437 protein-coding genes, 3 tRNA genes and 1 pseudogene (2 of these 441 cut by a window edge) are annotated in these 456,160 nt (G+C 74.7%); 163 read left to right on the top strand and 278 right to left on the bottom strand.

Annotation, left to right across the window (positions count from 1 at the left end):
- The 34 genes from WCD41_RS12990 to pyrR form a co-directional block, all read right to left on the bottom strand.
- Window positions 1-176, bottom strand: partial view of a gluconeogenesis factor YvcK family protein gene (locus tag WCD41_RS12990; protein WP_337714217.1) — the start only. It extends 895 nt beyond the left edge of the window; 176 of the gene's 1,071 nt are visible here — the first part of the coding sequence; it begins with the start codon at window positions 174-176; the stop codon falls past the left edge of the window.
- Between the two features lie 23 nt (window positions 177-199).
- Window positions 200-1,099 (bottom strand): RNase adapter RapZ, encoded by a 900-nt coding sequence (gene rapZ, locus WCD41_RS12985; RefSeq protein ID WP_337713842.1) that lies wholly within the window; start codon window positions 1,097-1,099, stop codon window positions 200-202.
- A complete protein-coding gene (gene uvrC / locus WCD41_RS12980) occupies window positions 1,096-3,162 on the bottom strand; it encodes an excinuclease ABC subunit UvrC (protein ID WP_337713841.1) in 2,067 nt (688 codons plus the stop codon). The genes rapZ and uvrC overlap by 4 nt, the downstream gene beginning before the upstream one ends.
- 119 nt (window positions 3,163-3,281) lie before the next feature.
- Window positions 3,282-4,415, bottom strand: coding sequence for a cobalamin-independent methionine synthase II family protein (locus WCD41_RS12975; protein ID WP_337713840.1), 1,134 nt, complete (start codon window positions 4,413-4,415; stop codon window positions 3,282-3,284).
- Window positions 4,416-4,433: 18 nt separating this feature from the next.
- Window positions 4,434-5,405: an MBL fold metallo-hydrolase gene (locus WCD41_RS12970; RefSeq protein ID WP_337713839.1), complete on the bottom strand. Its 972-nt coding sequence runs from the start codon at window positions 5,403-5,405 to the stop codon at window positions 4,434-4,436.
- Between the two features lie 59 nt (window positions 5,406-5,464).
- Window positions 5,465-6,034: a MarR family winged helix-turn-helix transcriptional regulator gene (locus WCD41_RS12965; RefSeq protein ID WP_337713838.1), complete on the bottom strand. Its 570-nt coding sequence runs from the start codon at window positions 6,032-6,034 to the stop codon at window positions 5,465-5,467.
- A 398-nt stretch (window positions 6,035-6,432) separates the two neighbouring features.
- Window positions 6,433-6,729, bottom strand: a complete 297-nt coding sequence (locus tag WCD41_RS12960; protein ID WP_337713837.1) for a hypothetical protein — start codon at window positions 6,727-6,729, stop codon at window positions 6,433-6,435.
- Window positions 6,730-6,892: 163 nt separating this feature from the next.
- Window positions 6,893-7,633 (bottom strand): PIG-L deacetylase family protein, encoded by a 741-nt coding sequence (locus WCD41_RS12955; protein WP_337713836.1) that lies wholly within the window; start codon window positions 7,631-7,633, stop codon window positions 6,893-6,895.
- A gap of 10 nt (window positions 7,634-7,643) precedes the next feature.
- Window positions 7,644-8,495, bottom strand: coding sequence for an SWIM zinc finger family protein (locus WCD41_RS12950; protein WP_337713835.1), 852 nt, complete (start codon window positions 8,493-8,495; stop codon window positions 7,644-7,646).
- Window positions 8,485-11,538 (bottom strand): DEAD/DEAH box helicase, encoded by a 3,054-nt coding sequence (locus WCD41_RS12945; protein ID WP_337713834.1) that lies wholly within the window; start codon window positions 11,536-11,538, stop codon window positions 8,485-8,487. Before WCD41_RS12945 ends, WCD41_RS12950 begins: the two co-directional genes overlap by 11 nt.
- 5 nt (window positions 11,539-11,543) lie before the next feature.
- On the bottom strand, window positions 11,544-11,972 hold the full coding sequence (locus tag WCD41_RS12940; protein ID WP_337713833.1) for a Rieske (2Fe-2S) protein: 429 nt from the start codon (window positions 11,970-11,972) through the stop codon (window positions 11,544-11,546).
- A gap of 58 nt (window positions 11,973-12,030) precedes the next feature.
- Window positions 12,031-12,735 (bottom strand): HAD family hydrolase, encoded by a 705-nt coding sequence (locus WCD41_RS12935; protein WP_337713832.1) that lies wholly within the window; start codon window positions 12,733-12,735, stop codon window positions 12,031-12,033.
- Entirely contained in the window at window positions 12,732-13,751 is a 1,020-nt protein-coding gene (locus WCD41_RS12930; protein WP_337713831.1) for a quinone-dependent dihydroorotate dehydrogenase, read from the bottom strand. The genes WCD41_RS12935 and WCD41_RS12930 overlap by 4 nt, the downstream gene beginning before the upstream one ends.
- The gene (locus tag WCD41_RS12925; protein WP_337713830.1) at window positions 13,751-14,227 is read right to left on the bottom strand and encodes a PH domain-containing protein; all 477 of its coding nucleotides are present in this window, start codon (window positions 14,225-14,227) and stop codon (window positions 13,751-13,753) included. Before WCD41_RS12925 ends, WCD41_RS12930 begins: the two co-directional genes overlap by 1 nt.
- The gene (ribH, locus tag WCD41_RS12920; RefSeq protein WP_337713829.1) at window positions 14,224-14,697 is read right to left on the bottom strand and encodes a 6,7-dimethyl-8-ribityllumazine synthase; all 474 of its coding nucleotides are present in this window, start codon (window positions 14,695-14,697) and stop codon (window positions 14,224-14,226) included. The genes WCD41_RS12925 and ribH overlap by 4 nt, the downstream gene beginning before the upstream one ends.
- Complete coding sequence (locus tag WCD41_RS12915; protein ID WP_337713828.1) at window positions 14,694-15,977, bottom strand: bifunctional 3,4-dihydroxy-2-butanone-4-phosphate synthase/GTP cyclohydrolase II; 1,284 nt, start codon at window positions 15,975-15,977, stop codon at window positions 14,694-14,696. Before WCD41_RS12915 ends, ribH begins: the two co-directional genes overlap by 4 nt.
- A 6-nt stretch (window positions 15,978-15,983) precedes the next feature.
- Entirely contained in the window at window positions 15,984-16,598 is a 615-nt protein-coding gene (locus WCD41_RS12910; RefSeq protein WP_337713827.1) for a riboflavin synthase, read from the bottom strand.
- Between the two features lie 82 nt (window positions 16,599-16,680).
- A complete protein-coding gene (gene rpe / locus WCD41_RS12905) occupies window positions 16,681-17,349 on the bottom strand; it encodes a ribulose-phosphate 3-epimerase (protein ID WP_337714216.1) in 669 nt (222 codons plus the stop codon).
- A gap of 65 nt (window positions 17,350-17,414) precedes the next feature.
- On the bottom strand, window positions 17,415-18,869 hold the full coding sequence (locus tag WCD41_RS12900; RefSeq protein ID WP_337713826.1) for an RsmB/NOP family class I SAM-dependent RNA methyltransferase: 1,455 nt from the start codon (window positions 18,867-18,869) through the stop codon (window positions 17,415-17,417).
- Window positions 18,866-19,792: a methionyl-tRNA formyltransferase gene (gene fmt / locus WCD41_RS12895; RefSeq protein WP_337713825.1), complete on the bottom strand. Its 927-nt coding sequence runs from the start codon at window positions 19,790-19,792 to the stop codon at window positions 18,866-18,868. The genes WCD41_RS12900 and fmt overlap by 4 nt, the downstream gene beginning before the upstream one ends.
- A 3-nt stretch (window positions 19,793-19,795) precedes the next feature.
- Complete coding sequence (gene def, locus WCD41_RS12890; RefSeq protein WP_337713824.1) at window positions 19,796-20,347, bottom strand: peptide deformylase; 552 nt, start codon at window positions 20,345-20,347, stop codon at window positions 19,796-19,798.
- Between the two features lie 89 nt (window positions 20,348-20,436).
- Window positions 20,437-21,000: a TIGR03086 family metal-binding protein gene (locus WCD41_RS12885; protein ID WP_337713823.1), complete on the bottom strand. Its 564-nt coding sequence runs from the start codon at window positions 20,998-21,000 to the stop codon at window positions 20,437-20,439.
- Between the two features lie 48 nt (window positions 21,001-21,048).
- A complete protein-coding gene (locus tag WCD41_RS12880; protein ID WP_337713822.1) occupies window positions 21,049-23,139 on the bottom strand; it encodes a primosomal protein N' in 2,091 nt (696 codons plus the stop codon).
- Window positions 23,140-23,375: 236 nt separating this feature from the next.
- Window positions 23,376-24,572, bottom strand: a complete 1,197-nt coding sequence (metK, locus tag WCD41_RS12875) for a methionine adenosyltransferase (protein ID WP_337714215.1) — start codon at window positions 24,570-24,572, stop codon at window positions 23,376-23,378.
- Window positions 24,573-24,718: 146 nt separating this feature from the next.
- Window positions 24,719-25,975, bottom strand: a complete 1,257-nt coding sequence (gene coaBC, locus WCD41_RS12870; protein ID WP_337713821.1) for a bifunctional phosphopantothenoylcysteine decarboxylase/phosphopantothenate--cysteine ligase CoaBC — start codon at window positions 25,973-25,975, stop codon at window positions 24,719-24,721.
- Window positions 25,972-26,253: a DNA-directed RNA polymerase subunit omega gene (rpoZ, locus tag WCD41_RS12865; protein WP_208114446.1), complete on the bottom strand. Its 282-nt coding sequence runs from the start codon at window positions 26,251-26,253 to the stop codon at window positions 25,972-25,974. The genes coaBC and rpoZ overlap by 4 nt, the downstream gene beginning before the upstream one ends.
- Window positions 26,250-26,924: a guanylate kinase gene (gene gmk, locus WCD41_RS12860; RefSeq protein WP_337713820.1), complete on the bottom strand. Its 675-nt coding sequence runs from the start codon at window positions 26,922-26,924 to the stop codon at window positions 26,250-26,252. The genes rpoZ and gmk overlap by 4 nt, the downstream gene beginning before the upstream one ends.
- Before the next feature lie 13 nt (window positions 26,925-26,937).
- Complete coding sequence (gene mihF / locus WCD41_RS12855; RefSeq protein ID WP_133830239.1) at window positions 26,938-27,255, bottom strand: integration host factor, actinobacterial type; 318 nt, start codon at window positions 27,253-27,255, stop codon at window positions 26,938-26,940.
- A 235-nt stretch (window positions 27,256-27,490) separates the two neighbouring features.
- The gene (gene pyrF / locus WCD41_RS12850) at window positions 27,491-28,417 is read right to left on the bottom strand and encodes an orotidine-5'-phosphate decarboxylase (RefSeq protein ID WP_337713819.1); all 927 of its coding nucleotides are present in this window, start codon (window positions 28,415-28,417) and stop codon (window positions 27,491-27,493) included.
- Complete coding sequence (gene carB / locus WCD41_RS12845) at window positions 28,414-31,749, bottom strand: carbamoyl-phosphate synthase large subunit (RefSeq protein WP_337713818.1); 3,336 nt, start codon at window positions 31,747-31,749, stop codon at window positions 28,414-28,416. The genes pyrF and carB overlap by 4 nt, the downstream gene beginning before the upstream one ends.
- Window positions 31,749-32,858, bottom strand: coding sequence for a glutamine-hydrolyzing carbamoyl-phosphate synthase small subunit (gene carA, locus WCD41_RS12840; protein WP_337713817.1), 1,110 nt, complete (start codon window positions 32,856-32,858; stop codon window positions 31,749-31,751). Before carA ends, carB begins: the two co-directional genes overlap by 1 nt.
- Window positions 32,851-34,137 carry a dihydroorotase gene (locus WCD41_RS12835; protein ID WP_337713816.1) on the bottom strand — a complete coding sequence of 429 codons (1,287 nt, stop codon included), beginning with the start codon at window positions 34,135-34,137 and terminating at the stop codon, window positions 32,851-32,853. The genes carA and WCD41_RS12835 overlap by 8 nt, the downstream gene beginning before the upstream one ends.
- Window positions 34,134-35,093: an aspartate carbamoyltransferase catalytic subunit gene (locus WCD41_RS12830; RefSeq protein ID WP_337714214.1), complete on the bottom strand. Its 960-nt coding sequence runs from the start codon at window positions 35,091-35,093 to the stop codon at window positions 34,134-34,136. Before WCD41_RS12830 ends, WCD41_RS12835 begins: the two co-directional genes overlap by 4 nt.
- Before the next feature lie 23 nt (window positions 35,094-35,116).
- On the bottom strand, window positions 35,117-35,701 hold the full coding sequence (gene pyrR, locus WCD41_RS12825; RefSeq protein WP_337713815.1) for a bifunctional pyr operon transcriptional regulator/uracil phosphoribosyltransferase PyrR: 585 nt from the start codon (window positions 35,699-35,701) through the stop codon (window positions 35,117-35,119).
- Window positions 35,702-36,015: 314 nt separating this feature from the next.
- On the opposite strand from pyrR, the gene bldD reads away from it, so the two are divergent.
- Window positions 36,016-36,510, top strand: a complete 495-nt coding sequence (gene bldD / locus WCD41_RS12820) for a transcriptional regulator BldD (protein ID WP_337713814.1) — start codon at window positions 36,016-36,018, stop codon at window positions 36,508-36,510.
- A gap of 87 nt (window positions 36,511-36,597) precedes the next feature.
- Here bldD and nusB read toward each other — a convergent pair whose 3' ends face one another.
- The 3 genes from nusB to WCD41_RS12805 are packed head-to-tail and all read right to left on the bottom strand — an operon-like array spanning window position 36,598 to window position 38,865.
- On the bottom strand, window positions 36,598-37,122 hold the full coding sequence (nusB, locus tag WCD41_RS12815) for a transcription antitermination factor NusB (protein ID WP_337713813.1): 525 nt from the start codon (window positions 37,120-37,122) through the stop codon (window positions 36,598-36,600).
- 34 nt (window positions 37,123-37,156) lie between these two features.
- Window positions 37,157-37,720 (bottom strand): elongation factor P, encoded by a 564-nt coding sequence (gene efp / locus WCD41_RS12810; RefSeq protein ID WP_337713812.1) that lies wholly within the window; start codon window positions 37,718-37,720, stop codon window positions 37,157-37,159.
- Window positions 37,721-37,734: 14 nt separating this feature from the next.
- Window positions 37,735-38,865 (bottom strand): M24 family metallopeptidase, encoded by a 1,131-nt coding sequence (locus tag WCD41_RS12805; protein ID WP_337713811.1) that lies wholly within the window; start codon window positions 38,863-38,865, stop codon window positions 37,735-37,737.
- Between the two features lie 40 nt (window positions 38,866-38,905).
- Here WCD41_RS12805 and WCD41_RS12800 point away from each other — a divergent pair, with 40 nt between their 5' ends.
- Window positions 38,906-39,862, top strand: a complete 957-nt coding sequence (locus WCD41_RS12800) for a hypothetical protein (protein WP_337713810.1) — start codon at window positions 38,906-38,908, stop codon at window positions 39,860-39,862.
- Between the two features lie 61 nt (window positions 39,863-39,923).
- On the opposite strand, the gene aroB is transcribed toward WCD41_RS12800, so the two are convergent.
- From aroB to WCD41_RS12715, 17 genes are all read right to left on the bottom strand, one after another.
- Window positions 39,924-41,015 carry a 3-dehydroquinate synthase gene (gene aroB, locus WCD41_RS12795; protein ID WP_337713809.1) on the bottom strand — a complete coding sequence of 364 codons (1,092 nt, stop codon included), beginning with the start codon at window positions 41,013-41,015 and terminating at the stop codon, window positions 39,924-39,926.
- Entirely contained in the window at window positions 41,002-41,529 is a 528-nt protein-coding gene (locus WCD41_RS12790; RefSeq protein WP_337713808.1) for a shikimate kinase, read from the bottom strand. The genes aroB and WCD41_RS12790 overlap by 14 nt, the downstream gene beginning before the upstream one ends.
- A complete protein-coding gene (aroC, locus tag WCD41_RS12785; RefSeq protein ID WP_337713807.1) occupies window positions 41,526-42,722 on the bottom strand; it encodes a chorismate synthase in 1,197 nt (398 codons plus the stop codon). Before aroC ends, WCD41_RS12790 begins: the two co-directional genes overlap by 4 nt.
- Before the next feature lie 27 nt (window positions 42,723-42,749).
- Window positions 42,750-43,367, bottom strand: coding sequence for a prepilin peptidase (locus WCD41_RS12780; protein WP_337713806.1), 618 nt, complete (start codon window positions 43,365-43,367; stop codon window positions 42,750-42,752).
- Window positions 43,368-43,634: 267 nt separating this feature from the next.
- Window positions 43,635-44,504: a shikimate dehydrogenase gene (locus WCD41_RS12775; RefSeq protein WP_337713805.1), complete on the bottom strand. Its 870-nt coding sequence runs from the start codon at window positions 44,502-44,504 to the stop codon at window positions 43,635-43,637.
- Between the two features lie 2 nt (window positions 44,505-44,506).
- Window positions 44,507-45,898: an endolytic transglycosylase MltG gene (locus WCD41_RS12770; RefSeq protein ID WP_337713804.1), complete on the bottom strand. Its 1,392-nt coding sequence runs from the start codon at window positions 45,896-45,898 to the stop codon at window positions 44,507-44,509.
- 65 nt (window positions 45,899-45,963) lie between these two features.
- Window positions 45,964-46,425, bottom strand: coding sequence for a Holliday junction resolvase RuvX (ruvX, locus tag WCD41_RS12765; RefSeq protein ID WP_337713803.1), 462 nt, complete (start codon window positions 46,423-46,425; stop codon window positions 45,964-45,966).
- A 10-nt stretch (window positions 46,426-46,435) separates the two neighbouring features.
- A complete protein-coding gene (gene alaS, locus WCD41_RS12760) occupies window positions 46,436-49,108 on the bottom strand; it encodes an alanine--tRNA ligase (protein ID WP_337713802.1) in 2,673 nt (890 codons plus the stop codon).
- A gap of 66 nt (window positions 49,109-49,174) precedes the next feature.
- Window positions 49,175-49,477, bottom strand: coding sequence for a hypothetical protein (locus WCD41_RS12755; protein WP_337713801.1), 303 nt, complete (start codon window positions 49,475-49,477; stop codon window positions 49,175-49,177).
- Window positions 49,474-49,875, bottom strand: coding sequence for a DUF948 domain-containing protein (locus tag WCD41_RS12750; RefSeq protein WP_337713800.1), 402 nt, complete (start codon window positions 49,873-49,875; stop codon window positions 49,474-49,476). The genes WCD41_RS12755 and WCD41_RS12750 overlap by 4 nt, the downstream gene beginning before the upstream one ends.
- Window positions 49,876-50,057: 182 nt before the next feature.
- Complete coding sequence (locus WCD41_RS12745) at window positions 50,058-50,870, bottom strand: hypothetical protein (protein WP_337713799.1); 813 nt, start codon at window positions 50,868-50,870, stop codon at window positions 50,058-50,060.
- A 435-nt stretch (window positions 50,871-51,305) separates the two neighbouring features.
- A complete protein-coding gene (locus tag WCD41_RS12740; protein ID WP_337713798.1) occupies window positions 51,306-54,299 on the bottom strand; it encodes a S1 RNA-binding domain-containing protein in 2,994 nt (997 codons plus the stop codon).
- Window positions 54,296-55,321, bottom strand: coding sequence for an AAA family ATPase (locus tag WCD41_RS12735; RefSeq protein WP_337713797.1), 1,026 nt, complete (start codon window positions 55,319-55,321; stop codon window positions 54,296-54,298). Before WCD41_RS12735 ends, WCD41_RS12740 begins: the two co-directional genes overlap by 4 nt.
- A gap of 19 nt (window positions 55,322-55,340) precedes the next feature.
- Window positions 55,341-56,681, bottom strand: coding sequence for a toll/interleukin-1 receptor domain-containing protein (locus WCD41_RS12730; protein ID WP_337713796.1), 1,341 nt, complete (start codon window positions 56,679-56,681; stop codon window positions 55,341-55,343).
- An 84-nt stretch (window positions 56,682-56,765) separates the two neighbouring features.
- A complete protein-coding gene (locus WCD41_RS12725; RefSeq protein ID WP_337713795.1) occupies window positions 56,766-58,169 on the bottom strand; it encodes a replication-associated recombination protein A in 1,404 nt (467 codons plus the stop codon).
- Window positions 58,166-58,609, bottom strand: coding sequence for a hypothetical protein (locus WCD41_RS12720; RefSeq protein WP_337713794.1), 444 nt, complete (start codon window positions 58,607-58,609; stop codon window positions 58,166-58,168). The genes WCD41_RS12725 and WCD41_RS12720 overlap by 4 nt, the downstream gene beginning before the upstream one ends.
- 13 nt (window positions 58,610-58,622) lie before the next feature.
- A complete protein-coding gene (locus WCD41_RS12715; RefSeq protein WP_337713793.1) occupies window positions 58,623-59,504 on the bottom strand; it encodes a polysaccharide deacetylase family protein in 882 nt (293 codons plus the stop codon).
- A gap of 46 nt (window positions 59,505-59,550) precedes the next feature.
- On the opposite strand from WCD41_RS12715, the gene WCD41_RS12710 reads away from it, so the two are divergent.
- Window positions 59,551-60,030: an Lrp/AsnC family transcriptional regulator gene (locus WCD41_RS12710; protein WP_337713792.1), complete on the top strand. Its 480-nt coding sequence runs from the start codon at window positions 59,551-59,553 to the stop codon at window positions 60,028-60,030.
- Complete coding sequence (locus WCD41_RS12705) at window positions 60,030-61,199, top strand: aminotransferase class I/II-fold pyridoxal phosphate-dependent enzyme (protein ID WP_337713791.1); 1,170 nt, start codon at window positions 60,030-60,032, stop codon at window positions 61,197-61,199. Before WCD41_RS12710 ends, WCD41_RS12705 begins: the two co-directional genes overlap by 1 nt.
- A 41-nt stretch (window positions 61,200-61,240) precedes the next feature.
- Here the strand turns inward: WCD41_RS12705 and WCD41_RS12700 are convergent, their stop codons facing one another.
- A complete protein-coding gene (locus tag WCD41_RS12700) occupies window positions 61,241-62,014 on the bottom strand; it encodes an isocitrate lyase/PEP mutase family protein (RefSeq protein WP_337713790.1) in 774 nt (257 codons plus the stop codon).
- A 64-nt stretch (window positions 62,015-62,078) separates the two neighbouring features.
- On the opposite strand from WCD41_RS12700, the gene WCD41_RS12695 reads away from it, so the two are divergent.
- A complete protein-coding gene (locus WCD41_RS12695; protein WP_337713789.1) occupies window positions 62,079-62,480 on the top strand; it encodes a GlcG/HbpS family heme-binding protein in 402 nt (133 codons plus the stop codon).
- Window positions 62,481-62,674: 194 nt separating this feature from the next.
- Here WCD41_RS12695 and WCD41_RS12690 read toward each other — a convergent pair whose 3' ends face one another.
- Window positions 62,675-64,513 (bottom strand): hypothetical protein, encoded by a 1,839-nt coding sequence (locus WCD41_RS12690; RefSeq protein ID WP_337713788.1) that lies wholly within the window; start codon window positions 64,511-64,513, stop codon window positions 62,675-62,677.
- A 136-nt stretch (window positions 64,514-64,649) separates the two neighbouring features.
- Here WCD41_RS12690 and WCD41_RS12685 point away from each other — a divergent pair, with 136 nt between their 5' ends.
- Window positions 64,650-65,321 carry a hypothetical protein gene (locus WCD41_RS12685; protein WP_337713787.1) on the top strand — a complete coding sequence of 224 codons (672 nt, stop codon included), beginning with the start codon at window positions 64,650-64,652 and terminating at the stop codon, window positions 65,319-65,321.
- A gap of 3 nt (window positions 65,322-65,324) precedes the next feature.
- Here the strand turns inward: WCD41_RS12685 and WCD41_RS12680 are convergent, their stop codons facing one another.
- The 4 genes from WCD41_RS12680 to WCD41_RS12665 form a co-directional block, all read right to left on the bottom strand.
- Window positions 65,325-66,554: a hypothetical protein gene (locus WCD41_RS12680; protein WP_337713786.1), complete on the bottom strand. Its 1,230-nt coding sequence runs from the start codon at window positions 66,552-66,554 to the stop codon at window positions 65,325-65,327.
- Window positions 66,555-66,567: 13 nt separating this feature from the next.
- Window positions 66,568-67,560 (bottom strand): DUF389 domain-containing protein, encoded by a 993-nt coding sequence (locus WCD41_RS12675; protein ID WP_337713785.1) that lies wholly within the window; start codon window positions 67,558-67,560, stop codon window positions 66,568-66,570.
- A gap of 16 nt (window positions 67,561-67,576) precedes the next feature.
- On the bottom strand, window positions 67,577-69,403 hold the full coding sequence (gene aspS / locus WCD41_RS12670; protein ID WP_337713784.1) for an aspartate--tRNA ligase: 1,827 nt from the start codon (window positions 69,401-69,403) through the stop codon (window positions 67,577-67,579).
- 117 nt (window positions 69,404-69,520) lie between these two features.
- Window positions 69,521-69,763: a hypothetical protein gene (locus WCD41_RS12665; protein WP_337713783.1), complete on the bottom strand. Its 243-nt coding sequence runs from the start codon at window positions 69,761-69,763 to the stop codon at window positions 69,521-69,523.
- Window positions 69,764-69,787: 24 nt separating this feature from the next.
- On the opposite strand from WCD41_RS12665, the gene WCD41_RS12660 reads away from it, so the two are divergent.
- The gene (locus tag WCD41_RS12660) at window positions 69,788-69,964 is read left to right on the top strand and encodes a hypothetical protein (RefSeq protein WP_337713782.1); all 177 of its coding nucleotides are present in this window, start codon (window positions 69,788-69,790) and stop codon (window positions 69,962-69,964) included.
- Between the two features lie 38 nt (window positions 69,965-70,002).
- On the opposite strand, the gene WCD41_RS12655 is transcribed toward WCD41_RS12660, so the two are convergent.
- Both WCD41_RS12655 and WCD41_RS12650 read right to left on the bottom strand, forming a co-directional pair.
- Window positions 70,003-70,413, bottom strand: coding sequence for a PPOX class F420-dependent oxidoreductase (locus WCD41_RS12655; RefSeq protein WP_337713781.1), 411 nt, complete (start codon window positions 70,411-70,413; stop codon window positions 70,003-70,005).
- A 22-nt stretch (window positions 70,414-70,435) separates the two neighbouring features.
- Window positions 70,436-72,082, bottom strand: coding sequence for an Rv2578c family radical SAM protein (locus WCD41_RS12650; protein ID WP_337713780.1), 1,647 nt, complete (start codon window positions 72,080-72,082; stop codon window positions 70,436-70,438).
- A gap of 7 nt (window positions 72,083-72,089) precedes the next feature.
- On the opposite strand from WCD41_RS12650, the gene WCD41_RS12645 reads away from it, so the two are divergent.
- Entirely contained in the window at window positions 72,090-72,926 is an 837-nt protein-coding gene (locus WCD41_RS12645; protein WP_337713779.1) for an SCO6745 family protein, read from the top strand.
- A gap of 55 nt (window positions 72,927-72,981) precedes the next feature.
- Window positions 72,982-74,352, top strand: a complete 1,371-nt coding sequence (locus WCD41_RS12640) for an acyl-CoA dehydrogenase family protein (protein ID WP_337713778.1) — start codon at window positions 72,982-72,984, stop codon at window positions 74,350-74,352.
- 1 nt (window position 74,353) lies between these two features.
- Here WCD41_RS12640 and WCD41_RS12635 read toward each other — a convergent pair whose 3' ends face one another.
- Window positions 74,354-75,370 carry a zinc-binding dehydrogenase gene (locus tag WCD41_RS12635; protein ID WP_337713777.1) on the bottom strand — a complete coding sequence of 339 codons (1,017 nt, stop codon included), beginning with the start codon at window positions 75,368-75,370 and terminating at the stop codon, window positions 74,354-74,356.
- A 345-nt stretch (window positions 75,371-75,715) separates the two neighbouring features.
- Between WCD41_RS12635 and WCD41_RS12630 the strand changes: the two genes are divergently transcribed.
- Window positions 75,716-76,918: a YibE/F family protein gene (locus WCD41_RS12630; protein WP_337713776.1), complete on the top strand. Its 1,203-nt coding sequence runs from the start codon at window positions 75,716-75,718 to the stop codon at window positions 76,916-76,918.
- Window positions 76,915-78,435 carry a hypothetical protein gene (locus WCD41_RS12625; protein WP_337713775.1) on the top strand — a complete coding sequence of 507 codons (1,521 nt, stop codon included), beginning with the start codon at window positions 76,915-76,917 and terminating at the stop codon, window positions 78,433-78,435. The genes WCD41_RS12630 and WCD41_RS12625 overlap by 4 nt, the downstream gene beginning before the upstream one ends.
- 60 nt (window positions 78,436-78,495) lie before the next feature.
- On the opposite strand, the gene eutC is transcribed toward WCD41_RS12625, so the two are convergent.
- The 4 genes from eutC to WCD41_RS12605 form a co-directional block, all read right to left on the bottom strand.
- Window positions 78,496-79,227, bottom strand: a complete 732-nt coding sequence (gene eutC, locus WCD41_RS12620) for an ethanolamine ammonia-lyase subunit EutC (protein ID WP_337713774.1) — start codon at window positions 79,225-79,227, stop codon at window positions 78,496-78,498.
- A complete protein-coding gene (locus WCD41_RS12615) occupies window positions 79,224-80,597 on the bottom strand; it encodes an ethanolamine ammonia-lyase subunit EutB (RefSeq protein ID WP_337713773.1) in 1,374 nt (457 codons plus the stop codon). Before WCD41_RS12615 ends, eutC begins: the two co-directional genes overlap by 4 nt.
- A complete protein-coding gene (gene eat, locus WCD41_RS12610; RefSeq protein ID WP_337713772.1) occupies window positions 80,594-82,024 on the bottom strand; it encodes an ethanolamine permease in 1,431 nt (476 codons plus the stop codon). The genes WCD41_RS12615 and eat overlap by 4 nt, the downstream gene beginning before the upstream one ends.
- 141 nt (window positions 82,025-82,165) lie before the next feature.
- Window positions 82,166-82,615, bottom strand: coding sequence for a MarR family winged helix-turn-helix transcriptional regulator (locus WCD41_RS12605; RefSeq protein WP_337713771.1), 450 nt, complete (start codon window positions 82,613-82,615; stop codon window positions 82,166-82,168).
- Window positions 82,616-82,748: 133 nt separating this feature from the next.
- On the opposite strand from WCD41_RS12605, the gene WCD41_RS12600 reads away from it, so the two are divergent.
- The 8 genes from WCD41_RS12600 to WCD41_RS12565 all read left to right on the top strand — a co-directional run bounded on the left by WCD41_RS12600 (window position 82,749) and on the right by WCD41_RS12565 (window position 92,091).
- Entirely contained in the window at window positions 82,749-83,522 is a 774-nt protein-coding gene (locus tag WCD41_RS12600; RefSeq protein WP_337713770.1) for a crotonase/enoyl-CoA hydratase family protein, read from the top strand.
- Complete coding sequence (locus WCD41_RS12595) at window positions 83,522-85,453, top strand: acetoacetate--CoA ligase (protein ID WP_337713769.1); 1,932 nt, start codon at window positions 83,522-83,524, stop codon at window positions 85,451-85,453. Before WCD41_RS12600 ends, WCD41_RS12595 begins: the two co-directional genes overlap by 1 nt.
- The gene (locus WCD41_RS12590; protein ID WP_337713768.1) at window positions 85,450-86,298 is read left to right on the top strand and encodes a 3-hydroxyacyl-CoA dehydrogenase NAD-binding domain-containing protein; all 849 of its coding nucleotides are present in this window, start codon (window positions 85,450-85,452) and stop codon (window positions 86,296-86,298) included. The genes WCD41_RS12595 and WCD41_RS12590 overlap by 4 nt, the downstream gene beginning before the upstream one ends.
- Window positions 86,295-87,158: an amidohydrolase family protein gene (locus WCD41_RS12585; protein WP_337713767.1), complete on the top strand. Its 864-nt coding sequence runs from the start codon at window positions 86,295-86,297 to the stop codon at window positions 87,156-87,158. The genes WCD41_RS12590 and WCD41_RS12585 overlap by 4 nt, the downstream gene beginning before the upstream one ends.
- A 31-nt stretch (window positions 87,159-87,189) precedes the next feature.
- Window positions 87,190-90,057: an AAA family ATPase gene (locus WCD41_RS12580; protein ID WP_337713766.1), complete on the top strand. Its 2,868-nt coding sequence runs from the start codon at window positions 87,190-87,192 to the stop codon at window positions 90,055-90,057.
- A 66-nt stretch (window positions 90,058-90,123) separates the two neighbouring features.
- On the top strand, window positions 90,124-90,852 hold the full coding sequence (locus WCD41_RS12575; protein WP_337713765.1) for an oxygen-binding di-iron domain-containing protein: 729 nt from the start codon (window positions 90,124-90,126) through the stop codon (window positions 90,850-90,852).
- Entirely contained in the window at window positions 90,852-91,616 is a 765-nt protein-coding gene (locus WCD41_RS12570) for a maleylpyruvate isomerase family mycothiol-dependent enzyme (protein ID WP_337713764.1), read from the top strand. The genes WCD41_RS12575 and WCD41_RS12570 overlap by 1 nt, the downstream gene beginning before the upstream one ends.
- 70 nt (window positions 91,617-91,686) lie before the next feature.
- The gene (locus WCD41_RS12565) at window positions 91,687-92,091 is read left to right on the top strand and encodes a DoxX family protein (RefSeq protein WP_337713763.1); all 405 of its coding nucleotides are present in this window, start codon (window positions 91,687-91,689) and stop codon (window positions 92,089-92,091) included.
- Between the two features lie 14 nt (window positions 92,092-92,105).
- Here the strand turns inward: WCD41_RS12565 and hisS are convergent, their stop codons facing one another.
- Window positions 92,106-93,380, bottom strand: coding sequence for a histidine--tRNA ligase (gene hisS, locus WCD41_RS12560; RefSeq protein ID WP_337713762.1), 1,275 nt, complete (start codon window positions 93,378-93,380; stop codon window positions 92,106-92,108).
- Window positions 93,377-94,069, bottom strand: coding sequence for an MBL fold metallo-hydrolase (locus WCD41_RS12555; RefSeq protein ID WP_337713761.1), 693 nt, complete (start codon window positions 94,067-94,069; stop codon window positions 93,377-93,379). Before WCD41_RS12555 ends, hisS begins: the two co-directional genes overlap by 4 nt.
- A gap of 92 nt (window positions 94,070-94,161) precedes the next feature.
- Here WCD41_RS12555 and WCD41_RS12550 point away from each other — a divergent pair, with 92 nt between their 5' ends.
- The gene (locus WCD41_RS12550; protein ID WP_337713760.1) at window positions 94,162-94,977 is read left to right on the top strand and encodes a peptidylprolyl isomerase; all 816 of its coding nucleotides are present in this window, start codon (window positions 94,162-94,164) and stop codon (window positions 94,975-94,977) included.
- A gap of 58 nt (window positions 94,978-95,035) precedes the next feature.
- A complete protein-coding gene (locus tag WCD41_RS12545) occupies window positions 95,036-95,422 on the top strand; it encodes a nuclear transport factor 2 family protein (RefSeq protein ID WP_337713759.1) in 387 nt (128 codons plus the stop codon).
- 58 nt (window positions 95,423-95,480) lie between these two features.
- Here WCD41_RS12545 and WCD41_RS12540 read toward each other — a convergent pair whose 3' ends face one another.
- The 9 genes from WCD41_RS12540 to WCD41_RS12500 all read right to left on the bottom strand — a co-directional run bounded on the left by WCD41_RS12540 (window position 95,481) and on the right by WCD41_RS12500 (window position 109,519).
- Entirely contained in the window at window positions 95,481-96,995 is a 1,515-nt protein-coding gene (locus WCD41_RS12540) for a glutamate synthase subunit beta (RefSeq protein WP_337713758.1), read from the bottom strand.
- A complete protein-coding gene (gene gltB / locus WCD41_RS12535) occupies window positions 96,988-101,574 on the bottom strand; it encodes a glutamate synthase large subunit (protein ID WP_337713757.1) in 4,587 nt (1,528 codons plus the stop codon). Before gltB ends, WCD41_RS12540 begins: the two co-directional genes overlap by 8 nt.
- A gap of 232 nt (window positions 101,575-101,806) precedes the next feature.
- Entirely contained in the window at window positions 101,807-102,940 is a 1,134-nt protein-coding gene (gene lgt, locus WCD41_RS12530; protein WP_373695123.1) for a prolipoprotein diacylglyceryl transferase, read from the bottom strand.
- Between the two features lie 24 nt (window positions 102,941-102,964).
- Window positions 102,965-103,756 carry a tryptophan synthase subunit alpha gene (trpA, locus tag WCD41_RS12525; protein WP_337714213.1) on the bottom strand — a complete coding sequence of 264 codons (792 nt, stop codon included), beginning with the start codon at window positions 103,754-103,756 and terminating at the stop codon, window positions 102,965-102,967.
- 17 nt (window positions 103,757-103,773) lie between these two features.
- Entirely contained in the window at window positions 103,774-105,072 is a 1,299-nt protein-coding gene (trpB, locus tag WCD41_RS12520; RefSeq protein ID WP_337713755.1) for a tryptophan synthase subunit beta, read from the bottom strand.
- A gap of 63 nt (window positions 105,073-105,135) precedes the next feature.
- On the bottom strand, window positions 105,136-105,945 hold the full coding sequence (trpC, locus tag WCD41_RS12515) for an indole-3-glycerol phosphate synthase TrpC (RefSeq protein ID WP_337713754.1): 810 nt from the start codon (window positions 105,943-105,945) through the stop codon (window positions 105,136-105,138).
- A 40-nt stretch (window positions 105,946-105,985) separates the two neighbouring features.
- Window positions 105,986-106,675 (bottom strand): Trp biosynthesis-associated membrane protein, encoded by a 690-nt coding sequence (locus WCD41_RS12510; RefSeq protein WP_337713753.1) that lies wholly within the window; start codon window positions 106,673-106,675, stop codon window positions 105,986-105,988.
- The gene (locus WCD41_RS12505) at window positions 106,672-108,300 is read right to left on the bottom strand and encodes an anthranilate synthase component I (protein ID WP_337713752.1); all 1,629 of its coding nucleotides are present in this window, start codon (window positions 108,298-108,300) and stop codon (window positions 106,672-106,674) included. The genes WCD41_RS12510 and WCD41_RS12505 overlap by 4 nt, the downstream gene beginning before the upstream one ends.
- A 217-nt stretch (window positions 108,301-108,517) precedes the next feature.
- Window positions 108,518-109,519 carry a DMT family transporter gene (locus WCD41_RS12500; protein WP_337713751.1) on the bottom strand — a complete coding sequence of 334 codons (1,002 nt, stop codon included), beginning with the start codon at window positions 109,517-109,519 and terminating at the stop codon, window positions 108,518-108,520.
- A gap of 74 nt (window positions 109,520-109,593) precedes the next feature.
- On the opposite strand from WCD41_RS12500, the gene WCD41_RS12495 reads away from it, so the two are divergent.
- On the top strand, window positions 109,594-110,586 hold the full coding sequence (locus WCD41_RS12495) for a LysR family transcriptional regulator (protein ID WP_337713750.1): 993 nt from the start codon (window positions 109,594-109,596) through the stop codon (window positions 110,584-110,586).
- Here the strand turns inward: WCD41_RS12495 and hisI are convergent.
- The 11 genes from hisI to WCD41_RS12440 all read right to left on the bottom strand — a co-directional run bounded on the left by hisI (window position 110,541) and on the right by WCD41_RS12440 (window position 117,577).
- On the bottom strand, window positions 110,541-110,894 hold the full coding sequence (gene hisI, locus WCD41_RS12490; RefSeq protein WP_337713749.1) for a phosphoribosyl-AMP cyclohydrolase: 354 nt from the start codon (window positions 110,892-110,894) through the stop codon (window positions 110,541-110,543). The genes WCD41_RS12495 and hisI overlap by 46 nt on opposite strands.
- Entirely contained in the window at window positions 110,891-111,664 is a 774-nt protein-coding gene (gene hisF, locus WCD41_RS12485) for an imidazole glycerol phosphate synthase subunit HisF (protein ID WP_337713748.1), read from the bottom strand. Before hisF ends, hisI begins: the two co-directional genes overlap by 4 nt.
- A gap of 61 nt (window positions 111,665-111,725) precedes the next feature.
- Window positions 111,726-112,460 (bottom strand): bifunctional 1-(5-phosphoribosyl)-5-((5-phosphoribosylamino)methylideneamino)imidazole-4-carboxamide isomerase/phosphoribosylanthranilate isomerase PriA, encoded by a 735-nt coding sequence (priA, locus tag WCD41_RS12480; RefSeq protein WP_337713747.1) that lies wholly within the window; start codon window positions 112,458-112,460, stop codon window positions 111,726-111,728.
- A 16-nt stretch (window positions 112,461-112,476) separates the two neighbouring features.
- Window positions 112,477-113,697 carry an RNA polymerase sigma factor gene (locus WCD41_RS12475; RefSeq protein ID WP_337714212.1) on the bottom strand — a complete coding sequence of 407 codons (1,221 nt, stop codon included), beginning with the start codon at window positions 113,695-113,697 and terminating at the stop codon, window positions 112,477-112,479.
- A 65-nt stretch (window positions 113,698-113,762) separates the two neighbouring features.
- Window positions 113,763-114,176 carry a YciI family protein gene (locus WCD41_RS12470; RefSeq protein ID WP_337713746.1) on the bottom strand — a complete coding sequence of 138 codons (414 nt, stop codon included), beginning with the start codon at window positions 114,174-114,176 and terminating at the stop codon, window positions 113,763-113,765.
- A gap of 44 nt (window positions 114,177-114,220) precedes the next feature.
- On the bottom strand, window positions 114,221-114,655 hold the full coding sequence (locus tag WCD41_RS12465; protein ID WP_337713745.1) for a YciI family protein: 435 nt from the start codon (window positions 114,653-114,655) through the stop codon (window positions 114,221-114,223).
- Between the two features lie 100 nt (window positions 114,656-114,755).
- Window positions 114,756-115,430 carry an imidazole glycerol phosphate synthase subunit HisH gene (gene hisH / locus WCD41_RS12460; RefSeq protein ID WP_337713744.1) on the bottom strand — a complete coding sequence of 225 codons (675 nt, stop codon included), beginning with the start codon at window positions 115,428-115,430 and terminating at the stop codon, window positions 114,756-114,758.
- On the bottom strand, window positions 115,427-116,089 hold the full coding sequence (locus WCD41_RS12455) for a class I SAM-dependent DNA methyltransferase (protein ID WP_337713743.1): 663 nt from the start codon (window positions 116,087-116,089) through the stop codon (window positions 115,427-115,429). The genes hisH and WCD41_RS12455 overlap by 4 nt, the downstream gene beginning before the upstream one ends.
- An 82-nt stretch (window positions 116,090-116,171) precedes the next feature.
- Window positions 116,172-116,330 (bottom strand): CG2302 family histidine operon protein, encoded by a 159-nt coding sequence (locus WCD41_RS12450; RefSeq protein WP_337713742.1) that lies wholly within the window; start codon window positions 116,328-116,330, stop codon window positions 116,172-116,174.
- On the bottom strand, window positions 116,327-116,932 hold the full coding sequence (hisB, locus tag WCD41_RS12445; protein ID WP_337698854.1) for an imidazoleglycerol-phosphate dehydratase HisB: 606 nt from the start codon (window positions 116,930-116,932) through the stop codon (window positions 116,327-116,329). The genes WCD41_RS12450 and hisB overlap by 4 nt, the downstream gene beginning before the upstream one ends.
- 21 nt (window positions 116,933-116,953) lie before the next feature.
- Window positions 116,954-117,577 (bottom strand): dihydrofolate reductase family protein, encoded by a 624-nt coding sequence (locus tag WCD41_RS12440; protein WP_337713741.1) that lies wholly within the window; start codon window positions 117,575-117,577, stop codon window positions 116,954-116,956.
- A 100-nt stretch (window positions 117,578-117,677) separates the two neighbouring features.
- On the opposite strand from WCD41_RS12440, the gene WCD41_RS12435 reads away from it, so the two are divergent.
- Complete coding sequence (locus tag WCD41_RS12435) at window positions 117,678-118,172, top strand: winged helix-turn-helix transcriptional regulator (protein ID WP_337713740.1); 495 nt, start codon at window positions 117,678-117,680, stop codon at window positions 118,170-118,172.
- Here the strand turns inward: WCD41_RS12435 and WCD41_RS12430 are convergent.
- The 4 genes from WCD41_RS12430 to WCD41_RS12415 form a co-directional block, all read right to left on the bottom strand.
- Complete coding sequence (locus WCD41_RS12430; protein WP_337713739.1) at window positions 118,169-119,290, bottom strand: histidinol-phosphate transaminase; 1,122 nt, start codon at window positions 119,288-119,290, stop codon at window positions 118,169-118,171. The two genes, WCD41_RS12435 and WCD41_RS12430, sit on opposite strands and share 4 nt — an antisense overlap.
- Window positions 119,287-120,618, bottom strand: a complete 1,332-nt coding sequence (gene hisD / locus WCD41_RS12425) for a histidinol dehydrogenase (RefSeq protein WP_337713738.1) — start codon at window positions 120,616-120,618, stop codon at window positions 119,287-119,289. Before hisD ends, WCD41_RS12430 begins: the two co-directional genes overlap by 4 nt.
- Window positions 120,619-120,631: 13 nt before the next feature.
- Window positions 120,632-121,102 carry a GtrA family protein gene (locus tag WCD41_RS12420; RefSeq protein ID WP_337713737.1) on the bottom strand — a complete coding sequence of 157 codons (471 nt, stop codon included), beginning with the start codon at window positions 121,100-121,102 and terminating at the stop codon, window positions 120,632-120,634.
- Between the two features lie 74 nt (window positions 121,103-121,176).
- Window positions 121,177-121,956: a GH12 family glycosyl hydrolase domain-containing protein gene (locus WCD41_RS12415; RefSeq protein WP_337713736.1), complete on the bottom strand. Its 780-nt coding sequence runs from the start codon at window positions 121,954-121,956 to the stop codon at window positions 121,177-121,179.
- 161 nt (window positions 121,957-122,117) lie between these two features.
- Between WCD41_RS12415 and gnd the strand changes: the two genes are divergently transcribed.
- Together gnd and WCD41_RS12405 are read left to right on the top strand one after the other, a co-directional pair.
- Window positions 122,118-123,557, top strand: coding sequence for an NADP-dependent phosphogluconate dehydrogenase (gene gnd, locus WCD41_RS12410; protein ID WP_337713735.1), 1,440 nt, complete (start codon window positions 122,118-122,120; stop codon window positions 123,555-123,557).
- 111 nt (window positions 123,558-123,668) lie between these two features.
- Window positions 123,669-124,361, top strand: a complete 693-nt coding sequence (locus WCD41_RS12405) for a DedA family protein (protein ID WP_337713734.1) — start codon at window positions 123,669-123,671, stop codon at window positions 124,359-124,361.
- A 1-nt stretch (window position 124,362) separates the two neighbouring features.
- On the opposite strand, the gene typA is transcribed toward WCD41_RS12405, so the two are convergent.
- Both typA and WCD41_RS12395 read right to left on the bottom strand, forming a co-directional pair.
- Window positions 124,363-126,276 carry a translational GTPase TypA gene (gene typA / locus WCD41_RS12400; RefSeq protein ID WP_337713733.1) on the bottom strand — a complete coding sequence of 638 codons (1,914 nt, stop codon included), beginning with the start codon at window positions 126,274-126,276 and terminating at the stop codon, window positions 124,363-124,365.
- A 58-nt stretch (window positions 126,277-126,334) separates the two neighbouring features.
- Window positions 126,335-127,306 (bottom strand): FAD-dependent oxidoreductase, encoded by a 972-nt coding sequence (locus tag WCD41_RS12395; protein WP_337713732.1) that lies wholly within the window; start codon window positions 127,304-127,306, stop codon window positions 126,335-126,337.
- A 56-nt stretch (window positions 127,307-127,362) separates the two neighbouring features.
- Between WCD41_RS12395 and WCD41_RS12390 the strand changes: the two genes are divergently transcribed.
- Window positions 127,363-127,572 carry a hypothetical protein gene (locus tag WCD41_RS12390; RefSeq protein WP_337713731.1) on the top strand — a complete coding sequence of 70 codons (210 nt, stop codon included), beginning with the start codon at window positions 127,363-127,365 and terminating at the stop codon, window positions 127,570-127,572.
- Window positions 127,573-127,574: 2 nt separating this feature from the next.
- Here the strand turns inward: WCD41_RS12390 and WCD41_RS12385 are convergent, their stop codons facing one another.
- The gene (locus tag WCD41_RS12385) at window positions 127,575-128,426 is read right to left on the bottom strand and encodes an SCO6745 family protein (RefSeq protein ID WP_444876302.1); all 852 of its coding nucleotides are present in this window, start codon (window positions 128,424-128,426) and stop codon (window positions 127,575-127,577) included.
- A 77-nt stretch (window positions 128,427-128,503) separates the two neighbouring features.
- Between WCD41_RS12385 and WCD41_RS12380 the strand changes: the two genes are divergently transcribed.
- Window positions 128,504-129,346: an esterase/lipase family protein gene (locus WCD41_RS12380; protein WP_337713730.1), complete on the top strand. Its 843-nt coding sequence runs from the start codon at window positions 128,504-128,506 to the stop codon at window positions 129,344-129,346.
- Window positions 129,347-129,356: 10 nt separating this feature from the next.
- Window positions 129,357-129,650, top strand: a complete 294-nt coding sequence (locus tag WCD41_RS12375; RefSeq protein ID WP_337713729.1) for a DUF1330 domain-containing protein — start codon at window positions 129,357-129,359, stop codon at window positions 129,648-129,650.
- A 201-nt stretch (window positions 129,651-129,851) separates the two neighbouring features.
- Here the strand turns inward: WCD41_RS12375 and WCD41_RS12370 are convergent, their stop codons facing one another.
- From WCD41_RS12370 to WCD41_RS12355, 4 genes are all read right to left on the bottom strand, one after another.
- Window positions 129,852-130,868, bottom strand: coding sequence for an ABC transporter permease (locus WCD41_RS12370; RefSeq protein WP_337713728.1), 1,017 nt, complete (start codon window positions 130,866-130,868; stop codon window positions 129,852-129,854).
- The gene (locus WCD41_RS12365; RefSeq protein ID WP_373695135.1) at window positions 130,865-131,803 is read right to left on the bottom strand and encodes an ABC transporter ATP-binding protein; all 939 of its coding nucleotides are present in this window, start codon (window positions 131,801-131,803) and stop codon (window positions 130,865-130,867) included. The genes WCD41_RS12370 and WCD41_RS12365 overlap by 4 nt, the downstream gene beginning before the upstream one ends.
- Before the next feature lie 11 nt (window positions 131,804-131,814).
- The gene (locus WCD41_RS12360; RefSeq protein ID WP_337713726.1) at window positions 131,815-132,930 is read right to left on the bottom strand and encodes a hypothetical protein; all 1,116 of its coding nucleotides are present in this window, start codon (window positions 132,928-132,930) and stop codon (window positions 131,815-131,817) included.
- A gap of 127 nt (window positions 132,931-133,057) precedes the next feature.
- A complete protein-coding gene (locus tag WCD41_RS12355; protein WP_337714210.1) occupies window positions 133,058-134,176 on the bottom strand; it encodes a TerC family protein in 1,119 nt (372 codons plus the stop codon).
- Between the two features lie 293 nt (window positions 134,177-134,469).
- Here WCD41_RS12355 and WCD41_RS12350 point away from each other — a divergent pair, with 293 nt between their 5' ends.
- Window positions 134,470-137,379, top strand: coding sequence for an alpha/beta fold hydrolase (locus tag WCD41_RS12350; RefSeq protein WP_337713725.1), 2,910 nt, complete (start codon window positions 134,470-134,472; stop codon window positions 137,377-137,379).
- Complete coding sequence (locus WCD41_RS12345) at window positions 137,376-138,209, top strand: ABC transporter permease (RefSeq protein ID WP_337713724.1); 834 nt, start codon at window positions 137,376-137,378, stop codon at window positions 138,207-138,209. The genes WCD41_RS12350 and WCD41_RS12345 overlap by 4 nt, the downstream gene beginning before the upstream one ends.
- Window positions 138,210-138,389: 180 nt before the next feature.
- Here the strand turns inward: WCD41_RS12345 and WCD41_RS12340 are convergent, their stop codons facing one another.
- Entirely contained in the window at window positions 138,390-138,875 is a 486-nt protein-coding gene (locus WCD41_RS12340) for a hypothetical protein (RefSeq protein ID WP_337713723.1), read from the bottom strand.
- Window positions 138,876-139,109: 234 nt separating this feature from the next.
- Here WCD41_RS12340 and WCD41_RS12335 point away from each other — a divergent pair, with 234 nt between their 5' ends.
- Together WCD41_RS12335 and glmS are read left to right on the top strand one after the other, a co-directional pair.
- Complete coding sequence (locus WCD41_RS12335; protein WP_337713722.1) at window positions 139,110-139,367, top strand: hypothetical protein; 258 nt, start codon at window positions 139,110-139,112, stop codon at window positions 139,365-139,367.
- 13 nt (window positions 139,368-139,380) lie between these two features.
- Window positions 139,381-141,192 (top strand): glutamine--fructose-6-phosphate transaminase (isomerizing), encoded by a 1,812-nt coding sequence (glmS, locus tag WCD41_RS12330; RefSeq protein ID WP_337713721.1) that lies wholly within the window; start codon window positions 139,381-139,383, stop codon window positions 141,190-141,192.
- Between the two features lie 41 nt (window positions 141,193-141,233).
- Here the strand turns inward: glmS and WCD41_RS12325 are convergent, their stop codons facing one another.
- The 6 genes from WCD41_RS12325 to WCD41_RS12300 form a co-directional block, all read right to left on the bottom strand.
- Window positions 141,234-143,159, bottom strand: a complete 1,926-nt coding sequence (locus WCD41_RS12325; protein WP_337713720.1) for an ATP-dependent Clp protease ATP-binding subunit — start codon at window positions 143,157-143,159, stop codon at window positions 141,234-141,236.
- Between the two features lie 54 nt (window positions 143,160-143,213).
- Window positions 143,214-143,489, bottom strand: a complete 276-nt coding sequence (locus WCD41_RS12320) for a hypothetical protein (RefSeq protein ID WP_337713719.1) — start codon at window positions 143,487-143,489, stop codon at window positions 143,214-143,216.
- A gap of 263 nt (window positions 143,490-143,752) precedes the next feature.
- The gene (locus WCD41_RS12315; RefSeq protein ID WP_337713718.1) at window positions 143,753-144,550 is read right to left on the bottom strand and encodes an acetoin reductase; all 798 of its coding nucleotides are present in this window, start codon (window positions 144,548-144,550) and stop codon (window positions 143,753-143,755) included.
- Window positions 144,547-145,602 (bottom strand): 2,3-butanediol dehydrogenase, encoded by a 1,056-nt coding sequence (locus WCD41_RS12310; RefSeq protein ID WP_337713717.1) that lies wholly within the window; start codon window positions 145,600-145,602, stop codon window positions 144,547-144,549. Before WCD41_RS12310 ends, WCD41_RS12315 begins: the two co-directional genes overlap by 4 nt.
- A 47-nt stretch (window positions 145,603-145,649) precedes the next feature.
- The gene (locus tag WCD41_RS12305) at window positions 145,650-146,912 is read right to left on the bottom strand and encodes a GAF domain-containing protein (RefSeq protein WP_337713716.1); all 1,263 of its coding nucleotides are present in this window, start codon (window positions 146,910-146,912) and stop codon (window positions 145,650-145,652) included.
- Window positions 146,913-146,948: 36 nt separating this feature from the next.
- Entirely contained in the window at window positions 146,949-147,908 is a 960-nt protein-coding gene (locus WCD41_RS12300; RefSeq protein WP_337713715.1) for an AraC family transcriptional regulator, read from the bottom strand.
- Window positions 147,909-147,990: 82 nt separating this feature from the next.
- On the opposite strand from WCD41_RS12300, the gene WCD41_RS12295 reads away from it, so the two are divergent.
- Entirely contained in the window at window positions 147,991-148,827 is an 837-nt protein-coding gene (locus WCD41_RS12295) for an NAD(P)H-binding protein (RefSeq protein WP_337713714.1), read from the top strand.
- A 3-nt stretch (window positions 148,828-148,830) separates the two neighbouring features.
- Here the strand turns inward: WCD41_RS12295 and WCD41_RS12290 are convergent, their stop codons facing one another.
- Window positions 148,831-149,253 (bottom strand): VOC family protein, encoded by a 423-nt coding sequence (locus tag WCD41_RS12290; protein ID WP_337713713.1) that lies wholly within the window; start codon window positions 149,251-149,253, stop codon window positions 148,831-148,833.
- 87 nt (window positions 149,254-149,340) lie between these two features.
- On the opposite strand from WCD41_RS12290, the gene WCD41_RS12285 reads away from it, so the two are divergent.
- Window positions 149,341-149,988, top strand: coding sequence for a UdgX family uracil-DNA binding protein (locus WCD41_RS12285; protein WP_337713712.1), 648 nt, complete (start codon window positions 149,341-149,343; stop codon window positions 149,986-149,988).
- Here the strand turns inward: WCD41_RS12285 and WCD41_RS12280 are convergent.
- The 6 genes from WCD41_RS12280 to WCD41_RS12255 form a co-directional block, all read right to left on the bottom strand.
- The gene (locus tag WCD41_RS12280) at window positions 149,977-151,221 is read right to left on the bottom strand and encodes an acyl-CoA dehydrogenase family protein (RefSeq protein WP_337713711.1); all 1,245 of its coding nucleotides are present in this window, start codon (window positions 151,219-151,221) and stop codon (window positions 149,977-149,979) included. The two genes, WCD41_RS12285 and WCD41_RS12280, sit on opposite strands and share 12 nt — an antisense overlap.
- Window positions 151,218-152,756 (bottom strand): class I adenylate-forming enzyme family protein, encoded by a 1,539-nt coding sequence (locus WCD41_RS12275; protein ID WP_337713710.1) that lies wholly within the window; start codon window positions 152,754-152,756, stop codon window positions 151,218-151,220. Before WCD41_RS12275 ends, WCD41_RS12280 begins: the two co-directional genes overlap by 4 nt.
- Window positions 152,757-152,826: 70 nt before the next feature.
- A complete protein-coding gene (locus WCD41_RS12270) occupies window positions 152,827-153,609 on the bottom strand; it encodes a LuxR C-terminal-related transcriptional regulator (protein ID WP_337713709.1) in 783 nt (260 codons plus the stop codon).
- A gap of 83 nt (window positions 153,610-153,692) precedes the next feature.
- On the bottom strand, window positions 153,693-155,915 hold the full coding sequence (gene uvrB, locus WCD41_RS12265) for an excinuclease ABC subunit UvrB (RefSeq protein ID WP_337713708.1): 2,223 nt from the start codon (window positions 155,913-155,915) through the stop codon (window positions 153,693-153,695).
- A gap of 10 nt (window positions 155,916-155,925) precedes the next feature.
- Window positions 155,926-156,366 carry a nuclear transport factor 2 family protein gene (locus WCD41_RS12260; RefSeq protein ID WP_337713707.1) on the bottom strand — a complete coding sequence of 147 codons (441 nt, stop codon included), beginning with the start codon at window positions 156,364-156,366 and terminating at the stop codon, window positions 155,926-155,928.
- Window positions 156,363-157,094 (bottom strand): TetR/AcrR family transcriptional regulator, encoded by a 732-nt coding sequence (locus WCD41_RS12255; protein WP_337713706.1) that lies wholly within the window; start codon window positions 157,092-157,094, stop codon window positions 156,363-156,365. The genes WCD41_RS12260 and WCD41_RS12255 overlap by 4 nt, the downstream gene beginning before the upstream one ends.
- An 87-nt stretch (window positions 157,095-157,181) precedes the next feature.
- Here WCD41_RS12255 and WCD41_RS12250 point away from each other — a divergent pair, with 87 nt between their 5' ends.
- From WCD41_RS12250 to WCD41_RS12230, 5 genes are all read left to right on the top strand, one after another.
- Entirely contained in the window at window positions 157,182-157,619 is a 438-nt protein-coding gene (locus tag WCD41_RS12250) for a DUF6069 family protein (protein WP_337713705.1), read from the top strand.
- Window positions 157,620-157,652: 33 nt separating this feature from the next.
- Window positions 157,653-158,054, top strand: coding sequence for a VOC family protein (locus tag WCD41_RS12245; protein ID WP_337713704.1), 402 nt, complete (start codon window positions 157,653-157,655; stop codon window positions 158,052-158,054).
- 78 nt (window positions 158,055-158,132) lie between these two features.
- Window positions 158,133-158,639 (top strand): ribonuclease FAU-1 family protein, encoded by a 507-nt coding sequence (locus tag WCD41_RS12240; RefSeq protein ID WP_337713703.1) that lies wholly within the window; start codon window positions 158,133-158,135, stop codon window positions 158,637-158,639.
- Window positions 158,640-158,726: 87 nt separating this feature from the next.
- Window positions 158,727-159,254, top strand: coding sequence for a DUF402 domain-containing protein (locus WCD41_RS12235; protein ID WP_337713702.1), 528 nt, complete (start codon window positions 158,727-158,729; stop codon window positions 159,252-159,254).
- Between the two features lie 40 nt (window positions 159,255-159,294).
- On the top strand, window positions 159,295-160,983 hold the full coding sequence (locus tag WCD41_RS12230) for a cation:proton antiporter (protein ID WP_337713701.1): 1,689 nt from the start codon (window positions 159,295-159,297) through the stop codon (window positions 160,981-160,983).
- 6 nt (window positions 160,984-160,989) lie between these two features.
- Here the strand turns inward: WCD41_RS12230 and coaE are convergent, their stop codons facing one another.
- Window positions 160,990-162,027 carry a dephospho-CoA kinase gene (gene coaE, locus WCD41_RS12225; RefSeq protein ID WP_337713700.1) on the bottom strand — a complete coding sequence of 346 codons (1,038 nt, stop codon included), beginning with the start codon at window positions 162,025-162,027 and terminating at the stop codon, window positions 160,990-160,992.
- Window positions 162,028-162,171: 144 nt separating this feature from the next.
- Here coaE and WCD41_RS12220 point away from each other — a divergent pair, with 144 nt between their 5' ends.
- Entirely contained in the window at window positions 162,172-162,369 is a 198-nt protein-coding gene (locus tag WCD41_RS12220) for a hypothetical protein (RefSeq protein ID WP_337713699.1), read from the top strand.
- A 297-nt stretch (window positions 162,370-162,666) separates the two neighbouring features.
- Here WCD41_RS12220 and rpsA read toward each other — a convergent pair whose 3' ends face one another.
- Window positions 162,667-164,187, bottom strand: coding sequence for a 30S ribosomal protein S1 (rpsA, locus tag WCD41_RS12215; RefSeq protein WP_337713698.1), 1,521 nt, complete (start codon window positions 164,185-164,187; stop codon window positions 162,667-162,669).
- Window positions 164,188-164,514: 327 nt separating this feature from the next.
- Here rpsA and WCD41_RS12210 point away from each other — a divergent pair, with 327 nt between their 5' ends.
- Window positions 164,515-165,408, top strand: a complete 894-nt coding sequence (locus WCD41_RS12210; RefSeq protein ID WP_373695121.1) for a class I SAM-dependent methyltransferase — start codon at window positions 164,515-164,517, stop codon at window positions 165,406-165,408.
- The gene (locus WCD41_RS12205) at window positions 165,402-166,388 is read left to right on the top strand and encodes a GNAT family N-acetyltransferase (protein WP_337713697.1); all 987 of its coding nucleotides are present in this window, start codon (window positions 165,402-165,404) and stop codon (window positions 166,386-166,388) included. The genes WCD41_RS12210 and WCD41_RS12205 overlap by 7 nt, the downstream gene beginning before the upstream one ends.
- A 9-nt stretch (window positions 166,389-166,397) precedes the next feature.
- On the opposite strand, the gene WCD41_RS12200 is transcribed toward WCD41_RS12205, so the two are convergent.
- The 6 genes from WCD41_RS12200 to WCD41_RS12175 all read right to left on the bottom strand — a co-directional run bounded on the left by WCD41_RS12200 (window position 166,398) and on the right by WCD41_RS12175 (window position 172,655).
- A complete protein-coding gene (locus tag WCD41_RS12200) occupies window positions 166,398-167,024 on the bottom strand; it encodes a GTP-binding protein (protein ID WP_337713696.1) in 627 nt (208 codons plus the stop codon).
- Window positions 167,005-167,385, bottom strand: coding sequence for a DUF742 domain-containing protein (locus tag WCD41_RS12195; protein WP_337713695.1), 381 nt, complete (start codon window positions 167,383-167,385; stop codon window positions 167,005-167,007). The genes WCD41_RS12200 and WCD41_RS12195 overlap by 20 nt, the downstream gene beginning before the upstream one ends.
- Window positions 167,382-167,810, bottom strand: coding sequence for a roadblock/LC7 domain-containing protein (locus tag WCD41_RS12190; protein ID WP_337713694.1), 429 nt, complete (start codon window positions 167,808-167,810; stop codon window positions 167,382-167,384). The genes WCD41_RS12195 and WCD41_RS12190 overlap by 4 nt, the downstream gene beginning before the upstream one ends.
- Window positions 167,807-169,879 (bottom strand): ATP-binding protein, encoded by a 2,073-nt coding sequence (locus WCD41_RS12185; RefSeq protein WP_337713693.1) that lies wholly within the window; start codon window positions 169,877-169,879, stop codon window positions 167,807-167,809. Before WCD41_RS12185 ends, WCD41_RS12190 begins: the two co-directional genes overlap by 4 nt.
- A 417-nt stretch (window positions 169,880-170,296) precedes the next feature.
- A complete protein-coding gene (locus WCD41_RS12180) occupies window positions 170,297-171,157 on the bottom strand; it encodes an NAD(P)-dependent oxidoreductase (RefSeq protein WP_337713692.1) in 861 nt (286 codons plus the stop codon).
- Between the two features lie 7 nt (window positions 171,158-171,164).
- On the bottom strand, window positions 171,165-172,655 hold the full coding sequence (locus tag WCD41_RS12175; RefSeq protein WP_337713691.1) for a flavin-containing monooxygenase: 1,491 nt from the start codon (window positions 172,653-172,655) through the stop codon (window positions 171,165-171,167).
- 174 nt (window positions 172,656-172,829) lie between these two features.
- On the opposite strand from WCD41_RS12175, the gene WCD41_RS12170 reads away from it, so the two are divergent.
- Window positions 172,830-174,119: a hypothetical protein gene (locus WCD41_RS12170; protein WP_337713690.1), complete on the top strand. Its 1,290-nt coding sequence runs from the start codon at window positions 172,830-172,832 to the stop codon at window positions 174,117-174,119.
- Here WCD41_RS12170 and WCD41_RS12165 read toward each other — a convergent pair whose 3' ends face one another.
- Window positions 174,120-176,774 (bottom strand): helix-turn-helix transcriptional regulator, encoded by a 2,655-nt coding sequence (locus WCD41_RS12165; protein WP_337713689.1) that lies wholly within the window; start codon window positions 176,772-176,774, stop codon window positions 174,120-174,122.
- Between the two features lie 142 nt (window positions 176,775-176,916).
- Between WCD41_RS12165 and WCD41_RS12160 the strand changes: the two genes are divergently transcribed.
- Window positions 176,917-177,327: an ester cyclase gene (locus tag WCD41_RS12160; protein WP_337713688.1), complete on the top strand. Its 411-nt coding sequence runs from the start codon at window positions 176,917-176,919 to the stop codon at window positions 177,325-177,327.
- A 1-nt stretch (window position 177,328) separates the two neighbouring features.
- Window positions 177,329-178,009 carry a hypothetical protein gene (locus WCD41_RS12155; RefSeq protein ID WP_337713687.1) on the top strand — a complete coding sequence of 227 codons (681 nt, stop codon included), beginning with the start codon at window positions 177,329-177,331 and terminating at the stop codon, window positions 178,007-178,009.
- Window positions 178,010-178,036: 27 nt separating this feature from the next.
- Here the strand turns inward: WCD41_RS12155 and polA are convergent, their stop codons facing one another.
- On the bottom strand, window positions 178,037-180,793 hold the full coding sequence (gene polA, locus WCD41_RS12150; RefSeq protein WP_373695120.1) for a DNA polymerase I: 2,757 nt from the start codon (window positions 180,791-180,793) through the stop codon (window positions 178,037-178,039).
- An 81-nt stretch (window positions 180,794-180,874) separates the two neighbouring features.
- Here polA and WCD41_RS12145 point away from each other — a divergent pair, with 81 nt between their 5' ends.
- Complete coding sequence (locus WCD41_RS12145) at window positions 180,875-181,318, top strand: PaaI family thioesterase (RefSeq protein WP_337713686.1); 444 nt, start codon at window positions 180,875-180,877, stop codon at window positions 181,316-181,318.
- A 309-nt stretch (window positions 181,319-181,627) separates the two neighbouring features.
- On the opposite strand, the gene WCD41_RS12140 is transcribed toward WCD41_RS12145, so the two are convergent.
- From WCD41_RS12140 to WCD41_RS12105, 8 genes are all read right to left on the bottom strand, one after another.
- Window positions 181,628-182,347, bottom strand: a complete 720-nt coding sequence (locus WCD41_RS12140) for an ABC transporter ATP-binding protein (RefSeq protein ID WP_373695119.1) — start codon at window positions 182,345-182,347, stop codon at window positions 181,628-181,630.
- Window positions 182,344-183,315, bottom strand: coding sequence for an ABC transporter ATP-binding protein (locus tag WCD41_RS12135; protein WP_373695118.1), 972 nt, complete (start codon window positions 183,313-183,315; stop codon window positions 182,344-182,346). The genes WCD41_RS12140 and WCD41_RS12135 overlap by 4 nt, the downstream gene beginning before the upstream one ends.
- Window positions 183,312-184,481: a branched-chain amino acid ABC transporter permease gene (locus WCD41_RS12130; RefSeq protein WP_337713685.1), complete on the bottom strand. Its 1,170-nt coding sequence runs from the start codon at window positions 184,479-184,481 to the stop codon at window positions 183,312-183,314. Before WCD41_RS12130 ends, WCD41_RS12135 begins: the two co-directional genes overlap by 4 nt.
- Window positions 184,478-185,464: a branched-chain amino acid ABC transporter permease gene (locus tag WCD41_RS12125; RefSeq protein WP_337713684.1), complete on the bottom strand. Its 987-nt coding sequence runs from the start codon at window positions 185,462-185,464 to the stop codon at window positions 184,478-184,480. The genes WCD41_RS12130 and WCD41_RS12125 overlap by 4 nt, the downstream gene beginning before the upstream one ends.
- Window positions 185,465-185,666: 202 nt before the next feature.
- Window positions 185,667-186,866: a branched-chain amino acid ABC transporter substrate-binding protein gene (locus tag WCD41_RS12120; protein WP_337713683.1), complete on the bottom strand. Its 1,200-nt coding sequence runs from the start codon at window positions 186,864-186,866 to the stop codon at window positions 185,667-185,669.
- 173 nt (window positions 186,867-187,039) lie between these two features.
- Window positions 187,040-188,230: a branched-chain amino acid ABC transporter substrate-binding protein gene (locus tag WCD41_RS12115; protein WP_337713682.1), complete on the bottom strand. Its 1,191-nt coding sequence runs from the start codon at window positions 188,228-188,230 to the stop codon at window positions 187,040-187,042.
- Window positions 188,231-188,454: 224 nt separating this feature from the next.
- Entirely contained in the window at window positions 188,455-189,084 is a 630-nt protein-coding gene (locus WCD41_RS12110) for an ANTAR domain-containing response regulator (protein ID WP_337713681.1), read from the bottom strand.
- Window positions 189,085-189,287: 203 nt separating this feature from the next.
- Window positions 189,288-189,365: transfer RNA gene (locus WCD41_RS12105), tRNA-Leu, on the bottom strand.
- A 312-nt stretch (window positions 189,366-189,677) separates the two neighbouring features.
- Between WCD41_RS12105 and WCD41_RS12100 the strand changes: the two genes are divergently transcribed.
- On the top strand, window positions 189,678-190,259 hold the full coding sequence (locus tag WCD41_RS12100; protein WP_337713680.1) for a hypothetical protein: 582 nt from the start codon (window positions 189,678-189,680) through the stop codon (window positions 190,257-190,259).
- Between the two features lie 21 nt (window positions 190,260-190,280).
- On the opposite strand, the gene WCD41_RS12095 is transcribed toward WCD41_RS12100, so the two are convergent.
- From WCD41_RS12095 to WCD41_RS12075, 5 genes are all read right to left on the bottom strand, one after another.
- A complete protein-coding gene (locus WCD41_RS12095) occupies window positions 190,281-190,931 on the bottom strand; it encodes a rhomboid-like protein (protein ID WP_337713679.1) in 651 nt (216 codons plus the stop codon).
- Window positions 190,928-192,673 (bottom strand): diguanylate cyclase domain-containing protein, encoded by a 1,746-nt coding sequence (locus WCD41_RS12090; protein WP_337713678.1) that lies wholly within the window; start codon window positions 192,671-192,673, stop codon window positions 190,928-190,930. Before WCD41_RS12090 ends, WCD41_RS12095 begins: the two co-directional genes overlap by 4 nt.
- A 156-nt stretch (window positions 192,674-192,829) precedes the next feature.
- The gene (locus WCD41_RS12085; RefSeq protein WP_337713677.1) at window positions 192,830-193,147 is read right to left on the bottom strand and encodes a winged helix-turn-helix transcriptional regulator; all 318 of its coding nucleotides are present in this window, start codon (window positions 193,145-193,147) and stop codon (window positions 192,830-192,832) included.
- Window position 193,148: 1 nt separating this feature from the next.
- Window positions 193,149-195,479: an endopeptidase La gene (gene lon / locus WCD41_RS12080; protein ID WP_337713676.1), complete on the bottom strand. Its 2,331-nt coding sequence runs from the start codon at window positions 195,477-195,479 to the stop codon at window positions 193,149-193,151.
- A 93-nt stretch (window positions 195,480-195,572) separates the two neighbouring features.
- On the bottom strand, window positions 195,573-195,743 hold the full coding sequence (locus WCD41_RS12075) for a hypothetical protein (RefSeq protein WP_337713675.1): 171 nt from the start codon (window positions 195,741-195,743) through the stop codon (window positions 195,573-195,575).
- A gap of 114 nt (window positions 195,744-195,857) precedes the next feature.
- Here WCD41_RS12075 and WCD41_RS12070 point away from each other — a divergent pair, with 114 nt between their 5' ends.
- On the top strand, window positions 195,858-196,211 hold the full coding sequence (locus tag WCD41_RS12070) for a nuclear transport factor 2 family protein (RefSeq protein WP_337713674.1): 354 nt from the start codon (window positions 195,858-195,860) through the stop codon (window positions 196,209-196,211).
- Window positions 196,212-196,261: 50 nt separating this feature from the next.
- On the opposite strand, the gene WCD41_RS12065 is transcribed toward WCD41_RS12070, so the two are convergent.
- The 3 genes from WCD41_RS12065 to WCD41_RS12055 form a co-directional block, all read right to left on the bottom strand.
- Entirely contained in the window at window positions 196,262-196,681 is a 420-nt protein-coding gene (locus WCD41_RS12065) for an OsmC family protein (RefSeq protein ID WP_337713673.1), read from the bottom strand.
- Between the two features lie 30 nt (window positions 196,682-196,711).
- On the bottom strand, window positions 196,712-196,996 hold the full coding sequence (locus WCD41_RS12060) for a WhiB family transcriptional regulator (RefSeq protein ID WP_337713672.1): 285 nt from the start codon (window positions 196,994-196,996) through the stop codon (window positions 196,712-196,714).
- A gap of 113 nt (window positions 196,997-197,109) precedes the next feature.
- Window positions 197,110-197,991 carry an esterase/lipase family protein gene (locus WCD41_RS12055; protein ID WP_337713671.1) on the bottom strand — a complete coding sequence of 294 codons (882 nt, stop codon included), beginning with the start codon at window positions 197,989-197,991 and terminating at the stop codon, window positions 197,110-197,112.
- A 248-nt stretch (window positions 197,992-198,239) separates the two neighbouring features.
- On the opposite strand from WCD41_RS12055, the gene WCD41_RS12050 reads away from it, so the two are divergent.
- The gene (locus WCD41_RS12050) at window positions 198,240-198,554 is read left to right on the top strand and encodes a GNAT family N-acetyltransferase (RefSeq protein WP_337713670.1); all 315 of its coding nucleotides are present in this window, start codon (window positions 198,240-198,242) and stop codon (window positions 198,552-198,554) included.
- Window positions 198,555-198,569: 15 nt separating this feature from the next.
- Here WCD41_RS12050 and WCD41_RS12045 read toward each other — a convergent pair whose 3' ends face one another.
- Complete coding sequence (locus WCD41_RS12045; RefSeq protein ID WP_337713669.1) at window positions 198,570-199,025, bottom strand: MaoC family dehydratase; 456 nt, start codon at window positions 199,023-199,025, stop codon at window positions 198,570-198,572.
- Window positions 199,026-199,048: 23 nt separating this feature from the next.
- Window positions 199,049-199,957 (bottom strand): SDR family oxidoreductase, encoded by a 909-nt coding sequence (locus WCD41_RS12040; protein ID WP_337713668.1) that lies wholly within the window; start codon window positions 199,955-199,957, stop codon window positions 199,049-199,051.
- A 65-nt stretch (window positions 199,958-200,022) separates the two neighbouring features.
- On the opposite strand from WCD41_RS12040, the gene WCD41_RS12035 reads away from it, so the two are divergent.
- The 4 genes from WCD41_RS12035 (at window position 200,023) to WCD41_RS12020 (ending at window position 203,872) form a co-directional block, all read left to right on the top strand.
- Window positions 200,023-201,213: an MFS transporter gene (locus tag WCD41_RS12035; protein ID WP_337713667.1), complete on the top strand. Its 1,191-nt coding sequence runs from the start codon at window positions 200,023-200,025 to the stop codon at window positions 201,211-201,213.
- Between the two features lie 65 nt (window positions 201,214-201,278).
- Window positions 201,279-202,037, top strand: coding sequence for an SDR family NAD(P)-dependent oxidoreductase (locus WCD41_RS12030; protein WP_337713666.1), 759 nt, complete (start codon window positions 201,279-201,281; stop codon window positions 202,035-202,037).
- The gene (locus WCD41_RS12025) at window positions 202,034-202,816 is read left to right on the top strand and encodes a crotonase/enoyl-CoA hydratase family protein (protein ID WP_337713665.1); all 783 of its coding nucleotides are present in this window, start codon (window positions 202,034-202,036) and stop codon (window positions 202,814-202,816) included. The genes WCD41_RS12030 and WCD41_RS12025 overlap by 4 nt, the downstream gene beginning before the upstream one ends.
- 99 nt (window positions 202,817-202,915) lie before the next feature.
- A complete protein-coding gene (locus tag WCD41_RS12020; RefSeq protein WP_337713664.1) occupies window positions 202,916-203,872 on the top strand; it encodes a hypothetical protein in 957 nt (318 codons plus the stop codon).
- A 43-nt stretch (window positions 203,873-203,915) separates the two neighbouring features.
- On the opposite strand, the gene WCD41_RS12015 is transcribed toward WCD41_RS12020, so the two are convergent.
- The 3 genes from WCD41_RS12015 to WCD41_RS12005 are packed head-to-tail and all read right to left on the bottom strand — an operon-like array spanning window position 203,916 to window position 205,949.
- Window positions 203,916-204,437: a VOC family protein gene (locus WCD41_RS12015; protein WP_337713663.1), complete on the bottom strand. Its 522-nt coding sequence runs from the start codon at window positions 204,435-204,437 to the stop codon at window positions 203,916-203,918.
- 19 nt (window positions 204,438-204,456) lie between these two features.
- Window positions 204,457-205,566, bottom strand: a complete 1,110-nt coding sequence (locus WCD41_RS12010) for an adenylate/guanylate cyclase domain-containing protein (RefSeq protein WP_337713662.1) — start codon at window positions 205,564-205,566, stop codon at window positions 204,457-204,459.
- Between the two features lie 11 nt (window positions 205,567-205,577).
- Entirely contained in the window at window positions 205,578-205,949 is a 372-nt protein-coding gene (locus tag WCD41_RS12005) for an ArsR/SmtB family transcription factor (protein ID WP_337713661.1), read from the bottom strand.
- A gap of 116 nt (window positions 205,950-206,065) precedes the next feature.
- Here WCD41_RS12005 and WCD41_RS12000 point away from each other — a divergent pair, with 116 nt between their 5' ends.
- From WCD41_RS12000 to WCD41_RS11980, 5 genes are all read left to right on the top strand, one after another.
- Window positions 206,066-207,004, top strand: a complete 939-nt coding sequence (locus tag WCD41_RS12000) for a nicotianamine synthase family protein (protein WP_337713660.1) — start codon at window positions 206,066-206,068, stop codon at window positions 207,002-207,004.
- 32 nt (window positions 207,005-207,036) lie between these two features.
- On the top strand, window positions 207,037-207,633 hold the full coding sequence (locus tag WCD41_RS11995) for a peptidase associated/transthyretin-like domain-containing protein (RefSeq protein ID WP_337713659.1): 597 nt from the start codon (window positions 207,037-207,039) through the stop codon (window positions 207,631-207,633).
- Window positions 207,630-208,238, top strand: a complete 609-nt coding sequence (locus WCD41_RS11990) for a ferric reductase-like transmembrane domain-containing protein (RefSeq protein ID WP_337713658.1) — start codon at window positions 207,630-207,632, stop codon at window positions 208,236-208,238. Before WCD41_RS11995 ends, WCD41_RS11990 begins: the two co-directional genes overlap by 4 nt.
- Before the next feature lie 10 nt (window positions 208,239-208,248).
- Window positions 208,249-208,437, top strand: a complete 189-nt coding sequence (locus tag WCD41_RS11985; RefSeq protein ID WP_337713657.1) for a hypothetical protein — start codon at window positions 208,249-208,251, stop codon at window positions 208,435-208,437.
- A 68-nt stretch (window positions 208,438-208,505) separates the two neighbouring features.
- The gene (locus WCD41_RS11980) at window positions 208,506-214,160 is read left to right on the top strand and encodes an ATP-binding protein (RefSeq protein ID WP_337713656.1); all 5,655 of its coding nucleotides are present in this window, start codon (window positions 208,506-208,508) and stop codon (window positions 214,158-214,160) included.
- 166 nt (window positions 214,161-214,326) lie between these two features.
- Here the strand turns inward: WCD41_RS11980 and WCD41_RS11975 are convergent, their stop codons facing one another.
- Complete coding sequence (locus WCD41_RS11975) at window positions 214,327-214,572, bottom strand: hypothetical protein (RefSeq protein WP_337713655.1); 246 nt, start codon at window positions 214,570-214,572, stop codon at window positions 214,327-214,329.
- A gap of 230 nt (window positions 214,573-214,802) precedes the next feature.
- Here WCD41_RS11975 and WCD41_RS11970 point away from each other — a divergent pair, with 230 nt between their 5' ends.
- The gene (locus WCD41_RS11970) at window positions 214,803-215,684 is read left to right on the top strand and encodes an enoyl-CoA hydratase-related protein (RefSeq protein WP_373695134.1); all 882 of its coding nucleotides are present in this window, start codon (window positions 214,803-214,805) and stop codon (window positions 215,682-215,684) included.
- 3 nt (window positions 215,685-215,687) lie between these two features.
- Here the strand turns inward: WCD41_RS11970 and WCD41_RS11965 are convergent, their stop codons facing one another.
- Genes WCD41_RS11965 through WCD41_RS11955 form a run of 3 tightly spaced genes read right to left on the bottom strand, consistent with a single transcriptional unit; the run spans window position 215,688 to window position 218,224 of the window.
- Window positions 215,688-216,344: a winged helix-turn-helix transcriptional regulator gene (locus WCD41_RS11965; protein ID WP_337713653.1), complete on the bottom strand. Its 657-nt coding sequence runs from the start codon at window positions 216,342-216,344 to the stop codon at window positions 215,688-215,690.
- A 57-nt stretch (window positions 216,345-216,401) separates the two neighbouring features.
- The gene (locus tag WCD41_RS11960; RefSeq protein WP_337713652.1) at window positions 216,402-217,073 is read right to left on the bottom strand and encodes a response regulator; all 672 of its coding nucleotides are present in this window, start codon (window positions 217,071-217,073) and stop codon (window positions 216,402-216,404) included.
- Window positions 217,070-218,224 carry a sensor histidine kinase gene (locus WCD41_RS11955; protein WP_337713651.1) on the bottom strand — a complete coding sequence of 385 codons (1,155 nt, stop codon included), beginning with the start codon at window positions 218,222-218,224 and terminating at the stop codon, window positions 217,070-217,072. Before WCD41_RS11955 ends, WCD41_RS11960 begins: the two co-directional genes overlap by 4 nt.
- Window positions 218,225-218,391: 167 nt before the next feature.
- Between WCD41_RS11955 and WCD41_RS11950 the strand changes: the two genes are divergently transcribed.
- Window positions 218,392-219,126, top strand: coding sequence for a hypothetical protein (locus WCD41_RS11950; protein ID WP_337713650.1), 735 nt, complete (start codon window positions 218,392-218,394; stop codon window positions 219,124-219,126).
- A 119-nt stretch (window positions 219,127-219,245) separates the two neighbouring features.
- Here the strand turns inward: WCD41_RS11950 and WCD41_RS11945 are convergent, their stop codons facing one another.
- From WCD41_RS11945 to WCD41_RS11920, 6 genes are all read right to left on the bottom strand, one after another.
- Complete coding sequence (locus tag WCD41_RS11945; protein ID WP_337713649.1) at window positions 219,246-219,647, bottom strand: VOC family protein; 402 nt, start codon at window positions 219,645-219,647, stop codon at window positions 219,246-219,248.
- 34 nt (window positions 219,648-219,681) lie between these two features.
- Entirely contained in the window at window positions 219,682-220,485 is an 804-nt protein-coding gene (locus tag WCD41_RS11940) for an enoyl-CoA hydratase (RefSeq protein WP_337713648.1), read from the bottom strand.
- 83 nt (window positions 220,486-220,568) lie between these two features.
- Complete coding sequence (locus WCD41_RS11935) at window positions 220,569-221,231, bottom strand: DUF4383 domain-containing protein (protein WP_337713647.1); 663 nt, start codon at window positions 221,229-221,231, stop codon at window positions 220,569-220,571.
- Window positions 221,228-221,524 carry a hypothetical protein gene (locus tag WCD41_RS11930; RefSeq protein ID WP_337713646.1) on the bottom strand — a complete coding sequence of 99 codons (297 nt, stop codon included), beginning with the start codon at window positions 221,522-221,524 and terminating at the stop codon, window positions 221,228-221,230. The genes WCD41_RS11935 and WCD41_RS11930 overlap by 4 nt, the downstream gene beginning before the upstream one ends.
- A 79-nt stretch (window positions 221,525-221,603) precedes the next feature.
- Complete coding sequence (locus WCD41_RS11925) at window positions 221,604-222,365, bottom strand: histidine phosphatase family protein (protein ID WP_337713645.1); 762 nt, start codon at window positions 222,363-222,365, stop codon at window positions 221,604-221,606.
- Between the two features lie 19 nt (window positions 222,366-222,384).
- The gene (locus WCD41_RS11920; RefSeq protein WP_337713644.1) at window positions 222,385-223,671 is read right to left on the bottom strand and encodes an alpha-hydroxy-acid oxidizing protein; all 1,287 of its coding nucleotides are present in this window, start codon (window positions 223,669-223,671) and stop codon (window positions 222,385-222,387) included.
- A 120-nt stretch (window positions 223,672-223,791) separates the two neighbouring features.
- Here WCD41_RS11920 and WCD41_RS11915 point away from each other — a divergent pair, with 120 nt between their 5' ends.
- On the top strand, window positions 223,792-224,235 hold the full coding sequence (locus WCD41_RS11915) for a nuclear transport factor 2 family protein (RefSeq protein ID WP_337713643.1): 444 nt from the start codon (window positions 223,792-223,794) through the stop codon (window positions 224,233-224,235).
- Here WCD41_RS11915 and WCD41_RS11910 read toward each other — a convergent pair whose 3' ends face one another.
- Genes WCD41_RS11910 through WCD41_RS11860 form a run of 11 tightly spaced genes read right to left on the bottom strand, consistent with a single transcriptional unit; the run spans window position 224,236 to window position 234,239 of the window.
- Complete coding sequence (locus WCD41_RS11910) at window positions 224,236-226,842, bottom strand: ATP-binding protein (protein WP_337713642.1); 2,607 nt, start codon at window positions 226,840-226,842, stop codon at window positions 224,236-224,238.
- Window positions 226,843-226,876: 34 nt separating this feature from the next.
- Window positions 226,877-227,542 carry an alpha/beta hydrolase gene (locus tag WCD41_RS11905; RefSeq protein ID WP_337713641.1) on the bottom strand — a complete coding sequence of 222 codons (666 nt, stop codon included), beginning with the start codon at window positions 227,540-227,542 and terminating at the stop codon, window positions 226,877-226,879.
- A gap of 4 nt (window positions 227,543-227,546) precedes the next feature.
- Complete coding sequence (locus WCD41_RS11900) at window positions 227,547-227,990, bottom strand: RidA family protein (RefSeq protein WP_337713640.1); 444 nt, start codon at window positions 227,988-227,990, stop codon at window positions 227,547-227,549.
- The gene (locus tag WCD41_RS11895; protein WP_337713639.1) at window positions 227,987-228,694 is read right to left on the bottom strand and encodes an HAD-IA family hydrolase; all 708 of its coding nucleotides are present in this window, start codon (window positions 228,692-228,694) and stop codon (window positions 227,987-227,989) included. Before WCD41_RS11895 ends, WCD41_RS11900 begins: the two co-directional genes overlap by 4 nt.
- The gene (locus WCD41_RS11890) at window positions 228,691-230,514 is read right to left on the bottom strand and encodes a PEP-utilizing enzyme (protein WP_337713638.1); all 1,824 of its coding nucleotides are present in this window, start codon (window positions 230,512-230,514) and stop codon (window positions 228,691-228,693) included. Before WCD41_RS11890 ends, WCD41_RS11895 begins: the two co-directional genes overlap by 4 nt.
- A complete protein-coding gene (locus tag WCD41_RS11885) occupies window positions 230,504-231,592 on the bottom strand; it encodes a PEP/pyruvate-binding domain-containing protein (protein WP_337713637.1) in 1,089 nt (362 codons plus the stop codon). The genes WCD41_RS11890 and WCD41_RS11885 overlap by 11 nt, the downstream gene beginning before the upstream one ends.
- On the bottom strand, window positions 231,589-231,837 hold the full coding sequence (locus tag WCD41_RS11880; protein ID WP_337713636.1) for a EutN/CcmL family microcompartment protein: 249 nt from the start codon (window positions 231,835-231,837) through the stop codon (window positions 231,589-231,591). The genes WCD41_RS11885 and WCD41_RS11880 overlap by 4 nt, the downstream gene beginning before the upstream one ends.
- A complete protein-coding gene (locus tag WCD41_RS11875; protein ID WP_337713635.1) occupies window positions 231,834-232,151 on the bottom strand; it encodes a BMC domain-containing protein in 318 nt (105 codons plus the stop codon). Before WCD41_RS11875 ends, WCD41_RS11880 begins: the two co-directional genes overlap by 4 nt.
- Window positions 232,152-232,156: 5 nt before the next feature.
- A complete protein-coding gene (locus tag WCD41_RS11870; protein WP_337698955.1) occupies window positions 232,157-232,447 on the bottom strand; it encodes a BMC domain-containing protein in 291 nt (96 codons plus the stop codon).
- A complete protein-coding gene (locus tag WCD41_RS11865) occupies window positions 232,447-233,274 on the bottom strand; it encodes a DODA-type extradiol aromatic ring-opening family dioxygenase (RefSeq protein WP_373695117.1) in 828 nt (275 codons plus the stop codon). Before WCD41_RS11865 ends, WCD41_RS11870 begins: the two co-directional genes overlap by 1 nt.
- Entirely contained in the window at window positions 233,271-234,239 is a 969-nt protein-coding gene (locus WCD41_RS11860; RefSeq protein ID WP_337713634.1) for a DODA-type extradiol aromatic ring-opening family dioxygenase, read from the bottom strand. Before WCD41_RS11860 ends, WCD41_RS11865 begins: the two co-directional genes overlap by 4 nt.
- A 108-nt stretch (window positions 234,240-234,347) precedes the next feature.
- Here WCD41_RS11860 and WCD41_RS11855 point away from each other — a divergent pair, with 108 nt between their 5' ends.
- The 11 genes from WCD41_RS11855 (at window position 234,348) to WCD41_RS11805 (ending at window position 242,336) form a co-directional block, all read left to right on the top strand.
- Window positions 234,348-235,070 (top strand): IclR family transcriptional regulator, encoded by a 723-nt coding sequence (locus WCD41_RS11855; RefSeq protein ID WP_337713633.1) that lies wholly within the window; start codon window positions 234,348-234,350, stop codon window positions 235,068-235,070.
- Window positions 235,071-235,146: 76 nt separating this feature from the next.
- Entirely contained in the window at window positions 235,147-236,055 is a 909-nt protein-coding gene (locus tag WCD41_RS11850) for an acetaldehyde dehydrogenase (acetylating) (RefSeq protein WP_337713632.1), read from the top strand.
- Entirely contained in the window at window positions 236,052-237,086 is a 1,035-nt protein-coding gene (gene dmpG / locus WCD41_RS11845) for a 4-hydroxy-2-oxovalerate aldolase (RefSeq protein ID WP_337713631.1), read from the top strand. Before WCD41_RS11850 ends, dmpG begins: the two co-directional genes overlap by 4 nt.
- Complete coding sequence (locus WCD41_RS11840) at window positions 237,086-237,493, top strand: tautomerase family protein (RefSeq protein WP_337713630.1); 408 nt, start codon at window positions 237,086-237,088, stop codon at window positions 237,491-237,493. The genes dmpG and WCD41_RS11840 overlap by 1 nt, the downstream gene beginning before the upstream one ends.
- Window positions 237,494-237,499: 6 nt before the next feature.
- On the top strand, window positions 237,500-238,489 hold the full coding sequence (locus WCD41_RS11835) for an AraC family transcriptional regulator (RefSeq protein WP_337713629.1): 990 nt from the start codon (window positions 237,500-237,502) through the stop codon (window positions 238,487-238,489).
- Between the two features lie 40 nt (window positions 238,490-238,529).
- Complete coding sequence (locus tag WCD41_RS11830; RefSeq protein ID WP_337713628.1) at window positions 238,530-239,765, top strand: cytochrome P450; 1,236 nt, start codon at window positions 238,530-238,532, stop codon at window positions 239,763-239,765.
- A gap of 153 nt (window positions 239,766-239,918) precedes the next feature.
- Window positions 239,919-240,254 (top strand): ArsR/SmtB family transcription factor, encoded by a 336-nt coding sequence (locus WCD41_RS11825; RefSeq protein ID WP_337713627.1) that lies wholly within the window; start codon window positions 239,919-239,921, stop codon window positions 240,252-240,254.
- Window positions 240,251-240,763 (top strand): SRPBCC family protein, encoded by a 513-nt coding sequence (locus WCD41_RS11820; protein ID WP_337713626.1) that lies wholly within the window; start codon window positions 240,251-240,253, stop codon window positions 240,761-240,763. The genes WCD41_RS11825 and WCD41_RS11820 overlap by 4 nt, the downstream gene beginning before the upstream one ends.
- Window positions 240,764-240,780: 17 nt before the next feature.
- Window positions 240,781-240,984 (top strand): hypothetical protein, encoded by a 204-nt coding sequence (locus WCD41_RS11815; RefSeq protein WP_337713625.1) that lies wholly within the window; start codon window positions 240,781-240,783, stop codon window positions 240,982-240,984.
- Complete coding sequence (locus WCD41_RS11810) at window positions 240,915-241,511, top strand: pentapeptide repeat-containing protein (protein ID WP_337713624.1); 597 nt, start codon at window positions 240,915-240,917, stop codon at window positions 241,509-241,511. The genes WCD41_RS11815 and WCD41_RS11810 overlap by 70 nt, the downstream gene beginning before the upstream one ends.
- A 3-nt stretch (window positions 241,512-241,514) precedes the next feature.
- Entirely contained in the window at window positions 241,515-242,336 is an 822-nt protein-coding gene (locus tag WCD41_RS11805; protein WP_337713623.1) for an alpha/beta hydrolase, read from the top strand.
- On the opposite strand, the gene WCD41_RS11800 is transcribed toward WCD41_RS11805, so the two are convergent.
- Window positions 242,333-243,088 carry an SDR family oxidoreductase gene (locus WCD41_RS11800; RefSeq protein ID WP_337713622.1) on the bottom strand — a complete coding sequence of 252 codons (756 nt, stop codon included), beginning with the start codon at window positions 243,086-243,088 and terminating at the stop codon, window positions 242,333-242,335. The genes WCD41_RS11805 and WCD41_RS11800 overlap by 4 nt on opposite strands.
- Before the next feature lie 104 nt (window positions 243,089-243,192).
- Between WCD41_RS11800 and WCD41_RS11795 the strand changes: the two genes are divergently transcribed.
- The 3 genes from WCD41_RS11795 (at window position 243,193) to WCD41_RS11785 (ending at window position 247,446) form a co-directional block, all read left to right on the top strand.
- Window positions 243,193-245,010, top strand: coding sequence for a PEP-utilizing enzyme (locus tag WCD41_RS11795; RefSeq protein ID WP_337713621.1), 1,818 nt, complete (start codon window positions 243,193-243,195; stop codon window positions 245,008-245,010).
- Between the two features lie 20 nt (window positions 245,011-245,030).
- Complete coding sequence (locus tag WCD41_RS11790) at window positions 245,031-246,146, top strand: PEP/pyruvate-binding domain-containing protein (protein WP_337713620.1); 1,116 nt, start codon at window positions 245,031-245,033, stop codon at window positions 246,144-246,146.
- Window positions 246,147-246,270: 124 nt separating this feature from the next.
- Complete coding sequence (locus WCD41_RS11785; RefSeq protein ID WP_337714204.1) at window positions 246,271-247,446, top strand: MFS transporter; 1,176 nt, start codon at window positions 246,271-246,273, stop codon at window positions 247,444-247,446.
- A 36-nt stretch (window positions 247,447-247,482) separates the two neighbouring features.
- Here the strand turns inward: WCD41_RS11785 and WCD41_RS11780 are convergent, their stop codons facing one another.
- Genes WCD41_RS11780 through WCD41_RS11770 form a run of 3 tightly spaced genes read right to left on the bottom strand, consistent with a single transcriptional unit; the run spans window position 247,483 to window position 250,221 of the window.
- On the bottom strand, window positions 247,483-248,250 hold the full coding sequence (locus WCD41_RS11780) for an IclR family transcriptional regulator (protein WP_337713619.1): 768 nt from the start codon (window positions 248,248-248,250) through the stop codon (window positions 247,483-247,485).
- Window positions 248,251-248,261: 11 nt separating this feature from the next.
- Window positions 248,262-248,906, bottom strand: a complete 645-nt coding sequence (locus WCD41_RS11775; RefSeq protein ID WP_337713618.1) for a carboxymuconolactone decarboxylase family protein — start codon at window positions 248,904-248,906, stop codon at window positions 248,262-248,264.
- 10 nt (window positions 248,907-248,916) lie between these two features.
- Window positions 248,917-250,221 carry an MFS transporter gene (locus tag WCD41_RS11770; protein WP_337713617.1) on the bottom strand — a complete coding sequence of 435 codons (1,305 nt, stop codon included), beginning with the start codon at window positions 250,219-250,221 and terminating at the stop codon, window positions 248,917-248,919.
- Window positions 250,222-250,293: 72 nt separating this feature from the next.
- On the opposite strand from WCD41_RS11770, the gene WCD41_RS11765 reads away from it, so the two are divergent.
- The 3 genes from WCD41_RS11765 (at window position 250,294) to WCD41_RS11755 (ending at window position 252,954) form a co-directional block, all read left to right on the top strand.
- Window positions 250,294-251,259, top strand: a complete 966-nt coding sequence (locus tag WCD41_RS11765; protein WP_337713616.1) for a GlxA family transcriptional regulator — start codon at window positions 250,294-250,296, stop codon at window positions 251,257-251,259.
- A 94-nt stretch (window positions 251,260-251,353) separates the two neighbouring features.
- A complete protein-coding gene (locus WCD41_RS11760; RefSeq protein ID WP_337713615.1) occupies window positions 251,354-252,703 on the top strand; it encodes a Rieske 2Fe-2S domain-containing protein in 1,350 nt (449 codons plus the stop codon).
- 11 nt (window positions 252,704-252,714) lie between these two features.
- Window positions 252,715-252,954 carry a hypothetical protein gene (locus WCD41_RS11755; protein WP_337713614.1) on the top strand — a complete coding sequence of 80 codons (240 nt, stop codon included), beginning with the start codon at window positions 252,715-252,717 and terminating at the stop codon, window positions 252,952-252,954.
- A 267-nt stretch (window positions 252,955-253,221) separates the two neighbouring features.
- On the opposite strand, the gene WCD41_RS11750 is transcribed toward WCD41_RS11755, so the two are convergent.
- The 7 genes from WCD41_RS11750 to WCD41_RS11720 form a co-directional block, all read right to left on the bottom strand.
- A complete protein-coding gene (locus tag WCD41_RS11750; RefSeq protein WP_337713613.1) occupies window positions 253,222-254,085 on the bottom strand; it encodes a proprotein convertase P-domain-containing protein in 864 nt (287 codons plus the stop codon).
- A gap of 103 nt (window positions 254,086-254,188) precedes the next feature.
- Window positions 254,189-254,521, bottom strand: coding sequence for a Rieske (2Fe-2S) protein (locus tag WCD41_RS11745; protein ID WP_337713612.1), 333 nt, complete (start codon window positions 254,519-254,521; stop codon window positions 254,189-254,191).
- Window positions 254,522-254,526: 5 nt separating this feature from the next.
- Window positions 254,527-254,757, bottom strand: a complete 231-nt coding sequence (gene thmT, locus WCD41_RS11740; protein WP_337713611.1) for a 2-hydroxymuconate tautomerase — start codon at window positions 254,755-254,757, stop codon at window positions 254,527-254,529.
- 28 nt (window positions 254,758-254,785) lie between these two features.
- Window positions 254,786-255,547, bottom strand: coding sequence for a 2-keto-4-pentenoate hydratase (locus tag WCD41_RS11735; RefSeq protein WP_337713610.1), 762 nt, complete (start codon window positions 255,545-255,547; stop codon window positions 254,786-254,788).
- Window positions 255,548-255,549: 2 nt separating this feature from the next.
- The gene (locus WCD41_RS11730) at window positions 255,550-256,338 is read right to left on the bottom strand and encodes a 2-keto-4-pentenoate hydratase (RefSeq protein ID WP_337713609.1); all 789 of its coding nucleotides are present in this window, start codon (window positions 256,336-256,338) and stop codon (window positions 255,550-255,552) included.
- Window positions 256,339-257,130 (bottom strand): IclR family transcriptional regulator, encoded by a 792-nt coding sequence (locus WCD41_RS11725; protein WP_337713608.1) that lies wholly within the window; start codon window positions 257,128-257,130, stop codon window positions 256,339-256,341.
- Window positions 257,127-257,816, bottom strand: coding sequence for a hypothetical protein (locus tag WCD41_RS11720; protein ID WP_337713607.1), 690 nt, complete (start codon window positions 257,814-257,816; stop codon window positions 257,127-257,129). Before WCD41_RS11720 ends, WCD41_RS11725 begins: the two co-directional genes overlap by 4 nt.
- 126 nt (window positions 257,817-257,942) lie before the next feature.
- Here WCD41_RS11720 and WCD41_RS11715 point away from each other — a divergent pair, with 126 nt between their 5' ends.
- The 4 genes from WCD41_RS11715 to WCD41_RS11700 are packed head-to-tail and all read left to right on the top strand — an operon-like array spanning window position 257,943 to window position 261,705.
- Window positions 257,943-258,857, top strand: coding sequence for a catechol 2,3-dioxygenase (locus WCD41_RS11715; RefSeq protein WP_337713606.1), 915 nt, complete (start codon window positions 257,943-257,945; stop codon window positions 258,855-258,857).
- Between the two features lie 12 nt (window positions 258,858-258,869).
- Window positions 258,870-259,808, top strand: a complete 939-nt coding sequence (locus tag WCD41_RS11710) for a catechol 2,3-dioxygenase (RefSeq protein WP_337713605.1) — start codon at window positions 258,870-258,872, stop codon at window positions 259,806-259,808.
- A complete protein-coding gene (locus WCD41_RS11705) occupies window positions 259,805-260,890 on the top strand; it encodes a histidine phosphatase family protein (RefSeq protein WP_337713604.1) in 1,086 nt (361 codons plus the stop codon). The genes WCD41_RS11710 and WCD41_RS11705 overlap by 4 nt, the downstream gene beginning before the upstream one ends.
- Window positions 260,887-261,705, top strand: a complete 819-nt coding sequence (locus WCD41_RS11700; RefSeq protein ID WP_337713603.1) for an IclR family transcriptional regulator — start codon at window positions 260,887-260,889, stop codon at window positions 261,703-261,705. The genes WCD41_RS11705 and WCD41_RS11700 overlap by 4 nt, the downstream gene beginning before the upstream one ends.
- Window positions 261,706-261,732: 27 nt before the next feature.
- Here the strand turns inward: WCD41_RS11700 and WCD41_RS11695 are convergent, their stop codons facing one another.
- Window positions 261,733-263,355 carry a class I adenylate-forming enzyme family protein gene (locus tag WCD41_RS11695; RefSeq protein WP_337713602.1) on the bottom strand — a complete coding sequence of 541 codons (1,623 nt, stop codon included), beginning with the start codon at window positions 263,353-263,355 and terminating at the stop codon, window positions 261,733-261,735.
- 72 nt (window positions 263,356-263,427) lie between these two features.
- Here WCD41_RS11695 and WCD41_RS11690 point away from each other — a divergent pair, with 72 nt between their 5' ends.
- Together WCD41_RS11690 and WCD41_RS11685 are read left to right on the top strand one after the other, a co-directional pair.
- Entirely contained in the window at window positions 263,428-264,981 is a 1,554-nt protein-coding gene (locus tag WCD41_RS11690; protein ID WP_337713601.1) for an MFS transporter, read from the top strand.
- A complete protein-coding gene (locus WCD41_RS11685) occupies window positions 264,978-266,582 on the top strand; it encodes an amidase family protein (protein WP_337713600.1) in 1,605 nt (534 codons plus the stop codon). The genes WCD41_RS11690 and WCD41_RS11685 overlap by 4 nt, the downstream gene beginning before the upstream one ends.
- A gap of 2 nt (window positions 266,583-266,584) precedes the next feature.
- On the opposite strand, the gene WCD41_RS11680 is transcribed toward WCD41_RS11685, so the two are convergent.
- Window positions 266,585-267,691 carry an FAD-dependent oxidoreductase gene (locus WCD41_RS11680; RefSeq protein ID WP_337713599.1) on the bottom strand — a complete coding sequence of 369 codons (1,107 nt, stop codon included), beginning with the start codon at window positions 267,689-267,691 and terminating at the stop codon, window positions 266,585-266,587.
- Between the two features lie 83 nt (window positions 267,692-267,774).
- Here WCD41_RS11680 and WCD41_RS11675 point away from each other — a divergent pair, with 83 nt between their 5' ends.
- The 6 genes from WCD41_RS11675 (at window position 267,775) to WCD41_RS11650 (ending at window position 275,365) form a co-directional block, all read left to right on the top strand.
- Window positions 267,775-268,452 carry a TetR/AcrR family transcriptional regulator gene (locus WCD41_RS11675; RefSeq protein ID WP_337713598.1) on the top strand — a complete coding sequence of 226 codons (678 nt, stop codon included), beginning with the start codon at window positions 267,775-267,777 and terminating at the stop codon, window positions 268,450-268,452.
- A 36-nt stretch (window positions 268,453-268,488) separates the two neighbouring features.
- Entirely contained in the window at window positions 268,489-269,646 is a 1,158-nt protein-coding gene (locus tag WCD41_RS11670) for a cobalamin-independent methionine synthase II family protein (RefSeq protein ID WP_337713597.1), read from the top strand.
- A 272-nt stretch (window positions 269,647-269,918) separates the two neighbouring features.
- Window positions 269,919-273,152, top strand: a complete 3,234-nt coding sequence (locus WCD41_RS11665; RefSeq protein ID WP_337713596.1) for a helix-turn-helix transcriptional regulator — start codon at window positions 269,919-269,921, stop codon at window positions 273,150-273,152.
- Window positions 273,145-273,900 carry a DUF5995 family protein gene (locus WCD41_RS11660; protein WP_337713595.1) on the top strand — a complete coding sequence of 252 codons (756 nt, stop codon included), beginning with the start codon at window positions 273,145-273,147 and terminating at the stop codon, window positions 273,898-273,900. Before WCD41_RS11665 ends, WCD41_RS11660 begins: the two co-directional genes overlap by 8 nt.
- A gap of 74 nt (window positions 273,901-273,974) precedes the next feature.
- A complete protein-coding gene (locus WCD41_RS11655; protein WP_337714202.1) occupies window positions 273,975-274,859 on the top strand; it encodes an RluA family pseudouridine synthase in 885 nt (294 codons plus the stop codon).
- The gene (locus tag WCD41_RS11650; RefSeq protein ID WP_337713594.1) at window positions 274,856-275,365 is read left to right on the top strand and encodes a 2'-5' RNA ligase family protein; all 510 of its coding nucleotides are present in this window, start codon (window positions 274,856-274,858) and stop codon (window positions 275,363-275,365) included. The genes WCD41_RS11655 and WCD41_RS11650 overlap by 4 nt, the downstream gene beginning before the upstream one ends.
- A 61-nt stretch (window positions 275,366-275,426) precedes the next feature.
- Here the strand turns inward: WCD41_RS11650 and WCD41_RS11645 are convergent, their stop codons facing one another.
- Window positions 275,427-275,582, bottom strand: a complete 156-nt coding sequence (locus WCD41_RS11645; protein WP_274199477.1) for a hypothetical protein — start codon at window positions 275,580-275,582, stop codon at window positions 275,427-275,429.
- A gap of 144 nt (window positions 275,583-275,726) precedes the next feature.
- Between WCD41_RS11645 and WCD41_RS11640 the strand changes: the two genes are divergently transcribed.
- The gene (locus tag WCD41_RS11640; protein WP_337713593.1) at window positions 275,727-276,200 is read left to right on the top strand and encodes an NUDIX domain-containing protein; all 474 of its coding nucleotides are present in this window, start codon (window positions 275,727-275,729) and stop codon (window positions 276,198-276,200) included.
- Between the two features lie 132 nt (window positions 276,201-276,332).
- Here WCD41_RS11640 and WCD41_RS11635 read toward each other — a convergent pair whose 3' ends face one another.
- Window positions 276,333-277,142: a proprotein convertase P-domain-containing protein gene (locus WCD41_RS11635; protein ID WP_337713592.1), complete on the bottom strand. Its 810-nt coding sequence runs from the start codon at window positions 277,140-277,142 to the stop codon at window positions 276,333-276,335.
- A gap of 186 nt (window positions 277,143-277,328) precedes the next feature.
- Between WCD41_RS11635 and icmF the strand changes: the two genes are divergently transcribed.
- Entirely contained in the window at window positions 277,329-280,562 is a 3,234-nt protein-coding gene (icmF, locus tag WCD41_RS11630) for a fused isobutyryl-CoA mutase/GTPase IcmF (protein WP_337713591.1), read from the top strand.
- A 3-nt stretch (window positions 280,563-280,565) separates the two neighbouring features.
- On the opposite strand, the gene WCD41_RS11625 is transcribed toward icmF, so the two are convergent.
- A complete protein-coding gene (locus WCD41_RS11625) occupies window positions 280,566-281,051 on the bottom strand; it encodes a hypothetical protein (protein WP_337713590.1) in 486 nt (161 codons plus the stop codon).
- A gap of 113 nt (window positions 281,052-281,164) precedes the next feature.
- Complete coding sequence (locus WCD41_RS11620) at window positions 281,165-282,517, bottom strand: wax ester/triacylglycerol synthase domain-containing protein (protein ID WP_337713589.1); 1,353 nt, start codon at window positions 282,515-282,517, stop codon at window positions 281,165-281,167.
- 85 nt (window positions 282,518-282,602) lie between these two features.
- Between WCD41_RS11620 and WCD41_RS11615 the strand changes: the two genes are divergently transcribed.
- A complete protein-coding gene (locus WCD41_RS11615) occupies window positions 282,603-283,385 on the top strand; it encodes a helical backbone metal receptor (RefSeq protein ID WP_337713588.1) in 783 nt (260 codons plus the stop codon).
- A gap of 1 nt (window position 283,386) precedes the next feature.
- On the opposite strand, the gene WCD41_RS11610 is transcribed toward WCD41_RS11615, so the two are convergent.
- On the bottom strand, window positions 283,387-284,070 hold the full coding sequence (locus tag WCD41_RS11610) for a hypothetical protein (protein ID WP_337713587.1): 684 nt from the start codon (window positions 284,068-284,070) through the stop codon (window positions 283,387-283,389).
- Between the two features lie 20 nt (window positions 284,071-284,090).
- Entirely contained in the window at window positions 284,091-284,852 is a 762-nt protein-coding gene (locus WCD41_RS11605; RefSeq protein WP_337713586.1) for an SDR family NAD(P)-dependent oxidoreductase, read from the bottom strand.
- Between the two features lie 54 nt (window positions 284,853-284,906).
- Between WCD41_RS11605 and WCD41_RS11600 the strand changes: the two genes are divergently transcribed.
- On the top strand, window positions 284,907-285,824 hold the full coding sequence (locus WCD41_RS11600) for an AEC family transporter (RefSeq protein ID WP_337713585.1): 918 nt from the start codon (window positions 284,907-284,909) through the stop codon (window positions 285,822-285,824).
- A gap of 60 nt (window positions 285,825-285,884) precedes the next feature.
- Window positions 285,885-286,817 (top strand): AEC family transporter, encoded by a 933-nt coding sequence (locus WCD41_RS11595; protein ID WP_337713584.1) that lies wholly within the window; start codon window positions 285,885-285,887, stop codon window positions 286,815-286,817.
- Between the two features lie 44 nt (window positions 286,818-286,861).
- Here WCD41_RS11595 and WCD41_RS11590 read toward each other — a convergent pair whose 3' ends face one another.
- Complete coding sequence (locus WCD41_RS11590; protein WP_337713583.1) at window positions 286,862-288,064, bottom strand: MFS transporter; 1,203 nt, start codon at window positions 288,062-288,064, stop codon at window positions 286,862-286,864.
- Window positions 288,065-288,183: 119 nt separating this feature from the next.
- On the opposite strand from WCD41_RS11590, the gene WCD41_RS11585 reads away from it, so the two are divergent.
- Genes WCD41_RS11585 through WCD41_RS11575 form a run of 3 tightly spaced genes read left to right on the top strand, consistent with a single transcriptional unit; the run spans window position 288,184 to window position 290,821 of the window.
- Window positions 288,184-289,116: a LysR family transcriptional regulator gene (locus WCD41_RS11585; RefSeq protein WP_337713582.1), complete on the top strand. Its 933-nt coding sequence runs from the start codon at window positions 288,184-288,186 to the stop codon at window positions 289,114-289,116.
- 46 nt (window positions 289,117-289,162) lie between these two features.
- Complete coding sequence (locus WCD41_RS11580; protein WP_337713581.1) at window positions 289,163-290,014, top strand: 3-hydroxyacyl-CoA dehydrogenase family protein; 852 nt, start codon at window positions 289,163-289,165, stop codon at window positions 290,012-290,014.
- A 3-nt stretch (window positions 290,015-290,017) separates the two neighbouring features.
- Entirely contained in the window at window positions 290,018-290,821 is an 804-nt protein-coding gene (locus WCD41_RS11575) for an SDR family NAD(P)-dependent oxidoreductase (RefSeq protein WP_337713580.1), read from the top strand.
- A 422-nt stretch (window positions 290,822-291,243) separates the two neighbouring features.
- Here the strand turns inward: WCD41_RS11575 and WCD41_RS11570 are convergent, their stop codons facing one another.
- The gene (locus WCD41_RS11570; protein ID WP_337713579.1) at window positions 291,244-291,735 is read right to left on the bottom strand and encodes a methylated-DNA--[protein]-cysteine S-methyltransferase; all 492 of its coding nucleotides are present in this window, start codon (window positions 291,733-291,735) and stop codon (window positions 291,244-291,246) included.
- A gap of 35 nt (window positions 291,736-291,770) precedes the next feature.
- Between WCD41_RS11570 and WCD41_RS11565 the strand changes: the two genes are divergently transcribed.
- Window positions 291,771-292,709, top strand: a complete 939-nt coding sequence (locus WCD41_RS11565; protein WP_337713578.1) for an NADP-dependent oxidoreductase — start codon at window positions 291,771-291,773, stop codon at window positions 292,707-292,709.
- A gap of 52 nt (window positions 292,710-292,761) precedes the next feature.
- On the opposite strand, the gene WCD41_RS11560 is transcribed toward WCD41_RS11565, so the two are convergent.
- The 3 genes from WCD41_RS11560 to WCD41_RS11550 all read right to left on the bottom strand — a co-directional run bounded on the left by WCD41_RS11560 (window position 292,762) and on the right by WCD41_RS11550 (window position 296,453).
- Window positions 292,762-294,054, bottom strand: coding sequence for an Nramp family divalent metal transporter (locus tag WCD41_RS11560; protein ID WP_337713577.1), 1,293 nt, complete (start codon window positions 294,052-294,054; stop codon window positions 292,762-292,764).
- Window positions 294,055-294,087: 33 nt separating this feature from the next.
- Window positions 294,088-295,188 carry an alpha/beta hydrolase gene (locus WCD41_RS11555; RefSeq protein ID WP_337713576.1) on the bottom strand — a complete coding sequence of 367 codons (1,101 nt, stop codon included), beginning with the start codon at window positions 295,186-295,188 and terminating at the stop codon, window positions 294,088-294,090.
- A gap of 467 nt (window positions 295,189-295,655) precedes the next feature.
- Window positions 295,656-296,453 (bottom strand): TspO-related membrane protein, encoded by a 798-nt coding sequence (locus WCD41_RS11550; RefSeq protein ID WP_337713575.1) that lies wholly within the window; start codon window positions 296,451-296,453, stop codon window positions 295,656-295,658.
- Between the two features lie 69 nt (window positions 296,454-296,522).
- On the opposite strand from WCD41_RS11550, the gene WCD41_RS11545 reads away from it, so the two are divergent.
- The gene (locus WCD41_RS11545) at window positions 296,523-297,017 is read left to right on the top strand and encodes a MarR family transcriptional regulator (RefSeq protein WP_337713574.1); all 495 of its coding nucleotides are present in this window, start codon (window positions 296,523-296,525) and stop codon (window positions 297,015-297,017) included.
- Window positions 297,014-297,856, top strand: coding sequence for a hypothetical protein (locus WCD41_RS11540; RefSeq protein WP_337713573.1), 843 nt, complete (start codon window positions 297,014-297,016; stop codon window positions 297,854-297,856). The genes WCD41_RS11545 and WCD41_RS11540 overlap by 4 nt, the downstream gene beginning before the upstream one ends.
- A gap of 63 nt (window positions 297,857-297,919) precedes the next feature.
- Here WCD41_RS11540 and WCD41_RS11535 read toward each other — a convergent pair whose 3' ends face one another.
- The 3 genes from WCD41_RS11535 to WCD41_RS11525 all read right to left on the bottom strand — a co-directional run bounded on the left by WCD41_RS11535 (window position 297,920) and on the right by WCD41_RS11525 (window position 301,395).
- Window positions 297,920-298,978, bottom strand: coding sequence for a protein kinase domain-containing protein (locus WCD41_RS11535; protein ID WP_337713572.1), 1,059 nt, complete (start codon window positions 298,976-298,978; stop codon window positions 297,920-297,922).
- A complete protein-coding gene (locus WCD41_RS11530; protein WP_337713571.1) occupies window positions 298,975-299,538 on the bottom strand; it encodes a hypothetical protein in 564 nt (187 codons plus the stop codon). The genes WCD41_RS11535 and WCD41_RS11530 overlap by 4 nt, the downstream gene beginning before the upstream one ends.
- Window positions 299,539-299,688: 150 nt before the next feature.
- Window positions 299,689-301,395 carry an L-lactate permease gene (locus WCD41_RS11525; RefSeq protein ID WP_337713570.1) on the bottom strand — a complete coding sequence of 569 codons (1,707 nt, stop codon included), beginning with the start codon at window positions 301,393-301,395 and terminating at the stop codon, window positions 299,689-299,691.
- A gap of 160 nt (window positions 301,396-301,555) precedes the next feature.
- Between WCD41_RS11525 and WCD41_RS11520 the strand changes: the two genes are divergently transcribed.
- The 3 genes from WCD41_RS11520 to sigJ are packed head-to-tail and all read left to right on the top strand — an operon-like array spanning window position 301,556 to window position 304,137.
- Entirely contained in the window at window positions 301,556-303,022 is a 1,467-nt protein-coding gene (locus tag WCD41_RS11520; protein WP_337713569.1) for a peptide MFS transporter, read from the top strand.
- Between the two features lie 22 nt (window positions 303,023-303,044).
- Window positions 303,045-303,233 (top strand): hypothetical protein, encoded by a 189-nt coding sequence (locus WCD41_RS11515; protein WP_337713568.1) that lies wholly within the window; start codon window positions 303,045-303,047, stop codon window positions 303,231-303,233.
- A gap of 13 nt (window positions 303,234-303,246) precedes the next feature.
- On the top strand, window positions 303,247-304,137 hold the full coding sequence (gene sigJ / locus WCD41_RS11510) for an RNA polymerase sigma factor SigJ (protein WP_337713567.1): 891 nt from the start codon (window positions 303,247-303,249) through the stop codon (window positions 304,135-304,137).
- Here sigJ and WCD41_RS11505 read toward each other — a convergent pair.
- Window positions 304,127-304,705 carry a carboxymuconolactone decarboxylase family protein gene (locus WCD41_RS11505; RefSeq protein ID WP_337713566.1) on the bottom strand — a complete coding sequence of 193 codons (579 nt, stop codon included), beginning with the start codon at window positions 304,703-304,705 and terminating at the stop codon, window positions 304,127-304,129. The genes sigJ and WCD41_RS11505 overlap by 11 nt on opposite strands.
- A gap of 70 nt (window positions 304,706-304,775) precedes the next feature.
- Here WCD41_RS11505 and WCD41_RS11500 point away from each other — a divergent pair, with 70 nt between their 5' ends.
- The 3 genes from WCD41_RS11500 to WCD41_RS11490 all read left to right on the top strand — a co-directional run bounded on the left by WCD41_RS11500 (window position 304,776) and on the right by WCD41_RS11490 (window position 307,621).
- The gene (locus WCD41_RS11500; RefSeq protein WP_337713564.1) at window positions 304,776-305,933 is read left to right on the top strand and encodes an acyl-CoA dehydrogenase family protein; all 1,158 of its coding nucleotides are present in this window, start codon (window positions 304,776-304,778) and stop codon (window positions 305,931-305,933) included.
- A gap of 25 nt (window positions 305,934-305,958) precedes the next feature.
- Entirely contained in the window at window positions 305,959-307,140 is a 1,182-nt protein-coding gene (locus WCD41_RS11495; RefSeq protein ID WP_337713563.1) for an acetyl-CoA hydrolase/transferase C-terminal domain-containing protein, read from the top strand.
- A gap of 103 nt (window positions 307,141-307,243) precedes the next feature.
- Window positions 307,244-307,621 carry a hypothetical protein gene (locus tag WCD41_RS11490; protein WP_337713562.1) on the top strand — a complete coding sequence of 126 codons (378 nt, stop codon included), beginning with the start codon at window positions 307,244-307,246 and terminating at the stop codon, window positions 307,619-307,621.
- A 1-nt stretch (window position 307,622) separates the two neighbouring features.
- Here the strand turns inward: WCD41_RS11490 and WCD41_RS11485 are convergent, their stop codons facing one another.
- Together WCD41_RS11485 and WCD41_RS11480 are read right to left on the bottom strand one after the other, a co-directional pair.
- Window positions 307,623-307,904, bottom strand: coding sequence for a metal-sensitive transcriptional regulator (locus WCD41_RS11485; RefSeq protein ID WP_133829807.1), 282 nt, complete (start codon window positions 307,902-307,904; stop codon window positions 307,623-307,625).
- Window positions 307,905-307,936: 32 nt separating this feature from the next.
- Window positions 307,937-309,079, bottom strand: a complete 1,143-nt coding sequence (locus WCD41_RS11480; RefSeq protein WP_337713561.1) for a serine hydrolase — start codon at window positions 309,077-309,079, stop codon at window positions 307,937-307,939.
- Between the two features lie 581 nt (window positions 309,080-309,660).
- On the opposite strand from WCD41_RS11480, the gene WCD41_RS11475 reads away from it, so the two are divergent.
- Both WCD41_RS11475 and WCD41_RS11470 read left to right on the top strand, forming a co-directional pair.
- Window positions 309,661-311,967, top strand: coding sequence for a heavy metal translocating P-type ATPase (locus WCD41_RS11475; protein WP_337713560.1), 2,307 nt, complete (start codon window positions 309,661-309,663; stop codon window positions 311,965-311,967).
- A gap of 14 nt (window positions 311,968-311,981) precedes the next feature.
- Entirely contained in the window at window positions 311,982-312,992 is a 1,011-nt protein-coding gene (locus tag WCD41_RS11470) for an aminotransferase class V-fold PLP-dependent enzyme (RefSeq protein ID WP_337713559.1), read from the top strand.
- Window positions 312,993-313,021: 29 nt separating this feature from the next.
- Here the strand turns inward: WCD41_RS11470 and WCD41_RS11465 are convergent, their stop codons facing one another.
- Together WCD41_RS11465 and WCD41_RS11460 are read right to left on the bottom strand one after the other, a co-directional pair.
- Entirely contained in the window at window positions 313,022-314,482 is a 1,461-nt protein-coding gene (locus WCD41_RS11465; protein WP_373695133.1) for an MFS transporter, read from the bottom strand.
- Between the two features lie 48 nt (window positions 314,483-314,530).
- On the bottom strand, window positions 314,531-315,466 hold the full coding sequence (locus tag WCD41_RS11460; RefSeq protein ID WP_337713557.1) for a hypothetical protein: 936 nt from the start codon (window positions 315,464-315,466) through the stop codon (window positions 314,531-314,533).
- Between the two features lie 133 nt (window positions 315,467-315,599).
- Here WCD41_RS11460 and WCD41_RS11455 point away from each other — a divergent pair, with 133 nt between their 5' ends.
- Window positions 315,600-316,334, top strand: coding sequence for a M50 family metallopeptidase (locus WCD41_RS11455; RefSeq protein WP_337713556.1), 735 nt, complete (start codon window positions 315,600-315,602; stop codon window positions 316,332-316,334).
- Window positions 316,335-316,476: 142 nt separating this feature from the next.
- On the opposite strand, the gene WCD41_RS11450 is transcribed toward WCD41_RS11455, so the two are convergent.
- From WCD41_RS11450 to WCD41_RS11435, 3 genes are all read right to left on the bottom strand, one after another.
- A complete protein-coding gene (locus WCD41_RS11450) occupies window positions 316,477-317,271 on the bottom strand; it encodes a (2Fe-2S)-binding protein (protein ID WP_337713555.1) in 795 nt (264 codons plus the stop codon).
- A 1,247-nt stretch (window positions 317,272-318,518) separates the two neighbouring features.
- Entirely contained in the window at window positions 318,519-319,187 is a 669-nt protein-coding gene (locus WCD41_RS11440) for a methylated-DNA--[protein]-cysteine S-methyltransferase (RefSeq protein ID WP_444876299.1), read from the bottom strand.
- Window positions 319,188-319,195: 8 nt separating this feature from the next.
- The gene (locus WCD41_RS11435; protein ID WP_337713553.1) at window positions 319,196-319,786 is read right to left on the bottom strand and encodes a hypothetical protein; all 591 of its coding nucleotides are present in this window, start codon (window positions 319,784-319,786) and stop codon (window positions 319,196-319,198) included.
- 101 nt (window positions 319,787-319,887) lie between these two features.
- Here WCD41_RS11435 and WCD41_RS11430 point away from each other — a divergent pair, with 101 nt between their 5' ends.
- Window positions 319,888-320,859 (top strand): GlxA family transcriptional regulator, encoded by a 972-nt coding sequence (locus WCD41_RS11430; protein WP_337714201.1) that lies wholly within the window; start codon window positions 319,888-319,890, stop codon window positions 320,857-320,859.
- Here the strand turns inward: WCD41_RS11430 and WCD41_RS11425 are convergent.
- The gene (locus tag WCD41_RS11425) at window positions 320,846-321,799 is read right to left on the bottom strand and encodes a cation diffusion facilitator family transporter (RefSeq protein WP_337713552.1); all 954 of its coding nucleotides are present in this window, start codon (window positions 321,797-321,799) and stop codon (window positions 320,846-320,848) included. The two genes, WCD41_RS11430 and WCD41_RS11425, sit on opposite strands and share 14 nt — an antisense overlap.
- 111 nt (window positions 321,800-321,910) lie before the next feature.
- On the opposite strand from WCD41_RS11425, the gene WCD41_RS11420 reads away from it, so the two are divergent.
- Window positions 321,911-323,506, top strand: a complete 1,596-nt coding sequence (locus WCD41_RS11420) for a Na+/H+ antiporter (RefSeq protein WP_337713551.1) — start codon at window positions 321,911-321,913, stop codon at window positions 323,504-323,506.
- A 7-nt stretch (window positions 323,507-323,513) separates the two neighbouring features.
- On the opposite strand, the gene WCD41_RS11415 is transcribed toward WCD41_RS11420, so the two are convergent.
- The 4 genes from WCD41_RS11415 to WCD41_RS11400 form a co-directional block, all read right to left on the bottom strand.
- Entirely contained in the window at window positions 323,514-323,825 is a 312-nt protein-coding gene (locus tag WCD41_RS11415; protein WP_337713550.1) for a hypothetical protein, read from the bottom strand.
- 74 nt (window positions 323,826-323,899) lie between these two features.
- On the bottom strand, window positions 323,900-324,706 hold the full coding sequence (locus WCD41_RS11410) for a helix-turn-helix transcriptional regulator (RefSeq protein WP_337713549.1): 807 nt from the start codon (window positions 324,704-324,706) through the stop codon (window positions 323,900-323,902).
- Between the two features lie 81 nt (window positions 324,707-324,787).
- Complete coding sequence (locus WCD41_RS11405; RefSeq protein WP_337713548.1) at window positions 324,788-325,390, bottom strand: hypothetical protein; 603 nt, start codon at window positions 325,388-325,390, stop codon at window positions 324,788-324,790.
- A complete protein-coding gene (locus tag WCD41_RS11400; RefSeq protein ID WP_337713547.1) occupies window positions 325,387-326,310 on the bottom strand; it encodes a cation diffusion facilitator family transporter in 924 nt (307 codons plus the stop codon). Before WCD41_RS11400 ends, WCD41_RS11405 begins: the two co-directional genes overlap by 4 nt.
- Window positions 326,311-326,469: 159 nt before the next feature.
- On the opposite strand from WCD41_RS11400, the gene WCD41_RS11395 reads away from it, so the two are divergent.
- Window positions 326,470-328,656, top strand: coding sequence for a bifunctional lysylphosphatidylglycerol flippase/synthetase MprF (locus tag WCD41_RS11395; RefSeq protein ID WP_337713546.1), 2,187 nt, complete (start codon window positions 326,470-326,472; stop codon window positions 328,654-328,656).
- A 10-nt stretch (window positions 328,657-328,666) separates the two neighbouring features.
- Complete coding sequence (locus WCD41_RS11390; RefSeq protein ID WP_337713545.1) at window positions 328,667-328,897, top strand: DUF2630 family protein; 231 nt, start codon at window positions 328,667-328,669, stop codon at window positions 328,895-328,897.
- Window positions 328,898-329,109: 212 nt separating this feature from the next.
- On the opposite strand, the gene WCD41_RS11385 is transcribed toward WCD41_RS11390, so the two are convergent.
- From WCD41_RS11385 to WCD41_RS11365, 5 genes are all read right to left on the bottom strand, one after another.
- Window positions 329,110-330,660, bottom strand: a complete 1,551-nt coding sequence (locus WCD41_RS11385; protein ID WP_337713544.1) for an amidase — start codon at window positions 330,658-330,660, stop codon at window positions 329,110-329,112.
- Between the two features lie 91 nt (window positions 330,661-330,751).
- Window positions 330,752-332,440: an MFS transporter gene (locus WCD41_RS11380; protein WP_337713543.1), complete on the bottom strand. Its 1,689-nt coding sequence runs from the start codon at window positions 332,438-332,440 to the stop codon at window positions 330,752-330,754.
- 38 nt (window positions 332,441-332,478) lie between these two features.
- Complete coding sequence (locus WCD41_RS11375) at window positions 332,479-333,111, bottom strand: TMEM175 family protein (RefSeq protein ID WP_337713542.1); 633 nt, start codon at window positions 333,109-333,111, stop codon at window positions 332,479-332,481.
- Window positions 333,108-333,722, bottom strand: coding sequence for a histidine phosphatase family protein (locus WCD41_RS11370; protein WP_337713541.1), 615 nt, complete (start codon window positions 333,720-333,722; stop codon window positions 333,108-333,110). The genes WCD41_RS11375 and WCD41_RS11370 overlap by 4 nt, the downstream gene beginning before the upstream one ends.
- A 7-nt stretch (window positions 333,723-333,729) precedes the next feature.
- Window positions 333,730-334,158: an HIT family protein gene (locus WCD41_RS11365; protein WP_337713540.1), complete on the bottom strand. Its 429-nt coding sequence runs from the start codon at window positions 334,156-334,158 to the stop codon at window positions 333,730-333,732.
- A 135-nt stretch (window positions 334,159-334,293) separates the two neighbouring features.
- On the opposite strand from WCD41_RS11365, the gene glgX reads away from it, so the two are divergent.
- The 3 genes from glgX to nhaA are packed head-to-tail and all read left to right on the top strand — an operon-like array spanning window position 334,294 to window position 340,766.
- Window positions 334,294-336,513 carry a glycogen debranching protein GlgX gene (glgX, locus tag WCD41_RS11360; protein WP_337713539.1) on the top strand — a complete coding sequence of 740 codons (2,220 nt, stop codon included), beginning with the start codon at window positions 334,294-334,296 and terminating at the stop codon, window positions 336,511-336,513.
- Window positions 336,510-338,867, top strand: a complete 2,358-nt coding sequence (gene treY / locus WCD41_RS11355) for a malto-oligosyltrehalose synthase (protein WP_337713538.1) — start codon at window positions 336,510-336,512, stop codon at window positions 338,865-338,867. The genes glgX and treY overlap by 4 nt, the downstream gene beginning before the upstream one ends.
- 18 nt (window positions 338,868-338,885) lie before the next feature.
- Complete coding sequence (gene nhaA / locus WCD41_RS11350) at window positions 338,886-340,766, top strand: Na+/H+ antiporter NhaA (RefSeq protein ID WP_337713537.1); 1,881 nt, start codon at window positions 338,886-338,888, stop codon at window positions 340,764-340,766.
- 181 nt (window positions 340,767-340,947) lie between these two features.
- Here the strand turns inward: nhaA and WCD41_RS11345 are convergent, their stop codons facing one another.
- From WCD41_RS11345 to WCD41_RS11330, 4 genes are all read right to left on the bottom strand, one after another.
- Entirely contained in the window at window positions 340,948-341,967 is a 1,020-nt protein-coding gene (locus tag WCD41_RS11345; protein WP_337713536.1) for a ferric reductase-like transmembrane domain-containing protein, read from the bottom strand.
- Between the two features lie 10 nt (window positions 341,968-341,977).
- The gene (locus WCD41_RS11340; RefSeq protein ID WP_274279185.1) at window positions 341,978-342,157 is read right to left on the bottom strand and encodes a hypothetical protein; all 180 of its coding nucleotides are present in this window, start codon (window positions 342,155-342,157) and stop codon (window positions 341,978-341,980) included.
- 153 nt (window positions 342,158-342,310) lie between these two features.
- Entirely contained in the window at window positions 342,311-343,393 is a 1,083-nt protein-coding gene (locus WCD41_RS11335) for an aldo/keto reductase (RefSeq protein WP_337713535.1), read from the bottom strand.
- Window positions 343,394-343,468: 75 nt separating this feature from the next.
- Window positions 343,469-344,113: a hypothetical protein gene (locus WCD41_RS11330; RefSeq protein ID WP_337713534.1), complete on the bottom strand. Its 645-nt coding sequence runs from the start codon at window positions 344,111-344,113 to the stop codon at window positions 343,469-343,471.
- A 225-nt stretch (window positions 344,114-344,338) separates the two neighbouring features.
- Here WCD41_RS11330 and WCD41_RS11325 point away from each other — a divergent pair, with 225 nt between their 5' ends.
- Entirely contained in the window at window positions 344,339-346,474 is a 2,136-nt protein-coding gene (locus WCD41_RS11325; protein ID WP_337713533.1) for a sensor histidine kinase, read from the top strand.
- An 80-nt stretch (window positions 346,475-346,554) separates the two neighbouring features.
- Here WCD41_RS11325 and WCD41_RS11320 read toward each other — a convergent pair whose 3' ends face one another.
- Together WCD41_RS11320 and WCD41_RS11315 are read right to left on the bottom strand one after the other, a co-directional pair.
- Window positions 346,555-347,187, bottom strand: a complete 633-nt coding sequence (locus tag WCD41_RS11320; protein WP_337713532.1) for a hypothetical protein — start codon at window positions 347,185-347,187, stop codon at window positions 346,555-346,557.
- Window positions 347,188-347,252: 65 nt separating this feature from the next.
- A complete protein-coding gene (locus tag WCD41_RS11315; RefSeq protein ID WP_337713531.1) occupies window positions 347,253-347,996 on the bottom strand; it encodes a hypothetical protein in 744 nt (247 codons plus the stop codon).
- A gap of 142 nt (window positions 347,997-348,138) precedes the next feature.
- On the opposite strand from WCD41_RS11315, the gene WCD41_RS11310 reads away from it, so the two are divergent.
- Both WCD41_RS11310 and WCD41_RS11305 read left to right on the top strand, forming a co-directional pair.
- On the top strand, window positions 348,139-350,256 hold the full coding sequence (locus WCD41_RS11310; protein ID WP_337713530.1) for a sensor histidine kinase: 2,118 nt from the start codon (window positions 348,139-348,141) through the stop codon (window positions 350,254-350,256).
- Window positions 350,253-350,900 (top strand): response regulator transcription factor, encoded by a 648-nt coding sequence (locus WCD41_RS11305; RefSeq protein ID WP_337713529.1) that lies wholly within the window; start codon window positions 350,253-350,255, stop codon window positions 350,898-350,900. The genes WCD41_RS11310 and WCD41_RS11305 overlap by 4 nt, the downstream gene beginning before the upstream one ends.
- Here the strand turns inward: WCD41_RS11305 and WCD41_RS11300 are convergent.
- Window positions 350,897-356,011 carry a SpoIIE family protein phosphatase gene (locus WCD41_RS11300; RefSeq protein WP_337713528.1) on the bottom strand — a complete coding sequence of 1,705 codons (5,115 nt, stop codon included), beginning with the start codon at window positions 356,009-356,011 and terminating at the stop codon, window positions 350,897-350,899. The two genes, WCD41_RS11305 and WCD41_RS11300, sit on opposite strands and share 4 nt — an antisense overlap.
- 105 nt (window positions 356,012-356,116) lie before the next feature.
- Here WCD41_RS11300 and treZ point away from each other — a divergent pair, with 105 nt between their 5' ends.
- Window positions 356,117-357,838 (top strand): malto-oligosyltrehalose trehalohydrolase, encoded by a 1,722-nt coding sequence (gene treZ / locus WCD41_RS11295; protein WP_337713527.1) that lies wholly within the window; start codon window positions 356,117-356,119, stop codon window positions 357,836-357,838.
- 51 nt (window positions 357,839-357,889) lie between these two features.
- On the opposite strand, the gene acs is transcribed toward treZ, so the two are convergent.
- Genes acs through WCD41_RS11275 form a run of 4 tightly spaced genes read right to left on the bottom strand, consistent with a single transcriptional unit; the run spans window position 357,890 to window position 361,443 of the window.
- Window positions 357,890-359,821, bottom strand: coding sequence for an acetate--CoA ligase (gene acs / locus WCD41_RS11290; RefSeq protein ID WP_337713526.1), 1,932 nt, complete (start codon window positions 359,819-359,821; stop codon window positions 357,890-357,892).
- Between the two features lie 31 nt (window positions 359,822-359,852).
- Window positions 359,853-360,479, bottom strand: a complete 627-nt coding sequence (locus WCD41_RS11285; RefSeq protein WP_337713525.1) for a protein-L-isoaspartate(D-aspartate) O-methyltransferase — start codon at window positions 360,477-360,479, stop codon at window positions 359,853-359,855.
- Window positions 360,479-360,994, bottom strand: coding sequence for an STM3941 family protein (locus tag WCD41_RS11280; RefSeq protein WP_337713524.1), 516 nt, complete (start codon window positions 360,992-360,994; stop codon window positions 360,479-360,481). Before WCD41_RS11280 ends, WCD41_RS11285 begins: the two co-directional genes overlap by 1 nt.
- Complete coding sequence (locus tag WCD41_RS11275; RefSeq protein WP_337713523.1) at window positions 360,991-361,443, bottom strand: CoA-binding protein; 453 nt, start codon at window positions 361,441-361,443, stop codon at window positions 360,991-360,993. The genes WCD41_RS11280 and WCD41_RS11275 overlap by 4 nt, the downstream gene beginning before the upstream one ends.
- An 88-nt stretch (window positions 361,444-361,531) precedes the next feature.
- On the opposite strand from WCD41_RS11275, the gene WCD41_RS11270 reads away from it, so the two are divergent.
- Window positions 361,532-364,465: an FAD-binding and (Fe-S)-binding domain-containing protein gene (locus WCD41_RS11270; RefSeq protein ID WP_337713522.1), complete on the top strand. Its 2,934-nt coding sequence runs from the start codon at window positions 361,532-361,534 to the stop codon at window positions 364,463-364,465.
- A 42-nt stretch (window positions 364,466-364,507) separates the two neighbouring features.
- On the opposite strand, the gene WCD41_RS11265 is transcribed toward WCD41_RS11270, so the two are convergent.
- Complete coding sequence (locus WCD41_RS11265) at window positions 364,508-365,674, bottom strand: MalY/PatB family protein (RefSeq protein WP_337713521.1); 1,167 nt, start codon at window positions 365,672-365,674, stop codon at window positions 364,508-364,510.
- A complete protein-coding gene (gene pyk, locus WCD41_RS11260) occupies window positions 365,675-367,093 on the bottom strand; it encodes a pyruvate kinase (RefSeq protein ID WP_337713519.1) in 1,419 nt (472 codons plus the stop codon).
- Between the two features lie 87 nt (window positions 367,094-367,180).
- Here pyk and WCD41_RS11255 point away from each other — a divergent pair, with 87 nt between their 5' ends.
- The 5 genes from WCD41_RS11255 to WCD41_RS11235 all read left to right on the top strand — a co-directional run bounded on the left by WCD41_RS11255 (window position 367,181) and on the right by WCD41_RS11235 (window position 371,458).
- On the top strand, window positions 367,181-368,536 hold the full coding sequence (locus WCD41_RS11255; RefSeq protein ID WP_337713518.1) for an AI-2E family transporter: 1,356 nt from the start codon (window positions 367,181-367,183) through the stop codon (window positions 368,534-368,536).
- A 78-nt stretch (window positions 368,537-368,614) separates the two neighbouring features.
- A complete protein-coding gene (locus WCD41_RS11250; protein WP_337713517.1) occupies window positions 368,615-369,100 on the top strand; it encodes a hypothetical protein in 486 nt (161 codons plus the stop codon).
- A 63-nt stretch (window positions 369,101-369,163) separates the two neighbouring features.
- On the top strand, window positions 369,164-370,003 hold the full coding sequence (locus tag WCD41_RS11245) for a DUF4097 family beta strand repeat-containing protein (RefSeq protein WP_337713516.1): 840 nt from the start codon (window positions 369,164-369,166) through the stop codon (window positions 370,001-370,003).
- A 96-nt stretch (window positions 370,004-370,099) separates the two neighbouring features.
- Complete coding sequence (locus WCD41_RS11240) at window positions 370,100-370,237, top strand: hypothetical protein (RefSeq protein WP_337713515.1); 138 nt, start codon at window positions 370,100-370,102, stop codon at window positions 370,235-370,237.
- Between the two features lie 9 nt (window positions 370,238-370,246).
- Complete coding sequence (locus tag WCD41_RS11235; RefSeq protein ID WP_373695116.1) at window positions 370,247-371,458, top strand: cytochrome P450; 1,212 nt, start codon at window positions 370,247-370,249, stop codon at window positions 371,456-371,458.
- Here WCD41_RS11235 and WCD41_RS11230 read toward each other — a convergent pair whose 3' ends face one another.
- The 9 genes from WCD41_RS11230 to ruvC all read right to left on the bottom strand — a co-directional run bounded on the left by WCD41_RS11230 (window position 371,459) and on the right by ruvC (window position 381,786).
- Entirely contained in the window at window positions 371,459-373,903 is a 2,445-nt protein-coding gene (locus WCD41_RS11230; RefSeq protein ID WP_337713513.1) for a RelA/SpoT family protein, read from the bottom strand.
- A gap of 283 nt (window positions 373,904-374,186) precedes the next feature.
- On the bottom strand, window positions 374,187-374,738 hold the full coding sequence (locus WCD41_RS11225; protein ID WP_337713512.1) for an adenine phosphoribosyltransferase: 552 nt from the start codon (window positions 374,736-374,738) through the stop codon (window positions 374,187-374,189).
- On the bottom strand, window positions 374,735-376,141 hold the full coding sequence (gene secF, locus WCD41_RS11220) for a protein translocase subunit SecF (protein ID WP_373695115.1): 1,407 nt from the start codon (window positions 376,139-376,141) through the stop codon (window positions 374,735-374,737). Before secF ends, WCD41_RS11225 begins: the two co-directional genes overlap by 4 nt.
- Window positions 376,138-377,946, bottom strand: a complete 1,809-nt coding sequence (secD, locus tag WCD41_RS11215; RefSeq protein ID WP_337713511.1) for a protein translocase subunit SecD — start codon at window positions 377,944-377,946, stop codon at window positions 376,138-376,140. Before secD ends, secF begins: the two co-directional genes overlap by 4 nt.
- A 103-nt stretch (window positions 377,947-378,049) precedes the next feature.
- The gene (gene yajC / locus WCD41_RS11210; RefSeq protein WP_337713510.1) at window positions 378,050-378,511 is read right to left on the bottom strand and encodes a preprotein translocase subunit YajC; all 462 of its coding nucleotides are present in this window, start codon (window positions 378,509-378,511) and stop codon (window positions 378,050-378,052) included.
- 69 nt (window positions 378,512-378,580) lie between these two features.
- Window positions 378,581-379,630 (bottom strand): Holliday junction branch migration DNA helicase RuvB, encoded by a 1,050-nt coding sequence (ruvB, locus tag WCD41_RS11205; protein WP_337714198.1) that lies wholly within the window; start codon window positions 379,628-379,630, stop codon window positions 378,581-378,583.
- An 11-nt stretch (window positions 379,631-379,641) separates the two neighbouring features.
- Window positions 379,642-380,259, bottom strand: a complete 618-nt coding sequence (gene ruvA / locus WCD41_RS11200) for a Holliday junction branch migration protein RuvA (RefSeq protein ID WP_337713509.1) — start codon at window positions 380,257-380,259, stop codon at window positions 379,642-379,644.
- Between the two features lie 43 nt (window positions 380,260-380,302).
- Window positions 380,303-381,088, bottom strand: coding sequence for an alpha/beta fold hydrolase (locus tag WCD41_RS11195; RefSeq protein ID WP_337713508.1), 786 nt, complete (start codon window positions 381,086-381,088; stop codon window positions 380,303-380,305).
- Window positions 381,089-381,159: 71 nt separating this feature from the next.
- Window positions 381,160-381,786, bottom strand: coding sequence for a crossover junction endodeoxyribonuclease RuvC (gene ruvC / locus WCD41_RS11190; protein ID WP_337713507.1), 627 nt, complete (start codon window positions 381,784-381,786; stop codon window positions 381,160-381,162).
- A 155-nt stretch (window positions 381,787-381,941) separates the two neighbouring features.
- Between ruvC and WCD41_RS11185 the strand changes: the two genes are divergently transcribed.
- The 3 genes and pseudogenes from WCD41_RS11185 (at window position 381,942) to WCD41_RS11175 (ending at window position 383,537) form a co-directional block, all read left to right on the top strand.
- Window positions 381,942-382,406: a nuclear transport factor 2 family protein gene (locus WCD41_RS11185; protein ID WP_337713506.1), complete on the top strand. Its 465-nt coding sequence runs from the start codon at window positions 381,942-381,944 to the stop codon at window positions 382,404-382,406.
- A 10-nt stretch (window positions 382,407-382,416) separates the two neighbouring features.
- Window positions 382,417-383,202 (top strand): annotated as a pseudogene (locus WCD41_RS11180) (mandelate racemase/muconate lactonizing enzyme family protein); the annotation flags it as partial.
- A complete protein-coding gene (locus WCD41_RS11175; protein ID WP_337714197.1) occupies window positions 383,094-383,537 on the top strand; it encodes an enolase C-terminal domain-like protein in 444 nt (147 codons plus the stop codon). The pseudogene WCD41_RS11180 and the gene WCD41_RS11175, both read left to right, overlap by 109 nt.
- A 1-nt stretch (window position 383,538) precedes the next feature.
- On the opposite strand, the gene WCD41_RS11170 is transcribed toward WCD41_RS11175, so the two are convergent.
- Window positions 383,539-384,159 (bottom strand): alpha-ketoglutarate-dependent dioxygenase AlkB, encoded by a 621-nt coding sequence (locus WCD41_RS11170; RefSeq protein ID WP_337713505.1) that lies wholly within the window; start codon window positions 384,157-384,159, stop codon window positions 383,539-383,541.
- Window positions 384,160-384,197: 38 nt separating this feature from the next.
- Between WCD41_RS11170 and WCD41_RS11165 the strand changes: the two genes are divergently transcribed.
- Together WCD41_RS11165 and WCD41_RS11160 are read left to right on the top strand one after the other, a co-directional pair.
- The gene (locus WCD41_RS11165) at window positions 384,198-384,464 is read left to right on the top strand and encodes an acylphosphatase (protein ID WP_337713504.1); all 267 of its coding nucleotides are present in this window, start codon (window positions 384,198-384,200) and stop codon (window positions 384,462-384,464) included.
- On the top strand, window positions 384,461-385,549 hold the full coding sequence (locus tag WCD41_RS11160; protein ID WP_337713503.1) for a winged helix DNA-binding domain-containing protein: 1,089 nt from the start codon (window positions 384,461-384,463) through the stop codon (window positions 385,547-385,549). The genes WCD41_RS11165 and WCD41_RS11160 overlap by 4 nt, the downstream gene beginning before the upstream one ends.
- On the opposite strand, the gene WCD41_RS11155 is transcribed toward WCD41_RS11160, so the two are convergent.
- Genes WCD41_RS11155 through WCD41_RS11145 form a run of 3 tightly spaced genes read right to left on the bottom strand, consistent with a single transcriptional unit; the run spans window position 385,533 to window position 387,813 of the window.
- The gene (locus WCD41_RS11155; protein WP_337713502.1) at window positions 385,533-386,561 is read right to left on the bottom strand and encodes an endonuclease/exonuclease/phosphatase family protein; all 1,029 of its coding nucleotides are present in this window, start codon (window positions 386,559-386,561) and stop codon (window positions 385,533-385,535) included. The genes WCD41_RS11160 and WCD41_RS11155 overlap by 17 nt on opposite strands.
- Window positions 386,558-387,049 carry a GNAT family N-acetyltransferase gene (locus tag WCD41_RS11150; protein ID WP_337713501.1) on the bottom strand — a complete coding sequence of 164 codons (492 nt, stop codon included), beginning with the start codon at window positions 387,047-387,049 and terminating at the stop codon, window positions 386,558-386,560. The genes WCD41_RS11155 and WCD41_RS11150 overlap by 4 nt, the downstream gene beginning before the upstream one ends.
- A 2-nt stretch (window positions 387,050-387,051) precedes the next feature.
- Entirely contained in the window at window positions 387,052-387,813 is a 762-nt protein-coding gene (locus tag WCD41_RS11145) for a YebC/PmpR family DNA-binding transcriptional regulator (RefSeq protein ID WP_337713500.1), read from the bottom strand.
- A 200-nt stretch (window positions 387,814-388,013) separates the two neighbouring features.
- Between WCD41_RS11145 and WCD41_RS11140 the strand changes: the two genes are divergently transcribed.
- From WCD41_RS11140 to WCD41_RS11130, 3 genes are all read left to right on the top strand, one after another.
- Window positions 388,014-388,508: a PaaI family thioesterase gene (locus tag WCD41_RS11140; protein WP_337713499.1), complete on the top strand. Its 495-nt coding sequence runs from the start codon at window positions 388,014-388,016 to the stop codon at window positions 388,506-388,508.
- A gap of 73 nt (window positions 388,509-388,581) precedes the next feature.
- Window positions 388,582-389,979 carry a PQQ-dependent sugar dehydrogenase gene (locus WCD41_RS11135; protein ID WP_337713498.1) on the top strand — a complete coding sequence of 466 codons (1,398 nt, stop codon included), beginning with the start codon at window positions 388,582-388,584 and terminating at the stop codon, window positions 389,977-389,979.
- A 59-nt stretch (window positions 389,980-390,038) separates the two neighbouring features.
- Window positions 390,039-390,512, top strand: coding sequence for an SRPBCC family protein (locus tag WCD41_RS11130; RefSeq protein WP_337713497.1), 474 nt, complete (start codon window positions 390,039-390,041; stop codon window positions 390,510-390,512).
- Between the two features lie 3 nt (window positions 390,513-390,515).
- Here WCD41_RS11130 and WCD41_RS11125 read toward each other — a convergent pair whose 3' ends face one another.
- The 3 genes from WCD41_RS11125 to WCD41_RS11115 are packed head-to-tail and all read right to left on the bottom strand — an operon-like array spanning window position 390,516 to window position 392,549.
- Entirely contained in the window at window positions 390,516-390,998 is a 483-nt protein-coding gene (locus WCD41_RS11125; protein WP_337713496.1) for a winged helix-turn-helix transcriptional regulator, read from the bottom strand.
- Window positions 390,995-392,038: an LLM class flavin-dependent oxidoreductase gene (locus WCD41_RS11120; RefSeq protein WP_337713495.1), complete on the bottom strand. Its 1,044-nt coding sequence runs from the start codon at window positions 392,036-392,038 to the stop codon at window positions 390,995-390,997. The genes WCD41_RS11125 and WCD41_RS11120 overlap by 4 nt, the downstream gene beginning before the upstream one ends.
- 1 nt (window position 392,039) lies before the next feature.
- Entirely contained in the window at window positions 392,040-392,549 is a 510-nt protein-coding gene (locus WCD41_RS11115) for an SRPBCC family protein (protein ID WP_337713494.1), read from the bottom strand.
- Window positions 392,550-392,665: 116 nt separating this feature from the next.
- Here WCD41_RS11115 and WCD41_RS11110 point away from each other — a divergent pair, with 116 nt between their 5' ends.
- Together WCD41_RS11110 and WCD41_RS11105 are read left to right on the top strand one after the other, a co-directional pair.
- Window positions 392,666-393,016 carry a DUF1490 family protein gene (locus WCD41_RS11110; protein WP_337713493.1) on the top strand — a complete coding sequence of 117 codons (351 nt, stop codon included), beginning with the start codon at window positions 392,666-392,668 and terminating at the stop codon, window positions 393,014-393,016.
- Between the two features lie 4 nt (window positions 393,017-393,020).
- Window positions 393,021-395,171, top strand: coding sequence for a heavy metal translocating P-type ATPase (locus WCD41_RS11105; protein ID WP_337713492.1), 2,151 nt, complete (start codon window positions 393,021-393,023; stop codon window positions 395,169-395,171).
- Window positions 395,172-395,202: 31 nt separating this feature from the next.
- On the opposite strand, the gene pdxT is transcribed toward WCD41_RS11105, so the two are convergent.
- From pdxT to WCD41_RS11075, 6 genes are all read right to left on the bottom strand, one after another.
- Entirely contained in the window at window positions 395,203-395,820 is a 618-nt protein-coding gene (gene pdxT / locus WCD41_RS11100; RefSeq protein WP_337713491.1) for a pyridoxal 5'-phosphate synthase glutaminase subunit PdxT, read from the bottom strand.
- 120 nt (window positions 395,821-395,940) lie between these two features.
- Complete coding sequence (locus tag WCD41_RS11095) at window positions 395,941-396,735, bottom strand: SDR family oxidoreductase (protein WP_373695132.1); 795 nt, start codon at window positions 396,733-396,735, stop codon at window positions 395,941-395,943.
- Between the two features lie 127 nt (window positions 396,736-396,862).
- Window positions 396,863-397,270 carry a hypothetical protein gene (locus WCD41_RS11090; protein ID WP_337713489.1) on the bottom strand — a complete coding sequence of 136 codons (408 nt, stop codon included), beginning with the start codon at window positions 397,268-397,270 and terminating at the stop codon, window positions 396,863-396,865.
- Window positions 397,271-397,292: 22 nt separating this feature from the next.
- Window positions 397,293-397,799, bottom strand: a complete 507-nt coding sequence (locus WCD41_RS11085) for a hypothetical protein (protein ID WP_337713488.1) — start codon at window positions 397,797-397,799, stop codon at window positions 397,293-397,295.
- A 58-nt stretch (window positions 397,800-397,857) separates the two neighbouring features.
- A complete protein-coding gene (gene pdxS, locus WCD41_RS11080) occupies window positions 397,858-398,760 on the bottom strand; it encodes a pyridoxal 5'-phosphate synthase lyase subunit PdxS (protein ID WP_337713487.1) in 903 nt (300 codons plus the stop codon).
- A gap of 91 nt (window positions 398,761-398,851) precedes the next feature.
- Window positions 398,852-399,436 carry a TetR/AcrR family transcriptional regulator gene (locus WCD41_RS11075; RefSeq protein ID WP_337713486.1) on the bottom strand — a complete coding sequence of 195 codons (585 nt, stop codon included), beginning with the start codon at window positions 399,434-399,436 and terminating at the stop codon, window positions 398,852-398,854.
- A gap of 73 nt (window positions 399,437-399,509) precedes the next feature.
- Between WCD41_RS11075 and WCD41_RS11070 the strand changes: the two genes are divergently transcribed.
- Window positions 399,510-399,917: a VOC family protein gene (locus WCD41_RS11070; RefSeq protein WP_337713485.1), complete on the top strand. Its 408-nt coding sequence runs from the start codon at window positions 399,510-399,512 to the stop codon at window positions 399,915-399,917.
- 8 nt (window positions 399,918-399,925) lie between these two features.
- Here WCD41_RS11070 and WCD41_RS11065 read toward each other — a convergent pair whose 3' ends face one another.
- Both WCD41_RS11065 and WCD41_RS11060 read right to left on the bottom strand, forming a co-directional pair.
- Complete coding sequence (locus tag WCD41_RS11065) at window positions 399,926-400,978, bottom strand: NUDIX hydrolase (protein ID WP_337713484.1); 1,053 nt, start codon at window positions 400,976-400,978, stop codon at window positions 399,926-399,928.
- Complete coding sequence (locus tag WCD41_RS11060) at window positions 400,975-402,183, bottom strand: glycosyltransferase family 4 protein (protein WP_337713483.1); 1,209 nt, start codon at window positions 402,181-402,183, stop codon at window positions 400,975-400,977. Before WCD41_RS11060 ends, WCD41_RS11065 begins: the two co-directional genes overlap by 4 nt.
- A gap of 95 nt (window positions 402,184-402,278) precedes the next feature.
- Here WCD41_RS11060 and WCD41_RS11055 point away from each other — a divergent pair, with 95 nt between their 5' ends.
- The 4 genes from WCD41_RS11055 to WCD41_RS11040 are packed head-to-tail and all read left to right on the top strand — an operon-like array spanning window position 402,279 to window position 404,721.
- Window positions 402,279-402,593, top strand: a complete 315-nt coding sequence (locus WCD41_RS11055) for a WXG100 family type VII secretion target (protein WP_337713482.1) — start codon at window positions 402,279-402,281, stop codon at window positions 402,591-402,593.
- The gene (locus WCD41_RS11050; RefSeq protein WP_337713481.1) at window positions 402,590-403,780 is read left to right on the top strand and encodes a WXG100-like domain-containing protein; all 1,191 of its coding nucleotides are present in this window, start codon (window positions 402,590-402,592) and stop codon (window positions 403,778-403,780) included. Before WCD41_RS11055 ends, WCD41_RS11050 begins: the two co-directional genes overlap by 4 nt.
- A gap of 1 nt (window position 403,781) precedes the next feature.
- Complete coding sequence (locus WCD41_RS11045; RefSeq protein WP_337713480.1) at window positions 403,782-404,249, top strand: hypothetical protein; 468 nt, start codon at window positions 403,782-403,784, stop codon at window positions 404,247-404,249.
- 1 nt (window position 404,250) lies between these two features.
- Window positions 404,251-404,721, top strand: coding sequence for a hypothetical protein (locus tag WCD41_RS11040; protein ID WP_337713479.1), 471 nt, complete (start codon window positions 404,251-404,253; stop codon window positions 404,719-404,721).
- A gap of 703 nt (window positions 404,722-405,424) precedes the next feature.
- Here WCD41_RS11040 and WCD41_RS11035 read toward each other — a convergent pair.
- The 6 genes from WCD41_RS11035 to WCD41_RS11010 all read right to left on the bottom strand — a co-directional run bounded on the left by WCD41_RS11035 (window position 405,425) and on the right by WCD41_RS11010 (window position 413,420).
- Window positions 405,425-406,867, bottom strand: coding sequence for a sugar porter family MFS transporter (locus WCD41_RS11035; protein WP_337713478.1), 1,443 nt, complete (start codon window positions 406,865-406,867; stop codon window positions 405,425-405,427).
- On the bottom strand, window positions 406,864-407,841 hold the full coding sequence (locus WCD41_RS11030) for an ROK family glucokinase (RefSeq protein WP_337713477.1): 978 nt from the start codon (window positions 407,839-407,841) through the stop codon (window positions 406,864-406,866). Before WCD41_RS11030 ends, WCD41_RS11035 begins: the two co-directional genes overlap by 4 nt.
- Window positions 407,838-408,587 carry an HAD family hydrolase gene (locus WCD41_RS11025; protein WP_337713476.1) on the bottom strand — a complete coding sequence of 250 codons (750 nt, stop codon included), beginning with the start codon at window positions 408,585-408,587 and terminating at the stop codon, window positions 407,838-407,840. The genes WCD41_RS11030 and WCD41_RS11025 overlap by 4 nt, the downstream gene beginning before the upstream one ends.
- Window positions 408,584-411,208: a glycoside hydrolase family 65 protein gene (locus tag WCD41_RS11020; RefSeq protein WP_337713475.1), complete on the bottom strand. Its 2,625-nt coding sequence runs from the start codon at window positions 411,206-411,208 to the stop codon at window positions 408,584-408,586. The genes WCD41_RS11025 and WCD41_RS11020 overlap by 4 nt, the downstream gene beginning before the upstream one ends.
- A 35-nt stretch (window positions 411,209-411,243) precedes the next feature.
- On the bottom strand, window positions 411,244-412,071 hold the full coding sequence (gene otsB, locus WCD41_RS11015) for a trehalose-phosphatase (protein WP_337713474.1): 828 nt from the start codon (window positions 412,069-412,071) through the stop codon (window positions 411,244-411,246).
- Window positions 412,072-412,220: 149 nt separating this feature from the next.
- The gene (locus WCD41_RS11010; protein ID WP_337713473.1) at window positions 412,221-413,420 is read right to left on the bottom strand and encodes an ROK family transcriptional regulator; all 1,200 of its coding nucleotides are present in this window, start codon (window positions 413,418-413,420) and stop codon (window positions 412,221-412,223) included.
- 159 nt (window positions 413,421-413,579) lie between these two features.
- Between WCD41_RS11010 and WCD41_RS11005 the strand changes: the two genes are divergently transcribed.
- The 3 genes from WCD41_RS11005 to WCD41_RS10995 are packed head-to-tail and all read left to right on the top strand — an operon-like array spanning window position 413,580 to window position 415,124.
- Window positions 413,580-414,026: an SRPBCC domain-containing protein gene (locus WCD41_RS11005; RefSeq protein ID WP_337713472.1), complete on the top strand. Its 447-nt coding sequence runs from the start codon at window positions 413,580-413,582 to the stop codon at window positions 414,024-414,026.
- Window positions 414,016-414,390: a metalloregulator ArsR/SmtB family transcription factor gene (locus WCD41_RS11000; RefSeq protein ID WP_337713471.1), complete on the top strand. Its 375-nt coding sequence runs from the start codon at window positions 414,016-414,018 to the stop codon at window positions 414,388-414,390. Before WCD41_RS11005 ends, WCD41_RS11000 begins: the two co-directional genes overlap by 11 nt.
- Window positions 414,387-415,124, top strand: a complete 738-nt coding sequence (locus WCD41_RS10995; RefSeq protein WP_337713470.1) for a DUF899 family protein — start codon at window positions 414,387-414,389, stop codon at window positions 415,122-415,124. The genes WCD41_RS11000 and WCD41_RS10995 overlap by 4 nt, the downstream gene beginning before the upstream one ends.
- Window positions 415,125-415,127: 3 nt before the next feature.
- On the opposite strand, the gene WCD41_RS10990 is transcribed toward WCD41_RS10995, so the two are convergent.
- From WCD41_RS10990 to WCD41_RS10955, 8 genes are all read right to left on the bottom strand, one after another.
- On the bottom strand, window positions 415,128-415,769 hold the full coding sequence (locus WCD41_RS10990; RefSeq protein WP_337713469.1) for a response regulator transcription factor: 642 nt from the start codon (window positions 415,767-415,769) through the stop codon (window positions 415,128-415,130).
- Window positions 415,760-416,926 carry a sensor histidine kinase gene (locus WCD41_RS10985; RefSeq protein WP_337713468.1) on the bottom strand — a complete coding sequence of 389 codons (1,167 nt, stop codon included), beginning with the start codon at window positions 416,924-416,926 and terminating at the stop codon, window positions 415,760-415,762. The genes WCD41_RS10990 and WCD41_RS10985 overlap by 10 nt, the downstream gene beginning before the upstream one ends.
- The gene (locus WCD41_RS10980; protein WP_337713467.1) at window positions 416,913-417,551 is read right to left on the bottom strand and encodes a DedA family protein; all 639 of its coding nucleotides are present in this window, start codon (window positions 417,549-417,551) and stop codon (window positions 416,913-416,915) included. The genes WCD41_RS10985 and WCD41_RS10980 overlap by 14 nt, the downstream gene beginning before the upstream one ends.
- Before the next feature lie 78 nt (window positions 417,552-417,629).
- Entirely contained in the window at window positions 417,630-418,547 is a 918-nt protein-coding gene (locus tag WCD41_RS10975; protein WP_337713466.1) for a phosphatidylinositol mannoside acyltransferase, read from the bottom strand.
- On the bottom strand, window positions 418,544-419,206 hold the full coding sequence (pgsA, locus tag WCD41_RS10970) for a phosphatidylinositol phosphate synthase (RefSeq protein WP_337713465.1): 663 nt from the start codon (window positions 419,204-419,206) through the stop codon (window positions 418,544-418,546). Before pgsA ends, WCD41_RS10975 begins: the two co-directional genes overlap by 4 nt.
- Complete coding sequence (locus WCD41_RS10965; RefSeq protein WP_337713464.1) at window positions 419,203-419,760, bottom strand: HIT family protein; 558 nt, start codon at window positions 419,758-419,760, stop codon at window positions 419,203-419,205. Before WCD41_RS10965 ends, pgsA begins: the two co-directional genes overlap by 4 nt.
- On the bottom strand, window positions 419,760-421,811 hold the full coding sequence (gene thrS / locus WCD41_RS10960; protein ID WP_337713463.1) for a threonine--tRNA ligase: 2,052 nt from the start codon (window positions 421,809-421,811) through the stop codon (window positions 419,760-419,762). Before thrS ends, WCD41_RS10965 begins: the two co-directional genes overlap by 1 nt.
- A 40-nt stretch (window positions 421,812-421,851) precedes the next feature.
- The gene (locus tag WCD41_RS10955; protein WP_337713462.1) at window positions 421,852-423,126 is read right to left on the bottom strand and encodes an alpha/beta hydrolase fold domain-containing protein; all 1,275 of its coding nucleotides are present in this window, start codon (window positions 423,124-423,126) and stop codon (window positions 421,852-421,854) included.
- A 131-nt stretch (window positions 423,127-423,257) separates the two neighbouring features.
- Here WCD41_RS10955 and WCD41_RS10950 point away from each other — a divergent pair, with 131 nt between their 5' ends.
- Window positions 423,258-424,526, top strand: coding sequence for a PucR family transcriptional regulator (locus WCD41_RS10950; protein WP_337713461.1), 1,269 nt, complete (start codon window positions 423,258-423,260; stop codon window positions 424,524-424,526).
- Between the two features lie 31 nt (window positions 424,527-424,557).
- Here WCD41_RS10950 and WCD41_RS10945 read toward each other — a convergent pair whose 3' ends face one another.
- From WCD41_RS10945 to WCD41_RS10935, 3 genes are all read right to left on the bottom strand, one after another.
- Window positions 424,558-425,706, bottom strand: a complete 1,149-nt coding sequence (locus tag WCD41_RS10945; RefSeq protein WP_373695131.1) for a fatty acid desaturase family protein — start codon at window positions 425,704-425,706, stop codon at window positions 424,558-424,560.
- Window positions 425,707-425,989: 283 nt separating this feature from the next.
- Window positions 425,990-427,156: an iron-containing alcohol dehydrogenase family protein gene (locus WCD41_RS10940; protein WP_337713459.1), complete on the bottom strand. Its 1,167-nt coding sequence runs from the start codon at window positions 427,154-427,156 to the stop codon at window positions 425,990-425,992.
- 25 nt (window positions 427,157-427,181) lie between these two features.
- Window positions 427,182-428,267 (bottom strand): mandelate racemase/muconate lactonizing enzyme family protein, encoded by a 1,086-nt coding sequence (locus WCD41_RS10935; protein WP_337713458.1) that lies wholly within the window; start codon window positions 428,265-428,267, stop codon window positions 427,182-427,184.
- Between the two features lie 71 nt (window positions 428,268-428,338).
- Between WCD41_RS10935 and WCD41_RS10930 the strand changes: the two genes are divergently transcribed.
- Together WCD41_RS10930 and WCD41_RS10925 are read left to right on the top strand one after the other, a co-directional pair.
- Window positions 428,339-428,788: a hypothetical protein gene (locus WCD41_RS10930; protein WP_337713457.1), complete on the top strand. Its 450-nt coding sequence runs from the start codon at window positions 428,339-428,341 to the stop codon at window positions 428,786-428,788.
- Window positions 428,785-429,510, top strand: a complete 726-nt coding sequence (locus WCD41_RS10925) for an IclR family transcriptional regulator (protein ID WP_337713456.1) — start codon at window positions 428,785-428,787, stop codon at window positions 429,508-429,510. The genes WCD41_RS10930 and WCD41_RS10925 overlap by 4 nt, the downstream gene beginning before the upstream one ends.
- Window positions 429,511-429,542: 32 nt before the next feature.
- Here the strand turns inward: WCD41_RS10925 and WCD41_RS10920 are convergent, their stop codons facing one another.
- Together WCD41_RS10920 and WCD41_RS10915 are read right to left on the bottom strand one after the other, a co-directional pair.
- Window positions 429,543-430,730, bottom strand: a complete 1,188-nt coding sequence (locus WCD41_RS10920; protein ID WP_337713455.1) for an MFS transporter — start codon at window positions 430,728-430,730, stop codon at window positions 429,543-429,545.
- Window positions 430,731-430,811: 81 nt separating this feature from the next.
- Complete coding sequence (locus WCD41_RS10915) at window positions 430,812-431,372, bottom strand: MOSC domain-containing protein (RefSeq protein ID WP_337713454.1); 561 nt, start codon at window positions 431,370-431,372, stop codon at window positions 430,812-430,814.
- Between the two features lie 76 nt (window positions 431,373-431,448).
- On the opposite strand from WCD41_RS10915, the gene nagA reads away from it, so the two are divergent.
- The 8 genes from nagA to WCD41_RS10875 all read left to right on the top strand — a co-directional run bounded on the left by nagA (window position 431,449) and on the right by WCD41_RS10875 (window position 439,062).
- Window positions 431,449-432,564 carry an N-acetylglucosamine-6-phosphate deacetylase gene (nagA, locus tag WCD41_RS10910; protein ID WP_337713453.1) on the top strand — a complete coding sequence of 372 codons (1,116 nt, stop codon included), beginning with the start codon at window positions 431,449-431,451 and terminating at the stop codon, window positions 432,562-432,564.
- 137 nt (window positions 432,565-432,701) lie between these two features.
- A complete protein-coding gene (locus WCD41_RS10905) occupies window positions 432,702-433,946 on the top strand; it encodes a glycosyltransferase family 2 protein (protein WP_337713452.1) in 1,245 nt (414 codons plus the stop codon).
- Between the two features lie 32 nt (window positions 433,947-433,978).
- Window positions 433,979-434,158 carry a hypothetical protein gene (locus WCD41_RS10900; protein ID WP_337713451.1) on the top strand — a complete coding sequence of 60 codons (180 nt, stop codon included), beginning with the start codon at window positions 433,979-433,981 and terminating at the stop codon, window positions 434,156-434,158.
- A 4-nt stretch (window positions 434,159-434,162) separates the two neighbouring features.
- Window positions 434,163-434,987 carry a polysaccharide deacetylase family protein gene (locus WCD41_RS10895; protein WP_337713450.1) on the top strand — a complete coding sequence of 275 codons (825 nt, stop codon included), beginning with the start codon at window positions 434,163-434,165 and terminating at the stop codon, window positions 434,985-434,987.
- The gene (locus tag WCD41_RS10890; RefSeq protein ID WP_337713449.1) at window positions 434,984-436,495 is read left to right on the top strand and encodes a lanthionine synthetase LanC family protein; all 1,512 of its coding nucleotides are present in this window, start codon (window positions 434,984-434,986) and stop codon (window positions 436,493-436,495) included. The genes WCD41_RS10895 and WCD41_RS10890 overlap by 4 nt, the downstream gene beginning before the upstream one ends.
- Window positions 436,496-436,600: 105 nt before the next feature.
- Complete coding sequence (locus WCD41_RS10885; RefSeq protein WP_337713448.1) at window positions 436,601-437,113, top strand: CvpA family protein; 513 nt, start codon at window positions 436,601-436,603, stop codon at window positions 437,111-437,113.
- Complete coding sequence (locus tag WCD41_RS10880; protein ID WP_337713447.1) at window positions 437,110-438,192, top strand: hypothetical protein; 1,083 nt, start codon at window positions 437,110-437,112, stop codon at window positions 438,190-438,192. Before WCD41_RS10885 ends, WCD41_RS10880 begins: the two co-directional genes overlap by 4 nt.
- A gap of 48 nt (window positions 438,193-438,240) precedes the next feature.
- Window positions 438,241-439,062 carry a hypothetical protein gene (locus WCD41_RS10875; protein ID WP_337713446.1) on the top strand — a complete coding sequence of 274 codons (822 nt, stop codon included), beginning with the start codon at window positions 438,241-438,243 and terminating at the stop codon, window positions 439,060-439,062.
- A 3-nt stretch (window positions 439,063-439,065) separates the two neighbouring features.
- On the opposite strand, the gene WCD41_RS10870 is transcribed toward WCD41_RS10875, so the two are convergent.
- Complete coding sequence (locus tag WCD41_RS10870) at window positions 439,066-439,737, bottom strand: maleylpyruvate isomerase family mycothiol-dependent enzyme (RefSeq protein ID WP_337713445.1); 672 nt, start codon at window positions 439,735-439,737, stop codon at window positions 439,066-439,068.
- 147 nt (window positions 439,738-439,884) lie between these two features.
- Between WCD41_RS10870 and WCD41_RS10865 the strand changes: the two genes are divergently transcribed.
- The gene (locus tag WCD41_RS10865; RefSeq protein ID WP_337713444.1) at window positions 439,885-440,373 is read left to right on the top strand and encodes a MarR family winged helix-turn-helix transcriptional regulator; all 489 of its coding nucleotides are present in this window, start codon (window positions 439,885-439,887) and stop codon (window positions 440,371-440,373) included.
- A gap of 9 nt (window positions 440,374-440,382) precedes the next feature.
- On the opposite strand, the gene WCD41_RS10860 is transcribed toward WCD41_RS10865, so the two are convergent.
- Together WCD41_RS10860 and WCD41_RS10855 are read right to left on the bottom strand one after the other, a co-directional pair.
- Window positions 440,383-440,595 carry a hypothetical protein gene (locus WCD41_RS10860; RefSeq protein WP_337713443.1) on the bottom strand — a complete coding sequence of 71 codons (213 nt, stop codon included), beginning with the start codon at window positions 440,593-440,595 and terminating at the stop codon, window positions 440,383-440,385.
- Window positions 440,596-440,653: 58 nt separating this feature from the next.
- Window positions 440,654-442,267: an MFS transporter gene (locus WCD41_RS10855; protein ID WP_337713442.1), complete on the bottom strand. Its 1,614-nt coding sequence runs from the start codon at window positions 442,265-442,267 to the stop codon at window positions 440,654-440,656.
- A gap of 87 nt (window positions 442,268-442,354) precedes the next feature.
- Between WCD41_RS10855 and WCD41_RS10850 the strand changes: the two genes are divergently transcribed.
- Window positions 442,355-442,987 (top strand): VOC family protein, encoded by a 633-nt coding sequence (locus tag WCD41_RS10850; RefSeq protein ID WP_337713441.1) that lies wholly within the window; start codon window positions 442,355-442,357, stop codon window positions 442,985-442,987.
- A 4-nt stretch (window positions 442,988-442,991) separates the two neighbouring features.
- On the opposite strand, the gene WCD41_RS10845 is transcribed toward WCD41_RS10850, so the two are convergent.
- Window positions 442,992-443,774: a GAF and ANTAR domain-containing protein gene (locus WCD41_RS10845; protein ID WP_337713440.1), complete on the bottom strand. Its 783-nt coding sequence runs from the start codon at window positions 443,772-443,774 to the stop codon at window positions 442,992-442,994.
- Between the two features lie 360 nt (window positions 443,775-444,134).
- Window positions 444,135-445,817, bottom strand: a complete 1,683-nt coding sequence (locus WCD41_RS10840; protein ID WP_337713439.1) for an HNH endonuclease signature motif containing protein — start codon at window positions 445,815-445,817, stop codon at window positions 444,135-444,137.
- 513 nt (window positions 445,818-446,330) lie between these two features.
- Here WCD41_RS10840 and WCD41_RS10835 point away from each other — a divergent pair.
- Window positions 446,331-446,699, top strand: a complete 369-nt coding sequence (locus WCD41_RS10835) for a phosphohydrolase (RefSeq protein ID WP_337713438.1) — start codon at window positions 446,331-446,333, stop codon at window positions 446,697-446,699.
- On the opposite strand, the gene WCD41_RS10830 is transcribed toward WCD41_RS10835, so the two are convergent.
- Window positions 446,700-447,629, bottom strand: a complete 930-nt coding sequence (locus WCD41_RS10830; protein WP_337713437.1) for an AraC-like ligand-binding domain-containing protein — start codon at window positions 447,627-447,629, stop codon at window positions 446,700-446,702.
- Window positions 447,630-447,762: 133 nt separating this feature from the next.
- Between WCD41_RS10830 and WCD41_RS10825 the strand changes: the two genes are divergently transcribed.
- Together WCD41_RS10825 and WCD41_RS10820 are read left to right on the top strand one after the other, a co-directional pair.
- Window positions 447,763-448,455: a DUF899 domain-containing protein gene (locus WCD41_RS10825; RefSeq protein WP_337713436.1), complete on the top strand. Its 693-nt coding sequence runs from the start codon at window positions 447,763-447,765 to the stop codon at window positions 448,453-448,455.
- Window positions 448,456-448,502: 47 nt separating this feature from the next.
- Complete coding sequence (locus tag WCD41_RS10820) at window positions 448,503-452,615, top strand: DUF4062 domain-containing protein (RefSeq protein ID WP_337713435.1); 4,113 nt, start codon at window positions 448,503-448,505, stop codon at window positions 452,613-452,615.
- Between the two features lie 111 nt (window positions 452,616-452,726).
- Here the strand turns inward: WCD41_RS10820 and WCD41_RS10815 are convergent, their stop codons facing one another.
- The 5 genes from WCD41_RS10815 to WCD41_RS10795 form a co-directional block, all read right to left on the bottom strand.
- Window positions 452,727-453,161, bottom strand: coding sequence for a hypothetical protein (locus WCD41_RS10815; RefSeq protein WP_337713434.1), 435 nt, complete (start codon window positions 453,159-453,161; stop codon window positions 452,727-452,729).
- Between the two features lie 134 nt (window positions 453,162-453,295).
- Window positions 453,296-453,370 (bottom strand) — tRNA-Val (locus tag WCD41_RS10810).
- A 23-nt stretch (window positions 453,371-453,393) separates the two neighbouring features.
- Complete coding sequence (locus WCD41_RS10805; RefSeq protein ID WP_337713433.1) at window positions 453,394-453,876, bottom strand: TIGR02611 family protein; 483 nt, start codon at window positions 453,874-453,876, stop codon at window positions 453,394-453,396.
- Window positions 453,873-454,712 carry an anti-sigma factor gene (locus WCD41_RS10800; protein WP_337713432.1) on the bottom strand — a complete coding sequence of 280 codons (840 nt, stop codon included), beginning with the start codon at window positions 454,710-454,712 and terminating at the stop codon, window positions 453,873-453,875. Before WCD41_RS10800 ends, WCD41_RS10805 begins: the two co-directional genes overlap by 4 nt.
- On the bottom strand, window positions 454,709-455,281 hold the full coding sequence (locus WCD41_RS10795) for an RNA polymerase sigma factor (protein ID WP_337713431.1): 573 nt from the start codon (window positions 455,279-455,281) through the stop codon (window positions 454,709-454,711). Before WCD41_RS10795 ends, WCD41_RS10800 begins: the two co-directional genes overlap by 4 nt.
- Before the next feature lie 301 nt (window positions 455,282-455,582).
- On the opposite strand from WCD41_RS10795, the gene WCD41_RS10790 reads away from it, so the two are divergent.
- Together WCD41_RS10790 and WCD41_RS10785 are read left to right on the top strand one after the other, a co-directional pair.
- Window positions 455,583-456,008 carry an SsgA family sporulation/cell division regulator gene (locus WCD41_RS10790; protein WP_337713430.1) on the top strand — a complete coding sequence of 142 codons (426 nt, stop codon included), beginning with the start codon at window positions 455,583-455,585 and terminating at the stop codon, window positions 456,006-456,008.
- A 109-nt stretch (window positions 456,009-456,117) separates the two neighbouring features.
- Window positions 456,118-456,160 (top strand) — tRNA-Gly (locus WCD41_RS10785); it runs 30 nt beyond the window's last position.

Here is a 456,160-nt window from a genome sequence, read left to right as displayed (position 1 = left end):
CCCAGGGCCATCCGCAGGTCGCCGAGCGGGAGGATGTCCAGCTCGCGGCGGATCCGCCCCGACGAGCCGCCGTCGTCGGCGACCACGACCACGGCGGTGATGTCGTCGGTGAGCCGGCGCAGGGCGGAGAGGGTGGCGTGCAGTCCGTGGCCCCCGCCGAGGGCCACGGCCCGCAGCGGCCTCGACGATCCCGCCGGGTTCACTCGCGCCCCACGTCGCGGTGCGACACCGTCACCCGCACGCCGTCCTCGCCGGTCATGCGCCGGGCGAGCTCCTCGGCGACCGCGACGCTGCGGTGCTTGCCGCCGGTGCAGCCCACCGCGACGGTGAGGTAGCGCTTGCCCTCGCGCCGGTAGCCCGCGCCGACCAGGCGCAGCAGCTCGAGGTAGCGGTCGAGGAACTCCTCGGCGCCCTCCTGGGAGAGCACGTAGTCGCGGACCTCGGCCTCCCGGCCGTCGTGCTCGCGCAGCTCGGGGATCCAGTGCGGGTTGGGCAGGAAGCGCATGTCCACCACCAGGTCGGCGTCCGGCGGCAGCCCGTGCTTGTAGCCGAACGAGACGACGGTGACGCTGTGCCCGACGTCCGCGGCCTCGTCGCCGAAGGCCGCCTCGATGGCCGCGCGCAGCTGGTGCACCGAACGGTTCGAGGTGTCGACGACGAGGTCGGCCTGGTCGTGCAGCGGGGCCAGCAGCTCGCGCTCGGCGCGGATCCCGTCGGAGAGGCGCCCGTCGCCCTGCAGCGGGTGGGACCGGCGGTTGGACTCGAAGCGCCGGATGAGCACGGCGTCCGAGGCGTCCAGGAACAGCACCCGCGGGCGGTGGCCCCGCGCGTCCAGCTCCTTGATCACCGCACCCAGGTCGGCGGTGAACGCGCGGCTGCGCACGTCCATCACCACCGCGATGCGGGTGACCTGCCCGGACGAGCGCGCGCCCAGGTCGACCATCGTCTCGATGAGCTCCGGCGGCAGGTTGTCCACGACGAACCAGCCGAGGTCCTCGAGCACCTTGGCGGCCGTGCTGCGCCCGGCCCCCGAGAGCCCCGAGACGATCGCGACCTCGATCCCGCCCGGGTGCGCGGGGTGGTCTGCGCGTCCGGTCATGAGCTCCCCCCGTCCTTGATGGTCGAGCTCCGCTGCCCTATCGGCGTGCTCCCCTTGATGTCTCCGTCGTTGAGTGCCGCCAGGACCGCCTCGGCGGTGCGCCGGCCGACGCCGGGCACCTCGGTGATGGCCTCCACCGAGGCGGCGCGCAGCTTCTTGACCGAGCCGAAGTGCTTGAGCAGGGCGGTGCGCCGGGCCTCGCCCAGCCCGGGCACCCCGTCGAGCGCCGACGCGGTCATCCGCGTCGAACGCTTCTGGCGGTGGTAGGTGATCGCGAAGCGGTGGGCCTCGTCGCGGATGCGCTGGAGCAGGTAGAGCGCCTCGCTCTGGCGCGGCAGGATCGCCGGGTCCTCCTCGCCGGGCAGCCAGACCTCCTCGAGGCGCTTGGCCAGCCCGACCACCGCGACGTCGGTGACGCCCAGCTCGCCGAGCACCTCGGCCGCGGCCGCCACCTGCGGCGCGCCGCCGTCGACCACCAGCAGGTTCGGCGGGTAGGCGAACTTGCGCGGACGCCCGGTGGTGGGGTCGATGCCGGGCAGCGGCCCGTCGTCGGCCGGGTCGATCTCGCCCGACGCCGGGGCGCCGTCGCTGGTCTCCCCCGCGCACGCCGTGTCCGTGTGGTCGGGGGCCTCCTCGGCGGTCTCCTTGAGGTAGCGGGCGAAGCGCCGGCGCACGACCTCGGCGATGGCCGCGACGTCGCCGCCCTCCGCGCCGCCACGGATCGAGTAGCGCCGGTAGTCGGCCTTCTTCGCCAGCCCGTCCTCGAACACCACGAGGCTCGCCACCACGTCGGAGCCCTGGACGTGCGAGACGTCGGTGCACTCGATGCGCAGGGGCGCGGTGTCGAGGCCCAGCTGCTCCTGGAGCTCCTCGAGCGCCGCGCTGCGCGCCGTGAGGTCGCCGGCACGACGCAGCTTGTGCCGCGTCAGCTCCTCGGTGGCGTTGCGCTCGACGGTCTCGGCGAGCGTGCGCTTGTCGCCGCGCTGGGCCACGCGCAGCGACACCCGCGAGCCACGCAGCTCGGAGAGCCACTGCGAGATCGCCGCCGAGTCCGGGGGCAGCGCGGGCACGAGCACCTCGCGCGGCACGGGCTGGGCGGCGTCGTCGGCCGAGCCCGCGAGCGCGGCCTGCTCGCCGTAGAACTGCGAGAGGAACTGGCCGACGAGGTCGGCGACGTCGCTGTCGGCCTCGGTCTCGACCACCCACCCGCGCTGGCCGCGCACGCGGCCGCCCCGGACGTGGAACACCTGGACCGCGGCCTCGAGCTCGTCGGTGGCGAAGGCGACGACGTCGGCGTCGGTGCCGTCGCCGAGCACGACCGCCTGCTTCTCGACGACCCGCTTCAGCGCGCCGGCGTCGTCACGCAGCCGGGCGGCCTTCTCGAAGTCCATCTCGGCGGCCGCGACCTGCATGTCCTTCTCGATACGGCCGATGAGCTGGTCGGTGTGGCCGCCGAGGAAGTCGCAGAAGTCGAGCACGATGTCGCGGTGCTCCTCGGCGCTGACCCGCCCGACGCACGGCGCCGCGCACTTGTCGATGTAGCCGAGCATGCACGGGCGCCCGATCTGGCCGTGGCGCTTGAACACCCCGCTCGAGCACTGGCGGGCCGGGAAGACCCGGGTGAGGAGCTTGACCGTCTCGCGGATGGCCCAGGCGTGGGCGTACGGACCGAAGTAGCGCACGCCCTTGCGCCGCGGGCCCCGGTAGACCCGCAGCTGGGGGTACTCCTCGTTGAGCGTCACCGCGAGGACCGGGTAGGTCTTGTCGTCGCGGTAGCGCACGTTGAAGCGCGGGTCGTACTCCTTGATCCAGTTGTACTCGAGCTGGAGGGCCTCGACCTCGGTGTGGACCACCGTCCACTGCACCGCCGCCGCCGAGGTGACCATCCGCCGCGTGCGGGGGTGCAGGCCGGCGATGTCGGCGAAGTAGGAGTTCAGCCTGCTGCGCAGGCTCTTGGCCTTGCCCACGTAGATGACGCGCCCGTTCTCGTCGGAGAACCGGTACACGCCGGGCGCCTCCGGGATGGTCCCCGGCGCGGGTCGGTACGTCTGCGGGTCGGCCATGGTGACCCCCAGCGTAGGCGCGTCCGTCCGGCTGGTCGGCGTGCACCCGGATGGGTGGAATCGGCGTGTCGCCCGGCGTGTCCCCGGCGTGTCTCCGTGCCCCGCGGCGTGTCGTCGGGTCAGCCGCGGACCAGCGCCGCACCCTCCGTGATCGCCCGCAGCTTCATCTCCGCGACCGTCGGCCCGACCCGCCCGAAGCCCACGAACGTCCCGAAGCCGCAGTCGGTGCCGGCCATGACGCGGTCGGTGCCGACGAGGCGGGTGTAGCGCTCCAGGCGCTGCGCGATGAGGCGCGGGTGCTCGACGATGTTGTTCAGGGTGTCCACGACGCCGGGCAGCAGGACCTTGTCCTCGGGGATCGTCATCTCCGCGACGTCGGCCCACTCGTGCTCGTGGCGGGGGTTGGCGGCCTCGAAGGAGATCGTCTGCGGACGGCCGGCGAGCACGGGAGGGAGCAGCTCGGCGAGCGGGGCGTCGCGGTGGTGCGGGCCCTCGTAGTTGCCCCAGCACAGGTGCAGCCGCACGCGCGAGGGGTCGATGCCCTCGAGGGCCCGGTCGATGGCCGCCATGTGGCGCTCGGCGAAGCCGACGAGGCCCCGCTTCTCGACCTCGTCCCGGCACCAGAACTGCGTGTGACCGGCCATGGGGATGTCCGGGCAGTCGAGCTGCAGCACCAGCCCGGCGTCGACGATCGCCCGGTACTCCTCGGCCATCGCGTCGGCGAGGGCGTCGAGGTAGCTGTCGTAGTCCGGGTAGTGCAGGTTCGGGCTGCAGGTCGCGATGCAGCCCGGCGACGCGGCCGGCATGAACGCGCCGCCCGGGCCCACGTGCCCGACCTTGTCCAGCGCGAGCTTCAGGGTGTCGATGTCACGACGCGCGGCCGCGGCACCGACGTAGCGCACCGGGCCCTCGCAGTTCGCCGGCATGATGTGCGCGCCGGCCTCCCCGCCGTACTGCGCGATCGCCAGCTCGGGCGCGGCCTCCAGGTCGTCGATGCTCCAGGCGCCGGCCTGGCCGCCGAAGCCCTCGAGCCGCTCGCTGACGTAGTTGACGAACCCCGGCTTGCCCATCTCCCCGTCGGAGACGACGTCGATGCCCGCGCCGTGCTGCATCGCGACGACGTCGTGGACGGCGTCGGTGATCGCGGCCTCGAGCTCGCCCGCGTCGCCGCCGCCCTCCTGGTGGAGGTACATGAGCCGGGTCAGGGTGTCGGGGCGGGGCAGGCTGCCGACGTGGGTGGTGCGCACGGTCATGATCGGTTCCTCGGGGTGTCAGGAAGTGGCTGAGGTGAAGGTGTCGGGCGCGAAGCCCTCGAGCGCGGCGATCTTGGTGAGGACGGTCAGCCGGTCCGGGCGCGGCACCGTCGGGTCGAGCTGCTGGTAGACGTTCAGCACGTTCTGCGCGAGACGGCCGTGCTCGGGCAGGTCGGCGAACTTCCCGAGCTCGATCGACCCGATGGCCGCGTCGACGTCGAGGCCGTCCTCGTAGCGCTGGCGGGCCTGCTCCTCGACGGTCACGAGGTACTCGCGCATCAGCGACACCTCGGCCTTGCCGCTGACCGGGCCGTGGCCAGGAACGATCGTCGTGACCTCGAGGTCGAGGATGCGGTCGAGCGCGGCGATCCACCGGTCGATCGGACCGGCCCACGCGATCGGGGTGCCGCCGACGAACAGGATGTCGCCGGCGTAGAGCAGCCGGGCGTCCGGCACGTGGACGATGACGTCGCCGGGCGTGTGGGCGGGGCCGACCTGGATCAGCCGGACCTCGCGGCCCCCGACGTCGACGCTCTCCTCCCCCGTGAACGTCCGGTCCGGCCCCGTGGCCGTGATCCCGTCCAGCGCGAACGGCCCGAAGATGTGCCGCGCGAAGTCGCCGAGCGTGCCGTCGAGGCGCTTCACCAGCGCCACGGCGTCGACCGTCTCCTGCGTCATCAGCTCGGCGGCCGCGGCCGACGCGATGATCTCGACGTCACGGGAGGCGACGAGCTCGTTGCCGTTGATGTGGTCGGGGTCGGAGTGGGTGTTGACCAGCGTCCCGAGCGGGTGCGCGTCGGTGACCGGCCGCAGCCCCTCGAGCATCTCCCGGGTCAGCGGGAGGTCGAACAGCGTGTCGACCAGCAGCGACGTGCCCGACCCCGTCACCACCCCGGCGTTGCTCCAGCCCCAGCTGCCGTCGGGCTGCAGCCAGGCGTGGCATCCGTCGCCGAGGTCGTGGAGTCCTTTGCGGTAGTCCAGGGCGCTCACGGCCGGTCCTCTCCCCAGGTCCATGAATCCGTACTCGGGTGCGGATTCCGATGCGGAACCTAGGGCAGGGTGTGACGCGAATCAACACTGGAGTACAGGTTCGTACGCGGCGTGGTGGGACGTGTACGGCGCGCGAGACGGTCGCGGGCGTCGGTGAGCCGGGCACCGCGCTCGTGCAGCACGTCCCCCATCGCCACGATCCACCGCGTCACGACCCGCAGCTCCTCGTCGGTGAACCCGTCCTGTCGGGCGGCGAGCTGCTCGGTGAGCCGCCGCCACGGCGCCGTCTCCCCCGGCGGGGCCACGGCCGCGACGACGGTCCGGCGCCGGTCCTCGTCGTCCTGCCAGCGCACCGCGCGCCCGAGGGCCACGAGGCGATCGACCACCGTCGTCGTCCCGGACCGGGTGAGCCCGAGCCGCTCGGCCAGCGCCGTCATCGAGATCGCCCGCGGCCGGTCGACCAGCTGGAGACAGGCGAGCTCGACCTCCCGCAGCCCGAGGAGCCGCGCCTGCTCGTGGTGGTGGCGCCGGAGGGCGACGGCCAGCCGGCCGACGAGGGCCTCGGCGGGCCAGCGACGGTCGGCCAGGCGATCGCGCTCGAGCCGTGCCTGCGCCTCCGCCTCGTCCACCGGCCCCTCCCTCGCACGTCGCTCGACACGCTACGGACGCGAGGCCGCGGCCGGGGGTCGCTTCGCGGAACCCGCGAGGACGTCATTGCTCTAACGAAAACGCTTCGAGGATCGAAGCGTTCTCACCACAGAACCACCAGCGGGCCGGGACGACGCCGGAGCTCACACTCGCCAGGAGTCGCCGCTCTAACGGAAACGCTTCGAAATTCGAAGCGTTCTCAGCAAAGAGCGGACGGGAAAGCCGGACTACGCCGGGCCCACGGTCACCAGGCCGTCTTCACTCTGACAAGAACGCTTCGAGTATCGAAGCGTTTCCGCCACAGAGCTACCGGGACTACCCAGGACGACGACGGCCCGCGAGCCGAGGGGCTCGCGGGCCGTGTCGTGGGATGGTCCGGTCAGGCGGAGGGCGTCGCGTCCGCCGGCGCGGGCTCGCCGGGGCGACGGCCGAGGACGTCGGTGAAGAACGCCTCGAGGTCGGTCGGCCGGCCGGCGGCGTCGAGGGTGGGGTGCTCGCGTCGCCCGGCGGTCGCGTCGTCGACCGCCGTCTCGACGAGGGCCCGCTCCTCGGAGCTCACGACGAGGTAGCCGCGCAGCGAGCCGTGCCACGGCCGGCGCCACTGGAGGTAGGTCAGGTCCGTGTCGTCGATGTCCTGCACTTCGACGCGGTTGCCGAGCCACTGGAGGTCGCTCATGGGGTTCTCCTCTACGGCCGGGGAGCGGTGCCGACGGTCTCGGGTGGGAACGACGTCGGCCCCTCGCGGCTCCTCTCAGGCTGACCGCTCGCGTACTCCCCGTAAACCGTCGGCGACGTCGCGTAGCTCACCCCGTCGCGTGGATCACCCGGACGGTGGAGTCCTACCGGGTGTCGAGAACGATATAGCCCTCGGCGAGCCGCTCCGGGCCGAACTCCGCCGCCTTGGCCTGCGACCGGCCCCAGGCCCACATCCGCCCGGCCAGGTCGTCCATGTGCGCCGTCTGGCTCTTGTGCGCGCGCAGCGCCTCCACCTTGCGCTCGTAGGCCTCGGTGGTGTCCACGTAGTGATCGGCGCCGTCGCCCATGTGGCTGATCCACACCTCCGCGACGGTGTGCGCCGTCAGCCCCTCGTCGGCGAGGAGCTCGGGGTGGGCGAACGGGTTGCGGGCGTCGGGATAGACCGCGCACATCACGGCCTCGCCCGCGGCGGTGTGGTCCGGGTGGCTGCCGTACATCGAGCGCAGGTTCCGCGTCGGCGACTGCGTGACCACGCGGTCGGGACGGACCTGCCGGATGACGCGCGCGAGATCGCGGCGCAGCTCGTGGGTGACGTAGAGCCGCCCGTCCGGCCAGCCGAGGAAGTGGAACTCGTCCACGCCGAGGATCGCGCCCGCCGCGCGCTGCTCGTCGCGGCGCAGCGTCGCCATGTCGGTGCGGGTGACCTCCTCGTCGAACCCGCCGGCGTCGCCGTCGGTGATGAGGCAGTAGGCGACGCGGTGGCCCTCGCCGGTCCAGGTGGCGACCGACCCGCCGTTGCCGAAGTCGATGTCGTCGGGGTGCGCGACCATCATCAGGATGGTCAGCGGCTCGGTGACCTCGGAGTGGGTCTGATCGGGCTGCACGCTCCCAGTCCTACCCCACCCCACCGACGGGCGGCTCCCCGAGTCGCCGGTAGAGCGGGCGCAGCACCTCGCGCGCGTCGCTCCGGTCGTCGAGGGCCAGGGGCGGGAGGTCGTCGAGCAGGGCGTCGGAGGCCGGGGCGCGGGCGGGCGCCGGCGGCTCGGGGATCGGCACGCCGGGGCGGTGGAAGCGGTCGAGGAGGTCCTCGAGCGCCGTGGGCACCCCCGCCCCCGCGTCGCGGCGGTCCCGCAGCTCGGCCAGCAGCGTCACCCGGTCGCGGCCGCGCCAGCGCAGCAGGGCGAACGGGTCGACGTCGAACTCCTCGGCCGCGAGGTAGGCGACGGCGGCGAGGTGCTTGCACGGCACCGACCAGTCCGGGCACGAGCAGTCCATCGGCAGCTCGCCCGAGCCCTGCGGGAACAGCGAGAGCCCCACGCGCGCCAGGACGTCCTCGAGGTCGTCGGGCACCTCGCCCGCGAGCAGCGCGGCGGCGTACCAGGAGTCGGCGGCCAGCGCGTCCAGCACGGCGTCCCAGGCCTCGTCGGCCCACGGACGCAGCCCGAGCCGGGCCCGGTACGGCTCGTCGCGGCTGCCCTGGACGGTGGCGGTGATCGCGCCGGGCTCGATCGCGAGGTCGACCACCTGCCCCGCGCGGGCGTACGTCTTGCCGCGCGAGAGGCGCCCGCCGACGCCGAGCGCGGTGAGCACCGCGAGGAAGCGCCCCGACCACCACGACTCGCCGATCTCGCCGCGCCGGCTGCGGGCGACGATGCCGTCCTCGACGGGCTTGCGCTGGCCGAACTCGCTGAACTTCTCGGGGAAGCGCTCCGAGAACCGCGGACCCGAGCGCGTCTCACGCACCATCGTCGTCGTCGCCCTCCTCCGGGTCCTCCGGCTCGGCGTCGAGCGTCAGCACCTTCGCGAGCTCGTCGGTGGACAGGTCGGTCAGCCAGTCCTCGCCGTCGCGCACCGCGAGGTCGGCGAGGGCCCGCTTGTTCGCGACGAGCTCGTCGATCCGCTCCTCCAGCGTGCCCGCACACACGAGCTTGCGGACACCGACCGTGCGGCGCTGGCCGATCCGGAAGGCGCGGTCGGTGGCCTGGTCCTCGACGGCGGGGTTCCACCAGCGGTCGAGGTGCACGACGTGCTGGGCGGCCGTGAGCGTGATCCCCGTGCCCCCGGCGCGCAGCGAGAGCAGGAAGAGCGAGGGCCCGTCCCCGCTCTGGAACCGCTCCACCATCGTGTCACGTGCCTTCCGCGAGACCCCGCCGTGCAGCCAGGCCACCTCGGTGTCGAACCGGGCGGCGAGGTGCGGGGCGAGCAGGTCGCCGAACGCCGCGAACTGCGTGAACAGCAGCGCCTTGTCGCCCGCGGCGAGCACCTCGGCGAGGATCTCCTCGAGCCGCGCGATCTTCCCGGAGCGCCGCCCGACCGGGGAGCCGTCGTGCAGGAGCAGCGCGGGGTGGTCGCACACCTGCTTGAGCTTGGTCATCGCCGCGAGCACCCGGCCCCGGCGCTCGATGCCCGGCTCCACGTCGTCGAGCTTGTCCAGCATCTCGTCGACGACGACGCGGTAGAGCGAGGCCTGCTCGCCGGTCAGCCCGCAGCGCTCGACCGTCTCGATCTTCTCGGGGAGGTCGTCGACGACGGTCGGGTCGGTCTTGAGCCGCCGCAGCAGGAAGGGGCGCGTGCGCCGGCGCAGGTCCTCGGCGACGTCCACCCGGCCGTGCCGTTCGACGGGCACGGCGTAGCGCTCGCGGAAGGCGGTGGCGCTCCCGAGCATGCCCGGGTTCACCGCGTCCATGATCGACCAGAGCTCGGCGAGGCGGTTCTCCACCGGCGTGCCCGTCAGCGCGAGGCGGTGCCCGGCGTCGAGACGCCGGACGGCCTTCGCGGCGCGCGAGCGGTTGTTCTTCACCATCTGCGCCTCGTCGAGCACGACGCGGTGCCAGGCGATCTCGGCGAGGTCGTCGGTGTCACGGACGAGGGTGCCGTAGGAGGTGACGACGAGGTCGGCGTCGCCGGCCTTGCCGGCGGGATCGGCGCGCCCGGCGCCGTGGTGCACCGCGACCCGCAGCTCCGGGACGAACCGCGCGGCCTCGCGGGCCCACGTGGAGACCACGGAGGTGGGGCAGACGAGCAGCGTCGGACCCGGGTCCCCTTCCGCGCGCTCGTGGGCCTCCAGCGCGAGGACCTGCAGCGTCTTGCCCAGCCCCATGTCGTCGGCGAGCACGCCACCGAGCCGCAGCCCGGCGAGGAACGCGAGCCAGGACAGCCCGCGGCGCTGGTAGGGCCGCAGGGTGGCGCGCACGCCGGACGGGGTGTCGAGGGGCTCGAGGGTGGTGCCGCCGGCGAGGAGGTCGCCGAGCTCGCCCTCGAGGCGCAGCGACTCCACCGGCAGCGGCGCGGGGACGTCGTCGGGGTGCGTGGTCGCGAGGTGCAGGACGTCGCCGACGGTCGGGCGGTCGCGGCGTTCGGCGAGGAACGCCAGCCCGTCGCGCAGGCGGTCGGCGTCGAGGGAGACCCAGCGCCCGCGCAGGCGCACGAGCGGCGCCTTCGCGCGGATCAGGGCGTCCATCTCGTCGTCGGTGAGCTCCTCACCGTCGACCGCCAGGCGCCACGAGAAGTCGACGAGGTCGTCCTTGCCGATCTTCGCTCCGGTCTCGACGACGCCGTCGGGGCGCTCGGCGTGCCCGCCGGCGGCCGCGAGACCCAGCCGCGCCGGACCGGCCCGCCAGCCCGCGGGCAGCAGGACACCGAAGCCGGCCCGGTCGAGGTCGGCGGCGACGTGCGCGAGGAAGTGGTGGGCGCCCGCGAGGTCGAGGTCCATCCCGCCGGGGCGCGGGACCCGCAGGGCCTCGCCGAGCTCGGGGTAGACGCGGGCGGCGCGCCCGAGCTCGCCCAGCAGCACCTCGGCGGGGTCGTCGAGCCAGCGCCGCAGCGCCGTGGGGTCGCGCCACACGGTGTCGGCGTCGACGGTGAGGCTGAGGTCCTGGGCCGACTGCAGGGCGAAGGTCAGGCGGAAGACGGGCTCCGGGTCGTCGAGCGCGTGGTGGAACTCGTCCGCGACCACCTCGTCGAGGCGGAACGACGCCCGGGCCGGCCCGGCGTGCGGGGCGCCGACGACGGCCCAGCGACGCAGGCCGGCGACGAGCGCGCCGGGCGGGGCGGGGTCGCCCAGCACCGGCGCGTCGCCGAGCGCGTGCGCCCAGTCCGGGGCGGCGGCGAGCTCCTCGGTGCCGGTGATCCGCGCGCGGGCGTGGGCGTCGACGGCGGCGGCGAGCGCGGCCTCGACGACCCCGGTGGCGCTCGCCGTCCCCTCCCCCGGCACGCGCTCGCAGCGGCAGACCGGCGGCAGCGCGGCGGCCAGGGTGTCGGCGGCGACGAGGTCGGGGCCCTGCAGCACGGGGCGCCAGACGAGCCGGTCGATCCGGGTCGAGCTCCGCTTCGCTGCGTCTCCCCCGTCGTCCTCGTCCGGCGCGGGCAGCAGGCGCCCCCGGGTGACCAGGTCGGCGGCGAGGGCGTCGACCGCCCGGAGGGCCGCCACCGACGGGCTCGCCCGCGTCCCCTCCGGCGGCGTCGGCGGTCCGACGCCCGGCGGGAGCTCGAGCACCGGGACGGTCCAGTCGGCGAGGACCGGGGCGCCGGCGTGGGGCCCGGTCTCGCCGCGGTCGAGGTCGTCGGAGTCCCGCGGCGCGTCCGGGTCCGAGGGCAGGGCGAGGACCGCGACGCCCGCCGTCGCCGTCGGGATGTCCCAGACGGCGGCGAGCCGCTCGGCGGGCACCGCGAACGGGTGCGGACGGGCGCCCCGGCGGGCCCGGCTCGTGCTGCGGGCCGGGAGGTCGGGGTCCTCGGCCCAGAGACAGACGCCGCGCCCCGGGGACCACAGGGCGTGCAGGGCGAGCACGCCGCTCAGGACACCTGCACCGTCCCGTTCGCGACGCTCACCGGCACCTCGGTGAGCCCGGTCTCGGCCGGGCCCTTGCGCACCGCGCCCGTCGCCGCGTCGAACTGGCTGAAGTGGTTCGGGCAGGTGATGACGCCGTTCTCGGGCGGGTCGACCGTGGTGCCCTGGTGCGGGCAGGACGCGTCGAAGCCCTTGAACTGCCCGGCGGTGGGCTGCACGAGGAGGATCGTGCGGTCCCCGACCGTGGTGACGGTGCCGCCGCCGACCGGGATGCGGGCGACGGGCGTCCCGCCGGCGGCCGTCGGCTCCGGGCTCGCGGGGGCCGCGGCCGGCGCGCCGCCCGAGGAGCAGGCGGCCAGCGCTGCGGGGGCGCCGAGGGCCACCGCGAGCCCGCAGAGGACCGTGCGGCGGCTGGGACCGGTGGTGGTGGGCACCGAGAACCTCCGTGATCGTCGGGGAGACCCCACCCAGTCTGCCCTCGCCCCTGTGTGGCTACGGCGACGGCTCGGCGGGGAGGGCGAGGAGGCCCTCGACGACGTCGTCGAGCGCCGGGCCGGTGACGTGCGGGACGGCGACGGCGTCGGGGATCCGTCCCTCGAGGCGCTCGCAGAACGCGCCCAGCAGGCCCGCGGACACCGCGCCGTGGACGTCCCAGGAGTGCACCGCCACCAGGGCCGTGCGGGCCGGCGGGGTGGCGATGCGGTCGCACGCCCAGTGGTAGACCGCCGGCGGCGGCTTGAACTGCTTCAGCTCGGCGCACGACATGACGTCGGTGAAGAGGTCGCGGACGCCGCCCGCCGTCAGCGCCGCCCCCGCGACCTCGGCCGAGCCGTGGGTGAACCCGTAGGCGGGCACGCCGGCCTCGGCGAGGCGGCGCAGCGCCGGCGCGACGTCGGGGTGCACGGGCAGCGCGCGGAACCCGTCGATCACCGAGGCGACCTGGTCGTCGGTGAGGTCCCGCCCGCTGGTGCGCCGCAGCATGTCCGCGGCCACGGTCGCGAACGGCGGCGCCTCCCCGGCCAGCGTCATCGCCATGCCCTGGTGGAGCAGGCGGGCGAAGAACAGCTCCAGCTCGTGACCGGGCCGCCCGAGGGCCTCGAAGCGCGGCCGCAGACCCTCGAGCTGCAGGCAGGTCTCGAAGAGGTCGAACAGGACGACCTGCGGGCGGCGGGCAGGGGCACGCAGCGGAGCGGTCACGTCCCCTGTGTACCCGAGGTCCCGGCCAGCTCGCCAAGCACCCGCCGCGGCCAGGTCGGCCCCCCGTAGACGAAGCCCGTGTAGGCCTGCACCAGCGTGGCGCCGGCCGCGAGGCGCGCCCGGGCCTCGTCGCCGGAGTCGATCCCGCCGACGGAGACGAGCGTCAGCCGCTCGCCCACGCGCTCGCGCAGCCGGGCGAGCACCGCGCGGGCCGGGCCGGCCAGGGGCGCGCCCGAGAGCCCGCCCGAGCCGGCCGCCGCGACGACGTCGGCCGGCGAGGCGAGGCCGGTGCGCGCGACCGTGGTGTTGGTGGCGACGATGCCGTCGAGCCCCTGGGCCAGCGCGAGGTCGGCGACGGCATCGACACCCTCGTCGTCGAGGTCGGCGGTGATCTTCACGAGCAGCGGCGTCGTGCCGACCTCCGCGCGCACCGCGGCGAGCAGCGGTTCGAGCGCGTCGACCCCCTGCAGGTCGCGCAGGCCCGGGGTGTTGGGCGAGCTGACGTTCACGACGACGTAGTCGGCCTGCGGGCCCAGCACACGCGCCGAGTAGCGGTAGTCCGCGACGGCGTCGGTGGCGGTCTTGGAGCGCCCGATGTTGACCCCGACGACGGTGCCCGCCCCGCGCGCCCGCAGTGTCGCGAGTCGCGCGGCGACGACGTCGGCGCCGGCGTTGTTGAAGCCCATCCGGTTGACCAGCGCACGGTCGGCGGGCAGCCGGAAGAGCCGGGGCCGCGGGTTGCCGGGCTGCGGGCGGGCGGTCACCGTGCCGACCTCGACGGCGCCGAAGCCCAGCCGCGCGAGCCCCCGCACGCCCTCGGCGTCCTTGTCGTAGCCGGCGGCGACGCCCAGGGCGTTGGCGAACCGCAGGCCCATGGCCTCGACCGGCCGCCCCGGAGCGGGGCCGGCGGGCAGCACCGGGGTGGCCGCGCGCAGGGCCGTCACGCCGACGCGGTGGGTCAGCTCGGCCGGCACCCGCGTCGCGACGTGGCGGAAGAGCGCGTCGTACGCGCCCATCAGGGCCGGTGGTACTGCGCGTGCAACCGGCGCAGCGCGCTCACCCCGCGGGCCGCGTGGCCCCGGTCGACGGCCTGCAGCGCCGAGATCGTCAGGTACTCGTCGTCGGGCAGGTCGAGGCGGGCGAACTGGGCGCCGTCGGGGAAGCTCACCGCGAGGACCTCGGACCACGGGACCCGCCGGGTGAGGATCGTGGCGCGCACCTCGACCCCGCCGGACCCGGCCCGCAGGCGCGGGCGGGTGAACAGCAGCGCGCACCCGGCGAGGATCGTGCCGAGCACGACCATCGCGATCTGGTCGGCGGGCCGGAAGTTGAACCCCGAGGACTCGACGAAGACCAGCAGCGCGCCCGCCCCGAAGAACGCGAACAGGAAGACGGCGAGCACCCACGACACCCAGCGGATGCGCACCGGGCGGATCTCGAGCTCGACCTCGCCGAGGTCGAGGGCCTCCGGCGGGACGACCGGGCCGGTCACGGCGCGAGCCCCCGCAGCGTGAGGGCGGCGTCCAGCGCCGCCACGGTGGCCTCGAAGCCCTTGTCCTCGTCCGACGTCGGCGTCCCGGCCCGGGCCCAGGCCTGCGTCTCGTCGTTCACCGTCAGGACCCCGTTGCCCACCGGCGTGCGGGCGTCCAGCCCGACGCGCAGCAGGCCGGCCGTGACGGCGTCGCAGACGTAGTCGAAGTGCGGGGTCTCGCCGCGGATGACGACGCCGAGCCCGACCACCGCGTCGTGGTGGTCGGCGAGGCCCTGGCAGATCACCGGCAGCTCCATCGCGCCGGCCACCCGCACCACGGTCGGCGGGCCCACGCCGGCCTTCGCCGCCGCGTCCAGCGCCCGCTCGAGCAGCACGTCGGTGAGGGTCGCGTTCCAGCGCGTCACCGCGATGCCCAGCCGCAGCCCCGTCGCGTCGGGGACCTCGGGCTCCGGTCGCCCCTCGCCGCTCATCCGCGCGTCCCGCCCACGGCCTGCTCGTCGTCGGCGGGCTGGGCGACGACGCCGTCGTCCTCGGTGTCGAGGCCCTCGAGGTCGTGCCCCATGCGGTCGCGCTTGGTGCGCAGGTAGCGCAGGTTCTCCGGGGTCGCCCGCGCCGGGAGCGCCACGCGCCCGAGGATCTCCAGGCCGTAGCCCTCGAGGCCGGCCCGCTTCTCGGGGTTGTTGGTCAGCAGCCGCATCGACTTGATGCCGAGGTCGGCGAGGATCTGGGCACCGGTGCCGTAGTCGCGGGCGTCGGCGGGCATGCCGAGCGCGAGGTTGGCGTCGACGGTGTCCGCCCCGGCGTCCTGCAGCTGGTAGGCCTGCAGCTTGTGGATCAGCCCGATCCCGCGGCCCTCGTGGCCGCGGACGTAGAGCACCACGCCCCGGCCCTCGGCGACGACCGCCGCCATCGCGGCGTCCAGCTGCGGGCCGCAGTCGCACCGCCGCGACCGCAGCACGTCGCCGGTGAGGCACTCGGAGTGCACGCGGACCAGCACGTCCTCACCGTCGCCGATCTCGCCGTGCACGAGGGCGACGTGCTCGATGCCGTCGAGCAGCGAGTCGTAGCCGTAGGCGACGAACGTGCCGTGGTCGGTGGGGATGTTCGCGTGCGCGACCTGGACGACCTGCTTCTCCGAGCGCCGGCGGTAGGCGATCAGGTCCTTGATCGTGATCAGGGAGAGCTCGTGCTCGTCGGCGAAGACCTGCAGCTCCTCGAAGCGGGCCATGTCGCCGTCGTCCTTCTGCGAGACGATCTCGCAGATCGCGCCGGCCGGGGACAGCCCGGCGAGGCGGGCCAGGTCGACCGCGGCCTCGGTGTGCCCGGGGCGGCGCAGCACGCCGCCCTCGCGGGCCCGCAGCGGCACCACGTGGCCGGGTCGCGAGAGGTCGGTCGCCGTCGACGCCGGGTCCGCGAGCACGCGGATGGTGTGCGCCCGGTCGGTGCCCGAGATGCCGGTGCCGATGCCCTCGCGGGCGTCGACGGACACCGTGTACGCGGTGCCGTGCCGGTCCTGGTTGATCGAGTGCGCGGGCGGGAGGTCGAGGCGGTCGCACGCGTCGCCCGTCAGCGGGACGCAGACGTAGCCCGACGTGTAGCGGACCATGAACGACACGAGCTCGGGCGTCGCGCACTCCGCGGCGAACACGAGGTCACCCTCGTTCTCGCGGTCCTCGTCGTCGACCACGACCACGGCCTTGCCGGCCGCGATGTCGGCGATCGCCCGCTCGATGTGCTCGAAGCCGTCCACGTGCTCCTACTTCCCCTGCGACTGGCCCGCGGTGTGGGGTCCCACGAGGCGCTCGACGTACTTGGCCACCACGTCGACCTCGAGGTTGACCGTGGATCCCACGGTGCGCTCCCCCAGGGTCGTCTCGCGCAGTGTGGTCGGGATGAGCCCGACGGCGAACGACTCGTCGTCGACCTCGGTGACCGTGAGGCTCACCCCGTCGACGGCGATCGAGCCCTTCTCGACCACGTAGCGGGTCAGCCCGTGGAGCACGTGGAAGCGGACCGTCGTCCACTGCTCGTGCTCGACGCGCTCCGCGACGGTGGCGGTGCCGTCGACGTGGCCCTGGACGATGTGACCGCCGAGCCGGTCGCCGGCGGCCACGGCGCGCTCGAGGTTGACGCGCGTCCCGGCGGTGGCGCCGGCCAGCGAGGAGCGCTGCAGCGTCTCCCCCATGACGTCGACGGCGAACTCGCCCGTCGTCGGGTCGACGACCGTGAGGCACACGCCGTTGACCGCGATGGAGTCGCCGGGGCGGGCGTCGGAGGTGACGACGGGGCCGCGGACGCGCAGCCGCGCGGCGTCCTCCTGCGCGACGACGTCGACGATCTCGCCGACCTCCTCGACGATCCCCGTGAACACTGCGCTCTCCCTCGCCCTCGACCCGACCGCCATCATCCTCACGACGCGCTCACCCGGCAGCACCACCGTGGTGATGCCGCTCTCACCCCTGCCGGAGGTGCGCGGACGCCTGGGCCGCCTGGGTACGCAGCGCCTCGAGTGCCTGCTCCGGATCGTCGGCCCCGTACACCGCGGAGCCCGCGACGAAGCAGTCGACGCCCGCCTCCGCGGCCTGCTCGACCGTGTCCCGGCTGATCCCCCCGTCGATTTCGACGAGGACGTTGAGGTGCCCGGTGTCGACGAGCCGCCGCGCCGTGCGCACCTTGTCGAGCACCTCCGGCATGAACTTCTGCCCGCCGAAGCCCGGCTCGACGCTCATGACCAGCAGCGTGTCGTAGTCGCGCAGCACCTCGACCCAGTCCTCGAGCGGGGTGCGCGGCTTGATCGAGAGCCCGGCCAGCGCCCCGGCGGCCCGGATGTCGCGGGAGAGCTTGCGGGGGTCGTTCGCGGCCTCGGCGTGCACGGTGACGTTCCGCGAGCCCGCCTCGGCGTAGCCGGGGGCCCAGCGGTCCGGGTCGTTGATCATGAGATGGCAGTCGAGGGGGATCGCGGTCGCGCGCTCGAGGGCCTCGACCACCGGCAGGCCGAGGGTGAGGTTGGGGACGAAGTGCCCGTCCATCACGTCGACGTGCAGCCAGTCGGCCCCCGGCACCGCGTCCGCCTCCTCCTTCAGGCGCGCGAAGTCGGCGGACAGGATGCTCGGAGCGATCATCGGGACGCGCGCCACGTGACGCATGGTAGTGGCCCGGCTCCGCCCGCTGGGCCGGGCGGTGGTGCTCAGGGCCTGCGCAGCACCGCGGCGTACATCGCGTCGGTGCCGTGGCGGTGGGGCCACAGCTGGACACCCGGCCCGTCCGGCACCGCCGTGTCCGGCACCTCCGGCAGCAGCGCCGGGGTGTCGAGCAGCTCCGCGCCGGTCTCGGCGGCGACGGCGGTGACGACGGCCGTGGTCTCGTCGGGGTGGGGCGAGCAGGTCGCGTAGGTGACGACGCCGCCGGGCCGGGTGCGCTCGAGGGCGGCGCGCAGCAGCGAGCGCTGGAGCTCGGTGAGCTCGGCGACGTCCTCGGGCTGCCGGCGCCAGCGGGCCTCCGGGCGGCGGCGCAGCGCCCCGAGCCCGGTGCAGGGGGCGTCGACGAGCACCCGGTCGTACGCGTCCTCCGGCAGGGCGATCTCGCGGGCGTCGCCGGTGTGGACCCGCACGGGCAGCCCCTCGACGGCGCCCTCGACGAGCCGGGCGCGGTGCGGCGCGCGGTCCACCGCGTCGAGGGTGGCGCCCTCGATCGCGGCCAGGGCGCCGAGCATCACGGCCTTGCCGCCCGGGCCGGCGCAGAGGTCGAGCCAGCGGGTGTCGGTGCCGTCCACGGGAGCCCGGGCGGCGACGAGCGCGACCAGCTGGCTGCCCTCGTCCTGGACCACGGCCAGGCCCTCGCGGACGGGGGCGAGCTCGCCGGGGTCGCCGCCCTCGGTGAGCAGGACGCCGTAGGGCGAGTACGGGGACTCATCGCCGCCGGTGATGGCGGCGAGCTCCTCGGCGGAGATCTCGCCGGGCCGGGCGGCGAGGTGCACGGCCGGGCGGGCGTCGTCGGCGGCGAGGGCGGCCGACAGCTCCTCCGGGCCGCCCAGCGCCTGCGCGAACACCTCGGCGATCCACCGCGGGTGGGCGTGGGTCAGCGCGAGGCGCCCGAGCTCGTCCGGCGGGGCGAGCCGGTCGACCCAGGCGGCCTCGTCGCGTTCCGCGACCCGGCGCAGGACCGCGTTGACGAACCCGGTGGGGCGCGACCCGGCCCGGGACCGGACCAGCTCGACCACCGCGCTCACCGCGGCGTGCGGCGGGATCCGGGTGCGCAGCAGCTGCTGGGCCCCCAGGCGCAGGGCGTCGAGGACGACGCCGTCGAGCTCGTCGAGCGGACGGTCGCAGCACGCGCCCAGCACCGCGTCGAGCAGCCCCTGGGCGCGGCAGGTGCCGTAGGTGAGGTCGGTGGCCAGCGCCGCGTCGCGCCCGGAGATCCGGCGCTCGCGCAGCAGCTTCGGCAGGGTGAGGTTGGCGTAGGCGGCGTCCTCGCGGACGGCGCGCAGCGTGTCGAGCGCGGCCTCCCGCGCGGGGTCGCCGGACGGCGGGCGCCCGGGGCCCTGCCGGCCGCGGGGCGGGCCGCTGCGGCGCTTCCTGTCGTCCTTGCGGCGCGGACCGCGGCCGGAGCGGTGCCCGCCGGGCGGCACGGAGCTGTCGGTCATCTGAACCGCTCCCCCGACTCGGGACGCACGCCGCGCGCCCAGTCGACCGCGGGCATGGGCTTCTTGCCGCCGGGCTGGAGGTCGCCGAGCGCGACGGCCGCACCGGCCGTCCCGACGAGGACGCGCGTGCGCTCGACCCGGATCGAGCCCGGCTCCAGACCGCCCTCACCCGTGGTGAGCACCGGGCCCAGCTTGAGCCGGGCGTCGCGGAACGTCGTCCAGGCCCCCGGCGCGGGGGTCACGGCACGGACGAGCCGGTCGACGGCGGGCGCGGGGTGCGTCCACGGCACGCGGGCGTCGTCGACGGTGATCTTCGGGGCGTAGGAGACGCCGTCGGCGGGCTGGGGCACCGGGGCGAGCTCGCCGTCCTCGATGCCGTCGAGCGTGTGCTCGAGCAGGGCCGCGCCCGAGGTCGCCAGCCGCTCGAGCAGGACGCCGGAGGTGTCGTGCCGGCCGATCTCCTCGGTCACGGTGCCGTAGACCGGGCCGGTGTCCATCCCTTCCTCCAGCGCGAACGTGCTCGCCCCGGTGATCTCGTCGCCGGCCCGGATCGCCGCCTGCACCGGCGCGGCGCCGCGCCACGCCGGCAGCAGGGAGAAGTGCAGGTTGACCCAGCCGTGCCGGGGGACGTCGAGGGCCTCGCGGCGCAGCAGGTTGCCGTAGGCGACGACGGGGCAGCAGTCGGGGGCGAGGCCCGCCAACCGCTCGAGGAAGGTGGGCTCGGAGGCCTTGTGCGGGGTGAGGACCTCGATCCCGGCCTCGTCGGCCAGCGCCCCGACGGGGCTGCGCTGCGGCGTGCGGGAGCGCCCGACCGGCGCGTCGGGCCGGGTGACGACGGCGACGACCTCGTGGCGCCCGCTGTCGAGCAGGCGCCGGAGGGACGGGAGGGCGGGTTCCGGGGTGCCCGCGAAGACGACGCGCACGGTCTACAGTGCTCGCCCGAACAGCGGGTGCGGGCTCGGCTTCACCGTCGGCGGGGCCGCCGGGTCGAACCACGGCGCCTCACGGATCGCCTTCATCGCCTCGCGACGGGTTGCGGGGTCGAGCTTGTCGAGGAAGAGCACCCCGTCGAGGTGGTCGGTCTCGTGCTGGATCGCGCGGGCGACCAGCGCCGTGCCCTCGACGGTCTGCGGCTCGCCGTGCATGTCCCAGCCGGTGGCGACGACGTGCTCGAATCGGCGGCAGTCGAACCGCAGGCCCGGGATGGACAGGCAGCCCTCCGGGCCGAACTGCTCGGTGTCGTCCGCGGCGTTCCACGTCGGGTTGACCATGTGGCCCTCGACGCCGTCCCCGCGGAACACGAACACCCGCAGCCCGACCCCGATCTGCGGCGCCGCCAGCCCCGCGCCGCCCTCGTCGCGCATCGTCTCGTGCAGATCGGCGACGAGTGTGCGCAGCTCCCGGTCGAAGTCGACGACGGGGTCGGCCTTCGTCCGCAGGACGGGGTCGCCGAACAGGCGGAGGGGCTGGACGGTCATGGGTCTCTCTCTGCCGGGAGACGAAGCGGAGCGAGAGCTCGACCCGGAGGGACGAAGGCTCGACCATCCAGTCTAGGAGCCTCCCGGGATCACGGCTTCCAGTCGGGGTCCCGGCCGATGAAGCCCAGCAGCCGGGTCTGCGCGTCGGCGTCGTCGGGCACCGGCACGCGCGGCCCGTACTGACCGGATCCCCGGATCAGCTCCTCCATCGGCTCCATCCCGTCGACGAGCACGGCGCACTCGCCCGGGTCGAGCCGGTCGTCCTGGCCGGTGGCCCGGGCGAGGTCCCAGGTGTGCATGAAGACGTCGGTCGTGTAGATCATGTTCGTCGCCCCGGCGAGGGTCATGGCGCCGAGGTGGGGGTTCTCGATCGTGCGCTCGGCCTGCGCCGGGTCGTCGAGCAGCGCCTGCACCGCGTCGCTCTGGCGCGTCCAGGCCCCGACCGGGTCGTCGGCCGCGTCCGGTCCCGGCGGCAGCGTGACTCCGGCGCCGTGCAGGAAGCCGGGGAACCACGTCGTGAGGTGTCCGACCACGTCGCGCGCGGTCCAGCCCTCGACGGGCGCCGGGGCGTCCCAGTCGGTGGCGCCCCGCACCCGTTCGGTGAACGCGGCCGCGACCCGTCGGTGGCGGTCGGCGGCGGTCTCGTCGGCCATGACACCCTCCCTCGTATTCAACCTGAGAGTTGAATAGTGGCACAGCGCTCAGAGCGGGTCCAGGGGGTCGAGCAGGACGCGCACGGTCTCGCGCTCCTTGCGCGCCGAGCGGACGGCCTGGGCGGCGTGCAGCTCCCTCGCCAGGGTCCGGCCCTCCGGCCGGGGCACGCGGACGAGGCAGCGCTCGGCGCCCTCGGTGCGCTCCTCGGCCCCGGGGAGCCTGGTGCCGGGCGGCAGCTCGACCGGGCCGAGCACCTCGACCGAGTCGGGCAGGGCGGCGAGGAGGTCGGCGACGGCGGGCGGCGGGCCGTCGACCGCGGCCATGCGCATCGACGGCGGCAGGGCGAGCTCGTCGCGGGCCGCGAGCTCGGTGGCGGCGGACCCGACCGGGTCCCAGCGCACGAGCGCCTGCACCGCGGGGGTCGACGAGTCGGCGACGACGACCACCCGCCCGCCCTCGCCCGCCGGCCGGACCAGGGCGGCGGCACCGAACCAGCGACGCAGAGTCTCCTCCCCCGCCCGCAGCTCGGGACGGGCGAGCAGGACGGCGCCGTCGAGCAGCAGCGCCGCGCCGTACCCGCCGTCGGCCACCGGTTCCGCGCCCGGGGTCGCGACGATCAGGGCGGGGCCGGCGGGGACGTGGTCGAGCACCGTCGCGCCGCCGCCCGAGCTGCGCACCACCGTCTGCGGGAACGCCCGGCCCAGCTCCTCGGCCGTCCGCGCGGAGCCGACGGCGAGCGCGCGCAGGCGCGGCGAACCGCAGGACTGGCAGCGGTAGGCGGCGTCGGGGTGCCCGCACCAGCGGCAGGTCGGGGCGGCGTCCCCGCCCGCGGGCAGGGCGAGCGGGCCGGCGCAGCGGCGGCAGCGCGCTGGCTCGCGGCACTGCGCGCACGCGACGGCGGGGAGGTAGCCCCGGCGCGGGACCTGGACGAGCACCGGGGCGCCCGCGCCGAGCGCGGCCCGGGCGGCCTCGAACGCGACCGCCGGCATGCGGGCGGCGCGCGCGGCCGGGTCGCGCAGCAGCTGGCGGTCGTCCTCGCCGATGGCGGTGACGCGCGGGCCCCGGGCGCGCACGGTGGCCCGGTCGGCGACGACGTCGTGGGCCCAGCCACTGGCCACGAGCAGCGCCGCCTCGGCCGTGCGGGCGAACCCGCCGACGAGCAGGGCGGCGCCGTCGCGGTGGGCGCGGGTCATGGCGACGTCGCGGGCGTGGGGGTACGGGGCGCGGGGCTCGGCGTGGGAGTCGTCGCCGTCGTCCCACACGACGATCAGACCGGGGTCCGTCACCGGCGCGAACGCGGTGGCCCGCGTCCCGACCACGATCCGCACCTGCCCGCGGGCGACCGCCAGCCAGCGGCGGTAGCGCTCGGCCGGGCCGAGGTCGGCGGCGAGCGCGGCGACGGCGTCCTCCCCCGCGACGGCCTCGCAGGCGGCCTGGACGCGGTCCAGATCGCGGCGGTCGGGCACGACGATCACCGCGCTGCGCCCGCCCGCGGCCGTCGTCGCCGCGGCCTCGGCGAGACGGGCGGGCCAGTCCTCCCCGGGCAGGGCCTGCCAGACGGCGTGGGCGCCCCGGCCCTGCGCGAGCGCCTCCAGCAGGGCGGCGCCGCGCGGGTACGCGCCCCAGCCGTGCGTCTCCGGAGCGCGGGGCTCGGGGCGCTCGGGCGGCGTCTCGGCCTCGACGCGGGCGTGGCGCGGCGGCACCGCGAGGCGCAGGACGTCGGCGAGCGTGCCGGCGTAACGGTCGGCCACGGCGCGGCAGAGCCCGGCGAGCTCGTCGCCCAGCACCGGCTCCGGCGAGACCACCTTCTCCAGCCAGCCGAGGCGTCCGGTGTGCTCGGTGGTGTCCTCGCGAGCGAGCACGAAGCCGTCGAGCAGCCGCCCGGCGAAGCGGACCCGCACCCGCACCCCGGGCACGGCGTCGGCGGCGAGCTGCTCGGGGACCTGGTAGTCGAAGGTCCGGTCGAGGTGGGCGAGGTTGACGTCGACCGCGACCCGCGCGACCGGGCGCTCCTCGGCGGGGAGGCGCTCGTTGCGGTGGGCCTTGCGGGGGGCCTTCTTGTCGGGGGGCTTCTCGACGGGCTTCTCGACGGGCGGCGGCGCCTCGAACAGCGCCTCGCCCGTCTCGCCCGCCGTCACGCCCTCACGTGTACCAGAGCAGCCCGACGCGCCCGGCGAGCGGCACCTTTCGCAGCTCGCGAGCCCTGTGGATCATGCCGAACGTGCCGCTCGCGGGTGGAGGGGCCGCCGAACACACGGACGGCCCGGCGATCCCTGGCGAGGAGGGACGGCCGGGCCGGCGTGTCGTTCAGCGAGGATGTGGCGATCCTGGCGTCACACGCCAGGAAAGCCGCATTCCTCGTACTGCCGTGACCTCAGCTGGCGATCGACTTCAGCGCGTCGGCGCGGTCGGTGCGCTCCCACGGGAGGTCGAGGTCGTCGCGGCCGAAGTGGCCGTACGCCGCGGTCGGCTGGTAGATCGGGCGCAGCAGCTGCAGGTCGCGCACGATCGCGCCGGGGCGCAGGTCGAAGACCTCGTGGATGGCCTTCTCGATCTTGGCCGGGTCGACGTTGGCGGTGCCGAAGGTCTCCAGGAAGACACCGACGGGCTCGGCCTTGCCGATCGCGTAGGCGACCTGGACCTCGGCGCGCTTGGCCAGGCCGGCGGCGACGACGTTCTTCGCCACCCAGCGCATGGCGTAGCAGGCGGAGCGGTCGACCTTCGACGGGTCCTTGCCGGAGAAGGCGCCGCCGCCGTGGCGGGCGTAGCCGCCGTAGGTGTCGACGATGATCTTGCGGCCGGTCAGGCCTGCGTCACCCATGGGACCACCGGTGACGAAGCGGCCGGTCGGGTTGACCAGCACGCGGGTGTTCGACGAGTCGAGGTCGATCCCGTCGAGCACCGGCTGGATGACCTTGGACTTGATGTCCGGCGTGAGCAGGTTGTCCAGGTCGATGTCGGCGGCGTGCTGCGTCGACAGCACCACGGTCTCGACGCCGACGGGCTTGTCGTCGTCGTACGCGATGGTGACCTGGGTCTTCCCGTCGGGCCGCAGGTACGGCAGCGTGCCGTCGCGGCGGACCGCGGTGAGCTTGCGGGCCATGCGGTGCGCCAGCCCGATGGGCAGCGGCATGAGCTCCGGGGTGTCGGCGTCGGCGTAGCCGAACATCAGGCCCTGGTCGCCGGCGCCCTGGCGGGCGATCTCGTCCTCGGAGCCCTCGACGCGGGACTCGTAGCCCTCGTCGACGCCCTGCGCGATGTCCTTCGACTGCGCACCGATGGAGATCGAGACACCGCAGCTCTCGCCGTCGAAGCCCTTGGCCGACGAGTCGTAGCCGATGTCCAGGATCGTCTTGCGGACGATGTCCACGTAGTTCACCTGGGCGTTGGTGGTCACCTCGCCGGCGACGTGCACCTGCCCCGTCGTGACCATGGTCTCGACCGCGACGCGCGACTTCGGGTCCTGCGCCAGCAGGGCGTCCAGGATGCCGTCGCTGACTGCGTCGCAGATCTTGTCTGGGTGGCCCTCGGTGACGGATTCGCTGGTGAAAAGACGCCTAGCGGGCACAATCTCTCCCTGCCTCGACAATGGGACCCGTCCACACTAACGGCTCCCCGCTTCCCTGCCAGGGGCCTGACCTGCCTGAATGCCAAGCCTGTCACAGACAGGTTGTGTTCATCGCCGAATCGTGGGAATGCGCCGATCAGCCCAACAGCTCAGCGCAGACGTTCGGCGACCGCGTCCCACACCCGCGCGGCGAGCGCCGCCTTCGATCCCATCGGCAGGCTCGTCGAGGAACCGTCGGCCCCGAGCAGCCACCCCTCGTTGTCCTCCACCTCGAACGCCTTGCCGGCGCCGACGGCGTTGACGACGAGGAGGTCGCATCCCTTGCGCTCGAGCTTGGCGCGCCCGTAGTCGAGGACGCTCCCGTGCTCGTCACCGGTCTCCGCGGCGAACCCCACGACCAGGCGACGCGGCACGTCCTGGGTGACGAGCTCGCGCAGGATGTCCGGGTTGAACTCGAGCGGGATCGAGGGCGGCTCCTCGCCCTTCTTGATCTTGCCGGCGGACAGCGACGCCGGCCGGAAGTCCGACACCGCGGCGGCCATGACGACCACGTCGGCCGCCTTCGCCGCGTCGAGCACGGCGTCGCGCATCTCGAGCGTGGTCTGGACGCGCCGGACGTCCACCGCGGCGGGCGGATCGAGGTCCGCGATCGTGCCCGCGACGAGCGTCACATCCGCGCCGCGCTGGGCCGCGACGCGAGCGAGGGCGTACCCCTGACGGCCCGACGAGCGGTTGCCCAGCGTGCGCACCGGGTCGAGCGGCTCGGCCGTCCCGCCCGCGGACACGACGACCTTGCGGCCCTCGAGGTCGCGGGGCAGCGGGAAGGGCTCGCGGCGCTCGCCCCCGCCGTTGGAGGCGTCCCACTCGAGCAGCAGGCGGGCGAACTCCGCGATCTCCGGCGGCTCGGGCAGGCGGCCGGGGCCGGTGTCGACGCCGGTGAGCCGCCCGGAGGCCGGCTCGAGGACGACGGTGCCGCGCCGGCGCAGCGTCGCGACGTTGTCGACCGTCGCGGGGTGCTCCCACATCTCGGTGTGCATCGCGGGCACGGCGAGGACGGGGCAGCGCGCGGTGAGCAGCGTGGACGTCAGCAGGTCGTCGGCGCGGCCCTGGGCCATGCGGGCCAGCAGGTCGGCCGTCGCGGGGACGAGCAGGACCAGGTCGGCGCGGCGCCCGAGGGCGACGTGCTCGACGTCGGGGACGTTCTCGAACACCCCGGTGAGCACCGGGCGCCCGGACAGCGCCTCGAAGGTCGCCGCGCCGATGAACTCGAGCGCGGCGCGCGTGGCCACCACCTGGACGTGGTGGCCGGCCTCGCGCAGGCGCCGCAGCACCTCGCAGGCCTTGTAGGCGGCGATGCCGCCCGAGACCCCGAGAACGATCTCCCGGGGAGGGCCTGCCTGTGTCACTCGCCCTCGGTGTGCTCGAGCAGGCCGGAGTGGATCTCGCGCATGGCCACCGAGAGCGGCTTCTCGCGCGGGCCCGGCTCGACGAGCGGGCCGACGTACTCGAGCAGCCCCTCGCCCAGCTGGGCGTAGTAGTCGTTGATCTGGCGGGCGCGCTTGGCCGCGTAGATGACCAGCGCGTACTTCGAGCTCACCGTCTCCAGCAGCTCGTCGATCGGGGGGTTGGTGATGCCCTCGGGCCCCTCGAGGATGCTGCCGGTCCGCCCGGTGGGAATGCTCACTCGCTCGCTCCTGCTGAGGTCGCGCCGGACGCCGAACGGTCCGACGATCTGGGAACGGCCTCCCGACCTGCGTCGTCGTGGGAAGAGCCGGGGGGAGGACCGACGCTCAACTCTACCAACCGGCGTGCGGTCTCCCCGACGTCGTGGTTGACCACGGTGACGTCGAACTCGCTGCTCGCGGCCAGTTCCTCGCGGGCGGTGGCCAACCGGCGGTCGACGATCTCGGTCGCCTCGGTGCCACGACCGATCAGCCGGTCGACCAGGACCTCCCACGACGGGGGCTCCAGGAAGACGAACAGGGCGTCGGGCCGCTGGTGGCGCACGGCGCGCGCGCCCGCGAGGTCGAGCTCGAGCAGGACCGCCTCACCGGCGGCGAGGTGCTCGTCCACGGGCGCGCGCGGCGTGCCCGACCGGTGCATGCCGCGGTGGATCTCCGCCCACTCGAGCAGCTCGCCCTCGGCGATCATGCGGTTGAACTCGGCGGCCGTGACGAAGTGGTAGTCACGCCCGTCGACCTCCCCGGGCCGCTCGGCCCGGGTGGTCGCCGAGACGCTGAACCACAGGGGTGCGCGGATGCGCCGCAGCTCCGCGACCACCGTGCTCTTGCCGACCCCCGAAGGCCCGGCCAGCACCAGCAGCCGGCCGGGCCCGCGCGCGGGGGTCTGTGTCATCGAGCGGTCCGGCTCACTCGCCGGAGAACTCGTCGAGCAGGGCCTTGCGCTGGCGCTCGCCCAGGCCGCGCAGGCGGCGGCTCGGCGCGATCTCCAGGCGCTCCATGATCTGCTGGGCCCGCACCTTGCCCACGCCCGGCATGGCCTCGAGCAGCGCCGAGACCTTCATCTTGCCGAGCACCTCGTCCGAGTCGGCCTGCTCGAGCACCTCGGAGAGGCTGGTGCCTCCCCGCTTCAGGCGCTCCTTGAGCTCGGCCCGGGCACGGCGAGCGGCGGCGGCCTTCTCGAGCGCCGCGGCCCGCTGCTCCTCGGTCAGCTCGGGTAATGCCACGTTCTCCTCCGGGGGTCGTGACGACGGGCGGGCTCCTCGGGAGTCCGGCCCGTGGGGCGAATGGGTCGTTGACCAGTGGTGCGAACGTACCGCGCGAGCCCGACACCGACAGTCCGTGGGGCGGGGATGTCCGCAGGTCGGGGCCCCGACACGCAGCGGGCCGCGAGCCCTCCACCGAACGGCGGTCGCGCCCACCGGAGCGTGATCGCCGATCATCGGCAGTGCCCGCGGGGCGTCACCCGGTCAGGGCCCCGTTCAGCGCATCGACCGCTGCTCTCAGCGCTCGGTGGGAGGGGCCGGACGTCAGGACCTCCCGCGCGCTCACGGGTACGACCGGTCCCCCGTCAGCGCCCAGTGCACCCGGGTGTCCGCCGGGCGCGCCGAAGACCGCGGCCACGTCCGCGGGCGTGCCGCCCTGGGCACCGAGCCCCGGGACGAGGACCGGCCCGCCGAGCGCGGAGAGATCCAGGCCGTGGTCCCGGCCCGTCGTGCCCCGGGTCAGCCCGACGACGGCGCCCGCCGTCCCCTCGCCCGGGCCACCCGCGTGCGCCGCGTTGTGGTCGGCGAGGGCGTCCACGACCGACTGGGCGACCTCGCGCATCCCCCGTGCGGAACCCCCCGACCCCGCCACCCACGCCTGCGCCGACTGCACCCCCGCGGCCTCCGGGTTGGACGTGCGGGTCAGCACGAACACCCCGCGCCCGGTGGCCACGGCGAGGTCGAGGGCCGGCGCCAGCGCGCCCACCCCGAGGTACGGCGACAGGGTCACCGCGTCGGCGGCCAGCGGCGCGTCGTCCGCGAGCCAGGCGTGCGCGTAGGCCGCCATCGTCGAGCCGATGTCGCCGCGCTTGGCGTCGGCGAGGGTCAGCACCCCCGCCTCCCGGGCGTGGGCGAGCCCGCGCTCGAGGACGGCCAGCCCCGCCGAGCCGAACACCTCGTACAGCGCCACCTGCGGCTTGAGCAGCGCCACGCCGCCGGCCAGGGCGTCGATCACCTGCCGGGTGAACCACTCGAGCCCGGCGACGTCGACGTCGAGGCCCCAGTCCTTGAGCAGGCCGGGGTGCGGGTCGATCCCGACGCACAGCGGGCCGTGCTCGGCGACCGCGGCCTGCAGGCGCGCCCGGAAGGGTCGGACGGGTCCCCGGTTCGTGAACCGGCTCATGACCCCGCCACGAGCTGGGCGCGCGCCTTCGCGAGCCGCTCGTGGAACACCTGCAGCGGCGTCACCGCGACCTCGCCGCGCATCGCGGCCTCGACGGCCTGCACCGCCGCGGCCGCGCCCTGCACCGTCGTCACGCACGGCACGCCGACGTCCAGGCAGGCCGCCCGGATCTCGTAGCCGTCGACGCGCGGTCCCGCGTGCCCGACGGGGGTGTTGACGACCAGGGCGACCTCGCCCGCGGCGATCCGGTCGACGATGTTGTCCGGGCCCTCGAAGTGCTTGCGCACGACCTCGCACGCGATGCCGTTGCGCTCGAGCACGCTCGCCGTGCCCGCCGTCGCGAGGATGCTGAAGCCGAGGTCGGCGAGCCGCTTCACCGGGAAGATCAGCGAGCGCTTGTCGCGGTTGGCCACCGAGACGAACACCTTGCCGTCGGTCGGCAGGGGCCCCGACGCGGCGGCCTGCGACTTCGCGAACGCGGTGGAGAAGGCGTGGTCGATGCCCATGACCTCGCCGGTGGACTTCATCTCCGGGCCGAGCAGCGAGTCGACCCCACGGCCGTCGGGCCGGCGGAACCGGTGGAACGGCAGCACGGCCTCCTTGACCGCGACGGGGTGCTCGCGCGGCAGCTCGGCTCCGTCGCCCGCGGCGGGCAGGACGCCCTCGGCGCGCAGCTCGGCGATCGTCGCGCCGAGCATGACCCGCGACGCGGCCCCGGCCAGCGGGACGCCGGTCGCCTTCGAGACGAACGGGACGGTGCGCGACGCCCGCGGGTTGGCCTCGAGCACGAACAGCACGTCGTCCTTGAGCGCGTACTGGACGTTCATGAGGCCCCGCACGCCGAGCCGGCGGGCCAGCGCGACCGTCGACTCGCGCACGGTCTCGAGCTCGGCGACCCCGAGCGTGATCGGCGGCAGCGCGCACGACGAGTCGCCGGAGTGCACCCCGGCCTCCTCGATGTGCTCCATCACGCCGCCGAGGTACACGTCGCCCTCGGCGTCGCAGAGCGCGTCGACGTCGATCTCGATGGCGTCGTCGAGGAAGCGGTCGACGAGCACCGGGTGGTCGGGGGTGACCTCGGTGGCGCGGGCGATGTAGTCCGCGAGCGTGGCGTCGTCGTAGACGATCTCCATGCCCCGCCCGCCGAGCACGTACGAGGGGCGCACGAGCACCGGGTAGCCGACCTCGGCGGCGATCTCGCGCGCGCCGTCGAAGCTGGTCGCCGTGCCGTAGGGCGGCGCGGGGAGCTCGGCGTCGGCGAGCACGCGCCCGAACGCGCCGCGCTCCTCGGCGAGGTCGATCGCCGCCGGCGGGGTGCCGACGACGGGCACGCCGGCGGCCTCGAGCCCGGCCGCGAGCTTCAGCGGGGTCTGCCCGCCGAGCTGCACGACGACGCCGACGAGCCCCGGCCCGCCGCGCCCCGAGACCTGCTCGGCGTGCACGACCTCGAGCACGTCCTCCTCGGTCAGCGGCTCGAAGTAGAGGCGGTCGGAGGTGTCGTAGTCGGTGGAGACCGTCTCGGGGTTGCAGTTGAGCATCACGGTCTCGAACCCCGCGGCGCGCAGGCTGGTGGCCGCGTGCACGCAGGAGTAGTCGAACTCGATGCCCTGCCCGATCCGGTTCGGCCCGGAGCCGAGGATGATCACCTTGGGCCGCTCGGTCTGGGGCTCCACCTCGGTCTCGGCCGCGGGGTCGGACTCGTAGGCCGAGTAGTGGTACGGCGTGCGCGCCGCGAACTCGGCCGCACAGGTGTCCACCGTCTTGTAGACCGGCCGGACGTCCAGGCGGTGGCGCAGGGCCCGCACGCCCGCCTCGCCGGCGAGCTCGGGGCGCACGGCGGCGACCTGGGCGTCCGAGAGGCCCGCGCGCTTCGCCCGGCGCAGCAGCACCTGGTCGAGCACCGGCGCGTCGGAGAGCTCGGTGCGCAGCGCGACCAGGCCCTCGATCTGCTCGACGAACCACCCGTCGATCCCCGAGGCCTCGGTGACCTGCTCGACGCTCGCCCCGAGCCGCAGCGCGCGCTCCACGGCGTAGAGCCGCCCGTCGCGCGGCAGCGACGCCTGGTGCAGGGCCTCCTCGGGAGTCTCGTCCGGATCTGGCTGCGTCCAGAACCCGAGCGCCTTGGTCTCCGCCGAGCGCAGCGCCTTGTTCAGCGCCTCCGGGAAGCTGCGGCCCAGCGCCATGGCCTCGCCGACCGACTTCATCGTCGTGGTCAGCGTGGGGTCGGCGCCCGGGAACTTCTCGAACGCGAACCGCGGCACCTTGACCACGACGTAGTCCAGCGTCGGCTCGAAGCTCGCCGGGGTCTCGCCGGTGATGTCGTTGGTGATCTCGTCGAGGGTGTAGCCGACGGCGAGCCGCGCCGCGATCTTCGCGATGGGGAAGCCGGTGGCCTTCGACGCCAGTGCCGACGAGCGCGAGACGCGCGGGTTCATCTCGATCACGACGAGACGACCGGTGGTCGGGTGGATCGCGAACTGGATGTTGCAGCCGCCGGTCTCGACGCCGACCTCGCGCAGCACGTCGATGCCGGTGTCGCGCATGACCTGGTACTCGCGGTCGGTGAGCGTCATCGCCGGCGCGACCGTCACCGAGTCGCCGGTGTGCACCCCCATCGGGTCGACGTTCTCGATCGAGCACACGACGACCACGTTGTCCTTGCCGTCGCGCATGAGCTCGAGCTCGAACTCCTTCCACCCGAGCACCGACTCCTCGATGAGCACCTCGTGCACGGGGCTCGCCGACAGGCCCGTGCCCGCCAGGCGCTCGAGCTCGTCATGGGTGTAGGCGAGGCCGGAGCCCAGCCCGCCCATGGTGAAGCTCGGCCGGATGACGACGGGCAGCCCGGCCTCGGCGACGGTCGCGCGGACCTCGTCCATCGAGTGGCAGACCTCGCTGCGCGGGACGTCGCCGCCGATCGAGCGGACGATCTCCTTGAACTTCAGCCGGTCCTCGCCGCGCTGGATGGCGTCGATGTCGGCGCCGATCAGCTCGACGCCGTAGCGCTCGAGCACGCCGGCGTCGTGCAGGGCGATCGCGGTGTTCAGCGCCGTCTGGCCGCCGAGGGTGGCGAGCAGCGCGTCCGGCCGCTCGGCCTCGATGACCTTGGTGACGTGCTCGACGGTGATCGGCTCGACGTAGGTCGCGTCGGCGATCTCCGGGTCGGTCATGATCGTCGCCGGGTTCGAGTTGACCAGCGAGACGCGCAGGCCCTCCTCGCGCAGCACGCGGCACGCCTGGGTGCCCGAGTAGTCGAACTCCGCGGCCTGCCCGATGACGATCGGGCCGGAGCCGATGACCAGGACGTGGCGGATGTCCTCGCGGCGCGGCATCAGTTCTTCCCCATCAGGTCCGCGAAACGGTCGAAGAGGTTCGCGGCGTCGTGCGGACCGGCCGCCGCCTCCGGGTGGTACTGCACGCTGAACGCGGGCACGTCCTCGCAGGTCACGCCCTCGACGGTGCCGTCGTTGGGGCAGGAGTGGCTCAGGTGGACCGTGCCGGCGGGTGAGCTGACGCGTGCCCCCGGCTCGCCCGCGACCGCGAACCCGTGGTTCTGGCTCGTGATCGCCACCGTGCCGGTGGCGTGGTCGATGACCGGGATGTTGATCCCCCGGTGGCCGTAGCGCATCTTGTAGGTCTCCAGCCCGAGGGCGCGGGAGAGGATCTGGTTGCCGAAGCAGATGCCGAACAGCGGCACCTCGCGGCGCAGCACCTCGCCCGTCAGGGCCACCGCGTGCGACGCCGTCGCCGGGTCGCCCGGGCCGTTGGAGAGGAATACGCCGTCCGGCCCGCCCTCGAGCAGCTCGTCGATCGACGCCGTGGACGGCAGGACGCGCGTCTCGATGCCGCGCTCGGCGAGCATCCGGGGCGTGTTGGCCTTGATGCCGAGGTCCAGCGCGGCCACGCGGAAGCGCGTCGTGCCGACGGCGGGCACCGTGTAGGGCTCGCCGGTGGTCACCGCGCCGGCGAGGTCCGCGCCCGCCATCTCGGGGCTGTCGAGCACCGCGGCGCGCATCGAGGTCGCGTCGCTCAGCGCGTCGCCCGAGAAGATCCCGGCGCGCATCGAGCCGGCCTCGCGCAGGCGGCGGGTGATCGCGCGGGTGTCGACCCCGGCGAGGCCGACGACGCCCTGACGGGCGAGCTCGTCGGTGAGGTCCCGCCGGGAGCGCCAGTTCGACGGACGGCGAGCGGGGTCGCGCACGACGTAGCCCGCGACCTGGATGCGCGCCGACTCGTCGTCCTCGTCGTTCCAGCCGGTGTTGCCGATGTGCGGGGCCGTGGCCACGACGATCTGGCGGTGGTAGCTCGGGTCGGTCAGGGTCTCCTGGTAGCCGGTCATGCCGGTGGCGAAGACCGCCTCCCCCAGCGTGCGGCCGCGGGCGCCGAAGGCCTCGCCGCGGTGCACGCTGCCGTCCTCGAGCACGAGGACCGCGTCATCCATGTTCCTGCACCTTCCCGTCCCGCACCGTCCACCGGCCCCGCAGCATGGTGTGCACCACGGAGACCGGCATCTCCATCCCCTCGTACGGGGTGTTGTCCGCGCGGCTCGCCAGCTCCGGGCCCCGCACCGTCCAGGCCGCGTCGGGGTCGACGAGCGTCAGCGTCGCCGGCTCCCCCGGCGTCAGCGGCCGGCCCTGGTCGGTCAGGCCGGCGATCCGGGCGGGGGCCTCGCTGCACACCCGCGCCACGCCGCGCCAGTCGAGCAGGCCCGTGGCGACCATCGTCGTCACCACGACCGGCAGCGCCGTCTGCAGTCCCAGCATGCCGGGTCGCGCCGCGGACCACTCGCAGTCCTTCGCCTCGACGGCGTGCGGCGCGTGGTCGGTGGCGACGCAGTCGAGGGTCCCGTCGGCGAGCGCGCGGCGCAGCGCCTCGGTGTCGGCGACGGGCCGCAGCGGCGGATTGACCTTGTGCACGGGGTCGTAGTCCTCGGCCGCCGCGTCCGTGAGCAGGAGATGGTGCGGGGTGACCTCGGCGGAGACGCGGACGTCGAGGGTCTCCCGGGCCCAGCGCAGGATCTCCGTCGAGCGGGCCGTCGACAGGTGGCAGACGTGCAGGCGGGCGCCCGCGGCTGCGGCGAGCATCACGTCCCGCGCGATGATCGACTCCTCGGCCGTCGGGTCCCAGCCCGCCAGCCCGAGCCGTGCCGCGACCGGTCCCTCGTGGGCCTGGGCGCCGACGGTGAGGCGGTGGTCCTCGGCGTGCTGGGCGACCACGGCGTCCAGCGCGCGGGCGTACTCGAGCGCCCGGCGCATGATCAGCGGGTCGTTCACGCACCGGCCGTCGTCGGAGAACATCCGCACCCCGGCGGGCGAGGCGGCCATCATGCCCATCTCGGCGAGCCGGGCGCCCTCGAGGCCGACGGTGACCGCCCCGACCGGGTGGACGTCCACCAGCCCGACCTCGCGCCCGCGCCGCCACACGTGCTCGACGACCACCGGGGAGTCGGCCACCGGGTCGGTGTTGGGCATCGCGAACACCGCGGTGTAGCCGCCGAGCGCGGCCGCGGCCGAGCCCGTGTCGACGGTCTCGGCCTCCTCGCCGCCCGGCTCGCGCAGGTGGGTGTGCAGGTCGACGAGGCCCGGCAGCGCGACGAGGCCGTCGGCGTCGATCGTCACGTCCGGGTCGTCCACCGCGTCGACGAGGACGCCGTCGCGGACGTAGAGGTCCTGGGGGTCCTCGCCGTAGGGGCGGACGCCCGTCAGCCTGGTGGTCGTCACGCCACGTCCTCTCCGGCGAGCAGGTGGTAGAGCACGGCCATCCGCACGTGGACCCCGGCGGTGACCTGCTCCGCGATGGCGGCGCGGCTCGAGTCGGCGACCGAGCTCGCGATCTCCATGCCGCGCACGGCGGGGCCCGGGTGCAGGACGACCGCGTGGTCGGGCAGGCGGTCGGCGCGCTGCTGCGAGAGCCCGAAGCGCACCGCGTACTCGCGCGCCGAGGGGAAGAAGCCGCCGTGCATGCGCTCGGCCTGCACGCGCAGCATCATCACGGCGTCCGGGCCCTGGCCGAGCACCCCGTCCAGGTCGTGGGACACCGTGACCGGCCACTCGCCGACCCCGATCGGCAGCAGCGTCGGCGGCGCCACGAGCGTCACCCGGGCGCCCAGGGTCGCCAGCAGGTGCGCGTTGGAGCGTGCGACGCGGCTGTGCAGGACGTCGCCGACGATCGCGACGTGCGCGCCCTCGACCCGTCCGAGCCGCGCCCGCAGGGTGGCGGCGTCGAGCAGCGCCTGGGTGGGGTGCTCGTGGGTGCCGTCGCCGGCGTTGACCACCGCGACGTGCCCTTCCCGGCCCAGGTGGGAGTGCCCGACCTTGTCGAGCCAGGCCGCGATCCGGTGCGGCGCCCCGGAGGCCGGGTGGCGCACGATCAGGCAGTCGGCGCCGGCGGCGCCGAGGGTCGCCGCCGTGTCGCGGAGGGACTCGCCCTTGCTCACGGAGCTGGCCGAGGCGCTGACGTTGATCGTGTCCGCGCTCATCCACTTGCCCGCGACCTCGAACGACACCCGGGTCCGCGTGGAGTTCTCGTAGAAGAGGGTGACGACGGTGCGCCCGCGCAGGGTGGGCAGCTTGCGTACGGCGCGGCCGGTCAGCGCCTGCTCCATGCCCGATGCGGTGTCCAGCAGTGCCTCGGCCTGCTCGCGGCGCAGGTGCTCGGTGGACAACAGGTGGCGCAGGCCGATGCCGGTGTCCGCGCTGGTCATCGCAGGCTCACCCCGTCCTCGCCGTCGACCTCGGTCATGCGCACCGCGACGTCCTCGGAGCGGTTGGTCGGCACGTTCTTGCCGACGTAGTCCGCGCGGATCGGCAGCTCGCGGTGCCCGCGGTCGATGAGGACCGCCAGCTGCACGGCCCGCGGCCGGCCGTGGTCGCGCAGGGCGTCGAGCGCGGCGCGGACGGTGCGCCCGGAGAACAGGACGTCGTCGACGAGCACCACCACCGCGTCGTCGATGCCGCCCGGCGGCAGCTCCGTCTCTGCGAGCGCGCGCGTGGGGCGCAGGCGGAGGTCGTCGCGGTAGAGCGTGGGGTCGAGCGTCCCCGTGGGCACGGTGGCCCCGGTGATCTCGGAGATGCGCTCGGCGAGCCGCCGCGCGAGGTAGGTCCCCCGCGTCGGGAGGCCGAGGAGGACCACGGGGGCGGACCCGCCGTCCGGGGTGGTGCGTTCGATGATCTCGTGGGCGACGCGGGCCACGGTGCGCGCGAGATCGGCCGCCGAGAGGAGCTCGCGCTCACCCTCGGCACTCGCGCCACCCGACCCGGGCTCGCCCCGGCGCCTCGACGGCACGGGGGGACCCTCCTTCTCCGCCTCGCCGGACGGCTCTTAAAGGATGTCGGTCAGGACTCGCTCCGACACTATCAGCGACGACACGCCGACCCGACGGGGCCCATGCGACGGTCGTCGTCGCGCTGCTCCGGGCGCAGCACTACGCGCCGTGGTCCGTGTCCGGACGGAGTGCCACGAGCCACACCGGCGACGATCGGTGCGATCCCCGGCTTGACCATGTGCCGACACAGGGCGCATCATCACTCTCCGTATCGACTTCGCTGAGTGCACGGGCGGGGCGAGCCGGGCGACGCGAGAGGACGGGTGTCCGCCAGATGGGTGACTACGCGAAGGCGCTGGGGTCGAAGCTCCGGGGCATCCGCCAGCAGCAGGGTCTGTCACTGCACGGGGTCGAGCAGAAGTCGGGCGGGCGGTGGAAGGCCGTCGTCGTCGGGTCGTACGAGCGCGGCGACCGCGCCGTCACCGTGCAGAAGCTCGCCGAGCTCGCCGACTTCTACGGCGTCCCCGTCGCGGAGCTCCTGCCCGAGGGCCGGATCCCGTCCGGTTCGGAGCCCGCCGCCAAGATCGTCATCAACCTCGAGCGGCTCCAGCAGCTGCCCGCCGAGAAAGCCGGCCCGCTGGCCCGCTACGCCGCGGCCATCCAGAGCCAGCGCGGCGACTACAACGGCAAGGTCCTCTCAATCCGCAACGAGGACCTGCGCTCGCTCGCGATCATCTACGACATGAGCCCCGGGGAGCTGTCCGACCAGCTCGTCGACTGGGGCGTCCTCCCGCCCGAGGCCCGCGTCGCGCGGGCGATGGACGAGTAGGGCCGACGCCGCCGTCCGGAAGCAGCGAACGCGCTGTTCGCTGCTTCTCTGCGTCCGAAGTCCGCGTTCGCGGACCCCGGACGTGCCTCAGCCGTCGGTCGGCTCGTCGTTCGTCGGGGTGTCGCCCGACGCCAGCTCTACCCCGGCCGGCAGGTCGACGCGGTCCGGGCTCGGCGGCGCCACCGTGCCCGGGCGCCCCGAGGACACCCCGGCCAGCACGCCGTTGACGAACCGCGGCGAGTCGTCGGTCGACAGCTCGCGCGCCAGGTCGATCGCCTCGTCGATGGCCACCGGGTCCGGCACGTCGTCGGAGAACCGGATCTCGAAGACCCCGATCCGCAGGATCATGCGGTCGACGGCCGGCATCCGCGCCATCGTCCACCCGCGCGCGTAGGACGAGATCACGTCGTCGATCTCGTCGCGGTGGGACACGACGCCCTCGACGATCGAGGCCGCGAAGTCCGACACCGGCGGCGCGTCCGCGCCGGCGATGCGCCGCGCGAGCACCTCCTGCGCGTCCTCGCCGCGGGCCTCGGACTCGAAGAGGATGTCGAGGGCCCGCTTGCGGGCCTTGGAGCGGGAACCCTTGCGGGGAGTGGCGGGTGACGACACGGGTCTGGTCAGCTCCGCTTCGCTTCGTGGCTCGTCAGCCGCTCACGCGGCCCAGGTAGCGACCGTCCCGGGTGTCGACCTTGACCTTGGTGCCGGTCTCGAGGAACAGCGGGACCTGGATCTCCGCGCCCGTCGAGACCGTGGCCGGCTTGGTGCCGCCGGTGGAGCGGTCGCCCTGCAGGCCCGGGTCGGTCTGGGTGATCTCCAGCTCGACCGACGCCGGCAGCTCGATGTAGAGCGGCGCGCCGTCGTTGAAGGAGACCTGGACCTCCTGGTTCTCCAGGAGGAAGCGGGCCTGGTCGCCGACGGTGGCCGAGGGCAGCGGGACCTGCTCGTAGTCGGCGGCGTCCATGAAGATGAAGTCGTCGCCGTCACGGTAGAGGTAGGTCATGTCGCGCCGGTCGACGTTGGCCGTCTCGACCTTCGTGCCCGCGTTGAAGGTCTTGTCGACGACCTTGCCCGTCATGACGTTCTTCAGCGTCGTGCGGACGAAGGCGCCGCCCTTGCCGGGCTTGACGTGCTGGAACTCGGTGACGGTCCAGAGGTTGCCGTCGATGCGCAGCACGAGGCCGTTCTTGAGGTCGTTCGTCGTCGCCACGGGAGCGCTCTCTCCTACGTCTCGTCTCGGGACTCGGGCACGAGGTCCCGGGGGCTCTGCGTGAGGGGCACGGCTCCGGAGTCGGTGAGGACGAGCGTGTCCTCGATCCGGACCCCGCCCCGTCCGGCCAGGTAGACCCCCGGCTCGACGGTGACCGTCATCCCTACGTCCAGGGTAGCGGTCGCCGTCGCGGACAGCGCCGGAGCCTCGTGGATGACCAGCCCGACCCCGTGGCCCAGCCCGTGCACGAACTGCTCGCCGAACCCGGCGGCGACGATGACGTCGCGGGCGGCGGCGTCGACGTCCCGGGTCGCCGTGCCCGGCGCCAGCGCCGCCCGGCCGGCCGCGGCGGCCTCGGCGACGAGCGCGTGCAGGTCGCGCTGCCAGTCCTCGGGGGCGCCGACGACGAGCGTGCGGGTCATGTCGGAGTGGTAGCCGTCGACGAGCGCACCGAAGTCCATGGTCAGCAGGTCGCCGTCGGCCAGGGGCGCGTCGGTGGGGCGGTGGTGCGGGATCGCCGCGTGCGCGCCGGCGGCCACGATCGTCTCGAACGACGGGCCCTCGGCGCCGGCCTCCCGCATGCGCTCCTCGAGGTCGCGGGCGACCTCGCGCTCCGTGCGGCCGGGGCGCAGGCCGTCGTGCGCGATCATCCCGGCCAGCGCGACGTCCGCGGCCGCGCACGCCTGGCGCAGCGCGTCGATCTCGCCGTCGTCCTTCACCGCCCGCAGGGTCTCGACGAGGCCGGGGGCGCGGCGCAGCTCGCCCTGCGCCAGCGCGCCGAGGAGGTCGGCGTGGCCGTCGACCGTGACGTGGGCGCTGTCGAAGCCGACGGTCCCCCGGCGGTCGGCCAGCAGCGCCGGGGCGCAGGCCCGCTCGACGAGCACGCGGAGATCGGGCGTCTGGGCCGCCGCCTGGGTGGTGTAGCGCCCGTCGGTCGCGAGCACCGTGCGGTCCTCGCCGCCGGCCCCGTCGCCGGCGTCCACCAGCAGCGCCGCGTTGGAGCCCGTGAAGCCGGTGAGGTACCTGACGTTGATCAGGTCGGTGACGAGGAGCGCGTCCAGCCCGGCCTCGCGCAGCAGGTCACGCAGGGCGTCACGGCGTCGCGCGTGGCCGCCGGGCGCGCGTTCCGGACGGGTGGGCTCCACACCCGTCAGCCTAGGAGAGGGCGGGTCGTACGGTGTCGGGGTGCGTCCCGCCTCGGTCCGGCTGTGTCCCTGGGCCCTCCGTGCGCTCGTCCTGACCGTGGTCTACGGCGTCGCGGAGGCGCTGTTCGTGGCCCTGCGGTCCTGGTCACCCGACCTGATGCGGCTCTGGAGCGTCGTCCTGCTCCTGGTCGTCGTCGCGGTCGTGATCGGCTGGGTGGGCGCCGAGATCGTGCTCGACCGCCGACCCCCCGAATGGACCTGGTTCATCGCGGCCCTGGTCACGGCGCCCGCGGCCGGCCTGCTGAGCTGGATCCTGCTCGCGCTGTTCGTCGACGACACCGGGGTGGCCGACCTCCAGTCCGCGCTCGTCGGGCGCGCCTCGTTCGTCGCGCTGCTGATCCTCGCCGCGGTGTTCGTCGGGTCGCGGCTGGGCTGGCTGTCGATGCGCCGCCACGGCGAGGGCGCCGACGACCCCATGCTCGACGCCGACGACGAGGAGCTCGAGCGCCGCGTCGCCGACGAGCGCGCCCCCTCCGCCGCCCGCGCCGCCGCCCGCGCCGCCGCCCGCGTGGGCGTGGTGCCGGCGCGGGTCGTCCCCGCCGCCGACCCGGCGGTGGCCGGGGTGCGCACGCCGCGACGCCGCGCGGCGGACCGCGTGCCCGAGGTCGCCGAGCGTGAGCGCATGCCCGAGGCGCCCCGGCTCGCCGGGCAGCGCCGGGTCTCGACGGTCCGGCCCGCGGGGGCTCCTCCCGAGCCGGTCTCCTCGCCGTTCGGGACCGACACCGCGGCTCCCGCGGCGACCGGGGACGTGCCCGAGTCGCTCGAGGCACCGGTGGTCGCCGTGCTGCCGGCCTTCCCCCGCCCGGGCGGCCCGCTCGACCCCACGGGCAGTCAGCCCGCGGTCACCGCCGACGACGTCGCCGGGCCGGCCGAGCCCCCCGCCGAGCCGGAGAAGGGCTCGCGCCGCAAGTTCGGGCTGCGCCGCCCGAAGGGCTGAGCGCGCCTCCCCTCGTCGGTCGGCGCTGGGCCGTCTGCGCGCCGCCCCGCCGACCGCTTGATCAGCTCGCGAGGGCCGCGTAGGCCGCCGCGAGGTCGGACGGGTCCGGCCCCTCGAGACGCCCGGGGTTCGCCAGGCCGTCGAGCACCACGAAGCGCAGCAGCGCGCCGCGGGACTTCTTGTCCAGCCGCATGGTGGCGACGAGGTCGTCGAACGCGTCGGCGGGGTAGGTCGTCGGGAGACCCACCGCCGCGAGGGTGCCGGCGTGCCGGTCGGCCGTGGCGTCGTCGAGGCGCCCGGCCCGGCGGGCGAGTTCGGCGGCGAACACCAGACCCACCGACACCGCCTCGCCGTGGCGCCAGCGGTACTGCTCGCGACGCTCGACGGCGTGGCCGAGCGTGTGGCCGTAGTTGAGGATCTCGCGCAGGTGCGACTCGCGCAGGTCCGCGGCGACGACGTCCGCCTTCACCCGCACCGAGCGGACGACGAGCTCGCCGAGCACGTCGCCGGCCGGGTCGAGGGCCTGCTCGGGGTCGGCCTCGACGAGCTCGAGGATCGCGGGGTCGGCGATGAACCCGGTCTTGATCACCTCGGCCATGCCGGCCGCGAGCTCGGGACGGCCGACCGTGGCGAGGGTGTCGAGGTCCGCGACGACCGCGGCGGGCTCGTGGAACGCGCCGACGAGGTTCTTGCCGGCAGCGGTGTTGATGCCGGTCTTGCCGCCGACCGCGGCGTCCACCATGGCGAGCAGGGTGGTGGGCACCTGGACCACGCGGACGCCGCGCATCCACCCGGCGGCCACGAAGCCGACGAGGTCGGTGGCCGCTCCCCCGCCGACCGCCACGAGGGCGTCGGAGCGGGTGACGCCGAGCCGTCCCAGCTCCTCCCAGCAGGCGCCGGCCGTCGCGAGGTCCTTGCCGTCCTCGCTCTCGGGCAGCACGAGCAGGTGGGTGCGCGTGCCCTGGGCCTCGAGGGCGTCGCGGATCGCGGTGGCGACCCCGGCGACCGCGGGCTGGTGGCAGACGACGACGGTCGCCGTGCCCGCGAGGATCTCCGCCACGGCACCGGTGACCCCGCGACCGACGACGACGTCGTAGGGCTCGCCGCTCGCGACGCGCAGGCGCTGCTCGGCGACGGGGCTACCGGCCGGCACGGTCGGCCTCCGGGCGGAGGGCGGCGAGCACGGCGTCGACGACGGCCTCGGGGTCGAGGCTGTCCGTCGCGATCTCGTGGCGGGCGACCGCGCGGTACACGGGCAGGCGCTCCTGGAGCAGCGCGGAGAAGGTCGCGCGGGGGTTGACCCCGGCGAGCAGCGGCCGTGCCGTCGACAGCCCGACCCGCCGGACGCCGGCGGCCAGGCCGACCGCGAGGAAGACCACGGGGTGTCCCTCGAGGTCCGCGCGCACCCCCTCGGTCATCGGCGCGCCGCCGCCGAGGGCGAGCACGCCGTCGTGCTCGGCCAGGGCACTCGCGACCGCCTCGCGCTCCATCACCCGGAACGCGGCCTCGCCGTCGGACAGGAAGATGTCGCTGATCACCCGGCCGGTCCGCGCCTCGACGATCGCGTCGCTGTCGGTGAACCCGACGCCGAGGCGGTCGGCGAGCAGCTCGCCGACCGTCGACTTGCCGGCCCCCGGCGGGCCGACGAGGACCGCGACGGGACTCACGGCTCGCTCCGCAGCAGGTGCGGGTCGATGGCGGCGCGGTAGGCCGCGAGGTTGCGGGCGGTCTCGCCCAGCGAGTCGCCGCCGAACTTCTCCAGCGCCGCGTCGGCCAGCACGAGCGCGACCAGCGCCTCGGCGACCACGCCGGCCGCCGGCACGGCGCAGACGTCCGAGCGCTGGTGGTGGGCGACGGCCGCCTCGCCGGTCGCTGTGTCGACCGTCGCGAGCGCCCGCGGCACCGTCGAGATCGGCTTCATCGCCACGCGCGCCCGCAGCGGCTCGCCGTTGGTCATGCCGCCCTCGATGCCGCCCGCGCGGTTCGACGCGCGACTGACGCCGGGCGCGGCGACGTGCATCTCGTCGTGGGCCGCCGAGCCCCGCCGGCGGGCGGTGGTGAACCCGTCGCCGATCTCGACGCCCTTCATCGCCTGGATGCCCATCAGCGCGCCGGCCAGCCGGGCGTCGAGCCGCCGGTCGGCCTGCACGTAGGAGCCGAGGCCCACCGGCAGACCGTGGGCGACGACCTCGACGACCCCGCCCAGGGTGTCGCCGTCCTCCTTGGCGGCGTCGACCTCGGCCACCATCGCCTGCGTCGAGGCCTCGTCGACGGCGCGGACCGGGCTCGCGTCGATGCGCTCGCCGTCACCGGGCATCGGGATCGCGCCGGGGGTGGCGTCGGCGGTGCCGAGGCTGACCACGTGGGAGAGCACCTCGACACCCAGCGCCTGCGCCAGGAACGCCTTCGCGACGGCGCCGAGGGCCACCTTGGCGGCCGTCTCGCGCGCGCTCGCCCGCTCGAGCACGGGGCGCGCCTCGTCGAAGGCGTACTTCGTCATGCCCGCGAGGTCCGCGTGGCCGGGACGCGGCCGGGTGAGCGGCGCGTTGCGCGCCCGCCCCTCGATCAGCGCGGGGTCGACGGGGTCCGCCGACATCACCGTCTCCCACTTCGGCCACTCGGAGTTGCCGATGCGGATCGCGACCGGGCTGCCGAGCGTCACCCCGTGGCGCAGGCCGCCGGAGAGCTCGATCTCGTCGGCCTCGAACGCCATCCGCGCCCCGCGCCCGTAGCCCAGGCGGCGTCGCGCCAGCTCGGCCGACACCTCCTTGGAGCTGACCGAGACGCCCGCGACCATGCCCTCGAGCACCGCCGTGAGCGCCGCACCGTGCGACTCGCCCGCCGTCAACCACCGCAACACGGCCCCATCGTTCCACGTCACCCGTCATCACCGGCCCCTCAGGGACGCGGTGAGCACCACCCACGTCGCGACCAGCAGCGGAGGGCCGAACGGGACCCGCCGCGTCCCCTGCAGCGAGGCCAGCACGAGCACGCCGCACGCGGCCAGGGCCACCGCGGTGACGGGTGCCGTCCACGACGCGGCCGCCAGCGGGGCGCCGAGCGACGGGGCGAGCTTGACGTCGCCGGCGCCGAGGGCGGAGGGCGCGAGGAGGTGTACGGCGGCGAGGACACCGCCCACCGCGACCCCGCCGAGCAGGCCCGCACCGAGGGTGGACGGCGGGAGCGGGATCAGCGCGGCGAGCATCGCGACCGCCGCGGTCCCCGTGAGCGTGTCCGGCAGGCGACCCGCGGCGAGGTCGACGGCGCTCCCGGCGACCACGAGCGCGGCGAGCACCAGCTGGGCCGGCAGCCACACCACGGGGACCGCACCGGCGGCGACGAGGGTGCCCGCGAGCGCCCAGAGCACCGCGAGCACCCCGGCGCACGCCGCCACCGGCACGAGCGCCCCGCGCCGCATCCGCGCGAGCCACGCACGGATCGCCACCCCGCCGAGCGCGCCCGCTCCCCCGCCGGCCAGCCCGGCGAGCACCACGTCCCTGACCACGCCGTCGAGCGTGACCGGACCGGGCCCGATCCGTCACGCACCGCCTCGCGACCCCGGGGACGCATCCGGCGGATGGGGACGGCGGACGGGCGAGAGGCGGGTCGCCCGAGGATCCGAGCGGGTGGATTTCCTGACGTCCGACGCCAGCGTGGCCGCCAGGCTGAGACACCCCGTGCCACAGGCGGGCGGCGGCGTGTCGCGCAGCGAGGATGTGGCGAGCCTGGCGTGGGACGCCAGGAAAGCCGCATTCCTGGCAACACACCGCGGTCAGGTCAGCGGGGGCAGGGGCAGGAGCGGGGTGTCGGAGGTCGCCGCGAGGGCCCGGTGCATCGCCTCCCGCGGCGCCGGCAGACCCGTGAACTGCTCGACCTGGCCGAAGGCCTGGTGCAGGAGCATGTCGAGCCCGGTGGCGACGGGGAGCCCCCGGGCCGCCGCGGCGGCGGCCAGCGGGGTCGGCCACGGGTGGTACACCGCGTCGAGCACCACCGCCCAGTCGGGCAGCCACGCGACGAGACGCGCGGCGAGGGAGGCGTCCACCGACCCCGCCGGCGTGGTGTTGACCAGCGCCTTGGCGTCCGCCAGGTCCGGCGGCGACAGCTCCGCCCACGTCACCGCCCGCCGCGCGAACCCGAAGCCCCGCGCGACGTCCAGCGTCCCGGCGGCCCGCTGGAGATCCCGCACGACGAGGGTCACCCCCTCGCAGCCGATGTCGTAGATCCCGCCCAGCGCCGCGCAGGCGGTCGCCCCGCTGCCCAGCACCACGGCGTCGGCGGCGAACACGGTCGGCGGGAAGTCCCTCACCCCCGCCGCCCGCAGGGCCCCGGCGACGCCGTCGACGTCGGTGCAGTCCGCGGCCCACCCGCCGTCGTGGGGCACCAGGGTGTTCGCGGCCCCGACCCGGCGCGCGCGCAGCGAGACCGACGACGCCACCTCCAGCGCCGCCCGCTTGCCCGGCATCGTCACCGACAACCCCGTCCAGGACCTGTCGAGCCCGCGCACGAAAGCAGGCAGCTCCTCGGCGGTGCACTCGACGGTCCCGTAGGTCCAGTCGTCGAGGCCGAGCGCGGCGTAGGCGGCCCGGTGCAGCACCGGCGAGCGCGAGTGCGCGACGGGCGAGCCCAGGACGGCGGCGCGCACCCTCAGTAGACCCCGCGCTCCTGCGCCAGCCGGCGGTTGGCGTCGTGCTCGGCCGGTGTGACGGCGAAGCACGAGATGCCGTCGGTCTGGCACTTCACGAAGTACACCCACGGGCCCGGCTCGGGCTCGAGCGCGGCCTGCAGCGCCTGCGGGCTGACCGCGCCGATGGGGGTCGGGGTCAACCCGAGGTTGAGGTAGGTGTTGTACGGGCCCGGGCGGGCGCGATCGTACGGGCTGGTCAGCAGCGTCTGGCGGTCCAGGGGGTAGTTCACCGTCGAGTCGAACTGCAGGCGCATCGGCACCGCGAGCCGGTTGACGATGACCCGCGTGACCTTCGCGAAGTCGGCCGGGACGCCCTCGCGCTCGGCGAGCGACCCGAGGATCAGCGCGTCGTAGGGCGCCATCCCGGCGGCCTCGGCCTCGCGCACGAGCCCCCCGGCCTCCAGCCGCGGCACCGACGCCCGTACCACCGCGGCGAGCGCCTCGCGCGCCCCGGTGCCCGGGGCCAGGTCGTAGGGACCGGGGGCGAGCAGGCCCTCGAGCCGGCGGGCCGGCTCGGCGCGCCGGACGCCGTCGAGCGCCCACGAGGGCACCCCGAGCTCGGCCGGATCGGTGTCGGCCATCGCCGCGCGCAGCTCCTCGACCGAGGCGCAGCGCTCCGCGCCGGACCCGTCGACGGTGCAGGTGGCGCGCGAGATCAGCGACAGGACCCCCGGCACGACCTCGGTGCCGTTGCCGGCGGTGTCGTCGAGCTGCGTGCCGCTGCGGATGTCGAGCCGCCCGACGCGCGTGGCGGGGTCGAGCAGTGCCGTCACGGCGCCCGCGGCCGACATCTGCCGGCGCAGCTCGTAGAAGCCGGGCTGGATGCCGCGCCCGTTCGGGTCCTCCTCCGCGGCGTCGCCGAACGCCCGCGCCGAGGCCACCACGTCCGCGGCGACGAGCTCCTCGCCGATCGCGCGGGTGGACGAGCCGTCGGAGACCTCCACGACGACGCGGCCGGTGCCGGGACCGTCGTAGTCCGGCGGGAACAGGATCGGCCACAGGTCGCGGGTGAAGAACACCCCGCCGACGAGCGCGAGCACCAGGACCGCGGCGACCGCGGGCCACAGCCATCGGCGGCGGCGCGGCGGCCGGCCCTGCGGCAGCGCCTCGGTGAGGGCGTCCCCGCCGGAGCGCGGCTCGTCGTCACCGAGCAGCCATCCGGCGTCGGCGTCCGGCTCGGCCTCGGCCGGTGCAGGCGGGTCCGCCGGCGCCGGCTCCGGCGCGGGCACCCGCCACGCCGCCGCGTAGTGCCGGTCGGTCTCGGCGTCGGGATGGGCGACGTAACGGTCACGCGAGGGCCCCGCCGACCCCGGGCCCGACCCTCCGAACGCCCGCCCGGTCGTCGCCGACATCCGGATCACCCGGCGCTCGGTGTGCGATCGACCGTCGGGCCGGCCGGGCCCGGGGTGACGTCCGGTCACGAGTCCTCCGAGCTGTCGGGGTCGGGGGTCCGGACCCGTCGGGTGTCGAGGTACCCCTGCAGGATCTCCACGGCGGCGGCCTGGTCGATCACGCGGCGCTGCTTGCGCCCCTTGACCCCGCGGTCGGAGAGGGTGCGCATCGCGGTCACGGTGGTCAGGCGCTCGTCGGAGAGCACGACCGGGGTCCCGCGGGAGGCCAGCCGCCCGGTGAGCGCGTCGGCGTAGCCGCGGGCGGTCTGCGCCGCCGGGCCGTCCCGGCCGGCCAGCGTCCGGGGGAGCCCCACGACCACCTCGACCACCTCGTGCTCGTCGACGAGCGCCACGAGCCGGTCCAGGTCGGTACCGGCATCATCGTGAGCGAGCGTAACGAGCGGGGTGGCGAGCACCCCGGCCGGATCCGAGAGCGCCACGCCCACGCGCACGCTGCCGACGTCGACGCCGAGGCGCCGGCCCCGCACGACGGGAGAGTCACCGGCCAGCGCGGGCCACCTCCGCGCGGAGGGCGGCGATGGCGTCGTCGATGCCCGCGACACCGCTGCCCCCGCCCTGGGCGAGGTCCGGCTTGCCGCCGCCCCGCCCGTTCACGGCGGGCGCGAAGGCCTTGACGAGGTCGCCGGCGCCGAGGCCCTGCTCGCGGGCGGCCTCGGTGGTGGCGACGACGAACGACACCTTCTCGCCGTCGGGGGCGAAGAGCGCCACGACGCCCGGGCGGGCCTGCAGCCGGCCCCGGACGTCGCCGGCCAGCGAGCGCAGGTCGCCGCCACCGACGCCCTCGGGCGTGCGGGCGGCGACGAGCGCGATGCCGCCGACGTCCTCGGCGCCGTCGGCCAGCGCGCCGGCCGAGGAGAGCACCTCGCGCGCCCGGATGGTCTCGAGCTCCTTCTCCGCGGCGCGCAGGCGCTCGACGATGCCCGAGATGCGCTCCGGCAGTTCGTCGCTGGGCGTCTTGAGCTGCTCGGCGAGCTGGTTGACCAGGACGTGCTCACGGTTGAGGTACCGGAAGGCGTCCAGGCCGACGAGGGCCTCGACCCGCCGCACCCCGGAGCCGATGGACCCCTCGGTGATGACCTTGACCATGCCGAGCTCGCCGGTGCGGGCCACGTGGGTGCCACCGCACAGCTCGCGGGAGTACTCCCCCATGTCGACGACGCGCACGTGGTCGCCGTACTTCTCGCCGAACAGCATCATGGCGCCGAGCTCGCGGGCCCGGTCCATCGACGTCACGTACCAGTCGACGTCGCGGTCCTCCTGCAGGATCGTGTTGACCTCGTCCTCGACCTCGAGCAGCAGCGCGGGCGGGATCCCGCCCGAGGGCGAGGTGAAGTCGAAGCGCAGGCGCCCGGGGGCGTTGAGCGAGCCGGCCTGGGCGGCGGCGGGGCCGAGGGCGTTGCGCACCCCGGCGTGCACGAGGTGGGTCCCGGTGTGGGCGCGGGCGATGGCGGTGCGCCGGGAGACGTCGACCTCGGCGTCGGCGGCCGTGTCGACGGCGACGGTCCCCCCGGTGACGACGCCGCGGTGGATCCGCAGGCCGGGCACGGGGATCTGGACGTCGTCGACGTGGACGGTCCCGTCCCCGGTCCGGATGGTGCCCGTGTCGGCCTGCTGACCGCCCGACTCGCCGTAGAACGGGGTGTTGTCCAGGACGATCTCGACGACGTCGCCCGCCGAGGCCGCCGGCACCGGCTGGCCGTCGACGAGCAGGCCCACGATGCGCGCGGCGGCCTGCAGGTCGGTGTAGCCGAGGAACTCCCCGGGCGGGTGCTCCTCGAGCAGGCGGCGGTAGACCGAGTGGTCGGCGCTGCCCTGCTTGCGGCTGGCCGCGTCGGCCTTGGCCCGGGCGCGCTGCTGGTTCATCAGCGACCGGAAGGCACCCTCGTCGACGTCGAGCCCCGCCTCGCCCGCCATCTCGAGGGTGAGGTCGATGGGGAAGCCGTAGGTGTCGTGGAGGGTGAAGGCGTCCTCGCCGGAGAGCACGGAGCGTCCCGACGCGCGGGTGCTGGCGACGGCGTCGTCGAAGAGCCGCGAGCCCGTCGTCAGCGTGGCGCGGAAGGCGTCCTCCTCGGCGCGCATCACGGAGACGATGCGGTCGAAGTCGGACACGATCTCGGGGTACGACGGTCCCATCGCGTCGCGGACCACCGCGGTGAGGTCGGCGAGCACCGGCTCGGTGATCCCGAGCAGCCGCGCGTTGCGCACGACGCGCCGCAGCAGGCGCCGCAGGACGTAACCGCGGCCCTCGTTGCCGGGGGTCACGCCGTCGCCGATGATCATCGTCCCGGTACGGATGTGGTCGGCGATGACGCGGAACCGCACGCCGTCCTCGGCCGTGCCGCCGTCGTAGGAGCGTCCCGACAGCTCCTGGACGCGGTCGATGGTCGGCCGCAGCAGGTCGGTCTCGTAGACGTTCTCGACGCCCTGGAGCAGGAACGCGACCCGCTCGATGCCCAGGCCGGTGTCGATGTTCTTCTGCGGGAGCTCACCGATCGGGGCGGCGCCGTACTTGGGGCTCTCGCCACCGCGCACGTCCTGCATGAACACGAGGTTCCAGATCTCGAGGTACCGGTCCTCGTCGGCGACCGGGCCGCCCTCGACCCCGAACTCCGGCCCGCGGTCGTAGTAGATCTCCGAGCAGGGGCCGCCGGGTCCGGGGACGCCCATGTCCCAGTAGTTGTCGCGTCCGTCGCGGCGCTGGATGCGCTCGGGCGGCAGCCCGATCTCGTCGCGCCAGATGCGCTCGGCCTCGTCGTCGTTCTCGTAGACGGTGACCCAGATGCGCTCGGGGTCGAAACCGAACCCGCCGTCGTCGACGGCGCCGGTCACCAGCGCCCAGGCGTGCCGGATCGCGCCTTCCTTGAAGTAGTCGCCGAACGAGAAGTTGCCCGCCATCTGGAAGAACGTGTTGTGGCGGGTGGTGTGGCCGACGTTCTCGATGTCGCCGGTGCGCACACACTTCTGGATCGACGTCGCGGTGTGCCAGGGGGCCGGCGCGTCACCGAGGAAGTAGGGCTTGAACTGCACCATCCCCGCGTTGACGAACAGCAGGGTCGGGTCGTCGAGGATCAGCGAGGCACTGGGGACGGGCGTGTGGCCGGCGTTCTCGAAGTGGGCGAGGAAGCGTCGGCGGATCTCGTGGGTCTGCACGGTGTCCTGCTCGGAAGAGTGCGGAAGGGGACGCGGATCGCGCGGGGACGTGCTCGGGGGCGCCCGTCAGCGGGCGCGCGAGTCTCCCCGCCGGGGCGCTCGCGCGTGACGGGCCGACGTCGGCGGGTCGGGCCGCACGGGGATCTCGGTCGTGTCCTCCACCATCGCGTACAGCTCCTCGGAGCGTTCGTTCATTCCGGCGCGCACCTCCGCGCCGAACGCCCCGAGTCCGGCCCCGAGCTCCCGCAGCCCCTCGCCGAGGCTCGTGCCGACGCCCGCCGGCGTGGCCTTCTGGGTCATTTCGTTGACTTTGCGGGTGGCGGTGACGCCGACCGCGACACCGACGCCGACCCAGAACAGTCGCCTCATGCGCGCACGCTCCGCTTCGACTTCCGGTCCTTGCCCTTCGGCGCGTTCTTGAGCCTGCGGGCCTGCTGGGCCTTGCGCAGCCCGTAGGACAGGGCCGCGACCTTGACGAGCGGGCCGCCCAGCGTCGCGGTGAACAGCGTGCTCAGTGCCTTGGTGTTGGCCGCGACGGCCTGGGCACTGGCCGTGACCCCGTCCACCCGCTCGAGCTGGGTGTTGACGGTGGTCAGCGTGACCCCGGCGTCGGAGAGCAGGGGCTCGGTGCCCTCGTGGGCCTTGCGGATCGCGATCGTCGCCTCGTCGAGGGTGCGCCCGAGCTTGATCAACGGGATGGCGAGCAGCACCACCAGGATCACGAACGCCACCGCGGCGACGATCGCCGCGATCTGGCCGACCGACACGGGTCCTCCTCGGTGCTGGGTGCGGTACAGGTCCCCGGACCGACGCCCCGCGACACCACCCGGGAGCGGGTCGCGGACGCCACCTGGCGCAGGTGGCGGCAGGTTACCGTGCGCCGTTCGTGAACTTCCCGGCCCCGCCGTCCGGCTTGATCAGCAGGCGATGCGATCAGCAGGCGGTGTGCTCAGCAGGCGGGCAGCCCCAGCCCGCCCCGGTACGCCGGTGCGAGGTAGACCTCGGAGATGTAGCCGACCCGCCCGTCGGGGGCCCGGGCGCCGAGCCAGAGCTCCGACACCGCGGCGTTCGGGTTCTGGCCGATGTTCGTCGAGGTGACGTCGGCGTTGGTGATGACCTCGCCGGTCAGCTGGCAGACCGCCTCGAAGGTGAACCCGCTGCCCACGTCGGTGCCGGGGATCTTGCAGCCGGGCATGTTGGCGCAGCGGGCGACCGGCCGGGACGACAGGTACGACGGGGTGCGGTCCTCGACGAGCGCGCCGTCACCGATCGCGACGCGGTTCTGCACGACGACGGTGCGGTCGGTCGGTGGGTCCGGCGCGGCCGCCAGGACGAGTACGAGCGCCGTCGCGAGACCCGCCACGAGCGCGACGAGCACGGTGAACACCACGATCTCGAGCCGCCGGCGGGTGGAGCGACGCGCCGGCCCGGGACGGGCCGGCGGCGGCGGGGCGGCCGGTGGCGGGCCGGCGGGCGGCGGCGGGTCGTCACGCGGCGCGTCGGGCTCGCGCAGCCGGGCGTGCCGGGCCTGCCAGGCCGCCACCTCGTCCGGCTCGAGACCGACGGCGCCGAGCACGTCGCTCACGAGGTCGGCGTTGGGCAGCCCGGGCCCGCGCGTGGCGGTGGCGATCGTCGACTTCCCCCAGCCCGAGAGCTCCTCCGCCCGGCGGAACGACACGTCCCGCGCCCGCAGGGCGTCCCGGAAGTCCGCGCAGAACCGCGCCGGGGAGTCACCGCTCCCGTCCGGACCCCCGCGTCCCACACCCTCGCCGTCGATGGCTCCCCCTCGGTCCCCCCGTGGTCCCCCCGGACCCGCACGCAAGATCGTCCGGCACGGCGGGCCCGATGCCCAGCCGCCGTCCGGCCGCTGTCCGGGACGTTCGGCGGACACCGCCCGGACACGCCGGGACGCGTCCCCGGAAACCCGCCGGAGATCACCGACGAAGATTCCGTCGGAGGCCACCGGTTCCGTTCGGGGGGTGGTGGCCCCGCGGGCCGGGGTGCCGCGGGCGGCCGGGGGGCGCGCCCGCGGTGCCCCGGCTCGTGTCGGCCTGACCCACCACTGTCGGCACGGCTCAGCCCTGATCCGAGCGCTCGTCGATCCGTCGCAGCGACCCCTCTCCGTGGACACCGACGACGCACGTGCCGAGCTTGTTGAGACGCAAGGGATTCGACATCGATGGGGTCGGTGCGGGACTCATCGGTCTGGCCGGTACACGGCGATGCGGTCGTCCTCGACGACCGCACCCGGCACGATGTCTTCGATCATCAGTCCGAAGCGCTCAAAGCCGAGCCAATCACCGAGCAGGAGCGGACCGAATCGGAGCCGTAGATCATGAGCGAGGCGCACAGCCGAGGCGGCCTCGCCCGCGTCGGTGCGCACCCGATCAGCAACATAGTCACGGATCGCAGCCACCGCTTCAGGCGAGTCCTCGTCGAACCACCGTGACCGTCCCGGGGGTGGTGGCTTACTGGCGGTCGGCGCGACAACGGTCTCCCGCGTCAGGTCCCCGGAGCGAATCGGAGGGACGGCATGGAGTGAGACGCGGCCGGCCAGCTCATCGATCTGTTTGATGCCGACGCGAACCCGATCGCCCGTCCTGCGCTGCATCCCACGCGGGATCTCGTCGTTGTGCAGCAACGCCACGTGCCCGGACGGCAGCTCGATCAGGAATCCGTACGGGCGCACATCGTGCACGGTTGCTGTGACCGTGGAGCCGGTCGGGTGCGCGAGAATGTCCGGTGGTCTGATCGTGCTCAAGCCGATCTGGCGGGTCTCGCGGTCGATCGAGTTGATTCGGACAGTCAGAAGATCCCCGGGGAGAGGCCACAGCGCGCCGTCCGCGTCGACCATCTGAGACCGGTGCAGCAATCCCCCTACCGCGTGATCTCCCTGCCCCGTGGGGAGGAGGAAAAACACCCCGTACTCCACGACATTGGACACGGTCGCCTCGACCCAGGCACCGACCTCCAGGAATCCGATGTTCCACGGCCCAATGTCGACGAGAACGCATTCGATCCGCTGATCAGGTCGGTCCACGGAGGTGAGACGCACGGTGATGTCGTTCTCGAGCAGAGACGACACGACGCCCTCGCCGCGCCTGAGGCGAAGCCGGCCGGTGAGGGCGGGAGCTCGGGAGATGGTGACCACTGCCGTTGTCGGCGAGATGGCACGCACCACCCGAGCCGCCACTAGTTGTTGAGCCTTCCAGGCGCTCTCGAGGACATCAAGCGACGACTCGATGTTGACGATCTCTGCTGGTACCCCCGCTTCCGCGGGGAAACCCTCGAGCTCGACGAGCGAACCTGCGAGGTTCGACACCCTGACCGTCGCCGAGCCGGTCTGCAGAAGCTGCGTACCGACAGCAGGGTCGATCTCCTCGCGGCGGGCACGAGTGCCGTCGTGCCACTGCACGACCAGCGGCATGACCGGAAGGAGTGGGACCAGGATCGCACAGCGCCGGTGACGATTGATGGATCCGAACTCCAGCGCTTCCCCGTCGCGGACGAACCCGACGAGGGTCTGCGGAAGGAGCGGCGCGACCTCCCTCAGGAGCAGTCCATCCCAGCCCGACTCGGGAGTTGCGACGACGGGCGGGTGGCGGCCCAGGGCCCGACAGAGCTGGGCGGTCAACCAGGCGGTTGGCGTCGACCGAAGGGCTTCGGGGAGACGCCACAACGCAGCCGACGCCCAGTCGGAGATTCCGTTTCGCCTCTCCCGCACGATGGTCCTGACGCAGTCCGCCAACACGCGGTCGACGGTCGGGCGGCCGTCATCCGTCGTGACGTGAGCCCAGACCATCTCCTCCTCGAGCGCGAGAAGGGGGCTTGTCCCATCGTCGCGGACGAGGAGGGCGCTGAGGGCTTCGACCCGGTCCGTGTGCTGCCAGAGCGCTACACGGAGCGCCTCCCATGCCCGAGCGCGGAAATCATCTGTCAGCTCCAGGCCTCCCGAAAAGATCCCATCGACCACGTCCGACAGGCCTAGCTCGAGTTCCAGCCACAGCGAGTTGGGGCCGAAGAACGCCTGCCGCACCCGGCGCACAGCAGCGGCGGACACGAACGGAGGAGTGCTCAGAAGCGTGGCGAGGGCGAGCAGAGGCGACCCGCGGACCACGGGGTCCGCTAGGACGGCATCGAGCAGTTCACGTCGAACCGGGTCCGGGTCCGGTATTGCCTCGTCCTCCACCATCAGGAGATCGGGACTCCGTCGTCCCGAGTCCCGGCCGCCCACCACGATCTCCACGACACGCGAGCCCTGGGAGCGGGCACGGGCGACGTCCGCCGCCATCGAGGCGATCTCGTCCATGGCAACCAGTCCAGGACGAACCAGGATGGTTGATGGCGCGAAGGGCTGCTGATCCCATGGAACCCATGTCGGCCGAGCGCCGACGCCGCATCCGGCTTGAGGAGTTCCGTGGTACGACATCGTCTCGAGCCGGTCGACGCCAAAGGCCCGCCGGGCCTCCTCCTCGAGATCGGCGATGTCCATCGCGAGGAGGCCGGCACGGAGGTTGGCATCGACGAGGAAGCGCACGCACGACGGGGGCCCAGCCACGGTCAGGAGCGGCACGTCCCGCATCGGCCGACCCCGCGCCACAGCGTCGACGACGGCCGGGACGTCCGGCAAGCGGCCAGCACGAGCAACCCTCGTCATTGAACGCAGAGCGGACTGCACGGTCGGCCCGGAGAACATGGAGGCTGTCCTGAGCGGGACGTCGCCGCTACCCCGATGGGGAACGGGGCGGTAATCGGATCCCTCCGCCTCCACGGCGACCTCGATCGGAACGGCACCGGCGGCGGTGTCCACCACCCCGGGCACCACGGACGCTATGACCCGCGATCTACGTGAGGACGGCCTGGAGCGACGTCTCCGCGACCCTTCGTCGCCTGCCCCGCGGGAGTTCGCGGGGTCGTTGCGATCATGCGCGCTCGTCTGCGCCTGCTCGTCGTCGTGTTCGTCGTCCGAACCCGACTCGTCGCCCGCGCCCCACCCATCCGCTCCGCGTTGCGGCAACGATGCCGGTAAAGGCTCGAGGACGGAGGCAGGCATCGCGGACGGGTCATCGGACAGCACGGCTTGGTCTGGTCGGAGCGCCAGCCCGACGTGGCTCAGCGCAGCCCCGACATCCCGGAAGTGTTGCCGGAACGCGAGGATCCGTGCGCCGTCCGCGAGGTTCCCCGCGCTCATCGAGCCCAGCGGCGCTCCAGCCGCCTGCCGCGTCCGACTCTTGCGACCGTCATCTGTTCGACCAGGGCCCACGTCGCCGGATCCTGGTGCAGCTCCGGCGTCGTCAGAGCCACGTTCACGAGGTCGAGGAACTCCGAGGTGCTGGGCAAGGCTCCGGACTCACCCACCGAGTTGGCGAGGCGCTCCACTACCGCCAGTTGCTCGGCGTCGAGTCGCTCCGTCGTGAAATGCCGCTCAACGATCTCCACGAGCTCTTCGGAGGTCGGAGCCTTGAGATTCAAGACCACGCAGCGCCGCACGAAGGCGTCCGGAAGATCTCTTTCGTGGTTGGTCGTGATGATCGTCAAAGGACTCCATGTCGGTACAAGGGCGTCGGTTCGCACGACCAGTCCGAGCTCCGGAACTGCGAACTGCTTGCTACCGAACGGCACCAGTAGCCCGTTGCAGAACGAGAGGTCGGCCTTGTCGATCTCGTCGATGAGCACCACCGCCCCGGAGCGGGTCACCCTCGAACCGCTGACGGGCGCAGGTCCGATCGCAGGTTCCAGGCCCGATCTCTCGAATTCTGCGTGTTCCAAGCCACGGCGTCGCGCGGAGCCGGGGTCGAACGCCCACCAAAGCGGCCCGGGCTCCACGTAGGCGGCCGTACCGGCTCGCCCGCCGCGGAGCCGATCGGCTTGGGCGTCCCCGAGCCGGCGAACAGCATCGAAGGTCCACAGCAGGTCCGCAGGCGTCGACTCCTCCGTCGCCACGAACTCGTCGTAGACAACGCCGAGATTGCGCGCGAGGTAGCTCGCGAGGCTCGACTTCCCACATCCGGGCGGTCCGCCGAGCAACAGAGGTCGTCCGGTGATCACGGCGACCTTGATAGCGGTGCGAATGGCGTCGGTGATCACATAGACTTCACCGTCACGCGCGTCTCCTCGCGGGAGCCCGGTCGCCGAAGGTCGATCCTGAAGCCGGTCGAGGTCTTCCAAGACCGCTGAGATGGCAAAGTCGCCTCCCTTGTCGGGCCTGCTCACGCGTTCGTCGTGGGCCGCGTCAGAACTCTCCGAAATCCGGCACCTCCTCGTTCACCCTGTAGACTTGTCGAATTCGCCGACGCGATATTAGCTCCCAGTCCTCGTCGGCAGGAAGAGCCAGCGGTTGAAGGCGGGCCACGCTCCAGTCGACCTTGCCTCTGGGCGAGACGAGGACGAAGACCACCCCCGGGAAGCGATGGACCAACGTTCGAGCGGCCTCGTAAGAGCGTCGGGGTTCGAGACTGGGGATGAGAGCCACATAGGTCTGTTGCTCATCTTCCAACAGAGCGCGCACCTCCTTCGGCCGCGTCTCAGGATCGAGGCACAAGAAATCGCGCAGATGAACATCACAGCGTTCGACGAGTTCGGCAGCCAAGTCCTCACCGGTACGACCTGGAAGACGACAGGTCACCGTCAGGGGATCCGAGGCGTTGGCGCGAGCGAGTGCGTGTTCTGCGCGGAGTGAGGCATCGGCGACCACCGCCGCGAGGCGCCGGTGTGCCGGCCGCGAGCAGACCTCGTGGAGCAGCTGTGCCGTTTCGACATCAGCCCACAGAGGCACCAGGCGCTTGACGAGTGCAGCCCGTGCCGGTGCGCTCAAGTACTCCTCGACCCGGCGCAGAACTGCCAGGGCCCTGTCGTAGCCGATCCGCCCGTCCTCGGTTCGCAAGAGAGCAGCTGCGACACGCTCACGACGTGTACCGAATCGAGCAGCAGAGGCCGTGATGTCGAGCTCGACCTCGACGTCGTCGAGAACGTGAGGAGGGACGTCGGCGAGGAAATGGGCGACGTCACTGACCCAGTGGGCCGCCACGCGGCCGGAACTCATGGCACCCAACCGGGCCGGCAACGATTCGATGATCTGTCGCGCCACCCGCGGTGCTGCGGCGGGCTTGTGGGAGCCGCGTTCTTCGGGAGTGCTGCACGAGAGAGCGCCACATGGCGTTCGACCGAGCGAGCTGTCCGCGAACTCCTTCTCGTTGACGTCGCCGAGTAGAACGATTCGAACGATGAAGTCGTGCTCGGCTTTGAGCCGCCATCCGAGCATCTGAGCTTCGTCGCGCATGAACCCGGAACTGAGCGCATCGCGGTCCACGAGAATTAGTGCGGCCTCGCACGTGAGCAAGGCGTGCGCGATAGCAGGTTCGAACTCATCCCCCGGACGAATCCGGTCGAGGTCGTACCAGGCCTCCCGTCCGTACTCGCGGAGCATCGAGCCCAAGGCGGGAAGGAGATGGTTGCGGAGGTAGCGCTTCCTGTTCGCATGCTTGTTGGGGGTGTCGAGGCCCTCCGGCGAGGCGGAGCGGATCTCGTCCGCCGAACGAATCCGCGACGTATGGCTGACGAATACCGCGCCCAAGTGCTGCGAGCCCCCTCCCTACCCGGATAGGACTCTAGCTCGTCGAGCGCCGAGTCACCTCGGCACACCACTCGTCGCGCGACGTCAGGACCGGCTGCGGCCCCGCACGACCTCCCGCAGGCGCGCCACGCGCTCCGAGCGCTCTCGCTCGTCGCCCCGGCCGCCGGGCCGGTAGTAGTCGCGGCCCACCAGCTCGTCCGGCGGGTACTGCTGGGTGACCACCCCGGCGCGGTCGTCGTGCGGGTAGACGTAGCCCACCGCGTTGCCCATCGCCTGGGCGCCCGCGTAGTGGCCGTCGCGCAGGTGCGGCGGGACGGGCCCGGCGGCGCCGGTGCGCACGTCGCTCATCGCCTCGTCGATCGCGGTGATCACGGCGTTGGACTTCGGCGCGGTCGCGAGGTGGATCGTCACCTGGGCCAGGTTGATCCGCGCCTCGGGCAGGCCGATGAGCTGCACCGCCTGCGCGGCGGCGACCGCGGCCGGGAGGGCCGTCGGGTCGGCCAGGCCGACGTCCTCGCTGGCGTGCACCACGAGGCGGCGCGCGATGAAGCGTGGGTCCTCCCCCGCCACGATCATGCGGGCCAGGTAGTGCAGGGCGGCGTCGGGGTCCGAGCCGCGGATCGACTTGATGAACGCCGAGATGACGTCGTAGTGCTGGTCGCCCGCGCGGTCGTAGCGCACGGCGACCTCGTCGACCACGCGCTCGACGTCGGCGAGCGTGATCTCCCCGGCTCCCCCCACCGCGTCGGCGGCCGCCTCGAGGGCGGTGAGCGAGCGCCGGCCGTCACCCGCGGCGAGGCGCACGAGGTGGGCGCGGGCGTCCGGGTGCAGCGTCACCGCGCCGCCGAGGCCCCGCTGGTCGGCGACGGCACGGTCGAGCAGCGTGCCGACCGCCTCGTCGTCGAGGGCGTGCAGGCCGAGCACCAGCGACCGCGACAGCAGGGGCGCCACGACGGAGAACGACGGGTTCTCGGTGGTGGCGCCGACGAGCAGCACGACCCGGTCCTCGACGGCGGCGAGCAGCGCGTCCTGCTGGGTGCGCGAGAAGCGGTGGATCTCGTCGATGAACAGGACCGTGCGGCGGGGCTCGGACGCGGCGAGGCGGCGGCGGGCGACCTCGATGACCCCGCGGACCTCCTTGACCCCGGCGTTGAGTGCGCTGAGGGCCTCGAAGGCGCGGCCGGTGGCCTGCGAGATCAGCCGGGCGAGGGTGGTCTTGCCCGTCCCCGGCGGGCCGTGCAGCAGCACCGACGCCGGCGCCGCGCCCTCGACGAGCCGGCGCAGCGGGGCGCCCGGGGCGAGCAGGTGGGCCTGCCCGACGACCTCGTCGATGCTCGCCGGGCGCATGCGGACCGCCAGCGGCGCCCCCACGCCGCTGGTCGGCGCGGGTCGGTCCTCCACGACCCCCCGCGTCACGGGACGGTCGGGGTCCGGGCCGTCGGCGACGGGCTCGGGCGCCGCGACCTCGAACAGGCCCTCCTCGCTCATGCCCCGAACGGTACTGAGCACCCCTGACGGGTCACGCTCCAGCGGCACCCCGCGGTCGGGACGACGTCGACAGGCACGTGGCCGTGGGCCAGCAGCCGGCGCGCGGGCCCCGGCTCGGGCCCGGCGAGGACGATCGGCGCCCCGTCGTGGAGCGCCGCGACGGAGGCGCGGACGACGGCGTCGGCGAGGGTCTCCCCGTCGGGCACGTCCGGGGGCCACGTCACCCGCGCGACGATCTCGTCGACGCTCCCGGCGGGCGGGAGCGGGCCGGTCGGCCCGGCGACCGTGTAGCCGCCCGCCCACGCCGCCACCCGCCAGCGCCGGGGCGCGAGCCACCGGGTCAGCGCGGCCGCCCGGCGCCGCGCGGCGCCGGGGTCGGGCGGGCCGAGGGTGTCCTCCCACGGCGCGCGGACGCGACCGGAGCCGCAGGCTGCACACATCAGGGGCACACGCTCAGGCACCGCGCGGGTTCCGGGCGACGAAGTCCTGCGCGATCTCGTCGAACGTCGCCCAGCGCACCCCGTCGTGGCCGTTGATGTGCTCGATGAGCCGCTCGAGGGCGAGCAGCACCTGCGGTCGTCCCGAGACGTCGGGGTGGATCGTCATCGTGAAGGCCGCGTAGTCGCACTCGCGGTACGTCCAGTCGAACTGGTCGCGCCACATCTGCTCGATGTCGCGCGGGTTGACGAAGCCGTGGCTGTTCGGGCTGCCCTTGATGAACATCATCGGCGGCAGGTCGTCGAGGAACCAGTTGGCCGGGATCTCGACGAGGTCGGTCTCGGTGCCTCGCTCGAGCGGCTTCATCCACGTCTGCGCCGGCTGGTCGTAGTCGATCGGGGTCCAGGAGTCGCCGACGCGCACGTAGTACGGGGTCACGTCGCGGTGCATCAGCGAGTGGTCGTAGCGGATGCCGCGGTCGAGCAGGATCTCGTTGGTGACCCGGCTGAACTCCCACCACGGCGCGACATAGCCGGTGGGGCGGCGCCCGCTGCGGCGCTCGATGAGGTCGACGCAGTAGTCGAGGATCGTCTCCTCCTGCTCGCGGGTCATCGCGAGCGGGTTCTCGTGGCTGTAGCCGTGCACGCCGGTCTCGTGGCCGGCCGCGACGCAGGCGTCGAACTCGGCGGGGAACGTCTCCACCGAGTGCCCGGGCCAGAAGAACGTCTGGGTGAGCTCGTAGCGGCGGAACAGCTCGAGCAGCCGGGGCACGCCGACCTCGCCGGCGAACAGGCCCCGCGAGATGTCGTCGGGCGAGTCCTGGCCGCCGTACGAACCCAGCCAGCCGGCGACGGCGTCCACGTCGACCCCGAACGCCACGAAGATCTCTTTCGCCATGATGCTCCTCCCGACGACCCGGCTCCTCGACGACTAGGGTTCCCCCATGCGCGAGATCCTGAGCGTGCTCGAGTCCGACGCCCGTGCGACTCCCGACCGCATCGCGGCGCTCACCGGGATCGCGGAGGACGAGGTGCGCACGGCGATCGCGGCGTGGGAGGCCGACGGCGTGATCCGGCGCTACAAGGCCGTCGTCGACTGGGACCGAGCGGGCGACAGCCGCGTCACCGCGTTCGTCGACGTCACGGTGGCCCCGGAACGGGGGCGGGGGTTCGACGACGTCGCCGAGCGGATCGCGAAGTTCCGCGAGATCCGCGCGGTGCACCTGGTCAGCGGGGCGCAGGACCTGCGGGTCGAGGTGGAGGGCGCGTCGATGAAGGAGGTCGCGGACTTCGTCGCCCAGAAGCTGTCCGGCGTCGAGCGCGTCACCGCGACCAGCACCCACTTCCTGCTGCGGCGCTACAAGGACGACGGGCAGCTGCTCACCGACCCCGAGCCCGACCAGCGTCTCTCGGTGATGCCCTGATGACCCCTCCGCAGAAGCCCCTGTCCCGGGTCGTCGAGGCCTGCCCGCCGTCGGGCATCCGGAAGTTCTTCGACCTCGCCCAGACCATGAAGGGCGTCATCACCCTCGGCGTCGGCGAGCCCGACTTCCCGACGCCGTGGGGCGTGCGCGAGGCGGCCATCCACGCGCTCTCGCGCGGCGCGACGACCTACACCGGCAACTCCGGCCTGCCCGAGCTGCGCGAGCTGATCTGCGCCGACCTCGCGGCCCGTCACGGCGTCACCTACCGGCCCGCCGACGAGTGCCTGGTGACCTCCGGGGTGTCCGAGGGGCTCGACCTGGCGCTGCGGGCACTGATCAACCCCGGCGACGAGGTGATCGTCCCCGAGCCCTCCTACGTCGCCTACCAGCCGTGCGTGGCCTTCGCGGGTGGCGTCGCGGTGCCCGTCGCGATGGACCCGGCGCAGGGCTACCGGCTCGACGCCGAGCGGATCGCGGCCGCGGTGACCCCGCGGACGAAGGCGGTGCTCTTCGGCTCGCCGTCCAACCCGACGGGCGCGGCGCAGTCGGCCGAGGACCTCGCGGCCGTGGTGGCGCTGGCCGAGCGCGAGGACTTCTGGCTGGTCAGCGACGAGATCTACGACCGGCTCACCTACACCGGCACCCACACCAGCACCGCGGCGATCGCCGGGGCGTGGGACCGCACGGTGCTGCTCAACGGGTTCTCGAAGTCGTACGCCATGACCGGCTGGCGCGTCGGCTACGTGTGCGCGCCGGAGCCGCTGGCGGCGCTGATGCACCGCATCCACCAGTACACGATGCTGTGCGCGCCGCACGTCAGCCAGGTCGCCGCGATCGAGGCGCTGCGCAGCGCCGAGCCGGACGTCGCCGAGATGGTCGCCGACTACGACCGGCGCCGGCGGCTGTTCGTCAAGGGGCTCGACGAGCTGGGGCTGACCTGCCCGGAGCCGGGCGGGGCGTTCTACGCGTTCCCGTCGATCCGGGCGAGCGGGCTGTCGTCGCAGGACTTCGCCGAGCAGCTGCTGAACGAGCAGAAGGTGGCCGTGGTGCCCGGCGACGTGTTCGGCCCGTCGGGCGAGGGCCACGTGCGCTGCTCCTACGCCACCGCGCTCCCCCTTCTCGAGGAGGCCCTCGAGCGCATCGGCCACTTCCTGTCCTCCCGTACGTGAGCACTTTCCGGGCCGATGGGCCCGGAAAGTGCTCACATGGGTCAGTTGAGCTTGCGGGTGCCCTCGGGGAGACCGCCGCCGGCGTAGGCGTCCTCGGCGAGCTTCGCCAGGGCCGTCAGCGCCACGTTCTGGCTCCACGGCCCGAACGAGCAGCGGGCGACGCCCAGCTCGGCGAGGCGCGCGGTGCCCGGCATCCCGGGCACGCCGATGACGTTGACCTTGCGCTCGCCCAGTTCCGACACCAGGGCCTGGATCGTCTCCTCGGAGAGCTTCCCGGGCACGAAGAACGACGTCGCCCCGGCCTCGAGGTAGGCCCGGCCGCGCTCGATCGCGTCGTCGAGGATCACCTTCGGGTCGCGGTCGCCGCCGCGCACCCAGGCGTCGGTGCGGGCGTTGAGCGCGAAGGGCACGCCGGCCTTCTCGGCCGCGGCGACGGCCGCCTCGACCGCCGACACCGACTCGCGTAGCGGCTTGAGCTGGTCCTCGAGGTTGGCGCCGACGATCCCGACGTCGATCGCGCGGGCGACGGTGCCGCCCGGGTCGCCGTAGCCGGCCTCGAGGTCGGCCGTGACGGGCAGGTCGGTCTGCCGCGCGATCAGCCCGACCTCGCTGATCATCTCGTCGCGCGGGATGACCTCACCGTCGGGGTAGCCGCGCGACGCGGCGATGCCGTGGCTGGCGGTGGCGAGGGCCTTCGTGCCCGGGGTGTTCGCGACCGTGGTCGCGGTGATCGCGTCCCACACGTTGACGACCACGAGCAGCTCGGGTGCTTCGTGCAGTCGGCGGAGTTCAGCAGCCTTGTCAGCGGTGCTCATGGCGATCCCGTACCCCGGAACGGACGCGTTGACAGCCTCCCGGCGAGAAGGCCCACTCCGGGGAATGAACCCGCTGACCGCCGCCGACGCCCGTCGGGTCCTCGACGCCGCCGTCGCGCACGCCGAGCAGATGCCGCAGCCGATGGTGATCGCGGTCGTCGACGCCGCCGCGCACCTCGTGGCCTTCCTGCGGATGGACGGCGCGATCCTCGGCAGCATCGACGTCGCCCAGCGCAAGGCCCGCACCTCCGCGCTCTTCCGCACCGCGACCGGCGAGCTGCACGCGGCCGTCGCCGGCCCGGAGGCGCCGTTGCACGGCCTGGACACGACCAACCGCGGGTTGATCGTCTTCGGCGGTGGCGAGCCGCTGCTGCGCGACGGCGAGGTGATCGGCGCGATCGGGGTCAGCGCCGGCACGGCCGAGCAGGACACCGAAGTCGCGCGAGCGGGGACGACCGCGCTCTGAGCCACCGGCACAGGGCAGCCGCACCCGCAACCTCCGGCTCGGTGCCCTGCCGGCCCCCGGTGCACCAGAGCTCCGCGGTCCGCCTGCGGCTACCCGTCTCGCGCCACCCGTCGCCGGCACGCCGTGGCCGCCCTTCGGGCAGCCCTCTCCCGCGCACGGCGCCGGCGAAGCGGGGAGGCGGGCGTGCGTGGGCGTCAGAAGGGAGGTTCGTCCTCTTCCGGGTCGGCCCCGTGGTCGGGCGGTGGCCGCCCGTGCGGGACGTCGGTGTTCCGGGGTTTCTTCGTCGGCGGGCTGTCGGGGTAGGGGTCGTTGGTCCACATCGGTGCGTCGCCGGCGAACTCCGCCGGCGATGTGCTGGATCGGTGGTGTCCGGGGGCGGGTTCGGGCAGGTCGGGCCGGACCGGTCGTGGTGGGCGGTGGTAGCGGTGGCCGGTGGGGCTGGTCCAGACGAAGCTGCCCGGTGACGGCTGGTGGAGGCGCCAGCCGCCGTCGTGCTTGAGGCGGTGGTCGTGGGGGCAGAGCGCGTCGAGGTTGCCCTCGATGGTGGGGCAGTGGTGGGTGACGGCGACGGTGTGGTCGATGTCGGCGACCAGCGACGACGCCCGGCACGGCGGAAAGACGCAGGAGCGGTCGCGCGAGCGGATCCAGCGGGCGAGGACGGCGGAGGGGAAGCGGCGGCGTGCCTGGTCGGCGCCGTCCGGCGGCGCGGTCCAGGTCCGGAGCTGGGCGCGTAGGTCGTCGAGCACACCGGTCCACTCCCCGGGCACCATGCCCGGGCGCATCAGGTCGGTCTCGCTGATGTGGAGCTCGAGCACCGGGCGCGCGGCGGGTGAGGTGGCTCCGGGTGGGGCCGTGGCGAAGCTGCGGGGGCGGCGTCGGGTGACCAGGGCGGCGACGAGGTGTCCGTCGTCGTCGGTGACGGCGACCCGCCATTCGGCGTGGTGGAGCCGGCGGGCGAACTGGCGCGCGAACGGTGCGAGGACGATGCCGTAGCCGGGCATCGTGCCGGGCTTCTCGTCGTGACCGAGCAGCGTGAGCAGCCCGATGCGCATCTCGATCCGCGCCCGCCGCGAGCCCCGTGACGCGGTCCCTGCCGCGGGCTCGGGTGCGGGCTCGGACTCGCCGGGAGCGGCGGGCTCGGGTTCGTCAGGGTCGGGGTCGCCGGGGGCGGGGCCGTCGGCGCCGACGTGGCGGGGTGTGCTGCGGCCGGGTGGGTCGGCGGGGTCGGCGTGCGCGACGACGTGGGCGACCAGGGCGTCGTCGTCCCACCCCCGCGGACGGGGGCTGAGCAGGGCGAGGTAGATGTCGGCGCGGATGGTGTCGAGCAGACCGGGGTGCCCGGCGGCCTTGGCGCGCAGGACGAGGGTCTCGACGTGGGCGACCGAGAGGGCGCCGGCGTCGAGAGGGAGGTCGAGCCCGGAGAGGTTGAGGGTGCCGGAGTCGGTGCGCCGCGCGCGGACGCGCCGCTGCTTGCGGGCGTTGTCGTAGAGCCGGGCGGCCCAGTCGGGGTCGCTCGCCGTGGCGAGCTGCTGCAACCGTGCGATGAGCGCGGACAAGGTCAGACGGGGCGCCTCGGGCAGCACCCGCACCACCACCTGGCGGGCGTGCTCGGCGGACAGCGACGAGGTCCACGTGGCGCAGAGGCGGACCCGGTCGGTGTCGAGCAGCCCGGCGTCCCAGGCGTCCCAGAGCTCGGGGATCGCGGCGATCGCCGTCTCGGCCTGGCCCAGGAGCTTGGCGATCCGGGTGCGGGACTCGCTGAGCACCGCGCGCAGCTCGTCGGTGCAGAACTCGCCGTAGCGCTGGCAGCGCCCACCCGGCCGGGCGGGGTCGGCGCGGGCGACCTCCCGGGCCGCGAGCGCGAAGCGGGCCTCGTGGTGGGAGAGCTGGCGGCGCCACGCGGCGGCGAGGACCACGGTGTCGTGTGGCGAGGCCTCGCGGGGGTCGACCTGCTCGAGCAGGGCGCCCAGCGCCGCGCCGGGCGGGGCCGTGGCCAGCCCCTCCGGCAATGAGGCGAACACCTGTTCGAACACGGGACGAGCGTAGCGCCCACCCCCGACAACGACGCCCCGGTCCGGGGAAGTCGACGCGGCGGTGCCGGTCGTTGCCGGGTGTGGTGTCAGTCACATAGGGTCGTCGGCACCAGGCGACCGACGGGCGGCGAGATCGATGGACGACGCGACGCAGGCGGTGCTCGAGCTCTGGGACGTGGCCGAGGACGCCGTCGCCGGCCTGGACGCGGACGACTGGATGCGCCCGGCCCCCGGCCCCGAGCCGACGGTCGGCGACCTCGTCGCCCACCTCGCGGGCGACCACGGCGGCACCCACTTCGCCGGGCCGGACCAGCTGCAGTCCTCGCTCGCCGGGGCCCGGCGCCGCAGCGCACTGCGCCTCGCCGGACGCCCGCCCGGCGACCGCGAGCGCAGCGCCGACTGCCTCGACCTGTGCCTGCACGCCCACGACCTGACGACCGCGCTCGCCGCGCCCGTCGACCTCGCCGACCACGCGGCGGCGACCGTCGAGGCGTGCCGGCTGGTCATCGACATGGCGCCCCGGCTGCTCGTGTCCGCCCTCGGGGCCCGGGACGCGACCGTGCGCCTCGTCGTCCGCCGCACCGACCCCGGCCGGACGGCCGCCCTCGAGCGCACCGTGCACGTCGTCGGCGGCCGGTGCAGCGGTCCGACCGACACCCCGCCCGACGTCGTCGAGATCGACGCGGACGCCCTGCTGCTCCTGCTCGCGGGCCGCCGGCGCGCCGAGGCGCTGGCCGCCGAGGGCGCGGCCGCGTGGTCGGGCGAGGCGGCGGACGCGTTCGTCCACCGCGCCCGGCTGGTCGGCTGACCGTCAGGCGAACGCCGGGTACGGCGGCAGCGGCACGTCGCCCCCGTGCCGGCCGAGAGCCCCGACGACCGACGCCGCCAGCTCGGCCGTCGCGACTCGCCCGGCGCGCTCCGCGTCGACCCCGAGACGCCGCCACAGGGCGCTGAGCACCGCCGGCGCGTCCTCGCCCGGGTCGGCCACCACGACGTGCGGCGGGCGTGACGCCGGCCCGCCGACGACGGCGGGCAGCAGCGCGCGGGTGGCGAGCCACACCCACAGCACCTCGGCGTGCAGGAGGCGCTCGCGCAGCAGGTCGGCGTCGCCGAGGTCGGGCCACACCGGCGTCAGCTCGGCCTGCCAGGCCGCGACCATCGCCTCGGCCATGCCGGACGGCTGGGCGCGCGCCGGCCCGCCGCTCGGCAGCGGGAGCCGCAGCGACGCGCCCGTCAGCGCGATGTCCCGGAAGCAGGCCCACTCGAAGTCGAGGAACCGCGACCCGCTGCCGGTCACCAGGCAGTTGTCCGGCCGGATCTCGGCCGGGCTGAACGCGCGGTGACCCGAGCCGCCGAGCAGGCGCGCGGCCCCGCGGGCCTCGACGACCGCACTCGGCGCGGCCTCGACGCGCAGCAGCTGGGCCAGCTGGTCGGGCACCTCGGCCAGGGCCGCGCGGGCGTCGTCGGCCAGCGGGTCACGCCAGGTGCGCTCCCCGAAGCGCCGCAGCAGGGCACCGAAGTCGTCCTCGCGGCCGGCGGTGGACGCCTGCATCCGCCCGAGGGCGCGCGCCCACCCGAGCAGGGCGCGTTCGGCCGCCTTCGGGTCGCGCTCGTCGAGGCGGTCGGCCAGCGTCGCGCAGCGCCCGAGGTCCTCGAGGACCAGCATCCGGTGGGTCGGGTCGTGCGCGACGAGCATCGGGCTCGCGCGCTCCTCCGACGGCATCGCCGTGAGCAGCTGACAGGACGCCGCCTCGTAGCGGAACCGGTCGGCGCTGCCCGCGGCGGGCTCGTCGAGGTAGTGCTTCACCACGAGCGTGTGCGGCAGCGAGAACGGGTTCTCGGCCACGCGCACCCGCACGACCAGGGAGCGGGTGCTGCCGCCGAGGTCGACCGGGTCGGCGAGCCGCACGGTGGCGCCGTGGCGGCGGGTGAGCAGCTCCTCCGCCAGGGCGACCAGCTCCGCCGTGCGGTCGGCCGAGCCCGGAGAGCCGGCTGCCCGGCCGTCGGAGGTGCTCGCGTCGTCCGTCGTCAGGGGGGCCATCAGCCGGTGAACTCTACCCGCCCGGGACCTCCGGCGGGGGTGCATCGGGCACGACCGAACGCCCGTCCGGGCGTGCGCGGGGCGTCCCGCCGTGACTACGCCGGCGTCGCGAGCCCTGCACGATCAGCAGGACGATCACGCCGGCGAGCACGATCCCCACCACGTTCACCAGCAGCTGGACCAGCGATCCGGCGGCGCGCGGCCAGTCGGCGAGGACGGCGGCCACCGCCGCGAACCCGGCCGCCGGGACGGTCGTCACGGAGATGAACACGCCGACCAGCACCCCGGACCCCTCGCCCGCGACCAGCGCGACCATGCCCGCGACGCCGGCGAGGAGCGCGATGACCAGCGAGAACGGGCCGACCTGGTAGACGAACTCCACGCCGGTCAGGTTCGTCAGGGCGTCGTCGGGGATCAGCGCGCTCCCGTCGGCGACGGCGGCTGCGAGCGCGGTGACGACGAGGGCGATGGCGAACCCCGCGGCGAGCGCGAGCGCCGCCGAGCGCGCGAGCGGGCCGTCGCGCCGCACCACCGCGACCGCGAGCGCGGCCAGCGGCCCGAACTCGGGCCCGAGGACCATGGCGCCGACGACCGTGACCGGCGAGTTGGTGACGACCCCGATCGCGCCGAGCAGGCACGCGATCGTCAACATCACCACGAAGGTCACCGACAGGCGCGCCTGCGCCCCGGTCCGGCCGAGCAGCTCGTCCCAGACGACCGCGTCGACGCCCTCCCCCGGCGCCGCCGCCTCGGCCCGGTCCGCGGCCGCCGAGACCACGGTGTCGAGTGTCTCGAGCACCATCCCGCCCCGGTCGGCGCAGCCGAGCGCCCGGAGGGACCCGAGCAGCTCGTCCACCGACTCCCGGGCCACGTCGGCCTCGACGACGTCGCCCGGGGGGTCCACCGCCGCGCCCCGCAGCCGCACGACGTGCACGGCACCGGGCTCGGCGTCCAGCACGGCGAGGACGCGGTCGGTCAGGCCCTCCGCCGAGGCGGGACACAGCACGCGCAGACGGTCCACGTCACTGCACCGGTCGCTCCTGCGGCTTGACCGGCGCGGCCGGCTGCGTGTCCGGCTTCTGCTGCGCCTTCGGGGGCGCGGCGTCGACGCCCGCCTCCTTGCGCTGCAGCGCCGTGATCGGCGCCGGCGCGGCGGTCAGCGGGTCGTAGCCGCCCCCGGTCTTCGGGAAGGCGATGACCTCGCGGATCGAGTCGACGCCCGCGAGCAGGGCGCAGATCCGGTCCCAGCCGAACGCGATGCCACCGTGCGGCGGCGGGCCGTAGGCGAAGGCGTCGAGCAGGAAGCCGAACTTCTCCTCCTGCTGCTCGGGGGTCAGGCCCATCAGCGAGAACACCCGCTGCTGCACGTCCTTGCGGTGGATACGGATGGACCCCCCGCCGATCTCGTTGCCGTTGCAGACGAGGTCGTAGGCGTAGGCCAGGGCGTGCTCCGGGTCGTCCTCGAAGGAGTCGATCCAGTCGGGGTTGGGCGAGGTGAACGCGTGGTGCACCGCCGTCCACTGGCCGGACCCCACCGCGACGTCGTCGGTGCTGCCGGCCGCCTCGAACAGCGGCGCGTCGACGACCCACACGAACGACCACGAGCCCGGCGGGATGAGGTCGAGGCGACGCGCGATCTCCCCGCGCGTGGCGCCGAGCAGGGCGCGGCCCTCCGCCGGCGTGCCCGCGCCGAAGAAGATGCAGTCGCCGGGGCTCGCGCCCGCGGCCTTGGCGAGGCCCTCGCGCTCGGCCTCGCTGATGTTCTTGGCGACGGGCCCGGTGAGCGTGCCGTCCTCGCCGACGAGCACGTAGGCAAGGCCTTTCGCCCCACGCTGCTTGGCCCAGTCCTGCCAGCCGTCGAGGGTGCGCCGGGGCTGCGACGCGCCGCCGGGCATGACGACCGCGCCGACGTAGGGCGCCTGGAACACCCGGAACGGGGTGTCCGCGAAGTACTCGGTGAGCTCGACCAGCTCGAGCTCGAAGCGCAGGTCCGGCTTGTCGGAGCCGTACCGCGCCATCGCCTCGAGGTAGGGGATCCGCGGGATCGGCGTGGGGATCTCGTACCCGCCGAGCTCCGACCACAGCGCAGCCACGACCGCCTCGCCGAGCGCGATGACGTCGTCCTGGTCGACGAAGCTCGCCTCGATGTCGAGCTGGGTGAACTCGGGCTGGCGGTCGGCGCGGAAGTCCTCGTCGCGGTAGCAGCGCGCGATCTGGAAGTAGCGCTCGAGCCCGGACACCATGAGCAGCTGCTTGAACAGCTGCGGCGACTGCGGCAGCGCGTACCAGCTGCCCGGCTTGAGCCGGGCGGGCACGAGGAAGTCGCGCGCGCCCTCGGGCGTGGACCGGGTCAGGGTCGGCGTCTCGATCTCGACGAAGTCGCGGTCGGTGAGCACGTCGCGGGCGATCTTGTTGGCCCGGCTGCGGAGCCGGATCGCCGACGCCGGGCCTTCCCGGCGCAGGTCGAGGTAGCGGTAGCGGAACCGGGCGTCCTCGCCGACGTCACCGTGCTCGTCGAGCTGGAAGGGCAGGGGCGCCGACTCGGACAGCACCGTGAGCGCGGTGGCGCTGACCTCGACGGCGCCGGTCGCGAGCTCGGAGTTCTCGCTGCCGGCCGGGCGCTGCTCGACGACGCCGGTGATCTGCACGCAGAACTCCGACCGCAGCCGGTGGGACTCCTCGGCCACGTCGCCGAGACGGAACACCACCTGCACCACGCCGGACGCGTCGCGCAGGTCGATGAACACGACGCCGCCGTGATCGCGGCGGCGCGCCACCCATCCGGCGAGGGTGACCGTGGCGCCGACGTTCTCGGCGCGCAGCGTGCCGGCGGGGTGCGAGCGCATCATCTGGGGTGGTGCTCCTGGATCGCGGTGCGGACGTGGCGGGCGGTGGTGACGCCTCCCCACGAGGCTATCGACGCCCGCACCCCCGTTGCGCCCGCACCCGTCGCCCGGACGCGCACGTCACGGGCTCTCCACCGTGATGCTCGGGTGCTGCACCCGGTCCATCATCCCGTCGACGTCGGGCATGGACAGGTAGACGATCGCGGCGATCACCAGCGGCACCACGCACGTGGCGAAGACGATCGCGCCGATGACGACGTTCGAGGCCTTCCGGCTCAGCCGGCGGGCGCCGCCGCCGGCCACGCTCATGACCATCGCGCCGTCGCCCCCGTACGGGTCGTGGGGCAGGTACGGGGTCGCCACGACGAACGCGGGACGAGGTGCCCCGTGCGGCGGAGGCGGTGCCGTCGGGCCCGGCGAGCCGAGGCCGCCCCGGACGCGCGGGCCGGGCTCCCCGGCGACGCGACGGCGGTGGTCGTGCTGGCGGTGGTCGTGCTGGCGGTGGTCGTGCTGGCGGTGGTCGTGCGCGCGGCAGTCGAGTACTCACCGAGCGCGGACGAGTAGCCCCTCCGGGCGCTACTCCCCCGTCAGCGCTTCCCCCGTCAGCCGCTGCGGTCGGGGCCGGCGCGGTCGAGGTGCACCCGCAGGAGCACCCGCTGCTCGCGGCGCATGGCCTCGTCGTAGTCGTCCCAGTCGGGGTGCTCGCCGGCGACCTGGCGGTAGTACGCGCGCAGACCCTCGAGGGCCTCGGGGAGCTCGACGATCTCGACGTCGCCCTCGACCTGGATCCACCGCCCGAAGAACCCGTCGGGCAGCACGCACAGCCACGCGCGGGGCTCGCGGCGCAGGTTCTTCGTCTTCAGCGCGGTCTCGCGGGTGCTCACCACCGCCACGCCGTCGTCGTCCACCGCCACGGCGACCGGCGACATCTGCGGGCCGCCGTCACGACGCCGGGTGGTCAGCACCGCATGGTGCTGCTCGCGGATCACGGCCCGCGCCTCGTCCAGGTCCATACCGGCAGGCTAGGGGCTCACCTCACAGGAGGGAGAGCTGCTCGGCCGGGGCGGTGACCACCTCCTCGGGGACGACCGGCGGGGCGGGCACCGCGCCGTCGGGCCAGCCGGCCTTGCCCTCGAGGCCGTCCTGGCGCTCGCCGTGGCCCTGCCGCCCGCCCATGGCGTGCCCGCCGCCGGTGAGGCCGTGGCGTTCGAGCATCGGCCCGACCCGGGCGGCGAGATCGCGCCGGTAGGCGGCGTCGACGTAGGCGCCGCGGCGGTAGAGCGCGGCGTAGCGCTCGACCAGACCGGGGTGCTCGCGGCTCAGCCAGGCGTGGAACCACTCCCGCGTGCCGGGCCGCAGGTGCAGCGCGAGCACGCTCGCCCCGGTGGCGCCGGCGTCGGCGATCTCGGCGAGCAGGGCGTCGAGGGCCTCGTCGGAGTCGGTGAGCCCGGGCAGCACCGGGGCCACGAACACCCCGCAGGGCAGCCCGGCGTCCCGGATGCGACGGACCAGGTCGAGGCGCGCACGGGGCGTCGGGGTGCCCGGCTCGACCCGGCGGTGCAGCGCGGGATCGAGCAGGGCGAGGGAGACCCCGACGCCGACGGGCACGTCGCGCGCGGCCGCCGTGAGCTCGGGCAGGTCGCGCGCCAGGAGGGTGCCCTTGGTGAGGATGGAGAACGGGCTCCCCGAGGCGCCGAGGGCCCGGATGATGCCCGGCATGAGCGCGTAGCGGCCCTCGGCGCGCTGGTAAGGGTCGGTGTTGGTGCCCATCGCGACGTGCTCGCGGGTCCAGCGCGGCGAACGCAGTTCGCGGGCGAGCACCTCGGGCGCGTTGAGCTTGACCACCACCTGGCGGTCGAAATCGTCCCCGGCGTCGAGGTCGAGATAGGTGTGGGTGTTGCGGGCGAAGCAGTTGTGGCTGATGACCCCGTCGGCCACGAAGTCGCCCGTGCCGGTGGTGAGGTCGGCGAGCGTGTGGACGCCCGGCAGCTCCTCGACCGCGAGGACCACGCGCCCGCCCGGGGTGTCGCTCGGCGGCGCCGGCGCGACCGGCGGCGAGCCCGGGCGGCGGAACGCCTCGTCGGCGAGCGCCTCGGCACCGACCAGGGCGTCACCCACCCACAGGTGGGGCCGTTCCGCGCCCTCGCAGCCCTCCGGACGGACGTGCACCCAGCCGCGCGGGGTCAGGAACCGGTGATCCGCACTGGCCACCAGCGCTGTGCCGTCGACGAGCCGCACCCGCCACGCGGGCTTCGTGGTGGTCCACGCGTCGTGCACCGGCGTCGGCACCAGGCTGCGGGCGCCGCCGCGCATCTCGGTGCCCACCACGAGATCGCCGACCCGGACGTCGGCCAGCCGCACGCTCGTGCCGTCGACCATCAGCACCGGGGTGTCGGGCGCGAGGCAGTAGGTGCACGCGTGGCTGCACCCCCGGTAGGGGTTGACCGTCCACGAGAACGGCATCGGCGACGCCCCCGGCACCCGGTTGAGCACCGAGCGCGCCCGGACCTCGTGGAACGTGATGCCGGCGAACTCGGGCGTCCGGACGCTGCGGACCAGCCCCTTGAGCGCGGGCATGCCCGGCAGTTCTTCGGGCCCCCCGGCAACGTTCTGAGCTTCCCACCGCACCCCGATATTCGAACACGTGTTCGATGTCGGGGCAACCGCTGTCCGGGCCACCATCCTCGCCGTGGACGACGCCCGCCGCCTGTGGACCTTGCTCGAGCCCCTGCACGCCGTCACGTACTTCACGCCCGAGGCCCGGGAGGCCGCCGACGCGGTGGGCCTGCGCGGGTTCTGGATGGGCTACGTGGCCCAGCGCGCCGCCCCGCTCGGCGCCGTCGGCCCGGACGCCGCCTGGGCCTGCTTCCACGGCTTCCACCGCGACCGCATCACGCGCGCCCTGCCCGACGCCTGGGGTTTCGCCGATCCCGCGACGTGCCTCGAGGCCCGCCTCGACGGCGCCGACCGGGCGCTGCGGCGGCTGCTCGGTGACGTCGAGGATCCCGCCGTCGCCGAGGCCGCCGACCTCGCGTGGACGGCCGCCGCGGCCGCGGACGCGCAGGGGCGGGTCCTCGCGGCCGCCAACCAGGGCCTGCCACGACCCGGCGCGCCGCACCTCGCGCTCTGGCAGGCGGCGACGACGCTGCGCGAGCACCGGGGCGACGGCCACGTCGCCGTGCTCGTCACCCGGAGCGTCGACCCCGTGTCGGCACACCGGCTCAAGACCGCCGCCGGGGAGTCGGGCGCGCTGCAGGAATCGCGCCGGCTCGACGACGAGGTGTGGGCGTCGGCGGGCGAGGGCCTGCTCGCCCGGGGCTGGCTCGACGGCGACGGCGCCCTGACCCTGGCCGGCCGGGAGGCACGGGAGGCCATCGAGCGCGACACCGACCGTGCCGCCGCCGGACCGTGGCGCGCACTCGGGGGCACGGCCACCGACCGCCTGGCCGAACTGCTCCACCCGCTCGCCGTCGCCGCCGGGGACGCGATCCCCTTCCCCAACCCGATCGGCCTACCGCGGCCCTGACGTTTCGGTACCACCGGTACGCGGTACCAGGGGTCAACAGTAGATCGGAGTGTCGATGAGTGCCTTCACCCTCGAACTGACCCCGGCCCACCACGAGCTGGTCCGGCGGACCCACGCGTTCGCCGAGGACGTCGTGCGGCCCGCCGCCGCGCACTACGACGCCACCGAGGAGTGCCCCTGGGAGATCGTGGACCGGGCGGCGCAGGAGGGCTTCTACAACGCCCTCTTCTACGCCGACCTGATCGCCGACCCGACCGGTCTGTCGCTCCCCCTGTTCCTCGAGGAGATGTTCTGGGGGTGCGCCGGGATCGGGCTCACCGTCGTGCTGCCCGCGCTCGCCCTCTCCGCGCTGAACCAGGCCGGCACCCCCGAGCAGGTCGCGCGCTGGGCGCCCGAGATGTTCGGCGAGCCGGGCGACATCAAGCTCGCCGCGCTCGCGGTCTCCGAGCCGCAGGGCGGCAGCGACGTCGCCAACCTGCAGACCCGCGCCCGACGCGAGGGCGACGGGTGGGTCCTCGACGGGGACAAGATCTGGATCGGCAACGGGGGCATCGCCGACGTGACGATCGTCAACGCCGTCGTCGACCCCGAGCTCGGGACGAAGGGCCAGGCCATGTTCGTGGTGCCCAAGGACACCCCGGGCATGGAGCAGGTGCGGCGGCTGCGCAAGCTCGGGCACCGCGCGTCGCACACCGCCGAGCTGTCCTTCCGGGACTGCCGCATCCCGGCCGAGAACCTGCTCGGCGGCGAGGACAAGCTCGAGCACAAGCTGGAGAAGGCCCGCCGCGGGGAGGGCAAGCCGGCCGCACTGGGCACCTTCGAGCAGACCCGCCCGATGGTCGCGGCCATGGCGCTCGGCGTCGCCCGGGCGAGCTTCGAGTACGCCTGCTCCTGGGCCCGCGAGCGCGAGGCGTTCGGCGGACCGATCCTCGACAACCAGGGCGTCTCCTTCCCGCTCGCGGACCTCGCCGCGGACATCGACGCCGCGCGGCTCCTGTGCTGGCGCGCGTCGTGGATGGCCGCCAACGGCGTGCCGTTCCAGCTCGGCGAGGGGTCGATGTCGAAGCTCAAGGCCTCCGAGGTGGCCGTGCGGGCCGCCGAACAGGCGGTGCAGACCTGCGGCGGCTGGGGCTACGTCGACGACCTGCCGGTCGAGAAGTGGTACCGCGACGCGAAGCTCTACACGATCTTCGAGGGGACCAGCGAGATCCAGCGGCTGGTCATCGGCCGCTCCCTGGCCGATCCCGAGGCCACGGCGACGCCGCTGCACCACCACCTCCCCGGCGACCACGGGGGCGTCAGCCGCAAGTTCGGCCACGGGTCGCTGGCACGCGCCCGCGCCGGGGAGGCGTTCCTGCGGCTGGCGAAGAAGGCGCCGGACCCGGTGCTGCGCCTCGGGGGTCGCCTCGCCTCCCCCGGGGCCTGAATCACGGCTCGATGACGACGACCTCGCCCGGCACCGGCGAGGCGGCCAGCGCACCCGGGGCGTCGTCGAGCCCGATGCGGCGGGTCACGAGCGCGGCGACGTCGAGGCGCCCGCTCGCGACCAGCTCCATGAGCCGCGGGTAGTCGGCCGCCGCCATGCCGTGGCTGCCGAGCAGGTGGAGCTCGCGGGCGACCACCTCGGGCACCGGTACGGTCGGCTCGCTCGCCAGCAGCCCGACCTGAACGAGCGTGCCCTGGGTCCGCAGCGCGCGGACCCCGAGCGCGAGGGAGTCGGCGCGACCGGCCGCCTCGACCGCCACCCGCGCACCACCGCTCCCGAGCGCGTCGCGCACGCCGTCGGGTCCGATCGACGGGTCGAGCGCGGCCGTCGCCCCCAGCGCGAGGGCCCGCCGCCGCGCCTCCGGTGCCGGGTCCACGACGACGGCCTCGGCGTCCAGCGCACGGGCGACGAGCACCGCGGCGAGCCCCACACCCCCGGCGCCCAGGACCAGGAGACGCTCCCCCGCCCGCAGACCGCCGCGGTCGACGACGGCGCGGAACGCGGTGGCGACCCGGCACCCGAGCAGGGCCGCGCCGCCCCCGTCGAGGTCGTCGGGGACCGCGACGAGGTTGGTGTCGGCGTAGCGCAGCGCGACGAGCTCGGCGAAGGACCCGTCGTGGGTGAAGCCGGGCTGCTCCTGGTCCGGACAGACCTGCGCCCGACCCGCGGCGCAGGCGCCGCACCGTCCGCAGCCCTGGACGAAGGGGGTGGTGACGCGGTCGCCGACCCGGGCCCACCGCACCTCTCCACCGACCGCCACGACCCGTCCGACGAGCTCGTGTCCCGGGACGAACGGCGTGACGACCCCGGCGTCGTGCCCGCGCCAGGCGAAGCGGTCGCTCGCGCACAGCCCGGTCACCTCGACGGCCACGACGACGCCGTCGGGGGCCGGCACCGGATCGGACCGCTCCACGACCGTCGGCTCGACCCCGAACTCCTCGACCACCACGGCGCGCACGGGCCGAGTCTCCCCCCGCGTCCGGTTCGTCGCGGTCCCGGCGATGATGGCCGGGTGACGTCCCCCCGGCCGCCGGCGCGCCGCTCGCGCACCGGCGCCACCGCGGAGGAGGACGACGCGCCGACCGGGCCGATCCGCGTCGAGCGCGATCGAGCGGGTGGATCTCCTGACGTTGAACGTGGGCGTGGCCCCTCTCGGCGTGCTGAATCGGACGCTGGGACACCCCGGGCCTCGTCGCGGGCCAAGACCTCGGGGCGGCGGCGCGCGGACCCGCCGGCGCCGAGCGGGCACGGCCACGGACATGGCCACGGCGGCGGGGACCTCGACGGACCGTCGGGACGGCGGGTGCGCTGGGTGCTCGCCGCGTTGTTGGCCCCCTGCGCGCTGGCGGTGCTGATCGGTCTCGTGGTGCTCGCGCCCTCACCCGGCGAGTACGCCGCGGTCGGCGCCCGGGCCGCGACCGGCCAGGGCGCCCCCGGCCTCGGCTCGCAGACCCCGGTCGACGCCGAGGTGACCCGCGCCGCCGGCGAGTCCGACTGCACCGACCCGAACCTGCCGTCCCCCGGCCCCGGCGAGGGCTGCGTGGCCGTGACCCTGCGTCTCGGCGAGGGCCCGGCGGCGGGGAGCACGATCGTCACCCTCGCGCCGGCCACGCCCGGCTCGCCGCGCTTCGCCGTCGGCGACCCCGTGGTGCTCGGCTGGGCCGGCGGCGACCCCGCCGACCCGCTGACCTACACGATCGTCGACTTCCAGCGCGGCACGCCGCTGCTGGTGCTCGGCGCGGCGTTCGCGCTCGCGGTGCTGCTGCTGGGCCGCTGGCAGGGGCTCGCCGCGCTGGTCGCCCTCGGGGTCACGCTCGGGGTGCTCGCCCTGTTCGTCCTGCCCGCGCTGGCGACGGGCTCGCCGCCCGTCGCGGTCGCGCTCACCGCCTCCGGGCTCATCGTCGGCGTCGTGCTGCCCCTGACGCACGGGGTGTCGGCGCGCACCGCCACCGCCGCGCTGGGCACGCTCGCGAGCCTCGGGCTGATCGGCGTGCTCGCCGTGCTCTTCGCGGCCGCCTCACGGCTCACGGGGCTCGGCGAGGAGGCCTCGGAGCTCGCCGGGGTGCTCGGGACGGGACTCGACCTGCGCGGGCTCCTCCTGGCCGGCGTGGTCATCGGCGCGCTCGGCGTGCTCGACGACGTCACCGTCACCCAGACCAGCGCCGTCTGGGAGCTGCACCGCGCTGACCCGGCCACCCGGCTCGCCGACCTCTATGGTGCCGCCATGCGCGTCGGCCGGGACCACGTCGCCTCCGCGGTGAACACCCTCGTGCTCGCCTACGCCGGGGCGGCGCTGCCCCTGTTGCTGCTGTTCGCGCTCGCGGGGCGGGGTCTCGGGGACCTGCTCACGGCGGAGGACGTGGCGCAGGAGGTCGTGCGGACCCTGGTCGGCAGCATCGGGCTGGTCGCCTCCGTGCCGCTGACGACGTTCCTCGCCGCCGTCGTCGTCCGTGCCGTCAGCACGACCACCAGCACCCGCACCGAGCCCCGGGGTGAGCCCGCATGAGCCGACCCGCCCTCCCCCGTGCCGTCGAGCCCGCGCCGAGCGGGGTCCTCGACACCGCCCGCGCCCTCGTCGTCGCCTCGACCCGGACGGCGGTCGAGCTGACGCTGCACGGCCCGGCGATCGTGCGCGGGATCGCCGACATCGCCACCCAGGGCGCGCGCAGCACGGCCGACCTCAGCCCGCTCGTCGCCGATGCCCTGCGCGCCGTGCCGCGTCTCGTGTCGATGCTCGAGCAGCTGCTCCCCGTCGCCTCCGGACTGCAGCACACGCTCGACGAGCTCGCGCCCGACCTGACCCGTCTCTCCTACGCGAGCGACGCCCTCGACCGCCTCGCGGGCGCCGTCGACGATCTCCACGCCCTCGCCCGCGCCGTCCCCACCCTCGAGCGGATCGCCGGGGCCGCCCCCGCGCTCGACCGGCTCGCCGACGCCGCGCCGGCCCTCACCCGCCTCGGCGACGCGACCGCCGACCTGCACGCCCTGGCCGAGGCCGCGCCCGCCCTGCAGGCCATCGCCGGCGCCGCACCCGACATCCACGCCCTCACCGAGGCCGTCCCGGCCCTCCAGCAGATCGGCGAGGCCCGGAGCGACATCGCCGCGCTCGCCGAGGCCGTCCCCGCCCTCCAGCAGATCGGGGAGGCCCGCGGCGACATCGCCGCCCTGGCCGGCGCCGTCCCCGCGCTGCACGCGATCGCCGGCGCCGCGCCCGACATCCACACCCTCGCCGAGGCCGTCCCCGCCCTGCAGCAGATCGGCGAGGCCCGCGGCGACATCGCCGCGCTCGCCGGCGCCGTGCCCGCCCTGCGGCAGCTCGGCGAGGCGGCACCGATGCTCGAGCAGCTCGCGGGGGCCGCGCCGGCGCTGCAGCAGCTCGGGGCGGCCGTGCCGCACCTCGAGGAGCTCGCCGGCGCCGTCCCGACCCTGCAGCGCCTCGCCGGGGCCGTCGACGACCTCGGCGCGCTGGCAGGCGCGACGAGCGACCTGCGCACCATCGCGGGCGCGACGGGGTCGGTCGCGCAGATCGCGCACGGGGTGCCGTCGGTGGGCCGCCTGGCCGAGGCCGTGCCGACCGTGAGCGCCCTCGCCGACGCCGTGCCGACGATCACCCGGCTGGCCGAGGCCGTCCCGACGATCGCTGCGCTGGCCGAGGCGGTCGACGACCTGCACGCCCTGACCGCCTCCGTCGACGACCTGCACTCCCTCGCCGCGGCCGCCCCGGCGCTGGGGCAGATCGCGGGCGCGGTGGACCACGTCGAGACCCTGGCGCGTCACGCCGACTCGACGTTCCCCGAGGTCCCGACGCGCCTGGCCACCCTCGACACGTCGCTGACGACCGCGGCCGGCGAGCTGCAGAAGGTCAGCCCCGACCTGCGCACCCTCGCCGGGCGCATCGACAACCTCGACGAGGAGATCAAGGTCCTCGCCGACGCGCTCGCCCCGCTGCAGGGCACGACCGAGCGCCTCGGGCGCCTCGTCGACCGCCTCCCCGCCGGCCGCAAAGGCCGCTCGGGCGAGTAGGCCGTCCGGCGTACGTGAGTGAAATTGTGGGCTATAGCCCACAATTTCACTCACATGGGATCAGCCGGCGGCCGGCGGCAGGGCCGCGCCCGTGTCCTTCAGCTCGACGCCCGAGAGCTGGCGGCGGAACGACTCGTGCAGCAGCGCCGCCAGCACCTCGGCGGCCGCGTCGTGGGTCAGCCCGTCGGGCGGGCGGATGTTGGAGACGCAGTTGCGCTCCGAGTCGACGCGACCGGGCCGCGGGCCGAAGGTCAGGTACGCGCCGAGGGAGTCGGGCGCGGACATCCCCGGGCGCTCGCCGATGAGCACGAGCACCATCCGCGCCCCCAGCGCCCGCGCGATCTCGTCGCCCAGGGCCACCCGGGCCTGCTCGGCCACGACGACCGGCGCCACCGCCCACCCCTCCAGCCGCGGGAGCAGGGCGTCGACGAGCCCGGCGGCGTGCTCGTGCACCGCGGTCGCCGAGAGCCCGTCGGCCACCACCAGGGCGAGGTCGAACTCCCCGGGCTCCAGGGGATGGTCCGCGGCGAGACGACGGCCCAGGTCGGGCCGCTGCAGGTACTCGGTGCGGTCGGCGACCTGCGAGCGCACCACCGGTCCGGCCCGCTCCCCCAGCGCGGCGACGACCGCCTCGGCGTCGAGCGGGGTGTGGACGGCGTCGCGGGCCTGCGCGTGGGCGGCGGCGAGCCGGAGGTTCTCGGCGGTCGACAGCCCGTCGCCGGCGCGGCCCAGGCCCACCCGGGCGCGGGTGGCGGCCCGGAGGGTCTCCCAGGGATCGCTCGCGACGCTCATGCCATCAGCGCCCGGATCGGCTCCGGCACCAGCTGCGGGACCCGCCCGGCGTCGTCGAGCAGCCCGACCGAGCCCAGCCACGCCTCGAACTCCGGCGCCGGTCGCAGCCCGAGCGTCTGGCGGACCTGCAGCACGTCCTGGAACGACAGCGACTGGTAGTTGAGCATGATGTCGTCGCCACCCGGCACCGTGATCACGAACCCGCACCCGGCGGCGCCGAGCGTGAGCAGCAGCGTGTCGGTGTCGTCGGCGTCGGCCTCGGCGTGGTTGGTGTAGCAGACGTCGACGCCCATCGGGACGCCGAGCAGCTTGCCGCACAGGTGGTCCTCGAGCCCGGCGCGCAGGATCTGCTTGCCGTCGTAGAGGTACTCGGGGCCGATGAAGCCCACGACCGTGTTCACCAACAGCGGGTCGAACGCCCGGCACACCGCGTAGGCCCGGGCCTCGAGGGTCTGCTCGTCCACGTCGTGGTGGGCGTCTGCGGACAGCGCCGAACCCTGGCCGGTCTCGAAGTACGTCACGTTCGACCCCACGGTCCCGCGGCCCAGCGACAGGGCCGCGGAGTGCGCCTCGCGGAGCTGGTCGAGCGTCACGCCGAAGCCCCGGTTGGCCGCCTGCGTCCCGGCCACCGACTGGAACACGAGGTCGACCGGCGCCCCCTCCTCGAGGAGCTCGAGCGTCGTCGTCACGTGGGTCAGGACGCACGACTGGATGGGGGCGTCGAGGCGGCGGCGGGCGTCGTCGACCAGCTCGAGCAGCGCCCGCACCGTCGAGGGCCGGTCGGTGGCCGGGTTGATGCCGACGACGGCGTCGCCCGCCCCGTGCAGCAGACCGTCGACGAGCGAGGCGGTGATGCCGACGGCGTCGTCGGTCGGGTGGTTGGGCTGCAGGCGCGTCGCCAGCCGCCCCTCCAGCCCGACGGTGGTGCGCAGCGCGGTGACGACGCGGGTCTTGCGGGCCACCGCGACGAGGTCGCCGACGCGCATGAGCTTGCTCGCCGCGGCGACCATCTCCGGGGTCAGGCCGGGGGCCAGCGCGGTGAGCGCGGCGCTGTCGGCCTCCCACGACAGCAGCCAGTCGCGGAACCCGCCGACGGTCAGCGACCGCACCGGGGCGAAGGCCCCGGCGTCGTGCGTGTCCATGATCAGGCGGGTGACGTCGTCGTCCTCGTAGGGCACGACGGCCTCGTCGAGGAAGTGCGCCAGCGGCAGGTCGGCCAGCACGGTCTGGGCGGCGACCCGCTCCGCCGCCGACGCCGCCGCGACGCCGGCGAGCACGTCGCCCGAGCGCAGCGGGGTGGCCTTCGCGAGCAGGTCGCGCAGGTCGGCGAAGGCGTACGAGTGGCCGCCCAGCGTCGTCGACCAGCTCATTCCAGCTCCTCCTCCGCCTTCGCCAGCGCGGCGAACTCCTCGTCGGGCGCCGCGGCGACGAGGTGGTGCCGCGAGTAGAACCCGAACCAGGCCATGAGTACCGCGAACGCGCCGAGCGCGCACAGGGCCGCGACGACGTCGACGAGGAAGGTCGCGATCACGGCGGCGAGGGCGAGGACGAGCGCGATGCCGGTGGTGATCCGCCCGCCCGGGGTGCGGTAGGGCCGCGGGAGCTCGGGGTGACGGGTCCGCAGCACCTGGTGGGCGACCATCATGAGCACGTACGACAGCGTCGCCCCGAACACGGCGAGGTTGATCAGGATGTCGCCGTTGCCGGTCGCCGCGAGGACGAACCCGATGGCCGCCGGCACCAGCAGCGCGAGCGTCGGGGCCTTGCGGCGGTTGGTCTTCGACAGCACGCGCGGCAGGTAGCCGGCCCGCGAGAGGGCGAACGTCTGCCGGGAGTAGGCGTAGATGATCGAGAAGAAGCTGGCGATCAGGCCGAGCAGGCCGATGTAGTTGACCGCGGACGAGAGCCACGACGGGCCGCCGAGGCCGACCTCGAGGGCGCTGACCAGCGGGTTCTCGCTCTCGGAGAGCGCCTGGGCGCCCTGGGCGCCGGGGGCGAGCAGCAGCACCGCGGCCGCGGAGACGACCAGCACGGCCATCGCCACGATGATGCCGCGCGGGACCGCGCGCACCGGGTCGCGCGCCTCCTCGGCGGCCAGCGGGACGCCCTCGACGGCGAGGAAGAACCAGATCGCGAACGGGAAGCTCGCCCACACCCCGACCAGGCCGAACGGCAGGAAGGGCGAGGCCCCGGCGGCCTCCGTCGGCGCGATGTCGAACAGGTTGGCGGCGTCGAACGACAGGAGGCCGCCGATCGCGAACAGGACGAGCCCGACCAGCGCGATCGCGGCGATGACGAAGCAGACCTTCAGCGCCTCGCCCACACCGAGCAGGTGGATGCCGACGAAGACCACGTAGCAGGCGAGGTAGACCCACCAGCCGTCGGTGATCCCGAACAGGCCGAGCGACTCGACGTAGCCGCCGATGAAGGTGGCGATCGCCGCCGGGGCCACCGCGTACTCGAGCAGGATCGCCGCGCCGGTCGCGAAGCCGCCCCACGGCCCCATGGCCACCCGCGCGAACGTGTAGCCACCGCCGGCCGCCGGGAGCGCCGAGGACATCTCGGCGAGGCCCAGCACCATGCACGTGTACATGACGGCCATGAGGACGGCGGCGACCGCGAGGCCGCCCCAGCCACCCTGCGCGAGCCCGAAGTGCCAGCCGGCGTAGTCGCCGGAGATCACGTACGCGACGCCCAGACCCGCCAGCAGGACCCAGCTCGCCGAGCCGGCCTTCAGCTGCCGGGCGGCGAGATAGTCGCTGCCGGCACCGCGCGTGGCATCGACCTGCTCCGCCATGCTCGTCCCCTTCCCCTCGCTCCGGAGGGGACAGCGTGAGCCTCGCGTGAAGTCCGTGGGTGACGATCGGGTGACGATCGCCCGCGGGGCATGTGAGCGAACTTGGGGCCCATAGGCCCCAAGTTCGCTCACATAGGCCGTTCAGACCAAGTTGGTCCGGCAGCGGTTGAGCAGGGTGCGCAGGGCGGCGCGCTGGTCGGGGTCGAGGCCGGTGACCATGCGCTCCTCGACCTCCGCCGCGCCCGGCGCCACGTCGTCCAGCAGGGCCCGGCCGGCGGGCGAGAGGCCGATGAGCACGCGGCGCCTGTGGGAGGGGTCCGGCGTGCGGGTGATCCAGTTGCCACGTTCGAGGGCCGCGAGCAGGTCCCCCATCGCCTGCGGGCTGACGAAGGCGTTGCGCGCGAGGTCCGCCCCCGTCTGCCCCTCGCGGCGGGCCAGGACGGTCAGCGCGGTCCACTGCGGCACGGTGATCCCGGTGGTGCGCAGCAGGTCGTCGAGGCGCGCCCGCACCGCCAGCTCGACCTGCTTGACCGCGTAGAGCAGCGACGGCCCCTCCCCGACCTGCTCGCTGCTCCGTTCCGGTCCCGCCACCGCCACCGTCGTTCCCCCCTCGTGCCCTACCGCCCGCGCTCCGCCATCCCTAGTCTCAAGGTTCCTGATAACGAAGGAGTCTCATGAGCGCGACGTCACGCGGCGCCATGGTCCCGCGCCCGGGCCGGGACCGATGAGCGACCTGCCCGCGTCCCTGACCCTCGACCGTGACGGGCCGGTCGCAGTGCTGCGCCTCGCGCGGCCGGACAAGCGCAACGCTCTCGACGACGCCACGGTGCTCGGCCTCGAGGCCTTCTTCTCGACCCCGCCGTCCGACGTCCGCGCGGTGGTCCTCGACGCCGAGGGCGACCACTTCAGCGCCGGCCTGGACCTCGCCGAGCTGGGCGAGACCGACGCCGTCGAGGGCATCGAGCACTCCCGCTTCTGGCACCGGGCCTTCGCCCGCATGGAGCGCGGGCGCCTGCCCGTGGTCAGCGTGCTCAAGGGCGCGGTCGTCGGCGGCGGGCTCGAGCTCGCCGCCGCCACCCACGTCCGCGTCGCCGAGGCCAGCGCGTTCTACGCCCTCCCGGAGCCCCGCCACGGGCTCTTCGTCGGCGGCGGCGGCTCGGTGCGGATCCCCCGCCTCATCGGGGTGTCGCGGATGACGGACATGATGCTGACCGGGCGGGTCCTCGACGCGCAGGAAGGCCTCACCCTCGGGATCTCGACCTACCTCACCGGGACCGGCGAGGGTTTCGCGAAGGCCCTCGAGCTGGCCCACCGCATGGCCGCCAACCCGCCGGTGAGCACCTACGCCGTCCTGCAGGCACTGCCCCGCATCGCCGCCGCCCGCGACGAGGACGGGCTCTTCGTCGAGTCCCTCATGGCCGCGATCTCCTCGAGCAGCGCCGAGGCCCAGGAACGGATGAGCGCGTTCCTCGACGGCCGCGCGGGGAAGGTCCGCTGATGGCCGCTCCCCCGGAGGGCACCGTGACGGCCGCGTTCGTCGACTGGCTGGCCCGCGAGCGCGACCTGCGGTTCGACGACTACGACGCCCTGCAGCGCTGGTCGGTCAGCGACCTCGACGGCTTCTGGTCGGCGATCGCCGCGTTCTTCGCCGTCCCGTTCCACGCGGCCCCGCGCACCGTGCTCGAGGACCGAGTGATGCCCGGCGCGGTCTGGTTCCCGGGCGCGACGCTCAACTACGCCGAGCGGGCCGTCGAGGGCCCCGACGGGACCGCCGACGACGACGTGGCGCTCCTCGCCTACTCCCAGACCCGCGACGACCAGGTGTGGCACCGCGGCGAGCTGCGCGACGCGGTCGCCCGGGCACGGGCCGGCCTGCAGCGTCTCGGCGTGCGGCGCGGCGACCGGGTCGTCGCCTACGCCCCCAACATCCCCGAGACCGTGATCGCCCACCTCGCGGCCGCGAGCCTCGGCGCGGTCTGGGCGTCGTGCGCACCGGAGTTCGGCGCCCGCAGCGTCGTCGACCGCTTCGCCCAGATCGAGCCGACGGTCCTGCTCGCGGTCGGCGGCTACGTCTTCGGCGACAAGCCGATCGACCGCACCGACGAGGTCGCGGCCGTCCGCGCGGCGCTGCCGACCCTGCGCCACGTCGTCGAGGTCCCCTACGGCCCCGGCTCCGTGCCCGGCGCGACGCCGTGGTCCGAGCTCGTCGGCGCCCCCGCCGCACCGGCCTACGACCCGGTGCCGTTCGACCACCCGCTCGTCGTGCTCTTCTCCTCGGGCACCACCGGCCCGCCGAAGGCGATCGTCCACGGCCACGGCGGCATCACCGTCGAGCACCTCAAGAACCACGGCCTCGCGTGGGACGTCCGCCCGGGCGACCGGATGCTCTGGTTCACCACGACCGCCTGGATGATGTGGAACGCGCTGGTCAGCGGGCTGCTGCACGGTGCCGCGCTGATCCTCGTCGACGGCAACCCGCTGCACCCCGACCTCGGCTGGCAGTGGCGACTCGCCGCGCACGCCCGCGCCTCCCACTTCGGCTCCTCGCCGGGCTTCCTCATGGCCTGCCGCGGCGCGGGCCTGCACCCGGCCGCCGACCAGGACCTGGCGCCGCTGCGCCAGATCTGCGTCGCCGGGAGCCCCCTGCCGCCCGAGGGCTACCGGTGGGTCGCCGCCGAGTTCTCCCCCGACGTCCTGCTGCTCGTCGGCAGCGGCGGCACCGACGTGTGCACCGGGATCGTGCAGGGCGGACCGTGGCAGGAGGTCGTCGAGGGCGAGATCTCCGGGCGCGAGCTCGGGGTCGACACCGCGGCGTTCGACGAGCACGGCCGCGAGGTCGTCGGCGAGCGCGGCGAGCTCGTCATCCGGTCCCCCATGCCCTCGATGCCGCTGTCGTTCTGGGGCGACGCGGACGGCTCCCGGCTGCACGCCGCGTACTTCGACACCTACCCCGGCGTGTGGCGCCACGGCGACTGGGTGCGGTTCTCGCCGACCGGCTCGGTGGTGGTCTCGGGCAGGTCCGACGCGACCCTGAACCGGGGCGGGGTCCGGCTCGGCACCGCCGAGTTCTACAGCGTCGTCGAGGAGCTGCCGGAGGTCGCCGACAGCCTCGTCGTGCACCTCGAGAGCACCGACGAGCTGCTCCTGTTCGTCGTGCCCGCGCCGGGCCACGAGATCGACGAGGCACGGATCCGGGCCGCGCTGCGCTCCGCGCTGTCCCCCCGCCACCTCCCCGACCGCATCCACCGGATCGCCGCCGTGCCGCGCACGCGCACCGGCAAGAAGCTCGAGGTCCCGGCCAAACGGATCCTGCTCGGTGCCGACCCGGACGCGGTCGCCTCGCGCGACTCGCTCGTGGACCCGGCCGCGCTGCAGGCGTTCGTGGAGCTGGCCCGATCCGGTTCCCCGTCGCTGCGCTCGCCCCGATGAAGGTCGCGGTGGTCGGCACCGGGGTCATCGGGGAGAGCTGGGCGCGGCTGTTCCTCGCCCACGGTCACGAGGTCGTGGCGACCGACCCCGCCCCGGGCGCACGGCCCCGTCTCCTCGACGCCGTGACGTTCGTCGACGACCCCGCCGCGGCCGTCGCCGGCGCGGACTTCGTCCAGGAGAACGGTCCCGAGCGCCTCGAGGTCAAGCACGAGCTCCTCGCGGTGCTCGACGCCGCGGCGCGGCCCGACGTCGTCATCGCCAGCAGCTCGTCGACCCTGCGCCCCACCGACATCGCCCGCGGCGCCCCGGACCACCCCGAGCGCGTGCTCGTCGGCCACCCGTTCAACCCGCCGCACCTCGTCCCGCTGGTCGAGGTCGTCCCCGGCGAGCGCACCTCCGAGACAGCGGTGGACGCGGCCATGGCGTTCTACACGTCGGTCGGCCGCACGCCGCTGCGCCTGCGCGCCGAGCTCCCCGGCCACCTCGCCAACCGCCTGCAGGCCGCCCTGTGGCGTGAGGCGTACTCGCTGGTCGAGCGGGGCGTCGCCACCGTCGCCGACGTCGACACCGCCATCACCGAGGGTCCCGGCCTGCGCTGGGCCGCCGTCGGACCGATCGCCGGCCAGCACCTCTCCGGCGGCGCGGGCGGGCTCGGGCACGTCCTCGAGCACCTCGGCCCTGGCACCGAGGCGCTGTGGGCCGACCTCGGGTCGCCGACGATGACCCCGGAGCTCGCCGAGCGTCTCGTCACCCAGGTCACCGACGCCGTCACCGACCCCGACGCCCTGCTCGCCCGCCGCGACGCGGTGATCCGCGCCGCCCTCGAGGCCCGGAGGTCTGGATGAACCTCGACGACCTGACCGCCATCGACGTCCACACCCACGTCGAGCAGGACGCCCACGGGTGCTTCGCGCTGACCGACGAGCTGCTCGACGCCTCGGCGCAGTACTTCCGCAGCGACCAGGACCGCACGCCCACGGTCGAGGCGATCGCCGCGCACTACCGGGAGCGGTCGATGGCCGCGGTCGTCTTCACCGTCGACGCCCCGGCCGCGACCGGGCATCCGCCGCTCTCGAGCGAGGAGATCGTCGAGCGGGCCGGGGAGCACCCCGACGTGCTCATCCCGTTCGGGTCGGTCGACCCGCACGGCGGGCGGGCGGCGGTCGCCCGGGTCCGGCGGCTCGTCCAGCAGGGCGCGCGAGGCTTCAAGTTCCACCCCACGCTGCAGGGGTTCGAGCCCAACGACCGGGCGTTCTACCCGCTCTACGCGGCGATCGCCGAGGCGGGCGTCCCCGCCCTGTTCCACACCGGCCAGACCGGCATCGGCGCGGGCCTGCCCGGCGGCGCGGGGCTGAAGCTGCGGTACTCCGACCCGATGCTGCTCGACGACGTCGCCGCCGACTTCCCCGAGCTGACGATGATCTTCGCGCACCCCTCGGTGCCGTGGCAGGACGCGGCGATCTCGATCGCGGGCCACAAGGCGAACGTCTACATCGACCTGTCGGGCTGGGCCCCCAAGTACTTCCCGCCCCAGCTCGTCCGGGCCGCCTCGCGCCAGCTGCGCGACAAGGTGCTGTTCGGCTCCGACTTCCCGGTGATCACGCCGGACCGGTGGCTGCGGGACTTCGCGGATCTGGACATCCCCGACGAGGTGCGTCCCAAGATCCTCAAGGGGAACGCCGCGAGGGTGCTCGGACTGCTCTGAGCGACCTACGATCCCCGTCCAGGGGGATCGCATGGGGCCTTCGGTGCTGTGCCCGGCGCTGGTCGGGCGCGAGAACGAGTCCGCGGTCCTGCACGCGCACCTCGACGCGGCGGGGCACGGGCACGGCGGCGTCGTCCTGCTCGTCGGCGAGGCCGGCGCCGGCAAGACCCGCCTCGCGCGCGCCACCGTCGACGCCGCCCGCGCCGACGGCCTGCGCCTGCTGGCGGGTCGGGCGGTGCCGGGCCCGAGCCCGACCCCGTACCGCCCGCTGACCGAGGCGTTCCTCGCCGCCTTCCGCTCCGCGCCGCCACCCACCGCACGGGAGCTCCACGGGTTCGGGCGCCAGGTCGCCCGCCTCGTCCCTCCCTGGAGCGGCGCGCCCGCCGGGGCCGAGGACTCGCCCGTCGTCATGGGCGAGGCGGTCGTGCGCCTGCTGCGACCGGACGGTCCCTGCGTGATCCTGCTCGAGGATCTCCACTGGGCGGACGCCGAGACCGTCGCCGTGCTCGACCACCTCGCCGACGCCCTGGCCGACGAGGCCGTCCTGGTCCTGGGCACCACCCGCCCCGGCGGCGCCGTGGACGAGATCCTCGAGCGGCTCCCCGGCCGGGACCGCTCGTCGGTCCTCGCCGTCGGTCCCCTCGACGAGGCCGGGGTGGACCGGATGCTCGCCGCATGCCTGGCCACGCCCGGACCGCCGCCCGAGGTCCGGGCGTTCCTGCGCCGCCATGCCGAGGGCGTGCCGCTGCTGGTCGAGGAGCTGCTGGCCGGCCTGGTCGCGGCGGGCGAGCTGCGCTTCGCCGACGCCGGCTGGGTCAGCGCGGGCGAGCTCACCCCGCGGGTGCCGGCGAGCCTGCGGGAGTCGGTCGCCCGGCGGCTGGCGGACCTCGACCCCGTCGCCCGGCGCGTGGTCGCCGCCGCGGCGATGCTCGGCAGGCGGTTCGACTGGGAGCTCGTGCCCGGGATCGCCGAAGTGGACGGGCGCGCCGTCGTCGAGGGGCTGCGGGCGGCGGTCGGCCGGCAGCTCGTGGCCGTCGACGGCGACGGCTTCGCGTTCCGGCACGCCCTGACCCGCGAGGCGGTCCTCGACGATCTCCTGCCCCCGGAGCGTCGCGCCCTCGCGCAGCGCGCGTGGCCCACCGTCGAGCGCGCCCACCCCGGGCTCCCGGGTACCGCCTGCGAGCTCGCGTCGGAGCTCGCGGAGGCCGCCGGCGCCCCGGTCGAGGCCGCGGCGCGCCTGGTCACGAGCGCCCGGCGGGCGCTCGACGACGGCGCCGTGGCCAGCGCGGAGGTGACCGCGCGGCGCGCCCGCCGCCTGGCCCGCGGCGGCGCGGCCGTCACCGTCGACGTCGACGAGCTGGCCGTCGACGTGCTCGTCGCCGCCGGCAAGCCGCGGGAGGCGCTGGCCCTCGGGCCCGACCTGGCCGCCCGCCTGCCCGGCGACCCCGACCGCCGCGCCGCGCTCCTGCTGACGCTCGCGCGCGCCGCCCTCGCCGCGGGCGAGGTCGACGAGGCGGCCCGGCTGGTCGACGAGGCCAGGCAGGAGGAGCACGCGCCGCTCCTCGCCCGGCTCGACGCCGTCGCCGCCCACGTCGCCCTCGAGCAGGGCCGGCAGGACGACGCCGCCGCCCTCGCCCACCGGGCGGTGGCCGCCGCCGTCGACGCCGCGCAGCCCGCGGTCGAGTGCGAGGCGCTGGAGGTCCTCGGGCGGGTGCAACGTGAGTTCCGCTCCGGGCGCGCCGCGCGGTGGCTGGCGCGGGCCGCGGACGTGGCGGAACGCGCCGGGCTCGCCACCTGGCACCTGCGCGCGCAGCAGGAGCTCGCGCTGATCACCTGGAAGGCGGACGACCTGCGGGCCACGCGGGCGCTCGCCGCCCGGTACGGCGCCCTGACGACGGTCGCCGTCATGGACCTCAGCCTCGCCGACCTCGCCCTCGGTGACTTCGACCGGGAGAACGCCCTGGAGGCCGCCCGCTCGTGCGCCGAGGCGAGCCGGCGCTACGGGCTCGCGACCGGGCCGGTCGCCCACCTCTGGCTCGCGAACGCGCACGCGCTGGTCGGCGACGACGTCGCGATGGAGGCCGCCGTCGCCGACGCGCTCGCGCCCGACCCGTCCGACCCCCGCATCCTCGGCGACCTCTACGGGCGCGTCCTCGTCACCCGGGCCTTCGCCGTCGACGACCTCGACGCCCTGCGCGGCCTCCTCGACACGATGATGACCCACGTCCGCCGGGCCGACCCGGGACGCTCGGTGTTCCCCGGCCGCGCGCTCTGGGCGCTCGTGCACACCGCCGAGGACGACGACCTCGGCGTCGACGCGCGGGCGGAGTTCGCCGAGGTCGCCGACCAGGTCGGGCTGGACGTCTTCCGGTGCGCCCACCTCGCGGCGGAGGCCGTCGCCCGTGGGCGGGCGGGGGCGCCCGCCGAGGCCGCGGCCCTCATGGAGCGCGCCCGCCCGGCGGGACGGACCTTCGACGGCGGGCTCGGCCTGCTGCAGTGGGTGCAGCTCCTCGTCGCGCGTGCCGCGATCCGCGACGGCTGGGGCGACCCGGTCACCTGGCTGCGCGAGAGCGAGGCGTTCTTCGCCGCCGTCGGCCTCGAGCGCACGGCGCGACGCTGCCGCCTGCTGATGGGCGAGGCCGGCGCGCCGGTGCCCCGGCGCGGGCGTGGCGCGTCGGCGGTCCCGGAGCCGCTGCGCGCCCTCGGGGTGACGAGCCGCGAGACCGACGTGCTGGGGCTGGTCGCGCTCGGCCTGTCCACCCCGGAGATCGGCGCCCGGCTCCACCTGTCGCCGCGCACCGTGGAACGGCACCTCGGCAACCTCTTCGCGCGGACCGGGGTGCACGACCGGGGGGCGCTGGGTGAGGTGGCCCGCCGCCACGGTGTGCAAGGTGGGTGACCGGTCCCGCTAACTGGGGGACCCTTCCCGATGTGGCCGCGGTCACGCGGCGCGCACGCTGACGCCATGGACACCTCCGTGCACGAGATCGCCGACGGCGTCTACCGCCTGTCGACCTGCCTGCCCGACGTCACCCCCGACGGATTCACCATGAACCAGTACCTCATCGACGCCGAGGAGCCCCTGCTCTTCCACACCGGTCTGCGCGGCATGTTCCCGCTGGTCTCGGGGGCGGTGGGCCGGGTCATCGACCCCGCCCGGCTGCGGTGGATCAGCTTCGGTCACGTCGAGGCCGACGAGTGTGGCGCGATGAACGAGTGGCTCGCCCTCGCACCCGGCTCCCGCGTGACGTTCAACCGGCTCGGCTGCATGGTCTCCCTCGACGACCTGGCCGACCGCCCGCCGGTCCCCGCAGACGACGGCGAGCGACGCGACCTCGGCGGCCACGTCGTCCGCACGATCGCGACGCCCCACGTGCCCCACGGCTGGGAGGCGCAGGTGATCTACGACGAGACCACCGGCACGCTGCTGTGCGGCGACCTCTTCAGCCGCACAGGGGACGGCCCGGCGCTCGTCCACGACACGGACATCGTCACCCCCGCCCTCGCGGCCGACGAGCTGTTCGGCGCCACGGCCCTCACGGCGGGGACGGCGCCGGCGATCCGCGGTCTGGCGGAGCTCGCCCCGCGCACCCTCGCGCTCATGCACGGGCCCGCCTACGCCGGTGACGGCGCCGCGGCACTGCACGGCCTCGCCGACGCCTACGCCGCGCGCCTCGAGAAGGCGGTGGCCTGATGAGCCGCGACAGCACCGACCGCGCCACCGTCCGGATCGAGGACGTCCCCGCCTTCACACGCACCGAGGCGATGGACCTGGCCGCCGCGGAGACCGCCCGGATGGCGGCCTTCCTCGCCGCGCTGCGCCCCGACGAGTGGCGTCACCCGACCGACTGCCCCGCCTGGGACGTCCGGGCGATGGCGGGCCACGTGCTGGGCATGACGGAGACCTTCACCGGGACCCGCCGGATGATGACCGACATGAGGCACGGCGGACAGCGCGCGGGCGACGGCCCCTTCATCGACGGGCTCACCGCCCTGCAGGTCGACGAGCGCGCACACCTCGACACCGCGGAGCTCGTCCGGCGCCTGGAGGACGCCGGTCCGCGCCAGGCGCGCTGGCGCGGTCGGGTCCGGCTCCTGCGCGCGATGCCGATGAAGGAGGAGGTCAACGGACGACAGGAGACGTGGCGGATGGGCTACCTGGTCGACGTGATCCTCACCCGGGACACCTGGATGCACCGGGTCGACGCGGCGCGGGCCACCGGGCGCACGATGGTGCTGACCCCGGAGCACGACGGCCGCCTCGTCGCCCACGTCGTCGCCGAGTGGGCCCGGCGCCACGACCGGCCCTTCCGCCTGCACCTCACCGGTCCGGCGGGCGGCTCGTTCGCCCGCGGCACCGACGGGGAGGAGCTCACCCTCGACGCGGTCCAGTTCTGCCGCATCCTCTCCGGCCGCGGCGAGGGGCAGGGTCTGCTGGCCACCGAGGTGCCCTTCTGACCCGTCCTGTCACATCTGCGGGCTCCCGCGGGTCTCCACGTCGACGACCCCGCGACCTCAGGAGCCCACCATGGACATCCGCACCCTCACCTACCGCGTCTCGACCGGCGTCACCGCGTTCGTCCTGCTCTCGGGCGGGCTGGCCGACCTGCTCGGCGCGGAGTGGGCCGTCGCCGGGATCGTGGCGCTGGGCTTCCCGGCCTACCTCGCCACGATCCTGGGCGTCTGGAAGCTCCTCGGCGCCGTCGCGATCACGGTGCCCGGCTACGCGCGGCTCAAGGAGTGGGCGTACGCCGGCATCGTCTTCGACCTCAGCGGCGCCTTCGTGTCCCACCTCGTGTCGGGGAGCCCGTGGTTCCACCTCGCGGCGACCTCGACCCTGCTCGCCGTCGCCGTCGCGTCGTGGGCGACCCGCCCGGTCTCGCGCCGGCTGGTCACCACCGTGGCGCCGGCGCGCGAGTCCGTCCCCGCCTGACTCCGGGCCGCGGCCTAACCCTCGTGCAGCGCCCGGTCGACCGCGGCAGCCGCGCCGTCGAGCGCGATGGCGGACTGGCTGCCGTCGGCGAGGTCCTTGAGCTGGATCTGCCCCGCCTCGAGGTCCCGGTCGCCGAGCACGAGGGCGAACCGGGCCCCGGAGCGGTCGGCGGCCTTCATCGCGCCCTTGAGCCCGCGGTTGCCGTAGGCCAGGTCCGCGCGGATGCCCGCCCGCCGCAGGGACCCGACGATGCCGACGAGGCACTCCTTCGCCGCGTCGCCGAGCGGCACGCCGAAGACCTCGACGCGCCCGGCGGCGTCGTGACCGGCCTCCTCGACGCGGCACGCGAGCAGCGCGCGGTCGACCCCCAGGCCGAAGCCGACCCCGGACAGCGCCTGCCCCCCGAGCTCGGCCATCAGCCCGTCGTAGCGCCCGCCGCCGCCGATGCCCGACTGCGAGCCGAGGCCGTCGTGGACGAACTCGAAGGTCGTCTTCGTGTAGTAGTCCAGGCCGCGGACCATCCACGGGTTCTCGACGTAGGCCACGCCGAGGTCGTCGAGGTAGCGCTTCACCGCCGCGTGGTGCGCCGCCGCCTCGTCGGAGAGGTGGTCGACCATCAGGGGCGCGCCGTCGAGCTGGGCGCGGACCTCGGGGCGCTTGTCGTCGAGCACCCGCAGGGGGTTGATGCGGGCGCGCTCGCGGGTGGCCTCGTCGAGGTCGAGCTTCTCGAGGAACCGGGTCAGCTCCGCGCGGTACTGCGGCCGCGTCGTGGCGTCGCCGAGGCTCGTGATCTCGAGGCGGTACCCGCGCAGGCCCAGCGCGCGGAAGCCGGCGTCGGCGACGGCGAGGACCTCCGCGTCGAGGGCCGGGTCGTCGACACCGATGGCCTCGACCCCGACCTGCTGGAGCTGGCGGAACCGGCCGGCCTGCGGGCGCTCGTAGCGGAAGAACGGCCCCTGGTAGCGCAGCTTGACCGGCAGCCCGCCCTTGTCGAGGCCGTGCTCGATCACCGAGCGGACGACGCCCGCCGTGCCCTCGGGGCGCAGCGTCACCGACCGGCCGCCGCGGTCGTCGAACGAGTACATCTCCTTGGAGACGACGTCGGTCGACTCGCCCACACCGCGGGCGTAGAGCGCGGTGTCCTCGAAGACGGGCAGCTCGATGTGCGCGTAGCCGGCGCGGTCGGCCTCGCGCAGCAGCGTGTCGCGGACCGTCGTGAACTCCGGGCCGACGTACTCGGGGACACCCTTGGGCGCGCTGAAGCCGCCGGGCGGGACCTGCGCGCTCACAGGTGGCGTCCGGGCGCGTTCGCCAGCCCCTGGACGAACGGGTTGGAGGACCGCTCCTGGCCGACCGTGGTCATCGGGCCGTGCCCGGGCAGGACCGCGGTGTCGTCCGACAGGGACAGGATCTTGTCGCGGAGCGACGCCATCATCTCCTCGGTGGAGCCGCCGGGCAGGTCGGTGCGCCCGATGCTGCCCTGGAAGAGCGTGTCGCCGGCCAGCAGGAACGGCCGGTCGTCCTCCGTGGCCGAGCGGAACACCACCGAGCCCCGGGTGTGACCCGGGGTGTGGTCGACGGTGAGGCGCAGCCCGGCGAGGTCGAGCTCGGCGCCGTCGGCGAGGACCTCCACCGACCGCGGCTCCCGGAACTCGAGCCCCGGGTACATCGCGGCGATCTGCTGGCCCATCGGCCCGACCGAGCCCAGCGGGTCGGCGAGCATGTGCCGGTCCTCGGGGTGGATCCACGCCGGGATGTCGTCGCCGTCGCACACCGGCGTGACCGACCACATGTGGTCCATGTGCCCGTGGGTCAGCAGCACGGCGACAGGGGTCAGCCGGTGGCGCGCGAGCACCTCGCGCAGCCCGTCCTCGGCGTCCTGGCCCGGGTCGACCACGATGGCGGACTCCCCGGGGCCGGGCGCGACCACATAGCAGTTGGTCTGGAACACCCCGGCCGCGAAGGCCTCGACCAGCACGTCCTCGTCCTCCCTGACCCGATCGGCGACCTCACCACCCTAGTCGAGACCCTCACGAGGACCGGTGGGCGCGGTTCGGCACCATGTCCGCCGTGCCGACGAACGAACAGCGCCGGAAGAACGCCAAGCGCAAGCTGGAACGCCAGATCGAACGGCGTGCCGAGCGCTCGCGACGCCGTCGGCAGCGACTGACCGTGATCTCCGTGGTGGCGGTCGTCGCCGTCCTCGCGGTGGCGGCCGGGATCTACTTCGTCGTCACGGGCTCCGACGAGCCCGCGCCCGAGGCGGCGGCGCCCTCGACGTGCGTCTACAACCCCTCGGAGCCGGCCTCCAAGCCGAACACCCCGCCCGACGGCAACCCGCCGACCACCGGCACCGTCGACGTCACCCTGGAGACCTCGCAGGGCGCGATCCCCATGACGCTCGACCGCGCGTCGGCACCCTGCGCGGTCAACGCGGTGGTGAGCCTCGCGTCGCAGGGCTTCTACGACGACACCCCGTGCCCCCGGCTCGTCACCAGCGCCGGCAGCCTGCAGGTGCTGCAGTGCGGCGACCCGTCCGGCTCCGGCGCGGGCGGCCCCGGCTACCAGTACGCGGAGGAGCCGCCGCAGGGTCTGCCGCCGTTCCCGGGAGCCGAGGGGCAGGCCTCGACCTACGCCCGCGGCCTCATCGCGATGGCGAAGAGCAGCCAGCCCGGGTCGACCGGCAGCCAGTTCTTCCTCGTCTACGGCGACTCGGCGCTGCCGCCGGAGTACTCGGTGATCGGGCGGATCGCGACCGACGGGCTCGCGGTGCTCGACCGCATCGGCGCCGGCGGCGACGACGGCTCGAACCAGGCCGGAGGCGGGGCCCCGCGCATCCCCGTGCAGATCCAGCGCGCGGTCGTCGCGGCACCGCCCGCGCCCTGAGGCGGGCGATTCCGATTCGTCCAAGCCACCGGTGACGCCGTCGGCATAGCGTCGGCCCATGACCACGGACACCGTCGAGCAGGAGCTGATCGCCCTCCTCGACGACTGGGGACGGGCGATCGTCTCCGACGACCCCGACCGGATCGCCGCGTTCATGGACGACGACTGGGTCATCGTCTCGTGGACCGGCGTGACGACCCGCGACGACTTCCTGGCCGTCGTGCGCTCCGGCGTGCTCGGGCACACGCGGATGGAGGGCGTCGGCCAGCGCCGGGTGCGGGTGCACGGCGACGTCGCCTACCTGACGGTGCGGACGCTCTCCACCGCGCAGTACGGCGGCCGGGACATCGACGCCGACGAGTGGACCACCGACGTCTTCGTCCGCTCCCCCGGCGACGGGCGCTGGCGCTGCACGCTGACGCACATCACGCCCGTCGGCCCCTGATCGTCGGAGCGAGCGGGGACTTTGCGCGCCTAGAAGCAGCGAACAGCACGTTCGTTGCTCAGCCGGCGGGCGACAGGGGCAGGGCGCCGGGGTGCAGGGGCGCGGGGAGGTCGGTCGTGCCGTCGGGGTCGAGGTAGCGGTCGACCGCGGCGGCGGCCGAGCGGCCCTCCGCGATCGCCCAGACGATCAGCGACGCCCCGCGGTGCGCGTCGCCGCACACGAACACGCCCGGCGCGTCGGTCTGCCAGTCCGAGCCGCAGCCGATCGACCCCTTCGGGGTGCGCTCGATGCCCAGCGCCGGGAGCAGCGCCATGTCGTCGGGGCCCGTGAAGCCGATGGAGAACAGCACGAGGTCGGCGGGCATCTCGTGGATCTCCTCGCTGGTCGGCACGACCTCCCGGCGCCCGTCGGCGTCGCGGCGGACCTCCACCGAGGACAGCTCGACCGCCCGCACGTGCCCGCGGTCGTCGCCCACGAAGCGGCGCACGGCGGTGGCGAAGAGGCGCTCGCCGCCCTCCTCGAGCGCCGGCGGCGTGCGGAACACGTACGGCCAGGTCGGCCACGGCGAGCTCGACTCCTGGCGGGTCCTCGGCGGCGGCGGGTACTGGTCGAGCTGGTGCACGGCGAGGGCGCCCTGCCGGGTGGCGGTGCCGTAGCAGTCGGCGCCGGTGTCGCCGCCGCCGATGACCACGACGTTCTTCCCCCGGGCGTTGATCGGCGACGGCCCGTCGCCCTCGCACTCGCGGTTGGCGGGCACGAGGTAGTCCATGGCGAGGTGGACGCCGTCGAGATCGCGCCCCTCGACGGTGCGGTCGTCACGCCCCGCGAGCGCCCCGACGGCGAGCACCACGGCGTCGTGGTCGGCCCGCAGGCGCTCGACGGACAGGCCCGCGCCGCCGACCTCGCAGTCCACGACGAACCGCGTGCCCTCGGCGCGCATCTGCTCGAGGCGCCGGTCGATCTCCCACTTCTCGAACTTGAACTCGGGGATGCCGTAGCGCAGGAGCCCGCCGAGGCGGTCGTCGCGCTCGAACACCGTGACGTCGTGCCCGGCACGGGTCAGCTGCTGGGCCGCGGCGAGCCCCGCCGGACCCGAGCCGACCACGGCGACCCGCCGGCCCGTGCGGTTCGAGGGCGGTTGCGGCTCGACGTGCCCGTCGGCCCACCCGACCTCGGCGATCGACCACTCCACGCGCTTGATCGCCACCGGGCCGGGTTGGCTCGTGATCGACAGGACGCACGCCGCCTCGCAGGGCGCCGGGCACAGCGCGCCGGTGAACTCCGGGAAGTTGTTGGTCGCGTGCAGCCGGTTCGTCGCCCGCGCCCACTCCCCGCGGCGGACGTGGTCGTTCCACTCCGGGATGAGGTTGCCCAGCGGGCACCCCGCCCCGCCGGAGTGGCAGAACGGGATGCCGCAGTCCATGCAGCGGGCGGCCTGGACCGTCGTGCCCTCGCGCACGTCCGGGTCGGTGAGCGGAGCGTAGAGCTCGTGCCAGTCGGCGCGGCGCTCCTCGACCGGGCGCTTCGGGTTGTCCTGCCGCTCGTACTTGAGGAATCCCCGCGGGTCAGCCACCGGCCGCCACCTCCATGATCACCTCGTTGGGGTCGCGGCCCTCGGCCTGGGCGCGCTGCGTCGCGTCGAGGACGCGTTGGTAGTCGTCGGGCACGACCGTCGTGAAGCGGCCGACGGCCGCGTCCCAGTCGGCGAGCAGGGCGCGCGCCCGGGGCGAGCCGGTGAGCTCGTGGTGCCGGGAGACGACGCCGTGCAGCCAGTCGGCCTCTACATCGTCGACCGCGCGCAGCGACACCATCTCGGGGTTGACGCGGACCTCCGGCAGGTCGAGCACGTAGGCGATGCCGCCGGACATGCCCGCGCCGAGGTTGCGCCCGGTGGCGCCGAGGACGACCACGCGCCCGCCCGTCATGTACTCGCAGGCGTGGTCCCCGGTGCCCTCGACGACGGCGAGCGCCCCGGAGTTGCGGACGCAGAAGCGCTCGCCGACCTGCCCGCGCAGGAACACCTCGCCGCCGGTGGCGCCGTAGGCGATGACGTTGCCGGCGACGACGTGCTGCTCGTCGACGCCGCCCGCGAAAGGCGCGTCGGGGTGCGGTCGGACGATCACCCGCCCGCCCGAGAGCCCCTTCGCGAGGTAGTCGTTGGCGTCACCGACGAGGTCGAGCGTCATGCCCGGGGGCAGGAAGGCGCCGAACGACTGGCCCGCCGAACCGGTGAACGCGACGTGCACGCTGTCGTCGGGCAGCCCGGCGTCCCCGTGCCGGCGGGTGATCTCGGCGCCGGTGAGGGTGCCGACGGTCCGGTTGACGTTGCGCACCGGCATCTCCAGGCGCACCGGGTCGCCGCCGGCGATCGCGCCCTCCGCGAGCGCCATCAGCGTGCGGTCCAGCGCGCGGTCGAGGCCGTGGTCCTGGGGCCGGGTGCGGATGCGGGCGGTGGGCGCGCCCGTCGGCACGTCGGGCACCGTGAACAGCGGCGTCAGGTCGATGCCGCGGGCCTTCCAGTTCTCCACCGCCTCGCGGCCGTCGATCAGCTCGGGGTGCCCGATCGCCTCGTCCAGCGAGCGGAAGCCGAGCGCGGCGAGGTGCTCGCGGACCTCCTCGGCGATGAACCAGAAGAAGTTCTCGACGAACTCCGGCCGCCCGGTGTACCGCTTGCGCAGCTCCGGGTTCTGCGTCGCCACGCCGACCGGGCAGGTGTCGAGGTGGCAGACGCGCATCATGATGCAGCCGTTCACCACGAGCGGGGCGGTGGAGAAGCCGTACTCCTCGGCCCCCAGCAACGCGCCGATGATCACGTCACGGCCGGTCTTCATCTGGCCGTCGACCTGGACGGTGATCCGGTCGCGCAGGCCGTTGAGCATCAGCGTCTGCTGGGTGTCGGCCAGGCCGATCTCCCACGGGCTGCCGGCGTGCTTGAGGGAGGTCAGCGGCGCCGCGCCCGTGCCGCCCTCGTAGCCGGAGATCAGCACGACGTCGCTGTGCGCCTTGGCCACGCCGGCGGCCACCGTGCCCACGCCGACCGACGACACCAGCTTGACGTGGATCCGCGCGTGCTCGTTGGCGTTCTTGAGGTCGTGGATGAGCTGTTTGAGGTCCTCGATGGAGTAGATGTCGTGGTGCGGGGGCGGCGAGATCAGGCCGACGCCCGGCGTCGAGTACCGGACCTCCGCGATCCAGGGATAGACCTTCTGGCCCGCCAGCTGGCCGCCCTCGCCGGGCTTGGCGCCCTGGGCCATCTTGATCTGGATGTCGGTGGCGTTGACCAGGTACTCGCTGGTGACGCCGAAGCGCCCCGAGGCGACCTGCTTGATCGACGAGCGCTTCGACGGGTCGTACAGGCGGACCGGGTCCTCCCCGCCCTCGCCGGTGTTCGACTTGCCGCCGATGTTGTTCATGGCGATCGCGAGGTCGGTGTGGGCCTCGGCGGAGATCGAGCCGTAGGACATCGCGCCGGTGGCGAAGCGCTTGACGATCTCCGCGGCCGGCTCGACCTCCTCAAGCGGCACCGGCGTCCTGTCCTCGGTCCGCAGGCGGAACATGCCGCGCAGCGCCCCGCCCGCCGCGATCAGCCGGTCGGCCTCGGCGGTGTAGCGCTTGAACACGTCCCACTGCTTGGTGCGCGTGGAGTGCTGCAGCAGGAAGACCGTCTCGGGGCTGAACAGGTGCAGCTCGCCCTCGCGGCGGTAGGCGTACTCCCCGCCCACCTCGAGCTTGCGGTGCTTGCGCTCCCCCGGGTTGTCCGGGTACGCGCGGCGGTGCCGCTCGCCGGTCTCGCGGGCCACGAGGTCGAGGCCGCCGCCGCCCAGCTTCGACGAGGTGCCGGTGAAGAACTCGTCGACGAAGTCCTGCGAGAGCCCGAGCGCCTCGAACGCCTGCGCGGCGGTGTACCCGGACACCGTCGAGATGCCCATCTTCGACATGACCTTGCGGACGCCCTTGACCAGCGCCCCGACGTAGCGCCGGATCGCGTCGGGGGTCTCGACGCCCTGCATCCACCCGTTGTCGATCATGTCCTCGATCGACTCGAAGGCCAGGTACGGGTTGACTGCCGCGGCGCCGTAGCCCAGCAGCAGCGCGACGTGGTGGACCTCGCGGGCGTCGCCGGTCTCCGCGACGAGCGCGACCTGGGTGCGTTCCCGGGTGGCGACGAGGTGGTGGTGCACCGCCGACACGAGCAGCAGCGCCGGGATCGGCGCCCACTGCTCGTCGGAGTCGCGGTCGGAGAGCACGAGGATCCGCTTGCCGTGGGCGATCGCCGCGGACGCCTCGCGGCGCACCCGGTCGAGCGCGTCGCGCAGGGCCTGCTCGCCGCCGTCGACCTCGTAGAGGCCGCTGATGACGGTGGCCGCGAAGCCCGGCATGTCGCCGTCGTCGTCGATGTGGATGAGCTTGGCCAGCTCGTCGTTGTCGATCACCGGCTCGGGCAGCACGACCTGCCGACACGACGCCGGGCCCGGGTGGAAGAGGTTCTGCTCGGGCCCGATCGCGCGGGCCATCGACGTGACGAGCTCCTCGCGGATCGCGTCGAGCGGCGGGTTGGTGACCTGGGCGAACAGCTGGACGAAATAGTCGTAGAGCAGCCGTGAGCGCTCCGAGAGCGCCGCGGTGGGCGTGTCGGTGCCCATCGAGCCGAGGGGCTCCGCGCCGGTGGTGGCCATCGGCACGAGCAGGATGCGCTGCTCCTCCTCGGTGTAGCCGAACGTCTGCTGGCGGCGCATGACCGACTCGTGGGTGTGCACCACGTGCTCGCGCGCGGGCAGCTCGTCGAGGCGCACCAGCCCGGCGTGCAGCCACTCGCCGTACGGCTCCTGCGCCGCCAGCGCGCTCTTGTACGCGTCGTCGTCGACGACCTCCCCGGCCCGCGTGTCCACCAGGAACATCCGCCCCGGCCGCAGGCGGCCCTTGGCCAGCACCTGGTCGGGCGGGACGTCCAGGACGCCGGACTCGCTGGCCAGCACGACGCGGTCGTCGGCGAGCTGCCACCACCGGGCCGGGCGCAGGCCGTTGCGGTCGAGCGTGGCGCCCATCTGCGTGCCGTCGGTGAACACCACGGCGGCCGGGCCGTCCCACGGCTCCATGATCGTGGCGTGGAACCGGTAGAAGTCGCGCTGGTCGGCGGGCATCTCGGCGTGGTTCTCCCACGCCTCCGGCATCATCATCCGGACCACGTGCGGCAGCGGACGGCCGCCGAGCTCGAGCAGCTCGAGCACCTCGTCGAAGCTCGCCGAGTCCGACGCGTCGTCGTGGCACACCGGCATGGCGCGCTGCAGGTCGCCGGGGAAGAGGTCGGTGGCGAGCAGGGCCTCGCGGGCCCGCATGCGGTTGCGGTTTCCGCGGACGGTGTTGATCTCCCCGTTGTGCGCGAGGCGGCGGTACGGGTGCGCCAGCGGCCAGCTCGGGAAGGTGTTGGTGGAGAAGCGGCTGTGCACGATCGCGATGGCGCTGACCAGGCGCTCGTCGCCCAGGTCGCCGAAGAACAGCGGCAGCTGGTCGGTGGTGAGCATGCCCTTGTAGGTCATGGTCCGGCTCGAGAGGGACGCGAGGTAGACCCCGCACCCCTCGTCCTGCGACTGGTGCTCCACGCGCTTGCGCAGGACCCAGGCGAGGCGGTCCAGGGCGATCCCCGCCACCGAGCGGTCGGCTGCGACGACGACCGGCTGCGCGAAGTGCGGCATCGCCCCCCGGGCCACGGACCCCACGTCGGCGCCGTCGGGGTCGACGGGCACGTCGCGCCAGGCGAGGACCTCGAGGCCCTCCTCGGCGGCGAGGCGCTCCACCAGCGAGACCGCCTTGACCCGGTCCTCGGGGTCGGCGGGCAGGAACGCCAGCCCGGTGGCGTAGGCGAGCACGGGCGCGCCGCCGTCGGGCGAGGGCGCCGGTTCGGGCAGGGCGACGTCGACCGTCGCGCGCACCAGGGCGTCCGGGACCTGGATCAGGATGCCGGCGCCGTCGCCGCTGGTCGGCTCGCTGCCCGCGCCGCCGCGGTGGTCGAGGTTGTGGAGGACGGCGAGCGCGTCGCGCACGATGCCGTGGCTGCGCTCACCGTGGACGTGGGCCACCGCGCCGACGCCGCAGGCGTCGTGCTCGTAGGCGGGGTCGTAGAGCCCCTGCGGGCCCGGAGCATGGGCGGGCATGGCAGTGCCTCCTCGTCGCGCGGCGGGTGATCGGTCCCGGGGACGACGGTGGCCCTGGAGGGGTGCGGCGGTCGGCGGCTCGTGTGCTGGAGGCGCCCCGCACGGAGGTGAGACGCACCGACCGCGGCGCCGGACCCCGACGTCCCGCGCGGTGCAGCTCGATCCTAGACGGCGAACCGGGCCGCGGCAGGCCCGTCAGGACCGGTCGTCAGTCTCCGGTCGAGCGTGGACGTCAGCTCTTGGCGCTCGACGGGGGCTCCGCCGGCACGTCCTCCTCGCGCTCCTGCGCGGGATCGGCGGGCGCGGCGTCGACGCTGCTGGAGCTCGACGACCCACCGTGGCCACCGGCCTCCGCGGCCGGCGACTTCTCGTTGCGGCGCGCCTCCACCTCGTTGTGGGCGCGCTGGTCCTCGGTGCTGTCCCCGGTGCTCTTGCCGGTGCTGCTGTCGGCCACGAGTTCGGGCGTACCCGGGGCCTCGTCCCCCGAACCCGTCGCGGCCGTGCGCCCGAACACCTCACGCGGCCGGCCGCGGAAGACCACCATGTACAGCACGGCGCCGACGAACACGACGGCCGAGACGACCACGTTGATCCGGATGTCGCCGAACACCCGGGTCGCGGGGTCGGTGCGCATGAGCTCGATGGCGAAGCGCCCGGCGGTGTAGCCCGCGACGTAGAGCGCGAAGGCCCGGCCGTGCGAGAGCCGGAAGCGCCGGTCGGCCCAGACCACGAGGGCGGCCACCGCGAGGTTCCACAGCAGCTCGTAGAGGAAGGTCGGGTGCACGATCGCGATCGGCGTGGGGTCGACCACCACGCCGGTGAGGTTGTCGGGCAGCCCGGTCGACGGGTCCACCCGTCGGTAGATCTCGAGGCCCCACGGGAGGGTCGTCGGCCCGCCGTAGAGCTCCTGGTTGAACCAGTTGCCGAGCCGCCCGATGGCCTGCGCGGCGACGATCCCGGGGGCGGCGGCGTCCGCGAAGGCCGTCAGCGGGATGCCGCGGCGCCGGCACCCGATCCAGGCGCCGACCCCGCCGAGCGCGATCGCGCCCCAGATCCCCAGCCCGCCCTGCCAGATGTAGAGCGCGGCGACCGGGTCGCCGCCGGGGCCGAAGTAGGTCGGCCAGTCGGTGGCGACGTGGTAGAGCCGACCGCCGATGAGCCCGAACGGCACGGCGAACACCGCGATGTCGGTGACCGTGCCGGGCTCGCCGCCGCGGGCGACGAAACGGCGCTCGGTCCAGAGGATCGCCACGACGATCCCGGCGATGATGCAGAGCGCGTAGGCCCGCAGCGGGATCGGCCCGAGCTCCCAGACGCCCTGGGGCGGGCTGGGAAGATAGGTGGGGACGGCGACCGCGGCGAGCACGTCCGTCACGCTATCGCCCGCCCGTCAGCGGCCGGTGTGCTGGCCCCGCACCCCGGCGGCCAGCTCGGTGGTCAGCCGCGCGACGGCCGCGCGGCCGTGCTCGGCGGCGCTCACCAGCGCGGACCCGACGATGACGCCGTCGGCGAAGCTCGCGACCTCCCCGGCCTGGGCGCCGTTGCGCACCCCCAGTCCGACGCCGATCGGGAGGTCGGTGTGGCTGCGGGCGCGGCTGACGAGCGTCGTCGCCGTATCGGACACGGCGTCGCGGGCGCCCGTGACGCCCATGGTGGAGGCCGCGTAGAGGAAGCCGCGCGTCGCCGCGGTCGTCGCCGCGATGCGCTCGTCGGTGGACGACGGGGCCACGAGGAAGATCGGCGCCAGGCCCTCGCGCTCCGCGGCGGCGAGCCACCCGGCGCCCTCGTCGGGCACCAGATCCGGGGTGATGACGCCGAGACCGCCGGCGTTCGCCAGGTCGCGCGCGAACGCGTCGACGCCGTAGCGCAGCACCGGGTTCCAGTACGTCATGACGACCGCGCGCCCGCCGCGGGCGGCGAGCTGCTCGACGACCTCGAGGGTGTCACGCACGCGGACCCCGGCCCGTAGCGCCGCCTCGACGGCGTGCTGGATGACCGGGCCGTCGAGCACCGGGTCGGAGTAGGGCAGCCCGACCTCGACGAGGTCGGCGCCCGCGGCGAGGGTCTGCGTCAGCAGGCCCACCGAGCCCTTCACCGTCGGGTAGCCCGCGGGCAGGTAGGCGATGAGCGCGGCACGGTCCTCGGCCTTCGCGGCGGTGAAGACCTCGCCGAGGCGCTCCACACCCGTCTGCACGCCCGTCACAGCTCCCGCTCCCCCGTCTGCGCGTCGGACTCGGCCGGCGGTTCCTCGGTCGGCAACGACGCCGGGTCGACCAGCCCGAACCAGCGGGCGGCGGTGTCGACGTCCTTGTCGCCGCGGCCCGAGAGGTTGACCAGGATCGTGGCGTCCGGCCCGAGGATCTTCCCGAGCCGCAGCGCGCCCGCGATCGCGTGTGCGGACTCGATCGCCGGGATGATCCCCTCGGTGCGGCAGAGCAGCCGGAACGCCTCCATGGCCTCGGCGTCGGTGACCGGCTCGTAGGTGGCCCGGCCGGAGTCGGCGAGGTAGGCGTGCTCGGGGCCGACGCCCGGGTAGTCGAGGCCCGCCGAGATCGAGTGCGTCTCGAGCGTCTGGCCGTCCTCGTCCTGCAGGAGGTACGACATCGCGCCGTGCAGGGCGCCCGGCGAGCCGCCGGTGATCGACGCGGCGTGGCGGCCCGTGTCGACGCCGTCGCCCGCGGCCTCGTAGCCGACGAGCCGGACGCCGGCGTCGTCGAGGAACGGGTGGAAGATCCCGATCGCGTTGGACCCGCCGCCGACGCAGGCGACGACGGCGTCGGGCAGCCGGCCGTAGGCGGCGAGCACCTGCTCGCGGGCCTCCAGGCCGATCACCCGGTGGAAGTCGCGCACCATCCGCGGGAACGGGTGCGGCCCGGCGGCGGTGCCGAGGATGTAGTGGGTGTGGCCGACGCTGGAGACCCAGTCGCGGTAGGCCTCGTTGAGCGCGTCCTTGAGGGTGCGCGACCCGGTGGTGACCGGCACGACCTCGGCCCCGAGCAGGCGCATCCGCGCCACGTTGAGGGCCTGGCGCTCGGTGTCGACCTCACCCATGTAGACCTGGCACTCGAGGCCCATCAGCGCCGCGGCCGTCGCAGTGGCCACGCCGTGCTGGCCCGCGCCGGTCTCGGCGATCACCCGGGTCTTGCCCATGCGCTTCGTCAGCAGAGCCTGGCCCAGCACATTGTTGATCTTGTGTGAGCCCGTGTGGTTGAGGTCCTCGCGCTTGAGCAGGATGCGCGCGCCGCCGGCGTGCTCGGACAGGCGCCGCGCGTCGGTGACCGGGGAGGGACGGCCGGCGTAGTCGCGCTGGAGACGGTCGAGCTCGGCGAGGAACTCCGGGTCGTGGCGCGCCTTCTCGTACTCGGCGGCGACCTCGTCCACCGCGGCGATGAGCGCCTCCGGCATGAACCGCCCGCCGTAGGGCCCGAAGTGGCCCCGGTCGTCGGGTTCGTGCGCGGTCCCGGCGAGACCCTGGCTGGCGGAGCTGGCCGACGTCATCTCAGGTACTTCTTCCTGCACGAGGTGGGCGGGGACGTCGGCGGGGCGACGAGCGGGCGTGGGTCAGCGCGCGGGCTTCGGGCACGCCGGGTGCGACCCCGCCGTGACGAGCTGGCGCACCGCCGCCCGGGGATCCTCGGCCGTGGCCATCGACTCGCCGACCAGCACCGCGTCGGCACCGTGGCCGGCGTAGGTCATGAGGTCGCCCGGGCCGCGGACACCCGACTCGGCGACGCGCAGCACCTCGCCGGGCAGGCCCGGGGCGATGCGACTGAAGACCGAGCGGTCGACCTCGAGGGTGTGGAGGTCGCGCGCGTTGATGCCGACGAGCTTGGCGCCCGCCCGCAGCGCCATGTCGGCCTCCTCCTCGTTGTGCACCTCGACCAGGGCCGTCATCCCGAGGGACTCGACCCGGTCGACGAGCGCGTCGAGGGCGTTCTGCTCCAGCACCGAGCACATGAGCAGCACCAGGTCGGCGCCGTGGGCCCGCGCCTCGTGCACCTGGTAGGTGCCGACCACGAAGTCCTTGCGCAGCACCGGGACGTCGACCGCGGCGCGCACCTTGTCGAGATCGTCGAGCGAGCCGCCGAAGAAGCGCTGCTCGGTGAGGACGCTGACGACCCGGGCGCCCCCGTCGGCGTAGCGGCCGGCGAGCCAGGCGGGATCCGGGATGTCGACCATGTGGCCCTTGGAGGGGCTCGCGCGCTTGACCTCGGCGATGACCCCGATGCCGGGGCCCTGCAGGGCGGCGATCGCGTCGCGGGCCGGCGGCGCGGAGGCCGCCTTGTCCTTGATGACGTCGAAGGGGACGGCGACCTCGCGAGCGGCGAGGTCGGCCCGGACCCCTTCGAGGATCTGCTCCAGGACGCTCACGCCGGGTCTGCCCCTTTCCCCCGTCCGAGTTCGCTCCATGTTAACCCGCCCCTCCTCCGGCGCTGCCCACCCCGTCGGAGGGTCCCGCGCGGGGTCCGTCGGGAGGATCGGGGTCCGGCTCGCGTGTGGGATCGCGGGTGGGATCACGGCCGTCGTCGAGGGCCTCCCACAGCGCCTTGTCCGGGTCGGTCGGGCGCGGACGCGCGTCGCGGGTGCCGGCTCCCGGGGCGTCGTACTTCGCGCCCAGGCGCGGCAGCACCGCGGCCCAGCGCACCGTCAGCAGCCCCGCGGCGAGCATCACCAGGCCGCCGACCAGCCCGAGGAGCGGGCCGCCCACGACCACCTCGGGTGGCAGCGGGCGGTCGCCGGGCCGCATCCCGTCCGGCAGCGCGGCGGCCGAGGGGGCGAGCAGCCCGCTCGCCGAGCGGAGGACGGCCCAGAGCCCCGCGACGGCGACCAGCGTGCCGACCACCCGCCGGCCCCAGCCGGCCGTGGCGACGAGGCCCCCGATCGCGGCCAGGCACAGCAGCGCCCAGGGCACCAGGATCGGCTCGGCGGTGGCGCCGTCGGCCGAGCTCGTGCGCGTCCCGGGGACGCCCTCGACGACCTGGCTGACCCAGGACAGCCGCGACGATCCCCACAGCACCGCGGCCGCGACCGCCAGGAGCACCGCGACGAGCCCGAGCAGGCGTGCGGGTGGCGCGGAGGGCCGGCGCGGGACCCCTGTCACGGCACGACCGGAACGGGAGCGGCGGATCCGTTCTCGTCGGCGTGCACGCCGGAGACGGTCGCCGGCGTGGCGACGGTGTCGGCGGCGGCCACGGCGGCGAGGACGGCGCGCGCCTTGTTGACGCACTCCGTGTCCTCGGCCTCCGGGTCGGAGTCGGCGACGATGCCCCCGCCGGACTGGACGTAGGCGACCCCGTCGCGCAGCAGCCCGGTGCGGATCGCGATCGCGGTGTCCGCGTCGCCCGCGAAGTCGAGGTAGCCGACGATGCCGCCGTAGAGCGCGCGCCGGGTGGGCTCGAGCTCGTCGATGATCTGGAGCGCCTTCGGCTTCGGCGCCCCCGAGAGCGTGCCCGCCGGGAAGCAGGCCGCCACGGCGTCGAACGCGGTGCGCCCGGGCGCGAGGCGCCCGCTCACCGTGCTCACGAGGTGCATGACGTGGCTGTAGCGCTCGATCTCGAAGAACCGGCGCACGGTCACCGTGCCCGGCACGCACACCCGGCCCAGGTCGTTGCGCCCGAGGTCGACGAGCATGAGGTGCTCGGCGCGTTCCTTCTCGTCGGCGAGCAGGTCCTTGGCGAGGAGGGTGTCCTCCTCGGCGTCGGCGCCGCGCCAGCGCGTGCCGGCGATCGGGTGGGTGGTCGCCACGCCGTCGCGCACCGTCACCAGCGCCTCGGGGCTCGAGCCGACGATCTCGAAGGGCCGTCCGTCACCGTCGGCGAGACGCAGCAGGTACATGTAGGGGCTGGGGTTGGTCATCCGCAGCACCCGGTAGACCTCGAGCGCGTCGGCCGACGTCTCGAGCTCGAAGCGCTGGGAGACCACGACCTGGAACGCGTCGCCCGCGCGGATGCGCTCCTTGGCCACCTCGATGGCGGCGTGGTGCTCCTCCGGCGAACGTCGCCGGCGGATATTCTCCGGGCGCCCGGCCTCGCGTGCGGTGGCGACGGTCGACGGCGCGGGCGCCGCGAGCTCGGCGGTCATCCGGTCGAGCCGGGCGAGGGCGTCGTCGTAGGCGGCGTCGGCGCGCTCGGGGCTGTCGTCCCAGTTCACCGCGTTGGCGATGAGCGTGACCGTGCCCTCGTGGTGGTCGAGCGCGGCCACGTCGGTGGCGAGCAGCATGACCATCTCGGGCAGGTGCAGGTCGTCCACCGCGTGGTCGCCCACCCGCTCGAGCCGGCGTACGGCGTCGTAGCCGACGTAGCCGACCAGCCCGCCGGTGAGCGGCGGCAGGCCCGGGAACGGGTCGGTGCGCAGGCGCTGCAGCGTCTCGCGCAGGACGGCCAGCGGGTCGTCCCACGTCCGCTCGTCGTCCGGGCCGCCGGGCAGCCCGACCGGCACCTGGCCCGTCCACACCGCGCGCCCGTCGGCCTCCGTGAGCGTGGCCGCGCTGCGGGCCCCCACGAAGCTCCACCGCGACCACGACTCGCCGTGCGCCGCCGACTCGAGCAGGAACGTGCCGGGCCGCCGCCCCGCGAGCTTGCGGTAGAGCCCCACGGGCGTCTCGCCGTCGGCCAGCAGCCGGCGCGTCACCGGGATGACGCGGTGGTGGGCGGCCAGGGCGTGGAACCCCGCGCGATCGGGCACGACCGCGCCGAGCGGGGCGGTGGAGGCGTCGGACGGGGGCACGCCGTCATTGTGGCCCCCTCCCCCGACAGCGCTCCCCCACCGGGTCGGCGGGGCGGGGCGAGATCCGCAACGAACGCCCTATCGGCGTGCTCAACGGGACGTTCGCTGCTTCTACGCGTCGAAAGTCCCCGTTGATCACGCGCGCGGCGCCCACACCGGAGATCAAGAGCGTCTCAAGCACCCGCCCGCGCACGCCAGGTGCACCACGCGCTCCTGATCACCCGCGAGCGGCCGCGCCCTCCCCCGGCGGCTCCACCGCCGGCTCGCCGGCCGGTTCCGGCGCCGGGGCCGCGCGGGTCCGGGCCGCGACGGCGACCGCGCCGAGGACCACCGCGCAGCCGAGGAGCTGCAGCACGCCCGGGCGCTCGCCGAGCACAACGGCGCCGAGCAGGACCGCCCCGACGGGCTGGAGCAGCAGGATCGAGGCGCCGGTCGAGGACGCGAGCCGCGGGAGCGCCGAGGCGATGAGCACCCAGCCGATCACCTGCCCGACGATCGCGAGCGTGATCAGCCAGCCCAGCGCGGGCCAGCCGGGCGCGAGGTCGATGCCCTGCCAGAACGACCCGACGACGAAGGAGGTCACCGCGGCGCCGACGGTCGCGAACGCGACGGGGGTGAAGCGCTGCCCCGGCCCGGCGCCGAGACGCACGAACAGCAGGTAGCCCGCGTAGGCCACCGCGGCGATCAGCGCCGTGACCGTGCCCCGCACCGGCGCGGGCGCCGACGCGGCGTCGCTGCCGCCGACCAGCCCGCCGGCCAGCGCCACGCCGACGAGCATCACCGGCACCGCGAGCACGAACGTCCGTCGCACCCGCTCGCCCAGGACGAGGAACGCCAGCAGCGGCAGGATCACGACCTGCGCGTTGACGACGACCGTCGACACCCCGGCCCCGACCGAGCGCACCGACTCCGCCCACAACGTCATGTCGAACCCCAGCAGCACGCCCCCGACGAGCAGCATCACGGGCCGGTTCCCGGTGCTCGCGGCGACCCGGCGCCGGCGTCGCCACTCCAGGTACGCCAGCGGGGCGAGGATCGGCAGCGCGAGCGCGCAGCGGAAGAACGTCGCGGTCCCCGGGCTGACGTCGGCGAGCGCGATGAAGATCGGCGAGAACGCGATGCAGAGGCTGCCGGCCACGGCGACGAGGCGCGGGTCGAGGCGGACACGGGGTGCGGGGTCGGTCGTGGTGGGCGCGGGGCGAGGCAGGGAGCGCGTCACGCCCACGATGTTGCGCGCCGCAACAGTTGAGAACCAGCGATCCTTTCTGCGCCTGACCCGTTAGATTCTCTACCGTGTTCGCGCTCGACCGCCTCCGTGCCCTCGACGCCCTCGCGGGCCGGGGATCGATCGCCGGTGCGGCCGCCGCGCTGCACCTCACGCCGTCGGCCGTCTCGCAGCAGCTCGCGAAGCTCGAGCGGGAGGCGGGCGCCCCGCTCACCGAGCCCGCCGGGCGCGGTCTGCGGCTCACCGCGGCCGGGCGGATGCTCGCCGAGCACGCCGCCGACATCCTCGCCCGCGTCGCCGCCGCCCGGCTCGACCTCGACCGCCTGCGCGACGAGGTGGTCGGCGAGCTGCGCATCGGCGCCATCCAGACCTCGGTGCACGCCCTCGCCCCGCCGACCCTCGCGCGCCTGCGCCGCGCCCAGCCCGACCTGCGGGTGGCGCTGGCCGACGGCGAGGCCGAGGAGACGCTGCCCGCGGTGCTCGCCGGCGACCTCGACATCGCCGTCGTCGAGAACTGGGAGGGCTCGCCGGCACCCATCCCGGCCGGCACCTCGCGGGCGCGGCTGTGCGACGACGTCATCGACCTGCTGCTGCCGGCCGGGCACGCGCTGGCCGGTCGGGAGCCGGTGACGCTCGCCGAGGTCGACGACCTCGACTGGGTCGCCGACGGCGTCGGCACCCGGGCCGGGTCGTGGCTCCTGCACACCCTGCGGGCCCAGGGACTCGAACCCCGCGTGACGTGCCAGGTCCGCGGGTTCGGGATGCACGTCGAGCTCGCGGCGGGGATCGGGGTGGCGGCGCTGGTCCCCCGCCTCGCCCGGCCGCCGCTGCCCGCCGCGGTCGTCGCGGTGACCACCGACCCGCCGCTGCGCCGCAGCATCGACGCGGTCTGGCGCACCGACCGGGAGACGGCGGCCGTTCGCGCGGCGGTCGAGACGTTCACCGCCGTCGCCGGCGAGCGCGACGCCGTCGCGGCCGGCTCGCCCGGGCGGACGGACCCCGCCGCGGAGACCCCTCAGGCGTCGCCGGGCAGCAGGACGTCGGCGTCGAAGCAGGTGTGATCGCCGGTGTGGCAGGCGGCGCCGGACTGGTCGACGAGCACGAGCACGGTGTCGCCGTCGCAGTCGAGGCGCACCTCGACGACCTTCTGCACGTGGCCCGAGGTGGCGCCCTTGACCCAGAGCTCGTCGCGCGAGCGCGACCAGTAGGTGCCCTCGCGGGTGGCGATCGTGCGGGCGAGGGCCTCGTCGGACATCCACGCGACCATGAGGACCTCGCGGGTGTCGTGCTGCTGGACGACCGCGCACACGAGGCCGTCGGGCCCCCGCTTGAGGCGCGCCGCGATCGCCGGGTCGAGGTCCCAACTCATCGGATCTCCACCCCGTCGGCCCGCAGCGCGTCCTTGACCTCGCCGATCCGCATGATCCCGAAGTGGAACACGCTGGCCGCGAGCACCGCGTCCGCCCCGGCCGCCACGGCCGGCGGGAAGTGCTCGACCTCGCCGGCGCCGCCACTGGCGATCACCGGCACGTCGACGAGCGCCCGCACCTTGGTGATCATGTCGAGGTCGAAGCCCGCCTTGGTGCCGTCGGCGTCCATCGAGTTCAGCAGGATCTCCCCGACGCCGAGCTCCTGGCCGCGCTGGGCCCACTCGAGGGCGTCGATGCCCGTGCCGCGCCGCCCGCCGTGGGTGGTGACCTCGAAGCCCGACGGCGTCAGCTGCCCGCCCTCGGGGACGCGCCGGGCGTCGACCGACAGCACGATGCACTGCGACCCGTAGCGCCGGCTCGCCTCGCCGAGGAACTCGGGGCGGGCGATGGCCGCGGTGTTGATGCCGACCTTGTCAGCGCCGGCACGCAGCAGCTTGTCGATGTCGTCGTTGGTGCGCACCCCGCCGCCGACCGTCAGCGGGATGAACACCTGCTCGGCCGTGCGCCGCACGACGTCGTAAGTGGTCTCGCGCTCGCCCGAGGAGGCGCTGACGTCGAGGAAGGTGAGCTCGTCGGCGCCCTCGGCGTCGTAGAGCCGGGCCATCTCGACGGGGTCGCCCGCGTCGCGCAGGTCGACGAAGTTGACGCCCTTGACCACCCTGCCGGCGTCGACGTCCAGGCAGGGGATCACGCGGACGGCGACACCCATACCGATCAGCCTAACCGCGCCCCACGTGAGCACTTTCCGGGCCCGTGGGCCCGGAATGTGCTCACGTACGTGTGAGGGCCAGCGCCTCGGCGAGGGTGAAGTTGCCGGCGTACAGGGCCTTGCCGACGATCGCGCCCTCGACGCCCCGGGGCGCCAGCGCGGACAGGACCCGCAGGTCGTCGAGCGACGAGACCCCGCCGGAGGCCACGACGGGACGGTCGGTGCGCGCGCACACCGCCTCGAGCAGCTCGGTGTTGGGTCCGGTCAGCGTGCCGTCGCGCCCGACGTCGGTGACGACGTAGCGCGCGCACCCCTCGGCGTCGAGGCGGGCGAGCACGCTCCACAGGTCGCCGCCGTCGGACACCCAGCCGCGGGCGGCGAGCCGGTGCCGTCCCTCGCTGATCTTCACGTCGAGCCCGACGGCCACCCGGTCGCCGAACTCGGCGATCGCCTTCGCGCACCACTCGGGGTCCTCGAGCGCCGCGGTGCCGATGTTCACCCGCTCGCAGCCGGTGCCCAGCGCCCGGCGCAGGGAGGCGTCGTCGCGGATGCCGCCGGACAGCTCGACCTTGATGTCGATCTCCGCAACGACCGACGCCAGCAGCTCGGCGTTCGAGCCGCGCCCGAAGGCGGCGTCCAGGTCGACGAGGTGCAGCCACTCGGCGCCGTCGGCGGCCCAGGCGCGCGCCGCGTCCAGGGGGTCGCCGTAGCCGGTCTCGGTGCCGGCGACGCCCTGGACGAGCCGGACGGCCTGGCCGTCCACGACGTCCACGGCGGGGAGCAGGTCGATGGTCACGGCGCGCGATTTTGCCCTACGGGCCCAGCAGCGCCGACCGCCGCCGCTCCAGCAGCTCCCGCTCGGCGAGCGTGCGCACCAGCTCGAGGGCCCGGTCGATCTCCGCGACGGCCTCGTCGCGACGCCCGAGCGTGGTGAGCATGTCCGCGCGCACCGCGGGGAGCAGGTGGTAGCCGGTCAGCGCCGGCTCGTCGCGCAGCGGCTCGAGCACCGCGAGCCCGGCCTCGGGCCCCTCGGCGCGCGCCACCGCCACCGCCCGGTTCAGCTCGACCACCGGCGACGGCGCGAGCGCCCCGAGCTCGGCGTAGAGCGCGGCGATGGCCGCCCAGTCGGTGTCGTCGGTGGACCGGGCACGGGCGTGGCACGCCGCGATGGCCGCCTGCAGCGTGTACCGGCCGCGCGCCCCCGACCCTGCCGTGGCGCGCTCCAGCCCCGCGAGCCCGCGTCGCAGCAGCACCCGGTCCCACCGGCTGCGGTCCTGGTCGCCGAGCAGCACCGGCTCGCCCGACGGCCCGATCCGCGCCCGCAGCCGCGAGGCCTGCAGCTCCATGAGCGCCACCAGGCCGTGGACCTCCGGCTCCTGCGGGCGCAGCGCGGCCAGGACCCGGCCGAGCCGCATCGCCTCGACGCACAAGGTCGGGCGCGTCCAGTCGACGCCGGTGGTCGCGGCGTAGCCCTCGTTGAACACGAGGTAGATCACCTCGAGCACCGGGCCGAGCCGGTCGGCGAGCTCGTCGCCGACGGGCACCGCGAGGGCCTCCGGGCCGACCCCCGCCAGCCGCTTCTTGGCCCGGGAGATCCGCTGCCCGATGGTGGGCGACGGGACGAGGAACGCGTGCGCGATCTCGTCGGTGGTCAGGCCGCCGAACAGGCGCAGGGTGAGGGCGACCCGCGACTCGCGCGCGACCGCGGGGTGGCAGGTCGCGAACAGCAGCGCGAGCACGTCGTCGCCCAGCGCCGCGGCCCCGTCGCCGACCTCGGCGTCCGCGGCCGGCGTCGTACCCGACTCCCCCGCCTCGAGCGTCCCGGTCTTGCGCACGAGCGTCTGCTCGCGCCGGATCATGTCGATCGCGCGCCGCCGGGCCGTCGCGGCGAGCCACGCCGCCGGGTTGTCGGGGACGCCCTCGACCGGCCACTGCTCCATCGCCGCGACGAGCGCGTCGTGGGCGAGCTCCTCGGCCCGGCCGACGTCGCGCACGAGCCGCGCGACGCCGGCCACGATGCGGGCCGACTCCATCCGCCACACCGTCTCGAGGACCCCGAAGGGATCGGGCCGGGCGGGGTCGGTGGTCGTCGGGGCGGTCACCCGTGCTGCTGCGCCTGCCGCGCCCGCAGCTCCTCCTCGGCCTCCATGACCTCGGGCGGGGCGATGCCCTCGAAGTCCTCGGGCTCGCTGACCCGACGCACCTCGATGCGCTCGCCGTCGCGGAACGGGGCCCGGCGCGCCCAGGACACCGCGTCGGAGAGCGAGTCGACCCCGAGGATCCAGAACCCGCCGACGAGCTCCTTGGCCTCCGCGAACGGGCCGTCGGTGACGGTCGGCTCCTCGCTGTCGAAGGACACGAGCGCGCCCTTGGCGCTGGGCAGCAGGCCCTCGCCGGCGAGCAGCACCCCGGCGTCGACCATCGCGGTGTTGAACTTCGCCATCTCCTCGAAGAGGGCGGGGTCGGGCGGCGTGGCCGCCTGGGCGGCCTCGTCGTACTTGAGCAGCAGCATGAAGCGCACGGTGTCCTCCGGGGTGGGGTTGTCGTTCGGGGAGCTCAGACCTGCTCGCGCTCGGCGACCCGCCGGCGCAGGGTCGCCTCGGCGTCGAGCACGTCCGCGGGGGCGACACCCTCGAGGTCGGCCAGCTCGGCGATGCGGCGGACCTCCAGCCGCACGCCCGGGCCGATCGGGCAGCGGCGCGCCCACTGCACGGCCTCCTCGCGCGAGGCGACCTCGATCATCCAGAAGCCGGCCACGAGCTCCTTGGCCTCGGCGAAGGGCCCGTCGGTGACGGTCGGCGACTCGCCGTCGTGGGTGACGACGAAACCGTCGGCGCTCGGGGTGAGGCCCTCGGCCGCCAGGAGCACACCGGCGTCGACGAGGTCGGTGTTGTACCGGCCCATCGCCTCGAAGATCCCCTCGGCCGGTGGGGCGTCGGGACCCTCCACGGCCATCGACTCCGGGGCCGACATGATCAGCATGTAGCGCATCGGGCTCTCCTCGCGGCTCGTCGACGGGATCGTCCACCCCGCCGCTCGCCCTCGCGTCGAACGGGCGGCGACGCTTTCGACACCGCGCCGGGAAGATTCTCTACCGCAGGCTGCCGAGCCAGTTCGAGAGGAGCTCGGCCCCCGCCTCGCCCGACTTCTCCGGGTGGAACTGGGTGGCCGCGAGCGGGCCGTTCTCGACGGCGGCGACGAAGTCCTCACCGTGGTGGGCCCAGGTCACGCGCGCCGGACGGAAGTGCTCCGGCGCCTCCTGCTCCCAGCGCCGGGCCGCGAACGAGTGCACGAAGTAGAAGCGCGTGTCCGGGGACATCCCGGCGAACAGGACGCTGTCCGACGGAGCCTGCACGGTGTTCCACCCCATGTGGGGCAGCACCGGCGCCTGCAGCTTCTCGACGGTGCCCGGCCACTGGCCCGCGCCCTCGGCCTCCTCGCCGAACTCGACGCCGCGCTCGAAGAGCACCTGCATGCCCACGCAGATGCCGAGCACCGGCCGCCCGCCCGCGAGGCGCTGCTCGATCAGTCGCTCGCCGTGCACCGAGCGCAGACCGGCCGCGCAGGCGGCGAACGCGCCGACGCCCGGCACGACGAGCCCGTCGGCGTCCAGCGCCGCGCGCCCGTCGGCGGTGACCTCGACGTCCGCGCCCACGTGCTCGAGCGCCCGTTCCGCCGACCGCAGGTTGCCCGAGCCGTAGTCGAGGACGACGACGCGCGGGGTGCGCGTGGACGGGCGCGGCACGGAGGCGGCGGGAGAGCTCACGGGATCCAGATTACCGAGCGGCCCGGGCCGGGGACCTCCCGCGCCGAGAGCACCAGGAGCCGCCCGGGGCCCGCCGGGTCCTCCGTGTCCGTCTGCTCGACGAGGTGCGCATAGCCGTCGGCCACGAGCCGTGCGAGCACCCGGTCGTAGCCCTCCGCGGCCCAGGTCTCCTCCGCGACGGTGGCGACGAGGAAACCGTCGGGCCGGATCACACGCACCAGCCCGACGAGGGCACCGGGACCGAGGTGGCCGGGCGCGAACGCACCGACGCAGGTGACGACGCCGTACTTGCTCCCCGCGCCGGGCGTGGTGCGCCGCAGGTCGGCAGGCCCGAGGTCGTGGTAGACGCCGCGTCGCCGCGCCAGGCGCAGCATGCCGGGCGAGAGGTCGAGCCCGTCGATCGACCGGAAGCCGCGGGCCGCGAGCTCGGCACCGACGGCCCCCGTGCCGCACGCCGCATCGAGGACCTCGGTCCCGGGGCGGACGAGCGAGGCGACGCGCTCGGCCACCTGGGCCGCGGTCATGTGCCCCATGAGGACACCGACGTCGTCGCCGTCGTAGGTCGGCGCCCACTCGTCGTAGACGCGGCGGGTGACCGCGACGTCCGTCCCGGCGTCCAGGAGGGCCAGCCGCGCCGGTCCGTCCGTGGCGCTGTCCACGCTGCCTCCTCGCTCGCTCCGGTGCGCGCAGCGTGGTTCCCGATCCGCGGCGGGTGTATCACCCGAGTGACGGAGGCGTCAGCTAGACGAGACGCAGGATGGCGCCGCCCAGCGCGAGAACGGCCAGAACCGCGCAGATCCCCGCGCCCACCTTGTTGCGGGGCCAGAAGCTCACGACCCCGCCGACGAGGAAGCCGGCGAGCGCCAGGAGCCCGACGATCAGCACGTCCCCGGAGGTCACGACTCCAGGACGCCCTTCGTCGACGCCGGGCCCTCGAGGCGCGGGTCCGGCTCGGTGGCCGCGCGCAGGGCGCGGGCGAGCGCCTTGTACTCGGCCTCGGTGATGTGGTGCGGGTCGCGACCGCCGGTGACCCGCACGTGCAGGGCGATGCCGGCGTGGAAGGCGATCGACTCGAAGACGTGCCGGTTGAGCACCGTCGGGTAGTTGCCGCCGACGACGAACCCGGCCATCGACTCCGGCTCGCCGGTGTGCACGCAGTACGGCCGGCCGGACACGTCGACGACGGCCTGCGCGAGCGCCTCGTCCATCGGGATCCAGGCGTCGCCGAAGCGGCGGATGCCCGACTTGTCGCCGAGGGCCTGCTTGAGCGCCTGGCCGAGCACGATCGACACGTCCTCGACGGTGTGGTGGGCGTCGATCTCGACGTCGCCGGTGGCCCGGACGACGAGGTCCAGCGCGCCGTGCTTGCCGAGCGCGTCGAGCATGTGGTCGAAGAACGGCACCCCGGTGGCGACCTCGGTGCGGCCCGTGCCGTCGAGATCGATCTCGACGAGCACGCTCGACTCCTTGGTCACGCGCTCCACGCGTCCCGTGCGACTCACATCCTCCAGGGTACGGATCGCCTATCGCCGCACCACCTGGACGTGCACCGCGCCGGAGCCGCCCGGCACCAGGCTCGCGACGCGGTAGCCGGTGGGCAGGGCGTCGAGTCCCTCGAACAGCCGCTCCCCCGCACCGGCGAGGATCGGCGCGATCACGAGGTTCAGCTCGTCCACGAGCCCCTCGGACAGGAAGGCCCGCACGGTGGCGACGCCGCCGCCGAGGCGGACGTCCTTGCCGCCGGCGGCCTCGGTCGCGCGGGCCAACACGTCGGTCGGGGTCGCCTCGAGGAAGTGGAACGTCGTGCCGCCGTCCATCGACAGCGACGGACGCGCATGGTGGGTCAGGACGAACACGTCGTGGTGGTACGGCGGGTCCTCGCCCCACCAGCCCCGCCAGCTCTCGTCGGGCCAGTCGCCACGCACCGGGCCGAACATGTTGCGGCCCATGATCGTCGCGCCGATGTCCTGCTCCCCGGCGCGGAACGCGGCGTCGTCCACCCCGGTCCCCTCGCCCCGGAAGCTCGGCATCATCCAGTCGTGCAGCCCCTCGACACCGTCGCCGAACGGCGCGTCGACCCGCTGGCCAGCGCCGGTGCCGAACCCGTCGAGGGTGATCGTGAACGCGTGCACGCGCAGGCGGGCCATGGTGTCCTCCGAGGACCAGTGATTGCACAGTGCAACCAGTCACTGCGAAGCTAGCGCCACCTGCTGGTAAAGTGCAACCACTCTTCTCCTGGAGGCGCGGATGAGGCAGAACGGACGGTCGGGCTGCCCGATCAACCGGGCGGTCGAGGCCCTCGGCGACCACTGGACGCTGCTGGTCCTGCGCGACATCACGTTCGGCGGACGCCGCCACTTCCGCGAGCTGCTCGCCGGCTCCGAGGAGGGCATCGCCTCGAACATCCTCGCCGACCGGCTGCACCGTCTCGTCGACGACGGCATGCTCACCCGCGACGACCCCGGCCGGGGGCGCCGCGCGACCTACAGCCTCACCGAGTCCTCGATCCAGCTCGTCCCGGTGTTCGCCGTCCTCGGCGCTTGGGGGCTGCGCCACCGGGAGACCACCGAGGAGCTGGCCGTGCGCGCGCGGCTCCTCGACGAGGGCGGGCCGGCGATGTGGGAGGACTTCATGGCCGAGCTGCGGGTGACCCACCTCGGCGCGCCCGCTCCGGGCCACCCCCGCGAGCCGGTGCTCGAGCGCCTGCGCGCGGCGCGCGAGGCGGCCCGTCGGGCGAGCTAGGCCGCGAGCACCGTCGCGCTGACCTCGAGGAACCGGTCGTTCTCCTCCGGCGTGCCGACGGTGACCCGCAGCATCCCGGGGATGCCGACGTCGCGGACGAGCACGCCGGCGTCGAGGTAGGCCTGCCACGCGGCGTGGGCGTCCGCGTGGCGGGCGGGGAAGCCGCCGTAGAGCAGGAAGTTCGCGGTGCTCGGCACGACGTGCGCGGCGAGTTCGGCGAGCGCGGCGGCGATCCGGTCGCGCTCGCGGGACAGCGTCGCGACGAGCGCGAGGGTGTCGTCGGCGTGCTCCAGGGCGGCCAAGGCCGCGGCCTGGGTCAGGGACGACAGGTGGTAGGGCAGGCGCACGAGCATCAGCGCCTCGATCATCGCCGGTGCCGCCGCGAGGTAGCCCAGACGGCCACCGGCGAACGCGAACGCCTTCGACATCGTGCGGCTGACCACGAGCTTGTGGCCGAGGGGCTCGAGCAGCTCGACCGCGCTCGGGCCCGAGGAGAACTCGACGTACGCCTCGTCGACGACGACGAGCCCGGTGGCCGCCTCGGCGATCGCGCGCAGCTCGTCGAGGTCGATAGACTGGCCGGTGGGGTTGTTCGGCGTCGTCACGAACAGCACGTCGGGCCGCTTCTCGCGGACGACGTCGACCGCCTGGGCGGCGTCGAGGGAGAAGTCGTCGCGGCGCGGGGCGGGCAGCCACTCGGTGCGCGTGCCGGCCGCGAGGATCGGGTGCATGGAGTAGCTCGGCTCGAAGCCCAGCGCGAGCCGCCCCGGACCACCGAAGGCCTGCAGCAGCTGCTGGAGCACCTCGTTGGAGCCGTTGGCGGCCCACAGGTTCTCGGTCGCCAGCCGCACTCCCGTCGCCCGCGTCAGGTAGGCCGCGAGCGCCGAGCGCAGCGCGACGTGGTCGCGGTCCGGGTAGCGGTGCAACGTCGCGGCCGCCTCCCGGGTCGCCGCGGCGACGCTCTCGACGAGCGCCGGCGGCGGTGGGAACGGGTTCTCGTTGGTGTTGAGCGCGACGGGGACCTCGAGCTGCGGTGCGCCGTAGGGGCTTCGCCCGCGCAGGTCGTCGCGCAGCGGCAGGTCGTCGAGGGTCACCCCGGCGCCGATGACGTCGCTCACGAGCGCACCTCCCGCCGGTCGAACCGCGCCGTCACGGCCTGCCCGTGCGCGGGCAGGTCCTCGGCGTCGGCGAGGGCGACGACGCGGTCGGCGACCTCGGCGAGCGCGTCGGCCGAGTAGTCCACGACGTGGATGCCGCGCAGGAACGTCTGCACCGACAGGCCGCTCGAGTGCCGCGCGCACCCGGCCGTGGGGAGCACGTGGTTGGAGCCCGCGCAGTAGTCGCCGAGCGAGACCGGGCTGTGCGGGCCGACGAACACCGCGCCGGCGTTGCGCACACGCGCGGCCACCCCGCGCGCGTCCGCGGTCTGGATCTCCAGGTGCTCGGCGGCGTAGGCGTCGACCACCCGCAGACCGTCCGCCACCGACGACACCAGGATCGTCCCGGACTGCGGGCCCGAGAGCGCCGTGGTGATCCGCTCGGTGTGCTTGGTGGTGGCCACCTGGGCCACGAGCTCGGTGTCGACGGCGTCGGCGAGCTCCGGACTCGTCGTCACGAGGACCGATGCGGCGACGGGGTCGTGCTCGGCCTGGCTGATGAGGTCCGCGGCGACGTGCACGGGGTCGGCGGTGTCGTCGGCGAGGATCGCGATCTCGGTGGTGCCGGCCTCGGAGTCGATGCCGATGCGCCCGCGCAGCACCCGCTTGGCGGCGGTGACGTAGACGTTCCCCGGGCCGGTGACCATGTCGACGGGCTCGAGCACGGTGCCGTCGGTGTCGACGCCGCCGTACGCGAGCAGCGCGACGGCCTGGGCACCGCCGACCGCCCACACCTCCTCGACGCCGAGCAGGGCCGCGGCCGCGAGGATGAGCGGGTGCGGCCGCCCGCCGAACTCGGCCTGGGGCGGCGAGCAGACGACCAGACCCTCGACCCCGGCCTCCTGGGCCGGCACGACGTTCATGACGACGCTGGAGGGGTAGACGGCGAGCCCGCCCGGGGCGTACAGGCCCACCCGGGCCACGGGCACCCAGCGCTCGGTGACCGTGCCGCCCGGGACCACCTGCGTGGTGGTGTCGGTGCGGCGCTGGTCGGCGTGGACCGTCCGCGCGCGCTCGATGGACGTCTCCAGGGCCGCGCGGACCTCCGGGTCGACGCCGTCGAGCGCCTCGCGCAGCGCGGCCGTCGGCACCCGCACCGACTCCGGGCGCACCCGGTCGAACCTCTCCGCGAACTCCAGGGCCGCCTCGGCGCCGCGCTCGCGCACCGCCTGGATCACCGGCTGCACCCGCTCGACGACCTCGTCGACGTCGACCGCGGCGCGGGGCACGATCGCCCGCAGCTCGGCGGGGGCGGGGACGGCGGCGCGCAGGTCGATCCGGGACAGCACGTGTCCAGGGTAGTCACGCCCGCGTCCGCGCCCGGGTGTGCCCGAACACGAACCAGCGCATCGAGCAGTACATGAACACCGCCTCGCACAGACCCGCCCCGAGGCGGGCGAGCTGGTAGGGCACGCCGACGGCGGCGAGGCCGTGCGTCACCCCGAGCACGATCACGGCGTAGTTGACCGCGATCACCCCGACGTAGCGCCCGATCTGGGCGCCCACCGGGCGCTCGGGGTCGAAGTTCAGCCGGCGGTTGAGCACGAAGCTCAGCGCGAACGCCGTGCCGTAGGCCACCGTGATCCCCGCCCACAGCGGGAGCCGGAGCCCGTCGATCAGCAGCGAGAGCAGCACCAGGTCGACGGCGAAGGTGACGCCGTTGACCAGCGTGAAACCCACGAGACTCGGCGCGACGACCCGGCGCAGCGGCCCGGGCAGGACGCCCACGACGCCGGAGCAGGCGCGGCGGAAGCGCTCGCGGGACTCGGCCACCTCCCCATCTCAGCGACCCGGCGGCCCCGCGCGCAGGGGATCGGGCGGCGTCGGGATGACCGTCTCGTGAACTCCTACTGCCCGTTGCGCGTGACGGAGAACGAGGAGGTCCGCAGCCCGGTCCCGCCGGTCCACGGCTCGAAGCCGGCCTGGACGCTCGTGAGGTACCAGGTCGGCTTCACGACGCCGACCCGGACGCTCTCGCGGACGAAGTCGGACAGCGGCAGGTTCGCGACCGAGGTCGTGGGTGTCTTGCGCACGAACGAGATCACCGGCAGGTCGATCCGTCCGTACCAGACCTCCCAGCGGGTGCCGGCCAGCGTGATCTCGTAGCGCTTCGTCCCGATCGGCTGGACCCACGACGTCCGGTTGAGCCAGACCATCATCTCGGCGCCGGTGTTGCGGCCCGCCTGGGTCGCCGTCGGGTCGAACCAGACGTCGTAGGCGGTGTTGTACTGCTGCGTGCCGGTGCCCGTCGGCCGCGAGGTCGCCCAGGTCGAGCGCAGGGTGCCGAGGTCGGAGACCCGCCGCGGGAAGGGGCTCTTCGCGGTGCAGTAGCCGTAGACGCAGCCGCGGTAGATCGACGGGTAGCCCGCCGGTCCGGTGTTGTTGGTGTGCCGCGCGGTGTCGACGGTGAAGCCGACGCCCGTGCTCGCGGCCGTGATGCACTGCTCGGTGCTCGCGCCCCAGCGGTTGTTCTGCGCCACGTAGGTCGCCCCGGCGAGCGGGAAGGACCCGAACTGCTCGCAGGTGCGGGCGGGCGCGGCGACGCCGCTGCCCGAGCCCGTGAGCAGGCCGGTCGCGATCAGCGCGCCGATCAGCGCGCCGGCGAGCCACCGCTGTCGCTTCCCCATCCGATCCCCCCGAGAGTCGTCGACGTCTCAACGCGCGGGAGACCTCGGCGGTGTGTCACCCGTTCGGGTCCGTGACCGTTCGGTGACGGGGTGAGACGAGACCGATCTGATCACCACGGGGTACTGGTGTGACCGGCGGTCCGGTGGGCACTCTGCACCGCGTGAGTGCGAAAGCCGAGATCGGCGTCAGCGGCCTGGCCACGATGGGGCGCAACCTCGCCCGCAACCTCGCCCGTCACGGGCACGTCGTCGCGGTGCACAACCGCAGCGCCCAGCGCACGAAGGACCTCGTGGAGAACTTCTCCGACGAGGGCACGTTCGTCGGGTCCGAGTCGGCGCAGGAGTTCGTCGACGCCCTCGAACGCCCCCGCCGGATCGTGCTCATGGTCCCGGCCGGGGCGGCGACCGACGCGGTGATCGACGAGTTCGTCCCGCTGCTCGACCAGGGCGACGTGATCATCGACGCCGGCAACGCGCACTTCCTCGACACGCGCCGCCGCGAGAAGGCGCTCTCGGAGAAGGGGCTCAACTTCGTCGGCATGGGCGTGTCGGGCGGCGAGGAGGGCGCCCTCAACGGGCCGTCGATCATGCCGGGCGGGCCGAAGGAGGCCTACGACGCGCTCGGCCCGCTGCTCGAGGACATCGCGGCGAAGGTCGACGGCGAGCCCTGCTGCACCCACATCGGCGCCGACGGCGCGGGCCACTTCGTCAAGATGGTGCACAACGGCATCGAGTACGCCGACATGCAGCTCATCGCCGAGGCCTACGACCTGCTGCGCAAGGGCCTCGACCTCGACCCGGCCGCGATCGCGGACACGTTCCGGCAGTGGAACAACGGTCGCCTCGACTCCTACCTCATGGAGATCTCCTCCGAGGTGCTCTCGCACGTCGACGCGGACACCGGCAAGCCGTTCGTCGACGTCGTCGCCGACGAGGCCGAGCAGAAGGGCACCGGCCGCTGGACCGTGCAGGGCGCCCTCGAGCTCGGCGTGCCCGTCACCGGGATCGGCGAGGCCGTCTTCTCCCGCTCGCTCTCGGGCCACCGTGCCCTGCGCGACGCCGCCCACGACCTGCCCGGCACGTCCGGGGCGGTGCTCGAGGGCGCCGCGGCGGAGGGCTTCGCCGACGACATCGAGCAGGCCCTCTACGCCTCGAAGATCGTCGCCTACGCGCAGGGCTTCAACCAGATCCAGGCCGGCGCCGCGGAGTACGACTGGTCGATCGACCTCGGCGCGGTCGCCTCGATCTGGCGCGGCGGCTGCATCATCCGGGCCCGGTTCCTCGACGAGATCACCGCCGCCTACCGCCGCGACCCCGAACTGCCCACGCTCCTCACCGACACCTCGTTCCGCGAGGCCCTCGCCGGCGCCCAGGACGCGTGGCGCCGCGTGGTGGCCGTCGCCGCGCAGCTCGGCATCCCGGCCCCGGGGTTCTCGACGGCCCTGGCCTACTACGACGCGCTGCGCGCCGAGCGCCTGCCCGCCGCGCTCATCCAGGGGCAGCGCGACTTCTTCGGCGCCCACACCTACCGGCGCACCGACCGTCCCGGCACGTTCCACACGCGCTGGGCCGAGGAGGGGCGCCCTCAGGAGGAGCGCTGAGCGGGGCATGCCGGGAAGGAACCGGGCGGCGACGAACGGGACGAATCACACCGCCGACGGGAGAACGATCGCGGTCCCGTTCGTTCCCCTCTCATGCCGACGCTCCTCCCCGTGATCAGCGCCGCCGCTCCCCCGGCTCCGCCCACCGACTCCGGGATCGCCGGCTGGGCCACCGACCTCATGGCGACGTTCGGCGCGCCCGGCGCCGGGCTGATCGTCGCGCTCGAGAACCTCTTCCCGCCGATCCCGAGCGAGATCATCCTCCCGCTGGCGGGGTTCGCGGCCGGGCGCGGCGAGTTCTCGGTGCTCTCGGCCGTCGTCTGGACCACGGCGGGCTCGGTGGTCGGCGCGGTCGCGCTCTACCTCATCGGGATGCTCGCCTCGGACGCCTGGCTGCGCCGCACGCTGGCCCGCATGCCGCTGGTGCACGAGCGCGACGTCGTCAAGGCCGAGCAGTGGTTCGACCGCAACGGGCGGCTGGCGGTGTTCGTGGGCCGCATGATCCCCGGGGTGCGCTCGTTCGTGTCGATCCCGGCCGGGCAGCGGCGGATGCCGTGGTGGGAGTTCGTCGGTCTCACGACATTGGGCAGCCTGATCTGGAACAGCGTGTTCGTCGGCGGCGGCTACGCGCTCGGGTCGCGGTGGCACCTCGTCGAGCGGTACGCCGGGTTCTTCCAGACGATCGTCATCGTCGTCCTGGGCGCCCTGATCGTCACCATGCTGGTGCGCCGCTACCGCCGCCACCGTGAGGTCAAGAAGATGGAGGCGCCGACCGAGATGATCGAGCGCCCCACCTTCTGGTGACTCAGGCGAGCCCCTGCTTCGAGCGGTTGCGGGCCTTGTGCCGCTCCTGGGCGTCCAGGATGACCTTGCGGATGCGCACCGCGCCCGGGGTGACCTCGACGCACTCGTCCTCGGAGCAGAACTCCAGCGACTGCTCGAGGGACAGGATGCGCGGCGGGGTGAGGCGCTCGAGGACGTCCTGCGAGGACTGGCGCATGTTGGTCAGCTTCTTCTCGCGGACGATGTTGACCTCCATGTCCTCCGAGCGGGAGTTCTCGCCGACGACCATGCCCGCGTAGACCGGCGTGGTCGGGCCGACGAAGAGGTCGCCGCGGTCGGCGAGCAGGCCGACGGCGTGGCCGGTGACCGCGCCGGCGCGGTCGGCGATGAGCGAGCCGGAGATGCGGGCGCGCAGCTCGCCGACCCAGGGGCCGTAGCCGTCGAAGAGCTGGTTGGCGATGCCGGTGCCGCGGGTCTCGGTGAGGAACTCGGTGCGGAAACCGATGAGGCCGCGCGAGGGCACGCGGAACTCCATGCGGACCTGCCCGGACGCCGAGTGCGCCATCTCGAGCATTTCGCCCTTGCGGGCGGCAAGCAGCTGGGTGACCGCGCCGAGGTGCTCGTCGGGCACGTCGACCGACAGACGCTCGAACGGCTCGTGGGTCTTGCCGTCGACGACCTTCGTGACCACCTCGGGCTTGCCGACGGTGAGCTCGAAGCCCTCGCGGCGCATCTGCTCGACGAGGATCGCCAGCGCCAGCTCGCCGCGGCCCTGGACCTCCCAGGCGTCGGGGCGCTCGGTGGGCAGCACGCGCATCGAGACGTTGCCGACCAGCTCCGCGTCGAGGCGGTTCTTCACCAGCCGGGCGGTGAGCCGGGTGCCCGGCTTCGGGTCGCGCCCGGCCAGCGGCGAGGTGTTGATGCCGATCGTCATGGCGATGGCGGGCTCGTCCACGGTGATGCGCGGCAGCGGGCGGGGGTCGTCGGGGTCGGCGAGGGTGTCGCCGATGGTGACCTCGGCGATGCCGGCCACCGCCACGATGTCGCCGGCGTCGGCGTACTCGGTGGACACCCGCTCGAGCGCCTCGGTGCGCAGCAGCTCGGTGACCTTCACACGGGTGACCGAACCGTCCTCGCGGCACCAGCCGACCTGCTGGCCGCGGCGGATGCGGCCCGAGCGCACGCGGCACAGCGCGATGCGGCCGAGGTACGACGACGCGTCGAGGTTGGTGACGTGGGCCTGCAGGACGCCGTTCGGGTCGTCGGACGGGGCCGGGACCTGGCTCATCAGGATGTCGAAGAGCGGCTGGAGGTCCGGGGAGTCCGGCACCTCGCCGTCGGCGGGACGCTCGGTCGACGCCTTGCCCGCGCGGGCGCTGGCGTAGATCACCGGCAGGTCGAGCAGGCCCGCGACGACGTCGTCGTCCAGGTCGAGGTCGGTGGCCAGCTCGAGCAGGAGCTCGAGGGACTCGTCGACGACCTCGGCGCAGCGCGCGTCGGCACGGTCGGTCTTGTTCACCACCAGGATCACCGGCAGGTGGGCGGCGAGCGCCTTGCGCAGCACGAAGCGCGTCTGGGGCAGCGGGCCCTCGCTGGCGTCCACGAGCAGCACGACGCCGTCGACCATCGACAGGCCGCGCTCGACCTCGCCGCCGAAGTCGGCGTGACCGGGGGTGTCGATCACGTTGATCGTCACCCCGTCGCGGCGGATCGCCGTGTTCTTGGCGAGGATCGTGATGCCCTTCTCGCGCTCCAGGTCGCCGGAGTCCATGACGCGGTCGACCAGTTCGGCGCGCGCCGAGAAGGCGCCGGACTGGCGCAGCATGGCGTCCACGAGCGTCGTCTTGCCGTGGTCGACGTGGGCCACGATCGCGACGTTGCGCAGGTCGGCGCGTCCCGAAGTGGACTCGGAACGCTCGGGGGCGGTGACGGACACGCAGGAACTCCAGCCGGAAAAGGGAGAGGTGTTCCCTTCCAGGTTACGGGGCGTGATCTCAGGCACCGCCGCCGACCGGCGTGTCCCCCACCACGTCTCCTGCCACCAGCTGCCCGATGCGGGGTGCCAGCTTGGCGAGGTTGTCGCCCCAGACCACGTGCACGACACCCGCCCGGGCCCGGTGCACCCCGTCGCCCTGGGACCGCATCGGGGTGCAGCGCAGCTCCCCGACCGGCGTCGGGTCGAGGTGCGGCAGGTGACGGCGGACGTGGTCGACGACGGCCTCGCGGGAGCGCCGGGCGACCTCGTCGGCGCCCAGCTCCCAGGCGGTGTCGGCGTCGGGGAGGTGGCCGCCGATCGCCCAGTGCCCGGTGCTCGCGCGGTGCTGATAGGTGCTGGCCAGGCTGCCGCTCGGCCGCCCGTCGAGGTGGCACGGGCCGGCGGCGGGGCCGTCGAACGCGAACCGCGCGTGGTGCTCGAGCTCCGCGGGGACGTCGACGCCGAGGGGGTCCACGAGGGCGGGCGTGCCGGCCCCCGCGGCGACGACGACGGCGTCGGGCCGCTCGGCGCCGCCGTCGGCGAGGTGGACGGTGCCGTCGGGCTCGACCGCCGCGACGTCGCCCCTCTCCGGACGGACGGCCGCGGCGAGGAACGCGCCCGCGCCGGCGAGGTCCAGCACCCCGCCGGCCGGGTCGTGCAGGACACCGTCGACGACGCGGTGGATCGCGCCGGCCGCGGTCATGGCCTCGGCCCACACTGGCACCCGGGGCCCGCTGACCACGAGGCGCTCGCCGCCGACGAACGTGCGGCCCGCGGTGATCGACCAGTCGTCCCAGAGCTCACTGGCATGCCGGGCCTCGGCCACGAGCGCCGGGTCGCCGTGGGCGACGCGGAAGATGCGGGTGTCACCCGCCGAGCGGGCGCCCATCGGCTCGCCGGTGTCGAGGCAGCGCACGGTCGCGCCCCTCGCGACGAGCGTGTACGCCGTCGCCAGCCCGACGATGCCAGCGCCGACCACGACCACCCGCATGAACACCAGGGTGGCACCCCGAGTCGCCGGGCCGCAGCGAGGCCCAGCATCGAGTCATGAGGATCGTGGTCTGGGTTCTGGTGGGGATCGGCGCGCTGGTGGTCGTCGGCGGTGTCGTGTGGCCGCTGGTGCAGTGGCTGTTCGGCGCGCTGCTCTGGCTCGTGCCGGTGGCGCTCGTCGTCGGCGGTGGGTACTGGCTGCTGACGCGTGCCGGCGGCAAGAAGGAGGTCGACGGCGTCCCGGGTGAGCCGCGACAGCTGTCCTGAGATCAGCTCCTGGCCGGGCGGGGCGCGAAGACGCCCTCGATGGCGAAGGCCGGCAGCACGGCCTTGGACAGGGGCTTCGACACCTCGGTGAGGCGGGCGATCCCATCGGCGCCGAGGCGGCGCCAGGGGCCGACGGACATCCGCGTGGTGTGCTCCTCGACCTCCCGGCGCAGCTCCTGGCCGGCCGGGGTCAGGGCGTCGCCGTCCAGTAGCCCGCGCTCCGCGAGGCGCGCCTTGGCGTCGGCCCACTGCTCGGGCGACCAGCCCCGGCTCTGCTGGGCGAACGCGATGGTGAAGCCGGTGCCGGTCGCGGTGTGGGTGACCAGCGCCTCGATGCCGGAGAGCCCGGCCGAGACGAGCGCGTGCAGGTGCGCGTCGCCGCGGTGCTCGCGCAGCAGTGTCACCGCGTGCCACAGCATGAGGTGGGGCTCGTCGGGCCAGGGCAGGTCGGCGTGGCCGGCGTAGAGCGGGCGGTCCTCGGGGGTGGCGCCCTCGCAGGCCCGGCGGGCGAGGGTGGCCGACTCGGCGACCGCGGGCGACGCCAGCAGCTCCTCGCCGAGCAGGCGGCGCAGCGCACCGTCGACGGCCCGCAGACGCGCGTTGACGACGTCGCCCGGCGACGCGGTGGCCCACACCGAGGGCACCGTCCGGGCGACCATGGCGGGGTTGAAGTTGAAGAAGGTCGCCGCGACCAGCCCCGGCCCGACCGCACCCATCGGGGCGGCTCGCTGCGCGAAGTACTGGTCACGCGGGCGGACGCCCAGGGCGCCGAGCTCCTCGGCGACCTCGGGCGCGAAGTAGATCATCGAGTGCAGGGGCTCGAGGCGCTTCGCGAGGGCGGCGGCGTGGGACAGATCCTCGGTGCTGGGTGCGGCCACGGAGCCCACCGTCTCACGCGGGCCCCCGCCCCACCCGAGGCACACTGGTGACCATGGCGTTCCGGCAGGCGTCCTGGCCCGAGCAGGCCCCGCTGGGCGGGCTGGCCCCGCGCCGGCGCGCCTTCGTGCTCGCGCTGCTGGCGGGCGCGGCCGTCGTCGCCCTGCTGGTGGGCCTCGGCGTGGCCCGCGAGTTCCGCGTCCCGCCGCCCGCCGACCCCGAGGTGCCCGGCGCCGTCGCGCTCGTCCCGGGCTACGGCGGCAACCGCGCGGCGTTCATCGGCCTGACCGAGCGGCTGCGCGCCGAGGGCCGCCGGGCGGTGATCGTCGAGCTGCCCTCCGGGGGCACCGGCGACCTGGTGACCCAGGCCGCCACGATCGACGACACGGTCCGCGGGCTCCTCGACGACGGCGCCCCGTCCGTGGACGTCGTCGGCTACTCGGCGGGCGGGGTCGCGACCCGCGTCTACCTCGACCGCGGCCGCACCGCGCCCGCGGTCCGCCGGGTCGTCACCCTCGGCTCGCCGTTGCGGGGCGCGGAGCTCGCCGCCGCCGGCGGCGCGCTCGTCCCGGGGGCCTGCCCGCGGGCGTGCCAGCAGCTCGCCCCCGGCAGCGCCCTGCTCAGCGGGCTCGGGACCGCGCCGCCCGGGCTGCCGTGGCTCTCGCTGTGGAGCGCCGACGACGAGACGGTCACCCCGCCCGACTCGGCGGACCTGCCGGGCACCGACGCCGTCCGGCTCCAGGACGTCTGCTCCGACGCGACGATCACCCACTCGCGGCTGCCGGTCGACCCGCTGTCCGTCGGGCTCGTGCTGCGCGCGCTGGGCACCGCTCCCCTGCCCACCGCCGATCCCGACCAGTGCGACGCGCTGCGGTCCGAGGGCGACTCGGGCGCCTAGGTTGCGGGACGTGCCCCGCGCCTACTGGATCAACACGTTCACCGCCGTCCACGACGAGGCGAAGCTCGCCGCGTACGTCGAGCTCGCCGGGCCCGCGATGCGCGAGGGCGGCGGGCGCTTCCTGGCCCGGGGCGCGCCGGCGGCGGTGCTGGAGGGTCCGGACACCCCGCGGATCACGGTCATCGAGTTCCCCGACGCCGACACCGCCGTCGCGGCGTACCACTCCCCCGCCTACCAGCGGGCCCTCGAGGCGCTCGGCGACGGCGCAACGCGGGAGATCCGGGTGGTCGACGCCCTCGAGTGACCCGTGCCGTGCTGCGCTGCGCCCTTGCTGCGCCCTTGTCGCAACGAACGGGTATCTCGCTGCTTCTAGGCGCGCAAAGTCCGCGTTGATCTCCGGGACGCCCGGCGACTCCGCGCGCAGGCGATGCCGCGAACGGGGAGTTCGGACGCGTAGAAGCAGCGAACAGCGCGTTCGCTGCACCAAGGCCTGGTCCAGGCCCCCTCAGCTCGTGACGTCCTTCGTCGTGAAGTTCGCCCACGCCGCCAGCATGAGCACGACGACGTAGCCGGCCTGGAGCCACAGGCCCGCGGTGATGTCGCGCAGGAAGATCGGGTCGCGGAAGAAGTCCACCCAGGCCAGCCAGTAGCGGGTCGGCAGGTAGGGCGTCACGGACGCGGCAGCGTCGAGGCTCACCAGCACCTGGCTCGTGATCAGGGCGGCCAGCGCCCCGAGGGTCGCGCCCAGGGAGGACGTGGTGACCGTCGAGAGGAACAGCGCGATCGCCGCCACCCCGAGCATCGACACCGTCACGTAGCCCATGGCACCCAGCAGGCGGGCCGCGAGGTCGGCCGGCGAGAGCGCCTCCCCCGACAGCGACGACACCGACGCCTGCGCGCGCTCCCGGGCGGCCTCCGGATCGACCGCGGTCGCGTCCCCGGTGTCCGCGCCGGGCCGCTGCGCGCCGGCCTGCCCGCCGGACGACGCGTCGGAGCCCCCGACCTGCCCGCCGGGCGGCGCCGCCGCCTGCGGACCCGTACCGGCCACGGCGTCGTCGCCGCCCGTGACCTCGGGGAGCGCCCGCACCACCGCCACCGGGTCGCCGGCGCCGAACAGGGACACCCCGACGACGTACGAGCTGCCCGCCACCGCGAGCACGGACCCCACGACGAACACCACGACCGCGACGAGCTTCGCCACCAGCAGCGACGTCCGCCGCACCGGGCGCACCAGCAGGTAGCGCAACGTGCCCTGCGCCGACTCGCCCGCCACCGAGTCGCCCGCGATGACGGCGACGGCGACCGGCAGGAAGATCGGCAGCACCAGCGCCAGCGCGGCCGCCGGGTAGAGGGAGCCGGACTGCAGCACCGCCGACAGGAACGCCGCCCCCTGCCCCGGCGGCGGGGAGATCCGGGTGGTCGCCAGGAAGATCGCGACGATCGTCGGCAGCAGGCACAGCAGCCCGACCGCCACCCAGGTGCGGGGACGGCGGACGAGCTTGAGGAGCTCGACGCGGATCATGGGCGCGCCCCGTTCCGCCGCGCACGCTGCGTGTCCGACCCCGGCCCCGTCAGCTCCACCACCACGTCCTCCAGGCTCCGGCGCTGCTCCACGAGCCCGTCGAGGGGCACGCCGTGCTCGACGAGGTGGCGCGCGAGCGCCGGCGGGCCGCCGGGAGCGGCGTCGACGACCAGCGTGTGGTCGTGGCGCTCGGCCACCGCCCGCCCGAGCAGGCGCGTCGCCGCCTCCGGGTCGGGGGTGCGGACGACGAGCCGCCCCGTCGGCCCGCGCACGGCGTCGAGATCGTCCTCGAGGACCAGGCGGCCCCGGTCGACGACGCCGACGGTGGTGCAGAGGGCCTCGATCTCGGCGAGCAGGTGGCTGGACAGGAAGACCGTGGTGCCGGCCTCGTTGAGCTCGATCAGCAGGTCGCGGACCTCCCGGATGCCGTGCGGGTCGAGGCCGTTGGTGGGCTCGTCGAGCACCAGCAGCCGCGGGCGGTTGAGCAGCGCCCCGGCCAGGCCCAGCCGCTGACGCATCCCCAGCGAGTAGGCGCGCACCGGCCGCCGGTCGATCGCCCCGAGGCCCACGCGCTCGAGCACCTCCTCGACACGGTCGCGGCGCCGCCGTCCGTCACGGCCGCCCCGGGGACCGGCCGCGTCGAGGAGCGTGAGGTTCGTCCGCCCGGACAGGTGCGGGTAGGCCGCCGGACCCTCGACCATCGCCCCGATCTCGGGCAGCACCTCCGCCACGCGCGACGGCACCGGCCGGCCGAGCACCGTGATCTCGCCCCGCGTGGCGTAGACCAGCCCCAGCAGCATCCGGACCATCGTCGTCTTGCCCGACCCGTTGGGCCCCAGGAAGCCGTACCGCGCGCCCGCGGCGACGTGCAGGTCGACGTCGTCGACGGCCACGTGCGCGCCGAAGCGCTTGGTCAGGCCGCGGGTCTCGATCACCAGTGGTGTGCTCACGAGCGGCCCCCCGCCAGCAGGTCGGCGGCGCCGCTGTCGATCGTGGCCCGCGGCACGAGCCCCGCGAGGGCCCAGGCCCGCGCGCCGTCCTCGCTGCGCACCACCGCCAGGGTCAGCAGCGGGGTCTCGAGCGCCGAGGCCTGCCCGTCCACCGGCAGCGTCCGCCCCGCGCCGGCCCGGCCGATGCCGGCGAGCAGCGTGCCGGCCAGGTCCGGCGGCAGTGGCACGGCGATGAGCTGCCCCAGCGTCGTGCCGTAGTGGCCGAGCGCCGGGAACCCCCGCTCGGTGGGCTCGCGGTCCCGCCCCGCGAGGGTCGCCGGCAACGAGCGGCCGTCACCGCGGCCGAGGACGCCGAACAGGTCGGAGGTCGGGCTGCGCGTCACCCCGGCGCCCGGGCCCCGGCGGGGCTCCAGGGCGGCCGGGTCGGGCGGGCCCTGCTCGAGCTCGGCGAACGCGGTGGTGATGAGGGGGTCCGCGACGCCCTTGGCGCGCACCTCGACCGCCACCGGCAGCCCCGTCTCCGGGTCGGCCCAGACGTCGAGCGCGCCGACGCTCGTCCCGGGGTCCCGGACGGTGACCCGTACCCCGGCCGCGTCGACCCCGGCGATCCGCCGGGCCGGCAGGGGCGTCGCCGGGTCGTCCGCCGCCGTCCCGGACAGCAGGCGACGGGCCAGCTCCGGCGGCAGCAGGTCCTCCGGGCGGGGCAGGCGGACCTGCGGGTCACGGGCGACGACGGTGAGCAGCTCGGCGCCGTAGTCCCATACCGCCTGCCCGCGCGGCGTCACGTAGCGGTCGCGCTCGCCCACCGGCGAGAGCACGTCGTAGCGGGCCCGGTCCGGCGCCGCGTACCAGCCCCGCATGCGGGTGACCCCCGAGAGCAGCGTCGTCACGTCCGAGAGCTGGGCGATGCGCGGCAGCCCCAGGGCCGCGCGGGCCTCGGCGTACCCGGTCCAGGGACGGTCGACCGACGCCGCGACGAGGTCGCGCAGCTGCTGCGGGTCGGCGCGGGCGTCGCCCGGACGGGCCGCGAGCGCGGCGGGGACCCCGACGAGGAGCGCCGCCACCACGGCCACCACGGCCCAGCGCCACCAGCGCCCCGACACTCCCGCCACCGACGTCCCGACTCCCCTCGTCCCCACCGCGTGGACCGGACCCGGCCGTGCCCGTTCCGTCCCCGAGATCGAGGGTGCCACCGAATCGCGCCGCCGGTGGTCCCCCGGTGAGGACGGCGGCCGGACGTCAGGACCCGGAGGTGCGGGACGACCCGGACGTGGCGGTCTCGTGGCCCGCGCCGGGCTCCTCGCCCTCCTCGCGGGCGTGGTCGAGGGGCTGGTCAGTGCCCGCCTCGTCGGGGCCCGCCTCGTCGCCCGCGTCGTCGCCCGGGAAGAAGCGCACCTTGACCAGGCTCGCCACCGTGGTGAGCAGGAGCACACCGACGATGACGGCGAGCGAGAGCTCGATCCCGATCGTCGGGACGCCCAGGGGTTCGCCGTCGTTGATGAACGGCACCGTGTTGGTGTGCAGGGCCTCGAGCACGAGCTTGACGCCGATGAACGCCAGGATCACGCCGAGCCCGTACGACAGGTAGACGAGCTTCTTGAGCAGCCCGCCGAGCAGGAAGTAGAGCTGGCGCAGCCCCATCAGCGCGAACATGTTCGCGGTGAAGACGATGTAGGGGTCCCGGGTCAACCCGAAGATCGCCGGGATCGAGTCGAGCGCGAACAGCAGGTCGGTCATGCCGATCGCGATCATGACCATGAGCATCGGCGTGACGAACCACCGCAGCCGCCCGTGGGTGTCGCGGCGGCGGACGAGCGACCGCGAGCCGACGTAGTCGTCGGTCACCGGCAGGACCCGGCGCACGAGGCGCAGCGCGGCGTTCTCCTTGAACTCCTCGTCCTCGTCGCCCTCCATCACGACCTTGATCGCGGTGAGCACGAGGAACGCGCCGAACAGGTAGAAGACCCAGCTGAACCGCTCGATGACGGCGGCACCCGCGAGGATGAAGGCCCCGCGCAGCACGAGCGCGATGAGGATGCCGAAGAGCAGCACCCGGTGCTGGTAGACCTTCGGCACCGCGAAGGCACTCATGATCAGCAGGAAGACGAAGAGGTTGTCGACCGAGAGCGAGTACTCGGTGATGTAGCCGGCGACGAACGCCGTCGCGGGGTCGCGGCCGGCCAGGACGTACAGGCCGGCGGCGAAGACCGCCGCGAGACCGATGTAGACGCCGACCCAGCGGGCCGCCTCGCGCACGCCGACCTCGTGGGGGCGGCGGCCGACGATCCAGAGATCGACGGCGAGCACGGCGAGCAGCCCCACGATGGTGAGGGCCCAGACCCAGAACGGCACGTACATGCGGAAGGTCTCCATCTCCGGCGACGTCAGGGCAGACGTGTGTCACCGGAGGTCTCTTCCGCCGCGGAATGTCCGTCCCGCGACCGACGGCCCCGGGCACCGGCTCCCGGTCTCGCGACCGGCCCGGCGGCCGTGTTGACGAGGCCGTCGCGAAGGAATACTCCCCTCCGCGACCGAGTGTGTCACCTGCGTGAACCCGGCGCGACAGGACCCCGCCGTGGCGCTGCGCACCACGAGAGCACGGCAGTCGGTTGCTCACCACCGGCAGAGGTCGTGCGGGTTAACGTGCGCAGGTGATCAGCCGCCCGCTCCGGATCCTCGGGGTCGTGCTCGCCGTCGGACTGCTCGGGCTCTCGACGGTCGCCGCCGGTCCGGCGCCCGGTGGGTCCGGGGACGGGGTGCGCAGCGAGGACGTCCGCATCGACGTGCGTGACGGCCCGGCCCGCGACCAGCCGCAGAGCCTCGACGCCACCCTGTGGCGGCCGGCGACGTCGGACCCGGCGCCCGCGGTGCTCGTCGCGCACGGCTTCGGCGGGAGCAAACAGTCCGTGGCCGACGAGGCCCGCGCCTGGGCCGAGCGCGGCTACGTGGCGCTCGCCTGGTCGGCGCGCGGCTTCGGCGCGAGCACCGGGCAGATCGCCATGAACTCCCCCGAGTACGAGGTCACCGACGCCCAGCAACTCGTCGACTGGCTCGCCGCCCGCCCGGACGTGCGCCAGGACGCCCCGGGCGACCCCCGCGTCGGCGTCACCGGAGCGTCCTACGGCGGGGCGCTCGCGCTGCTCCTCGCGGGCTACGACCCCCGCGTCGACGCCACCATCCCCGTCATCACCTGGAACGACCTGGGGCAGTCGCTCTTCCCGAACCGCGCCGGGCCCGACCCCGCCGCCACACCCGCCGCGAGCGGCGCGGCACCGGACGGCGTGTTCAAGCGGTCCTGGGCGGCCCTGTTCTTCGGCAGCGGCTCGCGGCCCGCGCCCGGTCAGGAGCAGGCCGCCCCGCAGGTGTGCGGCCGCTTCCTGCCCGAGGTGTGCGCGGGCTACGTCGCCGCGATCACCTCGGGCCGCGAGCCCGCGGACCTCGCGAACTTCTTCGACCGCGCCTCCCCGGCCAGCGTCGCCGGCCGGATCACCGCGCCGACGCTGCTGGTCCAGGGCGAGCGCGACACCCTGTTCGGGCTCGACCAGGCCGACGCCACCGCGCGCCAGATCGCCGCGGGCGGCGGCACCGTCGCGGTCAGCTGGTTCGCCGGCGGCCACGACGGCGGTGGCCCCGACCAGCGCACGACCGAGCGCATGCAGGCGTGGTTCGACCACCACCTCGCCGGCACCGCACCCGACCCGGGCACGGCGTTCACCTACGTCGTGCCCTCGGGGGTGCAGGCCCGCAGCGCCCCGACCCAGCGCACGATCACCGCGAGCGCCTACCCCGGGATCGACGGCGGCCCGGGCACCGGCCGGACACCGCTGGCGCTGCAGGGCGACCCGCAGGACGTCGTCGCCCCGGCCGGCGGGGCGCCGTCGGCGATCTCCTCGGTGCCGGGGCTCGCGGGCCTCGCCGGGGGTGTGGCGGGGGGCGGCTCGGGAGGCGGCTCGGGTGACGACGAGGAGGACGGCGACTCCGGGGGCGGGTCGGGAGGCGGCGGCTCCGGAGGCGGCGGTGGCGGCGCCGGCGGCGCGAGTGCGCTGCTCGGGCGGCTCGCGTCCGACCTCCCCGGTCAGGCGGCCCGGTTCTCGACCGATCCGCTGCGCGCCCGGACGGTCGTCGCCGGCGCGCCGCAGGTCCGGCTGACGGTCTCGTCGGTGCCCGGCCGGCCCTCGGGCGAGCCCGTGCTCTTCGCGAAGGTCTACGACGTCGCCGGATCCGACGGGGCCGCGCCCGGCACCCGCACGCTGCTGGGCAACGCCGTCTCGCCGCTGCGGCTCCCGGCCCCCGGGGCGGCGCCCACCGAGGTGACGGTCAGCCTCCCGGCCGTGGTGGCCACGCTCGCCGCCGGGCACCGGCTCGAGGTCGTCGTCTCGACCACCGACCAGGCCTACGCCGCGGCCACCGCCCCGGCCGTGCACCGCATCGGGCTCGCCGGGGACGCGACCCTGTCGGTGCCGACCGTGCCCGGCGACGTCCGCAGCGGGACCTCGGTGCCGATCGCCCCGCTCGTCGCGGCGGGCGTGCTGCTGCTCGGCGTGCTCGTCGCGTGGCTCGTCGCGCGGGTGCTCGCCGCCCACCGGCGTCGCCGCGACCTCGAGCCGGGCGGTGCGCTCGCGCTCGAGGAGGGGCTGGCCGACACGCCCCTGGTGGTCCGGGGGCTCTCGAAGTCCTGGCCCAGCGGGCTCGTCGCCGTCGACGACGTCTCGTTCACCGTCGAGCGCGGCCAGGTCCTCGGGCTGCTCGGACCCAACGGCGCCGGCAAGACCACCACGCTGCGCATGCTGCTCGGGCTCATCGCCCCCACGTCCGGCGAGCTGCGCATCTTCGGGCGCCGCGTCACCGCGGGTGCGCCGGTGCTCGGCCGGGTGGGCGCGTTCGTCGAGGGCGCCGGATTCCTCCCGCACCTCACCGGGCGCGACAACCTCGAGCTGTACTGGGCCGCCACCGGCCGGCCGCCCGAGGACGCCCGCCTCGACGAGGCCCTCGAGATCGCCGGGCTGGGCGGGGCGGTCGAGCGCGCCGTGCGGACCTACAGCCAGGGCATGCGCCAGCGCCTCGCGATCGCCCAGGCCATGCTCGGGCTGCCCGACCTGCTCGTGCTCGACGAGCCCACCAACGGCCTCGACCCGCCACAGATCCACGCGATGCGCGAGGTCCTCGTGTCCTACGCGCGCGAGGGGTCCCGCACGGTGCTCGTCTCGAGCCACCTGCTCGCCGAGGTCGAGCAGACGTGCGACCACGTCGTCGTCATGCACCGGGGCAAGGTCGTCGCGACCGGCGAGGTCGCCGAGCTCGTGGCCGGCGGCCAGGTCGCCGTGACCGTCGCGGCGGACCGCCGCGACGACGCCGTGTCCGTCCTGCGGGGACGCAACGGGGTGCGCGGGGTCGAGGCCGACGCGTCGGACGCCGAGGTCGTGCTCGTCGACCTCGGTGACGTCGACCGGGCCGAGGTGGTGCGCTCGCTGGTGGAGTCCGGGTTCGACGTGCGCGGGGTCGGGCCCCGGCGCCGCCTCGAGGACGCATTCCTCGCCCTGATCGGAGAGGAGGGCCCGTGAGCACCGCCGTCGAGCCCCGGACGCTGCCCGTGCGCGTCGAGCTGCTGCGCCAGTGGCGGCGGCGCCGCACCCAGGTGACGCTGGCGCTGTTCGCCCTGCTGCCGGTGATCCTGTGGATCGCGTTCTCGGTCGGCGACGACCCCACGCCCGGCGCGGCCGCCACCAGCCTCACCGACCTCGCCCAGGCCTCCGGGCCGAACTTCACGGTGTTCGCGCTGTTCTCCTCGGCGAGCTTCCTGTTCGTGGTGGTCGTGGCGCTGTTCTTCGGCGACACGGTCGCGAGCGAGGCCTCCTGGTCGTCGCTGCGCTACCTGCTCGCGATCCCGGTGCCACGGGTGCGCCTCCTGCGCCAGAAGGCGATCGTCGCCGCGATCCTGTCGCTGACCACGCTCGTCGTGCTGCCGGTGGTGGCCGTCGTGCTCGGCACCGCGGTGTACGGGGCAGGCGATTACCTCTCCCCCACCGGCGAGTCGCTGCCCTACGGCACGGCGCTCGTGCGCATCCTGCTCGTCGTCGTGTACCTGGCGATCCACCTGCTCTGGGTGGCCGGCGTGGCGACGCTGCTCTCGGTGGTCACCGACGCCCCGCTGGGCGCGGTGGGCGGCGCGGTGCTGGTGTCGATCCTGTCCCAGATCCTCGACACGGTCGACGCGCTGGGCTCGCTGCGCAACCTCCTGCCCACCCACGAGGTCTTCGCCTTCGCCGACCTGCTCACCCTCGACGTCGACGGCACCGACCTCGCCCGCGGGGTGCTCTCGGCGCTGGTGTGGTGCATCGCCTTCGGCGCGACGGCGGTGTGGTGGTTCCGCCGCAAGGACATCACCAGCTGACCGCCCTACGGGGCGCCGTGTCTCAGCCTGGCGGCCACGCTGACGCTCAACGTCAGAAAAGCCCCCACGATCACTCGTCGGCCGGAGGCCGGGCGTGTCGCGCTCCTGCACGCCAGCGAGAGGCACGTCTCGCATGATCGTCCGGCCTCGCGACCTGCCGGACGTGCCGGTCGACGACGCTCAGGCGTCCAGGGTGCGCTCACGCAGCAGCCGGCGCAGGCACCGGGCGATCTCCTCGGCCTCGGCGTCGGGGACCCGCCCGACGATCAGCGTCGAGCGCCCCTGCGCCGTGAGCGCCACGTCCGTGCTGCCGTAGCGGTCCCGCGCCGCCGCGGTGTGCACCACCGGCCGCCGACCGAAGGAGCGCCGCACCGGGATGCCACCGCCCTCGACCGTCCACGCGACGCAGTCGATCACCACGGCCGGGCGTAGCAGGCGCTGCCCGAGCATCCAGACCCCGAGCACCGCGAAGAGCAGCACGAACGGCCCCAGGACGACGGTCGCGGCGGAGAAGGGCGCGGCCAGCAGCGCGGCACCACCGCCCAGCGCGACGATCAGCACCGCGCCGATCGTCCAGCCGTCGCGGCTGCCCGCCCGCTCGCGCACCTCGATCACCGCGAGCCGGGCCCGCACCGTGACGTGCCGGGTCTCGAGGACGACGTCCACGGAAGGAATCTAGGCGGCACCCGTCGATCCGCTCCGGTCCCGTCGTCCTGCTCGCCGGTCGGTGTTCCACGAGGACGCGCCCGTCGCCTCCGCCGCCCTGCACGCCGGGGACTGGCTGCTCAAGCTCGTCCTCGTGCTCGGTATCGTGGCACTCGTCGCGTAACGACGGGCTCTCTGCCCGAAAACGGGCAGGGAACTGGCCTTCGCGGACCCGGCCGGGCACTCTGTATCGATATGGACCCGGAGCTCGTGCGCCACGTGGCCACGTCCACGGGTCTGCCCGGGGAGGTCGCCGCCCGCGTGGTGGCCGACGTCGTCGCCTACTACTCGGAGACCACCGAGGAGTTCGTGCGCCGCCGTCACCGGGAGCTGCAGGCCCGCGACCATCGCAACGCCGAGATCTGGACGGTGATCGCCGACGAGCTCGCGCACCGCCCGGTCGCGCCGGGCGAGGTCAGCGCGCGGCGCCTGCGACGGCTGGTCTACGGATAGGGGGAAGAAGATCATGTGCGGCATCGTGGGATACGTCGGACCCCGGCCGGCGACGAAGATCCTCGTCGACGGTCTGGCCCGCCTGGAGTACCGCGGCTACGACTCGGCCGGCCTGGCCGTGGCCCACCGCAAGGCCCTGCGCACCACCCGTTCGGTCGGCCGGGTCGACGACCTGCGCGCGGCGCTCGGCGACGACGAGTCCCCCGGCCGCACCGGAATCGCCCACACCCGCTGGGCCACCCACGGCGAGCCGAGCGAGCGCAACGCCCACCCCCACACCGACGCCGCCGGCCGGATCGCCGTCGTCCACAACGGCATCCTCGAGAACGCCGACGAGCTGCGCGCCAAGCTCGTCGCCGAGGGCGTCACGCTGAAGTCGGACACCGACACCGAGGTCCTGCCCCACCTCGTCGCCCGCGCGCTGGACGGCGGGTCGAGCTCGCTCGAGGAGGCGGTCCGCGAGACGCTGCGGGTCGTCGAGGGCACCTACGGGCTCGTCGTGCTCGACGCCCGCAACCCCGACGAGCTCGTCGTCGCCCGCAACGGCAGCCCCATCGTGCTGGGCCTCGGCGACGGCGAGATGTTCGTGGCCTCCGACGTCGCCGCGCTCGTGCGGCACACCCGCCAGGTCGTGTTCCTCGCCGACGGCGAGCTGGCGACGCTCACCGCGACCGGCTACGAGGGCTCGCGGTTCGGGCCGCCCACCACGGTCGAGGTCGACGACGCCGACTACGAGCTCGACGGGCACGCGGACTTCCTGTCCAAGGAGATCCACGAGCAGCCGGCCGCGCTGCGCCGCGTCCTGGCGGGACGCCTCGACACCCGCTTCGCCACCGCCCGTCTCGACGGCCTGCGCCTCGACCCGCGCGAGCTGCGCGGCATCCGGCGTGTGACGTTCCTCGGGTGCGGCTCCGCGCTCTACGCCGGGCAGATCGGCGCGGGGCTCGTCGAGGAGCTCGCGCGCGTGCCCGCCGACGCCGAGCAGGCCAGCGAGTTCCGCTACCGCAATCCGCTCGTCGACCCCGAGACGCTCTACGTCGCCGTGAGCCAGTCCGGGGAGACCATCGACACGCTCGCCGCCGTCGAGGAGCTCCAGCGCAAGGGCGGGCGGGTCGTCGGCGTCGTCAACGTCATCGGCTCGGCGATCGCGCGCCAGTGCGGGGCGGGGATGTTCCTGCACGCCGGCCCGGAGGTCTCGGTCGCGTCGACCAAGGCGTTCAGCTCGATGGCCACGTCGTTCACGCTGCTCGCCCTGCTGCTCGGTCGCGTCCGCGACCTCTCCGCGGCCCACGGCACCCGGCTCGTCGAGGGCCTACGGCGCCTTCCCGACGCCGTCGAGACCGCGCTGCAGTCGAGCGACGAGGTCGCCGAGGTGGCCCGCCGCTACGCCGACGCGCGCTCGATGTTCTACCTGGGCCGGGTCCGCGGTGCGGCCGTCGCGCGCGAGGGCGCCCAGAAGCTCAAGGAGATCTCCTACGTGCACGCCGAGGCGTACGCCGCCGCGGAGCTCAAGCACGGGCCGCTCGCCCTCGTCGACGCGCAGATGCCCTGCGTGGTCGTGGTCCCCGACGACGAGCTGCTGGCCAAGAACATCAGCACGATCGAGCAGATCCGCGCCCGGGGCGGGCCCGTGATCGCGGTGACGAACGCCCAGCTCCCCGACGGCCTCGCCGACGCCGTCCTGCGCGTCCCGCGCCTCGAGCCGGAGCTCGACCCGATCCTGCTCGGCGTGCCCCTGCAGCTGCTCGCCTACCACTGCGCCGCCGTGCTGGGCCGCGACATCGACAAGCCGCGCAACCTCGCGAAGAGCGTGACGGTGGAGTAACCCTCGTGAGCACTTTCCGGGCCCATGGGCCCGGAAAGTGCTCACATGGGCGGCAGGCCGACCTCGATGGTCAGCGGGCCGTCCGGGTCGGGCGCGTCGACGGTGGCGTGCCCGCCCGGGCGCAGGGCCCCGGCGACGATCCGGCGCGAGAGGGCGCGGTCGACCTCGCGGGTCACGACGCGGCGCATCGGCCGGGCCCCGAGCGCCTGGTCGTGCCCCCGCGCGACGATCGCCTCGACGGCCGCGGGGGTGACGGTGAGGCCGACCTCCTGCGCGCCGAGCCGCTCGCGGGTGCCGTCGAGGAGCAGCTCCACCACCCCGCGCAGGGCGTCGGGGGCCAGCGGCGTGAAGAGCACCACCTCGTCGACGCGGCCGAGGAACTCCGGGCGCAGCGCGCGGGCCAGGGCCGCGAGCACCGACGCGCGGGCGGCGTCGGGGTCGCGGCCCTCGGTCAGCGCGGCCGCGCCGAGGTTGCTCGTCATGATCACCACGGCGTCGGCGAACGACACCGTGCGGCCGCGTCCGTCGGTGAGCCGGCCCGCGTCGAGGACGCCCAGCAGCAGGGCGAGCACGTCCGGGTGCGCCTTCTCGATCTCGTCGAGCAGCACGACGCACGACGGCGTCCGCCGCAGCGCCTCGGTGAGCTCGCCGGGGCGGTCGTGCCCGACGTAGCCGGGCGGCGCCCCGGTGAGCCTGCTGACGGTGTGGGCCTCGCGGAACTCGCCGAGGTCGAGGCGCACGAGGCGCTCGTCGGACCCGTGCAACGCCTCGGCCAGCGCCCGTGCCAGCTCGGTCTTGCCGACGCCGGTGGGCCCGGCGAAGAGGAACGACGCCACCGGACGTCCCGGCTGGCCCATCCCGGCGCGGCCGGCCAGCACGGCGTCGGTGACGGCCTCGAGCGCGTGGTCCTGGCCGACGACGCGGCGGCGCAGGTGGTCGGCGAGCCCGAGCAGCCGGGTGCGCTCGGAGTCGGTGAGGTGGGCGACGGGCAGGCCGGTGCGGTCGGCGACGACCTGGGCGACGTCGCCGACGGTCACCGTCACGGACGCGCCCGGGTCCTCGCCCCGGCGCAGCCGCACCCGCGCGGCGGCGGTGTCGAGCGCGTCGATGGCCTTGTCGGGCAGGAACCGGTCGCGCACGTGGCGCGCGGTCAGCTCGACGGCCGCGCGGCGGGCGTCCTCGGGGAGCCGCACGCCGTGGTGCTCCTCGTAGCGGACCCGCAGCCCGTCGAGGATCGCGACCGTCTGCTCGACGGTGGGCTCGTCGACGGTGATCGGGGCGAAGCGCCGCTCGAGGGCCGGGTCGGACTCGACGTGGCGCCGGTACTCCTCCAGCGTCGTCGCCCCGACGACCTGCAGCTCGCCCCGCGCCAGCGCCGGCTTGAGGATGTCGGCGGCGTCCATCGTGCCCTCGACCCCGGCACCCGCGCCGACGACGGTGTGCACCTCGTCGAGGAAGAGCACGACGGAGCGCTCGGTCGCGGTGACCTCGTCGACCAGCCGCCGCAGCCGCTCCTCGAACTCCCCGCGGTACTTGGTGCCGGCCACCAACCCGGCCAGGTCGAGGGCGACGACCCGCTGCCCGACCGCGCCGGGCACCGACCCGGCGGCGATCCGCGCCGCGATGCCCTCGACGATCGCCGTCTTGCCCACGCCCGGGTCGCCCACCAGCACCGGGTTGTTCTTGGTCCGCCGCCCGAGGATCTCCAGGACGGCGGCCACCTCGCGGTCACGACCGACGACCGGGTCGAGGCGCCCGGCGCGCGCCGCCGCGGTGAGATCGCGGCCGAAGCGGTCGAGGACCGGCGTGCGGCTGTTCCCGGACGGGCGCGACGCGGGACCGTCCCCCTGCTGGCCCGGCCCGCCGAGATCGCCGAAGCCCTCGACCAGCCGCCCGATCAGTTCCTCGAGGGGGTTCGTCCACTCCCCCGGGCCGTCCCGGGGATCACGTCGGGCGTCGTCGCTCACGCCTCCATCATGCGCTCGCCGGATCGTCCAGCTCTCGCTGCGCTCCGTGTCCCGTCAGCAGCTGGGCTCGATCGACAGGACACCGGGCAGCGTGCGCACCTTGTCGGCGAACTCGGTGCACTCGGCGCTGGTCAGCGCGACCGTGCACTGCACGCACGAGCAGGAGACGCCCTCGTGGACGTCGACCGAGAAGTCCGGGACGCGGTAGCCGAGGGAGCAGATCGCCGACGCGAGATCCATGACCCCGGGCATGCCACCGGTGGTGAGGATGGTGAACGGGCGCGGCAGGCGGGAGAGGCGACGGGTGGGGGCCGGCTCGAGAGTGGTCACGACGTGCTCCTGGGGATCCGGTGGTGGAGTGGATCCGAGCCAGGTCTCGGCGGTGGTCCGCTGCGAGCCCCTACCGGGGCGAGCGGTGGTGCGCGCCGGGGCCCTGGCTCACCCGGCGCGCCGAAGTACTACCTCTCGACGAAGTCGCACGGCCTGCATGTCGACCATGTTACCCCCGCCACTCCCGTCCCGGTCAAACGGGCGCGCCACCCGCCCGGTGGGTGTTCTGGATCGTTCTGACGACGCAGAACACCCACCGTCGATCAGACCATGACGATCCCGCCGTCGATCATCACCGCCTGGCCGGTCATGTAGTCCGAGTCCCGGCTCCCCAGGTAGGACACGAACGACGCGACGTCCTCGGGCGTCTGCACCCGGCCGAGCGCGATGAGCTGCGAGTACTGCGCGAGCGCCTCGCCCTTGCCGGTGCCCAGGTAGCCGCCGAGGCCCTCGTCGATCTCGTCCCACATGGTCGTGCCGACGATCCCGGGGCAGTAGGCGTTGACGGTGATCTGGTGCTGCGCGAGCTCCTTGGCCGCCGCCTGGGTCAGGGCCCGCACGGCGAACTTCGACGCCGAGTAGTGCCCGAGGTGGTCGAAGCCCTGGTGCCCGGCGATCGACGCGGCGTTGATGATCTTCCCGCCGTGCCCCTGCTCGATCATCGCCTCGGCCGCGGCCTGCAGGCACCACATCACGCCGCCGACGTTGATCGACAGCATCCGCTGCAGGTCGTCGGGCGTGACCTCGAGCAGGGTCTTCACCTGCGCGATGCCGGCGTTCGCGACCATCACGTCGATCGATCCGAAGCGCTCCCGGGTGGCGGCGACGAGCGCGACCACCGCGTCGCGGTCGGCGACGTCGGTGGCGGTCGACGCCGCCTGTCCCCCGGCGTCGGTGATCTCCTGCGCGACGCCCTGCGCGGTCGCGCCGTCGATGTCCGACACCATCACCGCGAGCCCGTCGGACGCCAGACGCCGCGCGATCGCGGCACCGATCCCCCGTCCCGCGCCGGTGACGACGGCGACGCGCGTGCCGGCCGCGTTGTCCCGGGGGGCGGTCACGGGTGCACCAGGATCTTCACGTTGGACTCCTTGTGGTCGATCAGCTCGCGGAAGCCCTGGTCGACGATGTCCTCGAGGGCGATGCGGCCGGTGATGAACTGCTCGACGTCGACGACGCCGTCGCGGACGAGGTCGATGACCTCGGGATGGCGGCCCGCGTAGGCGAGCGAGCCGATGAGCCGGATCTCGGAGAACACGAGCGAGTTGACGTCGAAGGTCGCCGGGTGGCCCCAGATCGAGACGTTGACGCAGGTGCCGCCGGGCCGGGTCGACGCGACGGCCTGGGCGAGCACCGGGTCGAGCCCGGCGCACTCGAACGTCACGTCCGCCCCGGCGCCGTCGGTGAGGTCGCGGATGGCCTCGGGGACGTCGACCTCGGTCGGGTCGAGCACGTGGTCGGCGCCGGCGCCCGGGGCCTTGGCCTTGCGCGCGTCGGCGGGCTCGACGACGACGATCTGACCGGCCCCGGCCGCCCGCAGCGCCGCGGCGGTGACCAGCCCGATCGGGCCGGACCCGAACACCGCGGCGGTCTGGCCCTTCTCGATCCCCGAGAGCTTCGTGGCGTGGTAGCCGACCGCAAGGGGCTCGACGAGCGCCCCCTGCTCGGTGGTCAGGCCCTCGATGGAGTGCACCCAGCGCTGGTCGACGACCATCTTCTCGGCGAAGCCGCCCTGGTCCCCGTCGAGACCGATGAAGCCCAGCTGACGGCAGACGTTGTAGCGCCCGGCCCGGCAGGCCACGCACGTCCCGCACACGTCGTAGGGCTCGACGACGACCCGGTCGCCCTCCGTCACCCCGGTGACCCCGGACCCGACGCCGGCGACCACGCCCGAGAACTCGTGTCCCAGCGTGATCGGGATGGCGCCGCCGGTCAGCGGGTGGGGCGCCTGCGGGGTGGGCGTGAAGATCGGGCCGTCGAGGAACTCGTGCAGATCGGTGCCGCAGATGCCGCACCACTCGACGGCGACCTGCACCTGTCCGGGGCCGGGACGGGGCTCGGGCACGTCCTCGACGCGCACGTCACCCCGGCCGTGGAAGCGAGCAGCCTTCATGGGTCCTCCCTGGGACGGTCACCGCCATCCCACGAGGGTGACCCGGGTCACGACCAGGGTTGCAGCGGTGTTGCACGCTCCGGACCGAACAGCCGGGCGGTGTCCGCCGGGGAGGGCGGGAGGACCTCGACACCCGGCGCGATGCGGTAGGGACGGGCGGCGAGCAGGCCGCCGAGGACGCGGCGCAGCCGGGAGAGCTCGGCGCGCACCGTCACGAGGTGGTCGGCGTCGTCGTAGAGCGCCCGGCTGATGGCGGCGGCGTCGAGCCCCGCGCTCCCGGCCGCCATGAGCAGCGCGACGATCTGCAGGTGGCGCCGGCCGAGGGTGTGGCGCCAGACCTCGTGGCCCTCGACGAGCACCGCCGCCGGGTCGGCGTCCAGGTCGAGCCGCAACCGGGTCCGGCCGCTGCCCGCTGCGTCCGACGGGCGCAGCAGCCACCCGCCCGGCACGCGGTCGGGCAGGCACGCGCCGAGCCCGTGGACCAGCATCGCCTCGCCCGCCCGCGGGACGCCGACGCGGTCGCGCGGCGCGAGGCCCGTCGCGGCCGCGACCCACCCGTGGTCGTCGACGACCAGCGCCGGCCCGGTCTGGCGGGCGAGCACCGGGGCCGCGACCGCGCGGAGGCTCTCGAGACGCGTCTCGTGCGCGGCCCACAGGCCGGTCTCGGCGAGGCGGACCGCGGTGTGGACGAGCGCGACCGTCGTCGGGTGGACGGTCGGCGCCGGACCGGAGAGGTCGACGACGCCGAGCATCTCGCCGGTGCGCGGGTCGTGGATCGGGCTCGCCGTGCAGGTCCAGGGGTGCTGGGCGCGCACGAAGTGCTCGGCGGAGAACAGCTGCACCGAGGCGTGCTCGGCGAGCGCGGTGCCGATGGCGTTGGTGCCGACCGACGCCTCCGTCCAGTCCGCGCCCGGCAGGAAGCCGAGGGAGTCGGCGAGCCGTCCCACCCGCACCGAGCCCTCGCGCCAGAGCACGAACCCGTCGGCGGCGGTGACGACCATGATGTGCTCGGCGTCCTCGGCCACCGCCGTGAGGCTCGCCCGCAGCTGGGGCAGCACCCCGGCGATCGGCGACGCGGCCCGCCGCTGCTCGACGGTCTCCGGCGGAGCGGGGTCGTCGAGCGCCCGTCCGTCCGGGGCGACCCCGTAGGACAGGACGCGGTCCCACGAGCGGCTCACGACCCGCCGCAGCCCGGGCGTCGGCCGGCTGCCGGCGAGGCGGGCGTCGTGCGCCTGGTGGAGCAGGCGGGCGTGCCGGCGCAGGTCGGTGCTGCGCGTCACCGCGCAGACCCCGTCGTCGGCGTGAGGCACGGGCACCTCCTCGACGTCGACGGGCCCCGCCGCAGCCTAGGCAGGCGTCGTGACCGGCGCCATAGACCGACCGGCACGCCGGTGCTCGCTCGGGCTGACGCCGCGGATGCGCTTGAAGGCGGCGCTGAAGCCGAAGGCGTCGGCGTACCCGACCGTGCGGGCCACCTCCGCGACGGTCGCGGCGTCCTTCTCGATCAGCAGGTCCGCCGCGAGGGTCATGCGCCACGCGGCGAGGTAGGTCAGCGGCGGCTCCCCGACGAGCTCGGCGAAGCGCTTGGCGAGCGTGGCGCGCGAGACGCGGGCCCGGCCGGCGAGCGAGGAGACGGTCCACGGCGCGGCCGGCTCGGCGTGCAGCAGCCGCAGAGCTTCCCCGACGACCGGGTCGCGCTGGGCGGCGTACCAGGCCGGCGGCTCGCCGCCGGGCCGGTCGAACCACTCGCGGATCGAGCAGACCAGCAGCCAGTCCAGCAGCCGGTCGAGGACCACCTGCTGGCCCGGCCGGTCGATCGCGACCTCGGCGGCGAGGTGGTCGAGGACGGGGTCGCCGGTGCCGCCGGTGCCGACCCGCAGGACCGGCGGCAGCGCGTCCAGGAGCCGACGGCCGATCTCGCCGTGCAGCGGGTAGGCGCCGACGACCAGCGTCGTCGCCTCCCCCGGGCCGCCGTCGCCGGGGTCGTGCCAGCCGCGGCGGTAGCGCGTCCCGCCCTGCTCGGGCGCGGCGCAGTGCTCACCGCAGGCGATCGGCTCCGCCACGGTGCCGGGCTCGTCGACGAACGTGAACGACGCGGGCCCGCGCACCACGGCCGTCTCGCCGACGCGCAGCCGTTCGGGCGCCCGCCCCTCCGGCACGATCCACCCCGCGCCGTCGAGCACGGCGCACAGCGTCAGCGGGGCACCGTCGACGAAGTGCAGCGCCCAGGGCGGGGTCAGGGTCGAGCTGCCGAACAGCGAGCCCTGCGCCCGCACCCCGCGGAAGAGGTCCCCGAACGCGTCCACCCGACCGAAGATAGACGATCGCGCAGGCATGGGCGCTCTTCGCCTATGGCAGCGTCCGACCGGGCGGCGTTCACTCGGGGCCATGCACGACGACATCACCCTGGTCCTCGGCGCCACCGGCAAGACCGGCCGGCGGGTCGCCGCCCACGCGCGGCTGCGCGGCGCGACGGTGCGCGCCGCCTCCCGGTCCAGCGCCACGCCGTTCGACTGGTCCGACCCGCGAGGCTGGGACGCCGCCCTCGACGGCGTCGCCGCGGTCTACATCGTGCCGCCGTCGACGCCCGGGCCGGTGCACGAGCTCGTGGCCCGGGCCGCCGAGGCCGGCGTGCGGCGCCTCGTCCTGCTCTCCGGCCACGGGGCGGACACCTGGGGCGAGTCGGCCTTCGGCCGGGACATGCGCGACGCCGAGGACGCCGTGCGCTCCTCGCGGCTCGAGTGGACCGTCCTGCGCCCGGCCAACTTCGCCCAGAACTTCGACGAGGAGCTCTGGCACGCGCCGCTGCTCGCCGGGGAGCTGGCGCTGCCGCCCGGTGACGTCCCGGAGCCGTTCATCGACGTCGAGGACGTCGGCGACGTCGCCGCTACCGTGCTCGCCGAGCCCGGTCGGCACGCCGGGCGGGTCTACGAGCTCACCGGACCCCGGGCGATCACCTTCGCCGAGGCCGTCGACCTCGTCGGGCGGGCATCGGGCCGCCCGCTCGCCTACCGGTCGATCTCCGTCGACGCCTACGTCGCCGGGCTGGTCGACGACGGGTGGGACCCCGGCGAGGCCCGGACCCTCGGTGACATGTTCGTGCTCATGGAGCGCGGGCTCATCGCCGGGACGACCGACGACGTCGCCACCGTCCTCGGCCGGCCGGCCCGGAGCTTCGAGGACTACGTCGCGCGGACCGCGGCCGCGGGGGCGTGGGGTCGCTGATCCCTACTGGAGGCAGAACTCGTTGCCCTCGGGGTCGAGCATGACCAGGCACCACCCGGAGGCTTCGTCGACCTCGCGGACGAACTGCGCCCCGGCGGCCTCGAGCTTCTCGCGGTGGGCCTGGGCGAGCTCGCGGCGGTTCTCGGCGAGGCCCCCGACGTTCACGTCGAGGTGGACCCGGTTCTTCACCGTCTTGCCCTCGGGCACCTTCTGGAACAGCACGCGAGGGCCGGCGCCGTCCGGGTCGCACACGGCGTTGAGCCGGTCCCAGTCCTCGCGGGGGATGCCGACCTCCTCCGCGAAGGCCTCCCAGGAGTCGAACCCGGACGGCGGGGGCTGGAGGACGTAGTCCAGCGCCAGGGCCCAGAATTCCGCCTGCTTCGCGGTGTCGCGGGCGTCGAACGTGATCTGCACACCGATGGCCATGGCGCTCAGTGTGGCGAGGGTGGCGGACAGGATGGGTCCTCCTCAGGCTCCGGGTTCTCCTGCGCCGCGGGCGGGGCACCCGGCCCCGTGACCGAACCGCTCGACCTGTTCGCCTCCGATGATGCCGCCGCGGCGGACCCACCACAGGACCTCGAGACCCTCCGCGCGCAGGCCGCCGGCTGCACCGCCTGCGAACTGCACCACGACACGACGGGCACCGTGTTCGGGTCCGGGCCGGTGCAGGCGCGCCTCGTGATGGTCGGCGAGCAGCCCGGCGACCAGGAGGACCGGCAGCAGGCGCCGTTCGTCGGCCCGGCCGGGCGCCTGCTGGACGAGGCCCTCGACGAGGCGGGCATCGCCCGCGACGACGCCTACGTCACCAACGCGGTCAAGCACTTCGGCTTCCGCTACCAGGGCAAGCGCCGCATCCACGAGACGCCGAAGGCCGGCCACATCCGCGCCTGCCGGCCGTGGCTGGACGCCGAGCTGGCCCTGGTGAAGCCCCAGGTGCTGCTCACCCTCGGGGCGACCGCGGGCAAGGCACTGCTCGGGTCGTCGTTCCGGATCACCGCCGAGCGCGGCGAGCCCCGGGCCTGGAACGACATGACCCTGGTCCCGACCATCCACCCGTCGGCGATCCTGCGCGCCGACCCCGCGCGCGGTCAGGACCGCGACGAGATGTTCGCGGGGTTCGTCGCCGATCTGCGCACCGCTGGTGAGCTCCTACACGGGTAGCCCCAGCCCGCGTGCGATGAGCATGCGCTGGACCTCGGAGGTGCCCTCGCCGATCGTCAGGATGCGGGCGTCCTGGTAGTGGCGGGTCACGGCGGTGTCCTGCATGAACCCGTACCCGCCGGCGAGCTCGGTGGCGAGGTAGGCCGCCTTGTTGGCCGCTTCGGAGGCCACGAGCTTCGCGGTCGCGGCCTCGCGGGCGACGGGGCGGCCGTGGTCGTACTTCCAGGCGCCGTCGTAGGTCATCACCCGCGCGGTGGCCGCGAGGGCGGCGATGTCGGCGACCCCGAAGGCGACACCCTGGTGCCCGCCGAGCGGGGAACCGAAGGACGTCCGGTCGCCGACGAAGCGGCGGATGTCGTCGAGGCAGCCCAGCGCCAGCCCGGTGCTCATCGCGGCGATCGGGAACCGCGCCCACGTCAGGAACCCGAGCGCCTCGCGGTACCCCCGCCCCTCCTCCCCCAGCAGCGCGCTGCCCGGAACCCGGACGTCGTCGAAGAACAGCGGATGCGTGTCGGACGAGCGCCACCCGAGCTTCGCGTAGGGCCCACCGACGGTGACGCCGGGCGCGTCGAGCGGGACCAGGAAGGCCGCCACGGGCCGGCGGGCGCGGGCGTCGGCGGCGGCCTCCCCCGTGGCCGCGAAGAGGATCACGTAGCGGGAGAACGGGGTGCCCGAGTTGGTGATGAACTGCTTCGACCCGGAGATGACCCAGTCGCCGCCGTCGCGGCGGGCGGTGGTGGCGATGTTCCCGGCGTCGGAGCCGCCTGTCGGCTCGGTCAGCCCGAACGACACGAACGTCTCCCCGGTGCAGGCGCCGGGCAGCACCTCGGCGAGCAGGTCGTCCCGCCCGGCGGCGAGGTGCGCGAGGAGGGCGACGCTGATCGCCTGCACGTGGACGGTGACGGACAGCGAGGAGTCGACGCGGGCGAGCTCCTCGGCGGTGAGGCACAGCGTGCGCAGGTCGGCGCCCCCGCCGCCGAACCGCTCCTCGGCGAGCAGCCCGTAGACGCCGAGGCGGCCGGCCGCGCGGGCGAGGTCCGCGTCGAAGACGCCGGCGATGCTGCGCTCGGCGGCCCCGGGCGCGACCTCCCGGGTGACGAAGTCCCGGACCGTCGCCTGCCACTCGCGATGGTGGTCCTCCAGCGCCCAGGGAACCGCGTAGTCCTGGGAGTCGAGGGAGTCGTCGAGGGAGCCGCCGAGCATGCTCCCGGTGCGGTCGGCCGTGTCGGTCATGCGCCGGCCACCCGTCGCGCCTGGCCCGCCCAGTACGGCTCGCGGAGGGCCTTGCGCAGCAGCTTGCCGACGACGTTCTTGGGCAACGGCTCGTGGGTGAACTCGACGGCGCCGGGCTTCTTGTAGGAGCCGAGGTTCTGCCGAACGAGCTCGACGATCTCCTCGGCCGTCACGGTCGCGCCGGGCTCGACGCGGCACACGGCCATCGGGGTCTCGCCCCAGCGTTCGTGCGGCACCGCGAACACGGCCACCTCGACGACGTCGGGGTGATCGGCGATCGCCGACTCGAGCTCGGCGGGCCAGATGTTGAAGCCACCGGACACGATCATGTCGTCGGCCCGGTCGAGGACGTAGACGTAGCCGTTCTCGTCGATCCTCCCGATGTCACGGGTGCGCACCCAGCCGTCGACGAGCCGGGTCGAGGTGAGCTCGTCGTCGTTCCAGAAGCCGCGCATCTGGCCCTCGACCTGCGCCCACAGCTCGCCGTCCTCGCCGAGGGGCAGCGCGGTGCCGTCGGCGTCCCGGACCTCGATCCGCGCGAACGGCAGGACCTTGCCCGCCGCCCGCAGCGGGCTCGATCCGGGGACGTCGGAGAACCATTCCTCGGGCGTCATCACCGTCAGCGGGACGGCCTCGGTCTGCCCGAACACCTGGTGGAGGACCTCGCCGAACGCCGCCCGCCCGGCCAGCGCGGTCGCGTCGGTGATCGGGGCGCCGCCGACGAGCAGGCACGCGAGCGCCGAGGTGTCGCGGTCGAACCGCGAGGGCTCGGCGGTGAGCATCTGGACCATCGACGGTGGCGCGAACATGTGCGTGACGCGGTGCCGCTCCATCATCGCGAGCACCTTGGCGGGGTCGAAGACTCCGAAGAGCAGGTTGGCGCTGCCGTGCAGCCACGCCGGCAGGAACAGGTAGCCCGACGCGTGCGAGATCGGGCCGGCGTGGCCGACGACGCTGCGGGTCTGCAGGTTCGGCAGCCGGTAGTACCAGTTGCGGCAGTTCACGAGCCAGTCGTGCTGGGTGTAGCCCACGCCCTTGGGGCGTCCCGTCGTGCCCGCGGAGTGCCGGATGACGTACCAGTCGTCGGCGCCGACGCGCAGCTGCGGGTCCTCGGGCGACTGGGCCGCGAGCCAGTCCTCGTAGCCCGCGTCCCGCACGAGCACGTGCTCGAGCCCCGCCGTCTCGTCCTCGAGGCCCTTGACCTCGTCGGCGTGCGCGGCGTCCACGACGAGCACGCGGGTCTGCGTCTGCTCGACCATCACCTGGTGCGCTCGGCGCGCGTTGCGCGCGTACAGCGGGACGCGCACGGCGCCGGCGATGGCGGCGCCGAGGAAGAGGTCCGCGGCGCCGACGTCGTTCTCCTCGACGCTCGCGACCCGGTCGCCGGGCCGGACCCCGAGCGCGATCAGCCCGTTGGCGGTGCGGACCCCGCGCTCCCAGGCCTCCGCGAAGGTCAGGCTGCGGTGCTCGGTGACGACGGCGGTCCGGTCGCGGTGCAGCGTCATGGCCTGGCGCATGAGACTCGGCACGTCCATCCGGCGGACGCTAGGGACGGTGCGACGGGCCGACTACCCACGAACGAGGGGGCGGCTCAGGGCAGTCAGGTCAGGGCAGCAGCCCGCCGGTGCGGGCGCGGTGCACGGCTTCGCCGCGTGTGCGGCTGCCCAGCTTGGCCATCGCCGACTTGAGGTACGACTTCACGGTCTCGACGGTGAGCCCCAGGTGCACCGCGACCTCGCCGTTCGTGTGCCCGATCGCGACGAGCGCGAGGACGTCCAGCTCCCGGGCCGACAGGTGCACGCCCGTCGGCGACGGCGCCCGGTGCAGGCGGGCGGCGAGGGCGTCGAGCCGCGCACGCGCGGCGGCGTCCGTGGTGCCGGCCCGCGCCGTGCGCAGGACCGCGTGCAGCTCGCGGGCCTCCTCGCGGGAGAGCAGGACGTCGCACGCGTCGGGGTCCGGCGGGTGCGCGGGGCGGTGGCGGACCGCCGAGCGCACGGTGTCCACCATGCGGGCGAGGAAGCGCTCGCCGATCTCGAGGGGGCGCCGCACCGCCCCGTACACGGCGCCGTGGAGCGTCCCGTCGACCCGGACCGGCACCGCGAACACCGCGCGCAGGCCCTCCGCCGACACCGCCTGGTCGAACTGGTGGGTGATGCCGGGTGCGCGGGCGTAGTCGGCCACGGCCAGCGGACGCTCCAGCGCCAGGACCTTGCCGCCGAGTCCCTGGCCGACGGCGGTGACCAGCCCGTCCATGCTGCCGGCGCGGGCCCCGGACATGTGCCCGAGCCGGAACGTGGTCCCCCGCGGCTCGAGCGAGGCGGCGAACGCCATGTCGAGGACCCCGACGTCGGCGAGCGCTCGCACGGCGCGCTCGAGCTCGGGTGCCATCGCGCACCTCCCCGAGCCGGACCGGGCCACGCCGATGCTAGGGCACCGATGTGGTCCAGGTCACGTCACTCGGGAGCGGACGGCTAGCTGACCCCGGCCGCGTCCATCCCCCGCATCTCCTTCTTCAGGTCCGCGATCTCGTCGCGTAGGCGCCCGGCGAGCTCGAACTGGAGGTCGCGGGCCGCGGCCATCATCTGGTCGGTGAGCTGCTGGATGAGATCGGCCAGCTCCGCCCGGGCCATGCCCGAGGTGTCGCGGTGCTCGACGATGCCCGAGCTGCCCCGGCCGCCGCCGGCCTCGCCCGCCGCGCGGCGCCCGCGCGAGCTGTTGCGCGCCGAGCCGCCGATCTCGACCGACTCCTCGGTGTCCTCGGCCTCGCGGTAGACGCGGTCGAGGATGTCGGCGATGTTCTTGCGCAGCGGCTGGGGGTCGACGCCCCGCTCGGTGTTGTAGGCGACCTGCTTCTCGCGGCGCCGGTTGGTCTCGTCGATGGCGTAGCGCATCGAGTCGGTGACCGTGTCCGCGTACATGTGCACCTGGCCCGACACGTTGCGCGCCGCGCGGCCGATCGTCTGGATCAGCGAGCGCTCGCTGCGCAGGAAGCCCTCCTTGTCGGCGTCGAGGATCGCCACCAGCGAGACCTCCGGCAGGTCGAGACCCTCGCGCAGGAGGTTGATGCCGACCAGCACGTCGTACTCGCCGGAGCGCAGCTGGCGCAGCAGCTCGACCCGGCGCAGGGTGTCGACCTCGGAGTGCAGGTAGCGGACCTTGATGCCGAGCTCGAGCAGGTAGTCGGTGAGGTCCTCGGCCATCTTCTTGGTCAGCGTGGTGACCAGGACCCGCTCGTCCTTCTCGACCCGCGTGCGGATCTCGCCCACGAGGTCGTCGATCTGGCCCTTGGTCGGCTTGACGATCACCTCGGGGTCGACCAGGCCGGTGGGGCGGATGACCTGCTCGACGAACTCGCCGCCGGCCATCCGCATCTCGTAGTCGCCCGGCGTCGCCGAGAGGTAGACCGTCTGGCCGATCCGGTCGGCGAACTCCTCCCACGTCAGCGGGCGGTTGTCGGTGGCCGACGGCAGCCGGAACCCGTACTCGACGAGGTTGCGCTTGCGCGACATGTCGCCCTCGTACATGCCGCCGATCTGCGGCACGGTCACGTGCGACTCGTCGACGACCAGCAGGAAGTCGCGCGGGAAGTAGTCGATCAGCGTGGCGGGCGCGGTGCCCGGCCCGCGGCCGTCGATGTGGCGCGAGTAGTTCTCGATGCCGGAGCAGAAGCCGACCTGGCGCATCATCTCGACGTCGTAGGTGGTGCGCATGCGCAGCCGCTGGGCCTCGAGCATCTTGCCCTGGCGCTCGAGCTCGGCCAGGCGCTCCTCGAGCTCGGCCTCGATGGCCTTGATCGCCTTCTCCATGCGCTCCGGCCCGGCCACGTAGTGGGTCGCCGGGAAGATGCGCACGTCGTCGACCTGCTTGACGACGTCGCCGGTGAGCGGGTTGAGGTAGTAGAGCGCCTCGATCTCGTCGCCGAAGAACTCGATGCGGACCGCGAGCTCCTCGTACGCCGGGATGATCTCCACGGTGTCGCCCCGGACCCGGAACGTGCCGCGGGCGAACGCCATGTCGTTGCGCTGGTACTGCACGTCGACCAGCGCGCGCAGCAGGGTGTCGCGATCGAGCTCCTCGCCGACGGCCAGCTGCACCGAGCGGTCGAGGTAGGACTGCGGCGTGCCGAGGCCGTAGATGCACGACACCGACGCGACCACGACGACGTCGCGGCGGCTCAGGAGGTTGGACGTGGCCGAGTGGCGCAGCCGCTCGACGTCCTCGTTGATCGAGGAGTCCTTCTCGATGTAGGTGTCGGTCTGCGCGATGTACGCCTCGGGCTGGTAGTAGTCGTAGTACGAGACGAAGTACTCGACCGCGTTGTTCGGCAGGAGCTCGCGCAGCTCGTTGGCCAGCTGGGCGGCCAGCGTCTTGTTGGGCGCCATGACGAGCGTCGGGCGCTGGACCCGCTCGATCAGCCAGGCCGCGGTGGCCGACTTGCCCGTGCCGGTGGCGCCGAGCAGCACGATGTCGTGCTCACCGCCCTTGACCCGCCGCTCGAGGTCGTCGATGGCCGCCGGCTGGTCGCCCGCGGGGTCGTACGGGCTGATGACCTCGAAGTGGCCCCCCGTGCGCTCGATCTCGCCCACGGGACGGTGTTCCGAGTGGGCGAGCGCCTCGTCGGGCAGCCCCTCGGGATTGTCCCCGGCGCTGTCCCCGTCGCGGGCGGAACCCGGAACCTCTGTCGCGAAGGCCATGGGATCGAGGTTAACCGCGACCCCCGACAGCGTCGGTTCCAGCAGGGTCGGTCCCAGCAGGGTCCGGTCCGCTCGCCGCCACCCGTTGCCACGAGCTGCGCAGGGGCGCGGTGTCGTAGCAGATGGTGAGCCGTGCGATCCGGTCGCGGTCGTCGGTGAGGGTCACCAGGTCGACCACGTCGAACGGGGCGGGCGTGCCGTCGCCCAGCACCCAGGCGTAATGGAAGGCCAGCGCGACCTCCCGGTCGTCGGCGGGGTCGACGTAGGCGCGGCGCAGCTCGGTGCTCGACGGCGAGGAGTCCGCGAAGAGCTCCGGGTAGAACCGCGCGGCCGGCATCGTCCCGTAGAGCGGCGACGCCACCTCCCCGTCCGGGGCGAAGCAGGCGAGGACGTCGTCGACCGAGCCCGCGTCCAGCGCGGCGAGGTAGCGCCGCAGCACCGGCGCGGTCATCGGCCGGTCTCCCGGCGCCGCGCGGCCGACTCGAAGCCGTCGAGCAGGCACCCGAGCCCGAACTCCCACCGCGAGGAGACGGGGCGGCCGGGGTCGGCCATCACCGCGGTGAGGGCCGGGTAGCGGTCGGCGTGGGCGGCGACGAGGTCGCGCATCGTGCTCCCGCCCGCGGGGTCGGCGGTCCACGGCCGGGTGCCGGCGCTGGCGGTCGCGAGCGTGGTGCGCAGGTGCCCGAACAGCATCGTCACCGCGTCCATCCGCTCGTCGGCGGCGAGCCCGAGCGGCTCGAAGATGCGCGTCGCGGCCTCGACCCAGCCGACCTCGCGCGGCCCCATCACCCGCTCGCCGACAGCCGCCCACGGCAGCCACGGGTGCCGCGTCCAGACGTCCGAGACCATCCGGGCGAACTCCTCGGCCTGCTCCCGCCACGTCCCGGTCAGGGTCTCCGGGCCGGGCGGCTCCTCGACCGCGGCGTCGATCATGACGGCCTCGAGCTCGTCCTTGCCCGCCACGTAGCGGTAGAGCGCCATCTTGGTCAGCCCCACCTCGGCGGCCACCCGCTGCATCGAGAGCCCGGCCAGCCCGTCCCGGTCCGCCACGCCGACCGCCGCCCACGCGACCTCGTCGAGCGTGAGGGCGCGCCGCGGTCCGCGCGTCGGCTCCCCCGGGACCCGCCAGAGGATGTGGCCGGCCGCGGAAGGGTCGTCCGCCCCCGAAGTGCTGCTCATCCGTTTCCGTCCTTGCCTCGCGTCCGCTTCTGTGTCTACCGTACACAGTGTCCGCAGGACACAGTTAATGCGACGACGGAGGTCACCATGACGCTCACCGCTCCGGCCCCGGCCACCGACAGCACGCCCGTCCGTGCCCGCGCCTCCGTCCCCAGGCCTCGCCGGCGGGCGCTCGGCATCGTCGCCGCCCTCGTCGTGACGCTCGCGGTGTGGCTCGTGGGCCACCTCGCCGGCGCCGACTACTGGATCAGCGACAGCCAGGGCACGGTCCGGATCGACGCCCTGGTCACCACGCAGGTCACCGTGGTCCTCGGGCTCGCCGGCTGGGGCGTGCTCGCCCTGCTCGAGCGCCTCTCCCGGCACGGCACCACCGCCTGGACGGTGCTCGCCACGCTCGTCGTGGTCGCCTCGCTGGTCCCGATCCTGCTGGTCGACGCCACCACCGCCACGCGCGTCGCCCTCACCGCCGTGCACCTCGCCGTCGGCGCCGTCCTCATCCCGGCCTTCGTCCGCGCTCGTTGCTGACCCCGACCCGCCCCACAGCCCGAGGAGACCGCCATGCGCTCGATCTTCGTGAACCTGCCCGTCGCCGACGTCCCCACCAGCCGCGCGTTCTTCGACGCCCTGGGCTTCTCGTTCAACGAGCAGTTCTGCGACGAGACCACCGCCTGCCTCGTCATCGAGCAGAACATCTTCGCGATGCTCATGACGCCGGAGCGCTTCGGCGACTTCGTCCTCGGCGAGGTCGCCGACCCGCAGAAGACCACCGAGGTCCTGCTCGCCCTGTCCGCCGAGAGCCGCGAGGAGGTCGACCGGCTCAAGGCGACCGCGCTGGCCCACGGCGGCGGGGAGTGGAAGGAGAACCAGGACCACGGGTTCATGTACGGCTGCTCGTTCACCGACCCCGACGGTCACGTCTGGGAGGCCGTGTGGATGGACCCGGCCGCGATCGCCGGCTGACACCCGCCACCTCGACGGCGCCCGCTCCCCGCGCGCACGGGAGCGGGTGCCATCGTGCGTGACCTAGGGTCACGCCCCGTGGGCCTGCACCCCCCGAAGATCGAGACCTTCGACGTCGCCGCCGGGACCAACACCGACCCCAAGGGCTTCGTGCGCGCGGTCGACGACTACCACGAGGAGCCGTTCGGCCTCTACCTCAGCCGCGCGATGATCGAGCACCCGACGCTGACCCACCTGCGCTCGTGGCTGCTGCCGGGCCTCGGCATCCGCGTCACGGACTTCACCTGGAAGCCCGGTCACGAGCGCCTCCAGGACCACTACATCGACATCGCCGACGTCACCCGCGACGGCACCACGTGGTGGACCGAGGACCACTACGTCGACCTCGTCGTGCACACGGGCGAGCGCACCGAGGTGCTCGACCTCGACGAGCTCGCCGAGGCCGTCGCGGCCGGGCTGCTCGACGTCGAGCGCGCCGAGCGGGCCCTGACGACGAGCCACCGCACCCTCGGCGGGCTCGCCGCCGCGGGCCACGACCTGGACCGCTGGCTCGCCGGCCACGACGTCACCCTGACGTGGACGTGACCCGCATCATGCCGTGAATGACACCCGTGGCATTCGGGTAGGGGTCGCCTCCGGGATCCACGGACGGGTGTCCTAGGGTCCTGCGCCGTGAGCCCGGTCGTCTCCCGCCAGCTGGTCGAGGTCGTCGACACCCACGCCGCGACCCGCACCCTGCCCCTCGCGCCCGAACAGGTCCTCGAGCAGGCCCTGGACCGATGGCACGTGGCCGACGGTGCCCTGCGGACCACCGTCCTGAGCCCCGACGATCCGTTCGTGCTGGCGGAGACCTGCTGGTACGTCGCGGACCACGGCCTGCGGCTGCGCCGGCGTCTCCCCCGCGAGGGCGACCCCGCGGTCGCGACCACCGAGATCGGTGCCGTGCGGATCGTCGTCGACGGCCCGCAGTGGCGCTGCACCGACCTGCTGCTCGGGCTCGAGGTCTCCCCGGGACGTCCCGCCCGCGTGGTCCACGACGCCGACTTCGCCGCGGCGGTCGGGGGCGGCGTGCTCTCGGCCGCCGACGCCGACGAGGCGATGAGCACCGTGCACCGCGTGCTCGGCGAGCTCGTCGACGCCCGTCACGACCTCGACACGTGGACGACTTCGCTCGGGCTCGGGTCACCCACCCGGTCCTGAGCGACGCCTCCCCGCACGTGTCGGGGTAGAAGGGCGGGCCATGGGCAGCTTGCTGGTCGTCGTCCTGGGCCTCCTGGCCGTCGCCGGGGTCCGGGTGCTCGCCGACCGGATCGGGGTGGGCGCCCCGCTCCTGCTCGTGCTCGTGGGCGTCGCGGTCTCGGTGCTGCCCGGCGTGCCGCCGATCGTCGTCGACCCCGAGTGGGTGCTCGCCGGCATCCTCCCGCCGCTGCTGTTCTCGTCGGCCGTGGCGATGCCGACGATGGACTTCCGGCGCGCGTTCGGCGCCGTCAGCGGCCTGTCGGTGCTCCTCGTGGTGCTCTCGTCGCTGGTGGTCGGGCTGATCGCGGCCCTGGTCGTCCCCGGGCTCGGCCTTGCCGGCGGCATCGCGCTCGGGGCGATCCTGTCCCCCACCGACGCCGCGGCGACCGCGATCGTGCGCCGGGTGGGCGTGACGTCGCGCGTCGTCACCGTGCTCGACGGCGAGGGCCTGCTCAACGACGCGACGGCCCTGGTCCTGCTGCGTGCCGCGATCGCCGCGAGTGCGGTGTCGGTGTCAATCGGGGGCGCGGTCGGCCAGTTCGCCCTCGCGGTCGTCGTCGCCGTCGCGCTCGGCATCGCCGTCGGCTGGCTGGGTCTGCGCGTGCGCGGCCGCGTCGCCGATCCCACCGTCAACACCGTCCTGTCGTTCGCGACGCCGTTCGTCGCCTCCCTGCCGGCCGAGGAGCTCGGCGCCTCCGGCCTCGTCGCCGCCGTCGCGGCGGGGCTCGTCACCGGCAACGGCGCCGCCGCGCGGCTCACACCCCAGCACCGGTTGTCGGACACCGAGAGCTGGCGCACCGTGGAGCTCGTCCTCGAGGGCACGATCTTCCTGCTGATGGGGCTCGAGCTCACCGCCGTGCTCGAGGACCTCCGGCGCGACGGGGCGGCGCTCGGCCTGGGGCTCGGGCTCGCGGCGGTCGCGCTGGTGGCGACGGTCGTGGTGCGCTCGGGGTACGTCGCGGTCCTCGTGGTGTGGCTGCGCTCGTCCGTGCGCCGGGGGACGGCGATGCAGACCCAGCTGGAGGAGATGAACGCGCAGCTCGAGGCGGGCGAGCAGGTCACGATCCGCGGACGGCCCGTGGCGCTCACCAATCCACGTCGACTGGCCGCGTTCAGCAGGCGGCTGCGGCTCCAGCTCGCCGACATCGACTACTTCCGCCGGGCACCACTGGGCGTCCGCGAGGGGGCGGTGGTGGTCTGGGCCGGGATGCGCGGCGCCGTGACGCTGGCGGCGGCCCAGACCCTGCCGACCGACTTCCCGCAGCGCTCGCTGCTGGTCTTCGTGGCGTTCACGGTGGCCGCCGGGTCGCTGCTCCTGCAGGGCGGCACGCTCGCGCTGCTCGTGCGCCGGGTGCGGCCGGCACCGCCCGAGGTCCCCTCCGCGGCGGAGGAGGAGGCGCTCCGGGACCGGCTGACCACCGCCAACCTCGCCGTGCTGGACCGGCACGCCGACGAGCCCGAGATCGCCGCCTTCCGGGAGCGCCTGGCCGACCGTGACGGACGACCCGACCCGGCCACCGCGTCGGACAACCGCATCCGGGTACGGCTCGAGATGATCGAGGCCCAGCGCGCTGCCCTGCTCGCCGCGCGCGACGAGGGCCGGTTCACCTCCGCCGCGCTCACCGCCGCGCTGGAGAACCTCGACGCCGAGCAGATCAGCCTGGAGCTGCGGAGCCGTCCGACCGGCTGAGCGTGCTCAGGGCAGGGCGACCTCGGTGCGGACGGCCGCCGGGTCCGCGGCCACCCGCCCCGGGTCGCGGAGGGCGCGGTCGCGGGCGTCGACGATCGCCTGGGCCTGCTTGGCGCCCCGCCGGCTCTTCCCGTCGAGGACGAGCACCCGCGCCGGCCGTCCGGGGTCGCCGGACCCGTGACGGCCCGCCCCGGTGCGGGGGAACCCGGCGGCGACGAGCGCCGCGGCGAGGTCGTCCCCGGGACGGTCGGCCTCGACGAGGACGTCGACGACGTCGGGGGCCGGCAGCCCGGGGACCGCGCCCGGGCCGACGTGCTCGACGCGACGCACGGTCTCGCCGCCCGCCACCGCGATGCGGGCGGTCAGGCGACGACCGACGAGCTCGCGGTCGTCGGCGGGCGGGACGACCTCCGTCGGCACGGGTACCGCGTTCCCGTGCTCGAGGTTGGTCGCGAAGGGCACCAGGCGCCCGTGCCACAGCCGCTCGACCTGCTCGCGCAGCGCCCCCGCGGCGCCGGCGTTCTCGAGCCACACGTCCGCGGCCGCGCGCCGGGCGCCGTCGTCGGCCTGGGCGGCCATCCGCGCGCGGGCGTCCTCGACCGTCATGCCCCGGGTCTCGACGAGCCGCGCGACGCGCACGTCCACCGGCGCGTCGACCACGACGACGAGCGCGAACGCGGCCCCCATCCCGTTCTCGACGAGCAGCGGGATGTCGTGGACCACCACCGCGTCGTCGTCGGCGCCCGCGACCATCTCGGCGGTCCGCGCACCGATCCGCGGGTGCAGGATGCCGTTGAGCTGCTGGCGCTTCGCGTCGTCGGCGAACACGATCCGGCCGAGCGCGGGGCGGTCGAGCGCGCCGTCGGCGTCCAGGACGTCCTCGCCGAAGGCCGCGACGACCTCGGCCAGGCCCTCGGTACCGGGCTCGACGACCTCGCGGGCGATCCGGTCGGAGTCGATCACCACCGCACCCAGCTCGGTGAGCGTCTCCGCCACCGTCGACTTCCCTGCCCCGATCCCGCCGGTGAGCCCGAGCCTCAGCACGCCCGCAGTGTGCCCAGGGCGTCCGGCGCCCACTCGACCCGGGGTCGAGACCTGGGCGATCCGTCACTCGTGTCACGGGCGCAACAGCGGTATGGTCACGCCCCGCCCGCACCAAACGCACCATCCGCCCCGAGGAGCTGCCGCGTGTTCCGTTCGCGTCGCCACGCAGGACGTCACCGTCTCGGCGCCACCGGACTCGTCTGGTGCCGGGCCCTCCCCCAGATCGCCGCCGCCCTCGCGGCGCCGCACATCGCGCGCCGGGGCCTCGTCGAGCGCTTCCTCGCCGGCTCGCGGCATCTGCGCCCGGCCGCCGGCGCCGGGGCCCTGCCCGCCTTCGGCTAGGCCGCACCACCTCGCATCAGCGCGCGTCGGTCTCGACGCGCGCTCGCTGGTCGTGGCAGGTGCGGGGGCGTCGTTCGCTGCGTCCCACGCACTCGGGGAGTCCCTCGCTCCACCCCCGGTCGTCGACGGGGTCCTCCCGCGCGCGCCCGTCCCGAGTGATCAACGCGGACTTCGCACGCCTAGAAGCAGCGAACAGCACGTTCGCTGCCAAACCGTGCACCACAGACCCCCGGAACGACGACGAGCCCCCACCCCGTGAGGGATGAGGGCCCGTCGGTCGAGCTCAGCGGGTGAGGATCAGCCGCCGGAGAGCTTCTCGCGGAGCGCCGCGAGCTGGGCATCGCTGGCGAGCGCGCCACCGCCGCTCTGGGACGGCGGGCCCTGGCCCGGGTCCGAGGCGTCGCCCTCGTCGCCCTCGTCGTCGGACGACGACGGGCCGCCCGAGGAGTAGTTGGCCGGCGCGGCCTCGGCCGCCTCCGCCTCCTGCTCCTGGGTGCGCTGCAGCTGCGTGATGTGCTGCTCGTAGCGGGCGTAGGCCGCCTGGTACTGGCGCTCCCACTCCTCGCGCTGCGACTCGTACCCCTCGCGCCACTCGCCGGTGTCCGGGTCGAAGCCCTCGGGGTAGATGTAGTTGCCCGCGTCGTCGTACTCGGCCGCCATGCCGTAGAGCGCCGGGTCGAACTCGGTCTCCGGCGTCATGCCCTCGTTGGCCTGCTTGAGCGAGAGCGAGATGCGGCGACGGTCGAGGTCGATGTCGATGACCTTGACCATGACGTCGTTGCCGACCTGGACGACCTGCTCGGGCACCTCGACGTGGCGCTCGGCCAGCTCCGAGATGTGGACCAGGCCCTCGATGCCCTCGTCGACGCGCACGAACGCACCGAACGGCACCAGCTTCGTGACCTTGCCGGGCACGATCTGGCCGATCTGGTGGGTGCGGGCGAACTGACGCCAGGGGTCCTCCTGCGTCGCCTTGAGCGACAGGGAGACCCGCTCGCGGTCCAGGTCGACGTCGAGGACCTCGACCTTGACCTCCTGGCCCACCTCGACGACCTCGGACGGGTGGTCGATGTGCTTCCAGGACAGCTCGGAGACGTGCACCAGACCGTCGACGCCGCCGAGGTCGACGAACGCACCGAAGTTGACGATCGACGAGACCTGGCCGGAGCGGATCTGGCCCTTGGCGAGCTGGTTGAGGAACTCGCTGCGCACCGCCGACTGGGTCTGCTCCAGCCACGCGCGGCGGGAGAGGACGACGTTGTTGCGGTTCTTGTCCAGCTCGATGATCTTGGCCTCGATCTCCTTGCCCACGTAGGGCTGGAGGTCGCGGACGCGGCGCATCTCGACCAGCGAGGCCGGGAGGAAGCCGCGCAGGCCGATGTCGAGGATGAGGCCGCCCTTGACGACCTCGATGACGGTGCCCTTGACGGGCTCGTCGTTGTCCTTGAGCTGCTCGATCGTGCCCCAGGCGCGCTCGTACTGCGCGCGCTTCTTGGACAGGATCAGCCGGCCCTCCTTGTCCTCCTTCTGGAGGACGAGGGCTTCGACCTCGTCGCCGACGGCGACGACCTCGTTGGGGTCGACATCGTGCTTGATGGACAGCTCACGCGAGGGGATGACGCCCTCGGTCTTGTAGCCGATGTCGAGGAGGACTTCGTCCCGGTCGACCTTGACGATGGTGCCCTCGACGATGTCGCCATCGTTGAAGTACTTGATCGTCTGGTCGATGGCGGCGAGGAAGTCCTCTTCCGACCCGATGTCGTTGATCGCGACCTGGGGGCTGGTCGACGTCGGGGCGGTGTGGGTGTCGATGGACATACGGTGGACGGCTCCGGGAACATGGTCAGATCGAGCGTGCAGGGACCCCACGCGGGGGCCGTCGACCTGACGCGCGCACCGTCGAGACCGACGAACGCCGAGGTGGAGACGAGAATCGCCGCCCTCCGCTGCCGGAGCAGCGGATCGCGAACAGGGCGAGACCACTCACGTGGACCTTCATCGTAACCGCGCCCGACGAGGCCCGGCAATCGGGGCACCCCGTGCCGGATCCCGGCGTGTCGCAACAGGCGACCACGGCGTGTCGTCACCGCCGGGCGCCCGGCCGGGGGACGCGGGGCCTGCATCCGGTCGTGTCAGGATGCCCCGGTGCCGAGCGCTCCCCCACCCGCGTCCGCGGGGGACGGAGAGGACGACGCGCGTCCGGCCGCCGAGACCGTCCTCGGCGCCGCGGCGATCGCCCGGCGGGCGGTCGGCCCCGAGGAGTCGAGCGCGGCCAGCCGTGCCTGGTGGGACGCCGACGCCGACGAGTACCAGGCCGAGCACGGCACCTTCCTCGGCGACGACGACTTCGTCTGGTGCCCGGAGCGCCTGCGGGAGGCCGACGCGCACCTGCTCGGCGACCCCGCGGCCCTGCGCGGCGCGCGCGTCCTCGAGGTGGGGTGCGGTGCCGCGTCCTGCTCGCGGTGGCTGGCCCGGGCGGGCGCACGGGTGGTCGGCCTCGACCTCTCGGCCGGCATGCTGCGCCACTCCCGCGCCGCCGACGGCCGCACCGGCGTCGTCGTCCCCCTCGTCCAGGCCGACGCCGGCGCGATCCCGCTGCGCGACGGCAGCGTCGACGTCGCCTTCTCCGCGTTCGGGGCGATCCCCTTCGTCGCCGACCCGGCGGCGGTGATGCGCGAGGTGGCCCGCGTGCTGCGTCCCGGTGCACCCTGGGTGTTCGCGGTGAACCACCCGATGCGCTGGATGTTCCCCGACGACCCTGGCCCCGACGGCCTCACCGTCTCCCAGCCCTACTTCGACCGCACGCCCTACGCCGAGGTCGACGAGGACGGGCGCGCCGTCTACGTCGAGCACCACCGCACCCTCGGCGACCGCGTGGCCGACGTCGTCGGCGCCGGGCTGGTGCTCGAGCGGCTCGTGGAGCCCGAGTGGCCGGACGAGTGGCCCGACGGCCTGGACGCCGTGTGGGGCCAGTGGTCGCCGCTGCGGGGCAGGCTCTTCCCCGGCACCGCGATCTTCTGCTGCCGGCGGCCGTGGTGATCGGCCGGTCGCGGGCGACGCCGTCGGGACGATCCCCGGAAGTCGTCCTCGGTGAGCTCCTCCGCGACCAGCAGGCCCGCTTCGCCGAGATCGATCCCGGCCTGCCGCGGGCGGTGCTGCCGCCCCCCGGGGACGTCCTCGTCGTCGGCGCCGGCTCCGGCGCGGAGGGCGAGGCCGCCGCCGTCGTCACCCACCACAGCTGGCCCGCGGGCAGCGCGCCCCTGCTGTGGTCGGCGGCCGAGGTCACCGAGCTCCACCCCGTGCTGGGCCACGCCGGCCGCGCCGGGGCCGACGGGGTGCTCCGCGAGTGGCGTGCCCGGTTCCCCGGGCCGGTCCGCGCCGAGGCGGACTCGGCGGCCGTCGTCACCTGGCCGAGCCGCGACGTCGCCGCCGCCCGGGCGTTCCTCGACCACGGGCTCGTCCCCCTCGCCGTGCTCGCGGTGCGCCCGCCGGGACCGCCGCCCGCGGTGCCCGACCCCGACCCCGCGCTCACCGTGCGCCCGGCCGTGCAGGGCGACCTCGAGGCCTGCGTCGAGCTCGCGATGCACGAGATCGCCTACTCCAGCATGGTCGGCGGGAGCGTCCTGCGCCCCGACGCCGAGGCGGTCAAGCGGGCCGCCCTGCGCGAGCGCTGGACGCGCGGCGAGCCGATCTGGGTCGCCGAGCGCGACGGCCTGCTCGTCGGCCTGCTCGAGTGCGGGCTCACCGACACCTCCCCCGGCACGTGGTTGGCGGGACTGCTGCCGGCCGGCCGCTGGGGCTACGTCAACTGCGCGTCGGTGCGACCGGGGCAGCGCGGCCACGGGATCGGGCACGCGCTCGTCACCACCGCCCTGCCCGGCCTGCAGCCACCCGGGGCACGGGGGACCTACCTCTACTACAACCCGCCGAACCCGATCTCCTCGGTGTTCTGGCCCCGCCACGGGTACCGCCCGCTGTGGACGTTGTGGGAGGTCCGGCCGGCGTCGGCCCTCCGGTGACCGGAGGGATCACCGACCGCTGCGGGCCAGCGCGTGCTCGACGAGCACGATCAGCGCGCGGGTGCACGAGGCGTCGTCGCGGGCGTCGACGTGCACCAGCGGGCAGCCGCCCGGCACCGCGAGGGCCTCGCGCACCAGGTCGTCGTCGACGCCCTCGGTGCCGGGGAACGCGTTGAGGGCGACGACGAAGGGCAGGCCACGGTTCTCGAAGTAGTCGATGGCCGCGAAGCAGTCGTCGATGCGGCGCAGGTCGACGAGCACGACCGCCCCCACGGCCCCCCGCGCCAGCTCGTCCCACATGAACCAGAACCGCGACTGGCCCGGGGTCCCGAAGAGGTAGAGCACCAGCGAGTCGTCGATCGTGACGCGGCCGAAGTCCATCGCCACGGTGGTCGTCGTCTTCTCCGGCACCACGCTGGTGTCGTCGACGTGGTCGGACAGGCTCGTCATCCGCTGCTCGGTCGACAGGGGCGGCACCTCCGACAGCGCGGCCACCAGCGTCGTCTTCCCGACGCCGAACCCGCCCGCCACCAGGATCTTCAGCGGGAGCAGGTCACGGCGTCCCGACCCCGGCGCGACGCCGGTCGCGGTGCTCGCTCCACCGTCACCACGGCCCTCAGCGTGTACGGAGTCCATCGAGCAGCCTCTCCAGGAGTTCGCGCCGGGGACGTCCGTCGGTCCCGACGAGGGGCAGGTGGACCGCGAGGTGGTCCTCGGCCGCGAGATCGCTGACGAGGACCCGGGCGACGCCGATCGGGACGCCGAGCAGCGCCCCGATCTCGGCCAGCGACTGGGGCTCCGTGCTCGCCTCGACGATCACCCGCGACTCCGGCGGCATCCCCGGCGCCTTCGCGAGGCCGAGCTCGGTGGCGGTCACCAGGGCCTCGATGGGCATGTCGGCCCCGGCCAGCGAGCGCGTCCGGCCCGCGGTGAACGCGTAGTTGGGGACGACCCGCCCGCCGTCGGCCTGCGGTCGCTGGCGGCGGTCCACGCTCACGGGCCGGTCGGGTGGCCGGCGGGCCCGGGATGACCGGCGTGCGCACCCGGGGTGAGGGCGTGCCCGACGCGCGAGGCGAGCAGGGTCATCTCGTAGCCGACGAGGCCCATGTCGGCCGTGCGGTCGGTGACCACGGCGAGCGTTGAGCCGAGGCTGATCGACGTCGCGAACAGGTAGCCCCCGTCCATCTCGACGATCGTCTGGGTGACCGGCTCGGCGTCGAGCAGGGTCGCCGTTCCCCGCGCGAGGCTCACGAGGCCCGACACCGCCGCGCACAGCTGGTCGGCGAGGTGGGCGTCGACCCCGTCGCTCACGGCCAGGCGCAGACCGTCGGCGGAGACGACGAGGACGTGGCGGACGCCCGGGGTGCCGCGGGCGAACTCGGAGAGCAGCCAGTCGAGTCCGCTGTCGGTCGGTGCACTCACGTCTGCCTCCCGGAGGCGTGGTCGTCGGTGGGTGCGGACGGCGGTCCGGACGGCGGTCCGAGCGGCTCGGTGGGTCGGCCGCCGTCCTCCTGCCCGATCGCCGAGCGCGCCGCCGCACGGCTGGCCTGGTAGGCCGAGAGCGCGTCCATCGCCCCGCGCTCGCCGGGCGGGGCGGCGGGAGCGGCGGGCGCGACGGGGGCCGCCGGGGTGACGGGCGTGGCCGGGGTGGCCGCGGGGATGCCGGGGGTACGGCGGATGAGCTCGGGCGCGAGGTGGGTCTGGGGCCTGCGCCGCGCGAGGACCAGGCCGTTCGGGCCGACCGCGACGGGGTCGTCCTCGTCGGAGCTGCGCGGCGCCGGCGCCTCGGGGCGGGACCGGGCGCCGTCCTCGGGCGTCGGGGCCGGGGGTGGCACGACGATCGGGTGGATCAGGCCCCGCCGGACGGGGGCGGCGTCGGCGCCGTCGGCGGGCGGGAGGTCCTCGAGCGTGTCGCGCGCGTCCTCCGCCGCGGGCGCAGCGTCCTCGCCCCCGGGGGCGGCGTGCGCGCCCCGCCGTGCGCCGGAGCCGTTGCCGGAGCCGTGGCCGGAGCCGTTCCCGTCCGCCGGCGCCGTCTCCCGGCCGGGCCAGGCGTGCCGGCCGTTGACCGGGATCGGGCCGGAGGTCGGCGGGGCGCCGTCGCCCCACGCCGGGGCGGCGGGGCCGGACGTCCCCGCGGCATCGGCCGCACCGCGCCGCGGGGCGGGCACCGCCGAGGCCGGCACCCGCTCGAGCCCCCGCTCCCCGACGGCCGGCACGGTGGGCGTGGCGTCGGCGAACAGGGCGGCGGGGAGCACGAGGACGGCGGTCAGGCCACAGCCGGGCGTCGGCGTCAGCGAGACCTCGATGCCGTGCCGCGCCGCCAGCCGGGACACGACGTGGAAGCCGAGGCGGCGCGCCGCGGCCGAGACGTCCACCTCGCGGGGGTCGGCGAGCAGCTCGTTCGCGGCCACGAGCTCCGCGGGCGGCATGCCGATGCCGGTGTCCTCGATGACGATCAGCTGGGCGCCCGGGGCGCGGTGGTACCCGCGGCTCTGGATCACGACCGGCGCCGAGGGTGGCGAGTAGCGCGCCGCGTTCTCGACCAGCTCCGCGATCATGTGGGTCAGGTCCGCGACGGTGCTGCCGACGAGGCGCAGCCGCTCGTCGACGACGAGCGTGACCCGGTCGAGGTCCTCGGTCTCGGCGACGCCCGCCCGCACGACGTCGCGCAGCGCGACCGGCGCCGACCACGTGCGGGCCGGCTGCTCGCCGGAGAGCACCAGCAGGCTCTCGGCGTTGCGCCGCACGCGGGTGGCGAGGTGGTCGAGACGGAAGAGGTCGGCGAGCGCGTCGGGATCGCGCTCCCGCTCCTCGAGGTCGTTGATGATGTCGAGCTGCCGGTGGAACATCGTCTGGTTGCGGCGGGCGAGGTTGAGCAGCAGTTCGGACGTGAACTCCTGCTGGCGCACCTTCGACTCGTGCAGTTCCTGCGTGAGCTCGATCCGGCGGCGCTGCTCGTCCTCGGTGATCTTCACGAAGATCGCGACGCCCACGCAGGCGAGCAGGACGGCGAAACCGTGGATCAGCGCCCACAGCCACGGCGAGTGCTGGGCGGCGTGGTGGTTGAAGAACAGCGTCGGCGCGAGCAGCGAGCCGAGGCCGTGGGACAGCGTCGTGAAACCGATGTTGACCGCGAACGGCACCCAGCTCTGGTAGAGCATGAGGAAACCGATGATCACGAAGAACGAGAAGTGCGCCTCGATGTAGCCCCCGGAGAGGATCACCAGCCCGGCGCACGACGCGGACAGGCCCGCGGAGACGAAGATCTCGCCGCTCAACCGCCCGGGCAGGAACCAGCCGCCGGCGGCCGTGGCCAGGGGGACGAGGGCGATCAGGGCGGCCATCGCGAACGAGTTGCCGACCGCGAGCCCGAACGCCAGCAGGAGCGGTGCGAGCGCGAGCAGGACGGCGAGCAGGAAGTGGTGACGCCGCTGCCACGCCGCGTCGTCGACCATGTCCCCGCGGGGCAGGTAGTCCGAGACACGGGCCATGGAAGGGTTTCTCCGTCGTTTCGGGGGCCGGATCGGATGACGAACGCGCGGAACCGTACACGCGCCGTTCACCCTGTCCGCGCAGCGAAGCGGGATTGTCCCGCTGGATGCCTCACCCGTCGCGCGCGATTTCACGCAGTGCAGCGACACCGATGTTGTTCGAGTCCGGACGACGCACATTCCTGCGTCCGTCAGGACGGTGGTGTCTCGGCCGATCGGCCCTGGGGGGTCCTGGTGCCCGACACGCCGAAAATGAGTCCGAAAGAGTTCTCGCGTCCGCCGTCGGAGGGGACATCGACCATGGCCGGTCCGTCGGGTCGCGGCACCCGGCCGTCAGTGCTCGACCGGTCGGAGCACACGGCTCCCCGCGAACGCCCCGACCACGGGGCGTGACACGACGACCGCGCTCCGCGGGCCCTACACGGGACCGGAGGGGGCGTCCCGGGGACGCAGCCCGGTGGGGTCGGCGAGGTCGGTAGGGACCTCGCCGGGCGCCCGCCGGCCCCACTCGCTGGTGGCGAGGTCCCGGTAGACCGCGGCGAGCGCCTCCCCCAGGGCCGGCGTGAGCCCGGCGGCCTCCTGCGTCCCCGCGATCTCGGTCATCTCGTCGACGAAGCGCCAGGCCTTCGTCGCCGCCACGGCGGCCGCCGGCACGCCGGCGTCGGCGAAGCTCAGCCGCAGGTCGTCGACGACGAGGTCGGTCACGCCGTGCGCGTCCGCGGTGACGAGCGCCTGGGCGAGCAGCGCCTGGAACCCCTTGCGCACCGACGCCGTGCACATCTTGGCCGCGCTGGCCGCACCGACCGGCCCGGCGAGCACCCGCCAGCGCACGCCGGGCGCCTCCAGCGCCGCGACCTCGCCGGCGCGCGGTCCGGACAGGAACACCCGGGTCGGCTCGTCGGCGTCCGGCCGCGGTGGCGGGCCGGAGACCGCCCCGTCGACGAGGTCGGTGGGCAGGTCCGCCGCGATCGCCGCGACCGTGGTGGGGGCGACGGCGTCGAGCTCGGCGACCAGCGGCCGCGTCCCGGTCCGCGCACAGGCGGCGGCGACGTCCCGGCCCGCGTCCCGCGCCGCCCCGGGCGGCACCACCAGCAGCAGCACGTCGACGGCGCCCACGAGGTCATCGAGTCCCCCGGCGTCCTCGAGTCCCTGCGCCCGTTCGACGGTGGCGGGCGAGCGGCCGGCCAGGGTCGTCAGCACCCGGTGCCCGCCCGCGGCCAGGCAGCGCGCCAGCGCCGTGCCCATCGCTCCCGGCGCGAGGACCCCGACGGTGGTCACGAGGGGGTCAGCTCGCGGCGCGCTCGGTGGCCGACGCCCGACGCGCCCCCGCGGGCACGAACCGCATCGCCGCGTCGTCGACCCGGCTGCGGCGCAGGGCCACGGCGTCGATCGCGTAGTTCATCGCGAGGCGCCACGGCGCCCGCGTGCCCTGCTTGGGCAGCTCGTCGATCGAGCGCTGGACGTAGCCGGCCCCGAAGTCGAGGAACGGGGCCTCGCCGACCTCCGGGTCACGCTCGGGCACGGCGACGCCGAGGTCGTGCTCGCGCAGGTGGCGCAGGAGCCGCACGACGTACTCGGCGACGAGGTCGACCTTGAGCGTCCACGAGGCGTTGGTGTAGCCGATCATGTAGACGAGGTTCGGCACGCCGGAGAGCATCATGCCCTTGTACGCCATCGTGTCCGGCAGGTGCACCGGCTCGCCGTCGACGACGATCTCGGCCCCGCCGAACATCTGCAGCGTCAGACCGGTGGCGGTGACGACGACGTCCGCCGGGAGCTCGCGTCCCGAGGTCAGGCGGATCCCGGTCTCGGTGAACGTCTCGATGGTGTCGGTGACGATCTCCGCGTCGCCGTGGCGGATCGCCCGGAAGAGGTCGCCGTCGGGAACCATGCACATCCGCTGGTCCCACGGGTCGTACCGCGGGTTGAAGTGGGTGTCGACGTCGTAGCCCTCGGGCAGCGCCGACCGCGTCAGCCGGCGCAGCAGCCCGCGCACCGCGCGCGGGAAGCGCTGGCTGAGCTGGTAGAGCGCGATGAGCTGCGCGATGTTCTTCCCGCGCGTCAGCGGGTCGGCGACGGCCTTGGGCAGCCACCGCGACAGGGCCGCGGCCGCCGCGTCGGTGCGCCCGATCGACAGCACGTAGCTCGGGGAGCGCTGCAGCTGGGTGACGTGGGCCGCGGCGTCGGGTCCCTCGAGCAGGGCCGGCACCAGCGTGACGGCCGTCGCGCCGCTGCCGATGACGACGACGCGCCGGCCCGTGTGGTCGAGCTCGGGGTCCCAGTGCTGCGGGTGCACCACAGTGCCCCCGAACCGCTCGATGCCCGGGAAGTCGGGCGTGTACCCCTGGTCGTAGCGGTAGTAGCCGGAGCACATCAGGAGGAACGAGCAGGTCAGCGTGCCCGGCCGCCCGGGGATCTCGAGGGTCCACCGCTGGGACGCCGAGTCCCACGACGCGCGGGTGACGCGGTGGCCGTACCGGATCTTCTCCTCGACGCCGAACTCCCGGGCGGTGTCGCGGACGTAGGACAGGATCGACGGACCGTCGGCGAGGGCCGTCGCGCTGCTCCACGGGCGGAACCGGTAGCCCAGGGTGTGCATGTCGGAGTCCGAGCGGACGCCCGGGTAGCGGAAGAGGCTCCACGTGCCGCCGAGCTCCTCGCGCGCCTCGAGCACGGCGTAGCGGGTGCCCGGCAGGTCGCGCTCGAGATGGCAGGCCGTCCCGATCCCGGACAGTCCGGCGCCCACGATCACCACGTCGAGATGCTCGGTACTCACGCGTACCACCGTAGCGCGTGGTACCACGACGTACCAGTCCCTGCTGGGCCGAACGAGAGCACCGTTGGGCGTGCCACATCGACCGTTGGGCGCTGTTCACACCCAATACGGTGACGCCGTGGCACGCGCGGCCGCACGTTCAGGGAGGCCTGCTGGGCCGAAAGGAGGTGTGCGGTGCGCATGTCCCGGTCGACGCTGATCTCGACATCCCGGCACCGGTACGCCCCGAGGATCGACCTCGAGACCGGGCGCGTCGTCGCCTTCGTCGGGACCCCGGTCGCCGCGGCCCGGCTCGACCGTCTCGACCAGGACGCCCACGACGCCCTCGACCGCGACGTCGCGGAGGTCCTCGCGTGCGCCCGCTCCGCCGGGACCGCGTCGGTCCCGATCGAGCTGCACGTCGACGCCGACACGGTCGCCCACGCACCGCAGCGCCTGCGCGCGGTGTGGCCGGCCATGCTGCACGGCGCCGGCCGCTGTGCCGGGGCGACGCTGGTCCTGCGGCCCCGCGCCCGGTCCGCGACGCTCGACGCCCTCGAGCGCGGGATCGCGCGGATCCGGCACGACGGGTTCGGCCTCGCGCTCCCCGTCGGGGGCTTCGGGATCGACGAGATCGTGCGCCTGCGGCCCGACCATCTCCTGCTCGACGACCGGTGCGTGGGGCGCTGCACCGGCCGCGACCCCGCCGCCCTGGCGGCCCTCGAGGTCGCGCACACCCTCGGCCGCGCCGGCCTCGCCCGGTTGGCCGCCGACGGGGTCCGCGACGAGGCCGTGCTCCGGGAGCTGCGCCGGCACGGCGTGACCAGCGCGACGGGCCCGATCCTCGCCGCCGACCAGGACACGGCGATCCCCGCGGCGGTGACGCTCGCACCCGGCCTCGGCCCCCGCCTGGCGGCGACCGCCCCGGAACGGTCCGGGACCGAGCCGCAGCCCGTCCCCGCTGCTCCGGCGGGCGAGCCGGTGCTTGCCGACGTCGCCACCCCGGCGACCGTGCTCCCGGCGGAGGCCACCGGCGAGCAGGTCCGCGACGCCCTGACCGAGGACCCGGACTGCGCCGGCGTGCTGCTGGTCGACGACGCCGGGCACGCCACCGGCTACCTCGACCGCAACCGGTTCCTGCTCACGATCGCCGGCCCCTACGGCCGCGCCGTCTACGCGCACCGCCCGGCCGCACGGCTGGCCGAGCCCCCGCGCGTCCGGCCCTGCACCACGCCCGTCCGGGAGGCGGTGCGCGAGCAGCTGGACGGCGATCCGCGGCGCCGCTACGACGACACCGTGCTCGCCGGCCACGACGGACGTCACCGCGAGGTCGCCCGGTTCACCGACCTGGTCCGGGCCCTCGACCCGTCGGCGCCCGCCACCCCGCCCGGCGGGGTCCCTGTGCCCGTGGCGGCGCCGCGCGGGCGTCACCGTCTCGTCGACCTCGCGCCCCGGTCCCCCGACGGGCCCTACGCGCCGGCCTGATCAGATCCCGCGCCGGGCCGCCGCGGCCGCGAGCTCGGTCCGCGAGGCGAGGTCGAGCTTGGTGAAGATGCGCCGCAGGTGGGTGCGGACCGTGCCGGTGCCGATGAGCATCTGGTCGGCGATGTCCTGGTTGCGCAGGCCGCGCGCCGCGAGGGCGACGACGTCGCGCTCGGTGGGCGTCAGGCTCTCCCAGCCGCTGCGCGGGCGGCCCCGCGGTCCGCGGGTGCGCCGTGCGTAGGCGACCGCGGCGTCCAGCTCGAGCGCGGCACCCCCGGCACGCGACCCGTCACCCTCGAGGGGCGCCGTGGCGCGCAGGACGTGGGTCAGTGGTGACACCCGACCCCGGGCCACGGCGTCGGTCGCCGCCCGCAGCCGCACCGCGACCTCGGTGCGCCCCGTCGCGAGCGCCACGGCGGCGACCAGCTCGAGCGCGTCGACGACCAGCGGGGCGAGACCCGCGGCGTGCGCCTCGGCGAGGAGGTCGTGGGCCTCGGCGGCGACGTCCTCCCCGCGCCGCAGGCGGACCGCCGCCGCCACCGTCTCCGCCGTGATCGCGAACTCCCGGGCGCCGCGCTCCCGGGCGCGGGTCGCGGCGAGCGCGGCGGCCTCCGTCGCCGGCCCGTCCTCCCCGGCGACGAGCAGCGCGGTGGCCCGGAGCGCCCCGGCCTCGACCGCGACGAGCGTCATCCCGGCGTCGGCGCACGCCTCCAGCGACGCGGTGATCGCGACGGTGCGGTCGGGCGCCCCGCACCAGAGGGCCGTCTCCGCCTCGCCGAGCGCGAGGGTCTCGGCCGTGCCCAGGCCCGGGTGCTCGTCGAGGAAGGCAGCGTGGCGCGCGAGCAGCCGGCCCGCCTCGGCGTCGTCGCCCGTACGGCACAGGGACCGGGCGAGCGGGAGCAGCGCACACGTCGCGCTCACCGGCTCCCCGACGTCGACGGCGAGGGCGTGGGCGTCGCGGCCGCGGTCCCGGGCGGTCACGAGGTCGCCGCGCTGGCTCGCCGCCTCCGCCCGGATCGCCGCGTCCCACGCCCGCAGCTGCGGGTGCCCGAGGGTCTCCAGCGCGGGCACGGCCTCGTCGGCGCAGGCCAGCGCGGTCGCGTGGTCGGCCCGCCACAGGTGGGTGTAGGCCAGGCACTGCAGCGCCTCCACCCGCCCCCACCGGTCGCCGGCCCGTTGCGCCAGGTCCGCGGCGGCCGCGAGGACCGGGGCGGCGCCGGCCGGGTCGTCGAAGGCCGCGGCGATCCCGAGAAGGATCATGCTCCGCGCGCGGACCTCGTCCTCGGTGGCCGGGTCGTCGGCCAGGGCGTCGGCGACCGCGAGCCCCTCGTCGAGGTTCCCCGAGTAGACGGCGTGGAAGGCGTGCGCCCACCGCAACCGGCCCGCGGGCGGCTCCCCGTCGCCGTCCGGCGCCGCCCCGAGCCGCGCGGCCCAGGCACCACCCTCACGGCACCGGCCGCGCAACGACCACCAGAAGGCGAGATCGGCGACGACCGCCGCCGCGACGCCGGACGCACCGTGCGCGAGCACGGCGCGGATCGCCGCCGCGTCGCCGTCGAGGCGAGCCAGGACGTCCAGGTCGCCCTGCTCCAGGGCGGGCCGTGCCTCGGCGGCCAGCGCCGCCACCCAGGGCGTCAGGCGGGCGAGCGCCGCCCGCGGTGCCTCCGGCGCGACCTCCCGGGCGTGCTCGCGGACGGTCTCGAGCACGAGGTACGCGTCCTCGGCGGGGAGGAACCGGACCAGGGAGTGGTCGACGAGCTCCTCCAGGACGCCGACCGGGCCGGCGTCGCCCGCGCGGTCCGGCGGGCCGATGACGGCGAGCGCGGCGGGTAGCGAGCAGCGGCCCTCGATCACCGAGACCGCGGCGAGGCCCGCGCGGGCGCGGTCGCCGAGGAGCGCGGTGCTCCACGTGAGGCACGCCTGCATCGACCGGTGACGGGCCGCGCGCGGGCCACGGCCGGCGAGCAGGGCGAGACGCTCAGCGGTCCCGGCCTCGATCGCCCGCAGCGAGAGCCCGCGGGCGTGGGCGGCCGCCAGCTCGAGGGCCAGCGGCAGCCCGTCGAGGGCCTCGGCGATCCGGCGCGCGCGATCGGACGTGTCGGCGGAGGCGGCGAGATCGGGGCGCGCCCGCCGTGCGCGATCGAGGAAGAGGGCCGCGGCGTCCTCCGGCGGCAGACCCTCGACGGGCAGCGCGACCTCTCCCGGCACGCCGAGCAGGACCCGGCTCGTGACCACCACACCCAGGCGCGGACAGCGCTCGAGCAGGCCCACCACGACCTCGCCGAGCGCCGCGCGGACGTGCTCGGCGTTGTCGAGCACGAGCAGCGCGGCGCGGTCGCCGACGAGGTCCCCGACGCGCCGGGCGAACCGGTCCGGGGGCGGGACCAGAGGGTCGTCGCGGATGTCGCAGGCGTCCAGGACCACCGACCACAGGTCGTCGCGCGGCGTCGCGGCCGCGAGCTCGACGACCCCGACGAGACCCGGCGTGGCGGCGAGCGCCTCCAGCGTCAGCCGGGTCTTGCCCCCGCCGCCCGGCCCGACCACCGTCACGAGGCGCTCCGCGCCCGACAGCCCCCGCAGCGACGCCAGTTCCTCCGCCCGCCCCACGAACGGGGCGACCGGCGTCCCGGCCCGCGACGACCGGTCCCCCTCGGTCATGACCAGCAAGTGTGCTCCCGCGACGCCCGCGCGTCACCGTCCCGGTCCCGTGTCTGCCGCTCGGCAGATGTTCTCCGCGGCCGGACCGCCGACAGTGGCCGCCGGCGGGCCACCGGGGCCCACCGAGGGAGGGAGATCGGCGATGACCGACCTGGTGGAGGCGACGACGCGCGCCTGGAACGACCGCGACCGCGCGGCGTACCGCGACTGCTACAGCCCCGACGCGGAGGTGGTGGCGCCGGGGGCGATCGGCACCGGCCACGAGGCGCTGCTCGCGCTCTACGACGAGATCATGGCGTCGTACCCGGACAACCGGATCACCGTCGAGCGCGTCGTCGCGCAGGGCGATCTCCTGGTCGAGGAGTCACGGGTCGTCGGCACGAACACCGGGCCGCTCGCCGGCCCCGACGGCGCCCCGATCCCGGCGACCGGGCGCCGGGTGTCGATGCCCCTCGTCGGCGTCCACGTCGTCGACGGGGACCGGATCACCAGCACGCACTTCTACTGGGACACCTACGACATGCTCGGCCAGCTCGGGCTCCTGGACCACTGACGTGCGCTCCTCCACCGTGCTGCTGAGCACGACCGTCGCCTCCGCCGTGCTGTACGTGGCCGCCGCGGCGGCGCTGGGCACCCCGCCCGGCGCGACCGCCGTCGGCGACGAGGTCGCGGGCTGGTTCGCCGGCCACGCCACCGAGGTCCGGATCTACGTCTGGTGCCTGACGTTGCTCGCGCCGCTGGCGGGCACCACCGTCGGCCTCGTGCGGCAGCGCCTCCCCGCCCCGTACCGCGACGTGTTCCTCGTCGGCGGCATCACCTTCGTGGCCGAGACCGCCGTGATGGCCTGGCTGTGGGGCGCCCTGTCCTCGCACGAGGCCACGACGACGCCGGCGACCGCGCGGGCGTTGCTGGACGTCGCCTCGTTCTGGGGCCCGGTCCTCACGGGCTCCACCGTGACCATGCTCGCGCCGATCGTCGTGGCGGGGTGGCGCGGCGCCCTCGGCGTGCCGCGCTGGCTCACGGCGCTCGGTGTGGTCGCCCTCGTCGAGCAGGTCGTCGAGACGATCACCGTCTTCGGCCGGACGGGGTTCGCCGCGCCCGGGGGCCCGATGAACCTGTATCTCGGTGCGGTGCTCACGCTCGCCTGGTTCACCGGCCTGGGCGTGGTGCTCGCGCGGCGCCCAGCCGGAGAGCCCGACGCCCCGGCCCCGCAGGAGGTGGTCGCACGCAGCTGAGCCCGGGACCGGGCGGCGCCCTCCTCGCTAGTGCGCCGCCTGGTCCCAGGACGTCCCGAAGCCGACCGAGACCTCGAGCGGCACGTCGAGCTCGAACGCCGCCCCCATCTCGCGGCGCACGAGCTCGGTGACAGCGTCCTTCTCCTCCGCGGCGACCTCGAGCACGAGCTCGTCGTGCACCTGCAGCAGGATCCGCGAGCGCAGCCCCTCGTCGCGCAGCGCCTGGTGCACCCCGAGCATCGCGACCTTGATGATGTCGGCCGCGCTGCCCTGGATCGGGGCGTTGAGCGCCATCCGCTCGGCCATCTCGCGCCGCTGGCGGTTGTCGCTGGTGAGGTCCGGCAGGTAGCGGCGCCGCCCGAGGATCGAGCTGGTGTAGCCGTCCTTGCCGGCCTGGATGACCACCTGGCGCAGGTAGTCGCGCACGCCGCCGAACCGCGCGAAGTACTCCTCCATCAGCTCCTTGGCCTCGTCGGTGGAGATCCGGAGCTGGGCGGAGAGCCCGTAGGCCGACAGGCCGTACGCGAGGCCGTAGTTCATCGCCTTGATCTTGGCCCGCTGCGCCGGGTCGACCTCGTCCTCGGCGACCCCGAACACCCGCGCGGCCGTCGCCGAGTGGAAGTCGTAGCCCGACTGGAACGCCTCGATGAGCGCCTCGTCGCGCGAGAGGTGCGCCATGATGCGCATCTCGATCTGCGAGTAGTCGACGGTCATGAGCTCGGAGAACGCGCCGTCGGCGGAGTCGGACCCGACGACGAACGTGTCGCGGATGCGCCGGCCCTCGGCGGTGCGCACCGGGATGTTCTGCAGGTTGGGCTCGGTGGAGCTCAGGCGCCCGGTGCGCGCGATGGTCTGGTTGAACGTGGTGTGGATGCGCCCGTCGTCGGAGAGCGCGTCCAGCAGGCCCTTCACCGTGACCCGCAGCCGCGTCGCGTCGCGGTGCTCGAGCAGGTGCTCGAGGAACGGGTGCGGGTTCGACTCGTTGAGCGTCTGCAGCGCGTCGGCGTCGGTGGTGTACCCGGTCTTGGTGCGCTTGGTCTTCGGCATCTCCAGCTCGTCGAACAGCACGACCTGCAGCTGCTTCGGCGACCCGAGGTTGATCTCCTTGCCGATGACGTCGTACGCCGACTGCGCCGCCTGCTGCACGCGCGCGCCGAACTGCGACTCGAGGTCGTGCAGCGCGCTGACGTCGACCGCGACGCCGGCCGCCTCGAGATCGGCGAGCACCGCGAGCAGCGGCAGCTCGAGATCGGTGAGCAGCGCCGTGCCGCCCAGCTCGGCGAGATCCTCGTCGAGCTTGTCCGCGAGGTCGATCACCGCGCGGGCCCGCAGCATCTCGGCCTGCGCGAGCGCCGTGTCGGCCTCCTCCTCGCCGCCGTCGAGGGTGAGCTGCTCGCTGCCGCCGCTCTCCTCGACCCGCAGCTCGCGGCGCAGGTAGCGCAGCGCGAGGTCGGCCAGGTCGAAGCTGCGCTCGCCGGGGCGCGCGAGGTAGGCGGCGAGCGCGGTGTCGCTGGTGACCCCGTCGAGCGTCCAGCCCCGCGCGCGGACGGCGTGGATCGGGCCCTTGATCTCGTGGCCCGCCTTGGGGACCGCGACGTCGGCGAGCCACTCGGCGAGCGCCTTCTCGTCGGCGGCGTCCATCGCGTGGACGTCGAGGTAGGCCGACTCGCCGTCGGCGGCCGCCAGGGCGATGCCCTCGAGGTCACCCGTGCCGTGCGCCCACTGCCCCCGGAACGCGAGCCCGACCCGGCTGCCGTCGCGGGCGTGGTCGGCGAGCCAGTCGGCCACCGCGCCCGTCTCGAGCGCGGAGCCGCGGACCTCGAAGCCCTCCTCGGCCTCGGGCTCGGGCGCGGTGAGCGTGGAGAACAGCCGCTCGCGCAGGACGCGGAACTCGAGGTTGTCGAACAGCTGGTGCACCGCGTCCCGGTCCCACTGCCGGACCACGAGGTCGTCCGGGCCCATGCCGATGCCGTCGACGTCGCGGACGAGCTCGGTGAGCTGACGGTTGAGCACGACCGACGACAGGTGCTCGCGCAGCGCGTCGCCCGCCTTGCCCCGCACCTCGTCGACACGGTCGACCAGCGCGTCGAGCGACCCGAACTCGCGGATCCACTTCTGCGCCGTCTTCTCCCCCACCCCCGGGATGCTCGGCAGGTTGTCGCTCGGGTCGCCGCGCAGGGCCGCGAAGTCCGGGTACTGCTCCGGCGTCAGCGTGTAGCGCTCCATGACCTGCTCGGGCGTGTAGCGCACGAGGTCGGACACGCCCTTGCGCGGGTAGAGCACGGTGACGTCGTCGGAGACGAGCTGGAACGCGTCGCGGTCGCCCGTACAGATCGACACCGTCATGCCCTGCGCCACCGCCTGGGTGGTGAGCGTGGCGATGAGGTCGTCGGCCTCGAAGCCCTCGACCGCCATCACCGGGATGGCGAGGGCGGCCAGGATGTCCTTGATGAGGTCGATCTGGCCCCGGAACTCGTCGGGCGTCGTGGTGCGGTTGGCCTTGTAGGCCGCGTACGTCTCCGCCCGGAACGTCTTGCGCGAGACGTCGAAGGCCACCGCGAGGTGGGTCGGCTCCTCGTCGCGCAACAGGTTGATGAGCATCGACGTGAAGCCGTAGACGGCGTTCGTCGTCTGCCCCGTCGTGGTGCTGAAGTTCTCGGTGGGCAGCGCGAAGAACGCGCGGTAGGCCAACGAGTGCCCGTCGAGCAGCAGCAGGCGTGCCCGCCCGCCCGCCGGGGCGTCCGGGGTGGTCGAGGGCTGTGCCGCAGTGCTGGTCGGAGCCACGTCGAGGAGTCTAGGCGCGACCCCCGACACACCCCGGGCGCCCGGGGAGCCGCGGCACCGGCACCGCCCTACCCTGCGGGGATGACCAGCTCCCCGGCCCCCGAGTCCGCCGCGCTGCCCGAGATCGACGTGCAGTACCCCGACGAGCAGCTCGCCGCGCGGATGGGCATCGAGGTCACGGAGTGGACCCGGGAGCGCGTGGTCGGCACCATGCCCGTCACCGGCAACCGGCAGCCGTTCGGCCTGCTGCACGGCGGCGCCAACGGCGTCCTCGCCGAGACCCTGGGGTCCACCGCCGCCGCGATCCACGGCTGGCCCGAGCGCCTGCCGGTCGGCCTCGAGCTCAACTGCACCCACCACCGCTCGGCGCTGGACGGGAAGGTCACGGGGGTCTGCACCCCGCTGTCGGTGGGCCGCACGATCGGCACGTTCGAGATCGTGATCACCGACGACGAGGACCGCCGCGTCTGCACCGCCAAGCTCACCTGCGTCTTCCGCAGCCGTCCGCCGGGCTCGACGGGCTGACGCGCGCGCGGTCTCGTTCTGAGCGAAGGGCACCTTCGCTCGATACGGCACGTCGGCCTGGCGTCCGGAGATCAGGAGCGCGCCACGCACCTCGATCGCGACTCCGAGGTGGATGCGACGCCCCTGATCACCGTGGGCCGCGAGCGGCACGTCCCGCAGGCCCACGAGCCCGATGATCATGCGGAACGTGCCGGTCGCCGCCGGCCGACGACCCCGCGCCAGTGATCAACGCGGAGTTCGCGCGCATAGAAGCAGCGAACGTCCAGTTGAGCACGCCGATAGGGCGTTCGCTGCCCAGCCGAGGCCCGGCTAGCTGACGCCCAGGTACGCGTCCTGGATCGTCGGGTCGGCGAGGAGCTCGGCGCCCGTGCCGGAACGGGTGACCTCGCCCGTCTCGAGCACGTAGGCCTCGTGCGCCAGCCCGAGGGCCTGGGTGGCGTTCTGCTCCACGAGCAGCACCGTCGTCCCCTGGGAGTTGATCTCCTCGATCACGCGGAAGATCTGGGCGATGAACTGCGGCGCGAGGCCCATCGAGGGCTCGTCGAGCAGGAGGAGCCGCGGGCGGGACATGAGCGCCCGGCCGATCGCGAGCATCTGCTGCTCGCCGCCGGAGAGCGTGCCCCCGGTCTGCGCCCGGCGCTCGGACAGGCGTGGGAACAGCTCGTAGACGCGCTCCAGGTCGGCCGCGAACTCCGGGCTACGGCGGTCCTTGCGCACGTAGGCGCCCATGTCGATGTTCTCGGCCACCGTCATGCCCGGGAAGATCCCGCGGCCCTCGGGCACCTGGCAGATGCCCCGGACCACCCGCAGGTCGGCCCGGACCCTGGTGAGGTCCTCGCCGTCGAAGCGCATCGCCCCGGACTGCAGGCCGAGGATCCCCGAGATCGCCTTCATGGTCGTCGTCTTGCCGGCGCCGTTCGCGCCGATGAGGGCGACGATCTGCCCCTCCTCGACGCGCAGCGTGATGCCCCGCAGCGCCTGGATGCGCCCGTAGGCGACGTTGACGTCGTCGAGCTCGAGCAGGCTCACGAGGACTCCTCCCCTGTGGTCGCGGCGGGTTCGTCCTCGGCGGCCCCACCCAGGTAGGCGGAGATCACCGCCGGGTCCCTGCGGACGTCGTCGGGCAGGCCGTCGGCGATCTTGCGCCCGAAGTCGAGCACGACCAGCCGGTCGGTCACCCCGAGGACGACGCGCATGTCGTGCTCGACGATGACGACCGTGTACCCGTCGTCGCGGATCTTGAGGATGAGCTCGGAGAGCGCGTCCTTCTCCGTCGCCGAGAACCCGGCGGCGGGCTCGTCGAGACAGAGCACCTTCGGCTCGGTGGCCAGGGCGCGCGCGATCTCCAGGCGTCGCTGGTCGCCGTAGGGCAGGGCAGTGGCCTTGTCCGCCGCCCGGTGCGCGATGCCCACGAACTCGAGCAGAGCCATCGCCTTCTCGACGCCCTCACGCTCCTCGCGCCGGTGGCGCGGCAGCCGCAGCAGCGCCCCCGGGATCGACGTGCGGTGCCGCGCGTCGGTGCCGACGACCACGTTCTCGAGCGCCGTCATCGCCCCGAAGAGCCGGATGTTCTGGAACGTGCGCGCGATCCCGGTCTGGATGATCTTGTAGCGCTTCATCGCCGCGAGCGAGTGGCCCTCGAGGCGGATGTCGCCCTCGGACGGCCGGTAGACCCCCGTCATGATGTTGAAGCAGGTGGTCTTCCCGGCGCCGTTCGGCCCGATCAGGCCGAGGATCTCGCCGCGCCGCACGTCGAAGGAGACGTCGTCGAGCGCGGTCAGGCCCCCGAACCGCACGGTCAGCCCGTCCACCGCCAGCAGCGTCTCGCCCATCCCGACGGCGATCTCGCGGTCCGGCGCGACCGCGCCCGACACCTCGGCCTCGTGCTCGGCGCGAGCCGTGGCGTCCATGTGCTCGAGGTCCTCGAGCAGGCCCTCGGAGGTCGGCCCCCCGATCTGGGTGGTCGCGCTCCGCTCCGGGTCGCCCGCCGCGGTCATTCGCCACCCCCTCGGGGTGACGTGCCCGCATGGTCGTCGGGTCTGGTCTCGGGCAGGTCGCCCTCCGGTCTCGTCGACGCCGTCATCCCGCTGGGGGCGACGCCGGTCCGGGCCCCGAAGAGCTTCTGGTACGCCTCGCGCCCGTACGCCAGCAGGTGCTGGCGCATCCCGAGCAGGCCCTGCGGCCGGAAGGCCATGAGGACCATCAGGGCGACACCGAACACCAGGAAGCGGTACTGCGGCTCGAACTGGAAGCGGTCCGGGATGTAGGAGACCAGGAACGCGCCGACGATGACGCCGACCTTGTTGCCGGCGCCCCCGAGCACCACCGCGGCGAGGTAGAGGATCGAGGTCGCGACGTCGAAGCGCTGGTTGTTGACGTAGCCGACCTGCGCGGCGAACAGCGAGCCGGACAGCCCGCCGACCGCGGCGCCGATGGCGAACGCCCAGATCTTGAAACGGTAGGTCGGGACGCCCGTGAGCTCGGCGGCGTCCTCGTCCTCGCGCACCGCGATCCACGCCCGTCCGACCCGGGAGCGTTCCAGGTTCCCCATCAGCATCAGCACGATGACGATCAGACAGACCGCCAGCCAGTAGAACCCGAGGACGTCGGTCTGCGTGAACACCGGCGACCCGTCGGGGTAGTCCAGCTCCGGGCGCGCGATGTTCTGGAAGCCCCGGTTGCCGCGCAGCGGGTCGATGTTGTCGGCGAGCAGCCGGACGATCTCGCCGAAGCCCAGCGTGACGATCGCGAGGTAGTCACCGCGCAGCCGCAGCGTCGGCGTCCCCAGGATGACCCCGGAGATCATCGTGACGAGCATGGCGATCGGAACGATGACCAGCCACGGGTAGCGGACGCCGAGGAGCGAGTCCGGGCTCGAGAGCAGCGCCGTCGTGTAGGCGCCGATCGCGAAGAAGCCCACGTACCCGAGGTCGAGCAGGCCGGCCTGCCCGATCACCACGTTGAGCCCGATCGCGATCAGCGCGAGCACGGCGGCGTTGAACAGCGCGATCGGGAAGTCGGTGGCCGGCTCCGTCGTGATGATCGGCGGGTTGAGCACCGGCAGCCACAGCAGGAACACCACGACCGGGATCAGCAGACCCCACTGCTGGAACCGGCTGCGCGCGTTCCAGAACGTCGAGATCTGCGACATCCGTTCCCTCATGCGCGCGACCTCGCCAACGACTCGCCGAGGATGCCGGTCGGGCGGAACATCAGCACGACCACCAGCAGCACGAACGCCACGATGTCACGCCAGTCGCCGCCGAACAGGCTCTGTCCGTAGTTCTCGGCCACGCCCAGGATCAGGCCTCCGAGCAGCGCGCCGCGCAGGTTGCCGATCCCGCCGAGCACCGCGGCGGTGAACGCCTTGATGCCCAGCAGGAAGCCGCCGTTGTAGACGGCGCCCTGCGGGATGGTCATGAGGTAGAAGAGCCCGGCCGCACCGGCGAGCACCCCGCCGACCATGAACGTGATCGTGATGACCCGCTCCCGGTTGACCCCCATGAGCGTCGCGGTGTTCGGGTCCTGCGCCACCGCCCGGATGCCGCGGCCCAGCCGGGTGCGGTTCACGAAGGTGTCGGCGACGAAGAACATCGCGAGCGAGGCGACGAAGATGATGATCTGCAGGTTCGTCACCGGCGCGCCGAAGATCGTGAACACCGGCGACGGCGGCAGCAGCCGGATCGTGCCCTCGGGGTTGGAGCCCCGCCAGATCCGGATGACCTGCTGCAGCACGAACGACGCGCCGATGGCGGTGATCAGGAACGCGAGGCGCGGCGCGTTGCGCCGCCGCAGAGGTCGATAGGCCGTGCGTTCCAGCAGGATCGCGGCGAGCCCCGACACGGCCATGCCGACCAGCCCGGCGACGATCAGGTCGACGATGATGAACCCGAGCGGCAGGTTGGGGATCGCCCCGGGCTCGAAACCGAACGCGAGGAACGTCAGGTACACGCCGAACACCCCGAGGATGAAGATCTCGGAGTGCGCGAAGTTGATCAGCTGGAGCACGCCGTAGACCAGCGTGTACCCCAGCGCGACCAGCGCGTAGATGCTGCCGTAGGCCAGGCCGTTGATCGTGTTGGCCCAGAACCGGTCGATCAGCAGACCGACGTCGAAGTTGATCCAGGGCTCGGTGCTCGCGGCCAACGGCGCCGCGTGTGCGAGTACCGCGAAGGAGGAGATGACGCGCTCCCCGAGGCGTCGGGCGCCCGCGGGGGCGCAAGGGGGTTCGAGTGGTGTCGCGGGATGGTGCCAGGCGGTCACGCCGCCGTCACGGACAGCGTCCCCGACAGCCGCCGGCCGCGCCCCTCCGCGACGATGCGGAGCGGACGCGGCCGGCGGTGGGAGATCAGATCTGACTGTCGGTGACGATCTGGTTGCCGTCCACCCGGTACATGTAGACCGGGGTCTGGGTGAGCTCACCGGTCGGGCTCCACTGGAACCGCTTGGTGAGGCCCTGGCCGTTGTAGCTGCGCACGAAGTTCAGCAGCGCCGCCCGGTCGGCCGCGCCACGGTCGATGCCCTGGAGCAGGATCGTCGTGGCGTCGTACCCCTCGGCCGAGTAGGTCTGCGGCGCGACGCCGAAGGCCTGGCGGTAGGCGTTGGTGAAGTCGGTGAAGCCCTCCTGCGGCACGCACGGGCAGGACAGCAGCGCACCGTTGGCGGCACCGGCCGCGTTGACGACGAACTGCTCGTCCTTCACGCCGTCGGGTCCGATGAACGGGGTCTGCACACCGGCGTCACGCAGCTGCTGGACCAGCGGCGAGGCCTCCTGGTAGTAGCCCGAGTAGAAGATCGCCTGCGGGTTGGCCTGCTGGACCTGGCCGATGACCGCGGAGAACTCGCGCTGGTTGGTGCGCACGTCCGCCTGGCAGGAGGCTGCCGGGCCGAGCGCCTGCGTGACCTGCTGGGCGAGCCCGATGCCGTAGTCGGAGTCGTCCTTGATGACGCAGACGTTCTGGGCGTTGAGCCGGGTCTGGATGTAGCGGGCGATCGCCGGGCCCTGGACCGCGTCGTTGCCGAGGCCCCGGAAGAAGTTCGTCCAGCCGTTGGTGGACAGCGCCGGGTTGGTGGCCGACGGGGTGATGTTCACGAGGCCGGCGGCGTTGAGGGCCGGGCCGACCGCGCGCGACTCGCCGGAGAACGGCAGGCCCACGATGCCGAGCACCTGCGGGTTGTTGATGACCGCGGTGACCGGGCCGACGGCCGTGTCCGGCGTGCCGCCGGTGTCCGCACGCACCAGGGTGACCTGGCAGTTCGGGTTGGCCGCGTTGTGCTGGTCGACCGCCAGCTGGACCGCGTTGACGATCGCGATGCCGAGCGCCGCGTTCTGCCCGGCGATGGTGCCGGTGTAGGCGATGGACGTGCCGGGAGCGCAGCGCCCCTGCCCGTTCCCGGCCGGCAGCACCGCATCGGTGGGCTGGCTCGGGGCGCCGGCCGCGGGTCCACCACCCTGCTGCTCCCCGCCACCCTGGTTGGCGCAGCCGCTGAGGACCAGCGCCACCGCCGCCACGAGCGCACCCGCGGCTGCGAGCCGTCGTCGGATCACGTCCACCTCCGTCACCGTTCATGTCGGGTCCGCGTGATCTCGCTCGCCCGGTCGGGTGTGGAAGGTATAGGCGCGCGAGCCCCGTCGCGCAAGCGGCTGCGCCGTCGTATTCGGACCGTAACGCCCGGAACCGATGGAGATCCGCTGGAGACCTGCGGGAAACCGCTGGTCGATCAGTCGGCGGGTCCGACGACCGTCCACTGGCCGCCCTGGACCCGGTAGACCGTGACCGCGTCGGTGCTCACGTCGCCGAAGCGATCGAACGACAGCGGACCGGTGATCCCGTCGCCGTGGAAGCCCTGCACCGAGCGGACCACCTCCGGGCGCGCGGCGGGCGTCCACTCGGCCTCCTCGCCCAGGGCGCGGACGGCCGAGTCCACGAGGACGTTCGCCGCGTCGAACGTGAACGCCCCGTACGACCCGATGCTCTCCGGGTAGCCGGCGCGGCGGTAGGCGTCGACGAAGTCGCGGGCGGCCGGCACCGTCTCCGGCGGGGGCCCGACCGACGTGCCGAGGTCGCCCTCACGCCCGCCGGCGGTCACGAAGCCCGGGTTGACGATGCCGTCGCCGCCCATCACCGGCACCGACAGCCCGCCCGCCGCGAGCGCCGCCGACAGCGGCCCGCCCTCGGGGTACTCGCCGCCGTAGAAGACCGCGTCCGGGCGGGCGGCGGCGACGCGCGAGACCGCGGCGGCGCGTCCCGAACCGGGCGCCGCGGTGACGCGGGTGACCACCTGCCCGCCCTCGGTGGCGAGCTGCTTGGCGAACTCGTCGGCGATGCCCTCGCCGTAGGTCTTGCCGTCGGAGACCACCGCGACGCGGCGCTTGTTCTCGACGCGCGTCAGGTAGGTCGCCGCGGCGGGTCCCTGGACGCCGTCGGTGGCCACCGTGCGGAAGAACGTCTGGTACTGCCGCAACGGCGCGGTGACCGCGTTGGCGCCGCGGGTCAACGAGGTCGCGGTGCTGCCCGGGGAGATCTGGACGATGCCCGCCTCGCTCAGCACGGGCTGGACGGCCTGCGCCACCGAGGAGTTGAACGGGCCGAGCACGCCGATCAGCGACGGGTCACGCGCCAGCGTCGCGGCCGCGGCGGCGCCCGTCGCGGGGTCCGCGCGGTCGTCCTGGCTCTGCACCGCGAGGTGGTAGCCCGGCACGGCGCAGCGGGCGTTGGCCTGCGTGACGGCGAGATCGGCGGAGTTCTTCATCCCGAGCCCGACCGCGGCGAGCTCACCGGAGAGCGGGGCCACGAGGCCGACGACGAGGGTGCCGCGGCTGGTGTCGCAGTCTCCGCCGTCGCCCGCCGAGCCGCCCGCTCCCCCGCACGCGCTGAGCACGAGGGCCAGGGCGGCCACCGCCGCACCCACCGCCGCCAGCGTCCCGGTCCGACGACGCCGTCGCGCGCCCATCTCGCCTCGCCCTCTGCCGAATGCGCCGCACCGCGCCGGTGCGTGGTCGAGGGCCCACGGTAGGTCACGGGCGAGTGAGGCCCGCGCAGGGGACGGTAGGTCGGCGTCCGTCCTGGTCAGAGGTCCGGCGCGCGCGTGGGTGAGCGGGCATCACCCACGCGGGCGACTCACGCTGCGTAGCGTCAGCCGAAGGTCTCGACGACGGCGTCCGCGACGGCGCGCATCGTGGTGCGGCGGTCCATCGCGGTGCGCTGGATCCAGCGGAAGGCGTCGGGCTCCGACATCTTCTTCTTGGCCATGAGCAGGCCCTTCGCGCGCTCGACCGCCTTGCGGGTCTCCAGGCGCTCGGTGAGCCCGGCGACCTCGGCCTCGAGCGCGGCGACCTCGGCGAACCGCGTCGCGGCCAGCTCGATGGCGGGCACGACGTCGGTCTTGGAGAACGGCTTGACCAGGTAGGCCATCGCCCCGGCGTCGCGGGCGGACTCGACGAGCTCGCGCTGGCTGAACGCGGTGAGCATGACGACCGGCGCCAGCCGCTCCCCCGCGATCGTCCGCGCGGCCTCGAGGCCGTCGGTGCCCGGCATCTTGATGTCCATCATGATCAGGTTCGGGCGGAGCTCGCGCGCGAGGCGGATGGCCTCCGCGCCGTCGCCCGCCTCGCCGACGACCTCGTAGCCCTCCTCGCGCAGCATCTCGACGAGGTCGAGGCGGATCAGGGCCTCGTCCTCGGCGACGACCACGCGCAGGCCGGTCGGGGTGGCGTCGTCCGGAGCGCTCCCGGGCTCGCTGATGGTGTCGGCCGACTGGCTCATGGCGGCTCCCGCTCTCTCGCCTCGGTGCGCCGCCCCTCGTCGGGCCGCCCCGGTGAGACCGCGGGAGGAACGGCCGGCCCGCTCGTCCGGACACCGTCCGAGCAGGCCGTTTCGATTCAGGAGACTACCGGGCGAGGACGCCTTTCCCGACGGTGACGCTTGCCTCGCCCGCGTGTGCTAACGCTCGTCAGGTCGTGACGGCGTGGTGCCCCCGGTGGGATTCGAACCCACACTGTATGGAGTTTGAGACCATTGCCTGCTGCCATTTGGGCTACGGGGGCAGGCTGTTCGGGCTAACAATCCGACGAGCGTCGCCGCTTCGTCTCGGCGGAGCATAGACGGCGACGGTCCACCGACCCGAGCGGGATCCGTGACCCGCCGGCGCTGTCGGGGTGCGTCGGCAGTCTGGCGGCGTGCATCCCAGGACGACCGTCACCCGAGCCCTCGCGATGGCTGCTGAGGGTCTCCGGCCCGCGGACATCGCTCGTCGGTTGGGTCTACCGCAAGGCACCGTCGCGCACTGGTGCCGAGGTGATCGGCGGGGCTCCCGACATGATGGCCGGGACCAGGCGTGTGCCCGCTGCCAGGGAGCCGTGCTCGACGAGGAGAAGTACGCCTACCTCCTCGGCTCCTACCTCGGAGACGGGCACATCACCATGGGGCCCCGCGGCGTCGCCGCGTTGTCGATCATCTGTGCTGACGCCTGGCCAGGAGTGGCGGAAGAGGTCCACGACGCCCTGCACGCCGTCATACCGGTGTCGTCGGTATGCGCCGTCCAGAAGATCGGCTGCAGCGCGGTCAAGAGCTACTCGACGCACTGGCCGTGCCTGTTTCCGCAGCACGGGCCGGGAAGGAAGCACGATCGTCCGATCGTGCTCGAGCCGTGGCAGCAGGCGATCGTCGACGAGCACCCCGGTCTGTTGCTGCGCGGCCTCATCCACTCCGACGGCTGCCGCATCACCAACTGGGCGACGAAGCGGACGCCTGCCGGACCGAAGCGCTACGAGTACCCCCGCTACTTCTTCTCGAACAAGTCGCTCGACATCCTCGACGTCTGCGCCGCCGCGCTCGACCGTCTCGCGATCGCGCACCGGCGGCCGCGCTGGGACATGATCTCGGTCGCGAAGCGCGACGCGGTCGCGCGACTCGACGATTTCGTCGGCCCGAAGTACTGACGAGCGGCACGTTGCGCATGATCAAGACGCTCCGAGACCTGCCGGACGTGCCTCTCGCCGGAGGCGCCGGCGCGCCACGGCCCCCACCCCGACGCCGATCAGCGCCGCGGCGAGGTGGCCCACCGACGTGAAGTCCGGCAGCGGCCCGTCCCAGTCGGCGTCGAGCACCGGCCAGCCCAGCACCAGCACGGCCGCGGGCACCGCCGCCGCGCGGGGCAGCAGCACCGTCGCGGCCGCCGCCGCGCCCTGGGCGCCGTAGCTGACCCCGACGTCGACCGCCGAGACCACGTCCGCCGGGTAGAGCCCCGCGCGGACGGCCGGGCCGATCACCAGCGCCGTCACGAGGGTCGCCCCCACATGCCCGCCGAGGAACGCCGCGGTGGCCGTGGCGACGCCGCACCGGGCCTCGAGCCACCACAGCGCCCCCGCGATCCCGACCCCGACGACCGCGACGGTGCCCGGCGTGACGACCGCGCTGTTGCCGAGGAAGAAGGGGCTGGTCGCGAGCGCGCCGAGCGGGTGGTGCCGGAGGTTCTCGACGTTCGTGCTGCTCCAGGCCCGGGCGCGCGGGCCGATGTCGGTCGCGGCGAGGACGACGTGGGTCGCGACGAGCACGCCGAGATAGGTGGCCGTCACGGGGCCCGCGCGCACCCAGCCCCGCAGCGCGTTCACCCCGCGCGTTCCACCCGGTTGCGGCCGGCGTTCTTCGCCGCGTAGAGGGCGCGGTCGGCTTCGCTCAGCAGGGCCTCGCCGTCGCCGGCGTGCTCGGGCAGCCCCGCGACGCCGAAGGAGGCGGTGAGCAGCTGCTTGTCGCCGCGCCGGAAGTCCTCCTCGACGCGCACCCGCAGGCGCTCGGCGAGGGTGACGGCGTCGTCGGGCCCTCGGTGCGGGACGAGCACCGCGAACTCCTCGCCGCCCCAGCGGTAGGCGGTCTGGCCGTCACGGACCGCCCCGCGCAGGACGGCCGCGACCTCCTGGAGCACCACGTCGCCCTGCTGGTGCCCGTACCGGTCGTTGAGCTCCTTGAAGTGGTCGAGGTCGAGAATGATCATCGACATCGGCGAGGAGTGGCGTTTCGCGTCGGCGACGGCCCGGTCCAGGTCGACGCCGAGGCGGCGCCGGTTGGCGAGCTGGGTCAGCGGGTCGAACTCGGAGAGCCGCTCGGTGGCGGCGTGCAGGCGGCTGGCCTCGATCGCCGAGCCGGCCAGCGTCGCGAGCATCTCCACCGACGAGAGCCGCTGGCCGTCGACCTCCCCGTCGGGCGAGTCCCAGCACTCGACGACGCCGATGACCCGGGCCCCGACCACCATCGGCACCGCCACCGCCGGGTCCTCCCCCGCCTCGGGGTCGCCGCGCGAGATCTGCCCGTACCGGGCCGAGCGGCCCACCACGCCCACGGCGAGGGGGCAGTCCTCCTCCATCGGGGAGAGCTGGCCGCGGTCGGAGTCGTGCGCCAGCTCGAGGGCCGAGCCGTCCTCCAGCACCAGCCACAGCAGGACCCGGCCGTCGGTGACCGCGACGGCCGCCTGGACGGTCGCGTCGATGACGTAGCGGGTGTTGAGGCTCCCCGCGATCTCGCGGGTCATGATCAGGATGGTGCGGAGCCGCTCCGTGCGGACCTGGAGCCGCTCGGCCTGCGCCGCCGTCTCCTCGTGCTGCCCGCGCAGGGCGATCGTCATCTGCGCGAGCCCGTCGCGCAGGGCCACGAGCTCCGCCGAGCCCGACACCGGCTCGGGCGGGGTCAGCCGGCCCTCGCCGATGCCTCGCACCGAGGCGAGCAGGCCGTCCACCGGGGCGACGACGTGCTCCAGCAGGCGCCGCCGCCCCCGCAGCGCGACCATCAGGGCCGCGCCCGCGACGAGCGCGGTGACGACGATGAGCGAGCGCTGGAGCAGGCGCACCGAGCCGTCCAGCGACTCGATCGCGTCCAGCAGGGCCGACCGGGCGGCGGTGCTGGCGGCCCGGTAGTCCCGCATGAGCGCGTCACCCCGGGCGACGAACGCGGCGACGTCCTGCGGCGGCACCGACGCCACCTGCCCGACCCAGCCGGCCTGCCAGTCGCGCTGGGCCGCCACCAGCTCGAGGACCCGCGGGAAGACACCGGGCAGGTCCAGGTTCGCCAGCATCGCCCCTTCGGCGGCGGCGATCTCCGGGGCACGCTCGGTGGCGCGGTCGACGAAGTACGGGTCGCCGGTGGCCAGATAGGCGCGCAGCAACGAGTCGGTGCCCATCACCGCGTCCTGCGCGTCCTCCAGCGCGAGGAGCCCGACGCGCAGCTCGTCCCCGGCCGGGACGGTGACGAGGGCGGAGTACGACAGCCGCCCGACGGTGATGACGACGATGACGAGCGCCGCCACCGAGACGATGGCGCCGAGACGTTCGACCTCGGTGACCAAGCGCTGCGGTGGCGCCACGCACTTCCTCCCGGGGTCCGCGGCCGGCCGGGGGCGCACGGCCTCCGAGCCTCCGTCGCTCGCCGGCGCCGACCCCCCTCGACGCGCCGGACGTTACCGCCGCTCGGCTGTCCGGTCGACGTCGACACCGTCCACGTCACGCAGCGTTTCCGCCGGTCAGCGGTGACGCCGCTCGCGACTACACGCCGTCAGGGCCTCGAGCAACGGGGCCAGCCGGCGGCCCTCCGCGGACAGGGCGTACTCGGTCCGGGGCGGCCGGGTGTCGAGCACACGACGCTCGATGAGGCCCGCCGCCTCGAGATCGGCCAGGCGCGCGGCGAGGGTCGCCGGCGGCACCTGGCCGAGGGCCTGTTCGAACTCCGAGAACCGGACCGCACCGAGGTGCGCGGCGTAGAGCACCGAGAGCGACCAGCGTCGCTCCAGCAGTGCCGTCAGCGCGCGCACCTCGGGCGGTACCGGCTCCCGCGAGCACATGTCAGGCCGCCACCTCGAGGGCGGCCGGGTCGGTCGCCGGCTCGAGGGCCGTGTCGAGGACCTCCGTGATGGTCATCGACGGGTGGAACTGCAGCTGCGCGGCCACGTCGGCGGGGACGTCGTCGAGGTCGGCGCGGTTGCGCTCCGGGACGACGATCTGCGTCAGGCCCGCCGCGTGCGCGGCCAGGACCTTCTGCTTCACGCCGCCGATCGGCAGCACGCGACCCTGCAGGGTCAGCTCCCCGGTCATCGCGACGGTGTGCCGGACGGGCCGACCGGTGAGCAGCGAGACCAGCGCGGTCGCCATCGTGACGCCGGCCGACGGGCCGTCCTTCGGGATCGCGCCCGCGGGGACGTGCACGTGGAACGACTTCCCCGCGAACGCCTCCTCGGCGATGCCCAGCTCCGCGGCGTGCGAGCGCACCCACGACAGGGCGATCCGGGCCGACTCCTTCATGACGTCGCCGAGCTGGCCGGTGAGCACCAGCCCCTCGTCACCGGTCATCGAGGCCGCCTCGATGAACAGGACGTCGCCTCCCGCGCTGGTGACGGCCATGCCGGTCGCGACGCCGGGCACGGCGGTCCGCTCGACGGACTCGGTGAAGACCTTCTGCCGGCCGAGGTGCCGGCGCACCACGTCGGTGTCGACGACGACCGTCCCCGACCCCGACGCGATCTCCGTCGCGATCTTGCGGGTCAGCTTGCCGAGCGACCGGTCGAGCTGGCGGACGCCGGACTCGCGGGTGTACTCGGAGACCACGAGACGCAGCGCCGACTCGCCGGCCGTCACGTCGCCGTCCGGACCGCCCGTCAGGCCGGCGGACGCGATCTGGCGCGGCAGCAGGTGGTCGCGCGCGATGGCGACCTTCTCCTCGACGGTGTAGCCGTCGAAGGAGATGACCTCCATGCGGTCGAGCAGCGGGCCCGGGATCGTGTCCATCTGGTTGGCCGTCGCGAGGAACACCACCTGGGACAGGTCGATCTCGACGTCGAGGTAGTGGTCGCGGAACGCGTGGTTCTGCGCCGGGTCGAGGACCTCGAGCAGCGCGGCGGACGGGTCGCCGCGCCAGTCGGCGCCGACCTTGTCCACCTCGTCGAGCAGGATCACCGGGTTCATCGTGCCCGCGTCCCGCAGGGCCCGCACCAGGCGTCCGGGCAGGGCGCCGACGTAGGTCCGCCGGTGGCCGCGGATCTCGGCCTCGTCACGGACGCCGCCGAGCGACATCCGGACGAACTGCCGGCCCATGGCGCGCGCGACCGACTCGCCGATCGACGTCTTGCCGGTGCCCGGGGGCCCGACCAGCGTCAGGATGGTCCCTTGGCCAGAGTTCGACCCGAGCTTGTCCTCCTCCACGCCGCGGTCGCGGCGCAGCTTGCGGACGGCGAGGTACTCGACGATGCGGTCCTTCACGTCCTCGAGGCCGGTGTGGTCGGCGTCCAGGACGCCCCGCGCCGCGGTCGGGTCGAGCTGCTCCTCGGAGCGCTGCGACCACGGCAGGGCGAGCAGCCAGTCGAGGTAGGTCCGGATCATCGACGACTCGCCGGACTGCTCGCCGGTGCGCTCGAGACGGGCGAGCTCGCGCTCGGCCTGCTCGCGCACGTGGTCGGGCACGCCGGCCTCGGCGATCTTCGCGCGGTAGTCGTCGCCGGACCCGCCGTCGCCGGAGCCCTCGCCGAGCTCCTTGCGGATCGCCTCCAGCTGGCGGCGCAGCACGTACTCGCGCTGCTGCTTCGCCGCGCCGGACTCGACGTCCTCGCGCAGCGACTTGCGCACCTGCAGCTCCGCGAGCCGCTCGCGCTGCAGGCGCAGGGCGAGCTCGAGGCGCTCGCGGACGTCGAGGGTCCCCAGCAGGGACACCTTCTCGTCGTAGGGGATCTCCGGCGCCCAGCCGGCCGTGTCGGCCAGCGCGCCGGGCTCGTCGATGCCACGCAGGAACGCGGCACCGCGTCCGTCGTCACCGCGCAGCTCGAGGACCTCCTCGACCACCGCGCGGTACGTGGTCTCCAGCTCGCGGATGCGTCCGTCGCGCTCGACGGCGTCCGGGTGCTCCGTCACGTCGACGCGCAGGCGGCCGTCGTCGTCGGTGCGCCCGGAACCGGCCCGGCCACGACCCACGCCGGTCAGCTGGACCGCGGTCACGCCGTTCGGGAGGCGTGTGCGCTCGCTGACGTCGGCGACCGTGCCCACTCCGGCGAACGTCCCCTCGTGCCGCGGGACGAGCAGGACCTGCTCGCCCGCCTCGACGGGCCCGACCTCCGCGGCCGGGATCACCACGGTCATGCCCGGGAAGACCACGTTGTCGTCGACGGGGACCAGCAACAGCTCGGTCATCTCGTCACCCCATCACTCGTGCTTGATAGCAGCTACAAGTGTTGAAGTGGCTCTGGTATTCCGAGCTGTTGCGGCCCCCGTCGACGCGACCGGCTAGCGGCGGTTCTCGCCGGCCCGCGGGCCGGCGGCGGGGTCGGCGTCGCGGGCCCGGGCGGCGGCGGGGCGCGCCCCGCCGTCGTATGCCTCCACGGGCAGGCGGGCGTTCTCGTGGGCGCGCAGGGCGGCCACGGTGTTCACGGTGCTGACGGTGTTCTCGGGGGTCATCCGTCACTCCTCACGACGAGTCGATCGTGGACAACGGGACGGGTGCCCCGCCCCTGCGCCCACGACACGGACGTCGTCGTCCCCCGATCGTGGGCGACGCGGCATGATCACCGCATGGCCACCCCCGAGGAGCTCCTCACCCGCAACCTGCACGAGGTGTTCGGCGAGCGGGACGGCGACCGGCGTCGCGCCGTGATCGCCGAGCTGTACGACGCCGACGTCCTCTTCCAGGACCCCGAGGGCGCGGTGCGCGGCCGGGAGGCGATCGACGGCAAGGTGTCCGCGCTGCTGGACGGGGCGCCGGCCTCCTTCGTGTTCCGCCCCACCGGGCCGGTCCGCGTCAGCGGCGATCTCGGCGTGCTCACCTGGGCCTTCGGGCCCGAGGGCGGCGAGCCCGCGGCGTCCGGCACCGACATCGCCCTGACCGAGGGCGGGCGGATCGTGCGCCTGCACACCCTGCTGGACTGAGTGGGCTGGACTGAGAGGGCCGGACTGACTCAGGGCCGGAACCCCCGGGCTCAGCCGGGCGCGACGACCTCCAGCCGGGTCACGATCACCAGCGCGTCGCGCAGCAGCACCGTCACCGGCGTGCTGTCGACGACCGCGGAGAGCTGGGCGCGGTGGTCGGTGTCGAGATCCGCCGTCAGGCCCACCCGCCGGTGCAGCACCGGCGGCGAGCCCGGCTCGAACGCCACGTCGACCTCGACGGCCGAGCCGGGGATGCCGAAGCGCTGCAGGAACGTGCGCACCGACATCGCCGTGCACGACGACAGGGACGCGGCGAGCAGTCCGAACGACGTCGCACCGTCGGTCTCGCCGTGCTCGGTGGGCTCCGAGGGCACGGCGCAGTCCACCGACAGCCCGTTGACGTCGAGACAGACCACCCGCCCGTCCCCGTCGGCGAGTCGACCACGGGCCCACACGGCGGGCATGTCCATGGTCACCAGCCTGGCACGATCGGGGCCGGCTCAGCTCGCGCGGTCACCGGCGACGTGGGCGCGCCGTTCCTGCTCGCTCTCGCCGCCCCAGATGCCGTAGGGCTCGTTCACGCGCCGGGCCCAGTCGCGGCAGGGCTCTTGGACCGGACACCCCGCACAGATGCGCGCAGCCTCCGCCACGCGCCGGCTGCGCCGCGGGTCGCGCTCGCCGTCGGGATGGAAGAACAGTTCCGAGTTCATGCCGCGGCAGGCGGCGTGACGCTGCCAGTCCCAGTGATCGGTGATCGCCCAGGGCAGCCGGGACACATCAGCCATTGATGCACACCTCCTACCGACCGTCGTACACCTCGGTGCCGATCGACGGTGTGAGATCCCGGTCTCCCGGCGCGAGGGTGTGCCGGGGAACGGTGACGGGTGGGCCGGCGCGGTCAGGCCGCGGCGGCCACCGGGGTGGACGCGGTGGCGGGTGCCGGGCCGGACGACGCGCCGGCGCGGCCCCGTCCGTCCCCCGACAGGCCGTGCGAGACGGCGCTCGACCAGCGGAAGGGCCGCCAGCGGTCGAGCGGGACCTCGAGCCGGTCGGCCACGGCCACGAGGGCGGCCGGGTTGTGCGTCAGCCCGCAGTGACTGCCGGGGACCACGACGTTCTCGCAGAGCTCGCCGTCGTCCTGGCGGCAGCCCTCGCCGTGGAGCAGTCCGTCGAACGGCGAGTAGATCGCGACCGACCGCACCGGCACCGGCTGCCGGATGAGGGCGACGACGTCCTCGGTGTCCGCGGAGAAGCCCCAGTGGCGCTCGGCGGCCCGGAACGCCCCGGTCACCCGGTTCTCCTCCGCCTCGGCCCGCCAGGGCGAGCCGAGGCAGACGATGCGTTCGACGGCGTCCGGACGCAGGTGCGCGAGCCAGCGGGCCATGAGGCCGCCGAGGCTCCAGCCGACGATGGCGACGGGCCGACCGTGGCGGGCGTGGATCTCGTCGAACCGGTCGATCAGGCCGTCGAGGATCACGTCGGTGAAGCCGTGGTTGAGCCCGAGGGTCCACCGGTGGGTGTGGAAGCCGCGGGTGCGCAGGTGGGCCCGCAGGGCCGCGGTGGTGATGTCGCTGGTGAGGAAGCCCGGGATCACGAGCACGGGCTGGTCGTCGCCGCGCCCCCCGCTCGGCAGCACGTGCCGCACGGTGTGCCACGCGGCCGTCTCGACCGAGGCCCGGACCAGGTCGGTGGCCGTGAGCCACCAGGAGGGGAAGGGGAGGGTCTCGCCGGTGGGGTCGACGTCCGTCCGCCAGATCGCTGTGGGTGTGGGGGCGTCCATGACGTCCACCTCCTCGTCGCGGGTCCGCGTCGACGCGGCCCGTCGATCACGAGATACCCGAACGGACGGTCGGCCATACCGGCGTCGGAGGCACCTGGGCACGACCGGGTCCCGTTCGTCGCGTCCCGACGGCCGGTGGACCCTCCGGAGCCACATCGTCACCCGGTGTGGGGACAGGACCCTTGCGTCGCCCGCCGGCACCGACGACGCTGAGTGGCCAACGGAGCACGCAGGGTCGGGGGACCGCGATGGAGCAGGCGTTCGAGATCGCCTACGACCCCGTGCGCACGCGCGTCGAGGCCCGTCGCGACGGCGCGGTCCTGGGGTTCGTGGAGTACGGGCTGCGCGCCGACGCCGCGGTCCTCGCCTTCACCCAGGACGACGGCGCCGGCGACGAGGCCATGACCACCCTCGTCGACGGCGCGCTGGCCCTGCTGCGTGACCGTGGCTACCGCATCGTCCCGCTGTGTCCCCGCGTCCGCGCCTTCCTCCACGCGCGGCCCGACCGTCAGGACGGCGTCGACGTCCGCTTCCTCGACCCCGCCGTCCGCCCCGTGGCGTGACGTCCGGAACGAGGCTCAGAAGTAGGCACGCGTGACGACGTCGGCCACGCAGGCCGGCTTCTCCGAGCCCTCGACCTCGATGGTCACGCGCGTGACCAGCTGCAGGCCGTCGTCGCCGACGTCGGTGGCGTCGATGAGGGTCGACCGCGCCCGGACGCGGGTCCCCGAGCGGACCGCCGACGGGAACCGGACGCGCTCGAGCCCGTAGTTCAGCCCCATCCGCGTGCCCTCGACCCGGCGCAGGCCGTCGAGCAGCAGCGGCACCAGCGAGAGCGTCAGGAACCCGTGCGCGACCGTCGCGCCGAAGGGTCCCGACGCCGCGCGTTCCGGGTCGACGTGGATCCACTGGTGGTCGCCGGTGACGTCGGCGAACCCGTCGATGCGGTCCTGGCCGATCTCCAGCCACTCCCCCGGCCCGAGCTCGCGGCCCAGCGACGCGAGGAGCTCCTCGCGTCCGTGCAAGGTCTCCATGACCGTGGAAGCTACAACTGCGGCTACAACCGCGCGGCCCGGATCGCGTCGGCGAGCGAGGTGGGCTCGCGGCCGAGCAGGTTCGCCAGCGCCGGGCTGTCGGTCTCCAGCTCGCCCTTCGCGGTGGAGGCCTCGAGGGCGGCGACGAAGCCGGCGGTGTCCTCGTCCATCCCGGCACCGCGCAGGACGTCGGTGAACTCCCCGGCGGGGAGGTCGCGGTAGGTGACGTCGGTGCCCGTCACCTCGGTGATCGTCGCGGCGAGGTCGGCCATCGAGAACGCCGGCCCACCCAGCTCCCAGTAGCCCTGCTGGTCGGTGATGTCGCCGGTGAGCAGCGAGACGGCGGCCTCGGCGTAGTCGGCGCGCGTCGCGGCGGAGACACGGCCGTCGCCGGCGGCGCCGACGATCTCCCCGCGCGCGAGGTACTCGTCGAGGCGGCCGGTGTAGTTCTCGGTGTACCAACCGTTGCGGGCCACGGCGAACGGCAGCCCCGAGCCCTGCAGGGCGTCTTCGGTGGCGGCGTGCTCGGGCGCGAGGACCAGCTCGGTCTCGTCGGCGTGCAGCACGCTCGTGTAGACGACGAACCCGACGTCGGCGGCGTCGGCCGCGCGTAGGACGGCCGTGTGCTGCTCGAGACGGTTCCCGACGGTCGGGCTCGACACCAGCAGGAGGCGCTCGATGCCCTCGAGGGCCGGGCCGAGGGTCTCGGGCCGGTCGTAGTCCGCCTCGCGGACGCCGACCCCGAGGTCCGACAGGTCGCCGGCCTTGTCCGGGCGGCGCACGAGCGCGAAGACGTTGCGCGCGGGCACGCCACGACGCAGCAGGTTGTCCACGGCGAGGCGGCCGAGGTGGCCCGACGCGCCGGTGACGGCGTAGGTCGCGGTGGGCAGGACGGGGGGCTCGGTCGTGGGGTCGGACGTCGGGTCGGTCATGGCCCGCGAGTGCCCACGGTCCGCCGCCGCGGAAACGGCGTGCTCGCGTGGGTGATGATGGAGGTGTGGCGGGTGCGGTCGGCGGGAGCCTCGCGACCTACCGCACGGTCCTGCGCCTGCCCGGGCTGACGCCCCTCGTCGCCGTCGGGTTCGCGGCGCGCCTGCCGGTCACGGCGACCGGGGTCGTCCTCACCCTGTACGTCGCGGTGGGGCTCGACCGCGGGTTCGCGGCCGCCGGACTCGTCGGCGGCGCGATCACGGCCGGTGTCGCGATCGGGGCGCCGTTCGTGGGTCGTCTGGTGGACCGGTACGGACTGCGGCCGGTGCTCGCGCTCTGCGGCTTCGTGCAGGCGGCCTTCTGGGGGCTCGTGCCGCTGCTCGACCCGACCGCGCTCGTGCCCGCCGCCCTCGCGGCCGGGCTGCTGGTGCCGCCGGCGTTCGCGGTGGTGCGCCAGTCGCTGGCGGCGTCGGTGCCGCGGGAGCACCAACGCCCGGCGTTCGCGCTCGACGCGATGTCCACCGAGGTCGCCTACGCGGTCGGCCCGGCCCTCGGCACCCTGGCCGTGCTGGCCCTGCCCGGCACCGGACCGTGGGTCGTCGGCGCCGCGTTCGTGCTCGCCACGGCGGCGCTCGCCCGGCTCGATCCGCCGGTGCGCGCCGAGCCGTTCCGGCCCGGGGAGCGGGCCGCACCCCCCGTGCGCTCGTGGCTGCGCGGACCGATGCTGGTCGCGCTCGCCTCGACGGCCGCCGCGATCCTCATGCTCACCGCCACCGAGCTGTCGGTGGTCGCGATGCTGACCGCGCGCGACGAGACCGGCTGGTTCGCCCTCGCCAACACCGTCTGGTGCGCGGCCTCGCTCGTCGGTGGCTGGATCTACGGCGCCGCGCACCGGCCACCCCCGACCGCCGTGCTGCTGGCGCTGCTCGCGGTCGGCTCGCTGCCGGTGGCCCTCGGCGGGCCGTGGTGGACGCTGACGCTGCTGCTGGTGCCCGCCGGCGCGTTCTGCGCGCCCGCGCTCGCCGCGGCCGCCGAGACCGTCGGGCGCCTCGCCCCCGACGCCGCGCGCGGCGTCGCGACGGGCTTCCACGGCTCGGCGCTCATGGTCGGCGCGACCGTGGCGTCGCCCCTCGCCGGCACGCTCATCGACCTCGTCGCCCCCGCCGCCGCGATCGGGGCGGCCGCGCTCATCGCGCTCGCGGTGGCCGGCGTCGCGGCGCTCGTGACCGGCACCCGGGCCGGCAGCCGTTCCCGGTGACACGGTCAGGCCTGACTGGTTACCGTGCGGGGCACATCACCCCCCGACCGCAGAGGAACCCGATCATGGATCTCCAGGGCGTCTCGGCCCTCGTCACCGGCGGCGCGTCCGGCCTCGGGCTGGCCACCGCGCAGGCCATCACCGCCGCCGGCGGACGCGTGGTCATCGCCGACCTGCCGTCGTCGTCCGGCAAGGACGTCGCCGCCGACCTCGGGGGCGAGTTCGTCGCCGCCGACGTGACCGACGCCGACGCCCTGGGCTCCGCGGTGGCCGCCGCCGAGGCCGCCGGTCCGTTCCGCGCGCTGGTCCACTGCGCCGGCATCGGCAGCCTCACCCGCGTCGTGGAGAAGAACGGCGACCCGGGCGACATGGAGGCCTTCGAGCGGGTGATCCGTGTGAACCTGTTCGGGTCGTTCAACGCCCTGCGCCTCGGCGGCGCCGCGATCGCGCGCACCGAGCCGGTGAACGGCGAGCGCGGCGCGATGATCATGACGGCGTCGGTCGCGGCGTTCGAGGGCCAGATCGGGCAGATGGCCTACTCGGCGTCGAAGGGCGGCGTCGTCTCGATGACGCTCTGCGCGGCGCGCGACCTCGCGTCCAAGCTCGTGCGGGTCAACACCATCGCCCCCGGCCTGTTCGACACCCCGCTGTTCGCGACGCTCTCCGAGGACGTCCGCAAGGCCCTCGGCGACTCGGTGCCCAACCCCCGCCGTCTCGGCGACCCGGCCGAGTACGGGCAGATGGCCGTGTCGATGCTGCAGAACCCGATGCTCAACGGCGAGACGATCCGCCTCGACGGCGCGATCCGGATGGCCCCGCGATGAGCTCTCCGGCGTCCGACGAGGTCGTGCTGCGCACCGAGCGGGAGGGGACGACGCTCGTCATCACCATCGATCGCCCGAAGGCCCGGAACTCGGTGAACACCGCGGTGGCCCAGGGGATCGCCGACGCCCTCGACGAGCTCGACGGCGACGACGAGCTGGTCACGGGCATCCTCACCGGTGCCGGCGGGTTCTTCAGCGCCGGCATGGACCTCAAGGCGTTCCTGCGCGGCGAGCGCCCGCACGTCGGCGACCGCGGGTTCGCGGGCATCACGCAGCGCCCGCCGTCGAAGCCGCTCATCGCCGCCGTCGAGGGCCCGGCGCTGGCCGGCGGGTGCGAGCTGGCGCTGTCGTGCGACCTGGTGGTGGCCTCGGAGGAGGCGAGCTTCGGCATCCCCGAGGTCAAGCGCGGCCTCGCGGCCGCCGCCGGCGGGCTGCTGCGGCTGCCCGCGCGTATCCCGCGGACCGTCGCGATGGAGCTCGCGCTGACCGGCGACCCGATGTCGGCCGCCGACGCGCACCGCTGGGGCCTGGTCAACCACCTCACCGCGGCCGGCGGTGCGCTCGAGGGCGCGCGGGAGCTGGCCGCGCGGATCGGGGCCAACGGCCCCCTCGCGGTGCGCGCCAGCAAGCAGGTGATCGTGGAGTCGGCGTCGTGGCCGGCGTCGGAGATGTGGGAGCGCCAGGGCGAGATCCTCGGCCCGGTGCTCTCCAGCGAGGACGCCCGCGAGGGTGCCGCCGCGTTCGCCGAGAAGCGCGCGCCGGTCTGGAAGGGCCGCTGAGCCGCGGGAGAGCGCGCCGGTGAGTGACGTGGGTCGTCCGGACGGCCCATGTCATTCACCACCGGCGACGGCACCGCCGTGTCCCCTACGATGCGCGCCATGCACCTCGACCACGCGATCGTCGAGGCCGAGGTGCTGCTCACCCGGATCGCGCGCGGCGAGCTCGAGACCGGGTGGGACGACGGTGTCGGGGGCGGGTGGGACACCCGGCGCCAGCAGGCCCTCGTCGACACGGTCCTGCGGGACTGGCCGATCCCGCCGGTCGTCATCGCGAGCGACGACGAGACCGATGTCCTGGTCGACGGCCGCGAACGTCTCCGGGCGCTGTGGCGGTTCACGCGCGACGAGCTGCCCGTCGCCGGCCCGACGCCGTCGGTCGGCGAGTACCTCGAGCAGCTCGACGGCCTGTCCTACAGCCGGCTGCCCGCCCGCTTCCGGCGGCGCGTCGAGCGCTACGGCGTCCCCGTCGTGCGCGTGCCCCGGCAGGCCGCCGCGGAGGTGCGCGAGCTGACGGCGCGGTGGGACCCGTCGACGCCCCCGATGAGGGCGGCGGGGCCGGCAGCGCCCGCGACGCCCACCGCGGCACCGGCGATCACCCCACCGCCGGCGGTGCCGCCGCCTCCCCCACCGCCCCCGGCTTCCCCGCCCCCGGTCACCCCTCGGGTGCCGGCGGCGCGCGAGCCCGGGGAGTCGTTCCGCCCCGCGGCCACGGGCGCGCACCACCGGGCGGCGGACAGCGAACCGATCTTCGACGAGCTCTCGGCCTGGTTCCTCGAGACGACGCAGGACGCGGCACGGCCGGCGCCGGCGTGGTCCTCCGCGGCCGACCCGCAGCACGAGGAGGCCCGCGCCGCCCTGCGCGAGTCGACCGTGGAGCTCACGCCGTCCGGGCTCCCGATCCGCCGGCCCTCGGCCCGCCTCGCCCCCGGCGCGATCCCGGCCCCGGCGCGGGCCCGGCCGGCGCGCACGCCCGACCCGCGCACGGTGGGAGAGCACCTCACGCGGTTCCGGGAGGGCGCGAGCGCCGCCCGCGACGACCTCTCCCCGCCCGCCTGACCGACGGTCGGGCTGGGTGCCGCGCACGGGCCCACACCCGGTCCTAGACGGTGTCCTCGCCGTACATCTCGCCGAGCGGGTCCATGATGAACTCGACCCGCGCGCCGTCGGGGTCGTGCGTGTAGATCGAGACCTCGGACTCGACCATGTACTCGGCGCCGCGCTCGTCGAGGCGGCGCTTGATCCCGTACCACTGGCTGCCGGGCACCGAGATCGCGATGTGGTGCAGGCCCCCGAGCACCTCGGCGTAGGGGCCCGGGTCGACGCCGGGCAGGTCGAAGAACGCCAGGTTGTTGCCGTTGCCGACGTCGAAGAAGAAGTGCGTCGAGCCCGCGAGGTCGCGGTTCTCGAACAGCACGGTGACGGGGAAGCCCGCGACGTTCTGGTACCACTCGACGGTCGTGCGCACGTCGCGGCAGACGAGCGCGGTGTGGTGGATGCCCTTGCCCGTCGACGGCGGCCGGTGCTCGCGGGAGACGAGGAACTCCTCGCGGATCCGGTCGCGCTCCTCGGTCAGCCTCTGCCGCTCGTCCTCGCTGATGAGGGAGCTCTTCTCGGCGCTCATGCCCGAGAATGTAGACCGTTCAACCGAGATCGTGGACCGCCAACGAGCCCGCGTCCCGCTCGGCCTTCCCGCCCGCGGCACCGCCGTCGGCGGTGAGCTCGGCGAGCATCCGGTAGGTCAGGGCACGGGGGCGCAGGCCGAGCTCGGCGGCGCCCTCCTCGTCGAGCCGCTCGACGAGGTTCTTGGTGACGAGGCGCTGCCCGCCGGTGGCGACCTGCTCGACGCGCGCGCACTCGTTGACCTCGTCGCCCAGCGCCGTGACCTCGAGGCGCCCCCCGGTGACGATCTGGCCGATGAACAGGTCGGCGCCCCAGTGCGCGCCGACGTTCAGGCGGCAGTCCGCCGCCCGCACCTCCGCGCCGCTCTCCGCGAGGTCGGCGACCACCTCGTCCACGATCCCCGGCAGCTCCTGCACGGCACGCAGGGCCGCACCGGCGGCCGCGGCGTCCGACCCGTGGGAGTCGCGCAGGAAGTAGGCGCTCGCCCCGTCGCCCGCGTGCTTGCCGACGATCCCGCCGTGCCGGGCGACGAGCTCGTCGAACGCCGTGGTGACACCGCGGATCAGCTCGAAGTAGACCGGCGTCGGGAGGCGGCGGGACAGCGGCCCGGAGCCGTCGATGTCGGCGAACACCACGGCGGCGGGGCGCTGGGCGGGTTCGGACAGGTCGGCCATGCGCGTGAACATGGCCTCGTCTCCCTCGCTGACGAGGGCGAGCACCCGCGCGGGCAGGAGCGGGGCGTAGATCAGCACCGCGCCGAGCGGGCTCCCGTCCTCGTGGCGCAGCGTCACGCCGAGCATCCCCACGCCCCGGTGCCGCCCGCCGACCCGCAGGTCGAGCGAGAGCACCCACAGCGGGGCGGACGAGGGGTCCGCGAGGCGGGGGTGCAGCTCGCGGCGCAGGGTCGCCACCGCCTCGGGCGTGAGGAGGTCGTTCCAGACCTCCCGCTCGAGCACCTCGTCGAGGTGCCGGCCGAGTCCGAGATCGGTGTCCTCGGTGACCCCGGCGAGCAGCTGCATCTGCTCGGACACCCACGCCAGGCGCCCCTCGGCGTCGACGACCTGCGCCGCCGTGCGCCCGGCGGCGAGCGCCCCGATCACCTCGTCCAGCTGATCACCCGGGTCCCCCACGGCGCCGGACCCTACGGCGCCTCCTCGCGCGGGTGCGCGCTCATCGCCCGTCGGTGTCCCGCGTCGTGGACGAGGACGTCGAGCAGCTCCCCCACGTGGTGGTCCCGCGCCCGCGAGAGGACGTGACGTCCCGCACGGCGCTGGGTGACGAGGCCCGCGAGGCGGAGCTTCGCGAGGTGCTGCGAGATCGCCGGCCGGGTGGCGCCGAGCCGCTCGGCGAGCGTCGAGACGTCGAGCTCGTCGCCGCAGAGCAGCCACAGGATCCGCAACCGCGTCGGGTCGGCGAGCATCCGCAGCCCTTCGACCGCGACGTCGACGTGCTCGGGCACGGGCAGGTCGGCGAACGGGCCGCTCGGCGAGCTGACGTTGTCAGTTGCGTACACGTTTACGTATCGTGCCAGGGCGAGAGATCGTGTTCCATGGGCGGACGGACGACCCCTGGACGACCCCTGGACGCCACAGACGCCACAGAGCCCGCCTGGTGGAGGTGCACTCGACGATGAGCACCCCGATCGATCGCCCGACCCATCGCCCCGCCGGTCGCGGCCGTGCGGAACGCCCCCTCGACATCCCGGCCCGCCTCCCGGTGCGGGCGTGCGGGCCGGCCACCGACCAGACGGCCGATCACCACACCCTGCTCGCCGAGATCCTCGCCCTGCACGACGCCCTGGCCGCCGCGCCCTCGCTCGAACCCGGCCCCGGCACGGACGCGCTGTTCACCCGGCTCGTCGGGCTGGCGGTCGCACCGCGCCCAGGCCACGTCGTGGAGGCGGTGCTCGACGACCCGGAGCTCGCGGGCCGCCTCCCGGACCTGCGCGCCCGCTGCGCCGACGGCGAGTACGCGCTCGAGCGCTCCTGGGCCCGCCGCGTCCTCGCCGCGCCCGACCCCGCCGCGGAGCTCGAGGGGTTCCCCTACCTGCAGAACTACCGCGACCTGACGCGCATCGAGTACCACGCCGTCGCCGGGCACGCCCCGCTCGCGCCGCGGCGGGCGCTGTTCGTCGGCTCCGGGCCGTTGCCGCTCTCGGCGCTGCTGCTCGCGCGCCACGGCGTCACGGTCGACGCCGTCGACGTGGACCCCGAGGCGGTCGCCCTCGGCGGTGCGGTGGCCCGCGCCCTCGGCGACGACGTCACCGTCTCCCACGGCGACGTGCTCGGGCTCGACGACCTCGCCGGGTACGACCTCGTGTGCGTCGCCGCGCTCGTCGGGCTCGCCCCCGACGACAAGGCCGCCGCGCTGGCCCACGTCCGGTCGCGGATGCGCCCGGGCGCCACCGTGCTCGCCCGCAGCGCCCACTCCCTGCGCGGACTGCTCTACCCCGTGCTCGACGTCGCCGGCGACGATCCCGACGGTCTCGGCGGCCTCGAGCCGCTCGCCGTGCTCCACCCGCACACCGACGTCGTCAACTCGGTGGTGCTCGCCCGCGTCCCGGGCTGACGCGGCATCCTCGACCACGGCATCCTCGACGCGTGCCCGCGACCGTGTCAGCACCGAGCAGGACCCGCCCGCACCCGGCCGCCGTGGTCGCCGTGGCCCTGCTCGTCGCCGTGATCGCGGCGGCCCTGTGGCGCTCGGACGAGTCGGGCACCGGCGCGCGGAACGTCGGTGTCGAGGCAGCGGCGCCGGCGGCGGGACCGGCGGCGCCCCAGGCCCCCCTCGCGGTTCCGGGCGTCCCCGGCGCGACGTGCCCGCCGACCGTCACCAACCCCGGCGGGCGCAACAACTACCGAGAGAACGCCCCGCTCGACGTGCCGCTCGGCCGCGGCCTGGTGATCACGGGAGTCGTCCGGGACACCGGCTGCCGCCCCCTGCCCGGCGTCCCCGTGCAGGTGTGGCTGCAGACCGCCCTCGGCAGCGAGCGCGAGAACCGCACCACCGTGCTCACGGGCCCCGACGGGCGCTACCGCGTCGCGAGCGACCCGGCCGTCGCCCAGTTCGGCGAGCCCAACGTGCACGTCGCCCACGACCCGGAGGACGGTCCGTGGGCCTCGGTCTGGCAGCGCCACGTCGTCGACCCCGACGCGACCCTCGCCGTCGTCGACCTGACGCTGGTGCCGGCCTCGTGAGAGCACTCGTCGGCGCCGCGGTGTTCGGCGGGGCGCTGCTCGTGACCCTGGGCCTCACCGCGCCGCACCTCGCCCGGGCCTCGCCGGCGCTGCTCGTCTCGACGCTCGCGGGCTGCGTCGCGGTCGCCGCGCTCGCCGCCCAGCCGTGGCTCACCCGCCGGCGGGTGCCCGCGCACGTCCGGCTGGGCGGCGTCGTCGCGGTGCTCGTGGCCGTGCACGTGCTGGCGCTCGTGGTCGAGAGCCCCGACGACGCGCTCTACTCGATGTCGCCGGACGGTCCGACACGGGCGCGGATGGCGCTGTTCGCGACGGTCCTGCTCGCCGTCGTCACGCTGCTCGGGCTGCTGCGCCGGCGGCTGCGGTGGTCCGCACCCACGTGGCGGTTCGTGCACGGGAGCCTCGCCGGGCTCGTGGTGGTGCTCGGGGTCGGGCACGCCGTGCTGATCCAGGGCGCCCTCGACGGGTGGGGCACGCCGGTGCTGCTGGCGCTCGGCGGGCTCGGAGTCGTCGGCGTCGTGGTCCGGCTCGTGATGGTCCTCCGGACGGGGGACGCGATGCCGCACGACCGTGGGCGCGTCCGTCCGGCGGGCGAGCGACCGGGCTAGCGTCGCCCCGGTGGAGCCGACGCCGATCTTCGCCGACCTCGCGAGCACCGGTCCGCGCGCGGCGGCGCACGGCGACGGTCGACCGGTCGCGGATCTCTTGCGTGAGCTGCGCCAGGAGACGCCGGCGGACGTCCGCCCGGTCCGTGTGGGCCGGGTCCCGGGGCTGCTGAGCTTCCCGTCGCGCCGGCAGACCGACTGAGCGGTAACCCGGAGCCCGTACCCCGAGGACTCCGCGTGGCCCGTCCGTCGCCGTTAGGGTCGGCGATCGTGCCGCCTCGTCCGTTCCAGCGCCTGGCGATCGTCAACCGTGGCGAGCCCGCGATGCGCTTGATCAACGCCGTCCGCGAGTGGAACGTCGAGCATTCCGGCGTCCTCCCCCCGATCCGCACCATCGCGGTGCACACGGCGGTCGACCGCCACGCGATGGCCGTCCGCGAGGCCGACGAGGCCGTCCTCATCGGCCCGGACGACCCGGACGACATGGGCCCCGTGCCCTACCTCGACCTCGCCGAGCTGGAGCGTGCGCTCGTCTCGCGCCAGGTGGACGCCGTCTGGCCCGGCTGGGGCTTCGTCTCCGAGCGCGCCGAGTTCGCGGCGCTGTGCGAGCGGCTGGGCGTCACGTTCGTCGGGCCGAGCTCGGAGACGATGCAGCGGCTCGGCGACAAGATCGAGTCGAAGCGGATCGCCGAGAGCGTCGGCGTCCCGATGGCGCCCTGGAGCGGCGGGCCCGTCCCCGACGTCGACGCCGCCCGCGAGGCCGCGGAGAAGATCGGCTTCCCGCTCATGGTCAAGGCGACCGCGGGCGGCGGCGGCCGCGGCATCCGCTACGTCGCCCGGGCCGAGGACCTCGACGACTCCTTCACCCGCGCCTCGGCCGAGGGCGAGCGCACGGCGGGTGACGGCACGGTGTTCCTCGAGGGCGCGGTGCGCGGTGGTCGCCACGTCGAGGTCCAGGTGGTCGCCGACGCCGCGGGCGGCGTCGTGACGCTCGGCGTGCGCGACTGCAGCGTGCAGCGCCGCAACCAGAAGGTCATCGAGGAGTCGGCCTCCACGGCCCTCGACGCCGAGCAGGACCGCCTGCTGCGCCAGAGCGCCGCCGACCTCGCCCGCGCCGCCGGGTACGTCAACGCCGGCACGGTGGAGTTCCTCTACGACCCGGCGAACGAGGTCCTCTCGTTCATGGAGGTCAACACCCGCCTCCAGGTCGAGCACCCCGTCACCGAGGCCGTCACCGGCGTCGACGTCGTCAAGCTGCAGCTGCACGTGGCGATGGGCGGGTCGCTGGGCGACGTGCTGGGGGACACGATCATGCAAGACCCCATCCGTCCGCCGGCCTCCGGCCACGCCATCGAGGCCCGGCTCACCGCCGAGGACCCCGAGCGCGGCTTCGCCCCCGCCCCCGGCGCGATCCGCCACCTCGTGCTGCCCGCCGGTCCGGGCATCCGCGTCGACACCGGCGTGGCGACGGGCGACGTCATCCCGCCCCAGTACGACTCGATGATCGCCAAGGTGATCGCCTGGGGCCGCACCCGCGAGGAGGCCCGGGCCCGGCTGTCGCGCGCGATCCGCCAGACCGCCGTCGTCGTCGAGGGCGGCACCACCAACAAGGCCTTCCTGCTCGACCTGCTCTCGCGCCCCGAGGTCACCGAGGGCACCGCGGACACCTCCTGGCTCGACGGGATGATGGCCGCGGGCTACACCCCGCCCCGCCGCGTCGACATCGCGCTGCTCGCGGCCGCGGTCGAGGCCCACGAGGCCCACGAGTTCCGCCAGCAGGGCCGCCTGTTCCTCTCCGCCGAGCGCGGACGGCCCGAGGTCGGCCACGAGGTCTGGCACCAGGTCGACGTCCGCGTCGTCGGCGAGTCCTACCGCCTGCGCGTGGCGCGGACCCGGCCGTCGCACTACCGGGTCGTGCTCGTGGGCGACGGTGACGGGTCCGGCGTGGACGTCGTCGTGGAGCGCTCGGGGCGCTTCGAGCGCCGCCTGACCGTGGGCGGGCGCACCTTCGGCGTGCTCTCGGTGGCCCAGGGCCCGGACTACCTCGTCGAGGTCGACGGCGCCGTCCACCGCATCGCGGGCGGCGAGGCCGGGCTCGTGCGCGCACCCGCACCGGCCATGGTCGTGTCGATCCCCGTCTCCCCCGGCGACACCGTGGCCGAGGGCGACGCGGTCGCGGTCGTCGAGTCGATGAAGCTCGAGACCGCGCTGCGGGCACCGGTGTCCGGCCGGGTGGCCGAGGTGCTGGTCGACGCGAACACCCAGGTCGAGGGCGGGTCACGGCTGATCCGGCTCGAGCCTGCCGAGGACGACGCCGAGGAGTCCGGCGGCGACGAGCGGGTGAGCCTGGCGGCCCTCGTCACGCCACTGCCCGAGGACGAGCAGGCCGACGCCCGCACCCGGGCGAGGGACGCGCTGGCGGCCCTGCGGGCGCTCGTGCTCGGCTACGACGTCGACGAGCGCGAGGCGCGCCCGCTGCTCGACGCGCTCGACCGCGCCCGCGAGGAGCTGCCCGCCGACGACCCCGACCTGCTGCGCGACGAGATCGGCATCCTGCGGATCGTCGCGGACCTGTCCGCACTCTCGCGCAACCGCCGCCTCGAGGGCGGGCCGGGCGAGCTCGACGACACTGCGGTCGACGAGGAGTCGACGCGCAACCCGCAGGAGTACCTGTACGCCTACCTGCGCTCCCGCGACGCCGACGCCGAGGTGCTGCCGGAGTCGTTCCGGCTCAAGCTGCGCCGGGCGCTCGCCCACTACGGCGTCCCGGACCTCACCGCGGCGCCCGAGCTGCTCGGCCCCGCGCTCTACCGGATGTTCCTGGCCCACCGCCGCGCCGGCGCCCACCAGCCCGTGGTCGCGGCGCTGCTGCGGGCGCGCCTGCGCCGCCCGGAGTCGGTCACCGCCGATGCCGAGGGCTACCGCACCGTGCTCGACCACCTCGTGGCGGCGACGCAGGTGCGGCACCCGCAGATCGGCGACCTGGCCCGCCAGGTGCGGTTCCGCTGCTTCGACGCGCCACTCATCGAGGCCGAGCGCGAGCAGACCCAGGAGCGGGTGCGCGCCGAGCTCGACGCCCTCGCCGACGACACCGCGACGCGGTCGCGGCAGATCGACGAGATCGTGGCCTCCGGCGAGCCGATCCTCGGCCTGTTCTCCGAGCGCCACCACGCCGTGATGCTCGAGGTGATGACCCGGCGGTACTACGGGCTCATCCGCGACGTCGGCGACGTGCGCGTCGAGGAGCACGACGGCCGCCCGCTGCTGACGGCGCGCTACACCCACGACGGGCACTCCTACGTCGTCGTCGCCACGGTCGCGACGGTCGACCAGCCCGACGGGGCCAACGCCCCGTCGACGGTGTCGACCGACCTGCACCGGCTGGTCGAGGCGCTCCCGACGGGCGAGACCGTGCTCATCGACCTCTACGTCACCTCCCCGCGCGGGCCCGAGGCACCCGACGGCCCGGACGAGCGCGCGGCGCGCATCCGCGACTCGATCGGCACGGTTCCCGACGCCGTCGGCCGGGTGACCGTGGGCATCCGCGGCACGGTCCACGACGGCGACCAGGGCGGCGCGGCGACGAGCTGGTTCACCTTCCGCCCCGAGGACCACCGGCCCGTCGAGGACCGCACCCTCCGCGGCCTGCACCCCATGGTCGCCGAGCGGCTCGGCCTATGGCGGCTGCGCGACTTCGAGCTCACCCGCCTGCCGTCGGCCACCGACGTGCACCTGTTCCACGCCCAGGGCCGCCACGTGCCCGAGGACCGCAGGCTCATCGTCACCGGCGACGTCCGCGACCTCACGGTGCTGCGCGGCGACGACGGGGCGGTGCGCGCGCTGCCGCAGGTGGAGGCCGTGCTCGACGCGGCGCTCGACAGCCTGCGCTCGGCCCGCGCCGCCGACGCCGACCTCGCGGCGCTGCGCTGGAACCGGGTGCTGCTCTACGTCTGGCCGCTCGTCGAGGTCCCGCTCGCCGAGCTGGACGGGATCGTGCGCACGCTCGCCCCGCGGACCGAGTCGCTGGGGATCGAGCAGGTCATGGTGCGGTTCCGGACGCCCGACGGCGAGTTCCTGCTGCGCATGTCCCGCCCGCCCGGCGCCGGCCTGACGCTGCGCGTGACCGCGCCGCCGAGCCACCCCATGGGCGAGCTGGACGCCTACACGCAGAAGGTCATCAAGGCCGCCCGCCGCGGGGCGCTCTACCCCTACGAGCTCGTCCCGCTGATGACCCGCAGCCCCGACCCGGGCGGCGACCCGGGCACGTTCACGGAGTACGACCTCGACCCCGGGACCCAGCAGCCGGTGCCGGTCGAGCGGCCCTACGGGGCCAACACCGCCAACTTCGTGCTCGGCATGGTGACCACACCGACCGTGCGCCAGCCCGAGGGCCTCACGCGCGTGGTGCTGCTCGGCGACCCGACCCGCGCGCTCGGGGCGATCGCCGAGCCCGAGTGCCGCCGCGTGCTCGCCGCCATCGACCTCGCGCGCGAGCACGGCGTGCCGATCGAGTGGTACGCGGTGTCGGCGGGCGCGAAGATCGCGATGGACTCCGGCACCGAGAACATGGACTGGATCTCGCGGGTGCTGCGGGCGATCATCGACTTCACCCAGGACGGCGGCGAGATCAACGTCGTCGTCACCGGCATCAACGTCGGCGCCCAGCCCTACTGGAACGCCGAGGCGACGATGCTCATGCACACCCGCGGCGTGCTCGTCATGACCCCGGACTCCGCGATGGTGCTCACCGGCAAGCAGTCACTGGACTACTCCGGCGGCGTCTCGGCCGAGGACAACTACGGCATCGGCGGCTACGACCGGATCATGGGCCCGAACGGCGAGGCCCAGTACTGGGCGCCGGACCTCTCGGGCGCGGTCGACGTGCTGCTCGCGCACTACCGGCACACCTACGTCGTGCCGGGCGAGCGCTTCCCCCGCCGCGCCCCGTCGACCGATCCGGTGGAGCGCGACGTGCGCACCGCGCCCCACCACGGCGACGGGTTCTCGGTGCTCGGCGAGATTTTCGATCCGGCGTCGAACGCCGAGCGCAAGAAGCCGTTCGACATCCGCTCGCTGATGAGCGGCGTCGCCGACGCCGACCACCCGACCCTCGAGCGCTGGGCGGACATGCAGGCCGCCGAGTCGGTCGTGGTGCTCGACGCCCACCTCGGCGGGCAGCCCGTGGAGCTCATCGGCATCGAGTCGAAGCCGCTGCCCCGCCACGGCCCGCCGCCGGTCGACGGGCCGTCGCAGTGGACCGCGGGGACGCTCTTCCCGCGCTCGTCGAAGAAGACCGCCCGGGCGATCAACGCCGCCAGCGGCAACCGGCCGGTGGTCGTGCTCGCCAACCTCTCGGGCTTCGACGGCTCGCCCGAGTCGCTGCGCGGGCTGCAGCTCGAGTACGGCGCGGAGATCGGCCGGGCCGTCGTCAACTTCGACGGGCCGATCGTCTTCTGCGTCGTCTCGCGCTACCACGGCGGCGCCTTCGTCGTGTTCTCCGGGACGCTCAACGACGAGATGGAGGTCGCCGCCGTCGAGGGCTCCTACGCCTCGGTGATCGGCGGGGCGCCGGCGGCCGCGGTGGTGTTCTCCGGCGAGGTCGCCAAGCGCACCGGCGCCGACCCGCGTGTCGCCGACCTCGAGAGCCGCATCAGCGACCGTCTCGAGCGCGGCGAGGACGTCGCGGAGCTGCGGGGCGAGCTGGCGAGCGTGCGCCCGGTCGTGCGCTCGGAGAAGCTCGGCGAGGTGGCCGACGAGTTCGACACGTTGCACTCGGTGGCCCGCGCCCAGGAGATGGGCTCGGTGCACGCGATCGTCGACCCGGCGCGCCTGCGGCCCTACCTCGTCGAGGCCGTGGCGCGCGGGATGGAGAAGACGCTGGCGCGGGGCTCGTCCTCGTCGTCGGGGTCCCCGGGCTCGTCCTGACGCTCGTCCTCCCCGTCCCCGGCGCGCGGGGCGGGGAGGGCGAGATCGAGCTGGTCGTCCCCGGCGTGCTGCGGCCGCCGGTAGTGGGACATCACCCACCCCGACTCGCGCGCGTGGCCGTGGACGAACGACATGCCTCCAGGAAAGCAGGGGGGTCCGACAGCCACTACCTCACGGTGAAGCCCACGCCCCGGCCGTCGGCGGCGCCGCGGGCGCAGTCGAGCACGCGCCCGAGGTCGTCGGCCCCGGCGCGGGTGCCGGCCTCGACCGTCACCGAGAGCGTGGTGGGGTCGGCGATGACGGCGTGCAGCCGGCAGCTCAGGGTCGCGGCGTCCACGGTGTCGGGGACTCCGACGACGACCTCCTCGGTGGGGAGCGTCGTCGCCGTCGCGGCGGAGATGAGGGTGGTCACGGGTCCTCCTCGGGCGCTCGGGGGCGCCGGTTGGGGAACGGGTGACAGCACCGTCGACCCGGACGTCTGACCTTCCTACCCCGAACGGGGCATGTCCACGCCTGGCGGGTCCCGAGATCGTCCCGTGTCCGAGCCGAGCACTCCTCGTCTCCAGTCAGGGTTGACCGTTACCGTCGGCGGCGGGAGAGTGCGGCGCCTGCGGCGATCGAGGACGGGAGTGCGGCGTGCCGGTGGAGGAGTACACCGAGATCGACTACTCGGTGGCCGACGGGATCGCGACGATCGTGCTCGACCGGGAGGCGCGGATGAACGCGTTCACCGGCCGGATGTGCGACGAGCTGGTCGCGGCCTGCGACGCGATCGACGCGGACGACGCCGTGCGCGTGCTCGTGATCACCGGGCGGGGCCGGGCGTTCTGCGCCGGCGCCGACCTGGGCGAGGGCGGCAGCACGTTCGACGACCGGGGCCGGGACCCGTCGCAGACCAAGGCCGAGCGCTACGGCGAGGTGAACGGCGTCGGGCGGGACCGGGGCGGCGTGGTGTCGCTGCGCCTCGCCGCGCTGCGCGTGCCCGTCATCGCGGCGATCAACGGTCCCGCCGTGGGCGTCGGGGCGACGATGACCCTGCCGATGGACGTGCGCCTGGCGGGGGCGTCGGCGCGCTTCGGGTTCGTGTTCGCGCGGCGGGGCATCGTCCCGGAGGCGGCGTCGAGCTGGTTCCTGCCGCGGGTCGTGGGCATCTCGCGCGCGATGGAGTGGGCGATGACCGGCCGCGTCTTCGGCGCCCGCGAGGCGCTCGAGGGCGGGCTCGTCTCGCGGGTCGTCCCCGACGAGGACCTGCTCGACGCGGCCTACGCGCTGGCGCGCGAGGTCGCCGAGAACACGTCGTCGGTGTCGGTGGCCGTCACCCGGCAGATGATGTGGTCGATGCTCTCGGCCGCCTCGCCGTGGGAGGCGCACGCGCTGGACTCGCGGGCGATCGTGGAGCTCGGGCGCGACGCCGACGCCGCCGAGGGCGTCACCGCGTTCCTCGAGAAGCGCGCCCCGGCGTTCCCGCTGCGGCGCACGCGCGACCACACCGACCTGGTGCCGGAGTGGCCGGCGCGGCCGTGATCGTCAGGCGGGCAGCGGCTCGGGCAGCTGCACGGACGCGATGAGGCGGTCGAGCGCCGCGACGTCGCCGGTGAGGGTGAGCAGGCCGTCGGCCTCGGCGTCGGCCACCGACAGGCCCTGGTAGACGACACCCGCGAGCGTGGTCGGCGAGCACCGGACGGTGACGTCGGCGTCGCGCCGCTCGCCGCGCTCGATGTCGAGCTCGCCGTGCGCGAGGCGCACCCGGAACGGCTGGTCGTCGAGGACGAGCTGCAGCGTCACGTCCGCGTCGGCCGCGAGCTCGGACAGGAACATCGTGCGCAGCGACAGGATGAACGAGTCGACCTTGATGCTGTCGGACTCGGGCAGCGACCGGGCGGCCCACCGGCCGAGCGCCTGGAGCACCGGCTCGAGCTCCTGGCCCCACTCGGTGAGCTCGTACACCGCGGACGCGGCGGGCGGGGGCAGGCGGCGCCGGCGCAGCACGCCCGCGTCCTCGAGCTCGCGCAGCCGCTGTGACAGCACGTTCGGGCTGGCGTGCGGCAGGCCCGTCCGCAGGTCGGTGAAGCGCTTCGGGCCGAGCACGAGCTCGCGCACCACGAGCAGCGCCCACCGCTCGCCCACGAGGTCGAGCGCGTGGGCCGCGCCGCAGCCGTCGAAGTAGTCCCGTCGTGCAGCCATAGCCGCACCCTACCACCGGATACGGCTACCGACCCGAGAAGTTGCTTTGTAGGACCATCACGATCCGTGCTCGGCGGTGACCACCCCGTGCTGCCAGGCCCACGCGATGAGCCGGGGCCGGTCGGGCTGGGCGAGCTTGTCGAGCACGCGCCCGAGGTGGGTCTTCACCGTCGTCTCCCCCAGGTGCAGGCGGGCCGCGACCTCGGCGTTGGACAGCCCGCGGGCCACCTCGGCGAGCACCTCGGTCTCACGGGCGGTGAGCGTCGCCAGCTCGCGGGGCGGCTCCGGGCGGGGCCGACCGCGCGCGACGGCCGCGACCACCCGCGGGACAACCGACGGGTCGAGCGCGCCCTGGCCGTCGGCGACGCGGCGGACGGCGTCGAGCATCTGCTCGGGCGGAGCGGTCTTAAGCAGGAAGCCGGCCACGCCCGCACGCAGGGCGGCCTCGAGCGTCTCGTCCTCGTCGAGGGTGGTCAGGACGAGCACGCGCGCCGGCGACCCGGCCTCGGCGAGCGCCCGGGCGGCGCCGATCCCGTCGAGGCCCGGCATGCGCACGTCCATGAGGACGACGTCGGCGCGGGCGTCGAGCGCGACGCGCACCGCGGCGCGGCCGTCGGGCGCCTCGCCCGCGACGAGGAGGTCCGGCTCGCCCTCGAGCAGCATGCGCAGCCCGGCGCGCACGAGCGTCTCGTCGTCGGCGAGCACGACGCGGATCGGGGTGTCGGTCACGCCGGGACCACCGCGATCACCGCGAGCGGGAAGACGGCCTCGACCCGGTAGCCGCCGCCGTCGCGGGGCCCGGCGTGCAGGGTGCCGCCGAACAGGGCCGCGCGCTCGCGCATGTGCAGCAGGCCGTGGCCGCCGTGGACGTCGTCGGACGACGCGGCGGTCGGGCCGGAGCCGCGGTCGAGCACGGCGAGGGCGAGCGACTCGCGGCGGTGGGTGAGCACGACCTCGGCCTCGGCGGTGCCGGCGTGGCGCAGGACGTTGGTGAGGGCCTCGGCGACGATCCGGTAGGCGGAGGTGTCCATCGCCGGCGTCAGCGTGGCCGGCTCGCCCTCGTGGCGGACGGTGACGGCGAGCCCGACCCGGTCGAGCTCGGCGACCAGGGCGTCGAGCCGGGCGAGCGACGGTGCCGGGTCCCGGTCCCCGGCGTCGGCCTCCTCGCGCAGGGCGCCGACGACACGGCGCAGCTCGTCGACCGAGCGCCGGCCCAGCTCCTCGACCGAGCGCAGCACCTCCCCCTCCGGGGTCTCCTGCAGGCGGCGGCGCAGCACGCCGACCTGCAGGGTCATGACGCTGACGGTGTGCGCGACGGCGTCGTGCAGCTCGCGGGAGATGCGGGCGCGCTCCTCGACCACCGCGAGACGCCCGGAGCGCTCGCGCTCGGCGGCGAGCGCGGCGGCGAGCTCGCGCAGCTCGGCGCCCCGTCGCCGTTCCCGACGCAGCAGCCAGCCCAGCGACCAGGCGCCACCCATCGTCGCGGCGAAGAAGACGAACTCGAACAGGGACTCGCCGTCGACGACGATCGACGCGGCGGCGCTCAGTGCGGCGAGCGCGGCTCCCAGGGCGCTCCAGCGCGGACGCAGCCGCAGGCCCCCGTAGGCGATCAGCACCATCATGGTGATCAGCGCGGTGCCGCCGATGCCCGGCGAGTCGGGGACCAGGAACACCTGGAACGGAAAGCTGACCGCCGCGGCCACCACCCCGACCGCGGGGACGAACGGCGCCGCAGCGGCGCCGGCGATGAGCACCGCCATCGGGAGCAGGACCGCCCCGAGCGAGGTCTGCCGGTACGTCAGCGCCTCCACGACGCACGCCGCCGTCACCAGCGCCGCCCCGCCCACCGACATCGCGAGGCGGGTGGCGAACGGGCTCATCGCGCGGACGATAGGTGGCCCCGCCGCCGGGCGGGTCCTCCCACGGGATGACCCGGGGTGGACTCGCGCAGGATCATCACGGACCGCAGACACGATCCGTGATCGTAGGCGGCTTCCTAGGCTTCTCGTATCGCTCGATGAGAGCAACGAGACCACGAGGAGCCACCATGAGCACCGTCAGCGACCGCACCGACGTCATCGCCACCGCCGGCACGCACCGCACCGCCGACACGGCGCCCGGCTCGCCCGCGTTCGTCCGCATCGCCGCCGGCCTCGCCCTGATCGCGTTCCCGCTGCTCTTCACCGCGGGGATCGCGACATCACCGCCGCAGGCCTCGGACGCGGCGAGGGACTACGTCGCGAGCCTGGGCGCGGACCCCTGGCTCACGGCCCTCTCGGCGGGGCTCCTGCACTACTCGTGGGTGGCCTTCGCGCTCGGCGTCCTCGCGGTCATCGGCCTGGTGCGGGGCCCGAAGGGCAGGGTGGTCGTGCCGGTCGCCGCGATCCTCACGTCGTTCTCCGCGATCCAGCTCTCCGGGCTCCTGATGTCGGACTGGTTCACCGGCGCGGCGGCCCGGAGCATGCCGCTCGACGCGGCGACGGCGCTGACCGAGGGCGTGTGGGGCGACCCGTGGATCTCGACCTGGCAGCTCACCGGGCGGTTCGTCGGCTTCGTCGGCATTCCCCTCGTCATCGCGGCCCTCGCCCGCGCCGGCGTCGTCAGCTGGTGGCTGCTGCCCGCCTCGGTCATCGGCTTCGCCGGGTTCTTCGTGCCCCTGCCCGGCGGCCTCGGCATCCTCCTCGGCATGTTCGTCTCGACCGCGCCGATGATCGTCGTCGGCGTCCGCCTGCTCCAGCGCGCCTCGGCCCGCGTGCGTCGCGAGGAGCTCGCCGCCGCCTGACCCGCCCCGTCGCCGCACCCCGTAAACGAACGAACGCGCCGGTGATCATCTGACTGATCAACGCGGACTTCGCGCGCCTAGAAGCAGCGAACAGCACGTTCGCTGCAACAGGGGTCGGCTCAGGTGCCGGGGGCGATGAAGAACTCGAGGGCGATGCCGTCGGGGTCGCGGAACGACAGGCCCGAGCCGTAGTGCGCCTTCTTGATGCCGCCGTGGCTGATGCCGAGCTCGTCGAGCCGGTCGCGCCACTGCTCGAGCTCGGCGGTGCCGTTCAGCGCGAAGCCGACGTGGTCGAGGCCCGTGCGGTGCTCGTCGAACCGGTCCTTCGACTCGCGGCCCTGGTGGGTGTGCAGGCCGAAGAGCAGGCCCCCGTCGAGGGCGTACACCGTGTGGTGGAACTCGCCGCCCTCCTCGTCCTCGTCGAGCACCGGGTCGGCGCCGAACAGGCGGCTGTACCACTCGGTGCTGCGCTGGAGGTCGGACACGGTGATCGCGACGTGCTGCAGGCCGGGGAAGGCCATGGGATCGGGCTCCTTTGCCTCGAAGAGCGGACGGTCAGTCGTGGTGCTGCCAGATCGGGGCCCGCTTCGCGAGGAAGGCCGACATGCCCTCCTGGGCGTCGCGGGTCATGGCGTTGGTCGCCATCGTCTCGCGCATCGCCTCGTAGGCGGCGTCCTCGGGCAGGTCGACCTGCCGGTAGAACGCCTCCTTGCCGATGCTCAGGGTGACGGCGCTGGCGTCGGCGACCTTGGCCGCCAGGGTCCGCGCCGCGGCGTCGAGCTCGCCGGCCGCGACGACCTGGTTGACCAGGCCCCAGTCGGCGGCCGTGGCGGCGTCGATCGTCTCGCCGGTGAGCAGCAGCTGCATCGCGCGCTTGCGCCCGATCGCGCGGGTCACCGCCACCATGGGGGTGGAGCAGAACAACCCGATCTTCACCCCCGGCGTGCCGAACACCGCGCCCTCCGCGGCGATCGCCAGGTCGCAGGCGGCGACGAGCTGGCAGCCGGCGGCGACCGCGACGCCCTGCACGGCCGCGATCACCGGCTGGGGCACGGCGTGCAGCGCGGTCATGAGGTCGGTGCAGACCGCGAAGACCTCGCGCTCCTCCTCGAGCGTCCGGTCGACCATCTCGGAGAGGTCGTGCCCGGCGGAGAAGGCGGGCCCTTCGGCGCGCAGCACGATCGCCCGCACGCCGTCACGGCCCGCGACGTCCCGCAGCGCCGCGGTCAGCTCGGTCATCGTCGCGACGGACAGCGCGTTGCGGCGCTTCGGGTTGTCCAGCGTCAGCACCGCGGTGGGTCCGTCGACCTCGACGCGCACGGCCTGCGAGACGGTGGGTTCGGCGGCGGTCGCGCTCATGCGTCCACGTCTATCAGTCGCGCGCGACCAGGACCAGATCGGGACGGCCCGCGCGCCCCCCCTCCGGCCGGAGGGGTCGGGGGTCAGGCCCCCTGCATCCAGATCGCGCGGCGCTCCTCGTGGGTCCGTGCGTGGTCGGCGGCCGCGAGGCGGCGGCGCTGGTCGTCGTCGGCGGCGCCCTGCGCGAGCGCCCGCTCGGCCTCGGCCATCGCGGCGTCCGCGTCGGCCTCCTCCGGCGAGGACGGGCGGGGCTGACGGTGCGCGTCCTCCGGGGCCTCGGCGGCGTCGCCGTGGTCCTCGGGGTCGTCGGGGCGGCGCTCTTGCTTGTAGGGGTTGTCGGGCGGGAGCTTCGCCGACGCGCGGCCGTAGGCGCCGGTGAACAGCAGCACCATCCCCGCGCCGATCGAGAAGAAGACGTTCGGCAGGCGGAAGGCCAGCAGGTTGTAGGGCGTGCCGATCACCGCGAGGTTCGCGAAGGCCGAGACCAGGAACAGCGTCCCGATCACCATCATCACCGTCGAGGAGAGGCGCCCGCCCCGGATCGCGGCGACGATCAGCACGACGGCCGTCACCAGCGAGACCGTCGACAGCGCTCCGTTGGTCGACAGGCCCAGCACCGGCGCGCCCTCGGTGTCGAAGAACGACAGCCCGCCGACGATCCCGAGGACGCCGAACGCGGCGATGACGAGTGCGACCACGACGGCGCCGATGCGGTGCACCCCGACGACGCGGTCACCGGTGCTCATCGCCGGTCACCCTGCTCGGCCTCGCGGCGGGCCTCGGCGCCCGTCTCGCCCGCGTAGCCCGGGTCCTGCCCGGCGGCGCGGCCGACGAACACGTCGGTCTCGCCGGTGCCGGTGACCGACCCCTGGTCGCCCTCGTTCTCCGGGTGCGCGCCGCCGGTGACCCGGGATGCGGCGGTGCGCGGGTCGTGGCCGGCGTCCGACTCGGTGGGCTGCGTCGCGTGGGACGGGCCGACCGGGCCGCTCTCGCCGGTCAGGCGGGCGCGCCAGCGGGCGAGGGTGTCGGCGAGGGACATGACTGATGCTCCCGGAACGGTCGACGGTGTCCCAGGAGCATCGGCCGCTCGGGAGCAACCGAAACGTCGACCCGCGGCGCTACCAGCGGCGCGCCGCGCGCTCCCCCGCGTCGAGGTACGACGGGTCGAGCCACGGCGGCACCTCGAGGGGCACCCCGACCTCGACGGACTCGCCGCGGAACGTCACCACGGCCCGCCGGCCGTCGTGGACGATCTCGACGTGCTCGAGGTTGCGCGGCTCGCCCGGGTCGTGGCCGAGCGCGGCCGCGGCGAAACCCCGCAGGAGCGCCGAGTGGGTGGAGACGAGGGCGACGGCCCGCTCGTCCCCGCCGGCCCTGAGGGCACGCACGCCCGCCCAGGCGCGGTAGGCGATCACCTGCGGTGGTTCGAAGTGCAGGCTCACGAGGTCCATCCAGCGGTCGATCGGGCCGCCGAGGCGCGAGCCGGCACCGTAGTCGGTGTCGAAGCGGTCGTAGGCGGTGATCCAGTCAGGACGCCCGCCGCCGTTCTCCTCGAACCGCAGCCGGTGCGCGGCGACGCCCGACGACTCGCGGGCGGCGCCGTCGTGGAGGAACTGCAGGCTGTCGAAGCGCGCGTCGGTGACGAGCTCGCCGAGCGCGAGGTCCGGCCGCCGGGACGCGAGCACCTCGCGCAGCCCGCGCGCCGTCGCCGTCGCCCGGGCCGTCGGCGCGTGGGGGAAGGCCACCGCGGCCGACTCCGGCAGGTCCGCCGCGAGCTCCTCGGCCTTGGCGCGGACCTGGTCCTCGCCGTGCTCGGTGAGCCCGACGTCGTCGAAGTAGCCGTGGGTCTCGCCGTGACGGATCAGCAGCACCCGGGTCATGACCACCACCCTGGCGTGATCACCGGGCCGGTCGCGCGGCGGGTTCCGCGCTCGCGAACGCCTCGAGCTCGACGTCGGCGGGCGTGCGGGCCCCGGCCAGGGCGAGCGTGAGGTCCAGCTCGGCGAGGACGTCACGCACGACCTGCGCCACGCCCGCCGTGCCGGCCAGCGCGAGCCCGTAGACCCACGGACGCCCGAGGCACACGGCCGTCGCGCCGAGCGCCAGCGCGCGGGCGGCGTCGGCGCCGCTGCGGATCCCGGAGTCGAGCAGCACCGGCGCGCGCCCGGCGACCGCCTCCACCACGCCGGGCAGGGCGTCCAGCGTCGGCACCGACCCGTCGATCTGGCGTCCCCCGTGGTTGCTGACCAGGACCCCGTCGACGCCGTGGTCGAGCGCGCGGCGGGCGTCGTCGGGGTGCAGGACGCCCTTGAGCACCACCGGCAGTCGCGTGCGCGAGCGCAGCGTGGCGATGTCGTCCCAGGAGAGCGTGGGGCGCGAGTAGACGCGCAGGAACGTCTCGACGGCCGCGCGGGGCAGCGGCGAGCGCAGGTTGTCGAGGAACCGGCCGGGATGGTGGCGGCTGATCTCGAGCAGCGTGCGGACGGCCGCCGGCGTGGGTCGCGGGCTCGAGCGGCGCGGGCCGTCGGCGGTCTCCTGCGCCAGCCGCGCGAAGACGGGGTCCGACGTGTACTGCGCGATGCCGAGCCCGCGCGCGAAGGGCAGGTGCCCGAGGTCGAGGTCACGGGGGCGCCAGCCGAGCGTCGTCGTGTCGAGCGTGACGACGACCGCGCCCGCCCCGGAGGCCTCGGCGCGCGCCAGGAAGCTGTCGACGAGGTCGTCGGAGGTCGACCAGTACAGCTGTGACCACCAGCCGGCCGTGGCCCGGGGCGCGATCTCCTCCATCGGGAAGCCCGCCTGGTTCGACACGATCATCGACACGCCCGCGTGCGCGGCGCCCTCGGCCACCGCGAGGTCGGCGCGGCGGTGCACGAGGTCGGACGCCCCGATCGGCGCGAGCAGCAGGGGGTGCTCGTGACGGCGCCCGAACAGCTCCACCGCGGTGTCCCGCTCCCCCACCCCGCGCAGCATCCGGGGCACGACGCGCCACCGCTCGAACGCCGCGCGGTTGGCGCGGACGGTCTCCTCGCTCCCGGCGCCGCCGGCGACGTAGGCGTGGGCGCGCCGCGACATCGCCCACCGCGCCCGCCGCTCGAGCGCCGGGAACGCCGTCGGCACCGCCGGGCGCCGCCCGGTGATCCCCGCCCGGTACACCTCGTCCTGCCGCACCCGCCCGCTCTGGCTCACGCCGTCATCCTCACGCACCCATCCTCGCGCGGCCGTGGTGTTCCGGCCTGGGGGCCACGCTTGCGTCGGACGTCAGGGAATCCGCATCCTCGCGCGGCGGATCGAGATCAGGAGGCCATCGTGGGCAGAGGGACGACGTCGGCCGAGCTGGAGGCCACGGTGCGGGGCTACATGGACGCCTGCACCGCCGGGGATGCCGACGCCGTCGCGGCCCACCTCGCGGCGGGCGCCCGGCACTTCTTCCCGCCCGACATGTACGACGGGCCCTGGGTCGGCGCGCGCGTGATCGGGCAGCGCTGGGCCACCGCGGTGCGCGAGCGCGGGTCGTCGTGGACCGTCGATGCGATCGTGGTCGACGAGCCGCGCCGCCAGGCCGTGTGCGAGTGGACCCACCACAAGGGCTCGCTCGGCGTCATCCTGCGCGGGGCCGAGTGGTACGAGTTCGACGACGAGGGCCGCATCACCGAAATCCGCGCCTACTACGCGTCGCCCCAGGCCCCGGACATGACGCGCCTGGAGCTCGGCGGCTTCGAGTACGCGGAGCGCGGCTACCCGCACGCCTGATCAGGCGCGCGGGGCTCGGCGCCGCTCGGGCACGACACCGAGCGAGCGGGCGACCGCGGCGGCCTCGCGGCGGGTCCGCACCCCGAGCTTCGCGAGGATCGCCGAGACGTGGTGGTCGGCGGTCTTCTCGGAGATCACGAGGCGGGCGGCGATCTCGGCGTTGGTAAGGTTCTCGGCGAGCAGGCGCACCACCTCGACCTGGCGGTCGGACAGGCCGGCCGGATTGGCGCGGGTGGCCGCGTAGGGGCCGCGCGGGATGTGGGTCACGCCCAGCGCGCGCAGCCGCTGCCGGGCCATCCGGGCGGCCGGCTTCGCGCCGAGCCCGTCGAGGATCCGCAGGGCCTGCAGGGTCGGGTCGGCCTCGCCGGCGTCGAGCAGCTCGAGGGCCTGGTGGTACGGCGCGCCGTCGGCCTCCCAGGCGGCCGCCGCGGTCCGCCAGTCGCCGCGGATGCCGGCGGCGTGGACGGGACGGGCCCCCGCCGGCACCGCGACCGTGCGTCCGAGTCGCCGCTGCCAGCGGGCCAGCTCGCCGCGGTCGAGCTCGCGGCCGGGGCGGGCGGTCAGGGCGCCGAGCCGGGCGACCGCGTCGTCGGCCTCGGACGGCCGCCCGGCGAGCCACGCCGACTCGATCTCGAGCAGCCCGGCCGCCCACCAGATGTCGTAGCAGTCGGCGCGTGCGGCGAGGTCGCGCGTCCACGCCAGGTACGCCGGTGCCTCGTCATCGCCGCGGCGCGCGAGCAGGCGGGCCAGCGGCGGGAGCGCGTAACGCAGGGAACCGCGCTCCGGCTCACCCCGGGCGCCGGCGATCTCGCGCAGGCCCGCGATCGCGCCCTCCCAGTCCCCGTGCACCGCCCGCAGGCGGTGCCCGACCGCCTGCCACGAGGTGGCGAGGAACCAGGTCTCGAGCTCCTCGGCGTAGGCGATCGCCTCGTCGAGGTGGCGCCGGCACTCGTCGTAGCGCGCGAGGGCGAACAGGTCGAGCACGAGCAGCCCGTGGGCGATGAGGGTGTAGGTGTGCGCGCCGGCCGCCCGGGTGGCGGCGAGGCCCCGGCGCATGAGCTCGAGGCCGGCGTCGTGCTCACCCTCCATCAACCGCGCCCGGCCGAGGCAGGTCATGCTCATCCCGAGGTGCTCGGGCGCGCCGGTGCGCTCGGCGGAGGCCGCGGCGGCCTCGGCCGCGGCGAGGACGTCCTCGTCGCCGGCCATGGTCAGCAGCACCGAGCGCCACAGCAGCGCGTAGGTCCGGGTGGGCGTCTCCGGCACCGACTCGAGCAGCGCGACCGCCCGCGCCAGGCTCGCCTTCGCGTCGGCGGTCCGCGCCAGCGACCACTGCGCGGGCCCGAGCACGATCAGGGCCTCGCCCAGCCCGACGACGTCGCCGAGCTCCTCGAGGATCCGCACCGCCGCCAGTCCGTGCTCGAGCGCCTCGGTCGGCTCGTCCATCGCCCAGAGCGCGTCCGCCAGCTGGTGGTGGGCCGCCGCGACCTCGGCGGCGGGCACGAGGTGCTCGCGCGCGAGGAGCAGCCGGTGGCACCCGACGACCTGGCCATAGCTGCCGTCGCGCGCCGCCTGCGCCGCCGCCCGCGGGGCCAGCTCGACGACCCGCTCGTCGTCGGCGGCCTCGACGGCGTGGTGCAGCACGCGGGGCAGGTCGACCCCGTCCCGCGCGAGGAGTGCCTCCAGGACCACGGCGTGCGACCGCATCCGCTCGCTCGCGGGCAGCGCGTCCTCCACCGCCCGGCGCGCCAGCTCGTGCCGGAACGCGACCGCGTCGGGGCGCACCTCCAGGACCCCGCGGCGCTCGGCCTCGGCGAGCACGGTGAGGTCGCCGACCAGCGCGCGGGCCAGCGGGAGCTCGACCTGCGAGGGCACGACGGCCAGCTGCTCGAGCGCGCTCCGGGTCGCCGGCGGGAGCCCGTGGACCCGGGCCCTCACGGCGTCGGTCACGGTGAGTGGCACGGTCTCGCCGCCGGCGGCCAGGACCTCGGTGACGTAGAACGGGTTGCCGCCGGTGAGCGCGAACACCTGGACCGACCGCGCGCCGGCGAGCGCCGCCACCGCCGCGTGCGAGAGCCGCGGCACGACCACGCGGCGCACCGACGTCCCGGCCAGCCCGCCGAGCAGCCGCTGCGCGGGGTGGTCACGACCGACCTCGTCGTCGCGGTAGGAGACCACCAGCACCGCCGGGGTCCGCTCGATCCGCCGAGACACGTAGCGCAGGACGTCGAGGGTCGCGTCGTCGGCCCAGTGGACGTCCTCGACGACGAGCACGGTCGGGCGGTCCCCGTCGGCGAGCTCGGCGAGCACCCCGACGAGCACGTCGTCGCGGCTGCCCTCGGTGAGGAGGCGGTCGAGGTGCGCGGAGTGCCCCGCGAAGGCGTCGCGGACCGCACCGAGCGTCCGGGGCGTGACGAGGTCGTCGCACGCCCCGGCGAGGACGCGGGTCCCCGCCGGGACGCGGTCGAGGAACGACCGGATCAGGCTCGTCTTGCCGATTCCCGCCTCGCCCGCGAGCAGCACCACGCCGCCGTGCCCGTCGGACGCGGACGCGAGCGCGGCGTCGAGGGCCTCGAGCTCGCCGGCACGCTCGAGCAGGGCGGTGCTCACCTCGACGATCGTCGCAGGTCACAGCACCTCCGCACTAGCCGAGCAGATCCGTGATCTGTCCGTACACGGCCGGCCACGTGGCGTGTGCGGGGTCGACGAGCGTGAAGTGGTCGCCGGGCACCTCGACGAGCACCGCGTCGTCGCCGGCGGCCCGCGCGGCGGCGACGTAGGCCCGGCTGATCGCGAACGGGACCCGGTCGTCGTCGGGTGCGTGCACCGACCGCAGGGGCACGCCCAAGGGCAGCAGGGCCGCGGGGTCGGCGAGGGCGTAGCGCTCGGGCGCCTCGTCGGGCCCGGCCCCGACGAAGTCCTGGACAGCGCCGTCGCCGATGCCCTCGCGGGCCGCGTCGGCGAGGGTCAGCACGCCGGCCAGCGCCACCACGCCGAGCACCGGGACCCGTGACGCCACCCAGGTCGCGAGGTGCCCGCCGGCCGAGTGCCCCACGAGCACGGCCCGCTCGCCGAACCGCCGCACGGCCGTCTCGACGTCCTCCAGCGTCGCCGGCCAGTCCCCCTGGCCCACGCGGCGGTACTCGACGTTGACGACCGCATGCCCGCGCGCGTGCAGGTCCGCCGCCACCGGGGCGATGTGGTCGAGCGCGACCCGCGCCCGCCAGAAGCCGCCGTGCAGCAGGACGACGGGCGGTCCGGCACCCGGGTAGACATCGACGAACTGCGAGGCATCCGCCCCGTAGGACACCCGCTCAACGCACACGCAGCATCGCGTCCAGCTCGACGGCGAACCCCTTCGGCAGCGCCCGGACCCCGATCGCGGTCCGGGCGTGCTCACCGCGCTCGCCGAACACGGCGGCGAGCAGGTCGGACGCCCCGTCGATCACCGCGGGCTGGTCGACGAAGTCCTCGGTGCACGCGACGTAGCCCCGCAGCACGAGGACCTGGGCGACGCGGTCGAGCGAGCCCAGCGCATCGCGGGTCTGGGCGAGCAGGTTGAGCGCGCACGCCCGCGCCGCGGCGTAGCCGTCGGCGACGGAGAGGTCCGCGCCGAGCCGCCCGGTGTGCCCGTCGGCGCCCTGTCCGGCCAGGTGCAGGACGTCGCCGGCCGTCGTCCAACCGCGGTAGTGCCCGGCCGGACGGCGCAGCGGCGGCAGCGTCAGCCCCAGCTCGGCCAGCTGCTCCTCGGGGGTCACGGCGACCACACCCGACGTCGCGCCGGCTCCTCCGCCGGCAGGCCCAGCGCCCGCGCCACGCGGGCCACGGACCCGGCCGGGTCGGTGACCTCGAACAGCTCCGCGGCCATCCCCGCGCGGCGGGCGCCGTCGAGGTTCGCGGCGAGGTCGTCGACGAACAGGCAGCGCCGCGGGTCCTCACCCAGCGCCCGCGCCGCGACCCGGAAGGCCTCCGGGTCCGGCTTGAGGACGCCGAGCTTGGCCGCCTCGAGCACGCCGTCGAACCGCGCCACCGCCGGGAACCGCGACGGCCAGTCGTCGCCGAACCAGTGCGCCATGTCGTTGGTGAACGCCACGACCCGTACCCGGCCCGCGAGCCGCGCGATGAGGCCGAGCACCTCGCCGCGCACGTAGGAACAGTCCCGCCACAGCGCGCCGATGTCGAGGTCGGGGCGCCGTTGCGACAACCGTGCCCAGTAGTCCCGCTCCGGGGAGGCGCCGGCCTCCACCGATCGGTAGTCCGCGTCCTCCCCCGTCGGGCCGGCCGGGAAGCCGGGGACGTCGGTCGACTCGAACAGCGTCGGGATGACGACCCCGCCCATGTCGAGCAGCAGGGTGCCGCTCGCGGTCCGGGTCCGGCGCAGCGCCCGTCGCCGCCCGGCCCGCACGGCGTCCGGTGGGTTCGGCTCCGGCGGCCCGGGGGGACGCGGAGCGCAGGTCGTCATGCGGGTTCCAGGACCGTGACCACGCCCGTGTTCCCGTCCACCCGCACTCGCTGGCCCGTCCGCAGCGTCGACACGGCGTTGCCGGTCCCGACGACCGCGGGCATGCCGTACTCCCGGCAGACGATCGCGGTGTGGCTCATGATCCCGCCGACGTCGGACACCGTGGCCGCGACGCGGGCGAACACCGGCGCCCACGCCGGCGACGTCGCCGGGCAGACGAGCACGTCGCCGGGCTGCACCTCGGGGAGCTCGTTGGGGTGCGTGACCACCCGCACCGGCCCTTCGACGACGCCGGGCGAGCCCGCGGTGCCGCGCAGGGTGCCGTCCTCGGAGTCGGCGCGCAGCCACTCCGCCACCGACGCCGTCGTGATCCCCCAGAGCATCACCGTGAACGGCTCGTCGATCTGTGTGGGCGGCGGCCCGAGGGCCGGCGGCGGCTCCCACGCCCGCAGCGCCGTGTAGATCTCGCGGCGCCGGGTGATGGTCGACCGGAGATGGTCCGCACCGCGCGGCCGGGACCCCACCGACCACGCCGCGACGCAGTCGTAGATCGCCTCGGCGACCTCGTAGCGGCGCAGGAAGAACATGTCCTCGGGCTCGTCGATCTCGCCCATCGCGGCCAGCGCGCGGGAGAGCTCGTGCGACTTGGCCCAGAACGTCGCCCACATCCAGTGCTCGATGTAGAGCACGTGCTCCTCGATGAACGCGAACACCTGGCGGGCCAGCGCGACCGTCTCGTCGAATGTCGCGCGGTCGGCCTCGGAGAGCAGCTCGCGGTAGCCGGCGGTGATCCGGTCGCGCTCGGCGAGCACCTCGTCGGTCGGGCGGTCGATCGACTCGCCGTCCTCGAGCCGGCGCAGGTACTCGCGCACCGAGGTCAGCGGGATGTCCGGCTGGTCGGCCCAGGTCGGGTACGTGTGGTAGCCGCCGGGGTGCCCGGGGTCGGTGTTGATGAGGAACCACGGGTCCGCGGTGCGCTCCCAGTCCGCCACCCACTCGGCGCCCGCGGCGTCCGATCGCAACGACGCGAAGAGCGACGCCGCGTCCTCGGTGCCCGACAGGCGCTCGACGAGCCCGAGCCGCTGGGCCTCCTTGGCCAGGCGCTTGAGCTCGTCGTCGGGCCGGTAGAGCTCGACGCGCAGCCCGCCGACCATGCGGGAGATCGACTGGTCGGAGATGTCCGGGAACGCCTGGCGGCACAGCGCGAAGAACGTCAGGTAGGCCGCGTAGCCGATGTTGAGCAGCTCGAAGTGGTACTGGTAGGTCTCGTACATCGTCAGCACGAGACGGTCGAAGTCGCGGATCATCCGGAACCCCGCCGAGTGCCCGACGTGGTCGAACACGGTGCGCTCGGGCTCCAGGTCGGGCAGCGGGTCGAACCGCATCTCCCGGATCTCGGAGAGCTTCGCGGTGACCTTCTCCTTCCACTCCGCGTAGATCGCGTCCCAGCGCTCGTAGTAGTGCCCGGCGCGGCGGCCGAACTCCTCGGCGCGGGCCCCGATGTCCTCGGCGGGCGCGGCCACCGGCGTCACGTAGAGCCGTCCGTTGACGATCCGCTGGTCGACGCCGAACGCGGGCGGCATCGCGAAGATCCGGGTGTTGAAGGCGCCCAGCGCCTGCCACCAGCACTCGCACTGGATCTCGTCGTAGGGGTGCAGGACGTCGGGGTGGTGCAGGCGGTCGGCGAACCAGAACCGGCCCTCGTCGAGCTCGCGGCGCTCCGGGCCGAACAGGTGGTACCAGTCGTACATCGACTCCCAGCCCTCGGCGCCGGGCGGGGTCTCGATCTCGAACGGGCTCGGGAAACGGTCAGCCGGCATGGTCGGGCGTCCCTTCGGGCGTCGGGCGGGTCGCGGTCGCGCCGCGGGTGAGCGTCGCGAGCACCGCCGACAGCGCCGACTGGGCGCCGCTGGTCGCCGCCCGCGGGGCGCGGGTGCTCCAGACCGTCTCCGGGCGGGTCTGGAGGAGGTGGACGCGGGCGGGGCCCCCGGGCTCGGCGACGGCGAACTCGCCGTCCTGCGGCACCCCGGCGTCACGCTCGACGCGACGCGCCAGCTCGAGGATCTCGGCGAGCTCGGCGTCGTCGAGACACGGCTGCTCGCGACGGTCGGCCGGGACGTCGGTCTCGTGGGTGCCGGGATGCTCGGGGTCGCGGACGAGGCAGCGCTCCTTCGTGGCCACCTCGCGGCGCACGACCTCGCCGCTGATCTTGTCGATGACGAACCGGTCCGGGGTCACCATGCCGGAGACCAGCGGCTCCCCCAGCCCCCAGACGGCCTCGCAGACCACGGTGGAGCGGTCGCCGTTCGCGGGGTTCAGGGTCATGAACACCCCGGCGGCGCGCGCCGGCACCATCTCCTGCACGACCACCGCCATCGCGCCGGCCGACCCCGTCCCGGCGTGCTCGCGGTACGACACCGCGCGGGCCGTGTAGAGGCTGGCCCAGCACCGGCACACGGCGTCGGCGACGGCGTCCCGGCCCCGCAGCTCGAGGAACGTGTCGTGCTCCCCGGCGAACGAGGCGCCCGCCGCGTCCTCGCCCACCGCCGACGAGCGCACCGCGACCCGCGCGACCCCGCCAGCGAGCCCGTCGTAGGCCGCGCGCACCGCGTCGAGGACCGGGCCCGCGGTGGCCGCGCGCAGCAGCCGGGCCCGGGCCTGGGCCGCCGCGCGCTCGACCTGGTCGATGGGTGCGTCCGGCGCCAGGTCCCGCAGGGGCGCCTCCGCGTCGTGCGCGTCGGAGAGCGCCGCTCGGAACGCGTCGGTGGTGACGACGAACCCGCACGGCACCCGCGCGCCCAGCGCCACGAGCCGGTGCAGCCCGGCGCCCTTGCCGCCGACGGCGGCGACGTCCGCGACGGCCGGGTCGGCGAGGCCCAGGATCCACGGCCCGCTCATGAGCTGCCGTCCCACCCGGCGACGAGCGCGACGACCGCGGCGTCGACGCAGCTGCGCCCGGTCACAGCCGCGGCGGCCTCGTCGGTGGCGACGAGCACGGTGGTGCCGATCCCGGCGTCGAGCAGGTCGACCGCCACCCGCTGCGCCCCGGAGTCCTGGTCGCGCACCATCACCATGCGCGTCCCGCCGAGCCCCTCGACCTCGCGCTCGGACCACACGCGCCCGACCACCTCACCGAGGATCATGACTCGATGGCCCGGGTCAGGCGGTCCGCACTCCCGTTCTCGAGCAGCCCGACCGACACCCCGTGCGGCTTCGGGTACACCTGCGCCGCCCGCAGCTCGCCGTACTGCTCGACCGCGGCCGAGCCCGCGTTGATCGCCTGGCGGACCGCCGCCAGCGACCCGCGCACGGCCGCGGCCAGGTAGCCGCTCGACACGCGGTCGACCGTCACGGTCTCGACGTCGGCGGTCTTCATCATCGCCTCGATGCCCGCCGCGAGCGCCACCACGCCGCGGGTCTCGAGGATGCCGATCGCGCGGGCACCACGTTCCGCCATCGGGCTCAGCTCCCCACCATCGCCATGTCGCCCGCCAGCGCCTGGACCGGCACGCACGGGCTAGCGAACACGATCGACTTCACCGCGCGGCCGGACACCGCCCGCGCGACCTCCTCGCCGACCTCCACGGCCTCCTCGACCGTCGCGAGGTCGCCGGTCACGGCCACGGCGACGAGCCCGCCGCCGAGGCGCACCGCCCCTTGGACCTCGACCTCGGTCGCCTTGACCATGGCGTCGACCGCGTCGAACACCGGCACGAACCCCTCGGCCTCGATGAACCCCACTGCCCGTGCCATCAGGTCTCCCTCCCGGTTGACTCGCCCCACCAGACGACCGCTGCGCCCGTGCCCCACACCGGCCCGTACGCCAGGACCTCGCCCGGCCGGTCCACCGCGCCGCTGCCGTCCAGGAACGCGAACGCCCGGAACTGGCTGTCGGCCTGCGCCGCCGCGGCGAACTCCTCGCGCATCGCCAGCACCGCGTCGCGGTCGCCGGCGCGGATCGCGTCGAGGACCTTGCGGTTCCAGCGGTCGTGCTCGGGCGGGGCGCGGTCCTCGGACGGGCGGATCCAACGCGGGGTCAGCCCGGACGACAGGCCGCTGACGGCGACGACGCCGGCGCGCCGCCCGAGGCCCTCGGCCGCGCGCACCCCGGCCGCGGCCACCGTCGCCATCGCCGACGGGTCGGCGTAGAGGTTGCAGGACACCTGAGCCCAGCGACCCTCGTTCCCGGGGTCGAGGAGCCTCGAGGCGACGACCGTGCCCGTGTCGACCGGGAAGCCGTCGTAGCGCGTGCGCCGGGCCTGCAGGCCCGCGGCGTCGATGGCGTCCGCCCAGGCGTGGGCGAGCTCGCTGTCGACCGCGAGGTCGTGGTCGAGGTGCCCGTAGTCGTGGGCGTACCAGTTCTCGTCGGTGCGCCGCCCGCGGAGCCGGTCGTCGCACTGCACCTGGTGGCCCAGCACCGTGAACCACTGCGTCGAGAGCAGCAGGACGGTGTCCACGCCCGCCGCGCGCAGGCGGTCGCCGACGTTGCGCGTCGCCGCGGCCAGCTCGGCCCAGCTCGCGGCGGGGTCGCCGGCGAGGAGGTGGGGCATCGCGGGGACGAGGGCTGCCGGCACCATCACGGGACCCATTCCACGACCGCGTTCCCGGTGGCGATGACCGTGCCGTAGGCGAGCACGTCGCCGGCGATCGCGGGCCAGCCCATCGCTGCCATCAGCCACGTCAGGCTGCCGGCCTTGGTCTCCGACGACGTGGCCTCGATGTGCGCGGGCACGGCCTCCTTGAGCCGCGCCGTCGGGCCCTCGCGGATGGTCTGCAGCAGCTCCATGTCGCCCGCGTACTGCGCGTGGGTGAAGGGCCGCTCGACGCCCATGTCCTCGGGCAGGTCCGGTTCGGTGTCCCAGTGCAGGTGGGAGAGCGAGTTCGACGCCAGCAGCACCGCGCGGCGGCCCGTCTTCTCGATCGCCGTCCGTGTCGCCTCGCCCAGCGTCTCCATCTCGGCCAGCGACGCGTCGGAGTAGAAGTAGGGGTTGTTGTTGGCCGAGAGCGACACGACCGGGAGGTCCCAGTCGGGGTTGGCCAGGTGCAGCGCCCCGATCGTCGCGTAGTCGACGCGCACCCCGTCCTCGCGCATCGCGCTCGTGACCAGGCCCGCGCGCTCCCCCTCCTCGACGATCGCCTCGGCGAGGTCGACGTCGGTGCGGAAGTCGTAGTGGTAGCGGAACAGGTGCGGGAAGATCGGCTCGACGGAGAGCCCGCGCGGGTTCGGCACGCAGTTCACGTGGTGGCCGACCATGGTGATCCAGTGCGGCGCGTGCACCACGAGCACGTCGGGCCGGTGGGCCCGCAGCCGGCGCCGCAGCTCCTCGTAGCCCCAGCGCAGCACCTCCCAGCCACCGGTCGACCGGGGCTCGTTCTGGGGCGGGTTCTCGGCGTAGACCAGGTGCGGCGGGTGCGGCGCGAGGTAGCCCGCGACGATGCCGGCGCGGCGGGCCAGCGCAGGCTCGACCGGCGCCGGGGTCGGCTGCCCCGCTCGTCGCCGGCCCGACCGGCTGCTGCCCGCCGTGACCTGGAACACACGCGCCATGGCCGGGAACGCTAGGCAGCGACACCGCGCCCACCCAGGCGGGCGTCCCGCGGTGCTGGACACCGGATTCCCGGGCGGAGCATCCTCGAACGGGTGACGGTGGCGGCGGTGAGCAAGTCCGCCGTCCTGCTGCGCGCCTTCGGCCCGACCAGCGACGTGCTCTCCACGCGCGCCCTGGCCACGCGCACCGGCATCCCGCGCAGCACGGTGCACGTGCTCGCGGGCACCCTCGCCGCCGAGGGGCTCCTCGAGACCGTCCCGGGACGCGGCTGGAGGCTCGGCCCGCTGCTGGTCGGGCTCGCGGGACAGATCATCGAGCGCACCGGGCTCGTCGCCGCCGTCGAGGGCGGCCTCGGCGGGCTGCGCCGCACCGCCGGGCAGGAGGTGCACGTCGCGCAGCTCGTCGGGGGCTGGACCGTCTACCTGCACCGGGAGGCGGGCCCGGTGCGGGCGCCGATGGACAACCGGGTCGGGCTGCGGGCGCCGGCGTGGCGCGGCGGCTGTGGCAAGGCCGCGCTCTCGCGGCTCCCGCCGGAGGAGGTCGACGAGCGCGTCGAGCGGCTCTGCCGCGACGAGCGCCTCGCCCCGCCGGACCGCGCCGCCCTGCACGACGAGCTCGGCGCCGCCCGGCGCGCCGGGTACGTCGTGTCCTCGACCTTCCAGGCGGGGCGGACGTCGGTGGCGGCGCCGGTGGTCGACGCCGACGGGCGCCCGGTCGGCGGACTGTCCGTGGCCGGCCCCTCGCCGCTGTTCACCCGGGCCGTGCTCGCCCGCAGCACCGAGGACGTCGTCGAGGCCGCGGCCCGGGCCGGGCGCCACCTCGTCGCCTGACGTCCCCGGCCCTCTCGTCCCGGTCAGTGGAACGCGGCGGTTCCGCGGTGTCGGTGGGCGGTGCCACTCTGCGGGCATGAGTGCGCCTGCGAAGGTCCCGGCCGCGATCGTCGGTCCGGGCAACATCGGCACCGACCTGCTGGCCAAGCTCGCCCGCAGCGCGCGGATCGAGGTCACCGCGATGGTCGGCGTGGTCGAGTCCGACGGGCTGGAACGGGCGCGGGCGGCCGGCGTGCCCGCGTCGGCCGAGGGCGTCGACTGGCTGCTGCGCCAGGACCCGCTGCCGCGGATCGTCTTCGAGGCGACGTCGGCGAAGGCGCACGTCGCGAACGCCCCGCGCTACTCCGACGCGGGCATCAGGGCGATCGACCTGACGCCCGCGCACCTCGGGCCGATGGTGTGCCCGGCGGTGAACATGCCCGAGCACCTCGACGCCCCGAACATCAACATGATCACCTGCGGCGGCCAGGCGACCATCCCGATCGTCGCCGCGGTCTCCCGCGTCGCGCCGGTGGCCTACGCGGAGATCGTCGCGTCGACGGCCTCGCGCTCGGCAGGCCCGGGCACGCGCGCCAACATCGACGAGTTCACCCAGACCACGGCGCGGGCCGTCGAGGAGGTCGGGGGCGCCGAGCGCGGCAAGGCGATCATCATCCTCAACCCCGTCGAGCCGCCGATGATCATGCGGGACACGGTGTTCTGCTCCCTGCCCGAGGGCGCCGACACCGACGCCGTGTCGGCCTCGGTGCACGACATGGTCACCCGCGTCCAGCAGTACGTCCCGGGCTACACGCTGCGCGCGGAGCCGCAGTTCGACCCGCCGTCGGAGAAGTGGGGCGGACGCGGTCGCGTCGCGGTGTTCCTCGAGGTCAAGGGCAACGGCGACTACCTGCCCTCCTACGCAGGCAACCTCGACATCATGACCGCCGCCGCCGCGCAGGTGGGCGAGCTGGTCGCCGCGGACATGACGGAGGTGGCGGCATGAGCAGGCCCCAGATCCGGCACGACGTCCGGATCACCGACACCACGCTGCGCGACGGCAGCCACGCCCAGGCGCACCAGTTCACCGAGGCGCAGGTGCGCGACACCGTCCGCGCGCTCGACCGCGCCGGTGTCGAGGTCATCGAGGTCACCCACGGCGACGGTCTCGGCGGCTCGAGCTTCAACTACGGCTTCTCGCACACCGACGAGCTGACGCTGATCGCCGCGGCGCGCGAGGAGGCGAAGCAGGCGAAGATCGCGGTGCTGCTCGTGCCCGGGATCGGGACGGTCGAGGACCTGCGCCGGGCCCGCGATGCCGGCGCCGACGTCGTCCGCGTCGCCACCCACTGCACCGAGGCCGACGTCTCGCCCCAGCACTTCGGGGTGGCCCGCGACCTGGGCATGGAGACCGTCGGCTTCCTCATGATGGCCCACCGCACGCCACCGGAGGACCTCGCGAAGCAGGCCCGGATCATGGTCGACGCCGGGTGCCAATGCCCGTACGTCACCGACTCGGCGGGCGCGCTGCTCATGAACGACGCGCGAGCGCGGTTCGAGGCGCTGCTCGCCGAGGTCGGCGACGAGGCGTGGGTCGGCTACCACGGCCACCAGAACCTCTCGATGGGCGTCGCGAACTCCGTGATCGCCGCGGAGCTCGGCGTCAAGGAGATCGACGGCTCCCTGTGCGCCCTCGGCGCGGGGTCGGGCAACTCGCCGACGGAGGTCCTCGCCGCGGTGTTCGACCGCATGGGCATCTCCACCGGCGTCGACGTCACCGCGCTGCTCGACGCCGCCGAGGACGTCGTGCGCCCGTTCCTGCACCGCTGGCCGAAGATGGACCGCAACGCCATCACCCAGGGCTGGGCGGGCGTGTACTCCAGCTTCCTGCTGCACGCAGAGCACGCGGGCGAGCGCTACAAGGTCCCCGTGCCCGACATCCTGCGGCGCTGCGGCGAGCTGGGCCTCGTCGGCGGCCAGGAAGACATGATCATCGACATCGCCCTGGAGCTGGCCCGCGAGCGCGAGCAGGGCTGATGCCGGTCCTGGAGCTCCACCTCGTCGAGGGCGACCACTCCCCCGCCCAGCACGCGCAGCTGCTCGAGCTCCTGAGCCGCCGCTACGCCGAGGTGCTGGAGTCGCCGATCGAGCGGGTGCGGGCGTCCCTGACGCTGCACGCGCCGGATCACTGGGCCGTCGGCGGGGCGACGCACGCCGCACCCGCGCCGTACTTCACCGCGATCGTCCTGGAGGGCCGGCCGGTCGAGCAGCGCCACCGCCTGCTCGCCGAGGTCACCGACCTGATCGTCGACGTGCTCGGGGTGGAGCGCTCCCGCGTGCGCGGGCGGATCATCCAGGTGCCGCCGGACGACTGGGCGATCGGCGGCGTCCCGGCCTCCGGCGCCCGGCGCGAGGAGATCGCGGCGCGGGCGGCGAAGGGGTAGGCCGCCGTGCACGTCAGCACCTCGGACCCGGACCAGGCCCGGGCGCAGTGTGCGGAGATCTACTTCCCGCACCGGCTGACGATGCTGCACGACCCCGCCGAGTTCTCGATGTCGCTCTCGGCCGTGGACCTCGGGCCGGTCGCGGCCGGGGTGCTGTCCTACGGCGGCGAGGTGGTGATCGAGACCGGGGAGCTGGCCACCGGCTACGAGGTCAACATCGCCCTGGACGGCGTCCTGCGCACCCGCAGCGGGCGCGCCGACGTGTGCTCCACCGCGGCGACCGCGGCGGTCTACCGGCCCGACGGCACCGCCCGCCTGCACGGGTGGGCGGAGGGCGGGCGGCTGTTCGGGCTGAAGATCGATCGCGGCGCGCTGGAGGACCAGCTCACGGCCCTGCTCGACCGGCCGGTGCGCGGTGCGGTGGCGCTGGCGCCGACGATCGACCTCGCGTCGCCGGACGGCCGGCGGTGGTGGTCACTGGTGCGCGCGCTCGCCGACCTCGCCGCCGACCCGCGGGGCCTCGCCGCCGACCCGCGGGTGATGCGGCCCCTGGTCGAGGCCGTCGTCGCGGGCCTGCTGCACACCGTCGACCACCCGTACCGCGACGCCCTCGCCGTGCCCGCCGCGGCCGTGGGGCCGCAGTCGATCCGCCGGGCCGTGGCCGCCGTCGTCGAGCGGCCCGAGCACCCCTGGACGGTCGCCTCGCTCGCCGAGGTCGCCGGCGTCAGCGCGCGGGGGCTGCGCGACGGCATGGCCCGCCACCACGGCGTCTCCCCCATGGCCCTGGTCCGCGGCGTACGCCTGCGCCGCGCCCGCGACGACCTCGCCGCGGGGCACGGCAACGTGGCCGAGGTGGCCATGCGCTGGGGTTTCACCCATCTCGGCCGCTTCGCCCGGGCGTACCGCGAGGCCTTCGGCGAGCCGCCCTCGCGCACTGCCGGATCCGGCGCACGGGCTACCGCGCGCGGATCGACGGGTGAGCCGGGCCACACCTAGCGTCGAGGGCCCACCACGCCGCCCCGGGAGGCACAGCGCCGTGACCGCCACCGACGAGAGCAGCCCCGCACTCGAGTTCAACCCGATGGTCAGCCCGCACCGGGAGGACCCGCACCTGTTCTACCGCGAGGCCCGCGCCCACTCGCCGATGATCAACCCGGTCCTGGGCGCGTACATGGTCACCCGGTACGACGACCTGACCACCGTCATCGACGACCCGGCGACCTACTCGTCGGCCGTCGCGGTCCCGAAGATCTACTGGAACCCGCCGGAGGTCACCGAGGTCCTGCGGGAGGGCAACGTCCCGGAGACCAACGCCGTCGTCAACGAGGACGAGCCCGCGCACCACCCGATCCGGCGGGTGTTCGACGCCGGCTTCACCGGCGCTCGCGTGCGGGCGATGCTGCCGACGATGCGGGCGACGGCCGAGTCGCTCATCGACGGCTTCGCATCGGGGCGGGCAGATCTGGTTGCCGGCTACGCGGTCCCGTTCGTACAGTCGGTGATCAACGCGATCATCGGCTTCCCCGCCGAGGACGGCGAGCGGATCCAGCAGTGGACCGACGACGTCAACATGCTCTGGAACCTGCTCGCCCCGCTCGACGAGCGCATCGCCTCCGCCCGCCGGATGGCCGACTACACGGTCTACCTGCAGGCCCTCATCGACGAGCGGCGCGCGCACCGGCGCGAGGATCTGATCTCCGACCTGGTGCACGGCGCCCACGGCTTCCCCGGCCTCGACGACGACTACGTCATCAACGTCGTCCGCGGGGCCGCCCGCGTCGCGGGCTTCGACACCACCCGTGACGCGATCACCGCGACGGTGCTGGCGATCCTGCAGAACCCGGACGTGCACGCCCGCGTGCTCGACGACCCCGCGAAGGCGATCCCGAAGGTCACCGAGGAGGTCCTGCGCCGCGACGCCCCGCACCGCGGGCTGTTCCGCGTCACCACCCGCGACACCGTCCTCGGCGGCACCGACCTCCCGGCCGGCACGATGGTGCTGCTGCTCTTCGGCTCCGGGAACCGCGACGAGACGACGTTCCCCGACCCCGACGTCGTCGACATCGACCGCGCCAACGTCCGCGACCACCTCGCCTTCGGCCGCGGCCTGCACGTCTGCCCCGGCGCCCCGATGGCGCGGGCGGAGATCCGCGTCGCCCTCGAGACGCTGATCCGGCGCCTCCCGACCCTGCGCCTGGCCGAGGGCTACGCGCCGAGCTACATCGCGAGCTACTTCTTCCGCGGCCTGGAGACGCTCGACGTGGCGTGGTGAGCGTTCGCTTGCCGGTGTGGCAGCGAACGCGCTGCTCGCTGCTTCTAGGCGCGCAAAGTCCCCGTTGATCACTCGAGATCGGCGGGGATGCGGAGGCGAGCAGCCTCCTCCATGCCTTGCGCGGCATATTCCGTCTACGGCATGCTCGGCGCCGTGACCACCGCTCCGGACGCCGGGACGTGGACGGCGCTCGCCGACCCGCACCGGCGGGCGATGCTCGGGCTCCTGCGCGAGCGGCCCCGGGCCGTCGGGGAGCTCGTCGACCTGCTCGATCTCAGCCAGCCCAGCACGTCCAAGCACCTCAGGGTGCTGCGCGAGGCGGGGCTGGTGCGGGCCCGGGCCGAGGCGCAACGCCGGGTCTACGAGGTCGACCCGGCGCCGCTCGTCGCCCTCGACGCCTGGCTCGCGCCCTACCGGCAGCTGTGGTCCGACAGCCTCGACGCCCTCGGACGGCGCCTCGAGCAGACCCAGAGGGAGGACACCCCGTGAGCCCCACCGGCAGCTACACCGAGATCGACGGACGCCCGGCGCTGCGCTTCGTCCGCGAGTACGACCACCCCGCCGAGCGGGTGTTCGCGCTGCTCACCACGCCCGACGAGCTCGCGCACTGGTTCCCCGCGACGGTCGCACCGGAGGCGTGGACGCCGGGCGCCGCGATCGTCTACTCCTTCGAGGAGGACGGCGACGGCGGGACGGGCGAGGTCCTGGCCCACGAGCCCCCGCACCGGGTCGGGTTCTCCTGGGACGGCGAGCAGCTCTGGTTCGAGGTCGAGACGCTGCGCGACGGGCGCACCCGGCTGACCTTCACCCACGTCATGGACGAGCGCGACGGCGCCGCGCGCAACGCCGCGGGCTGGGAGCTCTGCCTGGACGCCCTGGACAACGCCCTGGCCGGCACACCCGGCGGGGCGCCGGGCGGCCGCACCCCGGCATGGGAGGAGCTCTACGAGGCGTACGTCGCCGCCGGCGTCCCCTCGGGCGCCGCCATCCCCGGCTGACGGCAGACTCGGCGTCCGTGACGACCGACGCCCTCGAAGCCCTCGAGGCCCTCTCCCGTGGCCCCGAGGTCACCGACGTCGACTTCACGCGAGCCGACCCCGAGGCGGTCCGCGACGCGCTGAGCAACGGCGGGCGGTGGGTGCTGCGACGGTGTCGGCTCGGCGAGCTGGACCTCTCGGGGTCGACCTCGGCGCCGCGACGCTGGAGCGTTGTGACCTGACGCGGACCCGGCTGCGCGGCGCGGTCCTCGACGGCGCGACCGTCGAGAGCGGCTCCCTCGCCGAGGCCGACCTGTCCGACGCCGACCTCACCGACGCGACGTTCACCGGCGTCGACCTGTCCCGCGCCCGCCTCGTCGGCGCCCGCCTCACCGACACCGTGTTCCGCGACTGCCGCATGATCGGCGCCGACCTCACCGGGATGCGCAGCCTCGCGGTCACGTTCTCGGTGGACGGGTGCTCGCTCGCCCTCGCCCGCCTCGCCGACGCCGCGCTGCGGGGCTGGCGTGTCGAGCGCGTCGACCTCTCCGACGCCGATCTCTCCGGGGCCGATCTGCGCGAGGCCGTCCTCACCGACTGCGCGTTGCGCGGCACCGATCTCGCGCACGCGCGGCTCGAGGGCGCCGACCTGCGCGGCGCCGACCTCGGCGAGATCACCCCGGAGACCCCGGCGCTCCTGCGCGGGGCGATCGTCTCCGCCGAGCAGGCCTCCGACGTGTGCCGGGCGCTCGGCCTGCAGGTGCTCTGAGCCGTGGGGCGGCGGATCGCGACCGTGGCCGGGCTGCTGCTCGTGGCCGCCCTCGTCGGCATCGGCACCCTGTGGCTGTTCCAGCGCGAGCTCGTCTACCTGCCCCCGGACGGACCGGTCGCCCCGGCGGCCTCGGCGCTCGCCGAGGCGCAGGACGTCACCCTCACCACCGCCGACGGCCTCACGCTCGGCGCGTGGTTCGTGCCGGCGCGCGGCGAGCGCCGGGAGGTGACCGTCCTCGTCGCGAACGGCAACGCGGGCGACCGCTCCGCGCGCGCACCACTGGCCGCGGCGCTGAGCGCCCGGGGTCTCGACGTGCTGCTCTTCGACTACCGCGGCTTCGGCGGCAACCCGGGCCGCCCGAGCGAGGAGAGGCTCGCCCTCGACGCCCGCGCGGCCCAGGACCACCTCGTGCGGGAGCGCGGCGTCCCGCCGCGGCGCCTGCTCCTCCTCGGGGAGAGCCTCGGGTCGGCGGTCGTCGCGCGGCTGGCCGCGGAGAACCCGGGGTCAGCGGCCGGGATGGTGCTGCGCTCGCCGTTCGTCGACCTCCCGGCCGTCGGCGAGCGCGTCTACCCGTTCCTGCCGGTGCGGGCCCTGCTCGCCGACCGCTTCCCCGTCACCGAGCTGGTCGCCCGCGCGGGTGTGCCCACGACCGTGGTCCTGGGCGAGGCCGACCGGACGATCCCGCCGGCGCAGAGCCGGGCGGTGGCGGACGCCGCGGGCGGCGCCGTCGTGGCCGTCCCCGGCGCCGACCACAACGACGCCGTGCTCGGGCACGGACCGGCGGTCGTCGGGGCCGTCGTCGGTCTGGCCGACCGGATCTAGATGCCCCGGCGGGCGCCCATGTCGAGCGCGAGGGTCGAGCCGGTGAGCGCGGACGCCTCCGGGTCCAGCAGGGTCGCGACCGCCCACCCGACCTGGTGGGGGGTGACGAGCGCGCCCAGTGGCGACTCGTCACGGCGCTCGGCGAGAACGTCCTCGACGTCGACGCCCCGGGACGACGCCTGGGCGGCGGAGAGGCGGCGCAGTCGGTCGGTGTCGGCGGGGCCCGGCGCGACGAGGTGCGCGGTGATCCCGCGGGACCCGTAGGCGTCGGCGAGCTGGCGGACGAGGTTCGCCAGGGCGGCGTTGGTGACGCCCGCGCCCGGCACGTGCGGCGAGGGTTCGGCGCCGTAGTGCCCGCCGAGCGCGACGATCCGCGACGCCTCCCCCAGCCACGGGTCGGCGGCGCGCACGAGCCGCAGCAGGCCCCCGAGCTTCAGCGCGACCGCGGCGCCCAGCGCGGACGGCTCGACGGCGTCCAGACCGCCGAGCGCGGGCAGGCCCGCGGCCTGCACGACCATCCGCACCGGGAGGTCCCGCTCGTTCAGCGCGGCGGTGATCGCCTCGCCCGCGGCGTCGTCGCCGATGTCGGTCGCGCACCCCGCGATGCCCTCGTCGTCGGCCGACAGCGCGGCGAGCGCGTCGGCCGACCGGGCCACGGCGAGCACGGGCAGCCCCCGGGCGCGCAGGCGGTGCGCGATCGCCCCGCCCAGGGCCCCGGTGGCACCGACGACGACGGCGAGCGGCTCGGTCATGCTCCGTGACCTTAAGGACATCCGGGTGACGCGTCCGCGCCCGTTCGGTGGCGGGCAACGTTCGCGGTGGCGGAACGTGTTGCTTGCATCACAGACCCACGGGGATGAACGGTGATCCAGCGCTCATCGACGAGGAGGACCAGATGGCCAACGTGGTGCCGGTGGACGAGTACGCCACGGGCGAGTGGTACCCGGGCTTCAAGCCGGAGCACTTCGAGTCGCCGTACATCGTCGACCCCGCGAGCCCGTTCCGGCCCGGGGACGAGCAGGGCTTCTGGTTCCTGGACTTCCACTGGTCGCGCGGCCTGACCCCGCTCGCCGCCACGCTGTGGAGCTCCGACGGCTACTGCTGGGGCACCCAGCACGCGGCCGAGGCGCTGCCGCTGCCGCCCGGCCGCGGCATCACCGCGCGGTTCGCCGGCACCCACCTCTACGGCTGCGCGCTCCCCGAGACCGACCCGCGCGAGATCGGTGCGCGCGCCAACCGCATCGGGACCAACCTCCCCCACTTCCTCGCGAACTACCGCTCGATCTGGGAGGCCGGCCGCGACGAGCTCGAGGCCACCTGGCAGTACTTCCGCGGCGTCGACTTCACCGGCACCCCGGACCTCACCGAGCTGCTGACGCAGGGCCGGCGCTACCACAAGCGCTCGATGGAGATCCACTTCGGCGTCATGTACCCGATGCTGGCGAACTTCCTCGGGTTCTACGGCGCCTGCGCCGACATGGGGATCAACCCCAGCGAGATCGGCAAGTTCCTCCAGGGCGAGGACACCAAGATCATGGAGACCGACCGCGGCGTCTACCGGCTCGCGATGCGGGCCCGCGAGGCCGGGCTCGAGCAGGTCTTCGAGACCCACGAGCCGCACGAGCTGCGCGCGGCCCTCGGCCGCGAGCCCGGCGCCGGACCGTGGCTCACCGAGTTCGACGACTTCCTGCAGGTCTACGGCTGGCGCGCCGAGGCCACCTGCGACGTCGGCGTACCGAGCTGGATCGAGGACAACACGATCCCGCTCGGACTGATCAAGACCTTCCTCAAGAAGGACGACGAGCACGACTTCGAGGCCGCGGCCCGCAACGCGATGGCCGAGCGCGAGGAGGCCATCGAGAACGCCCGTTCCGGCCTGACCAAGGAGGAGCAGGCCGTCTTCGACGCCGGCCTGCGGTCCAACCAGGAGGCGAACTTCCCCTGGTGGCAGGACGACCACAACTACTACATCGACCTCAAGGTCATGCTCCCGCTGCGGTGGGGCTGCCAGGAGCTGGCGCGGCGCGAGAACGCCGACAACAAGGACGACATGCTCTACCTGTTCTGGCCGGAGCTCATGGACGTCGCGAGCGGACGCCGGCCGTACCAGGGCGAGCTCAAGAGCCTCGTCGGCGAGCGCCGCCAGTACTTCGACCACTGGTTCTCGAAGCGCGGCGAGATGCCCAAGGTGCTCGGGACCATCCCCGAGGCCGTCGAGGACCCGGTGCTCATCGAGATCTTCGGGCTCAACCCGTCCGCGATCAAGGCCGTCCAGAACCCCGACGCCGCCCAGCAGACGGTGATGAAGGGCGTCGCCGCGGCCAAGGGCACCGCCCGCGGCATCGCGCGCGTCCTGCAGTCCTCCGACGAGATGCACCGGCTCGAGCCGGGGTCGATCCTCGTCTGCGAGTCCACGTCCCCGAGCTGGACGCCGGTCTTCGGCAAGATCGCGGGCGCGGCCTGCGACGGCGGTGGCATGCTCTCCCACGCGGCGATCGTCGGACGCGAGTACGGCGTCCCGACCGTCACCGCGCTCGGCGTCGCCACGATGTCGATCGCCGACGGCGACGAGATCGAGGTGGACGGCACCACCGGCACGGTCACGATCATCACCAAGGCATCCACCACCACCGCGGACACCACGGCCGACGCCCCCGCGGGAGTCGCCGGGTGACCGCCGCCCCGGAGGTACCCATGACCGCGGCCGACCTCGCCGGACCGGCGGGACACAGCTGCGAGGCCATCGTCTGGATCGACGAGGTCGCGCCGGAGCGGGCCATCGCGGCCGGCGGCTCGAAGATGGGCCGCCTCGCCGAGCTGCTGCAGTCCGGCGTCCAGGTGCCGCAGGGCTTCGCCGTCAGCGTCGAGGCCTACGCGCGGCACTGCCGGGAGTCGGGGCTCGACGGGCGGATCGACGCGGTGATCGGCCGCCTCGGGGAGTCGCCGAGCGACGCCGAGGTCGAGGCGGCGTCGGCGGAGATCCGGGCGATGTTCCGGGACACCCCCGTCGGCGAGCACCTCACCGCGCGGCTCACCGAGGCCTACGAGGAGCTCTGCCTGCGCTGCGTCGACGTCAACGTGCCGGTGGCGGTGCGCTCGTCGGCCACCGGTGAGGACGCCGCCGACGCGTCGTTCGCGGGCATCTTCGACACCTACCTCGGGGTGTCGGGGATCGAGCGGGTGCTCGACGCCGTGCGCAACTGCTGGGGCTCGCTGTTCACCGCCCGCGCGCTCGCCTACCGCCTGCGCAAGGGCATCAGCCACCACGCGATGCCGATCGCCGTCGGCGTCATCGAGCTCATCCACGCCCGGGCGTCCGGGGTCGCGTTCTCGGTGCACCCCGTGACCGGCAAGGCCGACCGCATCGTCGTCGAGACCAGCTGGGGCTGGGGCGAGGCGATCGTGCAGGGCCTCGTCGACCCCGACCACGTCGAGATCGGCAAGTCCGACGGCCGGGTGCTCAAGTACGAGGTCGCCCACAAGAGGATCGTCTCGGCGTTCGACTTCGCGGTCGGCGCGGTCACCGAGATCGACATGCCCGCCAAGCTCGCCGACCGGCAGGTGCTCGACGACGAGCAGGTCGGCGCCATCGCCTCGGCCGTGCGCGCCATCGAGGAGCACTACGGCTACCCGGTCGACGTCGAGTGGGTGATCGGACGGCACCGCCGCGCGGGCGACCCGGTCTGCATCGTGCAGACCCGGCCCGTGACGGTGACCGCGGCGCCGGAGGAGGCCGCGCCAACCGCCTACGACCCCGTGGCGCTGGCCCAGAAGTACCTGTTCTCGGGCAAGCCGATCCCGGGACGCTAGTCGGTCACATCCCCGGCCGCGTCGGCGTGAGCGTGGCGCGGCCGGGGAACACGCCGTCCGGCGCGCGACCGGACGGAGGACCACCATCAGCTCGTCGACCGGCACCACCACCGCCGCACGGGGCCTGCGCGGCCCGACCGCGGCCGTCGTCGTCGCCCTCGCGTTCCTCGTGACGATGCTCGGCGCGACGATGCCGACGCCGCTCTACCCGCTCTACGAGCGCGAGCTGGGCTTCGGCGGCGTGATGGTCGCGCTGGTCTTCGCGGCGTATGCCGTCGGCGTCACCATCGCCCTGCTGCTGTTCGGGCGCCTGTCCGACCAGCTCGGCCGCCGCGCGGTGCTGCTGCCGGGCCTCGCGCTCGCCGCGATCTCCAGCGCGGTGTTCCTGATCCCGGACAGCACCCCGGCGCTGTTCGTCGGCCGGGTCCTGTCCGGGCTCTCGGCCGGCATCTTCACGGGGACGGCGACCGCCGCGATCGTCGACCTGGCACCGGAGGGCCGCCAGCAGCGCTACAGCCTGCTCGCCGCCGCGGTGAACATGCTCGGTCTGGGCCTCGGGCCCGTGGTGGCCGGCGCGCTCGCGCAGTACGCCCCGGCACCGCTCTACCTCACCTACGTCGTGCACATCGCGATGGTGCTGGTGGTGGGCGCGCTGACGTGGGCGATCGTCGAGCCGATCGAGGTCCCCGACGGGCGGCTGTCGTGGCGTCCGCAGAAGGTCTCGGTCCCGCCCGAGGTACGCGGGGTGTTCGTCCGCGCGGCGATCGCCGGGTTCGCGGGCTTCGCCGTGCTCGGCCTGTTCACCGCCGTCTCGCCGTCGTTCCTCACCCAGGTGCTGCACGTCGAGAACCACTTCGTGACCGGGCTCGTCGTGTTCACGCTGCTCGGCGCGTCGACGCTGGGGCAGGTCGCGTCCTCGCGCCTGCACGAGCGCCCGGCGCTGCTGATCGGCTGCGCGGCGCTCGTCGTCGGCATCCTCGTCGTCGGCGCCGCGATCGGGCTGGCCTCGCTGCCGCTGCTCGTGGGGGGCGCTGCCGTCGGCGGCGTCGGCCAGGGCATGAGCTTCCGCGCCGGGCTCGGGGCCGTGAACGCGGGCAGCCCGCCGGAGCGGCGCAGCGAGGTCGCCTCGAGCTTCTTCCTCGTCCTCTACGTCGGCATCTCGCTGCCGGTGATCGGCGAGGGCCTCGCGTCGGCGGCGTTCGGCCTGGTCACCTCCGGCATGGTGTTCGCCGGGGCCGTCGCGGTGCTCGGCGTCGTCGCGTTCGTCAGCCTGGCGCTGCAGCACCGCCCACGTGCGTGAAATTCCCGGCCATAGCCGCGAATTCCACTCACATGGTCAGGTGAGGGCCAGCCGCCGAGTGATCACCTCGGCGGTGTCGGTGACGAGGGTGGTGTAGCGGCGCATCGCGGCCGCGCCGGCCCGGGTCACCGGCACGGCGACGCTCACCGCGGCCACCGGCTCCCCCGCGCCGTCGCGGATCAGCGCCCCGACCGACACGACGCCGAGCCTGCTCTCCTCGCGGTTGTCGGCCCAGCCGCGGTCGGCGATCTCGCGCAGGCGCCGGCGCAGCGTCGCGGGGTCGCCGATCGAGTGCGGGGTGGGCCGCTCGGGGGTCCACGCGGCGAGGCGGGCGTCGAGCTCCTCGGGGGGCAGCGCCGCCAGCAGGACTTTGCCGGTGCTCGTCGTCGTCGCCGGCAGCCGCGTCCCCACCCGCGCGAAGATCCGCACCGTGTACGGGCTCTCCAGGCGCTCGACGTACACCGAGTCCATCCCGTCGAGCACCGCGAGCTGCACGGTCTCCCCCGTCGCGTGCCGCAGCCCGGCCATCGCGGGCATCGCCGCCTCGTGCAGCCCGACGTGCGGGGCCACGCTCGCCCCGAGCTCGTGCACCGCCAGGCCGAGCCGGTAGGTGCCGCCCGGCCCGCGCTCGAGGAGGCGCTCGTCGGTGAGGGTCGCGAGCAGCCGGTGCACGGTGCTTGTCCCCAGCTCCAGGCGACGCGCGAGCTCGGCGACCCCGAGCTCGCGGTCGACGACCGAGAACTCCTTGAGCAGCCGCGCGGCGTTGCGCACCGAGCTCAGCTCCCAGCTCGGCCGGTCCGCCACGGGACGTGAACCTAGTCCGGGATCGGGGGCGCCGGGATCTCGGGCGCGGGGATCTCGAAGGCGTTGAGCAGGGCCGAGGTCGCGAGGTACATGCCGACGAGGTGCACCATGTCGAGCACGCCGTCGCGGCCGAAGGCCTCCTCCGCGGCGGCGTAGGTCGCCGGCGCGACGCGGTGGTTGCGCACGAGCTCGTCGGTGAACCGGTGCGCGGCGAGCTCGTCGGGCGCCCAGCCGTCGGTCGAGCCCTCGGTGGAGCCCTCGCGCAGGCCCGCGATCACGGTCTCGGACAGCCCGACGGTCCGGGCGACGGCGACGTGCGCGTAGATCTCGTAGTCGGCCTGCCACGCGACGCCGACGGTGAGGATGACGACCTCGCGGATCGTCCTCGCCAGCGACGAGCCGCGCTGGTCGGTCTGGACCCACTGGTTGAAGGCCCGCCCGGGCGCCGGGCGCAGCGCGAAGGCATTGAACGGGCCGATCAGGCCGCCCCGGTCGTCGGTGGGGGCGAAGCCGGAGCGCTCGGCCCAGCGCGCGGAGCGCCCGACGATCTCGTCGCGGGCGGCGCGCTGCTCGTCGTCGAGGTCGAGCGACTCGTTGCGGGGCAGGCGTCCGCCCCAGTCGCGGTCGTCGGCGCCCGGGTGCACGGAGATCGTCACGCGCCGGACGTTAGCTCCGGGCGACCTCGGCGGCAGGGCGGGTCGCGAGCATCCGCGGGACCGCCAGCGAGAGCACGGCCGCGACCAGGCACAGCGCGCCCGCGCCCCACCAGGCGCCGTCGTAGGCCCCGGTGAGGTCCCGCACGAGACCCGCGCCGACGGCGGCGATCGCGGACCCGGCCTGGTGCGCGGCGAAGACCCAGCCGAACACGATCGGGGCGCGCGCGCCGAAACGCTCGCGGCACAGGGCGACCGTCGGCGGCACCGTCGCGACCCAGTCCAGGCCGTAGAAGATGATGAACGCCCACAGCGGCGGGGCGGCGCTCGGCGCCAGCAGGAACGGCAGGAACGCCAGGGACGCGCCGCGCAGGACGTAGTAGACGGCCAGGAGCTTGCGCGGGTCGACGCGGTCGGTGAAGTACCCCGACGCGATCGTCCCGACGACGTCGAAGACCCCGACGACGGCGAGCAGCCCGGCGGCGGTGGTGGCGGGCATGCCGTGGTCGTGGGCCGCGGGGACGAAGTGGGTGTTGAGCAGGCCGACGGTCGTCGCGCCGCAGATCGCGAAGCCGCCCGCGAGCAGCCAGAACGTCCCGGTCCGGGCGGCGTCGCGCAGCACCGTGATGCTGCGCCGGGCCGCGCCGCCCGTGACGACCTCCTCGGGCTCGTCCTCGCCGGGGGTGGCGCCGTGGGCGACCGTCCCGACGTCCGACGGCCGGTTGCGCAGGAAGAGCAGGACCAGCGGGACGACCAGCAGCGCGCCCGCCGCGATGACCAGGGACGCGAACCGCCAGCCCACCGAGCCCGCGAGCGAGGCCATGAGCGGCAGGAACACCAGGCCGCCGGCGGCCTGCGCGGCGGTGAGCACGCCGGAGACGAGCCCCCGGCGGGCGACGAACCAGCGCCCGGTCACGGTCGCGACGAACGCCAGGGCCATCGAGCCGGTGCCGACGCCGACGAGCACGCCCCAGAGCAGCACCAGCTGCCAGGCGGTCGTCATGAAGACGGTGAGCCCGCTGCCGGCCGCGACGAGCAGGAGGGCGACGGAGACGACGCGGCGCATCCCGAAGCGCTCCATCAGCGCCGCCGCGAAGGGCGAGACGAGGCCGTAGAGCAGCAGGTTCAGCGACACCGCCGACGAGATCGTCGCCGTCGACCACCCGAACTCGGCGTGCAGCGGCTCGACGAACACCCCGGGCGCGGAGCGGAAGCCGGAGGCCCCGAGCAGGGTGACGAACGCCGTCGCGGCGACGGCCCACGGCCAGGCGGAACGGGCTCGGGGCGGGCTCGGCGTCTCGGGCCGCGTCTCGGTCACGAGCGGACAGCCTGCGCCCTCTCCGCCCAACGGACCAGTGGCCGGAACGACAACTCGTGCAAGAATCCGGCCATGAGGCCTCACGTCGTCGCCGTCCTCGCCCTGCCCGAGGTCGTCGGCTTCGACCTGCAGATCCCGCCGCAGGTGTTCGGCACCGCCGAGGACGCCTCCGGACGCCCGCTCTACGACGTGCGCGTCTGCGGCCTGAGCGAGCGGGTGCCGTCGACCGCCGGGTTCTCCCTGCTCCTCGAGCACGGACCGGAGGCCCTGGCCGCCGCCGACACCGTGATCGTGCCGGGCACCCACTACGTCCCCGCCCGCCGCGACGGCGTCCTTCCCGACGACCTGCTCGCGGCGCTGGACACCGTCCCCGCCCACGCCCGCTGGCTCTCCATCTGCACCGGAGCGTTCGTCCTCGCGGCGGCGGGGCGTCTCGACGGGCGCCGGGTGGCGACGCACTGGGCCCGCGCCGCCGACCTGCGCCGCCTGCACCCGCACCTCGACGTCGACGAGTCCGTGCTCTTCGTCGACGACGGCGACGTCGCCACCTCCGCGGGCCTCGCCGCCGGCCTCGACCTGTGCCTGCACGTGCTGCGCGGCGACCACGGCGCGGAGGTCGCCAACGCCGTCGCGCGCCACCTCGTCGTCGCCCCGTGGCGCGACGGCGGGCAGGCGCAGTTCATCGACCACCCGCTGCCCCCGGCGGGCGCGGGCACCACCGGCGCGGTCCGGGCGTGGGCGGTGGAGCACCTCGACGAGGACATCGACGTCGCGGGCCTCGCAGCCCGGGCGTCGATGAGCGTGCGCACCTTCACCCGCCGCTTCCGCGCCGAGACCGGCACCTCGCCGCACGCGTGGCTGGTCGCCCAGCGCGTCGCCCGCGCCCGGCGCCTGCTCGAGGGCAGCGACCTGCCGGTCGACCGCGTCGCCACGGCCGCCGGCCTCGGCACGGCCGCGTCGCTGCGGGCCCACCTCGCCGACGAGGTCGGCCTCTCGCCGCTGGCCTACCGGCGCCGGTTCCGCCGCGAGGGCGCCTGAGCACCGCCGTCCCGCGGAGCGGGATGCGGCTCTTCTCCGGCGCCCGGGCGCTCCCTAGCGTCGGGGACACCGCCACACCCCCGGGAGGACACCGGTGCTGACCGCCGAGCAGAACGAGGAACTCACCGCCGTCGAGGCCGGCACCCCGATGGGTGAGGTGCTGCGCCGTTACTGGTACCCCGTCGCGTTCACCCGCGAGCTCACCGAGTTCCCCGTCAAGCGCGTCGAGCTGCTCGGCGAGTTCTTCGCGCTGTGGCGCACGCCGTCCGGGAAGTACGGGATCATCCCCGAGCCCTGCCCGCACCGGAAGGCGTCGATGGCCTACGGCGTCGTCGAGGGCGACGGGCTGCGCTGCCCGTACCACGGCTGGAAGTTCGACACCGACGGCGCGTGCACCGACCAGCCGGCGGAGAAGGAGAACACGAACTTCCAGGAGCGGGTCCGCGCCACGGCCGGGAAGGTCGAGGAGCTCGGCGGGCTCGTGTGGGCCTACATCGGCCCGGACCCGGCGCCGCTGCTGCCGCGCTTCGACGTCTACGTCATGGACGGCTACCGCGACATCGGCTGGGCGGACATCCCCTGCAACTACGTGCAGGTCATGGAGAACGCCGTCGACCCGCACCACGTCGAGCACCTTCACGGGCGCTACTTCGAGTTCATCGGCCGCCACGAGGGCTTCGAAGCGCCCGCGTCGTTCGGGAAGAAGCACCAGCGCATCGGCTTCGACGCGTTCGAGTGGGGGATCATCAAGCGCCGGGTGCTCGCCGGGGCGAGCGAGGACAACGACGACTGGAAGGTCGGCCACCCGCTCGTCTTCCCGTACAACATGCGCGTCGGGGGCGGCGGCATCCACCAGATGCAGATCCGCGTGCCGATCAACCGCACGACCACGCGGTTCATGCTCTACACCGTCCACGCCCCGGAGGGCTACGAGCCCGTCGTGCAGGAACGGGTGCCGGACTACGAGATCCCGGTCTTCGACGAGCGCGGGAACCACGTCGTCAACTACGTCGAGGGCCAGGACATCATGGCCTGGGTGACGCAGGGGCCGATCACCGACCGCACCACCGAGCACCTCGGCCGCTCGGACATCGGCGTCTCGCTGCTGCGCAAGATGTTCCGCCAGTCGATGCAGGCCGTCGCCAAGGGCGAGGACCCGCTCGGCACCATCCGCGAGCCCCACGAGCGCATCGACCTGCCGTGCGAGAAGGACAAGTTCCACGCCGGCGGCGCCGAGTTCGCGATCGACTTCTGCAATATGGGGTCCACGCGCTACTCCCCCGACCTCGAGCCCATCAAGCAGGTGCACCTCGACGCCGCGGCACGGGTCGCGGCCGACAAGGAGGCCGGGCGCCCGTCGTTCACGCCCGCGGGCGGCATCGGCACCGCGACCCTCGCCCCGGACACCTCCGCGCAGGTGGACTCGGGCCTGATCCCGCGGTGAGACTGTCTGCCGTGACGGTCCCCGACGGCTCGCCCGGCGCGAAGATCGACCGCCGGTTCGCCGGCGACGTCGAGGCCCACCGCCGCGACGCCCCCCGCTTCTGCCCGGCCTGCGCGCGCGACCTCGGGCTGGCGAACGAGTTCTGGGAGGGCGACGCGCGCCGGTTCTACTGCTGGTGCGCGAGCTGCGACTGGACCGGCGAGGTCACCACCACGGGCGACAGGGCCGTCGGGCACGAGCCGGAGCACTGAGGCGGGCGCCGCCGCCCACCCGGTGCTGACCGAAGGGCACCTTCGCTCGAACTAGCGGGCGAAGGGCGCCCCTCGCCGGAACGCCGCTGGGCACCGCCGGCACGAGCGGCACGTTCGGCATGATCGACAGCCCGTCGCGCCTGCCGAAGGTGCCGCTCGCGGCCGGGACGGCGCTCCTCGCGGAGATCACGAGCGCGTCAGGCACGTCGATCGCGTCATCCGCGTGCACCTGGCGCCCCTGATCTCCCCGGGGCCGGGCGCGACGCGTCAGTCCTCGACCCGGACGCTCCAGCCGTCGAGGGTCCCGCGGTCGATCGCGACGCGGTCGGCCACCGAGAGCGTCCAGGGGCCCTGCACCGGTTGCCCGACGAGCGGGGCCAGCGGGCCGCCCTGGCGGCTGTCGAGTGCGAGCGCGAGGCCCGGGCGGTTGCGGTCGCATTGATCGGTGTCGGAGAGCACCGCCGTCGCGCCCTGCGGCGAGCGCAGCGTGACGACGAGGTCGCAGACGTACGGGTGGCTGACGGTGGCGTTGACCTGGATCGACGAGACCGTGCCGGACCCGTCGAGCACGATCTGGTCGGTGATGCCGGCCGGGTCGGCGTCGGGGATGGAGACCGACCGCGTCGAGACACCCTCGACGGTGCCCCCGCCCAGCACCACGACGAGGACGACGATGGCGATGATCGCGACGACGACCACCGCACCGCCGCCGAGGATCCACGGCAGCGCCTTGCTCTTCTTCGGCGGCGGCTGCTGGCCGTAGCCGTAGGGGCCGTACCCCGGCGGCTGCCCGTAGCCGGGCTGGCCGTAGCCGGGCTGGCCGTAGCCGGGCTGCTGCCCGTACCCCGGCTGCCCGTAGGGCTGCCCGTAGCCGGGCTGCTGCCCGTACCCGGGCTGGCCGTACGGCTGCTGGCCGTACCCCTGCTGCCCGTAGCCCTGCTGCCCGTACCCCTGCTGGTACGGATCTCCCCCGTAGTACGGCTGGGGTCCCGACGACGACTGCCCGTCGGGCGCGCCGTACCCGGACGCCGACGGGTCGGCCGTGGGCCCGTACTGCGTGGGCTGGGAGCCGAACGACTCCGGGCGGTCGGGGTCACCGGAGCCGGAGCCACCGCCGAAAGGGGAGGACACGCGCGGCAACATACCTCCCACGCCGCGTCGTGAGGTCGCCCCTCACGACATCACCGGGGAGCCCCCGCGAGGATCGGACGAACCGGGCGGACCACTCCCGAGCTCACTCCCGCGCGTGCGCCCGCAGCCGCTCCGACCATGACAGCTCCCGGGGCGGCTCGCCGACGTCGGCGTAGGTCACCCCATCGATCTCGCGCACGGGGTGGACGCCGAGGACGTGCTGCGGCGAGGTCGCGCACTCCCCCGTGTCGAGGTCGAAGCGGTACCAGTGCCACGGGCAGACGAGCGTCCCGCCGTCGCGGACCCAGCCCTGCTCGAGAGGACCCCGGTTGTGGGGGCACACGGCGTCGACGACGCGCAGGCCGTCGGGGACGGCGAGCACGACGAAGCGCCGGCCGTCGTCGCTCGTGACGACCCCCGGCGCGTCGACGCGCACGAGCGTCACCGCCGGCCCGACGCCCTCAGCGCGGCGAGCGACTCACCGCCCACGAACCAGTTCTCGGGCTCGCACTCGGTGACGACGACGCGCACGTTCTCGGCGGGCGCGCCGACCGCCTTCGTCACGGCGGCCGTCACCTCCTCCCCGAGTGCGGCGAGCTGCTCGGGGCTGCGGCCCCGGGCGAGGGTGATCTGCACGAGCGGCATGTCGTTGCCTTCCGTCCATGTGAGCACTTTCCGGGCCTCTAGGCCCGTAAAGTGCTCACGTACAGGCGAGCTCGACCGTCCCGAGACGGTCGATGGTCACGGCGACGACGTCGCCGGCGACGACGGGCGTGGCGGCGGTGAGGCCGCCGGAGAGGACGACCTCGCCGGCCGCGAGGCCCTCGCCCGACGCGGCGAGACGGCGCACCAGCCAGGCCACGGCCGCGGCGGGGTGCCCGAGCGACGCGGCACCCGAGGCGGTGGCCACGAGCTCGCCGTTCTTCTCCAGCAGCACCCCGACCAGCCGGACGTCGATGCCGGCCGCCGGCACCGGGGTGCCGACGACGAAGCGCGCCGCCGAGGTGTTGTCGGCGACCACGTCGGCCATGGTGAAGCGGTAGTCGCGGAACCGGGAGTCGAGGATCTCGATGCCGACGGCGAGCCCCGACGTCGCGGACAGCACGTCGGCGGCGGTGACGTGCGCGCCCGCCAGGTCCCGCCCGAGGATGAACACGATCTCCGGCTCGGCGCGCGGCTGGATCAGCTCCCCGGTGCGCAGCGGCTCCCCGAGGTCGAGCGCCCCGGTGCCGGGCAGGAACCCGCACACCGGGTCGGACACCCCGACCTGGGCCTGCTTCGCCCGCGAGGTCACCCCGAGCTTCCAGCCGACCCGCGGGCCGGCCTGGTCGCGCAGCACGCGCTGCACGGCGTAGCCGGTCTCGAGGTCGAGGTCCGTCACGTCGTCGGTGAGCGGCTCGATCGCCGTCCGCTCGGTCACGGCCTTCGTCAGGCGAGAAGCCAACTCCTGGACATCGGCCATCCTCAGGACTCCTTCACCCGGATCGTCACCGGCCCGAGCCGGTCGAACTCGGCGCGGAACACGTCGCCCGCGGCGAGCGGGACCGCCGCGTGCAGCGCGCCGGTCATGATCATGTGGCCGGGCTCGAGCGCCACCCCGGCCTCGCCCAGCACGTTCGCCAGCCACGCCACCACCGCGAGCGGGTCGCCGAGCGCCGCGGCGCCGGCGCCGGTGTCGACCAGCTCCCCGTTGCGCGTGAACGTCATCCCGATCAGCCGGGTGTCCAGCCCCTCGAGGGGCACCAGCCGCGACGACACGGCGACCGCGCCGTTGGAGGCGAGGTCGGCGACGGTGTCGGCGAGCTTGATCCGCCAGTCGGCGATGCGCGAGTCGACGATCTCCATGGCCGCCGCGACCCCCGCGACGGCCGGCGCCACGTCGGTCGGCCCCACGCCCGGGCCCTGCAGCCGGGACCCTAGCACGAAGACGATCTCGGCCTCGACCTTCGGCGCGATGAAGCGCGAGAGCGGGATCGCGTCGCCGTCGCGGTAGACCGTCGACGAGAGCACCGGACCGTAGTCGGGGGTGTCGATCCCGATCATCTTCTGCATCGCCGCGGACGTGACGCCGACCTTGTGCCCGACGAGCCGGTCGCCGTCGGCGAGCAGCAGCGGCACGAGCTCCTGCTGGATCGCGTAGCCGTCGGCCATGTCGAGGTCGGGCTCGGTGTCGGTGAACGGTGCGATCGGCACGCGCGTGCGCCGGGCCTCGTACAGGGCTCGCGCCTTGGCGGCGGCGTCGGTGACGGCCACTCAGCTCTCCTTCTCGAGTACGGGGGCCTGTTCGGACCACCCCAGGCGACGGGACACGGCCTCGCCGGCCTCGACGACCGTGCGGGCCAGGCGCTTGCGGGGCATCGCACGGAACCGGCTGACGGGCGCGCCGATGCCGATCGCGGCGACGACCGCACCCCGCACGTCCCGGATCGGCGCGGCGAGGGAGGCGACGCCGACCTCACGCTCGTCGACGGCGTCGGCCCAGCCGCGCGCACGCACGGTGACCAGCGCCCGGCGCAGCTCGTCGGGGTCGGTCAGCGTGTGGGGCGTGTGCCGGGTCAGCGTCGCCGTCGCCAGGTAGCGCTCGCGGACCGGCTCGGGCGCGAACGCGAGGAGCACCTTCCCCGAGCTCGTGCAGTGCACCGGCACGCGCCGGCCGGTCTCGGTGAACAGGCGCAGCGCGTGGCTCGACTCGAGCCGGTCGACGTAGACGACGTCGTGGCCGTCGAGCATCCCGACCTGCGCCGACTCGCCGGTCTCCTCCCGCAGGTGCGCGAGCACCGACCCCGCGGCGGCGTGGAGGTCCATGTGCACGCGCACGGCCTCGCCGAGCTCGAAGACCACGAGCCCGAGCCGGTAGCCGCCCGTGCGGGGGTCCTGCTCGACGAGCCCCTCCGCGGCGAGCGTGGTCAGCAGCCGGTGCACTGCGCTCTTGCCCAGCCCGAGACGGCGGGCGAGCTCGGAGACGCCGAGCGACTCCTCGCGGGTGAGGAACGCCTTGAGCAGCCGCGCGGCGTTGGTGACCGTCTGCAGCGGCGCGTCGGTCACGCCGGTTCCTCCGTGAAGGCGTTCAACAGGACCTTGCGCACGGCGTCCGGGTCCGGCGTCGCCCCCGGCCTCAACGACGCGTCCACGGCTTCCCCGACGGCGGTGTCGTACGGGCGGATGGCCCGCGCCAGCAGGATCTGCGCGCGGGCGAGCCCCGCGACCGCGGCGCCCTCCATCTCGTCGACCAGCGCCTCGCGCCCGCGGGCCCGGTCGCGCAGGCGCTCGAAGTCGCGCGCCGCGGCGGAGTGGGCACTGGCCAGCCCGGAGCCGACGTGGCCCGCGTGGTGCGGCGACAATCCCGAGCCCGGCTGCGTGACCACGTGGTAGACCACCGTCGAGATGCCCAGCGCGCCGCGGACCTTGTCCGAGGCCGGTCCCTCCGACTCGTCGATGAGCCCCAGCGCGGGCACGACCACCGGGTCGTAGAAGCGCACGACCCACTCGAGGCCGTCCGCCGACCCCGGCAGCTCCACCTCCTGGCCTCGCGTCGGCCCGAGCCCCTCGGTGGTGGCGAGGACGTGCAGGTTGCGCGCGCCGACCGCGGCCACCGTGACCCGGCCGGCCGCGATCAGCGGCAGCCGCCCCTGCACCGCGGGCGGGAATGTCTCGGCCTGCTTCAGGTACGCGCGGTGGATGCCCTCGACGTAGCCCGCGACCGCACGGCGCATGGCCATCGGATCGGCCACGTCGCCCCCTCCCGTCAACCCCTGCCGTTCCGGAGAACGGAACAGCGCTTCTTCCTTCCGGAACGCTAGGGCGGTTAGCGTCGCGGCGTCAAGGAAGCCGGTCCCGCCCGGGAAAGGGCATCTCGCATGGGAATCCTCCGCCTGGCCCACGTCGACGTCCGCACGCCCGACCTCGATCTCTCGGCGGCGTACTACACCGAGGTGATGGGCCTCCAGCAGGTGGCGCGCACCGACGACTGCGTCTACCTCAAGTGCTGGGACGAGGAGGACCACCACTCGCTGCGGATGCGCTACAACCCGCGCACCGGCATGGACTCGTTCACCTTCCGCGTCGAGGAGGAGGACGACCTCCACGAGTTCGAGAAGAAGGTCGAGGCCTACGGCTGCCCCACCACGCGCGTCAGTCGCGGCGGTGCGGTCGGCCAGGGCGAGTCGATCCGGTTCGAGGTGCCGTCCGGCCAGATCATGGAGCTGGTCTGGGACATCGAGAAGACCGGCAACATCCTCGGCAAGCACAACCCGTCACCGGTCCCGCCGCCCGACCTGCCCGGCATCGCGCCACCGCGCATGGACCACATGCTGGTCAACGCCGAGGAGGTCGCGGAGTCCGCGTCGTTCTTCATCGACGTGCTCGGGATGCGCATGACCGAGCAGGTCCTCGACGGCAACGGCCACCAGCTCGGCGTGTGGCTCGCGGGCAACACCCGCTCCCCCCACGACATCGCCATCGTCAACGGCCCCAACGGCGCCCTGCACCACTGGGCGTACTGGCTCGACGACTGGGACCACATCCGCAAGGCCGCGGACACGCTGGCCTTCAACGGGGTGCAGATCGACCAGGGCCCGACGCGCCACGGCGTCACCCGCGGCAACACCATCTACTTCTTCGACCCGCTCGGCATCCGCAACGAGGTCTTCACCGGCGGCTACTGGGTCGACCCCGACACCGAGATCCTCACCTGGACCGAGGACAACTTCGGCAAGGGCCTCTTCTACTACGAGAACGTCATCAGCCAGCGGTTCCTGCGGATGCACACGTAAGGGGACGACGACGTGGCCACCACCTCCGACCGGATCATCCGGTTGCAGCACGTCGAGGTCCGGGTCCCCGACCTGGAGCTCGCCACCGCCTACTACACGGAGGTCCTCGGCCTCCTGGAGACCGCGCGCGACGAGCGCGACGGCGCCCCGCGGGTGTTCCTCAAGTGCTGGGACGAGCGCGAGCACCACTCGGTGATCCTGCGCGAGGCCCCCACCCACGGCCTCGACCACATGTCGTTCAAGCTCAACGAGGCCGCCGACCTCGACCACTTCACCGCCAAGCTCGAGGCGGCCGGCGTGCCGGTCAAGCGCTTCGCGGCCCGCGAGCTGGGCCCGGGCTGGGGCGAGGCGATCCGCTTCGACGCCCCGTCCGGTCACCTCGTGGAGCTCACGCACGGCACCGAGCGGATCGGCAACATGCTGCCGAAGACGAACCCGCCGCCCCGCCCGCAGGACCTCATCGGGATCGCGCCGCCGCGCCTGGACCACCTGTTCGTCATGGCGGAGGACGTCGAGGCGTTCACGGCGTTCTTCACCGAGCTGCTCGAGTTCCGGCTCACCGAGCAGATCCTCGCCAACGACGGCCACCAGCTCGCGACGTTCCTCGAGCACTCCCACACGCCGCACGACATCGCCGTGATCACGGGGCCGAACGGGGCGCTGCACCACTTCGCGTTCTGGATGGACGACTGGAACGGCATCCGCGAGGCGGCCGACGCGCTCGCCTACCACGGCGTGACGATCGACGTCGCGCCCACGCGCCACGGCGTGACCCGCGGCTACACGACCTACTTCTTCGACCCCTCGGGCAACCGCAACGAGCTCTTCACCGGCGGCTACTGGGTCGACCCCGACTTCGAGCCGATCACCTGGACCGAGGAGGAGATGGGGCGCGCCATCTTCTACTACCACCGCCAGGTCAACGAGCGCTTCTTCACGGTGCACTCGTGACGGGCACCGAGCAACGCCCCGACGCGCGGTCCGTCCACCGCTACGAGGCCCCGGACTACCTGTCCCGCTACCGCTCGCGCCGCGGTACCGAGAACGCTCCGGAGGCCACCGCTACCCCGGAGCCCGACAGCAGCACCCCGCTCTACCTGCGCCGGTTCCGCGAGCGTGCGTCGGCACCGAGCGAGACGGGGACCGTCGAGCACGAGGGGAAGACCTTCACGCCGGCGCTGGCGGAGGCGAGTCGCGGCAAGGAGGTCGCGGCGCCGGTGGAGCGCCGCGCGTCGGAGAAGATCGTCTGCGAGATCTCGATCATCCGGCACGGCATCACCCAGGGCTACTCCACCGACGCCGGCCTGACGCCGATGGGCGGCTGGCAGGCCCACCGCCGCGGCCACGAGCTCGCCCGGCGCTTCGACCAGGGCGACAAGGTGCGCCTGGTCTGCGCCGACACCAACCGCGCCCGCCAGACCGCCGACCAGCTCTACAACGGCGTCACCGACGGGCTGCAGATGTGGGGCATCGACGCCGAGATCACCGAGAAGGAGCCGATCCCGGAGCTGCGCAACTTCGGGGTGTGGACCCCGGACGGCCTGCGCGACGTCACCTCGGCGTTCCGCCAGTACCAGGCCACCAACGAGACCCTCGAGCGGCTCGCGGTCGGTGACCGGCCGCGCTGGCTCGTCGAGATCGACCGGTTCTACCGGACCCAGCTGGGCGGGGCGGACCCGATCCAGGAGTGGCTGACGATCCCGATGATGTACTTCGAGCCGCCGGCGATGTGCGTGCGCCGGTTCTGGCGCGGGTTCCACCGGCTGATCACCGAGTCGACGCAGCCGGACGGCTCGCTCACCCATCGCCGCATCCTCGCCGCGACCCACTCCGGGCCGATGCGCGCGTTCGCCACCTGGGCGCACGGCTACGACCCCGGCGAGCCGCTGAACACCGAGGAGATCCGGATCAAGATGCGGGAGGGCTGCCGGACGGCCTTCGTCTCGTACCGCAACCGGGTCACCGAGGTGAACGTGCCGCCGCCGGACGAGTTCCCACAATGGGAAGAGGCAGTGGGAGGCCTGAGCCGATGACCGTCCTGTCCCTCCCCCCGCTGGACCTCGACAACGCCGTCGGGCCGCCCGAGGACGACTCCCCGCTGCGGTCGGTGTCGACGGCGGTGTCGGTGCTCGACTGCTTCGCCGACGAGGCCGAGCTGGGCGCCACGCGCGTCGCCGCCCGGCTGGGCATCGCGAAGAGCACCGCGTGCCGGATGCTCGCCGCGCTGGCCACCGGCGGGCTGCTCGAGCGCACCGGCGCGGGTCGCTACCGCCTGGGCCTGCGGCTGTTCGAGTACGGCCAGCTCGCCGTCGACCGCCTCATGCTGCGCGACGTCGCCCTGCCCGCGATGGGCGAGCTGCGCGAGCTGCTGCGCGAGACCGTGCAGCTCGGCGTCGGTGTCGGCACCGACGTGCTCTACGTCGAGCGCGCCGAGGCCGCGGGCATGAACGTGCGCTTCCGCAGCGAGCACCGCCGCAACCCGGCGCACTCGTCGAGCGCGGGCCGGGTGCTCGCCGCCGCGGACCCGGCACTCATCACCGCGATCCTCGAGCGTGGCCTGCAGCGGTACACGCCGTTCACGGTGGTCGACCCGCTGCGCTACCGGCAGATCCTCGCGATCACCCGCGAGCAGGGCTACGCGACCTCCCGCGAGGAGTTCGAGCCCGGCTGGTCGTCGGTCGCGGCGCCGATCACGCTGCGCCGGGGCGGGCGCCCGCACCCGGTGGCCGCGCTGTCGGTGGTCGGGCCGACCTCGCGCGTCCTCGGACCCCGCAAGCCGGCGGTCGTCCAGGGCGTGCGCCGGGCGGCGGCGCGCGTCTCGGCGGACCTGGAGCGCGCGCGGGGCTGAGGCCCGCTCCGGGGACGGCGCCCGACCTCAACCGTCGAGCCGGGCCCGCAGTGCACGCTTGTCGACCTTGCCCTGGGCGTCGCGCGCGAGGGCGTCGACCAGCACGAGGTGCTCGGGCAGGTACCAGTCGGTCGTGCCCCGGTCGAGCAGGTGGCGCCGGATGGCGTCCAGCTCGGGGTGACAGCCGTCGGCCGGCACCACCACCGCGGCCGGGACCTCCTCCTGGCCGTCGCCGGGATGGTGGCCGACGAGGACGGCCTCGCTCACGTCGGGGTGCGAGACGATGAGGTCCTCGACGTCCGCGGTGGGGATCAGCATGCCGCTGGCCCCCTTGATCTTGTCGCTGCCCCGGTCGACGAAGGCCAGTTCGCCCGCGGCGTCGACCTCGGCGAGGTCGCCGGTGCGGAACCAGCCGTCGTCGGCCTCCGGGGTCCACGCGGGGGATCCGTCCTCGCCGCGGAGCACGCCGACGGTGACCTGCGGCCCGCGGACCACCACCTCGCCGACCGTGCCCGCGACGTCGGCGAGCTGCCGTTCGAGTCCCGGCGGGGCGTGGCCGAGGGTGTGCCAGGACGTGCGGGCGTCGTCGTCCGCGCTCGACACGCCGCCGGCGGGCACCTCGGTCATCCCCCAGTGGGTCCGGTAGGTCACCGGCAGGCGATCGGTCTTGGCCAGCACCGGCTCGGCGATCGGCGCGCCGCCCAGGGCGACCACCTCGAGGTCGCGCGGCGGGGTGCGGCCCGGCGCGAGGGCGTCCAGCAGCGAGTCCAGCCCCGTCGGACCGACCAGCAGGTGGGTGACGCGCTCGTCGTCCAGCAGCGCGAGCAGCTCCTCCGGCGGCGGCGCCGGGGTGAGCACCGTCGAGGTGCCGAGCACGATCGGGCCCAGCGCCGAGGTCATGATGCCGATGACGTGCGTGGCGACCGACGGGGTCAGCACCCTCGGCCGCGCGGTCGCGCCGGCGAGGACACCCCCGAGCATCCCGCGGGTCGCCGCCCACAGCGTGTTCGCGGTGTGGAGCACGGCCTTGGACCGGCCCGTCGTGCCGGAGGTGAACAGCACGACGGCGAGGTCGTCCGGGCCTGCCTCGGCCGCATCGGGTGTGGCCAGGTCGGCCGCCGGCGCGTCGGGCAGCACCGCGGCGAGGTCCGCGAGGTCGCCGGCGGGCGCGTCGAGCGCGTGGGCGGTGCGGAGCGCCTCGAGCCGCGGCGCCACGCCGGCCAGCGCGCGGGCGGCCTCGTCGCCGTCGGCGATCACGGCCACGGCACCGGTCAGGGCGAGGCGGTGCTCCACCTCGGCGGCGCCCAGGGAGAGGGCGAGCGGCACGGCGACGGCGCCGATCCGGGCGCAGGCGTGGAAGAGCGCGACGGTCTCCCACCGGTTGCCGAGCTGGTAGCCGACCGCTTCACCCCGCCCGACACCGAGCGCCCGGAGCGCCTCGGCGCACCGCTGGATCCGCCGGGCCAGCTCCGCGACCGAGACCTCGTCGCGCTCCGGGCCGGAGCGGTCGACCAGGACGGTGCGGTCGGGCGCGGAGTCCAGCTGGTCACGCAGGTCGTCGAGCACGGTCGTGTCGCGCCAGTGCCCGGCCTCCCGGTGACGTCGGACGAGACCACGGGGCACGGGCGGGGTCGAGAGCGGGGCGGGCATCGCGGGGACATACCTCGGGCCCCTCACCACGAAAACACATGCGGCGGACGCCACCCGGGTACGCACGGCCTCGTGTCCGACGCGTCCGACCCCCCTGCTCCCGGTGACGGCGCCGCCGCTCCGGTCCCGGGACGGTGGTGGGCCCTCGCCGTCTGCATGCTCGCCGGCGTCATGATCTTCGTCGACGTCAGCATCGTGAACGTCGCGCTGCCCGCGTTCCGCGAGGGACTGGGCGCGACCCCGGCCGACCTGTCGTGGATCGTCGCGGGCTACACCCTGACGTTCGGCCTGGCCCTCGTGCCGGCCGGTCGTCTCGGGGACGGCCGGGGCCGCACGCGCGTGCTCGTCGCCGGGATCGTGCTGTTCGCGCTGGCGAGCCTCGCGGCCGGCCTGGCGCAGACGCCGCTGTGGCTCGTGGTCGCCCGCCTCGTGCAGGGCCTCGCCGGCGGGCTGGTCAACCCCCAGCTGCTCGGGCTCATCCAGCAGCTGTTCAGCGGCCGAGAGCGGGGCACCGCGTTCGGCGTGTTCGGCGCGGTCAACGCCACCTCGACCGCCGTGGGGCCGCTGCTCGGCGGGCTGCTCATCGAGCTCGGCGGGCCGGCCGAGGGCTGGCGCTGGATCTTCCTGGTCAACCTGCCGCTCGGGCTCGCAGCCGTCGTCCTCGCGCTGCGGGTGCTGCCCGCGGACCCGGCGCGCAGCGAACGCTCCCGCACCTCGCTCGACCCCGTCGGCGCGCTGCTCCTGGGCGTCGCGGTGCTCGGGGTCCTGCTGCCGGTGGTGCTCGCCGAGCGGGACCCGGCGGCCGCGCCGTGGTGGACCGCTGCGGTCGGACTCGCCGTCGGTGTGGGCTTCGTGGCCTGGGAACGCGCCCACGCCCGTCGCGGGCACGAACCGTTGCTCAACGAACGGGTCCTGCGCAGCTCCGGCTACGTCCTCGGGAGCGCGCTCGGCACGCTCTACATGGCGGGCTCGACCGCGATCTTCTTCGTGCTCACGATCTACCTGCAGCAGGGCCTCGGCTACTCCGCCCTGCTCGCCGGACTCGCGACGATGCCCTACGCGGTCGGCTCCGCCGTCGCCGCGGCCTGGGGCGGAAGGATCGTCGGGCGGGTCGGGCGTCCGCTCGTCGTGGCGGGCACGGTGGTCATGGCCGCCGGCATCACGGCGACGCTGCTCGTCGTCCGGTTCCGGACCGACCCGTCCACCGGGCTGCTCACCGCCCTCCCGCTGCTCGTCGCGGGGATCGGCAGCGGGCTCGTGATCACCCCGAACCAGGCCCTGACGCTGCAGTGCGTCCCCACCGACCAGGGCGGCACCGCCGCCGGCATGCAGCAGACCGCGCAACGTCTCGGCTCGTCGGTGGGCATCGCGCTGGTCGCGTCGGTGTTCTTCGCCGTCCTCGCCGCTTCCGGCCAGCGGTTCGGGGTCGCCCTCGCCGCGGGCCTCGGCGTCGTCCTGGTCTGCGTGCTCGCCGCCTGCGGCCTCGGGCTCGCCGACGTCCTCCGTCGACGCCGGCGCACGACGACGCCCGACGACCCGGCGGCGCTCGGCACCGGGCTCGTCTCGGGCACCGCCACCGAGCCGGACCCCCACACCGCCACCGCCCCGGGACACCCCCACCCATGACGATCATCAGCCGACGCGCCCTGCTCGCCGTCCTCGCCGTCCTCGTCACCCTGAGCGGCGGATGCGCGGACCGCCCGATGGAGGACCCGCGACCGCCGGCCGCGCCGACCCCGGGCGGCATCGACCTCCAGACCGCCGACCTCGCCACGCTGCAGGCCGCGATGGCGCAGGGCCGACTCTCGGCGGCGTCGCTCACGGCGTCGTCGCTCGAGCGCATCCGCACCGTCGACCCGTCGCTGCACGCGGTGCTCGCGGTCGACCCGACCGCACCCGAGCAAGCCGCGGCGAGCGACCGGCGTCGGGCCGCCGGCCGGGCCGGGCCGCTCGAGGGCGTCCCGATCATGGTCAAGGCGAACACGAGCGTCGGGCCGACCCTGCCGACGACGGCGGGGTCGCTGGCCCTCGCGGGGTCGCGCCCGCCGCAGGCCGAGGTCGTGCGGCGGCTGCGGGATGCGGGCGCGGTGATCGTCGGGACCACGACGATGACGGCCTGGGCCGGCGCCCGCTCGGAGCAGTCGGCCAGCGGCTGGAGCGCGGTGGCCCCGACGACCGGGAACCCCTACGACCCCGCGCGGACGGCCTGCGGATCGAGCTCGGGATCGGCCGCGGCGGTGGCGGCCGCTCTCGTGCCGGTCGCGCTCGGGACGGAGACCTCGGGCTCGATCGTGTGCCCGTCGGGCACGAACGGCGTGGTGGGGGTCAAGCCGGGCCTGGGCCTGGTGAGCCGCACGGGCGTCGTGCCGTACTCGCTGGCCCAGGACACGCCGGGCCCGATCGCGCGCTCGGTGCGCGACGCCGCCCTCGTGCTCTCGGTGATCCAGGGCGGCGACCCCCGCGACCCGGCCACGGCCGAGGCCCACGCGCACCGGGTCGCTCCCGTCGTCGCACCCCGCCCGCTCTCGGGCGTCCGGCTCGGCGTGCTGCGCGAGGACCAGGGTTCCAGCGAGGAGACCGACGCCGCCTACGCCGCGGCGCTCGAGCGCCTGCGCGGCCTGGGCGCGGAGCTCGTCGACCCCGTCGGCCTGCCGAACACGGCGCGGGCGAAGACGGCGTCGAACGCGGCGCTGTCCGTCGAGGTCGCCCACGACCTCACGGCCTACCTGCGCTCGCCGGGCGTGTCGGGCCCGCGCTCGCTCGACGAGCTCGTCGCCTTCGGTCGCGAGCACGCCGCGCAGGAGATGCCGTTCTTCGGCCAGGAGCTGTTCGAGAAGGCGCTCGCGACCCGCGGCGACGTCGCCGACCCCCGCTACCGGGCCGCCCGCCGGGACGCGGTCGCGCTCAGCCGCGCCGACCTCGACGCCGCGCTCGCCGGCGGCCGCGTGGACGCCCTGGTCTCCCCCACGAACGCGCCGGCCTGGCCCACGGACCTGGTCAACGGCGACCACTTCTCCGTCAGCCCGGCCGGCCCGGCGGCCGTCGCCGGCTACCCCAGCACCAGCGTCCCGATGGCGATGTCCCACGGGCTCCCGATCGGGCTCTCGCTGATCGGCGGCCCGTGGTCCGAGGGCCGGCTGCTCGAGGTCGCGGCCGGGATCGAGGGCGCGCTGGCGGCCCGGGTCCCGCCGCCGGTGGCCCCGGCGGTGGTCCCCACGACGCGCTGATCTCAGGGGTGCCCGTCGGCGGCGAACGCCGCGACCAGGCCGTGCGGCGCGGCGGGGCCGAACATGAGCTCGTAGAGCTCGCTGCCGTCGGTCGCGGCGGCCTCGCCGCGGGGGAACAGGGCCCGCTCGTAGTCCGCGAGCGCCGACTCGACGTCGGTGGCCCGGGCGAGCGCGAGACCCAGTTCCGCCCCGTCCTGCATGGCGATGTTGGCGCCCTCGCCGTTCGGGGGCGCCAGATGGGCGGCGTCCCCGACCAGCGTCACGCCGGGAACGCGCTCCCACCGGTGCCCGATCGGCAAGGTGTTCAGCGGACGGACGACGGGGTCGGTGTCGGACTCGGTGATCAGGGCGGTGAGCTCCGGCGCCCAGCCCGCGAACTCGGCAGCGACACGGGCGAGCGAGGCGTCCGCGAACCACTCCTGCGGCCTGGACAGGGCGACGTAGGCGTGCAGGGTCTCGCCCGCCTCCCGGTGCGCCTGGATGCCCTTCCCCGGCTCGGGCGCCATCAGCGACCCCCCGCCGACCGCCGCGGCCGCGGCGGGATGGCGGGTGTCGCCGTCGTGGAGCCAGGTCTCGACGAACGTCGTGCCCGAGTACGTCGGGGTGGCGTCGGAGAGCAGCGGGCGCACCCGCGACCACGCGCCGTCGGCGCCGACGAGCAGGCTCGTGGTGACCGTGTCGCCGTCGGCGAAGCGCACGTCGTGGCGGCCGCCGCCGAGCGGGCGGACCCCGACGACCTTGTGGCCCCACCGCACGGTGCCCTCCGGCAGGGCGTCGAGCAGGAGACGGCGCAGGTCGGCGCGCTGCACCTCGGGGCGCCCACCGTCCCCGTCGTCGTCCTCCTCGTAGAGGACGGTGCCGTCGCGGTCGAGGATGCGCATCGCCTGCCGGCCCTCGAGGACGAGGGCTCGGAACCCTTCGGTCAGCTGCGCCGCCGCGAGCGCCGGCTGCCCGCTGTCGGCGTGGATGTCGAGCATCCCGCCCTGGGCGCGCGAGGTCGGTGAGGGTTCGGCCTCGTGGACCGTGACCGGGATGTCGTGGACGGCCAGGACGCGGGCGAGCACCAGCCCGCCGAGGCCGGCTCCGATGATCGTGACGGGGGTGTCCATGGCGTCTCCTCCGAGTGTTTGGAACGACGTTCCAACGTCGGATCAAGCTTGGAACGCCATTCCATCCGTGTCAAGATGACGCCGTGTCCTCCCCGTCACGCCGGCGCACCGAGGCGCTCTCCCGCGAGCGCATCGTCGACGCCGCCGTCGCCCTGCTCGACGAGGCGGGCGAGGGTGGGCTGACGTTCCGCGCGCTGTCGCAGGCGCTGGCGACCGGCCCCGGCGCGATCTACCACCACGTGGCGAACAAGGAGGAGCTGCTCGCCGCGGCGACGGACGCGGTCGTCGCCGGGACCCTGGCCGGCGAGCCCGAGGGGAGTCCCCGGGACAACGTCCGCGCCCTGGCGCTCGGCCTCTTCGACGCGATCGACGAGCACCCCTGGGTGGCGGGCGGGCTCACCGCGAGCTCGTGGCAGGCGACGTCACCGCGGATCTTCGAGAGGGTCGGGCGGCAGGTCCGCGACCTCGGCGTGCCGCAGGATCGCTGGTTCACGGTGACCTCGGTGCTCATGCAGTACATCCTCGGCGCCGCCGCCCAGAACGCCGCGAACGCGCGCATCCTGGGGCCCGACGTCGACCGCGACGAGTTCCTCGGGGCCGTGTCGACGACCTGGGAGGAGCTCGACGCCGACGAGTACTCCTTCACCCGCACCGTCGCCGACCAGATGCGCTCCCACGACGACCGCGAGCAGTTCCTCGAGGGGATCGACCTGGTGCTGGCGGGCATCGGCACGACCGTTCCCGGCACGGGAACGACGTGATGCCCGCCTCCCCGTCGCGCTCCTAGCGTCGGTGCCATGCAGCGCAGCACCGACCGCGTCCTGACGACCCACGTCGGCAGCCTCGCCCGTCCCGAGGCCCTGCTCGACACGATGCGGGAGAAGGAGCACGGGCGCCCCTACGACGCCGACCTCTTCGCCCGGCAGGTGACCGACGCCGTCGCCGACGTCGTCGCGCGCCAGCGCGAGACCGGCATCGACGTCGTCACCGACGGCGAGATGGGCAAGGTCAGCTTCGCGACCTACGTCCAGCGCCGGCTCGACGGCTTCTCGCCCGACTCCGGCGAGCGCCTCCTCCCGCCGTCCTGGCAGGTCGAGATCGACGCGTTCCCGGAGTACTACGAGGGCTACCTCGGCAAGTACTCGAAGACCGTGGCACCGATGCAGAGCGTCGCCTGCGTCGGGCCCGTCAGCTACACGGGCCACGAGGAGCTGCAGACCGACCTCGCCAACCTGCACAAGGCGCTGGCCGGCGTGTCCGGGGTGGTCGAGGCGTTCATGCCGTCGACCTCGCCGCGCGGCTTCGGGCGCAACGAGTACTACGCGAGCGACCGCGAGTACTACGAGGCCGTCGGGGAGGCGCTGCGCGAGGAGTACCTGGCGATCGTCGACGCCGGTTTCCTGCTGCAGATCGACGACCCGTGGCTCATCGAGATCCTCTCCGACCCCACCCTGGAGCCCGCCGAGCGCGACCGCACCGCGCGCGAGCACGCCGAGATCGTCAACCACAGCCTGCGCGACATCCCGACCGAGAAGATCCGGCTGCACACCTGCTACGGGCTCAACCACGGACCGCGGATCCACGACATCGGCATGGGCGAGGTCGCCCCGTCCATGCTCCGCATCCGCGCCGGCGCCTACTCGTTCGAGGTGGCCAACCCGCGCCACATGCACGAGTGGACGATCTGGCAGGACCTCCCGCTGCCCGAGGGCTCGGTGCTCATCCCGGGCCTGCTCGGACACGCGCAGAACTACGTCGAACACCCGGAGCTGATCGCCGACATGATCGGCTGGTACGCCTCGGCGGTCGGGCGGGAGAACGTCATCGCCGGCGCCGACTGCGGGTTCTCCTCGCGCGCGAGCTACGCGCCCGAGGTGCACCCGACGGTGGTGTGGGAGAAGTTCCGGGCGCTCTCGCAGGGTGCGGAGATCGCGACCCGGCGCCTCTGGGGCTGAGTGCCCGGAAAGGGGAGGCGGGGTCCGCGGACGTCCCCCCGGAGCCCGCAGGCCCCGCCTCCCCCTCCCGCCGCGCGCCCGGCCGCAGGGCCCGGGCGAGCGCGAGGACGTCCGAGCGACCCCCTCCGGTCCCCCGACGACCGTCGTCCCGCCCTCGTGACAGAGCCTCGCCGACCGCGCGCGACCCGCACATCAGAAGAATTGACTAGCCCGCCGGGCGGCGTGCGTACGCCGCTGGACGGACCGATCCGCCCGGCCTAGCGTCCTCGGACGTGCCAGCTCCGGGGGTGTCGGGAGCGGGGGACGCGGGCGCTTCCCTGGTCGCCGCTGCTCCCCCGCCCTGGCGTGCCGGCGACGCGGCCGTCCTCGGCCGCTGCTGGGACCGCGCCCGCACCTCCGGCGCGCTCACCGTCGTCCTCACCGGCGACGCCGGCGCGGGCAAGACGCGTCTCGTGCGCGGCCTGGCCGAGCGCGCCGAGGCCGACGGCGGGGTCGTCGTCACCGGCGCCGCGGTCGACGTCGGCGAGCAGCTCCCGCTCTGGCCGATCGCGACGGGTCTGCGCCGCCTGCTGCGCGCCCCCGACGCCGCAGCCGACACGGCGCCCGGCCTGGCGCCGCCCGCCGTGCTCGCCGCGCGCGCCGCCCTGGACCCGTGGCGCGAGGAGCTCGCCCCGCTGCTCGACCCCGGACCCGGCGCGGTGCCGCCGTCGGGCGGGCACCTGCTGGAGCTCGTGCGCCGGGTGCTCGTCGCGCTCGCCGCGCAGGCGCCCGTGCTCGTCGTCATCGACGATCTCCACTGGGCCGACCGCACCACCCGCGAGCTCGTCGTCTTCCTCGTCGCGCACCTCGCCGACGAGCCGGTGCTGCTCGTCGCCACGGCACGCTCGGAGGCGCTCGACGTCACCCATCCCCTGCGGCGGATGCTGCCCGAGCTCGCACGCGACCGCGCCGTCCGCACCGTCGAGCTCGCGCCCCTGCCCCGCAGCGTCGTCGAGGGGATCGTGCGCGACACCGGCGGCGATCCCGCGCTGACCGAGCTGGTGTGGCGGCGCTCGGGCGGCAACCCGTTCATCGTCGCCGAGACCCTCGCCGCGGTCGCCGACGGCGCCGCCGACGGGCTCTCGCCCGGGCTGCGGGGGCTCGTGCTCGGTCGGCTCTCGGGACTGCGCCAGCTCGCCCAGACCGTCGTGGCCGCGCTCGCGCTCGGCGAGGAACCGGTGCCGCACCACCTGCTGGCCGAGGTCGTGCGCACCGACGAGGACGACCTGCTCGCGGCGCTGCGCGAGGCCGCCGAGGCGGCGATGGTCGTCGTCGACCCGCAGGTCGAGGGCTACGCGCTGCGTCACGGGCTCATGCGCGACGTCGTCGCCGACGAGCTGATGCCGGGCGAGCGGCGGGGGCTGCACCGGCGCTATGCCCTGGCCTACGACAGCGTCCTCGGCGGTGACGGCGGCGGTGACAGCGGCGCCGGGCTCGACCCGGCCGGGACGCTGCGCCGGGCGCACCACTGGGCGCGGGCGGACGACCCCGAGCGCGCGCTGCCGGCGGTGGTGCGCGCGGCGCACGTGGCCGAGCAGATGCACGAGTTCGGCACGGCCCACCGTCAGTGGATGGCGGCGCTCGCGCTCGCCGCGGCACGCTCCGCGCCCCCGGCGGCACGGCTGCTCCCCCACCACCACCCGCCGGCGCTGCCCCCGGCGGGCGCGGACGACGACGCCGGCGTCCTGCTGGCCCACGCCGCCGACACCGCCCGCCTCGCGGGTGAGTACGACGCCGCCGTCGACCTGCTGCGCCGCCTCGTGCCCGACCCCGCCGCCGCGGGGAGCGCCGAGCTGCCCGCGGTGGTGCGGCTCGGGCGCTCGTTGCTCGACGCGGGGCGGACCGGCGACGCGGTGGCCGTGCTGCACGACGCCGGGCGGGCCGCGGACCGGGTCGGGCTCGCGAGCCAGGACCCGGCGCTCGCCGCCGTGCACGCGGCGCACGCCGATGCGCTGCTCGTCACCGGCGACGTGCGCGGGGCGCGCCGGGAGGCCGAGCGGGCGCTCGCGGTGTCCCGCCGGCAGGGCGAGCACGCCGAGCAGGCGCCGATCCTCGCCACGCTCGGCTTCGCGCTGGCCTACCTCGAGAACCCCGACGCCGGCCTCGCCGCCGTCGCCGACGGCCTCATGATCGCCGAGCGGACCGGGGACGCGTCGGCCGTCGGGCGCGCCTACCAGGCGTGGGCGGACCTGCTGTCCGGCCCGCTGGGCGAGCTGCACGAGGGCGTCGAGATCGCGCGGCAGGGCGTGGCCCGGATGCGCGACCTCGGGCTCGCCCGCTCCGCCGGGGTGCGGCTGCTCGCGACCGCGGCCAACGGCCTGTTCCGGCTGGGACGCTGGTCCGAGGCGTCCGACGCCGTCGACGAGGCCTGGGCGCTCGCCCCCACCGGCGCCGACGCGCTCGAGGTCCGGCTGGCGCGCTGCCGCCTCCAGGTCGGGCGCGGCGAGTTCGTCGAGGCCGACGAGGACCTCCGCGCGGTCGACCTCCTCGCGCTCGACGGGACGGGCGAGGAGTCGGGCGCGTCCGGCGAGGAGGCCACCGACGACGCGCCCGACCCCGACCGGCCGCCGGCGCCGCCCCGCCGCGGGACGGTGGCCTCGCGCTACCGCGTCCCGCTGCTGACCCTGCGCTCCGGCGTGGAGATGTGGCGCGGGCGGCCGGACCTGGCGCGCACGCTCGTCGCGCGGGGCCTCGACGTCGCCGAGCACACGCCCGACGACGTCTTCCTCGTCGCCCCGCTCGTCTGGCACGGGCTGCGCGCCGAGGCCGAAGCCGCCGCCCGCGGGATGGTGCTCGACCGTGCGGCGCTGGCCCGCCTGGCGCGGCACGTCGCGCACCTCGAGCGCCGGGTGCCCCACACCGTGCCCGCGCTGCGCCGCACGGTGCTCGCCTACGTGCAGATGTGCCGCGCGGAGAGCGGGCGCGCCGCCGGGGCCTCCGACCCCGCGGCCTGGGCGCAGGTCGCCGAGATGTGGGGCGCGCAGCTCAACCCTTACCCCGCGGCGTACGCGATGCTGCGCCGGGCCGAGGCGCTGCTCGCCACCGGTACCCGTCGCGGGGAGGCCGCCCGCGCGCTGCGCTCGGCCGCCGAGACCGCCACGGCGATGGGCGCCGGGCCATTCCTCGACGAGATCGCGGCCCTCGCCCGCCGCGCCCGGCTCGACGTCGCGCACGCGGGCGACGCGCCGGTGACCACCCCGGCCGGCGACCGGACGACCGCCGCCACCCGGCGCGCGCCCGAGCTCGCCGCCCTCACCTCCCGCGAGCACGAGGTGCTCGCCGTCCTCGCCGACGGCCTGTCCAACCGCGAGATCGCCCACCGCCTCTACATCAGCGAGCGCACGGTCGCCGTGCACGTCTCCCGGGTGCTCGCCAAGACCGGGACCCGCTCGCGCACCCAGGCGGCCGCGCTGCTCCAGCGCGTCCGTGCCCGTCCCTCCGGCTCCGAGCGAGGTTCCCGTGCCTGAATCGATCGCCGACAACCGCCGCCGGCTGCGCGCGCTGGCCGAGCAGAAGCCGACCGAGGTCGAGCAGGTCGTCACCGTACTCGCGGACATCGCGGAGACCGCCTCGGCGCTGGAGCGCGGGAAGGCGGACGGGATCGCCTGCTTCAGCCGGCTCTACCACCGGATCACCGCGGACGTCCTCGACGCGTACGAGAAGGGCCAGCTGTTCCACTGCGGGAAGTTCATCTACGAGCTCGACCTGGCCTTCGCGCAGCGCTACCTCGACGCCCTCCGCGACTGGCTCGACGAGGGGTCGGACGCACCGGGCTGCTGGCAGCTGCTCTTCGCGCGGCGCCAGGAGGACCTCGCCGAGTGGCGCTTCGCGGTCGCCGGGGTCAACGCCCACGTGAACTTCGACCTCGCGTTCGCGCTCCTCGACGTGTGGCAGGAGCACGACACGCCGCTGGCCACCACGGCGGACCAGTACGAGGACTACGTCGCGATCAACACGATCTTCCACAACCGCATGGACGAGCTGTGCGAGGACAACAAGGTGCCGTGGACCGACTGGGGGGCGATCGCGCCGGACGGCGGCATCATCGACCGCATCGGCAACCTCGTCGGCGACGTGCTGGTGCGGGGGACCCGCGACTTCGCGTGGACGCACGCGGAACGGTGGTACCCGCACCGGAAGACGGACGGCTACCGCGTCGGCCCGACGGCCATGCTCGACGTGACCGCCACGAAGCTCGCCCAGATCTTCATCTGACGTAGCCTCGGTCGGTGCCCCGCCGCAGTCCGCCGCTCCCGCCGCGCGACGGGCTCGACCCGGCGCGGGTGCGGATGCCCGACGACGGGCCGTGGGCGACGCTGCGCGACCACCTCGTCGACCGGCTGCCGGTCCCGCCGGCGCGCGTCGACGCGATGCTCGCGGAAGGCCGGATCGTCGACCACGACGGACCGCTCGCGCCGGACGCGCCGTTCGTGCCCCGGTCGGTGATCTGGTTCCACCGCGACCTGCCCGACGAGGCGCCGGTCCCGTTCGACGTGGCCGTCGTGCACCGCGACGACGAGATCGTCGTCGTCGACAAGCCGCACTTCCTGGCGACCATCCCGCGGGGGCGCCACGTCCGCGAGACCGCGCTCGTGCGCCTGCGCCACGAGCTGGGCCTGCCGATGCTGAGCCCGGCGCACCGCCTGGACCGCGTGACCGCCGGCCTCGTGCTGTTCGTCGTCGACCCGTCCCGGCGCGGGACCTACCAGAACCTGTTCCGCGACCGGCGCGTCGCGAAGGTCTACGAGGCGATCGCGCCGCACGACCCGTCGGTCGACCTGCCGCGGGTGGTGCGCAGCCGGATCGTCAAGGAGCGGGGGGTCGTGACCGCGCACGAGGTGCCCGGCGAACCGAACGCGGAGACGCTGGTGGAGCTGGTCGAGGCCCGCGACGGCGTGGCTCGCTACCGGCTCACCCCGCACACCGGGCGCACCCACCAGCTGCGGGTCCACATGGCGTCCCTCGGTCTGCCCCTGCTCGGTGACCCCTTCTACCCGCAGGTGCGCGACGTGCCGCTCGACGACTTCCGCGCCCCGCTGCAGCTCCTCGCCCGCGAGCTCGCGTTCCCCGACCCGCACACCGGCCGGGAGCGTCGCTTCACGAGCCGCCGGACGCTGCAGGCATGGGACGACCCCGCGGGCTGGGCCCACGGACCGACCTCAGGAGGCGCGTGACCGACACCGACCCCCTCATCGTCAGCGCGCTGCTCGACGAGGAGACCCAGGCGGAGCTCGACGCGCAGCGACGACGCCTCTTCCCGTCGCGACGACTCGTCGTCGGGGCGCACCTGACGCTCTTCCACGCCCTCCCGGGCGCCCGGGCGGACGAGGTCGTCACGGTGCTGGAACAGCTCGCGCAGCGCCCGCCGATCGAGGCCCGCGTGCGGGCGCCGTTCGCGCTCGGGCGAGGCGTGGCCTACCGGATCGAGGCGCCGGGGCTCGACACCGTCCACGCGGCGGTCGCCCGGCGCTTCGCCGACGACCTCACCCGGCAGGACGCCCGGCGACCGCACCACCACGTCACGGTCCAGAACAAGGTCGACGGCGAGACCGCGAAGGCGACGCTCGCCGAGCTCGTGGCCTCGCACTCCCCGTACCCCGCCACCGTGGTCGGGCTCGCGCTGTGGCGCTACCGCGGCGGACCGTGGGAGGCCGCGGGCGAGTTCCCGTTCCGTGGCTGAGGCCGGGAGCGCCGAGCCCGTCCCCCTCGCCGGGGACGGGTCCGGGCTGTCGCGCGGAGGCTCAGAAGTACGTCTTGCGGCCACCCACACCACGGCCGACGGCGCCCAGGATCGTCAGCACGAGGCCGACGACGGCGAGGATCGCGCCGATCGTGTAGAGGATCGAGATGCCGGTGATGGCTCCGATGATGATGAGGATGACGCCGAGAATGATCACTGCTGCTCCTTGGTCAGGAAGGGCCCCTCGGGGTGGGACAGCCTGGTACCCCGCCCGATGACGCAAGACACTCGGCAACCGGACCATTCCTGGGTCGTCCATTCGCGCCACACGGCGTACACCGGGCGGACACTCCGTGTCGACGTGGAGGACGTGACGGCCCCGGCCGGGGACCGCTTCGACCACGAGCGGGTGGTGCTGCCCCGGGTGGCGGTGGCCCTGGTCCTCGACGCCGACGACCGCGTGCTCGTCCTGCGCACCCATCGCCACGTCGTGGACCAGGAAGGGTGGGAGCTGCCGGGCGGGGTCGTCGAGCCCGGCGAGGACCCGCAGGAGGCCGCCGCCCGGGAGGCCGCCGAGGAGACCGGCCGCCGTCCCGCGGGCCCGGGCCGCACGCTCGTCTCCTGGGAGCCGCTGCCGGGGATGGTCGTCTCGCCGATGTCGGTGCACGTGTGGACCGGCAGCGAGCCCGGCGACGTCCCCCTCGACCCCTACGAGCCCGGCCGGGCCCGCTGGATGCCCTTCGCCGAGGCGGTGGACCTCGCCCTGGCGGGCGAGCTGCTCGGCACCGGCTCGCTCGTCGGCGTGCTGGCCCTGCACGCGGAGCGCACCCGCTGACGGGCCTGGTTCGCCGGTCCCGGGATCCGAACGAACGGCGCTCTCGCTGCTACCGAAGCAGCGAAAGCGCCGTTCGTTCCTCGCGAGGTGCCGCCGATCGGCCCAGCGACCAGCCGGCGAACCCGGCGGGCGTCAGTCCGTCTGGACCGTCAGGCCCCAGCCGGTGAGCTGACCCTGGTCGATGCCGACGGCGTCGACGACCTGGAGCCGCCACTCGCCGCCGGCCTCCTGCCCGACGAGCGGGGCCAGCGGGCTGCCGGGGGTGGTGCTGTCGAGGTTGATCTGCAGGCCGGGGTTCTGGCGGCTGCAGTCCTGTGGGTCGGCCAGCGTCACCGCGGTACCCTGCGGCGAGACGAGGGCGACGGTGAGGTCGCAGGTGTAGGGGTGGGTGATCGACGCCTCGACGTGGACGTTCTGCACCTGGCCCGAGCCGTCGAGCGTGATCACGTCCGTGACGCCGGTCGGGCTCGCGTCGGGGATGGCGACGCTGGTGCCGGACACCCCGATGAGCGTCCCACCGCCCGAGAACAGCAGCACCGCGCCGACGATCCCGGCCACGAGGACGAGCGCGACGCCGCCGACGAGCCAGCCGATCCAGCCGCGCTTGCGGGGCGCGGGCGGCGGGCCGTAGCCGGCGCCGGGCAGCGCGCCCGTCGGGGGCTGGCCGGGCGGGCCGTAGCCCGGGGCCGGGTAGGCGCCGTACCCCGGCTGGCCGTAGGGGGCCTGGCCGTAGCTCCCCTGGTCGTACACCGGTTGCCCGTACCCGGGCGGCGCCGCCGCGGGTTGACCCCCGTACGCGCCCGGGTCGTAGGTCGGCGCGTACGCCGTGGGCTGGGCCGAGGCCGGGACCTGACCGACCTGACCGACGACCGAGGTCGGCTGCGAGGACTGCTCGCCCTCGCCGGCGGGGGAGGAACCGAACGGCGGGAGGACGGTGCTCATGGGGTGCTCCGGAGGGTGAGCGGACGGCTGTTTCGACGCACAGTAATCAGAGCGCCGAGCCCACGGTCAGTAGTTCACTCTTCTGGCGCAGTGATGACTTCGTTGCGTGAGTGACATGGGTCGCTGCCGCTAAAAGCTTTGACGTCCTACTATTTGCCGGAGAGCCCCCACGGACTGCGAGGAAGCATGACGGACGAGCTGTACGTCCCGACCCACCCGATCCGCTTCGTCACCGCGGCGAGCCTCTTCGACGGCCACGACGCGGCGATCAACATCATGCGGCGGATCCTCCAGCGCCAGGGTGCGGAGGTCGTGCACCTGGGCCACAACCGGTCGGTCGACGAGGTCGTCACCGCCGCGATCCAGGAGGACGCCCACGGCATCGCGATCAGCTCGTACCAGGGTGGGCACGTCGAGTACTTCTCGTACCTGGTCGACCTGCTGCGCGAGCGCGGGGCCGGGCACGTGAAGGTCTACGGCGGCGGTGGCGGCGTCATCGTCCAGGACGAGATCGACCGGCTGCACGCCCACGGCGTCGCCCACATCTTCTCCCCCACCGACGGTCAGCGCATGGGCCTGCCCGGGATGATCAACACGATGATCCGGGCATGCGACGTCGACCTCGGCGCCGAGCCGCCCTCGAGCTGGGACGGGGTCTTCACCGGCGAGCCCGCGACGCTCGCCCGCGCGCTGTCGGTCGCCGAGGCGGGCGCGCTGCCCGACGAGGTCCGCGAGCGCGCGGCGGCGGCCGTCGAGGGGAAGTCGGTGCCGGTCCTCGGCATCACGGGCACCGGTGGATCGGGCAAGTCGTCGCTGACCGACGAGCTGGTGCGCCGCTTCCGGCTCGACCAGGAGGACAAGCTCCGGATCGCGGTGCTCGCCGTCGACCCGTCGCGGCGCAAGGGCGGCGGCGCGCTGCTCGGCGACCGCATCCGCATGAACTCCCTCGGCGGGGCGCAGGTCTACTTCCGCTCGATGTCGTCGCGCGGCGGCGGGGGCACGCTGCCCGAGCACCTCGGCGACGCGATCCTGCTCCTGCGCGCCTCGGGCGCCGACCTCGTCATCGTCGAGACCCCCGGCATCGGCCAGGGCGACGCCGGCATCGTCGACCACGTCGACTCCTCCCTCTACGTCATGACGCCCGAGTTCGGCGCCGCGTCGCAGCTCGAGAAGATCGACATGCTGGACTTCGCCGACGCCGTCGCGATCAACAAGTTCGAACGGCGCGGGGCCGACGACGCCCGGCGTGACGTCGCGCGCCAGCTCGTCCGCAACCGCGACGCGTTCGGCGCCTCGTGGGAGGACATGCCGGTCTTCGGCACCAGCGCGGCGACCTTCCACGACGACGGCGTCACCGCGCTCTACGGCCACCTGCGCTCCCTGCTCGGCGAGCACGGGCTCACCGTCGGCGACGGTCGCCTGACGATCCCGGACTCCAAGGTCTCCACCGACTTCGCCGCGTCGATCCCGCCGGAGCGGGCCCGCTACCTCGCCGACGTCGCCGGCACGGTGCGCGGCTACCACGAGGAGACGTCCTCGATGGTCACGGCCGCCCGCCGGCGCGCGGCGCTGCGGACCGCCACGGAGGCCCTCGGCGACCGTGAGGCCGGCGCGCTGCCCGAGGTCCTCGCCGAGGCCGAGCGCGACCTGCCGGGCGAGGCCGCGGCGCTGATCGACGGCTGGGCCGACACCGTGGAGGCCTACGCCGGCGACGAGATGGTCGTGCACGTGCGCGACAAGGAACTGCGCACCCAGCTGACCCGCGAGACGCTCTCGGGCAGCAAGGTCCACCGCGTCGCGCTGCCGTCGTTCACCGCCGACGAGGAGGTCCTGCGCTTCCTGCGCCGGGAGAACCTGCCGGGGCACTTCCCGTTCACCGCCGGCGTCTTCTCCTTCAAGCGCGAGGGCGAGGACCCCGCGCGCATGTTCGCCGGCGAGGGCGACGCGTTCCGCACCAACCGGCGGTTCCACTACCTCTCGCAGGACTCGCCGGCGAAGCGCCTCTCGACGGCGTTCGACTCGGTGACGCTCTACGGCCACGACCCGGCGACGCCGCCGGACGTGTACGGCAAGGTCGGCACCTCCGGGGTGTCGATCGCGTCGCTCGACGACATGAAGGTGCTCTACTCGGGCTTCGACCTGACCTCGCCGACGACCTCGGTGTCGATGACGATCAACGGCCCGGCGCCGGCGATCCTCGCCTACTTCCTCAACACCGCGGTCGACCAGCAGGTGGACGCCTTCCGCGAGGAGAAGGGCCGCGAGCCGGGCGAGGAGGAGCGGGCCGAGCTGGCCGCGCACGCCTACCGGAACGTGCGCGGCACGGTGCAGGCCGACATCCTCAAGGAGGACCAGGGCCAGAACACCTGCATCTTCTCCACCGAGTTCTCGCTGCGGATGATGGCCGACATCCAGGAGTGGTTCATCCGCCACGAGGTGCGCAACTTCTACTCGGTGTCGATCTCCGGCTACCACATCGCCGAGGCCGGGGCGAACCCCATCAGCCAGCTCGCGTTCACGCTCGCGAACGGCTTCACCTACGTCGAGTCCTACCTCGCGCGCGGGATGGACATCGACGACTTCGCGCCCAACCTCTCGTTCTTCTTCTCCAACGGGATGGACGCCGAGTACTCCGTGATCGGCCGGGTCGCGCGCCGCATCTGGGCCGTCGCGATGCGGGAGCGCTACGGCGCGAACGAGCGCAGCCAGAAGCTGAAGTACCACGTGCAGACCTCGGGCCGGTCGCTGCACGCGCAGGAGATGAACTTCAACGACATCCGCACGACGCTGCAGGCGCTGTGCGCGCTCTACGACAACGCGAACTCCCTGCACACGAACGCCTACGACGAGGCCGTCACCACCCCGTCGCAGGAGTCGGTGCGCCGCGCGCTGGCGATCCAGCTGATCATCAACCGCGAGTGGGGCCTCTCGATGAACGAGAACCCGCTGCAGGGCTCGTTCGTCATCGACGAGCTCACCGACCTCGTCGAGGAGGCCGTGCTCCAGGAGTTCGACTCGATCGCCGAGCGCGGCGGCGTGCTGGGCGCGATGGAGACCGGCTACCAGCGCGGCAAGATCCAGGACGAGTCGATGCTCTACGAGTCGCGCAAGCACGACGGCTCGCTGCCGATCGTCGGCGTCAACACCTTCCTGCCGCCCGACGACGCCGGGTCCGACGGCCACGAGCTCGAGCTCTCCCGCGGGACCGAGGACGAGAAGAAGGGCCAGCTCGAGCGGGTCGCCGATTTCCAGGCGCGGCACGCCGACACCGCCCCCGAGGCCCTGCGCCGGCTGCAGGACGCGGCGACCTCGGGCGAGAACGTCTTCGACGAGCTCATGGCCGCGGCCCGTGTCTGCACGCTCGGTCAGCTCACGGACGCGTTCTTCGAGGTGGGCGGGCAGTACCGCCGCAGCATGTGACGGTCAGCGGCGGCCGAACCAGGGACCGCACTCCGGGCGGTACAGGAACGCGACGAGCGCGACGGCGAGGCCGGCGGCGAGGACCGCCGGCACCGTCGTCGTCGCGTCCCCGCTCGGGAGCACCGGGAAGAGCGCGAGCACGGTCAGCACGCTGAGCCCCGTCATCGTCACGCGCGCCCAGTCCCGCCCGGCCCACATCCTCGCGGTGAGCCACAGCCACACGCCGTTGCCGACGAGGAAGAACGCGACGGGCAACGTCTCCGCGATGCCCTGCGCCGTGCTGCCGTCCGTCGTGATCCCGCCCCGGCCGTAGAGCACGTCGGCGATCCCGGAGAGCGCCGACGAGTCGTTCATCAGCAGGACGAGCCCGAGCAGCGACACCGGGACCTGGAGCAGGGCGACGACGAGAGCCCGACCCAGCGCGGGTGGTCGGGGCACCGGGCGGGGCGGGACCGACGGTGATCGACCCTCGCGGCGGGGCGTGGGCATGGGACCGGGAACCGTGGAGAAGGGCATGAGCGGAACGTAACGCTCAGTGAAGATCAAAGGGGCTTCTGCCCGGATTCGGCCAGAGAATCGCCAAGGATCGTCACTGCGGGTGCCTACGCCAGTGCGGCCAGCTGCTCGTCCAGGGCCGCGACGAGGCGGTCGACGCCCTCCTCGCCGCCGAGGATCGCCGTGTCCGCCCGCACCCCGAGGCGCACGCGGCCGGCGTAGGACAGGATCGAGACACCCAGGGCCAGGTGCCCCGAACACGGCACCCAGAACAGGGCGTCGCGCACCCGCGTCCCGGCGATCGTCAGCGGCGCCACCGGACCGGGCACGTTCGAGATGATCACCGACGACGTCGTGGCGTAGCGGGCCACGAGCGCGCGGGTCCAGGGCGCGGGGCCGTGGCCCGACCCGGCGATGCCGGCGAAGGTGGCGAGGGCCTGGTCGGTGCGCTTGATCGTCTCCATCGCGGCGTGGACCCGCTCGACCCGCCGTTCGGGGTCGGGCTCGTCGGTCGGCAGCGGCGGCAGCACGAGCCCGACCTCGTTGCCGAGCTCGTCGGAGATCGGGCGGTCGAGCGGGCGCATGTTGATCGGCATCACCGCCCGCAGGCGCGGGACGTCGTCCCCGAGCACCGATCGCAGCGCCCCGGCGATCGCCGCGCACAGCACGTCGTTGACGCTCCCGCCGGACGCCTTGCCGGCCGCCTTGACGGTCTCCAGCGGCACCATCGACGTCCAGCGCGCCGACTTGGCGACCCCCGGCTCCCCCTGCAGCGCCGACGGCGGGTCCTGGGGCGGGCGGGCGAGCATCGCGGATGACGTCCGCACGGCCCGGCCGGTGGCACGCAGCTCCGCGGCACCCTCGCTGGTGCCCGCCGCCCGCACCTTCGCCCGCAGGTCCGCCACGCGCCGGCGCGCCTCCCGGTGCAGCAGGCGCCAGTCGTGGGCCCGCCGCGGCCGCCGCGGCGGCTCGGCGTACGCCGCCGGTGTCCCCTCCGCGGCCGGGTCGTCGCCGAGGACGTGGAACAGGTGGTTGAGCGCGACACCGTCGGCGAGGCCGTGGTGGATGTTGACGAGCAGCGCCGAGCCGCCCGCGTAGCCCGACACCACGTGCAGCGACCACCACGGCCGGTCCGCGGGCAGCGGCTGCGACATGACGCTCCCCACGTGCCGGGCCAGGGCGGCGTCGTCACCCGGTGCCCCGAGCTCGACGGCTCGGACGTGGTGCGTGAGATCCGGCGGGGCGTCGACCCACCGGGCCGGGCCGAGCTGCCCCACCGGCCACGTCGGGCGCTGCCGCAGGCCGGGATAGGCCGCCACCCAGCGGTCCCGGACGCGCTCCCGGAGCACCTCGATGTCGACCGGCTCCTCACAGAAGAGGATCCCGTGCACCACCATCCGGTTGGTCGGCTGCTCGAGCTGCAGCCACGCGGTGTCGATCCCCGATGCCCATCGGTCCACTGGTCGTGTGCCTCCGCTCACGGTGTGATGGCGGTACCGACGGTATCGGACACCATTCCGGCGCTTCCTGCGGCACCCTGGAGGCATGAACGTCGTCGACGACGAGGGCCGCCGCCTCGCGCTCCCCGCGACCATCGGCCGTGTGGTCAGCCTCGTCCCGTCGCTCACCGAGGCGATCGGGGTCACCGAGCCCGGGCTGCTGGTGGGCGCGACCGACTGGTGCACCCATCCCGACGACCTCGACGAGCACGGGGTCACCCGTGTGCGGGGCACCAAGAACCCCGACATCGAGACGATCGTCGCGCTGGAGCCGGACCTCGTGCTGGCCAACGCCGAGGAGAACAAGCCCGACGAGCTCGAGAAGCTGCGCGCGGCCGGGCTCGCGGTGTACGTCACCGACATCCGCACCGTCGACGGCGCCCTGCGCTCGCTCGAGCGGATGCTCGCGGCGTGCGGGCTCGAGCGCCCGGCGTGGATCGACGGGGCGCGGGCGGCGTGGGACGCGCTTCCCCTGCCCGACAGCCCCCGCCGCGCGGTGGTGCCGATCTGGCGCAAGCCGTGGATGGCGGTCGGCTCGGACACGTTCACCGGCTCGGTGCTGGCGCGCCTCGGCGTCGAGAACGTCCTCGACGACAGCGAGGAGCGCTACCCGCGCTTCGACCCGGCCGACCTGCCCCCGCACGACCTCGTCGTGCTCCCCGACGAGCCCTACCGCTTCACCGCCGAGGACGGGCCGGAGGCGTTCGACGCCCCGTCGGCGCTGGTCAGCGGGCGGTTGCTCACGTGGTACGGCCCCAGCCTGCTCGAGGCGGCGCGGACGCTGCCGGCGGCCCTCGCGGCGGCGGCTGTCCGGGCGGCGGCGCGCTGACTCAGGAGGCGGCCGCGTGCCGCACCTCGTCGTGGGAGCCCTCCACGTCGATGCGGGCGAGCGCGCCGGCGAGACGGCCGATCTTCTCGGGCTGCGCGCCGTAGCGGGCGAGGTCCTCGGCGCTCTCCCCGAGCCCGAGCGCGGCGGCCGCCCGCAGGGCCCGGTCGTCGGCGAACGGCGCGACCTCGTCCCAGAGCACCTGCACCTCGCGCAGGAACACGTCGGCGACGGCGTCGTCCACCCCGGGCAGGTCGGTGAGCAGCGCGCGCTCCCGGTCGGGGTCCTGCCCGGCCTTCTCGCGCAGCGCGCGCAGGTCGCCGCCCCAGGTCTCCACGAGCGCCGTCGCGAGGCCGACCAGCGTGGCCGCGGCGCCGGAGGCGCTGTCGTCGCCGTCGCCGCGGTCGACACCCTCGACCGCGGCACCGAGCTCCCCGGCGACGTCCCGCTCGCTCGCGGCGGCGAGGTCGGTGGCGGTGTGCCAGCGGTTGGCGACCTCGTGCGCCGCACGGGCGGCCTCGCGGGCCTCGCCCCGCGGGGCGACGACGACCGCCGCGACGAGCAGCCCGAACAGGCTGGCGGGGTTGTTGGTGCGGCCCAGCCCGATCTCCTCGGCGAACCCCCGGCCCTCCCGCGCGAGCACCGCGCGGGCGGTCAGCTTCTGCTCTTCACGCAGCGTGTCGTCCATGGACGCGCGGCTACCCGAACTCAGGTCGTCGTGACGCCCCCGTCGACCGTGAGCGTGGTGCCCGTGACATAGGACCCGGCGTCGGAGGCGAGGAACACCAGGGCCGCGGCGAGCTCCTCGGGATCGCCGATCCGCCCCGTCAGCACCCGCGGCATCATCTTCTCCAGGTAGCCCTCCTGGTAGCTGTCGGTCATCTCCGAGGTGAAGAAGCCCGGAGCGAGGGCATTGACCCGGATGCCCTTGCGCGGCGTCCACTGCTGCGCGAGATCGCGGGAGAGACCGATGACCCCGGCCTTCGACGACGCGTACGCGGCCTGCGGCAACGCCGCGGTGGTCAGCGCGAGGATGCTGGAGACGTTGACGATCGACCCGCCGTCGGTCATGTGGCGCACCGCGGCCTGGGCCATCCAGTAGCTGCCGTTGAGGTTGATGTCGATGACCTCGCGGAACTGCTCCGGGGTCTCCTTGGTGGCGGGGTAGGCGGTGCCGATGCCGGCGTTGTTGACGAGGACGTCGAGGCGGCCGAACTCGTCCATCGCGGCGTCCGCCAGCGCGCGGCAGTCCTCGGGCGACGAGACGTCGGTGCGCACGGTGACGCAGCGGCGGCCGCGCTCCTCCACGGCCTTCCGCGTGTCCTCCAGCTTCTCGGTGCGCCGCGCCCCGAGGACGACGTCGGCGCCGGCCTCGGCGAGCGCGGTGGCGAACACCACGCCCAGGCCGGAGGACGCGCCGGTGATCACGGCGACGCGGTCGTCGAGGCGGAAGCGATCGAGGATGCCCATGGTCACAGGACCGTAGGCCACGTCCGCTCCCTAGGCTCGGGCGGTGATCTGCGGGTGAGCGGGGTGCTGGAGGGCTTCCTCGTCATCGGCGTGGTGGTCGCCGTCGGGGTGCTGGTCGGCCGGCTCGGCCTCCTGCCCGAGGGGGCGACCGAGACGCTCTCGCGCACGGCGTTCTTCGTGGCCAGCCCCGCGCTGCTCTTCGTCACGCTGCTGCGCGCCGACGTGGCGCGGGTGCTGTCGACGGGCCTGGTCGTCACCGCGCTGGCGGCCGTCGCGGTGTGCCTGCTCTACGTCCCGGTCGGCGTGCTGCGGCGCCGGCCGCGGGGCGAGACGGTGGTCGGGTCGATGGCGAGCGGCTACCTCAACGCCGGCAACCTCGGCATCCCGATCGCCACCTACGCCCTCGGCAGCGCTGCCGAGATCGCCCCGTCGCTGATCTTCCAGCTCGCGGTGCTGACGCCGGCATACACGACGCTGCTCGACGTGGTCGCGGCCCGCCGGCGCGGCGAGGACCCCGGGCTCGGCGGCGCGCTGCTGGCGCCGCTGCGCAACCCGCTGCTGCTGGCGACGGTCGCGGGCCTGCTGCTCAACGTGGCCGGGGTGCACGTGCCGGAGAGCCTGCTCCAGCCCGTCGAACTGCTCGCCGACCTCGCCGTGCCGGCGATGCTCCTGGCGTTCGGGCTCTCCCTGGCGCACGCCCAGCGGCCCGGGCGCGACGACGACCCGGTGTGCCTGGGCGCGGTGATCGTGCTCAAGAACGTCGTGCACCCGGTGCTGGCGTGGCTGATCGGGTCGGCGTTCGGACTGACCGGTCCGGCGCTGCTCGCGGTGGTGGTGAGCGCGGCACTGCCGACGGCGCAGAACGTCTTCGGCTACGCGGTGCGCTTCGCCACGGGTGTGCCGCTGGCCCGGGACGCCGCGCTGCTGACGACCGTCGTGAGCGTCCCGGTGCTGCTGGTCGTTGCGCTGTGAGGCGTGACCTGCGCTACGCCGAACGGTTGAGCGACCCGCCGCCGGGCAAGCCACCGGAGCATGTCCGGAGTGCTGCAGGGCTTCCTCGTCATCGGCGTCGCGATCGCGCTCGGCTACGTGCTGGGGCGCCGGGGCGTGCTGGGCGAGAACGCGACCAACGTGCTCTCCCGCGCCGCGTTCTTCGTCGCCACCCCGGCGCTGCTGTTCCACACGCTCGCCGACGCCGAACCCGGCGAGATCTTCTCGTGGTCCCTGGTCATCGTCGGCGTCACGGCGGCGCTCGTGTGCGTGCTGTTCGTCCCGGCCGCCCGGTGGCGTGGCCGCGACCCGATGGAGACGACCGTCGGGTCCATGGCCGCCGGCTACGTCAACGCCGGCAACCTGGGGCTGCCGATCGCCATCTACGCGCTGGACGGCGCCGCGGCCGTCGCCCCGGCGCTAATCTTCCAGCTCGCGCTGCTCACGCCGGTGTTCACGACGGTGCTCGACGTGCAGTGCGCGCGGGCGGAGGGCAGGCGCCCGTCGTACCTCTGGACGGTCACCGCGCCCGCGCGGAACCCCCTGGCCATCGCCACCACGCTCGGCGTCGTCGTCGCGCTGACGGGCGTGGAGCTGCCGGAGGCCGTCACGGCGCCGGTCGAGATGATCGGCGACTTCGCCGTGCCGGCCATGTTGTTCGCCTTCGGCATCTCGCTGGTCTCGGCCCACCGGCCGGGGCGTGACGAGGACCCCGTGGTGCTGGGTGCGGTGGTGCTGCTGAAGAACCTCGTGCAGCCGGCGCTGGCCCTCGGGTTCGCCCTGCTGGTGGGGGTCGACGGCGACGAGCTGCTCGCCGTCGTGGTCATGGCCGCGCTGCCGACCGCGCAGAACGTCTTCGGGTACGCGGTGCGCTACGGCGCCGGCACGAGCCTGGCGCGCGACAGCGCGCTCGTCTCGACCGTCGCGAGCATCCCGGTGCTGCTGGGCGTCTTCGGGGTGGCCGCCCTGATGTGAGCGAACTTTGGTGCTATAGCCCCGAAGTTCGCTCACATACTCCGTTAGGCCGGCACCAGTTCGCGTTCGGGTGCCTCGACGGCGGCCAACCGGCGGCGGCCCCGGACCTCCAGGCCCCCGGACAGCATGAGGACCGCCAGTCCGACGACGGCGAGCGTGGCGCCGACGATCGTCGGGGCGAGGTAGCCGAGGCCCGCGGCGATGACCATCCCGCCCAGCCAGGCGCCGAGCGAGTTGGCGATGTTCGACGCCGACTGGATCGCCGCCGAGGCCATCGTGGGGGCGTCGCCGACGAGGTCGAGGATGCGGGTCTGGATCGCCGGGCCCAGGGCCAGCGAGAACATGCCCGCCCCGAAGAGCGACAGGATCGCCAGCACCGGGTGGTGCACGGTCACCACGAAGCTCACGAGCACGCCGGCCAGCGCGAGCAGGCAGACGTAGAGGGTGGCCATGGGGGCCCGGTCGGCGGCGCGCCCGCCGAGCACCGAGCCCGCGGTCATGCCGAGCCCGACCACCGCGAGCAGCACCGTCACCGTCGCGGTGGAGAAGCCGCCGACCTCGGTGAGCATCGGCGTCACGTAGCTGTAGCAGGCGAACATCGCGCCGAAGCCGAACACCACCGCCGCCAGCGAGAGCACCACCTGCGGGTGGCGCAGTGTCGCGACCTCGCTGCGCAGCGCGCCCTTCCCGGTGGCGGCGGGCGCGGCGGCGGGGACGAACGCGGCGATGCCGGCCACGGCGACGAGACCGATCACGCCGACGACGCCGAAGGTGGCGCGCCAGCCGGCCGCCTGGCCGAGCAGCGTGCCGAGCGGCACGCCGACCACGTTGGCGATCGTGAGGCCCAGGAAGACCCGCGAGACGGCGGTGGCGCGGCGGTCGCGGCCGACCATGCCGGCGGCGGCCACGGAGGCGGCGCCGAAGAACGCGCCGTGCGGCAGCCCGGTGAGGAAGCGGACCGCCATCAGCGAGTGGATCTCCGGGGCGATCGCGGAGAGCAGGTTGCCGACCGCGAACACGGCCATCAGCGCCATGAGCACGGTGCGCCGGGGCAGCTTCACGGTGGCGCCGGCGAGCAGGGGCGCGCCGACGACGACGCCGGCGGCGTACGCGGAGATCAGGTGGCCGGCCTCGGAGACCGGGACACCCAGGGCGTCGGCGACCTCGGGCAGCAGGCCCATGATCACGAATTCGGTGGTGCCGATGCCGAAGGTGCCCAGGGCGAGGGCGAGCAGGGCCAGAGGCACGGGGAGCTCCTCGGGGACGTGACAGCAGGACGAGTGGTCTTCATCCGACGTCGTCTACCGTCCGAGCCCAGGCGCCATAAGTCGAAGAAGCTGAGCGCGATACTGCATAAGCTGAGCTGATGCCGACGCTGCGCCAGCTCGAGTCGTTCGTCGCCGTCGTCGACGAGGGATCGTTCACGCGGGCCGCCGACCGCCTGTTCGTCACCCAGCCCGGCCTCTCGCAGCAGATCGCCGCGCTCGAGAAGGAGTCGGGCGGATCACTGTTCAGCCGCCTCCCGCGTGGGGTGGCTCTCACCCCGACGGGACGGGCGCTGCTCCCCCACGCCCGGGCGGCCGTCACGGCGGCCGAACGCGGCCACGCCGCGGCCCGTCAGGTCAGCGGCTCCGAGGGGGGCGAGCTGCGCATCGCCTGCGTCTACTCGGTGAGCCTCGGCCTGCTGCCCGGCGTGCTGCGGCGCTGGCGCTCGCAGAACCCCGACGTCACCGTGCGGCTCTTCGAGCACCGCCACGGCGACACCCTCGCCGCCGCGGTCCGCGAAGGGCAGGCCGACGTCGGGGTCGGTCCGGTCCCGGCGCAGTGGCGGGGGCGCCAGCGCGCCCTCGGCCACGAGGAGATGGTCGTGCTGCTGCCGCCCAACCTCGGCGTGGACGACGTCATGGCCCCGGCGGGCGGGGAGATCGCGCTGCGCCGCCTCGAGCACGTCCCGTGGGTCCAGTACGCCCCGGACCACGCCCTCGCCGACGTCCTGCTCGACGCCTGCGAGCAGGCGGGCTTCCGGCCGCAGGTGGCCGTGCGCACCGAGCAGACCGCGGTCGCGCCGCTGCTCACCGCGGCCGGGATCGGGCCGTCGCTGGTGCCGGCCGCGATCGTCCCGCCGGTGTTCGCCGGCACCATCGCCCGCCCGCTCCCCCGCGTCGAGCGGGAGCTCGCGGCCTACACCGGCGCCGAGCCGGACGCACTGACCAGCCGCTTCGTCGCCGACGTCGCCCGGCACGCCGTGCTCATGCCCGACCACGTCGCGGCGGCGCTGGAGGGCCCCGCCGTGCTATGACACGGGCGATCACCCTCGACCCGAGACCACGTGGAGGTCACCCCGCATGGATGCACGCCCGACGAGCGCCGTCATCGGCGGCGGGACGATGGGCGCCGGGATCGCCCACGTCCTGCTCGCCGCCGGGAGCCCGGTGACCCTCGTGGAGGCGGACGCGGACCGGGTCGACGCCTCGCGCCGCGCCGTCGAGACGAGCCTCGACGGCGCCGCGCAGCGCGGCAAGCTGCCCGAGGGCGTCGGGCGCGACGACCTGCTGGGCCGCCTGACGATGTCGACCGCCGTCGACGAGCTGCCCGGCGACACCGCGCTGGTCGTCGAGGCCGTGCCCGAACGCGTCGACATCAAGCAGGCCGTGCTCGGCGGGGCCGCCCGCGCCTGCCCGGCCGCGGTGCTGGCGTCGAACACCTCGTCGCTGTCCATCGGCGCGATCGCCGCCGACCTGCCCGGCGACCGCGTCATCGGCATGCACTTCTTCAACCCGGTGCCCGCGCAGAAGCTCGTCGAGCTGGTCGTGCACCCGGGGACGTCGGAGGAGACGACCGCCGAGACCCGCAGCTGGGTCGAGGCGCTCGGCAAGACCGCGATCGTCGTCAACGACGCCCCCGGTTTCGCCACCTCGCGGCTCGGCCTGACCGTCGGGCTCGAGGCGATCCGGATGGTGGAGGAGGGCGTGGCGAGCCCGGAGGACATCGACACCGGGATGCAGCTCGGCTACCGCTGGCCGATGGGTCCGCTGCGGCTCACCGACGTCGTCGGGCTCGACGTGCGCCTCGCGATCGCCGAGCACCTGTCCGGCGAGCTGGGGCCGCGGTTCACCCCGCCCCAGCTGCTGCGGGACAAGGTGGCGCGCGGCGAGCTCGGGCAGAAGTCCGGGCGCGGTTTCTACGACTGGAGCTGAGACGTGGAGCTGGGACTGGCCGGACAGGTCGCGATCGTCACCGGCGCCTCGCGCGGCATCGGGCTGTCGTGCGCGCGCGAGCTCGCCACCGAGGGCGCGCACGTCGTGCTCGTCGCGCGGGACGCGGACGCGCTGGAGACGGCGGCCGGCCGCGTGCGCTCGGCCGGGCCGGCGTCGACCGTGCTGCCGATCGCCGCGGACACCACCGACGACGCGTCGGTGCGGGCGATGGTCGCGCGGGTCGTCGACGAGCTCGGCGGGGTGGACGTGCTGGTCAACGCCGCCGCGCGACCGGCGGGCGGCGCCCCGATCCCCCCGCTGACCGAGCTCACCGACGACGCGGTGCTCTCCGAGGTCGACACCAAGGTGCTGGGCTACCTGCGCACCGCGCGCGCGGTCGCACCGCACATGACCGCCCAGGGACACGGCCGGATCGTCAACGTCTCGGGCCTCAACGCCCGCCGCACGGGGTCGATCGCGGGGACGATCCGCAACGTCGGCGTCGCCGCGCTGACCGCCAACCTCGCCGACGAGCTCGGGCCGCACGGCGTCGGCGTCGTCGTCGTGCACCCGGGTTACACCGAGACCGAGCGCACGGCCGGCATGATCGCCGACCGCGTGGCGTCGAGCGGGCTCTCGGAGGCCGAGGTGCGCGAGGAGCTGGCGAGGGGCACCAGCCTGCGGCGGATCATGACCGCGGACGAGGTCGCCGACGTCGTCGTGTTCCTCGCCTCCCCGCGCGCCGTCGCCGTCACCGGTGGGGCCGTCGCGGCCGCGGGCGGCGAGCGCGGGGTCGTGCACTACTGAGGCGCGGCCCCCGCTTCCGCAACGAACGTGCTGTTCGCTGCTTCTAGGCGCCCGAAGTCCGCGTTGATCACTGCGATTCGCGGCCCGAACCGGGCCCACACGTACGAACCGGCGCCCCCTGAACGGGGACGCCGGCTCGCATCTGGGAGGAAGTGTCAGCTCGGGACCCGCACGGTCCCGGTCGTCCCACCGACCGACTGATTGCGCTCAGCGGCGTGGAGACTGGTGTGGATCAGCTCCCGTGCGCGGTGCGGCGCCGGGACGACCGGGTCCTCGTGATGCGGTGCGGGGTGTTCCCTGCGTCCAATCCATCACCTCTTCCCGGTCATCCAACTGGGTCGTGTGCGCGGTACGGACCAACCGTCAGCTCTGTGATCGGCACCACAGCGACACCTCTGAACATACTCGCGCGACCCCGCCGGTCAAGGGGTCCGACCCTCCAGTGCCAACAGCAATCGCTTGCGTTCGACCCCGGGTCCCCCACCCGAGGGACGCCCGGCGGCGCTGACGACCCGGTGACACGGAACGAGCAGGCTGACCGGATTACGAGCGTTCGCCGTGCCGACCGCCTGCGCCGCGCGCGGCCGGCCGATCGCCGCGGCGAGGGCTCCGTAGGTCGTCACCTCGCCGTAGGGCACGTCGGCGAGCGCCCCATAGACGTCCCGCGCGAACGGCGTGCCGGGCGGGTCGACGGGCACCTCGAAGCGGCGTCGGTCACCGGCGAAGTACTCGTCGAGCTCGCCCGCGAGGTCGTCGAGCCCGCCGCACGTGCCGTCGTCCGGCACGCCGAAGGCCGGGTCGGCCCCGCGCTCCCGCTGGTCGTGGACGTGCAGGCCGGACACGGCGTCGCGGTCGGTGTCCCAGGTCAGGGTCAGCGGGCCGATGGGGCTCTCGACGACGCGGAAGCAGCGCACGCGTCCCGGTCTACCCGACCGGGTAGGCACGACACGTGCGCGCCATCGGAGTGAACACCCACGGAGGACCGGACGCCCTCGAGGTCGTCGAGCTGCCCGAGCCCCACGCGGGGCCCGGCGAGATCCGTCTGCGGGTGCGGGCGGCGGCGGTGAACCCGACCGACACCCTCGCCCGCGACGGCTCCCGCGCCGAACGCCAGCGCAAGGACCCGCCGCCGTACGTGCCGGGCATGGACGCCGCGGGCGAGGTCGACGAGATCGGCGAGGGCACCGACACCGAGCTCCACGTCGGCGACGCCGCGATGGCGATCGTCGTGCCCGACGGCAGCCACGGCGCCTACGCCGAGCACGTCGTCGTGCCCGCGGGGTCGGTCGTCCGCGCGCCGGCGGGCACCACGGCGGTCGAGGCGGCGACGCTGCCGATGAACGCGCTCACCGCGCGGCTGGCGCTCGACACGCTCGCGCCGGCGCCCGGGCAGACCCTTGCCGTGACGGGGGCGGCGGGGGCGCTCGGCGGCTACGTCGTGCAGCTGGCGAAGGCGGACCGGCTCACCGTCGTGGCCGACGCGTCCGAGGCCGACGAGCCGCTCGTGCGCTCCCTGGGCGCGGATGTCGTCGTCCGCCGGGGCGACGACGTCGCCGCCCGCATCCGCGAGAACCAGCCCGGCGGGGTGGACGCTCTGGTCGACGGGTCGCTGCAGGGTGACGCGCTGCTCGACGCCGTGCGCGACGGCGGCCGCATCGCGACGGTGCGGGGCCACCGCGGCGCCGACGACCGCGGCATCACCTGGCACCCGGTGCTCGTGCGCGACGTCGCGACCGACCACGCCGCGCTCGACCGGCTGCGCCGCCAGGCCGAGGAGGGCGTGCTGACCCCGCGCGTCGCCGACACCATCCCGGCCGAGAAGGCACCGGAGGCCCACCGCCGCCTCGAGGCCGGCGGCGTCCGGGGCCGTCTGGTCCTGACGTTCTGAGGGTCCACGTGAGCGAAATTCCCGGTGATAGCCGGGAATTTCGCTCACATGGCTAGCCGAACGTGTCCATCAGCTCGGTGACGCAGAGGACGAGGAACAGGACCCCGGCGCCGACGAGCAACGTCGTCGAGAGCCACCCGTTGCGCCACTCGCGTGGGGTCCTCGAACTGTTCAGCAGCCACAGCAGCGTGATCGCCAGGAACGGCATGAAGAACGCCCCGAGCGCGCCGTAGGCCACGACCAGCGCGAACGGCCGCCCGAGGAACAGCAGCAGCATCGGCGGGAACGTCAGCCACAGCAGGTAGAGCCGGAACGGGGTGCTGCGCTCGGCGTCGTCGGAGAGCTGCCCGGCCGCCTCGAGCTCGTCGGGCGTCTTCGCGACGGCCTCGCGGCGGGTGCGGACGAAGTCGGTGACCATCAGGCTCACGCCCTGCCACACCCCGAGCAGCGACGAGAACGACGTCGCGAAGAACCCGACGAGGAAGAGCGTCGCGATCACCGGGCCGAAGCGCTGCTCGAGGATCGCGTCGAGGTCGAGCAGGCCGCGGTCGCTCTCGACCAGCGCGATGTTCGCGGTGTAGAGCAGCTCCGCGCCGACCACGAGCATGGCGGCGACGAAGATGCCGGTGGTGATGTAGGCGACCCGGTTGTCCAGGCGCATGACCTTCATCCACGAGCTGTCGCGCCAGCCCTTGGCGTTGACCCAGTAGCCGTACGCGGCCATCGTCACCGTGCCGCCGACGCCGCCGACCAGGCCGAGCGTGTAGATCCCCGAGCCCTGCGGGAGCGTCGGGAGCAGGCCCGCGAGCATCGCCGGGACGTCGGGCAGCACGAGGATCGCCAGGCCCACCACGACGACGAACATGACGCCGACCAGCACCGTCATGATCTTCTCGAAGACCGGGTACGAGCCGAACCACACGAGCACCAGCCCGACCAGGCCGCACGGGATGCCCCACGCCGGGATCGAGCCGCCGAACATCGCCGCGAGCGGCAGCGCCGACGACGTCATCGCCGTCGCGCCGTACACGAACCCCCAGATCGCGACGTAGACGACGAAGTACACCGTCGTCCACGGCCCGAGCGAGCGCCAGCCGGCGAAGATCGTCGAGCCGGTCGCGAGGTGCCACCGCCCGGTGGCCTCGGCCAGCGCGATCTTGACGACGACCCCGAGCACCACGGCCCAGAGCAGCGTGTAGCCGTACTCGGCGCCCGCCACGAGCGTCGCGACCAGGTCGCCGGCGCCCACGCCCGTCGCCGCGACGACGATCCCCGGCCCGACGATGCTCCAGCGCCGCCGGGTCTGCTGTGACGCGACGGTGTCGTCCGTGCCCCGATCGGTCATGCGGGGCAGTCCACCACGATTCACCCGGCGCGGTCACCGTGCGGCGGCGCCGACGTGCTCGTCGAGGAACGCCGCCACCTGCGGGCGCGTCACCTGCGCGCCGGGGCTGCCGAAGGGGAAGTCGAAGACGTGGTCGGCGTGCGGCACCTCGACCAGCCGGCCCGGGACGCCCGCGGCGCGCAGGTCGCGGTCGTAGGCGTGGACGCGCTCCGGGAAGACGAAGTGGTCCGCCGAGCCGAGGACGAGCAGCGTCGGCGGCAGGTCGGGGCGGACGAGGTCGGTCGGCGACGCGGCCTCCGTCTCCCGCCGGCGCTGCGCGGCGGGCCCGCCCAGCACCGCGTCCTGCAGCGAGCGGTCGACGGCGCGCAGGTCGGTGACCGGGTAGTAGGCGACGACGGCCCGCGGGCGCGGCCCGGTGAGCTCGCCCGCGAGGATGCCCGCGGTCGTGCTCAGCGCGAGCGTGGCGCCGGCCGACTGCCCCGCGAGCACGATCCGGTCCGTGTCCAGGTCCTCCTCGACGGCGTGGGCGGCGGCCCAGGCCGCGGCGGCCGCGACGTCACGACGCTGCCCCTCCCCCACCGGCGCGGGCGGCGGCAGCCGGTACTCGACGGACACGACGGCGTGGCCCCGGTCGGCGAGCCAGCGGTTCAGGGCGGTGCGGTCGGTGCGCTCGCCCCGGACCCAGCTGCCGCCGTGCACCCAGACCACCACGGGGTGCGGGCCGGGACCGGCGGGCCGGTAGAGGTCGAGGTGCAGGGGGCGTCCGAGCTCGTCGACGGCGTACTGCTCGGTGCGGTCGGGGCGCCCGTCGGGCTGGCCGACGACGGTCAGCGCCGCCCACCAGTCGATCCGCGCGCCCCGCACCTGGGTCGCGAGGACGGCGACCAGGGCGACGGTGGCGACGAGCGCGACCACGACGACGGCGGCGCCGTCCCGGCCGCCGAGCGACCACGTGACCGCGCCGAGCCCGACGCCCAGCGCGGCGGCGAGGACGGCGTGCAGCGGGTACTGGCCGGTGACGAACGACCCGAAGAACCCGACTACCGGCAGCCGAGGGGCGTAGGTGCCGACGGCGACGACCAGCACCCCGAGCAGCCACACCAGCGCCACCGTGCGCACCAGCCATACCAGCACCCGGGGTCTCCTCCTCACTCGCCGCCGAGCCACTCCACCACGCCGGTCTCCGCGCGCGCCGTGCGGGCGGTTCGGGGCGTGTGGCGCGGCGCTCGGCCCGGGGTCGGCTCGCCTCGGGGTGGCTCGCGTCGGTGTGGCTCGCGTCGGTGTGGCTCGCGTCGGTGGCAGCGAACGTGCTGTTCGCTGCTTCTAGGCGCGCGAAGTCCGCGTTGATCACGGGCGAGGTCGGCGGACGCAGCGAGCGGCCGGTGATCAGGAGCGCGTGGTGCACCTCGGCGCGCCACTGCGGGTGCACATCGCGGTCGTGATCGCCGCGGCCAGGGCGCCGGCGTGTCGCACAGCGAGCGTGTGGCGATCCTGGCGTCACACGCCAGGAAAGCCGCATTCCTCGCGGACGCCGCGCAAGATCGTGGGGGCTCTCCGCGCGTTGAGCGTCAGCGTCCAAGCCCCACGCTGACGCACCCCCGTCAGCCGAAGGCGGCGGCGACGCGGCGGCCGGGCGGGGCCGACAGAACGCGCCGGGCGGCGACGCCCACCACGGCGAGCATGGCCACGAGCGCCGCGACGGTCACCGCGAGCGGCGGGCCCATGACGACGATCGCCCCGAGCGCCCAGACGACGGACGCGGCGTACGGCACGGCGCCGGCGGTGCGGGCCACGACGCCGGAGGCGATCGCCCCGGTGACGAGGAGGACGAGGGCGCCGAGGACCGTCGCGACGCCGCCGTCGCCCGGCGCGCCGAGGAACGTGCCGGTGGTGGCCGCGCCCACCACCGTCGCGACGCTGACCCACCCCGCGTAGAGGGCGACCGGGCCGTGGAGCATCAACCGGTCGCCGGCCCCCTCCGCCGGGAGGGCGGTCAGACGCGCGAGCGAGACCGCCAGCACGACGAGCAGCGAAACGATGATCACCTGCGCCAGGACGACCGCCTGCGCCGAGAACGCGAGGATCCACCCGGCGTTGAAGACGGCCGAGGCGACGAGCCACCACCCGGTGGCCCGGTGCACGGCGCGCTGCGGCTGGCCCGGCAGCACCTGGCGCACGGCGAGCACCAGCAGCCCGGCGTAGACGAGCCCCCAGATCGAGAAGGCCGCGGGGACGGGCATGACGACCGTGGTGTTCTCGCGCGCCACGACCCCGACCGAGAGCCCGAACGCCCCCGAGCCGCCCAGCCCGCCGGCGACGACCTGGAGCACGGCCCCGAGCAGCAGCGCACCGGCCCGCACCCGGTCGCCGACGGTCGCGCGGGTGATCACGGAAGTCACGGGCTCATCCCTCCATCGTGGAATCTCTCGATCGTAGAGATTACCGGACACGTCGCTACCATGCAGATCGTGGGCGACACGGGCAGCGCGCGGGAGCACCTCGTGGAGCTGCTGCAGGATTACGCCGACGAGGCCGGGCGACTCGGCCAGGCGTTCGCCGCGGAGCAGGGCCTGCACCGCACCGACGCGGCCGCGCTGCTCGCCGTGCTGCGGGCCGAGCGCGCCGGCGACCCCCTGACCGCCGGGCGGCTCGGCGAGGAGGTCGGGCTCTCGTCGGGCGCCACGACCGCCGCGGTCGACCGGCTCGAGCGGCACGGACACCTCCACCGCGTGCGCGACGACGTCGACCGCCGGCGCGTGACGCTGCACCACGACCCGACGGGTGCCGACGTCGGCCGCGCCTGGTTCGGCCCGCTCGCCGCGCGGCTCGACCGCGCCCTCGCCGGCTACACGCCCGCCGAACTGGCCGTCGTCCACCGTTTCCTCACCGACGTCGTCGCGTCGGTCGCCGAGCACCGCGCCGAGATGACGGACGGCCCGAGGACGGGGACAGCACAGGGATGAGCTCCCCGATCGGCGCGCGCGCCGGCGCCGCCGTGGTCGTGGCGGCGGTCCTCGCGGTCCTCGCCCTGGTGATCACGCTCATCGTGGTGCTCGCCAGCAGCGAGGTGGCCGCCCGCCCTCGCTGCACGATCACCGCGCCGCCCGACTCGCCCGGCCTGCCGGCGACGTGGACCCTCTCGCCCGAGCAGGCCGACAGCGCGGCCACGATCGCCGGCGTGGGCCGTCGGCTCGGCGTGCCGGACCGCGCGGTCACCGTCGCGATCGCCACCGCCATCCAGGAGTCGGGCCTCGCGAACCTGCGCGGCGGCGACCGGGACTCGCTCGGCCTGTTCCAGCAGCGCCCGAGCCAGGGCTGGGGCAGCGAGGACGAGATCCTCGACCCGGTCTACGCGTCGACCGCGTTCTACGAGGCGCTGCTGCAGGTGCCCGGCTGGGCGACGATGGACGTCACCGTGGCGGCACAGACCGTGCAGCGCAGCGGCTTCCCCGAGGCCTACGCCGACCACGAGCCGGAGGCGCGCCTCATGGCCGTCGCGCTGCTGGGGCAGGCGCCGGGCGCGTGGACGTGCACCGACCTGCCCGCGACCCCGGCGGCCGACCCCTCGACGGCCGCCGTCGCCGAGCTCGCCGCCGCGGAGCTGGGCACCCGGCGGCTCTCGGGCGCCCAGGACCCCGAGGACGGCTGGGCGCTCGCGACGTGGCTCGTCGCGCACGCCGAGCGCCTCGCGCTCGAGAGCGTCACGTTCGACGGGCGGACGTGGACGGTGGCGAGCGGGGCATGGGAGTCGGGCGGGCCCGCGGACGGGCAGCTCGCGCTACGCCGCCTGGGCCAACCCTGAGCCGTCGAGCGTGTGGCGTTACGGACGCCCAGTGTCTGCGGTGGCCCACCGCTGACACGAGCACTACGCCAGGAGGAGGTAGGCACCGGCGGCGAGGAGCGCGAGGACGGCGAGGACGATCAGGGCCACGCCCAGACGGCGGACCGCCGACCACGGCTCGGTCTCGCCGGGGTCGGGGCCCTCGTCGGGGACGTCCTGGGGGCGTGTGCCCGACGGGCCCCGGCGCGCCGGTCCGCGTCCCGACGGCTCGGCGGGACGGGTGATCACCTCGGTGCGCAGGGTCGTGTCCGGGGCGGCGAAGCGGCGCAGGTCGTCGGCGAGCTCGCGGGCGTCGTGGTGGCGCATCGCCGGCTCGAGGGCGAGGGCGCGCAGCACGACGGCGTCCAGGTCCGGCGAGAGCTCGGGGAGGATCTCCCGCGGCGGCACCGGGGGCTCGCGCAGGCGCTGGGAGGCGACCTCGATCGAGCTGGGTCCGCGGAACGGGACCTGCCCGGTGAGCAGCTCGTAGAGCGTGCAGCCCACCGCGTAGACGTCGGAGCGTCCGTCGACGGGGTCGCAGCGGACCTGTTCCGGCGAGAGGTAGGCCGCGGTGCCCATGACCACGCCGGTGCCCGTGAACCCTTCGACGTCGGCGACGCGGGCGATGCCGAAGTCCATCAGCTTCACCGTCCCGTCGACGCAGCGCATGACGTTGCCCGGGTTCACGTCGCGGTGGATCACGCCGCGATCGTGCGCGGCGGCGAGGGCCTCGCACACCGCGACGAGCACCGACGCGGCCTCGTCCGGCGCGAGCCGGCCGCGGTCGCGGAGCTCGTCGCGCAGCGTGCGTCCCTCGACGTGCTCCATGACGACGAACACCTCGTCGCCGTCGGCGAACCCGACGTCGTGGACGGCGACGACGTGCGGGTGGTCGATGACGGCGGCCGCCCGCGCCTCGTCGCGCAGCCGCCCGCCGTACTCGGCGTCCCCGCGGTACTCCGAGGGCAGGATCTTCACCGCGACCGTGCGGCCGAGCTCGCGGTCCAGCGCCCGGTGCACCTCGGCCATGCCGCCGCGCCCGATGAGCCCCTGCAGCTCGTAGCGCTCGGCGAGCACCCGCGGCGGACTCTCCGGAGCGCTCACATCCGCCGCGTCCGGGCCGCGTCGCCGCCGCCGAGCAGGGCGTCGAACAGGTAGCGCTGGTCGACCATCGCCTGGCGCATGTCCTCGGTGCCCGCGGTGCCCTCCTCGACGTCGGTGGACGTCCGGTGGGCCGACCGGTAGCGCTCGACGAGGTCGGGATGGTCCACGGAGATCATCTTCGCGCGCTCCTCGAAGCGCTCGACGGGGTAGCCGCGCTCCCGCATCACCTGCTGGACCAGCAGGTCCGCGTCCCGCAGGCCCGTCGAGGGGTTCTCGACGAAGCTCGACTGCGCCGACTCCCACGCCTGGCCGAACCGGTCGCGCTCGCCGCCGTCCAGCTCCCGGACCTCGAGCTCGCGGCGCCGCTTGAGCCGCGCCCGCAGCTCCTTCTCACCGTCGCGCGTGCCGTACTCGCCGACCACGCGGTCGTACTCGTCGCCGAACTGGCTGCGCAGCGCCGCCCGTCGTGACCGCGACCGGCTGCGGGCCACGACGACGAGGACCACCCCGACGACGAGCACCACGGCGGCCACCACGACGACGATCAGGACCGGATCCATGCACCCCTCCGTGCGCGTGCTGCTGGCGGGTGACCGCCCCCGACACGATCACACGGCCACGATCACACCACCTCGTACCCGTGAGCGGCCCCTCCCGATGACCGGGCCTCGCAAGTGCGGTCGAACGGACCTACCCGATCGCACGCACGCTCAGCCGGGCACGACCATCCAGCCCAGCACGGGCGTCGACTGGAGCAGCACCAGCACGCACATCCCGGCGAGGAACACCAGGCTCCACAGCAGCACGCGGCGCAGGATCTCGCCCTCCCGCCCGCTCATGCCGACCGCCGACGCCGCGATGGCGAGGTTCTGCGGTGAGATCATCTTGCCGAGCACGCCGCCCGAACTGTTCGACGCCGCGAGCAGGATCGGGTCGAGCCCGGCGCCGCGCGCGGCCGTGACCTGCAGCGAGCCGAACAGCGAGTTCGCCGACGTGTCGGAGCCGGTGACCGCGGTGCCCAGCCAGCCGAGCACCGGCGAGAGCACGGCGAAGAACCCGCCCGTGCCCGCGAGCAGCCCGCCGAGCGTGAGCGTCTGGCCCGAGGTGTTCATGACGTAGGCCAGGGCGAGCACGGCCATGACGGTGACGATCGCCGTGCGCAGCTGGGTCAGCGTCCGCCCGTAGGCGGCGACCGCCGCCCCGGGCCGCAGGCGCAGCACGAGCGCGGTGAGCACGCCGGCGATGAGCAGGATCGTCCCGGCGGCCTCGAGCCAGTTCAGGGTGAAGGTCTGGGTGGACACCGGCTTCCCGGCCTCGGTGAGGACGTTCAGCCCGGGCCAGCCGAACTTCGTCGTCGTCGCCCCGAGCGCGTCGTCCACCGCCGGGATCTGCTGGATCGAGAACAGCGCGATGATGATCAGGTAGGGCATGTAGGCGAGGACGACGTCGCGGCGGGTGTCGCGGCTGTGGTCGTCGTGGTCGGCGCCCTCCGGGGCCCGCGGCGTCCCCGGCTCGTCCCCGGTCGTGCCCCCGCCGCCGGAGGCCACCGTGACCGGCTCACGGGTGTCCGAGGACGACGACGCGCCGACGCCGATCTCGGCCCGCCGCGGCGGGCGGACGCGCACCAGCAGCACGACCGCGCCCGCCGAGAGCAGCGCCGCCACGATGTCGGTCAGCGGGAGCGAGAGGTAGTTGGACGTCGCGAACTGGGCGACCCCGAACACCACGCCCGAGACCAGCGCCACGGGCCACGTCTCCCGGATGCCCCTCCACCCGTCGACGAGCCCGACCAGCACGAACGGCACGAAGACGGCGAGGATCGGGGTCTGGCGACCGACCATGGCGCCGAGGGCGTCCTCGGGCAGGCCGGTCACCTGCGCGAGCGTGGTGATCGGCACCGCGATCGCCCCGAACGCGACGGGCGCGGTGTTGGCGACCAGGGCCACCACGGCGGCCTTGATCGGGCTGAAGCGCAGGGCGATGAGCATGACGGTGCAGATGGCGACCGGGGTGCCGAAGCCCGCCAGCGCCTCGAGCAGCGCGCCGAACGCGAAGGCGATGATCACGGCCTGCACGCGCTGGTCGTCCGACACCGAGCCGAACGAGCGGCGCAGGACGTCGAAGTGCCCGGTCACGACCGTCATCTGGTAGATCCACAGCGCGTTGATGACGATCCAGAGGATCGGGAAGAACCCGAACACCGCGCCCTCGGTGCCGGCCAGCACGGCCTGGCCGACCGGCATCCCGTAGGCGAGCACGGCCACGAGCAGCGCGACCGCGAGCCCGATCAGCGACGCCAGCCAGGCCCGGACCCGGAGGCCCCCGAGCAGCACGAACAGGGTGAGCAGCGGGAGCACGGCGACGAGCGAGCTCAGCGCCAGCGACCCTCCGAGCGGGGTGTCGTCCTGCACGTACACGGTGCCCACCTCCGAGACGCAGCAGTGCGTTGGTGGCGCAGGGTGCCCGTTCCGTCGCGCGGTGTCGACACGAACCGGTGACAGGCTTTCGGGGAACGGAAACGTCAAGTCTTGGTGAGTTCCCTGGCGGTCGCGCTCCGCACGGAGCACGCTGCACGCCGTGACGACGACCCCGACGGAGACGACCGGCTCCACCGACCGCCGCTTCTTCGGCCACCCCCTGGCCCTGGGCACCGTGTTCTCGGTCGAGCTGTGGGAACGCTTCTCGTTCTACGGGATGCAGGCCGTCATGGCGTACTACCTGTACTACGCCGCGGCCGAGGGCGGGCTCGGGTTCCCCGAGGAGTCCGCGACGAGCGTCATCGGCGCCTACGGCGGCCTGGTCTACCTCGCGGCGGTGGTCGGCGCGTGGGTGGCCGACCGCCTGCTCGGCGCGGAGCGGACGCTCTTCTTCTCCGCGGTCGGGGTGATGGCGGGTCACCTCGCCCTCGCGGTCCTGCCCGGGGTCACCGGGGTCGCGGTCGGGCTCGTGCTGGTCGCGCTCGGCAGCGGCGGGGTGAAGACGGCGGCGACGACCGTCGTCGGCTCGCTCTACGACCGCAACGACCCGCGCGCCGACGCCGGCTTCTCGATCTTCTACATGGGCGTCAACATCGGCGCGCTCGTCGGACCGCTGCTCACCGGCCTGACCCAGGAGCTCGCCGGCTTCCACTGGGCCTTCGGGCTCGCCGCGATCGGGATGGCGATCGGCCTGACGATCTACACCCTCGGCCGGCGCGGCCTCCCCGGGAGCGCCGCGGTGGTGCCCAACCCGCTGCCGGCCGGCGCCTGGGTGCGCCCGGCCCTCGTCGCGGTCGCCGTCGTCGTGGTCGTCGCGGCCGGCTTCGCCACCGGCATCCTCTCGGCCGCGACGCTCTCGACCAGCGTCGCGGTCGTCGTCGCCGTCATCGCGATCGCGATCTTCGCGATCCTGCTGAGCAGCCCGAAGGTGGACGGCGACGAGCGCAGCCGCGTGCGCGCGTTCATCCCGATGTGGCTGGGCAGCGTGGTGTTCTGGTCGCTGTTCCAGCAGCAGTTCACCGTCGTGACGCTCTATTCCGACACACGCCTGGACCGCAACCTGTTCGGCTGGGAGATGCCGATCGCCTGGGTGAACTCGGTCCAGCCGTTCTGGGTCATCGTGCTCGCCCCGCTGTTCGCGCTGCTCTGGACCAAGCTCGGCGACCGGGCCCCGTCGACCGCGGTCAAGTTCGCCCTCGGCGCCGGCATCATGGGCGTCGCCTTCCTGCTGTTCCTGCCGTGGGCCGGCGGCGGCGAGAACACCACGCCGGTGCTCGCGATCGTGGGCATCCTGCTGGTGTTCACCCTCGCCGAGCTCAACCTCTCGCCGGTCGGGCTCTCGCTCTCGACCCGCGTCGGACCGGCTGCGTTCCGCAACCTCACGGTGGCGCTGTTCTACCTGTCGGTCTCGCTGGGCTCGGCGCTCTCGGGCACGCTCGCCGGCTTCTACTCCGCCGAGACCGAAGGGGCCTACTTCGGCATCATCGGCGGCGCGGCGATCGTCCTGGGCCTCGCGCTGTTCGCCCTGAGCCCGTGGATCCGCCGCGCGATGCGGGGCGTGCGGTAGATCCCACCGTTAGGGTCGGACGATGGCGGACCAGGAGCGCGAGACACCCCGCGGCAACGTGCGGATGCCGATCGACGACCGCATCCCGCCCGAGGAGTGGGTCGCCGAACAGCCCTCGGGACCCAGCCCCACCCTCGGGAACGATGCCCTCGCCGAGGAGCAGCGACGCCGCCGGGAGATCGAGTACGGGGCCGGCGGCGCGCCCGGATGAGCGAGGGCCCCGGATGAGCGAGGACACGGCCGCGGACGCCTCGGCGATCGAGGAGCACCGGCCGCACCTGCTCGCCGTCGGGTACCGGCTGCTCGGCTCGCGCGCCGACGCCGAGGACGCCGTCCAGGACGCGTGGGTGCGGTGGGACCGGCTCGGGCCCGAGGGGCGCGCGGCCGTCCGTGACGTCCGGGCCTGGCTCTCGACGGCCGTGGCGCGCCTGTGCCTGGACCGCGTGCGCTCGGCCCCGGCCCGCCGCGAGAGCTACGTCGGCCCGTGGCTGCCCGAGCCGCTGCTCACGACGGGTCCCGACGACGTCCTCGACGCGGTCGTCGCGGCGGCGGACGTGCGGATGGCGACGATGCTGGTGCTCGAGCACCTCACCCCGGACCAGCGGGTCGCGCTCGTGCTGCACGACTCCGTCGGGCTGGGGTTCGACGAGGTGGGCGTCGTGCTCGGCACCACGGCCCCCGCGGCGCGCCAGCTCGCCCACCGCGGGCGGCGCCGGGTGCGCGAGGCGGCGGGGGCGGGCGAGCTGCCGGTGCCCGTCGGCGCCCCCGAGCAGCGGCGGGTGCTCGACGCCTTCCTCGCCGCGCTGGCCGCCGCGGACGTGGCGGCCCTGGTGGCCGTCCTGCACCCCGACGCCGCCCTGCGCACCGACGGCGGCGGCGTCGTCAAGGCCGCGCGCCGGGTGGTCCGCGGCCACGAGAAGATCGCGCGCCTGCTCGTCGCGCTCCTCGAGGAGGCTGGGCCCGAGCTCCTCGCCGACGTGCGGCCGGTGACCGTCAACGGCGAGGTCGGGATGATCTTCCCGTCGTCACCCCCGATGGTCGGGGTGCTCACCGTCGCCGACGGTCGGGCCGTCGCGGTGGACGTCGTGATGACGCCGGAGAAGCTCAGGGCCTGACGTCCCGCGCCGGCACCTCGCACGCGTCCGCGAACCCCTGGGCGTGCAGCCCGAGCGCGGCGTTGGCGCGGGCGCGCTGGTTCTCGACGGCCACGTGCTGGGTGAGCTCGACGAGCCCCGCGTGCCCGAGACGGGCGTCGAGGTCGGCGACCTGGGCGTCGGTCACCGCGATCGGCTGGGCGGTCATGGCGTCGGCGTAGGCGAGGACCGCGCGCTCGTCGTCGTCGAACGCCGGGTCGTCGGGCGCGCCGTCGGCGGTGGCGCGGCGCAGGTGGTCGAGGTCGAGGCCCTCGTGGAGCCAGAGCATCTCGCCGAAGTCGACGCACCAGGAGCAGCCGACGCGGGTGGCCGTCCGGTACACGGCCAGGTCGCGCAGCCGCGCCGGCAGGACCGTCGCCGACCGCTCGAGGAGGGACTCGCTGACCGCGGCGGCCCAGAACAGGCGCGGGTGGTGGCGCAGGGCGGCGAAGGGCTCGGGGACCTCGCCGAAGCGGCGGCGGGCGAACGCGTAGGCGAGACGGCCGAGCACGCCGGCGTCACGGTCACCGACGAGGGGGATGCGGGGCATCGGTTCTCCTCCGGGGCTGCTGGTGAGGGAGGGACGGCGCAGCCCGTCGGAACGTGACAACGTGTCGGTCATGGAGGCCTCCGACTTCGCCGACGTCCTGTCCTCGGTCCGCGAGTTCGTGCGCGAGGAGGTGGTGCCGCGCGAGGACGAGATCGAGGCGGCCGACGAGGTGCCGGAGAAGCTGCGCGCGCAGTGCAAGGCGATGGGCCTCTACGGCTTCGCGATCCCCGAGGAGTTCGGCGGCATCGGGCTCTCGATGGCCGAGGAGGTCGAGCTCGCCATGGTGCTCGGCTGGACCACGCCGTCGCTGCGCTCGCTGTTCGGCACCAACAACGGCATCGCGGGCCAGGTGCTGCTCACCGGCGGGACGGCCGAGCAGCAGCAGGAGTGGCTGCCGCGGCTCGCGACCGGCGAGGTCGTCGCCTCCTTCGCGCTGACCGAGCCGGACGCCGGCTCCGACCCGTCGTCGTTGACGACGCGCGCCGTGCGGGACGGCGAGGAGTTCGTGATCACCGGTGCCAAGCGCTGGATCACCAACGCCCCGCTCGCCGACGTGCTCATGGTGTTCGCGCGCACCGATCCGGACGCCCCGCCCGCCAAGGGGATCTCGACGTTCCTCGTGCCCACCGACGCCGCCGGGGTCTCGTTCTCCGAGCACGACGCGAAGATGGGCCAGCGCGGCTCGTGGACCTGCGAGGTCTACCTCGACGACGTCCGGGTGCCGGCCTCCCACCTCGTCGGGGGCGAGGAGGGCCTGCACCGCGGGTTCGTCACCGCCATGCGCTGCCTCGCCCACGGGCGCCTGCACATCGCCGCGCTGTGCATGGGCATGGCGGCCCGGCTGGTGCACGAGATGACGGAGTTCGCCGCCGAGCGCGAGCAGGGCGGGCACAAGATCGCCGCCTACCAGCTGGTCCAGGGCCTCGTGGCGGACTCGGTGACCGACTGGCACGCCGGGCGGGCGCTCGTCCGCGAGGCGGCGAAGGCCTACGACGACGGCTCGGACACCACCCTCGGGCCGTCGACGGCGAAGTACTTCTGCTCCGAGGCCGTGGGGCGCATCGCCGACCGCGCCGTACAGATCCACGGCGGCTCGGGCTACATGCGCGGCGTGCCCGTCGAGCGCTTCTACCGCGACGCGCGCCTGTTCCGGATCTACGAGGGCACCAGCCAGATCCAGCAGGTGATCATCGCCCGCGGGGTGCTGGGGGCGGCGGCACGCGGCTGAGCGTCGGGCTGCTTGACTGACGATCATGGCGCTCGACGGCCGCGTCCTCGCGGCACTGGTCCGGCCCGGCGCGCGGATCGCGGTGGCCGACGGCACCGGCAGCCCGCGCGCCGCGTACCCGCTGCTCTCCGACCTCGCCCGCGAGCGCGGCGACCTGCGCCTGTTCACCGGCTGGCTCCCCGGCCCCGCCGACGGCCTCGACCTCGACGCCTTCGCCGACGCCCGCACGGTGATGCCCGGCTGGGGCCTGCGCCGCGCCGCCGACGCCGGGCACGTCCGGCCGGTGCCGGCGCGCCTGTCCGCCGTGCCGGCCCTCGTCACAGGGCCCTTGCGGCCCGACCTGCTCGTGCTCGCCGCCGCGCCCGGCCCGGTCGGCCCGGTGCTCGGCGCCGAGGTCTCGTGGGTGCGGGCGGTGATCGACCTCGGCGTCCCGCTCGCCGTCGTCCTCGACCCCGCCCTCCCCCGCGCCGCCGCCGGTCCCCCGCTGCCCGACGAGCAGGTGTTCGTCCTCGGCGAGGTCGCCGAGGGCCCGCACGTGGTCGGCTCGGCGGACCCGAGCCCCGAGCACCGGGCGATCGGGGGCCACGTCGCGGGCCTGCTCACCGACGGCGTGCGCCTGCAGTGGGCGCCCGGAGCGCTCGGCGCGGCGGTGGTGGACGGGGTGCGCGAGGCCGGGATCCGCGTGCACGCGGACTCCGGGCTGCTCGGTGACGGGGTCGTCGCCCTCGAGCAGGCCGGCCTGCTGCTCGGCGACCCGGTGGCGACCTACCTCGTCGGGACGCCCGACCTCTACGCCTGGGCGGACGCGCGCGGGCGCGCCGGGCGGCCCGTCGTGCACCGCATCGAGCACACCCACGACCCCGGGCGCCTCGCGGGCGACCCCCCGCTGGTCGCGGTGAACACGGCCGTGGAGATCGACCGCGACGGCCAGGTCAACGTCGAGGGCACCGCGAACGCCCTGGTCGGCGGCATCGGCGGCCACCCCGACTACGCCGGCGCCGCCGCGCGCGCCGCCCGCAGCCTGTCGGTGGTGGCGCTCGCGTCCCACCACCGCGGCCGCTCGACGCGCGTGGAGCGGCTCTCCCGGCCGGTCACCACGGCGTCCCACGACGTCGACGTCGTCGTCACCGAGCACGGTCACGCCGACCTGCGCGGGCTCGACCGGGACGAGCGCCGGCGCGCGCTCGACCCGCTGTTCCCGCCGTGACGTGGTCGTCCGGATCTCCCGGAACGCGGGCATCGTCGGCCTAGGGTGGGTACGCCTGCCCGACAGCCCACGTTCACCCCGCCGCCCCTCGGAGGACACCCCCATGGCCGATGGCTCCACGTCGCCCGCCCGCGCCCACCTCGCGGCCGTGCCCGACACCTCGGTGACGCGCACGCCGCCGCTGCCCTCCGAGACCGCACCCGAGCCGGGCGACGCACCGGACCTCCTGGCCGCGCTCGACGCCGGCGACGAGGAGGCCGTGCGGGCGTGGGTGCGGGCGCACACCCCCGAACCGGGCAGCCTCGTGCTCTACGGCCTCTACCTCGGCGCGGGCGTCCTCGGGCTGGTCGAGTGGCCGTCGGTGCTGCTCGCCGTGCTCTCCCAGCTCGTCGTCGACCGTCGCTTCGGCGGCGTCGAGTCCCTCGCCGCCGAGCTGCGCGCCCGGGTCGAGGGCCGGCCGGTGGCGGGCGCGGGCGTCTAGGTCACGAGCGCACGAGGCGGGCGATGGCCGCGGAGGCCTCCTGGACCTTCTCGGCCGCTTCCTCGTCGCCCGCCTTGGCGGCGTCGACGACGCAGCCGCCCATGTGCTCCTCGAGCAGACCCAGCGCCACGTTCTGCAGCGCCCGCGTCGCCGCCGAGACCTGGGTGAGCACGTCGATGCAGTACTTGTCGTCCTCGATCATCCGCGCGATGCCGCGGACCTGACCCTCGATCCGGCGCAGACGCCGCAGATGGTCGTCCTTGCTGTCCGCGTAGCCGTGCATGACCCTCCTCGCGCCGGGGTGCGGGCTCGAGGCTACCCGGCCGACGACAGCGGCCGGAGGCGATCGCGGACCGCGCCGGCGGCGGCGTCGACGGTCCGACGCGCCTGGTCGTACCCCGGGGGCTGGCTGGACATGACGGCGACCATGTAGCGCCCGTCGACGATCCCGACGGAGTGCACCTCGGCCCGCGAGCCGATGCAGCACATCCAGCCCTGCTTCACCGGGGTGGCCCCGTCGAGGAAGCCGTAGCCCTGGTCGAACCCGTCCCCCGCCGTCCGCGGCGCCTGGCCCATGGCGCCGAGCATCAGGTCGCGGTCGGGCTGGGGCAGGTCGACCTGGATGTGGCGCAGGAGCTTGACCATGTCGCGCGCCGAGGTCTGCACCTCGCCCCACTGCGACGAGTCGTCCGGGGTGCTGGTGTCCTCCAGGTCGAGCTCCTGGGCTACCCGCGTGATCGCCCCGGGCCCGTCGTACTGGGTCCACAGCGCGTTCATGGCCGGGTCGCTGCTGACCGTGAGGGCGGCGTGGACCAGGCGCAGGTCACGGGGGGTCAGGGTCATCTCGCCGTCGCGCTGGCGGTGGAGCATGTCGACGACGACGAAGAGCTTGGCGAGCGACGCCGTGTCGAAGCGCTCCTCGCCGCCCGAGCCCGGGGCGAGCTCGCCGGTCGCCAGGTCGATGGCCGCGACGCCGACCGTCGCGTCGTTGCTCGCGCCCGCGGCCTCCTCGGCCGAGGTCACGGCGCCCGCGAGGTCGACCCGCGGTGCGTCCGGCGCGGACGGGGGCCCGACCGACTCGACCGGCTCGGCGCCGCCCGGGAGCTCGGCCAGGAGCCGGTCGGTGGAGGCGAGGGGGTCCGACGAGCCCGTCGACACCGTCTCGACGGTCACCATCGTGCCCGCGACGAGGGCACCGACCACGGCCGCGCCGAGCCCGAGCGGCAGCCCGCGGCCCCGGCGACGGGCGGGCGCCGGGGTCCGGACGCTGCTGGTGACGCCGCCGCGGCTGCCCGTGGCCCGGCGCTCGGCCCGCGACGGTCCCGGGGGAACGGCGGTCACGGCCGCCGGGAGCCCCGGTGCCGTGGGGGTGCGACGCCGCCCCTCCGACCCGGGGTCGGTGCGGCGCGGGGCGGGCGCCCCGTGGCGTGCCTGGCTGCCGGTGTCCGCGGCGGGCACGGGAGACACCGCCCCGGTGGCCGGGCGTCCGTGACGGCCGTGGTGGCCCGGGGGACGCCCCGAGGATCCCGCGGTCGGCGCCGGCGCCGCGCCTCCCCCGGCGTGGCGACCGCCACCGCGCGGCGCCGGACGCTCGGCGGGCGGCGCAGCGGGTACCCGCGGCGGCGGCGTGGACGGCACGGGCGGTGGCCCCGGGGGGAACGAGGCAGGCCCGCCGTCGGCGCCCGGCCTCCGGCGGGGCGGGGCGACGTGACCGGCGTGGGTGGTCGGCGCGGGCACCCGCCGCACGGGCGGCGCCGCCGGAGGTGGTGGCGTGAGCACGGCCACACCGGTCGCCGGACCCGACGTCTCCGCCGGCGCGCGATGGCGCGCCGGAGGGGCGGCAGGCCCGCTGGGGCCGGGCGGACGGGAGTATCCCGGTGCTCCATCCGGCCCCGGCCGCGCTGGCGGCCGGTGGGAGGTCACGGTTCCATCACACCACCTCGCTCGCCGTGATCGACGACCCCCCGACCGGCGCGCCGCGGCGGTTTGACACCGATACCCCCCAGGGGTACCAACGAGGGCGTGAGGGAGGAGGCCCGATGAGCGCACCGTCCGCGCCCGCCGCGACGAGCTCGCCCGGAGCCGACGGCCGCGGGAGCACCGCGTCGCCGGCCGCCGCCCGTGTCGAGCTGGCGATCACCGGGATGACCTGCGCCTCGTGCGCCGCCCGCATCGAGCGGCGTCTCAACAAGCTGGACGGCGTCACCGCCGAGGTCAACTACGCGACCGGCACGGCCTCCGTCACACACGAGGACGCCGTCGACGTCGACGGGCTCGTCACCACCGTCGAGCACCTCGGCTACGGGGCGTCGCTGCCCGCTCCCCCCGGCACGCCCCGTGACGACGAGCCCCGGTCCCCCGACCACGCCGACCTCCTGCGCACCCGGCTGCTCGTCAGCGTCGCGATGACGCTCCCGGTGGTGGTGCTCGCGATGGTGCCGGCCTGGCAGTTCGCGAACTGGCAGTGGCTCTCGGCGATCCTCGCGGCCCCGGTCGTGGTGTGGGGCGGTCAGGACGTGCACCGCGCCGCGTGGACCAACCTGCGCCACGGCGCGGCCACCATGGACACCCTGGTCTCGCTCGGCACGCTCGCCGCGCTCGGGTGGTCGTTCTACGCCCTCTTCCTCGGCGAGGCCGGGATGACCGGCATGACCCACCCGCTCTCGCTCACCGCCGACGGTGGCCCGGGCGCTCTTTATCTCGAGGTCGCCGCCGGGGTCACGACGTTCGTGCTCGCCGGTCGCTGGTTCGAGGCGCGGGCCAAGCGGTCGGCGGGCGACGCCCTGCGCGCCCTGCTCGACCTGGGCGCCAAGGACGTGGCGGTGCGCCGCGACGGGCGCGAGGAGCGCGTGCCCGTCGAGCGCCTCGCGGTGGGCGACGAGTTCGTCGTCCGTCCCGGCGAGACGGTGGCCACCGACGGCGTCGTCATCGAGGGCCACGCCGCGGTCGACGCGAGCGCCATGACCGGTGAGTCCGTCCCGGTCGAGGTCGGGCCCGGTGACGCCGTGAGCGGCGCGACGATCGCCGTCGGCGGGCGTCTCGTGGTGCGGGCGGGCGCGGTGGGCGCCGAGACGAAGCTGGCCAGGATCGCCCGTCGCGTCGCCGAGGCGCAGAACGGCAAGGCCGCCGCCCAGCGCCTGGCCGACCGGGTCTCGGCGGTGTTCGTGCCCGTCGTCATCGCGCTCGCGCTCGGCACGCTCGCCGTCTGGCTGCTCGTGGGCGCGGGGGCGTCGGCGGCGTTCACCGCGGCCGTCGCGGTCCTCATCATCGCCTGCCCCTGCGCGCTCGGGCTGGCCACGCCGACGGCCCTCATGGTCGGGACCGGCCGGGGCGCGCAGCTGGGCATCCTGCTGCGCGGCCCCGAGGTGCTCGAGTCCACCCGGCGCGTCGACACCGTCGTCCTCGACAAGACCGGGACCGTGACGAGCGGCGAGATGAGCCTGGCCGGCGTCGTCACCCTGCCCGGGGTCGACGCCGACGAGCTGCTGCTGCGGGCCGGGGCCCTCGAGGACGCCTCGGCGCACCCGGTCGCCCGCGCCGTCGCCGACGCCGCCCGCGGGCGCCTCGGCGACCTGCCCGCCGCGGTCGACGTCGCGAGCCGCGACGGCCTCGGGGTGACCGGGACGGTGGCCGACCGCGCCGTGGTCGTGGGTCGCGGGCGCCTGCTCGAGGAGCGGGGCGTGCCGGTCGAGGGTGCGCTCGCCGACGCGGTCGCCGAGGTCGAGCGCGGTGGGTCGACGCCGGTCGGTGTGGCGTGGGCGGACGAGGACGGGGTCCCGCGCGCCCGGGGCGTGCTCGCGGTCGCCGACACGGTGCGTCCCACGTCCGCCGAGGCCGTCGCCGCCCTCCACCGGATGGGCCTGCGCACGGTCCTGCTCACCGGCGACCACGAGACGGTCGCGCGCGCGGTGGCCGACGAGGTCGGCATCGACACCGTCGTCGCGGGCGTGCTGCCCGAGCAGAAGGCCGACGAGGTCGCCCGCCTGCAGGACGCCGGCGCCGTGGTGGCCATGGTCGGCGACGGGGTCAACGACGCCGCCGCCCTCGCCCGCGCCGACCTCGGGCTCGCGATCGGCACCGGGTCCGACGCGGCGATCGAGGCCGGCGACCTGACCCTCGTGCGCGGCGACCTGCGGCTCGTCCCCGACGCCCTGCGCCTGGCCCGCCGCACGCTGCGCACCATCGGCGGCAACCTGTTCTGGGCCTTCGCCTACAACGTCGCCGCGCTGCCGCTGGCGGCGCTGGGCCTGCTCAACCCCATGATCGCCGGCGCGGCGATGGCGTTCTCGAGCGTCTTCGTGGTGGGCAACAGCCTGCGGCTGCGCCGGTTCCGGCCGTCGGCTTGATCTAGTCTCGCGGCGTGCGGCACGCGTTCGGCACCACCTTCGACGTCGACGGCGTCTACCTCAACACCCCCTCCATCGGCGTCCCGCCGCGACCGGTGGTCGACGCGGTGTCCGCGGCGGTCACGGCCTGGGGTCGCGCGGAGACCAGCGCGCCCCAGTTCGACGGCGCCGTCGCCGCCGCGCGCGGGGCGTTCGCGCAGCTCGCCGGGGTCCCGGAGTCCTCGGTGGCCCTGGGCACGACGGTGTCGGGCCTCTTGGGGCTCGTCGCGGCGTCGCTCCCGGCCGGGTCGCGGGTGCTCACCGCCGACCGCGAGTTCACCAGCGTCACCTTCCCCTTCGCCGCCGCCGGGCACGAGGTGATGGAGGTGCCCCTCGACGAGCTGCCCGAGCGCACCCGCGCCGCGGACGTCGTCGCCGTCAGCGTCGTCGCCTCGGCCGACGGCGCGCTGGTCGACCTCGAGGCCCTCCGCGCCGAGGTCGGGCCGGACACGCTCGTCGTCCTCGACGCGACGCAGTCGCTGGGCTGGCTGCCCGCCGACCTGTCGTGGGCCGACGTCGTCGTCGCCGGCTGCTACAAGTGGCTGCTCGCACCCCGCGGCGCGGCGTGGATGGCGCTCTCGGAGCGCCTGGCCGAGCGTGTCACGCCGGTGCAGTCCGGCTGGTACGCGGGCGGGTGGGACGCGATCTACGGGCTGCCGCTGCGCCTGCACCCCGACGCGCGGCGCTTCGACCTCTCCCCCGTCTGGCTCGCCCAGGTCGGCGCCGCGGTCGCCCTGCCGTGGATCGCGTCGCTCGACGCCGCCACGGTGCGCGACCACGCCGTCGGCCTGGCCAACCGCGTGCGCCGGGGCCTGGACCTGCCGCCGGGCGAGTCGGCGATCGTCGCCGTGCGCCACCACGGCGCGGCCGACCGGCTCGGCGTCGCCGGGGTGCGCTGCGCGGTGCGGGGCGGCGCCGCGCGTCTGGGCTTCCACCTGCACAACACCGAGGCCGACGCGGACGCGGTGCTCGAGGCGCTGGCCTGACCGTCCGCGCGCTGCCCGGTTGCGCCTCCTCAGTCGCGCGGGTACTGCTGCGGGGCGGTGACCCCGCAGTGGGTGCACGACTCGGTCGGGAAGCGCGGCGGGGTCGTCGACGGCTCGGCCGGCCCCCGGCGCGGGCGCAGCAGCGCCGCCGAGAGCACCGCGCCGACCACGAGCAGGCCCGCCGAGATCGTCATCGCGTTCCGGAAGCCCTCGGAGAAGGCCGGCGGGTCGGTGTAGTCCTGCCCGGAGATGCCCGCGACGGCCGGGATGAGCGCGACGGCGAGGAGCCCCGCCGCCCGGGCGATGGCGTTGTTGACGCCGGAGGCGATGCCGACGTGGCGGTCGTCGGCGGCGTCGAGGACGGTGGCGGTCAGCGGGGCGACGGTGCCCGCGAGGCCGAACCCGAAGAGGGCCACCGCCGGGAGGACGTCGGTGAAGTAGGACGCGTCGGGTCCGATCCGGCCCAGCAGGAGCATCCCCGTCGCGGCGAGCAGGAGCCCGATCGTCATCGGCCAGCGCGGCCCGATCCGCTGCGCCAGGCGCCCCGAGCGCGCCGAGAGCAGCAGCATGATCACGGTGATCGGGAGCATCGCGGTGCCGGCGGCGAGCGGGCTGAACCCGGACACGACCTGCAGCTGCAGGACGACGAGCACGAAGTTGACCCCGAGCGCCCCGTAGACGAGCAGGGTGACGACGTTGGCGCCGGTGAACCGGGGGTTCGCGAACAGCTCGCCGGGCACCAGCGGCGCCCGCGAGCGGCGCTCCGCGAGCACGAACCCGACGAGGGCGAGCACGCCGACCGCCCCGGTGACGATCACCGCCGGGATGGCGCCGTCCTCGCCGGCCGCCGTGAGCGCCCAGGTCAGCGCACCGAGGCCCGCGACGGCGAGCGCGGTGCCGGGGACGTCGAGGTGGTGGGCGGCCTGGGGGTCGCGCGACTCGGGCACGTGGCGCAGCGCCACGACCACCACGATCGCGGCCAGCGGTAGGTTGATGAGGAACACCGCGCGCCAGGTCCACTCGACCAGGAAGCCGCCGAGGAACGGCCCGACGGCGCCGGCGACCCCGCCGAGGCCGGACCAGGCGCCGATGGCCGCGGCGCGGTCGCCGCCGTGGAACGACGCCGAGATCAGCGCGAGGCTGCCCGGGGTGAGCAGGGCGCCGCCGACGCCCTGCAGCGCGCGCCCGGCGATGAGGAACTCCACCGACGGCGCGAGCCCGCACAGGGCCGACGCCACGGCGAACCACACGACGCCGACCAGGAAGATCTTGCGACGGCCGAAGCGGTCGCCCAGCGAGCCGCCCAGCAGGATCAGCCCGGCGAGCGTGAGCGTGTAGCCGTTCACGGTCCACTGGAGCGCGGCGAAGCTGGCGTCGAACTCGGCGCCGATGCGCTCGAGCGCGATGTTGACCACCGTCGAGTCGAGCATCGCGAGCCCCGAGCCCAGCACGGTGGTCAGCAGGATCCAGCGGCCCCGGGCTGAGCCCATGCGGACGTCCTCGGCGGCGGTGTCGCTCACCGGGTCAGCATGACCGTCTCACTGGTAGGTGACGAGATCCGGGGGCGGCGAGAGCGCGAGAGTCTCCGCGGGCGTGAGCGTCGGGGTGTCCTCATCGTAGAAGAGCTTGAAGCCGGGGTGCAGCTGACCCGGCCGCTGGAGCTCGGCGTACTTGCCACGCTTGTTCTCCGGCGCCCCGAACCCGTCGATGTGCTGCACCACCGCGAGTCCTGGCGGCGTCGCCAGCCGCTCGGGCTCGGTGATCATCGACGGGGTGAACTGGTGCAGGACGAACAGCTTCTGCGGCAGGTCCCCCTCGCGCACGATCCCGGAGAGCCACGTCGCGACCTCGTTGACCTCCGCCGCCGACACCCCGCCGATGACCTCGCCGGGCACCTCCCCCGGCGCCATCCGCCACTCCGGGTCCAGCGCGAGGCCCACGTCCGGCTCGCGCAGCAGGGGCTCCCAGGTCCGCGCCGCGGTGAGGAAGTCGCTGGTCCCGGGCTGGACGTCCAGCACCAGCAGCTGGCGGCGGGCCCGCGCGGCGTCGAGGTAGGTGCGTGCTTCGTCGAGCGCGATCTCGGTCGAGTAGTCGCCGTCGGGGCCAGGGGTGGCGTTCGCGACGGTCGCGATCAGCTCCATGGCCGGGAGCACGGAGCGTCCGGGCGTGGCGAACGGCGCGGCGGCCTCCTCGAGCCGCGCCCCGGCCGCGTCGGGGGTGCCCTCCCCGAGCACGCCGAGCGCGTCGGTGCCCGCCGTGCCGTAGAAGGCGACGACGCGGTGCTGCGGGAAGATCGTCCGCCCGCCGCGGGGCAGCTCCGGCGACGGTGGCGCCGCCGGCGACGGTGGCGCCGGCGCCGCGGCGCTCGGGGTGGGCGGTGGCGCACCCTGCTCCTCACCTCGGGCCGGCGCGGCGCAGCCGGCGACCAGGAGCGCGAGCGCGACGAGGAGCAGCACGGGTCGAACGGGCGTCACGAGGTCCCCCGACGGTCGCGACCGGATGGACGGAAGAGTCCTCCTGTGACGCTAGGGACCGCTGTGGCGGAAGGCGATCCGCCGAGGAGGCGGACCCCGGCGTGCTCCCGCTCCTCGCTACCGTGCACCCATCGTGACGACCGGCCCCCGCACCTCGCTCCCGCTGCCCTTCGACGGCCTCGACCAGCTCAGCACGGGCCAGACACAGGCCACCCTGGTGATCCTCGGTGGTCTCGTGGCCCTGCTCGTGGTCGGGCTGCACGGCACGTGGCGGCTCGCGCGCAACGTCGTCACGATCGCCCACGAGGGCGGGCACGCGCTGGTCGCGATCTGCTCCGGGCGCACGCTCACCAAGATCCTGCTGCACTCGGACACCTCGGGCGTCACCGTCTCCAAGGGCCGGCGGGACGGCCCCGGGATGGTCGCGACGGCGGCCGCGGGCTACGTCACGCCGCCGGTGCTCGGGATCGGGGCGGCGGCGCTCGTCGCGGCCGACGCGATCTCGGCGATGCTCGTGATCGCGGTGATCCTGCTGCTCGCCACGCTGATCCTCATCCGCAACGCCTACGGCGTCTTCTCGGTGGTGCTCACCGGCGCGGTGTTCGTCGTGGTGGCCGTGTACGGCTCCTCGAACGTCCAGTACGGCTTCGCCTGCTTCGTGACGTGGTTCCTCATCGTCGGCGGGCTGCGCACGGTGCTCGAGGTGCAGCGCAAGCGGTCCCGGCGCCGCGCGCCCGACTCCGACGCCGACCAGCTCGAGCGCCTCACCGGCGTCCCCGCGGGCGGATGGGTCGCGCTGTTCCTGCTGGTCGGCGTGTTCGCGCTGCTCGGCGCCGGGCGCCTGCTCGTCGTGTGGCCGCCGGTCTGACCCTCGCGTGCCCCGGTGGGCGTAGCTCGTTCGCCCCGGTGCCGCGTGTCCCGAGGAACGAACGGCGCTTTCGCTGCATGCGAGGCAGCGAAAGCGCCGTTCGTTCACCAGGAGCCGGCGTGACCGGGCGCGCCCGCTCCGGCTAACGGCGCAGGACGCAGTCGCCGCAGGTCCCCCCGCCGGGCACGCGGTAGTACAGGCAGCACGTGGTGCGCCGGAACCCGAGGCCGCTGGGGTGGTCGGGCTCGGGGACGAAGCGCCCCAGGCCGGCGAAGGGCTCGTGGGCGAGCACCCCGCGGGCGAGCGCGAGGGCGGCGGCGTGACGGTCCGGGCGCGCGGCGCCGAGCACCCGCACCGCCCCGCCGAGCGCGCCGGCCGCGTTGCCCCACAGCACGCGGGCCGACACCGACGCCCGCGCCCGCAGCCCGGCGACGACCGGGGCGACGTGCTCCTCGGCGAGGGCCCGGGCGAGCAGCGCCGCCGCGGCCGGGTCGTCCGGGGACCCGAGCTCGACGCCGCGCAGCCGGTCGGGGTCGACCCACAGCGGGATCGGGCCGCCCGCCCACGCCCGGGCGTGCAGCACCGACGCCGGCGACAGGTCGGGCAGCACGCCGCCCGCCGCGCACGCGAGGAGCACCGACACCGACCGCGACACCAGCGACTGCCCGAGCAGCGACGCCGCGATCCGCCTACCGGCGCCGAGCCCGTCGGTGACGGCGGCGAGCCGCTCCTCCACGGGGTCGGGGCCCGCGGCGGGCACCTCCAGCAGCTCGGCGAGCGGACGCCACGAGGGGTCGGCGCCCTCGGCGGCCCGCGTCGAGATCGCGAAGAAGCCGTCGACGGCGTCGGACTCGGCCAGGACCGTCCGGACACGGTCGGCCGGGGCGGGGCGCAGCACGGTGGGCTCGTCCCGCCGGCCCGTCGTCCCGCTGCTCACGGGCGTCCATGCTGGCGGACGGGACGGCTGACGGCACCTGCGACGTCCGGTCGGCGTCCGGTCTGCCGGGATCGGGCAGGTCGGAGTTCGGCCGTTCGGTCTCGTTCGGTTAGGTTCGTCGACATGCTCGACTCCGGCGTCCGTCTCGCCGCAGCCTCCCTCCCCGTCGGTGTCCCGGTTCTCGTGGGCCTCGTGGTGGCCGTGCTGCGCCGTCGGACGCTGCCGGCGGTGTCCACGCCGGCGATCGTCGGGCTGGCCGTGCAGCTCGTGGTCGTGCTGATCTCGACGTTCCTCGTGGCCGCGACCTCGTTCGACGCCTTCGGCCTCGCGCCCGAGACCCTGCTGCCGCTCTCGAGCGTGCTCGGCCTGCTGGTGATCCTGCTGCAGATCGTGTCGTGGACGCTGCTGCTCGTCGCCCTGTTCCGGCGCCTGCCGGGGGCGCCGGCGGCGCGGGAGGACCGCACGCCGACCGGCCGGCACGCCCTGCTCGACGACCGCGGCCACCAGGTCGTCGCCGACGCGGGCACCACCCTGCTGCCCGCCGGGGCCGGCGCCGCGACACCGACGGCCGGGTTCCGGCCCGGTCCGGGCACCGGTCCCCGCCCCGTCGTGGGTCCGCCGGGGCCCCCGTCCGGGCCCCCGTCCGGGCCACCGCCCGGGCCCCCGCCGGGGGCACCGCCTTTCGGACCGCCGCCCGGCCCGCCCGCCGAGGCACGACCCGCCGGGGCACGACCCGCCGTCCCGTCCACCGGGCCCTCCACCGCTGGCTCGCCGCTGCCCTCGGTCCCCCTGCCCGTGGTGGGCGGCCAGCCGTCACCGGTCGAGCCGGACGTCGAGCCCGAGGACGAGCCCGCCGACACCGAGACCCTCGCCTACCCCGGCGCGACCGAACCCGCTGAGGTCGTCGCGGACGGCACGGACGCCGAGCCCGTCGAGGACGAGGCGGTCGACGACACCGACGACGAGCTCGAGGCGGACGAGCCGGACGACACAGACGTCGCGGACGACGCCGACGTCGCTGCCGCCGAGGACGAGGACCTCGAGGCGACCGGCGAGCCCGAGCAGCCCGCGCAGCCCGACCTCCCCGACGAACCGGTCGCGAGCGGGGCCGACGACCAGCAGGGCGAGGGCGAGGGCGACGAGGAGTCCGCGTCGGAGGACGACCGCTTCCCGGGCTACCTGCAGCAGGCCCGCACCGGGGCGCCGGCGGCGGCCGGCCCCGACGCCACGACCACCGAGTACCCGGGCTACCTCGAGGGCCTCGGGGGCGAGCCCCCCGGCGAGGACGTCGACGAGGAGCCCGCCGCCGACGCGGCCGACGCCGCCGAGCCCGCCCCGGACGGCGGGACCACCCGGGACTCGGGCCACCCCTGGTTCGACCCGGACGGCGTGGCCGCGCGCAACGCCGCGGCGCGGGCGGGCTCGACCGACCCCCGCTGAGCCGTCCGGGTCTCGAGGTCCAGCAGCGCGCGCTTGCGCTCGACGCCGCCGCCGTAGCCGGTGAGCGCGCCCGTCGCGCCGACCACCCGGTGGCACGGGACGACGATGCTGAGCGGGTTGCGCCCGTTCGCGAGACCCACCGCCCGGACCGCGGAGGGCTGCCCGATCGCCGCGGCCAGCTCGCCGTAGGTCACGGTCACCCCGTACGGGATCTCCCGCAGCGCCGCCCACACGCGCTGCTGGAAGGCCGTGCCGGGCGCGGTGGTCTCCAGGTCGAAGCCGGTGAGCTCACCCGCGAAGTAGGCGCCGAGCTGCTCGCGCGCGACCGGCAGCCGGGAGTCGTCGCGGGCCCCGAGGGTCTCGGCGGCGGGCCCGTGCCGGTGCCCGGTCATGAAGAGGCCGGACAGCACGCCGTCGTGCGCCCGCAGGGTCAGCGGACCGAGCGGGCTCTCGAGCACGGTGTGCGTGACGGTCACGGGAGACATCACACCAGGAACGCGAGGACGAGCACCGCCAGCCCCGCGGGGACGTCGAGGGCCACGCAGGCCTCGGCGAGCGGCGGCGGGACCTGGTCGCGGTGCCGGCGCAGGTGCCACAGGTCCCACACGCCGTGCCCCATCAACGTCACCGCGGCGAGCACGAGACCGGGAGCCGGCGGGAGCACCAGCGCCACGAGCGCCAGGAGGCCGTACCCCACGAAGCCGGCCGTCTGCCGCGCGAGGGCGGGGCGGGCGACCCCCCGCACGATCCCCAGGACCACCAGCGCCGTGCCCGCCACGAGGTTGACGAGCAGCGGCGAGACGTCGAGGAGCCGGGCCGCCACCACGAGTGCGCTGGCCACCACGACCCAGACCCACGCCGCCGCGGGGCGGGCGAACGCGGCGGCCGCGACGTAGCAGGACGCGGCGATCACGACGATCATCGCGAGGTCGGCGGCGCCGTTCGGGCCGGTCAGGGTGCTCGCGGCGGCCGCGAGCAGGCCGAGGGCGATCGGCCAGCGCCGGGCGATCGCGGCGATCGCGGCGAGCCCGCCGTGGACGCGGTGGGTGTGCGGGGCCTGCGTGGAGGAGGTCATGGGGAGGACCGTCACCCATCCCGCATACCCCATGGGGGTATCGGCGAGGACGTGTCCGGATTCCTGCGCAGGGGGTCCGGACGGACACGGTGCGGGCTAGGCTGCCGTCCGTGGACCGCCCCGTGGTGGTCGTCGCGTACGACGACGCCGAGCTGCTCGACATCTCGTGCCTCACGTCCACGTTCTCCACCGCGGGCGACGTCGGCGCCGACCCGACCTACGCCGTCACCCTGCTCACCCCCGGCGCCCGGACGATCACCTGCCGGCCCGGGCTCCGGCTCGAGGCGCACGCGGCGCTCGAGCAGCACACCGCGGCGGTGGACACCCTCGTCGTCGCGGGCGGCCTCGGCAGCCCCGCCGCGGCGGCCGATCCGGTGCTCGTCGCGCACGTCCGGCGCCTCGCCCGCGACGCCCGTCGGGTCGCGTCGGTGTGCACGGGCGCTCAGGTCCTCGCCGCCGCGGGGCTGCTCGACGGGCGCCGGGCCACCACGCACTGGCGGTTCGCCGGCGACCTCGCCCGCGCCCACCCCGCCGTCGACGTCGACCCGGACCCGATCTTCGTGCGCGACGGCCGGGTCGCGACCTCGGCGGGCGTGACCAGCGCGCTCGACCTGGCGTTGTCGTTCGTCGACGAGGACCACGGGCCGGTCGTCGCCCGGCGGGTCGCACGGGCGCTCGTCACCTACCTGCAGCGGCCGGGGACCCAGGCGCAGATGAGCGTTCACGTCGCCGCCCCGGCACCCGGCGACGACGTCGTGCGTCGCGTGGTCGACCACGTCGCCGGGCACCTCGACGTCGACCTCGGCGCCGCCGCCCTCGCCGACCGTGCGGGGGTCAGCGAGCGCCACCTCACCCGCCTGTTCCGGGCCCATCTCGGGCGCACCCCCGCCGAGTACGTGCGACGCGCCCGGACCGAGGCGGCCGCACAGCTCTGCGCCGGCACCGACGTCCCGCTGGCGCGCGTGGCGGCACGCTGCGGGTTCCGGTCCACCGAGACGATGCGCACGGCGTTCCTCGACGTCTACGGACGCACGCCCTCCGAGCACCGCCGGGCGTTCGTCACCGCTCGCTGACGATCTCCACCGGCGGGAGCGGGGTGCACGCCTCCTCGTGGTCGGCGTGCTCGACGGCCTCGATCTGCAGTGTGCTGTGGTGCAGGCCGAAGCGGTCGCGCAGCACCGCCGAGGCCCGGTCGAGCACGCCGTGCTCGCCGCAGTCGGCGGTCGCGCAGCCCTCGTCGGAGATCACGAGGTGCGCCGAGACGGCGGGGCTGCGGTCGTTGATGGCCCAGACGTGCAGGTCGTGCACCTGGGCCACGCCCTCGACGGAGAGCAGGGCGGCGTGGACGTCGTCGACGTCGATGCCGGCCGGAGCGCCCTCCAGCAGGACGTGGCCGGTCTCGCGCAGCAGCGAGACGGTGCGCGGGAGCAGGATCGCGACGATCACCAGCGAGGCGACCGTGTCGGCGTAGGCCCAGCCCGTGGTCAGCGTGATCACCGCCGCGGCGAGCACCGCCACCGATCCCAGCGCGTCGCCGAGCACGTGCAGCGCCGCGCCGCGCACGTTCATCCCGCCGCTGCCGCGCTGCAGGACGACCAGCGAGACGACGTTGCCGACGAGGCCGACGACGCCGTAGAGGAGCAGCCCGCCGCCGGGCACCTCGGTGGGCGACGCGATCCGCTCGACCGCCTCGATCGCGACCCAGAGGGTGACCCCGAGCAGCAGGACCGCGTTGAGCGCCGCCCCGAGCACCTCGGCGCGGCCGAGCCCGAAGGTCCGCCGGCGGCTCGGGGGGCGGACGGCCAGCGCGGAGGCGATCAGCGCGGTGGCGAGGGCGACGACGTCGGTGCCGACGTGGCCGAGGTCGGCGAGCAGCGCGAGCGACCCGGTGACGATCGCGCCCACGGCGCCGACGACCGCGACCAGCGCGGTCACGCCCAGCGCGACCCCGAGGCGCCGGCGGTCGTCACCACCGGTGCCGTGTCCGTGGCCGTGCCCGTGTCCCTGACCCACACCGCGGACGATACATGCACGTATTCGCATGCGACATCGGACGTGCCCCACGCCTCGGTACCCCGGCTCGCGGGTGCTCACGCGCGCCCCACACGGTCCTAGAGTGTGCCGGTGACCGAGCACCTCGGGCCGACCCTGCTCGTCGTCTTCGTCGTCGCGCTGGGGGTCACGGCCCTCGCGCGCCGTTTCTCCTTCTCGGCGCCCCTGGTGCTCGTCGTCGTCGGGCTCGGGATGTCGTTCGTGCCGGGCGTGCCGTCGGTCCCCCTCGACCCCGACCTCGTGCTGTTCCTCGTGCTCCCGCCGCTGCTGTACTCGGCGGCGCTGGAGAGCTCGACGTTGCGGCTGCGCGAGAACCTCCGGCGGATCAGCCAGCTCGCGGTGGGGCTCGTCGTGTTCACCACCGCCGTCGTGGGCCTCGCCGCCTGGCTCCTGGTGCCCGGGCTGCCGCTGGCGAGCGCGCTGGTGCTCGGCGCCGTGGTCGCGCCCCCGGACGCCGTCGCCGCCGCGTCGATCGGCCGCCGGCTGGGGCTGCAGCGCCGGATCATGACCATCCTCGAGGGCGAGAGCCTGCTCAACGACGCCACCGCGCTCACGCTCTTCCGCGTGCTGCTGGCCGCCGCGATCGCGCCGGTCGCGGTGGGGACGGGGACCATGGTCCTCACCGGGATCGGTGAGTTCGCCCTCGCGGCGTTCGGGGGCGTCGCCATCGGCGGCGCGGCGGGCTGGCTGCTGCACCGCGTGCGGATGACGCTCAACGACGGCGTGCTCGAGAGCTCGGTCGGCCTGCTCGTGCCGTTCGTGATCTACCTGCTCGCCGAGGAGGTGCACGCCTCCGGGGTGCTCGCGGTGGTCATCGCCGGGCTCTACCTCGGGCACAAGGCCACCGAGGCCGGCTACGCCACCCGCCTGCAGGACCAGGCCGTGTGGAAGGCCCTCGACACGCTGCTCGAGGCGCTGGTGTTCGCGCTGATCGGGCTGCAGCTGCGCATCGTCTACGAGGGCCTCGGCGACGACAGCGCGACGATCGTGGCGGTGTCGCTGGCCCTGCTCGCGGTCACCGTGCTGGCCCGGTTCGTCTGGGTGTTCCCGACGATCTACCTCCCGCGGCTGCTGCCGAAGGTCCGGCGCCGAGGCCCCGCGATGTCCTGGCGGGTGCCGTTCGTCATCTCGTGGGCCGGGATGCGCGGCGTGGTGACGCTGGCTGCGGCGTTCGCGATCCCGCACGGCCTCGGCGGCGACCCGGCCATGCCCGGCTACAACGTGGTCGTGTTCGCCGCGTTCGTCGTCACGGTGGGCACGCTGCTGCTCCAGGGCCTGACGCTGCCGGCCCTGATCCAGCGCCTGCACGTGCGCGACAAGGGCGCCCAGCGCGACGTGCTCGACGAGGCCGCGGTGAAGCAGGCGGCCGCCGAGGCCGCGATCGGCCGCCTCGACGAGCTCGCCGGCGACGGCACCCCGCAGCACGTCACCGAACAGCTGCGGACCTGGGCCCAGCACCGCTCGAACGGGGCGTGGGAACGCCTCGGGCGCCCCGACGAGGAGATCGGCGAGGCGCCCTCGGTCGCGTTCACACGGCTGCGCCGGGCGATGCTCACCGCCGAGCGCGAGACGTTCGTGCGCTTCCGCGACATGGGGCGCATCGACGAGAACATCCTGCGCGACATGCTCCGCGAGCTGGACTACGAGGAGGCGATGCTGGACCGTTGACGGGCGCTCAGACCTCGGTCTTGAGGATGCAGATCGCGAGGTGGGCGGCCTCCACGGATTCCCGGGCCGCCCCTCCGAGGCCCGGGTCCGCGGCCGCGGCGGCCTTGGCGCTGTCCGCCGCCTGCTCGAGCTCGATCACCGCGTCGCGGGCGCCGTCGTCCCCGGCCTCCCCGGCCTTGTCCGCCTTGCCGAGGAACTCCCGGACGACGGCGACGGTGACGACGCTGGCCCCGGCGTCGCTCTCGGTGTCGCGCATCGCGTCGGCGGTCTTCGACCGGCAGTCGTCGAGGCGCGCGCGGAGATCGGTGGTGGCGAGCATGAGCTCTCCCTGGGTGTGGTGGTGTGGTGGCACCCCATTCACGACGGGACGTGACGACCGCGACAGGACGGGAACTACGTACGCACGACCACCGGCGGTGCCGGCAGCAGGCCCAGGAGCTGAGCGCGCTGGACGGCGGCGAGACGGTCGGCGACGCCGAGCTTGGCGTAGACCCGCTGCAGGTGCTTCTGCACGGTCCGCTCGCCGACGGTCAGCCGGCGCGCGATCGCCCGGGCGGTGGCGCCGGTGGCGAGCATGTCGAGCACCACGCTCTCCCGGGGCGTGAGGCCGACCGCCCGGGCGGTGGGCACCGCGTGCACGCCCGCGCGCTCGGCCCAGCGGGCGTGCGCGGAGATCTGGCGGTCCAGGCCGGCGAACACCCGCTGCAGGCGGCGCAGCAGCGCCATCTCCTCGCCCGAGTAGGCGTCGGCGCGGCCGACGAGGAACGAGCGGTTGGTGCGGGCGTTCAGGCACACCGGCAGGGAGACCTGGGCGATGACGTCGGGCGAGAAGACGTCGTCGCACGCGGCCCGCCAGCGCGCGTGCACGTGGCGGTCGGCGAACCGGTCGGGCACGTCGTCGATCTGCATGACCTCGACCCGCCCGGTCGCGAGGTAGTAGCGCAGCAGCGGGTGGTCCTCCGGCGCCCTCGTGCGGCCCCACCACAGCGCGTCCCCGAGCCGGTCGGCGTAGAGGTCGGCCGGCCACCGGTGCTGCTCGACCGGGCCGCCCGGCTCCTGCTCGTAGAAGGTGCTCGCCGGGGCGTCGAACGAGGAGGCGAGCAGCGACAGGACCCGGTCGACGGGCCAGGCGGTCAGCGGACGCGTGACGAGGTCCGCGACGAGGTCCAGCCACTCGCCCTCGCGCCGGATGGTCTCCATCGCCGATCCCGTCCCCCAGCTGCCCCGCTGACCTCGCCGAACACCTCCGCGCGCGAGGGTCCTCCGATCGGGGGGTGCTGGCTACCGGGGGTCGCCCGTTACGTCGCTCGGAACCACTCGTTCGGCCGAAGGGCGCGTCCGGACCTCGACCGGCATCGCCATCAGCGCCGTGAGCACGCGACGCTGGCGCTTGAGGGGCAGGCGGGCGAAGAACAGCGTGTCCAGCGGGTACCAGAGCCCGATCCAGGCGATGACGAGGAAGACGCCGTTGCCGAGGACGTTCTGGAAGAACTCGGGGACGTCGGGCGCGAGGAAGTCGGTGGAGAAGAGCAGGCCGACGAGGAAGAGCGGGATGCCGGGGCGCAGCGCGGCGACCCCCAGCCGGCGTTGCAGGCCCGCGTCCCGCGCGACGGCCTCGAGGCGCCGCAGGCACCACCGTCGCAGACCCGCCGTGAGCCGGGCCGTCACGGCGTCGACGCCGTCGACGGCGTCACCCACCTCCCCGGCCGGGAGCGTCACGACGATCCGGTCGAGCCCGCGGCGGGGACGCCGGCGGGCGAGGAGCACCTCGAACAGCTCCTCGGCCCCCGGGATCGTCCGCCCCAGGTCGTCGTCCAGGAGCGCGGTCGGGTCCGCCGTGACGAGGTCGTCGGGCCTCCCGAGGTGCACCACCAGCTCGCTCACACCGCCCACCGCCGATCCGTCGTGAACGCGACGACCACGGAGCGCTCGAACCCGAGTGCCTCCAGACGGTCGTGCAGCGCCTGCCGGACGACGTCACCGTCGGCCACCGTGCTCACGGACGATCCCTCCCCCACCACGAAGTCGACCTCGACGTCGACCCGGCCACCCACCTTCGACGCCCGCAGGAACGCCTCGGCCAGCCCGAACTGCTCGCGCACCGCCTGCACGGCCGCGTCGAGCTCCGCCTGCGTGTCCGCGGGCGGCGACATCGCGAGGATCTCGCGCATCCCGCCGCCGATCAGGCGCGCCGGGATGCGCAGGAACAGCAGCGACACCACGACCACCATCGCCGGGTCGACGTAGGCGGCGAGGTCGGGCCGGCCCGCCGACACGAGGACCAGCGCGATCACGAAGCCGACGAGCACCCCGACCGAGAGCAGCGTGTCGCCGAACCACTCCGCCGCCTCGGCCCGCACGAGGTCCGACCGGCCGCCGCGGCGCATCAGCACGGTGACGACGACGCCCGCGGCGGTCGCGACGATCGCGTAGGCGAGCGCCCAGCCCGTCGAGACCTCCCGCCCGCCGGCCAGCAGATCGGCGATCCCGCCGACGACGGCGTAGACGCACAGCGCGGCGAGCGCGACCGCCTTGACCACGACGACCAGGGGCTCCCAGGCCTCCCGGCCCCACGGGTAGCGCTCGTCCGACCCGCGCTGCGAGGTCCGCAGCGCGACCACGGCGAGCATCGAGAGCCCGATGCTGGCGAACGAGGAGAGCCCGTCGAAGACGATCATCGACGAGCCGCTGAGCACCCCCCACACCGACGACAGGACGGCGAACCCGGCCGACGCCCACACCGACAGGAGCAGCAGGCGCCGGTCGCGGGTGCCGGACTCCTCGGTCTCCGCGTCGCTCCCCACGCCGATGATCGTGGCCGTTGCGCGCCGCCACGTCGAGACGTTCGATCACCCAGAGGATTGTCAACGGGGACGTCGAGACGGACACTCGTCCGAAAGCTCCCCCGTTCGGCCGCACGACGCGGTCGCCTGACAGCGCAGCGTCACAGTCCAGGAGAACGCATGACGGCGACCGCCCCGCCCGAACCGACGGACCCGGTCGAGCAGGAGGCCGACGGGCCCGGCGACGCCGGGGACGACCGGTTCGGGGCCGTCCGGGCGCGGGCCACGGGGGTCGCGCGCTGGCGGCCGGTCACGACGGCGACCACGCTCGTCATGATCGTGGCCGGCGTCGCGACCGGGGCCTTCTGGACCCCGCTCGCGGACCGCCCGTGGGCGTCCACGGTCGCGACCGGCGTCCCGGCGCTCGCGGAAGGCCACTGGTGGACCCCGGCGTCGGCCGCGCTCGCCGGTGCGCACCCGGCCGGCGCGCTGCTCGGGCTCGTCCTGGCCGTCGTGGGGCTGGGCTGGGCGGAGGGCCGGCTGGGCTCGGGGCGCACGGCCGCCGTGCTCGTCGTCGCCCAGCTCGTCGCCGTCCTCGCCGCGATCGGGGTCGTCGCGGTGCTCGCGGCCACCGGCTGGGTGTGGGCGGTCGGGCTGGCCGGCGCGCTCACCGGCGGCCTCTCGACCGGTGTGCTCGCCGTGCTCGCGGTCGCCTCCGCGACGCTCGGCGCGCCCTGGCGTCTACGGCTGCGCCTGGTGCTGGCCGGGGTCGCGCTGGTCGGGCTGCTGTTCCTGGGCCACCTCGCGGACGCCGCGCACACGCTCGCCCTGGTGGTCGCCCTCCCCCTCGGGCGGCGCATCGCCGGGCCCGAGCTCGCTCCGGCCACCCCGGGCGGGCGCCCGGGGCGTCGCGAGTGGCGTCTCGTCGCCGCCGCCGGCCTCGTCGTCATCGCGGTGATCCGCGTGCTGACCCTCGTCGTGCCGGTCGTCGGGCCGCTGGGCAACACGGCCTCGGACTCGACGGTCGTCGAGACGCTCGTGTCGGTGGTGATCTCGCTGCTGCTCGCCGACGGCCTGCGCCGCGGGCGGCGGATCGCGTGGGTGGCGGGCCTCGTGCTCGGCGGGTTCTACCTGGTCGTCGGGCTCTTCGTGGTCGGTGTCGTGGTGTTCGCGCAGGTCACCGACCAGATGGACCAGGTCGAGCTCGTCGGGCTCGCGGTGTTCGTGCCCAACGCCGTGCTGTGGTCGGCGCTGGTCGTGTGGCTGGTCGCCGGGCGCCACGCGTTCGCCGTCCCGTCGCGCCGGCGCCTGCGGCGGCGGACCGGCGGCGTCGCGAGCGGCCCCGAGGTCGCGCGCGACGCGGTGCACCGCCACGGCGGGTCGACGCTGTCGTGGATGACGACGTGGCCGGAGAACCGGTACCTGACGCACGAGGCGACCGACGGCGTCACCGCCTACCGGGTGCACGCCGGCGTCGCGGTGGCGCTGGGCGACCCGATCGTCGCCCCGGCCGGGCGGACCGCGGCGCTCGAGGAGTTCCGGGCGCTGGCGGAGCGCTCGGGCTGGGTGCCGTGCCTGTTCTCGACCACCGAGGCCCTCGCGGACGACGCCCGCGCCGACGGCTGGCGGTCGCTGCAGGTCGCCGAGGACACCCTGATCGACCTCGAGGGGCTCGAGTTCAAGGGCAAGCCCTGGCAGAACGTGCGCAGCGCCTTCAACCGCGCCGGCAAGGCCGGGATCTCCCACCGGATGGTGCACCTCGCCGAGGAGCCACGCGCGGTCGTCGCCCAGGTCCGCGCGATCTCCGAGGAGTGGGTCGGCGACAAGGGCCTGCCGGAGATGGGCTTCACCCTCGGCGGCGTCGAGGAGGCGCTCGACCCGGAGGTGCGCACCGGGCTCGCCGTCGACGCCGACGGCACCGTCCACGGCGTCACCTCGTGGCTGCCGGTGTACGGCCCGGACGACGTGGTCGTGGGCTGGACGCTCGACGTGATGCGCCGCCGGCAGGACGGGTTCCGCGCGGTCGTCGAGTACCTCATCGCCTCGGCCTGCCTGACGTTCCAGTCCGAGGGCGCCTCGTTCCTCTCGCTCTCCGGCGCGCCCCTGGCCCGCGCGGGCGACGCGGACGACGCCGTGGAGGGCGAGCAGGTCCTCGACCGCGTGCTCGACCGGATGGGCGAGCTCCTCGAGCCGTACTACGGCTTCCGCTCGCTGCACACGTTCAAGGCGAAGTTCCAGCCGCGCTACGCGCCGATGTTCCTCGTCTACCGCGACGAGGCCGACCTGCCGCGGGTCGGGATCGGCATCGGGCGCGCCTACCTCCCCGACGCCCGCGTCCGCGATCTCGTCGCGCTGGTGCGGAGCTAGGCTTCCGGCCATGGCGGACGACGACACCACCCTGGGCACCATCCACGCGCTGGTCGACGAGGAGCACCGGCTGCGGGGGCACGGGGAGGCGATCACCGACGAGGACCGCGCGCGCCTGGCGCAGGTCGAGGAGCAGCTCGACCAGTGCTGGGACGCGCTGCGCCGCCGCCGGGCGGGACGCGACTTCGGCGGCGACCCGGGCGAGGCCACCGCGAAGCAGGTGCACGACTACCTGCAGTAGGCCTCCATCCGCACGACCCGCCCGTCGCGACGACCTCTCGGGAGTGTCACCGCGGCTCGCCGAGAGGCACGGTGCGCAGGTCCGGAAGCCGGATGATCATGCGCACCGTGCCTCTCGCGGAGCTCGCGGTTCCGGCGAAGGGCGCCCCTCGCCCATCTGGTCGAGCGAAGGTGCCCTTCGCTCAGAACCTCGGGGCGCGCGGGCCCGCGGGGTCAGCCCGCCGGCACGGCCGCGGCCACGGGCGGGGAGGGAAAGCCGCCGACCGCCTGCTCGTACGCGTGGGCCACGCGCAGGCAGGTGGCGTCGTCGAAGCGCCTGCCGATGATCATCATGCCGACCGGCAGCCCGTCGGCCAGGGGCGCGGGCACGGACGTCGCGGGGTGGCCGGTGACGTCGGTCGGCGCCGTGTTGACGATCATCTCCAGCGCGCGGGCCACGCTCTCGGCGGGCGGGGCGTCGGCCGCCGGGATCACGCTCGGCAGGATCGGCACGGTCGGCATGACGAGCACGTCGTGCTCGGCGAGCGCCGCGTCGTACGCCGCCCGGGCGGTGGGCAGCAGGTTGCGCGCCATGGCGTAGTGCCGGCCGTGCTCGCGGGCCAGGGCGTGGCGCCCGGCCATCGTCACCATCTTCACGGTGTCCGAGAAGAGGTGGCCGCCGTCGGCGCGGCGCTGCCCGTAGTGCGCGATGAGGTCCGGGTCGTAGAGCCCGTCCCAGTTCAGACCGTACCCGTTGCCCTCGATCATCTGCGCGACGACGCCGTCGGTGGCGACGACCGTCCACACGTCGAACGCGTGCCGGTGCCACGGCACCGAGATCTCGTCGACGGCCAGCCCCGCGCCCGCCAGCGCGTCGAGCGCGGCGCGCACGCTCGCGTCGACGCCGGGGGCGGACAGACCGTCGATGCCGAAGCCGTCGGTGACGACGCCGACGCGCAGGCCCTCGGCGCCGCGGGCGATCTCGGCGAGGTAGTCCGTCGGCACGACGGCGTCGGGCTGGCGGGGGTCGAGACCGTCCGGGCCGGCCATGACCCCGAGGGCGAGGGCGGCGTCGGCGACCGTGCGGGTCATCGGGCCGAGGTGGTCGATGGTCGACTCGATCGGGAAGGCGCCGGTGTAGGGCACGAGGCCGTGGGTGGGCTTGTGGCCGACGATCCCGCTCATCGCCGCGGGCATGCGCACCGATCCGCCCTGGTCGCCGCCGGTGGCGAGGTCGACCTCGCCGGCCGCGAGCAGGGCCGCGCTGCCGCTGGAGGAGCCGCCGGTGGTGCGGCTCGGGTCCCACGGGTTGCGCACGGGCCCGGTGTGCGAGGTGTGGCTGCCGCCGGAGAAGCAGAGGTCCTCGCACACGGACTTGCCGGTCACCGTGGCGCCGGCCTCGAGCAGGCGCGACACGACGGTCGCGTCGCGGGCGGGGACGTAGCCGTCGACGAGCCGCGACCCGTTGGCCATCGGCACCCCGGCGACCGCGGTGTTGTCCTTGACCGCGACCGTGCGCCCGGCGAGCGGCCCGCCGGGCGCGCCCTCGACCCGGCAGCGCACGTACCAGGCGCCCCACGCGTTCTCGCCCGCCGCCGGCCACGACCACTCCCGCTGCGGAGCCACCGGGGCCTCGGCGGCCCACAGCTCCTCGACGCGGTCGTAGGCGCCGAACGAGCCCGTGACCAGCGGCGCGAAGGCCGCGAGGCCCTCCGGGTCGAGGCCCAGGCGGTCACGCTCGGCAAGGGCGGAGAGCTCTTCGGGGGTGGGCGGCGTGACGGGCACGGCATCTCCTCGTCCGGTCGGGAGCAGCAGGCGAAGACTCACCGTAGGGACGGCGGAGGACCCGTGGGTCACGACGGGGTGACGGTGCCCGTCAGCCGGAGCGTGGGCGCGATGCCCTCGCCGGGAGACGGGCCGGTCGCACCGGGTGGCGGTGGTGGCTCTCACCGGGCCCCGGTCCGGGCGTGGACGCGGCCTCGTCCGCACCCCACTCCGTCTGCGGGACCTCGGACTCGGCCTCCACGGTGGCGGGGTCCGGGGGCCGGCGCACCAGCCAGGCGGAGGTGACGGCACCGACGACGGCGAGCACGGTGACCGCCAGGAACGCGGCGACGTAGCCGTTGTCGGAGGCCCGCTCGGCGACGACGAGGTACTCGGCGACCTGGGGGTCGAACGTCCGCGGCACCAGCCCCGTCTGCTGGGCGTCGGCGAGGGCGTCGCGCAGCTCGATGCCGCGCTCGGGCGTCAGCGGCGGGAGCCCGCGCTCCGCGACACCGTCGACCAGCGACTGGATGTAGGTGAGGTGCAGCAGGGCGTAGAGCAGCGCGATCCCGACGGCGCCACCGCCCTGCTCGGCCGTCGCGGACACCCCCGACGCCTGCCCGTGGTCGCGCTCGGGGACGGTGTCGAGGCCGACCGGGTCGTTGACGGTGAGCACCACCGCGAGCCCGACGCCGTAGACGACGAGCCCCGGCAGCAGCGCCCGGAAGTCGTTGGCCGGCATGCCGAGCGCGAGCAGGACGCCCGCGGCCGCGAGCAGCGAGAAGCCGATCACCAGCGGCGGGCGCCCGCCGGCCTTGTCGTACCAGCGACCGACCAGCGGGGCGATCGCCACCATCGGCACCGTCGTGGCCAGGAGCGCGAGCCCCGCCAGCGCGGGATCCATCTCCAGGTTCAGCACGAGGGCCAGCGGCAGGATCAGCCCGAGGCCCATCTCCGCCATCCCGGCGAGGGCCTGCGAGATCGTCGCGCCGCGGTAGTCCCGGCTGCGGGCGAGCAGCCCGAGGTCGAGCAGCGGGTCGGCGACGCGGCGTTCCCGGACGACGAACAGCACCGCCGCGAGCACGGCGACGGCCAGGGAGACGAGCACGTCGGGGGCCGTCCAGCCCTCGGTGGTCGTCTGGGCGAGACCGAACACGAGCCCGACGAGCACCAGCCCGAGCAGGGCGGCGCCGGGCAGGTCGACGTGGACCCCGCGGCGGCGCGGCGGGTCCGGGGGCACCGCGCGCAGCGTCGCCCACAGGGTCACCGCCAGCAGCGGGAGGTTGACGAGCAGGACGGCGCGCCAGCTGATCGCCGAGGTCAGCACGCCGCCGATCGTCGGGCCGAGGGCGCCCGCGGTGGCCGCGATCCCGCCCATGGCGCCGAGGGCCCGCCCGCGCTCCTTCGCGTCGAACGCGCTGCTCAGGATCGCCACGGTGGCCGGCAGCATCATCGCCCCGCCGGCACCCTGCAGCACCCGGGCGACGAGGAGCACGGTGAAGTCGGGGGCGACGCCGCCGACGGCCGAGGCGCCGGCGAACACGACGGAGCCGAGCAGGAACACCCGGCGTCGGCCCAGCAGGTCACCGAGGCGCCCGCCGAGCACCAGCAGGCCCGCGAGCGGCAGGAGGCTCGCGGTCAGCACCCACTGCACGAGCAGCGAGCTCACGCGGAAGTCCTGGGCGATGTCGGGCAGCGCCAGCGGGACCGCCGTCTGGTCGACGAGGATCATCGCGTTGGCGAGGGTCATCGCCGCGAGGACCATCCGCTGGCCTGCCCGCGGGGTCGCGGACGTGGTCATGGTCGGAGCGTCGTCCACCGGGACACGGCGTTCAAGGCTCAGTCACGGGTGCGGTTGAGCCGGCGGTCGAGGACCGGGCCGAGGAGGCGCTCGACGGGGTTCGTGGCGAGGAGCAGCAGCAGGGGCCAGTACCCGAACTGTGGCGCCACGAGCGTCACCAGGAAGACGAGGAGGAAGAGCGAGGCCGTGCTCCCGGTGGCGATGTGGCGCGGGGTGTCGGGGGCGGTGTCCAGCGAGCGCCGGACCATGATCGTCATCACCGACAGGAGCGCGCTGCTGACGAACAGCGTGAGCACGTAGAAGCGCAGCGTGAACGGGTCGTCCTCGAACGCCCCGACCATCTCGGTCGGGAAGGGCAGCACGACGATCGTGAACAGCCAGACCGTGTTGACCCACACGAGCCGCGGGCTGACGCGCGTGGCGGCGTCGAAGACCCGGTGGTGCGCGGCCCAGAACCGGGCGATGACCACGAAGCTCAGGACGAAGCTGCCGATCGGCGCGAGGTTCCCGGTGATGACGTCCAGGCCGGAGCGGGCGGCCTCACCCGCCTCGGGCACGAGCTCGGCGAGCGGGAGCACGAGCAGGGTCAGCGCGATCGCGACGACGCCGTCGCTGAAGGCGAGCAGGCGCTCGGGGCCGAGCCAGTCCCCGCGGGCCTCCGGCGTCGTCACAGCATCCCCGCGAGGTGCTGCGTCTCGTTCACCGAGCTGACCCGGCGGGCCCCGGAGCGTGACACCAGCACCCGCGTCACCGACGTGTGGTGCAACGGGAAGACCAGCGGCCGGTCGATCCCGAGGATCCCCGTCACGTAGGTGTTGATCACGCCCGCGTGGCAGACGACGAGCGCCGTGCCGCGGGGGTCCTGGCGGGCCGCGATCGCGTCGAGGGCGGCGACGACCCGCGCGGTGAAGGCCGGGCCGTCGACGAACGACGGGAACACCCCCGACCGGATGGCCTGCCAGTCCTCGTCGGTGTCGTCGCGCAGGTGCACGGGCCGGTAGCTCGGGCGCCCCCGGTCGAACTCGCAGAGCTCCTCGACCCCGGCGGGCTCCGGGAGGCCGAGCAGCCGCACGGCCGGCGCCGCCGACTCGCGGGCGCGGCGCATCGTCGAGGTCACGACCTCGGCCACCTCGTCGCGCTCGGGCGCGCCGGCGAGCCACTTCGCGAACCGGTCGGCCTGCTCCTCCCCGCGCGGTGAGATCGCGGGGTCCGCGCCCGCCGCGCCGGGCTCGGCGGTCGCCGCGAGGGGCTCGGCGTGGCGGACGAGCAGGAGCTGGGTCACCCGCGCCTCATGCCGACGGGACGGCGGACCCGTGCCCGGCGTCGCGCAGCCCGGCGCGGATCGCGTCGGCGTGGCGGTCCATCTCGGCCGGGTCCGGGTCGGTCGCGGCCCGGGTGAAGTCGAACGCCTCGAGACCCCAGGCGGGGTGGACGTGCACGTGGAGGTGCGGCACCTCGAAGCCGGCGATCATGAGCGCCACGCGCGGCGGCGACCAGACGTCGCGGATCACCGTCCCGACCGTCTTCGCCACCCCCATGGTGTGCTCGAACAGCCCGTCCGGCGCGTCGATCCACTGGTCGACCTCCTCCCGCGGCACGACCAGCACGTGCCCGGGCCCGAGGGGGTTGATCGAGAGGAACCCGACCACCCGGTCGTCGGACCAGACGAAGCGTCCCGGGATCTCGCCGTTGATGATCTTGGTGAAGACCGTCGCCACGGCCGGGATGGTAGCGAGCGCCCCACGCCCCTGCATCGATCCGGCGCTGTCGGTCCCGGCCCGTATCCTCGCGGTGCGCGATCGGGCACCCCGATACCGACCGCCGTCTCGACCCATCCCCCGGAGGAAGCCCCGATGCAGCCCTGGCCCGGCACGTCCTACCCCCTGGGCGCGACCTACGACGGGGCGGGCACCAACTTCGCGCTGTTCAGCGAGGTCGCCGACGCCGTCGAGCTCTGCCTGTTCGACGAGGCCGGCGAGGAGACCCGGATCCCGTTGCCGGAGCGCGACGGCTTCGTCTGGCACGGCTACCTGCCCGGCATCGTCCCCGGCCAGCGCTACGGCTACCGGGTCGCCGGCCCGCTCGAGCCGGAGGCGGGCCGGCGCTGCAACCCCCACAAGCTGCTGATCGACCCCTACGCCAAGGCGCTCGACGGCACGCTGGGCACCACGTACTCGTGGGACGAGGCGCTCTTCGGCTACCACTTCTCCGACGCCGACGAGACCAACCACGACGACTCGGCGCAGCACGTGCCGAAGTCGGTGGTCATCAACCCGTTCTTCGACTGGCACGACGACCGCCCGCCGCGCACGCCGTACCACGACACGGTGGTCTACGAGGCCCACGTCAAGGGCCTGACGTACCTGCACCCCGAGGTGCCCGAGGAGATGCGCGGCACCTACTCCGGCGTGGCGCACCCGGCGGTCATCGCGCACCTGCAGCGCCTCGGCATCACCGCGATCGAGCTCATGCCCGTGCACCAGTTCGTGCACGACGACGCCCTCGTGCAGCGCGAGCTGCGCAACTACTGGGGCTACAACACCATCGCCTTCTTCGCCCCGCACTACGGCTACGCGAGTGCCGGCATCACCGGCCGGCCCGCGCCGGGCGCGCACGTGCAGGAGTTCAAGGCGATGGTGCGCGACCTGCACGCCGCGGGCATCGAGGTCATCCTCGACGTCGTCTACAACCACACCGCCGAGGGCAACCACCAGGGCCCGACGCTGTCGATGCGCGGCATCGACAACCAGGCGTACTACCGCCTCGTCGACGACCAGCCGCAGTACTACATGGACTACACGGGCACCGGGAACTCCCTCAACGTCCGCCAGCCCCACACCCTGCAGCTGATCATGGACTCGCTGCGCTACTGGGTCACCGAGATGCACGTCGACGGCTTCCGGTTCGACCTCGCCTCCACGCTGGCCCGCGAGTTCTACGACGTCGACCGGCTCTCGACGTTCTTCGACCTCGTCCAGCAGGACCCTGTGATCTCGCAGGTCAAGCTCATCGCCGAGCCCTGGGACGTCGGCCCGGGCGGCTACCAGGTGGGCAACTTCCCGCCCGGCTGGACGGAGTGGAACGGCAAGTACCGCGACACGGTCCGCGACTTCTGGCGCGGCACCCCCGGCACGCTGGGCGAGTTCGCCGCGCGGCTCACCGGCTCGTCGGACCTCTACCAGGACGACGGCCGGCGTCCGTACGCGTCGATCAACTTCGTCACCGCGCACGACGGCTTCACCCTCAACGACCTCGTCTCCTACAACGAGAAGCACAACGAGGCCAACGGCGAGGGCGGCCAGGACGGCGCCGACGACAACAACTCGTGGAACCACGGCGTCGAGGGCCCCACCGACGACGCCGCGGTCCTCGAGCTGCGCCAGCGCCAGCGTCGCAACTTCCTCACGACGCTCTTCCTCTCGCAGGGCGTGCCGATGGTGCTGCACGGCGACGAGCTGGGCCGTACCCAGTACGGCAACAACAACGGCTACTGCCAGGACTCCGAGATCTCCTGGATGGAGTGGTCGCCGGAGAAGGCGGACTCGGAGCTCATGGACTTCACCGCCCGGGTGTCCGAGCTCCGCGCCTCGCACCCGGTCTTCCGGCGCCGCCGCTTCTTCAACGGCCGCCCCATCCGGCCGGCCGCGGGCGCCCCCGACGCCGAGGTGCAGCGCGACATCGCCTGGTTCACCTCGTCGGGCGAGGAGATGACCGACCAGGACTGGGAGTCGGGCGAGGCGGCCGTGCTCACCGTGTTCCTCAACGGCGACGGCATCCTCGAGAGCGACCCGCGGGGGCAGCGCGTCGTCGACGACACCTTCCTGCTGATCTTCAACGCCCACCACGAGGACGTCGAGGTCACCCTGCCCGGCGAGGGCTTCCCCCACCGCTGGGCCACCGTGCTCGACACCACCACCGGTGAGGTCGTCGTCGGCACCGCCCGCACCACGCAGACGTGGAACACCCCGCCGCTGTCGGACGACCTCGACGACCGGGTGGGTGGCGACGCCCTCACCGTCACGTCCCGGTCGATGCTCCTCCTGCAGCGCACCGACGTGACGGAGCACGCGTGAGCGACCTGCCCTCGTCCACCTACCGGCTGCAGCTCTCCCCGGAGCAGCCCTTCGGCGCGGCGACGGAGCTCGTCGGCTACCTCGACGCGCTCGGCGTCGGGGCGCTGTACTGCTCGCCGATCCTGCAGGCCTCGCCCGGGTCGATGCACGGCTACGACGTCGTCGACCCCACGCGCGCCAACGACGAGCTCGGGGGCGACGAGGGTCGCCGCGGGCTCGTCGCCGCCCTGCGCGCGGCCGGGCTCGGCGTGCTGGTCGACCTCGTGCCCAACCACATGGGCGTGGCCGTGCCGGCGGCCAACCCGTCGTGGTGGTCGCTGCTGCGGCTCGGTGCGGAGTCGCCGTACGCCTCCTGGTACGACGCCGACCTCACGCAGCGCCTGCTGATCCCGGTGCTCGGGTCGCCCGAGGACGTCGAGGCGCTCACGCTGTCCGACGACCGCTCGGAGCTGCACTTCTACGAGCACCGCTTCCCCGTGGCGCCGGGCACCGGCGAGAGCGGCACCCCGCAGGAGGTGCACGACCGCCAGCACTACGAGCTCGTGCACTGGCGCCGCGGCAACGCCGAGCTGACCTACCGGCGCTTCTTCGACGTCTCCGACCTCGCCGCCGTCCGCGTCGACGACTCCGAGGTGTTCGACGCCGTGCACGCCGAGGTGCTGCGCTGGCGCGCCGCGGGCGAGCTGGACGGCCTGCGCATCGACCACCCCGACGGGCTCACCGACCCCGGGGCCTACGTCCGCCGGCTGCGCGAGGCCCTCGGCGACGAGGCCTGGCTGCTCGTCGAGAAGATCCTCGGCCCGGACGAGACGCTGCCACTGTCCTGGCCGGTCGACGGCACCACCGGCTACGAGGCCCTGCGCGAGATCGGCGGGGTGTTCGTCGACCCGCGCGGCGAGGCCCTGGTCGACGCCGTCGCGGCGCAGCACACCGGGGTGCGCGAGGGCCTGTCCACGGTGGAGCACGCCGCCCGCCGTCTCGTCACCGACGAGATCCTGGTCGCCGAGGTCCGTCGCATCGCCGCGCTGGTGCCCGGCGACGGCGACGACGAGAAGACGCGCGCCGCGGTCGCCGAGCTGCTGTGCTCGTTCCCGGTCTACCGCTCCTACCTGCCCGAGGGCCGCGAGGCGCTCGACCGCGCGGTGGACACCGCGGCCACGGCCCGCCCCGAGCTCGCCGACACGGTGCGGAGCATCCACGCGGCGATGACCGCCGAGCCCGACGGGGCGCTGGCGCGCCGGGTCCAGCAGACCAGCGGGATGGTCACCGCCAAGGGCGTCGAGGACACCACGTTCTACCGGTGGAACCGGTTCGTCGCGCTCAACGAGGTCGGCGGGGCCCCGGACCGCTTCGGGGTCTCCCCCGCCGAGTTCCACGCCCGCGCCGCCGCCCGCGACGCCGCGACGCCGGCGACGATGACCACGCTCTCGACCCACGACACCAAGCGCTCCGAGGACGTGCGGGCGCGCCTGGCCGTGCTCAGCGAGCTGACCGCCGAGTGGGGGGCGTTCCTGCGCTCGGCGTCGGCGCGCCACCCCCTCCCCTCGCCCTCGCTCGAGCTGCTCGCGTGGCAGTCGGTGCTCGGGGCGTGGCCGATCAGCGAGGAGCGCCTGGCGGGCTACCTGACGAAGGCGTCCAAGGAGGCCAAGCTCGTCACCGCGCACGTCCCCATGACTCATGTGCCTGCCGTGCCCGAGGTCGACGAGGCGATCGCGGCGTGGCCCGGCCAGGTCCTCGCCGACGCCGACGCCGTCGCGGAGATCGAGGCGTTCGTGGCGCAGCTCGACGCGCCCGGTCGCTCGAACTCCCTCGGGCAGAAGCTCCTGCAGCTCGCCGGGCCGGGCGTGCCGGACGTCTACCAGGGCACGGAGTGCTTCGAGTACTCGCTGGTCGACCCGGACAACCGCCGTCCCGTCGACTTCGCCCTGCGGCGCCGGCTGCTCGAGCGGCTCGACGGCGGGTGGATCCCCGCCGCCGACGACACCGACGCCGACGCCGACGAGGTGGCGGCCACCAAGCTCGCCGTCGTCACCGCCGCGCTGCGCCTGCGCCGTTTCCGGCCCGAGCTGTTCCGGGGCCACGCCCCGCTGCCGGCGTCCGGCGTCGCGGCGGACCACGCCCTCGCCGTCGCCCGCGGCGGCCCGGCGGGACGCGAGCGCCTCGTGGCCGTCGCGACCCGCCTGCCGGTGGGGCTCGCGGCCGCCGGGGGCTGGCGCGACACGGTGCTGCCGCTGCCCGGCGGCGCCGACGACTGGACCGACGTGGTCACCGGCCGGCCGGTCGAGGGGTCGGCGCCGGCGCTCGGGAGTGTGCTCGATCGCTTCCCGGTGGCGCTGCTCGTCCGCCCTGCCTGATCCTGCTTGGATTCGGCCATGGCCGACGTGACGGACAGCCGTCCCCGCTGGCACGGCATCCTCGAGCGGATCTCCGAGGCCCGGCGCGGCGACTCGAGCGAATCCCTCGCCGCGGTCTTCATGCTCGGGGCGACGATCCTCGCGCTGCTGTGGGCGAACTCGCCGTGGGGGTCGACCTACGACGCCTTCTGGCACACGCCGTTGGCGATCTCGCTGGGCGACTGGTCGATCGACCTCGACCTGCAGCACTGGGTCAACGACGGCCTGATGGCGCTGTTCTTCTTCGTCATCGGCCTCGAGGTCAAGCGCGAGTTCGCGCTCGGCGAGCTGCGCGACCGGTCGAAGGCCGCCGTGCCGCTGACCGCCGCGGTCGCCGGGCTGGCGCTGCCGGCGGTGCTGTTCCTGCTGCTCAACCCGTCGGGGCCGGCCGCGACGGCGTGGGGCGTCGTGATCTCCACCGACACGGCGTTCCTGCTCGGCGCGCTCGCGGTGATCGGGCCGGGGCGGGCGGAGCGGCTGCGGATCTTCCTGCTCACCCTGGCCGTCGCCGACGACGTCGGGGCGCTCGCGATCATCGCGCTCGTCTACACCGACGAGCTGCACCTCGTCCCGCTGACCGTCGCCGTCGTCGGGCTGCTGGCGATCTGGCAGCTGCGCCGGCTGCGGGTCTGGCGGGGCGGGGGCTACCTCGTCGTCTCGCTGATCACGTGGGTCGCGTTCTACGAGTCGGGCGTGCACGCGACGCTGGCCGGGGTGCTGATCGCCCTGCTGCTGCCCGTCTACCCGCCCAAGCGCAAGGAGGTGGAGCGCGCGGCGGCGCTGGCCCGCGCGTTCCGCCAGTCGCCGAACCCCGAGTACGCGCGCAGCGCCCGGCTCGGGCTGGAGCGTGCGGTGTCGGTGAACGAGCGGCTCATGCGGCTCTGGCAGCCCTACACCGCGTTCATCATCGTGCCGGTGTTCGCGCTGGCCAACGCGGGCGTGCCGCTGACGGCGGAGACGCTGCGCGCCGCGATCGTCTCGCCGCTGTTCTGGGGCATCGTGCTCGGGCTCGTGGTCGGCAAGTTCGTCGGGATCACCGGCGCGACCGCCCTGCTGGCGCGCCTGCGTCCGGGGAGCCTCGCGCCCGGGCTGACCATGCCGCAGATCGCGGGCGGCGCGGCGCTCTCGGGCATCGGGTTCACGATCTCGCTCTTCATCGTCGACCTGGCCCTCGAGGACGAGGCCCTCGCCGACCTCGCCCGCGTCGGCGTGCTCGCCGGGTCGGTGGTCGCGCTCGTGCTGGGCGCCGCGGTGTTCCGCGCCGGCCGCTCGATGCTGCCCGACGAGCCCTCGCGCGACCTGCTGCGTGCCGTCGACCCGCGCCGCGACCACGTCCGCGGCCCGGTCGACGCCCCGCTCACGATCGTCGAGTACGGCGACTTCGAGTGCCCGTTCTGCGGCAAGGCGACCGGCAACATCCGGCAGGTCCGCGAGCACTTCGGCGACGAGATGCGCTACGTGTTCCGGCACTTCCCGCTCGAGGAGTACCACCCCCACGCGCGGGGTGCCGCCGAGGTCGCCGAGGCCGCCGCGGGGCAGGGCCGGTTCTGGGACGTGCACGACACGTTCTTCGCCCACGCCGACGCCCTCGAGCGCGACGACCTCATCGCCTACTGCGCCGACCTCGGCCTCGACATCGACCGCCTCGAGGAGGACCTGCGCGAGGGCGACCCCGAGAACCACGTCGAGGACGACGAGATCGACGCCCGCAGCAGCGACCTGCCGGGCACGCCGACCTTCTACCTCGGCGTCGGCGACGCGGTCCCCCAGCGCCACCACGGTCCCTACGACGCCAAGACCCTCATCGGCGAGCTCGAGCGGATGCGGGCGAGCACCGAGGACGTCGCCGACCCCCGCTGAGTCCTGCCGCGCCGCCTGGTGCAGCGTGCGCCTGGTGTGCAGCGAACGTGCTGTTCGCTGCTTCTAGGCGCCGAAAGTCCCCGTTCGCGGTGCGCGCGGCACTCGACTCGGCCGCGAGCGGCACGTTCCGCATGATCAACAGGTTCGCGACCTGCGGAACGTACCTCTCGCCGGGCGCCCGTCAGCGCCAGCGCGGCCGCGGCGGGAGCGCGACGGTCGGGGCCTCGGCGCCGGCGAGGGTGTCGGTCTGCGCGTCGGCACCGGCGTCGTCGTCCGGGTCGGCGGAGTGTCGGGAACGGCGGGGCCGGTCGCCCGCGTGCCGGTGCGCCGGACGCGCGACGACCCGCAGCTCGCGCAGGCTCCCGCGCCGGGACGGCGTGCCCCCACCCGGCGTGCCCGGGACCGACGTCTCCCGAGCTGGCGTGTCGTCCGCCGACACGCCGACCTCCGAGGACACGAACGCGCCGTTCGCTGCTTCGGAAGCAGTGAACGGCGCGTTCGTTCCACCGTCACGCGGGGCGGGCGGGGCGGGCGGGGCGGGCTCGGCGGGCTCGGCGGGCTCGGCGGGCTCGTCCACCCGCACCACCGGCTGGGAGCCCGTGGCGTGGTCGGCCGCCTTGCGGGCCTCGGCGGGGTCGGTGCGGCCGCGGTCGGCGAGCGGGAGGGCCGGGCGGCGGCGGGCGGCGCGCCGGTAGAGCAGCGCGGCCACGACCAGGGCCGACGCCACCAGGGGCACGACGAGCGTCCACCAGGTCCCGCCGCGGAAGGAGGCGTTGACGACCGCGTGCGCCACGGCCACGGGGAACGAGACGTAGATCGTCCAGTGCACGATCAGCCAGGCGCGCTTGGAGAAGTACTTCCGCAGGCTCGACGAGATCACCACGGCGAGCAGCAGGTCGAGCGCGATCGCCCCGAGCGCGACGGGCCACGGGTTGAACGTCGCCGTGAACGGGACGAGCACGTGGTACCAGCGCAGCGGCAGGTACGGCGTGACCAGCACCGTCACGACGTGCAGCAGGACGAACACGACGGTGATCAGCGCGAGGTTGCGGTGCAGCGCGACGAGCACGAACCGCGGCAGCGCCTGGCCGAGCACCGCGGTCAGCGACGTGTTGTGCAGCGCCCCGAGCGCGAGCACCACGCCCATGAGCAGCAGCGCGACGAGACCCATCGCCCGCGAGACGTTCCAGAGCTCGATCACGAGGTCGGGCTCAGCGGTACTCGGCGGTGGTGACGCGCGGGACGTCGGCGGCCGTCGACGACGCGGAAATCCCCGCGTGCAGCGCGACGACGAGCATCGCCGCCGCCACGGTGATCCAGGCGGTCAGCTCGACGATGGTGCGCTTGTTCTGCTCGTGCTGTGCGGCCTTCGCCGTGCGGCGACCGGGCACCGGCGTCTCCCTCCGTGTTCCCCGGTCCCCAGGATGGACGATTGCGCTGTGTGACCCGGGTCAGGGGTCGCCGTGATCATCCGCACGGTACTCAAGCGCCTGGATCTCCCGTGCGCCCCGGACCGCCGACCACGACGATCCGGGGCCGGACACTCAGCCGAGCAGCGTCGCGTCCGCCGGCGAGAGGCGGTCGGTGATCGTGTTCTTCTGGTGCCAGTACGGGTAGAGCAGCGGCGTCGCGCTGACCTCGTCGAGGCGGGCGACCTCGTCGTCGGTGAGCACGAGGTCGGCGGCGGCGAGGTTGTCGGCCAGCTGCTCCTCCGTGCGGGCACCGATGACGAGCGACGTGACCCCCGGCTTGCGGAGCAGCCACGCGTTCGCGACCTGCGCGACCGAGACGCCGTGCGCGTCACCGACCTCGGCGGCGGCCTCGATGATGTCGTAGAGGCGCTCGCGGTCGTGCACCGGCGGCTCGGACCACTCGCCGAGGTGCCGCGAGGTCTCCGGGTCGTCCTGGCCGCGCCGGAACTTGCCGGAGAGCAGGCCGCCCGCGATCGGGCTCCACACGAGGATGCCGAGACCCTGGTCGACCGACACCGGGACGAGCTCGTTCTCGGCCTCGCGCGCCTGCAGCGTGTAGTGGATCTGCTGGGAGACGAAGCGCTCGTAGTGCTCCCGCTCCGAGACGCCCAGGGCCTTCATGATGTGCCAGGCCGAGTAGTTCGAGCAGCCGATGTAGCGGATCTTGCCCTTGCTCACGAGCGTGTCCAGCGCCTCGAGGGTCTCCTCCAGCGGCGTCACACCGTCCCAGCCGTGCAGCTGGAAGAGGTCGATGTGCGAGACGTCGAGCCGGCGCAGGGAGTCCTCGACGCTCTTGACGATGTGCTGGCGCGACGCCCCGCCGTCGTTCGGGCCCTCCCCCATCGGGAAACGGCACTTGGTGGCGAGGTAGACGTCGTCGCGATGGTTCTTCGTCGCCTGCCCGACGATCTCCTCCGACACGCCCGCCGAGTACATGTCGGCGGTGTCGACGAGGTTGACGCCGTGGTCGACGCACAGGTCGATCTGGCGGGTGGCGCCCTCGACGTCGGTGGCGCCGAGCTTCCCGAAGCCGCCCTTCCCGCCGAAGGTCATCGTGCCCATGGTCATCGTCGAGACCTTGAGGCCCGACCGTCCGAGAGTGCGGTACTCCATGCCGTTCGGTTGCCCCTCACCGGAGGGGGCGGAACGTGACATGACCGAAGGGCACCCTCGCTCGCTCTCCTCGAGCGAAGGTGCCCTTCGGTCAGGAAACGGCGGCGGCAGGCAGGGTCAGGCGCGCGCCGTCAGGTCCGGGCGCACGGCGAGCAGGACCCCGAGCACGGTGTAGCCGAGGAGGAAGTGCAGGCCCCCGACGATCGTGGTGGCGTCGCCGGGGACCAGCATGCTCACCCCGAGCCCGGCCACGAGCCAGGAGCCGGCCACCGGGGCCCACACCCGCAGGATGCCGCGCCAGCGCCCGGCCACCGCGACCGCGATGCCGACGACGACCATCCCGAGCATCGACAGCGGCCACGCCGGGTCGAGGACGGTGGCGACCGTGCCCCACTCCCCGCCGCCAGCGCTCGCCGCGAAGCCCGACTGCACGGTCGCCACGGCGAGGATCACGGCCTCGACGACGAGCAGTCCGCGACCGAACCGTTCGACGCCGGTGCCGTGGGTCCGCCACAGCGCGAGGAGCAGGCCGAAGATGCCGAGCTGGAGGGCGATGCCGAGCAGGTCCATCGCGAAACGTCCCTGATCGACACCCTCCCCGAGGACGAGCCACGCGACGCCGTAGGTGGCGGAGCCGACCGCGAGTCCGCCGCCCGAGAAGCGCAGCATCGACGACGGCGGGGTGTCCCGGACACCGGCGGGGGCGGCGGGGGCGGCGGAGCCGGGCGACGGGGCGGTCTCGGGGTGGCGGGCGGTGGTCACGGTGGGCTCCTTCGAGGGCGGATGTCGAGAGGTCGGTGTCGGTAGGTCGAGCGCCGCGTCCCGGGCGGCGTCCGGAGGCGATGGGGAGAACGGTGCGCGCCCGGCGTCCCGGTCCGGCAGGGCCGCGGGTCGCCCTCGTGTCCCCGGCATGTCCCGATCGGACGGGACACCGACCGGGACCGCGCTCCCTCCCCGCCGCGGCCATCACCTGCCACGATCACGCGCGTGACGTCCACCCCGCCGACCACGGCCTCGGGAGACGTCGACCGGGCCGCCCCGGCGTCGAGTGCACCGCCGGAGGCGCCGCAGGCCCCGGACCGGCCCCGCACCGCGCGGGCGGTCGCGCTCGGGCTCATCGCCGCGGTCGTGTTCGGGGTCGTCGTCGTGCTCGACGTCCTCGGGCGCGGGGTGCCGGTCCCCGTCGAGGGCGCCGAGCAGGGCCCGGGCTGGAGCTCGGCGCTGGTCGGGCTGATCCTCGTGGTGGCCGGCGCCACGGTCGTGCGCGTGCGGCCGCGGCAGGCGGTGGCCTGGGTTCTGGTCGTGTCGGGAGCGCTGTGGCTGCTGTCCGGGCTCGCGGCGAGCTGGTTCGTCCTCGCCTGGGCCGGCGTCCCCGGCCCGGGCGCCGGCCTGGCCTTCCAGGTCTCCGCCCGCTACTGCTCCGCGATCGTCGTGACGATCCCGCTGGCCCTGCTGCTCTACCCCGACGGCCGGTTCCCCCGGCCCTGGCCCTGGCGGCTCGCCGCGTTCCTCGCGCTCGCCGCGGTCTCCGCGATGGTGCTCGGCTACGTGTTCGCCCCGTACACGGACATCGCCGCGTCCCGGGATCGCGCGCCGAGCCCCGAGATGCTCGCCCTGGGGATCGACACCCTCTCGGTCCCGCTGCCGTTCTGGGAGCCGCTGCTCGCCGTCGGGTTCGCGGTGGCGCCTCTGTCGATGGTGGTGGCCGTCGCCGTGCTGGTGGGCCGCTACCGGCGCGCCCGGGACGTCCGGCGCCTCCAGATGCGCTGGCTGCTCTGGGCCGGGCTGGTGGAGCTGCTCGTCGTCGGCCTCGTCCTGCTGCCCGTGTCGGGCGTGGTGATCGACGCCCTGCTCTTCGTCGCGGTCGCGGTGACGTCCGGCGTCGTCGCGCTCGCCCTCGCCCGCACCGGACTGACCGTCGTGGACCGCCTGCTCCCGGCGACCCTGGTCGTCGCGATGCTCGCGGCCGGCGTCGTCGCCGTCGACCTGGTCATCCTGCTCGCCACCAACGCCCTGGTCGGCGGCCGGGACGCCGGGCTGATCGCCGTGGCCGTCGTCGCGATCGCCTACACGCCGCTGCGGACGTGGCTGTGGCGGCTCGCGCGCCGCACCGTCCGGGGGACCCGCGACGACCCCGCCGGCACGATCGCGACGCTGGCCGACCGCCTCGAGTCGGCCTCGGTGCCCGACGCGCAGCTCGACGCGGTGGCCCGCGCGGTGGCCGCGGCGTTCCGGCTGCCCTGGGTCCGCGTCGAGGTCGACCGGGCCGACGGGGCGCGCGCGATCGTCGACCACGGGGACGCGGCCCCGTCCGCCGGCCCCTCCGCCCACGCTGCGGTCGACCTGCCCCTGCGCTACCGCGACGAGACCATCGGCCGCGTCGCGCTGCCCGCCTCCGCGTACGTCGCGCTCTCCCGCCGGGACCAGCGGTTGCTGGCCGACATGCTCCGCCAGGCGGCCGGCGCGGCCCGGGCCGGCGCGCTGTCCGCGTCGTTGCAGCGGGCCCGGGCCGACCTCGTCACCGCCCGCGAGGAGGAACGCCGCCGCCTGCGCCGCGACCTCCACGACAGCGTCGGACCCGGTCTCGGCGCGGTCACCCTGCGGATCGAGACGGCCCGCGGCCTGGCCCCGCGCGATCCGGAGCGGGCCGACGCCGTCCTCGCCCAGGCCGTCACCGACGTCGCCGCCCAGCTCGCCGACGTCCGCCGGCTGGTCCACGACCTGCGCCCGCCCGCCCTCGACGAGCTCGGCCTCGCCGGTGCCCTGCGGGCCCAGGCGCGCCGCCTCGGGGGCGACGGCCTGGCCATCACCGTGCGCGGCGACGCCGGTGACGTCGGGGAGGTGCCGGCCGCCGTCGAGGTCGCCGCCTTCCGCATCGCGTCCGAGGCGATGACCAACGTCGTGCGCCACGCCGCCGCCACCCACGCGACCGTCACGCTGGAGCGCTCCGACGGCCAGCTCGTCGTCACCGTCACCGACGACGGCCGGGGCATCGCCCCCGACGTCGCCGCCGGCGTCGGCACCCTCTCGCTGCGGGAGCGCGCCGCCGAGCTCGGCGGACGCACCACGATCACCTGCCCACCCACCGGCGGCACCACCGTGACGGCTCACCTGCCGGTGTGAGCCCACCCGGAACACGACCGAAGGGCCCCGTCGCTCGATCTCCTCGAGCGAAGGGGCCCTTCGGTCGGGCGAAGCGGCAATCAGGCGCGCATCGCCAGGTCGGGACGGGCGGCGAGCAGGACACCGAGGGTCGCGTAGCCCGCGATCAGGTGCAGGCCGCTGACCCAGGACGCGGCGCCGGGCCCGAGGAGGGCCAGGGACGGCACGACGACGAGCACCCAGGTCTCGGCCACCACCGGCCACGCGCGCAGGATCCCCCGCCATCGGCCGGCGACGGCGACCTTGATCCCGATCACCGCCATCCCGAGCATCGACACCGGCCAGAACACGTCGAGCACGACCGTGACGGTGCTCGATGCGATCGGCTCGCCCAGGAGCAGGAGCACGGAAGCCGTCGACGCGAGGGTGAGCAGGACGGCCTCGACCGCCAGCATCGCCCGCGCCGGCCTGCTCGTCCCGGTCGCCCGGGTGCGGATCATGGTGATCAGCAGCGCCCAGATGCCGAGCTGGAAGACGCCGCAGACGATGTCGGTGGTGTAGCCGATGTCGATGCCGGCCACCAGGGACGTCAGGGCCCACGGCAGCGAGCAGACGGCGAGCACGAGCCCCGCCGCCCGGACCGACGCGGCTCCGGGACGGGCGGCCCGTCCCGCGCCACCGGGCGGATCGGAGGGACCGGAGAGGACGGACGGGTCGACAGCAGGCGTGGTCATGGCGATCTCCTCGGGGTGGTGGAGCGGCGGGCGGCGGAGTGGAGGGGCGGAGGGCAGCGGGGCGGTCAGCGCCGGGTGAGGTCGGGGCGCAGGGCGAGCAGCAGGCCGAGGACGCCGTAGCCGGCCAGGAAGTGCACGCCGCCGACGACGAAGCCGATCGTCGGGCCGAGGACCATCAGCGCGGGCATGGCCACGAAGAACCAGGTCTCGGCGACCACCGGCCATGCCCGGAGGACCCCGCGCCAGCGGCCGGCCACGGCGACCTTCACGCCCAGGACCGCCATGCCGAGCATCGACAGCGGCCAGAACGGGTCGAGCGCCACGGCCGCAGCGCTCCACTCGCCGCCCATCGACGGCAGCGTCAGCACCGACTGCACGGTCGCGACCGCCAGGATCACGGACTCGACGACGATCATCGTGCGGGCGAGCCGCGTCGTGCCCGCCGCGCCGGAACGCCACATCGCGGCGAGCAGGCAGAAGACCCCGAGCTGGAAGAACAGGCCGCAGAGGTCGCCGTAGAAGCTCCCCTCGGTCGCCGTGTCGCCGCGGGTGACGCCCAGCGTGATGAAGGCGGCGCCGTAGGCCGTGGCGCCGGCGGCGAGGCCCGCGCCCAGGAGTCGGAGCGAGCGTGTGCTCGGCCCGCGCGGACCCTCGGGCCGCTCGACGGGGACGGTCGGCGCGGAGATCGGGAGGTCGGCGTCGGTGCGGACGCGGGCGGGGGTGGTGCGGATCGTGGTCATGGCGGGCTCCCGGGTGAACGGGTCGGTGGGGTAGCGGTCACCGGTGTGGAGGCGGTCGGCCGGTGTCATGGCGGGAACCCTGCGCGTGCGACGTCCCGCTCCGGCAGGGCCGCGCGCCCCTTGATCGTCCCGACCGTGTCCCGGGCCGACGGGACACGGGACGGGACTCCGGTCCGGCGACATCTCGGGGCCGACCTGCGACGATCACCGTGTGCGACCCACGGCCGAGCAGCCCGCGCAGGCGCCTGCCGTGCCCGCGCCGCAGCCCCCGGCCGTACCGCAGGTCGCCGCCCCGTCGCCCCCCGCCGGGTCCGCGGCCCGGCGGCGCGACCTCGTCCTCGCGCTCATCGCCCTCGCCGGACTGGTCGTCGCGGCGCTGATCGTGGCGCTCGCCGTGCGCCACCGCGACGTCGTGGTCGGCCCCGACGAGGGCGGCGGGATCATCGAGGTCCTCGCGGGGCCGGTCCTGCTCGCCGCCGGGCTGCTCGTGCTCCGCGGCGCCCGCCGGGGCCGGCCCGTCGGCTGGGTGCTCACGGCGGCCGGCACGGGCTGGCTCCTCTCAGGGCTCGCCGCGCAGTGGGTCGTGGAGGGCCTCTACCGGACGCCGGGCGCGCCGGGGACCTCGCTCGCCTACGCCGTCAGTGCGCGCTACGGCGCGTTCCTGCTGCTCGCGCTGCCGCTGGTGCTGATGCTCTTCCCCGACGGCCACCTGCCCCGGGGACGGGTCGGGCGTCCGGTCGCGCTCGCGAGCCTGGCCGGGACGGCCCTGCTGCCGGTGACCCTCCTGGTCGTGCCGTCCCGCGTCGTCGAGGCCCGCAGCGGCGTGCCGTTCACCCCGCGCGTCGCCGCTCTCGACCTGGATCCGCACTCGGTCCCGCTGCCGATCTGGCCCGCGGTGCTCGACGTCGCGTTCGCCCTGCTCCCCCTGGGCATGATCGTGCCGTTCGTCGTGGTGGCCGTGCGCTACCGGCGCTCGAGCGGACGCCGCCGTCTGCAGCTGCGCTGGCTGGTGTGGGCCGGTCTCGTCGACGCGCTGGTCATCGGCTTCGCGCTCCTGTTCCCCGAGCCGTGGCCGTCGGTCGCCCTCCTCGTCGCGATCACGGTGACGTGCGCGGCGATCGTCGTCGCGGTCGTCCGCGAGCGGCTCTACGACGTCGACCGCCTCCTGCCGACGACGATCGTCGCCGTCGCCCTCGGCCTGCTGGTCCTCGCCGTCGACGGGCTGGTGCTGCTCGTCGCGGGCGCGGCGTTCGGCGGGAGGGACGCGGGGCTGGTCGCCGTCGCCGTCGTCGCCGTGCTCTACACCCCGCTGCGGTCCCGGCTGTGGCGCGCCGCGCGCCGCCTGACCCGCGGCTCCCGCGACGACCCGTACGCCGCGGTCGCCACGCTCGCCGGACGACTCGAGACCGCGGCCGCGCCCGGCGAGCAGCTCGCCGCCCTCGCCCGTTCCGTGGCCGAGGCGTTCCGCCTGCCCTACGTGCGGGTGGAGATCGACCGTGCCGACGGCGCGCGGGCGGTCGTCGAGCACGGCCGCACCGACCGTCCCACCCTCGACCTCCCCATCCGCTACCGCGACGAGACGATCGGGCGGGTGGCGGTCGCCGAGGGCCGGCGGCTCTCCGACGCCGACCAGCGCCTGCTCGGCGACCTCCTGCGCCAGGCCGCGGCGGCCGCCCGGGCCGGCGCGCTCTCGGCGTCGCTGCAGCAGGCGCGCGTCGCCCTCGTCACGGCCCGCGAGGAGGAACGCCGCCGCCTGCGCCGCGACCTGCACGACAGCGTCGGACCCGGCCTCGGAGCCGTCACGCTGCGGATCGAGACCGCCCGTGGCCTGGCCGCTCGCGACCCCGACGCCGCGGACGCGGTGCTGGCGCAGGCCGTCACCGACGTCGGCACGCTGCTCGCCGACGTCCGGCGCCTCGTGCACGACCTGCGCCCGCCCGCCCTCGACGAGCTCGGCCTGCTCGGTGCGCTCCGTGCGCAGGCGCGGAAGCTCTCCGGCGACGGGCTGGAGATCACCGTCGACGGGGACGCCGGGGACCTCACCGCCGCCGTCGAGGTCGCGGCCTTCCGGATCGCGTCGGAGGCCGTGACCAACGTCGTGCGCCACGCCGCCGCCACCCGCACGACCGTCACCCTCGACCGCCGGCCCGGGCGGCTCGTCGTCACCGTCGCCGACGACGGCCGCGGGATCGGCACCGACGTCGTCGCCGGGGTCGGGACGCTGTCGCTGCGCGAGCGCGCCGCCGAGCTCGGCGGCCGCACCGAGGTGACCTGCCCGCCCGGCGGCGGCACCGTCGTCACCGCCGACCTGCCCCTGGAGACCACGTGACCGCGCCGATCCGGATCGTCCTGGCCGACGACCACCCCGTGTACCTCGACGGCCTGGCCGGGCTGCTGGCCACGGTCGACGGGCTCGACGTGGTCGGCACCGCGACCGACGGCGCCGCGGCCGTCGAGACCGTCGCGGCGCTGCGACCCGACGTCGTCGTCATGGACGTCCGCATGCCCGAGCTCGACGGGATCGCCGCCACCCGCCGCATCGTCGACGCCGACCCGTCGGTCGGCGTCGTCGTGCTCACCATGAGCGAGGAGGACGAGACCGTCTTCGCCGCGCTGCGCGCCGGCGCGCGGGGCTACCTGCTCAAGGGCGCCACCAAGGACGAGATCGTGCGGGCGGTGACCGCCGTCGCCGAAGGGGACGCGATCTTCGGGCCGGCGCTGGCGCGGCGGGTCGTCGAGTTCCTGGCGCCGCGGCAGACGACCGTCGATGTCTTCCCCGAGCTCACCGCCCGCGAACGGGAGGTGCTCGACCTCGTCGCCGCCGGGCGCGCGAACCCGCAGATCGCGTCGGCGCTCTTCCTGTCGCCCAAGACCGTCCGCAACATCGTCTCGGCGATCTTCACCAAGCTCCACGTGGCCGACCGCGCGGAGGCGATCGTGCGGGCGCGCGAGGCCGGGCTGGGCCGCGCCTAGATCCCTTCGCCGATCCCCTCGCCGGGCAGGGCCAGCCCCAGCACCCGCGCCGTGGGGCCGCCCGGGGTCGCGGCGAGACGGACGGTCGCGCCGCGCCCGCGCGCGTGCTGCAGGACCTCGAGGATCAGGCCCACCCCGGCGCTCGCCAGGTGCCCGACGCCGCGCAGGTCGATCACCAGGTCCCCCTCGGGCCCCACGTCCCCGACGGCCCCGAGCAGCGCGTCCCGGCACTCGGCCGCCCCGGCGAGGTCGAGGTCGCCGCGCAGCGCGACGCGCCGCGACCCGTCCTCGTCGTGCACCGTGAGCGCCGCACCGACCGGTCGTGCCTCCGCGACCTCGGGCGGGACCGCCGCGAGGGGTTCGTCCGCCCCGGGGAGCACCCGGAACGACACCTGCGTCCCGCCGTCGGGCGAGCTGGTCACGGTCGCCCCGGCGCTGACCTCGCGCAGCAGCGCGAGGCCCCGCCCCCGGAAGCCGGGGTCCGCCGGTGCGGGGCGCCACGTGCCGTGGTCGACCACCGACGCGTCGGTCGACCCGTCGTCGCGTCGGGCGAGGCGGACCTCCACGACGCCCGACCCGTCGTCGTCGCGGTAGCCGTGCTCGACGGCGTTGGTGGCGGCCTCGCCCAGCGCGAGCTGCAGGTCGCCGAGGACGACCTCGGACAGGCCGGCCGCCCGCGCCCAGCGCGAGGTCCGGCGTCGCAGGAGGGCGAGCGCGTCGGCCCGGGCCGGCAGGGACAGCTCCAGCGGCGGGGGCGCGAGCCGGGCGACGACGAGCGCCACGTCGTCGGAGCGCGTGCCGAGGTCGGCGAGCAGGGCGCCGGCCAGCGCGTCGGGCGCGGCGTCCCGGTGCCGGTCCGCGGACGCCGTGAGCCGGTCGAACCCGTCGTCCAGGGTCTCGCCGCGGCGCTCGACGAGCCCGTCGGTGTAGAGCAGCACGACGCTGCCGGGCTCGAGGGTGATGACGGCCTCGCCGTGGTCGCGCAGGCCGGGCGGCAGGCCGAGCAGCGGGCCGTGGCCCGCGGGGTCGTCGAGGAAGGTCACCGCTCCCCCGTCGGCCGGCGTGAGCAACGCCGGGAGGTGCCCGGCACGGGCGTAGCGCAGTTCCCCGGTGCCGGTGTCGAGCGTCAGGCACATCGCCGTCGACGCCTGCGAGCCTGGGATGCGCGAGGTGAGGCCGTCGAGCAGGCCGAGCGCCTCGGCCGGTCCGTGGCCGGCGAGGAGGTAGCCGGACAGGGCGGTGCGCAGCTGGCCCATCACCGCGGCCGCCGCCGTGCCCTGCCCGACGACGTCGCCGACGGCGATCGCGACGCGGTGCTCGTCGAGCTCGACGACGTCGTACCAGTCACCGCCGGCCTGCGTCCCGGTGGCGCCGGGCAGGTAGCGCACCGCGAGGCCGAGCCGGTCGAGCGCCGGCAGGGCCTGCGGGAGCAGGCTGCGCTGGAGGGTGTCGGCGATCCAGTGCTCGGCGCGGTAGAGGCGGGCGCGGTCCAGGGCGATCGCGCACGGCTCGGCGAGGGCGACCAGCGCGCTGCGCTCGGTCCGCGAGACGCGGGTGCGGTCCGGCAGGCCGATCCCGACCGCGCCGACCGTGGTGCCCGCCGCGACCAGGGGCAGGGCCATCGCGCCCTGGATGCCGGCCTCGAGGAGGGTCGCGCGGATGTCCTCGTCGTCGGTCCTCCGGACACCCTCGCCGTCCACCGCCACCAGCCACAGCGGCTCCCCGCGGTCGACCGCCGTGCCCACCAGGGTCGGGTGGTCGCGCTCGGCCGGGACGACCGGCGGGTCGACGTTCAGCGCCGCGAGCGGGGCAAGGCTGCCGCGGCGCGGGTCGTACTCGAAGACGGCGACCCGGGCCGCCGGGCCGAACAGCGCCCGCAGGTGCCCGACGGTGACGTCGGCGACCTCGGCGGGCGTCGCGGCGGCGGAGAGCTCGGTCGTCGCCCGCTGCAGCAGCGACAGGCGCGCCGCCGTCGCGCGCTCCTCGGCGAGCAGCAGGGCGTTGTCCAGGGCCAGGGCCGCGCGGGCCGCGATCTCCTCCACGAGGTCGAGGTCGTCGTCATCCCAGGATGAGCTCCCGTGCGGGCTCCCGGCCGGTCCCTCGGCGCGCTCGAGCGTGAGCAGGGCGACCGGGTGCTCGCGCACCGTCAACGGCAGGTGCAGCACGCCGTCGTCCGTGACCGGCGCCCGGCGGGCCAGCGCCCGGCGCTCGCCGTCGCCGACCTCCTCGGCCCCCTCGGTCCCGATCGGCACCGCGGTGACGCCGCCGCCCTCGGCCGGTGTCGCGACCCGGCCGGGACCGGCCACACCGTCGTCGTCGACGTGACGGGCGGTGGCGCGGGACGCGAGCCCCGCCTCGACGAGCAGCCGCACGAGGCTCTCGAGACGGTCGGCGACCTCGGGCTCCCCGTCGAGCTCCGCCCCGACCCGGGCGAGCAGGCGCTGGCGCTCCGCCTCGAGGGAGCGCGCATGGACGTCGAGGCCGCTGCCGACCCACCCCGAGACCCCGACCTCGCCGGGCAGCGGGACGGCGTGCTCGGCGACCCGGTGGTACGAGCCGTCGCCACGACCCAGCCGGTACTCGACCTCCCAGGCCCGGCCCTCCGCGATCGCCGCGGCGGTGACCTCCCGGTAGCGGTCGCGGTCGTCGGGGTGCACCCCGGCGAGCCAGCCCGTCCCGAGCTCGTCGGCCTCGTCGCGTCCGGTGAACCGCCGCCACCCGGCGTTGTGGAACGTGCGGGCGCCGTCGGCGTCGGCCACCCAGATCAGGGCCGGTGCGAGGTCCGCCATGGCCGTGAACCGCGCCTCGGCGCGGCGGCGCGCGCGCCCGAGCTGGAGGTGGGCGTCGACGCGGGCTCGCAGCTCGGAGGCGGTGAACGGCTTGACCAGGTAGTCGTCGGCCTGCGCGGCGAGCCCCTGCACCGCCTCCTCCTGGCCCGCGCGGGCCGAGAGCAGCAGCACCGGCACCCGCGCGGTGCGCTCGTCGGCGCGCAGGGCCGCCAGCAGGGCGAGGCCGTCGCGGCGGGGCATCATCACGTCCGACACGACGAGCTCGGGCGGCTCCGCGCGGGCGACGGTCAGCGCCTCCTCTCCGTCGGCGACGAGACGCACGTCGTGGCGTGGAGCGAGCAGGCGGTGCAGGTAGGAGCGCATGTCGGCGTTGTCGTCGGCGACGAGGATGCGGCCGCGGACGACGTCGGACCGCGGCTCCGGGTCACCCGGAGCCCCGTCGTCCTCCTCGGGCAGCCAGCGCATCGCCTCCGCGACGAACGACTCCGCGTCGGCGGACGGTCCTGCGGGCGGCGCGGCGGACGCCTCCTCGTCGACGACCCGGTCGGCGGGCAGGTGCGTGCGCCCGAACGGCAGCGCGACGGTCATCGTCGTGCCGACGCCGAACTCGCTCTCGGCGCTGACCTCGCCGCCGTGCAGCCCCACGAGCTCGCGCACCAGCGCGAGCCCGATGCCGCTGCCCTCGCCGGACCGGGCGCCCTTGTCGCCCGTGCTGCCCTCGACGCGGTGGAACCGCTCGAACAGGCGCGGCAGCTCGGCGGCGGGCACCCCGACGCCGGTGTCGGCGACGTGCAGCACCGCCGACTCGCCGACCGCCTCCACCCGCACCGAGACCGACCCGGACGTCGTGAACTTCAGCGCGTTGGAGAGCAGGTTGAGGACGATCTTCTCCCACGCGTCGCGGTCGAGCAGGACCGCGCGGCCCAGCGGCGCGCAGTCGACGACGTAGTCCAGACCGGCCCGCTCCATGGCCGACCCGAACATGCCGGCGAGCTCCTCGGTCGCCACGCCGAGGTCGGAGGGCACGTAGTGGGCCTGCCGGCGGCCCGCGTCGAGGCGGGAGAAGTCGAGCAGGCTGTTGACCAGCCGGCCGAGCCGTCGCCCGTTGCGGTGCACGACCTCCAGCTCGTGGCGCCAGCGGTCCGGGTCGACCTCGGGGTCGGCGCGCAGCTCGTCGACCGGGCCCATGATCAGGGTCAGCGGGGTGCGGAACTCGTGGCTGACGTTGGAGAAGAACTCGGTCTTGGCGCGGTCGAGCTCGGCGAGGGCCTCCGCCCGCCGACGCTCGGCCTCGAAGCCCCCGGCGTGCGTCAGGCCGGCGGTGATCTGGCCGCCGAGCAGCGTCAGGAAGCTCGCGGTGCGCTCGTCGTAGCGGCTGTGCGGGTTGATGCCGGCGACGAGGAACCCGGCGATGCCCGCGTCGCCGTCCCCGCCCGCGCCGGGCGTCGCGGCCAGGGGGACCAGGACGGCCTGGGTGGCGGGCTCGTCCCACGCACCGCACGGGACGAGGTCGCCCCAGCGTGCGGCGAGGTCGTCGACGAGCACCGGCGACCCCGCGGTGAGGCGGTCGACCGGCCAGGGCCCGCCGCGACCCACGTCCGCGGGGGCCACCGGCGAGCCCGCGGCGGCGCCCGCGCTCGCCACGAGCCGAGCGACGCCGGTGTCGGTACCGCTCCCGTCCTCCGGGTCGAGCAGGTAGACCAGGGCGAACGGGAGGTCGCGGTCGTTCTCCCCGAGGGTGCGCGCCACGGCGTCCAGCACGTCCTCCTGCGACCGGGCCGGCCCCATGGCCGTCCCGAGGTCGCGCATGGTCCCCAGGCGCCGGTCGCCGATGACGCGCTCGGTGGTCTCGGTGACCACGCAGAGCATCCCGGCGATGCCGCCGTCGGCGTCGGCGAGCGGGCTGTAGGAGAAGGTGTGGTAGCTCTCCTCGGGGTAGCCGTTGCGCTCGAGGAACAGCAGCAGGTCCTCGTCCCAGGTCGCCTCGCCCGTCTCGAGCACCGACGCGATGCGGGGGCCGATGTCGGGCCAGATCTCCGACCACACGACCCGGGCGGGCTTGCCGAGCGCCCACGGGTGCTTGGACTGCAGGGTGTCGCGCGAGTAGGCGTCGTTGTAGAAGACCGTCAGCTCCGGACCCCAGGCCATCCACATGGAGAACCGCGAGGTCAGCAGCATGCGCACGACGGTGCGCAGCGGCGTCGACCAGGTGTCGGGCTCGCCGAGTGGCGTCGCGCTCCAGTCGACGCCCGCCATGTCGGCGCCGACCTGCCCACCGCCCTCGACCAGCGCCCGCGTCCCGGGTGAGACTCCGGTCCCCATATCACCGCCCCCGTGCGCACCGTCTCCGACCGGATCGTCTCATCCCCGGTCGTTGCGGTCACACGTCACGCATGCGGACACGGCCGGTCGGGAAGCATCGCCCTCGTGGCACACGAGTTCGCGGTCTGGGCCCCTACCAGCTCGTCGGTCGGTCTCGTCCTCGACGACCGCACGGTCGCGATGACCGGGGCGGCCGAGGGCTGGTGGCGCGTCACCGTCCCCGACGCCGGCCCCGGCACCGACTACGCCTTCTCGCTGGACGGCGGCGAGCCGTTGCCCGACCCGCGGTCCCGGTGGCAGCCGCACGGCGTGCACGCGCCCTCACGACTGGTCGACGTCGAGCCCTCCCCCGCCGACGCCGCGTGGACCGGCCGGTCGCTGCCGGGCTCGGTGATCTACGAGATGCACGTCGGGACCTTCACGCCGGGCGGCACGTTCGCGTCCGCCGAGGAGCGGCTCGACCACCTCGTCGAGCTCGGCGTCGACCTCGTCGAGGTCCTGCCCGTCAACGCCTTCGACGGCACGCGGGGCTGGGGCTACGACGGCGTGCTCTGGTACGCGGTCACCGAGAACTACGGCGGGCCGGCCGCGTTCCGCCGGTTCGTCGACGCCTGCCACGCCCGCGGCCTCGGGGTCGTGCTCGACGTCGTCTACAACCACCTCGGGCCCTCGGGCGCCTACCTCGACCGCTTCGGGCCCTACTTCCTCGGCGAGAACGTGTGGGGGCCGTCGCTGAACCTCGACGGGCCCGGCTCGGACACCGTGCGGGCCTACATCCTCGACAACGTCACGATGTGGCTGCGCGACTTCGGCGTGGACGCACTGCGCCTGGACGCGGTCCACGCCCTGCGCGACGCCCGCGCCGTCCACCTGCTCGAGGAGATGGCCGACCACGTCGCCTCGCTCGCGGCCCACCTGCGCCGGCCGCTGACGCTGATCGCCGAGTCCGACCTCAACGACCCGCGCCTGATCACCTCCCGCGAGGCCGGCGGGTACGGGCTGGACGCGCAGTGGTGCGACGACATCCACCACGCCCTGCACTCGACGCTCACCGGCGAGACCCAGGGCTACTACGCGGACTTCGGCTCGCTGGCGACGCTCGCGGAGGTCCTGCACCACCCCTTCCACCACGCCGGCACCTGGTCGTCGTTCCGCGGCCGCACCCACGGGCGCCCGGTGGACCTGCTCCGCACGCCGGGGCACCGGTTCCTCGCCTACCTGCAGGACCACGACCAGGTCGGCAACCGGGCCGCCGGCGACCGCCTCTCCGCCACGGTCTCCCCCGGCCTGCTGGCCTGCGGCGCGGCACTGGTGTTCTGCTCGCCCTACACGCCGATGATCTTCATGGGCGAGGAGTGGGGCGCCCGGACGCCGTGGGCGTTCTTCGTCGGCTTCGACGACCCCGAGCTGCAGACCGCGGTGCGCGAGGGCCGGACCAAGGAGTTCGCCGAGCACGGGTGGGGCGCCTCCGACGTCCCCGACCCGACGGCGGAGTCGACCTTCGAGGCCTCGAAGCTCGACTGGTCGGAGCCCTCGCGGGAGCCCCACGGGGCGCTGCTCGGCGTGTACCGGGCACTGATCGCGCTGCGTCGGGCCCACCCCGAGCTCACCGACCCGCACCTCGACCCGGTCCGCGTGGACCACGACGCCGAGGCGCGCACGCTGGTCGTGCACCGGGGCTCGCTGCGGCTGGCGGTGAACCTGGGCGGGGCGTCCGTCTCCCTGTCCATGGCCGCGTCCGAGGTGCTCTACGCGCCGTCCGGCGTCGACACCGCCGCCGACACCCTGACCCTCGAGCCGGAGTCGTTCGCCCTGGTCCGTACGTGAGTACTTTCCGGGCCTAGAGGCCCGGAAAGTACTCACAAGGGCAGGCGGACGTCACGGGGTACCGGTGAGCTCCCGGTAGTCGGCCGCGAGCGCGGCGAAGCCGTCGGGGTCGACGAGCGAGGTCGTGTCCCCGGCCTCCTCGCCGCGGGTGACGCCGAGCAGCAGCCGGCGCAGGATCTTGCCGCTGCGGGTCTTGGGCAGCGCGTCGACGGTCACCACCCGCGACGGCCGGGCGACGGGGCCGAGCTCCCGGGTCACGTGGGCACGCAGGTCGTCGGTCGGGTCGGAGCGGTCGCCCCCGCGCAGCACGACGAACGCGACGATCGTCTGGCCGGTGGTCGCGTCCGGGGCGCCGACCACGCCCGCCTCCGCCACGCGCGGGTGGCTCACCAGCGCGGACTCCACCTCGATCGACGAGAGCCGGTGCCCGGAGACGTTCATGACGTCGTCGACCCGCCCCTCGAGCCAGACGTACCCGTCGGCATCGAGGTGCGCGCCGTCCCCGGCGGTGTACCAGCCCTGGTCGCGGAAGTCGGCGAAGTACGACGAGACGAACCGGTCGGGGTCGCCCCAGACCGTGCGGGCCATCGCCGGCCAGGGACGGTCGACGACCAGCAGACCGCCCTCGTCGGGGGCGCAGTCCGACCCGTCGGGGTGGACGACGCGCACCGAGACCCCCGGCAGCGGCAGGGTCGCCGACCCCGGCTTGAGTGCTGTGGCGCCGGGCAGCGGTGCGACCATCGCCGCGCCGGTCTCCGACTGCCACCACGTGTCGACGATCGGGCACCGGCCGGCCCCGACGTGGCGGTGCAGCCAGCGCCAGGCCTCCGGGTTGATGGCCTCGCCGACCGAGCCGAGCAGGCGCAGCGACGACAGGTCGTGGGCGGCCGGCACGTCCTCGCCCCACTGCATGAAGGTCCGGACCAGGGTCGGCGCGGTGTAGTACACGGTCACGCCGTACTTCGCGATGATCTCGAAGTGGCGGCCGCGGTGCGGGGTGTCGGGCGTGCCTTCGTAGAGCACCTGCGTGACGCCGTTGGCCAGCGGCCCGTACACCTCGTAGGTGTGCGCGGTGACCCACGCGAGGTCGGCCTGGCACCAGTAGACGTCGTCGGGGCGGTGGTCGAAGCACGCCCACGCGGTCCACGCGGTCTGGGTGAGGTAGCCGCCCATGGTGTGCACGAGGCCTTTGGGCTTGCCGGTCGTCCCCGACGTGTAGATCAGGAACAGGGGCGTCTCGGCCGGGAACGCCTCCGCGGTGTGCTCGGCGGGGCGGCCGGCGAGGGCGTCGTCCCACCACACGTCGCGGCCCTCGGTCCAGGGCACCTCCTGACCGGTGCGGCGCACCACGAGGACGTGCTCGACCGAGTCGACCCCCTCCACGGCGGCGTCGGCGTTCTCCTTGACCGGCACGGCCTTCCCGCGGCGGTACTGGCCGTCGGTGGTGACGACGAGCTTCGCCGCCCCGTCGACCACGCGGAAGCGCAGCGCCTCGGCGGAGAACCCGCCGAAGACCATCGAGTGGACCGCCCCGATCCGGGCGCAGGCGAGCATCACCACGACGGTCTCGACGAGCACGGGCAGGTAGACCACGACGACGTCGCCGCGCCCCACGCCCAGCGCGGTGAGGGCGTGGGCGGCTCGGGCGACCTCGGCCTGCAGGTCGGCGTAGGTCAGCCGGCGCTCGTCGCCCGGCTCGCCCTCCCAGAGCAGCGCCGGCCTGTCGCCGTGCCCGGCCTCGACGTGCCGGTCGACGCAGTTGCGCGCCACGTTGAGGGTGCCGTCGGCGAACCAGCGGACGAACGGGAAGTCGGCGCCGTCGTAGGCCTCCCGCGGCGGCGTCGTCCACTCGAGGCGGCGCGCCTGCTCGAGCCAGAAGCCCTCCGGGTCGGCGGCGGCGCGCGCACGCAGCGCCGGGGCGTCGGCGGCGGGCACCGTCGCGGTGGCCGCGAGTCCGGGCGGGGGCGGGACGACCTCGGTCATGTCCGGCGTGTGCCCGCAGCGCCGTCACGGCTCACAGCAAGGGGACGAAGGACACCGGCATCAGGCGTTCCTCGGTCCCGTCGCGGCGCATCCGCACGAGGTCGCCCTGGCGCTCGTGGCCGACGGGGCAGACGAGGACGCCGTCGTCGGTGAGCTGCTCGAGCAGGGCCGGGGGCACCTCGCCCTCGGCCATGGCGGCCACGGTGATCGCGTCGAACGGGGCACGGTCCGGCACGCCGAGGCGACCGTCGCCGTGGCGGACCTCGACGGCGTGCCCGGTCGCGGCGAGCGCAGCGCGCGCGGACGCGGCGAGCGAGGGGTGGTACTCGACGGTGACGACGTCGCGGGCCAGGCGGGAGAGCACCGCCGCGGCGTAGCCGCTGCCCGCCCCGACCTCGAGCACGCGCTCCCGTCCGGTGAGCTCCAGCAGCGCTGCCATCGCGGCGACCATGGCCGGCGCCGAGATCGTCTGGCCGCACGCGATGGGCAGCGGGCCCGGGCCGTAGGCCTCGGCGGCCCGGTGCGCGGGCACGAACCGGTGCCGGGGCACCCGCCCCATGGCCGCGAGGACCCGCTCGTCGGTGATCCCCTGCTCGCGCAGGTGCGCGACCATGTCGCGACGGCGTCGCTCGTGGCCGCTGATCGCGTGTCCGGTCATCACGACTCCGGGCGCAGACGCTCCAGGTCGGCCGCCAGCTCGTCAGCGGGCACTGGCAGCACCGAGGGCGGCAGGACGACCGGGCTGCCCAGGCGCCCGGCCTGTGCCCGGCCGACCTTGGCCCGCGCCGGCGTGGTCCGGGCGAGCACGGCCTCGGGGTCGCGGACGCCGATGACGAGCATCGACCCGCCGCGTGCGCGCAGGACGTCGATCGTGCCGAGCTCGGACCACGGCAGGAACCCGGCGGCGACGATCGAGCCGCCGTCGTCGACGCCCTCGCGGGTCGCGACCAGCAGGGGCTTGCCGCGGGCCAGGCGCAGGGCCGCCCGCACGGCGCCGACCCCGAAGAAGACCACCAGCACGGCGCCGAGCACGAGGTTCGCCGTCCCGCCGGCGAGCAGCAGCCACACCCCGGCGGCCAGCCCGATCACACCGGTCACGAGCGCGACGACGGGTGCAGTGCGGGGCGCGCGGACCTCGACGCGGTCCGGCTCGCGGACGACGGGCGGGCTCACGTGCACCACCGCTTGTGGTCGGCGCGCAGGTCGCGGTCGGCGACGGCCTCGAGCCCGCCGTGCTGCGCGCGGGCCACCGCCCGGGCCGTGGTGTCGCCGTCGGCGACCTCCGCGGGCAGCCACACCGCCCCGCCCCCGACGCCGGCGACCTCGTCGACCACCGCGTCCCAGGCCTCCGGCGCCCGGAACACGACGACGAGGTCGGGCCGCGGGACGTCGGCGAGCGTCGGGGCGCAGAGCCTGCCGAGCGTCTCGACCACGTGCGGATTCACGAGGTCGACGGTCCACGCGGTGCGGTCGAGCAGGTAGGCGGCGAGCCGGAAGCTGGGGCGGTTGAAGCGGTCGGAGACGCCGAGGACCGCCACCCGCCGCACGCGCGCCAGCAGCGCGCCCACGGCGGCGTCGTCGACCAGCCCCGTCCCCACCCCGCCATCCTCCCGCATCTTCATGTGAGCACTTTCCGGGCCCGGAGGCCCGGAAAGTGCTCACATGGGGGAGAACTTGCGCCGGAGCCGGGGGCGCGCAGAGAGTCGTGCGGTGGCCACGGTCGACCTGCCCTCACCCCGCACGCGCCCGCAGAGCCCGGCGGAGGCGCTCGAGCGTTCGCTCGCCGCGCGCGTCGACGGCGAGGTCCGCTTCGACGCCGGCTCGCGCGCCGCCTACGCGGTCGACGCCTCGAACTACCGCCAGGTCCCCATCGGCGTCGTCGTGCCGCGCTCGATCGACGCCGGCGTGGAGGCGCTGGCCGTGTGCCGCGAGCACGACGTGCCCGTGCTCTCCCGCGGCGGCGGCACGAGCCTCGCCGGCCAGTGCTGCAACGCCGCGGTGGTGATCGACTGGTCGAAGTACTGCACGCGGATCGTGTCCGTGGACGCCGACGCGCGCACCTGCGTCGTCGAGCCCGGCATCAAGCTCGACGACCTCAACGCCGCCCTGCCCGGCCGGCTGATCTACGGCCCGAAGCCCGCCACCCACGTCAGCTGCACGCTCGGCGGGATGATCGGCAACAACTCCTGCGGCTCCACCGCGCAGGTGTTCGGCAAGGTCTCCGACAACGTCCGGCGCCTCGAGGTGCTCACCTACGACGGGCTGCGGTGCTGGGTCGGGCCGACGACCGAGGACGAGTACGCGGCGATCCAGGCGGCGGGCGGGCGGCGCGCGGAGATCTACCGCGGGCTGCGGGCGATCGCGGAGGACCACGCGCAGCTCGTCGCCGAGCGCTTCCCCGACATCCCGCGGCGGGTCTCGGGCTACAACCTCGACGACCTCGTGCCCGGGTCGTCGTTCGACCTCGCCCGGGCCCTGGTCGGCTCGGAGTCGACGCTGGTCACGGTGCTGCACGCGGAGCTCGACCTCGTCGTCGAGGCGCCCGCGACCGCGCTGGTCGTGCTCGGGTTCCCCGACGTCGTGGCCGCCGCGCGCTGCGTCGACGCGATCCTGCCCCACGCCCCGCACTTCCTGGAGTGCATCGACCGCAACATCGTCGAGTTCGAGCGCGCCAAGGGCGTGCACCAGCGGGCGATGGCCGCGATGCCCGAGGGCCACAGCTGGCTGATGGTGCAGATGCGCGACGACGACGCCGGGCGTGCGGTGGCGCGTGCCGAGGCCCTGGCGGCGGCCCTCGCGGAGCACGGGCCCTCGATCCTCACCGTCACCGACCGCGCCGAGCAGGCCGAGTTGTTCGCGATCCGGGAGTCGGCGCTGGCCGTCTCGGCCCGCGACCCGCGCACCGGCGTCGACAACTACGAGGGCTGGGAGGACGCGGCACTGCCCACCGACCGGCTCGGCGACTACCTCGCCGAGTGGGTCGCGCTCGTCGACGAGTACGGCTTCACCGAGGGCACGGCGATCTACGGGCACTTCGGGCACGGCTGCATCCACACGCGCATCCCGTTCGACCTGCGGACCCCCGCCGGCGTCGCGGACTACCGCACGTTCATGGAGCGCTCGGCCGACCTGTGCGTGAAGTACGGCGGCTCGCTCTCGGGCGAGCACGGCGACGGCCAGTCACGGGGCGAGCTGCTCGAGCGGATGTACGGGCCGGAGCTCGTGCGCGCCTTCGAGTCGGTGAAGGCGCTGTTCGACCCGCGGAACCGCATGAACCCCGGCAAGGTCGTCCACCCGTACCGCCTCGACGAGCACCTGCACGTCGGCGCCGACTACGACCCCGCCGAGCCGGACTCGGCGTTCTCCTACCCGTCCGACGACGGGCGCTTCACCCGCGCGATCGAGCGCTGCATCGGCGTCGGCCGGTGCCGGCGCACCGACGGCGACGTGATGTGCCCCTCGTACCGGGTCACCGGCGAGGAGCACCACTCCACGCGTGGGCGCGCCCGGCTGCTCTGGGAGATGCTGCGCGGCCACGCGGACTCGCCGATCCGCGACGGCTGGCGCTCCACCGAGGTCCGCGACGCCCTCGACCTGTGCCTCGCGTGCAAGGGCTGCCTGTCCGACTGCCCGGTCAACGTCGACATGGCGACCTACAAGGCGGAGTTCCTGCACCACCACTACGAGCGCCGCCAGTGGCGCCGCCCGCGCTCGCACCTGTCGATGGGCTGGCTGCCGGCGCTGGCGCGGGTCGCGTCACCGCTCGCGCCCCTGGTCAACCGCGTGACGTCGTCCCGGGCCGCCGGGCTGCTCAAGCGGGCCGGCGGCATCGACCAGCGCCGCGCGATCCCGGCGTTCGCGACGCCGCGGTTCTCCCACTGGTACCGGGCGCGGGGGCCGCGAGGCACCGGCGAGCGCGGCGAGGTGCTGCTCTGGCCCGACACCTTCACCGAGTTCCTGCACCCGCGCGCCGGCGCCGACGCGGTGCGGGTGCTGGAGGCGGCCGGGTTCCGGGTGCGGTTGCCGGGTCGCGAGCTGTGTTGTGGCCTGACCTGGGTGACGACGGGCCAGCTCGACGTCGCGGCGCGGGTGCTCGGGCGCACGCTCGACGCGCTGGCCCCGGCCATCGGGGCGGGGATGCCGATCGTCGGGCTCGAGCCGAGCTGCACCGCGGTGTTCACCGACGACGCGCCGAACCTGCTGCCCGGGCCGCGCGCCGACGCGGTCGCCGCGGCGACCACGACGCTCGGGCGACTGCTCGCCGAGCGGGCGCCGGACTGGGCACCGCCGGGGATCGCGGGCCGCGAGGTGATCGTCCAGCAGCACTGCCACCAGCACGCGACCGGCGGCTACGGCGCGGAGACGGCGGTGCTGCAGCGCGGGGGCGCCGAGGTGGAGGTGCTCGACTCCGGGTGCTGCGGGCTGGCGGGCAACTTCGGCTTCGAGCAGGGGCACTACGAAGTGTCGGTGGCCTGCGGGGAGCAGGTGCTGCTCCCCCGGGTGCGCGCGGCGTCCACGGGGACGGCGGTCGTCGCCGACGGCTTCTCGTGCCGGACGCAGATCGACCAGCTCACCGAACGCCGCGGCGACCACCTCGCGACCCTCCTCGCCAGCGGCCTCCCCCCGGAACCCCTCCCCTGGTGATCCCATGTGAGCGAACTTGGGGCCTATAGGCCCCGAGTTCGCTCACATACCCCGGATGGCCGAGCGGAGGCGGGCGAGGGCGTCGGTGAGGACGGGGCGGGACATCGCGAGGTTGAGGCGCATCCCGCCCCGGCCGGCGTCGCCGCACGCCGCGCCGTCGGTCATGACCACCCCGGCCTCGCGGGTGAAGAACGCCGACGGGGGCTCGTCGAGGCCCAGACCCCGCGCGTCCAGCCACGCGAGGTACGTCCCGTCGGGGACCGTCACCGCGATCCCGGGCAGGTCGGCCGCGGCGAGCAGGGCGCGGTTGCCGTCGAGGTAGGCCAGCACCTCGTCCAGCCAGGCGCGCCCGTCGCGGTAGGCCGCCGTGGTCGCGAGCACCCCGGGGGTCGCGGTGCCGTGCTCGGCGAGGTAGCCCGTCGCCGTCCAGTGCTCGGCGTCGGCGGCGTTGGACAGGATCACCTGCCCGCACTTGAGGCCCGGCAGGTTCCACGCCTTCGACGCCGACGTCGCCGTGACCGTGTGACCCGCCGCCGCGTCGGAGATCGTCGCGTAGGGCCGGTGGCGCGCGTCCCCGAACGTCAGCGGCGCGTGGATCTCGTCGCTGAACACCCGCGCGCCGTGCCGCTCGACGACCTCCGCCACGGCCGCCAGCTCGTCCGCGTCGAAGACCCGGCCGGTGGGGTTGTGCGGCGAGGTGAGCACGAGCAGGCCCGCCCCGTCGGCGAACCCGCGGTCGATCGCCTCGAGGTCGAGCACCGGACGGCCCGACGCCCGCCCCATCGGCACCTGGAGGAGCTCGCGGTCGAGCATCCCCGGCACCGTCAGGAACGGCATGTACGCCGGTGTCGGCAGCAGGATCGCGCTGCCCGGCCGCGTGAAGTGCCGGACGGTGGCGGTGAAGGCCGTCAGCACGTCGGGCACCGGGCGCACCCACGCCGGGTCGGGCGCCCACCCGAAGCGCTCCCCCCAGAACGCCGAGCACGCCACCGCCATGTCGTCGACCCACCCGTCGGGCAGGTAGCCGAACGCCGACGCGTCCGCCGACCACCGCACCGCGTCGGCGACGGCCGGCGCCACCGGGTAGTCCATCTCCGCGACGAACGCGCCGATCAGGCCCCGGCCGTGGGACTCCCCCGGCGTCGACCACTTCCAGGACCCGCCGGCCCGCATGTGCTCGGCGGTGAGGGCGTCGAACGGATGCGCCACTTAGCGGCTGTCCTCGCCGATCTTGTGGACGCGCAGCAGGTTGGTCTTGCCGACCGTGCCGGGCGGGGAGCCGGACACGATGACGACGAGCTCGCCCACCGCGAAGCGCCCGATCTCGAGCAGGCACCCGTCGACCTGGCGGATCATCGCGTCGGTGGTGTCGGCCCAGTCGACGAGGAAGGTCTCCACCCCCCACGAGAGCGACAGCTGGCTGCGGACCTCCGGGATCGGGGTGAACGCCAGCACCGGCAGCCGGGTGTGCAGCCGCGCGAGGCGCCGCACCGTGTCGCCGGTGCGCGTGAACGCGACCAGCGCGCGGGCGTTGAGCCGCTCGCCGATGTCGCGCGCCGCGGTGGTGACGACGCCCCGCTGGGTGCGCGGGATGTGCTGGATCGGCGGCACCGACGCGGGCCCGACCTCGACGGCGGCGACGATGCGCGCCATCGTCTGCACCGTCTCGATCGGGTAGTCGCCGACGCTCGTCTCCCCCGAGAGCATCACCGCGTCGGCGCCGTCGAGCACGGCGTTGGCGACGTCGGAGGCCTCGGCCCGGGTCGGCCGGAAGTTGTGGATCATCGACTCGAGCATCTGGGTGGCGACGACCACCGGCTTGGCGTTCTCGCGCGCGATCTGCACCGCGCGCTTCTGCACCAGCGGCACGTCCTCGAGCGCCAGCTCCACGCCCAGGTCGCCGCGCGCGACCATGATCGCGTCGAAGGCCAGCACGATCGCCTCGAGTGCGTCGACCGCCTCGGGCTTCTCCAGCTTCGCGATCACCGGCAGGCGCGAGCCCGTCTCGTCCATGATCTTGTGGACCAGCTCGGCGTCGGCGGGCGAGCGCACGAACGACAGGGCGATCATGTCGACGCGCAGCCCCAGCGCGAAGCGCAGGTCCGCCTCGTCCTTCTCGCTCATCGCGGGCGTCGACACCGCGGTGTTGGGCAGCGAGATGCCCTTGTTGTCCGAGACGCGCCCGCCCTCGACGACCTTCGCGACGACGTCGCGGCCCTCGACGGCCGTGACCTCCAGCGCCACGTTGCCGTCGTCGACCAGCAGCGACTCGCCGGGCCGGCAGTCGTCGGCGAGGCCGGCGTAGGTGGTGGACACCCGGTCGTGGGTGCCCTCGACATCCTCGGTGGTGATGCGCACCGTCTCGCCCGTCGCCCACATCTGCGGGCCGTCGACGAACCGGCCGAGGCGGATCTTCGGGCCCTGCAGGTCGGCGAGGATGCCGACCGCGCGCCCCTCGGAGTCGGCCGCCTCGCGCACGAGGCGGTAGACGCGTTCGTGCTGCTCGTGACTGCCGTGGCTGAAGTTGAGACGGGCGACGTCCATCCCGGCGCGGACGAGGTCGCGGATGGCCTCCGGTGAGGACGTCGCCGGCCCCAGCGTGCACACGATCTTGGCTCGTCGGCTCACGGCCCCATGCTAGACCGTTCTGCACCGATCCAGCAGCCGCGGTGCGACCGCGACCCGCCGTCCGGGCCGCCGGACTAGGGTGTTCCGATGAGCATGCCGTCGCCGGAGCCGACCGGGGATCCCGGGCCGACCGCGCGGAGACGGACCGGCGCCGAGCCCGACACCCCGCCCGACATCCCGGGCGACCCCGGACCACCGAAGGACATCGGCGATCTGCCGGGCGCGAAGACCGTCGACCGCGGACCCGAGGCGGTCATCCGGCCCGCGCGCCGGTGGGAGGTCCCGGTCGCGCTGGAGATCGCCAGTGGCCTCGCGTGGCGCGTCCTGCTCCTGGCCACGGCCGGCGCGATCGTCGTCTACGTCATGGGGCTGCTCTCGGCGGTCCTCGTCCCGGTGGTGCTCGCCGTCATCGCCGCCTCCCTGCTCGCGCCCGAGGCCCACGCGCTGTCGCGCCGCTGGCGCCACGTGCCGCACGCCCTCGCCACCGCCCTCGTCCTGTTCGCCGGCATCGCGGTGGTCGTCGCGGTGTTCTACGGGGTGGTGCTGGCGTTCATCTCCGGCCTGCCGGACCTGACCACCCAGCTCACCGCCAGCCTCACCGGCATCCAGGGCTGGCTGCGCACGGGCCCGCTCGGGCTGAACAACGAGCAGTTCACGGCCATCGGCAACCAGGCCATCGCCTACCTCCAGTCGAGCCAGGCGACGCTGGCCAGCAGCGCGCTCGGGGCCGTCGGCACGGTCGGTGAGCTCTTCACCGAGATGCTGCTGACGCTGTTCACGCTCATCTTCTTCGTCTACGACGGCGGCCTCGTCTGGCGCTTCGTGCTCTCCGGCGTGCCGAAGGCCGCGCGCAACCGTGCGGACGTGGCTGGGCGCCGGGCCTTCGCGTCGCTGGTCGGCTACACGCGGGCGACGCTGCTCGTCGCCGCGGCCGACGCCGTCACCGCGGGCGTGGGGCTGTGGCTCATCGGGGTGCCGCTCGCGGTCCCCCTGGCGGCACTGATCTTCTTCGGGGCGTTCGTCCCGACCCTCGGCGCCGTGGTCACCGGCGTCGTCGCCGTGCTCGTCGCCCTCGTCAGCGGCGGGCTGACCGACGCCCTGCTCGTGGTCCTGCTGCTCATCGCCGTGCAGAACATCGAGGGCTACATCCTCCAGCCCCTGCTCCTCGGGCGGTCGATCAAGCTGCACCCGCTGGCGGTCGTGCTGCCCATCGCCTGCGGCCTCGTCATCGCCGGCATCCCCGGGGCGCTGCTCGCGGTCCCGCTGGTGACGGTGCTGGACTCCGGCATCCGCTCGCTGGTGCGCCCGTCCGACGGCCCGGGCCTCGACCCGGCCACCGTCGACCCGCTCGACCCCCGGTCGGCGCGCCCGGAGTGGCACGAGGACGCCCCGACACGCACGGGCCTGCGCGGCCTCTTCCGCCGCCGCGGCGCCAGCACCTGAGCCATCGTGGCGCCACTACAGCGCCACAATGACGCCAAGAACCTTGCGTATGGCGCCACGATGCGCCATCGTGGCGTCATGCAGCTGAACGTCTACGTCGACCGGCTCCGCGAGGAGTTCGCGGCCGCCGCCGAGGCCGCCGGCGACGACGTCCGGGACGTCGCCGAACGCCTCGTCTCGCCCCTCGACGCGGCCACCCGCCTCGTGCTGCTCGAGGCCCTGGCCGCCGCCACCGAGGAGATCACCCTCGACCTGGCCCCCGGCTCGGTGCACCTGCGGCTGCGCGGCCGCGATCCCGACTTCGTCGTCACCCCGGCCACCGCGCAGCCCGCACCGCACGCGCCGACCCCCGCCGAGCCGGAGAGCCACGCACCCCTCGACGGCCCGTCGGCCCGCGTCAACTTCCGTCCCCCCGAGAGCCTCAAGGCCCGCGTCGAGGAGGCCGCCGCCCGCGACGGCCTGTCCGTCAACACCTGGCTCGTGCGCGCCGCCACCGCCGCGCTCGGCCCGCGCTCCGACGCCACGCCCCGGCCCGCCGCCCGCGGCGGCGGCTGGTTCGGCTGATCACCCGAGAACACCCGCCCGCGAACTCACGGGGTCCACCGGACCCCGAGGAGGCGATGACCCGTGCCCACCTTCGACACCCCCGCGCCCATCACCGCCACGATCGACCTCCCGATCGGCGACATCCGCATCGTCGCGACCGACCGCCCCGACACCACCGTCGAGGTCCACCACAGCCCCGCCGACCGCGCCGAGGCCGAGGCGATCAAGATCGAGCTGCTCGGGGACGAGCTCCGCGTGCAGGGCCGCAAGCTCGGCCTCCGCGCCCTGCGGATCCCGACCCCCGGGCGCTCGCTCGAGGTCGAGATCGGCCTGCCGACCGGCTCCGCGATCAGCGCCCGCACCACCTACGGCGCCATCCAGGTCGAGGGGCGCGTCGCCGGGTGCCGCGCGCAGGCCACCTACGGCGACGTCCGCCTCGAGGACGCCGGCGCCGCCGACCTCGCCACCGGCTACGGGCAGGTCCGCGTGACCGGCACCGTCGAGGGCGACGCGACGGTGAACGCCGACCACGGCGACGTGCGCCTGCACCGGATCGGCGGCGACGCCGACCTGACCACCAAGCACGGCACCGTCCACGTCGACGACGCCGCCGGCACCGTCCGCGTCACCGGCGTGCACGGCGACCTCGAGGTCGACGCGGCCGCCGGCGACGTCACCGCCCGCAGCGCCTACGGCGCCGTCCGCCTGGGCCGGGTGATGCGCGGCGAGGTGTCGCTGACCAGCACCCACGGCCGCCTCGAGGTCGCCGTCGACCCCGCCAGTGCGGTGTGGCTGGACGCCGACACCGGCGGCCTGGTCCGCAACGCGCTCGAGGCCCGGCCGGGACCCGAGGGCTTCGCCGAGACCGTCACCGTGCACGCCCGCTCCCGCGACGGTGACGTCGTGGTGCGGCGCGCCTGAACGACCCACCACCTCACCCCGCACCACCCGCGGACCGCGCCCGGGGCGCCGTCCGCCGGTCCCGCCTGCCCGCATGCCTCCCGGAAGGACCAGGTCATGACCAGCGAACCCGCGATCAGTGTCGCGGACCTGCACCACGCGTACGGCTCGCAGACCGTGCTGCGCGGCCTCGTGATCACGGCGGCGAGCTGGCTCTGGCCCCAGCGCCTCTACGCCACCCGCACCGACCGCTGAGAGGTCACCGTGCCCGAACCGACCACCACCCCCCGCAGCCTCCCGACCGAGCGCGACGCCGGCCCGTTCGACCCACCGAGCGCGATCAGCCGGATGCGCGACGCACGGCCCGTGTGCCCCATGGTCTTCCCGGACGGACACCGGGGCTGGATCGTCACCGGTCACGACGCCGCCCGCCGGCTGCTCGCCGACGGCCGGTTCAGCTCCCGGCTCGACCTCGGCGTCCTCCACGTGCCCTACGAGACCCCCGGCATGCCGGCCGCGACCGAGCCGTCCCCACCGGTGCCCGGCCTGTTCGTCGCCATGGACCCGCCGGACCACACCCGCATGCGACGCAAGCTCGCGGGCGCGTTCACCGTCCGGCGCATGCGGCAGCTCGAGGACCACATCACCGACGTCGCCGAGCGGGCGCTCGACGCGATGGCCTCCCGGACGCCGCCCGTCGACCTCGTGACGGAGTTCGCGCTCCCGGTGCCGTCCCTGGTGATCTGCGAGCTTCTCGGCGTTCCCTACGCCGACCGGGAGGACTTCCGGGCGCACTCGTCGGCGTTCCTCCTGCGCGACCAGACCCTCGAGGAGAAGGGAGCCGCGTACGGCGCCCTGACCACCTACCTCGCGGAGCTGGTCAGGCGGAAGCGCGCCGACCCCGGCGACGACCTCCTGTCCGACCTCGCCCGGGACGACGACCTCAGTATCGAGGAGCTGACCGGGTGCGCGTTCCTGCTGCTGCTCGCGGGGCACGAGACCACGGCCAACCTGCTCGCCCTGGGCACGTTCGCGCTCCTCGAGCACCCCGACCAGCTCGCCGCGCTGCGCCACGATCCGGACCTGCTGCCCGGTGCCGTCGAGGAGCTCCTGCGGTACCTCTCCGTCGCCGACGTCTTCTACCGCTACGCGACGGAGGACCTCGAGCTCGGCGGCGAGACCATCCCCCGCGGCGCCACGGTCGTCGTCTCGCTGCTGGCCGCCAACCACGACCCGGCCCGCTTCGCCGACCCGGACACCCTGGACGTCCGCCGCGCGGCCCGCGGCCACCTGTCGTTCGGCCACGGCGTCCACCAGTGCCTCGGACAGCAGCTGGCGCGCGTCGAGATGCGCGCCGGGCTCGGCGGGCTGCTGCGCCGCTTCCCGACACTGGAGCTCGCCGTGCCGGCCGCCGAGGTGCCGCTGCGCACCGACATGAACGTCTACGGCGTCCACGCCCTGCCGGTCAGCTGGTGATCAGCTCGCCGAGGTCACCCGGTAGACGTCGTAGACGCCCTCGACGTTGCGGACCGCCTTGAGGACGTGGCCGAGGTGCTTCGGGTCGCCCATCTCGAAGGAGAACCGGCTGACCGCCACGCGGTCGCGGGACGTCGTCACCGACGCCGACAGGATGTTGACCTTCTCGTCGGCGAGGACCTTGGTGATGTCGGAGAGCAGGCGGTGCCGGTCGAGGGCCTCGGCCTGGATCGCGACGAGGAACAGCGCGCTCGAGGACGAGGCCCAGTGGACGTTCACGAGGCGCTCGGGCTCGCTGCGCAGCTCGTCGGCGTTGGTGCAGTCGGTGCGATGCACGCTGACCCCGCCGCCCCGGGTGATGAAGCCGAGGATGCCGTCGCCGGGCACCGGCGTGCAGCAGCGCGCCAGCTTGATCCACACGTCGGACGAGCTGTCGCTCTCGTCCATGTCGTCGATGACGACGCCGACGTCGCCGGTGCCGCGGCGACGCTGGACCGTCGACGGGGTGGCGCGGTCGGCGAGGTCCTCCTCGTTCTGCTCGACGCCGCCGAGCAGCGCGACGAGGCGCTGCACGACATGGCGGGCCGAGACGTGGTGCTCGCCGACGGCGGCGTAGAGCGACGAGACGTCCTGGTAGCGCAGCTCGTGGGCGAGCGCGGTCATCGAGTCGGCGGAGACGAGGCGCTGCAGCGGCAGGCCGGTGCGGCGGGCCTCGCGGGTGATGGCCTCCTTGCCGCCCTCGATCGCCTCCTCGCGGCGCTCCTTGGCGAACCACTGCTTGATCTTCTGCTTCGCCCGCGGCGAGGCGACGAAGGACAGCCAGTCGCGCGACGGGCCGGCACCCTCGGCCTTCGACGTGAAGATCTCGACGACCTCGCCGTTCTCGAGCTCGCGCTCGAGCGCGACCAGCCGGCCGTTGACCCGGCTGCCGATGCACTTGTTGCCGACCTCGGTGTGCACCGCGTACGCGAGGTCGACCGGCGTCGAGCCGCTGGGCAGCGTGATCACGTCGCCCTTGGGCGTGAACACGAAGATCTCGCGGGTGGCCAGGTCGTAGCGCAGCGACTCGAGGAACTCACCGGGGTCCGCGGCCTCGCGCTGCCAGTCGAGCAGCTGGCGCATCCACGCCATCTCGTCGAGCTCGAGGGTGCCGTCGCCGGCCCCGACCGCGGTGCCGTTCTTGTGCCCGCCCTTGGCCTCCTTGTAGCGCCAGTGCGCGGCGATGCCGTACTCGGCGGTGCGGTGCATCTCGTGGGTGCGGATCTGCACCTCGAGGGGCTGCCCGTCCGGCCCGATCACCGTGGTGTGCAGCGACTGGTAGACCCCGAAGCGCGGCTGGGCGATGTAGTCCTTGAACCGGCCCGGCATCGGCTGCCACAGCGCGTGGACCATGCCCATCGCGGCGTAGCAGTCGCGCACGTCCTCGACGAGCACCCGCACGCCCACCAGGTCGTGGATGTCGTCGAAGTCCTTACCCTTGACGATCATCTTCTGGTAGATCGAGTAGTAGTGCTTCGGGCGGCCGAGCACCTCGGCCTTCACCCGCGCCTCGGTGAGCTGCCCGGAGACCTCGTCGATCACCTTGCGCAGGTAGGTGTCGCGGCTGGGCGCGCGGTCGGCGACGAGGCGGACGATCTCGTCGTAGCGCTTGGGGTGCAGGATCGCGAACGCGAGGTCCTCGAGCTCCCACTTGACCGTGGACATCCCCAGCCGGTGGGCCAGCGGGGCGAGCACCTCGAGCGTCTCGCGGGCCTTCTTGGCCTGCTTCTCCGGTTTGAGGAAGCGCATCGTGCGCATGTTGTGCAGCCGGTCGGCCAGCTTGATGACGAGCACGCGCGGGTCGCGCGCCATGGCGACGACCATCTTGCGGATGGTCTCGGCCTCGGCGGCCGCGCCGAGCTGGACCTTGTCGAGCTTGGTGACGCCGTCGACGAGGTGGGCGACCTCGGCACCGAAGTCGGCGGAGAGCTTGTCCAGCGAGTACGCGGTGTCCTCGACGGTGTCGTGGAGCAGCGCGGCGACCAGCGTCGTGGTGTCCATCCCCAGCTCGCCGAGGATCGTGGCGACGGCGAGCGGGTGCGTGATGTACGGGTCGCCGCTCTTGCGCATCTGACCGTCGTGGTGCTGCTCCGCGGTGTCGTAGGCCCGCTGCAGCGTGCCCATGTCCGCCGACGGGTGCAGCTCGCGGTGGACCGCGGCCAGCGGCTCGAGCACCGGCTTGACGCCGCCGGAGCGCTGCGCGGTGATGCGCCGGGCGATGCGGGCGCGGACGCGCCGTGTGGCCGACGGCGGGCGGGTGGCGCTGACGGGAGGCGTGGGCGAGAGCCCGGCGGCGTCGAGGACGGCGTCCTCGCGGGCCGACCCGGCGGTGTCCGGCCCCGGCTCCTGCGCTGCGTCCTGACCAGGGGCGAGCGGCCTGCCCGCGGCGTCGACGTCCTGGCTCACGCGTCGTCCCTCCCTCCGGACGAGCGAGGGGCCCTGTCTGTCGCGGGGGTCCGTCGCGGGGGCCCGTCGTGCCCGGAATCCATCCAGCGTATCTCCGGGACGGCGAGGTGTCCGGGCGGCGGAGCCCCGGTCGGGCGATCGGTCGTCCCGGATCGGTACGCGTGGGTGACGGCGGGACGACACGGACGTGTCGGTCACCCCGTGCGACGGGCGGTCCGGCGGCCGTCGGCCACGGCGCGGGGAGCGGTCGAACGGTCCCGCCGTGCCGGCCCTGACGACCCGCTCAGCGGGTGAGCAGGGCGTGCACGGGGTGCTCCCCCAGCCGCGCGCGACCCTCCAGGGTGGGCAGCTCCAGCACCACCGACACCGCCGCCACCGCGGCGCCGGCGCCCTCGACCAGCGCGCACGCCGCGGCCGCGGTGCCGCCGGTGGCGAGCACGTCGTCGACGAGCAGCGCCCTCGCGCCGGGCCGGATCACGCCGGCGGGCAGCTCGAGCGTCGCCGAGCCGTACTCGAGGTCGTAGGACCGGCTCGCGGCCACCACCGGCAGCTTGCCCTGCTTGCGCACGGCGACGACCCCGAGGCCCAGCGAGTGCGCCACCGCGGCGCCGAGCAGGAAGCCCCGCGCCTCGATGCCGACGACGACGTCGGGGGGCTCGGCGGTGGCCGCCGCGAGCAGGCGCGTCGTCGCGGCCAGTCCCGGCCCGTCGGCGAGCATGGCGCTGAGGTCCCAGAACCGGATGCCCGGGGTCGGGAAGTCGGGCACGTCGCGCAGCAGGCCCGCGACCAGGTCCAGGTCGGCGGTGCCGTGCTGCGCGCTGTTGCGGGTGCTCACTTGCGGCGCTTGCCCGAGGGCCGGCCGGTCTTGCCCGCCGGACGGGAGCCCGGGCGGGCACCCGGTCGCGCACCCGGTCGCGGCGTCGTGCCGGACGCGGCGGTGATCCGCGCACGGCCGGCGCCGGCCGCAGCGACCTCGCGGGTGTCGAGGACGTCGGTGGACGGGCCCGACGCGTCGGGCTCGCCGCCCGCGCCGCCGGCGGTCGCGGCACGGCGGGCGGCCTTGGCCCGGCGGGCGGCGACCTTCTCGGCCTGCGCGGCCCAGCGCTTGTCGCGCATCGCGAGGTCCACCACGATCGGCGTCGCCAGCAGCACCGACGACGCCGCGCCGATGATCGTGCCCACGAGCTGCACGAGCGCGAGGTCGCCGAGCACGCCGACGCCGAGCAGCACCACGCCGACGACGAAGAGCCCGATCAGCGGCAGCGCCGCGATGAGCGAGGTGTTCAGCGAGCGCATCAGGGTCTGGTTGACCGCGAGGTTCGCCGCCTCGGCGTAGGTGCGGCGCGTGAGCCCGAGCAGGCCGCGGGTGTTCTCGCGGACCTTGTCGAACACGACCACCGTGTCGTAGAGCGAGAACCCGAGGATGGTCAGCAGGCCGATCACCGTCGCCGGCGAGACCTCGAAGCCGACCAGCGAGTACACACCCGCGGTGATGATGATGTCGTTCGCCAGCGCGACCAGGGCCGCGAACGCCATGCGTCTCTCGAAGTAGAACGAGAGATAGATGGTGACGAGCACGAGGAAGACCGCGAGCGCGACCAGCGCCTGCTGGGTGATCTCGCCGCCCCAGCTCGCGCTGACGGCGCTGTCGGAGATCGCGTTGATGTCCGGCGTGCCGCTGGTGCCGATCGGCTGGAACCGGTCGAACAACGCCTGCCGCAGCGCGATGACCTGCCCGATGTCGAGGCTCTCGGACCGGATGATGATCGTCGCCGTGGCGCCCTGACCGGCGCTCTGGATCGACGTCGCCGGGAACCCGAGCGCCCCGGCGTAGGCCTCCTCGACCTGGCCGGTCTGGATGACGCCGTTCGCGCCCGCCGCCGGCATCTGGACGCTCGTGCCGCCCTCGAAGTCGATGCCGAAGTTGAAGCCTCGGATGACCATGGACAGGATGCAGATGACCAGCGCGGCGCCGAAGACGGCGTACCAGGTCTTCGAGCGCCCGACGATGTCCAGCCCGCCGTTGCCGCGGTACAGCATGTCGAGGCGGCTGGGCTTCTTGCCGGGTCGCGCCGCGGTGTCCGGCCTGTCGTCGGCCGCCTCGTCGGCGTCGGCGGCCCGGTCGACGGCGTCGGGGTCGGTGCCGTCGTCGAGGAGGTCGTCCCGGTCCTCGACCATCTCGCCGATCGACTCCTCGACGTGGCGGCGGCCGCCGGGCCGCCCGGTGGAGCGGGTCATCGGTCACCTCCGCGGCCCGCGCGGGTGCGGGACGACGCCGACGACGACGCCGACGCGTCGGAACCCGTGCGGGTCCGCGTGCCGTCGCGCTCCGGGGTCCGGCCGCCCGGACGCGTCGTGGCCGACCCCGGCTTCGGCGCGTTGTGCACGACCTGGCCGAGCCCGGACCACGCGGGGCTCGCGAACAGCTTGGAGTTCGAGGCGAGGGACAGCAGGGGGTGCGTCACGAGGAAGACCACGATGAGGTCGAGGACGGTGGACATGCCCAGGGTGAAGGCGAAGCCCTTGACCTGGCCGACGGCGAGCACGTAGAGCACCACGGCCGCGAGGAAGCTGACGGCGTCGCCGGAGAGGATCGTGCGTCTGGCCCGTGTCCAGCCGCGGGGTACCGCCGAGCGGAAACTTCGTCCGTCGCGCACCTCGTCCTTGATGCGTTCGAAGAAGATCACGAACGAGTCGGCGGTGATGCCGATGGCGACGATGAACCCGGCGACGCCCGCGAGGTCGAGCGTGAAGCCGATCGCGCGTCCGAGGAGCACGAGCACGGCGTAGACGACGAGCCCGGACAGGATCAGCGAGAGGATCGTCAGCACGCCGAGGGCGCGGTAGTAGAACAGCGAGTAGACGAACACCAGGGCGAGCCCGACGATGCCCGCGATGAGCCCGGCCTGCAGGGACGCGAGGCCCAGCGTCGCCGAGACGGTCTGGGCCTCGGAGGTGTCGAACGACAGGGGCAGCGAGCCGTAGCGCAGGACGTTCGCGAAGTCGGTGGCCGACCCCTGGTTGAAGTTGCCCGAGATCTGGGCGTTGCCGTCGAGCAGCGGCTGCACGATCCGCAGCGCCGAGACGACCTGGGAGTCGAGCACGACGGCGTTCGAGTTGTTGACGTTCGCGCTGGTGTAGTCGGCCCAGGTGGTCGCGGCCTGGCCGCCCTTGAACGCGAGGTTGATGATCCAGCCGACGCCCTGCGGGTTGGGGTTCGGCGTCGCGCTCGAGACGTCGGTGCCCGAGAGGATCGCGGGGCCGAGCAGGTACTTCTCGGTGCCCTCGCGGTTGCAGGAGACCAGCGGTCGCGCCGGGTCGTCGTAGCCGCGCAGGGGGTCCTCGACGGCGCAGTTCAGCGCGAGCGCGGCCTGCTCCTGCACGGCCGGGTCCTCGCTCTGGCGCGTGGCCTTGGCCTCGGCGATCGCCTGGGCCTGGCGCGGGTCCTGCGAGGTGCCGCCCCCGGCTCCGCCGCCCGGCGGAGCGGGCACGGGGGGCGCCGGCTGGGCCGGGGCGGCGATCGGCGCGCTCTGGCCGGCCGGGGTCTGCCCCGGGGTGCCCGCGCCGGTCGCGCCGCCGGGGGTCCCCTGCTCAGCGGTGCCGCCCTCCGGCGGCGCCCCCGGCTGGCCGGGCTGCCCCGGCTGGCCGGGTTGCGGGCCCGCCGGGATCGGTCCCCCGAGCACCGGGCGGAAGTACAGCCGCGCCGTCTGCCCGAGCGAGCGCGCCTGGTCGCCCTCCTGGCCCGGCACCGTGATGACGAGGTTGCTGCCGTCCTGCACCACCTCGGCGCCGCTGACGCCGAGCCCGTTGACGCGCTGCTCGATGATCGTGCGCGCCAGGTTGAGCTGGTCGGGCGTCGGTGCCGCGCCGGTCTCGGTGCGCGCCGTCAGCGTCACCCGCGTGCCGCCCTGCAGGTCGATGCCGAGCTTCGGCGTCGGCGACCCGTCCCCGGTGAAGAACACCAACCCGTAGAGCGCGGCCACGATCACCAGGAAGGCGGCGAGGTAGCGCCCGGGCCGGAAGCGGACGGTCGGAGGGGCCACGCTGCGTTGCTCCAGGAGATCGGGTCGGTTCAGCCGGGGAGGGGCTCGTCGCGAGGGTAGGCGGCGGGCCCGGCGCTGCCCGCGCCGCCCCGTCCGGTGCCCGTCAGGAGGAGCGCGGCGAGGACACGTTGCCGGTGGTGTCCGCCTTGTTGTCCACCTTGGCGTCCGCGATGTCCTTGGTGTCCGTCGTGGGCGCGGCCGTCGTCGTGGTCGCGCTGTCCGCGGTGTCGACGACCGGGGTCGACTCGGTCGGCACCGACGACTCCGGCAGCGCGTCCTCGTCGACGACCTCGTCGGCCGCGACCTCCTCGGCCACGAGCTTCTCGCGGACCGCGGCGCGCAGCCAGGTGGTGACGACGTCGGGCGCGATCTCGAGGTCGATGGTGCGCTCGTCGTCGGTGTCGACGATCGTGCCGCTGATGCCGGAGGTCATGACGACCACGTCACCGACGTGCAGGCTGTTCTGCAGGTCCTTCTGCTGGTTCTCCTGCTTCTTGCGCTGACGGCTGGACATGAACACCAGCCCGATCATGAACAGGATGAGCAGGGGGAAGATCAGGTCCATCGTTCTCCGTCCAACGGGCGGGCGCGTCGGTCTCCGCACCCCGCACTGTCCGATTCCGAGTCTGCCAGCTCAGGTGAACAGGGTCCCCTGGCCCTGGTCCTCGTCCGGCCGGTCGGCGGGGGGTTCCTGCCCCAGATGGCGCCACGCCAGGGGTGTCGCGACGCGTCCACGCGGCGTACGGGCCAGCATCCCGGCCCGGACGAGGTAGGGCTCGCACACCTCCTCGACCGTGCCGGGCTCCTCGCCCACCGCCACGGCCAGCGTCGACACGCCCACCGGCCCGCCACCGAACGAGCGCACCAGGGAGGCGAGCACGGCGCGGTCGAGCCGGTCGAGGCCGAGCTCGTCGACGTCGTAGACCGCCAGCGCGGCCCGGGCGACGTCGCGGGTGACGGCGCCGTCGGCGCGGACCTCCGCGTAGTCGCGCACGCGACGCAGCAGGCGGTTGGCGATGCGCGGCGTGCCCCGCGAGCGCCGCGCGATCTCGCGGCCGCCGTCGGGGCGCAGGTCGACGCCGAGGATCCGGGCGCTGCGGGCCACGACGTGCTCGAGGTCCGCCGGCTCGTAGAACTCCATGTGGCCGGTGAAGCCGAAGCGGTCGCGCAGCGGCCCCGTCAGCGAGCCCGCCCGCGTCGTGGCACCCACCAGCGTGAACGGGGCGACGTCGAGCGGGATCGACGTCGCCCCGGGCCCCTTGCCGACGACGACGTCGACCCGGAAGTCCTCCATCGCGAGGTAGAGCATCTCCTCGGCGGGACGGGCCATGCGGTGGATCTCGTCGATGAACAGCACGTCGCCCTCGAGCAGGTTCGACAGCATCGCCGCGAGGTCGCCCGCACGCTCGAGCGCGGGTCCCGAGGTGATGCGCACGGCGCTGCCCAGCTCGGTGCCGATGATCATCGCGAGGCTCGTCTTGCCCAGCCCCGGCGGGCCCGAGAGCAGCACGTGGTCCGGCGGGCTGCCGCGGCGCAGGGCGCCCTGGAGCACGAGGTCGAGCTGCTCGCGCACCCGGGGCTGGCCGATGAACTCCGCGAGCCGGGCCGGCCGCAGGCGGTTCTCGACGTCGGACTCGCCGTCCTCGGCCGTGGCGTCGAGAGCACGCTGGAGGCTCTCCTCCAGCTCGTTCTCGCTCACCGCGACGGCCCGAGTCTGGTGAGCGCCGCGCGCAGCACCGTCGACGAGTCGGCCGCGCCGCCGTCCTCACTGCCGCCGAGGACCTCGTCGACCGCCTTCTCGGCGGGCTTGGCGGCGAAGCCGAGCCCGACGAGCGCCTCGACCACCTGGTCGCGCAGCGTTCCGGCGACCACCGGCGAGGCCGGGAGGTCGTCGCCGCCGTCGGCCGGCGAGGGCGGCGCCACCTTGTCGCGCAGCTCGATGATCAGCCGCTCGGCCCCCTTGCGCCCGATGCCGGGCACGCTGGTCAGCGTCGTGATGTTGCCGTCGGCCAGCGCGTGGCTCAGCGCCGCCGGGTCGAGCACGGCCAGCGCGGCCAGCGCGAGCCGCGGGCCCACCCCCGAGACCGTCTGCAGCAGCAGGAACAGCTCGCGCTCCGCGGCGTCGGCGAACCCGAAGAGGGTCAGCGAGTCCTCCCGGACCACCAGCGCGGTGTCGAGCCGCGCGGGCTGGCCCCGGCGCAGGCGCGCGAGCGTGGACGGCGTGGCCTGCACCGCGAGGCCGATCCCGCCGACCTCGACCACCGCGTGGTCCAGCCCGACCGCGAGGACCTCCCCGCGCACCGACGAGATCACGGCACGATCCTCCTGGCTGGTGTGGCGAACACGCGTTCGAAGGCTACCGGCCACCCCCGACGGCGTCGGGGACCGGCGCGCCCCCGTCGGGTGTCAGGAACTCCGCCAGGACGGGAGCGAGCACCGCGGGGGTGACGATGTGCACCTGGCCGGGCAGCGTGCGGTGCTCGGCCCCCGGCACGGCCGCCGCGAACGCCGCCACCGCCCGGCGCACCCACGCCGGGCTGTGCTCCCCGTCGAGGGCGAGCAGCGGCAACTCCAGGCCCGCGAAGCGTCCGACGGGCAGCGGCTCCCCCACCACGAGCGCGGCGTCGTGGGGCAGTGACGCCGCGTGGGCGACCGTGCCCGCCCAGAACGGGGTGCGGCGTAGGCGCTCGACGGGTGCGGGTGCGGCCGCCGGGAACCCGTCGAGGAACGCGGCCGCCGCGGCGTCGGGGTCGCCCGCGCGCAGGGCCGCCATCGTCGCGGCGACGAGGTCGCGGCGCGGGCCGGGGTCGTCACCGGGGAGGCGCCACGGTGGCTCGTGGGCGACCACGCGGCTCGCCGGCACGCCCCGCAGCACCGCCTCGAGCACGAGCACGGCCCCGGCGGAGTGGGCGTAGTGGGCGGGGGCGCCGCCGGTGCCGGCGACGACCGCCGCGAGGTCGGCGACCTCCGCGGCCACGAGCTCCGTGCCGTCGGGTCCGAGCGGGTCGCGCCCGGGGTCGGGCGCTCCCCCGCTGTCGCCGCGACCCCGACGGTCCCAGGTGGTGACGGCGAAGCGGTCGGCCAGGGCCTCGGCGAGCAGGCGGACGCTCGCGCGGCCCTGCAGCGCTCCGGTCGTGAGCACGAGCGGCGGCCCCTGTCCGACGGTCTCGACCGCGAGGCTCGTGCCGTCGGCGGAGGTGACGACCGTGGTGCTCAGCGGCCGGCCTTCGGTGTGGCGGCCTTCGGTGTGGCGGCCTGCTGGGTCGCGGCCTTCTGGGTCGCGGCCCTCTGCGCGGCCTTGAGACGTGCGCGATGGCGCATGGTGGCCTCGGCGGCGCGGGCCTCGGCCTCGGCCATGCGCGCGATCATCGGCGCGCGCCAGCAGTGGCAGACGGCGAGCGCCAGGGCGTCGGCGGCGTCGGCGGGACGCGGGGCAGTGTCGAGCGCCAGCACGCGCGTGACCATGGCCGTCACCTGCTCCTTGCCCGCCCGCCCGGAGCCGGTGACCGCCGCCTTGACCTCGCTGGGCGTGTGGAACGCGACGGGCAGCCCGGCGCGCCCGGCCACGAGGGCGACGACCCCGCCGACCTGGGCCGTGCCCATCACCGTGCGGACGTTGTGCTGGGCGAACACCCGCTCGACGGCCACGACGTCCGGGCGGTGCTCCGCGATCCAGGCCTCGACGGCGTCGGCCACGGCACCGAGCCGCGCGGCCACCTCGTCGTCCGGCGGGGTGCGCACGACGTCGACGGCGACAGCGCGCACGGCCCGCCCGCCGCTGCCCTCGACCACGCCGAGGCCGCAGCGCGTCAGCCCGGGGTCGACGCCCAGCACCCGCATGGGTCGGGACGCTACGCGGCGGCGGGCGTCGGTCCCGCTCTTGTCCCCGGTGCCGGTGTGTCGCCCGGTGATCAGGGGCGACGTGGCGCACCCCTCGCCGACCACCGAGGTGACCGACGTGCCCGTGATCTCCTCGGCGCGGCATGCTGACCGTCATGACCACCCCCGAGGAGCCTCGCCCGCCGTTCCCGCCGTTCGACGAGGAGTCGGCGCGGGCGAAGGTGCTCGCCGCCGAGAACGCGTGGAACACCCGCGACCCGGAGAAGGTGGCGCTCGCGTACACGCTGGACACGGTGTGGCGGAACCGGGACGAGTGGGTCACCGGCCGCGAGCAGGTCGTCGAGTTCCTGACCCGCAAGTGGGAGCGCGAGCGCGACTACGTGCTGCGCAAGTCGCTGTGGACCTTCGGCGGGCACCGCATCGCCGTCCGCTTCCAGTACGAGTGCCGCGACGCCGCCGGGCAGTGGTGGCGCAGCTACGGCAACGAGAACTGGGAGTTCGCCGACAACGGGCTGATGGCACGGCGCGAGGCGAGCATCAACGACATGCGCATCGCCGCGGAGGAGCGCCGGCTCCAGGGGCCGCGCGCGGACGGGGACACGAGCGACATCCCGCTGTGAGGCCGGAGCTGTGAAGATCACGCGCATCGCCCTGTACGCCGTCGACCTTCCCTACGCCGGCGGGACCTACCACCTCTCGGGCGGCCGGACCTACACGTCGTTCGACGCCTCCGTCGTGCGGATCAGCTGCGACGACGGCACCGAGGGCTGGGGCGAGAGCACCCCGTTCGGGTCGACGTACGTCGCCGCGCACCCGGTCGGGACCCGCGCGGCGATCGGACTGCTCGCGCCCGCCCTGCTCGGCCTCGACCCCCGGCGCACCGAGCGCGTCGGCGACGTCATGGACCGCACCCTCACCGGTCACCACGACGCCCGCACCGCGCTCGACGTGGCCTGCTGGGACGCGTTCGGGACGTCGGTCGGCCTCCCCGTCTGCGATCTCCTCGGGGGCTCGACCGGCGTGCCCATGGCGCCGACGTCCTCGATCGGCGCCGAGGACCCCGAGACGATGCGCGCCCACGTCGCCGAGTACCGGGCCCGGGGCTACCGCGCCCACTCGGTCAAGATCGGCGCGCTCGACGCCGAGGGCGGCCCGGCGCTGGACGCCGAGCGGATCGTCGCGAGCCTCGCCGACCGCCGGCCGGGCGAGTACTTCCTCGTCGACGCCAACGGCGGTCTCCTGCCCGAGGCCGCCCTGCGGATGATCGCGCTGCTGCCGCCCGGCCTCGACCTCGCCCTCGAGGCCCCGTGCGCGACCTGGCGCGAGACCCTCGCGCTGCGCGCCCGCTGCCCGTACCCCCTCGTCCTCGACGAGCTCGCCCAGACCGACGGCGATCTCGCCGCCCTCGTCGCCGGCGACGTCGCCGACGGATCAACCTCAAGATCTCCAAGGCCGGCGGCCTCATCCCGGGGCGACGCCACCGCGACCTCGCCCGCGCCGCCGGCCTCACGGTCAGCGTCCAGGACACCGTCGGCTCGTCGCTCTCCTACGCCGCGATCCTGCACCTCGGCGCCACCGTGCCCCCGCGCTCGCTGCGCGGCGTGCTGAACGCCGAGGAGATGGTGACCCGCCGGATCGCGGCGCTCGACACCGTCGTCACCACCGACGGCGTGCTGCCCGGCCGCTCCCCCGGGCTCGGCGCGACCGTCGACGTGGAGGCACTGGGCGAGCCCGTGGCCGTCTGGGAGTGATCTAGGGACGAGGCCCCGGGTCGTCGTGCCGGAACGTGACGCTGACCCGCGGGCCCGCGCCGGGCCACTTGGGCACCGTGTGCTGCCACTCGTGCTGGCACCGGCCGCCCATGACCAGCAGGTCGCCCCCCGCCACCGTCAGCCGTCGCGACGTCCCGCCCCCGAGCGGCCGCAGCCCGAAGCGCCGCGGCGCCCCCAGCGACACGATCGCGACGACCGGCGACTCGTGGGTGAAGCGGACGCGGTCGCCGTGCCAGGCCACCGAGTCGTCCCCGTGGCGGTAGTAGTTGGCGCCCACCCGGTCGAACCGGACGCCGTAGCGCTCGGTGAGCACCGCGGCGACGGCGGGCATGGGGTCCGGCGCCTCCTCGATGCGCCACCCGCACGTCAGCCGCGGCTCCATCACGTCCTGGTCGTACATCCGGCGCCGGCGCTGGTCCCACGGCGCGGACGCGACGATCGCGTCGAACCACGCGTCCGCGCCCGTGATCCAGGCGGGGGCCAGGTCGACCCACGAACGATCGTCGAGGACGATGCGGCGCGGGGCGACGGCCGGATCCACCCCGGGGTCCTCGGCGGTCTCGCCCCCACCGAACAGCGAGGGCGTCCAGGCTGTCGTCATCGGCATCAGTAGAACACATGTTCGAACGGAGGGCGAGCGTGCAGAGCAAGCACATCGTCGTGCACGGACGCGTCCAGGGCGTCTTCTTCCGGGCGAGCGCCGAGGACGAGGCCACCCGCCTCGGCGTCGGCGGCTGGGTGCGCAACCGCGACGACGGCACCGTGGAGATGGTCGTCGAGGGCGAGGACGACGCCGTCGAGCGGATGCTCACGTGGGCGCGCGAGGGCTCGCCGCAGGCCTGGGTCAGCGGCGTGGACGTCACCGACACCGAGCCGGCGGGGCACCGCTCCTTCGAGCAGGCGTGAAGCTCGCCCCGGCGGAGGTCCGGCGCTTCCGCCTGCGCCGCCAGTTCGTCGCCGAGCACGACGGCAGCGACCCCGTCGCCGTCGCCCGCCGCCTGCTCGGCGTCCAGGCCCAGGTGCCCTCGGCCGCGGCGCAGGCCGTCGCCGTCCGCACCCCGGCGGGCACCGCCGACGACGGCACCGTCGACGCCGCGCTCGCCGCGGGCACGCTGGTCCGGACCTGGGCCGCGCGGGGCACGCTGCACCTGCTCGACGCCGACCAGGCACCCTCGCTGCTCGCCCTGCTCGCGGCCGCCCGGTCGTGGGACAAGGGCTCGTGGCAGAAGGAGTTCGCCACCGCCGCGCAGATGACCGCGCTCGAGGCGGCCGTGGTCGAGGTCCTGGCCGGCGACGCCGTCCTCACCCGCGAGGAGCTCACCGCCGCGCTCGTGGCGCACAGCGGCGAGGAGGGCCTCGCCGAGGCCATCACGTCGGGGTGGGGCACCGTGCTCAAGCCGCTCGCCTGGCAGGGCCTGATCTGCCACGGACCACCGGCGGGCGGCCGGGTGACGTTCACCCGACCCCCCTGGCCCGGCCTGCCCGACCCCGACGAGGCCGCCCGCAGCGTCGTCCCCGCGTTCCTCGCCGCCCACGGCCCGGCGACGCCGACGGCGTTCGACGCGTGGCTGCTGCGCGGCATGACGCCGAAGGCGCGGCTGCGGCGCTGGTTCGCCGAGCTCGTCGACGACGGGACGCTCACCGAGGTCACGGTGGACGGCGAGACGCGCCACGCCCGCACCGAGGACCTCGACGACCTCGCGTCGGCCGGCCCGATCGGTGTCCGGCTCCTCGGCCCCTTCGACCCCTACGTCCTCGGCGCCGGCACCGCCGACCCCGACCTCGTGCCCCCCGCGCACCGCAAGGAGGTCAGCCGCGCCGCGGGATGGATCGCCCCGGTCGTCGTCGACGACGGGCGGGTGGTCGGAACATGGAGCGCCGACGACGACCGCCTCGCCGTGACCCCATTCGACGGGCCGGTGGCGATGCCCGACGCCGAGCGGGAGGTCTGGAGCCGCGTGCTGTCGCGGCCGCTCACGCTCCCGGGCTGACGCGCGCCCGCCCGTCGCGCACCAGCAGCGTCACCACCAGGCCGGCGTGGTCGGTGCCGGGGAGCTCGCGGACGGCGAGGTCGCTCGGCGCGATCGGCCCGGACACCAGCACGTGGTCGATCGCCGCGAACGGGGGCAGCGTCGCGTCGGTCGGCCACGTGCCCCGGAGGCCCGCGCCGAGCGACGCGGCCGCGTCGCTCCACATCCCGTCCAGCAGCGTGCGCAGCGGACGGTGGTCGAGCGTCGCGTTGAGGTCACCGATCACGAGCCGCGGCGGCCCCTCCATCGGCGCGGGTGCGGGCAGGTCCTCGATCTCCCGCGCCCAGCCGTCGGCGTCCTGGCGGAACACCGGCGCGGCGGGGTGGGTGACGACGACGTCGACGGGCCCGCTCGGCGCCAGCACCCTCGCGGTGACCTGGGAGAACACGCCCTCGCGCAGCGTCAGTCCCGACGGGGCGAGCGGGTGGCGCGCGAGCAGGGCCGTGCCGCCCGCCCCGTCGCGCGCCCGCGACACCACGTACGGCAGCTCGCCGGTCAGGCCCGCCGCGGCGAGCGCGCGCTCGGCCTCCGGGGTCAGTTCCTGCAGCCCCAGGACGTCCACCCGCTGCTCGCGGACCAGTCCCACCACCGCCTCCGGCTTCGCCCGCCCGAACTGCAGGTTCACCGTGGCCACGGTGACCGGCGTGACGGAGGGACCCGGCTCGACCACCGGATCGCCGTCGTCGGTCGCCCGCGGCAGGACCACGGCGACGAGGACCAGCGCCGCGATCAGCGCCACGACCCCCGCCGCGCGCCGGCGCAGCAGGAACGCCGCCACCGCGACGACCACGGCCACCGCGGCGACGACCGGCGTGACGGCCAGCAGCGCGAACGCGACCGGGGAGCCCACCGGCGCCCACCACCAGAACGGCACCCAGGCGGCGACGACGGCCGCCGGGACCGCGACGAGGACGCCGGCCAGGCGGGACACGATCGTCACCGCCTCGGACCTGCGCGAGGTCACGGCGGTCACCGGGCGAGACGCTCGAGACGGAGCAGGTCCACACCGGCGCTGTCGACCAGGTGCCCGGTCTCCTCGTAGCCCGCGCGCCGGTAGAGCCGGAGGTTCTCGTCGCTGCGGGCACCGGTGACGAGCCAGCTCACGTCGCCCGGCGCGAGCTCGGCGTGGGCGCGCTCCATGAGCGCCCGGCCGATGCCGTGGCCCTGGGCGTCCGGGGCCACCGAGTAGCGGGCGAGCTCGAGGCACCCCGACCCGGTGCCCAGCCCGCCGCCGCGCAGCCGCACCGACCCGACGAGGCGCTCGCCCGCCCAGGCGCCGAAGGCACGGATGTCGGGGCGCCCGAGGTCGGCCGCGAGCTCGGCGACCGACTCGCGCAGCGGCGGGATCTCGGTGGTGCCGTAGCGGCGCGCCTCGGCGAGGTACGCCGCGTACTGCACCGTCAGCGCCTCACCGGCGTCGGCCGCCGTGAGGGCGGCGACGACGCACGGCGGGGCGGTCACCGTCAGCCGACCTCGGCCATGACCTCGTCGGAGGCGTCGAAGTTCGAGTAGACGTTCTGCACGTCGTCGGAGTCCTCGAGCGCGTCGATGATCCGCAGGACCTTCCGCGCCCCGTCGGCGTCGACCTCGACGTTCATCGACGGCACGAAGGAGACCTCGGAGGAGTCGTAGTCGAACCCCGCCTCCTGGAGGGCCTTGCGCACCTCGACGAGGTCGGACGGGTCGGTGAGGACCTCGAAGCTCTCGCCGTAGTCGTTGACCTCCTCGGCGCCTGCCTCAAGCACCGCGAGCAGCAGGTCGTCCTCGGAGAGCTCGCCGCCGCCCTGGGCCTTGGGGACGATGAGGACGCCCTTGCGGGTGAACAGGTAGGCCACCGAGCCGGGGTCGGCCATGGCGCCGCCGTTGCGGTTCATGGCCGTGCGGACCTCGCCCGCGGCGCGGTTCTTGTTGTCGGTGAGGCACTCGACGAGCACGGCGACACCGCCCGGGGCGTAGCCCTCGTAGGTGATGGCCTGGTAGTCGGCCCCGCCCGCCTCGGCGCCCGAGCCGCGCTTGACCGCGCGGTCGATGTTGTCGTTGGGGACCGATGTCTTCTTGGCCTTCTGGATGGCGTCGTAGAGCGTCGGGTTCGCGGCCGGGTCGCCCCCGCCGGTGCGCGCCGCGACCTCGATGTTCTTGATCAGCTTGGCGAACATCTTGCCGCGCTTGGCATCGATCGCGGCCTTCTTGTGCTTGGTGGTCGCCCACTTGGAGTGGCCGCTCATCGTCTCCCGCCCTTCGTCTCGCCGGTGCCTCGCGGTCGTCACCCCGCGGCGCCGCTCCCGGGAGGCCCCCGGCCGGCACTGGCGACACCGATCGCGGCTCGCGCCGCGCACACTTCCGGCGCTCCAGTCTACCGACGCCCACCCGGCCCGGGCCGGAGCGGTACGGTGCCGACACCGCTGAGTTGTGATTCGATACCCAGATGGACGTCACGACGCGCGAGCGCACCCACACCTGGTCCGATCCGCGGGCGCTGGCCGAGGCCGCCGCCGGGCAGGACGGGCTCGCCTTCCTGCAGGCCATGGCCGACGGCACGCTCCCGCCGCCGCCGATCATGACGCTGGTCGGGGCGGGCGTGGCCTCGGTGGAGCCCGGGCGGGTCGTGTTCACCGTCGAGCCCGCCGAGTACCACTACAACCCGATCGGCTCGGTGCACGGCGGGATCTACGCGACGCTGCTCGACTCCGCGGCCGGGTGCGCCGTGCACAGCACGCTGCCCGCCGGCGTCGCCTACACGAGCCTCGACCTCAACGTGAAGTTCCTGCGCAGGCTCACCGCCGACTCGGGGACCAGCCGCGCCACCGGGTACGTCGTGCACTCCGGGCGCAGCACGGCCCTGGCCCGCGCCGAGCTCGTCGACGGGCAGGGCCGTCTCGTCGCCGAGGCGACCTCGAGCTGCCTGATCCTGCGCGGCTGAGCGCCCCCGGCGGCGGCACCCGGCGGCGTGTGGTGGGCTCGACCCGCCGGGCCGTCGAGGACGAAGGATGGACATGGCTCGCTCTCTGGTGGCCGTGATGACCGCCGCCCTGGTCGCGCTGGTCGCCGCCTGCGGCTCCGCCGCGCCCGACCCCGCCCCGCCCGCCGGTCCCCCGGACCCGGCCCGCACCGCCTCGGCCGGCCCCGTCGGCGAGGCCGAGCCCGCGCCCGCGGGCGCCGCCACCGCGGCCCTGGTGCCCACGCCCGTCGCCGTCCCGCCCGGGCTGGGCGCCGAGCCGTTCGACGTCGCCCGCCAGGCCCTCGTGCCCGCCGGCTGGACGATGTCGGTGTGGGCGCGGGTGCCCGGCGCCCGCATGGCCGCGTTCGCCCCCGACGGCGCGCTGCTCGTCTCCCGCCCGGGTGCGGGCGAGATCGTGCGCCTGGTGGCGGGCCCGGGCGGCACGCGGTCCACGACCCTGGTCGCCGACCTCACCCAGCCCCACGGACTGTGGTTCTCCGGCGCGACGCTCTACGTCGCCGAGAGCAACGCCGTGCGCTCCTACCCCTACCGCACCGGCACCCTCGGTGCCCCGACGACCGTCGTCGACGACCTGCCCGACGCGCGCAGCCCCGAGCTGGGCGGCGCCTACGCGCACGCGCTCAAGAGCGTGGCGGTCGGGCCGGACGGTGCGGTCTACCTCTCGGTCGGGTCGACGGGCAACGTCTCGCCGCAGGACCGCGAGTCGACCCCGCAGCGTGCCGCGATCCTGCGCGTCCCGCCCGGCGGCGGGCCCGCGGAGCCGTACGCGCGGGGCGTCCGCAACGGCACGGGCCTCGCGATCGCCCCGGACGGCGCGGTGTGGACCGCGGTGAACAACCGCGACAACATCCCCTTCCCCTACGACCGGCCCTACGGTGAGGACGACGGGTCCGCGCGTGGCCGGGTCATCCCCGACTACGTCGACGACCACCCCCCGGAGGAGCTCGCGCGGCTCTACCCCGGCCGCGACGTGGGCTGGCCCTACTGCAACCCCGACCCCGACGTGCAGCCCGGCGTGCCCGGCAGCGCGCTGGACCCGTCCGACGTCCCCTTCGTCGCCGACGCCGAGACCAACCCCGACGGGCGCGCGCTGGACTGCGCGACGCTCACGCCGGTCGAGCAGACGATGGGCGCGCACTCCGCCCCGCTGGGCCTCGCGTTCGGCACGCTGCCCGCGCCGTACGGGCAGGGCGCGCTGGTCGGCGTCCACGGCTCGTGGAACCGGCAGACGCCCCGCGCGCCCGAGGTGTCGTTCTACCCGTGGCGCAACGGCGGCCTGGAGGGCCAGCGCACCCTCGTCGGCGGCTTCCAGGGGCCGGACGGCTCGCGGTGGGGGCGTCCCGTCGCGGCCGTGCCGGGCCCGGACGGGGCCGTCTACATCACCGACGACGGGGCGGACGCGGTCTACCGGCTGGCGCCGCCGGGACGCTGACGCCCGCGCCGGTCGTGCCCAACCGTTTGCCCGGCGGACGTGACGGGCACGACACCACCATGAGTGACCAGATCACCGTGACCCGCACCGTCGACGCCAAGCCCGAGCAGCTGTTCACGCTGCTCGCCACGCCCGGGCGTCACCACGAGTTCGACGGCGCGGGCATGCTCAAGGGTGTCGACGGCAACGCGACGGTCAGCGGTGTCGGCGACCAGTTCGTGATGAACATGCACAACGACGCGCTGGGCGACTACCAGATGCTCAACACCGTCACGGCCTACGAGCAGGGCCGCGAGATCGCCTGGGCGCCGCAGCTGCACCCCCTCGACGGCTACACCGACAAGCTCGGCGACGTCACCGCCAAGGGCCACGTCTGGACCTGGAAGCTCGAGCCCTCGGGCAACGGCACCGAGGTCACCCAGGTCTACGACTGGAGCGGGGTGCAGGACGACCAGTTCCGGGGCTTCTTCCCGATGATCACCGAGGACCAGATGACGCAGACGATCGACAAGGTCGCCGACGCGGCGCAGTAGTCGTCACGCCGGGGGCGCGGAGCTGCGCGCCCCCGGCCCCGGCGTGCTCCGCATCCGATCCTCCGGACCGAGCCGGTGACCGGCGGCGCACTCCGCCACCATCGTCACGCGCTCCCCGCAGCCCGCGTGGCGCACCTCCACCGGCGGCCCGTCGCCCCGGTGCCGGTCGCCGTACTCCATGAGCGCCATCAGCACGCCCCGCAGGTCCAGGCCGGCCTCGGTCAGGCGGTACTCGCGCCGGGTCCGGCGCCCCGGCTCCCGGTACTCGACCGTCTCCACCAGCCCCGCGTCCCCCAGCACCGCGAGCCGGCGGGTCAGCACCGTGCGCGCGATGCCGAGGTGGGCGACGAGGTCGTCGAAGCGGTGGACGCCGTGCAGCAGGTCGCGCACCACGAGCACCGTCCACGGCTCGCCGAGCACGGTCATCGTGCGCGCGATCGAGCAGGCGCCGCTGTCGATGTCGCGCCAGCGCAGCGGCGTCGTCATCGCGAGACCTCCCGCACCATCTCGATCCCCCGCGCCAACGTGTCGAGCCGCTGCCCGAGGTCCGCGCCCGCCGGGTAGAGCCGCACCGTCGTGACACCGGCGTCGCGCCACACGCCGAGCCGCTCGCGCACCCCGTCCTCGGTCCCGATCAGGGTGGTCGCGGCGACCATCGCCCGCGGCACCGCCGCCGCCGCGTCGTCGCGCCGGCCCGCGAGCCACAGCGCCCGGACCTCGGCGGCGACGTCGCTCCAGCCCTGGCGGGCGTAGGCGTCGTGGTAGAAGTTCCGGCTCGCCGAGCCCATGCCGCCGAGGCTGAACGCCAGCCCGGGGCGGCGGTCGTCGAGCATCGCGGCGAGCTGCTCCTCGTCGTCGGCGAAGGCGATCTCGGCGCCCTGGCAGAGGTCGAGGTCGGCGAGGGCGCGACCGGCCGCGGCGGCCCCCTCGGCCAGTGGGTCGAGCGAGGTCGCGGCGCCCTCGGGGACGAAGCTCGTGCCGAGCCACCCGTCGGCGACCTCGCCGGTGAGGCGCAGCATCCTCGGCGACAGGGTGGCGAGGTAGATCGGGACCCGCTGCTCGGCCGACACCGACACCCGCATCGGGCGCGCCTCGCCGCCGGGCAGCGGGAGGGTGACGTGGCGGCCGTCGAAGGTGACCTTCTCCCCCGCCATCACCCGGCGCACGACCTCGACGGTCTCGCGCATCCGGCCGAGCGGGTGGGCGAACGGCACGCCGTGCAGGCCCTCGAGCACCTGGGGCCCGGAGCTGCCGAGCCCGAGCAGGAAGCGCCCCTGCGACATCGTCTGCAGGGTCAGCGCGGTCTGGGCGATCAGCGCGGGCGAGCGGGTACCGACTTGCACCACGCCCGCGCCGAGCAACATCCGCTCGGTGCGCGCGGCGAGGAACCCCAGCGGGGACGGGGCGTCGGAGCCCCAGGCCTCGGCCACCCAGCACACGTCGAGCCCGAGCCGCTCGGCCTCGACGACGAAGTCGACCGTCTCGGGCCAGGCGCCGGAGGCCTCGATCGTGGTGGCGGTCCTCACCTCACGCCTCCGCGCGCTCCTTGATCCCGGCGAGCGTGCGCTCGATGCTCGCCTGCCACTCGCGCAGGCGTCCGGCCACGATGCGCTCCTCCTTGTCCGGCATCGTGTCGATGACCTTGTTCAGGTTCGACGGGCCGGGGCCCATCCGCGCCCACTGCCGCAGCTCGGTGCCGCCCTCGACGGGCGTGAGCGTGAAGAGCCAGGTCGCCGTCGGGTTCGCGGTGTCCATCACGGCCCACGAGAAGCGGCGCTCCTCGTCACACTCGATCACCGTCGAGACCGTCTCCCAGTCGCCGGCCTGCGGGTGGGAGTTGCGGCCGCGGAAGCGGTGCCCGACCGCGGGCGCGTCCCCGTCGGCCGGCCCCTCGGGCGACGGGAGCCACTGCGCCTCCTGCAGCTCCTCGGAGGTGTCGGCGACGACCTCGATGTCCCTGACCAGCGGCCACACCCGCGCGGGCGGCGCCGCGATGTGGACCTCGGCCTCGACGGTGGGGCAGTCGGCGTAGCGCACGGGGCGGTCTCCTCGGCGTCGTGGGACGGCACGACGAGGGTAGACCCGGCTGGGTACGTCCGCGATATCCAGCGATCACCCACGCTCCACCCATGCACTCACGCGCATGACCTGCCATGACGTCCGCGGTCGGCGCGGCTAGCGTGCGCCGCGAGATCGTCTCGAGGGAGCAGGTGGGCATGACGGTGTGGGCCGGACTGGCGGCACGGGCGGCGGGCACGATCGCGACCGGGGTGGTGGGCGTCGCCGTCGTCGAGGGAGTCCGGAAGCTCGCCACCGGACCCCGCCTGCACGAGGCCGCGGTGGCGGTGACGACGGCGGGGCTGCGGGGTGCGCGGGCGGCCGAGACGGGCGCGGAGCGCGTGCGCCTCTCGGCGGGCGACATCGTGGCGGAGGCCCGCGGCCGCCTCGGCGAGGAGGCGCCCGCCCCGGGGGCCGGGGCGGCCGGGCACGACCACGAGCACTGAGCCGGTGTCACCCACCGTCGTCTCCGACGCCGCCGGGCGCGTCCGTTTCGCGACGCCCTGGCTGCGCGACCGGCCCGCCCTGGCTGTGGCGGTCGAGGACGCGCTCGACGCGGTCGCCGGTGTCCGGCAGGCCCACGCGCATCCCCGCAGCGGCGCGGTCGTGGTCTGGTACGACGCGGCCTCCGACGCGCGGGCGGCCCTGCCGTCGGTGATCACGGGCGTCACCGACCCCGGCGCCCCGGCCCGCCGCGCCCCGCGCTCGGCGGACGTCGGCAACGGCGACCTGCTGCGCATGGGCCTCGGCGCCCTGGCCCTGCTGCTGCTCGGGGGGCGGCGCTACGTCCTGCGCCGGCCCCCGGTGCTCGGCCCGACGAGCCGGCTCGCCGCCACCGTCGTCACGATCGTCACCGGCTACCCCTTCCTGCGCGGGGCCCTGCGCTCGCTCACCGGCGGGCGCGGCGCGGGTACCGACGCGCTCGTCTCCGCGGCGACGATCGCCTCGCTGGCGCTGCGGGAGAACGTCGTCGCGCTGACGGTGCTGTGGCTGCTCAACATCGGCGAGTACCTCCAGGACCTGACGCTGCGCCGCAGCCGGCGCGCCATCTCCGACCTGCTCTCGGGGTCACGCACGCGGATCTGGGTGCGCGCGGACGACGCGACCGGGTCCTCGGTCGAGGTCGAGGTGGACATCGCCCGCCTCGAGGTCGGCGACGAGGTCGTCGTGCACGAGCAGGTCGTGCTGCCCGTCGACGGGGTCGTGGTCGAGTCCTCCGGCGGCGGGGCCGTGGTGGACCAGGCGGCGATCACCGGCGAGAACCTCCCCGTGCAGGTCGAGGCGGGCGCGCGGCTGCCGGCGGGCTCGGTGCTGTTGCGCGGGCGGATCGTGGTGCGCGCCGAGCGCGTCGGCACCGAGACCGCGCTCGGGCGCATCGTCGAGCGCGTCGAGTCCGCACAGGCCGACCGGGCGCCGATCCAGACCGTCGGCGAGGCCTTCTCGCGGCGCTTCGTCCCGGCGTCGTTCGCGCTGTCGCTGGCCACGCTCGTCGTCACCCGTGACGTGCGGCGGGCGATGACGATGCTGCTGGTGGCGTGCCCGTGCGCGGTGGGTCTCGCGACGCCGACGGCGATCAGCGCGGCCATCGGGAACGGGGCGCGCCGCGGGATCCTCGTCAAGGGCGGCTCGCACCTCGAGGCGGCGGGCCGCGTCGATGCGGTCGTGTTCGACAAGACGGGCACGCTGACCGTCGGGCGGCCGGTGGTGACGAACGTCGTGTCCTTCGACGACGACGTCGCCCCCGAGCAGGTGCTGGCGCTCGCCGCGAGCTCGGAGATCCACTCGCGGCACCCGCTGGCCCAGGCGGTGATCCGCTCCACCGAGGAGCGGCGCATCGAGATCCCGCCGCACGAGGAGTGCGAGGTGCTGCTGGGCCAGGGCATGCGGGTCCAGGCCGACGGCCGCACCCTGCTGCTGGGATCGCGCGAGCTGCTCCGCGCGCAGAAGGTGACGATCCCGCGCGCGGCGCACGGCTGGGTGCGCCGGCTGCGGCGCGCGGCGGAGACGCCGCTGCTGCTGGCGGTGGACGGCGAGCTGACCGGACTGATCAGCCTGCGCGACACGGTCCGCCCGGAGGCCGCCGAGGTGCTCGCGGCGCTGCGGGCCGACGGCGTCGAGCGGATCGTCATGCTCACCGGCGACCACCCCGAGACCGCCGCCGCCGTGGCCGCGGAGCTCGGCGTCGACGAGTGGCGCGCACAGGTCCTGCCCGAGGACAAGCAGGACGTGGTGCGCGCGCTGCAGGCGGCGGGGCACACGGTGGCCGTGGTCGGCGACGGCACCAACGACGCCCCGGCCCTGGCGCTCGCCGACATCGGGATCGCGATGGGCGTCGGCGGCACCGACGTCGCCGTCGAGACCGCGGACGTGGCCCTGGCCGGCGACGACCTCGCGCGCCTGCTCGACCTGCGCGACCTCGGGCGGCACGCGATCGCGCTGGTGCGGCAGAACTACGGGATGTCGATCGCGGTGAACGCGGTCGGGCTGCTGGTGTCGGCCGGGGGCGCGCTGTCACCGGTGGTGGCGGCGATCCTGCACAACGCGTCGTCCGTCGCCGTCGTCGCCAACTCCTCCCGCCTCATCCGCCACCGGCTCACCTGAGCACGCCCACGGCGACGGCCCCGCGGAGAGCTCACGTGGGGGCGGCCTCGCGCACGCGACGCAGGAACAGGTCGTGCAGGCGGGCGTCGCCGGTCTGCTCGGGGTGGAACGCCGTGGCGATCACCGGGCCCTGGCGCACGGCGACGACCTTGCCCGACGCCGGGCCCCGCACCGAGCCCGGGACGCGGGCGAGCACCTCGACGCCCCGGCCCGTCGACTCCACCCACGGCGCGCGGATGAACACCGCCCGCACGGGCCCGCCACCGACGCCGGTCACCGCGAGGTCGGTCTCGAACGACTGCACCTGGCGCCCGAAGGCGTTGCGGCGCACGGTGATGTCGAGCGCGCCGAGCTGGTGCTGGTCGGGGCGGGCGTCGACGGCCTCGCGGGCCAGCAGGATCATCCCGGCGCAGGAGCCGAACGCCGGCATCCCCGCCCGCAGGCGCTCGCGCAGCGGCTCGAGCAGCTCGAACGCCTCGAGCAGCTTCGACAGCGTCGTCGACTCCCCGCCCGGCAGCACCAGCCCCGCGACCTCCGCCAGCTCCGACGGGCGCCGCACGGGGCGGGCGTCGGCGCCGCAGGCGCGCAGGGCGTCGAGGTGCTCGGGGACGTTGCCCTGGAGGGCCAGGACGCCGACGGGGGTGCTCACGCCTCCAGTCTAGGAACGGTTCAGCCCTCGGATCGTCAGCGCGGCAGGACCGTGCGCAGCACCCGCCGGGTCGCCCACGTCACCGCGTGGCTCCCGGCGCGCGCAGCGGGAGCCGGCCGGTCACAGGATCGGGGTCCCGCCGGTCACCGCGATCCGCGCACCCGAGACGTAGCTCGCCTCGTCGGAGGCCAGCATCACGTAGACCGGAGCGAGCTCCGCGGGCTGGCCGGCCCGCCCGAGCGGGGTGTCCTTCCCGAAGCCCTCGACGTCCTGCGCCGGCATCGTCGCCGGAATCAGGGGCGTCCAGATCGGCCCGGGCGCGACGCTGTTCGCGCGGATGCCGCGCTCGCCGTACTTCCGCGCGAGGGCGGCGGTGAAGTTCGCGATCCCCGCCTTCGTCGCGTCGTAGGCGATGAGCCCGGGCGGCGGGTTGTCGGAGTTCACCGACGTCGTGTTGATGATCGAGGCGCCCGGGCCGAGGTGCGGCAGCGCCGCCTTCGTGACGTGGAACAGGGCGTCGAGGTTCACCGCGACCGTCCGGTCCCACTCCTCGTCCGGGACGTCCTCCAGCGTCGGGCGCACCATCTGGAACGCCGCGTTGTTCACCAGCACGTCGAGGCGTCCGAACGCCTCGACCGCCCGGGCGACGAGGTCGCGGCACGCCTGCGGGTCCGACAGGTCGCCGGGCACGCGGACCGCCGCGCGGCCGGCTTCCGTGACGAGTCGTTCGACCTCCTGCCCGTCCTCCTCCTCGGCCGGGAGGTGGCCGAACGCGACGTCGGCGCCCTCGCGGGCGAAGGCGATCGCGACCGCCCTGCCGATGCCGCTGTCGCCGCCCGTGATCAGCGCGACCTTGCCGGTCAGCCGCCCTGTGCCGCGGTAGGTGTCCTCGCCGCAGTCGGTGGGCGGGGCCATGAGGTGCTCGTGGCCGGGGTGCTCCTGCTGGTGGCCGCTCACCGCGGCTCCTCCCGTCGGGGACTGCGTCAGCAGACGGGGTCACCGATCGGGGCGGCGCACATGCGGGCCGGTGCCGTCGGGACCGTCAGCCCGTGCCGGGGTCGCCGAAGCGGGCGCGGTACTCGTCGACGTGCTGGGAGGCGCACATCCGCTCCTCGTGCTGCCCCTGCGCCTGGGCCATGCACTCGTCGAGGGTGAGGCCCTCGCCGAAGGTGCCGATGCCGAGCAGGCCGGGCACGACGATCCAGGCGCCGACGATGAGCCCGATCAGGGCCAGCACGAAGCCGCTCAGCGACATCCCGCCGCTGCGGTGCGGGTCGTGGAACGCGCGGCGCGAGCCGATGAACCCGACGACCAGCCCCAGCAGGCCCAGGACCACGCCCGGCCAGCCCAGCCAGCACGTGCCCACCGCCAGCAGCCCGAGGGCGAGCGCGGCCGTCCCGAGGCCGCCGTCGCGCTCGCGCTGGTCACTGCCCTGGGTGGCCGACGTCATGACGCGATCGTGCCACCGGCGCTCATTCCGCGGCGTTCGGGTAGCGCTGGTTGAACTCGGTGAGGTGCTGCGACTTGCACATGTGCATCTCGCGGGCCGACGTCGACTGCGCCATGCACTGGTCGAGCGTCAGCCCGTCGCCGAAGCCGCCCGTGCCGAACAGCGTCGGCCAGACGATGATCGCGCCGGCGATCAGCCCGACGGCCCCGGCGACCAGGCCGCCGAGCGACGCGGCGCCGTCGGTGGCGAGGTTGTGGAACGCGCGCCGCGCCCCGAGGTAGCCGGCCACCACCGCCGGGAGGCCGAGCACCACGCCGGCCCAGCCGGTCCAGCACGTGGCCGCGGCGAGCAGGCCGAGCACCAGCGCGGGCGTGCCCATGCCGTTGCGCTGCGCCGGCTCCTCGACCTGCTCCGGCTCGGGCCTGCGCCGGGCGGGTCGCGGCGGAGCCACGGAGGTGTCGGGCCCGACGGCGCGCATCGTCTCGGTCCGCGCCTCGGGGTCGACCGGGGAGCCGTGCGACGTGGTCATCTCCCGCATCGTCCCACGCGCCCGGGTGATCGAGCTCGCCACCTCGAGGGCTGCAGCGTCACCAACCGCGGGTCGCGAGCCGCTCGTGCTCGGGCATGTCGGCCGTGGTGCGCCCGACCATCGCCTCGCCCAGCCCCGCGGACACCTTCGCGATGACGTCCGGGTCGTCGTGGAACGTCGTCGCCCGCACGATCGCCTCGGCGCGCCTGGCCGGGTCGCCCGACTTGAAGATGCCGGAGCCGACGAACACGCCCTCGGCGCCGAGCTGCATCATCATCGCCGCGTCGGCCGGGGTCGCGATGCCGCCGGCGGTGAACAGCACGACCGGCAGACGTCCGGCCTCCGCGACCTCCTGCACCAGCGTCACCGGCGCCCGCAGCTCCTTGGCCGCGGCGTACAGCTCCTGGGGGTCCATGCGCGAGAGCGCCCGGATCTCGGAGCGGATCGCGCGCATGTGCCGCGTCGCCTCGACGACGTTGCCCGTGCCGGCCTCGCCCTTCGAGCGGATCATCGCCGCGCCCTCGCCGAGGCGGCGCAGCGCCTCGCCGAGGTTGGTCGCACCGCAGACGAACGGGACGGTGAACGCCCACTTGTCGATGTGGTGCGCCTCGTCGGCCGGGGTCAGCACCTCGGACTCGTCGACGTAGTCGACACCGATCGACTGCAGCACCTGGGCCTCGACGAAGTGCCCGATCCGCGCCTTGGCCATCACCGGGATGGAAACGGCCTCGACGATCCCCGCCACCATGTCCGGGTCGGACATGCGCGCGACGCCGCCCTGGGCGCGGATGTCGGCGGGGACGCGTTCGAGGGCCATGACGGCCACGGCGCCGGCGTCCTCGGCGATCTTCGCCTGCTCGGGCGTGACGACGTCCATGATCACGCCGCCCTTGAGCATGTCGGCGAGGCCGCGCTTGACCCCTCCGGTGCCGGTGGTGGGGGCGGTGTCGGGCCTGGTCACGGTGGTCCTCCGGGGATGCACTTCTCGACAGCGGCGTCTGGTCGCGATGGTACGTCCGTCAGGCGCGCGTGAAGGGTGACGCGGTGCACCCTCAGCGCAGGGCCTCCATCATCGCCAGGAGCTCACCCCACACCCGTTCGAGCGCGTCGGGCTCGTCGGTGACGGCGAGCCACAGCGCGGCCTCGTTCATCGCGCCCCCCAGCAGATGGGCCAGCGGCGCCACCGGGCGCGGGGCGAGCACACCGCGGGCGACCAGCGTCCCGAGCGCCTCCACGAGGTGGCGTCCCGACGTGGCCTCGTCGACTGCGCGCCACTCCGTCCAGCCCAGCACGGCCGGCCCGTCGACGAGCGCGATCCGGGCGACGGCCGGGTCGGTGCTCGCCTCCAGGAAGGCGCGGCTCCCGGCCGTGAACTGCGCCCACGGGTCATCCCCCTGCGCCTCGGCCGCCGCGACGACGGCGTCGGCGACCTCGGCCGCGACCTCGGCGAGCACCACCCGGAACAGGTCGGCCTTGCCCTCGAACTGGTGGTAGAGCGCGCCCTTCGTGACGCCCGCGGCGCGGACGATCTCGGCCAGGCCGACGTCGCCGTAGCCGCGCGTCGCGAACAGCGCCCGCGCCTGCTCGACGAGCGCGCGGCGCGTCCGCTCCCGTTGCTCGATCCGCACCCCGGCCATGTCACCTCCCGCTTGACGTACCGATGGTACGTCGGTCAGAGTCGGCGTACCAACGGTACGCGAAAGGGAGATCATGGACCTCACGGGCTTCTACCCTGTCCTCGGCGTCACGGACGTCGCCGCCTCGCGCCGCTTCTGGGTCGAGCACTTCGGCTTCGAGGTGGTCTTCGAGGTCGACTGGTACGTGAGCCTGCGGCGCGGCGCCCACGAGCTCGCCTTCGTCGCCGCCGATCACCCGACGGTGCCCGCCGGCTTCCGGGCCGCCGCGCGCGGCCTGCTCCTCAACGTCGAGGTGCCCGACGTCGACGCGGAGTACGAGCGCCTCGTCGTCCGGGGCAGCCTGCGCCCCGAGCTCGAGCTGCGCTCCGAGGAGTTCGGGCAGCGCCACTTCATCGTCGCCGACCCGTCCGGCGTGCTCGTCGACGTCATCACCGAGATCCCTGTGGGGGCGCCGTACGAGGACGCCGTCGTGGGCCGGTAGGTCCGGGCTCAGTGGATCGCGAGCGGGACCGGGCCGGGTTCGAGGGCGCGGGGGTCGGCCAGCAGATCAGGCAGCTGGTGCGGGTGGACCACGTCGAGGGTCACGGCCAGCTCGGCCGGGGTCCACCAGCGGTGTCCCGTGACGGTGCGCGCCTCGTGCTCGGTGAACGTGCTGCTGTCGATGTCACCGGTCGGCACGTGCACCGAGCAGAAGAGCTCCCGGCCGGCGTAGGTCGTGCCGTCGGCCTCGAAGACCACCTCGCGCACCCACAGCGGACCGCGGACCTGGTCCGGGAGGACCAGCAGCCCGGTCTCCTCCCCCACCGTGCGCACGACCGCCGCGACGGGGTCCTCCCCCGTGCGGACGCCGCCGCCCGGGGCGAACCAGAAGGTCTCGGCGGGGCGGGCGGGGTCGACGCCCTCGAACAGCAGGACCCGCCCGTCGCCGTCGACGACGACCGCGCGCACCGCGTCCTGCGCGACGCGCACCGCGGGCGGCTCGGCGGGCAGGCCGTCCGGCCCGGGCTCGGCGATCTCGAAGTAGCGCGGCACCGGCGCGGTGCCCGCGAGGCGCAGCCAGCGCACCATCCGGCGGCCGCGCAACGCCCGGGTGTCGCGGACCGCGTCGTTGTGGACGCGGCGGGCGACCGAGACGCGGGCGTGGGCGTCCGCGAGCTCGGCGGCGAGGTCGGCGGGCAGGGCCGCGGTGTCGAGCGAGGCGAGCGCGCGGGTCAGGTCGTTCTCGGCCTCCTCGCGCCCGGCGTCGAGCGCACCCTCGCCGGCCGCCCGCGTCGCCGTCGCCGCGCGGGCCGCCGCGCGCAGGGCCCGGCGGTCGGCGTCGGGCAGCGCGATCGGTCCGGCGGTGGCCGCAATGGCGCGCACGACCGCGGCCCGCCGGTCGAGCACGGCCGCCAGCCCCGCGGCGGCGGCGTCGGTGCGCACGTGCAGGCGGTCGAGCCGCCGGGCCCGGGCCACCAGCACCGCGCCGGTGACGATCACCAGCAGCAGGACCGCGGTGACGACGATGACCACCAGCACGCCGGTGGGGCCGAGGAGGGTCACGACGATGACGGTAGGTCCTGACCCCGCCGGCCCCGCTCCCGGGATCCCGTCGGGACGGGCGCCGACACGCGCCCGTTCGCGCCCACCCGGCGCGGGTCGGCCGCGACGGCGACCTCGTACACCCGCAGGACGGCAGCGGCCACGACCGACCAGTCGAACGCGGCCACCCGACGGCGTCCGGCGGCGCGCAGCGCCTCGCGGCGCGCGGGGTCGTCGAGCAGCGCCGCGATCGCGGCGGCCCACGCGGCGGCGTCGCCGCTCGGCACCGCCACACCGGCCGGCGGCTCGCCGAGCACGCGGCGGAAGGCGTCGATGTCGCTCGCGACCACCGGCGCTCCGGCCGCCATGCCCTCGGCGAGCACGACCCCGAAGCTCTCGCCGCCGGTGTTCGGGGTCGCGAGCAGGTCCACCGAGGCGAGCATCGAGGCCTTCGTCGGCTCGTCGACGGCGCCCAGGAGCGTGATGCGGTCGGCGAGCCCGGGGCCCGCCTGCTCGCGCAGCTCGTCCTCGTCGCCCCGCCCGACCACCACCAGCCGCAGGTCGGGTCGCCGCGCCGCCAGCGGTCGCAGCGCCTCGAGCAGCAGGGGCATGCCCTTGCGCGGCTCGGTGTAGCGGCCGACGAACCCGACCGTCGCGCCGTCCCCGTGCAGCGTGTGCCCGGGCAGGGGCGGTCCGTCGGCGAACGCCGCCACGTCGACGCCGTTCGGGATCTCCACGGCGTCCCCGCCGAGGTGCTCGACGTAGACCTGGCGCGCCAGCGGCGACACCGCGATCCGCGCCGTCACGCGCTCGAGGAGCGGGCGCAGCACCGGCTCGAAGAACGTCATGGTGCGCGAGCGCGGGGTGGAGGTGTGGAAGGTCGCCACCACGGGCCCCTCCGCCACGACCAGCGCGAGGAACGACAGGCTCGGCGCGGTCGGTTCGTGGACGTGCAGGACGTCGAAGTCGCCGTCACGCAGCCAGCGCCGCACCCGCGCGAGCGAGACCGGGCCGAACGTCAGGCGCGCGACCGAGCCGTTGTAGGGGATGCCGAGCGACCGCCCGGCCCGCGTCACCCCGGCCGGCACCGGCGTGTCCTCGCCCGCCGGGGCCAGGACGTCGACGTGGTGGCCCAGGCCGGTCAGGGCGTGGGCGAGGTCGAGGACGTGGGCCTGGACCCCGCCCGCCACGTCCAGCGAGTACGGACACACGATGCCGATGCGCATGGCGGCCGACAGCCTACTGACCGCCCGTCAGGTCGCCGTGACGACGTTCGCGGAACCGCACCCACGGCGACGGCGCCGGCTCTACCGTCGGCGTCGTGAGCGAGGGGTTCGACAGCCGCCCGGACGCGCTCGGGGCGGGGGCACAGCGGTTCCGCGGGGTCGCCGACGAGCTCGGGCGCGCCGTCGCCGACCTGCGCGGTGCCCTCGGCGCCCTGGGTGACGTGTCCGGCCGCGACGAGCAGGGCCGGGGGTTCGCGGCCGGGTACCAGCCGCGGGCCGACGAGGGCCTGCGCGCGCTCGACGCCCTGGCCCGCGTTCTCGCGGGGGTCCCGGAGGGCCTCGACCGGGCGGCGGCCGACTACCGGGCGGGCGACGAGGCCGGCGGCCGCAGCCTCGGTGGGCCGCCGTGAGCAGCCCCGGCGACGCCGCCGTCGACACCGTCGTCTCCACCGTCGGCCTGTGGTGGCCCGACGCCGAGGAGGAGGAACTCCGCGCCGCCGCGGACGCCTGGGAGCGCGCGGCGGTCGCGCTCGACCGCGCCGTGGAGGGCGGACGCGCCGGGGCGGGCCAGGCGTTGCAGGGATGGGAGGGCGAGGCGGCCGAGGCGTTCCGGGCGCGCTGGGCGGCGATCGAGCGCGAGGGGCTGCTCCCGTCCGCGGAGGCGTGCCGGTCGCTCGCCGGGGCGCTGCGGCGCTACGCCGACGAGGTCGAGACCGCGAAGCACGAGATCCAGACGCTGGCCGTGGAGATCGGCGCCGGGATCGTGCTCGGGGCGGCCATGGCCTGGTTCACGTTCGGTGCGTCGGCGGCCGCCGCGGCCGGGGTCGCCGCGCGCCTGGTGGCGCTCGCGGCGCAGATCGGGGTGCGGGTCTCGACCTCCGTGGCCGGCATCGTCTCGACCTCGCTCACCGGGGCGGCCTTCGGCGCGGTCGACGGGGTGGCGGCCAACACGGTCGCCCAGGTCTACCGCGTCGAGGCCCTCGACGACGGCGGTTACTCGGCTCCCGACCTGCGGAGTGCGGCGGCGTGGGGCGCGGGCGGCGGGGTGGTGGGTGCCGGCTGGGGCGGCTGGGCGACCCGGGCGCTGCGCCACCCGGCGCCGGACGGCGACCTCCTCCGCGGCTGGGGCGACGGCATCCGCGCGGCGCTGGAGCCCACCGACTGGGGCCGGCTGTACGGGGCCTGGCGGCCGGGCCTCGACGAGTCGGCGAACCGGCTCCTGGCCCACGAGCGTCTGACAGCCCAGCGCCTCGCGGACGAGGGAGCCATGGTCCATTCGCGGCGGCCCCGCGAGGTGAAGGACTACAAGAACCCCGACGTGATCGTCCGCGCCGGGCCCCAGGACCCCGGGACCTACACGGAGCTCAAGGTCGCGAGCTCGTCGTCGTCGGTCAGCAACCGGATCCGCGACGCGAACGCCCAGTTGGCCGACCTCGGCGGCGGGCACATCGTCATCGACGGACGCACGACCGGGCTCACGGCGGAGATGGCGACCGACGGATGGCGGCGAGCGCTCCGCAACATGACCCGCCCGGGAGAGACTCCACCGGAGTCCGTGCGGGTTCTCCTGTCCGACGGCGAGATCTGGTTCCCCTGACGTGTCCGAGTTCGAGCACCTGTTCATCGATCCGGGTCACGACGACGCCGAAGGCATCGCCGACCGCCTCGTGTCCATCTTCGGGCTCCGACTCAACGAGCGGGCGGGGCACCTCTACATCGGAGCCTCCGAATGGCCGGCGGTCGGCGGTCATGTCGGGGGGCGAATCGAGCGCAACCCGTACCACATCCCCGACCCCGTCGTCCCCGAAGACTTCTTGATCTACGAGGACTTCCCGATCGTGTGGTCGCTGTGGTCCGGAGGAATCGACGACCCGGATGTCAGGGAGCGGGAACAACGGCGTCGTGCCCGCGTCGTGTTCGACCTCGTCGTCGAGCGACTGGGCTGGTCGGCCATCCTCGTCCACGACTTCGAGGAATTGATCGCGACCTACGACCCCCAGCGTGGCGTGCGCGAGTTCCCGCACGGGACATTCGCCGACGCCCGTAGTCGCCATCTGTGGGAATGAGATGTCGACGTTCGAGGACCTCTTCGTCGATCCTGGTTACGCCGACGTCGAGCTCGCGGCGCGCGATCTAGGGCACGCCTTGGGGTTCGACGTCTCGTACGGACGTTCGAAAGGTGTCTTCGTAGGAACGCAGCAGCTCTCGCCGACCACCGGGCACATCGGAGGTGAGATCGCGATCAACGACTACCAGTCGGTCGGCGCGGCCGCCCCGGAGGACTTCTCGATCTACGACGACCTCCCGATCATGTGGTCCTTGTGGACCGGCGACATCTGCGACGGCGACCTTCGAGAAGCGGAACAGCGGCGCCGCGCCCGGATCGTCTTCGACCTCGTCGTCGAGCGACTCGGCTGGTCGGCCGTCCTCGTCCACGACTTCGAGGAACTGATCGCGACGTACGACCCCGAGCGCGGCGTGCGCGAGTTCCCGCCCGGCACGCCGTCGAACGGCACGGGCCGACACCTCTGGGGCTGACTCTCCCTCTCGCTCTCGCGAGAGTGTCACCAGGGTTCTCCGGGCCCGAGAGGCACGTTCGACAGGTCGACAAGCCTCTCGATCATGCGCAATGTGCCTCTCGCGCACGACCACCGCGAGCCCCGGAAGATCAGGAGTGCGCCATGCACCTTCTCAGCACCGAAGAGGTGCGTGGCGCACTGGTGATCTTCGAGGCGCGCCGGACCCCGCTGTCGCGCGGCCCAGCTGACACGAACGCGCCGTTCGCTGATTCGAAAGCAGCGAACGGCGCGTTCGTTTCACGAGGGCGAGGCGCACACCCCGAGGCGATCACCGCGAACGGGGACTTTCGACGCCTAGAAGCAGCGAACAGCGCGTTCGCTGCGCAAGGGCCCCAGCAAGGGCCCCCGCAAGGCAGGGCGCGGGAGACGGCGGCGACGCGCGTTGTGGGATGCCGGACCGGGACGGGCGGGGCCGGGCGGGCGGCGCACGGCCGTGTCGCGCCGGGACCGGAACGCGCAGGGCCGACCCGGGCCACAGGGGCGGCCCGGGTCGGCGAGGCAGCGCGGAGGGTCCGCGCCGCGGCGGGACCGGATCTCGGCGAGGAACGCCGTGCGGTCGGAGCCCTCGTCGAGGACGAGACGGAGGCGGCGGCAGGGCAGGTCGACCAGGATGTCCATGTCCTGATCGTCCTGCCCCGCACCAGCCCTTTACGACGACAGGGCTATGCCACCATCTCCTCGAGCTCCTTGCCCTTGGTCTCCTGCACGTACCTGCTGACGAACAGGAACGACAGGAGAGCGAAGAGCGCGTAGAGCCCGTACGCCAGGGTCAGGCCGATGTCGGCGAGGGCCTGGAACGAGACGGTGATGAGGAAGTTCGCGATCCACTGCGCGGCCGCGGCCACGGAGAGCGCCGCCGCCCGCAGCCAGTTCGGGAACATCTCGCCGAGGAGCACCCAGACGACCGGGCCCCACGAGACCGCGAACGCGACCACGTAGAGGTTGGCCGCGACGAGCGCGATCGGCCCCCAGGGCCCGGGCAGGTTCGGGGTCTCGGAGCCGTCCTCGCCGACCGTGATCACGGCCTGCGAGAAGGCGATGGCCATGATCGCCAGCGTGACGACCATGCCGGCCGAGCCGCCGAGCAGCATCGGCTTCCGGCCGACCCGGTCGACGATGAGGATCGCGACGACCGTGGCGAGCACGTTGACCAGCGAGTTGATGACCGACGCGAGGAACGAGTCGCTCTCCGAGAACCCGACGGCCTGCCAGAGCGTCGTCGAGTAGTAGAAGATCACGTTGATGCCGACGAACTGCTGGAAGACCGACAGCAGGATGCCGACCCAGACGATCGGGCGGAGGCCGGCGGCGCTCCCGCGCAGGTCGCGCAGGCTGGGCTTGTCCTCGCGGCGCAGCGTCTCGCCGATCTCGTGGAGCTTGCCCTGGACGCCCTCGACGGTGCTGCCCAGCACCTGGGCGAGGACCCGGCCTGCTTCGTCCATGCGTCCCTTGGCCACGAGGTAGCGCGGCGACTCGGGGATCCGCAGGGCGAGCAGCGCGTAGATGATCGACGGGATGAGGCCGACGAGGAACATCCAGCGCCAGGCCTCGAGGCCCAGCCAGAAGGTGTTCGCCGCGCCGCCGGCCACGCCCGCGAGCAGGGCGTCGGAGAGCAGGGCGACGAAGATGCCAAGCACGATCGCCATCTGCTGCAGCGAGGCCAGCCGACCGCGGATGTGGGCGGGCGCGATCTCGGCGATGTAGGCGGGGGCGATGACCGAGGCGATGCCGATGCCGACGCCGGCGAGGAACCGCCAGATGATGAGGTCCCAGACGGCGAACGCCAGACCGGACCCGATGGAGCTGATCGCGAACAGCGCGGCCGCGATGAGCATGACGCGGACGCGTCCGTACCGGTCCGCGAACGGACCGGCGAACCAGGCACCGACGGCCGACCCGAGGAGGGCCACGGCCACGGCGAACCCGGACAGCAGCGGGCTGTCCTGCAGCCCGAACTGGTCGTTCAGCGCGTCGACGGCGCCGTTGATGACGCTCGAGTCGAAGCCGAACAGGAAGCCGCCGACGGCGGCCACGATCGAGATGAGGATCGCCTTGGCGGTCGTCTTCTCTCTGGAACCGGGTGCCCCCGGCGCTGGATCGGTCATCGGTCACTCCCCGGAACGGCACTGTCGTCACTGGTCCGGGCGAGGTCGGCGGCGCCGACCATCCCGGATTCCCATCCCAACTCCGCGAGCCGCACCTCGGCGACGGGCCGGTGGCCACGTCCCGTGAGATTCGCTCGGAAGGTCTCCTCGACCCGGCCCCGCAGGACCTCGCCGGCGGCGGACACGCCCCCGCCGATGACGAACAGCGTCGGGTCGAGCACGGCCGCCAGCTGGGCGAGACCGAGGCCGATCCAGCGGCCGATCTCGTCGAAGCAGTGCAGCGCGCCGACGTCGCCCTGCTGGGCGGCGGCGGTCACCATCTCCCCGGTGATCGCCTCGGGGTCGCCGCCGGCGGCGGCGAGCAGGCCGGCCGCGAACGCCGGCGAGTGGCGGGCGATCTCGCGGGCCTCGCCGACGAGCGCGCGGCCCGACCCGTACTGCTCCCAGCAGCCTTGCAGCCCGCAGCCGCACCGCCGCCCGTACGGGACCATCGTGATGTGGCCGATCTCGGCGGCCACCCCGAAACCGCCGCGCAACAGACGGCCGTTGGTGACGATCCCGCCGCCGACGCCCGTGCCGATGGTGATCGCGACGAGGTCGTCGTGGTCGCGGCCCGCGCCGAACCGCGACTCCGCCCAGGCGACGGAGTTGGCGTCGTTCTCGACGACCACGGGCAGGTCGAGCGCCATCGAGAGCTCGCCGCGCAGGTCCTCGTCCCGCCAGGCGAGGTTGGGCGCGAACATCACCTTCGCGCGGGCGGCGTCGACGAACCCCGCCGCGCCGATGCCGACCCCGACGACCTCGTGGCCGGTGCGCAGCTCGCGCACGCCGTCGGCGATGGCCTCGAGCACCATGTGCGTGTCGGTGGCCGGCGTCTCGCGGCGCGTCGAGGCGATGAGCTTGCCGTCCTCGTCGACGACGCCCGCCGCGATCTTGGTACCGCCGACGTCCACGCCGACGGTCAACCCGCTCATGACTTCCTCACCAGCTCGCCCCGGCCGAGCGCGGACAGGTCGATCGTCCCCATGTCGGTGACGACGACGTCGGCACCCTCGGCGGCCAGCGCGTCGACGTCGTCGGCCCGGGACACCCCGAGCGCGCCGAAGCCGCCGGCCTTCGCCGCCTGGATGCCGTTGACGGCGTCCTCCGCGACGAACGCGTTCGCGGGGTCGACGCCGAGCTCGGAGGCCGCCGTCAGGAAGATCTCCGGGTTGGGCTTGCCCTGGGCGAAGTCCCGGCCGGACACGTCGACGTCGAAGTAGCCGTGCAGGTTGCCCTCCGCCCCGAAGCGGGACAGGTCGACGCGCTCGAGGAAGAGCTTCGCGTTCTTCGACGACGACGCCGCGGCGATCGGGATGCCGGACTGCTTGACGTCGACGACGAACTGCACGGCGTCGTCGTAGGCCGAGAAGCGGCCCTCCGAGATCAGCCGGATGATCATCTCCTGCTTGTACTCGCCGTACTCCTGCACGCGGCGGTCGATGTCCGGCACACCGAAGTACTCGAGCGCTGCGGTGGCCCCCGCCTTGCGCGGCTTGCCCGACATGCGCTCGTGGTAGAGCGCCGGCGTGAACTTCTCCGGGCTGTAGCTCGTCTCGCCGACGATGTCCGCCCAGGGCCCCTCCATGAGCTCGCGCAGCGACTCGCGCCAGGCCTCCTCGTGCGGGGAGTCGACGAGGACGCCGTCCACGTCGAAGATCGCTCCGGTGTACCCGCTCATGCGCCGTTCCCTTCGTGGTCGTGATCGCCGGGGGCGCCGGCGGTGGTCGTGCTCTGGGCCGGGGAAACGGGGGCGGCCACGGCGTCCGCGGCGTCCGCGGAGGCGCTGATGCGGCCGTCGCGGTCGAGCTTCACCGTCCACTCCTGGCCCGCCCCGAGCTCGCGGACCTCGCCGCCGAGGCCGATGCGCACCGGGTGGCTGAAGCCCTCCGACTGCACGGCGACGGTCAGCGCGCCGTCCTGCACCGAGACGCGCAGCGTCGTGCCCTGGAACACCAGTGAGAGGGCGAGGCCGTCGAGGCGCAGGGTCAGCCGCGGGGCGAACGTCAGCACGCCGTCGCGGGCGCCGGCCCCGAGGTAGGCCCGCTGGAGGAGGTCGAGGGTCCCCGACATCACCCCCATGTGGATGCCCTCCTTGGTGGTGCCGCCCTGCACGTCGCCGATGTCGGACTCGACGGCGACGAGGAAGCGCTCCCAGGAGCTCTCGGGGTCGATGCCGGCCAGCACCGCGGCGTGCGCGACGAGCGAGAGCGTCGAGCCGTGCGAGGTGCGCCGGTCGTAGTAGGCGATCGTGCGGCGCGCGAGGTCGTCGTCGTCGGCGATCGCGTCGTACCCGAGGCGCGAGAAGATCTCCCGGAGCTCGTCGTCGCCGAAGAGGAAGAACAGCATCACCGCGTCGGCCTGCTTGGCCAGCTTGTACCGGTCCGGGTCGTCGCCCTCCGCCTTGAGGATGCGGTCCATCCGCTGGATGTTCTTGTGCCGGGCGCGGTAGCCCTCCCAGTCGAGCTCGCCGAGCGACTCGTAGCCCTCGAACTGGGTGATCACCGCGTGGCCGTCGTCGTCGCGGTGGGTGGGCACCGTCATCGAGGTGCTCATCTCCCGCCAGCGCGCCACCTCGTCGTCGGTGATCCCGAGACGGCTGCGCAGCGCGCGGCGCCGGCTCTTCGGCAGCAGCTCCAGCACCTTCGGGGCCGTCGCCGCGATCCAGGCGACCATGACGTTGGTGTAGGCGTTGTTCCGCAGCCCGCCGGCCTCGGCGCCCGGGTAGCGCTCGTGGAACTCGTCGGGACCCATCACGCCGTGGATCTCGTAGCGCCCCGTGTTCGGGTTCTTGTGCGCGATCGACGCCCAGAACCGGGCGATCTCGAGCATCAGCTCGGCGCCGTAGTCGCGCAGGAACTCGAGGTCGTCGGTGGCCTGGTAGTACTGCCAGACGTTGTAGAAGATCGCCGCGTTGACGTGGCGCTGGTTGTGCGAGTGGTCCGGGTCCCACTGGCCCGAGAGCGGGTTTAGGTGGACGACCTGCGTCTCCTCGGTGCCGTCGCTGCCGGACTGCCAGGGGAACATCGCCCCGCGGTAGCCCTCGAGCTCCGCGGCGGCGCGGGCCTCGGCGAGGCGCCGGTAGCGGTACATCAGCAGCCCGCGGGTGATCTCCGGGACCCGGTAGTTGAGGAACGGGTAGACGTAGAGCTCGTCCCAGAACACGTGCCCGCGGTAGGCCTCGCCGTTGAGCCCGCGGGCGGGCACGCCGGCGTCGTGACGCGCCGTGTGCCGCGAGCAGACCTGCAGCACGTGGGCCATGTGGAAGCGCAGCAGCAGCTCGACGCGCGGCTCCCGCGGCACCTCGAGGTCGGCGACGTCCCAGTACTCGTCCCAGGCGTCGACGTGCTCGGCGAAGCAGCCCGCGAAGTCCGGGTAGCGCTCGACGTGGCGGCCGGCGGCGGTGAGCGTCTCGGTGATCGCGTTGTCGTGGCTGGTGAAGAACGAGACGATCTTCTCGACGCGCACGGTCTCGCCCTCGGTGAGGTCGAGGTCGAGCACCTGCTGGATGTAGTCGTTCATCTGGTGCAACGTGCGCGCCGGCTCGATCTTCTCCCAGCCGCGGCCCCGGCCCCGGTACACGCGGGTGCGCGCGGCCTCGGAGACGTAGAGGTTCGACTGCCGCGTGCGGACCTTGAGCGCGATGATCTCGGGCCCGAAGGTGCGCGGGGTGACGGGGTCGAGGTGGCGGCCCTCGAGGTCGCGGTAACGGGCGACCATCGTGTTGTCGACGCGCCCGTCGATCGCCGAGACGATGCCGATGCGGCCCGACCAGTTCTCGGCGGTGACCGTCCACTCCATCGCCGCCTGGTGGCTGTGCGCCATGGAGACGAACCGGCGGCTGCGCAGCGTCGTCTCCCGGCCCGCGCGGTCGCGGAAGCGGAACTCGCGGCCCACCGTGGCGGTGCGGATGTCGTAGGAGTGCCGGTAGTCGAGCACCTCGACGTTGTCGAGGCGGATGGCCTCCTCGCCCTCGATGCGCAGCTTGAGGACCAGCCAGTTCGGCAGGTTGACGAGGTCCTCGTTGAGCACCGGGCGCCCGCCGAGGATGGTCGTCTCGCGGTTGTAGGCGCCGTGGGCGTAGGTGCCGGCGTAGTGCTTCGGCGCGTCGGTGTCCTCCCACTCGGCGGCGCCGCGGGTGCAGAAGTAGCCGTTGCCGGTGCTGGTCAGGGCCTCGCGCAGGCCCTCGTCGTCGGGCTCGAGACCCGTCCAGGTCAGGGTGAAGTCGTCGGCCACCGCGCCCCCGGGCAGGACGTCCCCGGTGTCGGTGCCTGCGGTCTGCTGCTCGGTCGTGCTCGTCACTGACGTCTCCGTACTCGAGGGACTCATCGGGCCACTCATCTCGCCAGGCCGTCGAGGAAGCGGCCCACCTCGTCCACCGTGGCGAGCACGGCCGTCGCGGCGGTCTCGCGCCCGGCCGCGTCGGACGGGTCGATCACGAGGACCCCGAGCCCGGGCGTTTCCCGCTGGGCGAGCGCGCGGAACGCGTCCTCGTCGGTGATGTCGTCGCCCAGGTAGATCGGCACGATGTCCGGGCGGTCGAGGTCCAGGACGCCGATGAGGTGCTCGACGGCCTTGCCCTTGTTCCAGTCGATCTTCGGCTGGATCTCGTGGACGAACTTGCCCGGCGTGACGCGGAGCTCGCCGGGGTGCTCGGCGAGCACCTCGTCGACGAGGGCGGCGACGCGCGGCCGCTCGTCGGGCGCCACGTGCCGGTCGTGCAGGGCCACCGACGCGTGCTTGGGCTCGACCTGGGTGCCCTCGATCGCGGCCGCGGCGACCTGCACCCGTTCGGTGACCTCGGCGACGAGACCCTCCCACCCGCGGGAGGCCTCGTGCTCGATCGCGCCGCGCTGCGGGTCCCAGATGTCGAAGCCGTGGCTGCCGGCGATCACGAGGTCGTCGACGCCACTGAGCTCGGCGACGACGGCACGGTCACGGCCCGAGACGATGCAGACGGGGCAGCGCCCGGCGAGCGAGCGCAGGACGCCGCGCATCTCGTCGGTCATGATCGCGTCCTCGGGGCGCGGCACGATCGGGGTGAGCACGCCGTCGTAGTCGAGGAACACGGCGGGCCGGCGGCCGTCGAGACGGCGCGTCACCTCGGGGGCGTCGAGGGCGTGCGGCAGCTGATCCGCCGACGTCGTCCCGGGGGGCACGGTCACGAGGGCCTCCGCATCTCGGGCGCCGATGCATGTGATGCGAACCACAGGCTAGGGCGGCGGTCCGGATGTCGTCAACGGATGAAGACAGCGACGCGATCTTGGACCCTCGTCCGGCGGTACGCCACCCGGGTGCCGGGGCGATCCACCGGTCAGGCGGCGCACCGGTCGAGGGCGAGCGCGAGCGCCCCGAGCACCGGCGCGTGCTCGGCCAGCTCGGCGACGGCGACCTCGGCCGTCCGGGTCGTGCCGGGCAGCGCCGCGGCGGCGAGCGCGGCGTGCAGGGGCCCGAGGAGCAGGTCGCCGGCCTGGGCGAGCTCGCCGCCGACGACGATCCGCCGCGGGGTCAGCACCGTGCACAGTCCGGCGAGCGCGACCCCGACGTGGTGGCCGGTGTCGGCGAGGACGCGCGCCGCGGGCGCGTGGCCGTCGCGGGCGCGGGCGACCACCTCGGCGACCGTGAGCGGGGCACCGAGCAGCGGCTCGAGCATCGCCGTCACCGTCCGCGTCGACACCACGGTCTCGAGGCAGCCCCGGTGCCCGCAGCGGCACACGGCCGCGAAGCGGTCGCCCTGCTCGACGGCGACGTGCCCGATCTCGCCCGCCGTGCCGTCCGGCCCGCGGTAGAGGTGCCCGCCGAGCACGAGCCCGGCCCCCACGCCGTCGGAGAGCTTGAGGAAGATGCCGTCGTCGACACCGCGCAGGGCGCCCCAGCGCTGCTCGGCGAGGGTGCCGAGGGTGGCGTCGTTGTCGACCGAGCTCGGTACGCCGAGGTGCTCGGAGACCCGCCCGGCCAGCGGGACGCCGACCCAGCCCGGCAGCACGCCCGACGCCCCCACGGCGCCGGTCGCGAGGTCGAGCGGCGCCGGCAGGCCGACGACCGCGCCCCGCAGGGCCGACCGCTCGATCCCGGCACGCCGCAGCGCGGTGTCGAGCAGGCCGGCGGCGGTGTCGAGCCCGTCGGCGACGCCGTGGCCGTCGGCGAGGTCGGCGCGGACCTCGGTGTGCTCGGGCGGGACGGGGTGACCGGCGGCCGCGGTGGGGTCCGCGACGTCGGCGAGGGCGACACGGACGTGCCGGTGCCCGAAGTCGACGCCGGCGACGATGCCGGCGCCCCGCACCAGCCGGACCGCCCGGACCCGGCGGCCCGCGCGCACCTCGTCGCCGGCCACGAGCACGCCCGTGGCCCCGAGGTCGCGCACGATGTTGGACACCGTGGCGGGCGCGAGGCCGGTCGCCACGGCGATCTCCGCCTGCGTCGGCGCCCCGCCGGCGCGCACCGCGTCGAGCACCCGCCGGCGGTTCGCGTCGCGCAGGCCGGCCGGCGAACCGGGCCGCGACGCCGTGTTCATGCGATGAACGATAGCGCCTTTCTGTGTGCTCCACGTCACGCCTAGCCCGAACGGACGCGCACGGAGCGCGCACGTCCTGTCCACCCTGCGACATCGCCTGACGCAACTAGTCGGTTGCCATATTTTCGCAACTCGACAGTTGCCACCCGAGGAGGCGCCGTGGGGTTCCCCGACCGCATCGAACGCACGACGGAGCTCGCGCACCGCCCCGAGGTCGTCTGGAAGGCCCTGAGCACCGCCGACGGGCTGCGCTCGTGGCTCGGCGACGAGGCGTCGATCGACCTGCGGCCGGGCGGGTCCGCCGAGGTCGTCTGGACGGGCGGTGACACAGCTGGGGGCCAGCACGCCGAGATCCGCGTCGAGCGCGTCGAGGAGCCCCGGGTCCTCGGGTTCACCTGGCGGGTCGACGGCGTGGACCGCGAGGACCCGCGGCGCACCTACGTCGAGTTCACCCTCGAGCCGACACCGACGGGCACGCGGCTGCACCTCGTCGAGTCGGGGTTCGCGCAGCTCGGCGACGCCGACCACCGCCGCGGCCACGCGTCGCACGACGAGGGCTGGACCCACGAGCTCGGCGAGCTCGTGGCGTACCTCGATGCCCGCTGAGCGCGACGATCACGAGGCGGTCGCCGAGCAGGTCTTCGTCGCCCTCGCCGACCCGAGCCGCCGGGCCGTGCTCGCCGCCCTCGCCGCCGGCGGGCCCGCCACCGCCACCGATCTCGCCGCGCGCCTCCCGATCTCGCGGCAGGCGATCGCGAAGCACCTGACCCTGCTCGCCGACGCCGGCCTCGTCACCGCCGAGCCGGGCGAGCGCCGCCGCGTGCGCTTCCGCCTGCGCTCCGCGCCGATGCGCGTGGCCCAGCGCTTCCTCGCCGCGCTGGCCCGCGACTGGGACTCCCGCCTCGACGACCTCGTCGCCCACCTGGACAGCAGCAGTACCGCAAGAACCGAGACAGGAGAACCGTCATGACCGTCGACGCCGTGATCGACACCGAGGGCACCGCCCTGCCGCCCGTCGTGGACCGAGCCACCTACCAGGAGCAGCGCGACGCCCTGCTCGTGCGCGAGAAGGCGCACACCCACGCCGGCGACGCGATCGCCGCCGCCCGGCGCCGGTTGCCGATGGTGGCGGTGGACGCCGCCACCCCGCTGACCTCCGCGGACGGCGAGACGACGCTGCTCGACGCGTTCGAGGGCCGCGCCCGCCTCGTCGCGTACTGCCACATGTGGCACGCCGGGCACCCGGCCGCCGAGCAGTGCCCGGGCTGCACCTACTTCAACAGCCAGGTCCGCGAGCTCGCCTACCTGCACGCCCGCGGGGTCACGTACGCGACGATCGCCCAGGGCCCCTACGAGGACAGCGTGCGGTACCGCGACTTCCTCGGGCTCGGGGCGCCCTGGTACGCGATCGACGCCAGCGCGCAGGAGGCGCTCGGACTGGACGGCGGGTTCGCGCTGCTGGTGTTCTTGCGGGTCGGCGACCGCGTGTACGAGACGTACCGGACGCGCGGGCGCGGCGTGGAGGTGATGGCCCCGACCACCGGCCTGCTCGACATGACGGTCTACGGGCGCGGTGAGCCCTGGGAGGACTCCCCCGTCGGCTGGCCGCAGCCGGTCGTCGTCGACGGCAGCGACTTCTGCCTCGACGGGCGCCCCGCCGCCCAGTGGCCCCGGATCGCGGCGGGCCACACGCCGGCGCCCTGATCGTCACGGGTCGAGGTGGCGCAGGATCGCCAGGACCCGCCGGTTGTAGCCCTCCCCCGGCGCGAGGAGGAGCTTGTCGAAGACGGCGTTGACGTGCTTCTCGACGGCGCTGGCGGAGACGTGGAGGTGCGCGGCGATCGCGGCATTGGTGAAGCCCTCCGCCATCGCCGCGAGCACGTCGCGCTCCCGGGCGGTGAGGGTGGCCAGGGGGTCGGGAGCCGTGCGCGCCAGGAGGCGCCGGACCACCTCCGGGTCGAGCGCCGTGCCGCCCGCGGCCACCCGCGCGATCGCGTCGAGGAAGTCCCCGACGTCGGCGACGCGGTCCTTGAGCAGGTAGCCGACGCCGCCCTCGTCGTCGTCGAGCAGCTCGCGCGCGAGCCGGCGCTCGACGTACTGCGACAGCACGAGGACCGCGGTGCCGGGGTGCTCGCGGCGGATCGTGAGCGCGGCGCGCCGCCCCTCGTCGGTGTGGGTCGGCGGCATCCGCACGTCGACGAGCACCAGGTCGGGGCGGTGCTCCCCCACGGCGACGAGCAGGGCGTCGCCGTCGCCGATGCCGTCGAGCACCTCGTGGCCCGCGTCGCCCAGGAGCCGGACGAGCCCCTCGCGCATCAGCGCCGAGTCCTCCGCGACGATCACCCGCACGGGATCTCCACGGCGACGACGGTGGGCCCGCCGACCGGGCTGTCGACCACCAGGCGGCCGTCGAGCGCGGCGAGCCTGCCCGCGAGCCCGGCGAGCCCGCTGCCGGCGGGGTCGGCGCCGCCCCGCCCGTCGTCGCGCACCCGGGCGACCAGGGTGTCGCCGTCCTCACCCACCTCGACGGTGATCGCCTCCGCGTGTGCGTGCTTGACGGCGTTCGTGACCGCCTCGCTGATCGTGTAGTACACCGCGAGCGCGACGCCGCGCGCCGGCGTCCGCACGAGGTCGTTGCGCAGGGAGATCGCGTGCGGGACGCGGTCGACGAGGCTCTCGAGCGCCGCGTCGAGGCCGGCCTCGTCGAGCTCGGTCGGGTAGACGCGCCACGCGACCTCGCGCAGCTCGCCGATGAGGGCCCGGGCGTCGCGGTGCGCCTGCTGGTGCAACCCGCCGGCCTGCTCGGCGTCGGTGGTGTGCTGGGCCCGGCCGAGCAGCATCGCGAGCGCGACGACGCGCTGCTGCACGCCGTCGTGGAGGTCCCGCCCGATGCGGCGGCGCTCGTCGTCGACGGCGGCGACCACGTCGGCCCGGCTCGCGGCCAGCTCGCGGACCCGCCGGCGCAGCATCGCCGTCGGGTCGCCGTCGAGGAGCCGCGCGGCGAGGCGGCGGTCGAGCGCGGCGCTCGCGGCGATCACCTGCGCGGTCAGCAGCAGCGCGACGACCCCGACCCCGACGCTCGGGGCGAAGGTCGCCGCCGGGACGTCCCCGCGCGCCAGCAGGACGGGCGGGACGAGCAGGTAGCCGGCCGCGACGGCGCCTCCGATCACGACGAGGACCAGGGCCGCCGTCCCGGTGACGACGCGGACCGCCAGGTAGCCCGCCGCCGCGCGGTCGCCGACCGGCGCCTCCCCGGATGCGTGACCGTGCCAGCGCCGCAGCCGGCGCCGGTCGGCGGTGACGACGACGCGCAGCCAGCGCCGGCCGACCGCGCGGGACACCGGCGCCGCCAGCAGGGCGCCGACGGCGACGGGCACCACCGCCACCGCGAGGACGCCGCCGAGCACGACCCCGACCGTCGCCCGGGCGGCTCCCCCGACCGCGTCCCGGGTGAGCGAGGCGAGCCAGGCCGGCGTGGTCCGGCCCGGCTCCTCAGCGCGGCTCACGGTGCCGCCCCGGGGTCCGTGCCCGGCGGACCGCGCCGACCGCCGTCACCACGAGCGCGACCCCCACGGCGACGATCACCACCTTCTCCAGCACGTCGGCGAACGGTGCCACGACCACCCAGTTCGCGCCCAGCACGTACCCCGCCCCGACGAACACGGCGTTCCACAGCGCGCTGCCCGCCGCGGTCAGCGCCACGAACAGCACGGGGTTCATCCTCTCGACGCCCGCCGGCACGGAGATGACGCTCCGCACGACCGGCACCATCCGGCCGAGCAGGACCGCCGCGGTGCCGTGGCGGGCGAACCACGCCTCGCCGCGGTCGAGGTCCGACTCCCGCACCAGCGGCAGGCGCCGCACCACCGCGCGCAGGCGCGCGGGCCCGACGGCGGCGGCGACGGCGTAGAGCACGACGGCACCCGCGACGGATCCCAGGGTCGTCCACACCAGCGCCGCGCCGAGGGAGAACTCGCCCCGGCCCGCCGCGAGCCCCGCGAGCGGCAGGACCGCCTCGCTGGGCAGCGGTGGGAAGAGGTTCTCCAATGCGATGGCCAGCCCCGCCCCGGGCGCCCCCACCTGCGCCATCACGCCGATCGCCCAGCCCGTGAACCCCGCTGCGATGTCCATGGCGACGACGCTAGGAAGATCGCGTCGCCGGCACCCTGGGGTCGTCCACCGGGTCCGCTGCGGTTTCCCGCAGCCTGGTCAGGGCAGGTCGCGCCAGACGCGCTGGAGCATGTGCCAGTCCTCGGGGTGCTCGGCGATGTCGCCGGCGAAGACGTCGGCGACCCGCTGGGTGGCCGCGGGGACGGCGGCGCGGTCGGGCACGGACACCGGGGGGTGGATGCGGAAGCGCCAGCCCTCGCCTGTGACCGGGTCGTCGGTGAACGACAGCCCGACCGGCAGGAGGGCGGCGCCGGTGCTCGCGGCCAGGGACGCCGGGCCGGGCGGCATCGAGGCCGGGTGGCCGAAGAACGTGACGGGCACGCCGTGCGCCGACAGGTCCCGGTCGGCGACGAGGCACACCACCTTCCCGGCGCGCAGGGACCGCACGAGCCCGCGGACCGGGGCCTCGCCGCCCGTCATCGGGAGGATCTCGAACCCGAGCGACTCCCGGTAGGCGACGAAGCGCTCGTAGAGCGACTCCGGCTTGAGGCGCTCGACCACGGTCGTGAACGGCCCGGAGTGCGCGACCAGCCAGAGCCCCGCCATGTCCCAGTTCCCGGAGTGGGTCAGCGCGACCACGACACCGCGGCTGGCCGCGAGCGCCTCGTCGAGGTGCTCCTGCCCCTCGACCACCGGCCGCCGGGCCAGCGCCGCGTGGTCCGCCCCCGGCAGGCGGAACGCCTCCCGCCAGTAGCGGGCGTACGACCGCAGGCCGGCCGCGGTGAGGGCGTCGAGCCCGTCGGCGTCGAGGTCGGGGCGCACCCGCGCGAGGTTGGCGCGCAGCCGCTCGGTGCCCCGCCCGCCCCGGCGGGCGGCGAGGTCGGCGCCCGCGCGGAACACCCAGCGCGCGGCCGGCTCGGGCATCGCGCGCACCAGCCGCCAGCCCGCCGCGTAGCCGAGCTCGCTGGCCCGCTCACCGGCCGAGAGGCCGGACGGGGCAGCGGCGGTCGTCGTCATCCGGCCCCCGGGGTGTCGACGGGGCGGCTGTCCGGGGTGTGCCCCGTGGCCGCCCCGTACTGGTCGCGGGCGCTGCGCCACACGGCGACGACGCGCTGCCCGATCGTGATCACCGAGCCCACGACCAGCAGCCAGAGCGCCACGTCGAGGGCGTACGGGACGCCGAGCCCGACCAGGCCGACGCCGGCGAGCCCCAGGATCAGGCGCTCGGCGCGCTCGACGAGCCCGCCGTCGGCGCGCAGGCCCGCCGCCTCGGCGCGCGCCTTGATGTAGGAGATCAGCTGGCCGGTGATCAGGCACGCCAGCGCCAGCCCGGCGAGCAGGGGCCGGTCGGCGGTGAAGGCCCACCAGGTGATGCCGGCGAACACGGCGCCGTCGACGAGCCGGTCGCCCACCGAGTCGAGCACACCCCCGAAGGGGCTCTTCACGCCGCGGGCGCGGGCCATGGCGCCGTCGAGCACGTCGAGCATCGCGAACGCCCACACCACCAGAGACGCGGCGAACAGGTGCCCGGTCGGGATGAGCCAGAGCGCCGACGCCGTCGAAGCGACCGTTCCGACGATCGTCACGACGTCGGGGTGCACGCCGCGCCGGACCAGCCACGACGCGGTCGGCTCGACCCCGCCCCTCATGGCCGCCCGGGCCCACTCGTTGATCATCGGGAGTTCCCGGGCCACGCCTCGGCCAGCCGCGACCGTGTCTCCGCGAGCAGCTGCGGGATCACCTTGGTCTGCCCGACGACGGTGATGAAGTTGGCGTCGCCGCCCCAGCGCGGGACGACGTGCTGGTGCAGGTGGTCCGCCAGCGAGCCGCCCGCGACGTGGCCGAGGTTGATGCCGACGTTGAACCCGTGCGGCGCCGCGACGGCGCGCAGCGCCCGCACGGCCTGCTGGGTGACGGCGACGAGCTCCGCGGACTCCTCGAGGTCCAGCTCGTCGAGCCCGGCGACGTGGCGGTAGGGCACCACCATGAGGTGCCCGGGGTTGTACGGGTGCAGGTTGAGCACCGCGTAGACGCGCTCGCCCCGATGCAGGACGAGACCGTCCTCGTCGGACCGTGTCGGGATCCGGCACAGCGGGCACTGGCCGGACTCCTCGCCCGTGCCCGTCTCCCCGGCGATGTAGGCCATCCGGTGGGGCGCCCACAGCCGCCGGAAGCCGTCGGGGGTGCCGGCCCCCCACAGCTCGTCGAGCTCGGTGCTCTCCCCGCTCATCAGGGCGCGAACTTCTCCGCGTCGGGTGAGGCGTTCTCCCGGCGGCGCACCCAGTCGACCACCGCCGCGACCGCGTCGTCGACGGGTACGGCGTTGCGCTGCGAGCCGTCGCGGAAACGGAACGACACCGCGCCGGCCTCGACGTCCTTGCCGCCGGCGAGCAGCAGGAACGGCACCTTCTGCAGGGTGTGCGTGCGGATCTTCTTCTGCATGCGGTCGTCGGAGTCGTCCACCTCGACCCGCAGGCCCTCGGCCCGCAGCCGGGCGGCCACCTCGGCGACGTACCCGGCCTGGTCGCCCGAGACCGGGATGCCGACGACCTGCACCGGGGCGAGCCAGGCCGGGAACGCGCCCGCGTAGTGCTCGGTGAGCACGCCGAAGAACCGCTCGATCGAGCCGAAGAGCGCGCGGTGGATCATGACCGGCCGCTGGCGCGACCCGTCCGGCGCCGTGTACTCGAGCTCGAAGCGGTCCGGGAGCATGAGGTCGACCTGGATCGTCGACATCTGCCAGGTCCGGCCGATCGCGTCCTTGGCCTGCACCGAGATCTTCGGGGCGTAGAACGCGGCGCCGCCGGGGTCGAGCACGAGGTCGAGCCCCGCGCCCTCGGCGACCTCGCGCAGGACGTTCGTCGCCTCGTCCCAGGCCTCGTCCGACCCGATCGACTTCTCCGGGTTGCGCGTCGAGAGCTCGAGGTAGAAGTCGTCGAGCCCGTAGTCGCGCAGCAGGTCGAGCACGAACTGCAGGAGCGACCGGATCTCGTCGCGCATCTGGTCGCGCGTGCAGTAGATGTGCGCGTCGTCCTGGGTGAAGCCGCGGGCGCGCGTGAGGCCGTGCACCACGCCCGACTTCTCGTACCGGTAGACGGTGCCGAACTCGAAGAGCCGCAGCGGCAGCTCCCGGTACGACCGCCCGCGCGCCCGGTAGATCAGGTTGTGCATCGGGCAGTTCATCGGCTTGAGGTAGTAGTCGACCCCCTGCCGCTTCACCTCGCCGTCGTCGCCGAACTCGGCGTCGAGGTGCATCGCGGGGAACATGCCCTCGCGGTACCAGTCGAGGTGGCCCGAGACCGAGAACAGCTCGCCCTTGGTGGCGTGCGGGGTGTTGACGAACTCGTAGCCGGCCTCCGCGTGGCGCTGGCGGCTGTAGTCCTCGAGCTCCTTGCGGACGATCCCGCCCTTGGGGTGGAAGACCGGCAGGCCCGAGCCGATCTCGTCCGGGAAGCTGAACAGGTCGAGCTCGGAGCCGAGGCGGCGGTGGTCGCGACGCTCGGCCTCGGCGACCCGCTCCAGGTAGGCGTCCTGGGCCTCCGGCGACTCCCACGCCGTGCCGTAGATCCGCTGCAGCTGCGCGTTGCGCTGGTCGCCGCGCCAGTACGCCGCGGCGCTGCGGGTGAGCTTGAACGCCGGGATGAAGCCCGTGGTCGGGATGTGCGGGCCGCGGCAGAGGTCGCCCCAGACCCGCTCGCCGGTGTGGGCGTGCACATTGTCGTAGGCGGTGAGGCTGCCCTCGCCGACCTCCATGACCTCGCTGGTGTCGACCGATCCCTTGAGATCGACCAGCTCCAGCTTGAACGGCTCGCCCGCCAGCTCCTCGCGCGCGGCCTCGAGCGAGGCGTACTCGCGGCGCACGAACCGCTGCTTCGCCTTGACGATCCTGCGCATTGCCTTCTCGAGGGCGTCGAGGTCCTCGGGCGTGAAGGGGCGGTCGACGGCGAAGTCGTAGTAGAAGCCGTCGGTGACCGGCGGGCCGATGCCGAGCTTGGCCTCGGGGAACATCTGCTGGACCGCCTGCGCGAGCACGTGCGCCGCCGAGTGGCGGATCACCGCGCGGCCGTCCTCCGTGTCGGCGGCCACCGGCGCGACGTCGACGTCCTCCGACGGGCTCCACGCGAGGTCCTTGAGCGCGCCGTCGGCGTCGCGGACGACGACCACGGTCTGCGGCCCGGTGGTCGGCAGCCCCGCCTCGCGGACCGCCTGCCCCGCGGTGGTGCCCGCAGTCACCCGGACGCTGTCGGCGACGAGGGGCTGGGGCGGGGCGAGCGAGGACACGACGGACTCTCCTGAGGATGTCGAACCGGGTGTCACCAGCCTATCGATCGCCGGACACTCCCCGTCCGACCACCGCCTCCCCCACCACCGCCTCGAGGAACGCCGCCACGGCCCGCACGGCCGCCAGGGTCCGCGCCGTGGGCACGAGGTCGAAGCCGTGCTGGGCGTGCGCGAGCTCGGCGTGCACCACCGGGGCGCGCGAGACCGCCCGCAGGCGCGCGACGAAGGCGCGGCTCTGCGCCGGCACGACGATCGCGTCGCCGGTGCCGTGCAGGACCATGAACGGGGGCGCGCCGGGGTGCACCCGCGCGGACGGCGAGGCGGCCACGTAGGGGTGGGCGTCCTGGTCGAGCGCTGTCGGCATCATCGTCTCGGCCAGCAGCTCGTCGAGGGTGCCGCTGCCGTCGTCGCTGGTCAGGTCGTAGATGCCGTAGAGGCAGACGGCCGCCGCGACGGAGGTGTCCTCGTCGGCGAAGCCGGGCTGCCACGCGCCGGGGGTCAGCGCGGCGAGCGCGGCGAGGTGGGCGCCCGACGAGCCACCGGTGATCGCGATCCGGTCCGGGTCGCCGCCGTGCTCGGCGACGTGGGCCCGCGTCCAGGCCAGGGCCCGCTTGATGTCGACGATCTGGGCGGGCCAGCGCTCGGTCGGCCCGAGGCGGTAGTCGACGCTGAGGCACACCCAGCCCCGCCCGACCATGTGCGCCATCAGCGGGTGGGCGTCCGCGGCCTTGCTGCCCGACGACCACGCCCCGCCGTGGATCTGCACGAGCACCGGGGCGCGGGCGTCGGGCGGCAGCGCCGGGTCCCGCCAGACGTCGAGGAGGTTCGCCACCGGGTCGGGGCCGTACGGAATGTCCCGGGCGGTGGCGTAGCGGCTGCGGCCCAGGATCGACCGGAGCACCCTCCCCCGATCGGGGAGCTCCACCGGGCCCAGCTCGGCGGACAGGGCCTCGGCGAGGTGCGTGGCGTCGGTGCGCGCGCCCCGGTCCAGGGCGAGCAGCACGGCCACCGCGCCGCCCGCGACGCCGAGACCGACCCGGCCGGCCGCGTTGCCCGCCGCCCCGCGCCGCAGCGCCACCCCGGCCCCCGCGCCCACGAGCAGCGCCGTCGCCCGCGGGGTCTCGGTGGCCGTCGACGAGAGCAGGCTGCCCACGACCGCGGCGGGCCAGCGGCGGGTCAGCGGGCGCAGCCCGGACCCGGCGACGAGCGCGGCCACGGCGCCCACCAGCAACGACGTCCGAGCGCCCGGAGCCCGGAGCTGGGTCGAGAGCGCGGCGCGCAGCGCTCGGAGGGGCCCGCGCGCCGAGGGGATCACCGCGTCATCGTGGACCGTCTCCCCGACCCCCGCCCGGGCGGAGGCGTGGGACAGACCACGTGGGGCACGTCGCTCCCGGCTGCGGCGCTCGGATCCTGGCGTCTTCCCGCGATCCTGCGACACTGGACGACGTGAGCGACGGTGTGTGCCCGGTGACGGACGCATCGCGACGGCACCCGTGGGCCGACGTGCCGGCGGAGGCGGGCGCGCGGCTGCGCCCCGTGGTCCTCGGCACCGGCGACGAGATCATCGCCACCGTGCGGGCCGAGATCGCCGAGTACGCGCTCTCCATGGACGGCGAGTTCGGGCGGCGCATCCGGCTGGGCGTCTCGGTGGCGCTCGACCAGTTCCTCGACCTGCTCGGCACCGACGACGCGCTGCCCGACACCACCGTGTACTTCGAGCTCGGACGCGTGGAGCACCGGCACGGTCGCACGATGGACGCCCTGCAGAGCGCCTACCGAATCGGCTCGCGGGTGCTGTGGCGCCGGATCGCGGCCACGAGCGACGGCAGCAGCAACGGCAGTGGCCACGGGACGGACAACGGGACGGCGCCCGAGGGTCCCGACGACCTGGGGCTCGGCGCCGACGCCATCTTCCGGCTCGCCGAGGCCCTCTTCGCCTACATCGAGCAGCTCGCCGCCGCGTCGGTCTCGGGCTACGCCTACGAGCAGTCGCTCGCGGCCGGGTCGCGCCAGGCCCGCCAGCACGCGCTGGTCGAGCGCCTGTGCCGGACGCCGGCCCCCGAGGCGTCGGAGCTCGACGCCCTGGCGCGCGAGGCCGGGTGGACGCCACCGAAGGAGGTCGGCGCACTGGTGATGGCCGAGGAGTCCCTCGGCGTCGTCTGCCGCCGCCTGCCGCCCGAGGTGGCCGCGTCCGTCGTCGACGGGGTCGGGATCGTGTTCGTGCCGGACCCGGACGGCCCCGGTCGTGCCGACGCCCTCACCGACGCCGTGCGCGGCACCGCGACGGTCCTCGGGCCGACCGTCACGCCCGACCAGACACCCCGCACCGTCACGCGTGCCCGGGCGGCGTGGGCGCTGCAGCTCGACGGGCACCTGCCGGGCGCCGGGCTCATCCGCTCCGAGGACCACCTGCTCGCCCTGCTCCTGCACGCCGACGTCACGCTGACCGCCGACCTCGTCGCCCAGCGCCTCGAGCCGCTGCGGCGCATGACCGCGGCGGCCCGCGACCGCGCGGTGACGACGCTGACGGCCTGGCTCGACGCCCACGGCGACGTGGCCGAGGCGGCCACCCGCCTGCACGTGCACCCGCAGACCGTGCGCTACCGGCTCGCCCGGCTCAAGGAGGCCTTCGCGGGCGTCCTCGACGACCCGGTGGGCCGGCTCGAGGTCGCGCTGGCCCTGCGCGCCGGCGGCTCCGCCCTCGCGGAGGGCTGAGGCGCCGGCAGCGGCAGGGCCGCCGGCAGCGTCAGGCCGCGGTCGGGGCAGCGTCCAGCGACTCCGCGCGCCGGCGGCCGAACGGCAGGGCGCGCAGGCGCTGCTTGGCGGTGCGCTTGTGCCCGCCGGGGAACGACAGGCGCGCGATCTTCGCGAGCACGCCGCCGTACTGCTTCCACATCGGGCCCGAGTGGTACGGCAGGCCGTAGCGGCGGCAGATGTCGCGGATCTCGGGCGCGATGGTGCGGTAGCGCCGCGAGGGCATGTCCGGGAAGAGGTGGTGCTCGATCTGGTGCGACAGGTTCCCGGTCATGATGTGCAGCAGGACCGAGCCGTCGATGTTGGCCGAGCCGAGCATCTGGCGGACGTACCACTCGGCCTGCGACTCGTTCTCGAGCCGCTCCTCGTCGAAGGTCTCGACCTCGACGGGGAAGTGTCCGCAGAAGATCACGGCGTGCGACCAGATGTTGCGGATGACGTTGGCCAGCACGCTGCCGGCGAGCGCCGGGACGAACGAGGGCCCCGACAGCGCCGGGAACACGACGAAGTCCTTGAGCGCCTGCTTGCCCGCCTTGCGCCCCATCGCCTTGAGTTCGGGGAGCTTGTCGCGCCAGGTGGCCTCGCCGCGCTGGATCTGGTCCAGCTCGAGGTCGAAGGCCGCGATGCCCCACTCGAAGATCATGGCCAGACCGGCGTTCGTGAAGGTCTGGAACAGGTAGATCGGCTGCCACTCCTGCTCCGGGTCGACCCGGAGCACGTTGTAGCCGATGTCGCGGTCCTTGCCGTGCACGTTGGTGTACGTGTGGTGCAGGTAGTTGTGGGTCTGCTGCCAGCTCTTCGCCGTCGACACGTGGTCCCACTCCCACGTCGTCGAGTTGATCTCGGGATCGCGCATCCAGTCCCACTGACCGTGCAGGACGTTGTGGCCGATCTCCATGTTCTCGAGGATCTTCGCGACGGCGAGCGACGCGGTGCCCGCGAGGAACGCCGGCGGGAACAGCGCACCGAGCAGCAGGATGCGGCCGGCCGCCTCGAAACCGCGCTGCGAACGGATGACGCGGCGGATGTAGCGCGCGTCGTCGTCGCCGAGCGAGGACATGACGCGGTCGCGGATGACCTCGAGCTCGGCGCCGAGGCGCTCGATGTCGTCGGTCGTCAGGTGCTCGGTCGACGGGGTGATGTGCGCGGTGCTGGCACCGGGACGCCCGGGACCGGTCGGCGTCTTCGCCTCGTTGATCCGGGTCACGTGCTCGGGGATGGTCTCGAGTGCGGTCACGGGTCCTCCTGCGGGATCCGGGGGGAGCGGGGCGGCAGGCAGCTCGGTGCTGCGCCCGCGCAGGCCCGCTGGTCGATCACGCTCCCGACGGTAAGGACCGCCTTGCCTCGCGCTCTACGCGCACAGCGAGGACTCCGGGCGGAAACCTGTTGCATGACCACAAATCCGGGCGAACGCCCCCGGGAGTTCAGCAGTTCGCCAGGAGGGCGACCAGTTCGTCCGCCGATGTCGGGTGTCGGGGGGCGTTCCGGCTGACCGGGTCGGCCAACGCGGTGCGCGCCAGCGCGGCGTGGAGGTCGGGTCCGGCGTGCAGGTCGGCCACCGTGACCCGCGTGCCGGTGGCGTCGAGCACCCCGGCCAGCGCATCGGGCAGCGCGGACGCCGCCGGCAGGCCCGCCGCCTCCGCGGCCCGCCCCCAGCCCGCGGGGTCGGCGTCGAGCGACCAGCCCACGACCTCGGGCAGCACCGCCGCGAGCGCCAGGCCGTGCACGGCGCCGGTGTGCAGGGACAACGCGTGGGCGAGCCCGTGCACGAGCCCGAGGCCGCTGCGCGTGAGCGCCTGCCCGGCGAGGTGCGCCGCGACGAGCATCTCGGCGCGGGCCCGCGGGTCGCCCCCGTCCGCGACCGCCACCGGCAGCCACGCCCAGGCCCGGCGGACCGCCTCGGCGGCGAACGCCTCGGACATCGGGTCGCGGCCCCGCGAGGCGAGCGACTCGAGCCCGTGCACCAGGGCGTCGACGCCGGTCGCGGCGGTGGCCCCCGCGGGCAGGCCGTAGGTCAGCTCGGGGTCGAGCACCGCGACCCGGGGCACGACGCTCGCGTCGCCGCAGTAGACCTTCTGGCGGCTGGCCGCGTCCTCCAGCACGCCGAACCCGTTGGTCTCGGCGCCGGTGCCCGCGGTGGTCGGGACGGCCACCACCGGCAGGCCGGGCGCCGGGACCGCTCCGGTGCCGTCGGCGCGCGCGCCCGGGGTGGGCGCGAGCAGCGCGATGCCCTTGGCCGCGTCGAGGCTCGACCCGCCGCCGAGGGCGAGGACGGCGTCGAGACCCAGGTCGCGGGCGTGCTCGGCGCCGGCCTCGACGACCTCGACCGACGGGTTGCCGCGCACGGCGTCGTACACCTCGACCGCGATCCCGGCGGCGGCCACCGGGGCGGTGACCGCGTCCACGACCCCCGCGGCCCGCAGCCCCGCGTCGGTCACCACGAGGACGCGCCGCACCCCCTGTCCGGCGAGGTGGTCGGGAATTCGGGCCACCGCGCCGGGTCCGAAGTCGACGACCGGCCCCGGGCCGGAGAGGAAGGCGGTCCCCGCGGCGACGCCGGCGCAGGGGGAGGTGGTGACGGGCCCGGTCACGGAGCTCCTTCGATCGGTGGGTACGTCAGGCGAGCACGGCGCCCAGGCCGGGCGCGTCGGGCACGACCAGCATGCCGTCGGCGTCGGGCCGCAGAGGCTCGGCGAGCAGGAAGTCGCGCCGTTCGGGCGTCCAGCCGCCGGCCGGGTCGTCGGGGAACTCCAGGTAGGGCCCGGCGCCGACCCCGGCCGCGACGTGGAGGTTCGCGAGCAGTCCGAGCCCGTTGGTCCAGGTGTGCGGGGTGAATCGGCGGTGACGGGCGCGGGCGGCCTCGGCGAGCTGGCGGGCCCGGGTCATGCCGAGGGCGAGCACGACGTCGGCCTGGTAGACGTCGAGGGCGTCCGCCTCGAGCAGCGCGAGCGTCTGCGGCAGGGAGTCGAGCATCTCCCCCGCCGCGATCCGCAGGCCCGGGTTGTCGGCGCGCAGCAGGCGGTGGCCGTCGGCGTCGGCGTAGGGCAGCGGCTCCTCGACCCACGCGACGTCGTACTCGGCGAGCCGGCGCACGACACGGCGGACGTCGGTGAGCTCGAGCGGCTCGGTGACGTCGCCGGCCATCCGCCAGGCCTGGTTGAGGTCGACCATGATGTCGAGGCGGTCGCCGACGGCCTCGCGGACCGCGGCGACGGCCGCGACGCCCTGGCGCAGCCGCTGGGGATGCGCGCGGATCTTGACGGCGCGGACGCCCTGCTCGACGAGCCGGTGCGCGTCCTCGGCGCGGCGGCCGGGCGGCTGCTCGGAGCACCACGAGGCGTAGACGGGCAGGCGGTCGGTCACGCCGCCGAAGAGCGTGGCGACGGGCAGGCCCGCGACCTGGCCGACGATGTCCCAGATCGCGGCCTCGAGCGGCCAGAACCGGCCGGCGTGGAAGCCGACCGACTCGATGCGCCGCACCTGGAGCTCGGTGGCCAGGGGGTCGGTGCCGAGGAAGAGCTCGCGGTGGTCGGAGAACCCGGCCATCGTGTCGCCGGAGCCGACGCCCACGACGCCCTCGTCGGTCTCGACGCGCACGATCGTCGCGGCGAACCGGGTGCGGGGCTCGGGGTCCCAGGCGGCGTAGCAGGGCGGGTCGAGCACGGTCTCGCGGTGCTCGAGGCGGATGTCGGTGATCTTCACGCGGCGTTCTTCCTGACGGGCGGGCGACGCCAGTGAAGAAGTCGCCGCCCTGATCGGCAACAATCCGTGCGGTGAGCGCAAATGCCCTGGCAGGAACGCTGCTGCTCGGCACCCACGCCGCCGCCGTGTGGTTCTGCACCGGGCTGGTGTGGACGGTCCAGCTACTCGTCTACCCGGGCTTCTCCGCGATGGAGCGCACCGGCTGGGTCGCGCTCCACGCCCGGCACACCCGGCTGATGGGGCGGCTCATCGGCCTGCCCTGGCTGGTGCAGGGGGTGACGTGCGCGGTGCTGCTGGTGTGGCGGCCGCCGGGCGTCCCGCTGCTCCTCGGGGTGGCGGCCGGGGTGTGCGGGGCAGCGACGGTGGCCGTGACGCTCGGGATCTCCGTGCCCTGCCACGAGCGCCTGGCGCGGGGCTTCGACGCCGCCGTCCACGCCCGGCTCACGCGCACCAACTGGTGGCGCACGGCCGCCTGGACCCTCGGCGGGGTGGTCGCGCTGGTCATGCTGGTGCTGGCGTGACCCGGCCCCGCTCGGCCGGCCTGCGCCGCGACACCGAGCTGCTCGACGCCCTCGCCTCGCCCGAGGCCCGCGCCGCCGGGCTCGGGGTGAGCAGGCTCGCCGCGATCACCGGCCGGGCGACGACGCAGGTGTCCCGGGCGCTCGCGGCCCTCGAGGACGAGGGCTTCGTGGAGCGCGACGACCGCTCGCGGCGCTACGCCCTGGGCTGGCGCCTCTACGCCCTGGCGGCCGGGACCGCGGAGTCGCGGCTCGTGCGCTCGGCCGGCCCGGCGCTCGTCGCGCTCGCGGCCCGCACGGGCGAGAACGCGCACCTGTGCCGCCTGCACGGCCGCGGCGTGGCGACGCTGCTGACCGCCGAGGCGGGCGGCGGGGCACCCCGGGCGCGCTTCGACGTCGACGACGTCCCCGCCGCGACGACATCCACCGGGCGCGTGCTGCTCTCCGAGCGCGACGGCGCCGCGGCCCGGGCGGCCGGCGCCGACCCCGCGGTGCTCGCCGCCGTGCGGGACGCGGGGTTCGCGGTCGTGGACGGCGAGTTCGACCCGGCGCTCGCCGGTGCCGCGGCCCCGGTGCGCGGCTTCCACGGCGGCATCGTGGGCGCGCTGACCGTCTCGGGGCCGGCCGCGCGCCTCCGCCCGCACCTGGCGTCCCACGCGGCCGCGACCTCCGCCGCCGCCTCGGACCTGTCGGCCCTGCTGGGCGCGGCCGGGCATCCCTCGTGAGTACTTTCCGGGCCAGTAGGCCCGGAAAGTACTCACGTCCGGGGCAGGAACCAGACGCCGATCCCGACGACCGCGACCGCCCCGCCGAGCACGCACACCCCGATCCAGCCCGCGGCCGGGTAGACCACCGCCACCCCGGCCGAGGCCAGCGTGCCGCCGAGGAACGTCGAGACCATGTAGGCCGTGGTGACGCGGCTGCGCGCCTGCGGGGCCAGCGCGTAGATGACGCTCTGGTGGCTGATCTGCAGCGCCTGCTGGGCGAGGTCCAGCACGACCACCCCCGCGATCAGCGCGATCACCGACGCCCCGCCGAGCCCGAGCAGTCCCCAGCTCGCGGCGAGCACGACCAGCGCGACCGTGACGACGAGCCGCTGGTACCCGCGATCGGCGAGCCGGCCCGCCAGCAGCGCCATCCCCGCCCCGGCGAGGCCGGCGAGCCCGAAGAGGCCGACCAGCGCCGGCCCGTAGTGGTAGGGCGGCCCGGAGAGCAGGAAGTCGATCGAGGTCCAGAGGATCGTGAAGCACCCCATGCCGACGGCGCCGAGCGCCATCCGCCGGCGCAGCTCGGGCTCGTCGCGCACCAGCGTGAGCACCGTGCCCAGCAGGCGCGGGTACGTCGCCGACTCCGTCGACGGGACCACCGGCAGCCCGACGCGCACGACCACCGCGAGCAGCACCATCACGCCCGCCGCGGCGCCGAACACCCAGCGCCAGCCGCCGGCCTCCGCGACGAACCCGGCGATCGTCCGGGCGCCCAGGATGCCGATGAGCAGCCCGCTCATCACGGTGCCGACGACCTGCCCACGCTCGTGGTCGCCGGCCAGCGACGCCGCGAGCGGCACCGCGATCTGGGCCACCGCGGACGTCACGCCGACCAGGGCGATCGCTGCGGCCAGCAGCCCGAAGCCGGGCGCGGCCGCGGCGAGCGCGAGCACCACGGCACAGGCCGCGAGGAGCCCGGTCACGAGCCGGCGGCGCTCCAGCAGGTCGCCGAGCGGGACGAGCAGCGCCAGCGCGACGGCGTAGCCGACCTGCGAGGCGGTGACGAGCAGCCCGGCAGTGCCGTCGCCGACGCCGAAGGCCTCGCCGATCGTGTGCAGCAGCGGCTGCGCGTAGTAGATGTTCGCGACGGCGGCGCCGCACACCACGGCCAGCAGCAGGGTGCGGGCCCGCCCGATGCCCGGCCGGGCGGTCCCCGCGATCTCAGCGGTCTCGCTCACCGCACGACCCTGCCCGCCGGTGGCCGCCCGCGGCTCGTGGTCGAGACCGATCCCACGGGGAGTTCACACGGCTCACACGGCTCAGACGGCGAGGCGGCGGCGGTGCGGGAGCCCGGCGCGGGCCGGGTCCGGGTCGCCGAGCCCGTCGGTGACGGTGACCGTCGCGGGCCCGAGCCGCAGCGTCCCGGACGACAGGGCCGCGCACCGGACCCCCGCCCGCCCCCGCAGCGCCGCGTGCGCACCGGGCGCGAGCACCGCGTCCATCCACGAGCACGGCGCGGCCGGGCGCCCGCCGCCGAGGAGCACCGGCCCGTCGCCGGAGTCGATCGCGAACTCCCGCCCGCGCAGCGCCTCGACCTCCAGCCCGCGCGTGAGGATCGTCCGCCGCGCCGCGGCCGGGTCGAACGGCGGGACGCCGAGCTCGGCGGCCACCGCCTCCAGCGCCTCGACGGCGAGGACGGTCACCGCTGCCTCCCGGTGTGCCGCCCGCCCCGCGTAGCGGTCGCCGACCACGCCGTGACCGGCGCGGACCTCGACGGCGTCGGGCTGCTCGGTGGCGACCGGCCGCGGTCCGTCGGACGGCCGCCCCTCGTACGCGTGCGCGGGCGAGACGACGAAGCCGACGATCTCGAGGGGGACCACGCCGTCCACGGTAGGCATCGGCGGCGCGAGCCCGTGTCCGCGGGACACGGGTCGGCCCGGTCACCACACTGACCCCGTGCGACTGGGCGTCTCGGGAGCGGTGGTCGACGGGGCGTGGTGCCCGGGCGACGTCGAGGTGACCGGCGGCCGCGTCGCCGCCGTCGGCCTCCCGCCCGCGCGGGGCGGCGTGATCGCGGTCCCGGGGCTGGTCGACCTGCTCTGCCACGGCTACGCCGGCATCGACCTCGCCACCGCGTCGGTCGAGGAGGTCGCCGTGGTCCGGGACGCCGCGGCCCGTGACGGCACGACCGCCCTGTGCCCCGCGCTGCTCACCGACGACCCGGGCCGCACGGCCGCCGCGCTGGGCCGGCTCGACGTCGCCCGGACGCGCACGAGCGGCGGCGCCCACCTCCTCGGCGCCCACCTCGAGGGCCCGTTTCTCGCCCCGGCGCGGATCGGCACGCATCCGCCGGAGCACCGCCGCGACCCCGACGTCGCCCTGCTCACCCGGCTCCTCGACGCCGGCCGGGTCGACGTCGTCACCCTCGCCCCCGAGCTCCCGGGCGCCGACGCCCTGGTCGCGCTGCTCCGGGCCCGCGGCGTCGTCGTCTCCGCCGGGCACAGCGACGCCGATGCCGCGGCCGCGCACGCGGCGGTCGACCGCGGCGTCACGGCCGTGACCCACCTGTTCAACGCCATGAGCGGGCTGGCCCACCGGGCACCGGGCCTCGCGGCCGTCGCGCTGACCCGGCCCGAGGTCGTCGTGACGCTGATCGGCGACGGCCACCACGTCGCCCCCGAGATGCTGCGGCTGGCGGCGGCCGCCGCCCCCGGCCGGTGGGCGCTGGTCACCGACGCCACCGCGGCGACCGGGATGCCCGACGGCCCGTTCCGGCTGTCCGGGGTCCCGGTGACGCTCGCGGGCGGAACGGTCCGCAACGCCGCGGGCGGGCTCGCCGGCGCCGCCGCGCCGCTGCTCCGCGGCGTCCGCACGCTGGTCGACGCCGGCGTGGGCCTCGTCGAGGCGATCGGCGCCGCGACGACCGTTCCGGCGCGGCTCCTCGGGGCGCGGGACGTGGGGTGTCTCACCCCGGGCGGGGCGGCGGATCTCGTCCTCCTGGACGAAACACTCAGCGTCACGCGGGTGCTCGTCGACGGCCGGGTGATGGACGCGACAACCACTACTGAGTGACACGCAGACATCGCTCGCGACACCCGATTTCTCACGATGGTGTAACGAATTCCGATCTGTGTACGGTATGCCCGGCGGAGCCCCTACCGATCGGGTGACGGCGCTCCGAGGACGGATCATCGACCGGGTGAGGTGACGTGGCGACCAGCCAGGCAGTGCGGACCGGACTCCCCACCGGCACCGGCACCCCCCGACGCCCGGCCCGTCGCTCCAGCGACCCGGACGCGCCGACGATCCAGCTGCGCACCGCTATCGCGCCCCCGGCGGCGACGAGCACTCCCGCCAGAGCGCCCCTGAAGGCCTCCCGCGCCACCGCCACGAAGCCACGCCGCTCGACCACCACGACCGTCGCGGTCCTCGTCCCGGCGCACAACGAGGAGGAGGGGATCGCGGCCACCGTCGAGGGCCTGCTGGGGCAGGAGATCCCCGAGTGGCTCGAGATCTCCGGGATCGTGGTCGTCGCGAACAACTGCACCGACCGCACCGCCGAGATCGCCCGCCGCTACCCGGTCACCGTGCTCGAGATGGAGCACAACCCGGACAAGAAGGCCGGCGCGCTCAACCGCGGCTGGCGCGTCGCCGCCCAGGACGCCGAGTTCGTCCTGACCATGGACGCCGACACCGTGCTGCTGCCGGACACGGTGGCGGCGATGGCGTCGGAGCTGCGGTCGAACGTGGTGCTGGGCGCGGTCTGCGCCCGGTACTGGGCGACGCCGGGCAAGGGCCTGGCGTGGCGGCTGCAGCGCCTCGAGTACGCCCGCTACGACGACCTGCGCGACCTGCGCGGCTGGCGGGTCTCGGTGGCCAGCGGCGCGGCGGCGATGTACCGGGGCGCGGCCCTGGCCGCGGCCGCGAAGGCCCGCACCGCCGGCGAGCCGTGGGACGGGTCGTCGCTGATCGAGGACTACGCGCTGACCCTCGAGCTCAAGGCCCTGGGATGGCGGGTCGCCGCGGCGCGGCACGCGCACGTCTACACGACGCCGCCGGACACCTTCCGCGCGCTGTGGACCCAGCGGCTGCGGTGGGGTCGCGGCGGGATGGACGAGTGCCTCAAGCGCGGCTGGTCGACCTCGACGCGCAAGGACATCTTCGCGTACGGGCTGTTCGGGTTCAGCGTGTTCTTCCGCGTGCTGTTCCTGACGATGCTCGCCCTCATGATCATCTACGCGGTGCCGTTCCGGTACGCGCTGATCGGGCTCATCCCGCTCGCCGTCATGTGGCTGGAGCGGGTGACCTCGATGTGGCGGCTGCCGGGACGGTCGTTCACCGACGTCGCGCTGGTCGCGATCGTGCTGGTGGAGGACTTCTACGGGTTCTTCCTGGAGTGGTGCGCGGTGGTGGCCGCCTGGCGGTGCCTCAACGCCCGGCGCCAGGCCTGGTAGTCAACAGATCCGGAAGGGGACGGAGCGCAGGGATGTACGGCGAGCACTCGATGTACCTCACGAGCGGGGTCGGCGGCGGGACCACCGGTCTCGCGCTGGCGGCGGCCACCGGCATCAACGCGATGGCGGCCGTGCTGATGGCGGTGACCGTGGTGTTCACGGCGATGCTGCTCGTGCGGATCGTGCGCCGCGGCGCCCGTCTGCGCCGCTGAGCGCGTGTCGTTCGACGACCGGCGCCGCAACGTCCGTTCGCTGCTGTTCTTCGCCGTGGCCCTGCTGGGCACGGTCGTGATCTCGTTCGTCGGCTCGTTCGCGGGCGCCGCCGACCGCGGCGAGCTCGCCCTCGGGCCGCGCTACACGGCGACCGCGTTCGACCGTGGCCTGCCCCCGGCACCCGACGCCCGGCCCGGGCCGCGGGTCGCCCTCACGTTCGACGACGGGCCGTCGCCCCAGCTCACGCCGTACATCCTGGACGTCCTGGCGGCGAAGCGGGTCCGCGCGACCTTCTTCCTGCAGGGCAACCACTCGGCCGACCACCCGGACATCGTGCGCCGCGTGCAGGCCGAGGGCCACGTCGTCGCCAACCACGGGTGGGAGCACCCGTGGTTCCCGGACCTGACACCCGAGGAGACCGAGGTCGAGATCGCCCGCACGAACCAGGTGCTCACCGACCTGACCGGTGTCCGCCCGACGCTGTTCCGCTACCCGTTCGGGCAGCCCTCCCCCGCCGGCGACGCCGCGCTCGCGCGGCTCGGGATCACGGGCGGGATCCACTGGAAGTGGACGTCGAACCGGGAGGGCGACTTCCAGTGCCCCGGCGCGGACCGGATGGTCGACTACGTCGTCACCGAGGCGGCGGACCAGGCGATGCTGCTGCTCCACGACGCGGGCGACGTGGTGTCGTGCTCCCCCGACCAGCTGCAGTACCTCCCGCGCGCGATCGACGAGCTGCGCGCCCGCGGCTTCACGTTCGGTGTGGTCGCGCCGTCCCCGGAGCGATCGGCGATCAACGCCGGCTCGCCCGCGGCGGTCGTCCCGTGACGCGGCTCCTGCTCCTGGTGCTCGCCGTGGGGCTGCTCGCGGCCGGCTGCGCCGCGGCGCCCGCCGAGGAGCCCCCGCCCGGGACGAGCCCGCAGTCGGCCGACCCGGCCCTCCCGACCGCGTTCGCCAACCGTCTCCTCGACGACGCCGTGCCCGACCCGCTCGGCGCCGACACGCCGGCGGAGGTGTCCGGGGCCCGCGCCTGGACCAGCGCGATCCAGGCGCCGAACCGCCAGACCGACCGCGACGTCGGCGCGGCGGGCGTGGCGCACGGGTTTCTCGCGCTGGCCGCGGCGACGCCCGACCCCGCCGCCCGCGAGCGCTGGCTCGGCGGGGCCCGCGCGGCGGGCGACTTCCTGCTCGGCGCCTCCCGCGGCGGCCGGGTCCCCGACTACGTGAACCCCGACGGGCCCGCCGACCGCGCCTACACGTCGTTCGACGACGGCGCCGCGGGCGTCGCCGAGGTGCTGTGGCGGATCGGCGAGGCCACCGGCGACGAGCGCTTCCGCGAGGGCGCGCGGGCCTCGCTGCGGTGGGTGCTCGACCGCGCCGAGGGCGTCGACGGGCTCCCCTGCCCGCAGCGGTGCCGCTGGGCGTGGGCGGACGTGGAGGGCGGCGGCGAGCCCTCCTACCGGCACGGGATGGGCGAGGGCCAGTCCGGGATCGTCTACGCGCTCTCGGTGATGGGCGAGCGCCTGCGCGACCCCGAGCTCACCGCGTACGCCGCGGGCGGCGCGGCGTACCTGTCGAGCCGTCTCGACGAGGACGGTGGCCTGCCCGAGCGCGACGACGAGCCGCGGCGCAACACCGGCTTCCTGTCCGGCACGGCGGGCGCGGCGTTCGTGTTCCTGCGGATGTACCAGGCCACCGGCGACGAGCGGTGGCGCCGCGACGCGGAGTCCGCGCTGGGCTTCCTCGACCGCACGGCGCAGCCCGCCGGGCGGGGGGTGACCTGGCCGATACTGCTCGGCGCCGGGCCGGAGGCCCTCGTCCCCGACAACCCCAACCGGGCCACCGGCATGGAGGAGGGCGCAGCCGGCATCGGCTGGGTCTCCCTGCAGGCCCACGCCGTCCTCGGCGACCCGCGCCACCTCGAGCGCGCCCGCGCCGCGGGGCGCTGGCTCGTCGACGTGTCCCTCACCGAGCCCGTCGGGCGGGCGTGGGCGGAGTTCGAGGGCAGCCCGACCGTGCACACCGCCACCAACAGCGGCGCGGCGGGCACCGGCTGGTTCCTCGACTCGCTGGGCCGCGTCACCGGCGACGACGAGTTCGCCGGCGCCGCGCGTGCCGCCCGCAACTGGCTGCTCGCCGTGGCGACGCCGGAGCACCGGTGGGGCGCGACCCGGGAGGCCGGGACGTGGACGCTCGGCGGGGAACCGTCGTGGCACTGGGGCGCAGCCGGCGTCGTCGGCTTCCTGACGCGGATGGCCGGCGGCCCGGTCGACAGCCCCGGCATGCAGGAGGTGCTCGTCCCCCTCGAGGGCGCCCGGCCCGACTCCGGGAATTAGTTCCCGATCGTCCGGCTCCGGCACCGTCACGGGCGGCGTTGACTCGGTGTCACCCGGCGCCGTGTGCGCAGCGCCGGACACGGATCGAGTGTCGGGAGGCTGCCGGTGACCGTCGTCGACGTCCTGGTGCTCGCGGTGGTGGTGATCGCCGCGCTGCGCGGCTGGCGCCGCGGCGGCACGGGGCTCGTGCTCAAGGCCGCGGGCGCCGTGGCCGGGGTGCTCCTCGCCGGCGCGCTCGCCCGCTGGCTCGTGCCGATGCTGGTGAGCGCCGACGACGGGGTCTCACGCGGCGCGGTCGTCATCGGGGCCGCGCTGATCGGCGCCCTGGTCGGCTGGGGCCTCGGCCGCCGTCTCGGCGACCACCTCGCGCGACGCACCGGCGGCGGGTGGCGCCGTCCCGGGCTGCCCGACCGCGTCCTCGGGGTCGCCGCCCACGGCGCCCTGGCCCTCATGCTGCTCGTCCTCGCCGCCGGCGTGATCAGCGCGATCGGCCCGTCCGGGCTCGGCGACGCGGCCCGGGACAGCACGCTGCTCGGCGCCGCGGCGGAGCACCTGCCGAGCCCGCTGACGCTGCTGCCGGGCGAGGCGCCCACCCTGGCCGACGGGACGCCGCGGTGAGGGGGCCCGCCCCTCGCCTCGCCGGAGCCGGCGCGCTCGCGCTGCTGCTCCTGATCTGGCTGGCGTCCGGCTCGTTCCTCACCGCCCTGCTCGTCGTGGTGCTCGTCGCCGCGACCGCCGGCGGCGCCTGGCTGGTCGTGTCCTGGAGCGGCCGCACGTCCCGCGGACACGCCGGGGGCCCGTCCCCGGTGGCGGACGCCCTGCCCACCGCCGACCTCGGGCCGGCCTCGGCCGGCGAGCGGGTGCGCCGCACGCTGCGCGGCATGCTCGGGCGGCCGTGGGTGCAGGGCGACGGGCTGGTCCGCGCGGCGGCCCGCCGGCTCGCCTCGGAGGAGGCGCTGGTCTGGACCCCGCGCGGCCAGCGGGTCGCCGCACCGCACCTGTGGGTGGAGTTCCACCCCGACGACCTGGCCGACGTCGCCGCCCGCTGGCCGCTCGAGGTGCTCGCCGACGAGCTGCTCAGCGGCTACCTCGAGCACGCCCGCAGCAGCGAGGCGCGCCGGATGGCCGAGCGCACGTTCCTGCACCTGCTCGCGGGCACCGACGTCCCCGTCGGGCGCGTGCTCGTCACCGCCGCGTTCTCATGTCCCGCCGCGACACCCGCGGCGACCACGTCCGCGACCGACCCGACCCCCTCGTCGGTGTCGTCGCCTGCCGCCCCGGCGGGTCCCCCCTCCCCGCCGGTGCCCGGCCCGGCCGCGCCGGGGGCAGCCGGCCGTCCGGGTCCGGCGCTGCCGGTGTCCCCGGTGGCAGCACCGCCTCGGCCGGCCCCGGCGCGGGGGCCGGCGGGGGGTTCCCGGAACTCTGTCGGGGGGTTCCGGGGAACTGGTCCGCGCGGGGCGCCGGTGCGGCCCGTCGAGCCGGGGACCGCCGTGCACGGGGCGCCCGGCACCCGCGGCTCCCGCGGTCGTGACGGCGCCACCGTGACGTCCCCGACGACGCCCGCGCACCTCGGCGGCGGCACGCAGGTCGCCGCCCGCCCGACGGTGGCCGAGCGGGTCGTCGCGACCGTCCGGGGCGGACGGCCCGGAGTAGGCTGGCGTCGGCCGGCGGACCCCCGCCGCGGCGGGGGCGAGTGAGGACTCGACCCTGACCCGACTCCGGGAACCGGCCGACCGGGAGGTGGCGTGACGCGACCCGCCGCACGCCCACCGCGGTCCGCCCACGCCCACTCGCCCCGGCTGCCCGTCGGTGGCCTGGCGGTGCTCGACGTCCGCACCGAGCACACGCAGTCGGTGCCGTGGGGCGAACGGATCACCATCGGGCGCGGCGACGCCACCGGGCGCGGCGGTGGGGCGTCCCGGCACGTCCCGGTCCCCGACGACCGTGTCTCGCGGCTGGCCGCCGAGATCGAGGTCCGCGACGACGCCTACCTGATCATCAACCGCCAGCGACACGGCGGGCTGCTGACGCTGTTCGTGCCGGGCGTGCCGGGCAAGGACCGCATCCGCGTCGGCAACGGGCTGCTCGTCCGCGACGACCGTTCCTCGCTGGGCCTGTGGCTGCCCGACGGCCAGGAGCTCACGCTGGCGCTGCTGCGCTTCGCGCCGACCGCCGGGGCCGGGCCGTCCACGAGCGGCGGGCTCGCGGGCGGGCGCACCATCGACACGTCGCTGCCGACCGCCGAGACGTGGTGGTCGGTGCTGGTGGCCGCGTGCGGTCCGACGCTGATCGTCGCCGCGAACGCCGGGCCGGGCAGCTTCCCGCGCGACGTGCACGGCGACGCCGAGCAGATCGCCGAGTGGCACCGCGCCGAGGGCCGCCCCGCGCCCAGCCCGAAGACTCAGAGCGAGGCCTTCCGTCACGCCCAGCGCTGGCTGCGCGGGCTGCGCCTCAACGACAAGACCCGCGGGTGGCGGATCGCGGTCGTCGAGCAGGTCATCCACCTGCGCCTCGTCACCCTCGACGACGTGCGCCTGCTCTTTCCCAGCCAGATGCCGCGGCGGTGAGCGCTACCCGTCGGTGAGGTCCCGCTCCGGCAGCGGGCCGAGCGTCGCGAACGCCTCGAGGTAGGGCTCGACGTCGCCGCGGACGGTCCACGAGCGCAGCTGCGCGGCCGAGCGCCGGGCCATCAGGGCGCGCGCGAGGTCGAAGTCGGGGGCGCGCAGCTCGACCGCCGCGTCGGCGGGCTCCCCCGCCGAGCACCACGACCACTGCTCCCCCACCAGCGCGATCGGCGGCAGGCCGGGGTCGAGCCGCGGGGTCAGGCGGCCGACGAAGCGGTCGCGCAGCGCGGCGATCGCCGGTGTGTCGCGGCCCCCGGGCTCCTCCAGCGCGCCCCGCAGGTCCTGCTCGTGGATCGTCACGTCGCCGAGGGGACGCGTCCCGTGCTCGGCCATCCAGGCGCGCAGCGGCCCGGCGACCACCTCCCACTCGGCGACGAGCGCGCCGACGTCACGCCCCCGCCGGGCGTCGACCTGTCGTGCGGTCCACTCCTCGTTGTGGTCGTCGGGCTCGTCCCCGGCGATGACGTCGGCCCCGAGCCCGACCATGTGCGAGAGCAGATCCCGCACCGTCCAGTCCGGACAGGCGGGCACCGTCGTCGCGGCCCTCTCCGGCGTCAGCCCGGCGACCAGCGCGACGACACGCTCCTGGGCACGGCTCCACTCCGCGATCTCGTCCACACCGGCGACCCTCCCACCGGCCCCGGGCGGGTGCTCGACGCCCCCGGAACCGACCGAACGCCCGGTGACCGCGTCACACGACCGCTTGTCATCCTCGTGACCGCCGGTAATGCGTTGTGTGTCACTGAGTTGTGTCACAGTAGACGAATGTCACGCGAGGGGGACGCGACGACCTCGGAGGGTGGCCCCGCCACCCCGGCCGTCATACGCCAAGCACCCGGTTACCTGGCCCGACGACTCCACCAGGCCTACACCGCCGCCTGGGCCCGCCGGGTCGATCCGGTGCTCACCGGTCCGCAGTACGCCGTGCTCGTCACGGTCGAGGCCCATCCGAAGCTGGATCAGGGCTCGCTGGCGACCACGGTCGCGCTGGACCGGTCGACCATGGCGGACGTGTGCCGGCGCCTCGAGGACCGCGGGCTCATCGAGCGCACCCAGGCCCCGGCCGACGGCCGCCGCAAGCTCCTCGGGCTCACCACCGACGGTCGCGAGGCCCTCGCGCGGCTGCGCGGGCGGGTGTCCGACCTCGAGAGCGAGCTGATGGCCGACCACGTCACGGGTCTCGGTGAGCTCCTCGAGCACCTCGACGCCCTGTCGCGGCGGTGGGAGACCGTCGCGACCGGACCGGCGTCCTGACGGTCCTGCTCAGCGGCGCTGGGCGCGCATGAGCACCAGGGCGACGCCGACCACGAGCGTCGCGGCCAGGGCGAGCGTGAAGATCGCCCACGGCAGCAGCGCGCCGCTGGCGAGGGCGAAGGCCCCGAAGTAGGCGGTGACCACCGCGTAGAGCACGACCTGCAGGCGGCACAGGAAGCGGTTGCGGTCGGTGTCGCGCGGCGGCCACGTGAAGCCCGGCATGGCGGCACCGTAACCGGTGCCGCCATGCGCGGGACGTCGGGCTCCGAGAGGAAGGACCTCAGGCCGCGGCCGGCTCGGGGGCCGCGTGCCGCGTGTCCGGGGTGTCGTCGAGGGGCTCGGTGGTGTCGGCCGGGTCGGTGGTGTCGGCCGGGTCGGCCGGGTCGGTCGTGTCGGCCGTACCGGTCACCGGCACGTGGCGGAAGGCGACCGTCGCGACCACGGCGAGCCCGACGAAGACGACCGCGCCGAGCGTCGCGGCCACGCCGAGGCCCGCGGTGAAGGCGGACTCGACCGCACCGGAGAGCGCGGGGGTCGGCCCGGCCGCCGCCGCTTCGGTGATGCCCGCCCGCGCGGCGTCGGCGAGCGGGGCCGGCGTCCCGGGCGGGATCACGAGGGCGTCGCGGTAGACCGCGGTCGCGAGGCTGCCGAGCGTCGCGACACCGAGGGCGATGCCGAGCTCACCGCTGGTCTCCGACAGCGCGCCCGCCGACCCCGCCTTCTCCTCCGGCACGGAGCCCACCAGCAGGTCGGTGCCCAGCGCCGTGGGGAGGGCGATGCCGACGGACGCGAGGAGGAAGCCGGCGAGCAGGACCACGGTGCCCCCACCCGCACCGGCGCCGAGCAACCCGACGATGCCGAGCCCGACCGCGCCGATCAGCAGGCCGGCGGCCGTGACCCGCGCCGGGCGGATGCTGCGGGCGAGGCGCGGAGCGAGCAGGGACGCCACCACCATCGCGGCCTGCAGCGGCGCGAGCACCAGGCCGACCGTGAGCACCGACAGGCCCGCGACCAGCTGCAGGAACAGCGTGAGCAGCAGGAACGTGCCGGCCATGACGACACCCCCGCCGACGTTGATGCCCAGGGCACCTGCCGTGGCGCGGCGGCGGAACAGCCGCAGGTCGAGCAACGGGTCGTCGAGGCGCAGCTGACGGCGGACGAAGAGCACGCCGAGGCCGATCCCGACGGCCAGCGCCACGAGCGCGCCGGGCTCCGGGCCCGAGGCCGCCAGCGACTTCAGCCCGTGCACCACCGGCAGCACGGCGCCCAGCGAGAGCGCGACGCTGGCGAGGTCGAGACGCCCGGCGCCGGCGTCGCGCGACTCGGGCAGCAGCACCGGGCCGACCACCAGCAGCAGGATCATCACCGGCACGCCCATGAGGAACGCCGCGCCCCACCAGAACGCCTCGAGCAGCGCCCCGCCGACCAGCGGACCGACCGTCATGCCGCCCATGAAGCAGCTCATCCAGATCGAGATCGCGGTCCCGCGCGCCCGCGGGTCGGGGAACATCGTGCGGATCAGCCCGAGCGTCGAGGGCATCAGCGTCGCGCCCGCGACCCCGAGCAGCGCCCGGGTGGCGATGAGCATGGCGGGCCCGGTCGAGAACGCCGCCGCCACCGAGGCCACCCCGAACGCGGCCGCGCCGATGAGCAGCAGCCGGCGCCGCCCGATGCGGTCACCGAGGGTGCCCATGGTGACGAGAAAGCCGGCGATCATGAAGCCGTAGACGTCCATCGCCCAGAGCTGCGCGGTCGGCCCGAGGCCGAGGTCCGCGGAGAGCGCGGGCAGGGCCAGGTAGAGCACGCTCATGTCGAGGGAGAGCAGCAGCGTCGGCAGCGCCAGGACGGCGAGACCGATCCAGGCGCGGCGTCCCGTCGTCGCGGAGGAGGTCATGGCGGGACGGTAGCAGCGATTGGTCCTAAATCACAACTTACTGCTCTACTTTCAGGACTCTCGGGTGGTCGCCGTACGGTCGGCGCCGTGCCGTCCACCCCTGCCGTCGATCACCTCGTGGTCGCCGCCGACGACCTCGCCCGGGGCGTCCCCGCCCTCGAGGAACGGCTCGGCGTACGCCTCTCCCCGGGCGGTCGGCACGCGCGGTACGGCACTCACAACGCCCTGCTGGCGCTCGGCGGAGCGACCTACCTCGAGCTGATCGCGATCGACCCCGAGGCCCCGGCGCCGGGTCGGCCGCGGTGGTTCGGGCTCGACTCCGCGTCCGTCCGGTCCCGGCTGGCGGACGGGCCCCGGCTGCTGCACTGGGTGGCGCGTCCGCCGGTGCTGCCGCCGGCCCCCGACGACCACGGGGAGCGCCGGCACCTCACCCGGGACGCGTTGTCGTGGACGCTGACCGTCCCGGCCGACGGGTCGCTGCCCGGCGACGGCAGCGGGCTCGTGCCGTCGCTCATCGTGTGGGAGGGCGCGCACCCGACCGGCGCCCTCGCCGACGCCGGCGTCCGCCTCGACCGTCTCGTGGTGTCGAGTCCCGACGCCGCCGCCCTGCGGCGACGGCTCGAGGCTCTCGGGCTGGCCGGCGCCGTGACGGTCACGGACGGGCCGCCCGCCCTGCGCGCGGAGCTCCGGACGCCGTCCGGGCCGGTCGTCCTGGACTGACGGGTCAGCGTTCGGGCGGGAAGAGGTCGCCGGTCGCGGGCTCGGGCCGGTGGCCGTCGGTGGTCGCCTGGCGCGCCCGGCGTCGGGAGACCTCGCCGACGAGCCAGCGGGCCACGTCGACGAGCTTGAGGTTCGTGCTCTGCGAGGACTCGACCAGCATCTGGAACGCCTCGGTCTCGCCGACGACGAAGCGTTCCATGAGGATGCCCTTGGCCTGACCGATGACGTCGCGGCTGTCGACGGCCCGGCCCAGGTGGACGGCCTGCTCGCTGCCGTGCAGGAGCATCGCGGCCTGGACCCCGAAGAGCCCGGCGGTCAGCCGTGCCTCGCCGTCGAAGACGTAGGGCTCGGCGGCGTAGAGGTTGAGCGCCGCGCGCATCGTCCCGGTGGTGGCGAGCTGGGCCGACAGCATCGACCGGTAGCCCTTGGCGACCGCTGCCGGCGCGAACCGGGGCCACCGCTCCCCGTCGGGGCCGCCGAGGTCCTGCGCGATGACCACGCCGTCCTCGGTCGGGCTCTCGATGGCGGTGATGCTCGGCCCCTCGTTGAGCTCGCCCTGGAGCCGATCGAGGTCGGAGATGCCGCGACTCGTCGGGTTGCGGGTGTCGACGATCCCGTCCTCGCTGACGGAGATGCCGCCGGCCGTCGCGCCGGGCACCGTGTCGACCGCTGCGGCGACGATTTCCGAGAGCGTCTGTTGGAGATCACGGATGCTCTGTCGCTCGAGCAGGGTCTGGGCTGCCTTGCGCAGAGCGCCGACGAGCTGCTCGGCCTGGCCCGGGTGCACGCGGTGTCCCTCACCTTCCACGGTCGCTACGGGAAGTCGGGGCAGCGCGGGAAGGCGTCGTGCCGTGGGCCTGCCGTGCGCGCGACCGGTCGCCCCCACCCCGGACAACGGGTGCGAGCGGTTGCGCACAACGGAAGGACCTGGCGAGCGCACGGCCTCGGGCCGGCGCCCCGATCCACGAAGCGGCCGTCTGTTCGACCGCGGCGCGAAGATTTTAAGCAGACCGCCCCGGCGTGCGATCGGGGGACACGGCGACATGTCCCCCGACCTCTGGACGGACGTCCGATAGGGGGCGTTGACGGCTCCCGCGGTGCGTTCTGCACCACGAACGCTTCGGTTCTCGAAGCGTTCTCCTGCTCCTCAGAGGGGGACGTGGGGTCGGCCGCCGGGTCGGGGTGTCTGGTCGGTGTCGACGATCCAGGGCGGGGTGAACCAGGGCCGGCCCTCGATCATCTCCATCGTCCAGTGCCGGTGGTGGAGCAGCTGGTGGTGATAGCGGCACAGCAGCACCATGTTCTCCAGCGCGGTGTCACCGCGGTGCCGGTACCACTCGCGCACGTGGTGGGCTTCGCAGCGGCGCGGGCTGCGGTCGCAGCCGGGGAACGCGCACCCCCCGTCCCGCAGGTGCAGCGCGCGGCGGATCGCGTCGGTGGCGGTGCGCTGACGCCGCCCGACGTCCAGCGGCTCCGATTTCGCCCCGAGCACGACCGGGACGATCTCGGCGTCACACGCCCACCGGCGCACGGTGGCGGCGTCCACGGCGTAGCCAGAGTCCAGCGTCCCGAACCCGCCCTGTCCGGGCTGGCCGGGCGTGTCGTTCTGCTCGGCGAGGGCTTCGCAGAGCCAACGGTGGTCGATCGTGACGGTCAGCAGCGCCCGCCCGGGTCCCCCGAGCCAGCCAGTCCTGCCGCGCGTCGTGGTGGTGGTGGAGCGGCGGGGTTCGGGGATCAACGCCCACGGCTCATCAGCACCGGCCGCGTCGCCCTCAGCCTGGGTGCTAGAGCCCGTGCTGTCGCTCTCGCCCGAGTCGCTGTCGCCCGAGTCGCTCTCGCCCGAGTCGCTCTCTCCCGAGTCGCTCTCGCGCGGGTCGTCGGCCGCGGCGGGCTCGCTGTCCTCGGTGTCCTCGGTGTCGGTGTCGGTGTCGGCGGCGGCGGTGTCGGTGTCGGTGTCGGTGTCGGTGTCGGCGTCAGTGTCGGCGGGCTCGCTCGCCTCGGCATTGGCGTCGCTGGTCGCGTCGGAGGTCGCGTCGGAGGTCGCGTCGGTGTCGGCCTGCCCGTGTTCGGCTTCGGTGGCCAGGCCGTGGGGGCGGCGGGCGTCGCGGACCAGCTCGTGCAACGCCTCCATCTGCCGCCGCGCCAGCGGACGCTGATCCTCGGCACCGGCCGGGGCGGAGAGCACGGCGATGACGTTGATGAACGCCTCGGCGTCCATCGGATCGTGCATCGCGCCCTTCAACGCCAAGGAGCCGTCCTTGCGGCGCACCACCAGCAACTCGTCGCGGGAAGCCCCGCCCTCGGGTGGGGCGGCCCCGTCCGGGTCGCAGCGGTCGATGATCTGCTTCGCGAGCTTGTCCAGCATGTGCGGCGCCATCGCCCGCGCCGCCTGAGCCAACGACGCCTCGATCACCACCAGATCCGGCAACGACGGCGCCGCCACCCCCGCCAGCCCAGACAGCCCAGACAGCCCGGCCAGCTTCCGCATCGTCTCCCGGATGATCTTCACGTGTCCCGGGTCGATCAACCCCGCACGCAGCGCATCGCCAGTGGCCGGCAACCGCGCCGGCAGCGGTTCGCCCGCCATGCTCCGGCGCGGGCACAGATCCTGGGCCTCGGCGACCAGCCGCTTCGCCTCCGTCTGGCCGAGGTGGTCCCGATCAGCGATCAACCCGTAGGTCGTGCGGTACCCGGCCCGGGCGGCCATACCGAGCTCGTCGAACTCGGCGATGTCGGCCAGCCGCTGGTAGTACGCCTGCCGATGGGCGATCACGTGGGCGCGTGAGCGGTCCAGGAGCTCCCGCTCGACACCACCCACCCGTTCGCTCATGTGTTCGAATCTAGCCCCGACCCCCGACAGTCCCGGGCCGTTCCGGACAACTCCCCCAAGATTCTTTCGGCGAGTTCCGCGACCCGCACGAACCACAGCCCACGAGCCCTGTCGACCATGCCGAACGTGCCGCTCGCCCCGCCGCGCCGGCGCGCACCGATTCCGGCGAAAGGCGCCCCTCGCCGGTCTATCCGAGCCAAGGTGCCCCTCGCTCAGAACCCCCAGCGCCGGCGAGCGCACTGATTCGGGCGGAAGGCGCCCCTCGCCCCGCCTATCCGAGCGAAGGTGCCCTTCGCTCAACCACCCCGCCACGCGCGACGATCAGGCCGTGCCGTCGTTCGCCGAAGCCCGGGCCCTCGCGGAGACGATGCTCGCCGACCACCTCCCCGATCGTTGGCTCCACCTCCAATCGGTCGCCCGGGAAGCGTTGCGGGTCGCCGAGCTCCCCGAGGTGGACCGCGAGGTCCTGATCCAGGCCGCGGTGCTCCACGACGTCGGGTACTCCCCGCCGTCGTGCGGACCGGCTTCCACCCGCTGGACGGGGCGCGGTTCCTCGCCACCAGGGGTTACGACCGCCGCGTCACGGCGCTCGTCGCGCACCACTCGGGTGCCGCGATCGAGGCCGAGCTCCGCGGCGTCGAGGGCCTGGACCGCTTCCCGGACGAGGCGAGCGCGACCCGGGACGCACTCTGGTACTGCGACGCCGTCACCGGCCCGCAGGGTCAGCGCCTGACCCCCGACGAACGATGGGCGGAGGTCCGTCGGCGCTACGGCCCCGACCACGTCGTCACGGCGTTCCTCGACCGCGGCGAACCCGAGCTCCGCGCCGCGGTCGACCGCACGACCGCCCGGATAGCGGCCGCCGGCCTCGACGACCCCTGATCACCCGCCCGCCCGGAACTCCCCCGGGCTGAGGCCCGTGACCTCACGGAACGCCCGGTGCAGCTGGGCCTCACCGGCGAAACCGCACCGGACGGCGACGGCCGCGACGGGCAGGCGGGGCTCCGCACGGAGCACGCCCTTCGCCCGGCGCACCCGCTCGTGACGCAGCAGCTCGCGCAGCGACCGCCCGTCCGCCGAGAGCACCCGGAAGAGCGTGCGCCGCGAGATGTGGCACGTGGCCGCGATGTCCTCGGCGCTCACGCCGGGCTCCCCGGCCGCGCGGGCGATGGCGTCGAGGACGGCCTGCCGGACGGCGGCCTCGCCGGGCTCGTCCGAGGCGCCCGCCAGCCCCAGCGCGTACTCGAAGAGGCCGACGGCGTGCGGCGCGAGTCCGGGCGCGGGACGGCCGACCGCGGCCTCCCGGGCCAGCCCGACGAAGAAGTCGGTCACCAGGCGCCCGGGGCCGACCCCCTCGACGGCGACGGCGGTCGCGTCGCGCACCCGCGCGGCGGGCACCGCCGACCGGGGCACCTGGATGACGAGCTGACGGAAGTGGTCGCCGAACACGAGCGTGTACGGCCGGGTGCTGTCGTAGAACGCCATCGACCCGGCCCGGAGCCCGGCGACCCGTCCGTCCTGGCGAATCTCGCCGAAGCCCTCGAGCTGGATGCTGGCGAGCACGTAGTCCTCGTGGCTGCGGGCGATGAGCGACCGGGTGCGGTCGACGCGCTGGGCGTCGGCCGTCACGGTCGAGAGCTCGACCTCGTCGAGGGCCCGGTGGGTGATCGAGCCGGCGAACGGGCCCGGCAGCACCGGCCGGGCGGAGAGCTGCACGAAGGCGTCGCAGATGAGGTCACGCCAGTAGTCGAAGGCGTGGTCCTGATCCACCGCGTCCGTGGACCACTCGGCCGCGGCCGGGGTGGCTCCCATGCCTTCCGCATCGAACTCCGCACGTCACCGGTTGTCCACGGTCGATCGCGCGGCCGGGCCGCCGTGGTTGCGAATTGCTACTACTATTGTATCGTTAAGTATCAGATTCGTACCGACGAGGAGGAGGTCCGCGATGACGTCCGCACCCCTGCCCGACGCCGCTCTGCCGCCCGTGGTCTCGACGGAGGAGTGGAGGAAGGCCCACGAGGCCATGCTGGTCAAGGAGAAGGAGTTCACCCGCGCCCGGGACGCGCTCGCCGCCGAGCGACGCCGCATGCCCATGACGCGGGTGGAGGCCGACTACCGCTTCGTCGGCCCGGACGGCGAGGTCGGCCTGCTCGACCTCTTCGAGGGCCGGCGTCAGCTGCTCGTCTATCGGTTCTTCTACGAGCACGACGTCCGCGGCTGGCCGGACAAGGGCTGCCCCGGGTGCTCGTACCTCGCGGACCACGTCCCGCACCTGGCCCACCTCCACGCGTGGGACACGAGCTTCGCCATGGTCTCCCCTGCCGAGCAGGACAACATCAGCGCACTGCAGCGGCACATGGGCTGGGACAAGGCGCCCTGGTACACGCTCGTCGGCGACGACTTCAGCCGCGACTTCGACGTGCCGGAGATGTTCGGCGTCAACGTGTTCCTGCGCGACGACCACGACACCGTCTACCGGACCTACTTCGTCACCGGCCGCGGCGTCGAGCCCCTGCTGCCGACGCTGTCGATGCTCGACCTCACCGCGCTCGGCCGTCAGGAGACGTGGGAGGACACCCCGGCGGGTCGGCCGCAGCAGCCGCCGTACCGCGCCGAGCGCCACGACGAGTACCCCTGACGACCACCGGCCGCCAGTAGGCTCCTCGTCGCGGACGGGGGGTGGGCGTGGGCGGCGAGAGCGTCAGGGTCTACCTGTCCTCCACCGCCCTGGACCTGCAGGAGGAGCGGCGCGTCGTCCTCGAGTGGCTGCGGGGCGCGCGCCACCACGCGATCGACAGCTACCTGCCGGACAGCGAGACGGTCCGGACGAGCTGCCTCGCCGACATCGCGGGATGCGATCTCTACGTCCTCGTCCTCGGGTGGCGCTACGGCTTCCGGCCCGCCGACGACAACCCCGAGAACCTCGCCATCACCCATCTCGAGTTCCGGGAGGCGGGCCGGCTGGGCATCCCGCGGATCGCCCTTCTCCAGACCCACTGTCCCGACGTCGCGCTGTCGGACCTGCTGGACCCGGAGCGGATGCCCCTGGTCGTCGCGTTCCGCGACGAGGTGCGCGCGGCGGTGCGTCCGGCGGAGTTCGCCGACGCCCTGGGGCTCCAGAGGGCACTCAGCAACGGCGTACAGGCCGAGCTCGACAAGCCCCGTCCGGCGCACGACTGGGTCCCGGAGCACGCCGCCGATCTGGCGGCTCGGTACGCCACCCATCTCGCCGGTTCCGCCCTCGGCTCGGCACCGGGTGTCGAGTACCTCGACCTCCTGGTCGCCGAGCGAGCGGGGAACGAGACCGAGCCCGACCCGCCGGCCCGTCCCCTCGCGGAGCTGGTCGACGGGGTCGACGCACCGGTGATCCTCAGCGGCGAGGGCGGGGCGGGCAAGACGACCGCGTTGCTCCACCTCGCGACGGAGTGCGCGGCCCGGGCGGTCCAGGACCCGACCGCGCCGGTCCCCGTCTACGTCGACCTCGCGCGGCTCACGAAGCTCGACGACATCCCGGACCTGCACCGGCTGATCGCGGACTCGGTGTCGTTCGCCCAGGACTGGGCCGAGCTCACCGACCTCGGCATTCTCCGGGACGACCGGGTCGTCTACCTCTTCGACTCCCTGAACGAGCTCCCCGACGCCGTGCAGCTCGCCGCGACGCGGGTCCTCGGGCGGTTCATGGCCCAGAAGCACGGTCGGCGGGCGATCGTGGCGTCCCGGCCCTCCCTCCACCTGGACAAGCTGCCGCGGGACGCTCGACGGTTCGAGGTCCTGCGGTTGCGCCCCGAGCAGGTGCAGGAGTTCCTGGAACAGCTCGGGCTCGGTACGCTCTACGAGCGGATGCCCGACGAGCTGCGGGAACTGGCGGCCAACCCGTTCATGCTGGCGGCACTGTCGAGGACGCTGGCCGGCGCCCCGAGCGGTGCGATGCCGCGCAACCGTGGCCGGCTCTACGAGCAGTTCGTCCAGGGCTGGATGCGCAAGGAGGGCCACCGGCGCAACGCCGCGTACCACCCGGAGCGTGTCAAGCAGCCGGTGCTCTCCTTCCTCGCCACGCGGATGACCGCACTCGCCCGGACGTCGCTCGTGCTCGACGAGGATCTGGAGGACGAGCTCGAGGAGCGGCTCGAGGCGCTCCAGACGAGGACGCGGCGACGTGGCGGGATGCCGGCGGACTGGACGGTCGACGCCTGCCTCGACGAGATCGTCGACGACGGTCTCCTGCGTCGCGAGGACGACCAGCTGCAGTTCCTCCACCAGTCCGTCCAGGAGTACTTCACCGCGCTCCACCTGCGGCACGATCCGGTGACCCTGGCCGAGCTGACGCCCGCGCTGCATCCGGAGCCGGGCTTCTCCTGGGGGCTCCTCGACCCTCCCGCGCACCGCTTGGTGCCGGTCCTCCTCCTGGTGGCGGGGCTGGTCGACGACGCCACCCCGATGGTCACGGCGCTCGCGGACCGGCACCCCGTCCTCGCGGCTCACGTGGTCGCGGCGGCGAACCACATCGACCGAGCGGTTCTCGCCGAACTCACCGCGACCTGGCGCGACGACCTGCGACGCGAGGGCTTCTTCCCCCGCGCCATCGCCTGCGCCTGCCTGATGCAGACCGGGCGGGCGAGCCAGGTCGACATCGACGCCGTGGTGGCCATGACGACGTCCTCGACGTCCGGCAACCACGTCGCCGAGGGTGCTCTGGACCGCCTCCACCGGCCTGACGACGTGGCACGGGCACTCCTCGACCGGGTCGTCGCGCTGGACGAGCACGATCTCGACGCCTCGGAGTTCGCGATCGACGAGCTGGCGACCCGGCTCCCGCCGAGCAGCCTGGTCCCGGAGATCGTCCGCCGGCTCGCCCGGACGTCCGACGACGGTGCTCGCGTCGGTCTCGGTCGCCTCCTGAGGAGGGTGGCGGAACCGGCGCGCTCGGCCGCCGTCGACGTGCTGACGCAGGACGACCCGGCGCTCGCGACCGCCGTCCGGGACCTGCTCGAGGACCCTCGCACCGGCACCGGGTTGCAGCGAGGTGTCGCGTCGCTCCGGGCGAAGATCCGGGAGGTCCGCGGGAGGGGTGCCGAGCGGGACGCGACGGCGACCGCGGCGATCGGAGGGGCCACCGACGAGGACGTCACGGCCTCCGTGTCGTCGTCGGAGCCCGTCCTCCGGCGAGCGGCCATCGCCGAGGCCGTGACGAGGGGTCTCGACGTCGCCGACGCCCTGCTGGACCTGATCTGCCGCGAGGACGACCCCGTCGGCGGACCCGTGGCCGCGCTCGTGGCGACCATCGGGCCGACCGCGGCGGTGGATGCCCTCGCCGCTCGGGCCACCGCCGGCGACGACGTCGCGCCCCGGGTCGTCCGGGCGATCTCCGAGCTCGACGACCCCTCGGCCACGACGGCGTTGTGGGCGGCGATGGCGGACGGCGACCCCCACGTGCGCGGGATCGCGATCGCCGCCCTCGCGAAGCGGCAGGCGCCGGGCGTCGTGCCGCGGCTCCTGGCCGCCCTGCGCGGGACCCTCCCGCCCGAGGTGGCAGGAGCCGCACTCGACGCCATCGAGGCCGCCGGCAGCGACCCGGCCGCGGTGGAGCTCGTGGACGATCTGGTCCTGCTCGCACCCCACCCCGACTTCGTGGCCGCTCACCCGCGCTGGGGCTCCGGGCCACCCTGGGCCCTCGCCATCCACCGCGTGCTCGTGCTCGCGGACGTCGACGAACGGGTCCGTCTCGCCCTGCGCGACGCCCTCGCCGGCGCCGATCCCGTCGCCCGCGCGGCGGCCGTCGCCGAGTTCCGGCAGTGGTTCGTCGAGCAGGACCTCGCGGAGGAGCGACTCTCGGCGTGGCGGACGTCGGACGTCGTGGCCCGCATCGTCCACCTCGCGCTGCACGACGAGAGCGACCTCGTCCGGACGAACGCCCGGCGCTGCGTCGAGGCCCTGCCGTCCGACGACATCGGAGGCCCGCTCCTGCGCGAGATGACCGACGGGGATCCACGGACGCGCGTGACCGCCGCCGACACGCTCTCCTCCCGCCGCGAGCTCGGGGACGCGCTGGAGGTCGCCGCCCGGATGATGCAGGCGATCGTGGTGGGCCCTGACGAGGAGGAGGAGCTCCGGCGGGAGGCCGCGGAGGTGCTCGCGCGGCTTCCCGAGGGCGTCGAGCCCGTCTACCGGCCGATCCGGCACGCACTCGGCGAGGGCGACCCGGCCCGCGCGCTCGAGCTCGCCGACGATGTGATCACCGCACTCCCCCGCGACGTCAACCTCCTGTGGTGGCGAGGTCACGCGCTCCTGGACCTCGAGCGGCCCGCCGAGGCGGCCGAGGGCTTCGAGCGCGCGGCGGATCTCGACGAGGACACCGCCGGAGTCATCCTCCAGGCGCTCGCGGAGACCCGGCTCGACCTCGACGACGTCTCAGGAGCCGTCACCGCCGCGCGCCGGGGCGCGGCGCTGGCTCCCGACGACCCGGACGCCCACGGCCTCCTCGCCTGGAGCTGCTTGCGGGCCGGGAGCGACGACGAGTGCGTCGCCGCGGCCACCCGAGCGCTCGAGCACGACCCGATCCACTCCGGTGCTCGGTGGCTGCTGCTCCTCGCCGAAGCTCGCCGCGGGAACCTGCCCACGGCACGGGAGGCCCTGGATCGGGAGCGCCGGATCCACGAGCTCCTCGTCAAGCCGCCGTACGTCCCGTTCATCCACCGGGCGCTCGAGCTGATCCCCGCCGAGGACGACGAGACGGCACAGTTCCTCGACGAGGTGCGTAGGGAGGCCCTCGCGGTCAGGCCGGCGGCGGAGCGGTCATGAGGTGGCTCAGCACGGCGGGACGGGCCACAGCCGACGGTCCGGCCGACATGGACGACCGCGAGATGCTCCAGCAGAAGGCGGACGACCTGCTCGCTCTGCACGGCGAGCTGTTCACGGCGTTGCGTCGGGACCTCGGCGTGACCTCGTGGCGGCGGCGCCATCCCCCGACCCACCGCGATCGCGAATGAGTGGCCATCCGTACAGCAGCAGAGGGACGCGGACGACGGCGATGATCACGGGCACGGGGAGCGCGAACCCGAACCAGAACACGGCCTGGATCGGCAGGAACGCGAGTCCTACGACTCCCCCACGCCGCCGTTCCCGCCAGAGCAGCCGACCCGCAACGATCTCCACGCCGCAGACCGCGGCGAAGGCGACGAGGAGAGCCGCGAGCACGGCCGGGCCGAGGATCTCGAACGGCCCGCCGTACACCGGAAAGAGATCGAGGAGGACAGGAAGTCGGCCGGTGGCGATGACGAAGATCGCGACGGGTATCGCGGGGAGCCCGAAGGCGAGCCCGTCGAACAGGGTCAACGCCGCGCTCACACGCAGCGCACGTGCTCCTCGAGGCCGTCCCTCCACGCCGTGAGAGTCGCACGGCCGTCTGTCGGGAAGAACGCCCCACTCACCACGAAGGCCCTGGCCTCAGCGCCGTGCAGGGCTGTGACCAGGGCCTTTGCTGGTGGGCGATACTGGGATCGAACCAGTGACCTCTTCGGTGTGAACGAAGCGCTCTCCCCCTGAGCTAATCGCCCTCAGCGCCCACGAGCCTAGACCATCAGGCGAAGGGGCTCTGCAGCCAGGTCCAGTGCCCGAGGCCCACGACCTTGGCCAGGAGGTAGGGCGCGCCGAGCAGCCAGAGCGTCACCAGCACGATCGCGCAGGTGAGCAGCCCCAGCAGGCACTTGACCACGACGTGCTGGCGGCCGACCCACGCCATCCAGCGGTCGTAGTGACGCCGCGCGAACCGCAGGAGCCGGCCGGCCCAGGCGAACTCCGTCGCGAGGATGCCCAGGCCCGCGAAGACGATCAGCCAGCCGGGACCCGGGTACGGGATCGCGATTACGCCGAGGATCAGCACGATCGTGCCGAGGATCCCGATCCCGAGGCGCCAGGCCTTGTTGGCCTTCGGCTTCGACCGCACCCGGGCCCGGAAGTGCCGCACGCGGGTGCGCATCGTGCGGTGCTTCGGCGGCGGGGCGACGGAGGGACGCGGGTCCTGCTGCGCGGTCGCGGTCGACTGCTCGCCCGGTTCGCTCAACGTCCCACCTGCCCACTCGCGACGATCGTTGTCGGCGAGGCGGGCGCTGCGCGTCCGGGCTCCAGGGAGACCGCGAATGCGGCGAACGGGACCGCCTCGGGAGCCGAGGGTACGGAACGGACCTCCGCACCCTGGCCCCCGACGTCGAACGTGCCGAGGGGGCGCGGGGTTCCGTCGGCGAGGCCCCAGAGGACGTAGGTCTCGGCGGCGACGTCGTTCGGGCCGAGTCCCGTGGTGAGCACCCGGGAGCCGGTGCCGTCGTCGACGACGACGCCGACGAGCCCGCCCCCCGGTCCGGCGAGGACGGCGTGCGGCACGCCGGGGGTTCCGGCGTCGCGCAGGACGTCGGTGACGGCCGCCTCGCGCTCGGCCTGGGCCACCGCGGCGGCCTGGGCGGCGTCGCGCTCGGCGCGCAGCGAGTTGTTGGCCGCGGTCAGGCCGCCGACGGCGGCGACGACGAGGACGACGGCTGCCGCCGCGAGCCACCGCGTGGCACGGCGTCGCGGGGCCAGGGGGACGACGGTCGCCTCCGGCGCAGCGGTTCCCGACGACGTCCCGGAGGACTCCGCCGGCGGATCCGCCGGCGTCCCGGCCTCCGCCTCCACGGCGTCGAGCAGTCGCTGCCGCAGGCGCGGCGGCGGGTCGACGGGCACGACGGCGCCGGCGAGGTCGCCGAGCAGCTCGGTGGTCTCGTCGACCGTCTGCCGGCAGACCGGGCAGGTCTCGAGGTGCGCCTCGAAGGCGGCCGCCTCGTCCGGGTCGAGGGTGTACAGGGCCCAGCCCACGGCGAGGGCGTCGTGCTCGCCGCTGTGGGTGTCGGGGGCGCGGTGGGTCATCGCTCCTCCCCTTCCACCTCGACGTGCGGGCCCAGCAGGGCCCGTAGCTTCTGCGTCCCGGCGAACATCCGGGACTTCACCGTCCCCAGCGGGACACCGACGAGGCTCGCCACCTCCCGCTGCGTGTAACCGCCGAAGTAGGCGAGACCCAGGGCCTCCCGCTGTTCGGCCGGCAGCTCGGCGAGCGCGTCGCGGACCTTCCCCGCGGCGACCGCCTCGAGCGCCGCCTGGTCGGCCCCGGGCCCGGGCGGGACGTTCCAGTCCTCGCCGTCGGCGGCCGGCGGGACGGTGCGCTTGCGCCGGGTCGCCTCGCGGCGGACGGCGTCGACGGCCCGGTGGTGCACGAGCGTGAGGAGCCAGCTGGACACCGCGCCCCGCGCGGGGTCGAAGCGCCCCGGGTCGCGCCACACCACGAGGAAGGCCTCCTGCACCACGTCCTCCGCCAACGTCTCGTCCACACAGATACGACGGGCGAGCGAGTACGCGGGGCGTCCGAAGCGGTCGTAGAGCTGCGCGAGGGCTTCCGCATCGCGCTCGCCGATCCGTTCGAGCAATGTGGTGTCGGTCACACCAGTACCGGTGTCGTCGTCACTCTCCGGAGCCACCTCGGGGACTCCTCGCGACGCGTCCGTCACTGGTCGACACTCTCCTCCGGTGCGCGTGTGCGGGCAGGACGTGCCTCAGGTTAGTGCTCCCGGGGCACCGGCGGACGCCCGGCTGGGGAGGGTGCTTCGTTACGGAACCGAACCGGGTAAGCGCTCATCGGTGTGCTCGTCCGGTGTGACGGATGCGTGAGCCGGGTGAACCGCCGTCACAGGGTCGTCCGCCAGTCGTTTCCCCCGACGACAGCAGCGTGCGAAAGGCAGCCTCATGCTCAACGACCACACGACGATCCGCTCCACGGCGGTCTTCGACCTCGTCGGTCCGCCGAACCCGCCCGTGCCCGTCCAGGTCGAGATGCGGTACGACACGCGCGACCCGTACGCCGTGCAGGCGGCGTTCCGCACCGGTCGCGCCGGGTGGGTGGAGTGGGTGTTCTCCCGCGACCTCCTCACCGACGGTCTGCTCGGCGCCGCGGGTGCCGGCGACGTCCGCATCCGGCCCGCCGAGGGCGACGCGGAGTCCGTCGAGATCGAACTCAGCTCCCCCTCGGGTCACGCCACCTTCCGCGCCGCGAGCCGCGAGGTGTCGGAGTTCCTGACCCGCACCCACGAGATCGTCGCGCCCGGGTGCGAGGACGACTGGCTGGACCTCGAGCACGCGCTCGGTCTGCTGCTCTCGACCGACCCGAGCTGAGATAGCCCCCCCCCCGGGCAACGGGGGGGACGCACGATGCAGTAGTGTTCCTTTCGTCGGCAACGGCGGGTCGGACGGTCGAAAGGCCTTCGAAACCCGCCGGCCACACGCGGACGTAGCGCAGTTGGTAGCGCATCACCTTGCCAAGGTGA

The sequence above is a fragment of the Actinomycetospora aeridis genome, from assembly GCF_037400275.1.
GTDB classification, from domain to species: domain Bacteria; phylum Actinomycetota; class Actinomycetes; order Mycobacteriales; family Pseudonocardiaceae; genus Actinomycetospora; species Actinomycetospora aeridis.
Note: the sequence above shows the minus strand (reverse complement) of the source record. Positions and strands in the feature narration are given on the sequence as shown.

Coding starts and splice junctions, on each gene's coding strand:
- WCD41_RS12295 (WP_337713714.1), top strand. CDS start 147,991: ATGCACGACGACATCACCCTGGTCCTCGGCGCCACCGGCAAGACCGGC.
- WCD41_RS12390 (WP_337713731.1), top strand. CDS start 127,363: ATGAGGATCGTGGTCTGGGTTCTGGTGGGGATCGGCGCGCTGGTGGTC.
- gltB (WP_337713757.1), bottom strand. CDS start 101,574: ATGCCCGCCCATGCTCCGGGCCCGCAGGGGCTCTACGACCCCGCCTAC.
- WCD41_RS11060 (WP_337713483.1), bottom strand. CDS start 402,183: ATGCGCATCGGCATCGTGTGTCCGTACTCGCTGGACGTGGCGGGCGGG.
- WCD41_RS11585 (WP_337713582.1), top strand. CDS start 288,184: ATGCCGACGCTGCGCCAGCTCGAGTCGTTCGTCGCCGTCGTCGACGAG.
- WCD41_RS11800 (WP_337713622.1), bottom strand. CDS start 243,088: ATGACCGAGCCGCTCGCCGTCGTCGTCGGTGCCACCGGGGCCCTGGGC.
- eat (WP_337713772.1), bottom strand. CDS start 82,024: ATGGCGGAGCAGGTCGATGCCACGCGCGGTGCCGGCAGCGACTATCTC.
- WCD41_RS11530 (WP_337713571.1), bottom strand. CDS start 299,538: ATGGATCCGGTCCTGATCGTCGTCGTGGTGGCCGCCGTGGTGCTCGTC.
- WCD41_RS12470 (WP_337713746.1), bottom strand. CDS start 114,176: ATGCTGCTGCTCAAGTACGACGAGGCCGCCCAGGCGGCCACGCCGCCC.
- WCD41_RS11940 (WP_337713648.1), bottom strand. CDS start 220,485: ATGAGCGCGACCGCCGCCGAACCCACCGTCTCGCAGGCCGTGCGCGTC.
- ribH (WP_337713829.1), bottom strand. CDS start 14,697: ATGAGCGGCGAGGGGCGACCGGAGCCCGAGGTCCCCGACGCGACGGGG.
- WCD41_RS11700 (WP_337713603.1), top strand. CDS start 260,887: ATGACCGTCCTGTCCCTCCCCCCGCTGGACCTCGACAACGCCGTCGGG.
- WCD41_RS11085 (WP_337713488.1), bottom strand. CDS start 397,799: ATGACCACGTCGCACGGCTCCCCGGTCGACCCCGAGGCGCGGACCGAG.
- WCD41_RS11170 (WP_337713505.1), bottom strand. CDS start 384,159: ATGACGACAGCCTGGACGCCCTCGCTGTTCGGTGGGGGCGAGACCGCC.
- WCD41_RS11485 (WP_133829807.1), bottom strand. CDS start 307,904: ATGCACGGCTACGCGGACAGCAAGGACGACCATCTGCGGCGTCTGCGC.
- WCD41_RS12700 (WP_337713790.1), bottom strand. CDS start 62,014: ATGAGCACCGCTGACAAGGCTGCTGAACTCCGCCGACTGCACGAAGCA.
- WCD41_RS11185 (WP_337713506.1), top strand. CDS start 381,942: ATGACCACCCCCGAGGAGCCTCGCCCGCCGTTCCCGCCGTTCGACGAG.
- WCD41_RS12885 (WP_337713823.1), bottom strand. CDS start 21,000: ATGGCCGACGAGACCGCCGCCGACCGCCACCGACGGGTCGCGGCCGCG.
- carA (WP_337713817.1), bottom strand. CDS start 32,858: ATGGATGACGCGGTCCTCGTGCTCGAGGACGGCAGCGTGCACCGCGGC.
- WCD41_RS12720 (WP_337713794.1), bottom strand. CDS start 58,609: ATGTGTGCAGCCTGCGGCTCCGGTCGCGTCCGCGCGCCGTGGGAGGAC.
- WCD41_RS12740 (WP_337713798.1), bottom strand. CDS start 54,299: ATGAGCGCGGGGAACCTCGCGGACGGCGCACGGATCCTCGCGTTCCGG.
- dmpG (WP_337713631.1), top strand. CDS start 236,052: ATGAGCAGGCCCCAGATCCGGCACGACGTCCGGATCACCGACACCACG.
- WCD41_RS12025 (WP_337713665.1), top strand. CDS start 202,034: ATGAGCTCTCCGGCGTCCGACGAGGTCGTGCTGCGCACCGAGCGGGAG.
- WCD41_RS12975 (WP_337713840.1), bottom strand. CDS start 4,415: ATGACCGTGCGCACCACCCACGTCGGCAGCCTGCCCCGCCCCGACACC.
- WCD41_RS11860 (WP_337713634.1), bottom strand. CDS start 234,239: ATGGCGCGTGTGTTCCAGGTCACGGCGGGCAGCAGCCGGTCGGGCCGG.
- WCD41_RS11560 (WP_337713577.1), bottom strand. CDS start 294,054: ATGACCGATCGGGGCACGGACGACACCGTCGCGTCACAGCAGACCCGG.
- WCD41_RS11475 (WP_337713560.1), top strand. CDS start 309,661: ATGAGCGCACCGTCCGCGCCCGCCGCGACGAGCTCGCCCGGAGCCGAC.
- WCD41_RS11000 (WP_337713471.1), top strand. CDS start 414,016: ATGCCCGCTGAGCGCGACGATCACGAGGCGGTCGCCGAGCAGGTCTTC.
- WCD41_RS10800 (WP_337713432.1), bottom strand. CDS start 454,712: ATGACCCACCGCGCCCCCGACACCCACAGCGGCGAGCACGACGCCCTC.
- WCD41_RS11870 (WP_337698955.1), bottom strand. CDS start 232,447: ATGGCACGGGCAGTGGGGTTCATCGAGGCCGAGGGGTTCGTGCCGGTG.
- WCD41_RS10900 (WP_337713451.1), top strand. CDS start 433,979: ATGTACGGCGAGCACTCGATGTACCTCACGAGCGGGGTCGGCGGCGGG.
- WCD41_RS11275 (WP_337713523.1), bottom strand. CDS start 361,443: ATGAAGATGCGGGAGGATGGCGGGGTGGGGACGGGGCTGGTCGACGAC.
- rpsA (WP_337713698.1), bottom strand. CDS start 164,187: ATGTCCATCGACACCCACACCGCCCCGACGTCGACCAGCCCCCAGGTC.
- WCD41_RS12020 (WP_337713664.1), top strand. CDS start 202,916: ATGCACCTCGACCACGCGATCGTCGAGGCCGAGGTGCTGCTCACCCGG.
- WCD41_RS11580 (WP_337713581.1), top strand. CDS start 289,163: ATGGATGCACGCCCGACGAGCGCCGTCATCGGCGGCGGGACGATGGGC.
- WCD41_RS11250 (WP_337713517.1), top strand. CDS start 368,615: ATGCAGCTGAACGTCTACGTCGACCGGCTCCGCGAGGAGTTCGCGGCC.
- WCD41_RS12950 (WP_337713835.1), bottom strand. CDS start 8,495: ATGGTGCGTGAGACGCGCTCGGGTCCGCGGTTCTCGGAGCGCTTCCCC.
- WCD41_RS11895 (WP_337713639.1), bottom strand. CDS start 228,694: ATGACGACCTGCGCTCCGCGTCCCCCCGGGCCGCCGGAGCCGAACCCA.
- WCD41_RS11765 (WP_337713616.1), top strand. CDS start 250,294: ATGAGGCCTCACGTCGTCGCCGTCCTCGCCCTGCCCGAGGTCGTCGGC.
- WCD41_RS12260 (WP_337713707.1), bottom strand. CDS start 156,366: ATGACCGCGCCGGTGCTGCGGCGCTACCTCGCCGCGCTGGACGCGGGC.
- WCD41_RS12595 (WP_337713769.1), top strand. CDS start 83,522: ATGGCCGCTCCCCCGGAGGGCACCGTGACGGCCGCGTTCGTCGACTGG.
- nhaA (WP_337713537.1), top strand. CDS start 338,886: ATGGCCGACGTGACGGACAGCCGTCCCCGCTGGCACGGCATCCTCGAG.
- WCD41_RS12715 (WP_337713793.1), bottom strand. CDS start 59,504: ATGGCGAAAGAGATCTTCGTGGCGTTCGGGGTCGACGTGGACGCCGTC.
- WCD41_RS11935 (WP_337713647.1), bottom strand. CDS start 221,231: ATGAGCACCGGTGACCGCGTCGTCGGGGTGCACCGCATCGGCGCCGTC.
- WCD41_RS12580 (WP_337713766.1), top strand. CDS start 87,190: ATGGGGCCTTCGGTGCTGTGCCCGGCGCTGGTCGGGCGCGAGAACGAG.
- WCD41_RS11490 (WP_337713562.1), top strand. CDS start 307,244: ATGGCCGATGGCTCCACGTCGCCCGCCCGCGCCCACCTCGCGGCCGTG.
- hisF (WP_337713748.1), bottom strand. CDS start 111,664: ATGGGTGTCGCCGTCCGCGTGATCCCCTGCCTGGACGTCGACGCCGGC.
- WCD41_RS12055 (WP_337713671.1), bottom strand. CDS start 197,991: ATGGACGCCCCCACACCCACAGCGATCTGGCGGACGGACGTCGACCCC.
- WCD41_RS10790 (WP_337713430.1), top strand. CDS start 455,583: ATGCTCAACGACCACACGACGATCCGCTCCACGGCGGTCTTCGACCTC.
- WCD41_RS12415 (WP_337713736.1), bottom strand. CDS start 121,956: ATGGGGAAGCGACAGCGGTGGCTCGCCGGCGCGCTGATCGGCGCGCTG.
- WCD41_RS10965 (WP_337713464.1), bottom strand. CDS start 419,760: ATGAGCGGGGAGAGCACCGAGCTCGACGAGCTGTGGGGGGCCGGCACC.
- hisI (WP_337713749.1), bottom strand. CDS start 110,894: ATGAGTTGGGACCTCGACCCGGCGATCGCGGCGCGCCTCAAGCGGGGG.
- gmk (WP_337713820.1), bottom strand. CDS start 26,924: ATGACACAGACCCCCGCGCGCGGGCCCGGCCGGCTGCTGGTGCTGGCC.
- WCD41_RS11320 (WP_337713532.1), bottom strand. CDS start 347,187: ATGACCACGCCTGCTGTCGACCCGTCCGTCCTCTCCGGTCCCTCCGAT.
- WCD41_RS12725 (WP_337713795.1), bottom strand. CDS start 58,169: ATGAGCGAGGAGGGCCTGTTCGAGGTCGCGGCGCCCGAGCCCGTCGCC.
- WCD41_RS11685 (WP_337713600.1), top strand. CDS start 264,978: ATGACGATCATCAGCCGACGCGCCCTGCTCGCCGTCCTCGCCGTCCTC.
- WCD41_RS12680 (WP_337713786.1), bottom strand. CDS start 66,554: ATGGCCCCCCTGACGACGGACGACGCGAGCACCTCCGACGGCCGGGCA.
- WCD41_RS10840 (WP_337713439.1), bottom strand. CDS start 445,817: ATGAGCGAACGGGTGGGTGGTGTCGAGCGGGAGCTCCTGGACCGCTCA.
- WCD41_RS11505 (WP_337713566.1), bottom strand. CDS start 304,705: ATGCCCCGCATCCCCCTCGTCGGTGACCGTGACGCCGGCGTGCTCGGC.
- WCD41_RS11890 (WP_337713638.1), bottom strand. CDS start 230,514: ATGCCGGCTGACCGTTTCCCGAGCCCGTTCGAGATCGAGACCCCGCCC.
- WCD41_RS12185 (WP_337713693.1), bottom strand. CDS start 169,879: ATGGCCCGTGTCTCGGACTACCTGCCCCGCGGGGACATGGTCGACGAC.
- WCD41_RS12370 (WP_337713728.1), bottom strand. CDS start 130,868: ATGATCCGCGTCGAGCTCCTCAAGCTCGTCCGCCGTCCCCGCACCTGG.
- WCD41_RS11695 (WP_337713602.1), bottom strand. CDS start 263,355: ATGCCCGCCCCGCTCTCGACCCCGCCCGTGCCCCGTGGTCTCGTCCGA.
- glmS (WP_337713721.1), top strand. CDS start 139,381: ATGTGCGGCATCGTGGGATACGTCGGACCCCGGCCGGCGACGAAGATC.
- WCD41_RS11465 (WP_373695133.1), bottom strand. CDS start 314,482: ATGGGCTCAGCCCGGGGCCGCTGGATCCTGCTGACCACCGTGCTGGGC.
- WCD41_RS12770 (WP_337713804.1), bottom strand. CDS start 45,898: ATGTCGGCGACGACCGGGCGGGCGTTCGGAGGGTCGGGCCCGGGGTCG.
- WCD41_RS11110 (WP_337713493.1), top strand. CDS start 392,666: ATGACGTCCGCGGTCGGCGCGGCTAGCGTGCGCCGCGAGATCGTCTCG.
- WCD41_RS11965 (WP_337713653.1), bottom strand. CDS start 216,344: ATGGCTGCACGACGGGACTACTTCGACGGCTGCGGCGCGGCCCACGCG.
- pgsA (WP_337713465.1), bottom strand. CDS start 419,206: ATGATCAACGAGTGGGCCCGGGCGGCCATGAGGGGCGGGGTCGAGCCG.
- WCD41_RS12230 (WP_337713701.1), top strand. CDS start 159,295: ATGGGCAGCTTGCTGGTCGTCGTCCTGGGCCTCCTGGCCGTCGCCGGG.
- WCD41_RS12355 (WP_337714210.1), bottom strand. CDS start 134,176: ATGTACGTGCCGTTCTGGGTCTGGGCCCTCACCATCGTGGGGCTGCTC.
- WCD41_RS12960 (WP_337713837.1), bottom strand. CDS start 6,729: ATGAGCGACCTCCAGTGGCTCGGCAACCGCGTCGAAGTGCAGGACATC.
- WCD41_RS11955 (WP_337713651.1), bottom strand. CDS start 218,224: ATGAGCCCGTTCGCCACCCGCCTCGCGATGTCGGTGGGCGGGGCGGCG.
- secF (WP_373695115.1), bottom strand. CDS start 376,141: ATGACCCGCTCCACCGGGCGGCCCGGCGGCCGCCGCCACGTCGAGGAG.
- uvrC (WP_337713841.1), bottom strand. CDS start 3,162: ATGGCCGACCCGCAGACGTACCGACCCGCGCCGGGGACCATCCCGGAG.
- WCD41_RS12160 (WP_337713688.1), top strand. CDS start 176,917: ATGACCGACCTGGTGGAGGCGACGACGCGCGCCTGGAACGACCGCGAC.
- WCD41_RS11335 (WP_337713535.1), bottom strand. CDS start 343,393: ATGTCACGTTCCGCCCCCTCCGGTGAGGGGCAACCGAACGGCATGGAG.
- WCD41_RS12465 (WP_337713745.1), bottom strand. CDS start 114,655: ATGCGCTACATGCTGATCATGTCGGCCCCGGAGTCGATGGCCGTGGAG.
- WCD41_RS11655 (WP_337714202.1), top strand. CDS start 273,975: ATGCCCGACGACGGGCCGTGGGCGACGCTGCGCGACCACCTCGTCGAC.
- WCD41_RS12030 (WP_337713666.1), top strand. CDS start 201,279: ATGGATCTCCAGGGCGTCTCGGCCCTCGTCACCGGCGGCGCGTCCGGC.
- WCD41_RS10855 (WP_337713442.1), bottom strand. CDS start 442,267: ATGACCTCCTCCGCGACGACGGGACGCCGCGCCTGGATCGGTCTCGCC.
- WCD41_RS11135 (WP_337713498.1), top strand. CDS start 388,582: ATGGCTCGCTCTCTGGTGGCCGTGATGACCGCCGCCCTGGTCGCGCTG.
- WCD41_RS11010 (WP_337713473.1), bottom strand. CDS start 413,420: ATGAACACGGCGTCGCGGCCCGGTTCGCCGGCCGGCCTGCGCGACGCG.
- WCD41_RS12245 (WP_337713704.1), top strand. CDS start 157,653: ATGCGCTCGATCTTCGTGAACCTGCCCGTCGCCGACGTCCCCACCAGC.
- WCD41_RS11025 (WP_337713476.1), bottom strand. CDS start 408,587: ATGAGCGGGTACACCGGAGCGATCTTCGACGTGGACGGCGTCCTCGTC.
- WCD41_RS12130 (WP_337713685.1), bottom strand. CDS start 184,481: ATGAGGGAACGGATGTCGCAGATCTCGACGTTCTGGAACGCGCGCAGC.
- WCD41_RS11395 (WP_337713546.1), top strand. CDS start 326,470: ATGACGGCGACCGCCCCGCCCGAACCGACGGACCCGGTCGAGCAGGAG.
- WCD41_RS11315 (WP_337713531.1), bottom strand. CDS start 347,996: ATGACACCGGCCGACCGCCTCCACACCGGTGACCGCTACCCCACCGAC.
- pyrF (WP_337713819.1), bottom strand. CDS start 28,417: ATGAGCCGGTTCACGAACCGGGGACCCGTCCGACCCTTCCGGGCGCGC.
- WCD41_RS10980 (WP_337713467.1), bottom strand. CDS start 417,551: ATGGACATCGCAGCGGGGTTCACGGGCTGGGCGATCGGCGTGATGGCG.
- WCD41_RS11285 (WP_337713525.1), bottom strand. CDS start 360,479: ATGACCGGACACGCGATCAGCGGCCACGAGCGACGCCGTCGCGACATG.
- WCD41_RS11075 (WP_337713486.1), bottom strand. CDS start 399,436: ATGGCCGGGGTGCGGATCGAGCAACGGGAGCGGACGCGCCGCGCGCTC.
- WCD41_RS11145 (WP_337713500.1), bottom strand. CDS start 387,813: ATGAGCGGCCACTCCAAGTGGGCGACCACCAAGCACAAGAAGGCCGCG.
- WCD41_RS12380 (WP_337713730.1), top strand. CDS start 128,504: ATGGCGTTCCGGCAGGCGTCCTGGCCCGAGCAGGCCCCGCTGGGCGGG.
- rpe (WP_337714216.1), bottom strand. CDS start 17,349: ATGATCGCTCCGAGCATCCTGTCCGCCGACTTCGCGCGCCTGAAGGAG.
- WCD41_RS11095 (WP_373695132.1), bottom strand. CDS start 396,735: ATGGCCCCGCCCACCGACTGCGGCGAGGACACCTACCGCGGCACAGGG.
- WCD41_RS12710 (WP_337713792.1), top strand. CDS start 59,551: ATGCGCGAGATCCTGAGCGTGCTCGAGTCCGACGCCCGTGCGACTCCC.
- WCD41_RS11735 (WP_337713610.1), bottom strand. CDS start 255,547: ATGGCCGATGTCCAGGAGTTGGCTTCTCGCCTGACGAAGGCCGTGACC.
- WCD41_RS11625 (WP_337713590.1), bottom strand. CDS start 281,051: ATGCCCACGCCCCGCCGCGAGGGTCGATCACCGTCGGTCCCGCCCCGC.
- WCD41_RS11595 (WP_337713584.1), top strand. CDS start 285,885: ATGTCCGGAGTGCTGCAGGGCTTCCTCGTCATCGGCGTCGCGATCGCG.
- WCD41_RS12015 (WP_337713663.1), bottom strand. CDS start 204,437: ATGAGCGCCGAGAAGAGCTCCCTCATCAGCGAGGACGAGCGGCAGAGG.
- WCD41_RS11670 (WP_337713597.1), top strand. CDS start 268,489: ATGCAGCGCAGCACCGACCGCGTCCTGACGACCCACGTCGGCAGCCTC.
- eutC (WP_337713774.1), bottom strand. CDS start 79,227: ATGAGCGTCGCGAGCGATCCCTGGGAGACCCTCCGGGCCGCCACCCGC.
- ruvC (WP_337713507.1), bottom strand. CDS start 381,786: ATGCGGGTGCTGGGCGTCGACCCCGGGCTGACGCGCTGCGGCCTCGGC.
- WCD41_RS11410 (WP_337713549.1), bottom strand. CDS start 324,706: ATGGAGACCATCCGGCGCGAGGGCGAGTGGCTGGACCTCGTCGCGGAC.
- WCD41_RS12075 (WP_337713675.1), bottom strand. CDS start 195,743: ATGACCCCCGAGAACACCGTCAGCACCGTGAACACCGTGGCCGCCCTG.
- WCD41_RS12695 (WP_337713789.1), top strand. CDS start 62,079: ATGAACCCGCTGACCGCCGCCGACGCCCGTCGGGTCCTCGACGCCGCC.
- WCD41_RS11880 (WP_337713636.1), bottom strand. CDS start 231,837: ATGATCCTCGGTGAGGTGGTCGGGCGCGTGTGGTCCGAGCGCGAGGTC.
- WCD41_RS12615 (WP_337713773.1), bottom strand. CDS start 80,597: ATGAGCTGGTCGACGACGCTGGGCGGCCACTCGTACGCCTTCGCCGAC.
- WCD41_RS11950 (WP_337713650.1), top strand. CDS start 218,392: ATGAGCACCGTCAGCGACCGCACCGACGTCATCGCCACCGCCGGCACG.
- WCD41_RS11635 (WP_337713592.1), bottom strand. CDS start 277,142: ATGAGCACCGTCCTCCCGCCGTTCGGTTCCTCCCCCGCCGGCGAGGGC.
- WCD41_RS12000 (WP_337713660.1), top strand. CDS start 206,066: ATGAGCACCCCGATCGATCGCCCGACCCATCGCCCCGCCGGTCGCGGC.
- bldD (WP_337713814.1), top strand. CDS start 36,016: ATGGGTGACTACGCGAAGGCGCTGGGGTCGAAGCTCCGGGGCATCCGC.
- WCD41_RS12585 (WP_337713767.1), top strand. CDS start 86,295: ATGAACCTCGACGACCTGACCGCCATCGACGTCCACACCCACGTCGAG.
- WCD41_RS12440 (WP_337713741.1), bottom strand. CDS start 117,577: ATGGCCCGCCTGCGCGTGCACGCGTTCACGATCACCCTCGACGGGTTC.
- WCD41_RS11680 (WP_337713599.1), bottom strand. CDS start 267,691: ATGGACACCCCCGTCACGATCATCGGAGCCGGCCTCGGCGGGCTGGTG.
- WCD41_RS12085 (WP_337713677.1), bottom strand. CDS start 193,147: ATGTGCTCGCGGGAGCCGGTACCGCCCGAGGTGCGCGCGCTGACGGCA.
- WCD41_RS12070 (WP_337713674.1), top strand. CDS start 195,858: ATGGCCACCCCCGAGGAGCTCCTCACCCGCAACCTGCACGAGGTGTTC.
- WCD41_RS12640 (WP_337713778.1), top strand. CDS start 72,982: ATGAGTGCCTTCACCCTCGAACTGACCCCGGCCCACCACGAGCTGGTC.
- WCD41_RS12570 (WP_337713764.1), top strand. CDS start 90,852: ATGAGCCGCGACAGCACCGACCGCGCCACCGTCCGGATCGAGGACGTC.
- WCD41_RS10995 (WP_337713470.1), top strand. CDS start 414,387: ATGACCGTCGACGCCGTGATCGACACCGAGGGCACCGCCCTGCCGCCC.
- WCD41_RS11130 (WP_337713497.1), top strand. CDS start 390,039: ATGAGTGACCAGATCACCGTGACCCGCACCGTCGACGCCAAGCCCGAG.
- WCD41_RS11875 (WP_337713635.1), bottom strand. CDS start 232,151: ATGGCGGAACGTGGTGCCCGCGCGATCGGCATCCTCGAGACCCGCGGC.
- WCD41_RS11945 (WP_337713649.1), bottom strand. CDS start 219,647: ATGGCCTTCCCCGGCCTGCAGCACGTCGCGATCACCGTGTCCGACCTC.
- icmF (WP_337713591.1), top strand. CDS start 277,329: ATGACGGACGAGCTGTACGTCCCGACCCACCCGATCCGCTTCGTCACC.
- WCD41_RS12755 (WP_337713801.1), bottom strand. CDS start 49,477: ATGAGGCGACTGTTCTGGGTCGGCGTCGGTGTCGCGGTCGGCGTCACC.
- WCD41_RS11840 (WP_337713630.1), top strand. CDS start 237,086: ATGCCGGTCCTGGAGCTCCACCTCGTCGAGGGCGACCACTCCCCCGCC.
- WCD41_RS12270 (WP_337713709.1), bottom strand. CDS start 153,609: ATGGCACCCGAGCTCGAGCGCGCCGTGCGAGCGCTCGCCGACGTCGGG.
- WCD41_RS11930 (WP_337713646.1), bottom strand. CDS start 221,524: ATGTCCCTCGCCGACACCCTCGCCCGCTGGCGCGCCCGCCTGACCGGC.
- WCD41_RS12930 (WP_337713831.1), bottom strand. CDS start 13,751: ATGGGCGCGTACGACGCGCTCTTCCGCCACGTCGCGACGCGGGTGCCG.
- carB (WP_337713818.1), bottom strand. CDS start 31,749: ATGCCGCGCCGCGAGGACATCCGCCACGTCCTGGTCATCGGCTCCGGC.
- WCD41_RS12335 (WP_337713722.1), top strand. CDS start 139,110: ATGGACCCGGAGCTCGTGCGCCACGTGGCCACGTCCACGGGTCTGCCC.
- WCD41_RS11495 (WP_337713563.1), top strand. CDS start 305,959: ATGGCGCTCGACGGCCGCGTCCTCGCGGCACTGGTCCGGCCCGGCGCG.
- WCD41_RS11125 (WP_337713496.1), bottom strand. CDS start 390,998: ATGACGACGCCGCTGCGCTGGCGCGACATCGACAGCGGCGCCTGCTCG.
- WCD41_RS12135 (WP_373695118.1), bottom strand. CDS start 183,315: ATGACCGCGGCGGGCGACCCGGAGCGGAGCGCGACCACCCAGATCGGG.
- WCD41_RS12200 (WP_337713696.1), bottom strand. CDS start 167,024: ATGGACTCCGTACACGCTGAGGGCCGTGGTGACGGTGGAGCGAGCACC.
- WCD41_RS11040 (WP_337713479.1), top strand. CDS start 404,251: ATGTCGACGTTCGAGGACCTCTTCGTCGATCCTGGTTACGCCGACGTC.
- WCD41_RS12040 (WP_337713668.1), bottom strand. CDS start 199,957: ATGACCGACCCGACGTCCGACCCCACGACCGAGCCCCCCGTCCTGCCC.
- WCD41_RS11300 (WP_337713528.1), bottom strand. CDS start 356,011: ATGGGGACCGGAGTCTCACCCGGGACGCGGGCGCTGGTCGAGGGCGGT.
- WCD41_RS11795 (WP_337713621.1), top strand. CDS start 243,193: ATGAACGGTGATCCAGCGCTCATCGACGAGGAGGACCAGATGGCCAAC.
- acs (WP_337713526.1), bottom strand. CDS start 359,821: ATGACCGAGGTCGTCCCGCCCCCGCCCGGACTCGCGGCCACCGCGACG.
- WCD41_RS12275 (WP_337713710.1), bottom strand. CDS start 152,756: ATGGACGTGCCGAGTCTCATGCGCCAGGCCATGACGCTGCACCGCGAC.
- WCD41_RS12045 (WP_337713669.1), bottom strand. CDS start 199,025: ATGGAGACCTTGCACGGACGCGAGGAGCTCCTCGCGTCGCTGGGCCGC.
- WCD41_RS11435 (WP_337713553.1), bottom strand. CDS start 319,786: ATGACCTCCTCCACGCAGGCCCCGCACACCCACCGCGTCCACGGCGGG.
- WCD41_RS12435 (WP_337713740.1), top strand. CDS start 117,678: ATGAGGCAGAACGGACGGTCGGGCTGCCCGATCAACCGGGCGGTCGAG.
- trpB (WP_337713755.1), bottom strand. CDS start 105,072: ATGACGTCGGCCAGCTCCGCCAGCCAGGGTCTCGCCGGGACCGCGCAC.
- WCD41_RS12310 (WP_337713717.1), bottom strand. CDS start 145,602: ATGAAGGCTGCTCGCTTCCACGGCCGGGGTGACGTGCGCGTCGAGGAC.
- WCD41_RS11240 (WP_337713515.1), top strand. CDS start 370,100: ATGACCAGCGAACCCGCGATCAGTGTCGCGGACCTGCACCACGCGTAC.
- WCD41_RS11850 (WP_337713632.1), top strand. CDS start 235,147: ATGAGTGCGCCTGCGAAGGTCCCGGCCGCGATCGTCGGTCCGGGCAAC.
- WCD41_RS11070 (WP_337713485.1), top strand. CDS start 399,510: ATGGACCTCACGGGCTTCTACCCTGTCCTCGGCGTCACGGACGTCGCC.
- WCD41_RS12545 (WP_337713759.1), top strand. CDS start 95,036: ATGACCACGGACACCGTCGAGCAGGAGCTGATCGCCCTCCTCGACGAC.
- WCD41_RS12065 (WP_337713673.1), bottom strand. CDS start 196,681: ATGGACATGCCCGCCGTGTGGGCCCGTGGTCGACTCGCCGACGGGGAC.
- WCD41_RS10830 (WP_337713437.1), bottom strand. CDS start 447,629: ATGGGAGCCACCCCGGCCGCGGCCGAGTGGTCCACGGACGCGGTGGAT.
- WCD41_RS12110 (WP_337713681.1), bottom strand. CDS start 189,084: ATGAGCCAGTCGGCCGACACCATCAGCGAGCCCGGGAGCGCTCCGGAC.
- WCD41_RS12250 (WP_337713705.1), top strand. CDS start 157,182: ATGACGCTCACCGCTCCGGCCCCGGCCACCGACAGCACGCCCGTCCGT.
- WCD41_RS11540 (WP_337713573.1), top strand. CDS start 297,014: ATGAGCTCCCCGATCGGCGCGCGCGCCGGCGCCGCCGTGGTCGTGGCG.
- WCD41_RS12290 (WP_337713713.1), bottom strand. CDS start 149,253: ATGGCCATCGGTGTGCAGATCACGTTCGACGCCCGCGACACCGCGAAG.
- WCD41_RS12685 (WP_337713787.1), top strand. CDS start 64,650: ATGGACGACGCGACGCAGGCGGTGCTCGAGCTCTGGGACGTGGCCGAG.
- sigJ (WP_337713567.1), top strand. CDS start 303,247: ATGAGCGAGGACACGGCCGCGGACGCCTCGGCGATCGAGGAGCACCGG.
- WCD41_RS11925 (WP_337713645.1), bottom strand. CDS start 222,365: ATGACCCGGGTGCTGCTGATCCGTCACGGCGAGACCCACGGCTACTTC.
- def (WP_337713824.1), bottom strand. CDS start 20,347: ATGACCGTCCAGCCCCTCCGCCTGTTCGGCGACCCCGTCCTGCGGACG.
- WCD41_RS11140 (WP_337713499.1), top strand. CDS start 388,014: ATGGACGTCACGACGCGCGAGCGCACCCACACCTGGTCCGATCCGCGG.
- WCD41_RS11380 (WP_337713543.1), bottom strand. CDS start 332,440: ATGACCACGTCCGCGACCCCGCGGGCAGGCCAGCGGATGGTCCTCGCG.
- WCD41_RS12650 (WP_337713780.1), bottom strand. CDS start 72,082: ATGGTGGCCCGGACAGCGGTTGCCCCGACATCGAACACGTGTTCGAAT.
- WCD41_RS11515 (WP_337713568.1), top strand. CDS start 303,045: ATGGCGGACCAGGAGCGCGAGACACCCCGCGGCAACGTGCGGATGCCG.
- WCD41_RS10975 (WP_337713466.1), bottom strand. CDS start 418,547: ATGACGACGACCGCCGCTGCCCCGTCCGGCCTCTCGGCCGGTGAGCGG.
- WCD41_RS11715 (WP_337713606.1), top strand. CDS start 257,943: ATGGGAATCCTCCGCCTGGCCCACGTCGACGTCCGCACGCCCGACCTC.
- lon (WP_337713676.1), bottom strand. CDS start 195,479: ATGACCGAGCTGTTGCTGGTCCCCGTCGACGACAACGTGGTCTTCCCG.
- WCD41_RS11790 (WP_337713620.1), top strand. CDS start 245,031: ATGACCGCGGCCGACCTCGCCGGACCGGCGGGACACAGCTGCGAGGCC.
- WCD41_RS12280 (WP_337713711.1), bottom strand. CDS start 151,221: ATGACCGACACGGCCGACCGCACCGGGAGCATGCTCGGCGGCTCCCTC.
- glgX (WP_337713539.1), top strand. CDS start 334,294: ATGCAGCCCTGGCCCGGCACGTCCTACCCCCTGGGCGCGACCTACGAC.
- WCD41_RS12060 (WP_337713672.1), bottom strand. CDS start 196,996: ATGGCTGATGTGTCCCGGCTGCCCTGGGCGATCACCGATCACTGGGAC.
- rapZ (WP_337713842.1), bottom strand. CDS start 1,099: ATGACCGGACGCGCAGACCACCCCGCGCACCCGGGCGGGATCGAGGTC.
- WCD41_RS12655 (WP_337713781.1), bottom strand. CDS start 70,413: ATGGACCTGGACGAGGCGCGGGCCGTGATCCGCGAGCAGCACCATGCG.
- aspS (WP_337713784.1), bottom strand. CDS start 69,403: ATGATGCGCTCGCACCCCGCCGGCACGCTGCGCGCCGAGAACGTCGGC.
- WCD41_RS11415 (WP_337713550.1), bottom strand. CDS start 323,825: ATGCTCGCCACCACCGATCTCCGCGCGCGCCTCGACGACTGCCGGTCG.
- WCD41_RS10860 (WP_337713443.1), bottom strand. CDS start 440,595: ATGCCGGGCTTCACGTGGCCGCCGCGCGACACCGACCGCAACCGCTTC.
- WCD41_RS12395 (WP_337713732.1), bottom strand. CDS start 127,306: ATGCGGGTGGTCGTGGTCGGCGCTGGCATCGTCGGGCTGGCGACGGCG.
- WCD41_RS11605 (WP_337713586.1), bottom strand. CDS start 284,852: ATGGGCATCCTCGATCGCTTCCGCCTCGACGACCGCGTCGCCGTGATC.
- WCD41_RS11035 (WP_337713478.1), bottom strand. CDS start 406,867: ATGACCGATCCAGCGCCGGGGGCACCCGGTTCCAGAGAGAAGACGACC.
- WCD41_RS12575 (WP_337713765.1), top strand. CDS start 90,124: ATGGACACCTCCGTGCACGAGATCGCCGACGGCGTCTACCGCCTGTCG.
- WCD41_RS11610 (WP_337713587.1), bottom strand. CDS start 284,070: ATGGACGACACGCTGCGTGAAGAGCAGAAGCTGACCGCCCGCGCGGTG.
- WCD41_RS12900 (WP_337713826.1), bottom strand. CDS start 18,869: ATGACCGACAGCTCCGTGCCGCCCGGCGGGCACCGCTCCGGCCGCGGT.
- yajC (WP_337713510.1), bottom strand. CDS start 378,511: ATGGACCTGATCTTCCCCCTGCTCATCCTGTTCATGATCGGGCTGGTG.
- uvrB (WP_337713708.1), bottom strand. CDS start 155,915: ATGGCCTTCGCGACAGAGGTTCCGGGTTCCGCCCGCGACGGGGACAGC.
- WCD41_RS11390 (WP_337713545.1), top strand. CDS start 328,667: ATGGCGGACGACGACACCACCCTGGGCACCATCCACGCGCTGGTCGAC.
- WCD41_RS12165 (WP_337713689.1), bottom strand. CDS start 176,774: ATGACCGAGGGGGACCGGTCGTCGCGGGCCGGGACGCCGGTCGCCCCG.
- WCD41_RS12590 (WP_337713768.1), top strand. CDS start 85,450: ATGAAGGTCGCGGTGGTCGGCACCGGGGTCATCGGGGAGAGCTGGGCG.
- WCD41_RS12600 (WP_337713770.1), top strand. CDS start 82,749: ATGAGCGACCTGCCCGCGTCCCTGACCCTCGACCGTGACGGGCCGGTC.
- WCD41_RS12475 (WP_337714212.1), bottom strand. CDS start 113,697: ATGGAGTCGGCCCGCATCGTGGCCGGCGTCGCGCGGCTCGTGCGCGAC.
- WCD41_RS10865 (WP_337713444.1), top strand. CDS start 439,885: ATGTCACGCGAGGGGGACGCGACGACCTCGGAGGGTGGCCCCGCCACC.
- WCD41_RS12565 (WP_337713763.1), top strand. CDS start 91,687: ATGGACATCCGCACCCTCACCTACCGCGTCTCGACCGGCGTCACCGCG.
- WCD41_RS11615 (WP_337713588.1), top strand. CDS start 282,603: ATGAACGTCGTCGACGACGAGGGCCGCCGCCTCGCGCTCCCCGCGACC.
- WCD41_RS12050 (WP_337713670.1), top strand. CDS start 198,240: ATGGAGCAGGCGTTCGAGATCGCCTACGACCCCGTGCGCACGCGCGTC.
- WCD41_RS12255 (WP_337713706.1), bottom strand. CDS start 157,094: ATGAGCAGCACTTCGGGGGCGGACGACCCTTCCGCGGCCGGCCACATC.
- WCD41_RS11500 (WP_337713564.1), top strand. CDS start 304,776: ATGGAGGCCTCCGACTTCGCCGACGTCCTGTCCTCGGTCCGCGAGTTC.
- WCD41_RS12705 (WP_337713791.1), top strand. CDS start 60,030: ATGACCCCTCCGCAGAAGCCCCTGTCCCGGGTCGTCGAGGCCTGCCCG.
- WCD41_RS12625 (WP_337713775.1), top strand. CDS start 76,915: ATGAGCCGACCCGCCCTCCCCCGTGCCGTCGAGCCCGCGCCGAGCGGG.
- WCD41_RS11255 (WP_337713518.1), top strand. CDS start 367,181: ATGAGCATGCCGTCGCCGGAGCCGACCGGGGATCCCGGGCCGACCGCG.
- WCD41_RS12145 (WP_337713686.1), top strand. CDS start 180,875: ATGACCAGCTCCCCGGCCCCCGAGTCCGCCGCGCTGCCCGAGATCGAC.
- WCD41_RS11090 (WP_337713489.1), bottom strand. CDS start 397,270: ATGACGTCGGCCACCCAGGGCAGTGACCAGCGCGAGCGCGACGGCGGC.
- WCD41_RS10825 (WP_337713436.1), top strand. CDS start 447,763: ATGACGTCCGCACCCCTGCCCGACGCCGCTCTGCCGCCCGTGGTCTCG.
- WCD41_RS11885 (WP_337713637.1), bottom strand. CDS start 231,592: ATGAGCGGGCCGTGGATCCTGGGCCTCGCCGACCCGGCCGTCGCGGAC.
- WCD41_RS11030 (WP_337713477.1), bottom strand. CDS start 407,841: ATGAGCGGGTTGACCGTCGGCGTGGACGTCGGCGGTACCAAGATCGCG.